The 461373-nt window shown below is 68.1% G+C and carries 438 protein-coding genes, 2 tRNA genes, 4 pseudogenes and 1 riboswitch (2 of these 445 running past the window's edge); of the genes and pseudogenes, 167 read left to right on the top strand and 277 right to left on the bottom strand.

Going from position 1 to position 461373, the window contains the following annotated elements; translation table 11 throughout:
• On the bottom strand, positions 1–3240 hold the 5' portion of the coding sequence (gltB, locus tag ALI144C_RS49380; RefSeq protein WP_076994210.1) for a glutamate synthase large subunit. The gene continues 1314 nt to the left of window position 1, outside the view; only the first 3240 of its 4554 coding nucleotides appear in the window; its start codon is at positions 3238–3240; the stop codon falls past the left edge of the window.
• A 264-nt stretch (positions 3241–3504) separates the two neighbouring features.
• Here gltB and ALI144C_RS49375 point away from each other — a divergent pair, with 264 nt between their 5' ends.
• The 6 genes from ALI144C_RS49375 to ALI144C_RS49350 are packed head-to-tail and all read left to right on the top strand — an operon-like array spanning position 3505 to position 11386.
• Positions 3505–4440 (top strand): ABC transporter substrate-binding protein, encoded by a 936-nt coding sequence (locus ALI144C_RS49375; RefSeq protein ID WP_076994209.1) that lies wholly within the window; start codon positions 3505–3507, stop codon positions 4438–4440.
• Positions 4437–5441: a FecCD family ABC transporter permease gene (locus ALI144C_RS49370; protein ID WP_076994850.1), complete on the top strand. Its 1005-nt coding sequence runs from the start codon at positions 4437–4439 to the stop codon at positions 5439–5441. Before ALI144C_RS49375 ends, ALI144C_RS49370 begins: the two co-directional genes overlap by 4 nt.
• 1 nt (position 5442) lies before the next feature.
• A complete protein-coding gene (locus ALI144C_RS49365) occupies positions 5443–6219 on the top strand; it encodes an ABC transporter ATP-binding protein (RefSeq protein WP_076994208.1) in 777 nt (258 codons plus the stop codon).
• A gap of 40 nt (positions 6220–6259) precedes the next feature.
• A complete protein-coding gene (locus tag ALI144C_RS49360; protein WP_076994207.1) occupies positions 6260–9511 on the top strand; it encodes an NACHT domain-containing protein in 3252 nt (1083 codons plus the stop codon).
• A gap of 19 nt (positions 9512–9530) precedes the next feature.
• Positions 9531–10319, top strand: coding sequence for an SDR family oxidoreductase (locus ALI144C_RS49355; protein ID WP_076994206.1), 789 nt, complete (start codon positions 9531–9533; stop codon positions 10317–10319).
• Complete coding sequence (locus ALI144C_RS49350; RefSeq protein ID WP_076994205.1) at positions 10316–11386, top strand: NAD(P)H-dependent amine dehydrogenase family protein; 1071 nt, start codon at positions 10316–10318, stop codon at positions 11384–11386. Before ALI144C_RS49355 ends, ALI144C_RS49350 begins: the two co-directional genes overlap by 4 nt.
• 37 nt (positions 11387–11423) lie before the next feature.
• Here ALI144C_RS49350 and ALI144C_RS49345 read toward each other — a convergent pair whose 3' ends face one another.
• The 7 genes from ALI144C_RS49345 to ALI144C_RS49315 all read right to left on the bottom strand — a co-directional run bounded on the left by ALI144C_RS49345 (position 11424) and on the right by ALI144C_RS49315 (position 18222).
• A complete protein-coding gene (locus tag ALI144C_RS49345) occupies positions 11424–11777 on the bottom strand; it encodes an effector-associated constant component EACC1 (protein WP_076994204.1) in 354 nt (117 codons plus the stop codon).
• Between the two features lie 83 nt (positions 11778–11860).
• Positions 11861–12973 (bottom strand): prolipoprotein diacylglyceryl transferase, encoded by a 1113-nt coding sequence (gene lgt, locus ALI144C_RS49340; protein WP_076994203.1) that lies wholly within the window; start codon positions 12971–12973, stop codon positions 11861–11863.
• Positions 12974–13033: 60 nt separating this feature from the next.
• Positions 13034–13834, bottom strand: coding sequence for a tryptophan synthase subunit alpha (trpA, locus tag ALI144C_RS49335; RefSeq protein WP_076994202.1), 801 nt, complete (start codon positions 13832–13834; stop codon positions 13034–13036).
• A gap of 2 nt (positions 13835–13836) precedes the next feature.
• The gene (gene trpB / locus ALI144C_RS49330) at positions 13837–15081 is read right to left on the bottom strand and encodes a tryptophan synthase subunit beta (RefSeq protein WP_076994849.1); all 1245 of its coding nucleotides are present in this window, start codon (positions 15079–15081) and stop codon (positions 13837–13839) included.
• Positions 15078–15887: an indole-3-glycerol phosphate synthase TrpC gene (gene trpC, locus ALI144C_RS49325; protein WP_076994848.1), complete on the bottom strand. Its 810-nt coding sequence runs from the start codon at positions 15885–15887 to the stop codon at positions 15078–15080. Before trpC ends, trpB begins: the two co-directional genes overlap by 4 nt.
• 117 nt (positions 15888–16004) lie before the next feature.
• Positions 16005–16619, bottom strand: coding sequence for a Trp biosynthesis-associated membrane protein (locus tag ALI144C_RS49320; RefSeq protein ID WP_083754065.1), 615 nt, complete (start codon positions 16617–16619; stop codon positions 16005–16007).
• 58 nt (positions 16620–16677) lie between these two features.
• Positions 16678–18222: an anthranilate synthase component I gene (locus ALI144C_RS49315; protein ID WP_143231374.1), complete on the bottom strand. Its 1545-nt coding sequence runs from the start codon at positions 18220–18222 to the stop codon at positions 16678–16680.
• A 109-nt stretch (positions 18223–18331) separates the two neighbouring features.
• Here ALI144C_RS49315 and ALI144C_RS49310 point away from each other — a divergent pair, with 109 nt between their 5' ends.
• Positions 18332–18943: a TetR/AcrR family transcriptional regulator gene (locus tag ALI144C_RS49310; RefSeq protein ID WP_076994201.1), complete on the top strand. Its 612-nt coding sequence runs from the start codon at positions 18332–18334 to the stop codon at positions 18941–18943.
• Positions 18944–19608: 665 nt separating this feature from the next.
• On the opposite strand, the gene hisI is transcribed toward ALI144C_RS49310, so the two are convergent.
• Genes hisI through hisF form a run of 3 tightly spaced genes read right to left on the bottom strand, consistent with a single transcriptional unit; the run spans position 19609 to position 21043 of the window.
• Positions 19609–19950, bottom strand: a complete 342-nt coding sequence (gene hisI / locus ALI144C_RS49305) for a phosphoribosyl-AMP cyclohydrolase (protein ID WP_076994200.1) — start codon at positions 19948–19950, stop codon at positions 19609–19611.
• Positions 19947–20294: a hypothetical protein gene (locus ALI144C_RS49300; protein WP_076994199.1), complete on the bottom strand. Its 348-nt coding sequence runs from the start codon at positions 20292–20294 to the stop codon at positions 19947–19949. The genes hisI and ALI144C_RS49300 overlap by 4 nt, the downstream gene beginning before the upstream one ends.
• Positions 20291–21043: an imidazole glycerol phosphate synthase subunit HisF gene (gene hisF, locus ALI144C_RS49295; RefSeq protein ID WP_076994198.1), complete on the bottom strand. Its 753-nt coding sequence runs from the start codon at positions 21041–21043 to the stop codon at positions 20291–20293. The genes ALI144C_RS49300 and hisF overlap by 4 nt, the downstream gene beginning before the upstream one ends.
• Here hisF and ALI144C_RS49290 point away from each other — a divergent pair.
• Positions 21042–21665, top strand: a complete 624-nt coding sequence (locus ALI144C_RS49290; RefSeq protein ID WP_237774679.1) for a TetR/AcrR family transcriptional regulator — start codon at positions 21042–21044, stop codon at positions 21663–21665. The two genes, hisF and ALI144C_RS49290, sit on opposite strands and share 2 nt — an antisense overlap.
• Here ALI144C_RS49290 and ALI144C_RS49285 read toward each other — a convergent pair.
• The 5 genes from ALI144C_RS49285 to ALI144C_RS49265 form a co-directional block, all read right to left on the bottom strand.
• Positions 21632–22024, bottom strand: coding sequence for a PPOX class F420-dependent oxidoreductase (locus ALI144C_RS49285; protein ID WP_076994197.1), 393 nt, complete (start codon positions 22022–22024; stop codon positions 21632–21634). The two genes, ALI144C_RS49290 and ALI144C_RS49285, sit on opposite strands and share 34 nt — an antisense overlap.
• Positions 22025–22092: 68 nt before the next feature.
• Positions 22093–22635: an MOSC domain-containing protein gene (locus ALI144C_RS58180; protein ID WP_237774678.1), complete on the bottom strand. Its 543-nt coding sequence runs from the start codon at positions 22633–22635 to the stop codon at positions 22093–22095.
• Positions 22636–22649: 14 nt separating this feature from the next.
• A complete protein-coding gene (locus ALI144C_RS49275) occupies positions 22650–23366 on the bottom strand; it encodes an ABC transporter permease (RefSeq protein ID WP_076994196.1) in 717 nt (238 codons plus the stop codon).
• On the bottom strand, positions 23363–24079 hold the full coding sequence (locus tag ALI144C_RS49270) for an ABC transporter ATP-binding protein (RefSeq protein ID WP_076994195.1): 717 nt from the start codon (positions 24077–24079) through the stop codon (positions 23363–23365). The genes ALI144C_RS49275 and ALI144C_RS49270 overlap by 4 nt, the downstream gene beginning before the upstream one ends.
• Positions 24080–24083: 4 nt before the next feature.
• On the bottom strand, positions 24084–25208 hold the full coding sequence (locus ALI144C_RS49265; RefSeq protein WP_076994194.1) for an MFS transporter: 1125 nt from the start codon (positions 25206–25208) through the stop codon (positions 24084–24086).
• A gap of 62 nt (positions 25209–25270) precedes the next feature.
• Here ALI144C_RS49265 and ALI144C_RS49260 point away from each other — a divergent pair, with 62 nt between their 5' ends.
• Together ALI144C_RS49260 and ALI144C_RS49255 are read left to right on the top strand one after the other, a co-directional pair.
• Positions 25271–25648, top strand: coding sequence for a MerR family transcriptional regulator (locus ALI144C_RS49260; RefSeq protein ID WP_076994193.1), 378 nt, complete (start codon positions 25271–25273; stop codon positions 25646–25648).
• A 31-nt stretch (positions 25649–25679) separates the two neighbouring features.
• Positions 25680–26396, top strand: coding sequence for a Clp protease N-terminal domain-containing protein (locus tag ALI144C_RS49255; protein ID WP_076994192.1), 717 nt, complete (start codon positions 25680–25682; stop codon positions 26394–26396).
• Between the two features lie 134 nt (positions 26397–26530).
• On the opposite strand, the gene priA is transcribed toward ALI144C_RS49255, so the two are convergent.
• Positions 26531–27262: a bifunctional 1-(5-phosphoribosyl)-5-((5-phosphoribosylamino)methylideneamino)imidazole-4-carboxamide isomerase/phosphoribosylanthranilate isomerase PriA gene (gene priA / locus ALI144C_RS49250; RefSeq protein WP_076994191.1), complete on the bottom strand. Its 732-nt coding sequence runs from the start codon at positions 27260–27262 to the stop codon at positions 26531–26533.
• Between the two features lie 177 nt (positions 27263–27439).
• On the opposite strand from priA, the gene ALI144C_RS58175 reads away from it, so the two are divergent.
• Both ALI144C_RS58175 and ALI144C_RS58170 read left to right on the top strand, forming a co-directional pair.
• The gene (locus tag ALI144C_RS58175; protein ID WP_330359660.1) at positions 27440–27799 is read left to right on the top strand and encodes a protease inhibitor I9 family protein; all 360 of its coding nucleotides are present in this window, start codon (positions 27440–27442) and stop codon (positions 27797–27799) included.
• 119 nt (positions 27800–27918) lie between these two features.
• A complete protein-coding gene (locus ALI144C_RS58170; protein ID WP_237774677.1) occupies positions 27919–28548 on the top strand; it encodes a S8 family serine peptidase in 630 nt (209 codons plus the stop codon).
• On the opposite strand, the gene hisH is transcribed toward ALI144C_RS58170, so the two are convergent.
• Entirely contained in the window at positions 28543–29169 is a 627-nt protein-coding gene (gene hisH, locus ALI144C_RS49235; RefSeq protein ID WP_076994188.1) for an imidazole glycerol phosphate synthase subunit HisH, read from the bottom strand. The two genes, ALI144C_RS58170 and hisH, sit on opposite strands and share 6 nt — an antisense overlap.
• A gap of 83 nt (positions 29170–29252) precedes the next feature.
• On the opposite strand from hisH, the gene ALI144C_RS49230 reads away from it, so the two are divergent.
• Complete coding sequence (locus ALI144C_RS49230) at positions 29253–32081, top strand: COR domain-containing protein (RefSeq protein WP_076994187.1); 2829 nt, start codon at positions 29253–29255, stop codon at positions 32079–32081.
• Here the strand turns inward: ALI144C_RS49230 and ALI144C_RS49225 are convergent.
• Positions 32073–33116 carry a cytochrome P450 gene (locus ALI144C_RS49225; protein ID WP_076994186.1) on the bottom strand — a complete coding sequence of 348 codons (1044 nt, stop codon included), beginning with the start codon at positions 33114–33116 and terminating at the stop codon, positions 32073–32075. The two genes, ALI144C_RS49230 and ALI144C_RS49225, sit on opposite strands and share 9 nt — an antisense overlap.
• Positions 33117–33226: 110 nt before the next feature.
• Here ALI144C_RS49225 and ALI144C_RS49220 point away from each other — a divergent pair, with 110 nt between their 5' ends.
• Positions 33227–33721, top strand: coding sequence for a MarR family winged helix-turn-helix transcriptional regulator (locus ALI144C_RS49220; protein ID WP_083754154.1), 495 nt, complete (start codon positions 33227–33229; stop codon positions 33719–33721).
• Here the strand turns inward: ALI144C_RS49220 and ALI144C_RS56105 are convergent.
• Genes ALI144C_RS56105 through nadA form a run of 12 tightly spaced genes read right to left on the bottom strand, consistent with a single transcriptional unit; the run spans position 33718 to position 44985 of the window.
• Positions 33718–33873, bottom strand: coding sequence for a hypothetical protein (locus ALI144C_RS56105; RefSeq protein ID WP_157233567.1), 156 nt, complete (start codon positions 33871–33873; stop codon positions 33718–33720). The genes ALI144C_RS49220 and ALI144C_RS56105 overlap by 4 nt on opposite strands.
• The gene (gene hisB, locus ALI144C_RS49215; RefSeq protein WP_076994185.1) at positions 33873–34472 is read right to left on the bottom strand and encodes an imidazoleglycerol-phosphate dehydratase HisB; all 600 of its coding nucleotides are present in this window, start codon (positions 34470–34472) and stop codon (positions 33873–33875) included. Before hisB ends, ALI144C_RS56105 begins: the two co-directional genes overlap by 1 nt.
• Complete coding sequence (locus tag ALI144C_RS49210) at positions 34469–35557, bottom strand: histidinol-phosphate transaminase (protein ID WP_076994184.1); 1089 nt, start codon at positions 35555–35557, stop codon at positions 34469–34471. The genes hisB and ALI144C_RS49210 overlap by 4 nt, the downstream gene beginning before the upstream one ends.
• Positions 35554–36873 (bottom strand): histidinol dehydrogenase, encoded by a 1320-nt coding sequence (gene hisD, locus ALI144C_RS49205; RefSeq protein ID WP_076994183.1) that lies wholly within the window; start codon positions 36871–36873, stop codon positions 35554–35556. The genes ALI144C_RS49210 and hisD overlap by 4 nt, the downstream gene beginning before the upstream one ends.
• Positions 36874–36876: 3 nt before the next feature.
• Entirely contained in the window at positions 36877–37788 is a 912-nt protein-coding gene (locus ALI144C_RS49200; protein ID WP_083754064.1) for a hypothetical protein, read from the bottom strand.
• 50 nt (positions 37789–37838) lie between these two features.
• Entirely contained in the window at positions 37839–38354 is a 516-nt protein-coding gene (locus ALI144C_RS49195; protein WP_076994182.1) for an SRPBCC family protein, read from the bottom strand.
• Complete coding sequence (locus ALI144C_RS49190; protein ID WP_237774676.1) at positions 38314–38688, bottom strand: metalloregulator ArsR/SmtB family transcription factor; 375 nt, start codon at positions 38686–38688, stop codon at positions 38314–38316. The genes ALI144C_RS49195 and ALI144C_RS49190 overlap by 41 nt, the downstream gene beginning before the upstream one ends.
• Before the next feature lie 21 nt (positions 38689–38709).
• On the bottom strand, positions 38710–39861 hold the full coding sequence (locus ALI144C_RS49185; protein WP_076994841.1) for an aminotransferase class V-fold PLP-dependent enzyme: 1152 nt from the start codon (positions 39859–39861) through the stop codon (positions 38710–38712).
• A gap of 10 nt (positions 39862–39871) precedes the next feature.
• Positions 39872–41476 carry an ABC transporter substrate-binding protein gene (locus ALI144C_RS49180; RefSeq protein ID WP_143231372.1) on the bottom strand — a complete coding sequence of 535 codons (1605 nt, stop codon included), beginning with the start codon at positions 41474–41476 and terminating at the stop codon, positions 39872–39874.
• A 19-nt stretch (positions 41477–41495) separates the two neighbouring features.
• A complete protein-coding gene (gene nadC, locus ALI144C_RS49175; RefSeq protein ID WP_076994179.1) occupies positions 41496–42371 on the bottom strand; it encodes a carboxylating nicotinate-nucleotide diphosphorylase in 876 nt (291 codons plus the stop codon).
• On the bottom strand, positions 42368–43990 hold the full coding sequence (locus ALI144C_RS49170; RefSeq protein WP_076994178.1) for an L-aspartate oxidase: 1623 nt from the start codon (positions 43988–43990) through the stop codon (positions 42368–42370). Before ALI144C_RS49170 ends, nadC begins: the two co-directional genes overlap by 4 nt.
• Positions 43987–44985, bottom strand: coding sequence for a quinolinate synthase NadA (gene nadA / locus ALI144C_RS49165; protein ID WP_076994177.1), 999 nt, complete (start codon positions 44983–44985; stop codon positions 43987–43989). Before nadA ends, ALI144C_RS49170 begins: the two co-directional genes overlap by 4 nt.
• Before the next feature lie 57 nt (positions 44986–45042).
• Between nadA and ALI144C_RS49160 the strand changes: the two genes are divergently transcribed.
• Together ALI144C_RS49160 and ALI144C_RS49155 are read left to right on the top strand one after the other, a co-directional pair.
• Positions 45043–45747, top strand: a complete 705-nt coding sequence (locus ALI144C_RS49160) for an NUDIX hydrolase (protein ID WP_076994176.1) — start codon at positions 45043–45045, stop codon at positions 45745–45747.
• 19 nt (positions 45748–45766) lie between these two features.
• A complete protein-coding gene (locus ALI144C_RS49155) occupies positions 45767–46447 on the top strand; it encodes an LON peptidase substrate-binding domain-containing protein (RefSeq protein WP_083754063.1) in 681 nt (226 codons plus the stop codon).
• Between the two features lie 27 nt (positions 46448–46474).
• On the opposite strand, the gene ALI144C_RS49150 is transcribed toward ALI144C_RS49155, so the two are convergent.
• A complete protein-coding gene (locus ALI144C_RS49150) occupies positions 46475–47944 on the bottom strand; it encodes an MFS transporter (protein WP_076994174.1) in 1470 nt (489 codons plus the stop codon).
• Between the two features lie 106 nt (positions 47945–48050).
• Between ALI144C_RS49150 and ALI144C_RS49145 the strand changes: the two genes are divergently transcribed.
• Positions 48051–48752, top strand: coding sequence for a TetR/AcrR family transcriptional regulator (locus ALI144C_RS49145; RefSeq protein ID WP_076994173.1), 702 nt, complete (start codon positions 48051–48053; stop codon positions 48750–48752).
• Between the two features lie 78 nt (positions 48753–48830).
• Here the strand turns inward: ALI144C_RS49145 and ALI144C_RS49140 are convergent, their stop codons facing one another.
• From ALI144C_RS49140 to ALI144C_RS49120, 5 genes are all read right to left on the bottom strand, one after another.
• On the bottom strand, positions 48831–49439 hold the full coding sequence (locus tag ALI144C_RS49140) for a DUF2567 domain-containing protein (RefSeq protein WP_076994172.1): 609 nt from the start codon (positions 49437–49439) through the stop codon (positions 48831–48833).
• A gap of 38 nt (positions 49440–49477) precedes the next feature.
• The gene (gene bsaP, locus ALI144C_RS59280; protein ID WP_143231487.1) at positions 49478–49675 is read right to left on the bottom strand and encodes a biotin synthase auxiliary protein BsaP; all 198 of its coding nucleotides are present in this window, start codon (positions 49673–49675) and stop codon (positions 49478–49480) included.
• A 21-nt stretch (positions 49676–49696) separates the two neighbouring features.
• Entirely contained in the window at positions 49697–50713 is a 1017-nt protein-coding gene (gene bioB / locus ALI144C_RS49130; RefSeq protein WP_076994170.1) for a biotin synthase BioB, read from the bottom strand.
• An 89-nt stretch (positions 50714–50802) separates the two neighbouring features.
• Positions 50803–51522 carry a dethiobiotin synthase gene (gene bioD, locus ALI144C_RS49125; RefSeq protein WP_076994169.1) on the bottom strand — a complete coding sequence of 240 codons (720 nt, stop codon included), beginning with the start codon at positions 51520–51522 and terminating at the stop codon, positions 50803–50805.
• A 58-nt stretch (positions 51523–51580) separates the two neighbouring features.
• Positions 51581–52597, bottom strand: coding sequence for a LacI family DNA-binding transcriptional regulator (locus ALI144C_RS49120; RefSeq protein WP_076994168.1), 1017 nt, complete (start codon positions 52595–52597; stop codon positions 51581–51583).
• Positions 52598–52692: 95 nt separating this feature from the next.
• Here ALI144C_RS49120 and ALI144C_RS49115 point away from each other — a divergent pair, with 95 nt between their 5' ends.
• From ALI144C_RS49115 to ALI144C_RS49100, 4 genes are all read left to right on the top strand, one after another.
• Positions 52693–53844 (top strand): Gfo/Idh/MocA family protein, encoded by a 1152-nt coding sequence (locus ALI144C_RS49115; RefSeq protein WP_076994167.1) that lies wholly within the window; start codon positions 52693–52695, stop codon positions 53842–53844.
• A 5-nt stretch (positions 53845–53849) separates the two neighbouring features.
• Positions 53850–54968, top strand: coding sequence for a dihydrodipicolinate synthase family protein (locus tag ALI144C_RS49110; RefSeq protein WP_441297625.1), 1119 nt, complete (start codon positions 53850–53852; stop codon positions 54966–54968).
• Complete coding sequence (locus ALI144C_RS49105) at positions 54965–55765, top strand: sugar phosphate isomerase/epimerase family protein (protein ID WP_076994165.1); 801 nt, start codon at positions 54965–54967, stop codon at positions 55763–55765. Before ALI144C_RS49110 ends, ALI144C_RS49105 begins: the two co-directional genes overlap by 4 nt.
• A 75-nt stretch (positions 55766–55840) precedes the next feature.
• Positions 55841–56767: a hypothetical protein gene (locus tag ALI144C_RS49100; protein WP_076994164.1), complete on the top strand. Its 927-nt coding sequence runs from the start codon at positions 55841–55843 to the stop codon at positions 56765–56767.
• On the opposite strand, the gene ALI144C_RS49095 is transcribed toward ALI144C_RS49100, so the two are convergent.
• Complete coding sequence (locus ALI144C_RS49095) at positions 56730–57950, bottom strand: adenosylmethionine--8-amino-7-oxononanoate transaminase (RefSeq protein WP_441297624.1); 1221 nt, start codon at positions 57948–57950, stop codon at positions 56730–56732. The two genes, ALI144C_RS49100 and ALI144C_RS49095, sit on opposite strands and share 38 nt — an antisense overlap.
• A gap of 167 nt (positions 57951–58117) precedes the next feature.
• Between ALI144C_RS49095 and ALI144C_RS49090 the strand changes: the two genes are divergently transcribed.
• Complete coding sequence (locus ALI144C_RS49090; RefSeq protein ID WP_076994162.1) at positions 58118–58966, top strand: hypothetical protein; 849 nt, start codon at positions 58118–58120, stop codon at positions 58964–58966.
• On the opposite strand, the gene dnaE is transcribed toward ALI144C_RS49090, so the two are convergent.
• Positions 58932–62471 carry a DNA polymerase III subunit alpha gene (gene dnaE / locus ALI144C_RS49085; protein ID WP_202819231.1) on the bottom strand — a complete coding sequence of 1180 codons (3540 nt, stop codon included), beginning with the start codon at positions 62469–62471 and terminating at the stop codon, positions 58932–58934. The two genes, ALI144C_RS49090 and dnaE, sit on opposite strands and share 35 nt — an antisense overlap.
• Before the next feature lie 83 nt (positions 62472–62554).
• Here dnaE and ALI144C_RS49080 point away from each other — a divergent pair, with 83 nt between their 5' ends.
• Positions 62555–63157, top strand: a complete 603-nt coding sequence (locus ALI144C_RS49080; protein ID WP_076994160.1) for a uridine kinase — start codon at positions 62555–62557, stop codon at positions 63155–63157.
• A 76-nt stretch (positions 63158–63233) separates the two neighbouring features.
• The gene (locus tag ALI144C_RS49075; RefSeq protein WP_076994159.1) at positions 63234–64211 is read left to right on the top strand and encodes a chitinase; all 978 of its coding nucleotides are present in this window, start codon (positions 63234–63236) and stop codon (positions 64209–64211) included.
• Positions 64212–64278: 67 nt separating this feature from the next.
• Here ALI144C_RS49075 and ALI144C_RS49070 read toward each other — a convergent pair whose 3' ends face one another.
• Genes ALI144C_RS49070 through ALI144C_RS49055 form a run of 4 tightly spaced genes read right to left on the bottom strand, consistent with a single transcriptional unit; the run spans position 64279 to position 68417 of the window.
• A complete protein-coding gene (locus ALI144C_RS49070; RefSeq protein WP_076994158.1) occupies positions 64279–65340 on the bottom strand; it encodes an ABC transporter ATP-binding protein in 1062 nt (353 codons plus the stop codon).
• Complete coding sequence (locus tag ALI144C_RS49065) at positions 65340–66161, bottom strand: carbohydrate ABC transporter permease (RefSeq protein ID WP_076994157.1); 822 nt, start codon at positions 66159–66161, stop codon at positions 65340–65342. Before ALI144C_RS49065 ends, ALI144C_RS49070 begins: the two co-directional genes overlap by 1 nt.
• Positions 66158–67033, bottom strand: a complete 876-nt coding sequence (locus tag ALI144C_RS49060; protein WP_076994156.1) for a carbohydrate ABC transporter permease — start codon at positions 67031–67033, stop codon at positions 66158–66160. Before ALI144C_RS49060 ends, ALI144C_RS49065 begins: the two co-directional genes overlap by 4 nt.
• The gene (locus ALI144C_RS49055) at positions 67020–68417 is read right to left on the bottom strand and encodes an extracellular solute-binding protein (protein WP_076994155.1); all 1398 of its coding nucleotides are present in this window, start codon (positions 68415–68417) and stop codon (positions 67020–67022) included. Before ALI144C_RS49055 ends, ALI144C_RS49060 begins: the two co-directional genes overlap by 14 nt.
• A 164-nt stretch (positions 68418–68581) precedes the next feature.
• Between ALI144C_RS49055 and ALI144C_RS49050 the strand changes: the two genes are divergently transcribed.
• Complete coding sequence (locus ALI144C_RS49050; RefSeq protein ID WP_143231370.1) at positions 68582–69685, top strand: AsnC family protein; 1104 nt, start codon at positions 68582–68584, stop codon at positions 69683–69685.
• Between the two features lie 77 nt (positions 69686–69762).
• Here the strand turns inward: ALI144C_RS49050 and ALI144C_RS49045 are convergent, their stop codons facing one another.
• The 30 genes from ALI144C_RS49045 to mraZ form a co-directional block, all read right to left on the bottom strand.
• Entirely contained in the window at positions 69763–70647 is an 885-nt protein-coding gene (locus ALI144C_RS49045; RefSeq protein ID WP_076994839.1) for an RluA family pseudouridine synthase, read from the bottom strand.
• A 37-nt stretch (positions 70648–70684) separates the two neighbouring features.
• Entirely contained in the window at positions 70685–71239 is a 555-nt protein-coding gene (lspA, locus tag ALI144C_RS49040) for a signal peptidase II (protein WP_076994838.1), read from the bottom strand.
• Positions 71240–71276: 37 nt separating this feature from the next.
• The gene (locus ALI144C_RS49035; RefSeq protein ID WP_076994154.1) at positions 71277–71678 is read right to left on the bottom strand and encodes a VOC family protein; all 402 of its coding nucleotides are present in this window, start codon (positions 71676–71678) and stop codon (positions 71277–71279) included.
• On the bottom strand, positions 71671–72495 hold the full coding sequence (locus ALI144C_RS49030) for a helix-turn-helix domain-containing protein (RefSeq protein WP_237774674.1): 825 nt from the start codon (positions 72493–72495) through the stop codon (positions 71671–71673). Before ALI144C_RS49030 ends, ALI144C_RS49035 begins: the two co-directional genes overlap by 8 nt.
• Positions 72496–72510: 15 nt before the next feature.
• Complete coding sequence (locus ALI144C_RS49025) at positions 72511–73002, bottom strand: hypothetical protein (protein WP_076994153.1); 492 nt, start codon at positions 73000–73002, stop codon at positions 72511–72513.
• 41 nt (positions 73003–73043) lie between these two features.
• The gene (locus tag ALI144C_RS49020) at positions 73044–74405 is read right to left on the bottom strand and encodes an aminotransferase class V-fold PLP-dependent enzyme (RefSeq protein ID WP_076994152.1); all 1362 of its coding nucleotides are present in this window, start codon (positions 74403–74405) and stop codon (positions 73044–73046) included.
• A gap of 32 nt (positions 74406–74437) precedes the next feature.
• Positions 74438–74553, bottom strand: a riboswitch (SAM riboswitch).
• A 78-nt stretch (positions 74554–74631) separates the two neighbouring features.
• The gene (locus tag ALI144C_RS49015) at positions 74632–76110 is read right to left on the bottom strand and encodes a potassium/proton antiporter (RefSeq protein WP_076994151.1); all 1479 of its coding nucleotides are present in this window, start codon (positions 76108–76110) and stop codon (positions 74632–74634) included.
• 12 nt (positions 76111–76122) lie between these two features.
• On the bottom strand, positions 76123–76413 hold the full coding sequence (locus tag ALI144C_RS49010; protein ID WP_076994150.1) for a DUF167 domain-containing protein: 291 nt from the start codon (positions 76411–76413) through the stop codon (positions 76123–76125).
• A gap of 12 nt (positions 76414–76425) precedes the next feature.
• Positions 76426–77670, bottom strand: coding sequence for a pyroglutamyl peptidase (locus ALI144C_RS49005; RefSeq protein WP_202819230.1), 1245 nt, complete (start codon positions 77668–77670; stop codon positions 76426–76428).
• A 70-nt stretch (positions 77671–77740) separates the two neighbouring features.
• Positions 77741–79387, bottom strand: a complete 1647-nt coding sequence (locus ALI144C_RS49000) for a penicillin-binding transpeptidase domain-containing protein (RefSeq protein WP_168211530.1) — start codon at positions 79385–79387, stop codon at positions 77741–77743.
• Positions 79388–79469: 82 nt separating this feature from the next.
• Positions 79470–82601 (bottom strand): isoleucine--tRNA ligase, encoded by a 3132-nt coding sequence (gene ileS, locus ALI144C_RS48995; protein ID WP_076994149.1) that lies wholly within the window; start codon positions 82599–82601, stop codon positions 79470–79472.
• 270 nt (positions 82602–82871) lie between these two features.
• Positions 82872–83651, bottom strand: coding sequence for a hypothetical protein (locus ALI144C_RS48990; RefSeq protein ID WP_076994148.1), 780 nt, complete (start codon positions 83649–83651; stop codon positions 82872–82874).
• Between the two features lie 19 nt (positions 83652–83670).
• The gene (gene wag31, locus ALI144C_RS48985; RefSeq protein ID WP_076994147.1) at positions 83671–84510 is read right to left on the bottom strand and encodes a DivIVA-like cell division protein Wag31; all 840 of its coding nucleotides are present in this window, start codon (positions 84508–84510) and stop codon (positions 83671–83673) included.
• 46 nt (positions 84511–84556) lie between these two features.
• Positions 84557–84832: a YggT family protein gene (locus ALI144C_RS48980; protein WP_033381653.1), complete on the bottom strand. Its 276-nt coding sequence runs from the start codon at positions 84830–84832 to the stop codon at positions 84557–84559.
• Between the two features lie 28 nt (positions 84833–84860).
• Positions 84861–85490, bottom strand: coding sequence for a cell division protein SepF (locus ALI144C_RS48975; protein WP_076994146.1), 630 nt, complete (start codon positions 85488–85490; stop codon positions 84861–84863).
• 94 nt (positions 85491–85584) lie between these two features.
• A complete protein-coding gene (locus tag ALI144C_RS48970; RefSeq protein ID WP_076994145.1) occupies positions 85585–86313 on the bottom strand; it encodes a YggS family pyridoxal phosphate-dependent enzyme in 729 nt (242 codons plus the stop codon).
• Positions 86310–87017, bottom strand: coding sequence for a peptidoglycan editing factor PgeF (pgeF, locus tag ALI144C_RS48965; RefSeq protein WP_076994144.1), 708 nt, complete (start codon positions 87015–87017; stop codon positions 86310–86312). Before pgeF ends, ALI144C_RS48970 begins: the two co-directional genes overlap by 4 nt.
• Before the next feature lie 75 nt (positions 87018–87092).
• Positions 87093–88415 (bottom strand): cell division protein FtsZ, encoded by a 1323-nt coding sequence (gene ftsZ / locus ALI144C_RS48960; protein ID WP_076994143.1) that lies wholly within the window; start codon positions 88413–88415, stop codon positions 87093–87095.
• Between the two features lie 254 nt (positions 88416–88669).
• Positions 88670–89440 carry a cell division protein FtsQ/DivIB gene (locus ALI144C_RS48955; protein ID WP_076994142.1) on the bottom strand — a complete coding sequence of 257 codons (771 nt, stop codon included), beginning with the start codon at positions 89438–89440 and terminating at the stop codon, positions 88670–88672.
• Positions 89437–90879, bottom strand: coding sequence for a UDP-N-acetylmuramate--L-alanine ligase (gene murC, locus ALI144C_RS48950; RefSeq protein ID WP_083754061.1), 1443 nt, complete (start codon positions 90877–90879; stop codon positions 89437–89439). The genes ALI144C_RS48955 and murC overlap by 4 nt, the downstream gene beginning before the upstream one ends.
• Complete coding sequence (murG, locus tag ALI144C_RS48945) at positions 90876–91985, bottom strand: undecaprenyldiphospho-muramoylpentapeptide beta-N-acetylglucosaminyltransferase (protein ID WP_076994141.1); 1110 nt, start codon at positions 91983–91985, stop codon at positions 90876–90878. Before murG ends, murC begins: the two co-directional genes overlap by 4 nt.
• Positions 91960–93429, bottom strand: a complete 1470-nt coding sequence (gene ftsW / locus ALI144C_RS48940; protein WP_441297616.1) for a putative lipid II flippase FtsW — start codon at positions 93427–93429, stop codon at positions 91960–91962. Before ftsW ends, murG begins: the two co-directional genes overlap by 26 nt.
• A 16-nt stretch (positions 93430–93445) precedes the next feature.
• Positions 93446–95128 carry a Mur ligase family protein gene (locus tag ALI144C_RS58165; protein WP_237774673.1) on the bottom strand — a complete coding sequence of 561 codons (1683 nt, stop codon included), beginning with the start codon at positions 95126–95128 and terminating at the stop codon, positions 93446–93448.
• Positions 95115–96203 carry a phospho-N-acetylmuramoyl-pentapeptide-transferase gene (gene mraY, locus ALI144C_RS48925; protein ID WP_076994139.1) on the bottom strand — a complete coding sequence of 363 codons (1089 nt, stop codon included), beginning with the start codon at positions 96201–96203 and terminating at the stop codon, positions 95115–95117. The genes ALI144C_RS58165 and mraY overlap by 14 nt, the downstream gene beginning before the upstream one ends.
• Positions 96200–97645 carry a UDP-N-acetylmuramoyl-tripeptide--D-alanyl-D-alanine ligase gene (locus ALI144C_RS48920; RefSeq protein ID WP_076994138.1) on the bottom strand — a complete coding sequence of 482 codons (1446 nt, stop codon included), beginning with the start codon at positions 97643–97645 and terminating at the stop codon, positions 96200–96202. Before ALI144C_RS48920 ends, mraY begins: the two co-directional genes overlap by 4 nt.
• The gene (locus tag ALI144C_RS48915) at positions 97642–99165 is read right to left on the bottom strand and encodes a UDP-N-acetylmuramoyl-L-alanyl-D-glutamate--2,6-diaminopimelate ligase (protein WP_076994137.1); all 1524 of its coding nucleotides are present in this window, start codon (positions 99163–99165) and stop codon (positions 97642–97644) included. Before ALI144C_RS48915 ends, ALI144C_RS48920 begins: the two co-directional genes overlap by 4 nt.
• Positions 99166–99401: 236 nt before the next feature.
• The gene (locus tag ALI144C_RS48910) at positions 99402–101372 is read right to left on the bottom strand and encodes a peptidoglycan D,D-transpeptidase FtsI family protein (RefSeq protein ID WP_083754060.1); all 1971 of its coding nucleotides are present in this window, start codon (positions 101370–101372) and stop codon (positions 99402–99404) included.
• Complete coding sequence (locus ALI144C_RS55060) at positions 101372–101971, bottom strand: septum formation initiator (protein WP_143231366.1); 600 nt, start codon at positions 101969–101971, stop codon at positions 101372–101374. Before ALI144C_RS55060 ends, ALI144C_RS48910 begins: the two co-directional genes overlap by 1 nt.
• Positions 101972–102126: 155 nt before the next feature.
• Positions 102127–103086 (bottom strand): 16S rRNA (cytosine(1402)-N(4))-methyltransferase RsmH, encoded by a 960-nt coding sequence (rsmH, locus tag ALI144C_RS48900; RefSeq protein ID WP_076994135.1) that lies wholly within the window; start codon positions 103084–103086, stop codon positions 102127–102129.
• 152 nt (positions 103087–103238) lie between these two features.
• Complete coding sequence (gene mraZ / locus ALI144C_RS48895; RefSeq protein ID WP_054297366.1) at positions 103239–103670, bottom strand: division/cell wall cluster transcriptional repressor MraZ; 432 nt, start codon at positions 103668–103670, stop codon at positions 103239–103241.
• Between the two features lie 713 nt (positions 103671–104383).
• Between mraZ and ALI144C_RS48890 the strand changes: the two genes are divergently transcribed.
• From ALI144C_RS48890 to ALI144C_RS48875, 4 genes are read left to right on the top strand one after another with little or no spacing between them, the layout of a single operon-like run.
• A complete protein-coding gene (locus tag ALI144C_RS48890) occupies positions 104384–105508 on the top strand; it encodes an AAA family ATPase (protein WP_076994134.1) in 1125 nt (374 codons plus the stop codon).
• A gap of 2 nt (positions 105509–105510) precedes the next feature.
• A complete protein-coding gene (locus ALI144C_RS48885) occupies positions 105511–106776 on the top strand; it encodes a DUF58 domain-containing protein (RefSeq protein ID WP_076994133.1) in 1266 nt (421 codons plus the stop codon).
• A complete protein-coding gene (locus ALI144C_RS48880) occupies positions 106776–109331 on the top strand; it encodes a transglutaminase TgpA family protein (protein ID WP_076994132.1) in 2556 nt (851 codons plus the stop codon). Before ALI144C_RS48885 ends, ALI144C_RS48880 begins: the two co-directional genes overlap by 1 nt.
• Entirely contained in the window at positions 109332–110075 is a 744-nt protein-coding gene (locus ALI144C_RS48875; RefSeq protein WP_076994131.1) for an MBL fold metallo-hydrolase, read from the top strand. It begins immediately after the preceding gene.
• 68 nt (positions 110076–110143) lie between these two features.
• On the opposite strand, the gene ALI144C_RS48870 is transcribed toward ALI144C_RS48875, so the two are convergent.
• From ALI144C_RS48870 to ALI144C_RS48860, 3 genes are all read right to left on the bottom strand, one after another.
• Complete coding sequence (locus ALI144C_RS48870) at positions 110144–110536, bottom strand: DUF3040 domain-containing protein (RefSeq protein WP_076994130.1); 393 nt, start codon at positions 110534–110536, stop codon at positions 110144–110146.
• 410 nt (positions 110537–110946) lie between these two features.
• Complete coding sequence (locus ALI144C_RS48865; protein WP_076994129.1) at positions 110947–111372, bottom strand: DUF742 domain-containing protein; 426 nt, start codon at positions 111370–111372, stop codon at positions 110947–110949.
• A 409-nt stretch (positions 111373–111781) separates the two neighbouring features.
• A complete protein-coding gene (locus tag ALI144C_RS48860) occupies positions 111782–113068 on the bottom strand; it encodes a DNA polymerase IV (protein WP_076994128.1) in 1287 nt (428 codons plus the stop codon).
• Positions 113069–113158: 90 nt separating this feature from the next.
• Between ALI144C_RS48860 and ALI144C_RS48855 the strand changes: the two genes are divergently transcribed.
• Together ALI144C_RS48855 and ALI144C_RS48850 are read left to right on the top strand one after the other, a co-directional pair.
• Entirely contained in the window at positions 113159–113512 is a 354-nt protein-coding gene (locus ALI144C_RS48855; protein ID WP_076994127.1) for a YidH family protein, read from the top strand.
• A complete protein-coding gene (locus ALI144C_RS48850) occupies positions 113509–113835 on the top strand; it encodes a DUF202 domain-containing protein (RefSeq protein WP_076994126.1) in 327 nt (108 codons plus the stop codon). The genes ALI144C_RS48855 and ALI144C_RS48850 overlap by 4 nt, the downstream gene beginning before the upstream one ends.
• On the opposite strand, the gene ALI144C_RS48845 is transcribed toward ALI144C_RS48850, so the two are convergent.
• Complete coding sequence (locus ALI144C_RS48845) at positions 113832–114551, bottom strand: class I SAM-dependent methyltransferase (RefSeq protein ID WP_076994125.1); 720 nt, start codon at positions 114549–114551, stop codon at positions 113832–113834. The two genes, ALI144C_RS48850 and ALI144C_RS48845, sit on opposite strands and share 4 nt — an antisense overlap.
• 81 nt (positions 114552–114632) lie before the next feature.
• Between ALI144C_RS48845 and ALI144C_RS48840 the strand changes: the two genes are divergently transcribed.
• The 4 genes from ALI144C_RS48840 (at position 114633) to ALI144C_RS48825 (ending at position 118926) form a co-directional block, all read left to right on the top strand.
• Entirely contained in the window at positions 114633–115478 is an 846-nt protein-coding gene (locus ALI144C_RS48840; RefSeq protein ID WP_076994124.1) for a ParA family protein, read from the top strand.
• Positions 115471–116262 (top strand): DNA-formamidopyrimidine glycosylase family protein, encoded by a 792-nt coding sequence (locus ALI144C_RS48835; RefSeq protein WP_076994123.1) that lies wholly within the window; start codon positions 115471–115473, stop codon positions 116260–116262. Before ALI144C_RS48840 ends, ALI144C_RS48835 begins: the two co-directional genes overlap by 8 nt.
• Before the next feature lie 1243 nt (positions 116263–117505).
• Complete coding sequence (locus ALI144C_RS56100; RefSeq protein WP_076994122.1) at positions 117506–117880, top strand: hypothetical protein; 375 nt, start codon at positions 117506–117508, stop codon at positions 117878–117880.
• Positions 117877–118926 carry a quinone-dependent dihydroorotate dehydrogenase gene (locus tag ALI144C_RS48825; RefSeq protein ID WP_076994121.1) on the top strand — a complete coding sequence of 350 codons (1050 nt, stop codon included), beginning with the start codon at positions 117877–117879 and terminating at the stop codon, positions 118924–118926. The genes ALI144C_RS56100 and ALI144C_RS48825 overlap by 4 nt, the downstream gene beginning before the upstream one ends.
• Positions 118927–118971: 45 nt before the next feature.
• On the opposite strand, the gene ALI144C_RS48820 is transcribed toward ALI144C_RS48825, so the two are convergent.
• From ALI144C_RS48820 to ALI144C_RS48780, 9 genes are all read right to left on the bottom strand, one after another.
• Positions 118972–120243, bottom strand: coding sequence for a uracil-xanthine permease family protein (locus ALI144C_RS48820; RefSeq protein WP_076994120.1), 1272 nt, complete (start codon positions 120241–120243; stop codon positions 118972–118974).
• A gap of 221 nt (positions 120244–120464) precedes the next feature.
• The gene (pspM, locus tag ALI144C_RS48815; protein WP_076994119.1) at positions 120465–121250 is read right to left on the bottom strand and encodes a phage shock envelope stress response protein PspM; all 786 of its coding nucleotides are present in this window, start codon (positions 121248–121250) and stop codon (positions 120465–120467) included.
• Positions 121251–121272: 22 nt separating this feature from the next.
• Positions 121273–122115: a PspA/IM30 family protein gene (locus ALI144C_RS48810; RefSeq protein WP_076994118.1), complete on the bottom strand. Its 843-nt coding sequence runs from the start codon at positions 122113–122115 to the stop codon at positions 121273–121275.
• Positions 122116–122361: 246 nt separating this feature from the next.
• Positions 122362–122880 (bottom strand): helix-turn-helix domain-containing protein, encoded by a 519-nt coding sequence (locus ALI144C_RS48805; protein ID WP_076994832.1) that lies wholly within the window; start codon positions 122878–122880, stop codon positions 122362–122364.
• Between the two features lie 122 nt (positions 122881–123002).
• Complete coding sequence (locus ALI144C_RS48800) at positions 123003–123443, bottom strand: CinA family protein (protein ID WP_076994831.1); 441 nt, start codon at positions 123441–123443, stop codon at positions 123003–123005.
• Positions 123444–123502: 59 nt separating this feature from the next.
• A complete protein-coding gene (gene pgsA, locus ALI144C_RS48795) occupies positions 123503–124186 on the bottom strand; it encodes a CDP-diacylglycerol--glycerol-3-phosphate 3-phosphatidyltransferase (protein WP_076994117.1) in 684 nt (227 codons plus the stop codon).
• Complete coding sequence (rimO, locus tag ALI144C_RS48790) at positions 124183–125544, bottom strand: 30S ribosomal protein S12 methylthiotransferase RimO (protein WP_076994116.1); 1362 nt, start codon at positions 125542–125544, stop codon at positions 124183–124185. The genes pgsA and rimO overlap by 4 nt, the downstream gene beginning before the upstream one ends.
• Before the next feature lie 71 nt (positions 125545–125615).
• Entirely contained in the window at positions 125616–126194 is a 579-nt protein-coding gene (locus tag ALI144C_RS48785) for an RloB family protein (RefSeq protein ID WP_083754057.1), read from the bottom strand.
• Entirely contained in the window at positions 126181–127344 is a 1164-nt protein-coding gene (locus ALI144C_RS48780) for an AAA family ATPase (protein WP_237774672.1), read from the bottom strand. The genes ALI144C_RS48785 and ALI144C_RS48780 overlap by 14 nt, the downstream gene beginning before the upstream one ends.
• A 268-nt stretch (positions 127345–127612) precedes the next feature.
• On the opposite strand from ALI144C_RS48780, the gene ALI144C_RS48775 reads away from it, so the two are divergent.
• Positions 127613–128110: an amino-acid N-acetyltransferase gene (locus ALI144C_RS48775; RefSeq protein ID WP_076994114.1), complete on the top strand. Its 498-nt coding sequence runs from the start codon at positions 127613–127615 to the stop codon at positions 128108–128110.
• Here the strand turns inward: ALI144C_RS48775 and ALI144C_RS48770 are convergent.
• Together ALI144C_RS48770 and ALI144C_RS48765 are read right to left on the bottom strand one after the other, a co-directional pair.
• Positions 128107–128391 carry a hypothetical protein gene (locus ALI144C_RS48770; RefSeq protein ID WP_076994113.1) on the bottom strand — a complete coding sequence of 95 codons (285 nt, stop codon included), beginning with the start codon at positions 128389–128391 and terminating at the stop codon, positions 128107–128109. The two genes, ALI144C_RS48775 and ALI144C_RS48770, sit on opposite strands and share 4 nt — an antisense overlap.
• Positions 128388–128663 carry a hypothetical protein gene (locus tag ALI144C_RS48765; protein ID WP_076994112.1) on the bottom strand — a complete coding sequence of 92 codons (276 nt, stop codon included), beginning with the start codon at positions 128661–128663 and terminating at the stop codon, positions 128388–128390. Before ALI144C_RS48765 ends, ALI144C_RS48770 begins: the two co-directional genes overlap by 4 nt.
• A 120-nt stretch (positions 128664–128783) precedes the next feature.
• On the opposite strand from ALI144C_RS48765, the gene ALI144C_RS48760 reads away from it, so the two are divergent.
• Together ALI144C_RS48760 and ALI144C_RS56095 are read left to right on the top strand one after the other, a co-directional pair.
• Positions 128784–129647 (top strand): helix-turn-helix domain-containing protein, encoded by an 864-nt coding sequence (locus tag ALI144C_RS48760; protein ID WP_076994111.1) that lies wholly within the window; start codon positions 128784–128786, stop codon positions 129645–129647.
• On the top strand, positions 129644–129820 hold the full coding sequence (locus ALI144C_RS56095; protein WP_076994110.1) for a DUF397 domain-containing protein: 177 nt from the start codon (positions 129644–129646) through the stop codon (positions 129818–129820). Before ALI144C_RS48760 ends, ALI144C_RS56095 begins: the two co-directional genes overlap by 4 nt.
• Here ALI144C_RS56095 and ALI144C_RS48750 read toward each other — a convergent pair.
• Both ALI144C_RS48750 and ALI144C_RS48745 read right to left on the bottom strand, forming a co-directional pair.
• Positions 129817–130662, bottom strand: coding sequence for a hypothetical protein (locus ALI144C_RS48750; protein ID WP_076994109.1), 846 nt, complete (start codon positions 130660–130662; stop codon positions 129817–129819). The two genes, ALI144C_RS56095 and ALI144C_RS48750, sit on opposite strands and share 4 nt — an antisense overlap.
• A gap of 77 nt (positions 130663–130739) precedes the next feature.
• Positions 130740–132032: a choice-of-anchor B family protein gene (locus ALI144C_RS48745; protein WP_076994108.1), complete on the bottom strand. Its 1293-nt coding sequence runs from the start codon at positions 132030–132032 to the stop codon at positions 130740–130742.
• 311 nt (positions 132033–132343) lie between these two features.
• On the opposite strand from ALI144C_RS48745, the gene ALI144C_RS48740 reads away from it, so the two are divergent.
• Positions 132344–132535 (top strand): hypothetical protein, encoded by a 192-nt coding sequence (locus ALI144C_RS48740; RefSeq protein ID WP_076994107.1) that lies wholly within the window; start codon positions 132344–132346, stop codon positions 132533–132535.
• Positions 132536–132595: 60 nt separating this feature from the next.
• On the opposite strand, the gene ALI144C_RS48735 is transcribed toward ALI144C_RS48740, so the two are convergent.
• Positions 132596–134770 (bottom strand): helix-turn-helix domain-containing protein, encoded by a 2175-nt coding sequence (locus ALI144C_RS48735; protein WP_076994106.1) that lies wholly within the window; start codon positions 134768–134770, stop codon positions 132596–132598.
• 419 nt (positions 134771–135189) lie between these two features.
• Here ALI144C_RS48735 and ALI144C_RS48730 point away from each other — a divergent pair, with 419 nt between their 5' ends.
• Together ALI144C_RS48730 and ALI144C_RS48725 are read left to right on the top strand one after the other, a co-directional pair.
• Entirely contained in the window at positions 135190–136086 is an 897-nt protein-coding gene (locus tag ALI144C_RS48730; RefSeq protein WP_076994105.1) for a hypothetical protein, read from the top strand.
• Positions 136087–136233: 147 nt separating this feature from the next.
• Positions 136234–138786 (top strand): tetratricopeptide repeat protein, encoded by a 2553-nt coding sequence (locus ALI144C_RS48725; protein ID WP_076994104.1) that lies wholly within the window; start codon positions 136234–136236, stop codon positions 138784–138786.
• A gap of 87 nt (positions 138787–138873) precedes the next feature.
• Here ALI144C_RS48725 and ALI144C_RS48720 read toward each other — a convergent pair whose 3' ends face one another.
• Complete coding sequence (locus tag ALI144C_RS48720) at positions 138874–139857, bottom strand: hypothetical protein (RefSeq protein WP_143231360.1); 984 nt, start codon at positions 139855–139857, stop codon at positions 138874–138876.
• Positions 139858–140263: 406 nt separating this feature from the next.
• Here ALI144C_RS48720 and ALI144C_RS48715 point away from each other — a divergent pair, with 406 nt between their 5' ends.
• The 3 genes from ALI144C_RS48715 to ALI144C_RS48705 all read left to right on the top strand — a co-directional run bounded on the left by ALI144C_RS48715 (position 140264) and on the right by ALI144C_RS48705 (position 144020).
• A complete protein-coding gene (locus ALI144C_RS48715) occupies positions 140264–142453 on the top strand; it encodes a helix-turn-helix domain-containing protein (RefSeq protein WP_076994102.1) in 2190 nt (729 codons plus the stop codon).
• A 72-nt stretch (positions 142454–142525) separates the two neighbouring features.
• A complete protein-coding gene (locus tag ALI144C_RS48710) occupies positions 142526–143701 on the top strand; it encodes an SEFIR domain-containing protein (protein WP_143231358.1) in 1176 nt (391 codons plus the stop codon).
• Entirely contained in the window at positions 143685–144020 is a 336-nt protein-coding gene (locus ALI144C_RS48705; RefSeq protein ID WP_076994100.1) for a hypothetical protein, read from the top strand. The genes ALI144C_RS48710 and ALI144C_RS48705 overlap by 17 nt, the downstream gene beginning before the upstream one ends.
• Before the next feature lie 42 nt (positions 144021–144062).
• Here ALI144C_RS48705 and ALI144C_RS48700 read toward each other — a convergent pair whose 3' ends face one another.
• The 3 genes from ALI144C_RS48700 to ALI144C_RS48690 form a co-directional block, all read right to left on the bottom strand.
• Positions 144063–145361: an SEFIR domain-containing protein gene (locus ALI144C_RS48700; protein WP_083754055.1), complete on the bottom strand. Its 1299-nt coding sequence runs from the start codon at positions 145359–145361 to the stop codon at positions 144063–144065.
• A gap of 15 nt (positions 145362–145376) precedes the next feature.
• Positions 145377–146063, bottom strand: a complete 687-nt coding sequence (locus ALI144C_RS48695) for a Crp/Fnr family transcriptional regulator (protein ID WP_168211529.1) — start codon at positions 146061–146063, stop codon at positions 145377–145379.
• Between the two features lie 219 nt (positions 146064–146282).
• Positions 146283–147242, bottom strand: a complete 960-nt coding sequence (locus tag ALI144C_RS48690) for an SEFIR domain-containing protein (protein ID WP_076994098.1) — start codon at positions 147240–147242, stop codon at positions 146283–146285.
• 180 nt (positions 147243–147422) lie between these two features.
• Between ALI144C_RS48690 and ALI144C_RS48685 the strand changes: the two genes are divergently transcribed.
• The 12 genes from ALI144C_RS48685 (at position 147423) to ALI144C_RS48630 (ending at position 162960) form a co-directional block, all read left to right on the top strand.
• Positions 147423–148016, top strand: a complete 594-nt coding sequence (locus tag ALI144C_RS48685) for a TIR domain-containing protein (protein WP_237774671.1) — start codon at positions 147423–147425, stop codon at positions 148014–148016.
• 3 nt (positions 148017–148019) lie between these two features.
• The gene (locus tag ALI144C_RS48680) at positions 148020–149648 is read left to right on the top strand and encodes a tyrosine-protein kinase family protein (RefSeq protein WP_076994097.1); all 1629 of its coding nucleotides are present in this window, start codon (positions 148020–148022) and stop codon (positions 149646–149648) included.
• Positions 149645–150277 carry a hypothetical protein gene (locus ALI144C_RS48675; protein WP_237774670.1) on the top strand — a complete coding sequence of 211 codons (633 nt, stop codon included), beginning with the start codon at positions 149645–149647 and terminating at the stop codon, positions 150275–150277. Before ALI144C_RS48680 ends, ALI144C_RS48675 begins: the two co-directional genes overlap by 4 nt.
• Positions 150274–153369 carry an ATP-binding protein gene (locus ALI144C_RS48670; protein ID WP_076994096.1) on the top strand — a complete coding sequence of 1032 codons (3096 nt, stop codon included), beginning with the start codon at positions 150274–150276 and terminating at the stop codon, positions 153367–153369. Before ALI144C_RS48675 ends, ALI144C_RS48670 begins: the two co-directional genes overlap by 4 nt.
• Before the next feature lie 278 nt (positions 153370–153647).
• Entirely contained in the window at positions 153648–155087 is a 1440-nt protein-coding gene (locus ALI144C_RS48665; RefSeq protein WP_076994095.1) for an SEFIR domain-containing protein, read from the top strand.
• Between the two features lie 14 nt (positions 155088–155101).
• Positions 155102–158005 (top strand): DEAD/DEAH box helicase, encoded by a 2904-nt coding sequence (locus ALI144C_RS48660; RefSeq protein ID WP_076994094.1) that lies wholly within the window; start codon positions 155102–155104, stop codon positions 158003–158005.
• The gene (locus tag ALI144C_RS48655; protein ID WP_076994093.1) at positions 158002–159225 is read left to right on the top strand and encodes a hypothetical protein; all 1224 of its coding nucleotides are present in this window, start codon (positions 158002–158004) and stop codon (positions 159223–159225) included. Before ALI144C_RS48660 ends, ALI144C_RS48655 begins: the two co-directional genes overlap by 4 nt.
• 44 nt (positions 159226–159269) lie before the next feature.
• Positions 159270–160139 (top strand): M48 family metalloprotease, encoded by an 870-nt coding sequence (locus ALI144C_RS48650; protein WP_076994826.1) that lies wholly within the window; start codon positions 159270–159272, stop codon positions 160137–160139.
• 283 nt (positions 160140–160422) lie between these two features.
• Positions 160423–160860 carry an alpha/beta hydrolase gene (locus ALI144C_RS48645; protein WP_076994092.1) on the top strand — a complete coding sequence of 146 codons (438 nt, stop codon included), beginning with the start codon at positions 160423–160425 and terminating at the stop codon, positions 160858–160860.
• Positions 160861–160997: 137 nt separating this feature from the next.
• Positions 160998–161516 (top strand): YbaB/EbfC family nucleoid-associated protein, encoded by a 519-nt coding sequence (locus ALI144C_RS48640; RefSeq protein ID WP_143231354.1) that lies wholly within the window; start codon positions 160998–161000, stop codon positions 161514–161516.
• Entirely contained in the window at positions 161513–161818 is a 306-nt protein-coding gene (locus ALI144C_RS48635) for a hypothetical protein (protein WP_076994090.1), read from the top strand. Before ALI144C_RS48640 ends, ALI144C_RS48635 begins: the two co-directional genes overlap by 4 nt.
• Complete coding sequence (locus tag ALI144C_RS48630; RefSeq protein ID WP_076994089.1) at positions 161818–162960, top strand: WXG100-like domain-containing protein; 1143 nt, start codon at positions 161818–161820, stop codon at positions 162958–162960. Before ALI144C_RS48635 ends, ALI144C_RS48630 begins: the two co-directional genes overlap by 1 nt.
• Here the strand turns inward: ALI144C_RS48630 and ALI144C_RS48625 are convergent.
• Together ALI144C_RS48625 and ALI144C_RS48620 are read right to left on the bottom strand one after the other, a co-directional pair.
• Positions 162957–163334 carry a VOC family protein gene (locus ALI144C_RS48625; RefSeq protein WP_076994088.1) on the bottom strand — a complete coding sequence of 126 codons (378 nt, stop codon included), beginning with the start codon at positions 163332–163334 and terminating at the stop codon, positions 162957–162959. The two genes, ALI144C_RS48630 and ALI144C_RS48625, sit on opposite strands and share 4 nt — an antisense overlap.
• Before the next feature lie 9 nt (positions 163335–163343).
• A complete protein-coding gene (locus tag ALI144C_RS48620) occupies positions 163344–164162 on the bottom strand; it encodes a helix-turn-helix domain-containing protein (RefSeq protein ID WP_076994087.1) in 819 nt (272 codons plus the stop codon).
• A 23-nt stretch (positions 164163–164185) separates the two neighbouring features.
• Between ALI144C_RS48620 and ALI144C_RS48615 the strand changes: the two genes are divergently transcribed.
• The 4 genes and pseudogenes from ALI144C_RS48615 (at position 164186) to ALI144C_RS48605 (ending at position 166966) form a co-directional block, all read left to right on the top strand.
• Entirely contained in the window at positions 164186–164971 is a 786-nt protein-coding gene (locus tag ALI144C_RS48615) for an alpha/beta fold hydrolase (protein WP_076994086.1), read from the top strand.
• 84 nt (positions 164972–165055) lie between these two features.
• Positions 165056–165493 carry a phospholipase gene (locus ALI144C_RS48610; RefSeq protein WP_083754053.1) on the top strand — a complete coding sequence of 146 codons (438 nt, stop codon included), beginning with the start codon at positions 165056–165058 and terminating at the stop codon, positions 165491–165493.
• Between the two features lie 13 nt (positions 165494–165506).
• Positions 165507–165950 (top strand): annotated as a pseudogene (locus ALI144C_RS59275) (NACHT N-terminal Helical domain 1-containing protein); the annotation flags it as partial.
• Positions 165917–166966 (top strand): NACHT domain-containing protein, encoded by a 1050-nt coding sequence (locus ALI144C_RS48605; protein WP_076994085.1) that lies wholly within the window; start codon positions 165917–165919, stop codon positions 166964–166966. The pseudogene ALI144C_RS59275 and the gene ALI144C_RS48605, both read left to right, overlap by 34 nt.
• Here the strand turns inward: ALI144C_RS48605 and ALI144C_RS48600 are convergent, their stop codons facing one another.
• Entirely contained in the window at positions 166967–167701 is a 735-nt protein-coding gene (locus tag ALI144C_RS48600; RefSeq protein ID WP_076994084.1) for a dienelactone hydrolase family protein, read from the bottom strand.
• 43 nt (positions 167702–167744) lie between these two features.
• A complete protein-coding gene (locus tag ALI144C_RS48595) occupies positions 167745–170177 on the bottom strand; it encodes an FtsK/SpoIIIE family DNA translocase (protein WP_076994083.1) in 2433 nt (810 codons plus the stop codon).
• An 87-nt stretch (positions 170178–170264) separates the two neighbouring features.
• Here ALI144C_RS48595 and ALI144C_RS48590 point away from each other — a divergent pair, with 87 nt between their 5' ends.
• Positions 170265–171101: a lysophospholipid acyltransferase family protein gene (locus ALI144C_RS48590; protein WP_143231352.1), complete on the top strand. Its 837-nt coding sequence runs from the start codon at positions 170265–170267 to the stop codon at positions 171099–171101.
• 109 nt (positions 171102–171210) lie between these two features.
• A complete protein-coding gene (locus ALI144C_RS48585; protein ID WP_076994082.1) occupies positions 171211–172206 on the top strand; it encodes an EamA family transporter in 996 nt (331 codons plus the stop codon).
• Between the two features lie 237 nt (positions 172207–172443).
• Here the strand turns inward: ALI144C_RS48585 and ALI144C_RS48580 are convergent, their stop codons facing one another.
• The 7 genes from ALI144C_RS48580 to thyX all read right to left on the bottom strand — a co-directional run bounded on the left by ALI144C_RS48580 (position 172444) and on the right by thyX (position 179996).
• Positions 172444–174126 carry a ribonuclease J gene (locus tag ALI144C_RS48580; protein WP_076994081.1) on the bottom strand — a complete coding sequence of 561 codons (1683 nt, stop codon included), beginning with the start codon at positions 174124–174126 and terminating at the stop codon, positions 172444–172446.
• Positions 174123–175082, bottom strand: coding sequence for a 4-hydroxy-tetrahydrodipicolinate synthase (dapA, locus tag ALI144C_RS48575; RefSeq protein WP_076994080.1), 960 nt, complete (start codon positions 175080–175082; stop codon positions 174123–174125). The genes ALI144C_RS48580 and dapA overlap by 4 nt, the downstream gene beginning before the upstream one ends.
• Positions 175083–175167: 85 nt before the next feature.
• The gene (locus ALI144C_RS48570) at positions 175168–175794 is read right to left on the bottom strand and encodes a TIGR03085 family metal-binding protein (RefSeq protein WP_076994079.1); all 627 of its coding nucleotides are present in this window, start codon (positions 175792–175794) and stop codon (positions 175168–175170) included.
• A gap of 13 nt (positions 175795–175807) precedes the next feature.
• Positions 175808–177268, bottom strand: a complete 1461-nt coding sequence (locus ALI144C_RS48565) for a serine/threonine-protein kinase (protein WP_076994078.1) — start codon at positions 177266–177268, stop codon at positions 175808–175810.
• A 71-nt stretch (positions 177269–177339) separates the two neighbouring features.
• Positions 177340–178812, bottom strand: a complete 1473-nt coding sequence (locus ALI144C_RS48560; RefSeq protein ID WP_143231350.1) for a serine/threonine-protein kinase — start codon at positions 178810–178812, stop codon at positions 177340–177342.
• A 51-nt stretch (positions 178813–178863) separates the two neighbouring features.
• A complete protein-coding gene (locus ALI144C_RS48555; RefSeq protein WP_076994076.1) occupies positions 178864–179247 on the bottom strand; it encodes an ACT domain-containing protein in 384 nt (127 codons plus the stop codon).
• Positions 179244–179996 carry an FAD-dependent thymidylate synthase gene (gene thyX / locus ALI144C_RS48550; RefSeq protein WP_076994075.1) on the bottom strand — a complete coding sequence of 251 codons (753 nt, stop codon included), beginning with the start codon at positions 179994–179996 and terminating at the stop codon, positions 179244–179246. Before thyX ends, ALI144C_RS48555 begins: the two co-directional genes overlap by 4 nt.
• An 89-nt stretch (positions 179997–180085) precedes the next feature.
• Here thyX and ALI144C_RS48545 point away from each other — a divergent pair, with 89 nt between their 5' ends.
• Positions 180086–180619 (top strand): toxin-antitoxin system HicB family antitoxin, encoded by a 534-nt coding sequence (locus ALI144C_RS48545; RefSeq protein ID WP_076994074.1) that lies wholly within the window; start codon positions 180086–180088, stop codon positions 180617–180619.
• Entirely contained in the window at positions 180616–181485 is an 870-nt protein-coding gene (locus tag ALI144C_RS48540) for a DUF4097 family beta strand repeat-containing protein (protein ID WP_076994073.1), read from the top strand. Before ALI144C_RS48545 ends, ALI144C_RS48540 begins: the two co-directional genes overlap by 4 nt.
• A 92-nt stretch (positions 181486–181577) precedes the next feature.
• On the opposite strand, the gene ALI144C_RS48535 is transcribed toward ALI144C_RS48540, so the two are convergent.
• On the bottom strand, positions 181578–182789 hold the full coding sequence (locus ALI144C_RS48535; RefSeq protein WP_076994072.1) for a winged helix-turn-helix domain-containing protein: 1212 nt from the start codon (positions 182787–182789) through the stop codon (positions 181578–181580).
• Positions 182790–182847: 58 nt separating this feature from the next.
• Between ALI144C_RS48535 and ALI144C_RS48530 the strand changes: the two genes are divergently transcribed.
• Positions 182848–183405 carry a GNAT family N-acetyltransferase gene (locus ALI144C_RS48530; protein WP_076994071.1) on the top strand — a complete coding sequence of 186 codons (558 nt, stop codon included), beginning with the start codon at positions 182848–182850 and terminating at the stop codon, positions 183403–183405.
• A 95-nt stretch (positions 183406–183500) separates the two neighbouring features.
• A complete protein-coding gene (locus ALI144C_RS48525; RefSeq protein ID WP_076994070.1) occupies positions 183501–184010 on the top strand; it encodes a hypothetical protein in 510 nt (169 codons plus the stop codon).
• On the opposite strand, the gene ALI144C_RS48520 is transcribed toward ALI144C_RS48525, so the two are convergent.
• Entirely contained in the window at positions 183961–185385 is a 1425-nt protein-coding gene (locus ALI144C_RS48520) for an aminotransferase-like domain-containing protein (RefSeq protein ID WP_076994069.1), read from the bottom strand. The genes ALI144C_RS48525 and ALI144C_RS48520 overlap by 50 nt on opposite strands.
• Between ALI144C_RS48520 and ALI144C_RS48515 the strand changes: the two genes are divergently transcribed.
• Entirely contained in the window at positions 185384–186274 is an 891-nt protein-coding gene (locus tag ALI144C_RS48515) for a DMT family transporter (protein WP_143231348.1), read from the top strand. The two genes, ALI144C_RS48520 and ALI144C_RS48515, sit on opposite strands and share 2 nt — an antisense overlap.
• A 226-nt stretch (positions 186275–186500) precedes the next feature.
• Positions 186501–187964 carry a DUF1996 domain-containing protein gene (locus ALI144C_RS48510; protein WP_076994068.1) on the top strand — a complete coding sequence of 488 codons (1464 nt, stop codon included), beginning with the start codon at positions 186501–186503 and terminating at the stop codon, positions 187962–187964.
• Positions 187965–188023: 59 nt separating this feature from the next.
• Here the strand turns inward: ALI144C_RS48510 and ALI144C_RS48505 are convergent, their stop codons facing one another.
• From ALI144C_RS48505 to ALI144C_RS48495, 3 genes are read right to left on the bottom strand one after another with little or no spacing between them, the layout of a single operon-like run.
• Entirely contained in the window at positions 188024–188725 is a 702-nt protein-coding gene (locus tag ALI144C_RS48505) for a MauE/DoxX family redox-associated membrane protein (protein WP_076994067.1), read from the bottom strand.
• Positions 188725–189333, bottom strand: a complete 609-nt coding sequence (locus tag ALI144C_RS48500) for a cell wall protein (protein WP_076994822.1) — start codon at positions 189331–189333, stop codon at positions 188725–188727. The genes ALI144C_RS48505 and ALI144C_RS48500 overlap by 1 nt, the downstream gene beginning before the upstream one ends.
• Positions 189334–189347: 14 nt before the next feature.
• Entirely contained in the window at positions 189348–189779 is a 432-nt protein-coding gene (locus ALI144C_RS48495; protein ID WP_202819228.1) for an RlpA-like double-psi beta-barrel domain-containing protein, read from the bottom strand.
• Positions 189780–190078: 299 nt separating this feature from the next.
• On the opposite strand from ALI144C_RS48495, the gene ALI144C_RS48490 reads away from it, so the two are divergent.
• Positions 190079–190318: a FitA-like ribbon-helix-helix domain-containing protein gene (locus tag ALI144C_RS48490; protein WP_076994065.1), complete on the top strand. Its 240-nt coding sequence runs from the start codon at positions 190079–190081 to the stop codon at positions 190316–190318.
• Positions 190311–190709: a type II toxin-antitoxin system VapC family toxin gene (locus ALI144C_RS48485; protein WP_076994064.1), complete on the top strand. Its 399-nt coding sequence runs from the start codon at positions 190311–190313 to the stop codon at positions 190707–190709. Before ALI144C_RS48490 ends, ALI144C_RS48485 begins: the two co-directional genes overlap by 8 nt.
• Here the strand turns inward: ALI144C_RS48485 and ALI144C_RS48480 are convergent.
• From ALI144C_RS48480 to ALI144C_RS48465, 4 genes are read right to left on the bottom strand one after another with little or no spacing between them, the layout of a single operon-like run.
• A complete protein-coding gene (locus ALI144C_RS48480) occupies positions 190702–191691 on the bottom strand; it encodes an ABC transporter permease (protein WP_076994063.1) in 990 nt (329 codons plus the stop codon). The genes ALI144C_RS48485 and ALI144C_RS48480 overlap by 8 nt on opposite strands.
• Entirely contained in the window at positions 191688–192803 is a 1116-nt protein-coding gene (locus ALI144C_RS48475) for an ABC transporter permease (protein ID WP_076994062.1), read from the bottom strand. The genes ALI144C_RS48480 and ALI144C_RS48475 overlap by 4 nt, the downstream gene beginning before the upstream one ends.
• Positions 192800–194239 (bottom strand): sugar ABC transporter ATP-binding protein, encoded by a 1440-nt coding sequence (locus tag ALI144C_RS48470; RefSeq protein ID WP_076994061.1) that lies wholly within the window; start codon positions 194237–194239, stop codon positions 192800–192802. The genes ALI144C_RS48475 and ALI144C_RS48470 overlap by 4 nt, the downstream gene beginning before the upstream one ends.
• On the bottom strand, positions 194223–195215 hold the full coding sequence (locus tag ALI144C_RS48465; protein WP_076994060.1) for an autoinducer 2 ABC transporter substrate-binding protein: 993 nt from the start codon (positions 195213–195215) through the stop codon (positions 194223–194225). Before ALI144C_RS48465 ends, ALI144C_RS48470 begins: the two co-directional genes overlap by 17 nt.
• A 160-nt stretch (positions 195216–195375) precedes the next feature.
• On the opposite strand from ALI144C_RS48465, the gene ALI144C_RS48460 reads away from it, so the two are divergent.
• Positions 195376–196560: a DUF418 domain-containing protein gene (locus ALI144C_RS48460; RefSeq protein WP_143231344.1), complete on the top strand. Its 1185-nt coding sequence runs from the start codon at positions 195376–195378 to the stop codon at positions 196558–196560.
• 51 nt (positions 196561–196611) lie between these two features.
• Here the strand turns inward: ALI144C_RS48460 and ALI144C_RS59270 are convergent, their stop codons facing one another.
• The 9 genes from ALI144C_RS59270 to rpsO all read right to left on the bottom strand — a co-directional run bounded on the left by ALI144C_RS59270 (position 196612) and on the right by rpsO (position 204695).
• Positions 196612–196854 carry a helix-turn-helix domain-containing protein gene (locus tag ALI144C_RS59270; protein WP_143231342.1) on the bottom strand — a complete coding sequence of 81 codons (243 nt, stop codon included), beginning with the start codon at positions 196852–196854 and terminating at the stop codon, positions 196612–196614.
• Positions 196855–196859: 5 nt separating this feature from the next.
• Positions 196860–197180 carry a hypothetical protein gene (locus ALI144C_RS48450; protein WP_083754050.1) on the bottom strand — a complete coding sequence of 107 codons (321 nt, stop codon included), beginning with the start codon at positions 197178–197180 and terminating at the stop codon, positions 196860–196862.
• 86 nt (positions 197181–197266) lie between these two features.
• Positions 197267–198496: a helix-turn-helix domain-containing protein gene (locus tag ALI144C_RS48445; protein ID WP_076994057.1), complete on the bottom strand. Its 1230-nt coding sequence runs from the start codon at positions 198494–198496 to the stop codon at positions 197267–197269.
• 42 nt (positions 198497–198538) lie between these two features.
• Positions 198539–199381 (bottom strand): alpha/beta hydrolase, encoded by an 843-nt coding sequence (locus ALI144C_RS48440; RefSeq protein ID WP_076994056.1) that lies wholly within the window; start codon positions 199379–199381, stop codon positions 198539–198541.
• Positions 199382–199398: 17 nt separating this feature from the next.
• Positions 199399–199839, bottom strand: coding sequence for a tetratricopeptide repeat protein (locus ALI144C_RS48435; RefSeq protein ID WP_076994055.1), 441 nt, complete (start codon positions 199837–199839; stop codon positions 199399–199401).
• The gene (gene dapB, locus ALI144C_RS48430) at positions 199836–200576 is read right to left on the bottom strand and encodes a 4-hydroxy-tetrahydrodipicolinate reductase (protein WP_076994054.1); all 741 of its coding nucleotides are present in this window, start codon (positions 200574–200576) and stop codon (positions 199836–199838) included. Before dapB ends, ALI144C_RS48435 begins: the two co-directional genes overlap by 4 nt.
• Positions 200573–201946 carry a M16 family metallopeptidase gene (locus ALI144C_RS48425; protein WP_083754049.1) on the bottom strand — a complete coding sequence of 458 codons (1374 nt, stop codon included), beginning with the start codon at positions 201944–201946 and terminating at the stop codon, positions 200573–200575. The genes dapB and ALI144C_RS48425 overlap by 4 nt, the downstream gene beginning before the upstream one ends.
• Entirely contained in the window at positions 201943–204207 is a 2265-nt protein-coding gene (locus ALI144C_RS48420) for a polyribonucleotide nucleotidyltransferase (protein WP_076994053.1), read from the bottom strand. The genes ALI144C_RS48425 and ALI144C_RS48420 overlap by 4 nt, the downstream gene beginning before the upstream one ends.
• Before the next feature lie 218 nt (positions 204208–204425).
• Positions 204426–204695, bottom strand: a complete 270-nt coding sequence (gene rpsO, locus ALI144C_RS48415) for a 30S ribosomal protein S15 (protein WP_054294817.1) — start codon at positions 204693–204695, stop codon at positions 204426–204428.
• A 243-nt stretch (positions 204696–204938) separates the two neighbouring features.
• Between rpsO and ALI144C_RS48410 the strand changes: the two genes are divergently transcribed.
• The 3 genes from ALI144C_RS48410 to ALI144C_RS48400 are packed head-to-tail and all read left to right on the top strand — an operon-like array spanning position 204939 to position 207451.
• Positions 204939–205550: a LysE family translocator gene (locus ALI144C_RS48410; RefSeq protein WP_076994052.1), complete on the top strand. Its 612-nt coding sequence runs from the start codon at positions 204939–204941 to the stop codon at positions 205548–205550.
• 54 nt (positions 205551–205604) lie between these two features.
• Positions 205605–206810: a sensor histidine kinase gene (locus tag ALI144C_RS48405; protein WP_076994051.1), complete on the top strand. Its 1206-nt coding sequence runs from the start codon at positions 205605–205607 to the stop codon at positions 206808–206810.
• Positions 206807–207451, top strand: a complete 645-nt coding sequence (locus tag ALI144C_RS48400) for a response regulator transcription factor (RefSeq protein ID WP_076994050.1) — start codon at positions 206807–206809, stop codon at positions 207449–207451. Before ALI144C_RS48405 ends, ALI144C_RS48400 begins: the two co-directional genes overlap by 4 nt.
• Before the next feature lie 11 nt (positions 207452–207462).
• Here the strand turns inward: ALI144C_RS48400 and ALI144C_RS48395 are convergent, their stop codons facing one another.
• On the bottom strand, positions 207463–208551 hold the full coding sequence (locus ALI144C_RS48395; protein WP_076994049.1) for a hypothetical protein: 1089 nt from the start codon (positions 208549–208551) through the stop codon (positions 207463–207465).
• A gap of 246 nt (positions 208552–208797) precedes the next feature.
• On the opposite strand from ALI144C_RS48395, the pseudogene ALI144C_RS56985 reads away from it, so the two are divergent.
• From ALI144C_RS56985 to ALI144C_RS48370, 6 genes and pseudogenes are all read left to right on the top strand, one after another.
• Positions 208798–208893: pseudogene (locus ALI144C_RS56985) on the top strand (DNA-binding response regulator); the annotation flags it as partial.
• A 228-nt stretch (positions 208894–209121) separates the two neighbouring features.
• Positions 209122–209775 carry a terpene synthase family protein gene (locus ALI144C_RS48390; protein ID WP_269086752.1) on the top strand — a complete coding sequence of 218 codons (654 nt, stop codon included), beginning with the start codon at positions 209122–209124 and terminating at the stop codon, positions 209773–209775.
• Positions 209772–210515, top strand: coding sequence for a hypothetical protein (locus tag ALI144C_RS48385; RefSeq protein WP_076994047.1), 744 nt, complete (start codon positions 209772–209774; stop codon positions 210513–210515). Before ALI144C_RS48390 ends, ALI144C_RS48385 begins: the two co-directional genes overlap by 4 nt.
• Before the next feature lie 33 nt (positions 210516–210548).
• Positions 210549–210857: an ArsR/SmtB family transcription factor gene (locus tag ALI144C_RS48380; protein ID WP_076994046.1), complete on the top strand. Its 309-nt coding sequence runs from the start codon at positions 210549–210551 to the stop codon at positions 210855–210857.
• Between the two features lies 1 nt (position 210858).
• Positions 210859–211806 (top strand): SRPBCC family protein, encoded by a 948-nt coding sequence (locus ALI144C_RS48375; RefSeq protein WP_076994045.1) that lies wholly within the window; start codon positions 210859–210861, stop codon positions 211804–211806.
• A 3-nt stretch (positions 211807–211809) separates the two neighbouring features.
• Entirely contained in the window at positions 211810–213285 is a 1476-nt protein-coding gene (locus ALI144C_RS48370) for an SDR family oxidoreductase (RefSeq protein ID WP_076994044.1), read from the top strand.
• Positions 213286–213297: 12 nt separating this feature from the next.
• Here the strand turns inward: ALI144C_RS48370 and ALI144C_RS48365 are convergent, their stop codons facing one another.
• From ALI144C_RS48365 to truB, 5 genes are all read right to left on the bottom strand, one after another.
• Positions 213298–213915 carry a DUF4383 domain-containing protein gene (locus ALI144C_RS48365; RefSeq protein WP_076994043.1) on the bottom strand — a complete coding sequence of 206 codons (618 nt, stop codon included), beginning with the start codon at positions 213913–213915 and terminating at the stop codon, positions 213298–213300.
• Positions 213916–215115: 1200 nt separating this feature from the next.
• Complete coding sequence (locus tag ALI144C_RS48360; RefSeq protein ID WP_076994042.1) at positions 215116–215601, bottom strand: 2'-5' RNA ligase family protein; 486 nt, start codon at positions 215599–215601, stop codon at positions 215116–215118.
• The gene (locus ALI144C_RS48355) at positions 215598–216077 is read right to left on the bottom strand and encodes a transcriptional regulator (RefSeq protein WP_054294827.1); all 480 of its coding nucleotides are present in this window, start codon (positions 216075–216077) and stop codon (positions 215598–215600) included. Before ALI144C_RS48355 ends, ALI144C_RS48360 begins: the two co-directional genes overlap by 4 nt.
• 85 nt (positions 216078–216162) lie before the next feature.
• Entirely contained in the window at positions 216163–217113 is a 951-nt protein-coding gene (locus ALI144C_RS48350; protein WP_076994041.1) for a bifunctional riboflavin kinase/FAD synthetase, read from the bottom strand.
• A 29-nt stretch (positions 217114–217142) separates the two neighbouring features.
• On the bottom strand, positions 217143–218033 hold the full coding sequence (gene truB / locus ALI144C_RS48345) for a tRNA pseudouridine(55) synthase TruB (protein ID WP_143231478.1): 891 nt from the start codon (positions 218031–218033) through the stop codon (positions 217143–217145).
• A 526-nt stretch (positions 218034–218559) separates the two neighbouring features.
• Between truB and ALI144C_RS48340 the strand changes: the two genes are divergently transcribed.
• Positions 218560–219321 carry a helix-turn-helix domain-containing protein gene (locus ALI144C_RS48340; RefSeq protein WP_168211527.1) on the top strand — a complete coding sequence of 254 codons (762 nt, stop codon included), beginning with the start codon at positions 218560–218562 and terminating at the stop codon, positions 219319–219321.
• A 3-nt stretch (positions 219322–219324) separates the two neighbouring features.
• Here ALI144C_RS48340 and ALI144C_RS48335 read toward each other — a convergent pair whose 3' ends face one another.
• Both ALI144C_RS48335 and ALI144C_RS48330 read right to left on the bottom strand, forming a co-directional pair.
• Positions 219325–220554, bottom strand: a complete 1230-nt coding sequence (locus ALI144C_RS48335) for an MFS transporter (RefSeq protein WP_083754146.1) — start codon at positions 220552–220554, stop codon at positions 219325–219327.
• A gap of 92 nt (positions 220555–220646) precedes the next feature.
• Positions 220647–221939 (bottom strand): MATE family efflux transporter, encoded by a 1293-nt coding sequence (locus tag ALI144C_RS48330; RefSeq protein WP_441297615.1) that lies wholly within the window; start codon positions 221937–221939, stop codon positions 220647–220649.
• 67 nt (positions 221940–222006) lie between these two features.
• On the opposite strand from ALI144C_RS48330, the gene ALI144C_RS48325 reads away from it, so the two are divergent.
• Positions 222007–222546, top strand: a complete 540-nt coding sequence (locus ALI144C_RS48325) for a CGNR zinc finger domain-containing protein (protein WP_076994037.1) — start codon at positions 222007–222009, stop codon at positions 222544–222546.
• Between the two features lie 4 nt (positions 222547–222550).
• Entirely contained in the window at positions 222551–223522 is a 972-nt protein-coding gene (locus tag ALI144C_RS48320) for a DHH family phosphoesterase (RefSeq protein WP_076994036.1), read from the top strand.
• Here the strand turns inward: ALI144C_RS48320 and ALI144C_RS48315 are convergent.
• Complete coding sequence (locus ALI144C_RS48315; RefSeq protein WP_076994035.1) at positions 223506–224309, bottom strand: alpha/beta hydrolase; 804 nt, start codon at positions 224307–224309, stop codon at positions 223506–223508. The genes ALI144C_RS48320 and ALI144C_RS48315 overlap by 17 nt on opposite strands.
• A gap of 9 nt (positions 224310–224318) precedes the next feature.
• Complete coding sequence (locus ALI144C_RS48310; RefSeq protein ID WP_076994034.1) at positions 224319–225128, bottom strand: ArsR/SmtB family transcription factor; 810 nt, start codon at positions 225126–225128, stop codon at positions 224319–224321.
• A gap of 98 nt (positions 225129–225226) precedes the next feature.
• Between ALI144C_RS48310 and ALI144C_RS48305 the strand changes: the two genes are divergently transcribed.
• Positions 225227–228037 carry a DEAD/DEAH box helicase gene (locus ALI144C_RS48305; RefSeq protein WP_083754047.1) on the top strand — a complete coding sequence of 937 codons (2811 nt, stop codon included), beginning with the start codon at positions 225227–225229 and terminating at the stop codon, positions 228035–228037.
• A gap of 1346 nt (positions 228038–229383) precedes the next feature.
• Here the strand turns inward: ALI144C_RS48305 and ALI144C_RS48300 are convergent.
• Entirely contained in the window at positions 229384–231273 is a 1890-nt protein-coding gene (locus ALI144C_RS48300) for an ABC transporter ATP-binding protein (protein ID WP_076994817.1), read from the bottom strand.
• Between the two features lie 223 nt (positions 231274–231496).
• Between ALI144C_RS48300 and ALI144C_RS48295 the strand changes: the two genes are divergently transcribed.
• Positions 231497–232531 carry a TRM11 family SAM-dependent methyltransferase gene (locus ALI144C_RS48295; RefSeq protein ID WP_076994033.1) on the top strand — a complete coding sequence of 345 codons (1035 nt, stop codon included), beginning with the start codon at positions 231497–231499 and terminating at the stop codon, positions 232529–232531.
• 72 nt (positions 232532–232603) lie between these two features.
• Here ALI144C_RS48295 and rbfA read toward each other — a convergent pair whose 3' ends face one another.
• The 6 genes from rbfA to rimP form a co-directional block, all read right to left on the bottom strand.
• Positions 232604–233053 (bottom strand): 30S ribosome-binding factor RbfA, encoded by a 450-nt coding sequence (gene rbfA, locus ALI144C_RS48290; RefSeq protein ID WP_076994816.1) that lies wholly within the window; start codon positions 233051–233053, stop codon positions 232604–232606.
• 29 nt (positions 233054–233082) lie between these two features.
• Positions 233083–233379 (bottom strand): DUF503 domain-containing protein, encoded by a 297-nt coding sequence (locus ALI144C_RS48285; protein WP_076994032.1) that lies wholly within the window; start codon positions 233377–233379, stop codon positions 233083–233085.
• Positions 233380–233458: 79 nt separating this feature from the next.
• Positions 233459–236641, bottom strand: a complete 3183-nt coding sequence (gene infB, locus ALI144C_RS48280) for a translation initiation factor IF-2 (protein WP_076994031.1) — start codon at positions 236639–236641, stop codon at positions 233459–233461.
• A 90-nt stretch (positions 236642–236731) separates the two neighbouring features.
• Complete coding sequence (locus ALI144C_RS48275; protein WP_441297623.1) at positions 236732–236980, bottom strand: YlxR family protein; 249 nt, start codon at positions 236978–236980, stop codon at positions 236732–236734.
• 138 nt (positions 236981–237118) lie between these two features.
• Positions 237119–238147 carry a transcription termination factor NusA gene (gene nusA / locus ALI144C_RS48270; protein ID WP_076994029.1) on the bottom strand — a complete coding sequence of 343 codons (1029 nt, stop codon included), beginning with the start codon at positions 238145–238147 and terminating at the stop codon, positions 237119–237121.
• Positions 238144–238659, bottom strand: a complete 516-nt coding sequence (gene rimP / locus ALI144C_RS48265; protein ID WP_076994028.1) for a ribosome maturation factor RimP — start codon at positions 238657–238659, stop codon at positions 238144–238146. Before rimP ends, nusA begins: the two co-directional genes overlap by 4 nt.
• Positions 238660–238766: 107 nt before the next feature.
• Between rimP and ALI144C_RS56470 the strand changes: the two genes are divergently transcribed.
• Together ALI144C_RS56470 and ALI144C_RS56465 are read left to right on the top strand one after the other, a co-directional pair.
• The gene (locus ALI144C_RS56470; RefSeq protein ID WP_237774741.1) at positions 238767–239225 is read left to right on the top strand and encodes a hypothetical protein; all 459 of its coding nucleotides are present in this window, start codon (positions 238767–238769) and stop codon (positions 239223–239225) included.
• Positions 239225–239707, top strand: coding sequence for a ferritin-like domain-containing protein (locus tag ALI144C_RS56465; RefSeq protein ID WP_193441289.1), 483 nt, complete (start codon positions 239225–239227; stop codon positions 239705–239707). The genes ALI144C_RS56470 and ALI144C_RS56465 overlap by 1 nt, the downstream gene beginning before the upstream one ends.
• On the opposite strand, the gene ALI144C_RS48255 is transcribed toward ALI144C_RS56465, so the two are convergent.
• Together ALI144C_RS48255 and ALI144C_RS48250 are read right to left on the bottom strand one after the other, a co-directional pair.
• Positions 239697–240401, bottom strand: coding sequence for a hypothetical protein (locus ALI144C_RS48255; RefSeq protein WP_143231340.1), 705 nt, complete (start codon positions 240399–240401; stop codon positions 239697–239699). The two genes, ALI144C_RS56465 and ALI144C_RS48255, sit on opposite strands and share 11 nt — an antisense overlap.
• Positions 240402–240423: 22 nt before the next feature.
• A complete protein-coding gene (locus tag ALI144C_RS48250) occupies positions 240424–241455 on the bottom strand; it encodes an aminotransferase class V-fold PLP-dependent enzyme (protein ID WP_076994026.1) in 1032 nt (343 codons plus the stop codon).
• Positions 241456–241485: 30 nt separating this feature from the next.
• Here ALI144C_RS48250 and ALI144C_RS48245 point away from each other — a divergent pair, with 30 nt between their 5' ends.
• The 4 genes from ALI144C_RS48245 (at position 241486) to ALI144C_RS48230 (ending at position 244364) form a co-directional block, all read left to right on the top strand.
• A complete protein-coding gene (locus ALI144C_RS48245) occupies positions 241486–241896 on the top strand; it encodes a secondary thiamine-phosphate synthase enzyme YjbQ (protein WP_076994025.1) in 411 nt (136 codons plus the stop codon).
• 82 nt (positions 241897–241978) lie between these two features.
• Positions 241979–242680 (top strand): hypothetical protein, encoded by a 702-nt coding sequence (locus ALI144C_RS48240; protein ID WP_076994024.1) that lies wholly within the window; start codon positions 241979–241981, stop codon positions 242678–242680.
• 126 nt (positions 242681–242806) lie between these two features.
• A complete protein-coding gene (locus tag ALI144C_RS48235) occupies positions 242807–243523 on the top strand; it encodes an HAD family hydrolase (RefSeq protein WP_076994023.1) in 717 nt (238 codons plus the stop codon).
• Positions 243524–243533: 10 nt separating this feature from the next.
• Positions 243534–244364: a hypothetical protein gene (locus tag ALI144C_RS48230; RefSeq protein ID WP_076994022.1), complete on the top strand. Its 831-nt coding sequence runs from the start codon at positions 243534–243536 to the stop codon at positions 244362–244364.
• Between the two features lie 75 nt (positions 244365–244439).
• Here the strand turns inward: ALI144C_RS48230 and ALI144C_RS48225 are convergent, their stop codons facing one another.
• The 3 genes from ALI144C_RS48225 to mtnA are packed head-to-tail and all read right to left on the bottom strand — an operon-like array spanning position 244440 to position 249086.
• On the bottom strand, positions 244440–246188 hold the full coding sequence (locus ALI144C_RS48225) for a proline--tRNA ligase (RefSeq protein ID WP_076994815.1): 1749 nt from the start codon (positions 246186–246188) through the stop codon (positions 244440–244442).
• 59 nt (positions 246189–246247) lie between these two features.
• Positions 246248–248146 carry a bifunctional aldolase/short-chain dehydrogenase gene (locus ALI144C_RS48220; protein ID WP_076994021.1) on the bottom strand — a complete coding sequence of 633 codons (1899 nt, stop codon included), beginning with the start codon at positions 248144–248146 and terminating at the stop codon, positions 246248–246250.
• A complete protein-coding gene (gene mtnA, locus ALI144C_RS48215) occupies positions 248127–249086 on the bottom strand; it encodes an S-methyl-5-thioribose-1-phosphate isomerase (protein WP_076994020.1) in 960 nt (319 codons plus the stop codon). Before mtnA ends, ALI144C_RS48220 begins: the two co-directional genes overlap by 20 nt.
• Positions 249087–249171: 85 nt before the next feature.
• Between mtnA and ALI144C_RS48210 the strand changes: the two genes are divergently transcribed.
• From ALI144C_RS48210 to ALI144C_RS48200, 3 genes are all read left to right on the top strand, one after another.
• Positions 249172–249522, top strand: a complete 351-nt coding sequence (locus tag ALI144C_RS48210; RefSeq protein WP_076994019.1) for a VOC family protein — start codon at positions 249172–249174, stop codon at positions 249520–249522.
• Positions 249523–249537: 15 nt separating this feature from the next.
• A complete protein-coding gene (yaaA, locus tag ALI144C_RS48205; protein WP_076994018.1) occupies positions 249538–250275 on the top strand; it encodes a peroxide stress protein YaaA in 738 nt (245 codons plus the stop codon).
• Positions 250276–250481: 206 nt separating this feature from the next.
• Positions 250482–251891: a DEAD/DEAH box helicase gene (locus ALI144C_RS48200; protein ID WP_441297614.1), complete on the top strand. Its 1410-nt coding sequence runs from the start codon at positions 250482–250484 to the stop codon at positions 251889–251891.
• 51 nt (positions 251892–251942) lie between these two features.
• Here ALI144C_RS48200 and cobA read toward each other — a convergent pair whose 3' ends face one another.
• The gene (gene cobA, locus ALI144C_RS48195) at positions 251943–253157 is read right to left on the bottom strand and encodes a uroporphyrinogen-III C-methyltransferase (protein ID WP_076994814.1); all 1215 of its coding nucleotides are present in this window, start codon (positions 253155–253157) and stop codon (positions 251943–251945) included.
• Positions 253158–253241: 84 nt separating this feature from the next.
• On the opposite strand from cobA, the gene ALI144C_RS48190 reads away from it, so the two are divergent.
• The 3 genes from ALI144C_RS48190 to ALI144C_RS48180 are packed head-to-tail and all read left to right on the top strand — an operon-like array spanning position 253242 to position 254834.
• Positions 253242–254147: an alpha/beta hydrolase gene (locus ALI144C_RS48190; RefSeq protein ID WP_237774668.1), complete on the top strand. Its 906-nt coding sequence runs from the start codon at positions 253242–253244 to the stop codon at positions 254145–254147.
• 55 nt (positions 254148–254202) lie between these two features.
• Positions 254203–254457 (top strand): type II toxin-antitoxin system Phd/YefM family antitoxin, encoded by a 255-nt coding sequence (locus tag ALI144C_RS48185; RefSeq protein ID WP_076994016.1) that lies wholly within the window; start codon positions 254203–254205, stop codon positions 254455–254457.
• Entirely contained in the window at positions 254454–254834 is a 381-nt protein-coding gene (locus tag ALI144C_RS48180; protein ID WP_076994015.1) for a type II toxin-antitoxin system VapC family toxin, read from the top strand. The genes ALI144C_RS48185 and ALI144C_RS48180 overlap by 4 nt, the downstream gene beginning before the upstream one ends.
• Position 254835: 1 nt before the next feature.
• Here the strand turns inward: ALI144C_RS48180 and ALI144C_RS48175 are convergent, their stop codons facing one another.
• Positions 254836–255585 carry an SDR family NAD(P)-dependent oxidoreductase gene (locus ALI144C_RS48175; RefSeq protein WP_076994014.1) on the bottom strand — a complete coding sequence of 250 codons (750 nt, stop codon included), beginning with the start codon at positions 255583–255585 and terminating at the stop codon, positions 254836–254838.
• Between the two features lie 126 nt (positions 255586–255711).
• Between ALI144C_RS48175 and ALI144C_RS48170 the strand changes: the two genes are divergently transcribed.
• Positions 255712–256872, top strand: coding sequence for an alkaline phosphatase PhoX (locus ALI144C_RS48170; protein WP_076994013.1), 1161 nt, complete (start codon positions 255712–255714; stop codon positions 256870–256872).
• Positions 256873–256917: 45 nt separating this feature from the next.
• Here the strand turns inward: ALI144C_RS48170 and ALI144C_RS48165 are convergent, their stop codons facing one another.
• The gene (locus ALI144C_RS48165; protein ID WP_076994012.1) at positions 256918–257637 is read right to left on the bottom strand and encodes a PIG-L deacetylase family protein; all 720 of its coding nucleotides are present in this window, start codon (positions 257635–257637) and stop codon (positions 256918–256920) included.
• Between the two features lie 2 nt (positions 257638–257639).
• Entirely contained in the window at positions 257640–258779 is a 1140-nt protein-coding gene (locus ALI144C_RS48160; protein WP_076994011.1) for a cobalt-precorrin-4/precorrin-4 C(11)-methyltransferase, read from the bottom strand.
• A 72-nt stretch (positions 258780–258851) separates the two neighbouring features.
• On the opposite strand from ALI144C_RS48160, the gene ALI144C_RS48155 reads away from it, so the two are divergent.
• The gene (locus tag ALI144C_RS48155) at positions 258852–260018 is read left to right on the top strand and encodes an 8-amino-7-oxononanoate synthase (RefSeq protein WP_076994010.1); all 1167 of its coding nucleotides are present in this window, start codon (positions 258852–258854) and stop codon (positions 260016–260018) included.
• On the opposite strand, the gene ALI144C_RS48150 is transcribed toward ALI144C_RS48155, so the two are convergent.
• Positions 260009–260506, bottom strand: a complete 498-nt coding sequence (locus tag ALI144C_RS48150) for a tetratricopeptide repeat protein (RefSeq protein WP_076994009.1) — start codon at positions 260504–260506, stop codon at positions 260009–260011. The genes ALI144C_RS48155 and ALI144C_RS48150 overlap by 10 nt on opposite strands.
• The gene (locus tag ALI144C_RS48145) at positions 260503–261318 is read right to left on the bottom strand and encodes a S1 family peptidase (RefSeq protein WP_076994008.1); all 816 of its coding nucleotides are present in this window, start codon (positions 261316–261318) and stop codon (positions 260503–260505) included. Before ALI144C_RS48145 ends, ALI144C_RS48150 begins: the two co-directional genes overlap by 4 nt.
• A 244-nt stretch (positions 261319–261562) precedes the next feature.
• On the opposite strand from ALI144C_RS48145, the gene ALI144C_RS48140 reads away from it, so the two are divergent.
• Complete coding sequence (locus tag ALI144C_RS48140) at positions 261563–262288, top strand: M15 family metallopeptidase (protein WP_330359658.1); 726 nt, start codon at positions 261563–261565, stop codon at positions 262286–262288.
• Here the strand turns inward: ALI144C_RS48140 and ALI144C_RS48135 are convergent.
• Positions 262285–263364, bottom strand: a complete 1080-nt coding sequence (locus tag ALI144C_RS48135; protein WP_076994007.1) for a M48 family metallopeptidase — start codon at positions 263362–263364, stop codon at positions 262285–262287. The two genes, ALI144C_RS48140 and ALI144C_RS48135, sit on opposite strands and share 4 nt — an antisense overlap.
• 139 nt (positions 263365–263503) lie before the next feature.
• Between ALI144C_RS48135 and ALI144C_RS48130 the strand changes: the two genes are divergently transcribed.
• From ALI144C_RS48130 to ALI144C_RS48120, 3 genes are all read left to right on the top strand, one after another.
• Positions 263504–264031, top strand: coding sequence for a YbhB/YbcL family Raf kinase inhibitor-like protein (locus tag ALI144C_RS48130; protein ID WP_076994006.1), 528 nt, complete (start codon positions 263504–263506; stop codon positions 264029–264031).
• 51 nt (positions 264032–264082) lie between these two features.
• The gene (locus tag ALI144C_RS48125) at positions 264083–265474 is read left to right on the top strand and encodes a mycothione reductase (RefSeq protein ID WP_076994811.1); all 1392 of its coding nucleotides are present in this window, start codon (positions 264083–264085) and stop codon (positions 265472–265474) included.
• 78 nt (positions 265475–265552) lie between these two features.
• Complete coding sequence (locus ALI144C_RS48120) at positions 265553–267409, top strand: transglycosylase domain-containing protein (RefSeq protein WP_076994005.1); 1857 nt, start codon at positions 265553–265555, stop codon at positions 267407–267409.
• A gap of 34 nt (positions 267410–267443) precedes the next feature.
• Here the strand turns inward: ALI144C_RS48120 and ALI144C_RS48115 are convergent, their stop codons facing one another.
• The 3 genes from ALI144C_RS48115 to hrpA form a co-directional block, all read right to left on the bottom strand.
• Positions 267444–267731 carry a hypothetical protein gene (locus ALI144C_RS48115; RefSeq protein WP_143231335.1) on the bottom strand — a complete coding sequence of 96 codons (288 nt, stop codon included), beginning with the start codon at positions 267729–267731 and terminating at the stop codon, positions 267444–267446.
• A gap of 283 nt (positions 267732–268014) precedes the next feature.
• Positions 268015–268935: a hypothetical protein gene (locus ALI144C_RS48110; RefSeq protein WP_143231334.1), complete on the bottom strand. Its 921-nt coding sequence runs from the start codon at positions 268933–268935 to the stop codon at positions 268015–268017.
• Positions 268936–269284: 349 nt separating this feature from the next.
• Complete coding sequence (hrpA, locus tag ALI144C_RS48105) at positions 269285–273154, bottom strand: ATP-dependent RNA helicase HrpA (RefSeq protein ID WP_076994002.1); 3870 nt, start codon at positions 273152–273154, stop codon at positions 269285–269287.
• A gap of 174 nt (positions 273155–273328) precedes the next feature.
• Between hrpA and ALI144C_RS48100 the strand changes: the two genes are divergently transcribed.
• Positions 273329–274015, top strand: a complete 687-nt coding sequence (locus tag ALI144C_RS48100; protein ID WP_076994001.1) for a FadR/GntR family transcriptional regulator — start codon at positions 273329–273331, stop codon at positions 274013–274015.
• Between the two features lie 83 nt (positions 274016–274098).
• On the opposite strand, the gene map is transcribed toward ALI144C_RS48100, so the two are convergent.
• The 4 genes from map to ALI144C_RS48080 form a co-directional block, all read right to left on the bottom strand.
• Positions 274099–274959 (bottom strand): type I methionyl aminopeptidase, encoded by an 861-nt coding sequence (gene map / locus ALI144C_RS48095; RefSeq protein WP_076994000.1) that lies wholly within the window; start codon positions 274957–274959, stop codon positions 274099–274101.
• A 9-nt stretch (positions 274960–274968) separates the two neighbouring features.
• Positions 274969–276759, bottom strand: coding sequence for a penicillin-binding transpeptidase domain-containing protein (locus ALI144C_RS48090; protein WP_330359657.1), 1791 nt, complete (start codon positions 276757–276759; stop codon positions 274969–274971).
• A 17-nt stretch (positions 276760–276776) separates the two neighbouring features.
• A complete protein-coding gene (locus tag ALI144C_RS48085; RefSeq protein WP_076993999.1) occupies positions 276777–277631 on the bottom strand; it encodes a GNAT family N-acetyltransferase in 855 nt (284 codons plus the stop codon).
• 123 nt (positions 277632–277754) lie between these two features.
• Complete coding sequence (locus ALI144C_RS48080) at positions 277755–278081, bottom strand: hypothetical protein (RefSeq protein WP_143231332.1); 327 nt, start codon at positions 278079–278081, stop codon at positions 277755–277757.
• Positions 278082–278233: 152 nt separating this feature from the next.
• Here ALI144C_RS48080 and ALI144C_RS48075 point away from each other — a divergent pair, with 152 nt between their 5' ends.
• Both ALI144C_RS48075 and ALI144C_RS48070 read left to right on the top strand, forming a co-directional pair.
• Positions 278234–279055, top strand: coding sequence for a helix-turn-helix domain-containing protein (locus tag ALI144C_RS48075; protein WP_083754042.1), 822 nt, complete (start codon positions 278234–278236; stop codon positions 279053–279055).
• Positions 279056–279066: 11 nt separating this feature from the next.
• Entirely contained in the window at positions 279067–279276 is a 210-nt protein-coding gene (locus ALI144C_RS48070) for a DUF397 domain-containing protein (protein ID WP_076993997.1), read from the top strand.
• A gap of 39 nt (positions 279277–279315) precedes the next feature.
• Here ALI144C_RS48070 and ispG read toward each other — a convergent pair whose 3' ends face one another.
• The 3 genes from ispG to dxr are packed head-to-tail and all read right to left on the bottom strand — an operon-like array spanning position 279316 to position 282883.
• Positions 279316–280476 carry a flavodoxin-dependent (E)-4-hydroxy-3-methylbut-2-enyl-diphosphate synthase gene (ispG, locus tag ALI144C_RS48065; RefSeq protein ID WP_076993996.1) on the bottom strand — a complete coding sequence of 387 codons (1161 nt, stop codon included), beginning with the start codon at positions 280474–280476 and terminating at the stop codon, positions 279316–279318.
• Between the two features lie 10 nt (positions 280477–280486).
• Positions 280487–281704 carry a M50 family metallopeptidase gene (locus ALI144C_RS48060; protein WP_076993995.1) on the bottom strand — a complete coding sequence of 406 codons (1218 nt, stop codon included), beginning with the start codon at positions 281702–281704 and terminating at the stop codon, positions 280487–280489.
• A gap of 3 nt (positions 281705–281707) precedes the next feature.
• A complete protein-coding gene (gene dxr, locus ALI144C_RS48055) occupies positions 281708–282883 on the bottom strand; it encodes a 1-deoxy-D-xylulose-5-phosphate reductoisomerase (RefSeq protein WP_076993994.1) in 1176 nt (391 codons plus the stop codon).
• A 96-nt stretch (positions 282884–282979) separates the two neighbouring features.
• Between dxr and ALI144C_RS48050 the strand changes: the two genes are divergently transcribed.
• On the top strand, positions 282980–283240 hold the full coding sequence (locus tag ALI144C_RS48050; protein ID WP_237774667.1) for a DUF2631 domain-containing protein: 261 nt from the start codon (positions 282980–282982) through the stop codon (positions 283238–283240).
• Between the two features lie 14 nt (positions 283241–283254).
• Here ALI144C_RS48050 and ALI144C_RS48045 read toward each other — a convergent pair whose 3' ends face one another.
• Complete coding sequence (locus ALI144C_RS48045; protein ID WP_143231330.1) at positions 283255–285036, bottom strand: hypothetical protein; 1782 nt, start codon at positions 285034–285036, stop codon at positions 283255–283257.
• Positions 285037–285185: 149 nt separating this feature from the next.
• Here ALI144C_RS48045 and ALI144C_RS48040 point away from each other — a divergent pair, with 149 nt between their 5' ends.
• Positions 285186–285674 (top strand): beta-class carbonic anhydrase, encoded by a 489-nt coding sequence (locus ALI144C_RS48040; protein WP_076993991.1) that lies wholly within the window; start codon positions 285186–285188, stop codon positions 285672–285674.
• On the opposite strand, the gene ALI144C_RS48035 is transcribed toward ALI144C_RS48040, so the two are convergent.
• On the bottom strand, positions 285671–286024 hold the full coding sequence (locus ALI144C_RS48035; RefSeq protein ID WP_076993990.1) for an arsenate reductase family protein: 354 nt from the start codon (positions 286022–286024) through the stop codon (positions 285671–285673). The two genes, ALI144C_RS48040 and ALI144C_RS48035, sit on opposite strands and share 4 nt — an antisense overlap.
• An 18-nt stretch (positions 286025–286042) precedes the next feature.
• Between ALI144C_RS48035 and ALI144C_RS48030 the strand changes: the two genes are divergently transcribed.
• Positions 286043–286744, top strand: coding sequence for a PP2C family protein-serine/threonine phosphatase (locus ALI144C_RS48030; protein ID WP_076993989.1), 702 nt, complete (start codon positions 286043–286045; stop codon positions 286742–286744).
• On the opposite strand, the gene ALI144C_RS48025 is transcribed toward ALI144C_RS48030, so the two are convergent.
• On the bottom strand, positions 286728–287414 hold the full coding sequence (locus ALI144C_RS48025; protein ID WP_441297622.1) for a peptidylprolyl isomerase: 687 nt from the start codon (positions 287412–287414) through the stop codon (positions 286728–286730). The two genes, ALI144C_RS48030 and ALI144C_RS48025, sit on opposite strands and share 17 nt — an antisense overlap.
• A gap of 106 nt (positions 287415–287520) precedes the next feature.
• Between ALI144C_RS48025 and rlmN the strand changes: the two genes are divergently transcribed.
• Entirely contained in the window at positions 287521–288627 is a 1107-nt protein-coding gene (gene rlmN / locus ALI144C_RS48020) for a 23S rRNA (adenine(2503)-C(2))-methyltransferase RlmN (protein WP_076993987.1), read from the top strand.
• Between the two features lie 7 nt (positions 288628–288634).
• On the opposite strand, the gene ALI144C_RS48015 is transcribed toward rlmN, so the two are convergent.
• From ALI144C_RS48015 to ALI144C_RS48005, 3 genes are all read right to left on the bottom strand, one after another.
• A complete protein-coding gene (locus ALI144C_RS48015) occupies positions 288635–289459 on the bottom strand; it encodes a nucleotidyl transferase AbiEii/AbiGii toxin family protein (protein ID WP_237774666.1) in 825 nt (274 codons plus the stop codon).
• Positions 289460–289672: 213 nt separating this feature from the next.
• Complete coding sequence (locus ALI144C_RS48010) at positions 289673–290335, bottom strand: type IV toxin-antitoxin system AbiEi family antitoxin domain-containing protein (RefSeq protein ID WP_237774739.1); 663 nt, start codon at positions 290333–290335, stop codon at positions 289673–289675.
• 361 nt (positions 290336–290696) lie between these two features.
• Complete coding sequence (locus tag ALI144C_RS48005) at positions 290697–291119, bottom strand: MarR family winged helix-turn-helix transcriptional regulator (RefSeq protein WP_076993984.1); 423 nt, start codon at positions 291117–291119, stop codon at positions 290697–290699.
• 80 nt (positions 291120–291199) lie between these two features.
• Here ALI144C_RS48005 and ALI144C_RS48000 point away from each other — a divergent pair, with 80 nt between their 5' ends.
• On the top strand, positions 291200–292273 hold the full coding sequence (locus ALI144C_RS48000) for a substrate-binding domain-containing protein (RefSeq protein WP_076993983.1): 1074 nt from the start codon (positions 291200–291202) through the stop codon (positions 292271–292273).
• An 87-nt stretch (positions 292274–292360) separates the two neighbouring features.
• Positions 292361–292618: an amphi-Trp domain-containing protein gene (locus tag ALI144C_RS47995; RefSeq protein WP_076993982.1), complete on the top strand. Its 258-nt coding sequence runs from the start codon at positions 292361–292363 to the stop codon at positions 292616–292618.
• 38 nt (positions 292619–292656) lie between these two features.
• Here the strand turns inward: ALI144C_RS47995 and ALI144C_RS47990 are convergent, their stop codons facing one another.
• The 5 genes from ALI144C_RS47990 to ALI144C_RS47970 all read right to left on the bottom strand — a co-directional run bounded on the left by ALI144C_RS47990 (position 292657) and on the right by ALI144C_RS47970 (position 297579).
• Positions 292657–294042, bottom strand: coding sequence for a S28 family serine protease (locus ALI144C_RS47990; RefSeq protein ID WP_076993981.1), 1386 nt, complete (start codon positions 294040–294042; stop codon positions 292657–292659).
• 109 nt (positions 294043–294151) lie between these two features.
• The gene (locus ALI144C_RS47985) at positions 294152–295348 is read right to left on the bottom strand and encodes an ABC transporter permease (RefSeq protein ID WP_076993980.1); all 1197 of its coding nucleotides are present in this window, start codon (positions 295346–295348) and stop codon (positions 294152–294154) included.
• Complete coding sequence (locus tag ALI144C_RS47980) at positions 295341–296015, bottom strand: ABC transporter ATP-binding protein (RefSeq protein WP_076993979.1); 675 nt, start codon at positions 296013–296015, stop codon at positions 295341–295343. The genes ALI144C_RS47985 and ALI144C_RS47980 overlap by 8 nt, the downstream gene beginning before the upstream one ends.
• On the bottom strand, positions 296012–297070 hold the full coding sequence (locus tag ALI144C_RS47975) for a peptidoglycan-binding domain-containing protein (protein ID WP_076993978.1): 1059 nt from the start codon (positions 297068–297070) through the stop codon (positions 296012–296014). The genes ALI144C_RS47980 and ALI144C_RS47975 overlap by 4 nt, the downstream gene beginning before the upstream one ends.
• Positions 297067–297579, bottom strand: coding sequence for a hypothetical protein (locus ALI144C_RS47970; RefSeq protein WP_076993977.1), 513 nt, complete (start codon positions 297577–297579; stop codon positions 297067–297069). The genes ALI144C_RS47975 and ALI144C_RS47970 overlap by 4 nt, the downstream gene beginning before the upstream one ends.
• 118 nt (positions 297580–297697) lie before the next feature.
• Here ALI144C_RS47970 and ALI144C_RS47965 point away from each other — a divergent pair, with 118 nt between their 5' ends.
• Positions 297698–298348 (top strand): response regulator transcription factor, encoded by a 651-nt coding sequence (locus tag ALI144C_RS47965; protein WP_076993976.1) that lies wholly within the window; start codon positions 297698–297700, stop codon positions 298346–298348.
• Between the two features lie 27 nt (positions 298349–298375).
• Here ALI144C_RS47965 and ALI144C_RS47960 read toward each other — a convergent pair whose 3' ends face one another.
• A complete protein-coding gene (locus ALI144C_RS47960; protein WP_076993975.1) occupies positions 298376–299230 on the bottom strand; it encodes an RNA-guided endonuclease InsQ/TnpB family protein in 855 nt (284 codons plus the stop codon).
• A gap of 81 nt (positions 299231–299311) precedes the next feature.
• On the opposite strand from ALI144C_RS47960, the gene ALI144C_RS47955 reads away from it, so the two are divergent.
• Positions 299312–300517, top strand: a complete 1206-nt coding sequence (locus ALI144C_RS47955) for a sensor histidine kinase (RefSeq protein WP_076993974.1) — start codon at positions 299312–299314, stop codon at positions 300515–300517.
• Positions 300518–300618: 101 nt separating this feature from the next.
• Positions 300619–301230 carry a PadR family transcriptional regulator gene (locus ALI144C_RS47950; protein ID WP_237774665.1) on the top strand — a complete coding sequence of 204 codons (612 nt, stop codon included), beginning with the start codon at positions 300619–300621 and terminating at the stop codon, positions 301228–301230.
• 5 nt (positions 301231–301235) lie between these two features.
• Here the strand turns inward: ALI144C_RS47950 and ALI144C_RS47945 are convergent, their stop codons facing one another.
• Together ALI144C_RS47945 and ALI144C_RS47940 are read right to left on the bottom strand one after the other, a co-directional pair.
• Complete coding sequence (locus ALI144C_RS47945; protein WP_076993973.1) at positions 301236–302294, bottom strand: threonine aldolase family protein; 1059 nt, start codon at positions 302292–302294, stop codon at positions 301236–301238.
• Between the two features lie 9 nt (positions 302295–302303).
• Positions 302304–303005: a class I SAM-dependent methyltransferase gene (locus ALI144C_RS47940; protein WP_237774664.1), complete on the bottom strand. Its 702-nt coding sequence runs from the start codon at positions 303003–303005 to the stop codon at positions 302304–302306.
• Positions 303006–303172: 167 nt separating this feature from the next.
• Between ALI144C_RS47940 and ALI144C_RS47935 the strand changes: the two genes are divergently transcribed.
• Positions 303173–303997, top strand: a complete 825-nt coding sequence (locus ALI144C_RS47935) for a VOC family protein (RefSeq protein ID WP_076993971.1) — start codon at positions 303173–303175, stop codon at positions 303995–303997.
• A 47-nt stretch (positions 303998–304044) separates the two neighbouring features.
• Here ALI144C_RS47935 and ALI144C_RS47930 read toward each other — a convergent pair whose 3' ends face one another.
• The 5 genes from ALI144C_RS47930 to rpsB all read right to left on the bottom strand — a co-directional run bounded on the left by ALI144C_RS47930 (position 304045) and on the right by rpsB (position 308136).
• Positions 304045–304914 (bottom strand): phosphatidate cytidylyltransferase, encoded by an 870-nt coding sequence (locus tag ALI144C_RS47930; RefSeq protein WP_076993970.1) that lies wholly within the window; start codon positions 304912–304914, stop codon positions 304045–304047.
• Positions 304915–304926: 12 nt separating this feature from the next.
• The gene (gene frr, locus ALI144C_RS47925; RefSeq protein WP_076993969.1) at positions 304927–305484 is read right to left on the bottom strand and encodes a ribosome recycling factor; all 558 of its coding nucleotides are present in this window, start codon (positions 305482–305484) and stop codon (positions 304927–304929) included.
• Positions 305485–305555: 71 nt separating this feature from the next.
• A complete protein-coding gene (gene pyrH / locus ALI144C_RS47920) occupies positions 305556–306299 on the bottom strand; it encodes a UMP kinase (RefSeq protein WP_076993968.1) in 744 nt (247 codons plus the stop codon).
• Positions 306300–306408: 109 nt separating this feature from the next.
• Positions 306409–307224, bottom strand: coding sequence for a translation elongation factor Ts (gene tsf / locus ALI144C_RS47915; RefSeq protein WP_076993967.1), 816 nt, complete (start codon positions 307222–307224; stop codon positions 306409–306411).
• 78 nt (positions 307225–307302) lie between these two features.
• Positions 307303–308136 (bottom strand): 30S ribosomal protein S2, encoded by an 834-nt coding sequence (gene rpsB / locus ALI144C_RS47910; protein WP_076993966.1) that lies wholly within the window; start codon positions 308134–308136, stop codon positions 307303–307305.
• 359 nt (positions 308137–308495) lie between these two features.
• On the opposite strand from rpsB, the gene ALI144C_RS47905 reads away from it, so the two are divergent.
• Positions 308496–309032, top strand: coding sequence for a M23 family metallopeptidase (locus ALI144C_RS47905; RefSeq protein WP_076993965.1), 537 nt, complete (start codon positions 308496–308498; stop codon positions 309030–309032).
• Between the two features lie 437 nt (positions 309033–309469).
• Here the strand turns inward: ALI144C_RS47905 and ALI144C_RS47900 are convergent, their stop codons facing one another.
• The 4 genes from ALI144C_RS47900 to ALI144C_RS47885 form a co-directional block, all read right to left on the bottom strand.
• The gene (locus ALI144C_RS47900; protein WP_076993964.1) at positions 309470–310051 is read right to left on the bottom strand and encodes a TetR/AcrR family transcriptional regulator; all 582 of its coding nucleotides are present in this window, start codon (positions 310049–310051) and stop codon (positions 309470–309472) included.
• Positions 310052–310090: 39 nt separating this feature from the next.
• The gene (locus ALI144C_RS47895; protein ID WP_076993963.1) at positions 310091–311221 is read right to left on the bottom strand and encodes an agmatine deiminase family protein; all 1131 of its coding nucleotides are present in this window, start codon (positions 311219–311221) and stop codon (positions 310091–310093) included.
• Between the two features lie 145 nt (positions 311222–311366).
• Positions 311367–312176: a FliA/WhiG family RNA polymerase sigma factor gene (locus ALI144C_RS47890; protein ID WP_076994807.1), complete on the bottom strand. Its 810-nt coding sequence runs from the start codon at positions 312174–312176 to the stop codon at positions 311367–311369.
• Positions 312177–312426: 250 nt separating this feature from the next.
• Complete coding sequence (locus ALI144C_RS47885; protein ID WP_441297613.1) at positions 312427–313407, bottom strand: tyrosine recombinase XerC; 981 nt, start codon at positions 313405–313407, stop codon at positions 312427–312429.
• Between the two features lie 214 nt (positions 313408–313621).
• Here ALI144C_RS47885 and ALI144C_RS47880 point away from each other — a divergent pair, with 214 nt between their 5' ends.
• The 3 genes from ALI144C_RS47880 to ALI144C_RS47870 are packed head-to-tail and all read left to right on the top strand — an operon-like array spanning position 313622 to position 316098.
• Positions 313622–314806, top strand: a complete 1185-nt coding sequence (locus tag ALI144C_RS47880; protein ID WP_076993962.1) for a S8 family serine peptidase — start codon at positions 313622–313624, stop codon at positions 314804–314806.
• Between the two features lie 34 nt (positions 314807–314840).
• A complete protein-coding gene (locus ALI144C_RS47875; RefSeq protein WP_076993961.1) occupies positions 314841–315059 on the top strand; it encodes a hypothetical protein in 219 nt (72 codons plus the stop codon).
• Positions 315060–315117: 58 nt separating this feature from the next.
• Complete coding sequence (locus tag ALI144C_RS47870; protein ID WP_076993960.1) at positions 315118–316098, top strand: Kelch repeat-containing protein; 981 nt, start codon at positions 315118–315120, stop codon at positions 316096–316098.
• Between the two features lie 21 nt (positions 316099–316119).
• On the opposite strand, the gene dprA is transcribed toward ALI144C_RS47870, so the two are convergent.
• Genes dprA through ALI144C_RS47855 form a run of 3 tightly spaced genes read right to left on the bottom strand, consistent with a single transcriptional unit; the run spans position 316120 to position 319209 of the window.
• Positions 316120–317256, bottom strand: coding sequence for a DNA-processing protein DprA (dprA, locus tag ALI144C_RS47865; RefSeq protein WP_076993959.1), 1137 nt, complete (start codon positions 317254–317256; stop codon positions 316120–316122).
• A gap of 1 nt (position 317257) precedes the next feature.
• A complete protein-coding gene (locus tag ALI144C_RS47860) occupies positions 317258–318772 on the bottom strand; it encodes a YifB family Mg chelatase-like AAA ATPase (protein WP_076993958.1) in 1515 nt (504 codons plus the stop codon).
• Complete coding sequence (locus ALI144C_RS47855; RefSeq protein ID WP_083754037.1) at positions 318772–319209, bottom strand: YraN family protein; 438 nt, start codon at positions 319207–319209, stop codon at positions 318772–318774. Before ALI144C_RS47855 ends, ALI144C_RS47860 begins: the two co-directional genes overlap by 1 nt.
• 242 nt (positions 319210–319451) lie before the next feature.
• Between ALI144C_RS47855 and pcaD the strand changes: the two genes are divergently transcribed.
• Entirely contained in the window at positions 319452–320213 is a 762-nt protein-coding gene (gene pcaD, locus ALI144C_RS47850) for a 3-oxoadipate enol-lactonase (protein WP_237774663.1), read from the top strand.
• Here pcaD and ALI144C_RS47845 read toward each other — a convergent pair.
• From ALI144C_RS47845 to ffh, 12 genes are all read right to left on the bottom strand, one after another.
• A complete protein-coding gene (locus ALI144C_RS47845) occupies positions 320210–320530 on the bottom strand; it encodes a DUF2469 domain-containing protein (RefSeq protein WP_033391514.1) in 321 nt (106 codons plus the stop codon). The genes pcaD and ALI144C_RS47845 overlap by 4 nt on opposite strands.
• Positions 320527–321297: a ribonuclease HII gene (locus ALI144C_RS47840; protein WP_193441288.1), complete on the bottom strand. Its 771-nt coding sequence runs from the start codon at positions 321295–321297 to the stop codon at positions 320527–320529. Before ALI144C_RS47840 ends, ALI144C_RS47845 begins: the two co-directional genes overlap by 4 nt.
• Positions 321298–321313: 16 nt before the next feature.
• Complete coding sequence (gene lepB / locus ALI144C_RS47835; RefSeq protein WP_076993956.1) at positions 321314–322300, bottom strand: signal peptidase I; 987 nt, start codon at positions 322298–322300, stop codon at positions 321314–321316.
• Positions 322301–322333: 33 nt separating this feature from the next.
• On the bottom strand, positions 322334–322693 hold the full coding sequence (gene rplS, locus ALI144C_RS47830; protein WP_042183418.1) for a 50S ribosomal protein L19: 360 nt from the start codon (positions 322691–322693) through the stop codon (positions 322334–322336).
• 143 nt (positions 322694–322836) lie between these two features.
• Positions 322837–323598: a tRNA (guanosine(37)-N1)-methyltransferase TrmD gene (gene trmD / locus ALI144C_RS47825; RefSeq protein WP_076993955.1), complete on the bottom strand. Its 762-nt coding sequence runs from the start codon at positions 323596–323598 to the stop codon at positions 322837–322839.
• A gap of 3 nt (positions 323599–323601) precedes the next feature.
• On the bottom strand, positions 323602–324111 hold the full coding sequence (rimM, locus tag ALI144C_RS47820) for a ribosome maturation factor RimM (protein ID WP_076993954.1): 510 nt from the start codon (positions 324109–324111) through the stop codon (positions 323602–323604).
• 5 nt (positions 324112–324116) lie between these two features.
• On the bottom strand, positions 324117–324356 hold the full coding sequence (locus ALI144C_RS47815; protein WP_054294919.1) for an RNA-binding protein: 240 nt from the start codon (positions 324354–324356) through the stop codon (positions 324117–324119).
• The gene (gene rpsP, locus ALI144C_RS47810) at positions 324353–324811 is read right to left on the bottom strand and encodes a 30S ribosomal protein S16 (RefSeq protein ID WP_076993953.1); all 459 of its coding nucleotides are present in this window, start codon (positions 324809–324811) and stop codon (positions 324353–324355) included. The genes ALI144C_RS47815 and rpsP overlap by 4 nt, the downstream gene beginning before the upstream one ends.
• A gap of 238 nt (positions 324812–325049) precedes the next feature.
• Entirely contained in the window at positions 325050–325805 is a 756-nt protein-coding gene (locus tag ALI144C_RS47805; RefSeq protein WP_076993952.1) for a LamB/YcsF family protein, read from the bottom strand.
• On the bottom strand, positions 325806–326546 hold the full coding sequence (locus tag ALI144C_RS47800; RefSeq protein WP_083754035.1) for a CPBP family intramembrane glutamic endopeptidase: 741 nt from the start codon (positions 326544–326546) through the stop codon (positions 325806–325808).
• A gap of 131 nt (positions 326547–326677) precedes the next feature.
• Positions 326678–327751, bottom strand: coding sequence for an amidohydrolase family protein (locus ALI144C_RS47795; RefSeq protein ID WP_076993950.1), 1074 nt, complete (start codon positions 327749–327751; stop codon positions 326678–326680).
• On the bottom strand, positions 327748–329292 hold the full coding sequence (gene ffh, locus ALI144C_RS47790; protein ID WP_076994803.1) for a signal recognition particle protein: 1545 nt from the start codon (positions 329290–329292) through the stop codon (positions 327748–327750). Before ffh ends, ALI144C_RS47795 begins: the two co-directional genes overlap by 4 nt.
• Positions 329293–329355: 63 nt before the next feature.
• Between ffh and ALI144C_RS47785 the strand changes: the two genes are divergently transcribed.
• The 3 genes from ALI144C_RS47785 (at position 329356) to ALI144C_RS58590 (ending at position 330690) form a co-directional block, all read left to right on the top strand.
• The gene (locus tag ALI144C_RS47785) at positions 329356–329931 is read left to right on the top strand and encodes a 3'-5' exonuclease (protein WP_202819224.1); all 576 of its coding nucleotides are present in this window, start codon (positions 329356–329358) and stop codon (positions 329929–329931) included.
• A complete protein-coding gene (locus tag ALI144C_RS47780) occupies positions 329931–330401 on the top strand; it encodes a hypothetical protein (protein WP_076993948.1) in 471 nt (156 codons plus the stop codon). The genes ALI144C_RS47785 and ALI144C_RS47780 overlap by 1 nt, the downstream gene beginning before the upstream one ends.
• Positions 330402–330555: 154 nt before the next feature.
• A complete protein-coding gene (locus tag ALI144C_RS58590; RefSeq protein ID WP_269086743.1) occupies positions 330556–330690 on the top strand; it encodes a hypothetical protein in 135 nt (44 codons plus the stop codon).
• A 248-nt stretch (positions 330691–330938) separates the two neighbouring features.
• Here the strand turns inward: ALI144C_RS58590 and ALI144C_RS47775 are convergent, their stop codons facing one another.
• The 3 genes from ALI144C_RS47775 to ALI144C_RS47765 are packed head-to-tail and all read right to left on the bottom strand — an operon-like array spanning position 330939 to position 334962.
• Complete coding sequence (locus ALI144C_RS47775; RefSeq protein ID WP_076994801.1) at positions 330939–333284, bottom strand: [protein-PII] uridylyltransferase; 2346 nt, start codon at positions 333282–333284, stop codon at positions 330939–330941.
• A 29-nt stretch (positions 333285–333313) separates the two neighbouring features.
• Positions 333314–333652 (bottom strand): P-II family nitrogen regulator, encoded by a 339-nt coding sequence (locus ALI144C_RS47770; RefSeq protein ID WP_076993947.1) that lies wholly within the window; start codon positions 333650–333652, stop codon positions 333314–333316.
• Positions 333649–334962: an ammonium transporter gene (locus ALI144C_RS47765; RefSeq protein WP_441297621.1), complete on the bottom strand. Its 1314-nt coding sequence runs from the start codon at positions 334960–334962 to the stop codon at positions 333649–333651. The genes ALI144C_RS47770 and ALI144C_RS47765 overlap by 4 nt, the downstream gene beginning before the upstream one ends.
• Positions 334963–335210: 248 nt before the next feature.
• Between ALI144C_RS47765 and ALI144C_RS47760 the strand changes: the two genes are divergently transcribed.
• Genes ALI144C_RS47760 through ALI144C_RS47745 form a run of 4 tightly spaced genes read left to right on the top strand, consistent with a single transcriptional unit; the run spans position 335211 to position 338439 of the window.
• Complete coding sequence (locus ALI144C_RS47760) at positions 335211–336071, top strand: putative RNA methyltransferase (protein ID WP_076993946.1); 861 nt, start codon at positions 335211–335213, stop codon at positions 336069–336071.
• Positions 336068–336649: a (2Fe-2S)-binding protein gene (locus tag ALI144C_RS47755; protein WP_083754034.1), complete on the top strand. Its 582-nt coding sequence runs from the start codon at positions 336068–336070 to the stop codon at positions 336647–336649. Before ALI144C_RS47760 ends, ALI144C_RS47755 begins: the two co-directional genes overlap by 4 nt.
• Positions 336650–336676: 27 nt before the next feature.
• Positions 336677–337963: an O-acetylhomoserine aminocarboxypropyltransferase/cysteine synthase family protein gene (locus ALI144C_RS47750; protein ID WP_076994799.1), complete on the top strand. Its 1287-nt coding sequence runs from the start codon at positions 336677–336679 to the stop codon at positions 337961–337963.
• The gene (locus tag ALI144C_RS47745) at positions 337960–338439 is read left to right on the top strand and encodes a CoA-binding protein (RefSeq protein ID WP_076993945.1); all 480 of its coding nucleotides are present in this window, start codon (positions 337960–337962) and stop codon (positions 338437–338439) included. Before ALI144C_RS47750 ends, ALI144C_RS47745 begins: the two co-directional genes overlap by 4 nt.
• Positions 338440–338458: 19 nt before the next feature.
• Here ALI144C_RS47745 and ALI144C_RS47740 read toward each other — a convergent pair whose 3' ends face one another.
• Genes ALI144C_RS47740 through allB form a run of 3 tightly spaced genes read right to left on the bottom strand, consistent with a single transcriptional unit; the run spans position 338459 to position 341578 of the window.
• Entirely contained in the window at positions 338459–339247 is a 789-nt protein-coding gene (locus ALI144C_RS47740; protein WP_076993944.1) for a DUF1206 domain-containing protein, read from the bottom strand.
• 28 nt (positions 339248–339275) lie between these two features.
• Entirely contained in the window at positions 339276–340262 is a 987-nt protein-coding gene (gene alc, locus ALI144C_RS47735) for an allantoicase (protein ID WP_076993943.1), read from the bottom strand.
• Complete coding sequence (allB, locus tag ALI144C_RS47730; RefSeq protein WP_076994798.1) at positions 340259–341578, bottom strand: allantoinase AllB; 1320 nt, start codon at positions 341576–341578, stop codon at positions 340259–340261. The genes alc and allB overlap by 4 nt, the downstream gene beginning before the upstream one ends.
• A 55-nt stretch (positions 341579–341633) precedes the next feature.
• On the opposite strand from allB, the gene uraD reads away from it, so the two are divergent.
• Positions 341634–342116 carry a 2-oxo-4-hydroxy-4-carboxy-5-ureidoimidazoline decarboxylase gene (uraD, locus tag ALI144C_RS47725; protein ID WP_076993942.1) on the top strand — a complete coding sequence of 161 codons (483 nt, stop codon included), beginning with the start codon at positions 341634–341636 and terminating at the stop codon, positions 342114–342116.
• 78 nt (positions 342117–342194) lie between these two features.
• On the top strand, positions 342195–343313 hold the full coding sequence (locus ALI144C_RS47720; protein WP_083754033.1) for an alpha/beta hydrolase family protein: 1119 nt from the start codon (positions 342195–342197) through the stop codon (positions 343311–343313).
• A 49-nt stretch (positions 343314–343362) separates the two neighbouring features.
• Here ALI144C_RS47720 and ALI144C_RS55045 read toward each other — a convergent pair whose 3' ends face one another.
• The 4 genes and pseudogenes from ALI144C_RS55045 to aceB form a co-directional block, all read right to left on the bottom strand.
• Positions 343363–343545: a hypothetical protein gene (locus ALI144C_RS55045; protein WP_143231326.1), complete on the bottom strand. Its 183-nt coding sequence runs from the start codon at positions 343543–343545 to the stop codon at positions 343363–343365.
• A 151-nt stretch (positions 343546–343696) separates the two neighbouring features.
• A pseudogene (locus tag ALI144C_RS47715) lies at positions 343697–344227 on the bottom strand (molybdopterin cofactor-binding domain-containing protein); the annotation flags it as partial.
• Positions 344228–344346: 119 nt separating this feature from the next.
• On the bottom strand, positions 344347–345546 hold the full coding sequence (locus tag ALI144C_RS47710) for a DUF6986 family protein (RefSeq protein WP_076993940.1): 1200 nt from the start codon (positions 345544–345546) through the stop codon (positions 344347–344349).
• Complete coding sequence (aceB, locus tag ALI144C_RS47705) at positions 345546–347084, bottom strand: malate synthase A (RefSeq protein ID WP_076993939.1); 1539 nt, start codon at positions 347082–347084, stop codon at positions 345546–345548. Before aceB ends, ALI144C_RS47710 begins: the two co-directional genes overlap by 1 nt.
• A gap of 75 nt (positions 347085–347159) precedes the next feature.
• On the opposite strand from aceB, the gene ALI144C_RS47700 reads away from it, so the two are divergent.
• The 3 genes from ALI144C_RS47700 (at position 347160) to ALI144C_RS47690 (ending at position 354867) form a co-directional block, all read left to right on the top strand.
• Positions 347160–347924, top strand: a complete 765-nt coding sequence (locus tag ALI144C_RS47700) for an IclR family transcriptional regulator (RefSeq protein WP_076993938.1) — start codon at positions 347160–347162, stop codon at positions 347922–347924.
• A 292-nt stretch (positions 347925–348216) separates the two neighbouring features.
• Entirely contained in the window at positions 348217–354378 is a 6162-nt protein-coding gene (locus ALI144C_RS47695; RefSeq protein ID WP_083754032.1) for an RHS repeat domain-containing protein, read from the top strand.
• 3 nt (positions 354379–354381) lie between these two features.
• Positions 354382–354867 (top strand): hypothetical protein, encoded by a 486-nt coding sequence (locus ALI144C_RS47690; protein WP_076993936.1) that lies wholly within the window; start codon positions 354382–354384, stop codon positions 354865–354867.
• Between the two features lie 61 nt (positions 354868–354928).
• Here the strand turns inward: ALI144C_RS47690 and ALI144C_RS47685 are convergent, their stop codons facing one another.
• The gene (locus tag ALI144C_RS47685) at positions 354929–358408 is read right to left on the bottom strand and encodes an FG-GAP-like repeat-containing protein (protein ID WP_143231323.1); all 3480 of its coding nucleotides are present in this window, start codon (positions 358406–358408) and stop codon (positions 354929–354931) included.
• A 143-nt stretch (positions 358409–358551) separates the two neighbouring features.
• Positions 358552–359850, bottom strand: a complete 1299-nt coding sequence (ftsY, locus tag ALI144C_RS47680; protein WP_076993934.1) for a signal recognition particle-docking protein FtsY — start codon at positions 359848–359850, stop codon at positions 358552–358554.
• A gap of 115 nt (positions 359851–359965) precedes the next feature.
• Here ftsY and ALI144C_RS47675 point away from each other — a divergent pair, with 115 nt between their 5' ends.
• The 3 genes from ALI144C_RS47675 (at position 359966) to ALI144C_RS47665 (ending at position 363513) form a co-directional block, all read left to right on the top strand.
• Positions 359966–361117 (top strand): anhydro-N-acetylmuramic acid kinase, encoded by a 1152-nt coding sequence (locus ALI144C_RS47675; RefSeq protein WP_076993933.1) that lies wholly within the window; start codon positions 359966–359968, stop codon positions 361115–361117.
• On the top strand, positions 361104–362678 hold the full coding sequence (locus ALI144C_RS47670; RefSeq protein WP_076993932.1) for a sodium:solute symporter: 1575 nt from the start codon (positions 361104–361106) through the stop codon (positions 362676–362678). The genes ALI144C_RS47675 and ALI144C_RS47670 overlap by 14 nt, the downstream gene beginning before the upstream one ends.
• Positions 362679–362871: 193 nt before the next feature.
• Positions 362872–363513 (top strand): TetR/AcrR family transcriptional regulator, encoded by a 642-nt coding sequence (locus ALI144C_RS47665; protein ID WP_076993931.1) that lies wholly within the window; start codon positions 362872–362874, stop codon positions 363511–363513.
• Here ALI144C_RS47665 and ALI144C_RS47660 read toward each other — a convergent pair.
• Complete coding sequence (locus ALI144C_RS47660) at positions 363497–364186, bottom strand: YceI family protein (RefSeq protein WP_076993930.1); 690 nt, start codon at positions 364184–364186, stop codon at positions 363497–363499. The genes ALI144C_RS47665 and ALI144C_RS47660 overlap by 17 nt on opposite strands.
• Positions 364187–364317: 131 nt before the next feature.
• On the opposite strand from ALI144C_RS47660, the gene ALI144C_RS47655 reads away from it, so the two are divergent.
• Entirely contained in the window at positions 364318–365490 is a 1173-nt protein-coding gene (locus tag ALI144C_RS47655; protein ID WP_143231321.1) for a PucR family transcriptional regulator, read from the top strand.
• Here the strand turns inward: ALI144C_RS47655 and ALI144C_RS47650 are convergent.
• Positions 365419–366327: a GNAT family N-acetyltransferase gene (locus ALI144C_RS47650; RefSeq protein ID WP_168211526.1), complete on the bottom strand. Its 909-nt coding sequence runs from the start codon at positions 366325–366327 to the stop codon at positions 365419–365421. The two genes, ALI144C_RS47655 and ALI144C_RS47650, sit on opposite strands and share 72 nt — an antisense overlap.
• Positions 366328–366394: 67 nt before the next feature.
• Complete coding sequence (locus ALI144C_RS47645) at positions 366395–367654, bottom strand: hypothetical protein (protein WP_083754028.1); 1260 nt, start codon at positions 367652–367654, stop codon at positions 366395–366397.
• A 300-nt stretch (positions 367655–367954) separates the two neighbouring features.
• Between ALI144C_RS47645 and ALI144C_RS47640 the strand changes: the two genes are divergently transcribed.
• Positions 367955–368392 (top strand): GNAT family N-acetyltransferase, encoded by a 438-nt coding sequence (locus ALI144C_RS47640; RefSeq protein ID WP_076993927.1) that lies wholly within the window; start codon positions 367955–367957, stop codon positions 368390–368392.
• On the opposite strand, the gene ALI144C_RS47635 is transcribed toward ALI144C_RS47640, so the two are convergent.
• The 5 genes and pseudogenes from ALI144C_RS47635 to ALI144C_RS47615 all read right to left on the bottom strand — a co-directional run bounded on the left by ALI144C_RS47635 (position 368385) and on the right by ALI144C_RS47615 (position 375110).
• Positions 368385–369743: an aminotransferase-like domain-containing protein gene (locus ALI144C_RS47635; RefSeq protein ID WP_237774661.1), complete on the bottom strand. Its 1359-nt coding sequence runs from the start codon at positions 369741–369743 to the stop codon at positions 368385–368387. The two genes, ALI144C_RS47640 and ALI144C_RS47635, sit on opposite strands and share 8 nt — an antisense overlap.
• Positions 369744–369801: 58 nt before the next feature.
• Positions 369802–373387 (bottom strand): annotated as a pseudogene (gene smc, locus ALI144C_RS47630) (chromosome segregation protein SMC).
• Positions 373388–373517: 130 nt separating this feature from the next.
• A complete protein-coding gene (locus ALI144C_RS47625) occupies positions 373518–374219 on the bottom strand; it encodes an anti-sigma factor family protein (protein WP_076993925.1) in 702 nt (233 codons plus the stop codon).
• Positions 374216–374734: a sigma-70 family RNA polymerase sigma factor gene (locus ALI144C_RS47620; RefSeq protein WP_076993924.1), complete on the bottom strand. Its 519-nt coding sequence runs from the start codon at positions 374732–374734 to the stop codon at positions 374216–374218. Before ALI144C_RS47620 ends, ALI144C_RS47625 begins: the two co-directional genes overlap by 4 nt.
• 82 nt (positions 374735–374816) lie before the next feature.
• Positions 374817–375110: an acylphosphatase gene (locus ALI144C_RS47615; RefSeq protein ID WP_076993923.1), complete on the bottom strand. Its 294-nt coding sequence runs from the start codon at positions 375108–375110 to the stop codon at positions 374817–374819.
• 145 nt (positions 375111–375255) lie between these two features.
• Between ALI144C_RS47615 and ALI144C_RS47610 the strand changes: the two genes are divergently transcribed.
• Entirely contained in the window at positions 375256–375804 is a 549-nt protein-coding gene (locus tag ALI144C_RS47610; RefSeq protein ID WP_076993922.1) for a hypothetical protein, read from the top strand.
• A gap of 99 nt (positions 375805–375903) precedes the next feature.
• Positions 375904–376671, top strand: coding sequence for a CAP domain-containing protein (locus ALI144C_RS47605; protein WP_237774660.1), 768 nt, complete (start codon positions 375904–375906; stop codon positions 376669–376671).
• 126 nt (positions 376672–376797) lie between these two features.
• On the opposite strand, the gene ALI144C_RS58160 is transcribed toward ALI144C_RS47605, so the two are convergent.
• Positions 376798–376938 (bottom strand): hypothetical protein, encoded by a 141-nt coding sequence (locus ALI144C_RS58160; protein ID WP_237774659.1) that lies wholly within the window; start codon positions 376936–376938, stop codon positions 376798–376800.
• Positions 376939–377395: 457 nt separating this feature from the next.
• Here ALI144C_RS58160 and ALI144C_RS47595 point away from each other — a divergent pair, with 457 nt between their 5' ends.
• Positions 377396–378163 carry an alpha/beta fold hydrolase gene (locus ALI144C_RS47595; RefSeq protein ID WP_076993920.1) on the top strand — a complete coding sequence of 256 codons (768 nt, stop codon included), beginning with the start codon at positions 377396–377398 and terminating at the stop codon, positions 378161–378163.
• Positions 378164–378260: 97 nt separating this feature from the next.
• Here ALI144C_RS47595 and ALI144C_RS47590 read toward each other — a convergent pair whose 3' ends face one another.
• The 6 genes from ALI144C_RS47590 to kdpF are packed head-to-tail and all read right to left on the bottom strand — an operon-like array spanning position 378261 to position 385967.
• The gene (locus ALI144C_RS47590; RefSeq protein WP_076993919.1) at positions 378261–378956 is read right to left on the bottom strand and encodes a response regulator; all 696 of its coding nucleotides are present in this window, start codon (positions 378954–378956) and stop codon (positions 378261–378263) included.
• On the bottom strand, positions 378953–381499 hold the full coding sequence (locus ALI144C_RS47585; RefSeq protein ID WP_076993918.1) for a sensor histidine kinase: 2547 nt from the start codon (positions 381497–381499) through the stop codon (positions 378953–378955). Before ALI144C_RS47585 ends, ALI144C_RS47590 begins: the two co-directional genes overlap by 4 nt.
• Before the next feature lie 26 nt (positions 381500–381525).
• Positions 381526–382119 carry a potassium-transporting ATPase subunit C gene (locus ALI144C_RS47580; protein WP_076993917.1) on the bottom strand — a complete coding sequence of 198 codons (594 nt, stop codon included), beginning with the start codon at positions 382117–382119 and terminating at the stop codon, positions 381526–381528.
• Positions 382120–382126: 7 nt separating this feature from the next.
• Positions 382127–384211, bottom strand: a complete 2085-nt coding sequence (gene kdpB / locus ALI144C_RS47575) for a potassium-transporting ATPase subunit KdpB (RefSeq protein WP_076993916.1) — start codon at positions 384209–384211, stop codon at positions 382127–382129.
• Positions 384208–385866 carry a potassium-transporting ATPase subunit KdpA gene (kdpA, locus tag ALI144C_RS47570; protein WP_076993915.1) on the bottom strand — a complete coding sequence of 553 codons (1659 nt, stop codon included), beginning with the start codon at positions 385864–385866 and terminating at the stop codon, positions 384208–384210. Before kdpA ends, kdpB begins: the two co-directional genes overlap by 4 nt.
• A complete protein-coding gene (gene kdpF, locus ALI144C_RS47565; RefSeq protein WP_054294968.1) occupies positions 385866–385967 on the bottom strand; it encodes a K(+)-transporting ATPase subunit F in 102 nt (33 codons plus the stop codon). The genes kdpA and kdpF overlap by 1 nt, the downstream gene beginning before the upstream one ends.
• Positions 385968–386353: 386 nt before the next feature.
• Here kdpF and ALI144C_RS55040 point away from each other — a divergent pair, with 386 nt between their 5' ends.
• A complete protein-coding gene (locus tag ALI144C_RS55040) occupies positions 386354–386791 on the top strand; it encodes a hypothetical protein (protein ID WP_143231319.1) in 438 nt (145 codons plus the stop codon).
• Here ALI144C_RS55040 and ALI144C_RS47555 read toward each other — a convergent pair.
• A complete protein-coding gene (locus ALI144C_RS47555) occupies positions 386730–388106 on the bottom strand; it encodes a serine hydrolase domain-containing protein (protein ID WP_076993913.1) in 1377 nt (458 codons plus the stop codon). The genes ALI144C_RS55040 and ALI144C_RS47555 overlap by 62 nt on opposite strands.
• The gene (locus tag ALI144C_RS47550) at positions 388103–388351 is read right to left on the bottom strand and encodes a hypothetical protein (protein WP_237774658.1); all 249 of its coding nucleotides are present in this window, start codon (positions 388349–388351) and stop codon (positions 388103–388105) included. The genes ALI144C_RS47555 and ALI144C_RS47550 overlap by 4 nt, the downstream gene beginning before the upstream one ends.
• Positions 388352–388541: 190 nt before the next feature.
• On the opposite strand from ALI144C_RS47550, the gene ALI144C_RS47545 reads away from it, so the two are divergent.
• The 3 genes from ALI144C_RS47545 (at position 388542) to ALI144C_RS47535 (ending at position 391859) form a co-directional block, all read left to right on the top strand.
• A complete protein-coding gene (locus ALI144C_RS47545) occupies positions 388542–389450 on the top strand; it encodes a helix-turn-helix domain-containing protein (RefSeq protein ID WP_076993911.1) in 909 nt (302 codons plus the stop codon).
• A 191-nt stretch (positions 389451–389641) separates the two neighbouring features.
• Positions 389642–391420 carry an asparagine synthase (glutamine-hydrolyzing) gene (gene asnB, locus ALI144C_RS47540; RefSeq protein ID WP_076993910.1) on the top strand — a complete coding sequence of 593 codons (1779 nt, stop codon included), beginning with the start codon at positions 389642–389644 and terminating at the stop codon, positions 391418–391420.
• A gap of 19 nt (positions 391421–391439) precedes the next feature.
• The gene (locus tag ALI144C_RS47535; protein WP_237774657.1) at positions 391440–391859 is read left to right on the top strand and encodes a MarR family winged helix-turn-helix transcriptional regulator; all 420 of its coding nucleotides are present in this window, start codon (positions 391440–391442) and stop codon (positions 391857–391859) included.
• A 65-nt stretch (positions 391860–391924) separates the two neighbouring features.
• Here ALI144C_RS47535 and mutM read toward each other — a convergent pair whose 3' ends face one another.
• From mutM to ALI144C_RS47505, 6 genes are all read right to left on the bottom strand, one after another.
• A complete protein-coding gene (mutM, locus tag ALI144C_RS47530; protein ID WP_076993909.1) occupies positions 391925–392782 on the bottom strand; it encodes a bifunctional DNA-formamidopyrimidine glycosylase/DNA-(apurinic or apyrimidinic site) lyase in 858 nt (285 codons plus the stop codon).
• Complete coding sequence (gene rnc, locus ALI144C_RS47525; protein ID WP_076993908.1) at positions 392775–393530, bottom strand: ribonuclease III; 756 nt, start codon at positions 393528–393530, stop codon at positions 392775–392777. Before rnc ends, mutM begins: the two co-directional genes overlap by 8 nt.
• A gap of 26 nt (positions 393531–393556) precedes the next feature.
• Positions 393557–393739 (bottom strand): 50S ribosomal protein L32, encoded by a 183-nt coding sequence (gene rpmF / locus ALI144C_RS47520; RefSeq protein WP_076993907.1) that lies wholly within the window; start codon positions 393737–393739, stop codon positions 393557–393559.
• Positions 393740–393741: 2 nt separating this feature from the next.
• Entirely contained in the window at positions 393742–394332 is a 591-nt protein-coding gene (locus ALI144C_RS47515) for a YceD family protein (RefSeq protein ID WP_076993906.1), read from the bottom strand.
• 85 nt (positions 394333–394417) lie between these two features.
• On the bottom strand, positions 394418–395185 hold the full coding sequence (locus ALI144C_RS47510) for an ATP synthase F0 subunit B (RefSeq protein ID WP_076993905.1): 768 nt from the start codon (positions 395183–395185) through the stop codon (positions 394418–394420).
• 91 nt (positions 395186–395276) lie between these two features.
• Entirely contained in the window at positions 395277–395684 is a 408-nt protein-coding gene (locus ALI144C_RS47505) for a ribonuclease domain-containing protein (protein WP_076993904.1), read from the bottom strand.
• Positions 395685–395739: 55 nt separating this feature from the next.
• Here ALI144C_RS47505 and ALI144C_RS47500 point away from each other — a divergent pair, with 55 nt between their 5' ends.
• Positions 395740–396180 carry a GNAT family N-acetyltransferase gene (locus tag ALI144C_RS47500; protein ID WP_202819250.1) on the top strand — a complete coding sequence of 147 codons (441 nt, stop codon included), beginning with the start codon at positions 395740–395742 and terminating at the stop codon, positions 396178–396180.
• Here the strand turns inward: ALI144C_RS47500 and ALI144C_RS47495 are convergent.
• From ALI144C_RS47495 to rsmD, 4 genes are read right to left on the bottom strand one after another with little or no spacing between them, the layout of a single operon-like run.
• Complete coding sequence (locus ALI144C_RS47495) at positions 396126–397298, bottom strand: serine hydrolase domain-containing protein (RefSeq protein ID WP_076993902.1); 1173 nt, start codon at positions 397296–397298, stop codon at positions 396126–396128. The two genes, ALI144C_RS47500 and ALI144C_RS47495, sit on opposite strands and share 55 nt — an antisense overlap.
• A 38-nt stretch (positions 397299–397336) precedes the next feature.
• A complete protein-coding gene (gene merB, locus ALI144C_RS47490; RefSeq protein ID WP_076993901.1) occupies positions 397337–397990 on the bottom strand; it encodes an organomercurial lyase in 654 nt (217 codons plus the stop codon).
• Between the two features lie 51 nt (positions 397991–398041).
• Complete coding sequence (gene coaD, locus ALI144C_RS47485; RefSeq protein WP_076993900.1) at positions 398042–398524, bottom strand: pantetheine-phosphate adenylyltransferase; 483 nt, start codon at positions 398522–398524, stop codon at positions 398042–398044.
• A 51-nt stretch (positions 398525–398575) separates the two neighbouring features.
• Positions 398576–399118, bottom strand: coding sequence for a 16S rRNA (guanine(966)-N(2))-methyltransferase RsmD (gene rsmD / locus ALI144C_RS47480; protein WP_076993899.1), 543 nt, complete (start codon positions 399116–399118; stop codon positions 398576–398578).
• Positions 399119–399439: 321 nt separating this feature from the next.
• Between rsmD and ALI144C_RS47475 the strand changes: the two genes are divergently transcribed.
• Positions 399440–401530: a HelD family protein gene (locus ALI144C_RS47475; protein WP_076993898.1), complete on the top strand. Its 2091-nt coding sequence runs from the start codon at positions 399440–399442 to the stop codon at positions 401528–401530.
• A gap of 9 nt (positions 401531–401539) precedes the next feature.
• Here ALI144C_RS47475 and ALI144C_RS47470 read toward each other — a convergent pair whose 3' ends face one another.
• The 4 genes from ALI144C_RS47470 to ALI144C_RS47455 all read right to left on the bottom strand — a co-directional run bounded on the left by ALI144C_RS47470 (position 401540) and on the right by ALI144C_RS47455 (position 407232).
• Positions 401540–401836, bottom strand: a complete 297-nt coding sequence (locus tag ALI144C_RS47470; protein ID WP_076993897.1) for a DUF2087 domain-containing protein — start codon at positions 401834–401836, stop codon at positions 401540–401542.
• A 181-nt stretch (positions 401837–402017) separates the two neighbouring features.
• Entirely contained in the window at positions 402018–402803 is a 786-nt protein-coding gene (locus ALI144C_RS47465) for an arginase family protein (protein WP_076993896.1), read from the bottom strand.
• 155 nt (positions 402804–402958) lie between these two features.
• A complete protein-coding gene (locus tag ALI144C_RS47460; RefSeq protein ID WP_076993895.1) occupies positions 402959–406336 on the bottom strand; it encodes a pyruvate carboxylase in 3378 nt (1125 codons plus the stop codon).
• Positions 406337–406440: 104 nt separating this feature from the next.
• On the bottom strand, positions 406441–407232 hold the full coding sequence (locus ALI144C_RS47455) for a response regulator transcription factor (protein WP_076993894.1): 792 nt from the start codon (positions 407230–407232) through the stop codon (positions 406441–406443).
• Between the two features lie 271 nt (positions 407233–407503).
• Between ALI144C_RS47455 and ALI144C_RS47450 the strand changes: the two genes are divergently transcribed.
• The gene (locus ALI144C_RS47450) at positions 407504–408595 is read left to right on the top strand and encodes a hypothetical protein (protein WP_076993893.1); all 1092 of its coding nucleotides are present in this window, start codon (positions 407504–407506) and stop codon (positions 408593–408595) included.
• Between the two features lie 495 nt (positions 408596–409090).
• Here the strand turns inward: ALI144C_RS47450 and recG are convergent, their stop codons facing one another.
• Positions 409091–411250, bottom strand: coding sequence for an ATP-dependent DNA helicase RecG (recG, locus tag ALI144C_RS47445; RefSeq protein ID WP_076993892.1), 2160 nt, complete (start codon positions 411248–411250; stop codon positions 409091–409093).
• 34 nt (positions 411251–411284) lie between these two features.
• Positions 411285–412901 (bottom strand): DAK2 domain-containing protein, encoded by a 1617-nt coding sequence (locus ALI144C_RS47440; protein WP_330359655.1) that lies wholly within the window; start codon positions 412899–412901, stop codon positions 411285–411287.
• Between the two features lie 212 nt (positions 412902–413113).
• On the opposite strand from ALI144C_RS47440, the gene rpmB reads away from it, so the two are divergent.
• Entirely contained in the window at positions 413114–413305 is a 192-nt protein-coding gene (rpmB, locus tag ALI144C_RS47435) for a 50S ribosomal protein L28 (RefSeq protein ID WP_033380326.1), read from the top strand.
• Positions 413306–413318: 13 nt separating this feature from the next.
• On the opposite strand, the gene ALI144C_RS47430 is transcribed toward rpmB, so the two are convergent.
• From ALI144C_RS47430 to ALI144C_RS47410, 5 genes are all read right to left on the bottom strand, one after another.
• On the bottom strand, positions 413319–414515 hold the full coding sequence (locus ALI144C_RS47430) for an MFS transporter (protein ID WP_076993891.1): 1197 nt from the start codon (positions 414513–414515) through the stop codon (positions 413319–413321).
• A 46-nt stretch (positions 414516–414561) separates the two neighbouring features.
• On the bottom strand, positions 414562–415206 hold the full coding sequence (locus ALI144C_RS47425) for an HAD family hydrolase (RefSeq protein ID WP_083754141.1): 645 nt from the start codon (positions 415204–415206) through the stop codon (positions 414562–414564).
• A gap of 180 nt (positions 415207–415386) precedes the next feature.
• A complete protein-coding gene (locus tag ALI144C_RS47420) occupies positions 415387–416061 on the bottom strand; it encodes a uracil-DNA glycosylase (protein WP_076993889.1) in 675 nt (224 codons plus the stop codon).
• 33 nt (positions 416062–416094) lie between these two features.
• Positions 416095–416616 (bottom strand): gamma carbonic anhydrase family protein, encoded by a 522-nt coding sequence (locus ALI144C_RS47415; protein ID WP_076993888.1) that lies wholly within the window; start codon positions 416614–416616, stop codon positions 416095–416097.
• Positions 416617–416637: 21 nt separating this feature from the next.
• Positions 416638–417603: a thiamine-phosphate kinase gene (locus ALI144C_RS47410; protein WP_076993887.1), complete on the bottom strand. Its 966-nt coding sequence runs from the start codon at positions 417601–417603 to the stop codon at positions 416638–416640.
• Positions 417604–417712: 109 nt separating this feature from the next.
• Here ALI144C_RS47410 and ALI144C_RS47405 point away from each other — a divergent pair, with 109 nt between their 5' ends.
• Positions 417713–417946 (top strand): Lrp/AsnC ligand binding domain-containing protein, encoded by a 234-nt coding sequence (locus ALI144C_RS47405; protein ID WP_076993886.1) that lies wholly within the window; start codon positions 417713–417715, stop codon positions 417944–417946.
• Between the two features lie 19 nt (positions 417947–417965).
• Positions 417966–418514, top strand: coding sequence for a DUF3515 domain-containing protein (locus tag ALI144C_RS47400; RefSeq protein WP_143231317.1), 549 nt, complete (start codon positions 417966–417968; stop codon positions 418512–418514).
• 39 nt (positions 418515–418553) lie between these two features.
• Here the strand turns inward: ALI144C_RS47400 and ALI144C_RS47395 are convergent, their stop codons facing one another.
• Both ALI144C_RS47395 and pdxR read right to left on the bottom strand, forming a co-directional pair.
• Complete coding sequence (locus ALI144C_RS47395; protein WP_076993885.1) at positions 418554–419624, bottom strand: D-alanine--D-alanine ligase family protein; 1071 nt, start codon at positions 419622–419624, stop codon at positions 418554–418556.
• An 11-nt stretch (positions 419625–419635) separates the two neighbouring features.
• Positions 419636–421027 carry a MocR-like pyridoxine biosynthesis transcription factor PdxR gene (pdxR, locus tag ALI144C_RS47390; RefSeq protein ID WP_076993884.1) on the bottom strand — a complete coding sequence of 464 codons (1392 nt, stop codon included), beginning with the start codon at positions 421025–421027 and terminating at the stop codon, positions 419636–419638.
• 70 nt (positions 421028–421097) lie between these two features.
• On the opposite strand from pdxR, the gene ALI144C_RS47385 reads away from it, so the two are divergent.
• Positions 421098–421763 (top strand): pyridoxamine 5'-phosphate oxidase family protein, encoded by a 666-nt coding sequence (locus tag ALI144C_RS47385; protein WP_076993883.1) that lies wholly within the window; start codon positions 421098–421100, stop codon positions 421761–421763.
• Here ALI144C_RS47385 and ALI144C_RS47380 read toward each other — a convergent pair.
• From ALI144C_RS47380 to ALI144C_RS47365, 4 genes are all read right to left on the bottom strand, one after another.
• On the bottom strand, positions 421735–422160 hold the full coding sequence (locus ALI144C_RS47380) for a cysteine dioxygenase (protein ID WP_076993882.1): 426 nt from the start codon (positions 422158–422160) through the stop codon (positions 421735–421737). The genes ALI144C_RS47385 and ALI144C_RS47380 overlap by 29 nt on opposite strands.
• A 233-nt stretch (positions 422161–422393) precedes the next feature.
• Entirely contained in the window at positions 422394–423470 is a 1077-nt protein-coding gene (locus ALI144C_RS47375; RefSeq protein WP_076993881.1) for a cystathionine gamma-lyase, read from the bottom strand.
• Entirely contained in the window at positions 423467–424468 is a 1002-nt protein-coding gene (locus ALI144C_RS47370) for an NAD(P)H-dependent glycerol-3-phosphate dehydrogenase (RefSeq protein ID WP_076993880.1), read from the bottom strand. The genes ALI144C_RS47375 and ALI144C_RS47370 overlap by 4 nt, the downstream gene beginning before the upstream one ends.
• 1 nt (position 424469) lies before the next feature.
• Positions 424470–425186, bottom strand: a complete 717-nt coding sequence (locus ALI144C_RS47365) for a lysophospholipid acyltransferase family protein (RefSeq protein WP_076993879.1) — start codon at positions 425184–425186, stop codon at positions 424470–424472.
• Between the two features lie 88 nt (positions 425187–425274).
• On the opposite strand from ALI144C_RS47365, the gene cofC reads away from it, so the two are divergent.
• Genes cofC through ALI144C_RS47350 form a run of 3 tightly spaced genes read left to right on the top strand, consistent with a single transcriptional unit; the run spans position 425275 to position 429063 of the window.
• Positions 425275–425928: a 2-phospho-L-lactate guanylyltransferase gene (cofC, locus tag ALI144C_RS47360; protein ID WP_076993878.1), complete on the top strand. Its 654-nt coding sequence runs from the start codon at positions 425275–425277 to the stop codon at positions 425926–425928.
• 58 nt (positions 425929–425986) lie between these two features.
• Positions 425987–428167 carry an RNA degradosome polyphosphate kinase gene (locus ALI144C_RS47355; protein WP_237774656.1) on the top strand — a complete coding sequence of 727 codons (2181 nt, stop codon included), beginning with the start codon at positions 425987–425989 and terminating at the stop codon, positions 428165–428167.
• An 11-nt stretch (positions 428168–428178) separates the two neighbouring features.
• Positions 428179–429063 (top strand): NUDIX hydrolase, encoded by an 885-nt coding sequence (locus ALI144C_RS47350; RefSeq protein ID WP_076993877.1) that lies wholly within the window; start codon positions 428179–428181, stop codon positions 429061–429063.
• Positions 429064–429298: 235 nt separating this feature from the next.
• Here the strand turns inward: ALI144C_RS47350 and ALI144C_RS47345 are convergent, their stop codons facing one another.
• The 3 genes from ALI144C_RS47345 to leuC form a co-directional block, all read right to left on the bottom strand.
• Positions 429299–429877: an HU family DNA-binding protein gene (locus tag ALI144C_RS47345; protein ID WP_076993876.1), complete on the bottom strand. Its 579-nt coding sequence runs from the start codon at positions 429875–429877 to the stop codon at positions 429299–429301.
• A gap of 165 nt (positions 429878–430042) precedes the next feature.
• On the bottom strand, positions 430043–430636 hold the full coding sequence (leuD, locus tag ALI144C_RS47340) for a 3-isopropylmalate dehydratase small subunit (RefSeq protein ID WP_076993875.1): 594 nt from the start codon (positions 430634–430636) through the stop codon (positions 430043–430045).
• 18 nt (positions 430637–430654) lie between these two features.
• Positions 430655–432091, bottom strand: a complete 1437-nt coding sequence (leuC, locus tag ALI144C_RS47335; protein WP_076993874.1) for a 3-isopropylmalate dehydratase large subunit — start codon at positions 432089–432091, stop codon at positions 430655–430657.
• Between the two features lie 76 nt (positions 432092–432167).
• Here leuC and ALI144C_RS47330 point away from each other — a divergent pair, with 76 nt between their 5' ends.
• Positions 432168–432869 (top strand): IclR family transcriptional regulator, encoded by a 702-nt coding sequence (locus ALI144C_RS47330; protein ID WP_179950785.1) that lies wholly within the window; start codon positions 432168–432170, stop codon positions 432867–432869.
• Between the two features lie 780 nt (positions 432870–433649).
• On the opposite strand, the gene ALI144C_RS47325 is transcribed toward ALI144C_RS47330, so the two are convergent.
• The 4 genes from ALI144C_RS47325 to gltX all read right to left on the bottom strand — a co-directional run bounded on the left by ALI144C_RS47325 (position 433650) and on the right by gltX (position 436315).
• Positions 433650–433722, bottom strand: a tRNA-Glu gene (locus ALI144C_RS47325).
• 61 nt (positions 433723–433783) lie between these two features.
• Positions 433784–433855 (bottom strand) — tRNA-Gln (locus tag ALI144C_RS47320).
• Positions 433856–433927: 72 nt separating this feature from the next.
• Positions 433928–434704: an HAD family hydrolase gene (locus ALI144C_RS47315; protein WP_083754023.1), complete on the bottom strand. Its 777-nt coding sequence runs from the start codon at positions 434702–434704 to the stop codon at positions 433928–433930.
• 126 nt (positions 434705–434830) lie between these two features.
• Positions 434831–436315: a glutamate--tRNA ligase gene (gene gltX, locus ALI144C_RS47310; protein WP_076993872.1), complete on the bottom strand. Its 1485-nt coding sequence runs from the start codon at positions 436313–436315 to the stop codon at positions 434831–434833.
• Positions 436316–436405: 90 nt separating this feature from the next.
• On the opposite strand from gltX, the gene ALI144C_RS47305 reads away from it, so the two are divergent.
• On the top strand, positions 436406–437629 hold the full coding sequence (locus ALI144C_RS47305) for an FAD-dependent oxidoreductase (RefSeq protein WP_076993871.1): 1224 nt from the start codon (positions 436406–436408) through the stop codon (positions 437627–437629).
• Positions 437630–437632: 3 nt separating this feature from the next.
• Here ALI144C_RS47305 and ALI144C_RS47300 read toward each other — a convergent pair whose 3' ends face one another.
• Both ALI144C_RS47300 and ALI144C_RS47295 read right to left on the bottom strand, forming a co-directional pair.
• A complete protein-coding gene (locus ALI144C_RS47300) occupies positions 437633–438403 on the bottom strand; it encodes a fumarylacetoacetate hydrolase family protein (protein WP_076993870.1) in 771 nt (256 codons plus the stop codon).
• Between the two features lie 9 nt (positions 438404–438412).
• A complete protein-coding gene (locus ALI144C_RS47295; protein WP_076993869.1) occupies positions 438413–438676 on the bottom strand; it encodes a hypothetical protein in 264 nt (87 codons plus the stop codon).
• Between the two features lie 135 nt (positions 438677–438811).
• Between ALI144C_RS47295 and ALI144C_RS47290 the strand changes: the two genes are divergently transcribed.
• From ALI144C_RS47290 to ALI144C_RS47280, 3 genes are read left to right on the top strand one after another with little or no spacing between them, the layout of a single operon-like run.
• The gene (locus ALI144C_RS47290) at positions 438812–439600 is read left to right on the top strand and encodes a helix-turn-helix domain-containing protein (protein ID WP_237774655.1); all 789 of its coding nucleotides are present in this window, start codon (positions 438812–438814) and stop codon (positions 439598–439600) included.
• Positions 439601–439619: 19 nt separating this feature from the next.
• Positions 439620–439793 carry a DUF397 domain-containing protein gene (locus tag ALI144C_RS47285; protein ID WP_076993867.1) on the top strand — a complete coding sequence of 58 codons (174 nt, stop codon included), beginning with the start codon at positions 439620–439622 and terminating at the stop codon, positions 439791–439793.
• Between the two features lie 26 nt (positions 439794–439819).
• Positions 439820–440824 (top strand): hypothetical protein, encoded by a 1005-nt coding sequence (locus tag ALI144C_RS47280; RefSeq protein ID WP_076993866.1) that lies wholly within the window; start codon positions 439820–439822, stop codon positions 440822–440824.
• On the opposite strand, the gene cimA is transcribed toward ALI144C_RS47280, so the two are convergent.
• From cimA to ALI144C_RS47235, 9 genes are all read right to left on the bottom strand, one after another.
• On the bottom strand, positions 440805–442436 hold the full coding sequence (gene cimA / locus ALI144C_RS47275; RefSeq protein WP_076993865.1) for a citramalate synthase: 1632 nt from the start codon (positions 442434–442436) through the stop codon (positions 440805–440807). The two genes, ALI144C_RS47280 and cimA, sit on opposite strands and share 20 nt — an antisense overlap.
• Before the next feature lie 198 nt (positions 442437–442634).
• A complete protein-coding gene (locus ALI144C_RS47270) occupies positions 442635–443456 on the bottom strand; it encodes a helix-turn-helix domain-containing protein (protein WP_076993864.1) in 822 nt (273 codons plus the stop codon).
• A 68-nt stretch (positions 443457–443524) separates the two neighbouring features.
• On the bottom strand, positions 443525–444565 hold the full coding sequence (locus ALI144C_RS47265) for a 3-isopropylmalate dehydrogenase (RefSeq protein WP_076993863.1): 1041 nt from the start codon (positions 444563–444565) through the stop codon (positions 443525–443527).
• 126 nt (positions 444566–444691) lie between these two features.
• Positions 444692–448030, bottom strand: coding sequence for a S8 family serine peptidase (locus ALI144C_RS47260; RefSeq protein WP_076993862.1), 3339 nt, complete (start codon positions 448028–448030; stop codon positions 444692–444694).
• A gap of 167 nt (positions 448031–448197) precedes the next feature.
• Positions 448198–449796, bottom strand: coding sequence for a phosphoglycerate dehydrogenase (gene serA, locus ALI144C_RS47255; protein WP_076993861.1), 1599 nt, complete (start codon positions 449794–449796; stop codon positions 448198–448200).
• 128 nt (positions 449797–449924) lie between these two features.
• Positions 449925–450200, bottom strand: a complete 276-nt coding sequence (locus tag ALI144C_RS47250) for a DUF397 domain-containing protein (protein WP_076993860.1) — start codon at positions 450198–450200, stop codon at positions 449925–449927.
• A gap of 92 nt (positions 450201–450292) precedes the next feature.
• The gene (ilvC, locus tag ALI144C_RS47245) at positions 450293–451306 is read right to left on the bottom strand and encodes a ketol-acid reductoisomerase (RefSeq protein ID WP_076993859.1); all 1014 of its coding nucleotides are present in this window, start codon (positions 451304–451306) and stop codon (positions 450293–450295) included.
• Positions 451307–451343: 37 nt separating this feature from the next.
• Positions 451344–451850: an acetolactate synthase small subunit gene (gene ilvN / locus ALI144C_RS47240; RefSeq protein ID WP_076993858.1), complete on the bottom strand. Its 507-nt coding sequence runs from the start codon at positions 451848–451850 to the stop codon at positions 451344–451346.
• A 1-nt stretch (position 451851) separates the two neighbouring features.
• On the bottom strand, positions 451852–453705 hold the full coding sequence (locus ALI144C_RS47235) for an acetolactate synthase large subunit (protein ID WP_076993857.1): 1854 nt from the start codon (positions 453703–453705) through the stop codon (positions 451852–451854).
• Positions 453706–453982: 277 nt separating this feature from the next.
• Between ALI144C_RS47235 and ALI144C_RS47230 the strand changes: the two genes are divergently transcribed.
• The 4 genes from ALI144C_RS47230 (at position 453983) to ALI144C_RS56090 (ending at position 457191) form a co-directional block, all read left to right on the top strand.
• Positions 453983–454414, top strand: a complete 432-nt coding sequence (locus ALI144C_RS47230; RefSeq protein WP_076993856.1) for a PH domain-containing protein — start codon at positions 453983–453985, stop codon at positions 454412–454414.
• Between the two features lie 45 nt (positions 454415–454459).
• Positions 454460–456301 carry a dihydroxy-acid dehydratase gene (gene ilvD / locus ALI144C_RS47225; protein ID WP_076993855.1) on the top strand — a complete coding sequence of 614 codons (1842 nt, stop codon included), beginning with the start codon at positions 454460–454462 and terminating at the stop codon, positions 456299–456301.
• A gap of 153 nt (positions 456302–456454) precedes the next feature.
• Positions 456455–457066: a hypothetical protein gene (locus ALI144C_RS47220; protein WP_143231315.1), complete on the top strand. Its 612-nt coding sequence runs from the start codon at positions 456455–456457 to the stop codon at positions 457064–457066.
• Positions 457048–457191, top strand: a complete 144-nt coding sequence (locus ALI144C_RS56090; protein ID WP_168211524.1) for a hypothetical protein — start codon at positions 457048–457050, stop codon at positions 457189–457191. The genes ALI144C_RS47220 and ALI144C_RS56090 overlap by 19 nt, the downstream gene beginning before the upstream one ends.
• On the opposite strand, the gene ALI144C_RS47215 is transcribed toward ALI144C_RS56090, so the two are convergent.
• Together ALI144C_RS47215 and ALI144C_RS47210 are read right to left on the bottom strand one after the other, a co-directional pair.
• Positions 457169–457789, bottom strand: coding sequence for a DoxX family protein (locus tag ALI144C_RS47215; protein ID WP_076994790.1), 621 nt, complete (start codon positions 457787–457789; stop codon positions 457169–457171). The two genes, ALI144C_RS56090 and ALI144C_RS47215, sit on opposite strands and share 23 nt — an antisense overlap.
• Before the next feature lie 124 nt (positions 457790–457913).
• A complete protein-coding gene (locus tag ALI144C_RS47210) occupies positions 457914–458828 on the bottom strand; it encodes a 2-hydroxyacid dehydrogenase (protein WP_076993853.1) in 915 nt (304 codons plus the stop codon).
• Between the two features lie 58 nt (positions 458829–458886).
• Here ALI144C_RS47210 and ALI144C_RS47205 point away from each other — a divergent pair, with 58 nt between their 5' ends.
• The 3 genes from ALI144C_RS47205 to ALI144C_RS47195 all read left to right on the top strand — a co-directional run.
• Entirely contained in the window at positions 458887–459849 is a 963-nt protein-coding gene (locus ALI144C_RS47205) for an alpha/beta fold hydrolase (RefSeq protein WP_076993852.1), read from the top strand.
• A gap of 10 nt (positions 459850–459859) precedes the next feature.
• Positions 459860–461041 carry a PQQ-dependent sugar dehydrogenase gene (locus tag ALI144C_RS47200; protein WP_076993851.1) on the top strand — a complete coding sequence of 394 codons (1182 nt, stop codon included), beginning with the start codon at positions 459860–459862 and terminating at the stop codon, positions 461039–461041.
• Between the two features lie 141 nt (positions 461042–461182).
• Positions 461183–461373, top strand: partial view of a TetR/AcrR family transcriptional regulator gene (locus tag ALI144C_RS47195; protein ID WP_237774652.1) — the 5' end (the start) only. 340 nt of this gene lie beyond the right edge of the window; the window shows 191 of its 531 coding nt (coding positions 1–191); the start codon lies at positions 461183–461185; the stop codon falls past the right edge of the window.

The raw sequence follows: 461373 nt of genomic DNA, 5'->3' as shown, positions 1-461373 counted from the left end.
GGCGAGACCGATCTCCCACGGCGTTCCCGCGTGCTTCAACGAGTTCAGTGGCGAGGCACCGGTTCCGCCGTCGTGGCCGGAGATCAGCACGACGTCCGCGTGCGCCTTGGCGACGCCCGCCGCGACCGTGCCGACGCCGAGCTCGCTGACCAGCTTCACGTGGATGCGGGCCCGCTCGTTGGCGTTCTTCAGGTCGTGGATCAGCTGCGCCAGGTCCTCGATCGAATAGATATCGTGGTGCGGTGGCGGCGAGATGAGCCCCACGCCCGCGGTCGAGTGCCGGGTGCGGGCGATCCACGGGTACACCTTGTTCGGCGGCAGCTGGCCGCCTTCGCCGGGCTTCGCGCCCTGGGCCATCTTGATCTGGATGTCGTCGGCGTTGACCAGGTACTCGCTGGTGACGCCGAACCGTCCACTCGCGACCTGCTTGATCGCCGACCGGCGCTCGGGGTCGTAGAGGCGCTGCGCGTCCTCGCCGCCCTCGCCGGTGTTGGACCGGCCGCCGATCCGGTTCATCGCGATCGCCATGGTCTCGTGCGCCTCGGCCGAGATGGAGCCGTACGACATCGCGCCGGTGTTGAACCGCTTGAGGATGGCCTCGATCGGCTCGACCTCGTTGAGCGGGACCGGGGGGCGTTGCCCGGTCTTGAGCCGGAATAGCCCACGCAGCGCACCGCCTTCGCGGTTGAGCCGCTCGACCTCGCCGACGTACTCGCGGTACACGTCCTCGCGGCCGGTCTTCGTCGCGTGCTGCAACAGGAAGACGGTCTCGGGCGTGAACAGGTGCAGCTCGCCCTCGCGGCGGTAGGCGTACTCGCCGCCGCTCTCCAGCCGCCGGTGCACCCGGTCGGTCGGGTTCTCCGGGTGGGCGCGGCGGTGGCGCTGCGCCGCCTCCTCGGCGATCACGTCGAGCCCGACACCGCCGAGCTTCGAGGAGGTACCCGTGAAATATTCGGCCAGGACGTCGTTGGCCAGGCCGAAAGCCTCGAACACCTGAGCGGCGGTGTACGCGCCGACGGTGGAGATGCCCATCTTGGACATGATCTTCAGCACGCCCTTGACCAGCGCGCCGACGTAGTTGCGGATCGCGACCCTCGGCTCGATGCCGGTGATCGCGCCACCGCTGATCAGGTCCTCGATGGACTCGAACGCCAGGTACGGGTTCACCGCGGCGGCGCCGTAGCCCAGCAGCAGCGCGATGTGGTGCACCTCGCGGGCGTCGCCGCTTTCCACGACCAGAGCGACCCGCAGCCGCTCCTTCGTGCGCACCAGGTGGTGGTGCACGGAGGACACCAGAAGCAGGGACGGGATCGGCGCCATCCGGTGGTCGGAGTCCCGGTCGGACAGCACCAGTGTGCGGGCGCCCGCGGCGATCGCCTCGGACGCCTCGCGGCGCACGCGCTCGATCGCGGCGGCGAGCGCGGGGCCACCACCGTCCACCTCGTACAGTCCGGACAGGACGGTGCAGGCGAAGCCGGGCAGGTCCCCGTCGTCGTTGATGTGGATCAGCTTGGCCAGCTCGTCGTTGTCGATGACCGGGTAGCGCAGCTGGATGTGCCTGCAGGTGCGCGGGCCGGGGTCGAGCAGGTTCTGCTCGGGGCCCATGATCCGGGACATCGATGTGACCAGCTCTTCGCGGATCGCGTCCAGCGGTGGGTTGGTGACCTGGGCGAAGTTCTGCTTGAAGTAGTCGTAGAGCAGCCTGGGCCGCTTGGACAGCGCCGCCGGTGGTGTGTCCGTGCCCATCGAGCCGATCGGCTCGGCGCCCTTCACCGACATCGGGGTGAGCAGGATCTTGAGCTCTTCCTCGGTGTAGCCGAAGGTCAGCTGGCGGCGCAGCACCGACTCGTGCGTCTGCACGACGTGCTCACGGTTGGGCAGGTCCGACAGCTCGAGCAGGCCGGCGTGCAGCCACTCGTCGTACGGCAGCTCACCGGCCAGCTCCGACTTGATCTCGTCGTCGCCGACGATCCGGCCCGCCTCGGTGTCCACCAGGAACATCCGGCCCGGCTGGAGGCGGCCCTTGGCCACGATCTGGTCCGGCGGCACGTCCAGCACACCGGTCTCGCTGGCCAGCACGACGCGGTCGTCCGCCGTACGCCACCAACGCGCGGGGCGCAGACCGTTGCGGTCCAGCACCGCGCCGACGACTGCGCCGTCGGTGAACGTGACACAGGCGGGGCCGTCCCAGGGCTCCATCACGCTGGCGTGGAACTGGTAGAAGGAACGACGCGCGGCGTCCATCGTGGCGTGGTTCTCCCACGCCTCCGGGATCATCATCAGCACCGCGTGCGGCAGGCTGCGGCCGCCAAGGTGGAGCAGCTCCAGCACCTCGTCGAAGGACGCCGAGTCCGAGCCGTCCGGGTCGACGATCGGGTACAGCCTGGACAGGTCCCCGGGGATCAGTTCCGACTCGAGCAGTGCCTCACGGGCGCGCATCCGGTTGCGGTTGCCGCGAACGGTGTTGATCTCACCGTTGTGGGCGACGAACCGGAACGGGTGCGCCAACGGCCACGACGGGAACGTGTTGGTGGAGAACCGGCTGTGCACCAGCGCGATCGCGCTCTCCAGCCGCTCGTCCACCAGGTCGGGGAAGAACCTCGGCAGCTGCTCGGTGGTCAGCATTCCCTTGTAGACGATCGTGCGCGCCGACAGCGACGCGAAGTACACGCCGTTGCCCGCGGCCCTGCTCTCGTGCTCGGCACGCTTGCGCAGGCAGAACGCCAGCCGGTCCAGCTCGATGCCCGTCGGCACGCGCCCGGCGTCGTCCTCAAGTCCCGCAACGAAAAGCATGGCGAAGTGCGGCATCACCGACCGCGCCGTCGGGCCGACGTCCGCCGCGTCCGGCGCGATCGGGACGTCGCGCCAGCCCAGGACGGTCAGGTTCTCTTCCGCGGCGATCCGGCCGATCTGCTCGGTCGCCGCGGTTCGTTCGGCCGCGTCCGCGGGCAGGAAGGCGATCCCGGCCGCGTACTCACCCGCCTCGGGCAGTTCGATGCCTGCCACCGCCCGCAGCAGCCGGTCGGGCAGCTGGACCAGGATGCCGGCGCCGTCGCCGCTGGTCGGTTCCGCCCCGGCGGCGCCGCGGTGTTCCAGGTTCGCCAGTGCTGTCAGCCCGTCCGACACGATGCCGTGCGACCGCCTGCCGAGAATGTCGGCAACCATCGCCACGCCACAGGAATCCACCTCGGTGGTGGGGTCGTACAGGCCCTGGGGACCCGGGATGGCGGAGAAGATCATGAGCAGACCTCCCTCGTCGTCCTCGCGCTCAGGTGTTTCCTTCTTCTGGGCGCGGGACGCCGATGGCCCGCTTGGTTGACGTGACCTTAACAGCCGCGAAACGCAAAAAACACTCTCGCTGAGTGAAATCCGCCCGGTCAGGTAACGATTTGACTGATCGAGACGATGTCGGCCCGACGCGGCCGGAGATCGTTCGTCATGCTAAGCATAACCGACGTACGGGTTGCCGCGAAATATGACAAACCACCTGGTAGCGTGCCTGCAATGAGCTCTTCCCGCCGGGTTTCGACGGCAATCCTGTCGCTACTGAGCGTGTTCGCACTGGCCTCCTGCGCCACCAGAGAGCAACCGGCCACGACGCCCGCCCCCGCCCAGCCCGCGTTCCCCGCGACGCTGAGCGCGCCCGACGGTAAGCAAGTCGTCGTCGAACGTCAACCCACCCGGATCGTGTCGCTGAGCCCGACCGCGACCGAGGTGCTGTTCGCGATCGGCGCGGGCAAGCAGGTGGCCGCTGTGGACGACCAGTCGACCTTCCCCGCCGAGGCGCCGCGCACCCAGCTGTCCGGGTTCAAGCCGAACGTCGAGGCGATCACCAAGCAGAACCCCGATCTGGTCGTCGTCGCGAACGACGCGAACGACGTCGTTGGCGGGCTGGCGGCGGTGAAGATCCCGGTGTTGTTGTTGCCGACGGCCAAGACGCTCGACGAGGCGTATGCACAGTGGACACTGCTCGGCAAGGCCACCGGCCAGGTCCAGCAGGCCGACGACGTGGTCCGCAAGGCCCGTGACGAGATCAAGAAGACCGTCGACGAGACACCGCGCAAGTCGCTGAAGTACTACCACGAACTCGGCCCCGACCTGTACACCGCGACCTCGGCGACGTTCATCGGCCGGGTGTACGGCCAGTTCGGACTCGTGAACGTGGCCGACCCGGCCGACACACCCGCGGCGGGCGGATACCCGCAGCTCGGTCAGCAAGCCCTCTTCCAGGCCAACCCGGACCTGATCTTTCTCTCGGACACCAAATGCTGCGCCCAGACCGCCGAGACCGTCCGCGCCAGGCCGCAGTGGCAGACGCTGACGGCAGTGCAGAAGAACAACATCGTCGCGCTGGACGACGACATCGCCTCCCGGTGGGGGCCGAGGATCACGGAGCTGGTGAAACAGGTGTCGGACGCGGTGAAGCGAGCGGGGGCCTGAAAGCTCCCGGCCTGCCGGGCCGCGCACTGGCGATCGCCCTCGTCGTCTTCGCGCTGACCGCGTTCGGCTCACTGCTGCTCGGTGTGTCCAGCCTCGGGTTCAACCGCGTGCTGCAGGAGATCTGGGCCCAGCTGACCGGCGGTGTGTCCCCGTTGACCGAACGGGAAGCGGCGATCCTGTGGTACCTCAGGGCGCCACGGGTGGTGCTGGCGGCCTTGGTCGGCGGCGCGCTCGCGATCTCCGGCGCGGCGTTCCAAGGGGTGTTCCGCAATCCGCTCGCGGATCCGTACCTGCTCGGCGCGGCCGCGGGTGCGGGGCTGGGCGCGACGATCATCGTCGTCACCGCGCCGACGTGGAGCATCGCGCTGCCACTGGCGGCGTTCGTCGGGGCCCTAGGCGGCGTGGGACTTTCGTGGGCGCTGAGCCAGTCGGCCGGTCGCAGCACGGCGTCGCTGTTGCTCGCGGGCGTCGCGGTGGCGTCGTTCCTGACGGCCGTGCAGACGTTCGTGCAACAGGCCAACATCGACACGATCCAACGCGTCTACTCGTGGATGCTGGGTGGCCTGAACACGACGGGCTGGCGTGAGGTTCTGCTGACCCTGCCTTACATCGCGGTCACGAGTGTCGTGCTGTGGCTGTGCGCGCGGCTGCTCGACGTGCTGACAGTGGGCGACGAGGAAGCCGCCTCGCTGGGCATCAGACCGGCACGTGTCCGGTTGCTGGTGCTCGGCGCGGCGTCCCTGGCGACCGCGGCGGCGGTCTCGGTGGCCGGTCTGATCGGGTTCGTCGGCATCGTCGTCCCGCACGTGGTCCGGCTGCTGGCGGGGGCGAGCTACCGGATCGTGCTGCCGCTGTCCCTGCTCGGCGGCGCGACGTTCCTGATCCTGGCCGACGAGATCGCCAGAACCGTCCTCGCGCCAGCGGAACTGCCGATCGGCGTGATCACGGCGTTCACCGGTGCGCCCTTCTTCCTGCTCGTACTGCGGATGAACAGGTCCTGACATGCTGGAACTGAAGGATGTGGCGGCGGGCTACCGGGGCAAGCCGGTGGTGTCGGGGGTGTCGGTGCCGGTCCCGCGCGGCGGCTGGCTGGCGATCATCGGACCGAACGGCGCCGGGAAGTCCACTTTGCTCAAGGCGATCGCCGGTCTGGTCCCGCACACGGGATCGGTGCTGTGGGAAGACAAACCGGTGCGGCACCTGAGCGCGCGGGACCGGGCGAAGGCCTTCGGCTACGCGCCGCAAACCCCGCTGCTGCCGGACGGCCTGTCGGTGAGTTCGTACGCCCTGCTCGGACGGACACCGCACCTGGGAACGCTCGCCCGTGAGGGGCCACGGGATTTCGCGGTGGTCCACCAGGTCCTGAGCAGACTGGACCTGGCCGCACTGGCGGGGCGCAAGCTGCGGACGCTGTCCGGCGGTGAGCGGCAACGCGCCGTCCTCGCCCGAGTCCTTGCCCAGCAGACCGGGATCCTGTTGCTGGACGAGCCGACGACAGGACTCGACATCGGGCACGCGCAGTCGTTGCTGGAGTTGGTCGACCGGTTGCGTACCGAAGACGGCACGACTGTGGTCTCCACGCTGCACGACCTGACTCTGGCGGGCCAGTACGCGGACCAACTGCTCCTGCTGGACGGCGGAAAGGTCGTGGCAGCGGGGAAACCGGCCTCGGTGCTGGACGCCGACGTCCTCGCCCGGCACTACGACGCGAAGCTGAGCGTCCTGCCCGGCCCGGACGGGACACCCGTGGTCGTCCCCCATCGCCGTCCGAACGAGTGACCCGACCCGGCCGGTAGGCCGGTGGCAGTAGATTCGGGCCATGACCGACGCGGTGCGGCTGGCCCAGAATCTGATCAAACCCGTCGCGCAGGCGGTGATCGCGGACAGGCGCAAGCACGCGAACAGGTCGCGGCCATTGGCGGACCTGATCAACGTGACGGTCTTCGACGACTACAAACGCCGCAAGCTCAGCCGCGAGATCGAGGCGATGTGCGACGCCGTGGCGCAACGGCTGGAGGCGTTCTGCACCGGCGAATGGGCCGGGCTGGGCGAAGCCGAGCGGCGCCTGGCCATCGAAGCGGTCGTCGACGCCTTCACCAGCGCGGACCTCTCCGACGACGTCTTCTTCGACGCGGACGCCGATCCGGTCAACCTGGCCCGGCACCTGCAGAGGACCCTGGCGAACCAGCCGCCGCTCGGCACTGCCGGTGCGGCGTTGTACACCCGGCTGCTGGCCGAGTGCTGCACGATCTACACGCAGATCGCTGTGCACCTGGACTCGTTCACCCCACGCGGGATCGCGGAGACACTGGCCCGGATGTCGCAACTGCGCCACCAGGTCGAACAACTGCTGCGCCGCCTGCCTGCCCACTCGCTGGACGCACCGGCCGGGACCGACCACGACGAGGAGTTCCTCCACCGCTACCTGTCCTACGTCAGCAAGACGCTGGATCACATCGAACTGTTCGGCGTGCACACCAGGAACTTCCGGCCGCAGACCTCGCTCAGGGTCGCCTACGTCAGCTTGACGGTCTCGACCGAGGCCCGGCAGCCGACCGGCCACAACGGGTTGTTGTTCGACAGGAAACTCCCGGATGTCAGCACCCTGCGAGTCGAACAAGCGCTCGCCGGGGCCAGTCGTACCCTGCTGGTCGGTGAGCCGGGCTCCGGTAAGACGACATTGCTGCAGTGGCTGGCGATCACCGCCGCACGCGGCGCTTTCCGGGGCACTCTGGCCAAGTGGAACGGCGTGGTCCCGTTTTTCGTCCGGCTGCGGGCCTACGCGAGCGGCGACCTTCCCCAGCCCGAGCACTATCTCGACAGCATCGGCTGTCCCTTCGGCTCGCTGATGCCGCCGGGGTGGGTGCACCGCGTGCTGTCGGCCGGTCAGGCGTTGCTGCTGGTCGACGGGGTCGACGAACTGCCCGTGCCGAAACGCAACGCGGTGCGCGAGTGGATTCGGAACGTGCTGACCACGTACCCCGAGAACCGGGTCGTGATGACCGCCCGGCCAGGCGCCGCCGCCGCGCTGTGGCTGCGCGACGACGATTTCGAAACGGCGTCGTTGGAACGAATGAGCCCGCAGGACATCCGTGCGCTCATCTCCTTCTGGCACACGTCTGTTCGGGGCGCCGGGCATCTGCCGTGCGAGGACCACGAACTCCCCGGTTACGAACGCGCGCTGCTCGCGAAACTCGACACCAGCGCACCGTTGCAGACACTGGCGACCAACCCGCTGCTCTGCGCGCTGCTCTGCGCGCTCAACCTCGACCAGCACACCGCGTTACCGCCTGACAGGATGGGCATCTATGCGGCGGCGCTGGACATGTTGCTGGAGCGCCGCGACGTCGAACGCCGAATCCCCAGTCATGACAACGCAGCGCTGAGCATCCGCAACAAGCTCCACCTGCTGCAGTACCTGGCCTGGCGGTTGTCGCTGAACAACCGCACCGAACTCACCCGGGAGGAGGCCGTCAAGCGGGTCTCCGAACGGTTGAGCACCATGTCGCTCCCCGCCGGCGAAGCCGGATCCATTGTGGACAACTTGGTGCAGCGGAGCGGTGTCGTGCGGCAACCGGCCCTGGACCGGATCGACTTCGTGCACCGAACGTTCCAGGAGTACCTGACCGCCGCGGAAGCCGCCGAACACGGCGACGTGGGGCTGCTCGTGGACCACGCGCACCTGGACACCTGGCGCGAGACCGTCATCCTCGCGGCGGGTCACGCCAACAACCCGGTACGCCACGAACTGCTGTCCGGGCTGCTCGACCGGGCGGACGCCGAAGTGCGCAACGCCCGCGCCCTCCGGCTGCTCACCGCCGCGTGTCTCGAAACGTCGGGTCCGCTGGACGACAAGCTGCGTGCGCGGATCGACGACTGCGTCACGAACCTCGTGCCACCACGCCGTTCCAACGAGGCCAGGTCGCTGGCGTCGATCGGCCGCCCGCTGCTGCGGCACGTGCCCGACGACTTGACCAAGACCACGAACGCCCAAGCGAAAGCGCTGATCAAAACGGTGGCCTTGGTCGGCGGCGACGAGGCATTGCGGGTTCTCTCCCGGTTCGCCCGCGCCGCCCCCGGCCCCGTCCAACGGCGGTTGGTCGAGATGGCCGCGTACTTCGACCCCGCCGAGTACGCCGAGCAGGTGATCGCCCACCTGCGTGCGTTCCTCGATCGCGCCTTCATCAACAGCGCTGCGGAACTCGCGGCGTGCCGCCTGGTGCGGGACCTGAAGTCCATCGATACCCTGCAGTTGAGCCACGCGGGCAGCCTCGAGTCGATCACAGGCCTGCCTCCGGTCCGCAAGTTCTGGGCACAGGGCGAGTTCACCGACCTGACGCCGTTGACCACTCAGCCCGGCCTCGAGTTCCTGGCCCTGTGGGCGTGGAGCGAAGTGACCGGACTGGAAGCGTTGGCGCGGCTCGGATCGCTGAAAACCCTGATCGTGGGGCTGCACGGGCTCGACGACATCGAGTTCGTGCGCTCGCTGACCAGTCTCACCGAACTGAAGTTGAGCGACGTCAGGACGGTGCACGACTTCTCCCCGCTCGCCGCACTGGGCGAGTTGACCGCGCTCGGCCTGGAAGTACCGGGAACGTTGACATCACTGGAGCCGTTGCGCGACATACCCGGTTTACGCGCATTCGAACTCATGGGTCCGATCGCCCCGCCCGGTGGACTGCCCCAACTGGGGCGTTCATTACCCCATCTGCGAAAGCTTTCTTTCACGGACACGCAGTGGTTGCGCGACATCGCACCGCTCGTCCTGTTCGAGCGGCTGACCGCGCTCACGTTGAGCAACGTCTATGTCCCCACTGTCGAGCCGCTGAGCGCGTTGACCGATCTGGCGGTGCTGGACCTAGGCTGTACCGGGATCGAGGATCTGTCCGTGCTCTCGTCGCTGCCTGAGCTCACGACCGTGTACCTCCGCGGTCCCGTCGCCGACCTCCCACCCGTCGCGTTGGGCAGCAAGGACACGACCGTGTACGTGCCCGACGCCAAGACAGCCACCCGCTGGCGCCGGGTTTCCGGCCAGTCCGGGAAGATCCGCGTACTCCACCAGCCAGATTAGAACGTGTTACAGTTTTCCCATGATCCTCGATCGGTTCCGGGTGGACGGGCTCGTCGGTGTGGTGACCGGTGCCGGACGGGGGATCGGGGCCGCGACCGCTGTCGCGCTCGCCGAAGCCGGTGCGGACGTCGTCATCTCCTCGCGGACCGCCGACCAGCTCGAAGCCGTCGCCGGTCGGGTCGAAGCCGCGGGCAGGCGGGCCGTGGCCGTCGAAGCCGACCTCAACGACCTCGGCGCGGTCGCCGGACTGGCGGAAACCGCCAAGGACGAGTTCGGCAGGCTGGACATCGTGGTGAACAACGTCGGCGGATCGATGCCCGCGCCGTTCCCGCACACCACGCCCGACGCGTTGAAAGACGCGTTCCACTTCAACGTGGCCACCGCGCACGCGCTGAACCTCGCCGCCGTGCCGCTCATGCTGGAGACCGGCGGCGGGTCCATCGTCAACATCTCCTCCGCGATGGCCCGCCTGACCGGCCGGGGATTCCTCGCGTACGGCACCGCCAAGGCCGCACTGTCGCACTACACGAAGCTGGCCGCCGCCGATCTGTCGCCGAGGATCCGGGTCAACGCCATCTGCGTCGGATCGGTCGCCACCTCCGCACTGGACATCGTGCTGCGCGACGAAGAGATCAAGTCGAAGATGGAACAGGCAACTCCGCTCGGTGTCATCGGCGAACCGGACGACATCGCCTCGGCCGTGGTGTACCTGGTCAGCACGGCGGGGAAGTTCGTCACCGGCAAGGTGCTCGAAGTCGACGGCGGTACCGAACGACCCACGCTCGATCTCGGTTTGGAGGACCTGTGACCTACCGCGTCGTCCAGTGGAGCACGGGAAACGTCGGCCGCCACGCGATCGCGGGCATCGACGCCCGCCCCGACACGGAGCTGGCAGGCGTCTGGGTGTCCACACCGGACAAAGTCGGCCGGGACGCCGGTGAGCTCGCCGGGCTCGGCCGCGAGCTCGGCGTCAAGGCGACGAACGACGCTGAGGCCCTGTTGGCGTTGAAACCCGACTGCGTCGTCTACACCGCGATGGCGGACGACCGGCTGACCGAGGCACTGGCCGACCTCGCCCTGTTCCTGCGCGCCGGGGTGAACGTGGTGTCGAGCGCACCCGTGTTCCTCCAGTTCCCCGACGGGGTCGTACCGGACGAGGTCACCGGCCAGATCAGGGCAGCCGCGGCGGAGGGCGGGGCCTCCCTGTGGGTGAACGGGATCGACCCGGGCTTCGCCAACGACGCGCTCCCCCTCCTGCTGACCGGTGTCAGCGAACGGATCGACGAGGTCCGCTGCCAGGAGATCCTGGACTACTCGACGTACGACAACCGCAAGGTCCTCTTCGACATCATGGGGTTCGGCGCACAACCTGGTGACACCCCGCTGCTGCTCCAGCCCGGCGTGCTCGAACTCGCGTGGGGCAGCGTCGTCCGGCAGATAGCGGCGGGACTGGCCGTACAACTCGACGAGGTCAAGGCCACGCACGAGATCGTGCCCGCGCCGGAGACGTTCGAGATCAAGTCGGGCACCATCGAAGCGGGCACCGCGGCCGCGCTCCGGTTCGAGGTGGCCGGGATGGCAAGTGGCAAGGCCGTCTGCGTCCTCGAACACGTCACCCGGCTGCGCGCCGACCTCGCGCCGGACTGGCCGCAGCCGGTCGGGCAGGGCAGCTACCGCGTGATCGTGACCGGTGAACCAACCATGACCATCGACCTGCAACTGATGACCACGGACGGCGACCACAACACAGCGGGCCTGAAGACAACGGCGATGCGCCTGGTCAACGCGATCCCGGCGGTCGTCGAAGCCGCACCGGGCCTGCTTACCGCGCTTGATCTTCCGCTCATCACAGGACGCGGCCTCGTGGCGCGGTAGAGCTCCGCGCAGGCCCTGTCACGGGCGTGTGGAAGGCCTACTCGCCGAGGAACTTGCGGGCCGCGTCGAGAGCGGCCTCCGCGTCCTCCGCCGAGCCGACGGACAGCTCGAGTTTGCCGCCGTCCTTCGACGTCAGCTTCAACGTCACCTTCTTGGCGTTGCGGGTGGCGATCAGCCAGTCCTTGACCGACCGGATGAGCGTTCCCGCGGTCGCACTGGTCAGGACGACCACCACGGCGTCGAGAACCGCGCCCATCTGGCCTTCCTCGATCGGTGCCGAGTCAAGCCGCACACGACCGCGCAGGTCGTCCTCGTCCCGCAACCAGTTCCCCAGCGCACGCAGGTCGTCTTCGGTGCCGTCAACGGTGATGGACGCGTTGTCTTCCGCCATGACGGAACACCTTATCGGCCCGGAAACGCGCAACAGCCCGGCATCACGCCGGGCTGTTGGGCTTTCGTGATCCTGTCGCGGGGTCAGTCCTTCTTCGGCTCGGCTTCGGGCTCGGCCTTCTTGCCGGAGTCCTCGTCGCCGTCCTTGGCTTCCACTGCCGCCGCCGGGACCTTGGCGGTCTCTTCGTCGTCGGCCTTCTTCGTGTCCAAGCCCGCGTCGTCCTCGTCGGAGTCGGCCGCCTTGGCCTCGGCTTCCTTGGCTTCGGCTTCGTCCTCCGCGTCCTCGGACACCTCGATCGGCGCCGGGTCCTGCGGTGTGCCGTCGCCGCGCAAGAGGGCCAGGTCTTCGCGTTCGCCCTTGCTGCGGCCCATGATGAAGTAGACGACCGCGCCGACGAAGACCAGGATCGAGACCCACACGTTGACCCGGACGCCGAACACGAGCGTGGCGTCGTCGGTGCGCATCAGCTCGATCCACGTCCGGCCGAGGGTGTACCCGGCGACGTAGAGCGCGAACGCGCGACCGTGGCCGAGCCGCATCTTCCTGTCGACGAACACCACCAGCAGCGCCACCGCGAGGTTCCAGATCAGCTCGTAGAGGAACGTCGGGTGCACGATCGCGATCGGGGTGTGGTCGACCGCGATCCCGGAGAGCTGGTCGGCGATGCCCGTCTCCGGGTTGACCCGCTGGTAGATCTCCAGGCCCCACGGCAGGGTCGTCGGACCGCCGTAGAGCTCCTGGTTGAAGTAGTTGCCGATCCGGCCGATCGCCTGGGCGGTGACGATGCCGGGCGCGACCGCGTCGGCGAACACCGGCAGCGGGATGCCCTTGCGCTTGCAGCCGAGCCAGGCACCGACGGCACCGAGCGCGATCGCGCCCCAGATGCCGAGCCCGCCCTGCCAGATGTACAGCGCCTCGATCGGGTTCTTGCCCTCGCCGAAGTACCGGTGGTAGTCGGTGATCACGTGGTACAGCCGGCCACCGATCAGGCCGAACGGCACCGCGTACACCGCGATGTCCACTACCTCACCGGGGCGTCCGCCCCTGGCCTGCAGGCGTTTCTCGCCCCACCAGATCGCCACGATGATCCCGATGATGATGAAGATCGCGTACGCGCGAATCGGGATCGGGCCGATCTCCCACACACCCCGGTCTGGGCTCGGGATGTTAGCCAGAAAGACTGTCGCTCCGGTCACGAGGCCACACGGTAACGCCTCGCCCGCACGGCCCGCATACCACCCTGGCGAGTGACCTGATCAGGAGGTCTGACCAGCGGCAACGCGCGACCGGACACCGTCGGCCAGTTCGGCGGCCAACGTACGTACCTCGTCGAGGCTCTCGCCCGCTTTGGTCACGAACGCCGAACCGACGATCACCGCGTCCGCATACGCCGCGATCTCCGCCGCCTGCGCCCCGGAACGCACACCGAGCCCCACGCCGACCGGCATGTCGGTGTGCACGCGGACACGTTCGACCAGGTCGGGCGCCGCGCTGCTGATGGAGTCCCGCGCGCCCGTCACGCCCATCACCGAGGCGGCGTAGAGGAAGCCGCTCGACTTGGCGACCGTGCGCACGATCCGCTCCTCGGTGGACGCGGGCGCGACCAGGAAGATCCGGTCAAGGCCGTGCGCGTCGGACGCGGCGATCCACTCGTCGGCCTCGTCCACGATCAGGTCCGGCGTGATGATGCCCAGGCCGCCCGCGGCGGCGAGGTCGCGGGCGAACGCGTCCACCCCGTAGCGGTACACGGGGTTCCAGTACGTCATGACGACAGGACTGCCACCGGCGGCGGCGACGCGCTCGACGACAGTGAAGACGTCCTTCACGCGGAACCCGCCGCGCAGGGCCTGTTCGGCCGCCTGCTGGATCGTCGGGCCGTCCATCACCGGGTCGGAGAACGGCAGCCCGACCTCGACGATGTCGCAGCCGGACTCGACCATCGCGGTGAGCACATCGGCCGAGCCGTCCACAGTCGGGTACCCCGCCGGCAGGTACCCGACCAGCGCGGCGCGGTTCTCCGCCCTGGTGGCCTCGAACAGTGTGTCCAGCCTGCCCATGGTCACTCCTCCCCGACCAGGCCGAAGAACTGGGCCGCGGTGTCCATGTCCTTGTCGCCCCTGCCGGAGAGGCTGACCAGGATCACGCCGTCCTCGCCGAGTTCCTTGCCCAGCTTGATGGCGCCCGCGAGGGCGTGCGACGACTCGATCGCCGGGATGATGCCCTCGGTGCGGGACAGCAGGTGGAAGGCCTCCATCGCTTCGGCGTCGGTCACCGAGTAGTACTCGGCGCGGCCGGAGTCCTTCAGGTACGAGTGCTCCGGACCGACGCCCGGGTAGTCGAGACCGGCCGAGATCGAGTAGGCCTCGATGATCTGGCCGTCGTCGTCCTGCAGCAGGTACGAGCGTGAGCCGTGCAGCAGGCCCGGGCTGCCCTCGGACAGCGTGGCGCCGTGCTCACCGGTGTCCACGCCGTGCCCGCCGGGTTCGAGACCGACCAGGCGGACGTCCTTGTCGTCGACGAAGCCGTGGAAGACGCCGATGGCGTTGGAGCCGCCGCCGACACACGCGGCGACCACGTCCGGCAGCCGTCCGGCCTTCTCGAGCATCTGGCGGCGTGCCTCGATGCCGATGATCCGGTGGAAGTTGCGGACCATCAGGGGGAACGGGTGCGACGCCGCCGCGGTGCCGAGCAGGTAGTGCGTGCTGTCCACGTTGGTCACCCAGTCGCGCAGCGCCTCGTTGATGGCGTCCTTGAGGGTGCGCGAGCCGGTCTTGACCGGGATGACCTCGGCGCCGAGCAGGCGCATCCTGGCCACGTTGAGCGCCTGGCGTTCGGTGTCGACCTCGCCCATGTAGACGACGCAGTCGAGGTCCAGCAACGCGCACGCGGTCGCGGTGGCCACGCCGTGCTGGCCGGCGCCGGTCTCCGCGATGACACGCTTCTTGCCCATCCGCTTGGTGAGCAAAGCCTGGCCCAGCACGTTGTTGATCTTGTGCGAGCCGGTGTGGTTGAGGTCCTCGCGCTTGAGCCAGATCTGCGCCCCGCCCGCGTGGGCGGCGAACCGCGGCGCCTCGGTCAGCATCGAGGGGCGGCCCGCGTAGTCACGCAGCAGCCGCAGCAACTCGTTGACGAACTCGGGGTCCGTCCTGGCCTTGTCGTACTCGGCCTCGAGCTCCTCCAGCGCCGGGACCAGCGCCTCCGGGATGAACCGGCCGCCGAACGCACCGAAGTAGCCGCGCTCGTCGGGGTCGTGCGAGTCGTGCTCGTGCCCCGTGGGCTGGTCCGGCTCCTGCTGGGCGCTCACCGCGACGGCCTCGGGCACGCGGGGTGCGAACCGGCCGTGACCAGCTTGGTCAGTGCGGCCTTGGGGTCGCCGCTGGCCACGAGGCCCTCGCCGACCAGGATCGCGTCGGCACCCGCACCGGCGTACGCCATCAGGTCGCCGGGGCCGCGGACACCGGACTCGGCGATCTTGATCGTCTCGAACGGCAAACCCGGAGCGATCCGCGTGAACACCTCGCGGTCCACCTGAAGCGTGTGCAGGTCACGGGCGTTGACGCCGATCACCGACGCGCCCGCCTCCAGCGCACGGTCGGCCTCCTCCGCGGTGTGCACTTCGACCAGCGCGGTCATGCCGAGCGACTCCACCCGGTCGAGCAGGCCGACCAACGTGTTCTGCTCAAGTGCCGCGACGATCAGCAGCACGAGGTCCGCGCCGTGCAGCCGAGCCTCGTGCACCTGGTACGGGCTGACGACGAAGTCCTTGCGCAGCAACGGAACGTCCACCACCGCACGGACCGCGTCGAAGTCGGCCAACGATCCGCCGAACCGCCGCTGCTCGGTGAGCACGCTGATCACCCGCGCGCCCGCCGCCTCGTAATCCTTCGCCAGCTCAGCCGGATCCGCGATCTCCGCCAGCTCGCCCTTGGACGGACTGCGCCGCTTGACCTCCGCGATCACACCGACATCCGAGGACCGCAACGCGCTCACCGCGTCCCGCGGCGGCGCCGCTTTCGCCGCCTGCTCCTTGAGAACCTCGAACGGCAACCGTGCTTCGCGGGCCGCGAGATCCTCGCGCACACCGTCGATTATCGACTCGAGAACGCTCACCGCGTATGCCCCTTCCCGCCGCACTGATGCTAACCCCGCGCTGGTTCTCGACAGGGCACCGGGTCGGCCGTGCACACATAGCATGCGCCTGGCGACGCAACGATTGCGCGACAGACGTCACAACGTGGGGTCGTCGCCGTCCGAGAGCGCACGCCACATCTCCTTCTCGCCCGACGCCTCTTTGGCACTTCCGGCAGCGGCAGGCGCCTGGTATTTCGCGCCCAGCCTCGGCATCTTGTGACCGGACCTGACCAGCCGAACCCCGGCGACGACGACCGCGAGCCCGCCGAGCAGCGCCAAAGCCCGCGCCGGGAGCCCCTGCGCATGGTCGAAGGCACCGTTGACCGCCAGCCAACAAGCCGCGAAACCCGTCAACGCCAACAGGACACCGACCCCCCGGCGCGGCCAGCCACTGGTGGCCAGCACACCGGCGATCCCGGCCAAGTAGATCAGCGCCAGCGGAACCAAGGCGCTCACCTGTTCGGAACCTGTCAGTTCGGCCGACCACTTCAGCTGCGACGCGCCCCACAACGCGGCCGAAGCAGCCAGCAGGAGCACGGTCACGATCCATAGTGGACGGCTGGACGCGGGCCCGGCCGACGGCGACCCGCCGGCCGGGACGGAGTCCTCTACCTGCGCCTGCCCGACATCAACCGCCGCGGCGCGCGCTCGCGGCTGCGCGGGGTCGGGAGACTCTGGCCGCACGGACTCGGACTTGCCCGGCTGAGCCATATCGGCGCTCCCTGGCTCCTCGGCATCGGTCACCTGCGGCCGGCTCGGCTTCGTCGGCTCAGCCATCGGCCGCCGGCCTGATCGTCTCGGCCATCGCGATCGCCGACAGCACCGCGCCTGCCTTGTTCTGGCATTCGTCGTCTTCGGCCGCCGGGTTGGAGTCGGCCACGATTCCGGCGCCTGCCTGCACGTATGCCACGCCGTTCTGGACCAGTGCGGTCCGGATGGCGATCGCCGTGTCGGCGTTGCCCGCGAAGTCGAGGTAGCCGACCACCCCGCCGTAGAGGCCTCGTCTGGTGGGCTCCAACTCCTCGATCAGCTCCATCGCGCGGGGCTTCGGGGCCCCGGAGAGCGTCCCGGCCGGGAAGCACGCCGTGACCGCGTCGAACGCGGTCCTGCCAGGCGAGAGCTTGCCGGTGACGGTCGACACGATGTGCATCACGTGGCTGTAGCGCTCGACCCAGAAGAAGTCGACGACGTGCACGGATCCGGGTTGGCACACCCGGCCGAGGTCGTTGCGGCCGAGGTCGACGAGCATCACGTGCTCGGCGCGTTCCTTCTCGTCAGCCAGCAGGTCCTTCTCCAGGATGGCGTCCTCGTCCGCGTCGACACCGCGCCAGCGCGTGCCCGCGATCGGGTGCGTGGTCACCACGCCGTCCCTGACCGTGACCAGGGATTCCGGGCTTGACCCGACGATGTCGAAGCCGTCGAGCCGCAGCAGGTACATGTAAGGACTCGGGTTGGTGGTCCGCAGGATCCGGTACACGTCCAGCGAGTCGGCCTCGGTGCGCATCTCGAACCGTTGGGACACCACGATCTGGAAGGCCTCGCCCGCACGGATGGCTTCCTTGGCCGTCTCGACGGCGGCGCCGAACTCCTCGCGGGTGCGGCGGCGGGCGAACTTCGGCTTGGGGCGTTCGAACACCATCGCCGTCGGCGGCGCGGACGTGTACAGGTCGGCGGACATCCGGTTGAGCCGCTCGACCGCGTCGTCATACGCCTCGTCGACCCGCTGGGGCGAGTTGTCCCAGTTCACGGCGTTGGCGATGAGGGTGATCGTGCCTTCGTGGTGGTCGAGGGCGGCCAGGTCGGTGGCCATCATCATCACCAGTTCGGGGATCTTCAGGTCGTCCTCGGCCAACTCGGGCAGCCGTTCGAGACGGCGGACCGTGTCGTAGCCGATGTACCCGACCATCCCGCCGGTCAGCGGCGGCAGGCCCGGCAACGGCTCGGTGTGCAGCAGCCGGAAGGTCTCCCGCAGCGCCTCCAACGGGTCGCCGTTGCCGTGCAGGTCGTCGGGCACCTTGCCGGTCCACGTGGCCTTGCCGTCCTTGGAGGTCAGCCAGGCCGCACACCGGGCGCCGACGAACGACCACCGCGACCACGACCGGCCGTTCTCGGCGGACTCGAACAGGAACGTCCCAGTCCGGTCGCCCGCGAGCTTGCGGTACACGCCGACGGGGGTCTCGGCGTCCGCGAGGAGCTTGCGGGTGACCGGAATCACCCGCCGATCGCGAGCGAGGGCGTGAAACTGCTCCCTGGTGGGGCTGATCGCGCCCATCCCGGTGTGCACGGGCAGATCCGATCCGATCACGCTGGCCATACCGGCCATTCTGCCGGGAGCGCGGGACCGCCGACGAAGGGGTTTGGCCCCTGTCTTTATTAATTCACCAAGAGTTGAAAAATTTGTCCGCTCAGATCATGATGGTGACGTGACAACGAGCGCTGAGCAAGAGGGCAAGCGGCGAGGACGGCGGCCCGCCGGCGCCGACACCAAGAACGCGTTGATCGAGGCCGCGCGTGCCGTGTTCATCGAACAGGGCTACGAAGGTGCGACGGTCCGCGCGATAGCCAAGCGGGCCGGCGTCGACCCGGCCATGGTCAACCACTGGTTCGGCGGCAAGGAGGGCCTGTTCGGCCAGTCCGTGCTGCAGCTGCCGATCGACCCGACGATGTTCGCCAACGAGATCTCCGAAGGAGACATCGACACCCTCGGCGAGCGAATCGTCCGCCGGTTCCTGACCATCTGGGACAGTTCCGGCGGCGGCCAGTTCTCGGCACTGGTACGCAGCGTGGCCAGCCACGACATGGCCGTACAAGGTCTGCGAGAGATCTTCCTGAAGCAGATCTTCATGCGCGTGGCAGCCAAGACAGGCGCGGACAACGCGATGTTCCGCGCCACGCTGGTCGCCAGCCAACTGGTCGGAATGGGCATGGTCCGCTACGTCACCAAGTTCGAACCGCTGGCCACCAACGACATCGACACAATGGTCGCCGCGGTCGGCCCGACGATCCAGCGCTACTTCACCGGCGACATCGGCTGACTCCCGCCCCGCTGGGCCAGTCATACATGCCGCGGGGAAGAGCGGTGTAGATATCTACAGTCGAATGGACGCTGCCTGTAGATATCTACAGCCACCCGAATTCGGATGGTCTGTCCCAGACCAACCCAAGCAAGTCTGCGCGCCAGCGCAGAGCAACCACAGCCAGGCGTGCAAGCGCAGCCCAACCCCAATCGGCAAACGCGCAGCACAGCCCCAGTCGGCAAGCACGCAGCACAGAAGCTTGCGGCCCGCCCACAAACCCAGCCCAACCCCAATCGACAAACGCAGCCCAGCTTCAGTCGGCAACGCGCAAGCACAAGGCAGGCAGCCTGCGCGCTAGCGCAGAGTGGTGCTTCGGGGGTGTCTCCTGCCCGTCGGCCTGGGCGAAGCCAACCATGGGCTGTCAAGAGGTCGGCCTACCCGAAGAGCCCCAGCGACAGCCATACCGATCCTCTTGATAGACCGTGGTTCCCTGGGGCAGGTCGACGGGCAGGAGGCGCCCACGCCCTGAAACCCCGGGACAAGAAAAGCATCCGCGAGGACAAACACCCCGCGAAAACCTCCTGCCCAGAGGTCAGCCCCCCGGCGAGGGGAAAGGCGAGGGGAAAGTCTGAAAAGACCCTGAATCCCAAATTCCCGAACAAAGCCACGACCAGGCGAAAAACTCACTCCGCCAGCAGGACATCCGCGTCGAAGCAAGTGCGGTCGCCGGTGTGGCAAGCGGCGCCTTCCTGGTCGACCACCAGCAACACCGTGTCACCGTCGCAGTCGAGCCGGACCTCGTGCACGTGCTGCACGTGCCCGGACGTCTCCCCCTTCACCCACAGCTTCTGGCGGCTGCGTGAGAAGTAGGTCCCCTTGCGCGTGGTCAACGTCAGGTCAAGGGCTTCGTCGTCCATCCACGCGACCATCAGAACCTCGCCTGTCCCGCGCTGCTGGGCGACCGCGCACACCAGGCCGTCGGCGTTGCGCTTCAGGCGGGCGGCGATCTTCGGGTCGAGGCTCATCGGTGCTCCATGTAGTCGCGCGCGGGTTCGGTGTTCACCAGCACGGCCGCGTACAGGTATGCGGCGGTGAGCAGGCCGGACACCGCCCGCACCCACCACGGCGCCCCGTCGGACAACGCGATCAGCAGGTGCGCGAGGGCGAACAGGCTCACCACGACGATCGTGATCACGCGCACGAACCGCAGCCGCATCCACATCCCCACGCACACGGCCACCGCCACTATCCCGGTGCCGATCGGGAAGCGGAGGTTCTGCGTGTCCCAGAGCAGCGCGATCGCCACGAACAGCACCGCGCCCAGGCCGATGATCGCGAGCGGCACCTTCACCTCGGTGGGCACGTTCACCTGACCTCGATCCCGTCGGCGCGCATGGCGTCCTTCACCTCGCCGATCCGCAACTGTCCGAAGTGGAACACGCTGGCCGCGAGCACGGCGTCCGCGCCCGCCCGGACCGCCGGGGCGAAGTGCGTCACGTCGCCCGCGCCGCCGCTGGCGATCAGGGGCACGTCGACGACCGCGCGGACGCGTTCGATCAGCTCGATGTCGAACCCGGCCTTGGTGCCGTCCGCGTCCATCGAGTTGAGCAGGATCTCGCCCACCCCCAGTTCCTGCCCCTTGGCGGCCCACTCGACCGCGTCGATGCCGGTACCGCGTTTGCCCCCGTGTGTCGTCACCTCGAAGCCGTCGCCGGTGCGGCGGGCGTCCACCGAGAGCACGATGCACTGCGCGCCGAACCGCTGCGACGCCTCACGCAGCAACTCGGGCCGCAGGATCCCGGCGGTGTTGATGCTGACCTTGTCGGCCCCCGCGCGCAGCAGGCGGTCGATGTCCTCGACCGCGCGCACGCCGCCGCCGACTGTCAGCGGGATGAAGACCTGCTCGGCCGTGCGGCGGACCACGTCGAAGGTCGTCTCCCGGTCCGACGAGGACGCGGTGACGTCGAGGAAGGTCAGCTCGTCCGCGCCTTCCGCGTCGTAGGCGGCGGCCAGTTCGACCGGGTCACCGGCGTCCACCAGGTCCGTGAAGTTGACACCCTTCACCACCCGCCCGGCGTCCACGTCGAGACAGGGGATCACGCGTACCGCGACAGCCATGGCGGGAAGCCTACGTGGCACGCTGGAGGACGTGGCACGCGCCGGACGCCGACCTGGGCAGAACGAGACCCGCGAGCTGATCCTGGCCGCGGCCAGGGCGCAGTTCGCCGAGCTCGGCTACGACGGCGCCACCATCCGGGGCATCGCCGCGCAGGCCGCCGTGAACCCGGCGCTGATCCACCACTTCTTCGGCACGAAGGAGCAGGTCTTCGTGGCCGCGCTGCGGCTGCCGATCGACCCGGCCACGGTCGTGCCCACCCTGATCGAGGGGCCGCGGTCGCAGTTCGGGGAGCGGATCGTGCGGCTGTTCCTGACCGCGTGGGGCGACCCGGTGACCAGGGAGCCGCTGCTCGCGATGGTCCGCACGGTCACCACGAACGAGCAGGCCGCGCGGATGCTCAAGCAGTTCATCGAACGCCAGGTGCTCGCCAGGGTGTCGGCAGGCCTCGGTGTGCCGAGGCTGCGGCTGGCCGCGGCGGCGTCGCACATGGTCGGCCTCGCGCTGCTGCGCTACGTCGTCCAGGTCGAGCCGCTCGCGGGCGCGGACGTGGAGGAACTCGTCGCCGCGGTCGCGCCGATCATCCAGTCCTACGTCGATGTCCCCGGCGATGTGACGGCGTAGCAGATCGTGCCCTTGGCGCCGCGGAACAGCTTGCTGCTGTAGATCACCAGCCAGCCGCTCGGACCGTACTTGCGGGCCATCACCCGGCGCATCCGGTCCGTCTCGGCCGCGTCGAGCAGCCTGGCGGACCCGGTGATCGGCTCGCTCTTCGGCTTGCCGCGCACGTCGCACTCGGCCAGCTCCACGTTCTGGTCACGGCGCAAGCGCTTCACCTTGGCGGAGTCGGCGCGGGTCCAGAAGATCAGCTCTTCGCCGTCGCGCGCCGACCAGACCGGCGTCGGCACCTTCGTCCCGTCCTTACGGAAGGTCGTGACGAGCACGTACTTGCTGTCGGCCAACCTGGCTAGTTCGGCGTCCACAGTGGCTAGATTAGTGGTTGCGAACGGGAGTTCGTCAGGGGTATTCGGCAGACTCCCGTTCGTGACCACTAGACCGGCCCGAGCGGCCGGTGTGGCTCAGCGGGTAGTTCGACGCGGATCTCGTCGCCCGGGCGGACCACACCGCCGGTGAGCACGACCGACATCACGCCGGTCTTGCGGACGAGATCGCCGTTCTCGTCACGGGTGACCGCGTGCTTGAGCAGGCCCTGCTGGAAGGCGTCGATCTGCACGCACGGGTTGCGCAACCCGGTCACCTCGACGACCGCCTCCGCGCCGAGGTGCAGCCGGGTGCCGGTCGGCAGGCCGAGCAGGTCGATGCCGCGGGTGGTCACGTTCTCGCCGATCTCCCCCGGGCCGACGGTGTACCCGGCCTGCCGGAACTCGTCGAACAACTCCGAGTGGATCAGGTGGACCTGCCGCAGGTTGGGCTGGCTCGGGTCACGCCTGACACGCGACCGGTGCTTGACGGTCACGCCCTGGTGGACGTCGCCTTCGACCCCGAGCCCTTCGAGCAACGTGATGCTGTCCGTGTTGGGCTTGGTGAAGGTGTACTTCTCGCTGCGGCTCACGGCCGTGATCACTGGTGCCACTTTCGCCAGGATACTCAAGGAGTTCGCCTGCGGAGGGTAGCGGCGCCGAGGACCAGCGCCAGCAGCGCGCTGCCGCCGATGACCACGAGATCGCGGGCCAGCGACCCGGTGAAGTCCGCGGACCGGGTGACGTGCGTGAGCGCCTGCACCGCGTAGGACAAGGGCATCACGTCCGACAGCCAGTTCAGCAGACCGGCCATCTCGTCGCGGGGGACGAACACGCCGCACAGCAGGATCTGCGGCATCACGAACACCGGCATGAACTGCATCGCCTGGAACTCGGTGCGCGCGAAGGCGCTGACGAACAGGCCAAGCGCCATACCGAGCAACGCGTCGAGCACCGCGATGACCAGCAGGATCCACAGTGGACCGGTGATGTCCAGGTCGAGCCACCACACCGAGACCAGCGTGGCGACGGCCACCTGGGCGACCGCGACGATCCCGAACGCCATGGCGTACCCGCCGATCAACCCGAGCTTGCTGATCGGCATGGTCATCAGGCGTTCCAGCGTTCCGCTCGTGCGCTCCCGCAGCGTCGTGATCGACGCGATCATGAACATGATGATGAACGGGAACACGCCGAGCAACGCGGGTGCCGCCCGGCTGAACGCCTGCTCGGAGTTGAACACGAAGCGCAACAACACCATCAGCAGTGACGGCAGGAGCAGCAGCATCGCCACGGTCCGTGGGTCGTGCCTGAGCTGGGCCAGGATCCGGCGGGCGGTGCTCATGCGGCTTCCTTGATCAGTTTGAGGAACGCGTGTTCCACGTCGGCGGTCTCGGTTCGCTCCCGCAGCCCCTGGGGTGTGTCGTCGGCGAGAATCCGCCCCTCACGCATCAGCAACAACCGTTGGCAGCGCGCGGCTTCGTCCATCACGTGGCTGGAGACCAGCAACGTCACGCCTCGCGCGGCCAGGCTGTGGAACAGCGCCCACAACTCCTCGCGCAGCACGGGATCCAGGCCGACCGTGGGTTCGTCCAGCACCAGCAGTTCGGGCTTGCCGAGCAGGGCGACCGCCAGGCTCGCCCTGCTGCGTTGGCCGCCGGACAGCTGCCCGACCATGGCGTTGGCGTGGTTGGTGAGCCCGACCTCGTCGATCACGCGACGCACGTCCGTTCGGGCCGCTTTCAGCACGGAAGCGAAGTAGCGCAAGGCTTCCGTGACGGTCAGGTCGGCGTGGACGGCCGGGTTCTGGGTGGCGTACCCGACCCGGTCACGCAATCCGGGGTCGCCCGCGGGCAGGCCGAGGACAGTGACCGCGCCCGACTCGACGACCTGCGCGCCCACGATCGCGCGCATCAGCGTGGACTTGCCGCACCCGCTCGGGCCCAGCAAGCCGGTCACCGAACCGCGGTCGACCCGGAATCGGACCTCACGCAGCACCGGCCTGCCGCCCCGTCGCACGGTCAGGCCGTCGACATCGACAACCACCGAATTAACCATGTGTTTAATTCTGAACCTGCGGGACCTTCGCGTCAACCCTCGATGCCACGACCACCAACACGGGTACGAGCAGGGCGACAGCCACCCACGGGAAGGAAACGGGCCCCAAGGTGTCCAGGAAGACGCCGCCGACCACGCCACCACCGGCCATGGACGCGTTCCACAACGTCACGAGCATCGCCTGCGCGGTGTCGCCGCCGCGCCCGACTGCGGTCTGCAGCAGAGTCGGCACGCCACCCCAGCCCAGTCCCCACAACACCGCTGCCACATAGGGGCTTCCCGTCAACCCGACGGCCGCGATCGCCACGAGGACCGTGCTCGCGACCAACAACAGCCGGAGCCTGCGGTCAATGAACACACCGACGACCCAGATGCCCGCCAGCGACGAGACACCCAGCAACAACAGCACCAGGTCCACGTCCCCACCCGCGTAGTTCAGGAACGGCGCTATGTACGTGTAGAGCACGTTGTGCGCCAGCACGAACGCCACGACGACGAACAAGGTCGCCGCCACGCCGGGAACCGCGAGTGTCCGACGGAACGACACGCGTTCGCCCGCTCCCTGCCCGGGGTGATCGGGAACCATCGTCGCGATCCACAGGATCAGCAGCGCCGCGAGGCCCGAGACGATCGCGAACGTCACCCGCCAGCCGACCAGTCCGCCGAGGAACGTGCCCGCGGGCACGCCGAGCGACAACGCGATCGGGATACCGGCCATCACGATCGCCATCGCCTTGCCCTGTGCGCCCTCCGGCGCCAGACGGCGGGAGTACCCGGGGATGACCGACCACACGATGCCCGCCGCCATCCCCGCCACGAACCGCGCGCCCATGGTCAGCGCGTAGTCGGACGACAGGACGGTGATCGTGTTCGCCACGGCGAACCCGGTGATCGCCGCCAGCAGCAGGGGTTTTCGCCGCCAGTCGGCGGTCATGACGTACAACGGGATCGCCGCCAGGGCGGTCCCGATCGCGTAGACGGTGATCGACTGCCCCATCGCGGACTCGCTCACCGCCAGGTCGCCGCCCATCCCGGTGAGCAGCCCAGCGGGCAGCGCCTCGGTCACGACCGTGATGAAAGCCGCTGTGGCCAGCGCGATCAGCGCGCGTAGCGGCAGTTTCCGTTCCATGACAGCTATGCTGAAACCCTCACATCGATGTGAAGGTCAAACCAGCGTGAGGGGGACCACACATGCGCATCGGGGAACTGGCGGCCCGCACGGACACACCACGCCGGTTGCTGCGCTACTACGAGGAACAAGGCCTGATTGTGGCCAATCGCCTGCCGAACGGCTACCGCGACTACGACGACGCGTACGTCGACCGGGTACTGCAGATCCGCGGCCTGCTCGACGCCGGGCTGCCGACCAGGATCATCAAGCAGATCCTGCCGTGCCTCAACAAGCCGAGGCAGATCCACTTCGACGACGCCTTGCCGGAGACGCTCGCCCTGCTGGCGTCGGAGCGCGACAAGATGACCGCCCGGATCTCGTGCCTGACCCGCAACCGGGACGCGATCTCCGAGTACCTGGAGATCGTCAGCCGGACACCGGCGTCAACTACAGGTTGACGGACCAATGGCGTCAACCTACAGTTGACGCATGACGAATTCCGGAACGCCACGCCTCGGCGAACTCATCGACACGGTCGAACAGCTGCACCCCGACGGCGACCCGCTGAAACGGCTCACCGACGCCGTGCTGATCGCGCAACACCTCGACGAGATCGCCGACCACCTGATCGGCCACTTCGTAGACCGCGCACGGCATTCGGGCGCGTCGTGGACGGACATCGGACAAAGCATGGGCGTGACCAAGCAGGCCGCGCAGAAGCGGTTCACGTCCAACGCGCCGGAACAGCTGGACATCTCCCAGTTCGCCCGGTTCACCGACATGGCGAGAGTCGCGACGGTGGCGGCGCAGAAGGAAGCCGAGCGCCTGAAGCACGCCGAGATCACCCCTGGCCACATCCTGCTCGGGCTGTTCGCCGTGCCGAAAGCCGTTGCGGGCAGGGCGATCGCCGCACTGGGTGGCTCGGCGGAGACCATCGTCGACACCGTGCGCGCCAAACTCGGCCCGGCCGTCGAGAACCCGCCGAGCACCCACACCCCGTTCTCCGGTCAGTCCAAAAAGGTCCTCGAACTGACCGTGCGGGAAGCGTTGCGGCTCGGGCACAACTACGTCGGGACCGAACACCTCCTGCTCGGCCTGGTGGCGTTGAACGACAGCACCGTCGTCGAGACCTTGGACGAGGCGGGCGTGCCCGTCGACCGGATCGAAGCCGCGATCCTCAGCGAGCTGCCGCCGCAGACGGGGTGACACGGCGCCGGAAAGCGGCACCGGAGCCGGTCACCCGTGGCATCAAGACAACCGCATTCGATCGCACGGACCTGCGACATAGCCAGATGGTCATCACGGATCCGTTTGTGACCATCGACCTCGGCTGAGCGCGTTCAGCGAGTGGCGGCCAGCGCCTCGGGCAGGGTGAAAGCACCGGCGTACAACGCTTTCCCGATGATCGCGCCTTCGACGCCGTCCTGCTCCAGCCGCGAGATGGCCAGCAGGTCATCCACAGTGGACACGCCTCCGGACGCGACGATCGGCGCGTCCGTCCGTGCGCAGATCTCCGCGAGCAGGTCCAGGTTCGGGCCCTGCAGCGTGCCGTCCTTGCTGACGTCGGTGACCACGTACCGGCAGCAGCCGTCCCTGTCCAGCCGGTCGAGCACGTCCCACAGGTCGCCGCCGTCCCGCGTCCAGCCCCGTGCGGCCAGCCGGTGCCCCGCCTCGGTGATTCGCACGTCCAGGCCGACCGCGATCTTGTCGCCGTACTCCGCGATCGCCCTGGCGCACCACTCCGGGTCCTCCAGTGCCGCGGTCCCCAGGTTCACCCGTCGGCAGCCCGTCGACAGCGCGGCTTTCAGCGATTCGTCGTCCCTGATGCCACCGCCGAGTTCGACCTGGATGTCCAGCTCACCGACCACGCGGGCGATCAGGTCGCGGTTGGAGCCACGGCCGAACGCGGCGTCGAGGTCGACCAGGTGGATCCATTCCGCACCGTCGCGCTGCCAGGCCAGAGCGGCGTCCAGCGGGTCTCCGTAACCGGTCTCGGTACCGGCCTCGCCCTGCACAAGGCGAACAGCTTTGCCGTCGGCCACGTCGACAGCGGGGAGCAGCGTCAGAGTCACGACACGAACTCTACTTGGCCACTTCGGACTCCTCGCCCGCCCCCGATTCTCGGCCTTCGCGCCCAACCGGGAAATCGTTACGGCCTTTTCGCGTGTCAATTTTTACCGCTTCCAGCACCATGATCGAATGACCACCATCGGGAGACGCATACGTACACCTCCAACGAATGAGAGTGGATGCTCATGCGTCTATCCATATCTTTTGGTCCAGCCAGAGCATTGACAGTCGCAGCAGCCTGCACTGCTGCGGCTGTCGCCTTCACAGCACCGGTGGCATCGGCCGAAACAGCCACCGTGCAGTCGGTTTCCGACTCGATTCCGGACAGCTACATCGTAGTGCTGAAGAACAACCAGGTCAGCACCGCCGACGCGCCCGCCGCGAGGTACGGCGGCACGGTCACGTCCACGTGGCACAGCGCGCTCAACGGATTCGCCACACGGATGAACGCGGCGCAGGCGGCAAGGCTCGCCGCCGACCCGAGCGTTTCCTACGTCCAGAAAAATGCCCCGTGTCACAATTCAGGACTCGCAGCTTAATTCGCTTTCATGGGGCATCGACCGCGTCGACCAACGACAGGTCGCCAGGGACAACAGGTACGTTTTCGAAAAGACGGCTTCAAACGTCCGCGCCTACATCATCGACAGCGGTCGCGAACATGAGCCTGGGTGGCGGCGCCAACACAGCCATCGACCAGGCCGTGCGCAACTCGATCGCCTCCGGCGTGACGTACGCGATCGCCTCGGCCAACGCCAACCAGGACGCGTGCACCTGGTCGCCCGCCCGCGTCGCGGAGGCGATCACGGTGAACGCGACCGATGCCAACGACCGCCGGGCCACATTCTCCAACTGGGGCTCCTGCACCGACATCTTCGCACCGGGCGTGGGCATCGTGTCGTCGCACCACACCTCCGACACCGCCAGCACCACGATGCAGGGCACCTCGATGGCCAGCCCGCACGTGGCCGGGGCGGCGGCGCTGTGGCTGGCCGAACACCCTTACGACACACCAGGTCTCGTTGGCGCCGCCCTCGCGGCCAACGCGACGCTGGGCACCGTCGGCGACCCGGCCGGTTCGCCGAACGAAATCGTGAACACGCGACTGCCCAGCGGCGTCGTCGATCACGACGCGGACTACAACCGCGACGACCTCGCGTTGACCGGCGCGAACCACTGGGCGTCGATCCCGGTGGCCTTCTCCGTCGGCGACGGCACCTTCGGCGTCACCAACTCGGTCGTGCCGCACTTCCCGATCTGGGCAGCCACACCGGGAGCAGAGGTCCTATAGGGACTTGAGCCAGTTCCGCAGTAGGTGCGCTCCGGCGTCGCCGGACTTCTCCGGGTGGAACTGAGTCGCCGACAGGGCGCCGTTCTCCACGGCTGCGACGAAGTCGCAGCCGTGGTTCGCCCAGGTGACCAGCGGCGCCGCGAGCGTGCCGGACGGTTCGAGCTCCCACTTGCGCACCCCGTAGGAGTGGACAAAGTAGAACCTCGTGTCCGCGTCGAGCCCGTCGAACAACTGCGTGCCACCGGGAACGCGAACCTTGTTCCACCCCATGTGCGGGACGACATCAGCCTCGAGCCGCTCGACGGTGCCGGGCCACTCGTCGCAGCCCTCGGTCTCCTCGCCGTGCTCGATGCCCCGCTCGAACAAGATCTGCATGCCGACGCAGATGCCGAGGACAGGACGACCGCCTGCCAGCCTCGTGCCGATGAGACGGTGGCCCTCAACGGACTTCAAACCCCGCATACAAGCGGCGAACGCCCCGACACCGGGGACGACGAGCCCGTCCGCGTTGAGCGCCGCATGGTGGTCAGCGGTGACCTCGACCTCGGCGCCGACGCGCTGAAGTGCACGTTCGACGGAGCGAAGGTTCCCCGACCCGTAGTCCAATACGACAACTCGCACAGAGGAAGAGTACCCGTTGCTCCGAACAGGTCAGAATGGGCAAACCGGCTAACACCGGATGCCCCGCCTGAGACGCTGGTTACATGTCGGACGAGGCCCTGCGCCGCATCGAAGAAGCCCGCCGAACCGGCGCCCGCGAACTCAACCTCGGCGGACTGGGCCTACGGACCTTGCCTCCAGAACTTGCCGCGCTCACCGACCTCGCCGAACTCGACCTGTCCGGGAACAAGCTCACCGAACTGCCTGCCTGGTTCTCCACTCTGAAACACCTCTCCACACTCGGGCTGGGGAACAATTCCCTGGGCGAAGTTCCCAAGGTGATTTTGAACCTCGAAGGCCTTGAGATCCTCAACATCAGCGCCTGCGACGTGGTGGCGCTGCCCACCTGGCTGGCGGAATCCACGACCCTTCGAGTCCTCAACGCCGTTTACAACGGTCTGGTCGAGATTCCCGAGTGGATCGGCCACCTCACCGATCTCGTCTTCCTCCACATCTCCGGAAACAGGCTGCACACGCTGCCTGGCAGCATCTCGAATCTGACCAAGCTGAGGGGCATCACACTCGACAACAATCGGCTCACCGCAGTTCCTGAAAGTATCTGGCACGTGCGTGGCCTGCGGCACTTGAGTATATCCAGAAACTACATGACCACCCTGCCTGAAGATATCGCCAACCTGCCCGAGCTCACCAGCTTGATTCTGCGAGGCAACCGCATTCGGTCATTGCCCGACGCCATTGCCGACCTTCCGGAGCTCACCCAACTCGGGCTGGAAGGTAACCCACTCGTCAGCCCGCCACCCGAGGTCGCGACTGGCGGATCCCAGTCCGTCATCACGTTCCTGAAGGCCCGACGCGACGGTGTCGTCCCGCTGTGGATGTCCAAGTTGCTCATCGTCGGCGAAGGCGGCGTCGGCAAGACATCCCTGCTCAAGGCCCTGACCGACGCCGAGTACAACCCCGATGAAGCCTCCACCCACGGCATCAACATCGAACACCTCACCCTGCCGCACCCGAAGCGGCGCAAGGTCGACATGCGCCTCAACGTGTGGGACTTCGGCGGGCAGGAGATCTACCACGCCACCCACCAGTTCTTCCTCACCAATCGCTCCCTCTTCCTCCTGGTCTGGAATTCACGGCACGGCTGGGAACAGGGCCGTCTGCGCTACTGGCTCGACATCATCTCCGCCCGCGCGCCCGAATCGCCGATCATGCTCGTCGTCACGCACGCCGAGGATCGACCGGTCGATTTCCCGATCGAGGACCTGAAACGCGAATACCCCCGAATCATCATCAGCACAGCCGTGGACAACCGGACCCGGCAAGGAATCGACCGGCTGCACGAGATCATCGCCATGGAAGCCGCCAATCTGCCGTTGATGGGCGCGGAATGGCCGACCACCTGGTTCCGGGCCGCCGAAGCGCTGTGGGGCTCCAAGGAGAACCGGATCACGCCGGACGAGATGTGGCAGCGGATGTCCGACGCCGGTGTCACCGACCCCGTCCAGCAGCGGTACATCGCGAAAGCACTGCACGAACTCGGCGACATCCTTTACTACAGCGAGGATCCCGAGCTCTGCGACACCGTCATCCTTCAGCCCGAATGGGTCAACGGCTACATCAGCAAGGTTCTCGACAGCGATGAGGTCGAGGCCGAGCACGGCCTGCTCACCCGCAAACACCTCAGGGAGCTCTGGCACGGGATCGACCGCGGAACCAGTGACCATTTCCTTGGCATGATGGACAAATACGACCTCTCCTACCGGGTCGACGGGCGGCCGGACGACGTGAGTCTCGTCGTGGAGCGCCTTTCCTGGAATCCTCCGCCCTATCAGGACACCTGGAACAGCATGGCGGGCCAGCAGGAGATCAGGGTCCTCTACCGGCTCAACACCATGCCTCCCGGTATCCCGACGTGGTTCATCGCGCGCTCGCACCGGTTCAGCATCAGCACCCACTGGCGTACCGGCGCTCTTCTGAAACACGGCGATCAGCACGCATTGGTACGCGCCGACGCGCATCGCAAAACCGTTGAGCTGACAGTCAGGGGACCGTCGCCCGCGGCCTTCTTCTCCATCCTGGACGACGGTCTCAACAGGACACTGGAACGGTTCCCCGGCTTGGAGATCCGCCGGGAGGTGCCGTGCCGCTGCGACCCCGAGTGCACCGAGCTGTTCAACTACGACAACCTCAGCAAGCGGCTCGCCAAGCCGAAGTACACCATCGAGTGCCACCGGTCCGGCGAGGACGTCGACATCCGCGGTCTTCTGCTCGGCCTGGCTCCTTCCAACCGGGACGTCGCCGCGATGAGTCTCGAACAGATCGACCAACGGCTCATCCGTCTCGAACACAACACCGAGTACAACCAGCGGATGTTGTTGCGACTGTGGACCGTCGCCCAGACACAGCAGGAAACACGCTGTCCGAGTGTGTTCGCGCTCGTTCAGACCAAGGGCAAGCGGCGCTTCGAGCTACGGCTGTACTGCGAGGAACCCGGTGCCTGGCACCGGCTTCCCGAGCCCGAGGGATGTTACCCGATCAAGCAGCCCTACAAGTGGGTACGGAAGTTCGGCCCGCACATGGAGAAGATCCTCACTGTGCTCAAACACACCGCGCCGCTTGCCGGTCCGGTGCTCGGCATCACCGTCGACCAGCTCAGCCAGCAGCTCAAGGCCGACTGCGACCTGATGAAGGAACTCGTCAACCGCGCACCCGACTCGCTGCGGACCGACGTCCACGAAGGCGACGCCACCCCGGCCATCCGGGCCGAGCACGACGCGGACTTCCGCGCTCTCGAGGCGATGCTGCTCGAACTGGACAAGAAGCGGCACTGGGGCGGCCTTTCCCGCACCACCACACCCGAGGGCCTGACCCTGTACCTCTGTGCCGACCACCGCAAGGCCTACCTACCGTAGAACCACAGGGAGCTCCTTCAACCGAGTTCCGACACCACCCACCACGAGCTGGACGAGTTCCTCGTACGGCACCGCCAGACGGGCCGACGGGAAGTCACGCGCCAGAACCGTGTGCACGGCGTGGAGTTCCGCTTGTGCCAACTGGGCACCGACGCAGTAGTGCGGTCCCGCGCCGAACGTCAGGCCGAGACCGGCGATGTCCACCAGGACCGGCGCTCGCGGCGGCAGCCGCACCCCGGCGAGCTCGACCTCCTCCGCGGTGAACCGCCACAGGCTGAAGGGCGCGGGCGGGTTCTCCCGCAGCGCCGTCGCGACCGGGTCCGGGTCGGTGGTGCCGAGGATTCCGGCGATCACGAAGCCCAGTGCCGCTTCCGTGGTGATCTGGCTGGCCAGGATCAAGCCGAACAGGTGGTAGCGCACCTCGTCCTCCGGCGTACCGGCCAGGCGTTCGCGCAGTTCCGCTGCCAGGCCACCCGCCTGGCCCTTGCCTGCGATCTCCATCAGAGCTGCGATCGCCGCGCCCTGATCGGTGTACATCTGCGTGCAGGCCGCCATGGCCCCGTCCACGTTCTCCGACGGGATGGCCATCATGTCCAGCAGGACTGCCAACGGGAAGCGGACCGTGAAGTCCGCCATCAGGTCGACGACACCTGTCTGCGCGGCCAGCAGATCGTGGGCGATCTCCTCGATCCTGGCCTGCTGCGCGCGGATTCGCTTACCTGTCAACAGGGGCGCTTGCGCTCGGCGCAGGGTCGCGTGGTCCGGCCCGTCCAGTGTGGTCAGTGACGGGTGCTCGGCCGCCGTGGGTTCGAGGCCCGCTGTCAGCGGGTCCCAGTCGAGCGGGGCCATCGCCGGGTCTTTCACGATCCGGGGATCGGCCAGCACCCGCTTGGCCAGTTCCCCGTCGGTCACGATCCACACCTGACCACCCGCGGGCGCGTCCAGCGCGACCACCGGGCCCGCAGCCCGCAGCGCGGCGGGCACCGGGTTCGGCTCGGTTATCGCGCGTTCGGTTGGCGCGAAGGGATCAATCATCGCTCACTACCTTCCCCAGAAAGTAACTTCATCATGAAGCTATCACCTGGACAAGGTAGGTTGTCAACGCAGGACTTGGTTGGTGGTGGAGGTAGGGCAGCCAAGTGGCGATGACACGCGCCGAAAACCCAGACCCCCTGCGCCGGCACTCGGCGCAAGGCGGGGTCAACGAGCATGCCCTGAGGATCCTCGACGGGCTGCGGGCATTCGGGGCCGACTACACCGACATCACCAACAAGTTCGCCGCCTGGCTCGGCCTGCACTCGACGGACGCGGCCGCGCTCGTGGAGATCCTCTACGCCGAAGACCACGGCGCGGCACTGTCCCCCACGCAGCTGAGTACGCGGCTCTCCTTGACCACTGGCGCGACGACGAACCTGCTCAACCGTCTCGAACGGCTCGGTCACATCGTGCGCACGCGTGAGCACGCCGACCGGCGCAAGGTGACCATTCGCAGCAGCCCGCAGATCGAGGAACCCGCGCGGGAGTTCTTCCAGCCGTTCAGCGCGCGGCTGGACGAACTGGTCAGCCGGTACTCACCGGCCGAACTGGAGCGGTTCGAGGACTTCCTCGACGGCCTGCGGTCGATCCTGCGTTCGCTTTAGAGCATCCAGGCGACCGCGCCGCCGACGGCGAGCACAGCGAGCGCGCCGAGCAGCACGGCGAAGACCTTCGCCGTCTTCCAGGCCGCGTAGACACCGCCGAGCAGGAACCCGGCCAGGATCATCAAGCCGATGATCGGCACTTCCTTGGGCACTACAGCACACCCTTCGTCGACGGGACCCCGCTCACCCTAGGGTCTGGCTCGACGGCGGCGCGCAGGGCCCTCGCCACGGCCTTGAACTGGGCCTCGGTGATGTGGTGCGGGTCCCGGCCGTGGATGACGCGGACGTGCAGCGCGATCTGGGCGTGGAACGCCAGCGAGTCGAACACGTGCCGGTTGAGCACGAAGGGGTAGTTGTTGCCGATGGTGAAGGTGTTGAACTGCTCGGGCTCGCCGACGTGCACACAGAAGGGACGGCCGGAGACGTCCACCGCGGCGTGCGCCAGCGTCTCGTCCATCGGGATCCACGCGTCGCCGAACCGGCGGATGCCCGCCTTGTCGCCGAGTGCCTCCCTGATCGCCTGGCCGAGCACGATCGCCACGTCTTCGACCGTGTGGTGCGCGTCGATCTCCACGTCCCCGGTCGCGCGGGCGACCAGGTCGAACGAGCCGTGCGCCCCGAACGCCGTCAGCATGTGGTCGTAGAAGGGCACGCCGGTGCCGATGTCGAGCTTGCCCGAGCCGTCCAGGTCGATCTCGACGCGCACGGACGACTCATTCGTGGTCCGCTCGACCTTGCCGATCCGGTTCATGAGGCGATGATCTCCTTACTGGCGGCCAGGAACGCGTCGTTCTCGTCCGGCGTTCCGATGGTGACACGCAGGTGCCCGGTGATGCCGACGTCCCTGACCAGCACGCCGCGGTCCAGGTAGGACTGCCACGCACCGGAGCCGAACGGTCCGAAGAGGACGAAGTTGGCATCGCTGTGCACCGGCGCGAACCCCATCCCGGCAAGGGCTTCGACAACCCGGTCGCGTTCGGCGGCGAGCTTGGCCACCGACGCCAGGGTGGCGTCGGCGTGCCGCAGCGCGGCCCGCGCGGCGGCCTGGGTGAGCAGCGAGAGGTGGTACGGCAGCCGGACGAGCTGCAACGCGTCGACCACGGCGGGCGCGGCGATCATGTAGCCCAGCCGCCCACCGGCGAACGCGAACGCCTTGCTCATCGTCCGGCAGACGATCGTCTTGTGGCCGAAGTCGTCCAGCAGCGACACCGCGCTGGGCTGGGCCGAGAACTCCGCGTAGGCCTCGTCGACCACGACGATCCCCGGTGCGGCCTCGATCAGCACCCGCAGGTCCGCCAGGGGGACCGCCTGCCCGGTCGGGTTGTTCGGGCTGGTCACGAACGTGACGTCGGGCCGCTTGTCCCGCACGATCTCGGCCGCCTGCGCCACATCCAGGGAGAAGTCGGAGCGGCGGGGCGCCGGGACCCATTCGGTCCTGGTGCCCGCGGAGATGATCGGGTGCATGGAGTACGACGGCTCGAACCCGACCGCGGCCCGTCCCGGACCGCCGAACGCCTGCAGGATCTGTTGCAGGATCTCGTTGGAACCGTTGGCGGCCCACAGGTTCGCGGACGTGACCGGGTAGCCCGTGCTCGTGGCGATGTACGCGGCCAGGTCCTCGCGCAGCGCCACCGCGTCCCGGTCCGGGTAGCGGTGCAGGTGGTGCGCGACCTCTTCCACCGCCGCGGTCACGTCCGCCACCAGCTCCGGCGGCGGCGGGTACGGGTTCTCGTTGGTGTTCAACCGGACCGGCACGTCGAGCTGCGGCGCGCCGTACGGTGTGCGGCCGCGCAGGTCCTCGCGCAGCGGCAGGTCTTCCAGCCTGACGTCCTTCATGGCTTCTCGAATCGGGCGGCGACGGCCTGGCCGTGCGCGGGGAGGTCTTCGGCGTTGGCGAGCGCGATCACCTTGTCGGCGACGTCGCGCAGCGCGTCCTCGGAGTAGTCCACGACGTGGATGCCTCGCAGGAACGTCTGCACTGACAAGCCGGAAGAATGTCGCGCACAGCCACCCGTCGGCAGCACGTGGTTCGAGCCCGCGCAGTAGTCCCCCAGCGACACAGGCGAATACGCGCCGATGAAGACCGCTCCGGCACTGCGCACGCGCGCGGCGACGGCGCGGGAGTCGGCCGTCTGGATCTCCAGGTGCTCGGCCGCGTACGAGTCGACGACCGTCAGCCCGGTGTCCACATCGGATACCAGTACGCAGCCGGACTGCTTTCCGGACAACGCCGTGGTCACGCGTTCGTCGTGCTTGGTCGCAGCGACCTGGCGGCGCAGTTCGGCGTCCACCTTGTCCGCCAGGTCCTCGGACGTGGTCACCAGGACGCTGGCGGCCAGCGTGTCGTGCTCGGCCTGGCTGATCAGGTCCGCCGCCACGTGGACCGCGTCGGCGGTGTCGTCGGCCAGGATCGCGATCTCGGTCGGCCCGGCCTCGGAGTCGATGCCGATCAGGCCGCGGAGCAACCGCTTGGCCGCGGTCAGGTAGATGTTGCCCGGACCGGTCACCATGTCCACCGGCGCCAGTTCGGCACCATCGGTGTCCGTGCCGCCGTAGGCGAGCAACGCCACTGCCTGCGCGCCGCCGACCGCCCAGACCTCTTCCACGTCCAGCAGCGCGCAGGCCGCGAGCACGGTGGGGTGCGGCAGGCCGCCGAAGTTCTTCTGCGGCGGCGAACAGACCACAAGGGACTCGACGCCCGCGGTCTGCGCGGGTACGACGTTCATCACCACACTGGACGGATAGACCGCCAGGCCACCGGGCGCGTACAAACCCACGCGCCGCACGGGCACCCAACGCTCAGTGACCGTCCCGCCTGGGACGACCTGCGTCGTGGTGTCCGTGCGGCGCTGGTCGGCGTGCACCACGCGGGCGCGCTTGATCGTTTCCAGCAACGCCTCGCGGACGGCCGGGTCCAGCTCACGCTCGGCCTTGGCCAGTTCGGACGCGGGCACGCGCACAGACGCCGGCCGGACGCCGTCGAACTGCTCGGTGAACTCCAGCACAGCGTCGACACCGCGATGATGGACCGCATCGACCAACGGACGGACGCGGTCGAGCACCACGTCCACGTCCGTCTCAGCCCTGGGGAGGGCAGCTCGCAGTTCGGCGGGCGACGGCACACGGCCACGCAGATCGATGCGGCTGAGCATGACTCAAGGGTAAAGGTCGGCTCGTCGGGGACCGAACCTGGCGTGCATGAGGTCCACCCCCAGCCCACCGGTCAGCAGCCGTTCCTTGGCGTTGCCGAGCAACTGCTGTGTCCACGTGGTGAAACCGCCGTCGGCCAGCGACACGTCACCGGCCTTCACCTCGAAGCACGCGTCGGCGTAGTAGCCGCGGCCCTGCTGCCGCTCGTCGTCGAAACCGACCTTGACCTGCGGGAACTCGTCGCCGAGCGGGCCGATGACCCGCTCGGCGACGGCGTCGCGACGGCTCTCGTCGAGGACGGTGACCAGCACCTGGACATCCGCCAGGTGCTCGGTCAGCGCCACCATGGCGCCCAGTTGTGCCCGCAGACTGTCGGTTTCGAACCGGAACGAACCCTCGTCACGGCCTGCGACGGTCAGCGCGAGCAGCCGGAAATGTGACGACCATCCCTCGGGGAACGGCTGCGCGCGGACCAGCCGGTGTGACGCGCACAGCCGCACCGGCTCCCGTCCCGACCTGCGGACGGCGGATTCCAAAGCCAACGCGTTGGTCGAGTCCGCCGTCACCTCGGTCCCGCGCGCGGTGGCGATGACGCGGTTCTGGTCCATCCCGGTCAGCACGCTCACTGTGCCGAGCGGGCTGACCGGCGACAGCTCGACCGGCGTGTATCCCCTCTCCCGCAGGGTTCTGAACGCGAACAGGTCGTAGTCGGCGTGTACACCGGGGTCCACTGTGGCCACGCCGGTGAACCGGTCGCGCTTGTACTGCGCCAGAACTTGCGCCGGGGTGAGTTTCGCGGCCTGCTGCCTGGTGACGTCGAGCAACAGGGACCTCAGGTCGGCAGGCGCCAGGTCGGCGAGCAGACCAGCCAGACCTGGTACGCCGGTTGTCCGTTCGATCCGATCGATGAGCGTCACCGCATCGACAGTGCCAGACAACCCCGCCTGCTCGCGCGTTGTTTTTGTCGTTACTTCCCGTCGACGGCGGCCGCGACCAGGTCGTCGTAGTACTTCTGCTGCGACGGGTAGTAGTCGGTGAACTCCGGGAACGGGGCGCCCTCGCGTGAGGCGATCAGCATGTCCAAGTAGTACTCCCAGCCCGGTCCCGTGCTGCCCACGAGGTCGGTGCGTTCGACGTGCTGGATCAGGTTGAGCTCGGTGACCCCGGCGGCGTGTGACAGTCGGGCTTCCATGTGCCACGAGCCGTGCTCGTCCGGTTCCGTCGAGATGGCCAGCCTGGTCGGGGCTTCGCAGGCGTCGATGTGGATGTCCATCCACGGCTGGCCTTCTTCGTGCAGCATCTGGACTTTGGCCGTGCTGCCGGTTCCGCCCGGTCCTTCCCACGGGCCGAACCAGCGGCTGGTTCGCGGCGATTCCGTGATACTGGCCCACACGTCGTCGATGGGTGCCCGCAGTGTTCTCGTCAGCACCAGGTCGTAGCCCTTATCCGTCGGAACCAGTTTTCCGGTCGGGATTGGTTTCACGGTCCGCTCTCCGTTCGCGTCGGGTTCGGTAGACCTCGGTTTCCAGCGCGTCAAGGCGGTGCTCCCACTCGGCCGCGGGCGCGGTCAGCTCGGCCAACCATGCCTTCAGCTCGTCGAGGGCGGCTGGCTCGAGCGCGTACACCCGTTGCCTACCAACGGTTTCGTCACGCACCAGGCCGCTTTCTCGCAGCACGCGCAGGTGACGGCTGATCGCGGGGCGAGTGATCGCGAAGCTGTCCGCGATCACCCCGGCCGGAAGCGGCCCGGTGCGCAACATCTCCAGGATCTGCCTGCGCACCGGGTCCGCTATCGCACCAGCGACGAGGTCAACCACAGGGAAAGCGTAACCGATGAGTTACGCGTCCGTCAACGCCGTGGCGAACGAGGAGATCTGCTCCGGCGACACGAAGTAGTGCGGCGACGCCCTGACCACCGCGTCGATCCCCCGGCGGGTCATGTCGTACCGAGTGGACGACGAGTACGAGCACGACACCGCGATTCCCTTGTCCCACAACCGATCTCGAACCTCCTCGACGGACCGGCCAGCCTGGGTGAAGCTCACGATCCCGCTCTTGTCCTTGCCGAGGTCGTGCACGGTCACGCCGGGGATCTCGGCCAGCAGCGACCTGGCCAGGGAAGCGTTCTCCGCCACGGCCGAGGCGATCTCGGAAATCCCCAGGCGCAGGGCGTATTTGGCGGCCGCGATCAAGCCCAGCCGCTCCGCCACCCCGTACTCCCACAACTCGAACGCCCGCGCTCCCGGGGCGACGGTGAAGCCGCCGGACCGCTCCCACACGGCCGCCTTGCCGTCGATCAGGCGTGGCCGCAGCCCGGACTGGTCACGGACCACGAGCACACCTGTGCCGCGCGGGCCGCGCAGCCACTTGCGACCGGTCCCGGAGACGACGTCCACCCCCAGCGCGGCCGTGTCGACGGGCAACTGCCCGATCGACTGGCACGCGTCCAGCAGAACCAGTGCGCCCACCGAGTGCGCGGCCTCCACCACGGGCTCCACCGGGTTCACCAGGCCGCCGTTGGTCGGCACGTGCACCAGCGACACGAGCCGGACACGGGAATCCAGCATCCCCCGCAACGCGTCCACGTCCACCAGGCCCGACGGGTCCGACGGGATCGGCTCGGGCTTGATCCCCAGGTTCAGCAGGCCCAGCGCGTTGCTGTGGTATTCGACCTCGGTGACCAGGACCCGGTCTCCTGGCGAGAGGGCCATCGCGTCGACAGCCGCCAGCCATGACCGTGTCGCGCTGTCGGTGAACGCCACCTCGTGCGGCTCGCAGCCGAGGAACTCCGCGAGCACGGAGTAGCCTTCTTCCAGGTCGTCCGCGCGTTCAGCGGCTGCTCGGTAGCCGCCCACTTCGGCCTCACGCCGTAAGTGCGCCTGGACCTCGTCGAGCACTTGCCTTGGCGGCAGCGACGAGCCAGCGTTGTCGAGGAAGATCAGGTCATGGCAGCCAGGGGTGTCCGCGCGCACCGAGTCTAGGTCGATCACATACTGCAAGCTACCTTGGCTGCCAGCGCGACAGGTTCCACCAAGCGCCCCACGTCGGGTCCTGGCTGTCGGCGTCGACCACGGCCTGGTAACCGGTCCAGTTGCGGCGCAGGACGTACGTGTGCTCAAGGCCGACGAGCACGATCATGCTCGGCGCCTCGATGTACGTGCGCTGGAGCTTGCGGTACTCGGCGACGCGCTGGGCCGGGTCGGCCATGACCCGTGCGGCGTTCAGCGACGCGGTGATCCTTTCGTCGCCGGAGCGCATCAACGGGTACAGGGCCAGGTCGGGGTCGAACGGGTCACCCGTGCCGATCACCGCCGCGTCTCCAGCCGACGGGGCGCCCACGCGTGTCTGGACCTTCACACCCACCGCGTCCGCGTCGGCGGCGAACGCCGTCGCGAGGTCACGGGCAACCGTGTCACCTGCGGGGTAACTGAGCACGAACTGTGCCGCAACACCGTTCTTGGTGCGAATGCCGTTCGAACCGGTGACCCAACCACCCGAGTCAAGCAACGACTTGGCCGTCGGCACGTCATGGGAGAACTTCGCCGTCGGCTCATGGAACTCCGCCAACACAGGCGACAGTGGCGTGAACGCTTCGGTGCCGTGTCCCGCAAGCGGACCGTCGATCATCGAGCGACGGTTCACCGCGTAGTTCAGCGCCAGCCGGATGTGTGCGTCGGCTGTCACGGCGTTACCCACCGGCATCTGGACCGCGCGCACGGCGGCGCTGCGCTGACGCAGGACAGCGAACACATCGGACTGCTCGAACGATTTCGCCTGCGCGGGCGGTAACGCGGCACTGTCCAGCTTGCCGTCCCTGATCCGCTTCACCCTGGCGTCGTCGTCGGGCACGAACTCGACCGTCACCTTGGAGACCGTGGGCGCGCCGCCGAAGTAGGAGGTGTTGGCGCGCAACGTCAAGCTGGTGCCGCGTTGCCAGTTCTCCACCTGGTAGGGCCCTGTGCCGACGGTTTTCAAGCCGGTCGCCGAGCCCGGCTCCGCCAGCGTCTCACTGGGCACGATCCCCAGTACGAGCAAGTCGAGGAACGGTGCGTACGGCTGGGAGAGGTCGAACCGCACGGTGCTGCCGACCGGCACCTTCCGCGGCGGCGGCGCGGCACGGCTGGACGACGACGGCGGCACGGTTGTCGTGGTCGTCGCGGGCGGCGGTGTGACGTCCGTGATCGCGGTGATCATGCTGTAGCGGTCACGCAATGGCGAGTCGTACGCCGGATCCAGTAACGCCCGGTATGTGGCGACAACGTCTTTGCCGTCGAACGCGCTGCCGTCGTGAAACCGCACGTCACTACGGAGTTTCACGGTCCACGACTTGCCGTCGGGCGACGGCGTCGGCATCTCGGCGGCCAACGCCGTGCGCAGGCCCGCGTCCGCCTGGTGCTCCAGCAGGCCGTCGTACACCTGCGCCGCGCCGTTCTGGCCGTACCCGGCCAACGGGTGCACGTTGGCCGGTTCGGACGGCACCGCGAGCACAAGCGCGGTGCTGTCCGTGCTGCCGGAGGCGGTCGGCGTCGGCGCTGCCGTGCAACCGACCAGCCCGAGGACGGTACAGAGCGCGCCAGAGCTCAGCAGGATTCGACGACGGGGCACACTGCGCACCCTAGCGCCCCTATGAAATCGCCGCCGCGCTTTCCACCGGAGCGAGATCCATCCCGATGTCGACGATCGGCGCGGAGTGCGTCAGGCCGCCCACGGCCAGGTAGTGCACACCTGTCTCGGCGTACGCCCGCGCGACGTCCAGCGTCAGCCCGCCGGACGCCTCCAGTTCGGTCCGGCCACCCGCCGCCGCGGCCCGCCGGACGGCCTCGGCGCACTGATCTGGCGTGAAGTTGTCCAGCAGGACCAGTTCGACGGCGAGCCCCAGTGCCTCGTCGAGCTGGTCGAGCGTGTCCACCTCCACCTCGCACGGCAGGTTCGGCGCGTGGGCGCGAGCGGCGGTGAACGCGGCCGTGATCGACCCGGCCGCCAGCACGTGGTTGTCCTTGATCAGCACGGCGTCACCGAGACCGAGGCGGTGGTTCCGCCCGCCGCCCATGCGCACGGCGTGCTTCTCCAGCAACCGCATGCCCGGCGTTGTCTTGCGGGTGTCACGGATCACGCAGCCGGTGCCGTCGATCGCGTCCACCCAGGCGCGCGTGAGCGTCGCCACCCCGGACAGGTGCGAAACCAGGTTCAACGCCGTGCGCTCGGCCGTGAGCAGGCCACGCAACGAGCCGCGGACGGCCAGGACGGGCTCGCCCGGCACCAGCCGTGCGCCGTCCTGGACAGCCGTCAGGATCTCGAGATCGGACAGGCGGCGGTGGAAAACGGTCAACGCGACCTCGATCCCCGCGAGCACACCGGGTTGACGCGGAGTGATCGCCGCCGTGCCGACCGCGTCGGCAGGCACCGTGGACTCGGTGGTCACGTCCGGGCCGTAGCGCAGGTCCTCGGCGAGCGCCCGGTCCACCACGGCCAGCGTCTCGGCCGTCTCCTGTTCGTTCACGCCGCGCTCCTCAGCGAAGTCGGGGCGGCCAGCACGGGCTGGCCGGAGGGGTTGAGCCGGACCGCGAGGCTGTGCTGCCACGCGGGATCGCTGTCGGGGAAGTCGGTCCGCACGTGGCAGCCGCGGCTTTCGGTGCGCGCCGACGCGGCCGCGATCAGGGCCCGCGCGACCAACGTCAGCGCCGCGTCCTCGACGCGCTGTTTCGTCTTGAGCACCGTGTCCACAGCGGACACGTCGAGCACCGAGCCGACGACCGCGAGACCTTCGGCGTCCCTGCCGATCCCCGCGTACCTGCTCATCACGCGCTGCAACACGTCCCGGTCGGCGACCGGGGCCGTCGGCAGCGGCGCCCGCACGGCGGCACGCGGGTCGGCCAGCAGGCACGCCGCGATGTCCGCCGCGATCGCCCGCGCCGCGCGGGCACCGACCACGAGACCTTCGAGCAAGCTGTTGGACGCCAGCCGGTTCGCGCCGTGCAGGCCGGTCCTGGCGACCTCGCCGACGGCGTAGAGCCCGATCACACCGGTCCGGCCATCCACAGTGGACGCGACACCGCCGCACGCGAAGTGGGCGGCGGGCGACACGGGGATCGGGTCGGCCGACGGGTCCACGCCGATCGACTGGCACGCCGCCAGCACAGTGGGGAACCGCCGCCGGAACAGCTCGGTGTCCAGGTGCGTGGCGTCGAGGTAGACGTGGTCGCCCACCCCGCCGGGTTCCGTCGCCATCCGGCGCGTGATCGCCGCGGCGACGACGTCACGCGGCGCGAGGTCCTCCCGGGGGTGCACGCCTTTCATCACACGCTCGCCCAGCGCGTCGACCAGCACCGCGCCTTCCCCGCGCACGGCCTCGGTCACCAGCGGGCACCGGCCGCGTGCACCCGGGCCCGTGTAGAGCACGGTCGGGTGGAACTGCACGAACTCCACGTCCGCGACGGGAGCGCCTGCCCGCAGGGCCAACGCCAGGCCGTCGGCCGTCGCCACCTCGGGGTTCGACGTGGCCTGGTACAGCTGCCCCAGCCCGCCGGTGGCCAGCAGCACCGCGGGGGCGCTCACCACCCCGGGCACGCCGTTCTGGTCCAGCACGACCAGACCGACGACCGCGCCGGTCGCGGTCCGGACCGCGTCGACCGCGATGTGGTTCTCCAGCAACGGAACCCGGCCGTCCTGCGCCGCCGACAGCAGTGCGCGCTCGATTTCCGCACCTGTCGCGTCCCCGCCCGCGTGCACCACGCGGAACGCGCTGTGCCCGCCTTCCCTGGTCCGGGCCAGGTTGCCGTCCGCACCGGGGTCGAAGACCGCACCGAGCTCGCGCAGCCGCGTCACGGCGTCCGCGCCGTCCGCCAGGATCGCGGCGACTGCGTCGTCCGCGCAGAGGCCACCGCCCGCCACCAGTGTGTCCTCGATGTGCGCGGTGACCGAGTCGCCTTCGTCGTGCTCGTCCGGCAGGACCACGGCGACGCCACCCTGCGCCCAGCGCGTGTTGCCCGCACTGGCCGCCGCCTTGGTGATGACCAGGACGCGCAGACCGAGCTCACGGGCCTCCAGCGCGGCGGTCAGCCCCGCGACGCCGGTCCCGACCACGATGACGTCGGCGCGAGCCTCCCAGCGGGGGCTCATTCCCCACCGCCGGGCTGGCCGATCTCGATCATCCGCTGCACCGACGCGCGCGCACGCGCCGCGGTGTCGAGGTCGACGTGCACTTCGTCCTTGTTCTCCCGCAGGCCGCGCAGCAGCGCCGCCGGGGTGATCATCTTCATGTAGCGGCACGAGGCCCGGTCGTTGACCGCACGGAAGTCGATCTCCGGCGCGGCGCGGCGCAGCTGGTGCAGCATCCCGATCTCGGTGGCCACGAGCACCGACGTCGCGTTCGTCGCCTTGGCCTCCTTGACCATGTCCCCGGTGGACAGGATCTTCACCTGCTCCGGCGGCACGATCCCCTCCCCCGCCAGGTACAGCGCGGACGTCGCGCAGCCGCACTCCGGGTGCACGAACAGGTCGGCCGACGGGTCGGCCGCGGCGCGCTCGGCCAGCTCAGGGCCGTTGATCGCGGCGTGCACGTGGCACTCGCCCGCCCAGATGTGGATGTTGTCGCGGCCGGTCACGCGCTTGACGTGCGCTCCGAGGAACTGGTCCGGGCAGAACAGCACCTCCTTGTCCGCGGGGATCGAGGCGACCACGTCCACCGCGTTCGACGAGGTGCAGCAGATGTCGGTCTCGGCCTTCACCTCGGCCGTGGTGTTCACATAGGACACGACCACCGCGCCGGGGTGCTCGGCCTTCCACGCCCGCAGGTCCGCACCGGTGATCGAGTCGGCGAGCGAACACCCCGCACGCTCGTCCGGGATCAGCACGGTCTTCTCCGGCGCGAGGATCTTGGCCGTCTCGGCCATGAAGTGCACGCCGCAGAACACGATCGTGGACGCGCTCGATTCGGCGGCGATCCGCGACAACGCCAGCGAGTCACCAGTAAAGTCCGCGATGTCCTGGATTTCGGGAAGCTGGTAGTTGTGCGCGAGCAGGACGGCGTCGCGCTGGTCAACCAGGCGCCGAACCTCGTCCCGCCAAGCCGCGTCCGGCTCGACCCCGCTGTAAGGAGTCAGTGTTGCCGTCATCAGGTCCTCCTAGCTCCGGGTTCTCACCCCCGAGGTTTTCGCCTAAGGAGCGAAAACATGCCTGATGCTACCACCGAGCCACCCCTGCTCGGCCATGAGGTTTTGGCCGCGGTCCTCCAAGTGAGAGACGAATCACTCCAGGTCCTGCTGTGGGAAAGGGCCAGGGAACCCGATGTGCACCGCTGGTCACTGCCTGGTGGCAGGCTGCGCCTCGACGAGGACGTCGAGCACTCGATCCGCCGCCAGCTGAAGGAAAAAGTCGATGTGAGACAACTCGCACACGTCGAGCAGCTTGCCGTGTTCAGCGCGCCCGACCGAGTGCCGGGACCTCGTTTGGTCGCGTCGGCGTTCCTCGGGCTCGTGCCGTCCGACAACGACCCCGAGGTGCCGCCGGACACCCGCTGGCACCCGGTCGACGCCTTGCCCACGACGGCTTTCGACCACGAGGCGATCGTGCGGCGGGCCCAGCACCGGCTGCGCTCGAAGCTGTCGTACACCAACATCGGCTTCGCACTGGCCCCGCCCGCGTTCACCATGTCCGAACTGCGGGAGATCTACTCGGCCGCCCTCGGGTACACCGTGTCGTCGACGAACCTGCAACGGGTGCTGTCCAGGCGTGGACTGCTGGAACCAACTGGGGAAACGACGAAGCCGGGCCGGGCGGGCGGGCGGCCCGCCGCCCTGTTCCACTTCACTGTGCGTGGCATGCAGGTCACCGACGAGTTCGCTGTTCTGCGCCCGCCCGCTGCGAAAACCCGGTGATGCCCGTACTTTGATTGGTGTGCCCGAGACGCTTCCGCTGTTTCCCCTGCAGACAGTGCTGCTGCCGGGCGCGAACCTGCCCCTGCACATCTTCGAGCCGCGCTACCGGCAGCTGACCGTCGACCTGGTCACCGGGACCGTGCCGGACAAGCGCTTCGGCGTGGTCGCGATCAAGGCACCGGTCACCGAGGAAGTCGACAAGGTCGACCAGCTGCTGGCCGTCGGGTGTTCGGCCGTCCTGCGCCAGGCCACCCGCCTGCCGGACGGCCGCTACGACATCATCACCACCGGTGAACGCCGGTTCCGGCTGCTCGACCTCGACGCGACGAGCGCGCCGTACCTGACCGGCACGGTCGACTGGATCCCGGACAGCCAGACCCCGCCCGCGATGGCCCAGCGGATCGGCTCGCTGGCCGACTCGGCGCGGGCGGCGTATCGCCGTTACTGCGACACAGCGTGGGAACGAGGCGACTGGGACGAACCGGCGGACGACACAGACCCGGCCGACCTGGCGCACCTGCTGGCCGCCGACGCCCTGCTGCCGATCGAGGACCGCCAGGCCCTGCTCGAGGAAACCCGGGCGGCACACCGGCTGCGGATGGTCTACTCGCTGCTCACGCGGGAAGCGGGGATCATCGCGGCGTTGCACGCTGTCCCCGCTCCCGCATCGGCTTTCGCCGCCAAGATGAACCTCAACTGACCCCTCGAGGCTCCGTGTGGTGGGACTTCAGTGGGCGAGGACCGGCTGCTCGGCGGCCGTCTCGTCGGTCTTCTTGTCCCGCATGACGATCAGGGCGAGGGCGGAGGCGACGAGGACGGCGATCCCGCTGATCACGAACGTGGTGGACATCGCGTCGGTGAAGGCGGTCTTGGCCGTGTCGGCGAGGCCGGGAACGGCGATGGCGTCACCGAAGGACGTGGGTGACCCGGCGGGCATCTCCTTGGCGAAGGCGCCGCTGAGGATGCTGCCCAGCGCGGCAACACCGAGCGCGGCACCCAACTGCTGGATGGTGTCGTTGAGCGCGGAGCCGACACCGGCCTGCTCGGGCGGGACCGTGCCCATCAGCGCGGCGATCGCGGCAGGCATCGCCAAGCCGCCACCAGCGCCCAGCACGAACAGTGCCGCACCGATGCCGACGAAGCCCGAACCGGCCGAGAGGGTGGACAGGAAGAAGAACGAACCGGCGATCACGGCGAGACCGATGGACGCCATCAGCCTGTTGCCCAGCTTCTGGCCGAGCGTGGCGCCGAGACCGTTGAACAGCAACGAACCGGCGGCCATCGGCAGGAAGGCGAGACCGGCCTCGGTCGGCGTGAAGCCGAGCACGAACTGCAGGTACTGGGTGACCACGATCATCAGGCCGCCGTTGCCGATCTGCACCAGCGTCAAGGAGAAGCTGCCACCGCTGAAGTTGCGGGCCCGGAACAGCTTGAGCGGGACCATCGGTGACGGGGTGCGCTTCTCCCAGACCACGAACGCGGTCAAGCTCACCACCGCGATCACGAACGGCACGACGACGTTCGGGTCGGTGACCGAGTACTTGGGCAGCTCGATGATCGTCCAGACGAAGGCGGTCATCCCGGCCGCGGACAGCAGCGCGCCGAGCGGGTCCGGCTTCTGCCACGGGCCCTTGGACTCCGGCATCAGGGTGAGCGCGGCGATGATGGCCAGCACGGCGACCGGCACGTTGATCAGGAACACCGCACCCCACCAGAACCACGCGATCAGCGCACCACCCAGCACCGGGCCGCCGACGAAGCCGACCGTCGCGGCGGCGCTCCACACGGCCATGGCCTTGGGGCGTTCCTTGTCGTCGAAGACCGTGATCAGGATGGACAGCGTGCTCGGCATGATCAGCGCACCACCGACGCCCATCACCGTCCGCGCGATGATCAGCTGGGCCGGGTCGGCGGCGAAGGCCGCCAGCAGTGACGAGGCGCCGAACAGCACCAGGCCGATGATCATGATCTTCCGGCGGCCGAACCGGTCACCGAGGCTGCCCGAGGTGAGCAGCAGCCCGGCGAAGACCAGGATGTAGGAATCCAGGATCCACTGGATGTCCTGAGGGCCCGCGTCGATGTCCTCGCTCAGTGGCGGGACCGCCACGGTCAGCACCATGTTGTCGATGACCAGCACCAATGTGCTGAGCACCAGAACCACCAAGATCCACCAGCGGCGTGGGTTCCGCTCTTGCATCCGACTCAGTCCCCTCGGCTTGCGTACGTTGTTCCGTCGATGCGCACACTGTACGCACACTGCGAACAGTGATGCAAGAGCGAACATCGTGCGCTACCGTGAGCCCATGAACAGCGACATCCCGTCCGTGTGGGCCCGGCCGAAGAAGGGCCGCGACCAGCCGGCGCTGAGCCGGGAGCAGATCGTCGGCGAGGCCATCAAGCTGCTGGACACCGAGGGGCTGGACGCGCTGAGCATGCGCAACCTGGGCAAACGCCTGGACGCGGGCGCGACCTCGCTCTACCGGCACGTGGCCAACAAGGACGAGCTGATCGAGTTGGCGATCGACGAGGTGCACGGCGAGATCGAGGTGCCGTCGCCCGACACGACCGAATGGCGGGCGGGCGTCGTCAGCTGCGCGCACAGCAGCCTCGCGATGATCAACAACCACCCGTGGGTCGCCTCGGTCCTCGGCCAGATCGGCCTGTCCTACCTGGGCCCCAACGTGATGCGGATGAGCGACGGCATGCTGGCGCTGTTCGAGAAGGGCGGCTTCAGCCTGGCCGAGAGCGACCTCGCGCTGCGTGCCGTGCAGGCTTTCGTGATCGGCTCAGGGGTCGGCGTCGCCGCGTGGCAGACCTCGTTGGCCCGCAGCGGCCTGAGCGACGAACAGTGGGCGGAACGGATCCAGCCGATCGTCATGGCGGCGGTCGCGCCCTACCCCCGGCTCACCGCGTCAATCGAAGCCGCCGCGGCGAACACCCCGGAGGTCATGTTCGACCACGGACTCAACGCGGTACTCGACGGCCTGGTGGCCAACCGCCACTAACCCCGCTAGGTGTGCAACGAAGGCCACATTGGTAGCCAAAAACGCAACAAAGGCCACATTGGTTGCACGCGTCGGGCGTTAGCCGAGGCGGCGGCCGAGGTCGTCCATTCCGTTCCACGCGGCCAGAACGCCGTACGCCAGCGCGGTGGCCAACGGCTGGGCCAGGATCACCCAGACGGACTCCAGCGTCGGCGCGACCGTGACCTGCTCACCGACGTTGGTCTGCGACGGCACGTCGTAGATCCAGCCGGTGAACATCCCCGTCATCAACGTGGCGAGGTAGGCCGCGCCCAAGGACCCGAGCACAGCGGCGATCATCGTCACCGGGCCACGCCGTTCGCGCATGAACCACACGGTGACGCCGACGACGAGCCCGGCACCCAGCCCCAGCAGCACGAACACGGCGATCGAGTCGAACCGGTGGTAGCTCTCGGCGGTCAGCGGGATCGGGCCGCGCACGGTGATCTGCTTGAGCTGCCCCGGCGCGAGCTGCGCCCACAGCCATGCCAGCGGAACACCGACCAGGCTCACCAGCGACAGCACGCTGATCGCGGGCAGCAGGTCCGCCTTGATCACTACGCGTGACCTGGGCTGGGGCGGCAGGTAGTACGGCACGCCGTACGGCGGATACAGCGGAACCTCCGGTGGCGCATCGCGTTGCTGCGCCTCGACGGGCTGTTCCGCCACAGCCGAACCTCACCTTCTCGTCTCCCCGGGAGCCGAGCTTATCCCGTGACCGGAGCGGATGTTGACTCGCCGTGCCGACTGCACCGCGCCGACCACCCGGCCGGGGTCACCTGAACGACCATCCGCCGCGCGCAGTGCCGACAGAACCGCGGCGGGTCCACCAGGGCCAACCGTTTGCGGCACACCTCGTGCACACCTTCGGTGCCGGGCTTGCCGCACCAGCCACAGTAGGTCACCGGATCGGTCACGGGGTCCCTTCAGAGCGTCTCGTTCAGTGCCTTGATGGGCATCTTCAGCTCGGCGAGCATGTCCAGGTCCTGGCTGGCCGGGCGACCGAGGTTGGTCAGGTAGTTGCCGACGATGATGGCGTTGATGCCGCCGAGCATGCCCTTCTCCGCGCCGAGGTCACCGAGGGTGAGCTCACGGCCGCCCGCGAACCGCAGCATCGTGCGGGGCATGGCCAGCCGGAACGCGGCGACTGTGCGCAACGCCTCCGGGCCTTCCACGATCGGGTAATCCTCGTACGGCGTGCCGGGGTTGGGGATGAGGAAGTTCATCGGCACCTCGTCCGGCTCCAACTCGGCGAGCTGCACCGCGAACTCGGCGCGCTGCTCGATCGACTCGCCCATGCCGATGATGCCGCCGGAGCACACCTCCATGCCCGCCTCGCGGACCATCCGCAGCGTCTCCCAGCGCTCCTCCCACGCGTGCGTGGTGACCACGTTCGGGAAGTGCGAGCGCGCGGTCTCGAGGTTGTGGTTGTAGCGGTGGCAGCCCATTTCGACGAGTTCGTCGACCTGCTCCTGCGTGAGCATGCCGAGCGAGCAGGCGATCTGGATGTCGTTGCCGTCCTCGCGGATGGCCTTGATGCCGTCGCGGACCTGGGAGAGCAGACGTTTGTCCGGGCCACGGACGGCCGCGACGATGCAGAACTCGGTCGCGCCGGTCGCCAGGGTCTGCCGTGCGGCCTTGACCAGGCCGGGGATGTCCAGCCAGGCGGACCGCACCGGTGTGGGGAACCGGCCGGACTGCGAGCAGAAGTGGCAGTCCTCGGGACAACCGCCGGTCTTCAGGCTGATGATGCCCTCGACCTCGACCTCCGGACCGCACCAGCGCATCCGGACCTCGTGCGCGAGGCCCAGCAACTCCGCCAACCGGTCGTCACCCAGGGTGAGCACCTCGACGAGCTGCTCCTGGGACAGTCCGACCCCGCGCTCGAGCACCTGCTCCCGCGCGACCTTGAGAATGCCGGTCCTCTCAGCTGCCGCCGTCAACGGTCCTCCCTGAAAGCCAGTGGCTGTTGCGACTGGTCAGTCTGCCTCAGAAAAGGCCGGCCGGTGAGGGACGTAGCTCACGCACCTGGTCACGAGGACTTGTACGTCATCACGAACTGTTCGGGATCGAAATCGCCACCGAACCAGGGGGAAAGGCCCGCACGGGCGACTTCGACGAACCGGGCCTGATCCAGCGCGCCGGAGCCGTGCGGCAACGCGCCCAGCAGCGGAGCGCCCGCCGCGACCGGCAGGTCCTCCAGGTTGCAGCGGGTCGCCAGATCGGGTTCGGCCGGCCAACTGCCGACCACCACGCCCAGCGACTCGATGCCCCGGCGCAGCAGCGCCTCGGCGGTCAGCGTGGTCGCGTTCAGCGTGCCGAGCCCGGCCGCGGCCACGACCACCACGGGTACGCCCATCGCCCACGCGGCGTCCGCGATCGTCGAGCCGTTGCTGTCGAACCGGACGAGCAGGCCGCCCGACCCTTCGACGAGGACCAGGTCATGGTCCTCGTCCAGCCGGGACACCGCGGCCGCGATGTCGGCGGGCCCGATCGTGGGCATACCGCTGCGCCGGGCCGCCGTCTCCGGTGCGAGAGGGTCGGTGTAACGGACCAGCTCGACGGTGGTCACGTCGCCCGCGAGTCTGCGGACGGTGTCCAGGTCGCCGGTGCCGTCCTCGTTGAGGCCCGCCTGGGCGGGTTTGACCACGGCGACTCGCCTGCCGTCGGCCTTGGCCAGCGCGGCGATCCCCGACGTGACGATCGTCTTGCCGACCTCGGTTCCGGTACCGGTGACCACGATCACGCTCACGTCGAACCAGATTACGAGCTGTACCGTGACTGCGACACGCCGGGGGCCGAGAAAGCGCTTACTCTGTGAGTCTTGCCACTGAGTCGCGGACCATCAGTTCGGCGGGCATCCACAGCGTCGTCGGGCCGGTGACCGCCTCCACGCCACTGGCGATCCGGCCCGCTCGCCGTGCGCCCTGGTCGAGCGGCAGCCGCACGGTGGTCAGCGCCGGGACGACGTCGACGGCCGAGGGCAGGTCGTCGAATCCCGCCACCGAGATGTCCCGCGGCACCTGGACTCCCCGCTGCCGCAGCGCCGCGATCACGCCGAGGGCCATCAGGTCGTTGCCCGCGACGATCGCGGTCACGTCGGCGCCGATCAGCTCCATCGCCGCGTCGAACCCGGACGCGCGGGAGAAGTCGCCGTGCACCACCACGGACTTGTCGAGACCGTGCTCGTCGAGCGCCGAGAGGTGCCCTTTGAGCCGCGCGGTGGTCGTGCTGTTGCCCGCCGGGCCTGCCACGTAGGCGATCCGCTTGTGTCCCATCGTGATCACGTGTCTGGTCAGCGCTCGCGCGCCGCCTTCGTTGTCGAACGCCACGCACGGCACGTCGACGTCCGGCGGCGCGGGCCGCCCGCACATGACCACCGCGGTACCCGCTGACAGCGCCTGGCTGATGAGCTTCGCGATGGCCCGCAGGTGTTCGGGTTCCTCACGGGTGCCGCCGGTCAGCACGACGCCGCGAACCCGTTGGCGCAGCAGCATGCTGATGTACTTCAGCTCGTCCGACGGCGACCCGGCCGTGTTGCAGATCACGGCGAGCAGGTCCGCGCTCGCGGCCTCCCACTGCGTGCCGCTGGCCTGGATGGAGAAGAACGGGTCGGAGACGTCGTTGACGATCACGCCGATCACTTCGGACGTCGCCGCGGCCAGCGCCCTGGCCGGGCCGTTCACCACGTAGTCGAGTTCGCCCAGCGCGCGGTGCACGCGTTCGCGGGTCACGGCGGAGACGGGGTAGTTGCCGTTGAGCACTCGCGACACGGTCGCGGTGGACACCCCCGCACGCGCCGCGACGTCCGCCAATGTCGCCGCCATCCGGCTACCTCCCAGCACAACCTATTGACACCCGGTCCGGTGCCTGCCTAGCTTACGCTGATAGTAAGCGCTTTCTATGCCGAGAAGGGGAGACCATGGCGGATCGGCGGCCGGTCGGTATCGCGATGAACGGCGTCACCGGGCGGATGGGGCTGCGGCAGCACCTGCTGCGGTCGGTACTGGCGATCAGGGAGCAGGGCGGCATCCCGGTCGGCGACGGCAGCGTGATTTGGCCGGAACCGGTCCTGATCGGCCGCAACGAGCACAAGGTCAAGGCGATCGCCGACGAGCACGACCTGCCGTGGACGACGAACCTGACCGAGGCGCTGGCCGACCCGGGTGTGCAGGTGTACTTCGACTCGCTGGTCACCGGCGAGCGGCAGCGGACCGTGCGCGAGGCGATCGCCGCGGGCAAGCACGTCTACTGCGAGAAGCCCACCGCCTCGGACCTGACGACCGCGCTGGAACTGGCCAAGCTGGCCAGGGACGCGGGCGTGAAGAACGGCGTGGTGCAGGACAAGATCTTCCTGCCCGGCCTGCTGAAGCTCAAGCGCCTCGTCGACGGCGGCTTCTTCGGCCGGATCCTGTCGGTGCGCGGCGAGTTCGGCTACTGGGTCTTCGAAGGCGACTGGCAGCCGATCAACCGGCCGTCGTGGAACTACCGCGCCGAGGATGACGGCGGGATCGTCCTCGACATGTTCTGCCACTGGCAGTACGTGCTCGACCACCTCTTCGGCAAGCCGCTGACCGTGCAGGCCCTTGCCGCGACGCACATCCCGTCACGCTGGGACGAGCAGGGCGCCGAGTACCGGGCGACCGCCGACGACGCGGCGTACGGGATCTTCGAACTGGACGGCGGGATCGTCGCGCAGATCAACTCGTCGTGGGCGACGCGGGTGTTCCGCGACGAGCTCGTCGAGTTCCAAGTGGACGGTACGGAAGGCAGCGCGGTCGCCGGGCTGCGCCGCTGCCGCGTGCAGCACCGGTCGGCCACGCCGATGCCGGTGTGGAACCCGGACCTGCCGCCGACCGAGGACTTCCGGTCGCAGTGGCAGGAAGTCCCGGACAACCAGGTGTTCGACAACGGGTTCAAGGCCCAGTGGGAGCTGTTCCTCAAGCACGTCGTGCTGGACACGCCGTGGCACTGGGACCTGGTGGCCGGTGCGCGTGGCGTGCAGCTCGCGGAGCTCGGGCTGCGGTCGGCACGCGAAGGCCAGCGGTTGTCCATTCCGGACCTGGAGCTGTGAGTGTGATCATCGAACTGCCGACCGGCCCCTACGAGATCCGGTCGTCCGGCGGGTACTCCCCCGGACCCGCACCGCTGAGCCGCCGCCTGCTCGCGGCGGCCCACGTGGTGGCGGACCCGTTGGGGGACAACACCCCAGGCAGTCCCGCCGCCGTCGACTGGGACGCCACCCTCGCCTACCGCAACCACCTGTGGGACCACGGTTTCGGTGTCGCGGAGGCGATGGACACCGCGCAGCGCGGGATGGGCCTCGACTGGGCCGCGACCAGGGAACTGATCCGCCGGACCGGGGCGAACGCCGCAGGCCCGTTCGCGTGCGGCGCGGGAACGGACCAGCTCGCGCCGGGCCCGCACACGGTCGACGACGTGATCGAGGCGTACACCGAGCAGGTCGCCGTGATCGAGGAGACCGGCGGCCAGGTGATCCTGATGGCCAGCCGGGCCTTGGCCGCGGCGGCGTCGGGATCCGACGACTACCACCGGGTGTACGGGCACCTGCTGCGCCAGGTGTCGTCACCGGTGATCCTGCACTGGCTCGGCCCGATGTTCGACCCGGCGCTGGACGGCTACTGGGGCGCGCCGGACCTCGACGCGGCCACCGACGTGTTCGCCGAGATCATCAAGTCCCACGCGTCGGCTGTGGACGGTGTGAAGATCTCGCTACTGGACGCGTCACGTGAAGTGGACCTGCGCCGCAGGCTGCCGGTGGGTGTGCGGTGCTACACCGGCGACGACTTCCACTACCCCGAGCTGATCCTGGGTGACTCCGAGGGGTACAGCGACGCGCTGCTGGGCATCTTCGACGCGATCGCCCCAGCGGCGGCAGCCGCCGTGCGAGCGTTGGACGAATCGGACACCGCTTCGTACAACGAGATCCTCGCGCCGACTGTGCCGTTGTCCCGGCACATCTTCGGCACACCGACTTACTACTACAAGACGGGCATCGTGTTCCTGGCCTGGCTGGCCGGGTACCAGTCCCACTTCCGGATGGTCGGCGGGCTGGAGAGCGCGCGGTCCGTGCCACACCTGGTCGAGCTGTTCAGACTGGCCGACGCGGCCGGGCTGCTGCCGGACCCGGATCTGGCAGCGGCCCGGATGCGCGCGTTCCTGGAGGTGTCGACGTGAGCTCCCGGCTGAGCCTCAACCAGGCCACCACCACCCAGTGGGACATTCCCGCCCTGGTGGATGGATGCGCTCGGGCAGGCCTGACCCAGGTGGGTCTGTGGCGTGGCCCGGTGGCGGACTACGGGCTCGACCGGACGGCCAAGCTGGTCCGCGACGCGGGCCTGACCGTGACCTCGCTGTGCCGTGGTGGTTTCTTCGCCGATACGGACGCGATCGCCGACAACCGCAAAGCGATCGACGAAGCCGCGGCGCTGGGCGCACCGATCCTGGTCCTGGTCTCCGGCGGTCTTCCGCCAGGCAGCCAGGACATCGACGCGGCGCGGCAGAACGTGCTCGACTCGATCGCCGAGCTCGCGCCCTACGCGGCGGCGCAAGGCGTCCAGCTGTCGATCGAGCCGCTGCACCCGATGTTCGCGTCCGACCGGTGTGTGGTGTCCACTCTGGACCAGGCACTGGACATGGCGCTGCTGTTCCCCGCCAACCAGGTCGGTGTGTGCGTGGACACGTACCACGTCTGGTGGGATCCCGGTGTGTACCAGGCGATCGAGCGGGCCGCCGAGCGGATCTCGATCTTCCAGGTGTGCGACTGGATCACGCCGCTGCCCGAAGGCGTCCTGCTCGGCCGGGGCATGATGGGCGACGGCTGCATCGAGTTGCGGCGGCTGCGGGAGGCGGTCGACGCCACGGGTTACTCGGGCCCGATCGAGGTGGAGATCTTCAACCAGGCGATCTGGGACTCCCCCGGCGACGAGGTGGTCGACCGGGTCATCGACACCTACCAGGAGCACGTGCTGTGAGCTCATCCTGGTGAGGGATCGCCTTCACCCCGTAGTGTGAGTCGGGGGGACCCTACCGCGCGGCAACCTGTTCGTATGACTGGAAGAAGCTGGCCCCGGTGGTCGGCGCACGCGGCGGCCGGGTGGGCCGCGGCGGCGGCCGGGCTTGGGGCGTACCGGATTGCGGGCGGCACGACGACCGCGGGCTGGCTGATCGCCGCCGGAGGTCTGGTCGGATTCCTTGTGGCAGTGGCGTGCACCCGGCCGAAACCACCCGCGGCGGCATGGCTGGGCGCGTTCGCCGTGGCCGCGTTCGCGTTGGCAGGCGGGGTGTTCACGGTGCTGACCGTCGTCGCGTTCGCGCTCACCGGCACGGTCGACAGCTGGACCGGCGCGGCTAGGCAAGCCCTGTGCCTGCTTGGCGGGATCCTGTTCACGGCCACAGCGGTCGCGGCACGCCGCCGTGCGCACGGTCTGTGCCCACGCTGTGCTCAGGTGCACGACGCGAATGAGCCCCCGCCGCCCCCTGTATCGAAAGGGGTGCGGCGTACCGCCATCGCCGGAGCCGTCGCGTTCGTGCCCTACGTGGTGATGAAAGTGTTGTGGGCGATCGGGTTGCGCATCGACGGCATGGCCGGGCCAGACCTCACCACCAGCGACGGGTTGTACGGCTTCCTTGGGCGGTACGGGATCGACGGCACGTCGCTCGCGGCGCTGATGGGCATGGTCCTGCTGTGGGCGCTGGTGAGCCAGTGGGGGCAGGTGGTTCCTCGCTGGCTTCTGTTGGCGCCGGCCTGGCTGGCCGCGTTGCTCGGTCCGTACGGCGTCGTCGGGATGGGGTGGGTTCTACTGGCACTCACCGGTGCTGTGCACAGTGAGTTGCCAGTTTGGGTGGTCGCTGTGGGCGCGTTGGGCTTCGGCGGCTTTGGTGTCGCGGCTGCGGTGACAGCGTTGTCATTTCAGCGCAGGACCAGGCCTCGCTGCGTCAACCCACAGCCACTGCCGCACAGAGAGCCTTCGTGATCAGCGCCAGATCCTCGTCGCACGTGATGTACGGCGGCATGGTGTAGATCAGATCGCGGAACGGCCGCAGCCACACGCCTTCCTCGACAGTCGCCTTCGTCGCCGCGGTGATGTCGACCTGGTGGTCGAGCTGGACCACCCCGATCGCACCGAGCACCCGCACGTCGAGCACACCGGGCAGGTCGAGCGCCGGTTCGAGGCCGGTGACCAGGGCGTGCTCGATCCGTCTGATCGCGTCGGACCAGTCGCCCTCCAGCAGCAGGTCGATCGAGGCGTTGGCGATCGCCGCCGACAGCGGGTTGCCCATGAAGGTCGGGCCGTGCGCGAGCACGGGCAGGTCGCCCTGCGAGATCCCGTCGGCGATCTGGGCGGTGCACAGCGTCGCGGCCATCGACACGTAGCCGCCGGTCAGCGCCTTGCCCAGGCACATCACGTCCGGGCTGACCGCCGCGTGGTCGGCCGCGAACAGGGTGCCGGTGCGGCCGAAGCCGGTCGCGATCTCGTCGAAGATCAGCAGGACGTCGTTGGCGAGCGTCAGCTCACGCAGGACGTGCAGGTAGCGCGGGTCGTGGAACCGCATCCCGCCCGCGCCCTGGACCAGCGGCTCGACGATCACGGCCGCCAGCTCGTCGGCGTTCTGCTCGATCAGGTCCGCGAGGGTGGCGACGTACTCGTGGTCGACACCCGCGTCGGACCCCGCAGGCGGCGTCGGCGCGAAGATCTGCTCCGGCAGGACGCCACGCCACAGCGAGTGCATCCCGCCGTCCGGGTCGCAGACGCTCATCGGGTGGAACGTGTCACCGTGGTAGCCACCGCGCCACGTCAACAGGCGGCGTTTCTCCGGGCGGCCGATGGAACGCCAGTACTGCAGGCACATCTTCACGGCGACTTCCACCGACACCGAGCCGGAATCGCAGAGGAACACGTGCTGCAACGGGGTCGGCGTGATCTGCACGAGCTTGGCCGCCAGGCGCACGGCGGGCTCGTGGGTCAGCCCGCCGAACATCACGTGGCTCATCCGACCGGCCTGGTCGGCCATGGCCTGGTCCAGCCGCGGGTGCCGGTAACCGTGGATGGCCGCCCACCACGAGGACATGCCGTCGACCAGGTCACGGCCGTCGGTCAAGTGCAGTCGGACCCCCGACGCGGATTCCACGACGTACGGATCCCTGGTGCCCGGCATCGGACCATACGGATGCCAGACGTGCGCGCGGTCCAACGCGATCAGCTCGGCGACGTCCACGGACCGACACTAGTGCCAATTGGTCGCATCTTGGGACCTATTAGGCCACATACCCGCGTCTGGCCAGGTCGTCAGCCGATCGTGCGGGCAAGCTACCGTCAGACGCCATGACCGAGTGGACCGCTCTGCACCCGATCATCGACGCCGGGGACCCCGACAACGTCGTGCGCCTGACGCGCGACCTGACGGCCGCCGCCCGGAAATCGCTGGTCGAGCCGCTGCGGGCGTACGAGAAAGAGCTGCGGACCGGCACGTTCGTGAGCAACAGGTACTGGGGTCCACGGCTGTGCGCGCTCACGGTCGCGGGCGCGGCTCTGCTACCGACTGCGTCAAGTGTGGCCGTGTGGATCGCCCGCAACGGCCTGCGCGAGGACGAAACAGGCACGGACGTGATCGACCTGGTCGTGGCGGTCCTGCGGGACCGGCGGGTGTCGTGGCTGCCGGACCTGGTCGACCGGTTGGCGCTGCGGCTGCCGTCCGACCGGTTGGACACCGATCTTCGTCAGTTGGTCACCAGCCTCGCGGCCCACACCGGTATCGCCCCGCTGGCCACCGACGGCCTGGTGTACTCGTGGATCGCCACCGGCCACGCCGACACCGGCCGCTCGGCACTGGCCCGCAGGCTGTTCGAAGTAGACGGTGTCGGCCCGCTGCTGGAAGACGGCGGCTGGCCGGAGAAGCTGGCGGCCGACCCGGCGCTGGACCGGACGATGATGCTCGAAGGCTGCCTGTACCGGCTGCGCCGGGGCGGCAGGGCAGCGGACCTCAACGGCTTCCTGCAGGTGCACAAGGCACTCGCCCCGACAAGGGACGAAGTCGGCATGCTGGCCGGGGACTACGAAGCGCTGCTGTCCAACTCACACACCCCGGTCGCGGCCATGGCCCGCCACCAGTTGACGCTGGCGGGCCAGGCCGGGGCGATCAAGCCATGCAGGCAGGCCCGAGCAACGCCTTGAGGTCGCCCATCAGCGCCGGGTTCGGGTTGACCCGCAGGGTGTCGTCGAGCTTCAGCAGCGTTTTGCGTGAACCGTTGATCAGCCGCAGGTGCACCTCGGTGGTGCCGGGGTGCGTCGACAGGGCTTCCTTCAGCTGGGCGACGATGTCCGGCGTGCACTTCGACGCGGGCATGCTGACGCGGAACGGCTGACTGCCCGCCATCGCTTCCAGGTCCGGCACGACCAGGTCGTTGGCGATCAGCGAGATCCGGTCGTCGCGCTTGGCCACCCTGGCCTTGACCAGCACGATCGCGTCCTCGACCACGCTCATCCCGATCACCGAGTAGGTCTTCGGGAAGAACAGGGCCTCGATGCCACCGGCCAGGTCCTCCAGCTGGGCGGAGGCCCACGGCTCACCGTTCTTGTTCACGCGCCGCGTCACCGAGGCGAGGATGCCGCCGATGGTCACCTGGGCGCCGTCGTTGACGGTGCCTTCCAGGATCGCCGCGATCGGCGTGTCGGACTGCGCGGACAGGATGTGCTCGACGCCGTCGAGCGGGTGCCCGGACACGTACAGGCCCAGCATCTCCCGCTCGAGCGCCAACTGGTGCTTGGTCTCCCACGCGTCCTCGGGGACCTTCACGTCGAACACCGACGCCACGTCGTCGTCGGTCGAGTCACCGCCGCCGAACAGGTCGAACTGGCCGACGGCCTCGGCGCGCTTGGTGTCCATGACCGCGTCGATGGCGTCGGTGTGCACGAGGAACAGGCCCTTGCGGGGGTGCTTGAGCGAGTCGAACGCGCCTGCCTTGATCAGCGATTCGACGACCTTCTTGTTGCACGCCTGCGCGTCGACCTTGCGCAGGAAGTCGGAGAAGTCGACGAACGCGCCCTTCTCCTCGCGGGCCTTGATGATCGATTCGACCACGTTCGCGCCGACGTTGCGGATCGCGCCGAGGCCGAAGCGGATGTCCTCGCCGACCGGCGCGAAGTCGCGCGCCGACTCGTTGACGTCCGGCGGCAGCACCGTGATGCCCATCTTGCGGCATTCGGCCAGGTAGATGGCTGCTTTGTCCTTGTCGTCGCGCACCGAGGTGAGCAGGCCGGCCATGTACTCGGCGGGGTAGTTCGCCTTGAGGTACGCCGTCCAGTACGACACCAGGCCGTACGCGGCCGAGTGGGCCTTGTTGAACGCGTAGTCGGCGAACGGGACCAGGATCTCCCAGAGGGTCTTGACCGCGTCCTTCGGGTAGCCGTTGTCCAGCATGCCCTTCTCGAACCCGGCGTACTCCTTGTCCAGGATCTCCTTCTTCTTCTTGCCCATGGCGCGGCGGAGCAGGTCTGCTTGTCCGAGCGTGTACCCGGCGAGCTTCTGGGCGATCGCCATGACCTGCTCCTGGTAGACGATCAGGCCGTACGTCGTGCCCAGGATGTCCTCGAGGTCCTTGGCCAGTGCCGGGTGGATCGGCGTGATCTCCTGCTGCTTGTTCTTGCGCAGCGCGTAGTTGGTGTGCGATTTCGCACCCATCGGGCCGGGGCGGTACAGCGCGCCGACGGCCGAGATGTCCTCGAAGTTGTCGGGTCGCATCAGACGCAACAGGTCTCGCATGGGGCCACCATCGAGCTGGAACACGCCGAGCGTGTCCCCCCGGGAGAGCAGCTCGTACGTGGCCTTGTCGTCCAGTGCGAGGGTCTGCAGGTCGACCGGCTGTTTGCCGTTGAGCTCCATGTTGCGCAGGCAGTCGTCGATGACCGTCAGGTTGCGCAGGCCAAGGAAGTCCATCTTCAGCAGACCGAGCGACTCGCACGTCGGGTAGTCGAACTGGGTGATGATCGACCCGTCCTGCGGGCGCTTCCACAGCGGGATCACGTCCAGCAGCGGCTCGGCGCTCAGGATCACCGCACAGGCGTGCACACCGGCGTTGCGGATCAGGCCCTCCAGGCCCTTTCCGGTGTCGATGATCTGCTTGACCTGCGGGTCCTGGTCGTAGAGCGCCCGGATCTCGGTGGCTTCCTTGTACCGCTTGTGCTGCGGGTCGTGGATGCCCGACAGGGGGATGTCCTTGGCCATCACGGCGGGCGGGTACGCCTTGGCGATCCGGTCGGCCACCGCGTAGCCGGGCTGGCCGAACAGCACACGGGCGGCGTCCTTGATCGCAGCCTTGGCCTTGATCGTGCCGAACGTGATCACCTGGGCGACCTTGTCCTCGCCCCACCGCTCCGTGGTGTACCGGATGACGTCACCGCGACGGCGCTCGTCGAAGTCGATGTCGATGTCAGGCGGGGACACGCGGTCCGGGTTGAGGAACCGCTCGAAGATCAGCCCGTGGGCGAGCGGGTCGAGGTCCGTGATGCCCATCGCGTACGCGATCAGCGCGCCTGCGGCAGAGCCACGGCCGGGGCCGACGCGGATGCCGTTGGACTTGGCCCAGTTGATCAGGTCCGCGACCACGAGGAAGTAGGCCGGGAAGCCCATCTGCAGGATGACGCCGATCTCGAACTCGACCTGCTGCTTGTGCAGGTCGTCGATGCCGTCCGGGAAGCGGCGGTGCATGCCCTCCCACACCTGCTGCTTGAAGTACTCGCCCTCGGTCATCCCCTCGGGGATGGGGAACTTCGGCATCAGGTTGCGGGAGGTGAACATGCCTTCCGTCGAGACCTTCTCGGCGATCAGCAGGGTGTTGCGGCACCCCTCCTGCCAGGCGTCGGACGAGTCGATCGCGCGCATCTCCTCCGGTGACTTCAGGTAGTAACCGGAGCCGTCGAACTTGAACCTGGTCGGGTCCTGCATCGTCTTGCCGGTCTGCACGCAGAGCAGCGCGTCGTGGGCGTCACGTTCGTGCTCGTACGTGTAGTGCGAGTCGTTGGTGACCACGAACGGGATGCCGACCTTCTTGGCCACGTCGAGCAGCTCGTTGCGGACCTTGAGCTCGATGTCGATGCCGTGGTTCATCAGCTCGACGTAGAAATTGTCCTTGCCGTAGATGTCCTGCCACTCACCCGCGGCCTTCACGGCCTCGTCGAAGTGGCCGAGGCGCAGCCTGGTCTGGACCTCGCCGGACGGGCACCCCGTCGTGGCCATCAGGCCGTCGGACAGGCTCGCCAGGAGCTCCCTGTCCATCCGCGGCCACTTGCCCAGTTGGCCCTCCATCGAGGCGAGGCTGGCGGCGCGCATCAGGTTGCGCAGGCCGGTGTCGTTCTTCGCCCAGATCGTCTGGTGGGTGTAGGCGCCGCTGGCCGAGACGTCGTCGGACTTCTGCGACGGATCGCCCCACCGGATGCGGTCCTTCACGTGCCGCGATCCGGGGGCGAGGTAGGCCTCGATGCCGAGGATGGGCTTGATGCCCGCGGCCGTGGCCTGCTTGAAGAAGTCGTAGACACCGTTCATGTGGCCGTGGTCGGTGATCGCCACGGACGTCATGCCCAGTGCCTCGCACTGGGCGAACATGTCCTTCAGCTTCGCCGCTCCGTCGAGCATCGAGTACTCGGTGTGCACATGAAGGTGAGTGAAGGAGTCAGCGGCCACGATCCATCACCCTAAACGTCTCCTCGGTGTAACCGACGGCACCACCCCGGTCGAACATGACGGGTGTGACAATCTTGAGTGCCATGCGATTCCGACCAGTGACCTACGCCGCACTTGTCGACCACGTCGTCTCACGCATAACCGCTGTACCCGGCCAGGTCCGGGTGGCGATCGACGGCGCGGCGGCCGCCCGGCCCGGTGAGCTCGCCGACGCGCTGGTCGACCCGCTGCGGGTGCTCGGCCGGTCGGTGGTCCGGGTGCGTGCGGAGGATTTCCTCCGGCCCGCGTCGCTGCGGTTCGAGCAGGGCAAGACCGACGAGGAGTCGCGTTACTCGTCCTGGCTGGACGAAGGCGCGCTGCGCCGCGAAGTGCTGACAGGCGACAAAGTCCTGCCGTCATTGTGGAACGCGCGGACCGATCGCGCCACCCGCGCCGACTACGTTGCGTTGCCACCGGAGGGCGTGGTGGTCATCGACGGGGAACTGTTGCTGGGTCGTGGGTTGCCGTTCGACGTGACGGTCCACCTCTGGCTGTCGGCCGGGGCGCTCGCCAGGCGGACCGAGCCGGGTGACGCGTGGAGCCTGCCCGTTCTCGCCAGGTACGACACCGAAGCCGACCCGTTGACCACCGCGGACGTGGCGGTCAGGATCGACGACCCGAACCACCCCGCGATGCGAAGTACCTAGGGACCTGGCTATTCCGACCGCGATGGTCTATACCAATTGATGAGGTTCCGCACACCCTGCACGCGGAGGTTCCATCATGCGCAAGATCATGACCGCGGTGGTCGTGGCCGCCGCGCTGTTCCCGGTCCAGACCGGGCACGCCGAAACCACAGCGACAGCGACAACGACGGCGACAGCGATCCCGGTCGCGCCCTACGTCGACATGGGCGCGTGGCCGACGCCCGTACTGTCCACAATGGCCAAACAAGGCAACGTCAAGAGCTTCACCCTCGGCTTCGTCACGTCGAACGGCTGCAAGGCGAGCTGGTTCGCCGCCTACGACCCGCACACGGGCTGGCAGCGCGACGAGATCGACAAGCTCCGCGCGGCTGGCGGGGACGTGAAGATCTCCTTCGGTGGCGCGTCCGGGATCGAGTTGGCCTACTACTGCATGACTCCGGCTGCCCTCGCCGCCGAGTACGACGCCGTGGTCAAGGCTTACGCGTTGAAGTACGTGGACTTCGACATCGAGGGGTCCGCCGTCGCCGACCCGGCCACCATCGCGCGGCGGTCCCAGGCACTGAAGATCCTCCAGGACAAGAACCCTGGCCTGAAGATCTCGCTCACGCTGCCCGTCCTGCCGACCGGGTTGACCGCCGACGGCGTCAACGTCGTCCAGCAGGCCAAGAACGCCGGGGTGAACCTGGATCTCGTCAACATCATGGCGATGGACTACTACCAGGGCCCCGCGGACCAGGGAGCCAAAGCCATAGCAGCCGCCAAGGCGACCCAGGCACAGATGAAGACGGTCCTGGGCATCTCCGACGACGCCGCCGCCTGGAAGAAGATCGGGGTCACGCCGATGCTCGGCGTCAACGACTCCCGCAACGAGATCTTCCTGCAGAAGGACGCTCGGGCGTTGGTCAGCTTCGCCTCGTCGGTCCACCTCGGCATGCTCTCCACCTGGGAGCAGGGCCGGGATGCGAACGCCTGCAACGGGGCGCTCTACCGGTGCACCAATGTGGCCCAGTCGCCGTACGAGTTCTCCAAGATCTTCGCCGGGTTCAACGGCTGAGGCACACACCACCGACCTGGTTACGAAGTCCTCGGCGGTAGGCGAACTCGTTCCTTCAAGGACGCGTTCATGACGAGAGAAGGGCGCCGGACTCCTTGTCGTAGAGCAGGACGCGGCCGGGGTCGGGTGCCGCGGTCACTTCCGAACCGATCGCGGGCTCGTGTTGCTCACGGACTGTCAGGCCCAGGAGGCTGCCGTCCGGGCATTCCAGCGTCACCAACGAGCTCACGCCGAGGTTCTCGACCGTGGACACCGTTCCGGTGATGCCCTGCCCGCCTGGTTCGAGCGCCAGGTACTCGGGGCGTACACCGACGGTCACCATCGTGTTGTCCGGCAGGTCAGTGGGTGACGGCAGTATGGCGCCCGCGACCGCCAGGCCGCGGTCGGTGACCGTGCCGTCCAGGAGGTTCATCGGGGTCGAGCCGATGAAGTTGGCCACGAAGGTGTCCGCCGGGCGGCCGAACACCTCTCTCGGGGTGCCCAGCTGGCGGATCCGGCCGGATTCCATCACCGCTATCCGGTCGGCCAGCGCCAGTGCCTCGGCTTGGTCGTGGGTGACGAAGACCGTGGTGATTCCCAGTTCCTTCTGCAGGCGCTTGAGGAACGTCCTCGCTTCCAGGCGCAGTCTCGCGTCCAGGTTGGACAGGGGCTCGTCGAGCAGCAGGACGTCCGCGTCGACCGCCACCGCTCTGGCCAGCGCCACTCTCTGCTGCTGCCCGCCCGACAGCTGTCCTGGTCGGCGTTCCAGCAGGCCGCCGAGACTCAGACTGGCCGCTGTTCGTTCCGCCACCTCCCGCTGACGGGGCTTGGGGTGGCGGCGGACCTTCAGCGGGTACGCGATGTTCTCCGCCACTGTCATGTGCGGGAACAAGGCGTAGTCCTGGAACACCATCGCCACCTTGCGGCGGCCCGGGTCTGTCGCGGTCATGTCCTTGTCGCCTATTGTCACCGTTCCCTCGCTGGCTTGTTCCAGGCCCGCGATGGTGCGCAGCAAGGTCGTCTTCCCGCAGCCGGAGGGTCCGAGGAGGGCGAAGAACTCGCCGTCGGCTATTTCCAGGTCCAGCGCGTCCACCGCTCGCACACCGTTCGGGTACACAGTGGACAGTCCGGCCGTCTTGATCTGGGCCATCAGCTCTTGATCCCTCCGTGGAACCGGAAGCCGTATCGTCTGCTCACGAACAGGTACAGCACGACGACCGGGATGGAGTACAGCAGCGAGAAGACCGGGATCACGGTCAGGTTCGCGCTGCCGCCCTCGTCGTACAGGGTGCGCATCAGCACCGCGGCGGGTTGGCTGGTGATGTCTCTGAGCAGCAGGAACGGCAGCAGGAAGTTCCCCCACGCCTGCACGAACGACCACACCACGATCGTCGCGATCCCCGGTCGCGCGATCGGCAGGACGACGTGCAGCAGGATCTGGCGGGGCGACGCTCCGAAGACGCGCGCCGATTCCTCGTACGAGCGCGGGACGGCGTCGACGAAGTCCTTCAGGATGAAGATCGCCGCAGGGAGCATCCCGCCCGCTATCACCAGTGCCGTCCCGTACTGCGAGTTGATCAGGCCCAGCTGGTACATCATCACGAAGATCGGTACCATCGCCGCTGTCCCGGTGACCACGCTCGACAACAACAGCAGCACGTACAACAGGACATCTCTGCCCGGAATCCGAACGCGGGACAACGCATACGCCGCGCACGCCGCGAGGACGGTCGTGACGACCATCGCCAATCCGCACAACACCAACGAGTTGACCAGCGAGGTCAGTGCGTAGGGGTGGTCGAAGGTGGCCGCCACGTTGTCGAGTGTCCAGTCCGGCCAGCGCAGGCCGAGGCCCGGTCTGCTGTCGAACGGCGCACTCGCCAGCCACAGCATCGGGATCGCGAAGAAGGCGAGGATCACCGCGAAGAACGCGCTGTAGCCGATCCGCCGCAACACCAGAGTGGTCGTCATCCACGCCTCCGCAGCAACCGCAGGTACACCAAGGCGATCACCAGGTTCACGAGCAGCAGCAGCAACGAGATCGCCGACGCGTAGCCCAGCGCTCCCGAACCGAGCGCCTGCTGGTAGATGAACACCGGCAGTGTCTCCGACCTGTGGTCGGGGCCGCCCGACGTCAGCAGGAACGGCGTGAAGTCGTTCGCCGTCCACAACGAGATCAGCAGGGTGTTGGTCAGCACGTGGCCGCGGATGTGCGGGAACACGACGTCCTTCAGCGTGCTGAACCTGCCCGCCCCGACCATCCTCGCTGTCTCGAGCTGGGACGGCGGCACGACGTTGAGCGCGGAGCTGTACAGCAGCATCGAGAACGCCGTGCCGCGCCACAGGTTGAACACGATCAGGCTCGCCATGGGGTACTGCACGAGCCATGCCGTGCCCGGCGTGTTCAACAGGGCGTTGAGGGTGCCGCCGTCCCTGTCCAGCACGGCGACCCACAGGTAGGCCACGACTGTGCTCGGCAGGATCCACGCCAGCAGCACCAGTCCTTCGACCAGGCGGCGCAGCCCGCGGCGTGCGCCACGCAGGGACCACGCCAGCGTGAAGCCGAGGACGTTCTGGCCGATCAAGGCCGAGCCGAACACGAACAGCAGCGTCAGCCACAGCGAGTTGCCGAACAGCGGGTCGCTCAGCGCCCCTGTGATGTTGCCGGTGCCGACCAGTCGCGGGTTCACCGACGACGGGCCGGTGAGCGCGTAGTCGGTCAGTCCGATGTAGATGCTCCAGAGCGCGGGGAAGACCAGGAAGATCCCGATCAGCACCAGCGCGGGCGCGACGAACGCCAGTGCCCTGCCCCGGCCGAGGCCCGCCGAGTCAGTTGCCCGCAACGCCGGCCTCGCCGACGGCCTTGACCACCGCCTGCTGGTAGGCCGCGGCCGCGTCGTCGGGGCTCTTGCCCGCGACCACGTCGGCCGTCGCCTGCTGCAACGCCGCGGAGACCTGGGTGTACTGGGCGAGCCCCGGCCGGTACCGGGTGATCGGCAGGACTTCCTTGGCCACGTACGTCAGCATCGGGTCGCCCTTGAGCACCTCGTCGTTGACGTCGCTGCGCACGGTGATCTGCGGTGTGTCGGCCACCCTTGCCCTGGTGGCGTCGAAGGAGTTCATGAACTGCAGCAGTTCCCACGCCTGCCGCGGGTACTTGGTGTTCGGGTTGACCACGCGGACCGAACCGCCGGACATGCTCACGAAGTCCTGGCCGCCGACGCCGGACCCGGCGCGCTGCGCCGGAACCTTGGCCCAGCCGACGGCGGTGTCGCGGTCGGTCATCCTGGCCACCCCGTTGGCCGGGTTGATCACCGAGCGCCAGAAGTAGTCGCTCTCCAGCAGGATGCCGATCTTGTTGTCGGCGAACTGGGCGAAGGACTTGTCGCGGCCCTTGGCCTCCTGCTGCAGCAGCGGGTCGCCGAGGCCACCGGAGTAGACCTTCTGGTACAGCCCGAGCACGTCCTTGACGTTCTGCGTCGCACCTTGCCATTTGCCGTTGTCGTACACGGGTTTCCCGGTTCCCGCGAGCAACGGCAGCACACCCTGCATGGTCGTCGCCTCGGTCATCGCCGTGCCCGCGTTGAGCTGGATGGGCACGATTCCGGCGACGGCCGTGAGTTTCCGCCCGGCCTGCAGCACGTCCTCCCAGCTGCGCGGCTGCCAGTCGGCGGGCAGCCCGGCCTGCGCGAACAGCTTCTTGTTGAAGTACAGGACGCGGCCGTCCGTGCCGACCGGGACGCCGTAGCGCCTGCCGTCGAAGTCGCCGAGCGCGGCGACCGCCTCCGGGATCTTCGACCAGCCGTCCCACGCGTCCACTTTGTCCTGCCCGACCAGATCGGCGAGCGGCTTGGCCTGCCCGGCCTGTGCGAACTCGCCGAGCCAGATGCCGTCGATCTCCAGCACGTCGGCGCCGCCACCGGTCTTGGCGTCCAGCGCGACCTTGGTCTTGTAGTCCTTGTCGTCGGCGCCGTTGCCCTCGAACCGCACCGTGGCGTTGACGCCCTTGGCTTTCTGCGCCTCGACGAACTTCGGGATGACGTACTCGGCGGTCCACTTGGCTGTGTTCGCGTTCTTGCCACCTGCCAGCGCGTTCGCCCCGATGACGAGGGTGAACTCCTTGGCGTCGGCGTTCTGGCCGGTGTTCTGCTCGGCGGGTTTGCCGACGCAGCCCGCTGCCAGCAGCGGCACCACGACCAGCAGGGACAGCATGGGCCTCAGTCGCATCGTCGCGCCTCCCAAGTGGAAACTTCACCGAACCCACTGGCGGTTGGGTGGCCGTATCCTCTCCTCACCGGGTGATCGATGACAAGAGAGGCGACCAGCCGTTCGGGCGAGACGGATATGGCGGTGCACGCACTGATCAGTTCGACGGGGTAGCGTTTCGTGCCGTGGTGACCCCCGATCCCGTGGACATGCGCCTGCTGACCCTGCTCGCCGAGATGGGCAGGGCCGCCGTGCACGAGGTCGCCGCCCGGTTGGGGATGGATCCCAGGGAGGCGGCGTCCCGGCTTGTCGCACTGTCGGCCAACGGTTTGCCGCTGGTGGTCGGCGTGGAATGCGACCCGGGCAAGATACGCGCCCTGCTCGCGTCGGCCTCGCCGCCGCCGGGTTACCACCCGGTACAGGGAACGCCTTCCGGCGTGTACCCAGCCAGTTCCTACCCGCAGAGCGGGCCCCAGAATGTGCCTCAGCCTGGTGCGTACCCGCCGCCCCCCAGCGGCCACGGCTATCCGATGGGCCCGCCGTCCGGCGCCAACGCGTATCCCCAGCCACAGCCCCACCCGGTGATGGGCACCCCGTCGGGCGTCTACCCACCACCGCCGCCGCCGCCCGGGCCCTACCAGTCCACGCCGTCCGGCGCCTACCAGGTGCACGGCACGCCGTCGGGCCGCTACCAGGGCCCACCGCAGCCACCGAGCCAGCCCATTCCCGTCCAGCCACCGCCGCCGCCCCCCGACCCGGTGATGAGCACCTGGGGGCCGCCGCAGACGGCAGGCTGGGCCCGCGGGGACCAACCGGGCGTCCAAGCCCCGCCCCAGCCGGCCCACCAGCCGCAACGCGCCCCGACGACACGGACGGGGAAAGTCGGCGAGACGCTGGAAACCGAGGGTCTCGAAGGCGAGCACCTGGCGATCCAACTGGTCGAACTGGTCGACCCGGCGGACTTCCTGTTCACCGCGGCCGGTTACCGGCTGCAGGAGGGGGAACGCTCGGTCGTCGTGCACACCGAGATGGTCAACCGGGGCAACCAGGCGTTCAACTCGTTGCCGGACCTCTACCTGGTCCTGATGACCAAGGACGGGCAGGCGGTGTCGAAGGCGCCGGTGTCGCTGTCCTCCAGGCCGCCGCACCGGATCGGTGTGGCGCCAGGAGAGACAGCGGGCGGCCACGCGGTCTACGTGCTGCCCGAGCACACCGAGATCACGTCGATCCGCTGGACCGCCCGCCCCGACGACACCTCACGCGCCCTGACCTGGGAAGTCGTCCTCTAACACCTGCACTTTTTGTGCAACCAATGTGGCCTTCGTTGCACATTTGGCAACGAAGGCCACATTGGTTGCACGAAAATTCAGGAGGCGGTGCGGAGGCCTTCGAGCGCGGTGGCCAGGTCGTCCGGGTAGTCGCTGGTGAACTCCACCCAGCGGCCGTCCGCCGGGTGGTCGAACGCCAGTGCCCTGGCGTGCAGCCATTGCCGGGTGATGCCGAGCCGCTTGGCCAATGCCGGGTCGGCGCCGTAGGTCAGGTCCCCGACGCACGGGTGGCGCAGTGCCGAGAAGTGCACGCGGATCTGGTGTGTCCGGCCGGTCTCCAGCTTCACCTCGACCAGCGACGCGGCCCGGAACGCCTCCAGCACCTCGTAGTGGGTGACGCTCGGCTTGCCGGACGCCACCACGGCGAACTTGTAGTCGTGCTTGGGGTGGCGGTCGATCGGCGCGTCGATCGTGCCGACCATCGGGTCGGGGTGGCCCTGCACGATGGCGTGGTAGGTCTTGTCGACCGTCCGTTCCTTGAACGCACGTTTGAGCACGGTGTAGGCGTGTTCGCTCTTGGCCACGACCATCACGCCGGTGGTGCCGACGTCGAGCCGGTGCACCACGCCCTGCCGTTCCTCCGAGCCCGATGTGGACACCCGCACGCCCGCGGCGGCGAGCCCGCCGATCACGGTCGGCCCGGTCCAGCCGGGGCTGGGGTGCGCGGCGACGCCGACCGGCTTGTCCACCACGACGATGTCGTCGTCCTCGAAGATGACCCGCAGCCCGTCCACGGGCACCGGGATCACCTGCACCGGGCGTTCGGGCGCGGGCAGCGTCACCTCGAGCATCGAGCCCGCCATCAGCCGGTCGGACTTGCCCGCGGGCCGCCCGTCGATCACGACGTCGCCCGCCTCCGCGATCGCGGCGACGGCGGTCCTGGACAGGCCGAGCAGTTTGGACAGCCCGGCGTCCACGCGCATGCCGTCCAGCCCGTCGGGGACGGGAAGGGTTCGCAGGTCACTCACTGGACGCGGCCTCCTTGTCGCGGGAACGGCGGCCGTCGTACTCGTGACCGAACAGGGACAACACGACGATCAGGATCCCGCCGACGACGATGCTGGAGTCCGCCACGTTGAAGACCGGCCAGACCTCGCCGTTCGGCGCGAACAGCGACAGGAAGTCCACCACGTGCCCGCGCAGCGGCCCCGGGGCGCGGAAGAACCGGTCCACCAGGTTGCCGACGGCACCGGCGAGCACCAGGCCAAGCCCGATGGCCCACCCGGTGGACCGCAGCTTCGGCAGCACCCAGATGATCGCGACGACGACGCCGATGGCCACGAGCGCGAGCACCCACGTCATCCCGGTCGCGATGGAGAACGCGGCACCCGGATTGCGAACGATCTGCAGGTAGACCAGCCCGCCGAGGGCGCGGACGGGCTCCTTGCCCTCCAGTTGCGCCAGCGCGACGACCTTGGTCACCAGGTCGAGCGCGAAGAACACAACGGCCGTGCCCAGCAGGAACGCGGCCTTGCGCGGCGGCCTTGTCTCCTCCGGTTCGCTTTCGGTACTCACCACGCCATTGTCCACGGCGCTCCGGCACCGGGTGTGGTCAGGCGCCCGGATAGGTGCCGAAGGTCCAGACGTTGCCCTCCGGATCGGCGACGGCCACGTTGCGCGAGCCGTAGTCGGTGTCCTGCGGCTCGGTGATCACCTTGCCGCCCGCGTCGACGACACGGCGGTGGACGGCACCGACGTCAGCGGTGCAGACGTACACCCACTGCCTGCCGGGAACGGGCTGCGGGTAGTCGGGCTGGTTGCCGCTGGATCCGTACATGACGCCGCCGCCTTCGGGCCACTTCACCTCGGCGTGCACGATCCGGGACGGGTCCTTGTCGTCACGGACGGTCGTGGTCTCGGTGAAGCCGAGCACGTCGGTCATGAACACCCTGGCGGCCTCGGCGTCGGAGTAGATCAGGCAGGCCCAGACACCGGGATTAGTGGTCTCAGTCATGGGACGACTGTGCCGGGTCTCCCTCGTCCAGGTCTTGGAGAAACGGGACCTCCTCGCGGACCCAGGTCGCCGGGGTGCATCCCGCGAACTCGCGCCACTCGTTCGTCATGTGCGCCTGGTCGTAGTAACCCGCCACGATGGCGGCGTCGGCCAGCGACCGGCCCGCCCGCAGCAGCGACGCGCTGTGCTCGAACCGGATCAGCCGGGACATCTGCTTCGGCCCGAGCCCCACTTCACCGGCGAAGCGGGACGTGAAGTGCCGTCTGCTCCAGCCGACCTCGTCCGCCAGGTCGGTGACGGGCTGCGCGCCGCGCCCGGTCACCATCCGCCGCCACGCCCACTGCACCTCGGCCACCAGGTTGACCGGGCGCAGCGCACCGGTGAGTTCGGCGTCGAGCAGCGTGAACCGGGCGTCCCACGTCGGCGCCGAGGTCAGCCGGTCCGGCAGCGAGGCCGCCCAGCGCACCGGCAGGTCGGCCAGGTCGACCACGTCCGAGGTCAGCTCGGTCGCTGGTATCCCGAGCAGCGCGCGCAGGCCGACCGGGTTCAGTTCGATGTGGATCCCCTGCTGGAAGGGGTCCTGCCGGATCAGCGTCGGCTCCAGGTGCAGCCCGCCGACCAGGGCCTGGCTTGACCGGCCGCCGACCACCCTGACCGGCTCGGCCAGGCTGATGATCAACGTGACCGTTCCCGACGGCAGGCCGCGGTGCACGGGCAGGCTGACGTCGTGCTGCGTGTACCCGATGTAGCGCCGGACAAGGTGGCGTAGCGCGGGGTGCGGTGCCCGCGCGGTGAAGTCCACATCCGACTGTGCCACCGGCTCAGGGTATGTCTAGTGCGGACGGCCGCGCATCGCTTGCCCGACAGGTGGAAGAAGCACGGCGACCTCGGTGATCAACCACAGCACCAACGCCAGTGCCAAGGCCGCGACGAACTCCCCGCCGCCGTCGGCGAGCACCTTGATGACCGCGTAGACGTAGTACGCGGCCACGAGACCACCGAGCGCCACGAGCAGCCAGCGGACGAACGCGAGCCGGAACGCCAGCAGCAGTCCGAGGACCGTGAACGTGCACCCGACCGAGATCCCGGTCGAGTAGCCGAAGTCACCGTTGCCGGTGATGTCCTCCGAGAACGCCATTCCGGGAACCGCGATGAACATCTCCACGGTTCTCGTCGAGCGGCTGATCGACAGGATCGAGATCACGAGCGAGAACACACCGCACACCACGAACAACGCGGCCGCGATGTAGGCGGGCGCTGTGTTCGGACGCGGGGCGTAGCCGCCGTACGGCTGCTGCGGCCAACCATGGCCCGGGTAGTTCATGGTTGGCAGTATCGACGATGGTCGACCAGTTTGTCGGAGAATCAGTCCGTCAGGAAGGACGGCAGCTGCCTGGTGTCGGCCTCCGGCACCCAACGACCGTCTTCGAGGACGTAGTTCAGCGCCGGACCGTTGGTGACGAGCGTGCGCAGCGCGTGCACGAGCCGGTCCACGTGTTCGGCCGTGGTGCCCAGGCCGATGCTGGCGCGCAGGGCGCGCTGCTCCGTCGAGCCGACCTTGCCCAGCAGGCGACGGGTGGCGATGTGGGCGCAGAACGCGCCGTCCCGCACGCCGATGCCGTACTCGGCCGACAGCGCCGCCGCGATCAGGCCCGCGTCGTGACCGGCGATCGTGAAGCTGACGACGCCGACCCTCGGGCCGTCGAAGATGCTGAGCTCCGCGAGGCCCGGCACGTCACGCAGGCCGGTGCGCAGCCGGTGCAGCAGGGCGATCTCGTGCGCTTCGATCTCCGCCCACCGCGCGGAGATGGTCTTGCAGGCCACGGCGAGGGCGTGCACACCGACGACGTTCGGGGACCCGGCCTCGTGCCGCTCCGGCACCGCCGACCAGGCGACGCCCAGCCGGTCACCCCAGTTGACCACCTGCTTGGTCGCGCCGCCGCCCGCCAGGTACGGGTCCGCCGCCTGCAGCCAGTCGGCGCGGCCGACCAGCACACCGGCACCGAGCGGCGCGTAGAGCTTGTGCGCGGACAGCACCACGTAGTCGACGTTCCACGACTTGATGTCGATCGGGCGGTGCGGCGCCAACTGGGCCGCGTCCAACGCCACCCGGGCGCCGTGCCGGTGCGCCACGGCAGCCAGGTCCTCGACCGGCCACAGTTCACCGGTCACATTGGACGCTCCGGTGATCACGACGAGACGGGGGCCCACGGGCGCCGCGGCCAGGGCCGCGTCCAGCGCGATCACCGCGTCACCGGCGGATGCCGGGGTCTGGACGCGGCGCACCCACGGTCCGCGCCACGGCAGCAGCGCGGCGTGGTGCTCGGTGTCGAACAGCACCACCGAGGTCGCCTTCGGCAGCGACCGGGCCAGCAGGTTGAGGGAGTCCGTGGAGTTGCGGGTGAACACGACGGTGTCGCGGGTGCGGGCGCCGACGAACTCGCGCAGCACGCCGCGGGCGCGCTCGTAGACCTTGGTGGAGACCTGGGAGGCGAACCCTGCGCCGCGGTGCACGCTGGCGTACCAGGGCAGCAGCTCGTCGACGGCGTCCTGCACGCTGCGCAGACAAGGCGCGCTCGCGGCGTGGTCGAGGTTGGCGTACTGGATCTGCTCACCCGTGGCGAGCGGGACCGTCAGACTGGCGCTGACCACAGGCGGGACCTGCACGTGGTCCTGTGCCAGGTGCTGGGGGGCGGACTGGCGTTGGCTGGGCAGTGCGAGCGTCATGCTGGCTTCTCCGGGCCTCAGGGACCCACGAGGGTCCGCGCTTGCCCAACCACGGCTTGTGGCGGGCCTGGTCCTCACCCGGGGCACCCCACCGCGGTAGGAGGGTTGCCGGCCAGCAAGCCGGGGCTTCGCGCTGGCACTCATGACCTTCGCTTCGAACATAGCGGACGGAGCCCGTCCGACGCGACATCCATCCCGCTGAATTGTGCGGCATGCCACAAGATCGTCAGTCGCCGTGCTCTCCGCGCCACCGGGCGTAGCGACCAGCGCGGTCGACCGCGCGGATGCGGCGTTCGGTGGCCGAGCGGGCCTTCTGCGTGGTGACGACGAGGATCTGGTCGTTGGTCTGCAGGCGGGTCGTCGCCTCAGGGGTGAACGCCTCGCCGTCGCGGGTCACCAGGCTGACCGTGGCTCCGGGCGGCAGGCGCAGCTCGGTCAGGTAGATGCCGTGGATCCGGGACCCCTTCGGGATCTTGACCGTGAGCAGCTCTGCGCCCAGTTCGTCCAGCGGGGCCGCGTCGACCTCGACCTGCGTGGACTGCGCGCCCTTGGACAGCCCGAGGATCCTGGCGAACAGCGGCAGGGTGCTGCCCTGCACGAGGGTCAGCACGATCACGAGCACGAACACCGCGTCGACCAGCTGCCGGGCGCCCGGCAGGCCCTCGCTGAGCGGGATCATCGCGAGCACGATCGGGACCGCGCCGCGTAACCCGGCCCAGGACAGGAACACCTGTTCTCGCCAGGGGACGCGGAACGGCTGGGCCGCCAGGAAGACCGACAACGGGCGGGCCAGCAACAACAGCACCGCCGCCGCGACGACGCCGGGAACGACCGCGTCGAGCACACGGGAGGGCGAGGCGAACAGGCCGAGCAGGACGAACAGGCCGATCTGCGACAGCCAGCCGAGGCCTTCGGCGAACGACACCGTGTCGCCGCGGTGCGGCAGCCGGGAGTTGCCGAGGACCAGGCCCGCGACGTACGTCGCCAGCAGGCCGGAGGCGTGGGCCAGCTGGCCGGTGGAGAACGCGGCGACGCACACCGCGACCGTGGCCAGCGGGTACAGGCCGGTGGCGGGAAGGGCGACCCGGCGCAGCGCGAGTGCGCCGAGCCAGCCGAGGCCGAGGCCGATCACCGCGCCCGCCGCGAGTTCGTACACGACGAGCAGCGGGGACACCCAGTCGATCGTCACCGAGGTGGACAGCACCACCACCGCGATGTACGAGGGCGCGTCGTTGATGCCGGACTCGATTTCGAGCGAGCCGACCACGCGTTTGCTGACCCCGAGGCCACGGAGAACGCTGAAGACAGCGGCGGCGTCGGTCGACGCGAGCACCGCGCCCCACAGCGCGGCCAGCTTCCAGTCGAGGCCGAGGAAGAAGTGCAAACACGTCGCGGTCACCCCGACACTGACCGTTACGGCCACTGTGGACAGTGCGACGCCGATGCCGAGCGACGGCCGGACGTCCGCCCAGCGCGTGGTCAGCCCGCCCTCGGTCAGGATCAGGACGAGCGCAGCGAGCCCCAACGCCTGCGTGAGCTGCGGGTTGTCGAAGCGGATGCCCAGTCCCGCCTCGCCGATCGCGACCCCGATGCCCAGGTACACCAACAACGACGGGAGGCCGAGCCGGACCGACACCCGGACCGCGAGCACGGCCACGAGCACGACGGCGGCCCCGATACCCAGGGCGAGGGTCAGCCCGTTCACCCGAGCATTGTCTCATCTGTCCACAGTGCTCAGGTCCAGCAGCTCGTTGAGCCGTTCGGCGGCACCGGTTGGTGCGGGCGACAGCTCGACAACCTTGTCCCGGCCTCGTTCACCTGCCACAAGCGACACATCCGCCTTGCGCACACCGAAAGCCTTGGCCAGAACGGCGCACAGGTGCTCGTTGGCCTTGCCTTCGACCGCGGGTGCGGCGACAGCAACGATGAGAGCGTTCTCACCCCATCGGCCGCCGATCCGGTCCTTGCGCGCACCGGGTTTGACCCGGACAGCGAAACGGAATCCCACCGAACGAGTATGTCAGGACAACGCGGTTTCGATGATCCTGCGGATCTGGGCCACGATGTCGGCGCGGTTGGCTTCGAACACCGGGTCGGTCACCGCGCTGGTGTTGTCGGGCGAGAACTGCAGGACCGGCGTGTGCACGTGACCACCGGGAACCTCGAGTTCCAACGCGTCACGCAGAAGCGTTGTGCGGTAGGCGATCTCGTTGGACAGGTAGCTCCCGCCGCCGCCAGCACGCGCGACCGAACCCGGTGTCGGGCCGGTCGGCGAGACCACGGGAGTGGTTGCTCCAGGCGGGATCTCGGTGACCGACGTGTTGTCGTAGACGGGGAACCGGCCGGTGGCCGCGGCGACGATCTTCTCGTACGGCAGGGTCGTCGGCACGAACTCGGGCTGCGGGGTGACCGTGGGAATGCCGCTGGGAACGGGGATCGTGGTTGCCCGGACCTCGTTGTCGTTGTCAAGGCCGGTGTGCCAGCGGCCGTTGTGGCGCTCGATGTCGATTCGCCCGACCCGGCCCTGGCTGACCGTCGTGAACATGTCCAGTTCCGGCATGACCGGCAGGAAGGTGCGTTCCACCATTCCCGCCTCGAAGGGGCTCCACAGCACCGGGAACATCGCCGTCCGCACGAGTGCCGGGCCGGACGGGGTCCGCAGGACGACACCGTCGAGTGCCAACGCGGTCGCGCCGGACGGGTTGCTGCGGCGGATGTCGCCATCCAACTGGAACGGGTCGAACCCGCTGACCATCACGTGCTTGAGACCGGGCGGGAAGAACACCGAGTTCTGACCGCGTGAGCTGGTCTCCATCGAGTTGATCAGCTCGGTCCGGGCCGTGGGAGACAGCGGGAACCGGGGCTGCCATTGCCGCAGGCTCCTGGTCAGCTCCAGGCGTGCCCAGTACAGCGGGCGGTCGTCGGCACGCGCGAGGTCGCCGCCCGCCGGGCCACGGCCCTGCACCCGGTCGACCGCCGCACGCCACAGGGCAATGCCCTCGGCCTTCACCAACAGTGCGGCCGTGTACCTGGACCCCACCGCGCACAGCGCGCGCCGGAACTTGGTCCCGAACCGGTCGAACCCGCTGCGGCGAAGGATCTCCTGCGGAACCGCGAGATCCAGCCTGCGCTCGGACACCGTCATCGGCGCGGCGGGGTCGAAGCAGTCGCGGCTGTCGGTCCGCGCGATCGCGAGCGGTGCCGCGGCGATCAGCGAGCCGACGACGATCCCGCAGGTCACAGCCCCGCGCAGCAGTGGGTTCACCAAGTGCCTCCTCAGGTCGCCAATATGCAACCAGGGCTGCCGGGTCCTCCACAGGAGACGAAAGTACGGTTCAGAAGCCGCTGAGGAACGCCGACGTCACGCTCACCGCCTGCGCGGACGTCTTGCCGTCCTTGACCAGGACCGCGAAGGCCACGTCGCCGCGGACGCCGACGAACCAGCCGTGCGCGTTGTCGCCCTGGCTTTCGGTTTCCGCCGTACCGGTCTTGCCGTAGACCGATCTGAACCTCTTCAGCTCCGTCGCCGTCCCCGACGACACCACGTCGGCCATCATCGACTGGATCTGGCCGAGCACCGCGGCCGGCGGGGCCTGGTAACCGGTCAGCACCTGGGTTTTCTCGGTCTTGACCAGCGACGGGGTGACGGCCTTCTTCGCCGCGACGGTCGCGGCCACCACCGCCATGCCCAGCGGCGAGGCCTGGATCCGGCCCTGGCCGATGCTGTCCTCCACGCGCTGCACGGCGCTGCCCGCGGCCTCGACCTTGCCCAGTTCGGTCTTGATGCCGGAGATGTCGTAGTCCGCGTTCAGGCCGAACTGGTTCGCGGCCGTCAGCAGGCCGTCGGCGGGCAGTTGGCTGGCGATCTGGCCGAACGTCGTGTTGCACGAGCGGGCGAACGCCTTGCGCAGGTTCGCACCGGCCACTTGGAAGTCCGCGTTCTTCAGCCGCCTGCCGCCGATGTTCGCCTCGGCGGGACACTCCACCGGGGACTCCGGGTTCAGGTTCGCCTGCTGGATGGCCGCGGCCGCGGTGACGATCTTGAACGAGGAACCGGGTGCGTAGAGGCCGTTGAGCGCGGTGAGCGCGCTGCCCGCCGCGTCGTTCTGCGTCACCGCGAGGATCCCGCCGGTCGACGGCTTGATCGCCACCAGCATGGTCGGCAGGCTCGCCTTGTCCACCGCGTTCTGCGCGGCGACGGCGATCTTGCCGTTCAGCGTCGACTTCAGCGCCTCGGTGGCCGTTTCCGCCGGTTTCGTGCCGAACAGCGGCTCGCCCACCTCCTTGCCCGCCGCGTCGACGATCGCGACGTACCGGGTGTCCGTCGACCCGCCCCTCGTGCCGCCGACGAGGGTCTTCATCAGCAACGGGGAGATCTTGGGGTCCGTCGGCTTCGCCGTCGTGCCGTCCCAGACGGCGATCGGCTGGCCGTCCTCGCCGAGCACCGCGGGCTGTCCGGATGTGCCGACCTTGCCGATCACCGCGACGGTCTGCCCCGCCTGCAGCTTCGGGTGGATCACCGTCGGCGCCCACTTCACCACCCACTTGCCGTTGATCTCGGCCAATTGGACCGACGTCTTCCACGGATTCGGGCTGGCGACGGTCAGCTTCGCGTCAACGGGCGCGGTAACCGTTTTGGCACCCTGCGTGGGACTCGCCGAGGACGCACGGGTGTAGACCAGCGACCCCGCGGGAATGTTCTTGTGCAGCGCGGTGATGGCTTCCTGTGCGGCGGTGGGGTTGTCGGTCAGCAGCGCGGCCGCGGCCGAGTCGCCCGAGGTCAGGACCTTCAGGAACGAGTCGAGCACCTGACCGGCCGCTGGTCCCTGGTTGGCGATCGTCGGGACCTCGGGGCCGTCCGTCGCCGCCGCCGGTTTGCTGTCGGAGGACGTCGGCCATAAGACGAGGACCCCGGCAACGATGATCGCCACCGCTGCCAGGGCCCCGCCAATGATGATCGCGCGTCTCTTGCCCTCAGTCACTTCGGTATACCCCCGCTGTATTGGGTCAACCCCACCCCATTCAGGGGAGCATGCCAGAAGTGTCAACCGCGCGACATGTGAGCTATTTCTTGCTGACGCCCACCCGAACAGCCACACCGTCGCCGACCGCGCCCTCTTCGGCGTCCGGCCCAACTGGACCGTAGGTCACCGATTCCGCAAGGGTTTCCGACGCCACGAAGGCCTCGTGGTGCCGTGCCGCCCGCTCGACCTCGCCGGGGACTTCGAGCACCAGCAGGATCCGGTCGGCCACGTCCAGACCGGCCGACCGCCGCGCCTGCTGCACGACCCGGATGAGGTCGCGCACGACGCCTTCGTCGGACAGTTCGGGCGTGACGTCCGTGTCCAGCACGCACAGCCCCGAACCACCCGGCAGCGGAGCCGCCACACCGTGGTCACCGGTGACCAGCCTGCGCTCGTACTCCCCTTCCAGCAGCTCGATCCCGGCCGCGACGACCGCGCCCGACTCGGCCGTGGACCACTCACCGGCCTTGACGGCCTTGATCACGGTCTGCACGTCCTTGCCCAGCCGCGGGCCGGCCGCACGCGCGTTCACCGCGAGCTCGAAGTGCCCGTGCGCGGCCACATCCGTAGTCAGCTCGACCTGCTTGACGTTGACCTCGTCCTGCAGCAGCTCGGTGAACGGTTCGAGCACGGCGGCGTCCTCGGCCGCGATCACCAGACGCGCCAACGGCAACCGCACGCGCAGCTTGTTGGCCTTGCGCAACGACAACGCCGCCGAAGCGACCTGACGCACGCGGTCCATACCCGCGACCAACGCGTCGTCGGCAGGCAGCAACTCCTCCGACGGCCAGTCGGTCATGTGCACGGAACGCTCGCCAGTCAGCCCACGCCACACCGTTTCCGTCGTCAACGGAAGCAGCGGCGCGGCCAACCGGCTGACAACTTCGAGCACGGTGTGCAGCGTGTCGATCGCGTCCTTGTCGCCCGCCCAGAACCGGTCGCGCGAGCGCCGCACGTACCAGTTGGTCAGCACCTCCAGGTACTCACGGACCGCGGCGCACGCGCCGGAGATGTCGTACGTCTCCAACCCGACGCGCACCGTCGCGGCCAGATCATGTGTCTTGGCAAGGATGTAGCGGTCGAGCACGTGCGTGCTGTCGGTCCGCCAGGTCCCCTCCACGCCCTCGGCGTTGGCGTACAACGCGAGGAAGTAGTACGAGTTCCACAGCGGCAGCACCGCTTGCCGGACAGCGTCGCGGATTCCCCGCTCGGTGACGATCAGGTTGCCACCACGCAGGATCGGCGACGCCATCAGGAACCAGCGCATCGCGTCCGAGCCGTCCCGCTCGAACACCTCGTTGACGTCCGGGTAGTTCTTCAGCGACTTGGACATCTTCTGCCCGTCGTCGCCGAGCACGATCCCGTGCGCCATGCAGTTGCGGAACGCGGGCCGGTCGAACAGCGCCGTCGCCAGCACGTGCATCAGGTAGAACCAGCCACGCGTCTGACCGTTGTACTCGACGATGAAGTCGCCGGGGTAGTGGTGGTCGAACCAGTCGCGGTTCTCGAACGGGTAGTGCACCTGGGCGAACGGCATCGACCCGGAGTCGAACCAGCAGTCCAGCACCTCGGGAACGCGGCGCATCATCGACTTGCCGGTCGGGTCGTCCGGGTTCGGGCGGACCAGCTCGTCGACCGCGGGCCGGTGCAGATCCGTTGGGCGGACACCGAAATCACGCTCGATGTCGTCCAGCGAGCCGTAGACGTCCACGCGCGGGTACTCGGGGTTGTCCGAGCGCCACACCGGGATCGGCGAACCCCAGTACCGGTTTCGCGAGATGCCCCAGTCGATCGCGTTGGCCAGCCACTTGCCGAACTGGCCGTCCTTGATGTGCCCGGGAACCCACTCGATCTGCTGGTTCAACTCGACCATGCGGTCACGGAACTGCGTCACCGCGACGAACCACGACGACACGGCACGCTGGATGAGCGGGTTGTCGCAACGCCAGCAGTGCGGGTACGGGTGGTCGTAGGTCTCGTGCCGCAGCAGCAATCCCGCGTCCTTGAGGTCGCGGATGATCACCTTGTTGGCGTCGAACACGTGCATGCCCTCGTACGGCGGCACCTCGTCGGTGAACTCGCCGTGCGGGTTGACCGGGCCGACGACCGTGATGCTCGCCGCGTCCGTGACGACCTTGTCCTCTTCACCGTAGGCCGGTGCGATGTGGACGATGCCCGTACCGTCGTCGGTCGTGACGTAGTCAGCGGCCAGGATCTGGTGCGCGTTGGGCTGCTTGCCGTAGAAGAAGTCGAACGGCGGCCGGTAACGGCGGCCGAGGAGTTCGGTTCCCTTGAACCGTGCGACAACCCGCTCGGCGGCGTCCTCACCGAGCTCACGCGCGTACGCACCGAGGCGCGCCTCCGCGAGGATGTAGCGGTGGCCGTCGTGCTCCACCGTCACGTAGTCGACGTCCGGGTGCACGGCCGCGGCGAGGTTGCTCGGCAGCGTCCACGGCGTGGTCGTCCAGACCAGCGCCTCCTCGCCGCTGTCCAGCCGCAGGCTGACCGTGACGGCCGGGTCCTGCCGGTCCTTGTAGACCTCGTCCATCTTGGTCTCGGTGTTGGACAGCGGCGTCTCGCAACGCCAGCAGTACCACATCACCTTGAAGCCCTCGTAGATCAAGCCCTTGTCCCACAAGGACTTGAACGCCCAGATGACGCTCTCCATGTAGTCGAGGTCGAGCGTCTTGTAGTCGTTGTCGAAGTCGACCCAGCGTGCCTGGCGGGTGACGTAGTCGCGCCACTCGGAGGTGAACCGCAGCACGGACTTGCGGCACGCCTCGTTGAACGCGGCGACGCCGAAGTCCTCGATGTCGGCCTTGGTCTTGAAGCCGAGTTCCTTCTCCGCGGTCACCTCGGCGGGCATGCCGTGGGTGTCCCAGCCGAAGCGGCGCTCGACGTGCTTGCCCTTCATCGTCTGGAAGCGCGGGACGACGTCCTTGACGTAGCCGGTCAGCAGGTGGCCGTAGTGCGGCAGACCGTTGGCGAACGGCGGGCCGTCGTAGAACACGAACTCGTTCGAGCCGTTGTCGCCCGCGGGCCGTGCCTCGACCGACGCGGTGAACGTCCGGTCGATCTCCCAGTACTGGAGTACCTCGGCCTCGAGCTTCGGGAAGGACGGCTGGGCGGGCACGGTCGCCTCGCCGCCGTGGGTGGCCTTGGGGTACGGCATGTCCGGGTGCCTCTCGCGGTCGTCTGCCCAAACCTGGGGACGACGCGCCGGGCTTTCCCGGCGTACCGCGGTACCACCCCGGTTGCCCTCGTCACAGTGACAAGTCACAGTGAGACGAGAACCACTCGTTGACGGCTGTGACGGGCCTACCCGTCCGGTTCTACTGAGGTCGTGTCCCCCTGGGGGCTCGCGACCTGTTCTTCCGGAGGCTCCCCGGTGATGGCCGGATCGGTGCCTGTACTCCCTAGGGTACAAACACCGGCAAACGGGTTACGAGCGAGCCCTCTGCCGCGCGGCCAGCGTCGAGTCCGGCGCGCACAGCGAACACGGCGTGAACCCGAGGTCGCGCGCCTCGGCGATCGGCAACCCCATCACCGGGCGTTCGCCCAGCCAGGCGCAGGAGCTCAGGTGGTAGCGCGGCCGCTCGTCGATCACGACCACCTCGTCCTGCAGCTCGCTGACCACCAGCAGGTCGGTGGCGTCCGTGTTCTCCTCCAGCGGCTCGACGTTCTCGTCGAGCACCGGCTGCTGGACGGCCGTGACCGGCTCGGGCGGTGTGACCGGGTCCGGCGGTGGGACGTCGCTCGGCACGGCGTCCTGGATCGCCGTCACCGGCTCCGGCTGGTTCGTGCCGAAGGGCGGCTCCCCGAAGACAGGCGGGTCGAACGCGGGTTCCTTCGGACCGGAGTCCCGCATCTGCTGTTCGAACGCCTCGAACGACTCGTCGAACTCGCTGTCCGGGATCCGATCGGCGGACGGTCCCGCGGGTGCGGTGACCGGTCGGGAATCGGTCCGTGAATCCGTCCGGGGATCGAGCTGCGCCGCCGGAGACTCGTCCCGCTCGGGGTCGTCGGGTCCAGGCGCGTGGTCGGCCGCAGGATCCTCCTGCGACCGACGACGCCTGTTCTTGACCCAGTCGAGCACGAGCAGCACGGCCGCGACCACGCTGATCAGCACGGAGATCCATGCCCACAGCGTGTTGGCCGTGGTCAGCGCCGCGATCAGCAGACCGAGCGACACCACCACGAGCAACAGGACCAGATAGAGCATCTTTCAGGTCAGACCGGGCTCAGCCGGCTTCGGCCGCGCGCGGACCGAACGAGTAACCCTGCTGGCTGGACGACCGGCTCCCCTCCGACGACGGTGCCGCCGGTGCCCGGTCCTCCAGTTCGCGCAAGGACGACTGCAGCAGCGTCTTCAGGCGAGTGCGGTACTCGCGCTCGAAGGTCCGCAGCGTGTCCAGCTTCTTCTCGAGGGTCATCCGCTCCTGCTGCGCCGAGCCGATCAGCTCGGTGTGCTTGCGCTGCGCCTCGCGCTCCAGCGTGGTCGCCTTGTCACGGGCTTCCCTGGTCAGCGTCTCGGCACGGGTCCGCGCGTCGTTCAGCATGGTCTCGGCCCGGGTACGGGACTCGTTGATCATGGTGTCCGACTTGGCGCGCGCCTCGGAGAGCAGCTGCTCGGCCTTGGTGCGGGCCTCCGCGAGCATGCCGTCCGACTCGGCCTTGGCCTCGCCGGTGAGCCGGTCGGCCATCTCCTGGGCGAGACCGAGCACCTTGGCTGCCTGGACGTGGTGGTCCCCCCCACCTGCGCCCGGGTTGGTCTGCTCCATCGCACTCGGCGGTGGCACAGGCGTCAGGCGCCGCGAGGGTGGCGGCTCGTCCACGACGCGGGTCGGCGGGCCGGAGGAGAGGTTGGCCCTGGCGTCGTCCAGATCCGCGCGCGACGCCTCGAGCTGCGCGTCCAGCTGCTCGACCTGCGCACGCAGGTCGTTGTTCTCCTCGATCAGCCGGGCAAGCTCTCCCTCGACCAGGTCGAGGAACGCGTCCACCTCGTCCTCGTTGTAGCCCCGCTTCCCGATAGGAGGCTTGCTGAACGCGACGTTATGCACGTCAGCGGGGGTCAACGACATCAGATCACCTCACGCACTCACGGCCTGCGGGCACCAGGGTTCCCCGTCACCCTGGATACACCAGTCGCATTCCGATGAACACGACCAGCAGCAGCACCATAATCGATAAGTCCAGTCCTACGCCTCCGATCCGAACCATCGGGATCAACCGACGGAACAGCCGGACCGGAGGGTCCGTCACTGTGTAGATGGTCTCCAGCGCGACCGCAACCCCGCCTGCCGGATGCCACTCCCGGGCGAACGCCCGGACGAGCTCCACGATGACACGAGCGGTGAGCAGTAGCCAGAAGGCGAACAACACGTACCAAACGGCTAGAAGCACTGGTTCCACGTTACAACTCTGCCATTGGTCAGCCCCTGCTGGCGAACCCACCCTCGGCGAGCCTGCGCCGCTCCTCGGCGCTGACGTCGACGTTGGGTGGTGAGATCAAGAACACTTTGTTGGTGACCTTGTCCATATCGCCTCGAAGGGCGAAAACCAGACCCGCCGCGAAGTCCACCAGACGGCGCGCGTCGGAGTCCTCCAACTCGGTCAGGTTCATGATCACCGGCGTGCCCTCGCGGTAGTGCTCGCCGATGGTCCTGGCCTCGAGGTAGCTGGTCGGATGCAGTGTCACGATCCGCCCTTGCGGGGTGGCGGCCGGGCTGGACTCCGGCACCGGGCGCAGCCGCCCGGCCGGCTCGCGGTGCGGCTCCACCGCGAGAGCGCCGCGCGTCGGCGGCGTGTCCCCAGCCCACGGCGGACGGCCCCTGCCCCGGTCCGCCGGCTGGTAGTCCTGGTCGTCGGCCTCTTCGCGGAAGCCGGAACGGCGCCTGCGGCCGGAGGTGCGCTCTGGATACGCGGAGTAGTCGTCCTCGACGTATTCCGAGCGGTACCCGTCCGAGCGGTAGGACGAATAGCGCTCGTCCTCGCCCTCGTAGTCCTCGTCTTCCGCCGGGACCATCCCGAAGTAGGCCTTCAGCTTCTGCAAAGCACTCATGCCGTTGCCTTCCCTCCGCGACTCCCCGACGTGCGGAACAGCTACCCGATCCACTCATACCCAAAACCGACGGGGACCAGGCCGTGAATCGCACTCACGGTGAGGTTAACGGCCGGTCCCCTAGCAGAGCGGTTCCGACACGCACGCAGGTGGACCCGTGCGCGATGGCGGACTCCAGATCGGAGCTCATCCCCGCCGACATCTCGGTCGCCGCGGGGTGATCGTTACGGGTCCGTTCGAACACCTTCGCCAGCAGGTCAAAGGCATGATCGGGCGGCCAGCCCAACGGCGCGACGGCCATCAGTCCACTGAGATTCAATTCACTCTTGCGGGCTACCCCTTCGGCCAGCGCCGCGACCTCGTCGACCGGGCACCCGCCACGCTGCGCGTCGCCGTCCAGCGACACCTGGATGAGTACGTCCAACGGCGAACTTCGGTCACCCGCTGTCAGCGCCGCGTCCACCGCACGAGCGAGGGCGTCGGCCAACCGTGGCGAGTCGACCGACTGGACGACCGAGGCCCAGCGGGCCACCGAACGGGCCTTGTTGCGCTGGAGCTGCCCGACCATGTGCCACCGCACGTCGACGCCAGGCAGCATTTCACCGACAGCCCGGGACTTCGGCCCGGCTTCCTGGTCCTTGTTCTCGGCGAGCTGGGTCAGTCCGAGCTCGGCCAGCAGCGCGGCGTCCGAAGCGGGGAACCGCTTGGTCACCGGGAGCAACATCACTTCGTCGGCGGACCGGTTGACCTGGGCACACGCCGCAGCGATGCGATCTTGGACACCGCGGAGCGCCGCCGCGAGCTGATCACGCCGGTCGCTCATGCCGGATCGACCCAAGTCAGTGCCGCCAATCGCCCAGTGGTCCCTTCTCTGCGGTGACTGAACAGCGAACGGTCCTCGACCGTGCACCGCGGATCGATGCCGATCTTGCCGACCCCGATGGCGGCCAGTTGCTCCCACAGACCCGCCCGGAGATCGAGACCGGTCGTGCCGGAGCGGGTCCGGCTCGCGCTGCCCGGCAGGTGTTTTTCTACATCAGCTTGCATGTCCGGCGGAACTTCGTAGCACTGGCCGCAGACGGACGGGCCGAGCAGAACCTCGATCCGGTTCATCCGCGCTCCCGCGTCCTTCATCGCCTGCAGCGCCGTCGGCAGGACACCGACCCTCGCGCCGACCCGGCCCGCGTGGACCGCGCCGACGACACCCGCCTCCGCGTCGGCGAGCAACACCGGAACGCAGTCGGCCACGAGGACCGCGACCGCGATGCCCGGCTCCGCCGTCACGAGCGCGTCGGTCGCCTCGGCCGCCGCGCTGCGCGGGCCGTCGACGACCGTGACGGTCCGGCCGTGCACCTGTTCCATCCAGACCACGTGGTCGTCGGGAAGCTTGAGATCACGCGCCAGCCGCCGCCGGTTGGCCGCGACCGCCTCGGGATCGTCACCGACGTGGTCGCCGAGGTTGAAGGAGTCGTACGGCTTGGCGGAAACCCCGCCAGCCCGTGTCGTGACCACCCGTCGAATCCGCAAAAGTCCACCCCATAAAAGACTCGTGAGTGGTTAGTCCGGTTCTGACCGGCCTAACCACTCACGAGGATATTCAGGTCAGCGACGCATGAACGGCGGCACGTCGACCTCGTCGTCCGGGTCGTCGGTCACCGGGACCGGGCGGCTGGGCAGGTGCCCCCGCCCGACGCCTTCCAGACCCGTGGCCCGGGGGCCGGGCAGGCTCGTCGGGCGCTCCGGGGTGCGGGGCGCCGCGTACTGCGTCGGCTGGGGCGGCGTGGGAGGCGGGGTGTAGCTCGTCGTCGGCTGCGGCACCGGAGGCGCAGGCTGGATCGTCGGCGCGGGCTGCGGCTTCGGTTCCGGAGCCGGTTGCGGCTCCGGCTTCGCGACCTGTCCGGCCTCGGCCGTCGCCGTCGGCGGGTTCGCCGGTGTGCGGGACGCGACCAGTTGGGGGTCCAGCTTCTTGTGGGTCGGTGTCCCGCTGTCGAAGCCCGCCGCGATCACCGTCACCCGGACCTCGTCGCCCAGTGAGTCGTCGATCACCGTACCGAAGATGATGTTGGCTTCCGGGTGGGCCGACTCCTGCACGAGCGACGCCGACTCGTTGATCTCGAACAGGCCGAGGTCCGAGCCGCCCGCGATGGCCAGCAGCACGCCGTGCGCGCCGTCCATCGAGGCTTCCAGCAGCGGCGAGTTGATCGCCTTCTGCGCCGCCTGGACCGCACGGCCCTCGCCGCGGGCCGAGCCGATGCCCATCAGCGCGGAACCCGCGCCGGACATGACGCTCTTCACGTCGGCGAAGTCCAGGTTGATCAGACCGGGTGTGGTGATCAGGTCGGTGATGCCCTGGACACCGGACAGCAGCACCTCGTCCGCCGAGCGGAACGCGTCCATCAGGCTCACGCCGACGTCACCGAGCTGCAGCAGCCGGTCGTTCGGGATCACGATCAACGTGTCGCACTCGTTGCGCAGATCGGTGATGCCCTCTTCGGCCTGCCGCGCGCGGCGCTTGCCCTCGAACGAGAACGGCCGCGTGACGACGCCGATGGTGAGCGCGCCGAGCTTGCGGGCGACCGACGCGACGACAGGCGCGCCACCGGTTCCGGTGCCGCCTCCCTCGCCCGCGGTCACGAACACCATGTCCGCGCCCTTGAGGACTTCCTCGATCTCCTCGCGGTGGTCCTCCGCGGCCTTGTGGCCGACTTCGGGGTTGGCACCGGCACCGAGGCCGCGGGTCAGTTCGCGGCCGATGTCGAGTTTGACGTCGGCATCCGACATCAGCAGGGCCTGCGCGTCGGTGTTCACCGCGATGAACTCGACGCCTTTCAGGCCGACCTCGATCATTCGGTTGACAGCGTTGACCCCGCCGCCGCCGATACCGACGACCTTGATCACCGCCAAGTAGTTGTGCGGGGGCGTCATCGGTTCCGCCTTCCTCCAGTCATAGGTTCACACGTGGATCTCGCCGTTTTGCGTCCGGCGGCCACGCAAACCCTCAACCTCAACCAGAGATTCAGAGTCATGTCAACCCCGTACGTCCTCAACCGTGGACGGTAAAGACGGAACGTACGCGGGTCCAGTAGCCACGCCGTGTGTGACGCACCTGATCACCCGTGAGTATCAAAAGTATCGGGGTCCGCGGGCGATTCGTGTCGCCGGTTCCCACTTCATAGGACTCAGCCCGAGACCGTGGGCAGTTCCGGCGCGGCGACATCGTAGACCTTGCCGGGACGGGTCAGCAGGGCCGCGAGGACCATCGCCTTGCGTTCGGAGTCCACCGAATTGCCCCACTTCACCAGCTGCCCACCGGTGAGCGTGAGCTGCACGTCACCCACCGACTTCGCGGACAACGCCACCACCTGCTGCTTCAACTGTGGCGGGATCTTGCCGAGCACGTCGACGACCGCGTAGGTCGCCGCGTCCCCCGTTCCCAGGGTCGGCACCTCGATCGAAGGCAGGCCAGGTGGCGCCTGCGGCACGACCGCGTAGACGACTCCGGACGCGTCCACCATGTGCGCGCCGTCGGCGAGCTTGGCGTACCCGACCGGTTCCCGTTCGTTGACGGTGATCTCCACGGTACCCGGCCACGACCGCTCGACGCTGACCTTCGCGACCCGCGGCAGCGTGCGGACCCGGCCCGCGATCTCGTCGGTGTCGAGGCGGACCAACGGCTTGCCCATCTCCACCGCGGCCACCTTGCGCACCTCGTCGGGCGTCAGGCCCTGGGTGCCCTGCACGTCGACGGACCGCACGCCGAGCACCGGCGTGAAGAACACGACGTACAGCACCGCGAGCACACCGACGAAGATCAGCAGGACCATCCACCGGCGCATCAGCGCCCGGCGACGGGTCGGCCGCAGCAGCTCCCGCCTCGCCCTGCGCTCGCGAGCCGCCGCGCCCGCGCTGCTGACGGGGCGGCGGCTCTCGGGACGCGTGGGGCTCGTCATTGCCTGTCCAGTGCGGCAATCAGTTCCGGGCCGAGCGAGGTCACGTCACCCGCGCCCATGGTCAGCACCAGGTCACCGTCCTTGGCCAGCGACGCGACCAGACCAGGCACCTTGTCGAACGCGGGCTCGTAGTGCACCTGGGCCTTGGGCAGCGGAACGGCGTCGGCGATCAACGCACCGCTCACCCCCGGCTCAGGCGCTTCCCGCGCGCCGAACACGTCCAGCACCACGACCTCGTCGGCCAGTGCCAGCGCGTCGGCGAACTCCTTGGCGAACGTACGGGTCCGCGAGTAGAGATGCGGCTGGAACACCACAAGCACCTTCCCGCCGTTGGCCGCTGGGCGCACAGCACGCAGCTGCGCGGCGACCTCCGTCGGGTGGTGCGCGTAGTCGTCGTACACGCGTACGCCACGGGAACGGCCCTTGAACTCGAACCGCCTGCGGACGCCACCGAAGGCGGCGATGCCGTCCAGCAAGCCCTCCAGCGGCGCACCGAGTTCCAGCCCGGCGAGCAGCGCGGCCAGGCCGTTGGCGGCCATGTGCTCGCCCGGCACCGCGATGCCGACCTCGATCTCCTTGCCGTCCAACGAGATCACCGCGCGACCGGCGCCGTCGACCGGGTCGTAGGACAGCAGTTTGGCGGCGTCCGCACCATCGGCGTTGCGACCGTAGCGGCGTACCCGCACGCCACGGGCCTCGGCCCGTACCGCGAGCGCCGCCGCGCCGGGGTCGTCCGCGCAGACGATCAGCACGCCGTCCGGGTTCAGGCGATCCACAAAGGACTCGAAGACGGCCGCGTACGCCTCCGGCGTGCCGTGGTGGTCGAGGTGGTCGGCCTCGACGTTGGTCACGACCGCGACCGACGGCGTGAACACCAGGAACGACCCGTCGCTCTCGTCCGCCTCGGCGACGAAGATGCCCACGTGCCCGTCGGCGCCCTCGGTCACCGAGCCCTGGTGCGCGTTCGCGCCGGACTCGTTGAGGTCCCCGCCGATCGCGAAGGACGGGTCGAGCCTGCAGTGCTGCAACGCGACAGTCAGCATCGACGTCGTCGACGTCTTGCCGTGGGTACCGGCGATGCACGCGACCCGGTGACCGACCATGAGCCCGGCCAACGCCTCCGAGCGGTGCAGCACGGTGATGCCGCGCCGCCGCGCCTCGACCAGTTCCGGGTTGTCCTCCTTGATCGCGGTGGACACCACGACCGCGGTCGGCCCGTCCGGCAACAGGTCCAGGTTCCCCGCGGCCTGGCCGACCGCGATGAGCGCGCCCTGCGCCCGCAGCGCGAGCGAAGTGCGCGACTCCTTGGCGTCCGAACCGGACACCCGCAGGCCACGGGCGAGCAGGATCCTGGCGATGCCGCTCATGCCGGCGCCGCCGATCCCGACGAGGTGCGCCCGGTCGAGCACCGCGGGCGTGTTGATGGATCCGATCGTCACTTGCCCACCACGTCCAGGACCATCTTGGCCAGCACGTCCGCCGCGGCACGGTGCCCCGTGCTCTGCGCGGCGGCGCCCATCGCGCTCAGCCTGCGCGGGTTGCTCAGCAGCGGGATCAGGAGCTCCTTGACCTTCTCCGGCGTGAGTTCGTCGTCGTTCACCATGAGCGCACCGCCTGCCGTGACCACGGGACGACAGTTGAAGGCCTGTTCGCCGTTACCGATCGGCAACGGCACGAACATCGCGGGCAGCCCGACAGCGGACACCTCGGCGACGGTCATGGCACCGGAACGGCACAGCACCGCGTCCGCGGCGGCGTACGCGAGGTCCATCCGCTCCAGGTACGGCACCGGAATGTACGGCGGCGCACCGGGGATCTGCTGGACGGCCACGGAGTTCTTCGGGCCGTGCGCGTGCAGCACACCGATCCCGGCCTTGGCGAACTCGCTCGCCAGCGGCGCCACCGCGTTGTTGATCGTCTGCGCGCCCTGCGAGCCGCCGAACACCAGCAGCGTCGGCGCGTGCGGGTGCAGCCGGAAGAAGCGGCGCGCCTCGTCCCTGAGCGCCTGGCGGTCCAGGTCCGTGATCGACGCCCGCAGCGGGATGCCGATGATCTCGGCGTCCGACAGACCCGAGTCCGGCACGGCCGCGGCGACGCGTTTCGCGTACCGCGCGCCGACCTTGTTGGCCAGCCCGGCGCGGGCGTTGGCCTCGTGCACCACGATCGGCGTACGGCCACGCGCGGCCAGGTACGCGGGCAGCGCCACGTAACCGCCGAAGCCGACCACCACGTCCGCACCGACCCGGTCCAGCACGGCACGGGTGTGCTTGATCGCGCGGCGCACGTTGAGCGGCAGCTTGAGCAGGTCCATCGTCGGCTTGCGGGGCATCGGCACCGGCGGGATGAACTCCAGCGGGTAGCCACGCGACGGCACGATCTTGCCCTCGAGGCCGCGCTGCGTGCCGAGGGCGACGACCCGGGCGTCGGGCCGGGCACGCATCACCGCGTCGGCCAACGCGAGTGCCGGTTCGATGTGTCCGGCCGTGCCCCCACCGGCCACCACGACACACGGTCCCTGGTTAATGACGTCCTCCTTCGTCCGCACGAGGTTGGCCGGTGCGGCCGCGTGCCGAACGCCTGTGTTCCCGACGGTGTTCCGGAACCGGAACGCTACGACGAGTCCTGCGGCGCTCGTGCAGCTGGCGCTCCGACGTGCCTGCCCGCTTCGTCGCCGGTTCGCGGCGTCCGGTCGCTCGTGGCGGCGTGGACGGTCGCACCGGCTTGCGCTTCTGCGGCGGGTTGTACACGTCGGGGGCGGGCAGCTTCATGAGCCGGCCGAACCGACCTGGTCCCTGCGAGCGTAGTGCGGCCACGGATTCGGGTTCATGGCGAGCACAGTTAGCGAGGATGCCGAACACGAACATGGTGACGACGATGGAGCTGCCACCGGCGGAAATCATCGGCAGCGTGATGCCGGTGACCGGCAGCAGGCCCACGACGTAGGCGATGTTGATGGCGGCCTGGGCGACCAGCCAGACGGTGACGGTGGCGGCGACCATCCGGATCCACGGGTCGATGTTGCGGGCGGCGATCCGCAGGCCGGTGATGGCGAGCATGGCGAACAGGCCGAGCACCAGCGCGCACCCGAGGAAACCGAGCTCCTCGCCGATCAGGGCGAAGATGAAGTCGTTGTGAACGTTGGGCAGGTACTCGAACTTGGACTGGCCCTGGCCGAGGCCCTTGCCGAACAGACCGCCGTCTGCCAGCGCGTACTTCGCCTGGAGGCCCTGCAGGCCCTTGCCGCTGGGGTCGGCCTCCGGGTCGAGGAAGGACAGGACACGCGCGACCCGGTACCCCTCGGTGAGCGACAGCGTGACGATGCCGCCGAGGCCACCGATGGCGGCGGCGCCGAACAGCCGCATGGGCGCACCCGCGAACCACAGCAGGGCGAACAGCACGACGATGAGCGTGACCGTGCCGCCCAGGTCCGGCTGCATCATGACCAGCGCGAACATCAGCAGCGCGACGGGCACAAGCGGGACAAGCAGGTGCCGGTACTGGTGCAGCAGGGCCTTCTTCTGCACGAGGACGTGCGCGCCCCACAGCACGAGGGCGAGCTTGGCCACCTCGATCGGCTGGAACGAGATCGGGCCGACCACGAACCAGCTACGCGCGCCGTAGAACTCCTTGCCGATGATGAGGACGAGCACGAGCATGCCGAAGCAGACGGCGAGCGCGGGGGCGGAGAACTGGCGCATCACCCGCAACGGCATCCGCAGCGCGATCCAGAACGCGATCGAGCCGATGGCGACGAACAGCAACTGCTTCTTGAAGACGGTGTACACCGACGGGCCGGTGTCCAGCGAGACGACGGAGCTGGCGGACAGCACCATCACCAGACCGAGGACGGTGAGCAGGCCGAACACCGCGAGGACGAGGTGGAAACTGGCTAGCGGACGGCCGAGCCACGCGGTCAGGACGGAGAAGAAGCCGGCACGTTTGCGCCGCGGCCGCTTGCGGTTCTCGGTCGGTTGGAGGGTGGCTGTCACAGAGGTGCCTCCCCGGTCACGCCGATGCCTGGACTGCCTTCGCGACCGCCGCGGTGAACGCCTCGCCCCGGTGGACGTAGCTGGCGAACATGTCGTGCGACTTGGCAGCGGGCGCCAGCAGCACGACATCACCAGGACGCGCGAGTTCCCGAGCCGCGCGCACGGCGGCAGTCATGGGCTCATCGTCTCCCGAACCGAGCCGCATGACGGGGACCTCAGGCGCGTGTCGCCCGACGGCTTGCGCGAAAACATCCTGATCAGCGCCCAGCAACACGACACCGCGTAGCCGCCCGGACACACTCGCGACAAGATCATCGACCTCGGCGCCGTGCAACAGGCCCCCGGCGATCCAGACGACGTGCTCGTACGCGGTAAGCGATCCGTGCGCGGCGTGGGTGTTCGTGGCTTTGGAGTCGTTGACGAACTTGACGCCGTCGACCTCGCCCACGAGTTGGACGCGGTGCGGTTGGGGCTGGTAGCTCTTCAGGCCTTCGCGGACCGCTCCCGGGCTGACGCCGTACGCCCTCGCCAGCGCCGCGGCGGCAAGGGCGTTGCTGACGTTGTGCATACCGGATGGGCGGACTTCGTCAACCCGGCACAGGCGGATCAGGGCCGGGTTGTCCACAGGCTCTTCGGTTGTCCCCAGGCCGCCTTCTTGATCTTGCCCCCGCTGCTCACCTCGATAGACTGGAGCAGGGACGCCCCCCGGGTCGGGTGGGGGCTGTTCTGGTGGGGTTTCGGGGGGTTGCTCGGCAGTGGTTTTGGGGTCTTGAGCAGTGGTTTCGGGCGCTTGCGCAATGATTTCCGGGACTCGCGCGATGATTCCGGGGGCTTGCGCAGTGATCTCCGCGGCTCTCGCCGCTCCCTCTGCGGCTCGCGCTGTTGTCTCTGGGGCTTGTGCCGCGGTTTCGGCGACCGGGCCACGTGCTTGCGAGGCGTCGGACGGGTCCTGGCCGCCGATGCGTTCGGTCGTCTCGACCAGCCAGCCGTCGTGGATGCCGTAGCGGTTCTCGCCGCCTGGTTCGTGCACGGTGAAGCCGGTGCCGCCGCCGGAGAGCCGGGTCGACCACGGGTCGTCGGCGTTGAAGACCCGGGTTTTGGCGCCGCGGTAGATCTTGGCCTTGGCGGTCGCGTACTCCTCCATCGTGCCGTGCCACTCCAGGTGGTCTTCGGCGAGGTTGAGCAGCACGGCCGCGTCCACGGCCAAGGATTCCTGCCAGTGCAGCTGGTAGCTGGACAGTTCGACCGCCAGCACTTCGTACCCCGCGCGGACAGCGTCGACCACGGGCAGGCCGACGTTGCCACAAGCCACGGCCTTCGCACCGGACGCGAGCAGGATCGACTCCAGCATGCCGACGGTCGTGGTCTTGCCGTCCGTTCCCGTCACCGCGAGCCAGACCTGGTCGGTGGTCATCCGCCAGGCCAGTTCGACCTCGCCGATCACTTCGATGCCCCGCTCCGCCGCCGCCAGGAGCAGTGGGCTGGTGGGCTTCCAGCCCGGGCTGGTCACCACCAGGTCCGTGTCGTCGGACAGTCCAGGCCGGGCGAGGTCACCGAATTCGGCCAACGCCTCCGGGTGGCCGTCGGTGATCGTCACGTGCGCGCCCAACTCCCGCAGCGCGGCAACGGTCGACCTGCCGGTCACGCCCGCGCCCGCGACCAGGACGTTGCGACCGCGCAGCGACTCAGTTCGCGCCACTTGCCGCCAGCCATTCGCTGTAGAACAGGCCGAGGCCGAACATCGCGCAGACGCCACCCAGCAGCCAGAACCGGATGATCACCGTGGTTTCCGCCCACCCGGCCAGCTCGAAGTGGTGGTGGAACGGCGCCATCCGGAAGATTCGTCTGCCCGTCGCCCTGAAGACCGCGATCTGCAGGATCACCGACAGCATCTCCACCGCGAAGATGCCACCGATCACGATCATCAGCAGCTCGGTGCGGGTCATCATCGACAGCCCGGCGACCAGGCCACCCAGCGCCAACGAGCCGGTGTCGCCCATGAAGATCTTCGCCGGGGCCGCGTTCCACCAGAGGAAGCCGATGCACGCGCCCATCGCCGCCGCCGCGACGATCGCGAGGTCGAACGGGTCCCGCACGTCGTAGCAGGCCGAGCCGAGCGTTGTGCTGCAGTCGTTTCGCAGCTGCCAGAAGCAGATCACCACGTACGTGCCGAAGACCATCGCCGCCGAGCCGCCCGCGAGGCCGTCGAGTCCGTCGGTGAAGTTCACCGCGTTCGACCACGCGCCGATGATCCCGTAGCAGAACACCACGAAGCCGACCGTGCCGAACGAGATGAACGAGATGTCCCTGATGAAGGACAGGTTCGGCGACGCCGGGCTGAGGCCGTTCTCGTCGATGAACTGCAGGGCCAACACCGCGAACGAGATGCCGACGACCAGTTGGCCGACCAGTTTCGCCGTCTTGTTCAGGCCGAGGTTGCGCTGTTTGCGGATCTTGATGAAGTCGTCGAGGAATCCGACGAGGCCGAGGCCCGTCGTCAGCATCATCACCAGCCAGCCGGACGCTGTCGGGCCCTCGTCGCGGCCGAGCAGCAGCATGTTCACGCCGTACGAGCCGAGGTACCCGACCCACATGGCGACCATGATCGCCACGCCGCCCATCGTCGGGGTACCGCGCTTGGACTTGTGGCCCTGCGGCCCTTCCTCGCGGATCTCCTGCCCGAAGCCCTGCCGGGAGAAGATCTTGATCAGGTAGGGCGTGAACAGGATGGAGATGACCAGTGCGATCGCACCGGCGATGCCGATACCGATCACCGGGCGTCATCCTCCAGCAGCGCGTCGGCCACCCGCCACAGCGCCTCGGACTTCGAGGCCTTGACGAGCACGACGTCACCGGGTCGCAGTTCGGTCCGCAGCAGCGCGACCGCCGCGTCGACATCCGGCACGAGCACGGATTCCTCTCCCCATGAGCCTTCGAGGTGGGCGCCCTGGTGCATGGCCCGCGCCTGGTCACCCACCACAACGAGCCGATTGATGTCCAGCCGGACCACGAACCGGCCGATCTCGTCGTGCGCGGCGACGTGCTCCGCGCCGAGGTCGGCCATCGTGCCCAGCACCGCCCAGGTGCGGCGGTTTTCCCGCCTGGCTATCTCGGCAACGCTCTTCAACGCCGCCTTCACCGAGTCCGGGTTGGCGTTGTACGAGTCGTTCACGACCGTCACGCCGTCGGGCCGGGTCGTGACATCCATGCGGCGCGCGGACACGCGCTTTGCTTGGGACAGTCGCTCGGCGACCTCTGCGGGTGTGGCGCCGAGTTCCAGCGCGACAGCGGCTGCGGAGAGCGCGTTGCCCACGTGGTGTGGTCCGTGCAGCGCGAGCGTGACGTCGGCGTCGCCCTGCGGCGTCACGAGCCGGAACGACGCACGTGCTTCGCTGTCGAGCACGATGTTCTCGGCGCGGATGTGCGCGTCGGGGCTTTCGCCGACGAACACCACGCGGGCCTTCGTCCGCGAGGCCATCGCCTTGACCAGCGGATCGTCCGCGTTGAGGATGGCCACGCCGTCCTCGGGCAGTGCTTCGACGAGCTCGCCCTTGGCCTCGGCGATGCCTTCCCGCGAGCCGAACTCGCCGATGTGCGCGGTGCCGACGTTGAGCACGGCGCCGATCTTCGGCGGCGCGAGCTCCGCCAGCGCCCGGATGTGCCCTTTCCCGCGGGCCGACAGTTCGAGCACCAGGTTGCGGGTGTTCTCGTCAGCGCGCAGCACGGTCCACGGGTGACCGATTTCGTTGTTGAACGAGCCGGGTGGCGCCACGATCGGCCCCATCGGTTCGAGCACCTGGGCGATCAGGTCCTTGGTCGAGGTCTTGCCGGACGATCCGGTGACGCCGACGATCGTCAGATCCGGCAACCGGGCGGCGACATAGCGGGCAAGGGCCGCCAACGCGGCGAGGACAGCGGCACCGGATCCGTCCTTGTCCCCGGCCAACGCGAACGCGCCGCGTTTCATGTCGGCCACCGGCGGCACGATCACCGCGGGCGCGTCGATCTCGCGCGCCGCCAGCGTCAGCCGGGCGCCGGAAGACTTGGCGAAGTCGTGGCCGTCGACCTTCGCGCCCGGGATCGCCACGAACAGGCCGTCCGGTGTGACCTCGCGGGAGTCGAACTCGACCGTGCCGGTGACGGTGACATCGCCGGACACGTTGTGCAGCCTGCCACCGACCGCTTCGGCGATCTGCGCAGCGGTCAAGGGGATCACAGTGTCACCTCGCGGATCGCGGCGGAAAGTTCGTCCCTGTCGGAGAACGGGTGCACGACACCGGCGATCTCCTGGCCCGTCTCGTGGCCCTTGCCCGCGACGACGACGGCGTCGCCGGGCCTGGCCTCGGCGACCGCCGCGAGGATCGCCGCGCGCCGGTCGCCGATCTCACGCACGTCGCCACGCCCGGCTGCCGCCCGAGCGCCGTCGGCCATCGCCTTGCGGATCGCGGCCGGGTCCTCGCTGCGCGGGTTGTCGTCGGTGATGATCAACAGGTCGCTGCGGATGGCGGCTTCCTTGCCCATCAACGGGCGCTTGGCCGCGTCGCGGTCACCGCCGCAGCCGAGCACGACGATCACACGACCGGTCGTGCGCGCCCTGATCGCGTCCAGCGCGAGTGCGACGGCGGCGGGCTTGTGGGAGTAGTCGACGACCGCGGTGAACCGCTGGCCCAGTGCGACCCGCTCCATCCGGCCGGGGACCTGGACCTCGGCGAGTCCCTCGGTGATCGCCGCCGGCTCGACACCGGCGACGGTCAGGCACGCGGCGGCCAGCAGCGCGTTCGCGACGTTGAAGGTGCCGGGCATCGGCAGCCGGACGGGGATGCGCACGTCGGGGCCGACGATGGTGAACGTCTGCTCGCCGTCGACGGACGACGTGACGCCCTCGGCGGTCCAGTCGGCGCCGTGCCCGGTGGCCACGGTGATCGTGTCGGCCTTGACCAGGCGCGATCCCCACTCGCCGTCGGTGTTGACGACTTCGCTGGTCGAGCGGCCGTCGAACAGCAGGGCCTTGGCCTGGAAGTAGTCCTCCATGTCGTGGTGGAAGTCCAGGTGGTCCTGCGAGAGGTTCGTGAAGGCACCGACCGAGAAGCGTGTCCCGCCGACCCGGCCGAGCGACAGCGCGTGGCTGGAGACCTCCATCGGAACGTGGGTGACGCCTCGTTCGACCATCACGGCGAACAGCGCCTGCAGGTCGGGCGCCTCCGGCGTGGTGAACGCGCTGGCGAGGCGCTCCCCGGCGATCCGCGTCTCCACGGTGCCGACCAGGCCGGTCGTCTGCCCGGCGGCCCGGAGGCCCGCGTCGAGCATGTAAGTGGTCGTGGTCTTCCCGGACGTGCCGGTGACGCCGAGAACGGACAGGCGCAGCGACGGCTCGCCGTAGATCCACGCGGCAATCGACCCGAGCACGCCACGCGGGTCCTTGTGGACAAGTACCGGAACGTCGACGTCCGCCAGCAGAGCCGCACCCGCGCGGTCGGTGAGGATCGCCACCGCACCGGCCGACACCGCCTCAGCGGCGAATTCGGCACCGTGCACCCGGGCACCGGGCAGCGCGGCGAACAGATCGCCTCGCTGCACGTGCTGGGCACGCAAGGTGGCACCGGTGACCATCCCATCGAGATCACCGTGGGCGGGGTGCGCGTCCGCACGGGCCACCAGCGTGGTCAGTGGGACGGGTTCTGTTTTGGCAGGGCGGGGCGGCGCGTTCACAGCCTTGCCCTCGAGCTTCGCGGGCACGCGCGAGAGGCTACCTTCGCCTGTTCGGCGGCTCCCCAGCGGTGCTCGATCTTGCGGTGACCCAACGCGTGGTAGGCGACAGCGACCGATTGGGCGACCAGGGGGCCTCACGGTCCGTCGCCAGTCAGGTGACCGTGCAACCAATGTGGCCTTCGTTGCGAAAAACGCAACCAATGTGGCCTTCGTTGCATCCGACCGCCGCTGTGGCGTGGCGGGTTCCGGTTCGCTCAGTTGTCTTACTGGGTCAGCGGCACGATCGGTGCCGCTTCCGGTGACAGCGGGAGGTTGTAGCGCTGCGCCAGGTACGAGGCGATGTCGTGGAACAGGGGCGCCGCGGTTTTCCCGTTCGCGGCGCCGTAGTAGTCCGGCCTGTCGATCATGATGCCGACGACGAAGCGCGGGTTGTCGGCGGGCAGGATGCCCGCGAAGGTGATCGAGTACAGGTTGTCGCTGTAGATCTTCGTCTTCGGGTCGATCTGCTGCGCCGTTCCCGTCTTGCCGGAGATCTGGTAACCGGCGAGCGCCGCGGCCACGCCCGTTCCGCTCTGCTGGTTCGGCGCCTTCTGCACCACCGCGCGCAGCATGTTCTTGACAGTCGCCGCGGTCTGGTCGTTCACCACCCGGACGCCTTCCGGGCGCGGTTCGTCGTGGTGCGTTCCGTCGCGGTCGATCGAGGTTCTGATGATCCGCGGCGGCACGCGGACGCCGTTGTTCGCGATGGTCTGGTACATCCCAGCCATCTGCAGCACGGTCATCGACAGGCCCTGGCCGATCGGCAGGTTGCCGAAGGTCGAACCCGACCACTGCTTCACGTCCGGCACCTGGCCCGCGGTCTCACCCGGCAGGCCGACACCGGTCTTCTGCCCCAGTCCGAACTTCTTCAGCATCTCGGCGTACCGGTTCTGGCCGATCTGCTCCGCCAGCAGCAGCGTGCCCACGTTCGACGACTTGGCGAAGATCCCCGTCGTGGTCATGGTCAGCGTGCCGTGCGACCACGCGTCCTCGACTGTGCGGTCGGCGACCTTGTGCGAGCCGGGGACCTTGTGCGTGTCCTCCGGTTTGGTGACGCCGTCCTCGATCGCCGCCGACGCGGTCACGATCTTGTTCACCGAGCCCGGCTCGTACGGGTTCGAGACCGCCGGGTTGCCGGTCACCTGCGGATTGCCGTACCCGTTGGGGCCCTGCGGGTCCTTCGGGTCGAAGCTCTTGTCGTTGGCCAGCGCGTACACCTCGCTGGTCTTCGCGTCCATCACCACGACCGTGCCGCCCTGCGCGCGGTTCTGCGCGACGTACGCGATCAGCTTCTGCTGCACGTCGTACTGCACGTCCGCGTCGATCGTCAACTGGATGTCCGAGCCGTCCTTGGCTTGCCGCACATTGCGTTCCGAGCCGGGGATGACGACACCGTCCGCGCCTTCCGCCGTGTCGACGGTCTGGCTGCCCGCCTCACCGGCCAGTTCGGCGTCCCGGTCGTTCTCCATCCCGAACAGGCCGTGCACGTTGTGCTTGGCACGGTCCGGGTCGTCGCTGCGCCAGTTCGCGTAGCCGATGATGTTGGACGCCAGCGTGCCGCCGGGGTACTCGCGGCGTGACTGCGCCTCGGAGATGACCTCCGCGTACTTCCTGCGGATGTCCCGTTCCTGCGCCGGAAGCACGTCACGCACCAGGACGGAGTAGCCGTCGCCGCGCATCTTGGTCAACAGGTCGTTCTCGTCGACCTTGTCGCCGAGCACCGACTTGATCTTGGCGGCGACGTCCTTGATCCGGGTCTCGTAGTCGATCTTGGTCCTCTCGTACTCCTTCTTCACGACCTTCGGCGCCCACGACAGCGTGCGGGTCTCCACGCTGAACGCCAGCTTCACGCCGTTGCGGTCGAGGATGTCGCCGCGCTTGGCCGCGATCGGGATGGTCTTCACGCGCTGCTTGTTCGCGCGGTCCGACAAGCCTTGCGCCTCGACGCCCTGCACCTGGATCAGCCGCACACCGGCGGCGATCAGCGCCGCGATCAGCACGAACCGCACGGACACGATCCGCAGCCGGGTGTTGACCGGCAAACGCTTGCGCCGGGCCGCCGGGCGGCGCGGCGGCGGCTTGCGGGCGGGCTGCCGCGTCGGCTTGCCGGTGGGCTTGCCGGTCGGGCGGTGCGCCTGTGCCGCTCTGCGTGCCGGCGCAGGCTTGCGGCGAGGCGGCGTCCAGTCCCCCGCCATCAGCCGTTACCTCCCGGCGTTCCCGACGGCGAAGCGGCAGGCGGGGCGGCGGGCTTGGGCTCGCCAACCACGGTCACCTTGCCGTCGGGTGCGACCACGATGCGGGCCGGATCGCTCGACCGGATCGCGCCCAGCTTGCGCGCCATCTCGTCCAGCGTCGCCGGGGACTCGAGGTTGGTGACCTCGCGTTGCAGCAGCTCGACCTCCTCGGCGAGTTCGGTCGCCGCCTTCTTGGCCTGGTCGAGCCGGTACGAGTCGGCGATGGCCTGCGTGGACAGCCACAGCGTGGTGACCACGCCCGTCGCCAGCAATCCCATCACCAGCATCACGAACGACGCCCGGGAAGCCGGGCCGCGCTCGTGCTTCTGCTTGGACGGCCGCGGCCTTCGCTGGACCGGCTCACCACCCGCGCGGCCCTCACGCTGTGCGCGTCGTGCGTACGCGCGCTCGGCCGCAGCGGTTCGCGGACGACGTTGCGTCCGCGTCTCGGTCGTCTCCTCGGTCGCGGCTGTCGCCTTTGCTTCGGCCTTGCCCTTACGGCGGGACTGCGACGAGCGGCCACGCGAAGATGACCCGCCTACCCTTGCCGGTGCGGTCACGACAGTTCCGCCTCCCCGAAATTTCGACGCTTGGTCACCTTGGGCCGGCACCGTTCAGTTCAGTGCGTACCGGTGGCTGGTTTGCGCCACGTTCCCCTGAGGTGCGGTTGGGTGCCACGTGGCCTGTGTTGGGCCTTGGGTTGACACAAGGGGTGTCATGACGCCTTCCTGATCCGTTCCGCCGCTCGCAGCCGTACTGGCGTCGCGCGTGGGTTGTGCTCCATCTCGGCTTCGTCCGCCTGCTCGGCTCCCCTGGTGAGCAGCCGCATCTGCGGACCGTGGCCCGGCAACTCCACCGGCAGCCCCTCCGGTGTGGTGGACTTCGCCAGCTCCGCGAAGGCCCGTTTGACCAGCCGGTCCTCCAGTGACTGGTAGGACTCGACGACGATCCGGCCACCGACTTTCAGCGCGCCGAGCGCCGCGGGCAGCGCCCGGCGCAGGATCTCCAGCTCCCCGTTGACCTCGATGCGCAACGCCTGGAACGTGCGCTTGGCCGGGTGTCCGCCGGTCCGGCGGCTGGCCGCGGGCACGGTGTCGTACAACAGCTGGACCAGTCGGCCGCTGGTGTCGAAGGGCGCACGTTGCCGCTGCGCCACAACGGCTTTGGCGATCTTGCCGGCGAACCGCTCCTCGCCGTAGTCACGCAGGATCCTGGCGAGGTCCGGGAACTCGTACGTGTTGAGCACGTCCGCCGCGGTGATGCCCGTCGTCGGGTCCATCCGCATGTCCAGCGGCGCGTCCTTGGCGTAGGCGAACCCCCGGTCGGCCTCGTCGAGCTGCATCGACGACACCCCCAGGTCCATCAGCACGCCGTCGACGGCCGGGATGCCGAGCTCTTCGAGCACGTCCGGCAGCTCGTCGTACACCGCGTGCACGAAGTGGATCCGGTCGGCGTACGGCGCGAGCCGCTCGCGGGACAACGCCAGCGCGTTCGGGTCACGGTCCAGGCCGACGAGCGTCAGCCTGGGGTACGCGGCGAGCAGCGCTTCGGAATGACCGCCGAGGCCGAGGGTGGCGTCGACCGCCACCGCGTCCTTGTCGGCCAATGCCGGATCGAGGAGGCCGAGGACCCGCTCCAGCAGCACCGGCACGTGCCGCGGGTTCTCGCGCGTCATCTCCCGACCCCTCTATCGGTACCGCTCGAACTCGTCTCCAGAGAAGACAGATGCCGTCAGGTCCCAGCCCGGAGAAGCGAACCTGGCGCCGGGGAAGGTGCGCCAGGGTCGATCGCCACCGGGCCGAGGCCTCACGGCATCCCGCGATCCCTCTAGAAGAATCCGGGCAGTACCTCCTCCCGCGCCTGCGCGTAGCTGTCCTCGTGCTCGTCCAGATATGCCTGCCAGGCCTGGGCGTCCCAGATCTCCAGCCGGGTGATCGCGCCGATCACCACGCATTCCTTCGTCAGCTTGGCGTAACGCCGCAGCTCAGGCGCGATCGCGATGCGTCCCTGGCCATCGGGCCGCTGTTCGTCGGTTCCGGCGAACAGGTACCGCTGGTAGGCACGTACCGCCTCGTTCGTCAGCGGGGCGGCGGCGACCTTCCGGGCCATTTCCTCGAACTCCGCACGGGGGAAGACGTAGAGGCAGTGATCCTGACCCTTCGTGACCATCAGGCCCCCCGCGAGGGCGTCGCGGAACTTAGCCGGCAGCGTCAGCCTCCCCTTGTCGTCCAGTTTCGGGGTGTGGGTACCGAGGAACACCGGTCCACCACCTCCCCACCGATCCTGCGGACCGGCCATGGAACACCCTTCTGCCCCACTTGCGGCCACAGTACCCCACTTTTCTCCACAGTCAACGCGGATCCGGTGGTGTTCGCCCGGTCGATTGACGCGTTTTCGCAGGTGACGCAGGTGGGGGCCAGGTGGGGCGCCGGGGCGGTCCTCCCTCGCCCCGGGGATGCTTATCCGCTGTTCAGAAGGTGTTCAGATGTCCACAGTGGGCATTGCGGGACCCGCGAGCGGGCCAGGTGGGTGAAAGTGGGGACGCCTGGTCCAGACCGCTCCGCCCGCCCGGTTCGGGTGATGACTGACGGTGATCGTCGGCTTTTGGTCACCTGGCGTGAGATGCTCCGGGCGTATGCCGGGCTGACCTGTCCGAACGCTGTCGATCCGCTGTCCGCGCACCACCCGGCGGTGCGAACACCCAGAATGGGAACAACCCCGGCGGCGGTGGAACGTCCAACCGAGGTGCGCCAGTAGAAGGAAGTAGTGCGTTTGTCGCCAAGTGCCCTGCAGGACGCCGGCGTCTTGCCGGATACTGATACCGAGAACCGCAACCCCGGGCGACTTCGCCCCGGTTTGACACCCAGCGTGTCAAGCTGTGCCGTCCCTGTTCGCCCGATCGGGCGACCCGGACTTCGGCATCGCATCGGTGGGAACCGGGAGGACACCACCGAGGAGCATCAGGAGGTCGAGTGACGTCTTCTACCCCGCCTGCCGCGCTGCCGGGACACCCGTACGGCGGCAACGGCGCAGGCCCCGACCCCTATGCGCCGCAGCCGCCCAACGGGACGAGTCCGAGCCCGACCCCGCGCGCGACGACGGGTAAGGCGTTGGACGAGGTGCACGGCGCCGCGCAGCGCATCGCCGCGAACGTCGAGCGCGTGCTGGTCGGCAAGCCGGACGTGGTCCGGATCGCGCTGGTCACCCTGTTGGCCGAGGGCCACCTGCTGGTCGAGGACGTGCCGGGGGTCGGCAAGACGTCGCTGGCCAAGGCGCTGGCCAAGTCCATCGACTGCTCGGTCTCCCGCCTGCAGTTCACCCCCGACCTGTTGCCGAGCGACGTGACCGGGGTGTCGATCTTCAACCGGCAGACCACCAACTTCGAGTTCCGCCCCGGCCCGGTGTTCGCCAACATCGTCGTCGGCGACGAGATCAACCGCGCCTCGCCCAAGACCCAGTCCGCACTGCTGGAGTGCATGGAGGAACACCAGGTCACGGTCGACGGCAACACCTACCGGCTGGAATCGCCGTTCATGGTGATCGCCACGCAGAACCCGATCGAGATGGAGGGCACGTACGCGTTGCCCGAGGCGCAGCGCGACCGCTTCACCGCGCGCGTGTCGATCGGCTACCCGGACCCGAACGCCGAACTGGCGATGGTCGACGAGCACGCGGGCCACGACCCGCTGGCCACGTTGCAGCCGGTGTCCGACGCCGCGCAGGTACGCGGCCTCGTCGAAGCAGTCCGAGGCGTGCACATGGCCCCGGAGGTCCGGCGGTACGCGGTCGAACTGGTCTCGGCGACGCGGCGGTTGCCGGAGATCCGCCTCGGCGCTTCCCCACGATCCACCCTGCACCTCGTACGCGCCGCTCGCGCGCAGGCCGCGCTGTCCGGTCGTGACTTCGTCGTGCCCGACGACATGCACGCGATCGCCGTGCCCGTGCTGGCACACCGTCTGGTTCTCACTGCGGAAGCACAGGCCGCACGCCGCTCCCCCGCGGACATGATCCGCGGCTTGTTGCAGCGTGTGCCGGTCCCGCAGGGCGCGGACCCGGCGGCGCAGTGGGTATCCGACGCGCGCGGGAACAGGCAGTAGCCATGGCCAGTCCGCTGGCGGGCATGACCACACGTGGCAGGTGCCTGCTGGCAGCCGGTCTGGCGGCGGCGCTGTGCTCGGTGGTGCTCAACGAACGCGACCTGCTGCGTGTCTCGGTGTTCGTGATCGCCATGCCGTTGCTCGTGTGCTTCCTCGCGGGCCGGTCCCGGGTCGGCCTGCACACCGAACGGCACGTCAACCCGATGCGGGCCCCTGTCGGCGGCAGAGCCGAGGTGTCGCTGAACGTCTGGAGCACCGGCCGTCTGCCCACCGGCGGGCTGTTGCTGCAGGACGGCGTGCCGTACACGCTCGGCGGCAGGCCGCGGTTCGTCATCGAGCACCTGCCCCGCAACAACGGCGTCCAACTGCGCTACACCGTCGAGCCGACGATGCGAGGCGTGCAGCTGCTGGGTCCGTTACGGGCCAAGGTGACGGACCCGTTCGGTTTGTCCGAGTTCGACCGTGAGCTCGCCGGAGTCACCCGGCTCATCGTCGTGCCGCGCGTGGTCCCGTTGATCGGTATGCCCGGCGGGTCGGGGATGGGGGCGGGCGAGGACGGCTCGGTCCGGCTGTCGGCCGGGCAGGGCGAGAACGACGCGGTCGTGCGGCCGTACCGGCAAGGCGACGACCTGCGCAAAGTGCACTGGCGGTCCACCGCCCACCGCGACGAGATGATGGTCAGGGTCGAGGAGCGCCCCTGGCGTGGCGGCACCACCGTCCTGCTCGACCACCGCGAACACGCGCACAAGGGCAGCGGTCCGACGGCCAGCATGGAGTGGGCGGTCTCGATGGCCGCCAGCGTCAGCCTGCACCTGTTGCGCAACGGGCACCGCGTGCGGCTCGTGTCGGAGACCGGCAAGACGATCGGCCCGGAGAGCGCGGATGGCATCCACAGCGACTTCCTCGTGCTCGACGCGCTCGCCGCGTTGCGCGGGTCGCACCAGAAGGAGATCGCGATCGCCGGCGACCCGGCCCAAGGCCAGGAGCTGGTCGCGGTCCTCGGCTCGGTCGACCCCGAGTCGGTCGACCAGCTGATCCGCTACCGCCCCCGAGCCAGCCGCAGCCTCGCGGTCCTGATGGACACCCGGGCGTGGGCGGCGCAGGGCGACACGACCGCCGCCGATCCGGACGCCGCCGCCACGCTGCTCAACGCCGCGGGCTGGAGCACCGTGATCGCCCGGCCCGACGTGCCGATGCACCAGGTCTGGAACAACCTCTGCCGCGCGAGCCAGAACCGCGGCGCGATGCACGCCAGTGGATGGTCCTGATGGTTTCTACGCCCCAGCGGCAGGCGCCACCGGCCCAGTTGCGGCCCCCGCCCGCGCCGCGCCCGGTCCGTGGCGGCGAATCCGCGGCGAACAACGTCACCCCTGTCTTCGCCGCCCTCACGACGCTGTGCGCGTCGACCGCGCTGTCCGGCGTGATCGACGGCGGCGTCTGGGTGGGTCACGCCGCGATCGCGATCATCGTCGTCGCCGGGTCCGGGATGGCGTTGCGCGCCATGCGTTTCCCGATCCTGCTCGTCGGCATCGCGCAGCTGTTCGCGCTGATGTGCCTTGTCGTCGCCCTGTTCACCACCGAGGGAGTGCTCGGGTTCCTGCCCGGCCCCGCGGCCGTCGAACAAATAGGTGACGTGCTGCGGGACGCGGTCGCGGTGGTGCAGACCGGGGTTCCCCCGGTGGAACCGCTTCCCCCGATCCTCTGTCTCGTGGTGATCGCGATCGGGCTGGTCGCGGTGCTCGTCGACTCGCTCGCGGTGGCCGCGGGCACGCCAGCCGCCAGCGGACTTGTGCTGCTGTGCGTCTACGCGGTGCCCGCCTCGCTCGCCGACGAGATGCTGCCGTGGTGGTCGTTCGTGCTCGGCGCCGCGTCGTACGCCGTGCTGCTTGCCGTGGACGGCACCCACAAGCACCAGCAATGGCGTGGCCGCTCCGGCCGTACCAGCGGCGGGATCAACGCAGGCGCGCCGATCGCGCTCGTGTCGGTGGCCATGGTGCTCGCACTGGTCTTCGGGGCGATCTTCACCCCGATCGGCACCATCGGCCAGCTGCCCGGCAACGTCGGCGCCGGTGGGCCCGCCGCGGGTGGGTACTCGTTGAAGCCGTTCACCAACCTGCGCGGGATGCTGGACCAGAAGGGCAACCACGAGCTGTTCCGCGTCCGGGGGCTGTCCTCGGCCGACGACAGGCGTTACCTGCGCGCGTTCACGTTGAAGCAGTTCAACAACAACGACGGCTGGGTCCTCGGTGCCGGGATGCCGACCGGCTCGAGTCTCGCGGGCGACCTCCCGCTGGAACCGGGGCGCGCCCCGAACGGCGCGACCACCAAGGTGGACATCGAGCCGATCAACTCCAGCGACAACTGGGCGCCGGTCTACGGCGCGCCGCGGCAGGTCGAAGGTCTGCCGGGGGACGCCAGGTTCGACGAGCTCAGCGGCGCGGTCTACACCCGCAAGCAGCGCAAGTTCGGCCCGTACACCGAGCACGCGGACATGAGCCAGCCGACGTTCGAGCAGCTGCGCCAGACTCCCTCGGCCGGCAGCGAGGTCGGGGCCCAGTACACCGAACTCCCCCCGATGAACTCGCGGATCACCAACCTCGCGCGGGAGCTCACGGCGGGCAAGGCCAACCAGTGGGACAAGGTGCTCGCGCTCAAGGCGTACTTCGCACCGGACAACGGGTTCTCCTACAAGACCCAGACAGCGGAGAAGCGCTCCGAGGACGCGCTGGCGGACTTCCTGTTCACCGGCAAGGCCGGGTACTGCGAGCAGTACGCGTCCGCGATGGCCGTTCTCGTCCGCGCCGCGGGAATCCCGGCACGGGTGGCGATCGGCTTCACCTCCGGCTACCAGGTCTCGGACTACCGGTCGATCACCACGCAGGACGCACACGCGTGGGTCGAGGTGTTCTTCCCGCAGTACGGCTGGGTCAGCGTCGACCCGACGCCGTTGCTCGACGGCCGCGGCTACAACCCGCCGTACATGAACTCGCAGTCGTCGCAGCCCGGTCGTGCACCGGACGGCGAGTCCGCCGATCGCAGGCCGTCGGAGTCGTCGCAGAGCAGTTCGGCCGCCGCGGCTCCCGTCCCCCAGTCGGCGAAACCCACTGAGGCGGCTCCGGAGTCCACGGACGGGGGCTCGTGGGAGGTGTACGCGACCAGCGCACTGGCCGGTGGTGCGACGGTGTTGTCCGTGCTGCTGCTGGCCGGTCTCGGTGTCGCGGGTCTGAGCCTCACCGGGGCAGCGCTCACGCTGCGGAAACGACGGCAACGAACGATCGTGGTGACGATCGCGACGGTGTTGTGGTTGTTGGCGGCGGTGTTCGCGGCGGCGCTCGTGAGCTGGTGGCTCGCCGTCCCGCTGGGCTTGGTCGGGCTGAGCCTCTTCCCGGCGCTGACGCGGTACTGGCGTCGCCGCGACCGTCTGCAGATGGTGGCGGGCGACAGCCCGGAAGCGCCGATGGCGGCGTGGGACGAGCTGATGGCGGAGTCGTGGGACCGGGGCGCGAGCGCACCGGAGTCCGACACCATCCGGATGACGGCCCGGAGGCTCGTCCGCGAGCACTCGTTGGACGACGAAGGCAAAGACGGGCTGCGCTCGTTGGTCTCGATCCTCGAACGGCTCTGGTACGGCCCCAGCGCCGGTTCAGGCCCGGAACTGCGGCAGGCACTGGACAAGGTCCGCGGCAGCATGCGGCGGAACGCACCGTTGTCCTTGCGCGCCAAGCTTTTGCCGCGGTCGGTGTTGAAGCCGAGGAAACCGGGCAAGCCCGCCGCCGGTCCTCAGCAGAGCGGAGCGCTCGCCGCCGAACCGCCGACGGCCTGAATGGCCACCCTGGTGCGCGAGGTCGCCGAGAACGTCTTCTGCGTCGGCGGGACCGACGTCAACTGGGTGCTGGTGCGGGACGGCAGCGACCTCACCCTGATCGACAGCGGGTGGCTGGGCGACCGTGCGGCGGTCGAGGAGTCGATCCGCGCGATCGGGCACCGGCCGCAGGACGTCCGGGCGATCCTGCTGACCCACGCCCACCTGGACCACATGGGCGCGCTCAACCACATGCACGACCGTTATGGGACACCTGTCTACATGGATCCCGTCGAGGTCCCGCACGCCCGCGACGGCGATCTGGAGCAGGCGAGCCCCGTGGACGTGTTCGTGCGCGCGTGGCGGCCAGGCGTTCTGGCGTGGAGCTGCCGGATCCTGCGTGCCGGGGCGCTGAAGCACCTGAAGGTCGCGCACGCGCAGCCGTTCCCCCATGAGGGAGCGCTGGACCTGCCGGGCCGTCCCGTGCCGGTCGCCTGCCACGGCCACAGCTCCGGGCACAGCGTGTACCACCTACCGGACAGCGGCGTGGTCGCGACCGGTGACGCCCTGGTGACCGCGCACCCCACCTCACGGATCACCGGGCCGCAGCTGTTACCGGCCTTCTTCTCCCACTCACCGCAGGGGGCATCGGCCGCGCTGGACGTGCTCGTCGACCTCCCCGCCGACGTCCTCGTGCCTGGTCACGGCGACCCGTGGCGTGGCGACCTGTCCGACGCCGTGGCCCATGCGCGTCGACAGGTGTGATCCGGGACTCATGTGCCCAGGGCATGCGTGATGGCCACCGCTGGGCGGTGGCCATCAAGGTCGGGGGTTCAGTCCTCGAAGCGCTTGCGGAAGCGCTCCTCCATTCGTTGGGAGAGGGAGTTCCGGCCCGCGGGGCGACTCTTGCTGTCGCCCTCGGCCTGAGCAGCGCTCTCGTTGCCGCGCTTGATGGCGGTCAGCGTGATGAGCGCGCCGAAGAACATGACTAGGAAGCCGAGCAGACTGACGGCGGGGAAGCCCCCGAACCAGAAATCTTGCACGACGACACCCAGCACCAGCAGGGCGACACCAACCACGAACAACGCTGCACCCTGAAGCCGCCGCCTACGCGATGGCCGCCTCAGGCGCGCACCGCGCACAGTGGAAGCGAACTTGGGGTCTTCGGCATAGAGCGCGCGCTCAATCTGGTCGAGCAGTCGCTGCTCGTGCTCGGAGAGTGGCATCTTTCCTCCTCCGGCACAGCTATCACGGGCGCCGGGCGATTGCGGCCGCCGTACCCGGCGGGCGCCCCATCCCTGGGGCGTCATCTCAAGGATACGAGCCCCGCGCCTGCTCGACTACCCGATCCTGCACTCTCACCCAGGCTCTTGCCAACACATCGCGACTCAAGCGAGGATGCCCGCCGGGCAAGCACACGCAATCGGCGGAGTCGGCACGGCGTTTGAGGACGCCTTATGCGCCATGTCCTGCAGTGATGACATTCAGTCACCATGCGTGTCCGGCCGGTGGCCACCGGCCGACCGACGGGTGAACCTGTCGATTTACTCAAGTGACTCGCGGCACGCGGTTGGGCCGCCGTCCGGCGCACTTGGGCACGGCCGACCGCCGGTGTGACGCCGCCGGAATTGTCCGCTCAGAGATTGCGGAGTCCTATCAGGACCCTTTCCATCATGCTGAGATCAGGCTGCTCACCGGCCGTGGACTTCGCTCTGTGCACGGTCACCATGCCCGCCGACGCCATATCTCCGAGCACGACACGGGCGACTCCAAGCGGCAACGACAACAACGCCGCGACCTCGGCAACAGACCGCGTCGACCGACAAAGCTCGGCAATCGAACGGTGGTCATGGGTCATTCTCGTACCAATTCGGGCGAGGGTCGCGCGATTGGTGGAGATCAGCGCCTCGATCGGCAGATCGTAAGCGGTCTCGGTCCGCCCTCCGGTCCACGCGTACGGCCGGACGATGGAGCGGGTGCGGTCCACCTCGGTCCACTCCGGCTCCGGTTCCGGCTCGACGCGGCGGACACCGGACTCGGCGACCTGACGTGGGATGTCCACGGAGTGCGATGGCGGCGGTGCTGGTGACTGAGATGCCGTCGGGCCGAACCGGGCTCCTGTCCGGCCAGTCCCTGGCTTCGCCGTGACCACGGCGGACTCACCCACCTTCTCCTCAGCGTGCCCCGAACTGGCGGGCACATGGCCGAACCGCGCACCCGTGCGCCCGACCTCGGACTTGCTTCGCCGATCAGATCCAGCCACGTGTGTCACGTCCCCCATGCCGGATTCCCGAATAGTCCATCTGAAGAGGAGGCCAAAACGTTAGCCACAAAGTGGACGCACAAGGTAACGCCGTCGTTTCGACCTCGTTTTATCCCAGTAACTGAAATCGCACCGTGGGCCATCCGGGTGATAAATATGATGATGCACCAAACTCGCCACAGACGGAAAGCGACGAATTACACGCTGCTCATATCGACGTCCGATCGGGACGCGGCTCGGTCTCACCCGATCGGTCGGGCGCCTGGGTGAGCAGGGAAGCCGGGCGGATCGCCGCGTTGCCGAACTTCGCGCGCGCCCGGTCGGCGGCCTGGTCGGCCTCACGCCAGCCGTTCTCCGGAGCGTCGAGCAGCAACTGCTCACCGCCGTCTTCCTGGACCAACTGCTCCATGCGCACGCCGATCAGCCGGACCGCGCCCGGCGGCGTCTGCTCGACGAGAAGTTGACACGCGACCTTGAAGATCTCCTGGGTCACGTCGGTCGGCACCAGCAGCGTCCGCGACCGGGAGATCGTGGTGAAGTCCGAGAACCGCACCTTGATCGACACCGTCCGGCCACGCAGCCCACGCCCGCGCAACGCCGACGCCGTCTTCTCCGACAACCGCAGCAACTCCCGTTTGAGCAGCTCACGGTCCCAGTGGTCGACCTCGAACGTCTCCTCGGCGCCGACGGACTTCTCGGCCGACTCGGGTTCGACAGCGCGGTCGTCGAACCCGTTGGCCAGCGGGTGCAGGTGGTCGGCGAGTGCGTTGCCGATGATCCGGCGCAGCCTGGGGAGCGGCGCGGCGGCCACGTCCGCGACGCGCTCCAGCCCGACGTCGGCCAGGCGCTCCGCGGTCTTCTTGCCGACACCCCACAGCGCCGACACCGGCAACGGGTGCAGGAACTCCAGCACCGACACCTTGGGCACGACGAGCATCCCGTCCGGCTTGCAGAGCCCGGACGCCAGCTTGGCCACGAACTTGGTCGGCGCGACCCCGACCGAACACGTGATCCCGTGCTCGGCCTCGACCCGCTCCCTGATCACCTGGCCGACCCGACCGGCGGACATCCCCATCCGCCGCAGCGCACCGGCCACATCGAGGAACGCCTCGTCCAGGCTCAACGGCTCGACCAGCGGCGTGACGTCCCGGAAGATCCCGAGGACACCCCGCGACACCTCCTGGTACAGCCCGAACGTCGGCGACACATACACCGCGTGCGGGCACAACCGCCGCGCCCGGCTCGTGGGCATCGCCGAGCGCACGCCGTACTTGCGCGCGATGTAGTTGGCCGACGACACGACGCCCCGGTTGCCGACCCCGCCGACGACGACCGGTTTGTCCTTCAACTCCGGCCGCTCCCGGATCTCGACCGACGCGTAGAAGGCGTCCATGTCGACGTGCAGGATCGAGCACCCCGCGTCGTCCGGCCACACGCCGTCCTTGACCACGAACCGGTCGACCAGCCCGCGTGGTAAATCACCGCTGCGTCCCATGGATCACCTCCTTTCACCTGTTCAAGCCCGCTGGGGACACGCTATCCCCACCCACCGACAGTTCCGGGACCAGTGGTTACGGTGTGATCCATGTCCAGGTGGCCGAGGAGTGTGTACGGGGTCGGCAACGAGCCGGATCCCCGGTTCTCGATGGCCAACGAGCGCACCTTCCTCGCCTGGCTGCGCACGTCGCTCGCGCTGATGGCCGCGGGCGTGGGTTTCGCCGCGCTCGGGCCTGTGGGCAACGCGCTGGACCTGGCGGTTGCCGTCGCGTTGCTGGTCACGGGCGTCGCCTGCAGTCTGAGTGCGCTTCAGCACTGGATCGCATGTGAGCGGGCCATGCGCCTCGGGCAACCGCTGCCCTCGCCGTGGATGGCCGCGGTGCTGGGCGTCGGGCTGGCGGTCACCGGTGTGCTCGCCGCGGTTCTGGTGATCACCCGATGAGGCGACAGCCGTGGGATCCGGGGCTACAGGTCGAACGCACCGCGCTGGCGTGGATGCGGACCTGTCTGGCGTTGGTCGTGGTCGCGTTGGTCGCGTTCCGGTTCGCCGCGCACACGAGCCTGGCCGCGGCGCTCGCGCTGGCCGCTGTCGTCCTTCCGATGGCGCTCGCCGCGCTCTGGATGGCGTGGCGGCGTTATCGCACCAGCGATGAGAACCTGGCGAATGGCAAACGTTTGCCAGACGGTCTGCTGCCGCTCACCATGACCGTCGTCACCGCGCTCACGGGCGCGCTTGGCCTCGTCTACGTGCTGGTCGACCGTTAACGGCGGCCGATGGCGTGCAGCCGTGCGGCGACGTCACGCAACGGCGGCGTGGTCGCGGCGGCGAGCTCCAGTTGGGCCAGGGCCTCGGCCGCGCCGGGGTTGCCTTCCAGGACCGCGCCCGGCACCAGTTCGGAGACCACGCCGTGGCCCTGGACCAGTTCGACCGTGAGTCCGCCGTCGACCAGCAACTGGGTCAGCCTGGCGATGTCGTAGCGGCGGGACAGGCTTTCCTCGGCCAGTTGCCCGGCAGGGTCGTCCAGCAGCCTGCGGGCGTCGACCAGGCGGCCGGTGATCGCCCGGTGCAGGACAGCCGCGTACTGGTTGGCCACGAGCACCGACACCAGCCCACCGGGCACCGTGGCCTCGGCCATCGCCGCGATCGTGGTCTTGGGGTCGTCGACGACCTCCAGCACGCCGTGCCCGAGCACCAGGTCCACCGACTCGGCCGGGACGAGTTGAGCGAGCGCGTCGCTGTCGCCCTGCACGGCGGTGATGGACTCGACCACGCCCGCTTCCTGTGCCCGCCGGTGCAGCGTGGCGAGGGCGTTCGGGCTCGGGTCGACCACGGTCACGGCACAGCCCGCAGCGGCGAGCGGGACAGCCCACACGCCGCTGCCGCCGCCGACGTCGAGCACGCGCGGCGACTCACCCGCACGGCGCTCACGCACAGCGGCCAACTCGGCGTACAGCACGCGGCGGACGGCATCTGGTCGCATGCCCGAAACCCTAAACGGTGGTCACGGGCTTGCTGGACGGGACCCGAGACGGCGGTGGTCTCAAGCCGTAGGCTTCCACGAGTGCAGACGGTCGCAGTACTGAGCCTCAAGGGCGGTGTCGGCAAAACGACGGTAGTGCTCGGCCTGGCGTCGGCCGCCTTGCGGCGTGGCGCGCGGACACTGGTGGTCGACCTCGATCCGCAGTGCAACGCAACCGCGACGCTCGACCCCGAGGAGACCGGGACGACCCTCGCGAACGTGCTGGAGAGCCCCCGGCTGCCGGTGGTCAGGGACGCCATCGCGGCCAGTGCCTGGGGTGACGGCGTCGACGTGCTGGTGGGTTCGGAGGAAACCGAGGAGCTCAACCACCCCAACCCGGGAGCACGGCGGCTCGGCAACCTCGGCCGTGCGCTGCAGGAGGTCAACAAGTTCATCGAGGACGGTGAACTGCCCTACGAACTGGTGCTGCTGGACTGTCCACCATCGCTGGGACGGCTCACCCGCTCGGCGCTTGTGGCCGCAGGCGGCGCGCTGCTCGTCACCGAACCGACGTTGTACGCGGTCTCCGGTGCACAACGCGCGTTCGACGCCATAGCCGAGACACGTGAGCAGTACAACCCGGAGTTGAAGACACTAGGTGTCGTCGTCAACCGCGTGCGGCCACGCTCGTATGAGCACCAGTTCCGCATCCAGGAACTGAGGGAGCACTTCGGCTCGCTTGTGCTGCCCGTTGCGTTGCCGGACCGCCTGGCCGTACAGCAGGCACAGGGCGCTTGTATGCCCATCCACCAATGGGGCACGCCGGGTGCGCGTGAGGTCGCGCTGGCGTTCAACCTCGTGCTGGCGCGGGTGCTGCGCTCAGGTCGGCGCGGGCGGCACAACCAGTTCGCGTGGCCCGAGAGCGACGACGACGCAGCTGATGCCTGAGGGCGACACGGTTTTCCACGCTGGCCACAAGCTGCGGCAGGCACTGGCAGGCCACCCGCTGACGCGCGGTGAGCTACGTCACCCTCGACTGTCGACGGTGGATCTGGCCGGCCGGACCGTGCTGGGCGTGCGAACGGTCGGCAAGCACATCTTCGTCCAGTTCAGCGGGGACGTGAGCCTGCACAACCACCTGCGGATGGACGGCTCGTGGCACGTCCACCGGCCGGGGACACGCTGGCGGGCGCCCGGCCACCAGGTCCGCGTGATCCTGGCGCACAAGGCGGCGGAAGCGATCGGCGTGCGCCTGCACGACATGGAACTGGTGGCCACGGAGAGGGAGGACCGGCTCGTCGGCCACCTCGGACCGGACCTGCTGGATCCATCGTGGACAGACGAACACGCCGAACGCGCGCGACGGGCGCTGATGGCCGACCCGGCCAGGGAAATCGGCCTGGCACTGCTGGACCAGCGGGTGATGGCGGGAGTGGGGAACGTCTACAAGGCAGAGGTCTGCTTCGTGCTCGGCGTGTCGCCGTGGGCCCCGGTGTCCGAAGTGGATACCGCAAGGGCGGTCGAGGTGAGCAGAGACCTGCTGCGGCGCAACGCGATGAATCCCCGCAGGAACACGACGGGCTCCCCGGTGCGCGGACGAGAGCTGTGGGTGTACGGGCAGGCCCGCCGGGAATGTCTGAAATGCGGCGGCCGGATCAAGGTAGCCGACCAGGGCGCGGGCCTCGACGTGCGCCAAACCTGGTACTGCCCTGTCTGCCAACCGCGAAAATAAATACGTGGCGCCCACCCCCGACTCGGCATAGGTTGGATGTACACGAGAGAGGAGGTGGTCCAAAGTTGTATACCAACGGGACACGTGAGGTGGCTGTCCGCTAAGGACCACCATCTGGCTCAAGCCGGCCGCCGAACACGGCAGACGCTGGTCCTCCAGCGCCGTTGACGCGGGCGTAGGTCGGCGAATCCAAAGCAGCCACCGGCTCTCGGGGTTCCTGAGAAGTTCGTCCAATCTCAGGCCTCGTGCACCAGCACGAGGAGTCACCCCGGGAGTTTTTTTATGCCCGCAAAAGCCACAGTCAGCGTGACCGCGACCACAAGACAGCCCCAACTAGCGTGCGCGCAAGCGCAGGATTCGCGGCCGCGCGCCAGCACAGACAGCCGCGCGCCAACGCAATGGCCACGCACAAGCGCAATGGCCGCGCGCTAGCGCAGGGGTGGGCTTCGGGGGTGTCTCCTGCCCGTCGGCCTGGGCGAAGCCAACCACGGGCTGTCCAGAGGTCCGCCTCCCCAACAGGCGGGCCCAGCGACAGCCCTACGGACCTCTTGACAGTCCGTGGTTCCCTGGGGCAGGTCGACGGGCAGGGGACACCCGCGCCCTGAAACCCCGGGACACGAAAAGCATGCGCCGGGAGCAACACGGCGCGAAGACCTCCTGCTCAGAGGTCTGCCTCCCGGCGAGGGACCTTCTTTGTCTTTTCGTCTTTCGTCTTTCAGACCCGGGATCTCCATTGCGGGTCTGGTGACCACGCCTTACTCCTGGTCAAGGCGCGGGATCCTGTGGGGGAAAGATAGCCCCTCGCCGGGAGCAGACCTCTAGGCAGGAGGTTCTTCGCGTCGTGTTTCTCCCGGCGCATACCTTCATGACCCGGGGTTGTGAGGCGCGGGCGCCTCCTGCCCGTCGACCTGCCCCAGGGAACCGCGGTCTATCAAGAGGATCGGTATGGCTGTCGCTGGGGCTCTTCGGGTAGGCCGACCTCTTGACAGCCCGTGGTTGGCTTCGCCCAGGCCGACGGGCAGGAGACACCCCCGAAGCCCCACTCTGCGCTTGCGCGCACGCCGCCTGCATAGCGCATGCTCGCGAACCGTTGCGGGTTGCTCTGCGCTTGCACGCGAGCCGCCTGCCCTGCCCTCCCCTGCACGTTCGCCCGTTCGCGGACCAGGGCTGGCTGCGCTTGGGTGGTACTTGCCTTTATGCAGTCTTGGGCTCGGGTCTGGTGACCTGTGGGAGGTAGCTAGGCATGGAACGGGTCGTCGTCCTCGGTCGCGGTGGTGCGGGTAAGTCGACCTTCGCGTTCCGTCTCGGTGCCGTTCTTGGGCTGCCGGTCATCGAGTTGGACAAACACTTCTGGTCGCCCGATCTCTCTCCCACGCCCAAGAGCCAGTGGGCTGGGATCCAGGAGCGGCTCACCAGCGCGCCGCGCTGGGTCCTCGACGGCGATCTCGGTCCCCACGACGTCCTCGATGTACGGCTGCGGGCTTCCGATGCTGTGATCGTCCTGGACTTTCCTCTTTGGCGCTGTGCCTCCCGGCTGTCTTCGCCGCCGTCGCTGATCACGCCGGCCACGCGGAACTCCACGTACTGCGAAACCCCCGCGCCGTCGAACAACTCATGACAAGGCAGCATGTAGGCGTGTACAAGCTGATTCGACGGGCTCTTTTCCGGTTCGGCGGTGGGGACGCCGAGGTCGCGCACCACAGGACTACCGCCATCCTCGCCAGGACCGCGCCGCTTCTCGGGCCGCTCGGGCGTGTGACGAACGTCGCTGCTCCTGTCACGGTTTTCGGTGTCCGGTTCCCGAATCCTGTCGGGTTGGCCGCAGGCATGGACAAGGACGGCACCGCCCTGCATGCCTGGCCCGCGTTGGGGTTCGGGTTCGTCGAGGTCGGTACGGTGACCGCGATCCCGCAACCCGGCAATCCCAAGCCGAGGCTGTACCGGCTCGTGAACAGCGAGGCCATCATCAACCGGATGGGGTTCAACAACGCGGGTGCGGAGGCCCTCGCCGACCGGTTGCTGACCGGCCGCAAACCCAAGGTGCCGTTGGGGATCAGCATCGGCAAGTCGAAGGTCGTCCCCGTCGACCAGGCCGTTGAGGACTACCGGCAGTCCCTGCGCGCCCTCTACTCGCACGGCGACTACTTCGCCGTGAACGTCAGCTCCCCCAATACTCCTGGCCTGCGTGGGCTGCAGGACCGCTCCGCGCTCAGCGAGTTGCTCGCCGAGTTGACGCTGGAGTGCCGGGCACTGGCGGAGCGGGACCGGACGTCACCGAGGCCGTTGCTCGTGAAGATCGCGCCGGACCTGACCGACGACGCGATCGCGGAGGTCCTCGAGGTCTGTGACGAGCACGGTGTGAGCGGCGTGATCGCGACGAACACCACACTGAGCCGGGACGGGGTGGCGCACGCCGACCTCCACCTGGCCGACCAGGCCGGTGGGCTCAGCGGGCGCCCGCTGACGGGGCGAGCCCGTGACGTCGTGGCGTTCGTGCACAAGCAGACCGGTGGTCGGCTGCCGATCATCGGGGTCGGGGGGATTCTCGACGCCGACGACGCCACGCGGATGTTCGACGCGGGCGCGAGCCTGGTCCAGCTCTACACCGGATTCATCTTCCGCGGCCCTGGGCTGGTCCGCCGGATCAGCAAGACCCGCAGGTGACCGTCCGTAGGAGCGATTCCACCCGTTCGTCCGACGATCATCCGATCAGGTGAACTTGGACCCTCGGTTGTCCCGGCGGGCCCGCAGCCGCCGTACTACCGGATAGACCACCACGATCACGAGCGAGCCCCACGCCACACCGTGCAGCTCCAGACCCCAGATCGAAATGGTCAGGTCGGCCACCCCGGCGACCACGGCGGCGCCCGCGATCATGAGCGTGACCGGGTTGGTCAGGTCGACCTTGCTCTGCGCCCAGATCCGCACCCCGACCATGCCGAGCAGGCCGAACAGCCCGATCCCCAACCCGCCGACCACGCCGGGCGGCATGGTGTCGATCAACGCGGTCACCTTCGGCACAAACGCGAGCACCACGGCGGTCACCGCGGCCAGCGCACACGCCGCGGTCGAAAGCACCCTGGTGCCGATCATCAGGCCCGTGTTCGCCGGGTACGCCGTCGTTCCCGTAGCACCGGACGCGCCCGCGAGCGCGGTGGAGATGCCGTTGGCGATCAAGGCGTCACCGATGCTGGGATCCAGGTCCTGACCGCTGCTGGTGGAAACCGCCTTCACATGCGCGACAACCTCGGCCACGAGCACGAGCACAACGGGCACCGACAGCACCATGACCGACGGCAACAGTTCAGGCGCGTGGAACTCGGGCACGCCCAACCACGGCGCGTCGATCAGCGCGTCGATCTTCGTCGACTCGATCCGCCCGGTCGCGATCGCGACGAGCCAGCCGGCACCCACGCCGACCAGCACAGACAACCGGGCGAGCAGCCCGCGTGACAGCACGATGCACAACAGGATGGCGCCGACCGTCACCGCGCCGATGCCGGGCTGCGCCTGAAACGGGCGCGCGGCGTACGGAGCCATGCTCAGCCCGATCAGCAGCACGAGCCCGCCCGTCACCACCGGCGGCAGAACGGACTCGAGCAGACGCACACCCAGCGCCTTCACCGCGATGCCGAACACGATCAAGATGCCGCCCGCGACGAGAACCGCCCCGAGTTGGGCGGCGATCCCGTGCTGCTTGGCCGCGGCCAGAGGCGCCATGAAAGCGAAGGACGACCCGAGATAGCCCGGCACCCGGTTGCGGGTGACGACCAGGAAGACGATCGTGCCGACACCGGAGAACAGCAGCGTGGTCGTCGGCGGCAGGCCGACGGCGACCGGGACGAAGATCGTCGCGCTGATCATGGCGGCGACGTGTTGCGCGCCAAATCCCGCCATCACCGGCCAGCTGAGTCGCTCACGGGCACCGACCAGCTCACCGTCGCGTACCCGGCGGCCATCGCCGTGTACGGACCACAGCATCACTGTCGAGTCCCTTCCCCGCTGAACCTTGCGGGAATACTGCCACGTCAGGTAGCCGATGATGCTACGTGACCCTCCCGTTATCACACGTTTGTCCTAAGGGCATGGCAGAAGAACGCCACCGGGGAGTACGAGGACTACGAAGAGTGACCCAATCGGCGCTACGGCAACTGGTCGTGATCATCCAGGTTTGAGGCCGCGACCAACTCGTGAGGAGCGCGTCAGCGGCGGTCGGGGAAGATCTCCCGCAACGCGACCGCGAGCCCGTGCAGACGGTCCGTGGCGTCGGTGAGGGCGTTGTTGTCCGGTCCACCGGACGAGCTGGCAGCGACAAGACGCCCCGCCGCGGCGATGAGCGTGCCGTAGCCGTCCAGGCCTTCGTCGAGTTGCTCACGCAGCCGCTGAACGCCGTCGGTCAGCGCGGCGCGGTCCGCGGCAGGGGCCAGGTCACGGGCCCGCTCGACGGCTTGGAGCTCCTGGGCGACCTCACGCAACGCACTGGCGGCTTCTTCCCCCGTACGGCGGGCCTCATCGACGGAATCGGCGGGGACGGCGCTGCGGGGCGAGCTGAGCTGGCGCAGCAGGTCGGCCAGCACACGCTCGGCGTCTGCCAGGCGCTCCATCGGTTCACGAGCCGCCGACCTGGACGAAGGCAGCCTCGGTGCCAGAGTGGGCACCGGTGTCTTGTTGAGACGGCGGAGACGGCCGCCGGACCGGACTCCCAGCGCGAACGAGCCGAGCGCGAACACCCCGGCCACCGCGCCGGACAGAACCGCTGTTTCCGCCGAGCCAGTGGCTATCACCGCACCTACGACCGCGAGCAGCAGCCCCAAGAAGATGAAGAACCACATCGCGGCCGACGCGCGTTTCTTGCGGCGCTCCAACTTGGCCGCCGGGTCGGACCAGCGGCTCAGCTGAGCCTTCACCTGATCGGCGACCGGGCCGCGTAGTTGCTTCTCCACCAGCTGGCGAAGTTCGAGGAAATCGCCTCTACGCGGCCTGTCCACCGGTCACTTCCTTCGGCGCTGTTCAGTTGCCCTGCGGGTTCGCGCGCTGCTCCTGCGCCACGCGCTGCTGGATCTCGGCCTGGATGTTGGCCGCCGGGCTCGCGGCGGTCGCCCCACCACCGCTGGTCACCTGCTTGGCGCCGCCACCGGCCATCGACGCGCGGATCTGCTCGAGGCGCGACTGACCGGCCATCTCCGTCGTGGAGGCCTGGACCTCCATCATCCGGCCCTGCACCGAGTTCTGCGCCAGCTCCGCCGACCCGAGCGCGGTGGTGTACCGCTTCTCGATCTTGTCGCGGACCTCCTCCAGCGACGGCGTGTTGCCGGGCGCGGCCAGCTCGCTCATCTGGTTGAGCGACTTCGAGACCTGCTCCTGCATCTTGGCCTGCTCGAGCTGGCTGAGCAGCTTGGTGCGCTCGGCGAGCTTCTGCTGCAGGACCATCGCGTTGCGCTCGACCGCCTGCTTGGCCTGCGCCGCGGCCTGCAGCGACTGGTCGTGCAGCGTCTTGAGGTCCTCGATGCCCTGCTCGGCGGTGACGAGCTGGGTGGCGAAGGACTGCGCGGCGTTCTCGAACTGCGTCGCTTTGGCCTCGTCGCCCTTGCCGCGCGCTTCGTCGGCGAGCACGAGCGCCTGGCGGGCCGAAGCCTGCAGCTTCTCCACCTCACCCAGCTGGCGGTTGAGCTTCATCTCCAGCTGCCGCTGGTTTCCGATCACAGCGGCGGCCTGCTGCGACAGGGCCTGGTGCTGCCGCTGCGCCTCCTCGATGGCCTGCTGGATCTGTACCTTCGGGTCGGCGTGCTCGTCGATCTTGGACGAGAACGACGCCATGAGATACTTCCAGAACTTCACAAAAGGGTTGGCCATCTCCTCCGCCTGCCTTCTTGCGTACTTCGGCTGCCCACAGGCAACGACCCGGGTACCTGTCCAGGTTCCATCGTGTCAGGTGCGCGATTGTCGTTCCACCGGGCCCAGGGGTAAATCAGGGATCGCCCCGATCATTCACCACGGGTCGGCCCCCGGACACCGAGTTGACCTGCTTGAGACCTTTCTACACACACAGCACCGGCCGGGCTCGACGAACGAGCCCGGCCGGAGTGGCTGAGTGGCTGCTCAAGCTGCGAAAACGCTCGCCCTGGCGATGTCAGGACCGATTCGGTGGGACAGCGCCGGCTGGATCCGGAGATCCTGCAACGTGTCGCCGACCACAGTGTCCAACCCGATGTCACCCGCGCCGAGCAGCTCGTCCGGCACGCCCAACGGTCCACCGTCGAGCCCCGCAGCCGACATGCTCGCCGACATGCTGGCGTCGCCGTTGCCACCGGACGGCACCGGGGCACTCTGCTTGGCGGGCTGTTCGGCCTGCTGCTGTGCCGATTCGAGCAACTTCTCCGGGTCGATGCCGCTCATGTCGTTCGCGACGTTGTAGAGCAGCTCCGGCATCGGCAGCTCGAGCGCGTCACAGATCGCGGCCAGCAGCTCGCTGGACGCCTCCTTCTGCCCACGCTCCACCTCGGAGAGATAACCGAGGCTCACCCGCGCGGTCCGCGAGACCTCGCGCAGCGTGCGGCGCTGGATCGTGCGGGCATGGCGGAGCCGATCACCGATCGCCTCACGCAACAGCACAGTCATCGCGCCTCCCTTCACCGGCGGGCCCGTGCCGACAACGTTACCGAGCTTGGCCGACATCACGCACCGACTTGACCCGTCGTACGCCAAGGGCGAACGACTGAGCGTGGCCGAATGTTCCCCCGTCAGGGTGCTGTGCCCCGGCCAGCCAGCAGATCAACGGCCGCCCGCACGCTCGCCGCACGCACTTCGTGCCGATCACCGCCGACCGTGATCGTTGACACGTTCACGCCTGTCGGACCGGCGATGCCGACGTGCACGGTACCCGGCGCGACGCCGTCCTGCGGGTCGGGCCCGGCCACTCCGGTCAGCCCGATGCCCCAGGTGGCGGCGCACCGGTCGCGTGCGCCGGTCGCCAGTTGGACGGCGACGTCCGGGTCGACCGCGCCGCGAGCGGCGAGCAGGCCGGGGTCGACTCCGGCCAGGCCCCACTTGAGGTCCGTCGCGTAGACCACGAGCCCGCCCCGGACCACGGCACTGGCACCCGGCACGGTCGTGAGCACGGCCGCGACCAGGCCGGCGGTGAGCGATTCGGCCGTGGCGACCGTCTCGTCGTTGGCACGCATGTCGGCGATCAGCGCCACGAGCTTGTCCGGCGCCAGGCCGACCGCCTCGACAAGCGGGTTCACGCCGCTCGCCGCACCCGGATGCCCTGGGCACGCAGCCGCAGCGCGCGCACGACGTAGTCCAGCCCGGTCACCGCGGTAAGGGCGACGGCCGCGAGCATGATGATCCACTGGACCGTGTCGAACGCGGCAGGCAGCGGCGCCAGGTAGAAGCCGATCGCGACGATCTGGGTGAGCGTCTTGAGCTTTCCGCCCCGGCTGGCCGGGATGACGCCGTAGCGGATCACCCAGAAGCGGAGCAGGGTCACGCCGATCTCACGGGCGGCGACCACGATCGTCACCCACCAGGGCAGCTCGCCGAGGATGCTCAGCCCGAACAGGGCCGCCCCGGTCAGCGCCTTGTCCGCGATCGGGTCAGCGACCTTGCCGAAGTCGGTGACCAGGCCGTGGCGGCGGGCCAGCCAGCCGTCGAGCTGGTCGGTCACCGAGGCGACCGCGAACACGACCGTGGCGGTCAGCCGCCAGCCGAACGAGTGGCCCTCACCGGCGAACAGGGCGAACAGGAAGACCGGGACGAGGACCAGCCTGCTGACCGTGAGGATGTTCGCGATGTTGAGCAACGGTACCTGCCGCACAGGCGCCACCTCCGGAACTGCTGTCACCTCCGGAACTGCGGCGACCTCCGGGGCGAGCGGCTCCGGCGACATCGGCTCCTGTGCGGGATCGGCGGGCGCGGTGCTCATGTGACGACCTCGATGGCACGGACGACAAGATCGACGCCTTCGGCGTTCTCGACTCGGCAGCGCACGAAGTCACCAACGGCAAGGCCGTCGCCGCCCTCGATCACGCATTCGCCGTCAACCTCAGGCGCCTGATGGGCGGCACGACCGACCACTTCGTCGTCGGCCTGTTCGACCAGCACGACCACCTCGTCGCCGACGCGGTCCTCGGCGCGTTCCATGGTCAGCTGCTCGACCAGCGCGGAGATCCGCGAGACGCGCTCGGCGACGGTGTCCTCGTCGTGTTTGTCGTCGAAGCCCGCGGCCTCGGTGCCCTCCTCGTCGGAGTAGCCGAACACGCCGACGGCGTCCATCCGCGCGCCGATGAGGAACCGCTCGAGCTCCTTGAGGTCCTCCTCGGTCTCGCCGGGGAAGCCGACGATGACGTTGGTGCGGATCCCCGCGTTCGGCGAGAACCCCCGGATCTGCTCGGTCAGGCCGAGGAAGCTGTCGCAGTCGCCGAAGCGCCGCATCCGGCGCAGCACTTTGCCGCTGCCGTGCTGGAAGGACAGGTCGAAGTAGTCGGCGACGCCCGGTGTGGTCGCGATGGTCCGCACCAGGCCCGGCCGCGTCTCGGCGGGCTGCAGGTAGGACACGCGGACGCGCTTGATCCCGTCGACCCCGGCGAGCCTGGTCAGCAGCCGGTCGAGGTGGTCCATGCCGCGGCCGAGGTCCTTGCCGTAGGACGTGGAGTTCTCGCTCACCAGGAACAGCTCGCGGGCGCCGTTCTCGGCCAGCCACCGCGCCTCGGCGACGATCTCGTCCGGCGTGCGGGACACGAACGCGCCCCGGAAGGACGGGATGGCGCAGAACGTGCACCGGCGGTCGCACCCGGACGCGATCTTCAGCGCGGCCACCGGCGAGTCGTCGAGGCGGGTGCGCATCACGCGCGGACCCCAGCCGTGGCCGGGGACGGACACTTCAGTCTCCTGGCGCTGCACGGGCGTGATCGGCAGCAGCGTGCGCCGGTCGACCGGGACGTGCGATTCGACCTGTTTGCCGTGCAGGACCTCGTCGAGCCGCTCGGCCAGCTCCGGGTACTCGTCGAAGCCGAGGACGGCGGAGGCCTCCGGCATGCTCTCGGCGAGCTCCTTGCCGTAGCGCTCGGCCATGCACCCGACCGCGACGACCTTGGCGCCGGTGTCGGCGGCGGCCAGCAGCGTGTCCACCGAGTCCTTCTTGGCCTGTTCGACGAAGCCGCAGGTGTTCACGACGATCACGTCGGCCGCGTCGGTCTCGGCCAGCTCCCAGCCACTGCCGGTCAGGCGCCCGGCGAGCTCCTCGGAGTCGACCTCATTACGGGCGCATCCGAGGGTGAACATGGCGACGCGACGCTTCGCGGTGGGGGAAGACACCGAATCAGGGTAACCGCCCACGTGTGGTGTCTCCGACGTCAGCACTCGCCGAGAACTCTGGCTACCAGCCGCCATACCCCTGTCGAGGGATTGCAGGTGTGGTCCTCACCGGTCGGATCGAGCTTGCGCGCCCTCTGCACGGCGGTGGTCACGTGATCGGCGAAAGCAGCGAAATCCAGTTTGACCTTGTCGTAGCAGTCAAGATGCCTGCGCAAGGCGGCGATCACAGCCGCAGGGCCGTCGAACCACTGCCTCCAGTCCGCAAGGTGAAGCAAGAGCCAGACCTCGAAACAGGGATTGGAGATGGCGAGTGAGATACCTGCCTTCCGCGCGGCCGCGACGGCTTCGTCGACTTGGAACTCGTCCACGTCGACGACACACCAGACCTCGTCGAACCCGCCTGGGTCATTGTCACGCACCTTCCGCGCGTAGCCGACGAGTTGCGCGGGCGAACCGACCTTCGGCCGGACTCGCACGGTGGAGACTGTGAACTGGCGGCGGAAGCCTTCCAGGTATTGTTTCTCGGTACGCTCACCGCAGCAGATGACGAGAATTCTCGGCTTGGCATCCAACCGTGGCTTGCTCGATCGCCTGTGCGCGTTCTCACGCCGACTCATCAAGCAAACCTGCTCTCACAGCGTCAGCGAAACGTTCGGCGAACAAGGACGGCGCCGCCCCGTAACTGCCCCCGAGATAGCGACGCTCAGTATTCTCACCCTTACGAGGCCGGAAATCACTCAACGGGTAAAGCTCAGTAGCACCGTCCGTTCCCTTTTGCACGAACCACACTTCTTCGCGCCGAAGGACTTCTTCACCGAGTACCGGACTGAGCAGACTCGCATCGTGGGTCGAAAAGAGGAGCTGGGCGCCGCGTGGATTGGTCTCGGTATCACGGAAGAGGGCGATCAGGCGTGCCGTGAGGAGGGGGTGGAAACTCGCGTCGATCTCGTCGATGACCAACACTCCGCCCGAACTGAGGCAGGAGATCAGCTCTGGCAGCAGCCCCAGCCATCCTCTCGTGCCTGCCGATTCATCCTCCGGATCCAGCGCCACTCCGTCATCGTGGATCAGCTTCACGGTGAGTTTCGACAGTGTGTACTTGTCCTTGTTCGCCTCGACTACAACGTCGGTGATGCCCAGGTCGGCGGCTCGTACGAGGTCGATGAGCGCGCTTCTCACCGCAGTCGACCCCTCCACGAACAGTTTCCCGACCTCCTCGTGATTGACGAACGCCCTCCCCGCGCCGACTTGCCGCCCGAAAAAACCGTGCCAGTTGTGCAGGATCAGGTCACGTGAGAACCAGCGGTAGATGGGAACGGCCGTGTCGACGTTCGAAGCCGCCGCAACGCTGAGAAAAAGCGAGTTAGGCCGCATCATTCGCGCGAGTAGCTCGTTCTTTCGGCGATCAGCCACTGTGGAACCAAAACGCACATGGTTGAGTTCACGTTCGAACATGACACGTCGCCGCTTTTCCGGGTAGGTGTACAACCACTCCTCACGAACGACCTCGTTGTCAACGGTAAAACCGTATGTATATCGAACTGAATCGATGACGAATTCGGCGACGAAGATCGATTCACGTGCGGCGACGGTCGGGTCGAGGGAGAACGGTCGGCGGGGAACACCCGCATCAGGCCCCCAATGCGAGTGCGAACGAAGGACCGCTTCCCGCATGAACCACACGGCGTCCAACAGGTTCGACTTGCCCGCCGCGTTGGCGCCGTAGATCGCCGCGACGTTCAGCGCCAGCCGGTCCTTGTCGTACACCGGGAGCAGGAGAAGCTCGACCTCGTCCTTGATCGAGCGGTGGTTCCCAACCCGAAAACTCCGAAGCACCGACGACTCCTGTTCATCAGCTTCATGTCTGCCCGTGCAAGTAAACCGCACAAAACCGCTTCTGTCTTGCAGACAGCACCGGTTTCACCTCGATGTGGGATGGCACGCAGGTGACGCCCACCACGCCACGACACAGAGGCCCGGCTGGCGAGCGCGGGATAAAATCGGGAACGGTTGACTGACAACATGGTTGGGGTACGTGGACGACACGGTTGTGCGGCGCGCCCGCACCACGGATGTGCGGGCGATGAAGACGGTCATCGACCGGTACGCGGGCAAGGTCCTGCTGACGAAACAGCTGGTCACGCTGTACGAGGACATCCAGGAGTTCTGGGTGGCCGAGCAGGGCGGTGAACTGGTCGGCTGCGGTGCGTTGCACGTGCTGTGGGAGGACATCGCCGAGATCCGCACGATCGCGGTGCTGCCGCAGACGCTGGGGACCGGGATCGGGCACGCTCTGCTGGATCGGCTGATCGCGACGGCGAAGGAGCTGGGCGTGTCCCGGTTGTTCGCTTTGACGTTCGAGGTCCGCTTCTTCGAGCGGCACGGATTTCACCAGATCGACGGAACACCGGTGAGCCCCGAGGTCTACGAGGAGATGCGGCGCTCGCTCGACCAGGGTGTGGCGGAGTTCCTCGACCTGCCGTACGTCAAGCCGAACACGCTCGGCAACAGCCGCATGGTGCTGGAGCTCTAGGCGACCCACACGAAGTGCGGTGTGGCGTCGGGCGCGCTGCGGACGTAGTTCAGGGCGTTCTTGGCTTCGGCGAGGGCGTAGTAGTTGCGGCCGTCCGCGGACACCATGTGCGCGTCGGCCTCACGGGCCATGCCCCAGCCGATGACTTCGGGGGCCACGTCGTCCTCGTGTTCGATGACGACGGCGAACAGGCGAGGCATCTGGGAGACGACCAAAGCGGCGGTCTGTTCACTCATGTCGGTCTCGTCGACGATCCGGCGCACGCGATCCTGGGTGTTCATCGGTAGGACTCCTGATCTGTTGGTGTGAGCAGGTGGCGATGGGCGATAAGCCAGACACGGCAAGGGAACTTGCGGCCGCGCCGCATCCCGGTCGAGCAGCCGCGGCAACGGCCGTTGCCGTCGGGTTGGTGCAGTTCGAGGATTTCGCGCATCGCCGCGGTGAGGCTGCGTAGCTCGATCACAGGCACGTCGACGTCGCTGGCCAACGTGTCCAGCCATTGCAGGCGCACGACCATCGCGTCCCTCAGCACTGCGGCGAGCACGTGCGTCATGGGGACCTCCGGCGATTGGTTGAGCGCTCATGTGCGATCATGGCCACTTGCCAACCATAAGCCTGAGCAATGCGCCAACGCAATGCGCTCGATGGGGTGACGTGCGCGAAGGGAGGACCGATGGCCAGTGTGCAGACTCGCCGGAAGCGGGCACTGGGGATGTTCCTGGTTCAGCTGCGGGAACACGCCGGACTGAAGCCGGATGACGTAGCCAAGCTGCTGCGCAAGAGCGCATCGGTGGTCTCACGGATCGAGACCGGGCACACGATGTGCGACTACTCCCGGCTGACCGCGATGCTCGGGTTCTACGGCGCCACGGATACCGAGCGGCGACAGGCGGAAGAACTGTGGGAGGAAGCGCACCAGGATGCGGCGCTCGTAGAGCACTCGACAGCCATGCCGCCGAAGTACCGGGCCTTCGTCAAGGCGTGGGATGAGGCGAGCACCGCCCGGATGCTCAGGCAGACGGTGGTCCCAGGTCCACTCCAGACACCCGCATACCGCGCCAGCATGAACAAAGCCGCCAGTCGCTACATCGCATCACCGATTGACATCGAGCGGGACGCGGCCTCGATCGAGAAGCGAAAGAAACGGCTACACGGGCCCAACGCCTTGAATCTCACCATCGTGCTCGACGAGGCTGTCATCCGCAGGACCATAGGTGGGCCCGCGGTCATGATGGAACAACTTCGCCACTTGGTGAAGCTCGGGCGACAACCCAACCTCGATCTCAGAGTGATCCCGTTCGCGGCGGGTGAGTACGAGATCATGACCGGTGCGATGACATGGCTTGGTTTCGCCCAGATTGACTACCCCGATGCTGTGTACCTGGAGTACCCAGGCGGAGGAGAATGGATCGAGAAGCCGAAGGATGTTGCCAACTTCGCGGCATCGATCGATGCCGCCATGTCCTTGGCACTGCCGATGAGGAAGTCGGCGACGCTCATCCAGGAACAAGCCGAGGCGCTGGAGCGGGGACGATGAACAGGCGAATCGAATGGCGCACCAGCACCTTCAGTGTAGCCAACAACGACTGCGTTCAATTGGCCGTTGACCGCGCCTTAACCCGCGTCCGTGACAGCAAAACCCCCGACGCAGGCACGCTGGTGTTCGACCGCGAGTGTTTCGCCACCTTTCTGGCAGTGCTCAAAAGCTAGGTCACAAAGACCGTGAAGGCGGCGGTTCGCACCGTCCCGCCGACGCGGAACTCCAGGAACAACCTGTGCTCGCCGCGTTCGGCGAAGTTGGCCTGGAAGGTCAGCTCGCCGTCGGGCAGTGCCGTCCCGAGGCGTTGCAGCGGGTGCAGGTGCGTCACCGAGTGCAGGATCGCGTTGAACCCGGTCAGGTGCCCATAGGCGCCAAGGTGTTCCTCGGGCGCGGTCACCGGCGCACCTGACGCGTCGGTGATCCGGAGGCGGACCGTGGACGGCTTGCCGACCGGCGGCTGAGCCGCGCCTTCCGGGCGTGTCACCACGAAACCGTCGACAACCGCGCGAGCCGCAGGCTCCGGCAGGGGCACGAACGTCGTGTCGCCCGGGATGATGAACCCCGTGCCGAGCACGATGGGGTGCAACGGATCACGGCCGATGAACTCCGCGTACATCCGGTACGCCCCGCCATCGGGCACTGAAGCTGTCGTGTGCCAGGTATCTCCGCGCAGCTCCGGGTGGACGTGCTGGTAGGCCTGCATGTCGTCGCGGACCACAAAGAAGTGCAGTTGCTTGGTCTGGTTCTCCGGGAACGTCGTCTCCGGCTTGCCCGACGGGCCGATGATCTGAAACGCGATCGGCATGGCCACGCCCCGCTCCTGCGGCACCACAAGGGGATTGAACCGGAAGCCGTCCTGGTTGTCGGACAGGCCGTCGCTGTGCGGCACCACCGGCGGCGGCACGTGGTGCGCGGCGGGCGAAGGACGGGTCACCACGTAGCCGACCGCGCCGAACACCAGCAGTACCAGAACAATCAGCCCTGTCCTGGTCATCCAGTGGATCTCGCGCAACGAACACCTCCGAAAAGGGAACGCCGGTCTGACGGAGGGAACCGGCAGGGTGACCCCCTCCGCCAGACCGGCGCCGGTCAGCTGGTGAGAGTGGGTTTCACCAGCACGAGTCCTTGTTCGATCCCACTGATGGCCACAGTTCCGCTCGCGTAGAACGGATGCACGTTCCACGCGCCGTTGAACCCGCTGCCGTTGTTGGCGGGGTAGATGTCGAAGTACGCGACCTCGCTCAGCCGGTTCTGCGCGATGCCGGTGATGTCGAGGATCCGCAGCCCGGCGCGGTAGTTCGCCTGGTAGCTGTACTTGCCGATGATGTACTGGTTGTGGTCGGTCGCCTGGATCGTCGGCGAGGTGTACACGCCGGTGTTGATCGGGTTGTCCAGGTCACGCACGTCCCAGATGAACGTCTTGGTGCCGGGCAGGTCCGAGTCGAGCTCGTCGTCCAGCAGCAGGCGCTGGTGGTCACCCGTCAACCAGCCCTGGTGGCTGTAGCGCACGCCCGAGTAGCCCTTGCGGGCGATTTGGCGCGGGGCGGACTTCACAGTCACGTCGACCAGGGTCAGCGTGTCGACGTTGTAGTTGAAGCAGATCTCGCGACCTTGGTATGTCGTGTCCGGGCCGCGGTAGACCACGCACTGGTTCTCGTGGACGTACCCGTCGTTGCTGATACAGCCCGCGTTGACCGGGCTCTTCGGGTTGCGCACGTCAACCATGTGCACGCCGCCGTTGCACGTGTTCGACCCGACGGCGTAGATGTAGCCGGTCTCGTTGTTGACGGCCAACGTGTGCGACGGACCGAAGCCCGTGTACCTCGCGTCGGCCGTGAAGGTCTGCGGGGTTGTCACCGTACGCAGCCTGGTCAGGTCGAACACCTGCATACCGTGTCCGCTGATGGCGTCCGCGCCGATGAACGCGTGGTTGGCGTGCACCTTGATGTCACGCCATGAGCTGCTGGTCCCGTTGTGCGACGGCAGGTTACCCAGGTACTTCGGGCTCGTCGGCGTGGAGATGTCGACGAAGGAGGCCCCGTTGGACCTGGCCATGATCGCGTATTCCTTGTTCGTCTGCGGGTCCGTCCAACCCCACAGGCTGTTGCCCTGACCACCACCGATGGTCGACAGCGGCATCACCGAAAGCAGGTCGACGTTCTTGCACGGGTACTGCCCGGCCATCCCGTTCGTGCACGGGACGGCCGCGGCACCCGTCACAGCGGGCGAGCGGTCCGGCGGCTGCAGGTCGGCCGCGAACTTGGCATGTGCCGCACGGCCTTCAGGTGAGTTGGGATCGTGCGCCGAAGCAGGGCTCGACATGATCGCGACGACACCGGCGGCCAGCAAGGCCAAGCCGGTCAGCCGTTCCGGGAACCGCATAACAGGACTCCATCCGCGCAGTGGCAGGGACGCGTTGGGCGATATGACGGTAGATCGCCAACCCACGAACCGGATGGGCCGATCGTCGGAAATCACACTGTGTTAATTCACCAGATTTTCCCCATATCGCCGGTACCCGGCCACTGCCCCGGCATCCGCTCGCAGGAAACCCCTGGTCGCCGTCGGCCGCTGGTCACCCTCGGGGTCGTTTCCGGCATCGCGAAACCGCCTGACCACGGGAAACTCCTGATATGTGCGCGATGTCGACGGAGGATGAAGAGGACCCCAGTTCTCCGGCACAAGGAGCAGCAGTGAAAATCATCCTGTCACTCTCGTTGGCGGCCCGCACGGTTCTGGCGGCACTGGTCCTCGGGTTCGTCCTCGGTACCGCTGTCGGCTACCGGGCCGGTGAATCCTCCGTCCTCACCCGGCAGCCGGACGACCCGCGCGCGTCGTCCTCGCACGTCGATACCGTTGCGCCACAGCGGTTCACGACGCTCTGACTCCCCTGGGAGAAGATCGCCGCGGCCACATCGCCCAGGAGGGGCCGCGGCGAAACCGGGTCAGGCGCTGTTGGCGCGTGCCCATGCCTCCGCGGCCACCAACGGGTTGAGCGGCACGTCCAGCCCGTCAGCCTGGGCCCACCAGCGCTCCGCTGCCTCGCGGTCACCCAGCCGCGCGACCGCGTTCCCCAACCCGGTCATCGACCGCGCCGTCTCGTAGTCGCTCGCGATGTTCTCGGCGATGTCCAGAGCTGCCCGGTACTCGCGTCCGGCGTCGGCGAACCTGCCGGTCCGGTAATGGATCCACGCGCCGCAGTTGATCGTCATCAGGACGTCGTGCGGGATCCGCGCCAGCTGCCGCGCCTCGCGGACGTGGCTCGCGGCCTCGTCGAACCTGCCCATCGCGGTGAGCGTGAACGCTATGCCGCGTAAGGCGATCGCGACGTTGCGCGGCCGATCGGTGTCACGGTAGGCGGCCAGCGCCTGTGTGAGATCGCGGTACGCGCCGTCGAGATCACCGGCGGAGAGCAAAGCCCAGGCACGGCTCGACATCGCGTCGTTGGCGCCGCGTTCGTCCCCTGCTTGCTTGAAGTACGTCCAGGCGCGGTCATGGCATTCGATCGCCTCGGGCAGTTGGCCGAGTTCCAGGTGGGCCATCCCCCGGCTGTTCGAGATCATCCCAGCGGCTGCCATGTCACCGGACCGCAGCGCCGACTCCACGGCGATCCGGTGCGTGGTGATCCACGGCGTCAGCAGTCGCTCGCGGAAGAAGAACGAGCGCAGTGCGTGGACCAGTTGCCAGCACTCGGAATGCTGGCCGAACTCGGGTGCGCGCTCGATGATCCGCTCGAGTGCGGGCCACTGGGCACGCAGCCAGGCCATCGCCGTGCTTGCGTCGTCGAACCGCCGGTTCGGCGGTGCGTCGGGAGCGGTGCCGTGCCGGTACCGGTGCGGCTCGATCAGCTGGTCCGCCGCTTGGACATGGGCAAGCGCGTACCGCGTCAACCGCCGCGCGGCTGCTGCCTGGTCCTCGGAACTGATGTCGGGCAGTGCGTACCTGAGCGCGAACGCGCCTATGAGGTCGTGTACCTCGACGTGGTCGTCGGTGGTGCGGGTCAACAGGTGCGCGTCATGCAGGCGGTCGAGCAAACGGTCCACTTCGCCTGGGGCGAGATCAGCCATCGCGTCCACAGCGGACACTTCGACCGCCGAGGACGGGTGCAGGGCAAGCAGACCGAAGATCCGCCGCTGGTCGTCGGGCAGCGCATCGTAGGAAACCTTGAACGCGGCACTGACACTTCGTTCGCCGTCGTCCAAAGGCAGCAGCCGTGTGTGCTGATCGGCGAGGCGGTCGGCGAAACCCGCCGCGGACCAGCCACCGGCGACGAACCGCGCGGCCGCGATGCGCAGCGCCAGCGGGAGCGCGCCGCAGTGGGCAACGATGTCCTCCACGACGTCGTCGGCCACCACGGGCCCGGCGACAGCGCGGAACAACTCGACGGCATCCACGGGACGCAGGCCGTCCAGGGAGAGCGACCAGGCGTCGTCCAACGCCTGGAGCCGGTTACGGCTGGTGATGATCACGCGGCAGCCTGGTTCCGCGGGCAGGATGGGACGGACCTGACCGGCTGTCCGGACGTTGTCGAACACGAGCACCATCCGGCGGTCCCGCAGCATCGCCTGCAGCAGGTTGGCGCGGCCGTCGACGTCCGAGGGGATCCTGTCGCCAGGCACCTCCAGCAACGCCAGCACGCGGCGCAGGCCTTCGGCAGGTGTCGTCACCGGCGCACCGGGGGTGTGCCCCTGGAAATCCAGGAACAGGCAACCGTCCGGGAACTCGCTGGTCACCGCGCGGGCCGCGGCGACCGCGACCGCTGTCTTGCCGACGCCCGCCATCCCGTGCACCACGCATATCCGGGCCGCGTTCTGCCGCACCACCATCGACGACAGTGTTTCCAGCTCGGTCTTTCGCCCGACGAAATGCCGGGTCCCGTACGGCAGCCCGATCAGTCCCCGGGTGGCACTCCGGGACGCCCTGGGAACCAGTGCGAGTAATTCACCACCGGCGCCCAGCGCTTTGTCGCATGCTTCGGCGATGCCGGGGTTGACGCGCACTCGGCCGTTCTCGATTTTGCTGAGATAGCCTTTGGAAGTGGGGATGATCGATGCGAGCTTGGTCAGTGACAGCCCGGCGGCTTCACGAAGTCGCCGCAATTCAGGCCCGAATTCGGTCATGTCTCCAGTGTCCTGTCGTCAGTGCTGACAATGACGGCCCGGCCGTCCGCCCCCTCGACGGACGGCCGGGGCGTGTGCGCTCAGCCGAGCAGCGTGGCCAGCACGTCGAGCAGTGCGACGATGTGCGTGTGCATTGCGATCCACCCCTCCCCTTTCAGCGGCGGCGATCCCGACGACCGATCCGGTCGACGCGAATCACCTGATTGATTTACCGTGGTGCCGGTGAAACACATCGTGGAACCGCATTGCCGAATTGTGCAGTGTTTCCCGTGGTGCGGTTGGGAGAAACCGGGGCAACACCGTTCTTCCTGCGCGTTTCCCTGTTTCCGGAAACCCGGGAAACCCGCCGGGGCGCGGTCGCGGCACACAGCGCTGTGGGTAGACTTCGCCCGGCGATGACGTGAAGCGAAGGTGGCGCGATGTCGACCAAGATCCCGGCGCTCGTCCATGAGCTGAAAGCGCTGCGCGGCGGGCTGGGCGTCGAAGATCCGCATTTGGTGGCACGCGCGGGATCGGCCGTCAGACGGGCAAGTGGTGTCGCCGATGGCGAGTCACCCGCGATTGCCCGCGAGAAGATCAGAATGTGGCTGGAAAGGCTGATCGCCCAATTGCCCGACGCCGCTGCCAGGACAGGGCGGGCCGTGTTCGGTTTCGACGGGCCCGGTGATCAGCCGTACCTCGCGCGGCTGCGCGCACTCGGCCAGGCAGTCGACCGGGAAGTGCGCACCATGCAGCGCCGCGCGGACCAGATCGTGGCACGCATCGCCGAACTGGCGCTCACCCAGTCCTCCGCGACCGATCCCCACGCGGGCGAACCGTGGCACACCGCGCTCGTCCAGGTGGACCTCGTCCTGGACCAGCCGGAGATCGAGGTCTTCGAGAACCGGCGAATCATCAGCCACACCAACGGGTTGACCGAGATCCGGCACTCGCTGACCATCCCGCAGGCGCGCGACCGGACGGACCACGTGGACCTCGACGCGCTCGGCATCACGGTGCTCCGGGGCGGCGACATGTCCGCACCGCCGCGGATGGTGTCGACCAACCGGCTCGAGTTCGCCCTCCGCCCACCGCAACCGCTGGCCCCGGGCGACGACCACGAGTTCTTCTTCCGCCTCCGGCTGCCGGAGATGTCGCCGTTCTACGTCTGCACACCGCGTTTCGGGTGCGACGAGTTCCACCTGCGAGTCCGGTTCGGCCGCGACCGCGTGCCCGACCGGATCTGGCTGATCGACGGCGAACTCTCGATGGAGGCGGCGGACCCGGTCCCGAGCGCGCGGCCGTGCGTGCGGACAGCTCCGGGGAGGTCAAGGTGAGATTCGTCGACCTGCGGGCCGCGAACTCGTACGGCATCGGATGGCCTTGCCGTTGACGGCGGATTGTCGTGTATCTGTCCGGGTTGGCGTCTGTCAGCCACCGACCACCTGCGGCATCGTGGGAGGACGGTGAGACTGAGGAGGACGATGAACGACCCGGCGGTTTTCCTGAGCTGCAGGTGGACAGACGAGGGGGCCGCGGATGGCATCGAGCGGGCGCTGCGCGACCGGGGCCTGGCCGTCTTCCGCGACAAGGACATTCATCTGTTCGACGGAGTCACCGACAGCACGTGGCGTGCCCTGGACTCGTCGGCTGTCCTGATCGCGTTCTACTCACGGCGTTATCACGCCAAGTTCGCCTGCCAGTGGGCGTTGACGAGGGCGTTCCTGGCGGCCCGCCGACTGGGCGACCCGCTCGACCGGGTGCTGATCGTGAACCCGGAACCCGACGACCGGCACATCGCGCCGGGCGACCTCGCCGACGCCCACCACTTCTCGTGGCGACGGGAGTCCGACACCGAACCGCTCGCGGACGCGGTGGCAGGCAAAGTCGAACGGGCCCAAGGGCCGCTGTGCGCCGAGTCGGCCGACCGGCTCGGCCGGTTGCGGGGACGCCTGTCGCGGCCACGCCGGTTCAGCGGCCGGTACCGGGAGATGTGGTCCATCCACAGTGAACTGCGCAGCCGGGCCCGCGTCGTCGTCGTCGAGGCCCCGGCGGGGACGGGCAAGACAGCGCTAGCCGAGCAGTACAGCCTGGTGTTCGGGGACGCGTACCCGGGAGGTGTGGTCTGGACGAGCATGGCAGGCGTCGATCAGCCGGTGGAACGCTTCGCCGCCGCGGTGAACACGGTGGCTCGCGAGCGTTTCGGACTGGACCTGTCCGGTATGGGGCCCCGGCAGGCGAGAGAAACGCTCGCCGAGCGGACCGGCGACGCCGTCCTCTGGGTGGTCGACGACGTCCCCGACGGTCTGGCCCCGGCGGCGTTGAACGCGCTCATCGTCCCGTCAGCCAACGTCCACACCATCGTGACCATGCGAGCCGCACCACCGTGGTGGTCAGGTGGCCGGGTGGTTCTCGCCGGGCTGTCCACTGTGGAAGAAGAGGAGCTCGACGGCGCGTACTGGCCCGGAAATCCCGGTCACCTGGTCGATCTCGTCCGCGCCCGCAGCAGACATGCCCGGATCGTGCTGGGGTTCGCGTCGGTGTTGTCGACGGCGCCGGTCAGTGGCGCGCTGTTGGTCCGTGGAGTGGCCGACCTGCTCGGCCGACACGCGCCCACCCTCGTCGTGGACGCACTGGCCGAACTGGACGAGCACGGTCTGCTCAGCCGGGTCGCCGGTACCGCGAGCCAGTCGTGGCGGCTGAACGCCCTCGTGGCCGCTGCGGTCCAGCAGGATCTCGACCCGGACTTGCTGCGTTCGCTGAACAGGAGTGCCGCGCGGACTGTCGTCGACGAGCTGCGTACAGGCCAGCTGGACGACTGTACACACGCGACGGTTCTCGCATCGAACATGTCGATTCCTTCGCCTGTCAGACGTTCCCTGATGCGTGCGGCGGCGGCCGCACACGAGGAACGCGGCGACATCCCAGCGGCCAGGTCTGCCTGCGAACGAGTTCTGGGAATCGCGTGGGCGGCCGACGATGCCGAAGCGGCCGCACGGCTGGCACTGGCCATGGGTGAGCCAAGGAATGCGTTGCAGCACACGGAAACTCTCATCAGCCGGGCGCAGCAGGAGCGAAACGTCCGATCGGAGTTCCATGCCCGGCTGATCGCGGCCACCGCCCACGACGTCCTCGGTGAGTACGCCGAAGCCGACGAGGTCTTCCACCACCACGCCTTCATCCGCCTGCACGGTGCCGCTCCGGTTTGGCTGTCCGAAGCAGATCGCCAACGGGCCGGGCTGGCCAGGGTACGAGCGCTCAGGGTGCGGGGTGAGTTCGCCGTGGACGAGCTCCACTCCGTGATCCGGCAGGCTCATCCCCACGACACCCACACCGGTGTCTGGCCTGTCGCCGCGGTCGAACTGGCCAGGATCCAGGTGGCGACAGGCGAGGTGACCGACGCGTCGGCGACCGCGCGACGAGTGCTCTCGGCGTTCACCGATGCGGGAATCGCTCGGCACCACGTGGCACGTGAGGCAACGGCAGTCCTCGTGGAGGGCGAGCTGATCACGGCGTTGCCGCAACCGGACCGGCTGACCCGCGTCATCCGCCGGGTCAGGGCGGAGTTGCACAGGTCGACCAAGTGGTACGGCTCGGACAGTCCGCTGTCACTCGAGCTGATGGTGTTGCACGGCCGAGCGTTGATCGGCAGCGGCGAACACGGCAAGGCGCTCGACGCCCTGGCCGACGCGCAACGGCGAGCAGCCGCCGCGCTCGGCGGCGAACACCCCTTCACGTTGCGGACCATCCAGTGGACCGGCCTGGCGACCATGGGTCGCGGGGACTGGAAGACCGCCACCGAGGTGTTCGAGCAGGTGCTCACCCGGCAGATCGCGGTGCTCGGCAGCGGTCATCCGGAGAGCCAGCTCACCCGGTTCCACCTGAGCCGCTGTCTGCTGAGACAGCACAAGCTGAAGCGGGCACGGCCGTTTCTCGACCAGGTGACGCCCGCACTGCGGGATCGTCAAGGCGCGTTGCGGCAGTGGGCGCGGACGTCGGCGGTCGGCACGATCCCCACGACGTCATCGAGGAACTGACACCCAACTGACGCCTCCGTGACGTTCCCGGCACAGGCCGGACGCAGTGAAGTCGTACCCACCACCGAAGACGGGAGGCACGGCATGTCAACTCGGCTGCCAGCCGATACCGTACGAGGACGACGGGGCCAGGTCGGCGAACTTCACGTGGACCTCGCCCGCGTTGTCGGCCCGCAGCGCGGGTCGCGCGGGCACGGGATCGGCGGCCTCCATCGACAGTTCCCCGTCGATCAGCCAGATCCGCTCCGGGATGTGGTCACGGCCGAACCGGACCCGCAGTTGGAACTCGTCGCAGGCGAACCGCGGTGTGCACACGTAGAACGGCAGCAAGGTCGCGACGCGGACGCGGAAGAAGAACTCGTGGTGCTCGCCGGTGTTCAGGGGGCTGGGCGGGTGCAGGACCAGTTCGACCCGGCTGGACGACAGCATCCGCGGCTGGGTGCGCATGTCGCCGCCGCCGAGCAGGGTGATCCCCAGGTCGGCCAGGTCCAGCGGGTTCGGCGGGTGCTCGACCGGCGGAACGCTGAGCCAGTGCGTGATCTCCGCGAGACCGTCGACGTGGCTGACGATGCGGCGGTTCTCGAACACCTCGATCTCGGGCTGGTCGAGGATGAGGTCCACGCGCACCTGCGCGGAGTGCCATGGGTGGCGGGGCAGGGGCTCGGGCAGGTCGAACGGTGTGGTGGCCGCGGCGTCGGGCTGCCGGTGGATGACGGCCATCTCGGCGATGCGACCGACCATGTGGTCGGCCCTGCGCTGCATCGTGCGGACCTCCCTGTCGACGACCCGGCCGAGGTTCTCCAGTCGCGCCAGGTAGGGCAGGTCGCCCGGTCCGTCGATACCGAACGCGGCCCGCCCGATCCGGGCGGTCGCCTCGGGCAACTGGGCCAACATTCGGCCGAGCCAGCTCTTGATCTTCTCCCGGACGATTCCCGGCGAGTCGTCGTCGGTGACGCCGCTGACGCGCCGGATGGTCACGCCCGCCCGGGTCACCAGATGCGGATCTTCGACTCCCAAACCGGTGCGCAGTGCTTTCAAGTCCTCGACGAGCGCGGTGATCTTGGCTGGCATGGTGTCACCTTCGTTCCGAGTCATCGGTCGGTGAGTCTACCGATCGGTCCGGCACTTCAGACACGACGCGGTCACAGTTTCACAGGGTTTCCGAGAACAGGAAACCGTGCAGGATATTCGCAGGGTGAAGGTTTCCGGAACACGTGCGGCACGGAACCGCTTGCGACTCCTCGAATGCCGACCAATGATGAGCTACTGGCAGCGTGGAAATGTCAATTTCTTGACGGTACCGCAGCGGGTTGTCGTGAATGATTCCCGAGAGGGTGGTGCGCGGAACGCGCTCCCGAAGTCGTGCCGCACTGCGGGTGGTCACCGCCCCGCTGGAGCGGAACACAGCCTGGCCGGCAGCCGAGGGGGCCGCCGGCCAGGTCTTTTCTTCCACCGTGCCGGAGGGGAGGATCAGCGGATGGACGAGTTCGGATCGGAGCTCAAACGCCTCCGCGAGGGCGCCGGGATGTCGTTGGCGGCATTCGCCCTGGCAGTCCCCGCGTCCAAGGGATACCTCAGCAAGATCGAAAATGGTAAGGCCAACGTCAGCCGGGATATCGCCAACGCGTGCGACAGAGCACTGAAAGCAGGAGGCAGGCTGGCCGCGCTGGCCACCCACACGGCGGAGTCCGATCGACTTCCGGCGCCCGGCATGGTGGGACTTCCGGCAGGCACCCGGCATTTCATCGGGCGCGCTTCCGAATTGGCCAAGTTGTCGTCGATACTGGTCCACCAGGACGCGATCCGGGTATGCGTTGTGCACGGTATGGCAGGCGTGGGCAAGACGGCCATCGCCATTGCCGCGGCTCGTTCGGCAATCGACGACTTCCCGGACGGCTGTCTGTTCTTCGACCTGCGCGGGCACACGCCCGGAGCACCGGTTCTGAGTCCCGCCGACGGCCTGCGCAGGGTGCTCGGCATGCTGGACGTGCCTGCCGAGAAGATCCCCGCCGACGTCGACGGCCGGGCGAACCTGTTCCAGGCACACCTGCGCGGTCGCCGGATGCTGCTGGTCTTCGACAACGTCCGCACCGCCGACCAGGTCCGGCTGATGCTGCCCGCCGAGCCGGGCTGCCGCGTCGTCATCACGAGCCGAGGGCGGCTGCCCGCGCTGGACGACGCCTGGCCGATCTCCCTGGACCTGCTGTCGCCCGCGGACTCCACCGCGCTGTTCCGTTCGGTGGCAGGGCCTTCGGTGTCCGTCGACGATGACGTCGTGGCTGATCTCGTCGCGTACTGCGGAACGCTCCCGCTGGCGATCCGCATCGCGGCCGCACGGCTGGTCGCGGGCGGCTGGAGCGCGGCGAGGCTCATGCAGCGGCTCGCCGACCAGCGAACACGGCTGACTTCCCTGGACGACGGTGAACGCAGCGTGGCCGCGGCGTTCAAGGTCTCCTACGACTCGCTGCCCGACGACCAGCGGTGGCTGTTCGGGTTGCTGGCCCTGCACCCCGCCACCACCGCCGAGCCAGCCGCGGTGCACGCGCTGGCCGATCTGCCGCCGGGTGAGACCGACCGCCTGCTGGATCGTCTGCACGACGCCCACCTGCTGACCCTGGATCCGCACGGACACGTCGAACTGCACGATCTGATGCGCACCTTCGCCGTCAGGTACGCGTTGCCGGAGATCGGCGAGGCGGAGCGGGCCGCCGCGGCAGGGCGGCTGGTGGACTACGCGCTGACAGCGGTCCACGCCGCGGATCGACTCGTCGAGCCCCACCGGTTCCGTCCCACTGTCGACACGCTGTCGCAGCAGGACATCCCGTTCACGGACGCGCACGGCGCGTTGGCCTGGCTGCGCGAGCAGTGGCCCGCGCTCACCCAGATCATCGAACTCGCCGCCAGGTATGGACGGCACCGGCACTGCTGGCAGTTGACCTACATCCTGCGCTCGTTCTACTTCCGGGAGCGTCTCCTGGATCCGTGGATCCGAACCCACGAACTGGCGCTGGGTTCGGCCCGGCAAGCCGGTGACGTCGCTGGAGCCGGGATGATCCTCAACAACCTCGGCATGGTCCACCTTGAGGTCGGTGACGTGGCAGCAGCCGTTGACTGCCACAACCGGGCCGAGGCGCACTTCGAACAGGTGATGGACGAGCGTGGCGCCACGGACGCCGTGTCCAGTCGGGCGTGGGCGTTCCTCTCGATGGGCAACCACGCGGCGGCACAACGGGATCTGACCAGGACGTTGGCGATCTACCGCAGGACAGGGCGGACGCGCAACACCGTGATCGCACTGCGTGGCCTGGCCTTCGTCCTGACTGAGCTGGAGCAGTTCGACGAAGCACTCAGCCACGCGCAGGAGGCACGGGACCTGGCGCAGTTGCCCAGCGACGTGTTGATGACTCTCAACTGCTTCGCGTGGGTCCATTTCCACGCCGGAAGACTGGACGAGGCCGAACGGCAGTACCAGGGTGCGCTGGATCTCGCCGAATTCGTCGACAGCGACTACGAGCTCACACGGGCCATCATCGGCATGGGCAACATCGCGGCGATGCGGGGTGATCGAGATCTGGCCAAGCAGTGGTGGGCACGAGCCGACGAGCACGGTGTGGTGTTCAACCCCCTTGTGCTGGGCGAAGCACGGGCCCGTCTCGACTTCGCCTGAAGCACGCGGGTGACGCGGATCTGACATCTCGATGGCCTTGGGCTGCCCCGTCGATGATCCTACTGTTGCACTGTGCCAGAGCCTCGGAGCGCAGCGGTCGAACTCGTCATGGTGGATCCGCGGACAGGGACGTGCGGCGAGGTCCGGATCGGGACTGTCCGGTTGTGCGACTGGCAGGTGCGTCCGGTGCGCCCGACTGGCCAACCGCGTGACGGATACCTGATCAGGGCGGATTACGACGTCGACATCCACACGCGGAGCCGAACACCGGCCTGGTTGGAGATCGGCTTCGCGCTCGGGGACGCCTCGATCGTCGACCTGTTGCCGAAGACAGTGCTGGCCCCGCAACCGGCAACGTCCACTGTGCTCAACGACGCGCTGTGTTTCGTTCCGTGCGACGGCCCCGGCGGTCCGGACGACGCCCGCATGCCCGCGATGACGCCGCTGGTGGACGTGTTCGGGCTGGGCGGGTCCGAGATCCGCTGGCGGCACACCGGAGAAGTGCGACCGGGTGCCCATACCGCCTGGATGATGGCGCTCGTACCCGCCGGGCAGGACAAGCTCACGGTCACCATCACCGCGAGGTACGACATCCCAGGTGTGGCAGCGCTGCGGCTCCAGCCGGTGGCGCGGCCACAACGACTCGATCTCGACCTGACCGCCTGTCGCGGTACGCCCGATGTGAAGCCGGTCGTTCACCTCGTTCAGCGCACGGAACTCTTGGTATCCCGCTCGCCTCGGGTCCTGGTGACGTACGCCGACGACAACCCTGGCCACACCCAAGCGGTGTTGCGGTTCGGGGAGTTCCTCGGCGAGTGCGGAATGGACACACACATCGACCGCTGGGATCATGACGACCGGCAGGACCGGACCATGTGGGCACTCGACAACATCACCAAGGCGGACTTCGTCCTCGTCGTCGCCTCCCCGGAGTGCAAAGCAGCCGGTGACGGCCACGGCGACCACGACGTACGGCAGGAGCTGGCCATCCTGCGGGACAGGCTGACAGACGACCGCGTGACGTGGTTGCGGAGAATACTGCCGGTGGTCCTGCCGAACGGCTCCGCGGACGACTTCCCCTTGTTCCTGAATTCGAAGTACACCGGGCACTATCCGGTCGACTCCTGCACACCGCGCGGTGCCGATGCCTTGCTACGCGCGCTGACCAAACGGGATCGCTACGAGCGCCCGTCTGTGACGAGCCGAATGATCGCAGTGGAGGGAACGAACCATGTCAAGCTCACGTGATCCTGTTGTCGCCGCCGCCGGTCGAGCTGTCGCGGAGAAACTCAGATCCGGCAAGTGGACCGACGACCTCGACGACTTCATCCACCTGTTCGCCGATCTTCCCTCCGTCGAGGGGCTGCTGCGCGCGGACGCCCAGCTGATCGCCGCGGCAGGCGACCGTGATCGCGCGGAGCACGACGTGGCCCAGATGTGGGAACTGCGAATGACCGGTGCTCTCAGCCGCAAACCGGAGCTGACGACCACGGTGGCGAAGCTGGCTGCCACCCACAGCCAGCACAACACTCCAGGTGAGGGTGGTGCTGTCTTCGCCAACCAGTGATGAGGTGGTGGCCTCTGTCTGCCCCGCAAAGGCCACCACCGACTACCTGGATGCTTCGCGGAACTCCGCCAGCAGCCTGGCCGCCAACTCCTCGACGACCTCGGCCGAGTCGTCGACGAGCAAGCTCGCCGAGACCGATTCCGCAGCGGGCAACCGGATGTGTTCCTGCCTCAGTCGCGAAGGGAACACCGCCGATGTCCTCGGCATCCGCGCGACGGAACCTTCGGCGACCGCGGCGGCGGCCCGGATACCGACCGCGGGCGCGACCCGGGCAGGCAGTGACCCTTCGACCCGCACAAGTGTCTGCAGCAGCAGACCGATCCGCTGTACGAGGTCATGGCGGTCCAGTATCGAACCCACCATGTCACGGGGCAACGCTGACCACGCCGTACGGCATCCGGTGCGCGTCACAGCCAGACCGGCCGCGTCCCCGTTGGGCCGGGAGACGGCCTTCGCCCACGCCGAGTCGGCGGACGAATCACACGACAGTCCCTCGGCGTTCGTGAACAGTCCTTCCCGCCTGCCCAATGCGGCCAACGCGTCGGGCATCGACTGGAGACGACGCGTCTGCAACGGGTCCACCTCGCCGACCGGAACCAGATGCAGTTCGAGCACACCTGACGTGCCCGGCTCGTCGTGCCAGTCCACTTTCAGCGGTGCGGTCAGTCGCGACCACGGCGTTTCGTTCAGTTGATCTCGCGGAACGTTCGGCGGGTTGGTCACGTGCAGATCACCATCCTGCACCGCGAAGACGACCGCCTCACCCTGTGCACCGTCGACTTGGACCAACCCGGTACCGGTCGACTTCGACGCGAACTCCGGCACCGGGTTCTGGCCCAGGGTGGGCACGGTGCCGATGGGTGGCAGGGCGTTCGCCGGTTGCGCGGTCAGCACGCGGATCAGCGAGTCCGCACCGGCCAGGGTGAGCTCCTTCACCTTGAAGTGGTCGGCGGTCAACGGCTGGAGGAACAGCGGGATCTCGTCGGGACTGTGCCCCGGCAGCAGCACCGGGAGTATCCGTTGGATCCACTGTGGCCTGTCGTACTGCATCACCTCCCTGAGCGCGGCGACCTCGGCCTGCGCACCCCGGTTCTCCATCGACTCGACCTCACCGTCGCCCACCCGCCGGTACTGCTTCGACACCACGACGAGGATGAAGTCGGCGAGCATGATCTGCCGTTGACCCCATTCGTACCAGTCCCTGCGTTTGTAGCTGTCCCACGCGTCCAGTTGGACATCGAGGCCGTGACTCCGCAGGAACGCGGCCAGTGCGAGCACCTGGTTCTTGTGTTCCTCGGAATCGTGGGTGTAGGTGACGAACACGCGGGTCGGCTGAGACATGGCTCTCGCTGGTCCTTAATGGTCGTGGTAAGCCCATCCGCGGAGGACTTCCGGCTTCAGTACACGGAACACAGCGCGACTCGTGGCGATGACTTCTTCCTCGCGCCACACGCGCAATGCGTTGGCGACGGACACTCGCGACGCCCCCACCGCGTCCGCCAGTTCGGTTTGCGTCAGCCGGATCGCGTAGCCAGGGCCGCCGTTGATCGGTTCGCCCTGTGCGGCCGCGTCCAGCAACCATCGTGCTGTGCGCGTGGGCACATCGTACACGCTCAACTCCAGCCGCCGCTTGGTCGACTCGCGCAGCCGCCCGGTCAGCATGACCAAGAGCTCGAAGACGACATCGGGCGCGGTCCGCAGCAGTTCGGTGAACTCCTTGCCGGTGAGGGAGATCGCGTCCACGTCGGTGAGCGCCGTGACAGTCGCGGACCGGCTCCTGCCGTCGATCGCGGCGGATTCCCCCAGCAGGTCACCCGGCCCGCGGATAGCCATGATCACGTGCCTGCCGCAGGGCGTGGCGGAGCTTATCTTCACCCGGCCGCGCTTGATCAGCAGAACACCACACGCCGGCTCCGCTTCACGGATGAGATCGTCACCGCGCGCCCACCGGCGGTGCGTTCCCGCGATGCTGAGTCGCCGCTGCCCGGCGGGACTCAGTTGCGGCCATCCTGCGCCCGAGCTGTTGAACTTGTTCCCGGCCACGGAAAACGACTCCTGTTCATTTCCGACATCAAGGGGGGTGGTCACCAGAACGGGTGACAGCGGTGGAGTATGTCCGGCTGCGACGGCCGACCGGTATCGATACCGGCGGGTACTGCGCCACGAGGTCACTCCCCGCCGTCGAGTGGTAGATCGAAATTCGGCTCGCATGATAAGCGGCAACGAACTTCCCTGTACCACAACGAATGTCGTACCAACCTGCTACGACAGGCATGGGTTTCCCCAGGCCAGTTCGGACAGTCTTGTCGCCGTCGGCACCGCCGAGCTCCTGGCGGCACCCCGGTGCATCTCCAGGCGCAGCGTCCGCGCGCCCGCGATGTCCAGGTCGACGGCCACCGGTTTGCCCAGCGCGGCCTTCCGCTGCCATCGCACGTGGGCGTCGACGCTGATCACGAAGTGCCCGACCTGGAACGGCTCGCTCGCGTCGTCGAGGACTCCGGCAACCGACGTCATCCGCCGGTAGGCCCGGTCGAGGTCCACCTCGACGAAAACCCGTGGTTCCCCTGTGGACGGCCGGTGCCGGGAGACGACGCTGTTGTCGTACCGCACACCGTTGATCTTCGCGCTGCCCGGCCGGAGACCCGGACTGCTGGTCAGCCAGCGCATCCCCGCGAGCAGCGTCGTCACCGGGCGCTCGTCGGCACCGGCATCGCCTGGCCACTGCCCGAGCTCGGGCAACGGATACTGCCCCTGCCCTGTGATCGCCGCCAGCAGGTCCGAGATCCCCCCGACGGTGAACTCGTCGACGCGGAAGCTGGTCGCGGAGTGGGGGTTGAGGAAGGCGGGGATCTCCCGCACCGATCGCCCCGGCAGGACCACCGGCAGGATGCGCTCGGTCCCGTCGCGGAGGTTCTTGGCCAGATTGTCCCGGAGGATCGCCGCTTCGAGCTCCGCCCTCCCGCTCTCGTCCGGTGCCGCCTCCCCTTCGGCCTGGAGCTTGTACTGCGGTGACGCGACGACGAGGACGAACTCCGCTTTGGTCAGGTGGTCGGTGGCCCAGACCGACCAGTCGCGGCGACGGTCGCGGTACCAGATGTCCAGGTGCGCGTCCAAACCCACCTGGGTCCGCAGGAACTCGGCGAACCGCCGTACTTGTGCCGTGTGTTCGGGTGAATCGTTCGCATAGCTGACGAAGACCCGTGGCGCGGCACGGTCGGACATCGACACTCCTTGTGTTGATCGAGTTATGGTCACCTGGATGGGGACCAGCTTTCAAGACGTCCGATCGCCCGGCACCCGGTGACCAACAACTGACTGCCTTTTGACTTGTCGTGGGCCTGTATCACCTCCGCCACGCCGACTTACGATCTGGCGAACCCCGTGACACAGGCATAAGGAGCGATGACACGCGTGTACGAGTACGACGTGTTCATCAGCTATCAACGCAACGGCACCACAGTGCCCGCATGGGTGCGAACGCACTTCTACCCGCGACTCTCCGAGTTGCTGGACGACCAGCTCGATCACCAGGCGAAGATCTTCTTCGACGAGAACGTCCCCACAGGAGCCAACTGGCCCTTGGAACTGCGCAACGCCTTGCAGCGCACCCGGATCCTCGTGCCGGTCTGTTCGCCCAAGTACTTCCTCAACGAGTGGTGCCTGGCCGAGTGGCATTCCATGGTGCGGCGGGAGGAGATCGCCGCCATGGCGACACCGGGCAGGCCACAGGGGTTGATCTACCCGGTGATCTTCTGCGATTCGGAGAACTTCCCGTCCTACGCGCACGAACGTCGCATGCAGGACCTCAAGACGTGGAACCTGCCGTATCCGCAGTTCCAGGACACGATCGAGTACCTGGGCTTTCACCGCGAGGTCGAACGGATCGCGGTTGAGCTGAAAGACCTCATCGACCAGGCGCCCGAATGGCGCCCTGACTGGCCGGTGCACGAGCCACCTCCTGACCCGCCCAGAACACCACGCCTGCCGAGGTTCTGACGTATGCCGGGAACAGTTGTCACCTTCTACTCGTACAAGGGCGGTGTCGGCCGGAGCTTCGCACTGGCCAACATCGCCGTCCTGCTGGCCCGCTGGGGTCACCGCGTGCTCTGCGTCGACTGGGACCTCGAAGCACCCGGTCTGCACGAGTACTTCCGGCCGATGACGGCCACGCCACCCGCGGGCGGAGTGGTGGACCTGGTGAGTGACTTCCTTTCCGGCCTGGCCCGTCCGATCGACCACACAGTCAGGTTGTCGGGCCGCAGCCAACTCGCCTTCCTCGCCGCGGGTAAGGAAGGAACCGACTACACCCGGCAGGTGCAGGAGATCGACTGGCAGGTCCTCTACGAGATGGGGTTCGCCGAGTACCTCGAACGGCTTCGTGAGCGGTGGATCACCGACTACGACTACGTCCTGCTCGACAGCCGGACCGGGATCTCGGACATCGGCAGCATCTGCACCGCTCACCTGCCGGACCGTCTCGTCGTCCTGTTCACGGCGAACAAGCAGAGCATCGCAGGCGCTGTCGACATCGCCAAGCGTGCGAACGTGGCCCGTGACCGGATGCCCTACGACCGCGCGCAGCTCACAGTCCTGCCTGTGCTGTCCAGGTTCGACACCCGCGAGGAGTACGACCGGTCGGAGAAGTGGCGGCACATCTGCGCCAAGGAGACGGAAACGCTGTACCACAACTGGCTCAACCAATCGGTCGAGACCGAGCTGATCTCCCGGCACCTGACCCTCCCCTACGTCTCGTACTGGAGCTTCGGCGAGCAGCTCCCGGTCCACTCCGAGGCCAATCCCGGCGCCGACCAGATCGGGTTCGCGCTGGAGACGGTCGCCGCCGTGGTCGCGCACAACTTCGACCGCACCGATCTGCTGGCGGAGAACCGCGACGCGTACGTGGCCGCTGCCCGATCGGGCAACCACGAGTTCAGCTACGACGTGCGGGTCAGCACTCGGCGATCCACTTTGGATCTCGCCGACCAGTTGATCGCTCGGCTCGGCGAGCTCGGCGTGCGGGCGGACCGGTCGCTCTCCGGCGACCGGTCGCTGCTGGACAAGGCCGAGGACAACGCGAGGCACCTGTGCCTGATCGTCGACGGTGAAGTCAGCCGGTGGCAGAGCGCCGAGGTCGACCTGTTCCTGCACCGGACACTCGGCCAGGACCGGCGGGTCATCCCGGTGCTCACCCCGGACGCGAAGCCCAACGAACTGCCGGGGTACGTCGGCAACCTGCGATATGTGCGGTTCGGTCCGTCGCGAGGGCCTGTCGAGGTGGCGCGCGGCCTGGCGGTCCAACTCGGTGGAGCCGCCCCGTCCGTCGACACCGACGAGGCCGACGTGGCGGAGATCCTGTGGCGAGCCGCTCGCGTGCTGCTGCGCCCGCTGTTGTGGGAACTCGTCGACGAGATCGTGCACGCGCTGCTCTCCGCGATCCGGGCGCAGGAGGCCGAACGCGTGCTGGAACTCGCGGCGGATCTCGCGCTGGCGATCAAGCCGCGGTTCGGCGCGGCCGAGCACGACCAAGGCGTGACGGCGCCCGAGACCGTCCGGGCGGCGATCGAGTCCGCCGTGCGGTCGCTTGCCGCGCCATCGGAAGACGACGACTGGAAGAGGGGTCTTGAGTGAGCGACCGACTGGGACACAAGCAGACCGCAGCGATGCTCGTGCTCATGAGGATGGCACGCGCGGTGTCCAACCCGGAATTGGAGGCCATCGCGAACTTCCGGCTCGACGGCAAAGACCGCATTGGCCTGAACGACCTTCGCCTTGTCGCCAGCCACAAGGAAGGACGGTGTTACGTCCACGAGTTGACCGACCAGGGGTGGGCCTGGTGCGACGACGAGCTGTCCAGGAAGACGCCACCACCGCCTTCTCCGCGCAGCAGCCTCGCTTCCGCGGCGTACGTCGTGTTCGGCGGGTTCAACGAATACCTGCGGCGGGACAACCTGCGCCTCTTCGAGATCTTCACGGCGAACGCCGAACTGACGCCCGACGGGATCGAGGAGCGCATCCGGGACGCTTACAACGGCCTCGCCCGATCTCCCGGTAGCTGGGTGGGGCTCGTCGACCTGCGGCCGAAGCTGGGCGACGCGCCCGCCGACGCCGTCGACGCCGTGCTCAAGGAGCTCAGTCGCACCGGACGGGCGCATCTGGTGCCGGAGTCCAACCGGAAGGTGCTGACCGAGGCCGACCACGACGCAGCGATTCGCATCGGTGGTGAGGAGAACCACCTGATCTCCATCGAGGTGTCATGATCGACGAACTGGCGGCACTGGCGACGCTCCGCCTCGACTGGGCGGACACACCCGACCACGTGTGGCGGGACTCCCCCTACCACGTCGACGGCCTGCACACCGACGTGACGGCGGCCATCGACGTCGGCATCCGCGACGCGGCGGCGAGTGACGGACCCAGCCCCATCGGCCTGGTGATGCAGGGACAGAAGGGAATCGGCAAGACGCACCTACTCGGCCTCGTCCGCAAGCACGTGCACCAGGCCGGTGGGTACTTCTTCCTCGACGACCTCACCGCGGGGGACGCGTTCTGGGAGAACACAGCCGAGGCGCTGCGCCGCGGGCTGTCCCGGCCGGACGAAACCGGTGAACCACAGGTGACCCGGTTCCTGCGGCGGGTGTGCGAGCAGGGTGCCGTCGAGCCGAAGGCGGCCGAGAAGATCATCGCCGGGCGCAAGATGACCGTGGCGGACGTCGAGGCGTTCGTTACGGGTCTGCGCGCACTCGACCGGCAGGTCGCGAAGGAATGCGGTGACACGGCACGGGCCCTCGTGCTGTACGCGAGCGAAGATCCCACGACGAGTTACGTGGGTGACTACTACCTCGGCGGATTCGACGAGTCGAAGCCGGGCGAGCGGATCAAGTGGGGCATCCGCCCGCGTCCCAAGCCCGCGCTCACCCAGGTGCACGACATCACCAGGTTGCTCGCGTTGACCGGCCCCATCGTGGTGGGCGTCGACCAGCTCGACACGTTGATCGCGCGGTCGTCCCTGCACGCCCAGCAGATCCACGACAGCAGCGAAGAGGACCTGCTCGTCGCGCAGATCGCCGACGGACTGATGCGGCTGCGTGAGGTGACGCGCCGGACCGTGACGGTGCTCGCGTGCCTGACCGGTACGTGGGCACGAATCAAGGCCAAGGCAACCGACTCGGTCCCCGACCGGTTCCGGGAGTCGCTGACGCTGGGGCGGATCACCGACGCCAGACTCGGCTACGCACTGGTCGAGAAGCGAGTCGGCGTGGTCTACCAGGCCATCGGGTTCGAGCCGCCGCACCCGACGTGGCCGGTGGCGGCCTCGGCGTTCGAGGGAACGTGGGAGGAGTACACCCCACGCGAACTGCTCAAGCGCATCGGCGCCCACATCGACATGTGCCTGCGCGCGGGCCACATCCGTGAGCTGACCACGTTCGACGACCGGGAGAAGGCGACCGAACCGTCGCCACGCCCGGCACCCGCGCCATCGGCCCAGTCGGACCGGTTCGCCGAGCTGGACAGCGAGTTCGACGAACTGCGGTCGGCTATGGACCCGGCGAAGCTGGTGACCAAGGACAACGAGGACGAGGTGATGCCCGCACTGCTGTCCGCCGCACTGCGCGGGTGGATCACCGAAGTGGGCGACGACAACATGGAATGGGTGCGGGAGACCGGCAACAGCGGCAACAACGAGCTGCACGCGTGGCTCACCCGCACGATCGACGAGGCGTCCGATCTGGAAGAGCACTGGGCGTTCCGGTCGATCACGGCCCCGCACCACCTCTCCGTGCTCAACCGCTTGCGCAAGGCGAGTTCCGCCGCGGGGCTGCGGCAGGGAGCCGACAACCGGCATCTGATCCTCATCCGCAACACGAGGTGGTCCGGCGGCGCGAAGACCCAGGAAGAGCTCAAGGCACTCGAAGCCATCGGCGCGCGACGGCTCGAGCTGGCCGAGCCTGACATCCGCGCGTTCTGGGCTCTGCACAAGATGTTCGCCAAGGGAAGCACCGATCTGCACGAATGGCTGGTCGACCGGCGGCCGGCCAGCCGGTCCCAGCTGTTGTCCGCGGTGCTGCCGGACACCGCCGTGGCACGGCCGGACGAGGAAACGCATCCACCGCCGTCCGACGAGGAGATCGTGCTCGGCGTTGCCGACACCGGAAACCCGGTGCGTGTCGACCTGTCGGCGTTGCGACAGCACGTCGCGGTGTTCGCAGGCTCGGGTTCCGGGAAGACCGTCCTGCTGCGGCGGATCGTGGAGGAGTGCGCGCTGCGGGGAGTGTCCTCGATCGTGCTCGACCCGAACAACGACCTCGCCCGCCTCGGTGACGCCTGGCCCGAGCCGCCAACGGGATGGGGTCCGCACGACGCCCAACTGGCGGAACGCTACCTCGCCGGGACCGATGTCGTGATCTGGACTCCTGGCCGGGCGCACGGCAGGCCGCTGGCCTTCCGGCCGTTGCCCGACTTCGCCGGGGTCCTCGATGACGACGACGAGTTCAACGCCGCTGTGGAAGTCGCGGTGGCCACCCTCGCACCGCAGGCCCGTCTGACGGGGAGCACCGTCAAGGCGAACATCGGGATGGCGGTGCTGCGCCAGGCCGTCATCCACTACGCCCGCACGGGATCACGGAGTCTGCCCGGACTCGTCGAGACCCTTGCCGACCTGCCGGAGGGCGTGACCACTCTCAACGACGGCAGGCGGATCGCCGCCGACCTGGCCGAGGCGTTGAAGGCGGCCATGGTCAACGACCCGCTGTTCGCCGGTGGTGGCGACCCGGTGGGCCCGGACGAACTGCTGACACCGCGAGCGGGCAGACGCGCCAGGGTGTCGGTGATCAGTTTCGTCGGCCTGCCGTCGGAGGAGCAGCGGCGGAACTTCGTCAACCAGCTCCAGATGGAGCTCTTCGCCTGGATCAAGCGCAACCCGGCCGGAGACCGCCCGCTGGGTGGCCTCCTGGTCATGGACGAGGCGCAGACCCTTGCCGCGTCAGGGACTCTGACGGCGAGCGCGCGCAGCACCATCGTGCTCGCCTCCCAGGCCCGCAAGTACGGACTCGGCCTGCTGTTCGCGACCCAGGCGCCGAAGGGACTGCACAACCAGGTCGTGGGCAACGCCATGACCCAGTTCTTCGGACGCCTCAACAGCCCCGCCCAGATCCAGGCCGCCAACCACATGGCACGGGCCAAGGGCAGCGCGGTCGTCGACATCTCGCGGCTGGAACGCGCCCAGTTCTACGTGGCAGGCGAGTCTTTCGGCTTCCGCCGGATCGCCACCCCGTTGTGCCTGACCCACCACCCCGCGAGCCCGCTGCGTCTGGACGAGGTGATCGAGCGGTCCCGTGCCGCGGATGGCTGAGGGCGGCGGGCTTTCCGGTGGCGTGAACGTCCCGGACGGGCAGGTCGGCGCCGGGCGTCGGCCTGCCCGCAGTGGACAACCGCGGGGCAACCTTGGTCATTCTGTTGCCACTGTTGCCAGTTCGCTGTTCTGTAAATTCGTTGACAGACGCCGCCCGCAGCGGCCTGTCAGGTTCTGCGAGATTTCTCCGCCGCGCAGCGCGGCTCTTCGCCTCGGTGTCCCGCATCCGCCGTCGCCGGACGCTGCGATGACGAGACCACTGAGGAAAGGAACAGGTGATGTTGGTGAACGGCTCCGATGTGCTCGACAGCGAGCCTGCTCGCGCGCCGCGGGTCTTTGTCACGTACTCGCACGAGTCCGAGGAACACAAGGACATGGTGCACAGGTTCGCGTCGTTCCTGCAGGAGGAGGTCGGCGTGCACATCACGCTGGACCTGTGGAGCGACAGGGGCCGCATCGACTGGTCGCTGTGGGCCATGAAGGCGTTGAAGACCGCCGACTTCGTGCTGGTGATCGCGTCTCCCGAGTACCGGCGGCGAGCGGACGGCGACGCCGCGCCGGATGAGGGCAGAGGTGCCCAGTTCGAGGCGGCGATGATCCGCAACGAGCTCACGCGCGACCTGGCCGAGTGGACTCGCCGTGTGCTGCCGGTCGTGTTGCCCGGCATGTCCATCGACGACATCCCCACCTTCCTCAACGCCTACTCGACGACCAGGTACGTCGTCTCGGAGTTCACGGTCGAAGGCGCCGAGGCACTGCTGGTGCCCCTCACCGGGCAGTCCCGGTATCCGGTGCCGCCGGTCGGCGTCTTCCGGCCGACGAGCCGAACGGTGCAGCAGCGGGTCGTCGTGACCAAGGCCATTCCCACTGTCGCGGAGGGAGCGGTACTCGCGCCGGGCGCGAACGTCCTCGTCGGCTCCGATCAGTACCTGGTGCACTCGGCTCATTTCGAGGAGGTGCCCGCGAGCGATCCGTCCGTGGTGACGCGTCAGGCCAGCGCGTTGCGGCTCGGCGTGAACGACCACGTGTGGATGCGCCAGCTGGAAGTCCGAGCGCACTCCGAGGTCTCGAAGGCAGCCGTGGAAGCGCTGCGGTCAGAACACAGGCTCGCGGCCGACACCCGAGCGACAGGTGTCCCCCGACCGGTGGCGCTGGTCGAGAACGGCCGCCTGATCACGGCGATCACCACTTGGGGCAACGGTGGATCGGCCGAACCGCTGGCCAAGTACCTGCCGGACACCGTCGGCGGCCCCCTGGATCCCGGCCAGGCTTCGTGGCTGCTGAAGGGAATGGCGTCGCTGTGCCGGTCGCTGGTGCGGCTGCACGACAGTCGTGTCGCACACCGATCTCTGACGCCACAGACGATCCTTGTGGCGGGCAACGGTCTCGTCGTGCTGCGGGACCTGGGGCTGGCCGCCACGGGGTACCAGCCGGGTGAGGCGGAAGGGGACTACCAGGCGCCGGAGCAACGGCGGCGAACGAGCGGGCGCGCCGGGCCGTGGACAGATGTGTACCAGATGGCGGCGGTGACGTACCACCTGCTGGCCGGTCGTGTCCCAGAGAGACAACAACTCAGGCTGCCGTTGAGCAGCGCGGCGCCGACGGCCGCACGTGTCCTGTGCGAGGCGGTGGACGCGGCGTTGGCCGACGATCCCCGGCAACGGCCGCGGATGGCCCACCTGGCCCACGCACTGTCGGTTTCCGACCCGGTTAGCTGAAAGAGACGTCATCGATGTACACAGTGCACCTGCCCGGCTGGATCGTGCTGGCATCGTCGGGCAAGCTCGAACTGCAACTGAACCGCCTGGCACGGGGAAACCCGGGGCTCCCTGGCGGAACCGGCCAGATCATGCACGACCTGACCGCGCGCCCGGACGGTGTGCCGGTGGTCCTCCGAGAACCCCAGTCCCGGCAGAGGGACTGGAGCATCGGCCTGCACCTGGGGTCGTACGTCGTCTGGGGCTACGTGACCAACCGCGGCGACGGATACCTGATCGGACACGTGTCGCCGTTGCGGTTGTCCGACCACGATCGGCTCGCCCGTGGGTGTCTCCTGGTCAAGGCCGGATGGCACGTGGTGCGCGAAATCCGCGAGATCCCGCCGAAGAGCCAGAGCAGGTGGCCGGAACTGCGGACCCACTGGGACAGGTTGAAAGTGGGGCAAGGCGACCAACGTGCCGCTCCGGCGCTGAGCGCTCACCACACGGCGTACCTCGACACGCTCGGTGGTCTGGTCGACGCGACGCAGCGGATCCAGGAGCAGCAACGGATCTCGGCGCCGACTTATCCGTACCGCTTGGTGACGTCGGCGAGTGAGCGACGGCACAGCTCGTCGCCGATCTACGTCTTCGAGGTCGTCGGCGCTGCGGTGCCGGACCGCGGTGTCTTCGTCCAACTGCGCGGCAAGCCTGAGCAACGCGGTCAAGTCACGCGAGTTCACGACAAGCAGGTGACCGTCCGCTTCGACGAGCCAGTCGACTGGGACCACCTGGAGCAGCAAGGACAACTCGAACAGACGTCCAGCAACATCGTGTACGACAAGCAACGCGAGGCCATCGCGGCCATCCGCAACCGTGAGGCACGCAACCAGTCGCTGCTGGCCACCCTGGTGGACCACAAGGTGCGCCCGATCGAACCGGCAGACGATCTGCCTGCCGAGAAGCTGGACGAAGACCAGCAGGTCGCGTTCCAACGGGCGCTGGGCGTCCAGGACATGATGGTGGTCCTCGGCCCGCCTGGCACCGGCAAGACCCGGACGATCAGCGAGATCGCGCGGTCGTACGCGCTCGCCCACGGCCGGGGCCCGATCCTGATCGCGTCGCACACCAACCGCGCGGTCGACAACGTGCTCGCCAAGTTGCCGCGAGAGGTCACGGTCGTCCGAATCGGCAACGAGGGCAAGATCGGGCCGGAGGGAAAGCCGTTCCTGCTCGAGCGGCAGGCAGTGGACCTGCGCAAGGAGATCACGTCCAGCACCCGTGCGGCGCTGCGGAAGTACCAGAACCTGGATCTGGCGACCCGCTGGGCCGACGAACTCGGCCGTCGGCTCGACGCGCTGTCCGCTGCCGAGGTGGAGCAGCAGGCCGCCCACGGCGAGCTCACCCGGCTGCGGCGGGCGTTCGGTGGTTCCGCGCAGTCCGCTGTGGACGAAGCGGACACGACAGTTCGGAAGTACGAACATGACCAGGACCGCCGACACGGACGCTTGCAGCGCCTCGGCCGACGCAGAGCGCGGTCCGCGACTCGTGCGTCGTTGCCGGTGCTGGGCCCGTTGTTCCGCGCAGTGACCCGGTCGCGCGACAAGCGCATCCTGTCCTGTCAGGCTGAGATCGCCCGGACCGAACCCCGCCTGGCCGCCGCGCGCAGGCACCGCCGCGACGCTGAGGCGGCTCTCCACCAAGCGACCGTTCACGTTCCGGAGGTTCAAAACGCGCTGCACGTCATGGAAACCATCCAGCGGCGAGTCGCCGAGAACCGGTCAGCGGCGGTCACGGCCGCAGGCAACTGCAGAACGACCATGGCAACCATGGACACCGTCCCCGAGACGGAAGACCTGCCGCGGCTGCGAACGTGGCTGGATGACAGGATTCCGCTGCTCACCACCCGGGAGAAACTCCTGCGGGACTGGCACGACACGGTCAGCGAATCCGTCCAACAGCTGTATCCGGAACTGATCCGGTACGCCGACGTGATCGGCGCGACGTGCATCGGCGCGGCCTCCCGCCAGGAGATCGCCGGAGTCGACTTCGACATCGCGATCGTCGACGAGGCGGGTCAGATCGGGGTGACGGACGTCCTGGTTCCGCTTGTCCGGGCGAAACGCGCTGTCCTGGTGGGAGATCACCGCCAGCTGCCGCCCTTCGTGGACAGGGAGCTCAAGGTCCAGGCGGGTTCCTTCGGCGCACCCGTGCGGGACCTGCTGACGAAGAGCGCACTGGAGATGCTGCTCGAGTTCCTGCCGGACAGCCACGTCAAGCAGCTCAACCAACAGCGGCGGATGCCCGAGGTGATCGCGCGGTTCATCTCCGACGCCTTCTACGACGGCGAACTCAGGACGATGGTGCGGCGGACACACGACGACCCGCTGTTCACCAGCCCACTGGCGTTCGTCGACACGACGCACCTGCCCAGCCAGGAACGATCCGAGCGGAAGTCCCACGCGGGCAACGGCGGCATCGAGAATCCCGCCGAGGCCCGGCTGCTGTCTCGTCTCGCTGCGGACTACGACCGGCGCGGCGCGGAATGGGCGTTGATCGTGCCGTACACCGCTCAGGTCACCCTGATCAAGGACAGCCTGCGTGCCCTGTCCGTGGACGGCGACGTCATCGAGGCCAATGTCGGGACGGTGGACTCCTTCCAGGGCGGGGAGCGGGACGTGATCCTCTACGGATTCACCCGGAGCAACCGCGGCAACAAAGTGGGATTCCTCGATGAGCTGCGCAGGGCGAACGTCGCGTTCACCCGGACGAAGAGCCAGTTGGTCCTGGTCGGTGACATGGGCATGTTGCTGCGAGCGACCGACAGCGACTTCCGCGAGCTGATCACGGCCCTGCGCGACCACATCCGGGAACACGGTGATGTGCGGAGATACCGGGATCTGATGTCCACATTGACCAAGCGGGGGATGAACCCATGACTTCCGTGGCCAGGCGGAAACGCCTGATTCCGTATTCCGAACAGCGGGTGCTGGAGGACGTCGCCCACGCGCACGGCTTCGTGCCGACCCGGATCTTCGCGATCATGCTGCCCGTCTGGTGTGTCGAGGTCAGAGCGACAACGACCGACGGCAGGCCGTACGAGGTGATCGACCAGTTCCTGGAACGCGCGATCGCCGAGGCGCAGGTGTCCACCGTCGCGGACCTGAGTCGCTTCCTCTCGTTGGAACGGCCCCTGGTCGACCGGGCGATCCGGGTACTGGCGACGATCGGGCACGTCACGTTCCGCGGGGACACCATCGAGCTGACCGACCTCGGCCGCGCGTCCCTGCGGGACGACGTCTGCTATCTCGTGACGGTGCAGGACCGCCGCAAGATGTACTTCGACGCCTACCGTTCCTGGCCGTTGAGCCGCAAGTACTACGACCCCACCACGGTGACCCTGCTGCCACTGGAGGAAGTGAACTCGGCGAAGGGCAACGCAGGCCCGTCGTTCCACTTGCTGCACAGCACGCACGGATTCCGCAAGGAGGCGTTGGCGGAGCTCGCGGCCAACCCGAAACGGGACGACTACAACCTCCCGGCCCGCATCGAGAACCCGGAGTCGCTCGGCGAGGAGCTCGTCTACCTGCCGGTGTACGTGGTGCGGGCGACGGACGCGGGACGCCTGACCTACCTGGTCTACAGCCAGGCCGCCGACACGGCCGATTCCGATCTCACCGAGCTGGTGGGCCGTTCGCCGGAGATCACCGCGTCGCTGGACGCCGAGTACCACGCGGCGGACCCCGAGGACCAGAAGAAACGGATCACGCGGTGGCTCGAACGGCACAGCATGGCGCACTGCCGCCCTGTCCGGACCGCACAGGGAACCTGGCGGGTGGTCCTGCCGGAGAACGCGTTCGCGCCGTCAGGGACTGTGGGGCTGAGCAAAGTGGCGTCCTACGCCGTCCTTGACCAGGACATTCTCCACGTGTCGTGCGAGGCGCGCGGCGTCAGGGAAAGAGCGTTGCTGGAACGAGTCGACGCCTACCTGACAGCTCGTCGGAGCAGGACGTCACCGGATGTGCGGGCACACCTCGCCCGCGTCGCCACCCAACTCGGTCTTGCTTCGGTCGGCCTGCCCGAGCTCCAGCGCATGGCGGCCGCGGCAGGCAAGACCGGGATGGCCAGCGAGCTGGCGAAGATCGCGGAGGACGAATGACTTCCGACCCGAACCCGCCCGTCCGGTCGCCGGGAGGTGGCGGGATGAGCCGACGAGTCGACGCGTCGACTGCTGTCGACTTCGTGCTGCTCCTGCCGGAGTTGCTGTCCAGCCTGATGGTGATGGGTCTGCTCGGCAGTTTCCTGATGCCGCGGTCGCCGTGGCTGATCGCGGTCGTGTGGCTGCTGGCCAGTGCGTTGATCTTCCTCCCCGCGGCCGAGAAGGTGTTCGCCAGGATGAAGTTCCGGGTGCGGCGGCCGAACGAGAGCGAATTGGGGCATCTGCTGCGGCCGTGGACGTCAGTCTGCCGGGTCGCCGGCGTGCCCCATGACCGCTACACGCTCTGGATCGAGGAGTCCGACGGCGTCAACGCCCTCGCGGCGGGCGGGCACATCGTCGCGGTGACCCGGTCGGCCCTCCGGCTGCCGCCGCCGCAACTCGAGGCCATCCTCGCGCACGAACTGGGGCACCACCTCTCCGGCCACGCCTGGATGGCCCATCTGGGTTGGTACTACTCGGTGCCGGCACGGTTGTCGGTCCGACTGGCCGCTCTGGTCCTGCGTGTGCTCGACGCGGTGGGCCGGTTCCTCGGGCGTCTCGGATTCGCGTTCGCCGAACTGGCGGTCGGGTTGTGTGGCCTGTTCCTGCTGATCGCCCTGATCAGCCTGAACCCGTGGCTACTGCTGCTACCCGTGACCTCGTTGCTGCTGGCGTGGTCCAGTCGGCTCGCGGAAACGCGGGCGGACCGAGTCGCGGCGCGCCTCGGCTACGGCCAGGACTTGGTCGACGTCCTGCGGATGTGGATGCGGAACCAGGTCGGCCCCAGCCCGCGTGGCCGACGGGCGCTGCTTGCGACGCACCCTTCGCACCAGGTCAGGATCGCCAAGCTCATGGGCCACATGCACAAACCTTAGCGCTGCTCAGCATTCGCGGTGCGAGATCACGAACCCACGGCGCGGTAGCATCGCCGCTTCACTTCCATCCACATCGGGAGATGACACCTCCGTGCGACCGAGACGAAGCCTTGTCGGCGTATTGATCTCCGTTCTCGCACTTTCCGGTAGCGCCTTCGGGGCCACCGCATCCACCACTGCTTTCGGGCGCTGCACGACCGCGGATGTGCCAGTCACGCCTGTCCTGCTGCCGCGGATCGTTCGCGGACAACTTTGTCTACCTGCCAACAACACGCCCAGAACTGTGCAGCTGCTTGTCCACGGCGGTAACCGGGCCTACTGGGACACGCCCGACGGCGGCAACTACTCCTACCAGCGCGATATGGCTGCTGCTGGCTACGCCACGTTCGCGATCGATGACCTGCGCCCAGGCGACAGCTCGCAGCCGCTTACCGTGAGCACGGCGGCAACCGTTGTGCACCAGGTTGTCGCACGGCTGAGGTCCGGTTCGGTGGGCGGGAACCCGTTCGGCAGGGTCGTTCTCACCGGTGACTCGACAGGTTCCGGCATCGTCGTCCTGGCAGCGGCCGCATATCGTGACGTCGACGGTGTCGTGTTGACGGGCATGTCGCAGTCGACGGACCTGTTGAAGCTCATCGACGTCCCCGTCCTGATCGCCAGCGGCCAGGACGACCGCAGCGCTGCGATCCGCATGTGGCTCCAGGGCAATGTGGACATCTGAGCAGCGATGACGGCGCCGTAGTCCCACCGCGACCCGTTGCCCCGGTTAGTTCCCCACCGGATGTGGGTTGTTCGACCGGCACCGCCCTGCGCGAGCCGCACTAGCCTGCGTTTCCAACCGATCAGGGAGGGAACGCGGTGGATCAGGGACAGATGGACGCGCGCAACGCCGCCCTACGCGACCAAGTCGAGGACATGCTGGTGGGTCTGCGCAAGCAGACGAGGGAACTGAAGGCGGCGCAGGAGCAGGCGGCGAACGCGACCGGTGAGGCGCGCACACCGGACGGCGGGGTCGCGGTGGCCGTGAACGCGAGCGGTGTCGTCACCGATGTCCGGTTCACGTCCTGGGCGTTGATCCGCAACACACCTGACCAGCTGGGACAGCTTGTGGTGCGGACGATCCAGGCCGCCGCGGCGGACGCCCGCGCGAAGTCGGACGCCGCCATGGCCCCGCTCCGGCAGAACCTGCCGGACCTGACGGATCTCTTCCCCGACGCGCCTTCGTTGACCGCACTGAACACCGCGCCACCACCGCTTCCCGAGCCGGGCAGCGGACCAGCGGCACCACCGGTGCCACCACGCCCCCAACGGCGATCCCACGCCGAGGAACCGGATGACGAACCGCTGGGCTCGATCATGCGGAAGGGGTACCGGTGACCAGCGCCGAGATCCAGCCCGACGTGCTGCGCGCGGCCGTGCCGAAGTTCAGGGCCGCGGGTGACGACCTGACGGCGGCCATGACCACGCTCTTCACCGGTGGCCAAGGCGAAGGAGCGCCGTGGGGCAACGACGACATCGGGAAGGCGTTCGCCAAGGGCTACCTGCCCGCCGTCGAGGAGGCCCGCAAGGGGTTCACCGCGGTCAGCACGTCGACCAGGGAAACCGGTGAGGCGCTGGAGATCGCCGCACGGAAGTGGGAAGAGCGGGAGAACCAGACCACACGGAAGTACGGCGACTGATGGGCATCGAGATTCCCGGCGAGGTCAAGTGGCTGGCGGACAAGGTCGTCGGCACGTCGTGGCCGGAAGGCGACGAGACCGCGATGCGGCGCCTGGGCGACCTGTGGGAGCAGGCAGCCGAAGCCGTCGAGGAAGTGGCCAAGGACGGTGACGCGGCAGCGAAAGCCGCGCTGCCCGGCATGAAGTCCGAAGGCGGCGAGAAGTTCCGGCAGCACTGGGATGGGATCACCCGGGCGGACTACCCGAAACTGGCGGCCCTCTGCCGCGAGATCGCCGACGCGTGCCGCAAGAGCGCGACCAGCATCGAGTACACCAAGCTCAGCATCATCGCCGCGTTGGTCATCCTGGCAGCGCAGATCGCCGCTTTGGTCGCCTCCGCGATAGCCACACTGGGGTCGAGCACGGCAGGCATCCCGATCGCGATGACGGCGACCCGGGTCGTGGTCATGCGGCTGCTGACCGAACTGCTCAAGCAGATCGCCATCAACGTGGCCATCAACCTCGGTGTGGACGTCGGCATCCAGACCTACCAGGCGGCGGCGGGCAACCGCGACGAATGGGACGCGGGCAAGACCGGCAAAGCCATCCAGGCGGGTGCGATCGCCGGTGCCGCGGGCGGACTCGTCGGTGGCGGGGCGACCGCCGCCAGTATCCGGGCGGCCAACCGCCCCATCACCAGGCTCACCAACGAAGCTGGTGAGGAGATCGTCAAGCAGGAGTCGCGGGTCTTCTCCCGTGCGGTGGCCAACACGATGGGCACGAACTCGTCGAACTTCGGCAGCGCCGCAGCCAGGGGCGCCGCGCAGGGCGCAACCGCAGGGGCGATGGGCAACGTGTCGAACGACTTCGTCAACGGCAAGCGCGGCAGCGAACTGCTCGGCAGCGCGATCGCGGGCAGTTCGACCGGCGCGGTCGGCGGGGCGCTCGGCGGTACCGTCAACCGGCACGAAGGCCTGACGGACGCGTATCTCCCGGGCGGAGAAGGCCTGAACCACCGCGTCGACGGCGGGCCACGGCACCGGCAGGATCCCGTGGAACCGACCGGTCCGTGGAACTCCACCCACGCCCAGCGCATCCCCGACAGTCCGCCGAACAACGGCAACGACGAGTCCGACGAGCACCCCGAGGTCAAATGGCGTTAGGGCTTGTACGTGCCGAAATGCCAGTGGTTGCCTTCCGGGTCCCGCGCGGAGTAGTCGCGTGAGCCGTAGGGCTGGTCGGTCAGCGGGTGGGTGATCTCGGCGCCCGCCGCCACGGCCCTCTCGTGATGCGCATCCACATCGGACACTGCCGTGTAGACGGTGCACTGGACGTGTTCGAAGTCGTCGTGCGGGGTGTCGGCGAAGCTGTCCGGCGCCTCGCTGACCATCACGATGCCGTCGCCGTAGCGCAGTTCGGCGTGGGCGATCCTGCCGCCGGGGGTGAGGTCCACCGAGGCCTTCTCGAATCCGAAGGCCTCGACCAGCCAGTCGACCGCCTGCACGGCGTCGCGGTAACGGAGTGTCGGGTAGAACATGACTGGACGCTAAGCCGGTACGGGGGTGTCCGCTAGGAAAAATGGGATCCGCGCCGGGACCACCCCCGTGATCAGCTTGAAGTCCCGGTCCAGATGCGAGTGGTCGTAGTAGCCGCACTCCTGCGCGACGGCCGCGATCGACAGGTCACCCGCGGCCAACAGCCCCATGGCGTGACGGCAGCGCAACACCCTGGCCAGCGACTTCGGTGGGACGCCGACGTGCGTGCGGAACTGGGACAGCAGGTAGCGGCGGCTGCAGCCGAGCTCGTCGACCAGCGTGCCGATCGGAACCCGGCCGCGGGTCTCGGCGATCCGCCGCCAGGCGTACTCCACCAGCGGCAGCGGTGGGCGTCCCTCGGCCAGCCAGCGCGGCAGGACGTCGTCGACCAGCGCGAACCGCGACGGCCAGTCCGGCAGTCCGGCCAACTGCTCGATCAGCAGCCTGGCCTTGAGCCCGAGCACGTCGGTCAGTTCGACCACGATCCCGTTGAGCTCGTCCAGCGGCAGGCCGAGCAGGCGGCTCGCGCCGAGCGGGCTGATCATGATCTCGAAGCCGTACTGCTCGCCGACGTACTCGGTGTCGGTCCACGTGTCCTCGACCGCGGCGACGAAGCTGCCGTGGTCGCTGCCGCCGACCACCTCGATCCGGGGGCCGAAGCTCATGATCAGCGCCACGTCACCGGTCGGGATCTCCCGGCGGCGCACGGGGACGAGCGAGTTCTCCCGGTAGCCGATGTACCTGCGCACGACCCCGCGCAGCGGCGCGGCCGGCTGGGCGTCGACCATCTCCCACCAGCCGTCGGGCGAAAAAGAGCGGAAAACCCGCATGGTGTCTGTCTACCATGGGCCGAATGCCGGAAATGATCATGCGTGGCCGACGGTTCTGGTACCTCGACGTGGGCGACGGCGTTCCCGTGCTCGCCCTGCACGGCGTGTTCGGCCGGGCGTCGATCCACGAGCCGCTGGCGGAGATCCTCGGGCCCGGATACCGCCTGCTGGCCCTCGACCAGCGCGGACACGGCATGTCGGAGCACGGCGGGCCGTTCGACCGGGACGCGTTCGTCCAGGACGCGGCGGCCTTCCTCGACCGGTTCGGGCCCGCGATCGTCTACGGGCACTCGCTGGGCGGCGTGAACGCGTACCAGCTGGCCGCCCGCCGCCCCGAGCTCGTGCGTGCCCTGGTCATCCAGGACATCGGGGCGGTCACCGGCCCGCCGGTGGTCGAGCAGCCGGTGCTGGACATCAGCGGCTGGCCGAAGTTCACCCGGACGAGGGAGGAGTTCGAGGAGTTCTTCGCCGCGTTCCCGTCGCCGCCGTACTTCAACGCGAGCCTCGTGCAGACGCCGCAAGGCTGGCGCACGCTCTACGACTACGACGACATGATGGCCGTCCAGCACGGCAACGTCGGCAACTGGTGGAGCGACTGGCTGGGGTCGTCGTGCCCCGCCTTGGTGCTGCACGGCTCGGAGAGCCCCCTACTCCCCGCGGCGCACGCCCGGCAGATGCTCGAACGGCCGAACACCGAACTCGCGGAGTTCCCGGGCAGCGGCCACTGGCTGCACGACGACGACCCGGAGCGGTTCGCATTGGTCGTCCGCACGTTCGTGAACAGCGTGCGTCATGACGGGGAACCCTGAACCCCGGGCCGAGAATAGGGGTAGCGCTGGGGCCTGCCGGTCAGCACAGTGATACCGATCGGTAAGTCCACAAGGGAGTCAGACGTGCCCAACCTGCTCAAGCGCGCCTCAGTTCTCTCGGCCAGCGCCCTCACCGCGATCGTGCTCGGCACCGGAACGGCCCACGCGGCCCTCACCCCGGCCCAGCTGGCCACGGTGACCGACGACTACTCGTTCTCGAAGTCGTTGCCGCAGTTCAGCTCGATCCGCAACAACCGCCCGTACGCCGACCAGTTGGACTGGTCATCGGACGCCTGCTCGTGGTCGCCGGACAAGCCCTTCGGCTTCGACTTCAAACCGGCATGCCACCGCCACGACTTCGGCTACCGCAACAACAAGCGCCAAGGCCGCTGGAACGCGGACAAGAAGCTGCGCGTGGACAACAAGTTCAAGGACGACATGTACTCCATCTGCGGCGGCAACCTCGCCTGCAAGGGAACGGCGAACGTGTACTACGCCGCCGTGCGCAAGTGGGGCACCTGAGTAGTGTTGTCGGGTGCTCGAGTCCCTCGCGCTGGCTGTCGGCCGTCAAGTAGCCACCCACGCCACCCGGGCCTGGCTCGGGCACCGCACAAAATCCCTCGAACGCACTTCGTCGTTGCCCGACCTGCTGGCAACGGGGGTGACCGACCAGTTCGCCCGCCGCAAGCTGGCACGTCAACTGGAGGACATCGGCGACCAGGTCGCGCAGCGGATCACGCCGTTGACCGGCGAGTTCCCCGATCTGCCTGACAACGAGAAGACCGCCGCGCTCGACGCCGTGGTCTCCTCGTTGGCCGGGCTGTCCGACGATCTGCTGTTCGGCGTGGATCTGGACAGGGTGCGGCTCGCTGGTGCGGTGCGGCAGCCTGTACGTGACCTCAACGAGTCCGCCCAGGCGTTGTACAACCGCGTTTTGGATGAGACATGTGCGTGTTTGGTCAACGTGATCAAGCACTTGCCCGCAGCAGAACCCCCTTTCTGGTCCGGCTGCGTAGCTATCCCGACGGAGCGTTGCCGCAACCCCAGGACATGCTCGCCACCAACGCGAGGCCCATCGCTGGGCAGGCGCCGGACGGCTGGGCGAACCGCGTCTTCGACTCGGGCAGGGCTCTGCTGCTGGTTGACGGCGTCGACGAACTGCGGGCCGAGCGGCGGCCGAAAGTCAGCAAGTGGCTGACCGACCTGCTCACCGCCTACCCTCAGACACACATCGTCGTGACGTCCCGCCCCGGCGCGGCGGACGCCGACTGGCTGCGTGGCTTCCGATCGCTCGTACTCGAGCCGATGACGCCGTCGGACGTGACGGAGTTCTGCAGGCGCTGGCACTCGGCGATCCGGCAGACCGACCACCCCGCGGATCTCGACGACTACGAGACCGCGCTGGCCAGGAACCTGGAAAGTCGTCGGCACCTCAGGACGCTGGCGTCGAGCCCTTTGCTGTGCGCGCTGCTGTGGGGAACGAGGAAAGCGGAGTTCCTGCGCGACCTGGTGTCGATAGAGCTGCTGCACCTGATCGACTGCGGCAAGATCGAAAGCCTGGCCGCCCTGACGGCGGCCAAGCGCCTGCGGGAACTCGGTATCCACGGCTGTTTCCGGATGCCGCGCCTACCGGAGTTGAACTCGCTCACGACCCTTGACCTCGGACAGCTCTCCTACCTGACCGCCGCGCACCTCGACCCGGTCCTGGGCCAGTTGGACAGCTTGCGCATGGTCCACTGCCCGTCCGTGCGGGACCTCAGCCCACTGGCGGGTTCCCCGATTTCCCGCCTCCACCTGGTGCACTGCTCGGTCACCGAGCTGACCGCCCTGCGGGCGATGCCCGCGTTGCGGGAACTCAGGTTCCTGAGTGAGGTGCCAGTGGATTTCCGCCCGCTGGCCGGTCTCCCGACACCGCTCACGATCTGGACGAGTCCCGCCCAAGCGGAGCAGCTTCCGCCGCTCGGGCCGAATGTGACCGTGAAGATCCTCCGCTAGTCAGCGAGTCCGGTCCAGCAGAGCGAACAGGTCCTCCCAGTGCCGCTTCTCGCCTTCTTCGTGGTACATCGCCGTGTCCGACATCGTGAAGCCGTGCGGTGCGCCCTCGTACACCTCAGAGCGGTACCGCACACCGGCGTTGTCCAGCGCGGCTTCCAGGGTCTTGATGTTCTCCGCCGTCATGGAGTGGTCCTGGTCGGCGTGGGCGAAGAACGCCTCGCCCGTGATGTTTCCGACGCTCAGATGTGGACTGTCGGGCTTGTCCGTTGCCAAGCGACCCGCGTGGAACGTCGCCACGGCTTTGATCCGGGACGGGTGCGCCTCGATCGCGCGCAGGGCGTTCGTTCCGCCCATGCAGTAGCCGACCACAACCACCGGCTCCGCGGACACGCCGTCCCGCGCCGTGAAGAAGTCCAGATAGGACTCCGTGTCCGCCGCGATCCGCTCGGGTGTCAACTGCTGGACCATCGGCATGATCTTGCCGAACAGCGCACTGCGCTTGTCCGGGTCCGCCATGTCCGCCATGTCGAACTGCGGACACCTTCCGCCGCGGTAGAGGATGTTCGGCGCCAGCACCGCGTATCCCCGCTCCGCTATCCGATCCGCCATCTCGAAGAGCCTCGGCCGCAGGCCGAACGCGTCCTCGAACAGCAACACTCCCTGATGCGGGCCACCTTCGGGGACAACCAGGTATGAATCGGCCGTTCCGTCCTTTGTGGGCACATCGACCATCATGCGTTGAGCTCCCTCACCAGTGCTGATCACCCACGTGGTGAGGCTACTCCTCACTTTCCGGTTCTGCCCCGCCGCCGCGGATCGAGAACAGCACCGACTCCAGTTCCTCCGGTTTGACCAGGACCTCCCGTGCCTTCGAGCCTTCCGACGGGCCGACGACGCCACGGCTCTCCAACAGGTCCATCAACCGGCCCGCCTTGGCGAACCCGACGCGCAGTTTGCGCTGGAGCATCGACGTCGAGCCGAACTGGGACGTCACGATCAGCTCGGTCGCCTGGAGCAGCACGTCGAGGTCGTCGCCGATGTCGGAGTCGATCTCCTTCTTCTGCCCGCCGCCCGCGGTCGTCACACCTTCGGTGTACTCCGGCTGCGCCTGGTCCTTGCTGAACGCGACGACCGCCGCGATCTCCTCGTCGCTGACGTACGCGCCCTGCACGCGGATCGGTTTCGACGCGCCCATCGGCAGGTAGAGCGCGTCACCCATGCCGATCAGCTTCTCCGCGCCCGGCTGGTCCAGGATCACGCGCGAGTCGATCAGCGAGGACGTGGCGAACGCCAGCCGCGACGGCACGTTCGTCTTGATCAGACCCGTCACCACGTCCACCGATGGCCGCTGTGTCGCCAGTACCAGGTGGATACCGGCGGCGCGGGCCTTCTGGGTGATCCGGACGATCGCGTCCTCCACGTCCCGCGGCGCGGTCATCATCAGGTCCGCGAGCTCGTCGACGATCGCCAGGATGTACGGGTACGGCCGGTATTCGCGTTCGCTGCCCGGCGGCGCGGTGATCTCGCCGGACTTCACCTTCTTGTTGAAGTCGTCGATGTGCCGCACCCGGTTGACCTGCATGTCCTGGTAGCGCTGCTCCATCTCCTCGACCAGCCACGCCAGCGCCGCCGCTGCCTTCTTCGGCTGCGTGATGATCGGGGTGATCAGGTGCGGGATGCCCTCGTAGGGCGTCAGCTCGACCATCTTCGGGTCGACGAGGACCATCCGCACCTCGTCCGGCGTCGCCCTGGCCAGCAGGGACACCAGCAGTGAGTTGACGAAGCTGGACTTGCCGGAACCGGTCGACCCCGCGCACAGCAGGTGCGGCATCTTGGCCAGGTTCGTGGTGACCATGTTGCCTTCGATGTCCTTGCCGAGGCCGACGACCATCGGGTGCGCGTCGTTGACAGCGGTCGGCGAGCGCAACACGTCACCGAGGCGGACCATCTCGCGGTCGTTGTTGGGCACCTCGATGCCCACCGCCGACTTCCCCGGGATCGGCGCGAGCAGCAGGATGTTGTCGGTGGCCACCGCGTAGGCGATGTTCTTGGTCAACGCGGTGATCTTCTCGACCTTCACACCGGGGCCGAGCTCGACCTCGTAGCGGGTCACTGTCGGGCCCCTGGTGAAGCCGGTGACCTGGGCGTCCACGTTGAACTGGTCGAGAACGCCGGTGATCGCCTCGATGATCATGTCGTTGGCCCGGCTGCGGCTCTTGGGCACGTCGCCCTCGGTCAGCAGCGTCGGCGGCGGCAGCTGGTAGTCGCCCTCCACCACGCGTGCCGTGGCCATCGGCAGCTTCTCCTGGACCGGCTGTTTCTTCGCCTTCGGCTCACGCGGCGGCTTGGGCCGCTGCGGGGGCTGCTCCTCGACCTGCGGGGGCGGCGGGGGCGGCGTCTCCTCGGCCGCGGGTTCCGCCATGGACGCCTGGCGGCGCCGGGACGGGCGGCGGAGCTTGACCTCGGCGGGCTCGACGGGCTCCGCTTCCTGCTGCTGCTCGTCGGCGATGTCGTCCGGGTCACGGCCGAGCTCACGCAGCCGGTTCGGGATCTGCTTGATGGGCGTGCCGGTGAACAGCAGGACGCCGTACGCCAGGGCCAGGATCAGCAGCGGCAACGCGACCCACGCCGAGACGCCCTTGGCGAGCAGACCACCGGAGAGGTAGCCGAGGAAGCCGCCGCCGAACATCTGCTCGGCGTTCGTCTCGCCGCCGTTGAGCAGGTGCAACATGCCGAGCAGCGCGAACGTCATCAGCAACGAGCCGATGACCAGCCGCGACCGCGCCTCCGGTTTGGGGTCCGACCGCATCAGCGTGATCCCGATGACGATCAGGGCGAGCGGGAACGCCACGGCACCAGCGCCGATCACCGAGCGGACGCCGATCTCGACGTTGCGGCCGATCGGACCGGCAGCGCGCCACCAGACAGCGGCCGCGATGATCACAGCGAGCGCGATGTAGCCGAACGCCAGCCCGTCACGCCGGTGCGCGGGGTCGAGGTCCTTGGTCTTGCCGAGGGTGCGAGCCAGCCCACCGGCGCCTTTCGCCAGCAGGTTCCACGTGCCCTTGACGGCTTTGCCCGCGGTCTTGCCCGCGGTCGCGTTGGACTTGCGCGGGGCAGGCCGCGCCGGGGCAGGTTTCCTCGCCGCCGCAGCGGGTTTCTTGCGTGCGGTGGTTCCCTTTTTGGCGGTTGTCGACCGGCTCGTCGCCATGCGCCCCACGGTAGTCGCTTCACCCGTCTCTGTGGTCCCGGCTGTAACAGGCCAGCCCAGGTCGCAAGGTCATGACCCGGGCATGCCATGCTCCGGTCCATGGTTGCGCTGTACCGGGATGGAGACGAGCCGACACGCCGCACGACGCCGGGTTCATCCATTTCGCCCGTGTGGCGGGGGATGTTGGAGACCAACCGGGGGTTTGTCGCATTGGCCGGCAACCTCCGGGTGACCGGCACCGTGCCGCAGGAGCTGCGAAACGAGCCACTGGTGTTCGCGCCGAACCACATCGGCGTGTTCGACCCGTTCGTGGTGCTCAAAGCCTGCTACCAGATCGGCATCGCGCCCAAGTTCATGCTCGCCGCGGGCCTGCTGGACACGCCGGTCGTCGGCTGGGGCCTGCGGCACGCGGGAGCGCTGCGCGTGGAGCGCGGCCAGTCGACGGTGCTGGAGTCCTTCGCCAAGGCCGTCGAAGCGATCAAGGCGGCGGACGCGCCGCTGCTGGTCTACCCGGAAGGCAGGATCACCCACGAGCGCGGCATGTGGCCGGAACGCGGGAAGACGGGCGTGGCCAGGATCGCACTGGCGGCGAACGCCAAAGTGATCCCGATCTCGCAGTGGGGTGCGCACGAGGCGGCGGTCTGGGGAACGGAGACCGTGCGGGGCTGGTCGGACATCAAACCCGTGCTGGGCTCGTTCCTGCGCGCGATGACGAGGCGCCCGACATTCAAAGTGCACTTCGGCGACCCGATCGACCTCGCCGACCTTTCGTCGGACAAACCAGGCGACGCGGTCCGCGCCCACAGAAGGATCATGCAGGCGATCACCGACAACCTGGTGGAACTGCGCCCGGACGAACCGGATATGCCCGCGTTCCACGATCCGACCCGGCCGACGGACACCGTCTCGCCATGGCGCCCGTAGTTCGGCGTGATCGATTCAACCGGCTGATGGCGGGGCGGTGATCCCGCCGCTTCCTGCATGCTGGGAAATCGGGCGCGTGGAGGCCGTCGGGAATCGCAGACTGGCATGAGTGACCACCAAAACGAAGACACTGGTTACCACTCGCGCACGGGGAACCGCTCTCGTCCTGGCCGCGTCGGCGTTCTTCGCCACGTCAGGGCCGCTGGCGAAACCGGCCATGGCGGCCGGGCTGACGCCGCAGCAGGTGGTCAGCGTGCGGATCGGGCTGGCCGCGGTTCTCCTCGGCGTCGGTGTCGCCGTCTTCAGCCCCCGCTTCCTCCGGGTCGGCAGGCGGGACTGGCGGGTGATCCTCGGCTTCGGCCTGTTCGGGGTCGCCGGGGCGCAGACCATGTACTTCGCCGGGGTTTCCCGGCTGCCCGTCGGCATCGCCATGCTGCTGGAGTTCACCTCTCCGCTGCTGGTCGCCCTGTGGATCCGGTTCGTCCGCAAGACTGTCCTGCCCGCGAAGGCGTGGGCGGGCACCGCCGTCGCCGTGTTCGGGCTCGCGATGGTCGCGCAGGTGTGGGACGGCTTGCGGCTGGACACGATCGGTGTGCTCGCCGGTGTCGCGTCCGCGATCTGTGCCGCTTGCTACTTCCTCGTCGGTGAGCACGGCCTGACGACGATGCACCCGCTGACGATGGCGACCTACGGCTTGTTCGTCGGCGCGGTGATCCTGTTCGTCATCGCGCCACCGTGGACGCTGCCGCGCGACATCCTGGTCAAGCCGACGCCGCTTGGTCCCGTGTGGACGCTCCTGGTCGCGGTCGCCGTCCTGTCGACCGCGATCGCCTACTCGGTCGGGATGAGCGCACTGCGACACTTGCCGTCCACTGTGGTCAGTGTGTTGTCGCTGGCCGAGCCGGTGATCGCCACCGCTGTCGCGTGGGCGGTGCTCGACGAGGAGCTCACTGTGATCCAGATCATGGGCGGTATCACGCTGTTGGCGGGAGCCTTCGTGGTCCAGCGTGCGTCTCAACCCTCGGCAGGACAGGAACTCCACCCGAGGCCTGATGACGGCACCGCGATCGTGGCGGGAAGCTTGTCCACACCGACGAAAACGTGAAAACACACTGGGGGTAGGGCCCGGCCGCACGCGGTCGGGCCCTGTCGCGTATGACGCGGCTGGCCAAGGAAGTGGGGCAGAAGGCGGCCGAAGAGGCAGCAGCCACCCAGACTTCACCGTGGGCGCGGACCAGCCAGGTATCTGCAAGGGCGACGCGGGTGGCGCGATCTACCCGATCGCGGTCCGGGGTTGGAGCGCGCGGGCCTCCTTCCAGCCGGGAAGGAGGCCCGCGTCCGTTCACACTGGAATGACAGTCGGCACGATCATCGGGCGCCTGCGGTACTTCTCCGCGACCCAGCGGCCCACGACCCGGCGGACGATCTGCGCGATGCGGTGCGTGTCGGTGATGCCTTCGGCTTCCGTGCGCGACAACTCCATCTCCACCAGGGCGACGACCTCGTCCAACGCCTTGGGGTCGTCGGAGAAACCGCGGCCGGAGATGCTCGGCGGCGTCACGGCACGGCCGGTGCCCCCCTCCACCGCGACGGTGATCGAGATGAAACCGCCCTCGCCCAGGACGAGGCGGTCGGACAAAGTCGACTCGCCCACATCACCGACGGACAACCCGTCGACGTAGACGTGCCCGACCTCGACGCGGCCGACGATCCGGGCGATGCCGTCGACCAGGTCGACCACCACACCGTCCTCGGCCAGCACCACCTGGCTCTCAGCGACGCCCGTGGCGATGGCCAGCGCGGCGTTGGCCCGCAGGTGCCGCCATTCGCCGTGCACCGGCATCACGTTGGACGGCCGGACTGCGTTGTACAGGTACAACAACTCGCCCGCCGACGCGTGCCCGGACACGTGCACCTTCGCGTTGCCCTGGTGCACGACGTGCGCACCGAGCCGGGCGAGGCCGTTGACCACGCCGAACACGGCGGTCTCGTTGCCGGGGATCAGTGAACTCGCCAGCACGACCGTGTCACCCGGACGGATCGAGATCTGCCTGTGCTCGCCACGGGCCATCCTGGACAGCGCCGACAACGGCTCGCCCTGGCTGCCGGTCGAGACGAACAACACCTCGTTCTCCGGCAGCTCCATCGCCTCGTGCAGGTCGATCAGCAGGTTCTCCGGCATGGTCAGCAGGCCCAGCTCACCGGCGATGCCCATGTTGCGGACCATCGAACGGCCGACGAACGCCACCCGCCTGCCGTGCTTCACCGCGACGTCCAGCACCTGCTGCACGCGATGCACGTGGCTGGCGAAACACGCCACGATCACCCGCTGGGTGGCCCGCGCGATGACGTTGTCGATCACCGGGCCGATCTCGCGCTCCGGCGTCACGAACCCGGGGACCTCGGCGTTCGTCGAGTCCACCAGGAACAGGTCGACGCCTTCGTCGCCGAGCTGCGAGAACCCGCCGAGGTCGGTCAGCCTGCCGTCCAGCGGCAGCTGGTCGAGCTTGATGTCGCCGGTGTGCAGCACGAGGCCCGCCGGTGTGCGGATCGCCACGGCCAACGCGTCCGGAATGGAGTGGTTGACCGCGAAGAACTCCAGGTCGAACGGGCCGGCGCTGCGCCGCTCGCGCTCGGTCACCTCCACGAGCACCGGGTCCTGGCGGTGTTCCTTGCACTTGGCGGCCAGCAGCGCGAGGGTGAACCTCGAGCCGATCACCGGGAGGTCCGCGCGCAGTCTGAGCAGGAACGGGACCGCTCCGATGTGGTCCTCGTGGCCGTGCGTCAGCACGATCCCGTCGACGTCGTCCAGGCGGTCCTCGATCGCACGGAAGTCCGGCAGGATCAGGTCGACGCCGGGCTGCTGGTCCTCGGGGAACAGCACGCCGCAGTCGACGATCAGCAGCCTGCCGTCGTACTCGAAGACCGTCATGTTGCGGCCGACCTCGCCGATTCCGCCGAGAGCGACCACGCGGAGCCCGCCCTCGGCCAGCCGCGGCGGGAGGTTCTGCGAGGTATCGATCACCTACTAACCGTCTCAGATGACGATCGCACGGCGTCAGGCAGTCCGAGCGACACGCCGGAAACAGCCAGATCGGCGGCGATCGCGGCGGTCTGCTCGTCGGTCGCGGGCATGATCGGCAGCCTCGGGTCACCCACGTCGAGGCCACGCAGCCGCAGCGCCGTCTTGACGAACGCCAGGCCAAGGCCGGGGCCGGTACGGCCCATGGCGCGGTTCACGGCGACCAGGCCGCGGTTGTGCGCCAGCGCGCCCTTGACGTCGCCGGACTCGTACGCGTCCAGCATCAGCCGCAGGCGATCGGCCACCACGTGCCCGATCACGCTGGCGAACCCGACGGCGCCGACCGACAGCCACGGCAGGTTCAGCACGTCGTCGCCCGAGTAGTAGGCCAGGCCGGTGTTGGCCATCACGTCGCACCCGGCGTTCAGGTCGCCCTTGGCGTCCTTCACCGCGACGATCCGCGAGTGCTCGGCCAGGCGGAACAGGGTCGCGGTCTCGATCGGGGTGACCGCGCGCGGCGGGATGTCGTAGAGCATCACCGGCAGGTCCGTGGCGTCGGCGATCGCGGTGAAGTGCGCGATCAGGCCCGCCTGGGACGGCCGCGAGTAGTACGGGGTCACCGCGAGCAGGCCGTGCGCTCCCGCGGCCTCGAGCTTCTTCGAGAGCTTCACGCTGTGCGCTGTGTCGTACGTGCTGCCACCGCTGACGAGGGTGGCGCGGTCGCCGACGGCGTCGGCGACGGCACGGACCAGTTCGACCTTCTCGTCGTCGGTCGTGGTCGGCGCTTCGCCGGTGGTGCCGTTGAGCACGAGCCCGTCGTTGCCGAGGGCGACCAGGTGGGTGGCGAGCTCCTGGGCCTTGGCCAGATCAAGCGCGCCACTCGCGTCGAACGGGGTGACCATCGCGGTCAGAACACGGCCGAACGGACGACCGGGAGCAGCGGAAGGACATCTGGTCATGTCGCTGAAGATACCCGCTTCACCTGCGGGGATATGCCTCAGCATCCCTTTGGCGGAAATTCGACGGCGACTGGCCGTCCCTGCTTTAAAAGCTTCGTTTCGTGCCCCGGATCTCCGCCACAGCGACCTCGTCGCCGGAGAATTCGACACGGCATTCGTCACGTCCGAACGCGTGCAGCAACAGCTCTCCCGGGGCGCCCGAAATCGTCACCGCGTTCGGGCCGCGATGCCCCACGATGGTCTCGCCGTCCGGCCGTCGCAGCAGCACACCGACCACGCTGTGGCGGTACGCGCGGCGTCCCGCGTACCGGAGCGTGCGCCACAGCAGTTCGTCACGCGACGGATCCGACGGGCGCGGCTCCCAGCCCGGGACGGCACGGCGGACGTCCTCGTGGTGGATGAAGTACTCGGCGCCGTTGATCAGGTCGTTGAGCGCTCCGAGGCTGAACGGCGACCAGCGCGGCGGGCCCGTGCGCACCAGGTCGACCAGGTCGTCCCACGGTTTCGCGGCGAACTCGTCCTGGACGCGCCGGGTGCGGGCGGCGAGCGCGGGCACGGCGATGCCCCCGGCCGCGTCCGGGCGGCGGTCGCGCAGCACCAGGTGCGCGGCCAGGTCCCTGGTCTGCCAGCCTTCGCAGAGGGTCGGCGCATCGGGGCCGACCTCTTCGAACAGGATGCTCAGCCGTTCACGTTCGTCGCTCGCGAGACCCATACCGACACGGTACTCAGGAATTCTCATCCGGGACGATCGAGCCGGTCATGGCGGAGCCGTCCTGCGGCCACGCGAGGCAGTAGATCGAGCGCTGCGGCGACTTGCCTGCCCAAGCGTCCTGTGAGGGAACAAGCGCAACGACATTCATCGCCTTGTCGCCTTTGACCACTTCGTCGGACGCGTAGAACATGGCGCACGAACTTTCGGCGAAACGCTGCAACGCGCCGTCCGCGGGATAAGTAGTGCCGGGTTTGCCCTTGTCCTTGTCCGCTGTCTTCATGCCGGTCTTGTACTCCATGAAGACCTCGGCGCGGTGGCTCTCCTTGTCGCAGTCGACGACCCCGTCGTACTGCGTCTTGTCCGCGGGCACCGCGTTGAGGCAGGACTTGCCCGAACTGAAGTACACGTCGAAGACTGGGATGTTGCCGCCGAGCCCGTAGGTCAGCGTCGGCTGGAGCTTGCCGTTGTCACCGGCGGCCGCGGTCGACGTGAACAGGCCGCGGCCGAACCAGCCCGCGGTGAGCATCACCACGGCGAGCACCGCGACCAGCGCGATCACCTGCGGACGGCGGCTCTTGGGCTGCTGGGCGCCGGTCGACGGCGGTTGCGCCGACCACACCGGCGCGGTCGGGCCGGTGTTCATCGCCACCTGCGTCGCCTGCCCCAGCAGGGCGCGGACCTGCGGCGCGGTCGGCCGCCCGTCCGGGTTCGAGTTCAACAGCCCCATGATCAACGAGGCCAGCGGGCCGCGGCAGCGGGTCAGGAACGCGACCTCGTTCATGATCGCCTGGATCGACGCGGCCGTGGTCTGCCGGTCGTACGCGCCGTAGCCCTCGACCGCGAAGAACAACGTGGCACCCAGCGCCCACAGATCCGACGCGGGCACGGCCTCGTGGCCCTGCAGGCGCTCGGGCGACATGTACGTCGGCGAGCCGATCAGCGTGCCGCTGGTGGTCAGCCGCGGGTCGTCGGTGGACTGCGCGATGCCGAAGTCGGTCAGCTTCACCCGGCCGTTGGAGTCGATCATCACGTTGCTGGGCTTGACATCCCGGTGCACGATCCCGGCGCGGTGCGCGGTCTCCAAAGCGGACACCAGCTGCACGGCGATCTGCGCGGTGTACGCCTCGTTCAACGCGCCCTGCCTGCGCACGATGTCGGTCAGCGTGGGGGCCTCGATCAGCTCCATCACGATGAACGTGTTGCCGTGTTCCTGGACGACGTCGTAGACGGTGACGATCGCGGGGTCGTTGAGCCTGCCCGCGGTCCGCGCCTCGCGCAGCACCCGTTCCTCGAAGATGTGGCGTTCCTGCGGGTCGATGCCCTCCGGCAGGTGCAGTTCCTTGATCGCCACCTTGCGGCCGAGCGTGCGGTCCTCGGCCAGCCAGACCACGCCCATCCCACCGCGGCCGATCTCCCGCACGATCACGTAGCGGCCGCTGACGATGCGTTGCTGCTGTGCGTACTCCTGGGACACGCCGGAACTCTAACTCCCCCGCCGCCAGGGCCCGAGCGGTTCCCCGAGGTTGCCCGAAAGGGCAACGCCGTTCAGTTACCGGCAACCGATCCGGTCAGTTTGCCACCGTCGGCTTTGGCCACGACGCACAACGCCTTGCGGCGTTTGCTGTCCTCCCACGTGGTCTTGGTCGGCACCAGCGTCCAGAACTTCAACCCGTCCTTGGCCGCCAGTTCCCCGAACGCCTCGGTGCAGCCCTGCTCGCCCATCGTGACCAGCTTTTCGGGGCCGGGCCACTCGCCGGACTCGTAGTTCAGCTCGACCTGCTTGAAGATCTCGGTGTGGTGCTCCGTGGTGCAGTCGAAATGCGTCTCGTTGAGATCAAGACCGTTGTAACACGAGCCTTTCTCGCCATACGAGACCACGTCGAGGTTCTTGACGTCGCCGTCGCTGCCGTAGGTCTGGGTCTTCTGACCAGTCGCCGGCTTGTCGGCGGACTGGGTGTCCGGCTTCTTCTCAGCGCTCGCTTCCGACGGTTCGTCCCCGACGGCCGGTCCCGGGGCCGCCGGACCGCTCGTCGACGCGGCGGACTCGTTCGCGGACTTGCCATCGAACACGCCGGTGAGCGCGAGCACGCCCGCGACAGCGGAGGCCAGCACGATGGCGACCACCGCGAACACCAGCCCACGGCTCTTGCGCGGCAAGGGCTTCGTCACGGCCGGTCCGGCCATGGGCTGAGGCGCGAGCGGCTTCTGGCGCACCTGCTCGATCAGGTACCTGACCTGGCCGCCGGTCAGCCGTGTGTCCGGGTCCGGATCCAGCAGGCCCATGATCAGGTTGGCCAGTGGCCCGTGCGCCCTGCGGACCTCCACCCGCTCGTTCATGATCGCCTGAATCGACGCGGGCGTGCTCGGCCGGTCGTACGCGCCGAACCCCTCCGAGGCGAAGAACAACGTGGCACCCAGCGCCCAGAGGTCCGACGCGGGCGACGCGTCCCGGCCGAGCAGGCGCTCCGGCGAGATGTACGTCGGCGAGCCGATCAGCGTGCCGCTCTGGGTGAGCTTCGAGTCGTCCAAGGACTGCGCGATGCCGAAGTCGGTCAGCTTCACCCGGCCGTTCGACGCGACCATCACGTTGCTGGGCTTGACATCCCGGTGCACGATCCCGGCCGCGTGCGCCGTCTCCAGCGCGGAGAGGACCTGCTCGGCGATCCTGAGGACCTGCTCGGGCGGGAGCGGGCCGTGCCGTTCGACGACCTCGGCCAGGTTCGGCGCCTCGATCAGCTCCATCACGATGAACATCGAGCCGTGCTCGCGGAGGATGTCGTGCACGGTGACGATTCCGGGGTCGTTCAAGCGCCCCGCCGTCCGCGCTTCGCGCAGCACGCGTTCCTCGAACACCTGCCGTTCCTGCGGCGCGATGCCCTGCGGCAGATGCAGTTCCTTGACCGCCACGCGACGGCCGATCGTCAAATCCTCAGCCAGCCACACGACGCCCATACCGCCGCGCCCGAGCTCGTCGAGCACGCGGTAGCGACCGGCCCCCAGATGGTCACCTCGTTGCACGCCGGACACGCTACGGCCGCACAACGCCGAACCACGATCCCGAAAGGGCAGTCAGGCGTGCACTTCGTGGCCGGCTTCGCGCAGCGCGTTCACCGCGCGGTCCAGGTCCACGTCCTTGACCAGGATGTGGTCGGTGTCGTAGGTGGACATCGCGTAGAGCGGAACACCCGCCGCGGCCAGCGATCCGGCCAACGACGCCATGATGCCGGTGAGGGTGAACTCCAGCGGGCCGCGTACGGTCAGCAGCCGCCAGCCGTCGTCCACTTTGGCGCCTGCCGGTGCGATCGCGGCCAGCGAGACCACGGACACCTCGTCGGACGTGCTCGTGATGGACACCAGACCATCCGATGCGGGCAGGGACGGCAGCGGGGATCCCGACGGCAGTTTGGCGAGGGCGTACTCGCCGGGACGCACGTCGATCGTCAGCCGCTTCATCCTTCGGTGACCAATGGGCTGCTGGCGACCTCGGTGCCGTCCGGCAGTGCGGTGACGGCGAAGTCGCTGAACACGTTCTCCGCGACTTTCTGCAGCTGCCGCAGGCATTCCACGGCCAGAGCGCGGATCTCGACGTCGGCGGCCTCACTGGCGCGCATGGCGATGAAGTGCCGCCAGGCGCGGTAGTTCCCGGTGACCACGATCCGGGTCTCGGTGGCGTTCGGCAGGACGGCGCGCGCGGCCTGACGGGCCTGCTTGCGGCGCAGCGTCGCGTTCGGCTCGTCGGCGAACTTCTCCTCCAGACCGGCGAGCAGCTCGTTGTAGGCCTCGACCGCGGCGTCCGCGGCCGCGGCGAACTTGGCGTGCAGCTCGGGGTCGGCGGCGATCACGTCCGGCTCGACCACGGCGGCCTCGTGCTCCGGCACGTACCGCTGGGAGAGCTGGGAGTACGAGAAGTGCCGGTGCCGGATCAGCTCGTGGGTCAGCGACCGGGAGATGCCGGAGATGTAGAAGCTCACCGAGCCGTGCTCGAGGACCGAGAGGTGCCCGACCTCGAGGATGTGGCGCAGGTAACCGGCGTTGGTCGCGGTCGCCGGGTTCGGCTTCTTCCACGACTGGTAGCAGGCCCGGCCCGCGAACTCGGCGAGCGCCTGCCCGCCGTCGCTGTCGGTCGACCAGGGCACGTCAGCCGGTGGCAGGAACTCGGTTCTGGCGATCAACTGGACCTTGGGCCCGACGGTCGCGGTCATGTCGCCGAGCCTAACCGCCGAACCCGTGATGTCATCAGTGACGTCACTTCGCCTTGCTATGACGTCACAAGTGATGTCATAGTGACGTCATGGATCTCACGCCGTACATCGACTCACTGCGGGAGGACCTCGCCACCACCGCCTCAGCCGGGGACGAGCAGACCCGGCGGGCGGCGGCCGTGTTGTCCGCCGCACTCGAACCCGCGCTCCGCCTCGCGTTCATGAACGCGCTGTCCGACGTGGCCGCGGAGATCACCGCGGCACTGGACGACCACGTGGTCGAAGTGAAACTGGCGGGCCGGGACGCCCAGGTCGTCGTCACTCCGACGAGGGCGAAGGCCCAGCCGGAACCCGAGCAGCCGCCGCCACCGCCGCCACCCGGCGGCGAGAACAGCGCGGAGAACATCAGCCGGATGACACTGCGGATGTTCGAGCAGATCAAGAGCCAGGCCGAGCAGGCAGCAGCGTCACAAGGGGTGTCGCTGAACACGTTCGTGTCGCAGGCCGTCCAGGGCGCCCTGCGCCGCAAGTGGGCCGGACACCACCACCAACACCACCAGCACCAGCAGGACGACGAGGGCAACGGCTCGTCCCGCGTGCACGGATGGACCGAGGGGCCATGACCGACGACCGAGTGCGCGAGCAGAACTTCGAAGCCGAAGGACCGCAGGACATCGAGGTGGTCATCACCTCCGGTGCGGTCGACCTGTTGCTGACCGACGAGCCCGGGGTGAGCGTGCGCGTCCGCCACCGCCCGGACGCCGCCGCCCCGTGGGCCGAAGGCCTCGCCCAACTGGTGAACCTGTTCTCGTCGGGCAACCAGATCTCCGGTGACCGGGCGATCGAGCAGACGCACGTCGAGCAGTCCGACAACCGGGTCGTCGTGCGGACGCCGGACTGGATGCGCAACGTGCCGCTGGGGGTGACCGTGCGGGCGCCGTCCGGGTCGAATGTCGACGTGCGCAGCGGGTCCGGGGACGTGCTGGTCACCGGGGCCGCCGGGCGGTTGTCGATCCGGACCGGGTCGGGCGAGGTGAAGGTGGATCGTGCCGACGGGGCCGCGACCGTGATCACCGGCGCTGGCGCTGTCCGGTTGGGTCCGATGCTGGGTGGTCTGCAGGCGCGGACCAGCAGCGGGGATGTCGAGGTTTCCTCGGTCGGCGGGACTTCGGCCGCCTTGATCACCGGGTCCGGGGATGTGTGGCTCGGTGCTGTGTCCACCGACGTCACCGCTCGCACTGGTTCCGGTGATCTGACCGTCGCCGATGCCGCCACGGGGAAGATCGAGCTCAACACCGGGTCGGGGGAGATCCGGGTGGGAGTTCGCCAGGGGACTCGGGCCGAAGTCGATCTCGTTTCCGACACCGGTCAGGCGCGCAGCGAGGTGGAGTTGCGGAACTCTCCTCCTGCCGAGGGGGACGTTTCGCTTCGGGTTCGGGGGCGGACTCGTTCGGGCAGCGCCGTTGTCAGCGCTGCTTTCGACGGCTGACACCAGCCGGTGGCGGACAAGACCGAGGGGGCGAGAGGGCTTTCGTTGTGGCACAACGAAAGCCCTGCCCCTCCCGCATCCCCCCGTTCGGGCTACTTCACCAGCTTGGCCAACGGGCCCGCGACGTCCCCGCGTCGCCCGACGGCCACACCGGACAGCCCGAGCCACTCGGCCATCAACCGCAACTCTCCCGCCAGTTCGGGTAAGACTCGCGCCTTGTCCACACCGGATTCGGTGAATGCTCCCTGTACGCGCAGGACTCCCGCCGTCCGGTCCGCCTTCAGGTCGACGCGGGCGACCAGTTCCCCGTCGAGCAGGAACGGGAAGACGTAGTAGCCGTACTCGCGTTTCGGCTCAGGGACGTAGATCTCGATCCGGTACCTGAAGCCGAAGATCCGTTCCGTTCGGTCCCGTTCCCAGATCAGCGGGTCGAAGGGGCACAGCAGCGCCCTTCCCCGCACCTGGCGCGGGGTTTTCGCGTCGACGTGCCGGTAGGCCTTGCGGCTCCAGCCCTCCACGTGCACCGGTTCCAGAACGCCGTCCGCCACGAGGGAGGCGACCGCCGCCCTGTTCGCGTCCGGGGCCAGGCGGTAGTAGTCCCGCAGCTCCGGCTCGGTCGCCACTCCCAGTGCCCGCGCCGAGCGTTCGACCAGTTCTCGCGCCGCCTCGTCCGGCGGGACCTGGCGGTTGAGCACCTCCGGGGGCACCACTCGCTCGGTCAGGTCGTAGCGGCGCTCGAAGCTCCGCCGGGTTCCCGTGGTGAGTTCGCCGAGACCGAAGAGGTACTCGCAGATGTGCTTCACGTCCGAGCGGTCCCACCAGGTGCCCTTCTGGCGCTTCGCCCCGTCGCCGAGGATCTCCCGCTCCAGTGCTCCCGCACCGATCGGGCCGAGTTCCTTCACCGCCGCCAGAACCTCCTGCACCAGGCCCGGCGACCGGTTCACGACCTGCTCGTAGTGCCGCCACCAGCCCGGGCGTTTGCCCAGGTGCAGCAGCGGCCAGTCCTCCACCGGGATCAGGCTGGCCTCGTGCGCCCATTTCTCCACGAGCAGGCGCGGCTTGCGGGCCGAGTGGGACCAGGCCGCGTCGTCGACCAGATCCATGGGGTACGCGCCCAGCCTGCTGAACAGGGGCATGTAGTGCGCACGGACCGCGACGTTGACCGAGTCCAGTTGGATCAACTGCACGCGGGAGAGCACACGCAGCAGATGTCTGCGGGACGGCGTCGTCGTCGGGCGCGGATCGGTGAACCCCTGAGCGGCCAGCGCCGTACGCCTGGCCGCGGCCTCGGTCATCGTCAACATAGTGAGCGCATAGTGCCACTGCCCTACGACAATTTTGCGTTGACTAGGTTTGGGCACCATGGCTGAGGCCGCGGTGCACACCGCTGAACCGGACGACGTCGACCAGATCGCCCGCATCCAGGTGGAGACCTGGCGTGCCGTGTACGCCTCCCTGTTGCCCGAGGAAGTACTCGCCGGGCTGGACCAGGACGAGATCGCCGAGGTGTGGCAGGCGACCGTCAAGCAGGGCGACGCCACGGTCCACGTCGCCACCGAAGGCACGTGGACGGTCGGTTTCTGCGCCGCTGGGCCCGCGCCGGACACCGAGATCGCGGACGCGGACGGCTCGCTGCCCAAGGACGCCGCGGCCGTTGGCCTGATCGCGACGCTGCTGGTGGAGCCGCGTTGGGGCAGGCGCGGGCACGGCGGACGACTGCTCGCGACGGCCGCCGCCGGACTGCGGGCCGCGGGCAAGTCGCGCGGTGTCGTCTGGGTGCCGGAGCACGACGATGTTTCCGTCGCGTTCTACGAGCGGGCCGGCTGGCAGCGAGACGGTATGGTCCGCACCCTTGACGCGGGCGGACGACCGCTCCGGGAGGTCCGGCTGACCGGTGACCTGGACATGACGCTGGCCTGAGGCGGGCTCGGATCCTCCTCGGGAACGAGGTTCGCGCACATCCGGCTGAGCTACCCTGGCGTTGACCGGGGGTTCTGACGCAAGGGGCCGGGAATTTGCTCGCAAGCCTGCTGATCGCGGCTGGTGTCGCGTTCAGCTCTGCGCTGATCCCCCTGGTCAGCACGGAGGTTTTCGTCCTCGCGCTGATCGCGCGCGAGCCGGAGATCCCGTGTCTCGCTCTCGGCGCGGTGGTCGCGGGCGCCCAGGTGCTCGGCAAGCTGTTGTACTACTTGGCCGCGCGCGGGTCGCTGCGGTTGCCGTCGTTCATGCACCGCAAGGACAAGCCGCTCACCGATCGGCGCCTCCGATGGCAACAACGGACAAAACGGATACGCGGCTGGCTGGACCGGCTGACCGAGAAGTGCCACAAGCATCCACATTGGATGACCGGCACGTACGGGGTCAGCGCGGTCGTCGGCCTGCCGCCGTACATGGCGACGACAGTGCTCGCCGGGCTGGCGAAAATGCCGATGAGCACGTTCATCGCGGCCGGGTTCGCGGGCCGCTGCCTGCGGTTCACCCTGCTGGCGATGTCACCCGCGTTGCTCTCCGGATGGCTGCTGTGACCTCGGCGAGTCGCTGAATCCCTTCGGCCAGCGCGTGTTCCGGCGCGCCACCGAACGTCAGCCGCACGTAGGAGCCGGGTGGCTCGGCCGCGAACCAAGGCCTGCCGGGGAAAACGACAACGTCATGCGCCTCGGCCGCGTTGGTCAGCACCATATCGTCGATGCCTTCCGGCAGCCGCGCCCAGGCGTGCAGTCCGCCACTCGGCGTACTCACGTGGAAATCCGGCAGGTGTGAGTGCACCGCGCTCAGCAAAGCGTCGCGACGGGACCGCAACGCGCCCTGCAACGTGCGCAAATGCCTGCGCCACACGGGAGACGTGACAAAGTCGACAGTGGCTTCCTGCAGTGGTCCCGAAACATAGAAGTCGTCGAGTGAACGCGCTGTGCGCAGCCGGATCCCGGCCTGCCCCCGTGCGCCGATCGCGGCCACCCGCAGGCCGGGAGCGGCCACCTTGGTCAGCGACCGGACGTAGACGACATGCCCGTCGACGTCCTCGGACGCCAGTGTTGGCGGGACGTCACCGTCGATGGTGAACCCGCGGGCCCAGTCGTCCTCGATGAGGAACGCGCCCGCCGCGTGCACGATGGAGAACACCTCGGGCCGTCGTTCCTTGGACAACACGGCGCCGTGCGGGTTCGCGTGCAGGGGTTGGCAGTAGAACAACCGTGCGCCTGTGCGGTCGAACGCCGTGGCGAGCAGGTCGGGCCGTACGCCGTCGGCGTCCGTGGGTACGGGCACGACCTTGAGCCCCGCGTCTCGTGCGACCGCGATGGCACCGAGGTACGTGGGCGCTTCGAGGAGCACGGTGTCGCCCGGTTCGGTCAGGCCACGGAACACCGCCGACAACGCCGCCTGCGCGCCGGGACAGACCAGCATGTCGCCCGCGCGGAACTCGCCGCCCGCCTCTCGCGCGAACCAGGCCCGCAGTTCCTCACGGCCTTCCAGCGGCACACGGCCCCACGTGGCGGTTCGCCGTGCGGCGCGGCTCAGTGCGGCGCCGAGCGCTTCGACGGGTTGCAGCGCCGGGTCGAGGTAGCCGCTGGACAGTTGCAGCACCTCCGGTCGCGGCACCGCGATGAGGCTGGCCACGAGGTCGTCGCCGGGCCTGGCCGGGCTGAGCGCGACCGACTGCCAGGAGAGGTCCGGCGACCGAGCCGGAGCGGGCCGCGGGGCGACGAAACTTCCGCGCCCGGGGCGGACCTCCACCAGTCCTTCGCCGGCCACCTTGCGGATCGCCTGCTGCACGGTGACCGGGGACGCCCGGTGCCGGGCCATCAGCGCACGCACCGACGGCAGACGATCGCCAGGCTGACCCGCGCGGACGAACGACCGAAGGTCGTCGATAACGCGGACGGCTGCGTTATCCTCATTCATGAAGGTAGAGAGTAACGTTATCGCGCCGTCTCGGATAACACCCGGCCTCGCCCTGGGGGCACTCGGCGTCCTCGGGTTCAGCTTCTCGCTACCGGCCACCCGCCTGGCCGTCGCCGGTCTCGACCCGTGGTTCGTCGCGTTCGGCCGCGCCGCCGTCGCCGCGCTGCTCGCGATCGCCTACCTCGCTTTCGTACGCGCCCCACGGCCGACCCGACACCAGGTCGTGCGCCTGGTGATCGTCGCGCTCGGCATCGTGGTGGGCTTCCCCTTGTTCACCTCGTTGGCGCTGACCACGCAGACAGCCGCACACGGCGCCGTGGTGGTCGCCGGACTGCCGATGGCGACTGCGGTGTGGGCCGTCGTGCGCGCCGGTGAACGGCCCGGACGACGGTTCTGGCTGGCCAGCGGTATCGGGTTCGTCGCCGTGCTGGTGTTCGTCGCCACGACAGGTGCCGTGTCGGGCGGTTTGGAACTGGCCGACTTGTTCCTGCTGATCGCCATCGTGCTGTGCGGCCTGGGTTACGCCGAGGGCGGCGCCCTGGCTCGCGACCTCGGCGGCGCGAGGACCGTGTGCTGGGCGCTTGTGGTGTCGATGCCGGTGACGATCCCGGTCGCGCTGCTGACCGCGGACTTCAACGGGGCCGACGGCTCGTCCTGGTTCGGGTTCGGGTACGTGACAGTGATCTCGATGTTCCTCGGGTTCTTCGCGTGGTACGCCGGGCTGGCACGCGGCGGGGTCGCGAAGGTCGGTCAGGTCCAGCTCGCGCAGCCGATCCTCACCCTGGCGTGGTCGGCGCTGCTGTTGCACGAACCCGTCGGCTGGACGACCGTCGCGGCTGCCGTCGCCGTGCTGACCTGCGTCGTCTGGACCCAACGCAGCCGATCTTGAGGGTTTTCGGATAACGAAACGATAACGAACCGAGTACGGTTGAACGGCTCCGCCCAACGCACCCGTATCCCCCACTGAACACGGAAAATCCCCGACCCGAATTTTCGCCCGACACCGATCACGCAGGCCATTTCGTAGCAGTCCCCCGAGCTGCTCCGGCGCTGGAACGCGGCCACATTCGGGCGAACAAGTCTTTTCTTCAATGAAACAACGAGGTGAGTAGTCGATGGCCCGCAGCACTGGGCGGCACCGCATCTCCCGCCGAACGAAATTCGCCACCGGAGCATTAGGGCTCGCGCTAGCGGTCGGCGGCATAGTCGTGCTCACGACTACCGGTAACGACCCCGACGCCAGCGCGGCGGGGGCCAACAGGTCGCAGTACGTGGACATCACCACGGTCCGGCCCAACGTCCAGCAGGTGCGCAACCAGCGCAACGCGTCGAAGGGCACGTTCACCGTCAACTGCGGGAAAAACGAGAACGGCCACTTCAACGCCGACAACTTCATCGCACAGCCCGGTATCAAAATGGGTGCCGAGCACCTGCACGACTACGTCGGCAACCTGAGCGCGAACGCCGACTCGAACAACAAGAGCCTCGCCAAGAGCGGAACCACCTGCAAGAACGGCGACAAGTCCGCGTATTTCTGGCCCGTCGTGCGCATCAACACCAACGACAGGCAGGCGCAGGAAAACGGCACACGGGCATCCGACGGCAACTGGCAGCGCTACCAGCAGGACCAGCAGGACGCCGCCGTCGAGAAGCGCGAACCCCGCGTGGACTGCAAGGACGTCGCCAGCGAACTGCCCGAGGACGTCCCCGATGCGGCCGCCCCGGTGATCGAGCAGGAGCTCAAGAACCTCGACGCCCAGCGCGACGAGGCCGAGAAGAAGCTGGACGGCGCGAAGAACGCCGACCAGGAAGTGGTCGCGCCGCTGTCCGAGCAGCGCAAGCAGTCGCTGGAGAAGATCAAGCAGGCGGTTGGCCAGCAAGGTCAGGGCAAGGACCTCGGCCAGCTCGCCCAGTGCGGCGTCAAGCAGCCGAACAACGACGGCGTCACCGACAACGGCGACCGCAACAACGAGGTCAACACCGAGGGCACCGACCGGACGCACCAGCACAAGCCGGGCGACCAGAACCTCGAGATCGGCATCAACAAGGGCACGATCCAGCGCCCGGTCAAGGCCGAGCTGAGCTTCCGGGGCAACCCGAACTCCAAGGTCAAGGCCATGCCGAAGTTCATGCGCATCCTGACCGGTGACGCGAAGGCCTCCACCAACGGCCCGAAGAACGCCCGCAAGGTCTGGACCTGCACGGGCTTCGAGAACAAGGTGCTGCTCGACAAGTACCCGATCTGCCCGCAGGGCTCGCAGATCATGCGGATCCACGACTTCCCCAGCTGCTGGGACGGCAAGAACATCGACTCGGCCAACCACCGCGACCACATCGTCCACCGCGAGGCCAACGGCACCTGCAAGCGCGGGTTCGTCCCCGTTCCCGAGCTGCGGATCAGCCTGACCTACAACATCCCCAGGGATGTCCAGCTCAAGCGCCAGTTCACCCTCGACTCCTTCGCCCAGGAGAAGAACAACCCGGCGTCCGACCACAACGACTTCGCCAACGTGATGTCCGAGTGCATCATGTTCCGCCTGGTCAACTGCATCAACTCGGGCAAGCGGTGCAGCGAATGACGTAAGACCCCTCGTGAGTGTCTGGCCGGTTGGAACCGGCCAGACACTCACGAGGGTTTTCAGGTCAGGGCGAAGCGGATCGAGTCCGGCTCGTAGCGTTCACGGGGAACCGCGAACACAGCCGTCGCCCGTTCTCCGTCCCGTTCGGCGGAGTACGTGAGAATCCGCCACTCGCCTTCGTCCCATGTGTCCAGCACGTCCGAGCGCAACAGCGGATAGGCCGACTGGTACACCTGGCTCTTGTGCAACTGCTGGACAGTCGAGGCCACCGGGATGTGGAACTCGGTACTGCCGAGCGGGTGTTGCAGCCGAACCTTCAACCGCCGCAACGGAACCAGCCAGTAGCCGTCCAGCTCCGCCGACAACAGCACGATCACCACCGCGCCGGGGACGGCGGCGAACCACGGCACGAGCTCGGCAGTGACGGCCATCGCCGCGAGCACCGCGGCTCTGGCCAACGCGCGCACGCCGACCGGCGCGTACTTGTCGGCCAAGCAACCGCAGGACGACTCGGGCTCGGCGACCCGCGCCCACAGCAGATACCCGAACAGGCCGAGGAACCAGGCGAACGCCGCCCATGCGCCTACCGGGCCCGCCAGCAGCAATCCGGCCGCCAGGGCGACCTCCACGCCGCCGATGATCCGGAACACTGTTGTCACACGGTGTTTGCCCACGATCTTCGCGAGCGCCGAGCGTTGCGCACCGCCGCGCAGCTTGAAAACGGCGGCCCAGAGCAGCACGGCTGCGACCAGAACGTCCATCACGCCGCCGCAGCGTAGACGGTCGCGATGTCGACCTCATTGGTGTCCGGCCGCCACGCGCCGATGACCTGCGCGTGTTTGCCGACCTGCAACAGGGACAGGTCGCTGATCGCCGGGGTGCCGTTGTACACCGCCGCTGTCGTGCCGGTCACGACGTGCCCGACGATCCGGTGGCCGTGGTGGTCGAGGTGCAGCACGTCACGGTTGATCGCGACGATGTGCGTCTGGAGGTTGACGATGTTGAGCCAGACCGCGTCCGCCGCCAGGACGCCGTCCGGCATCCGCGCGCCGCGCGCGTACAGGCCGTCGCCCACTTCGGCTTCGTCGAACGTGGTGTTGCGCAGTTTCCAGACGCTGGTCCCGCTCGTGAGCAGGATGCGGTGGAAGGTGCGGTCCGACCCGGTGACCATCAGCATGGTGCCCTTGATCCCGGTGATCCGGCCCTCGGCGAAGTCCGGGTCGATGGCGTCCGGCTCCAGCATCCAGTTGTCTTCCTGGGCGAACGCCGTTTCCGGCGCGAGGGAGCCCAGCGCGGTCGCGCCGACGACAGCTGTCGCGCTGCCGAGGACGGCACTGGTAAGGAATTTTCTGCGGCCCAGTGATTCCATGGTGGACACCCCTCTCAGCTCCGGATCGTGACGGGGATGATCCCGGCGGACAGACTGCCGAGCCGGGTGAACGCGGCCGGGGTGAAGTCGATCAACCGGTTGGTCGCGCACTTGCCGCTGCAACAGCGTTTCTCACCGCACCACAGGTCCGTCTGCGGTCCGCAGTCCCGCACCGTGACAGCGATTTCCGTTGTGCCACACAGGTGTTTAACGAAGAACTGGTGACCACACGTACGACGCAACAAATCGTCGCCACATTTGTCGGGACGGGTGATGTCGTAGCAGGCGTCCGAAGTGTTCGGCCAAGCACAGTGCAGGCTCGCGGACTTGCAGGTGCCGCAGGCGCCGCCGCCGGCCGACGAACACGGGCCGAACGCCGGTCCACAACAGAACCACGAGGCTTCCGACGTCGCCGGGGCCATCACTTCCGCAGGTGGTGATGCCATTCTTAAGTCTCGCTCCCTTCGAGGCTCCCCAGAACGCGCAGGTTTCGTTCGTTCCTCAAATGGAAAAGGGCAAGACGCATCGCGAGCTCGGGTGGCCCGAGCTCGCGGCGCTCCTGTCTGGCCCTCATCGCACGATCGTTAGCAGGGTGGGACTTTCGCGCGAACAGACGGGAGTTTGAAATGTTCTGACGAAAGTCACGGTACCTCGCCTCAGCCCGTTCGGACACCCCGTCTGTACAGCCCAGCCCGTGAGGACGAATGGAGTAGTGACCGCAGCGCTACAGCGCTAAAGTGACGCTATGGCGACAGTGCAGATCAGGGACATCCCGGAAGACGTGTACGAGACGATCCGCAAGCGAGCTCGCGCGGCCGGGCAGTCGATTCAGGCGTACATGCGCGAGCAGGTCATCGAGTTGGCGAATCAGCGAACCAAGGAAGAGATCATGACGGTGATCGAATCGACGTTGGCGAAGCGTACGACCGGCGGCCCGACCCGCGAATCGATCATGGCTGAACTGCGGGAACTGCGGGGTGCCTGATCTGGTCATCGACGCCTCGGTGGCGGTGCTGGCACTCACCGGGACGACGGAGGACGCACAGTCGGTCCGCAAACGTATCGTCGAAGCCACTTGCCACGCACCACATCTGCTCGACGCGGAAGTCGGCCGCGTGTTGCGCCGGTTGGAACGGATCGGCGCGGTCTCCGACGAGGAAGCTCGCACAGCGCTCGGCGCTTTGCCGCATTTGATCGATCACCGCTATCCCCACACTGGCCGCTTGTCGGGCCTCACCTGGGACCTCCGTCACAGCGTCACGTTCTATGACGGTCTCTACGTCGCGCTGGCAACCGCACTGGACGTTCCGCTCTTGACCAGCGACGAAAAGCTGACGAAGTCTGCCAGCCTGCCCTGCGCGGTCGAACTCATTTGAGGGAGTGATCGGTCCGTAGTGTCAGCCGGTTGAGAAGCGCGGAGAACACCAGAACCACACCCAGCGCGAGGAGTTGGTACTGGCTGCCGCGTGAATCCTCGAAGGCCAGCAGGATTCCGGCGTTCAACCAGACCACGAACAGCGAGGCGACGACCACGCCACCGATCCGGCCGATCCCGCCGGTGATCGCCGTGCCGCCGAGGATCGCGATCGTGATCGCGGGCAATGCCATGCCGTTGCCCACAGTTCCGGCGTCCGGCCGTGCGGACGCGAACTGCGCCACGGTGATCACCGCGACCACGGCGGAGAGCATCCCGGAAAGTACGTAGGCACGGAATCTGATGCCGACGACGTGCAGCCCGGCGAATCTGGCCGCGGCCTCGTTCGTGCCGACCGCGTACAGCCTGCGGCCGTAGTTCGTGCGATTCGCCAACAACCAGGCCAGGGCGGCACACGGCAGCAGGAACGTGAACACCTGCGACGGAACCTGGCCGACAGTGCTCGTGAGCGAGTGCAGGTCCTGGACCGGCTGGGTCGAGATCGGCGCGTTGTCGTTGCTCACCAGGGCCAGCGAGCTGAACGCGTAGTACGTCGCCAACGTCGCGATGAGCGCGGGAACACCGAGCCAGGCGACCAGGAACCCGTTCACGGCACCGAGAACCGCACCGGCGAGCAGCGCGCCGACGATCGCGGCCCAGACCGGCCAGTGCCACACCCCCACCATGAACCCGAACGCCATGCCGACCAGGCTGACCATCGCACCGACCGACAGGTCGATCCCGCCGCGGCCGGACACGATCACCAGCAGCTCGGCCACCCCGAGCAGGCACAGCGGGACAACGGATTCCAAAGAGGACAGCAGGTAGTCCACGTCGTACGGCGCGACCAGGTACCCGTTGGACCCCAGTACGCTCATCCACACCACGAGAACCACGAGCAACGCGACCAGAAGCAGGACGCGGTCGGTGACCAGCCGTTTCACTCCCGCCGCCTCCTTCGTTCACGCATTTGGCCGTGTCTCGGAGTCCCCGTTCGATGAGAGTCGGGATCGGGGCGGTTCCTGGCGTCGCCGCCGGAATGCCGCGAATACTGGTTGTCTTTGGGCGTTTCGGCGGTGGCGTCAGGGACCGCATCCGGCCCGGCTATCGCGGAAGGGGGCCTCGAGACACGGCCCAAGTCCGCGCCGACCGCCAGCAGGATGAACACGCCGATGAACAACGCGGTCAGCTCACTGTGCCAGCCGAGCAACGTCACCGCGCTGGTGACCGTGCCGACGAGCAACGCGCCGAGGACCGTCCCGAGCACGGATCCCCTGCCGCCGAGAATGCTCGTACCGCCGATCACCACCGCCGCGATCACCTGCAACTCCAGGCCTGTCCCGGCGCTCTGGGCGACCAGGCCGCCACCACCGATGACACAGCAGGCCGCCAGCCCGACCAGGATCCCGGTGACCGCGTAGACGCCGACCAAGCGTCTGTTCACGCGGATTCCGGCCAGCCACGCCGCAGGGGCGTTGCCACCGATCGCGTACAGGTGCCGACCGGTCGGCGCGTGTCGCATGTAGAACCACATCCCGGCGGCCAGCAGCACGGCCAGCAGCCAGGAATGCGGGATGCCGAAGCTGCGGCCCTCGGTGCCGCCGCCGAGGAACTCCAGTGTGCCCGGGACGCCTGCGACTTCCTTGCCGTCGAAGATCTGCAACGCCACGAACCGGAAGATGTTCAGCGTGCCGAAGGTGATGATGATCGCGTGCACCCGGCCGTAGGCGACCAGGGCACCGTTGAGCGCACCGAGCACACCTCCGGTGACAAGCCCGGCGATGACCGCCGGGACGAGCGTCAAACCGCTGTCCCGCACCATCTTCGCGACCACGACCAGGACGACCGCGAGCGCACTGCCCACCGAGACGTCGATACCGCCGGTGACGATCACCGCGGTCATGCCGATGCCGATGATCGTCACGGGCGCGACCGTGGCGAGAATGTTCTGCAGGTTCGACGCGGCGAAGAACGTGTCCGTGCCGAACCCGAGCGCCAGCCACAACACCACGAGCACGGCGATCAGGACGACTTCCTGGCCCTCGGTCTTGCTCACTCGTCACCCGCCGCGGCCGCGAGCACGTCGGCTCGCGCCGCGCCCTTGTCGAACCTCGCGGTGATCCGACCCCCTCGGACGACCAGGATCCGGTCGGCCAACCGCATCACCTCCGAGAGATCCGAAGACACCAGGAGAACGGCGGTGCCCTGCCCGACGATGTCCTCGACCAGGCCGTGGATCTCCTCCTTGGCGCCGACGTCGACGCCCTGCGTCGGTTCCTCGAGGATCAGCACCTCGGGACGGTCGACCAGCTGCCGTGCCAGCACGACCTTCTGCTGGTTGCCGCCGGACAGCGTCGCGACAAGGGCGGACGGGCCCGGTGTCTTGATGCGCATCCGCCTGATGAAGTCCTCGGCCGTGCCGCGTTCCCGCTTCCGCTTGAACCACAGGCCTTTCAGCGACGCGATCGAGATGTTGAACCCGACGCTCTTCGTCGCGAAGACGCCTTGGCGCGACCGGTCGCCCGGCAGCATCGCCGTCTGTCCTTTCCGGACCTGTCCGGAGTCGGCCGGTTCGATGCCGTCGACGGCACGGGCGATCGACCCCGTACCCGACCCCACGAGCCCGAACAGCGACACGATCTCGCCAAACCGGACCTCGAAGCTGATTCCGGTGAACCTGTTGCGGCGCTGGAGATCGGCGACCACGAGCACGGGCTCGCCGGTCGGACGGGCGCGTTCGGCGGCAGTCTCGTCGAGCGCGTGCCCGACCATGAGCTCGGCGATCCCGCGGACAGTCAGGTCTTTCGTGTCCTGGCTCGCGACCACGTTGCCGTCACGCAGAACCGTTACCCTGTCGGTGATCTGGGCCAGCTCGTCAAGCCGGTGGCTGACGTACACGACGCCGACGCCCCTGTCCTTGAGCGACCGGATGGCGTGGAAGAGCGTGTCGATCTCGCGGTCGGTCAGGATGGCCGACGGCTCGTCGAGGATCAGCACCCTGGCCTCGTGCGCGAGCGCCTTGGCCACCGAAACAAGCTGTTGTTCGGCGACCGACAGGTCAGCGATCCGCTGCTCGGCGAGCTTCTGGTCCAACCCCAGGCTCACCAGCAGTTCCTTCGCTCGGCGGTTCTGCTCCGGCCAGTCGACCCGGCCGCGCTTGCGCAGTTCGCGGCCGACGAAGACGTTCTCGGCGACGGTGAGCTCGCCGAACAACTGCGGATCCTGGTAGACGGTGGCGATCCCGGCTTTCAGCGCCGCGACCGTGTCCCCTTCGGTCAGCTGCGTGCCGTTGAGGTGGGCGCTGCCGTCGTCCGGTTTCTCCGCCCCGGAGATGATCTTGATGAGCGTGGACTTGCCCGCGCCGTTCGCGCCGACCAGCCCGTGCACCTCACCGGCCCGCACCTCGAAGTCCACGCCCTGCAACGCGTAGACGCCGCCGTAGTGCTTGCGGATGCCGGTAAGGCTGAGCAGGGCGTCAGTAGTCGTAGTCACCGACGTTGTCCTTGCTGAGCTTCAACGGGTCACCCAACAGCAACATCTTGCCCTCGTACTTGACGGCCGGGAGCTTGGCCGACACGTTGTTGGTGGCCTGCGGCTGCTCGCCCTTCTTGACCTTGAGACCGGCCCAGGCGGTGAGGTAACCGAGTTGCTCGACGTCCCACAGCACCGCGGCCGAGGACGAGCCGTCCTGGAGGTAGGGCTTCATCGAGTTGGGCGTGCCGACACCGACCGTGAAGACCTTGCCGATCTTGCCCGCCTCCCTGACCGCCTTGGCGACGCCGGGAGCGGACGCGGTGCACTGGCCGATCAGACCGGTCAGGTCGGGGTGGGCGTTCATCAGGTCCTTGGCCATGGAAACGGCCTTGGCCTCGTCCTCTCCGGCGTAGACGGTGTCGACCAGGGTGGCGTTCGGGTACTTCGCGGCGGCGTGGCGCTTCTGGACGTCGATCCACGAGTTGAGGTTCGCGGCGGTCTGGCCGCAGGAGACGATGGCGAACTTGCCCCGCTGGTTCATCGCGGCCATCAGCGAGTCGACGACGGCGGTGCCGATCCCGTCGGCGGTGGCCTGGTTGACGAACATCTCCCGCACGGAGTTGGGGGCGTCGGTGTCGGACGTGAGGACCTTGATGCCCTTGCTCGCGGCGTCGGCGAGAACGGGGACGACGGAGTCCGGGTCGTTGGGCGCGACGACGAGGACGTCGACTTTCTGCTGGATGAGGGACTTGAGGATCTCGGTCTGCGCGCCGGGGTCGGCGGTGGTGCCGCCCTTGTAGATCCAGTCGATGCCGAGGTCCTTCGCGGCCTTCCGACCGCCGGTGTTCATCGCCTCGAAGTACGGGATCCCCTGGAGCTTGGGCACGAACGCGACCTTGACACGTGCCTGGTCACCGGCGGCGGGCTGATCCTTCTTGCTACAACCGGTGACAACAAGACTGACGCTCAGTAGTATAGCGATGACAGCGCGCATGGCCGCTCCCCATTGAGACGTTTCAATCTCCCACAGGGTGAACCTAGCCCCGGCCCGGAAATCGTTCAAGACCTCGGCACCCGGTGCCTGGTGGGCGTTGCGACAGAACCGGGACACGACTTACACCGCCGTCGGACACGGGCTCGACAGCCTTGCGACCATGACCTCACCTGTTACGTCCACTGTGGATGCCCACGAGGTGCCGAAGAACCGCTTGCTCGGCGTGGACGCGGTCCGCGCGATCGCCATCATCGGCGTGTTCGTCATGCACTTCCCGATGACCGGCTGGCTGCACGCGGGGCCACCGGCGGAGTCACCGGGCTTCCTGCACTGGCTGAGCACCGAGACGTCGTCGCGCGCGATGACCTTGTTCGTGCTGCTCGCCGGTGTTTCCATCGCCCTGATGACAGGCGGCTCGAAGCCGTACACAGGTCGGCGGATGACCACCGCGCTCCTGCGCGTCGCGGTACGGGCGGTGGCACTTTTCCTGATCAGTCTCTGCATCGACGAGTTCGGCCCGTCGGTGATCGCGTACTACGCCGTGCTGCTGCTGTTCCTCATACCCTTCACACGGTTGCGCCCGCGGACCTTGTTCGCACTTTCGGCCGCGACCGTGCCGCTGGTGACGCTGTACCCGATCTGGGTGTTCACCACGCACACCGACTGGATGCGGGCCGAGACCCCCAACGGGCTCGCGGTGCTGACCCATCCCGGTCAGTGGGGCGACTACCTGTTCAGCCTGGTGTTCACCGGCGGCGGTTTCCAGACCGTCTACGGGGTCCCGCTGGTGCTGGCCGGTCTGGCGATCGGCAGGCTCGACCTGCGCAGCCAAGCGGTACGGCTGCGTATGCTGATCGTCGGCGCCTGTGTCGCGGTCGGCGCGTGCGTCGTGGCGTGGCTCGCGCTGTACCCGTTGGGTTTCTCGGCCGCCATCGACAAGGCCGAACCGCCGACGATGCCGTGGCAGGCGTTGTTCGCAATGCCGGGAGAGCGTTCGCTCTATGCGACAAGCGCCGTGGGTATCACGTTCATGGTCGGCGTCGCACTGCTGCTGCTCGGCGGTCTTCTGATGCTGACTGATCGGCGGAACTGGCAGCGCGTGCTGTGGCCGCTCGCCGCCGCAGGCGGCATGGCGATGACGTGGTACGCGGGGCATATCGTCTACCTGAAGGCGGTCGGGAATCCTCATGCCTATTCCGCCGTGTACTTCCTCGCGGTGGTCGCCGTGACGCTCGTGGTTTCAGTCCTGTGGCGCCGGTGGCTTCAGCGTGGACCTCTGGAGTGGCTGGTGCACAAGGTAATCGTCACCGTCGTGCCGGGACCGCGCCGGACTGCGGCTGTGTGACGAACGCGCCGACGGTGCACTTTTCGGCACCGTCGGCGTCTGGCGACAGAATCAGCCGGTGCACTCGAGCAGATCGGCCAAGTCGAGGGGTTCGCCCAACGCGTCGGACAACCCTTGCACCAGCGGTCTGAGCGATCCTGGTTCAGGTCTGGCATCTCCGGTCTCCCAGCGAGAAATCTGGTACCGCGAGAGACCACAGGCCTCGGCGAGCTCCCGCTGAGTCAGCCCGGCTCGCTCCCGCCACTCACGCAACCGGTTCCCGCTGAACGGAAGCCGCAGAGTCGATCTGGCCATCACCGTCACTCGTCAACTCCAGGAGTGGCCCACACGAGGTGCGGCGTGATGTTCGACCGAGCGGGTATGTAGTTGAGTGCGTTCTCCGGCTCGGCCAACAGGAACTGATTCCGACCATCCACTGTCGTCATGTACGCGCCGTCATCGAGCGTCATCCCCCACGCCACTATCTGCGCATCCGTCTGCTCACCGAACTCCAACACCACCGCGAACACCCGCGGCGCCTGATCCGCCACCATCTCGGCGATCAGGGCCTCGAACGCTCTGCCGCTCGGGCGACAGTGTGGCTTACCGGAGGACCGGTCGTTGTCGGTCAAGATCTTCATCTCCCTGAAGTCGTTCGTGACTCACGGAGACGCTATGTCCGCTACTGCGGACCACGGGGTACACTTTGTACCCTCACTCGACCGAGTTAAGCAGCAACACCGACACGCCTGCACAGACTCCGGACATCCTCACGCATTCCCGATGGCGGTCGTGCGTTCAAGTCGAGCAACATGTCACGAGCATGACCGTTGTACTTGATCGTTTCGTCGGCGACTCGCTCAGCTGAAGAAAGCATCGCGAACACCGATGCCCTTTCATCACGCTGATGATGTCCACGGGCAACCTCGATCAGGTGTCGGCTGCGCCGAGGCAACGAGGTGATCGAATCAGCATCGAAGGACTCCGCCGCCCGCAACGCTTCGCCAGGGCGACGCAACTCGACACCGATGGTCGTCATGTGCGCACTCATCACAGCCTGGGAGAAGGAGGTCTGGACATGACGGTATTCCGGACCAAGGCGCAGTGCCACGGCGTTGGCGCGCTCCCAGTGCTCCCATGCCGCACCGCTTCGACCGCGACGTGCGTGCACGTAGGCGATCTCAGCTTCCAGTGCGCCTGAGATCCCACGCCAGTCATCGGGAGAAGTGCCGAGGAAAGGTACGAGTTGCCGGATAGCATCCGTAGCCAACTGCACAGCCTCTTCCCACCGGCCAGCGTCGCGAAGCGCCTGCACCATGGCCCAGGCACCAGCCGCATGCGCGTAAGGATCGTCAGCCAATCGGGCTTCAGCCATCGCACGGTCCGCCACCATCCAGACCAGCTCAGGCGCAGGCTGATACGCGACGTAGAAGTCGGCCAATCGATAGACACCAGCCAAGACACGCCGGGCTTGACGCGCACTGTCAGCACTGGTCGCGCGGGCCGCGGTCTGTGCGTCGCGAATGAGATCGGGAAGCAATGCGCCCAATTGAGTGCGGTGGTCAGGACTCGCATGCCGCACAGCCCATGCCTGCTGCAGGCGCATCGCGAGGTGCTCAGTACTAGGAGAACGCGTAACCACCGGGGTGACCCGGTAGTCGGTCAGCGCCGATTGCACAGCCGACAGCGCGGCATGTCGTTGCCCTGCGAAGACACGGACTGGAACAGCGACACCGTCACCGGTGAGGACAGCGAGATCTTCGAGCTCAAGTGCCTGAGCAATCCGAAGCAGCAGGTCCAGGCGGGGAGCCCGCAACCGCCCGTTCTCCACTGCTTTCAACCATTCGGCGGTCTTCCCCACAAGACCTGCCAGGACCGGCCTGGACATTCCGGCACGTTCACGGAAGTGCTTGATCCGTGTTCCGACTGGTAGGACTGGGTCGATATCGAAGTTCATTGCACACCCCATCCACGCGGAGTCCGGTACCCAGACTAACGCTCAGGAGGATGTGTTGTCCGCCTGGCTCGGCAGGATCCACCCGGTCACTGTCTGGATGACGAACGCCTGCCATTCCTGGCTCTGCGGGTTCAGGTACTGCGGATCGTCATGCACCGCGAACCCGTGCTGCGCGCCCTCGATCTCCACCAGTTCATGCTCGATCCGAAGTTGTCGCGCAGCCGCACGCGACGCGTCGATCGACACGAACGTGTCGGCGGTGCCGTGAACGATCAGTGTCGGTGCTTCGATCTCGCCGAGTACGAGGTTCGGCCTGATCCAGAAGGCCTCGTTCAACACGGCCCGCCCGTGCTTCACGGTCGGCGAGTGGCTGAGGTAGCCCGTCTCCTTGAGTCGCAGGGCGGCATCGTCGTTCAGGTGGTCGTTTGCCCAGTGCGGCTTCTGGTCTATGTAGCGGTCTTTGTAGTTCAGCTGCGGGTTCAGTAGAACCAGTCTGGTCAGTTCTTCTGGCCTCTTGGCGGCGTAGTAAGCGCAGAGTCCACCACCAAAACTGGCCCCCAGCAGGCTGACCGCTTCGACACCGGTGGATTCGCGCAGGCGCGCAATGGCGACGCGGATGTCGTTGAGGTGCGCAGCCAGCGTCGCTTCTTGTTGCAGACCTTCGCTTTCTCCGTGGCCACGAAGGTCGTATCGAAGCGTCGACACTCCCGCGGTACCAAGGCCATCGGCGAGACGTGTGAAGAAGCCACCTTCTTCCCTGGTGACGCCGCCGCCATGGACGAACACAACACCCCGGCCAGACTTGGCTTCGGGCACAACCAATGTGCCGTCAAGGTACAGCCCGTCGAGCGTTCGGATGGAGGTGTTGGTGGTGTGGAGTGACACTGCTCCTCCTGTACGCGTCAGGAAAGTTCGAGAGCCTTGCGCATGGCTTCACGGGCGCGGCGGCGGTCGCCTGCGATGTCATAACCGTGAGCGAGGCGGAACCAAGCCCGCCAGTCCTCCGGGGCAGCCTCGACTTCCGAGCGGCGTTCTTCGAACCACGCGTCCGCCGCAGCACGGTCGACGCGACCGGAAGGCATACGGGGAAGGTCGGACGTGTCGGGCAGCGTGCCCTCGGCAGCGAGGCGTTTGGCCAACTGTTCGGTGCGCAGTCCGAACTGGATGGACGTGTACGCCACCCAGCACCCGATGAAAGGCAACAGCAGGACCCCGACGCCCAGGCCGATTCCCACCGCTGTCCCGGTTTCGATCAGTGCGATCGCCCGCCCGGACAACAACACGAAATACACCACCAGCACCGCTGTCAGCAGCAGTGCCGTTGTCCGGGCGGACGGCCTCATAGGTCCATCAGTTTGTCCAGGCCCACGAGCAGGCCTTGGTGGTTCACGATCGAACGCACCGCCAGCACCACACCGGGCATGAAGGAATTCCTGTCCATCGAGTCGTGGCGGATCGTCAGGGTCTCCCCTTCTCCGCCGAACAGGACTTCCTGGTGGGCGATCAGGCCCGACAACCGCACCGCGTGCACGCGGACGTCGTCCACCAGTGCGCCGCGGGCACCATCCGGGTCGTGGGTGGTGGCGTCCGGGGCTGGGCCGAGGCCTGCTGCCGCGCGGGCCGCGCCGATGAGGCGGGCGGTGTGGGCCGCCGTTCCCGATGGGGCGTCGGCTTTGCGGGGGTGGTGGAGTTCGATGATCTCCACCGACTCGTAGTACTTCGCCGCCAGCTCCGCGAAACGCATGGACAGCACCGCGCCGATCGCGAAGTTCGGGGCCACCAGCACGCCCACCTTCGGCGCTGCCGACAGCCACTCCGACACCGTCTCCAGGCGTTCCGCCGAGAAGCCGGATGTGCCGACGACACAGTGGATTCCGTTCTCCACCGCGTAGCGGACGTTGTCCATCACCGCGTCCGGGTGCGTGAAGTCCACGACGACCTCGGCGCCTGACAGCTCCGAGAGCGAGTCGCCCACGTCGACCTTCGCGACGACTTCCATGCCTTCCGCCGCGTCGACCGCACGGCAGACCTCGGCGCCCATCCGCCCCTGCGCACCAAGCACGCCAACGCGGATCGTCATCGCATCACCTCGTGAACCTCGACGGGCACGTCGTCGACGTGGTCGTACGGACCGACGACCGCGGCGGCCATCGGCCGCGACAGCAATTCCTTCGCCAGCAAGGCGATGTCCTCACCGGTCACCGCGTCGATCCGGTTGAGCGTCTCGCCGACGGTCAGGTAGTCGCCGTACGTCAGCTCGCCCTTGCCGATCCGAGACATCCGGGAACTGGTGTCCTCCAGGCCAAGTACGAGACCGCCGCGCAGCTGTCCCTTGCCCCGGGCCACTTCCGCGTCCGACAGCCCTTCCCGCGCCACGCGGGCCAGCACGTCGCGGATCACCGACGCCGTCTCGCCGAGGCGATCCGGTTGCACGCCCGCGTAAACCGAGAGATGACCTGTGTCCGAATAGGACGCTACCGATGAGTACACCTGGTACGCCAGGCCTCGCTTCTCGCGAACCTCCTGGAACAGCCGGGAACTCATCCCGCCGCCCAGCGCCGCGTTCAGCACGCCCAGCGTGAACCTGCGCTCGTCATGCCGGTCCAGGGCACGCACACCGAGCATCAGGTGCGTCTGTTCCGTGTCCTCCGTGTGCAGCACGAGCCGTGGCGCCGAAGGAATCCGAGCGCGGCCCTTGCGCGGAGCGATCGGAGCGACCTCGCCGACGAGGCGAGCCTTCAAGGCCTTACGCACCAAGCGGAGCACGTCAGCGTGCTTGATGTTCCCGGCGACCGCGAAGACCATCCGAGGCATCGTGTAGCGACGCTTGTAGAAGTTGTACAGCGCGGTGCGACTCAGCTCGGTGATGGACTTCTCCGACCCGAGCACCGGGCGGCCGAGCGTGTGGTCCGGCAGCAACGCCGCGCAGAACGCGTCGTGCAACAGGTCTTCCGGGTCGTCGTCGCGCATCGCGATCTCTTCGAGCACGACACTGCGCTCGGTCTCCATGTCGCGCTCGGTGCACAGCGCCTCGAACACCACGTCGCACACGAGGTCGACCGCCAGCGGCAGGTCCTCGTCGAGGACGTGCGCGTAGTAGCAGGTGTGTTCTTTCGCCGTGAACGCGTTCAACTCGCCGCCGACCGCGTCGATCTCCTCGGCGATCTGCATCGCACTACGCCGGGCCGTGCTCTTGAAGAGCAAGTGCTCCAGGTAGTGCGCCGCGCCGGCGACGGCGGGCTGTTCGTCGCGGGAACCGACCGCGACCCACATGCCCACCGACGCCGACCGCACACCGGGTACGTGCTCGGTCACCACTCGCAGCCCACCGGGCAGCAAGGTCCTGCGGACCTCGCCCGACTCGGTGCGCTCCAGCGTGCGAGTGGTGCCGGGCTTCTGCTGCAGTAAGCCGCGGGCACCGCCCGCGGCTTGCGAACTGCGAACCGTCACGTGGTCGCGGGCTCCTCTGCCGATGCCTTCTCGTCCGTCGCCGCCGTGGTGGCCTCGTCGGCCTTCTTCTCGGCGTCCTCTTCCTTCACCAGCACCAGGCTGATCTTGCCGCGCGAGTCGATGTCGGCGATCTCCACGCGGAGCTTGTCGCCGACCTTCACGACGTCCTCGACCTTGCCGATGCGCTTGCCGTTGCCCAGCTTGGAGATGTGCACCAAGCCGTCCTTGCCCGGCAGCAGGGAGACGAACGCGCCGAACGCCGCGGTCTTGACGACCGTGCCGAGGAAGCGCTCGCCGACCTTCGGCAGCTGCGGGTTGGCGATGGCGTTGATCTTGGAGATCGCCGCCTCCGCGGACGGGCCGTCCGCCGCACCGACGTAGATCGTGCCGTCGTCCTCGATCGAGATGTCGGCGCCGGTCTCCTCGGTGATCGAGTTGATCATCTTGCCCTTCGGCCCGATCACCTCGCCGATCTTGTCGACCGGGATCTTCACGCTGGTCACGCGCGGCGCGTAGGCGCTCATCTCGTCCGGCTTGTCGATCGCCTCGGCGATCACCTCGAGGATGGTCAGCCGGGCGTCGTACGCCTGCTTCAGCGCGGCGGCCAGGACCTCGGACGGGATGCCGTCGAGCTTCGTGTCCAGCTGCAGCGCGGTCACGAAGTCCTTGGTGCCGGCGACCTTGAAGTCCATGTCACCGAACGCGTCCTCGGCACCGAGGATGTCGGTCAGCGCCACGTACTCGGTCTTGCCGTCGACCTCGTCGGACACCAGGCCCATCGCGATACCCGCGACCGGGGCCTTCAGCGGCACACCGGCGTTGAGCAGCGACAGGGTGGACGCACAGACCGAGCCCATCGAGGTGGAACCGTTGGAGCCCAACGCCTCCGACACCTGACGCAGCGCGTACGGGAACTCGTCCCGCTTGGGCAGCACCGGAACCAGGGCACGCTCGGCGAGCGCGCCGTGGCCGATCTCGCGGCGCTTGGGCGAGCCGACGCGGCCGGTCTCACCGGTCGAGTACGGCGGGAAGTTGTAGTGGTGCAGGTAACGCTTGTGCGTCTCCGGCGACAGCGAGTCGATCTGCTGCTCCATCCGCAGCATGTTCAGCGTGGTGACACCCAGGATCTGGGTCTCGCCGCGCTCGAACAGCGCCGAACCGTGCGCCCGCGGGATCACGGCGACCTCGGCGGACAGCTGGCGGATGTCGGTCAGGCCACGGCCGTCGATGCGGACCTTGTCCCGCAGGATCCGCTGGCGGACCAGCTTCTTGTTCAGCGAACGGAACGCCGCGCCGAGCTCCTTCTCGCGGCCTTCGAACTCCTCGCGCTCGCCGACGGACTCGAGCACACCGGCCTTGACCTCGTCGATCGCGGCCTCACGGTCCTGCTTGCCCGCGATGGACAGCGCCTCGGCCAGCTTGACCGACGCGGCCGCCTCGACGGCCTCGTACGCGTCCGGCTGGTAGGCCGGGAACACCGGGAACTCGCCGGTGGCCTTGGCAGCCCGGTCGGCCAACTCCTGCTGGGCGTCGCACAGCGCGCGCAGGAACGGCTTGGCGGCCTCGAGGCCCTCGGCCACGATCTGCTCGGTCGGCGCGGTGCCGCCCTCACCGATCAGGTCGATGACGTTCTCGGTCGCCTCGGCCTCGACCATCATGATCGCCACGTCGTCGCCGACGTTGCGGCCCGCGACGACCATGTCGAACACGGCGGTCTGGAGCTGCTCGTGGGTCGGGAACGCGATCCACTGGCCCTCGACGAGCGCCACGCGCACGGCACCGACCGGGCCGGAGAACGGCAGGCCGGCGAGCTGGGTGGACGCGGACGCGGCGTTGATCGCCACGACGTCGTACAGGTCCTGCGGGGCCAGGCTCATCACCGTGACGACGACCTGGATCTCGTTGCGCAGGCCGTCCACGAAGGACGGGCGCAGCGGCCGGTCGATCAGCCGGCAGGCCAGGATGGCGTCGGTGGAGGGACGGCCCTCACGGCGGAAGAACGCGCCGGGGATGCGGCCGACGGAGTACATCCGCTCCTCGACGTCCACCGTCAGCGGGAAGAAGTCGAAGTGCTCCTTCGGGTGCTTCGACGCGGTGGTCGCCGACAGCAGCATGGTCTCCTCGTCGAGGTAGGCCACGACGCTGCCCGCTGCCTGCTTGGCGATGCGACCGGTCTCGAAACGGACCGTGCGCGTGCCGTACTTGCCGTTGTCGATCACGGCAGTGGTCTCGTGGACCCCAGCTTCCTGGGAGTCAGTCATGTAGTTGTTTCTCCTCGTCTAACGGGCCCGCGGTCGGAACTTCCGCCGTCGACGCGGTGTGGACGAGGCCGGTCTTCGATCGAAGCCCCCGGGTTCCTCTTTGCTACCCGGAAGCCACTACCGAGGACCGGCGCAGATACTGCCCCGTCCGCCAAGCCCTTCTTGTTCTTGTCAATGTGCGGAGGGGGAGCGGCCGTCAGCCGCTCCCCCTCCCGAGCTCACCTGCGGAGGCCGAGCCGCTGGATCAGCGACCGGTACCGCTGGATGTCCACCTTGGCCACGTAGTTGAGCAACCGGCGGCGGCGTCCCACCAGCAGCAGCAGGCCGCGGCGGGAGTGGTGGTCGTGCTTGTGCTCCTGAAGGTGCCGGGTCAGGTCGCTGATCCGCTTGGTCAGCAGCGCGACCTGCGCCTCGGGTGATCCGGTGTCCGAGTCGTGCAAGCCGTACTCGCCGAGGATCGTCTTCTTCTGGTCGGTGGTCAGCGCCACGCGTGTTCTCCTTGTTCTCTTCTCTGTCCCGTGAGGACGCCTCGTGAAGAGGCGTTAGTCGGTACCAGCCGCCACGGACCACAGCAGGACCCAACTACGAAGGGTATCAGGACCGATGCGCACGCAGGCAACCGAGCGGGCACCACACGCTCGGATCAGGCAGTTCACCACTGGGACCCATTCTACTGAATCCCGGCACTCGAACGCTCGTGCATATTTCCCGCAGGTCAGTAACCTGACCCGATGTTGAGTGCACTGCTCGCGTTCGCCGGTGTGGCGTTGCTCGCCGCGCTGGTGCCCGGCCCGGACACGGCCGTGGTGATCAAGAACTCGGTCTCGTCCGGCCGCCGGGCCGGGCTGCTGACAGCTCTGGGGTGCAGTACCGGCCAGCTGGCGTGGGGCGCGGCGTCGGTCGCCGGGATCGCCGCGGTGCTGGCCTCCTCCGTCGTCGCGTTCGCCGTCGTCAAGTGGGTCGGCGTCGCGTACCTCTGCTACCTGGGGACGCGCGCGCTGATCGCGGCTTTCCGGGGCTCACCGGCCCCGGACGCACCGCGGGCGGGACGGCCGGTCCGCAACGCCTACCGGGAAGGGCTGCTGACCAACGCCCTCAACCCGAAGACCGCGCTGTTCACGTCCGCGCTGCTGCCGCAGTTCATCACGCCGGGTTCGTCACCGCTGCTCGCGGTCGCTCTGGTGGCGACCACCGCCGTGGTGAGCTTCGGGTGGATGGCGATGTACTCGGTCGGCTTCTCCGCGATCGGGCACCTGCTGCGGCGGCCGCGCGTGCGGCGCGCCGTCGACGGCGTGATGGGCACGGTGCTCGTCGGGTTCGGGGCCAGGCTGGCCGCCGAGTAGCCGTGGGGGCTACCTGGGTCGTACGTCGCCCCAGCGTGCGGCAGGCTTGGTGACATGTTCACCAGGAGGACCGGGGCCGAGGTGCTCTACGTACTCGCGTGCCTGCCCCTGTGCCTGGTCGGCCTGGTGCTCATGCTCGCGCCGCTCGTCGTCGGCTCGGCGCTGTCGATCACGTTCATCGGGTTGCCGCTGGCCGCGCTCGGCTTGTTGATCGCGCGCGGTCTCGGCAACACCTACCGCAGCATGGCCAGGTCCCTGCTGAAGCTGGACATCACCAAGCCCGCCCCGCCCAAGCCACGGCGCGGCATCATCCCGGCGGTGCTCCTCGACGGGGCGAGCTGGCGAGCGGTGTTCTACGTCGTGCTCAAGGCCCCGCTCGGTGTGGCCACCTTCGTGCTGAGCGGAGCGTTCTGGCTGTACGGGCTGTTCATGCTCACGCATCTCACGTACTGGTTCGCGTTGGACGACAAGCTCGGCATGCCGTTCACCGACACCAAGATCGACACCTGGCCCAACGCCATCCTCCTGGCTCTCGTCGGAGTGCTGCTGCTGTTGGCCGCGCCGTGGGTGACGCGCGGCCTCGTGTTCATCGACCGGTTGTTGCTCAAGGGACTGCTCAGCGCGACGACGCTCAGCCAACGCGTGCGTGACCTGGAGGAAACGCGGGCACACGCCGTCGACGACGCCGCCGCGCGGCTGCGTCAGATCGAACGGGACCTGCATGACGGCACCCAGGCGCGCATGGTCGCGCTGGCGATGCACCTGGGCATGGTCAAGGAGGAACTGGAGGGCGACCCGGACCTGACCACGACCCGCAAGTTGGTCGACCTCGCGCACGCCAACGCCAAGGAAGCCCTCGTCGAGGTGCGTGACCTGGCCAGGGGCATCCATCCGGCCGCATTGGACAAAGGGCTGGACGCCGCACTGGCCACACTGGCCTCCCGCAGCCCGATCCCGGTGTCGCTGTCGGTGTCGCTGGACGAGCGGCCGCCGCAGGCGATCGAGATGATCGCCTACTTCTGCACGGCGGAGCTGCTCACCAACGTCGTCAAGCACTCGCACGCCACCAACGCGTCGGTGTCCGTCACCGCGCCGGGACCACGGATCGTGGTGTCCGACAACGGCATCGGCGGGGCGGCGGTGAAACCGGGCGCGGGGCTGGCCGGTCTGCGGGAACGTGTAGCCACAGTGGACGGAACGGTGACGGTGACCAGCCCGCGGGGTGGCCCGACCGAGGTCGTGATCTCATTCCCGGCATGAGGATCGTCATCGCGGAGGACAGCGCCGTGCTGCGGGACGGCTTGTCGCTGCTGCTGACCACACGCGGCCATGAAGTGCTGGCGACCGTCACCACCGGCGACGAGCTCACGGCCGTGGTCGCCGAACACGTCCCGGACATCGCCGTTGTCGACGTCCGGATGCCACCGACCTTCACCGACGAGGGTGTCCGCGCGGCCTTGGCCGTGCGGCAGTCGCACCCCTCGGTGGGACTGCTCGTGTTCTCCCAGCACATCGAGACGCGGTACGCGTCGGAACTGCTGGCAGGCGGGGCTCGCGGAGTCGGGTACCTGCTCAAGGACCGCGTGGCCGACGTGCGCGACTTCATGTCCGCGTGTGACCAGATCGCGGCGGGCGGGACCGTGCTCGATCCCGAGGTGGTGACCCAGGTCCTCGGCGCGAGCCGCCGGTCACAGGACCTGTCCGCGCTCACCGCCAGGGAACGCGAAGTGCTCGGCCTGATGGCCGAGGGCCGGACGAACACGGCGATCGCCAAGACGCTGTTCATCAGCGAGGGCTCGGTGGAGAAGCACATCAGCAGCATCTTCGCCAAGCTCGGCCTGCCACCGTCGGAAACCGACCACCGGCGGGTGCTCGCCGTGCTCCGGTACCTGGCGGAGTAAGGCGACAAGTATCAGACATCGGCTGTGGTCGATGCTGTTTCGAGCGAGTGAAGTGAGACGTATCGTTGTTTCTGCACGAAGGCTGAGCCACGACCTGTGCCATTGTGCGGTAGTGGCACCTTCAGCCGTCGATGGTCCGGGTGCCCGGGAGCGGTCAGCAGGAAGACTTGATAGCGGCCGCCCGTCCAACTGTCGATCGTCGAGTCGATCACCTTGGCGATCTTCCGGTCGTTTCGGTCCGTCGAGTCCCTCAGACGAGAGGCTGCGTCCCGCGACCATTCGACGTTGTCACGCCGGTGCGCCACAGCAGGAACCTCCGGCTTGATCTCCCGGTCCAGGTAGAAGGCGATGCGTTCGACCGGCCGGAAAGCCCGTCCGGGCTGGCACAGATAGGCACAGCAATCCTGGTAGACCTGCCATGCCTGCTTGGCAGGCACCACAACGGTGTCACAGGCCTTGATCGGCCGCTGCGCGTACACAGCCATCACATTGCCGCAACGCTCAAGCCACTTCGCCGCGTCCGCATCGATGCACGAGGCGAGCTCGATCGCCTGGCGATACTCGAACGGTATGTCCACATTGATCGTGGAATCGTGGTGAGCGAGCCGGTTTCGAAACCTACGCACACGCTCCACGGCGATTGCTATCTGCTTGCGCTTGCCCGACGAGTTCGGGAAGGCTCGATGGATACATTCCCGCCACAAGTCCTCGTACTTGGGGCCGATCAGTCCTGCCCAGAACCCGAAACTCAGCCCAGCGACGATCTGGTGACGGGACTCCTGCCCAAGTGGCCGAAGTCGCTCACGCACCACCGCCACGGCATCAGCAACATGTTCGCCACCAGGTGTGGGAAGCAAGAACCAGGGTATCCCGCATTGCTCCTCCCGAAAATGACTGCGGAGACAGCGGTCGAGCGCATTGCGCAGCAGGACTTCAAGGTGACCGACAACCTCGAAGGCCGCCGCCGCGACACGGGCACTCCACACGTAGAGTTCAAGCGCCGTTTCTCGGTCATTCTCCGCGGACTGGAGGTACGGCGTCATCCGCGGTTCGGAGAGCGTGCTCCACACTGCGGACACATCGATCTCGCCATCCGACATGCGGGGATGCTATCGTTGAGAGCGAACGCCCCAGTGTCGCCTCTGCCCGCACGCGCCTGGGGCTCCATTCTTGTCTGGAGCGGATAACGGGTGCTCACCAGCGAGATCTCACTCCGCACCTCGCCGACGACACATGCCACTTCGGCCTGAGCAGCGAAGTGATTCACTCCAATCGGTGAATGAGCCATCTCCTGACCGGCCCACATTCCAGGTCCGTCGATCCGGAACCCGGCACACGAGAGCGGGAAGCACATCAGCAGCATCTTCGCCAAGCTCGGCCTGCCACCGTCGGAAACCGACCACCGGCGGGTGCTCGCCGTGCTCCGGTACCTGGCCGAGTAGTTCACGCGTTCGATGAATGGACCGGCTTCCGGCTCGGTGCCACGCTGCCTCGTGTAACGCTTGACCTGTTGCCGCCGTACCCGCCCCGGCGGAACGCCAACGTGACCGAAGCCAGGTCGCACTCCCGCGCGTGGGCGCGCCGGGTCGGCCTCGTCGACAGCGCCGACCCGCGGTTCGCGATCTGGGACCAGCAGGACTTCGACGGGTGCGCGAGCGTTCGTCGCCGAACTGGCGGAAGGGTCGAGCCGCCCGAAAGGACCGGGGCGACGCGGGCTCGCCGAACTCATGCGCAGAACGCCGGAACCGCACGCGGAACAACTCGCTGCGGCGACTCCGCACATCTTCGACGGCGCGCTGGGGGAGATCGAGAACTTGGCGGCGAAGCGGATTCCCGAACCGGTCGACTACCTGGACATGAGACGGTCGGCGGGCTGCACGCTCTGGGCGATCCGGCTGACCGAGTTCGCCACCGACCTGCCCTCACCACCGTCGACCACGGCCGTGCGCCGCCTGTACGACGTGTTCGGGGACGTGATCGACCTGCTCTCCTTCCGCAGGGAAACCGAGTACGAGCACGACGTCAGCAACGGTGTTGTTGCCTCTCAGGGGTTTCTGGGAGCGCCGGATGCCGTTGTCCGGGTGCGGCAGTTGCTCCAGGTGAGACTGGAGACCTTTGACCGGCTCGCCGAGCAGGTCCCGGCCGAGTACGCGCAGGCGTTGCGGACTGGATCGCGGGGTCCTACCAGTGGCATTCGGAGACCGCCCGGTACCGGGAATCCTCCTGGCGCAGGAAGATCCCCCCATTCCCTCACGCCGCACGGGCTGGGAACCGCGGGATTCGTCGTGCCGGGAGCCACGGCTGCGACCACAATGGGTGGATGACGGACAAGACACGGGCTGGTGCGCTGATCCTGGTCGCTGTCCTGCAGGTCGTCGCCGGGTTCGTCGGTGGCGCCGGGTTGTGGGGCGAGTCCGTCGGTGTCGTGGCCAATTCGTATCCCACGCTGTTGTTGCCCAGCGGTGCCGCGTTCACCATCTGGTCCTTGATCTACGTCGGCTTCGGGGCGCTGGCGGTCCGGCAGGCCTTACCTCGCCAGCGCGTCCGTGACGTGCACCAGCGGACAGGTTGGTGGCTGGTCGGTGCCGGTGTGCTGAACGCGTCGTGGATTCTGTTGTTCACGAATCGGCTGCTGCTGCCCGCACAGTTCGTGATCGTCGCGCTCCTGGTGTGCCTGCTCGGCGCGGCGCTGCGGCTCCAGCCCGCCGAAGGGTGGCTGGACAGGCTGTTGCTGCACATCCCGGTGATGGTCTACCTGGGTTGGGTCGCGGTCGCGACAGTCGCCGGGGCGGCCACGACGGCGGCCGCGTACGACGCGGCGCCGGGAACCGCGGCCGCGATCGTCGCACTGCTGCTCACCGGGTTGCTCGCGGCGCTCGCTGTCCTGCGGTTGCCTGCCGTGGCCGGGTTCGCGTCCGCGGTGTGCTGGGCGTTGGCGTGGATCGCCGCGAACTCGACGACTACGTGGGTTCTGGTTGCCGCGCTGGTCGCGATCGGGACGGTCGCTTGTGGTTTCGTCGTGCGGATCGACCGGCCTGGCAAGAGCACCGTCGCGTGGGGTTGACCTCGTATATGCCACTAGGGCTATATTGCTCATATGGCATCTATCTTCGAGGTGCTGGCCGAGCCCAGCCGCAGGGAGATTCTCGACCTGCTGCGGGCGGGTGAACGCCCCGTCAACGACCTGGTCGACCGGCTCCGGCTGACCCAGCCCACCGTGTCGAAACACCTCAAAGTGCTGCGGAGCGCGGGCCTCGTCGAGGTACGGCAGGACGCACAGCGCCGCTGGTACCGGCTGCGCCTCGAACCGCTCACCGAGCTCGACGCGTGGCTCCAGCCGTACCGGCGGATGTGGACGTCCAGTTTGGACGCCCTCGAACGGCACCTCGACACCATGGAGGACTGACGTGACCGAACGCGCCACCCTGAACACGATCGACGGCAAGCCCACGCTGCGTTTCGAGCGCAGACTGCGGCATCCACCAGCGAAAGTATGGCGAGCGGTCATGCAACCGGCCGAACTCGCGCACTGGTTCCCCGCGGCCGTGGAGGTCGAACTGCGGCCAGGCGCGCCCATGCGGTTCACCTTCGCCGAGGAAGCCGTTGTGGACGGTGTCTGGGACGGCGAGGTGCTCGAGGTCGACGAACCCAAGGTGTTCATGTTCCGCTGGAACCAGGACGTCCTGCGGTTCGAGCTGATCCCGGACGGCGACGGCTGCCTGCTCGTGTTCACCCAGACGGTGGGTGGTGGCTGGGTCGGCAAGCTCGGCGCGGCCAGGACCGCGTCCGGCTGGGACCAGTGCCTCGACGCGATGGTCGCCCAGCTGGACGGCCGGACGCCCGCGCAGGACGACGACTGGCTCGGCCGTGCGGAGAGCTACATCGAGCAGTTCGGTCTCGGCGAGGGCAGCGTGCACGAGGTCGACGGCGGCGTCGAACTGCGTTTCGCGCGGGATCTGGTGTGGAAGCCACAGGACGTGACGTGGGCTTTCCTGGTCGAGGACGCGCCGCTGGCAGGCGAGCCGCCGCTGCGCGCGACCAACGGGCACGTCCAACCAGGGAAGCTCACCACGGCGGACGCCCCGAGCACCCTGGAGTACGAGTGGCTGCACGACGGATCACCGGCGGGCACGGTCCGCTGGGTGTTCGTCTGGGACGAGACGCTGGGCAGCCGGGTCGAACTGACCCAATCCGTCCCGGCGGCGCTCTCCGAACACCATGCGGAATGGCTCGCCGCGTGGCAGGTTCACCTTGAGCTGTTCTTCGCCGGCCTGCACGGTGACGTCCGGTGTCCGTGGCCCGAGGACCGGGTCGCGGAGCTGACCAGGTACTACGAGACTCGACGGAGGCAGTAGCCAATGCGGTGTGTCGTCTTCGGCGCGACCGGCTACATCGGTGGACGGCTGATTCCCCAGTTGCTGGCAGCGGGCCACGAGGTACGCGCGGTCGCGCGGGATCCCGGCAAACTCGCCGAGGTCCCGTGGCGCGAGGACGTCGAGATCGTGCGCGGAGACGTCACCGATCCGGCGAGTGTCGCCGACGCCGTCCAGGGCCAGCAGGTCGTCTACTACCTCGTGCATTCGTTGCATCAAAAGGACTTCGTGGACATCGACCGCGCGGCGGCGGACAACGTGGCCAAGGCCGCGGCGCAGGCGAACGCCGAACGCATCGTCTACCTCGGCGGGATCACGCCTGACGGTGAGCTGTCGCCGCACCTGGCCTCCCGCAAGGAAGTCGGCGAGATCCTGCTCGCTTCGGGCGTACCGGCCGCGGTCCTGCGAGCCGCGATCATCATCGGCTCGGGTTCGGCGAGCTTCGAGATGTTGCGGTACCTGACCGAACGCCTGCCCGCGATGGTCACCCCGCGCTGGGTGCACAACCGGATCCAGCCGATCGCGGTCCGGGACGTGCTGCACTACCTCACGCGCGCGGCGACCCTGCCGCCCGAGGTCAACGGCGGCTTCGACATCGGCGGGCCGGACGTGGTGTCCTACTTGGACATGATGCGCCGGTACGCCGTCGTCGCCGGGCTGCAACGGCGTGTCGTTGTGCCCGTCCCTATCCTGACGCCGTGGTTGTCGGCGCAGTGGGTCAACTTGGTCACGCCGGTGCCGCGCAGCATCGCGGTGCCGTTGATCGAGTCGCTGGTGCACGAGGTGATCTGCCGGGACCACGACATCGACGGGCACATCCCGCCGCCTGCCGACGGCCTCGCCCACGTCGAGCACGCGATCGAACTGGCGCTGGCCAAGATCCGCGACGCCGACGTGCCCACGCGCTGGTCGGACGCGGGCGCGCCGAGCGACCCGCTGCCGACCGACCCCGACTGGTCCGGCGGGAGCATCTACACCGACGTCCGCGAAACCAGGACCAGCGCCGACCCGCGGACGTTGTGGTCGGTGATCGAGTCCATCGGCGGCGAGCACGGCTGGTACTCGTTCCCGCTGGCATGGTCGGTAAGGGGCTGGATCGACCGGCTCGCGGGCGGCGTGGGCCTGCGGCGCGGCCGGAAGGACCCACGCAGGCTGCACGTGGGCGAGGCGTTGGACTGGTGGCGCGTGGAGCACCTGGAACGCCCACACATGTTGCGGCTGCGCGCCGAGATGCGTGTCCCAGGGCGGGCGTGGCTGGAGTTGTGCGTCGTGCCGAACGGCGACGGCGGCGCGACCTACCGGCAACGGGCGATCTTCGAACCGCATGGTCTCGCCGGGCACCTGTACTGGAAGTCGATCGCGCCGTTCCACGGCGTCGTCTTCGGCGGTATGTCCCAGAACATCACTGGAGCAGCGGAAACCCTCGTGAGCGGCGCGGGGGCGAACCACTCACGAGGGTAAGGACCCGCAGCGTCAGTGCGCTGTGGTTCCCTTGCTGCGCAGGCGGCTCAACCGGTGCAGACCGCGCGGCTTCGGCTCTTCCTGCCTGGCGACGGTCTCGTCGGTCGCCGCGACCGTCTGGGGCTGTTGCGCCGGAACGGGATCCGTGACCGGCTCCTGCATCGGGGCAACCTGGACCGGCTCCGGCTCGGTCTCGATGACCTTGCGCCGCAACGGCACGATCGCGATGACCAGGCCGAGCAGGGCGATGCCGAGGTGCAACCAGTTGTCCGCGACGTTGAGGTTGAGCGGGTTGCCCAGTTCGGACACCGGGTTGGTCGACGTCAGCCCGACCAGCATCAGGCCCCAGACCAGCAGCGCACCGTACCCGGCGAACACCACCCAGCCGAAGAGCCGCGAGGTGGCCGACGTCAACGCCATCAGCAGTCCGACGAAGCCGAACAGCAGGTGGATCACGTTGTGCAGCGGGTTGATCGCGAACACGCCCCACAGCATCGTGTGGCCCTGACCGGCGAAGTCGTTGAAGCCGGTGTGTACGAAACCGATGACGCCAAGCGCGAGGAACGCCAATCCGACGAGTCCGGCCAGCACCTGGGTGGGCTGCAGGCGGGCCCGTACTGACTCAGCCATGACCAACTCCCTGGGGATGCGAATGTCGCCCCCAGGGTTCCCGGCAATTCAGGCGGCAAACCCAAACCGGATACGTTCCACTGTAGCCAACCCGCGCTGGCTGCGGTCGTCGCCGTGGCGCAAGCCGAGCCCAACCACTGCCAGGCCGCGCGCAAGCCGAGCCCACCACTGCCAGGCCGCGCGCAAGCCGAGCCCACCACTGCCAGGCCGCGCGCAAGCGCAGAGGTCGGCTTCGGGGGTGTCTCCTGCCCGTCGGCCTGGGCGAAGCCAACCACGGGCTGTCCAGAGGTCGGCCCACGACAACCAGCGCCAGCGACAGCCATACCGATCCTCTTGACAGTCCGTGGTTCCCTGGGGCAGGTCGACGGGCAGGGGACGCCCGCGCCCTGAAACCCCGGGTCACTGAAGCGTGCGCCGGGAGCAACACGGCGCGAAGACCTCCTGCTCAGAGGTCTGCCTCCCGGCGAGGGTCCGTCTTTCGTCTTTTCGTCTTTCGTATTTTCAGACCCAGGATCTCCATTGCGGGTCTAGTGACCACGCCTTACTCCTGGTCAAGGCTCGGATGCTGCGGGGGAAAGATAGCCCCTCGCCGGGAGCAGACCTCTGGGCAGGAGATGGAATGGGTGTACTCCCTACCCAAAGCAAAGATCCTGTTGTGTGTACCCGAGGCGAGGGTGTCTCCTGCCCGTCGACCTGCCCCAGGGAACCACGGACTATCAAGAGGATCGGTACCGCTATCGCCGGGCCTCCTTGAGCAGGCCGACCTCTTGACAGCCCGTGGTTGGCTTCGCCCAGGCCGACGGGCAGGAGACACCCCCGAAGCCCACCCCTGCGCTTGCGCGCAAGCCGCAAACCCCCGCGCTTGCGCTCAGGCCCCAAACCCTCTACCCTCGCCCACTCCCCGGCCAAGGCCCGGCTGCGGTTGCTCTGCTCTGGCGTGTGGTTGGCTGCGGCTTCTGCTGCTCTGCGCTGGCACCCAGCCGATCCAGGCTGGCCTGCGCTGGTAACTCTCAAGCGCCCGAGGCTGGAACCATGGTCAGCTGGCGCTCGCACCGATCACACGCCGGTTGTCACTCGGCTGAGTCGGCAGGCGCAGGATTACCCGGCACGAACTCGGCCACGGTCCGCCGGGCAGGCATCGGCGGTACGCTTCGCGGCTGTCCATTCCGAGCTCTTCGTGGGTGGCCGGTGTCAGGGGACTCAAGGGGCGTCAGGTACCGGTGAGGTGGCCTTCGCCGCAAACTCGAACCGGTCGAGAACGGTGTACTCGTAGCGCTGGGCCGCGCCGATCAGGACTATCTCGTTGATCGTCCACTCAGGACTTTCATATGGCAGGGCCAGCGGGTCTCCGTGGCCGATCGTCAGGTGCGGGTGCCATTCGTGCCGGTCGTTCCACCGCAGCGCCCTGCCGAGCGCGTCGAACGCGGGGTCCACACGGGACACGCCCATCCACAGCGTGTGTCCGAAGTTGCCCGCGCCGGTCAACGACACCCTGGGCGCCGCGAGCCCCTGCGTGCGTTCCCTGACCCACGGCGCGCGAGCCGCTGGGTCGTCCTCGCCGTAGTAACCGATGGTGATGTGCCAGCTTTCCTGGGGCACCCAGTCGGCGCCACTGGTCGTGGCGAGCGCTTCGGCGAGGTGTTCGCGCACCTCACGCGGTGGAATCGCTGCGGTGAACAGCCTCACGCCAGTGCACCGGCCCTGCGCAGCACCTCGGCCAGCGCGGGGTAACGGCCGTCCAGCAGACGAGCGGCCTCGGTCAACTCGTCCGCGCTCGCCGCCCTGCGCAGCAGCGCCAGCGCCGCCCGGTCCGCCCTGCCCGGGTCGACCGGCAACATGTCTCGGCTGACCGTCGGCTTGGAGTCCCGCACGTCCTCAAGGGCCTTCTGCAGCGCTTCCTTGCGGCCGGACGCGACCTCCGGCGTGAGCACCTTGCGCTCGAGCATGATCAGCCTCGCCAGCACCGACGGGTTGCCGATCTTCGCCCGCCTGCCGCTCATCACCTGGCTGAGCATGGGCGCGCTGATCCCCAGCACGTCGGCGAGGTTCGCCTGTGAGACGTCGAACGCCACCACGAGCCGCCGGACACGGTCGCCGAGCGGCTCGCCGTACCACTGTTTCTGCAGCTCCAGGTTGCGCTGGACGATCTTCTGGTCCTCCACCTTTGCCCCTCGTCGCAGGTTGGTTCCCCTGCATCTTGCCAGGCCAGAGCCCCTAGCGAGGCGATTTGCCAGATCTGGGCCGCGCCTAGGAGCCGCTCAGGATCTCCCGGGTCCTCGCCACGTCGGCGTGCATCTGCTCGAGCAACGCCTCGACGGTGTCGTAGCGCTCCATCGAACGCAACCGCTCGACGAAGTCCAGCCCGACGCGCTGACCGTAGAAGTCCTCGTCGACGTCGAGGACGAACGCCTCGACCCGGCGCTCGCGGCCGGAGAAGGTCGGGTTGGTGCCCACCGAGACCGCCGCCATCAGCGAGCGCTGGGCGCTGCCGCTGAGCGACGTGAACCGGCACGCGTAGACGCCGTCCGCGGGGACCGCCGTGTACCGGGGAGTCGAGAGGTTCGCGGTCGGGAACCCCAACTGGTGGCCGCGGCCGTCACCGCGCACCACGATGCCCTCGAGACGGTGCGGCCTGCCGAGCGCGGCCTCCGCGGCGACCACGTCCCCAGCGTCCACACAGGCGCGGATGTACGTCGAGGAGAACGTGATCTCGCCGTTGGTCGCCGACGTGAGCAGCTTGGCGCCCTCCACGCTGAACCCGAACCGGTGCCCGAGCTTGGTCAGCAGCTCGATGTCACCCTGCGCCTTGTGTCCGAACCGGAAGTTCTCGCCGACCACGACGGCCGACGCGTGCAGCCGGTCGACCAGCACCTCGTGGACGAACTCGTCCCCCGGCATCTTGGACAGTTCGACGGTGAACGGCAGCACGCAGAAGACGTCGACGCCCAGGTGCTCGACCAGTTCGGCCTTGCGGCGCAGCGTGGTCAGCTGCGCCGGGTGGCTGCCCGGCCGCACGACCTCGGACGGGTGCGGGTCGAACGTGACGACCACGCTGGGCACGTCGCGTTGACCGGCCAACTCGACCGCTCGCTCGATCAGGGCCTGGTGCCCCCGGTGCACGCCATCGAACACGCCGATGGTGGCAACGCATCGCCCCCAGCCGCCCGGAATATGTTCCAACCCGCGCCATCGCTGCACGGCCCCGAGCCTACGTGGTCCAGGGGTGTTCATCCCGCCGGGGCGAGTACGACTATGGGCCGCGCCACAGGCCCCTCGTCGGTCGCGAGCGCCAGCACGTGGCCGTCGGGGTCGAAGACGCCGTAGGTGCCCGTCACTCCGGCCGCGGGGATCCGCTGGCCGTAGCGCAGTGCGGCGGTCTGCCGTTCGTCCACGTCGTAGCGCTTGAACGCGGTCGCGACCGAGGTGTCCAGGTCGAGCGACAGGCCTGGGTTCTCCTCGAGCTGCTCCAGGGTGCGGGCGACACGCAGGTCGAACGGTCCGACCCTGGTCCGGCGCAGCGCCGCCAGGTGACCGCCGACACCGAGGTCGGCGCCGAGATCACGGGCCAGCGCGCGCACGTACGTGCCGGAGGAGCAGTCGACCATGGCGTCGATCTCGACCACTCCGTCCGCGCGCCGGATGGACAGCACGTCGAACCGGTTGACGGTGACCGGCCGGGCGGGGATCTCGACCTGCTCGCCTTCCCGGACCCGCGCGTACGCCCGTTTCCCGTCGATCTTGACGGCGCTGACCGAGCTGGGCACCTGCATGATGTCGCCGGTGAGCTTGCCGATCCCGGCGTGGACCGCCTCGTCGGAGACACCCGAAGCGTCCACTTCGGACAACGTGTCGCCCTCGGCGTCGTCGGTGGTCGTCGACGAGCCGAGCCGGATCGTGCCCAGGTAGACCTTGGTGTCCATGGCCAGGTGGCCGAGCAGCTTGGTGGCCCGCTCCACCCCGAGCACCAGCACACCGGTGGCCATCGGGTCGAGGGTCCCGGCATGGCCGACCTTACGAGTGCCGAGGATCCGGCGGACCTTGGCGACGACGTCGTGGGACGTCATGCCCGGCGCCTTGTCGACGACGACGAGACCGGGCGGGACAGCGGGGCGTTTCACGGACACGACGGGAATCCTCGCATCCGCGTCCCGGGACACGGCAAGGTATGCCTGATACGGCTGGCCGAAGCGGACAACCACCGAACCGCTTCCTGGTTTCCGGAAGGCGGTAATCCCGGTCTAACGGGCAGTTCGGCGTCGCGGGCCGCCCGGAGCCGTCCGGCGCGCAAAACCACCCGAACGGGCAAGTAGTCGCCCATCGAAAGCGGTGTGACCAGCGGATTCGCCGACATCGACCCGCCAGATCCCGGTTGCCGCAACATAAGCACGTCCGCGAATGTAATCGCGCAGGCGATGAGTCGGCCGCCCGTGCCCCGGCGACCGCCGCGACCAGCTTGTTCTGCCTGTCGGAGAGGCGATCCGGCGCACCGGGTCACTCGCAACCCTTGACCTCGTGGAAGTTGACTCTACTGGGAAAGAATCGTGATCCGTCAGGTCACTCCCTACCGTCCGGCGGCATTACGATCCCGTATAGAGACAAGGGCACATGGCAACACCGACACCTCCCAACTATCACGGCCGCCAATTGCTGAGGGAGCTCAAGCGGCTGCGTGAACTGGCTGGCATGACGCAGGACGAGGCAGGCCGAAGGCTGCACATGACCCTGCAGAAGCTCAGCCGGATCGAGAACGGGCAACTGCCCGGCTACCACGAGCTGCGCGCGATGCTCCGCGTCTACGGCCTGCCCCGGCACGACTGGGAAGACCCGCTGGCGCTGTGGGAGCTGGCCCGCAAACGCGGCTGGTGGCGCGATTTCGGCCTCAAGGACTCCGGGTACGTGTGCATGGAGCACGAGGCCGAGCACCTGACGGAGTTCCAGCTCGGCACCCTGCCCGCACTGATGCAGACCGAGCAGTACGCCTGCGCCAGCCTCAAGCACACGACCGATCCGCAGACGGCGGTGAGCATCCGGCTACGTCGTCAACAGCGCTTGCTCGGCAAGAACCCGTTGGTCCTGCACTCGTTCGTGCACGAACCGGTGCTGCACCAGGGAGTCGACCGCGAGCAGCTGCGCCTGCTGGTCGACCGGGCGCAGTTGGCGTGCGTGACGCTGCGGATCGTGCCGCAGACAGCCGGTCTGCACAGCGGACTGGACGGGTCGGTGATGCTGCTGTCGTTCAGCGACCCGCACGAGCCGGACATCGTTTTCACCGAGTCCGCGCTCGGCCTCGCCCAGACGCAGGACCCCGGCAAGACGGCGGTCATCCGCAGCAGACTCGACCGGCTCGCCGAGATCGCACTGCCGCCGGACGACTCGCTGAACACGATCAGGGCGCTGATCTGGTGACGGTCACGACGCGCTGAGCGCGACCGAGTCCCAGCGACGCTGCCGGATCCGGACCGGCACCTGTTCGCCGCGCGCCTGCGCCGCGAACACATGGGCCCTGGTGCGCCGCCACCACACGGCGGTGCGCCAGGTCCCCAGCGTCGTCAACACGACCGAGACGATCATCGCGTACTCGAACGAGTCCGTGATGTCGAGCACCAGGCCGATGCCCAGCGCGGCAAGGGTTGTCGCGAGAAACCCACCGACGTTGACCACACCGCTCGCGGTGCCCACGCGTGACAGCGGGTTGTAGTCGCGTCCGATCGAGAACCCGATGGCCGACAACGGCAGACCGAGCGACAACACCGCGAACACGACCCCGAGCAGGACCGGCGGCAACGGCCCCAGCAGCAGCACGGCCCACAGGCCGACCGCGACGACGAGGTACCCGGCGACGAGGAACATCCGCAGTTCCGGCCAACGGCCGATCACGGCACCGATCAGCGGACCGCTGACGATCGTCACGATCACCATCACGCCGACCACCGAGCTGGCGACCGCCTCGGAAAGGCCGTGCGCGCGGACGAGATAGGGAAATCCCCACAGCAACGTCAGCACAGCGGGCAGTTGCATCGTGGCGAAATGCACCCAGAACCCCAGCCGGGTTCCCGGAATCCGCCATGTCTCCCGCACTCCGCGCGCCACATCACGGATCTTGGTCGCTTCCGTGCGCGGGGCAGGGCCGTGCGGCGTGTCCTTCAGGCGGGACGCGACGATCGCGTACACGCCCGTCACCAGACCGGTGACGAGGAACGTCGTCGTCCAACCCGCGTTGTGCAGAAGCAGCGTCAACGGCACAGTCGCCGCCAGGTTGCCCAGTCCGCCGAGCGCCGCGGTGAGCGAGACCACAAGGGAGTACTGGCGCGCCGAGAAGTGCGCGGATGCCAGGCGCAGCAAGCTGATGAACGTCATCGCGTCGCCGAAGCCCAGTACCGCGCGGGCGACAAGGCCGAGCGGGTACGAGGTCACGAGGGCGAACAGCACCTGCCCCGTGCCCATCAGCAGAGCCGCCGCCGTGAGGATCCTGCGCGGGCCGAACCGGTCGACCAGCAGACCGGTCGGGACCTGCATCGAGGCGTACACCAGCAGCTGCAGCACGGTGAACGTGCCGAGCGCGGCGGGGCCGACACCGAACCTGTTCGACGCCTCGAGGCTGGCCACACCGAGCGAGCCGCGGTGGAAGACCGCCGCCATGTAGACGAACACTGCCGTTGCCCAGATCACCCACGCCTTGGTGGCGGCGCGCAAGACGACCCCTCTCCGATCAATTAGATAGCAAACCTATGCTAACGAATCGCTCCCACCACAGCCCACCCGCCGGAACGTGTGCGCAACAGCACAGTCACCAGGCGGATGGCCATGAACGCGGCCAGTCCCGTCCAGATCCCGGACAGGCCCCAGTCGAACGCCATCGACAGCCAGATGAACGGCAGGAAACCGACGATCGCCGCCAGCAAGGTGGCGTTGCGCATGAACGCCGCGTCACCGGCGCCGAGCAGGACACCGTCCAACGCGAACACCACGCCGCAGATCGGCTGCAGTGCGACGAAAAACCACCACGCGTTGGGAATCTCGGCGAGCACCTGCGCGTCCGGCGTGAACACCCGTGGCAACACAGTGGACAGTGCGGCGAACACCACACCCAGCATCGACCCGAACACCAGCCCGTACCCGGTCACCTGCCAGGCGACCTTGTGCGCCGCCCGTTCGTCCTCCTTGCCCAACGCCTCGCCGACCAGCGACTGCGCCGCGATCGCGAGCGAGTCGAGCACGAGCGCGAGGAACGTCCACAGTTGCAGGACCACCTGGTGGGCGCCGACGGCAGCGGTGGAGGTGTGCGCGGCGACCGTGGTCGCCGAGATGAAGCACGCCTGGAACGCCAGGCTGCGCACGACCAGGTCACGCCCGAGACCCAGCTGCGCACGCATCTTGGCGTAGTGCGGCCGCAACGGGACCCGTTCGACGATCAGCGCACGGACGAACAGCGATGCCGAGATCACCTGCGCGACGACGTTGGCGATCGCCGAACCCTCCAGGCCCCAGTCGGCCACGTACACCAGGATCGGGCACAGCAACGCCGACAGGCCGTTGCCCGCGAGAACGTAACGCAGTGGGCGGACCGTGTCCTGGACGCCGCGCATCCACCCGTTGCCCGCCATGGTGATCAAGATGAACGGCACACCCAGCAACGCGATCCGCAACCAGCTGACCGCGGCGTCCGCCACCTCCTGCGAGCCGGACAGCAGCTCGGCGATCGGCCGCGCCAGCACCTGCCCGGCGACGATGAGCACCAGACCGACCGAGACCGCGAGCCAGGTCGCCTGCACCCCTTCGGCAACCGCGTCCGCCCGCCTGCCTGCACCGTGTAACCGCGCGACACGGGCGGTCGTGCCGTAGGACAGGAAGGTCATCTGGGTCGACACCTGCGCGAGCACGATGCCCGCCACCGACAGACCCGCCAGTGGGACGGCACCGAGATGACCGACCACGGCCGTGTCGACCAGCAGGTACAGCGGCTCGGCGGCGAGCACGCCCAACGCGGGGACGGCAAGCGAGAGCAAGCGCCTCAGCGGCGTCACGAGCATCCCCCTGGGTAAGGTGTGCAATCGAGTTTGACCCCTGACAGGGTAGGTGTAAGGACCGTTCATGGACAACGCCGATTACCTGGATGTGGCCCTGCGCGTGGCCAACGCCACACTGGCGGACGTATCCGCACTTCAAGAGGCACTGCACGACGAGCCGTGGTGGGCGAGCCGGCTGACCGTCGACGACCTGACCGCCCTGCGCCCAGTCGCCGACGGCTTGTGCAAGGTGCTCGCCGCCGCGGTCTCGGACAACACACCGGGCGTGCGTACCGCGGTGAACGAACTGCTGGAGGCCTATCCCCTGCGGCCACGTCTGTCCGCCGGCCACGACACGGAGGCGAACTGGCACATCCACGTCGCCGACCCGGACGAGCCGCCAGCGACCGAGGTCGCCGCCGCGGTGGCATGGGGAATCGCGCAGGGAATCGTGCGGTACGGCCTGTCCAGGTGGGGCCGGTGCGCGGACGAGAACTGCGAGAACTACTTCCTGGACACGTCGACCAACCGCGCGAAGCGGTACTGCTCGTCACGATGCGCCAACCGCGTACATGTAGCTGCGCACCGTTCCCGGCAACGATCCATCGACCAGGCCCTAGGGTAAGAGGGTGAGCGATCTCGACAGCGCGGTAGAGCTGCTACGGACGGCCACCGACGTGACCCTGCTGGCCCACGTCAACCCGGATGCCGACGCGCTGGGCAGCGCGCTCGCCCTCGGGCTGGCGCTGCACCGCCGTGGCGCCACGGTCCGTGTGTCGTTCGGTTCGCCCGACACCGTCCCGGAAACACTCCTTCCGTTGGACTACGCGGGTTTGCTGGTGCCGGCCAGGGCCGTCCCCGAGGTCGCCCCGCTGGTGATCGCACTGGACACGGGCAGCGTCGCCCGGCTGGGCGAACTCGGCGACCGCGTGGCCAACACGATCGCCGCGGGCGGCAACGTCCTCGTCGTCGACCACCACGCCTCGAACACCTACTACGGCACGCACCATTTCGTGGACGACACCGCCGTGGCAACGGCCGCGCTGGTGGCGGCCTTGCTGGACGCCCTCGAAGTGGAGTTGGACAGCGAACTGGCCACCTGCGTCTACGCCGGGATCGTCACCGACTCCGGATCGTTTCGCCGCGCGACACCGGAGACGCACCAACTGGCGGCGCGGCTGCTGGCCGCGGGCGTGGATCCCGACAAGACCGCGCGCGAGCTGATGGAAGAACACCCGTTCACCTTCCTGCCGATGCTCTCGACCGTGCTGGGCCGCGCGAAGCTGGACAAGGCGGCCGCCGGTGGCCGCGGTGTCGTGTACACGTACGTCACCCTCGAGGACTCGGCGAACGTCCGGCCGGAGGAGATCGAGTCCGTCGTGGAGATCGTGCGATCGGCGCGGGAAGCCGAAGTGGCCGTGGTGTTCAAGGAGATGCAGCCGCTGTCGTGGACCGTGTCGCTGCGTTCGGTGTCCGATGTGGACGTCAAGGACGTCGCGACCGCGCTCGGTGGCGGCGGGCACCGCCGAGCCGCCGGGTACTCGGCGGAAGGCCCGATCGAGCCGCTGATCGAGGCCCTGCTGGCTACGCTGTCCCGCTGATCCGTTTGCCGACGAAGGAAAGGACCTCGGGCAACACACCGGCCCAGTAGGACTCGTCGTGCGCGCCGGGCGTGAACGACGAGATGGCCGCGCGTGCCCGGCCGGCAAGGGCCCTGGCCACGGTGATGAACGGATCGCTTGCCCCGCACCAGACACCGAGTGGCACACCGGCGATCTCGTCGACGTGCCGCAGCGGCTCGTTGGCCTCCCAGTGCGCCTGGTCGGCGAAGACGCGCTTGGCCTTGGCGTTCGGCCAGTCACGGAACAACGCCGGGCTGATCGCGGCGACGGCTTTGAGGTCCTTCCGTGTCCGCGTGAACCGCAGTGCCCCGAAGGCACCCATGGAGATCCCGAACGCGGCCTGGATCGAGCCGAGTTCGGTCAGCAGCATCCGTTGCGGGTCGTCGCCGGGCTTCCCGTCCACCCAGTAGGTCTCCTGCCCGCCGTCGACCGAGATGACGGCGAACGGCGGCACCCCGGCCCGCACGACCTCGGTGAGGAACTTCTGCACACCGAGCGAGACCATCCAGTTCGCGTCACCGCCACGACCGTGCAGCGCCACGCACTTCGGCAGGCCGCCGGGCGCGTGGCCGTCCGGTGCCATCGTGATCACCTTGACCGCACGGCCACGCGCCTTCGACGCGACCGTGACCGTGGTCGTCGACTCGACCGGTTTCGGCGTCGGCGTGTCCGATGTGGGCGGGTTCGCCGTCGTCTGCCCGGTCGAACACCCGGTGGCCAGCGCCGCGGCCCCGCCGATGACCAGTGCTCTCCTCGATGCCCCCATACGGCCAACCTACGCGGTCACGGGCTTGCCTGTCTCCAGAAGGGTCTTCAGGCCCGACACCAGTTGGGGCCACCCGCCGCTCTGCGGCAGCTGACCGCTGATGGCCTTGTGCATCAAGCTGTCCGCGTCGAAGTCGTCGTGGACGACCGTCAACTTGACCTGCTGCTCGGCCGGTTCCAGCAGGAACGTCACCTTGGACCGGCGCCGCTTGTTCTCCTCGGCGAGTTCCGCAGCGGTCAGGCCGAAGATCTCCCCGTGCATGGGCTGCAACTGGTGCCAGCTGTAGGAGAGCCGCGTGTACGGTTCGGCGACGAGCACGACCTGGCCCTGGTCCTCGACCGGCCCGCCTTCCTCGTACTGCAGGTCGACCCGTGAACCGACCTGCCAGTCGGACACGAGCGCGAGGCCACCCCAGTACTGGCGGGTGAACTCCGGCTCGGTCAGCGCCCGCCACAGCTTCTCGGGGGTGGTGCTGATGTAGCTGGTGTAGACGAACTCGGGCTTGTCCATGGTGCGTTGCTCCAATGCGGTCTTCAGGTCGCCGAGCGTCTGGACCCGGCCGAGGTGGTACTGGTTGATCCACCGGTCGGCGATGGCGTTGATCGGCTCGGCGTTGAGGTAGTGCAGTTTTTCCCTGCCGCGCCGCACGGTCGTGACCAAGTTGGCGGTGATCAGGACCGCCAGGTGCTTGCTGACCGACTGGCGCGCCATGTCCAGCTCGCCGCACAACTCGCGCAAGGTCTGTCCGGTACGACGGTTGAGACTGTCCAGCAGGCATCGACGGCCGGGATCGGCCAACGCCCGGAACACTTCGTCCATACCCTCACCTCGCATAGGCAGCCGTTTGGCTGCCTGAACAATAGGCAGCCGTACGGCTGCATGTCAACCCTGTCGGTCCCTGCCGCTAGCGTGGCGGGGTGCCATCGAACTGGGAGCGGTCACTGACCTCCCTGCTCAGCCCGGACGCCGAGCAGGGTGGTGCGCCGCTGGGCATCGAGCTGACACTGGCGACGGAGCCGTTGCTCTCGCGCGCCCGCAGCTCAGGCCCCACCGTCTTCGCGAAACTGGTGCGGCAGGGCCGCAGCGGCTGGGTCAGCGGCGGTGTGAGCTGGGGCAGGCTGACCCCGTTCGAGGGCTATGCTGCCGCACACGTCCGTGTCCTGCGCGAGATCCACGCGGTCTACCAGGCGCAGGACATGATCCCCCGTGACGACAAGATGATCGACCTCGCCCGGTTCGACACCCGGCACCTGTGGGCCCTGCTGGACGAGGCGGTGCGCGTCGGCGTCACCCTGGTCAACGCCGACTTCCACCCCGCCGAACTGTGCCTGGACGTGACCAGTGACGCCGGTCTGCTCGTCACCCCGGTCATCCGCGTGGAAGGGCAAGGCCCGGCGTCCGCTGTGCGGTTCCTCGGCGCGGGACACGGCCTTGTGTACGTCAGCCAGGAGGAGCTCGACGAGACCGGGGCGGCCGACGAGTGCCGGATCGGGCTGGCGAAGCTTGCCCAGCCCGCGCCGGAGTCCTTGCAGGACATGGTTGTCGGCGAGCACAGGCTGCAGATCCCCGTTTCGGAGCGGGACCGGTTCGTCAACCGCTACTACCCCCGGCTGCGGCACACCGCCCAGTTCGTGTCGTCGGACGGCTCGTTCGCCCCGCCGACGATCTCCGGGCCGGTGCTGCGGCTGAACGCGGCCTACCGCAACGACCACGAGCTGGACCTGGACTGGGAATGGCTCTACCGGATCGGCACGTCCGAGCTCCACGCGGCGCTGGACGCGGAGCCGGAGGCCTACCGCGACCCGGACGCCGAACGCGAGATCCTGGCCCGACTGCCCCGGAAACCCGTGGCGACAACGCTGCGGGACGTGGATACCATGCGGTTCACCACGGAGGAGCTGGCCCGGTTCGACGAACTGCCGGGCGTCGAGGTCGAGGTCATCGGTGTGCGGCCGGACTACCGCGAGGCGAGCGTGGTCCGGATCGGCTTGTCTACTTCGGACACGCCGGGGAAGACGGACTGGTTCGACCTGACCGTGACGATCACCGTCGACGGGCGCACGGTGCCGTTCATGGACGTCTTCCTGGCGCTGACCAGGGACGAGACGTACCTGCTGTTGCCGGACGGCGCCTACTTCTCCCTGCAGAAGCCGGAACTGCGGACGTTGCACAAGCTGATCGTCGAAGCCCGCGGGTTGCTCGACCAGCGGAGCGACTCGTTGCGGATCAGCCGCTTCCAGGCGGGACTGTGGGACGACCTGGTCAACATCGGCGTGGTCGACCACCAGGCGGGCGCGTGGCGCAAGCAGGTCGGCGGCTTGCTGGACGAGGTGCCGGAGTACGACGTGCCCGAGTCGCTGGACGCCCGGTTGCGGCCGTACCAGCTGGACGGGTTCCGCTGGCTGGCCTTCCTGTGGGAGAACGACCTCGGCGGCATCCTGGCCGACGACATGGGCCTCGGCAAAACCCTGCAAACACTCGCCCTCATCTGCCACGCCAAAACCGACACGCCGTTCCTCGTAGTGGCGCCGACCAGCGTGGTGACAACGTGGCAGGCCGAGGCAGCCCGGTTCGCGCCAGAGCTGCGCGTGGTGACCATCTCGGACACACTGCGGCACAAGGACTTGCCCGCGCTCATCGCCGGAGCGGACATCGTACTGACGTCGTACACCTTGATGCGCCTGGACTTCGACCGTTACTCGAAGATCAAGTGGGCGGGGATGGTGCTCGACGAGGCGCAGGTGGTCAAGAACCACCAGTCGAAGGTGCACCAGTGCGCCAGGCGCATGCCCGCGCCGTTCAAACTGGCGATCACAGGCACGCCGATGGAGAACAACCTGATGGAGCTGTGGTCGCTGCTGTCGATCACCGCGCCGGGCCTGTTCCCCAGTCCCGTGCGGTTCCAGCAGTACTACGCGCGAAGGATCGAACGAACCGGAGAACCCGGCCTACTGGCACAACTCCGGCGCAGAATCCGCCCACTGGTGAAACGCCGGACCAAGGACCAGGTGGCGACAGACCTGCCACCGAAGCAGGAACAGGTGCTGCACGTCGAACTGCACCCCAAGCACCGCAAGGTCTACCAAACCCACCTGCAACGAGAACGCCTACGAATCCTCGGCATGGTCAGGGACATGAACACCAACCGGTTCACCATCTTCCGGTCGCTGACGATGCTGAGACAACTGAGCCTGCACCCCGCACTGATCGACGAAGAACACAGCGACCTCCCGTGCGCGAAGATCGACGCACTGCTCGACCAAGTGCACGACGTCGTCGCAGGTGGACACCGCGCGCTGGTGTTCAGCCAGTTCACCACCTTCCTGGACATAGTGCGGTCCCGCCTGGACATCCCGTACTGCTACCTGGACGGCTCGACACGCGACCGCGACAAGGTAATCCAACGGTTCAAGAACGGCACGGCCCCCGTATTCCTGATCAGCCTCAAAGCAGGCGGATTCGGCCTGAACCTGACCGAAGCCGACTACTGCTTCCTCCTCGACCCATGGTGGAACCCAGCGACGGAAGCACAGGCAGTCGACCGCACCCACCGAATCGGCCAGTCGAAGACAGTGCTGGTCTACCGCCTGATAGCGAAAGACACGATAGAAGAGAAAGTGATGGCACTGAAGGCAAAGAAAGCAGAACTCTTCACCAGCGTGCTGGACGAGGGAGACATGTTCGGCGCGAGCCTGACCGCCGAAGACATCCGCGAACTGCTCTCCTAACGCGAAAAATGCCCGGCAAAGACAGGTCCAACCGGATCTTGATGAACATGCACACCCCTCGCCTCAACCCCGGCCAGCACGGCCAGAGTAGGCGACCCGCAGCCAAGCAGCGGAGTGTGCGGCTGCGCGAGCAAGCGCGTGGCCTACTCTCCGAACGCAAGGGCAAGACGACCGCCAACCCAAGTCAGCCGCGCGCTAGCGCAGAGTGGTGCTTCGGGGGTGTCTCCTGCCCGTCGGCCTGGGCGAAGCCAACCACGGGCTGTCAAGAGGTCGGCCTGCCCAAAGAGCCCCAGCGACAGCCATACCGATCCTCTTGATAGTCCGTGGTTCCCTGGGGCAGGTCGACGGGCAGGGGACACCCGCGCCCTGAAACCCCGGGACATAAAAACATGCGCCGGGAGGAACACGGCGCGAAGACCTCCTGCTCAGAGGTCTGCCTCCCGGCGAGGGACCCCTTCTTTTTGTCTTTTCAGACCCGGAATCTCCAGTTCCGGGTCGGGTGACCACGCCTTACTCCTGGTCAAGGCTCGGGATCCTGCGGGGGAAAAGATAGCCCCTCGCCGGGTGGCAGACCTCAAAGCAGGAGATGGGGTGGGTGTACTCCCTGCCCAAGCCGAGATCCTGTGGTGTGTACCCGAGGCGCGGGCGCCTCCTGCCCGTCGACCTGCCCCAGGGAACCACGGACTATCAAGAGGATCGGTATGGCTGTCGCCGGGGCTCCTTGGGCAGGCCGACCTCCTGACAGCCCGTGGTTGGCTTCGCCCAGGCCGACGGGCAGGAGACACCCCCGAAGCCCACCCCTGCGCTTGCGCGCTAGCCGTTGCGGGTTGCTCTGCGCTGGCGCGGCCGCAACCCCCTGCGCTTGCGCGCGGCCGCAACCCCCTGCGCTTGCGCGCGGCCGCAAACCCCTGCGCTTGCGCGCAGGCCGAAACACCTCGTGAGTGTTTACGCGGGCTTGGGTTCTAACCCGCGTGAACACTCACGAGGTGCAAGCTTCCGCGCAAGCCGCAAACCCCCGCGCTGGCGCGCGAGCCACCCGCCCTGCGCTTGCGCGCGAGCCGCCTGCCCTGCCCTGCGGGTTCGCCTGACCGGCGTCCCCCAAGATCTCCAGCACCACGCCGAAGGCTCGCCGACCACGGCTGGGCTGCTGGTGCTCTCCGCTTGCCTGCGAGCCGCAACCTTGTCTGTCCTGACCCACACTGCGTAGACGTGGCTGGGCATGGCGAGTTCAGTGGTGGAGTCGGCGAGTTCGCCGATCCGCTGTTGACCTACGCAACCGCCCACCTGTCCATACCTCTGCACCTCATACCCCGGCCAGACCTCGCAGTAGCGCGTTGCGGGGGCATTTATTGCGCGTCGGCTGGCTGCGGGGCTCGGTTGTGGGTGTGGGTGTTGTTTTGGTTGGGGCGGTCGTCGAATTGGGTTCGGTAGAGCTCCGCGTAGCGGCCGTTGGCTGCCAGCAGTTCTTCGTGGGTTCCGCGTTCTACCGTGCGGCCTGCTTCGATGACCAGGATCAGGTCTGCTGCTCGGACTGTGGACAGGCGGTGGGCGATGACCAGTGCTGTTCGGCCTGCCAGGGCTTCTCCCAGTGCTTCCTGGACCGCTGCTTCCGATGACGAGTCCAGGTGGGCGGTGGCTTCGTCGAGGATCACCACACGGGGGTTGGCCAGCAGGAGGCGGGCGATGGTCAGTCGTTGGCGTTCGCCGCCGGAGAGGCGGTATCCGCGTTCGCCGACGACTGTGTCCAACTGGTCCGGCAAGGAGCGGACCAGGTCCGCCAGGCGTGCGTGGGTGAGCGCGTCCCAGAGTTCCTCGTCTGCCGCTGTGGGCCGGGCCAGGCGGAGGTTGTCGCCGATCGACTCGTGGAACAGGTGGCCGTCCTGGGTCACCAGGCCCATGGCGTCGCGGATCGAGGTGAAGGACAGGTCCTTGACGTCCACTCCGGACAGTCGGATGGCGCCGGAGTCCACGTCGTAGAGCCGGGGCGCGAGGGACGCGATGGTCGACTTGCCCGCACCCGACGAGCCGACCAGGGCGACCAACTGGCCTGGTTCCGCGCGGAAGGAGATCCCGTGCAGCACTTGTTCGCCGCCACGGCTGTCCAGCGCTGCCACTTCCTCGAGGGAAGCCAACGACACCTTGTCCGCCGCCGGGTAGGAGAAGTTCACGTTGTCGAACTCCACCGAGACCGGGCCGTCCGGCACCTGCCGCGCGTCCGGCTTCTCCTTGATCAACGGCTGCAGGTCGAGCACCTCGAAGACGCGCTCGAAGCTGACCAACGCGGTCATCACGTCCACACGCGCGTTGGCCAGGCCGGTCAGCGGTTGGTAGAGCCTGGTCAGCAACAGCGCGAGGGTGACCACCGTGCCCGCGTCCAGCTGTCCTTCCAGGGACAGGTATCCGCCGAGGCCGTACACCAATGCCAACGCCAGTGCGGAGACCAGCGACAGCGCGGTCATGAAGAACCATTGGTTCACCGCCGCGCGCACGCCGATGTCCCGCACGCGGCGAGCGCGCCTGCCGAACTCGTTCGACTCGTCCTGCGGGCGGCCGAACAGCTTGATCAGGGTGGCACCGGGGGCGGAGAACCGCTCGGTCATCTGGGTTGTCATCGCCGCGTTGTGCTCGGCCGCCTCGCGTTCCATCCCGGCCAGCCTGCGGCCCATCCGCCGTGCGGGCAGGTAGAAGATCGGCAGCAGGATCAACGCCAGCAGGGTGATCTGCCACGACAGGGCGATCATCACGACGAGCGTCAGCACGAGCGCGATGATGTTGTTGGTGACCATGGACAGTGTCATCGTGAACGCGCGCTGCGCGGCGATCACGTCGTTGTTCAACCTGCTGACGAGGGCGCCTGTCCTCGTTCGGGTGAAGAAGGCGACCGGCATCCGCTGCACGTGGTCGAACACCGCCTGCCGCAGTCGGAGGATGAGCTCCTCGCCGACACTCGCCGACCGCCAGCGCTCGACGATGCCGACCACCGCGTCGACGATCGCGATCGCGGCGATCACCAGCGCGAGGGTGACGACGATGCCGCTGTCCTCCTTGTTCATGATCGCGTCCACCACCCGCCCCGCGATCACGGGCGTGGCAACGGCGAGCACCGCGGAAACGGCGCTCAACAGCAGCAACGCCAGCACGGCGCCGCGCAGCGGCCGGGCGAACCGGATGATCCGGCGGACAGTCGCCCGGCCGATCCGTTTGCCCCCTTCCTGCATGGCGCTCTCCATCGCCATCCAGGACGAGAAGTTCAGGTCCACGGTGCTCTCCCCAGGCTGGTTCGTCCGGCGGTCTTGGACAGTCTTGAACCTCAAGCTTTGTTGAGGTCAACTCGTCGGGCAAAACGACCGTAGCGGGTGGGTCTGACAATTTCGGACCGTCCGGCCGAGCACCGCACGGTCGCGGAGGTGGGAACAGCTAAGCTCGCAGCCCCGACCGGCCAACACTGCGCAGGAGACGATGACCCGCTACGCACTTCTAGTCCTCCCTGCGATGAACCGGGTGTACGCCGAGTCGTCGGTCGGGCTGACCATCGCCGAGCTGGGCGTGTTCGACCAGGCCGTGCTCGGCGGCAAGCTGACCGACATAGCCGAGACCCGGATCGGCGGCGTGCCGTACGTGGCGTTCGAAGCCGACGAACTGACGCCGAAGGACGCGGACTACCTGGCCAACATGTCGGCCATCTACGCGCTTTTCCGGATGGATGGCCGACTGCTCGACCCGGTCGAACTGCGGCCGCTGGACAAGTTCGACGACGACCTGATCACCATCCAGAAGTACCAGGGCAAGACCAACGAGCACTTCACCAAGCTCCTGCTGAACGTCACCCTGCTCGCCTCCGCCCGCGCCGACGAGATGCTCGACCGGCGGTTCAAGGTGTTCGATCCCTTGTGCGGCAGGGGAACCACGCTCAACCAGGCGCTGATGTACGGCTACGACGCGGCCGGTCTCGACATCGACACCAAGGACTTCGAGGCGTACTCGACGTTCCTGCAGACGTGGCTGAAGCGCAAACGGCTCAAGCACGACGCCGAGATCACGCGGATCCGCCGTGAGCACAAGAACATCGGCAAGCGGCTGCACGTCTCCGTCGGCGTCAGCAAGGAAAGCTACAAAGCGGGCGACGCGTTGGACCTGACGTACATCAACGGCGACACCGCGAAAGCCGCCGAGTTCTACAAGTCAGGCAGCTTCGACCTGGTGGTCGCGGACGCGCCCTACGGCGTGCAGCACGGCAGCCGAACCCAGCAGCACGGACTGCACCGCAGCCCGCTCGACCTGGTCGAAGCGGCGGCTCCCGGATGGACCAAGCTGCTCAAACCCGGTGGGGCGCTGGGCATTTCGTGGAACACGAACGTCGCACGACGGGACGACGTCGCCGAGGTGCTCGCCGGAGCCGGCCTCGAACCGGTGGAAACCGGGCCGTACCTGGACTTCCAGCACCGCGTCGACCAGGCGATCGTCCGCGACATCGTGGTCGCCCGCCGCCCCTGACCGTTGGCAACCAATGTGGCCTTCGTTGCGCAAAACGCTACGAAGGCCACATTGGTTGCACGGAAAGCTCGGTTAGTCCTCGAGGTCGGGATCGCGGGGAGCTCGGTACGGGTCGGGCTCGCCCGCGGGCTTGGCGCCGGTCGCGATCCGCGCGACCTCCTCGTCGGCTTCCTTGACCTTGGCGAGCAGATCGTCCATCCGCCGGGCGTCCTCGGGGATCGTGTCGGCCATGAACGTCAGCGTCGGCGTGAAGCGGACGCCAGTACCTTGGCCGACAAGGGATCGGAGCACGCCTTTCGCGCTCTCCAGCGCGGCTGCGGCACCTTTGGTGTCCGGCGCGGCGTTGAGCGAGTCCCCGAAGACCGTGTAGTACACGGTCGCGTCCTGCAGGTCACCCGTCAGCTTGACGTCGGTGATGGTCACCAGCGTCAGCCGGGGGTCCTTGACCTCGTGCTCCAGTGCGGACGCCACGATTTGCTTGATCCGCTTCGCAAGTTTGCGGGCGCGGGCCGGGTCGGCCACGGCGCTCCCCTCCTCCATCGTCTAAAAATCTACTCGTCCTCGGGACCGACGAGCCGGTGCCGGGCGGACAGCAGCTGCAGTTCCGGACGGCCGGACACGAGCCGTTCGCACGCGTCGAGCAGCTCACGCACGTGCGTGGCGTCCGGTGCCACCACCGCGACCCCGATCAGGGCGCGGCGGTGCAGGTCGAGGTGACCGGCCTCGGCCACGCTGACCTCGAACTTGCGCCGCAGCTCCGCGACGACCGGACGAACGACCGACCGCTTCTCTTTGAGCGAATGGACGTCACCGAGCAGGATGTCCAGCTCGAGCGCACCGACGTACAACAGGCATCACCATGGGGAATTGTCGGAGAAAAACCGTGTGGGGCCTGGGGACCAGGCCCCACACGGACTTCACGAACGATCAGCCGCGGGGCTTCTCGCGCATCTCGAAGGTCTCGATGACGTCGCCGACCCGGAGATCCGAGTACGACCCGAGCGTGAGACCACACTCGTAGCCCTCGCGGACCTCGGTCACGTCGTCCTTGAACCGACGCAGCGAGCTGACCGGGAGGCTCTCCTGGATCACCTTGCTGTCGCGGATCAACCGAGCCTTGGCGTTGCGCCGGATCTCGCCGGACATCACCAGACAACCGGCGATCGTGCCGAACTTGGAGGACTTGAACACGTCGCGCACCTCGGCGCGGCCTAGCTCGACCTCTTCGTACTCCGGCTTGAGCATGCCCTTCAGGGCCTGCTCGATCTCGTCGATCGCCTGGTAGATCACCGAGTAGTAGCGGATGTCGATACCCTCGCGGGTGGCCTGGTCGGCCACCTTCGCCTCGGCCCGCACGTTGAAGCCGAGGATGATCGCGCCGGACGCGATCGCCAGGTCGACGTTCGCCTTGGTGATGCCACCGACACCGCGGTCGATGACCCGGACCTGAACCTCGTCGCCGACCTCGATCTTCATCAGCGCGTCCTCGAGTGCCTCGACGGTACCCGAGTTGTCACCCTTGATGATCAAGGTGAGCTCGCCGGTCTCCTTGAGGACCGAGTCGAGGTCCTCCATGGAGTACCGCTTGAACTTCGCGGCGTTCTGCGCGTTGCGGGTCCTGGCCTGGCGGCGCTCGGCGATCTGCCGCGCCACCCGGTCCTCGTCCACCACGAGGAACGTGTCACCGGCACCCGGCACCGACGTGAAGCCGATGACCTGGACCGGCCGCGACGGCGTCGCCACCGTGACGTCCTCGTTGTACTCGTCGACCATCCGGCGCACGCGGCCGTACGCGTCACCGGCGACGATCGAGTCACCGACGCGCAGCGAACCACGCTGCACCAGCACGGTCGCGACGGGACCACGGCCGCGGTCGAGGTGGGCCTCGATCGCGACACCCTGGGCCTCCATGTTCGGGTTGGCCCGCAGGTCCAGCGCCGCGTCGGCGGTCAGCAGGATCGCGTCGAGCAGGCCGTCGATGTTGAGGCCCTGCTTGGCCGAGATGTCCACGAACATGGTCTCGCCGCCGTACTCCTCGGCGACCAGGCCGTACTCGGTGAGCTGCTGGCGGATCTTGGCGGGGTTGGCCCCCTCCTTGTCGATCTTGTTCACCGCGACCACGATCGGCACGTTGGCCGCCTGGGCGTGGTTGATCGCCTCCACCGTCTGGGGCATCACACCGTCGTCGGCCGCGACCACGATCACCGCGATGTCCGTGGCCTGCGCACCACGGGCACGCATGGCGGTGAACGCCTCGTGACCCGGGGTGTCGATGAAGGTGATCAGCCGGTCGTTGCCCTGCAGCTCCGCTTTGACCTGGTAGGCACCGATGTGCTGGGTGATACCGCCCGCTTCGCCCGCGATCACGTTCGCCTTGCGGATGGTGTCCAACAGGCGGGTCTTACCGTGGTCGACGTGACCCATGACGGTCACGACCGGCGGACGGGCCTCCAGCGCCTCTTCGCCGCCGGTGTCCTCGCCGTAGGTGATGTCGAAGGAGTCGAGCAGCTCGCGGTCCTCCTCCTCCGGGCTGACGACCTGCACGGTGTAGTTCATCTCGGTACCGAGCAGCTCGAGCACGTCCTCGGAGACGGACTGCGTCGCCGTGACCATCTCACCGAGGTGGAACAACACCTGCACCAGCGAGGCCGGGTTGGCGTTGATCTTCTCGGCGAAGTCGGTCAGCGAGGCACCGCGCGGCAGCCGGATGGTCTCCCCGTTGCCCTTGGGCAACCGGACACCGCCGACGCTCGGCGCCTGCATGTTGTCCATGTACTCCTGGCGCTTCTGGCGCTTGGACTTGCGGCCACGGCGCGAAGGACCACCCGGACGGCCGAACGCACCCGCGGTACCACCGCGACCGCCGCCGCCACCGGGACGACCACCGCCGCCGCGGAAGCCACCGCCACCGGCAGGAGCACCGCCACCGCCACCGGGGCCACCGCCACCGGGACGGAAACCGCCGCCTCCGCCACCACCGCCGCCGCCGCGGAAGCCACCGCCTCCGCCGCCGCCACCTCCGCCACCGCGGAAGCCGCCACCGCCGCCACCACCACCGGGACGGCCACCGCCGCCACCGGGGCCGCCACGGCCGCCACCGCCACCGGGACCACCACGGCCACCACCACCGCCGCCGGGACCACCGGCGGGCCGCTGCGGACGCGGCGGCATCATGCCCGGGTTCGGGCGCGGCGGCATGTTGCCCGGGCTCGGCCTCGAGCCGGACGGGCGGTCACCGCGGTCACCGCGCGGCGGGCGATCCTGACGGTCGCCGCCCGGACGGGGACCACGCTCGGGACGGTCGCCACCCTGGCCACCGCCACCTGGGCGCGGGCCCGGCGGGCGAGGCGTGGGAGCGCCCCCGCCGACACCGAACGGGTTGTTGCCCGGACGCGGCGCGCGCGGACCAGGCTTGGGGGACTGCGGACGTGGCGGAACTGTCGTGCCACCACCGCTGTTGCCGCCGCCCTGCTGCTGCGCGGGCTTCGGACCGGGCCGGGGACCCGACCTGCCCTCGTTGCGGTTGTCGGAGCGGTTGTCGGTGCGGTTGTCGTTCCTGGCAGCGGCCGGCCGCTGCTGCTGCTGCTGCGGCGGCGCCTGCTGGGGCGACTGCTGCTGCGGAGCCTGCTGCTGCGGCTGAGGCGGCTTCGGGCCGGGACGCGGACCCGGCTTCACACCCGGGCCCTGGCTCGGCTTGGCAGCGGGCGCCTGGAACGGGGTGGCCGTGCTCGCGGACGCGGCCGCCGGGGCCTGCTGCTGTTGCTGTTGCTGCGGCTTGGGAGCCGGTGCCGCCGGTTTGGCAGGCTGGGCGGACGGCGTGGCTGCCGGGGCAGCACTCGCCGCGGCCGCGGGGGCCTGCGGTTGGGGTTTCGGGGCCGGCTTCGGGGCCGGCGGGCCGGGCCTCGGGCCCGGCTTGGCGCCGCTGGACTTGGCACCCTTGGCGTCGCCCGACTTCGGGTACGAATCCCGGAGCCTGCGCGCCACCGGCGCCTCCACGGTGGAGGACGCCGACTTCACGTACTCACCGAGGTCGGCGAGTTTCGTGAGTACTTCCTTGCTCGTGACACCGAGCTCTTTCGCAAGCTCGTGCACGCGGGCCTTGCCTGCCACTGCTCTCCTCACTGGGGAGGCCGGCGGCAAAAGTACCCGCTCGACCTCGTCCTACCGTCGCACGTTCATGGTGTCGGCTTCACGGCTGACTCATGACGGGTCGACCTGCTTCCTGTGTCCGGCTAGACCAGATGACTGGTCTTCTGTCGGTCGGGCCTCAGACCCGAGCTGGACTCGCACCGCCTTGGCGTCCAACGGCCCCTGGACACGCAACGCCCTGGGGAACGCCTTCTTCCGTTCAGCGGAGTCCAGGCACGCCGGAACGGGGTGCAACCAAGCGCCCCTCCCAGCGTGCCGCCGCCGCGGATCGGGTACGAGCTTCCCGTCCTCGGCGACCACGCGCAGTAATTCCTCGGCCAGCGCCCTGGTTCGGCAGCCCACACACGTCCGGATCGGGCCATGCCCTTCCGGGAGACCTTCTCGACGTGCGGGAACCGGCCCTCGACGACGACCTGACAAGATTCTACCTACTACTGGCTACTCAGCCGAACCCGACGTCGGCGCCGGGGAGTTGTCCGGCGCACTGGCGGCAGTCTCGGCGTCACTGCGGATGTCGATACGCCACCCGGTCAGCCGAGCGGCGAGCCTTGCGTTTTGCCCTTCCTTACCGATCGCGAGCGACAACTGGAAGTCCGGCACGACCACCCGTGCGGTCTTCGCGCGCTCGTCGACCACGCGTACGGAGACAACCTTCGCAGGTGAGAGGGCATTCCCGACGAACGTGGCCGGATCTTCGGAGAAGTCGATGATGTCGATCTTCTCCCCGGCGAGCTCGCTCATCACATTTCGGACTCGAGCTCCCATCGGTCCGATACACGCGCCCTTGGCGTTCACCCCGGCGACCGTGGAGCGGACCGCGATCTTCGATCTGTGGCCTGCCTCACGTGCGACCGCCGGGATCTCGACCGTGCCGTCCGCGATCTCCGGAACCTCGAGCGCGAACAGCCTGCGCACCAGGTTCGGGTGGGTCCGGGACAGCGTGATCTGCGGGCCACGACTACCACGAGTGACGCCGAGGACGTAGCACTTGATCCGCACGCCGTGCTCGTAGCGCTCACCGGGCACCTGCTCCGCCTGCGGCAGCACGCCCTCGGTGTCGCCGACCTGGACGACGACCATGCCGCGCGAGTTGGCCCGCGCGTCGCGCTGCACGACGCCCGCGATGATCTCGCCTTCCTTGGCCGCGAACTCGCCGAAGGTCTTCTCGTGCTCGGCGTCGCGCAGGCGCTGCAGGATGACCTGGCGTGCGGTGGTCGCCGCGATCCGGCCGAAGCCCTCCGGGGTGTCGTCCCACTCCTCGGCGACCTCGCCGCCGGGGCCGAGCCGCTGCGCGAGCACGCGGACGACGCCGGTCCGCCGGTCGATGTCGATCTTGGCGTGCGGGACGTGCCCGTCGGTGTGCTTGTAGGCGGTGAGCAGTGCCGTCTCGATGGCCTCGATCACCGTCTCGAATGGAATGTCCTTGTCGCGCTCGATGGCGCGCAGAGCGGCGATGTCGACGTTCACCGTTCCCCCTCCTGGCTCACGTCGCCCAACCGGGCCAATTCGTCCGGTGGTGGTTGTTTGAACTCGACCTCCACGACGGCGTGGTCGACGGCGTCGAACGGCACCTGCCGCAGTTCGCCGCCGACGAGCAGCTGCACGTCGTTCTCGCTTGCGTCCCCGACGCGGCCGGTGAACGTCTCCTCGGCCGTGCGCACCTTCACCAGGCGCAGCCGCGCGCGGCGCCAGTGCCTCGGCTTGGTCAGCGGCCGGTCGAGCCCCGGTGAGGTCACTTCCAGGGTGTACGGACCGCCCAGCACGTGGTCGTGCTCGTCGAGCACACCCGACAGGGCCCGGCTCACGCTGGCCACTTCGTCAAGTCCGATGCCGTCCTCGGCGTCGACCACCACTTTCACCAGGCTGCGGCGACCCGCGCGCTGGACGTCGAGCTGTTCGAGCTCGAAGCCCGCCGCGCCAACGGCGTCCCGTACGACGGGCTCGAGCGCCGCGCCGAGATCACCTTGCTGGTTCGCCACGTCCGCCGCTCCTGTTCTGGATGATGGTCTCGATCAATCGAGTGTGTAGCGACAAGCGTATCTCGTCCAGCGGATACCGCCCGGCAGCCATCATGGCGACTGGCAGGATGACAGGCGTGAAGAGCGTTTCCCGGCGTGCCGTACTGGCGGTGCTCGCCGTCCCGCTGGTGCCCGCGTGCACCGCAGAGCCCAAGCCGCCACCACCGCCGGATCCGTTGGCAGCACTGGCCGAACAGGCCCGCAAGGACGCCGCCGCGGCGGCGGCGCTGGCCCAGTCGTCCCCGGATCTGGCCGCGGTCGCCGACGAGGTCGCCAAGGCCAGGACGGCGCACGCGACCGCCCTGCAGGCCGAAGTGGACCGGGAGCGCCCGCCGAAGACGACCGCGTCCGCGCCACCGCCGTCGTCGGGCGCGCCCGCCGCGCCCGCGACCAAGCAGAAGATGGTCGACGCGTTGAAGGCGGCCGAGAAGCAGGCGGGCGAGCTCGTCGTGTCCGTGTCCCGCTACCGCGCGGGGCTGCTCGGTTCCATCGCAGCAGGCTGCGCGAGCCTTCGTGAGGTGATCTGATGACCCAGCCGACAGCGGGTGCCGGCGCGGCGAAGACCGTCCCAGCCGACTCGGTCGACGCGGTGCAGCAGGCGCTGGGCGCCGAGCACGCGGCCATCTGGACCTACGGTCTGGTCAGCGCGTTCCTGCCGAGTTCGTTCAACAACGCGCTCAACGAGGGCGTGACCACCCACCGGGCCCGCCGCGACACCGTCGAACGGGCACTGACGGCCGCCAAGGTCACGCCGAGACCCGCCGAGGTCGCGTACGTGCCGCCGCAACCCGTGACCGACCAGCCGTCGAGCCTGGCCGTGCTCGCGATCGCCGAGACGGACGCGACCGTCGCGTGGCGGTCGGTGCTCGAACACACCGACGACGCGGACCTGCGCAAGACCGCGCTGGAGGCGCTCACCAGTTCCGCGGTCCGCGCGACCAGGTGGCGCAAGGCGGCGGGGACGAAGCCGGCCACCCCGGCGATGCCCGGCCAGCCCGCTAGTTCTTGATCTCGTCGGCCTTGGTCAGCGCGTCCTTGGCGATCTCGTCGAGCTTGGTCTCGTCCTCTTTCTTGCCACCCTCGAAGTCCGCCTCGACGATGACCACGTCGTTGCCGTTGAGCTTGTTGGCGAACCCGTTGTTCTTGGACAACGACTTCAGCCCCGGCACCTTCACGCGACCTTCCCTGACCAGGTCGTTGACGTTGCCGGTGCCGTCGCTCTCGGTCATGTGCATGAGCTCCTGGGCCAGTGCGGCGTTCGGCATCCGGACGACGGCGACGGAAACGTACGCCTTGCGGCCGTCGACCGAGGCGACGTAGAGCTCACGCGTCAACTGGGTGCACTGGTTCTTCTCGAAGAACTTCTTCACGTCGTTGTACGAGTTGCTCGCGCAGTTGCTGTCGCGCAGCGGCTGCGGGATCTGCTCGTGCTTGACGAAGTCGTACTTCGTCCGCGGTTTGGCGGTGCCGTTCGGGTCCTGCGCCGAGGAGGACGGGTTTCCGCTCTGCTGGATCAGCCACCACAGCATGCCCGACACCACGGCGACGAGGACAAGGCCGAGCCCCTTGAGCACGTACTCGCGGGTCTTGCTCTTCCCTGGCTCGGGCGAACGCCGCGGCGCCTGCTGTGGCGGCACTCGCGGAATGCGCGTGGTCTGCTCCGGGCTGGCTGGGTAGTGACCCGGGCGGTAAGGATCGGACACGAGAGGCACGGTACCCAGTCCGTCACGCCCGCAGTGCCGCGAGTACCGATTCGATATCTCCGGCGGTGTTGTAAAGATGGCACGCGAGCCGTACGCGACCTGCGCGAATGCTGGATTTCACGCCGACGGCGGCCAGTTTCTCACCCGCGTCAGGGATGTCGAGCGAGACGATCGCGGATCCCTTCGGCGGCAACCCGAGCGCGACGAGCAGTCCGTCGGCGAGGCCGACGCAGTGGTCGGAGACCGCCTCGATGTCCAGCGACGCGAGCCACGGCACCACGATCGCCGCGACGAGCTGCGAGAACCACACGGGCGACAGGTCGAGCCTGCGCGCGTCCCCGGCCAGCCGCAGCGGAAGCCCGTAGACCGCGGTCCACGGGTCGTCACCGGCGTACCAGTTCGCCGCGACGGGAACGGTGCGCTCCAACACTTCCGGCTTCACCGCCAGCCACGCGGCGCCGCGCGGCGACATCAGCCATTTGTAGCAGGCGCCGATGACCCAGTCGGCCCAGTCCAGTCGCAGCGGCATCCACCCGGCCGCCTGCGTGACGTCGAGCAGGACCTGCGTTCCGGAAGCCGCCGCCGCTTCGCGTAACGATTGGAGATCGACGACGGCACCGTCGGCGGACTGCACGACGCTCACCGCCACCAGGTCGAAACGGTCCACAAGGGACGGTAACTCGACCAGTCCGGCCTCGGTCACCGTGACCCCGCGATGTGCCTGTGCGGCAAAGGGGAACGTGACGCTGGTGAACTCGCCGCGCGCGGTGAGCACCCGCGTGCCGTCCGGCACGCTCGCCGCGACCAGACCGGCGAGCTGGGAAACGCTTGCCCCCGAGGCGACTCGGCTTTCGTCGACGCCGATCAGCGAGCCCCACGCCTTGCGGGCGAGCCGCACGTCCGCGTCGAAGTCCGGCGCGCTGTCCGCACCGGACTGCCACCGCCTGGCCGCGTCGAGCAGTCCGTCGACGGCTACTTTCGGTGGGATTCCGATACTCGCCGTGTTGAGGTACCCGGCCGGCACGTCGAATGTCTGCCCGAATGCGATGCGCACGGTTGGACGCTACCCGGCATGATCCCGGATATGTACAGCGAAGAATTCCGAATCAATACCGGATCACGCGAAGTCGTCCACGATCTGACCGAACAATGCACGCGTTTTCTGTCCGAGGCGGACACTTCGGACGGCCTGCTGCACGTCTGGGTGCCGCACGCGACCGCGGGACTCGCCGTGATCGAGACGGGCGCGGGCAGCGACGACGACCTGCTGACCGCGCTGGGTGATCTGCTGCCCAAGGACAACAGGTGGCAGCACCGGCACGGTTCACCTGGGCACGGACGGGACCACGTGCTGCCCGCCTTCCTGCCGCCGTACGCGAGCGTGCCGGTGTTCGACGGCCGGATGGCGCTGGGCACGTGGCAATCGATCTGCCTGGTGGACACCAATGTGGACAACCCGGTTCGGACCGTCCGGCTGAGTTTTCTCCCGGGATAGCGGCCCCATTAGAAATAAACATTCGTTGAAAACGCGGCGTGCCTGTTAGACGCTGCCGGTCACTACGAGCTAACGTTCAGGTGTGGTTCTGCGACGGCCGACCCGGCTCATCGTGACGCTCGGCGTCGTGGCGATGCTGCTCGTCGCCGGGGGAATCGCCGCTGCCTCGCTGCTCAGCCGCAAGAACGAGGCTCCTGCGGCGCCGTACGACGAGCCCGCGACCGCGCCGTCACACGACTCGTGGCAGCGCGTGACCGACACCGCCGCGAAGCTGACCTTCGAGGTGCCACCGGACTGGGAACTGGCCGACGACGACGAGTCACTCACCACCTCCAACGGCGTCAAACTCGGCCACCTCGCCGACTGGGGCCGGTACACCTGCCAAGGAGCGGAATACGGCAGGGCGTTCGCCGCGAGCGGTGTCGCCCAGCCCGACCGCAAGCCCGGCAGGGCCGCCGGTGAGCTCGCCGCCGCCGTGGCGGCCGACCAGTACAGCGACGGCCACCGGACAGCGGCCGTCAAAGTCGAGAAGCCACAGCCACTTGCCGTCGACGGAGCACAAGGCGCGCTGGTCCGCGCCGAGGCCACGCTGCCCGAGTCCGGCGAACCAGACGAGTGCACGGGCACCAAGGGCACCGTCACTGTCGTCGCCCTGACCACGTCGGCAGGCAACTCGGTGCTGGTGGTCGCCGCCGACGCCGTGCCGGGGCGGGACGAGCCGACGCCGCTGGCCGACCCGGCCCGTCTTGACGCGATCGTCAAGAGCCTGCGGGTTGCTCCGTAGGGACAAGCCTTCGCGGCTTCACAAAAACCAGGGGCCCGTCAACCGGCTGTCTCGATGAGCGGGTAGTCACGAAGCCCGCGCATACGACACGCCGAAGAGGTCGCCCGATCGTGCCACTATGTCCGGGTGGGTAACCGAACGCTCGTACTGTGGGACATCGACCTGACCCTCGTCGACCTGACCGGCATCGGCCGGGAGTGGTACTCCGCGGCGCTGACCAACACGCTCGGGCTGGCCCTGTCCCACGTGCCCGCGTTCCCCGGGCGCACCGAACGGGCGATCACCCACGAGTTGCTCTCGGCACACGGCGCGCAGGCGACCGAGGAGGAGATCCAGGCGATCTTCGCCGAGCTGATCGCCATCGCCGAATCCGAGCGGCACGTCCTGCACGAACGCGGCCACGTGCTGCCCGGCGTGCCGGAAGCCCTCGCCGCGCTCGCCGAACACGACCACGTGGTGCAGTCGCTCGTCACCGGCAACCTCGCCGAGGTCTCGCACGTCAAGCTGGCCCCGTTCGGCCTGCTCGACCACATCGACCTGGAGATCGGCGGGTACGGCTCGCTGTCGGCCGAGCGCAGCGACCTGGTCTCGGCCGCGATGGACCTGGCCGGACGAAAGCACGGCGAGTACTTCGAGCCCGCGTCGGTCGTGGTCATCGGCGACACCCCACACGACGTGCGGGCCGCCCTGCACCACGGCGCCATCGCCATCGGCGTCGGCACCGGCAGGCACAGTCTGACCTCGCTGCGGGAGGCCGGTGCGCACGCGGTGTTCCGTGACCTGTCCGACACCGAGAAAGTACTTTCCGCAGTTCTTGACAGGCAACTACCGGACGGCCACTAGTCTCAACCCCGTGAGTGCTCCAGGTGGGGGATACAAAGGCCTCGGCTACTACGACGAGAAGCCGCAGGCGAAGAAGCCGACCGGCCTGATCGTGGCGGTCGTCGTGGCGGCTGTCGTCGTGGTCGGCCTGATCGCGGCGCTCGTGATCGTCAAGCCGACCTCGGCTGTGAACGGCGAGGCACTGGCCGTCGCCAACCCGACGACACCGTCGACGGACAAGTCCGGCGCGTCGAACAACCCGCTGCAACCCAAACCGACCGGCAAGCCCAAGGTCGACGGCTGGAAGGTGATCGCGGTCAACAACGGCAAGGAGCTGAAGACGTCGAAGGGGTACGACGTCCCGCCTGCCTGGGAACCGTTGACCTCATCGGCCGTGTTCGGCGAAGGCGCGAACGCGTTGTCGCTGTTCACCCCCGGCATCTTCCAGAAGGGCTTCTGCCAGGGGGTGCCGAACTCGTTCCGCGCCATCGCGGGCCTGCTGACCGTGCCGAACGAGGGCGACAACGCCACCCAGTCGAAGGCAGCGGCCCAGCGCGTCGGCGAGGCCGTGTACACGACCAAGGCCGGTTTGAAACCGCAGTTCACCTTCGGTGAGCCCAAGCCCGTCACGATCGACGGGAACAAGAAGTCCTACGTCGTCACCGCGACGATGACCATCACCCCCGGGCCCGAGGACAAGTGCCCGGGAACGGCCGCCGCCGTCAGCGTCGTCGTGATCGAGGCGAAACCGGAGGACAAGACCAGCATCGTGATCGCCGCGACCGGCGACCAGGGTGTGCCCGACGCTGTCCCGGCCACGGACTTCGAGAAGATCGTCACCAGCCTGCACCCCGTCAACTGAGTCCGCCCCGGAGCACAGCACCACGAAGCCCCCGGCCTGAACAAGGCCGGGGGCTTCGTCGTGTCCGTCCGGGCGTCAGCCGCGGACCAGCGCCTTGAGGTGCGCGAGCAGGTCGCCCACCGGGATCTCCTCGCGGTCGCCGCTCTTGCGGTCCTTGACCTCGACGACGCCGTTGGCCAGGCCACGACCGACGACCACGATCGTCGGGACGCCGATCAGCTCCGCGTCGGCGAACTTCACACCGGGCGAGGCCTTCCGGTCGTCCAGCAGGACCGTCACACCGGCGCCGTCCAGGTCCGCGGCCAGCTGCTCCGCGTACTCCCTGATGCTGTCGTCCTTGCCCGCCATCACGATGTGCAGGTCGAAGGGGCTGACGTTGCGCGGCCAGATCAGGCCCTTGTCGTCGTGGTGCTGCTCGGCGATCACGGCGACCGCGCGGGAGACGCCGACGCCGTACGAACCCATGGTGATCCGGATCGGCTTCGAGTCGGGGCCGAGCGCGTCGAGCTGGAACGCGTCCGCGTACTTGCGGCCGAGCTGGAAGATGTGGCCGATCTCGATCCCGCGCGCGGCCACCAGGGTGCCCTCGCCGTCCGGCGCCGGGTCGCCTTCCCTGACCTCGGCGGCCTCGATCGTGCCGTCCGGGGTGAAGTCCCTGCCGCACACCAGATCCACCACGTGGTGGTCAGGCTTGTCCGCGCCCGTCACCCATGCGGTGCCGCGCACGACGCGGGGGTCGACCAGGTACCGCACGCCGTTCGCGGCGAGCGCCCCCGGGCCGATGTACCCCTTGACCAGGAACGGGTTCCGCGCGAAGTCCCGCTCCTCCAGCAGCGCGACCTCGGCCGGTTCGAGCGACGCCTCGAGGCGCTTCATGTCGACCTCGCGGTCGCCAGGCACACCGACGGCCAGCAGCGTCCAGTCCTTGTCGCTCGGCTGCCTGATCTTCACGAGCACGTTCTTCAACGTGTCGGCGGCCGTGAACTTCCTGTCCAGCTCGGAGTTGTTGAGGAAGTCGACCAGGGTCTCGATCGTCGGCGTGCCGGGGGTGTGGTGGGTCCGCGCGGCCGGCTTGTCCTCAATGGACAGCTCAGCCGGTGCCGGAGTGACCACGGCCTCGACGTTCGCCGCGTAGTCGGACGCGGTGCTGCGGACGTAGGTGTCCTCGCCGGACTCGGCGACCGCGAGGAACTCCTCCGACGCCGAGCCGCCCATCGCCCCGGACGTGGCCTTCACGATCACGTATTCCATGCCGAGCCGGTCGAACAGCCTGATGTACGCGTCCCGGTGCTTCTGGTACGCGTCGGCCAGGCCCTCGTCGTCGAGGTCGAAGGAGTACGAGTCCTTCATGACGAACTCACGGCCACGCAGGATGCCCGCACGCGGACGGGCTTCGTCGCGGTACTTGGTCTGGATCTGGTACAGGATGACCGGGTAGTCCTTGTACGAGCTGTACTCGCCCTTCACCGTCAGCGCGAAGAGCTCCTCGTGCGTGGGGCCGAGCAGGTAGTCGGCGCCCCTGCGGTCCTTGAGGCGGAACAGGTTGGGGCCGTACTCGGTCCACCGGTTGGTCGCCTCGTACGGCTCGCGGGGCAGCAGCGCGGGGAACTGGATCTCCTGCGCGCCCATCGCGTCCATCTCCTCGCGGACGATGTTCTCGATCTTGCGCAGCACCCGCATGCCCAGCGGCAGCCAGGAGTAACCGCCCGGGGCCACCCGGCGGACGTAGCCGGCGCGTACCAGCAGCTTGTGGCTGGGTACCTCGGCGTCCGCCGGATCCTCACGCAATGTGCGCAGGAACAGCGACGACATCCTGGTGATCACAGCGTTCACTCCTCGTGGCGATTGTGGAAAAGAGCGTAGTGAACGCCGTCGGACACGCCTTACACCACCCTGTCGTTGCCGCCGTCGACCGGAACCTGGGCGCCGGTGGTGAACGCGAAAGTCGCCGAACACATCTCCGCGACCAGCTTGCCCACCCCGGCACTGGTCACCTCGGTTTTCAGCAGGTTGCGCCGCTTGTACTCGCCGACCGACAGGCCGTAGTGCGCGGCCCGCCGCGCCAGCACCTCGTCGGTCCACAGGCCGGTGTCGAAAACGGCGTCCGGATGGACAGTGTTCACGCGGATCCCGTCCGCGGCCCATTCCAGTGCCGCGACCCTGGCCAACTGCGTCACGGCTGCCTTGGACGCCGAATACGCCGCCGCGCCCGGCCCCGGCGCGGGCACGTTCTTCGACGCGATCAGCACGACCCTGCCGCCGTTGGGCGCCAGCTTGAGGTAGGGGTGCACCTGGGTGAACAGTTCGGCGATCGCGTCGGTGTTCACCGCGAGGGTCCGCCGCCACGTCGCGTGGTCGAGGTCGGCGATGGGCTTGTCGCCGGGGAACACGCCCGCGGACGGCACGACGATGTCGATGCCGCCGAACCGCTCGACGCCCTGTGCGATCGCCTGCCTGACCGCCTGCGGGTCGGTCACGTCCACCTGGAGGCCGAGGTAGTCGACACCGCTGTCGGACGGTGTCAGGTCGAGCCCGACCACGCTGGCGCCTTTGGCCCGCAGCGCCTGGACGCACGCCTTGCCGATGCCCGACGCCGCGCCGGTGACCAGGGCCACCTCGCCGGTGAACTCGGCCGGCGCGCCGGCCAGCTTGAGTTTCGCCTGTTCCAGGTCCCAGTACTCGACGTCGAACAGGTCCTGCTCGCCGAGCGCCCGGTAGGTGCCGATCCGCTCCGCGTTCTCGATGATCCGGATCGTGTGCCGGTAGATGTCCGCGGCGATGTCCGCGTCCTTGGCCCGTTTGCCGATCGTCAGCATGCCCAGGTCCGGGTCGAGGATCACGCGCGGCTGCGGGTCCAGCATCACCAGCCCGTCGGTGGCGTTGCGGTCGAAGTATTCGCGGTAGTCCCGGCGGAAGGCGTCGACGTCCCTGCCGACCAGCGGGACGCGTTTGGTGCGGATGATGTGGTCGGGGGTGGCCGGGCCACGGGTGGCCACGTCGGCGAGGTCGGGCCGGGCGACGAACGCCATCGTGGCCGGGTCGGTGTGCCTGCTGACGATCATCGGCCCGATGTCCTTGCGAATCCGGGCGATGGTCAACGGGTCGATCACCACGGGCTCGGCCGCGTTCGGGCTCCCGCCGATGCGCGCCTCGGCCATGCCGACCAGCTCGATGTGCCGGTCGTACGCCTCTTTCGCGTTCTCACCGAAGGTGAACAGGCCGTGGTTCATCAGCACGACCCCGACGACGTCGTCGGTCAGCTGCTCCCGGAACAGTTCCGCGGCCGTACGGGCGAGCTGGAAACCCGGCATGACGTAGGGCACGACGACGACTTTGTCGCCGTAGACCTCCTTGACCAACGGCTCGCTCTGGTTGGTCAGGGTGATCACCGCGTCGGCGTGGCTGTGCAGCACCGAGGTGTGCGGCAGGACGACGTGCAGCAGGGTTTCCACGCTGGGGTCCGGTGCTTGGGCGTCGAGCAGCGCACAACGCAACTCGTTCATCATCCTGCTGTCCGGCAACTGCTGGAGCTTGACCAGCTCGCGCAACCGGTCGAGCCGCAGCGGCGCGAAGCCGGGTCGCTCGATGGTCGCCAGGTCCCAGCCGCTTCCCTTGACGTACAGCACTTCCACCGGTTCGCCGGTGATGTCGGCGACGGTCGCCTTGACCGAGGTGTTCCCGCCGCCGTGCAGCACGAGACCGGGCTCGGCACCGAGCAGCCGCGAGGCCTGCACGCAGTCGTCGAGCGGGTCCGGAAACGTTTCAGCCCAACGGTTTTCCATCGATGATCCGTTCGTCGGTGATGATCGCGGTGACCAGGTCCGCCGGGGTGACGTCGAAGGCGAAGTTGAGCGCGGCGCTGCCGTGCGGGGTGTGCTCGCCGAGAACCTCGGCGGCGTCCCGGATCTCGATCTCGACCGAGGCGCCGTCCGGCGTGGCCATGTCGATGGTGGATTCCGGTGCGGCGACGAGGAAGGGGACCTTCGCGCGGGCGGCGGCCAGTGCCAGCGGGTACGTGCCGATCTTGTTGACCACGTCGCCGTTCGCGGCGATCCGGTCGGCGCCGACGACCACGGCCTGGACCAGTCCCCTGGCGAGCACGGTCGCGCCCGCGGAGTCGACGACGACGGTGTGTTCGATGCCCATCTGCCGCAGTTCCCACGCGGTCAGCCGCGCTCCTTGCAGCAGCGGACGTGTCTCGTCGAGGTACACGTGGCCCACCGCGTCACGCTCCTGCAGCGCCCGGACGACACCGAGCGCGGTCCCCCATTCGACGCACGCCAGGGCCCCGGCGTTGCAGTGGGTGTGCACGTTGATTCGCGGTCCGACGTTGTCGATCAACCACTGCGCGCCCCTGCGGCCGAGGTCGCTGTTGCGTTTGACGTCGTCCTCGAGGATGTACTTGGCCATCTCGACCATGGCGTCCGTGCCCTGGTCGAGCTTGGCCATGACCTGGTTGACGCCCCAGGAGAGGTTGACTGCGGTCGGCCGGGCTTTGCTGAGCTTGTCCGCCGCCGACGGCACGTCTTCGCCGTTCTTGGCGGCCAGTGCCACGCCGAGGGCTCCGGCGACGCCCAACGCGGGTGCGCCGCGCACGGCAAGGCGTTTGATCGCGTCGACGAGCTCGTCGACCGTGTCGACGTCGACGAGCTTGACAGTGCCGGGCAGCAGGGTCTGGTCGATCAGGACAATTCGCTCGTTCTTCCAGTCGATCGTCCGCATGAGGTTCACTCTTCCAGTTCCCTTCCGCCGCGGCTCAAGCCTGGATTGCGCGAAACTGTCGTACCCCGGGTCTAGCGTTCGCGCCATGCATCTGAAGATGGTCACCATCGACTGCGCCGAGCCCCGTGACCTGGCGGAATTCTGGGTGGCGGCGCTCAACACCAAGGTCGCGAGCGACTACGAGGGCCACTTCGTCATGCTGGCCCCGTGGGACTCGTCGGGCGTCGGGCTCGGCCTGCAACGCGTGTCCGAGGGGCTCGACGGAAAGAACAGAGTCCACCTCGACCTGCACACCGAGGACAGAGCGGGCGAGGTCGACCGGCTGGTCGGGCTCGGTGCGACGATCGTGGACGAGCAGAACGTGCCGGGGCTGGCGTGGACCGTGCTGGCCGACCCGGCCGGGAACGTCTTCTGCGTGGGCCAATCGGAGCAGTGAGTAAACTCCCTGGTCGTGCTCGTGCTGCTTCCCCCGTCGGAGACCAAGGCCGAGGGTGGCAACGGCCCCTCGCTCGACCTGTCCGCGCTGTCTTTCCCCGAGCTGGACCCGGTGCGGGAGAAGCTGGTGTCGGCGCTGGCCGATCTGGCCCGCGACGTACCGGCCAGCCTGGCCGCGCTCGGCCTGTCGGAGCGCCAGTCCGGCGAGGTGGCCCGGAACGCGGCGTTGCGCTCGTCGCCGACGATGCCCGCCTTGTCGCGCTACACCGGTGTGCTCTACGACGCGTTGGACGTCCACGGCATGAAGCCTGCGCAGCACAAACGTGCCGCCAGGCGGCTCGCGGTGGCTTCGGCGTTGTTCGGCCTGGTGCGTGCGGACGATCCCGTGCCCGCGTACCGGCTGTCGGCATCCAGCTCGATTCCGGGTGTCGGGCCGTTGGGCGCGCTGTGGCGCCCGGCGCTGGAGCCGGTCCTCGCCGGGCTGGACGGCCTGGTGGTCGACATGCGTTCCGGGCCGTATGCCGGGCTGGCCAGGATTCCCGGGGCGGTGACGGTCCGCGTCGTCAGCGAGGAGAGCGGCGGCCGCAGGCTCGCGGTGACGCATTTCAACAAGGCGCACAAGGGCAAACTGGCCAGGGCGCTGGCGTGTGCGCCAGGCGAACCGGACACTCTGCGCAAGATGACAACCGTTGCGGCCAAAGCGGATCTCCGGCTGGAACAGACCGGGCCGGACTCGCTCGAGCTGGTGATCTGAGTAGCATTGCCGTACAGGCGAAGCGCGATCGGCGCCTGCTGGAGGAGTTCGCTACGTCACAGCCGGGAGTAATCGGTTCGAGACGCGGGTTGGCCTTCAGGTAAGCTGATCAGTACTACTAGGAGCGGCCGCACAACCGGCCGCGGCATTTCCCCAATCCATGCGGCGCATTCGTGCGCCGGGCTCGTCCGGCTGGAAACACCTGCTTGGGACGTGCCACTTCCCGAGAGGTCTTCGTGTCACCGAAGTTCGACCAGTTGGGCCTGTCCCAGCCGTTGCTCACCGCCCTCGCCGAGGCCGGTATCACCGAACCCTTCCCCATCCAGGCCGCGACACTGCCCGACGCCCTCGCGGGCAAGGACGTGCTCGGCCGGGCGCAGACCGGCTCAGGCAAGACCCTTGCCTTCGGCCTGGCGCTGCTGTCCCAACTGGATGGTGGCCGCGCCAAGCCGAAACGGCCGCGCGCGCTCATCCTCGTCCCGACGCGGGAACTGGCCCTCCAGGTCAGTGACGCGCTGTCGCCGTTGGCCCGTGCGCTCGGCCTGTGGTGCCGCGCGGCGGTCGGCGGCATGTCGTTCGTCAAGCAGGCGGACGCGTTGCGCCGCGGTGTCGATCTGCTGATCGCCACCCCCGGCAGGCTGTCCGACCACGTCCGCCAGGGCACCGTGACCCTGCACGACATCCGCTACACCGCGATCGACGAGGCGGACCAGATGGCGGACATGGGCTTCCTGCCGCAGGTCCGCGAGATCATGGACCTGACCGACCCGACGGGCCAGCGGCTGCTGTTCTCCGCCACCCTCGACGGTGACGTCGACCAGTTGATCAGGCAGTACATGAAGAACCCGGTCACCCACTCCGTCGCACCCGCGACGGCCAGCGTGACCACAATGGACCACCACGTGCTGCAGGTTTCCCGTGAGGACAAGCCTGCCGTGATCGCGGAGATGGCCGCTCGTGAGGGCCGCACGATCATGTTCGTGCGCACCAAGCACCACGTGGACCGGCTCGCGACCCGGCTGCGTTCGATCGGTGTCAACGCGGGCGCGTTGCACGGCGGCAAGGCCCAGGGAGCACGTACCCGCGTGCTCGCCGAGTTCAAGGACGGCCACACACCGGTCCTGATCGCGACGGACGTCGCCGCACGCGGCATCCACGTCGACGACATCAGCCTGGTCGTGCACGTGGACCCGCCTGCGGACCCCAAGGACTACCTGCACCGCGCGGGCCGCACGGCGCGGGCCGGCCAGTCCGGCACGGTCGTCACGCTGATCACGCCCGATCAGCGCAACACTGTCCGCCGGATGACCGAACGTGCGGGTGTGCGTGCCCGCAACCTCCGCGTCCGCCCCGGCGACGCGGAACTGATCAAGATCACCGGTGCGCGTACGCCCAGTGGCGAGCCGGTTCCGGAGCGTGTGATCGAGCCTCGTCGTCCCAAGGGCCCCCGTTCCGGTGGCTTCAAGGGCAACGGCGGCGGCCACCGCAAGTTCAACGGCGAGCGGAAGTTCTCCGGCGACCGCAAGCGTGAGGGCTCCGGCCAGGGCGCCAGCCGCCCGTTCCGCGGCAAGCGGGACAGCAACCGCGGCGGCGCGCGCAAGGTCGGCGCGGAATAACCACCGAACACCAGTGAAGCCCGGCCCGAGCGGCCGGGCTTCACTCATGTCTCAGCCCAGTTCGGTCAGGCCTGCCACCGGACCGATGACGATGATCGCCGGTGGCCGGATCCCCGCGGCCCGAACGTCCTCAGCCACTTTGTCCAAAGTGGACTTGACGACGCGTTGGGTTCGGGTGGTCGCCTCCTGGACGACGGCGGCCGGGGTGTCCGCCGGACGGCCGCCGTCGAGCAGCGCGTCGGCGAACTCGCCGATCCGCTCGACCCCCATCAGCAACACGATCGTCCCGCGCAGCCGCGCAAGCGCAGGCCAGTCCACAAGGGACGCATCGGAACCCGGTCCGACGTGCCCGGAGACGACCACGACCTCATGGGCGACGCCCCGGTGAGTGACCGGGACACCGGCCACCGCGGGCGCGGCGAACGCGGACGTGACGCCCGGGACCACGGTGACCGGGACACCCGCCTTGGCACACGCGATCAGTTCCTCGAAGCCGCGGCCGAAAACGTACGGATCGCCCCCTTTCAGGCGAACCACGAACTTCCCCGCCAACGCGTTCTCGACCAGGGTCTGGTTGATCACGTCCTGGCTCGCCGCGCGCCCGTACGGGATCTTCGCGGCGTCGACCACCTCGACCTGCGGCGGGAGTTCGTCCAGCAGTTCACGGGGCGCGAGCCGGTCCGCCACAACGACATCCGCGCGTGCCAACAACCGTCGGCCGCGGACCGTGATCAGGTCGGGGTCGCCGGGACCGCCGCCGACGAGCGCCACACCGGGCAGCTCGGTGGCCGCCGGACGGGCCTCGATCCGCCCCGAACGCAGGGCGTCGAGCAGTTCGTCGCGTACCGCGCCAGAGCGGCGGTATTCACCGCCCGCGAGCACGCCGACAAGCAGACCGTCGTGGTCGCCGACCGCAGGTGTGACTGCGCTTCCCTCGGTGCCCGCGTCGGCGCGTACACAGAACACGCGGACCTCTTCGGCTTCCGCCGAGACAGCCGCGTTGACGTCCGCACCGGACGCACAACTCACCACGTACCAGGCGTCAGCGAGGTCGCCGTGCTGATACGGCCGCTTGTGCCAGATGATCTCGTCGTTGTCCGCCATCGCCTGGACGGCCGGTGTCGCCTCAGGCGCCACCACCTCCACCCGTGCGCCAGCGGACACGAGGCGGGGCAGACGGCGCTGCGCGACCGTCCCCGCGCCGACGACGACAACCCGGCGACCAGCCAGCGAGAGCCCGGCCAGGTAATGCGGCTCGTTGTGCATGCCGGACAGCATGCCTGGTCATCGCCATGACTCGCGCCACCGCGGCCGTCGAATTCATCACAACCACCCGCTAATGTGCCCGAAGTGAGCAACGATTTCGACGCGCGCACGCTGCCACTGCGCAACGGCAGCATCGCGACCCTCGTGCGGGTGCCCGCCGAAGGCGTGACCCGTGGCGCGATCCTCTACGTGCACGGCTTCGCCGACTACTTCTTCCAGCGACACGTCGCCGAGCACTTCACCGCACAGGGCTACGACTTCTACGCCATCGACCTGCGTTACTGCGGCCGCTCACTGCGGGACGGCGACATCCCGCACTTCATCCTCGACGTCAGCCTGTACTACGAGGAGCTGGACGCGGCCGCCGAGGAGCTCCGCAAGGACGGCCACCTCCGCTTCACGGTGATGGCGCACTCCACCGGTGGACTGATCACGCCGCTGTGGCTGGACGCGCGGCCGACGCTGCCGGTCGACGGGCTCGTGCTCAACAGCCCGTGGTTCGAACTGGCCGAGCCGCGCCTGGCCAGGACCGTCGGGACGTCGCTGATCAGGTCGGTCGGCGGCTTCTACCCGAGGCTGGAGCTGCGCAAGGGCCTCGGCGGCGTCTACGGCGAGAGCATCCACAAGGACCACCACGGCGAGTGGGACTTCGACCTCAGGCTCAAGCCGCTCACCGCGTTCCCGGTGCTGGCAGGCTGGCTGCGGGCGATCAGGATCGGCCACGCCAAGCTCCAGGCCGGGCTGAACGTCGAGGCGCCGGTCCTGGTGATGCACTCCAGCCGCAGCCTGCTGCGCACGAAGACGTGGACACCGGCCGCGATGACCGCGGACACCGTGCTCGACGTCGCCGACATGGTCCGGTTCGCACCGGGTCTCGGCCACGACGTCACGGTCGTGGAGATCGCCGACGGCATGCACGACCTGTTCCTGTCCGCCGAGGCGGTCCGGACCAAGGCGCTGACCGAGGTCGACAAGTGGCTGGCCCGATAGGGTCACCATGTGATTGGTTGGTCAGACTAGACCAACCACATTGTATGATGGTCGCATGGCCGTGCAAGTGAACGTCTACGAGGCGAAGACACGCCTCTCCCAGCTGCTTGACCAAGCAGCCCAGGGCGAGGACGTGATCATCGCCCGCAACGGGACTCCCGTCGCCCGCCTTGTCCCGGTCCAGCGCCCTGCCGTGCGCCGCCAGCCAGGCTCCATGCGGGGCAAGATCTGGATGGCTCCGGACTTCGACGAGACACCCGATGAGCTCATCGACCTCTTCTACTCGGGCGACCCGGCGAACCCCGCATGAGGCTTCTGCTCGACACGCATGTGTTGCTCTGGTGGTTGTCCGGGTCCGGCGATCTCGCCGAGTCCGCCGAGAACGCCATCGCCGAGGCCGAGAACGATTCGGTGGTGTCCGTGGCAACCATGTGGGAGATCTCGATCAAACAGTCGACCGGCAAGCTCAAGGTCGACGGCGATCTTCGGCAGCACATGCGTGACCAGTACTTCCAGGAGCTCCCCGTGGTCGGCGACCACGCGGTCGCGGTCCGCGATCTGCCGTTGCACCACAAGGACCCCTTCGACCGGTTGCTGATCGCTCAGGCGCGGTGCGAGGGACTGACCCTGGTGACGGCGGACAAGGCGATATCCGCCTACGACGTGCCGATCCTTCCTGCCAGGTGACTCAGCGCTTGCGCTGGCGCAGCGACGTCCAACTGCCGTCGGACGTCCAGCCGCCGTCGACCGGCAACGCCACACCGTTGACGTACCCCGACAGTGCCGGATCTGCCAGGAAGGCCACGGCTGAGGCGATGTCGCCGGGGGCGGCGAACCGGGCCATCGGGACCTGGCCGACGATGTCCTCGTCGGTGTAGCCGCCGTTGGCCTGGTCGGCCACGTCCATCTCGGTCTTGACCCAGGCGGGGCACACGGCGTTGACCCGTACTCCCCTGCCGCCCCACTCCGCGGCCAGTGCCCTGGTCAGCCCGATCAGGCCGTGCTTGCTCACGCTGTACGCGGCACGGTCGGAGAAGCCCCGCAGACCGGCGACCGACGCGATGTTCACGATCGACCCCGCCCCCGCCGCCAACATGTCCCTGCCGAATTCCTGGCACAGCAGGAACGGACCGGTCAGGTTCACGTCGAGCACCTGGCGCCACTGCTCGACGGTCGTGTCCTCGGCCGGTTGGAGCAGCGACACCCCCGCGTTGTTCACCAGCACGTCGACGCGTCCGAACTCGGCACGAACCCGTTGCGCCAGGGCGGCGACGTCCTCCGGGTTGCTGACGTCCCCAGCCACCGCCAACGCACCGGGTTCCTCGGGTTGACGGAGATCAGTGAGTACGGTGGCATATCCGCGTTCGGCCAACGTCCGCGCGACCTGACGGCCGATTCCTTGTGCGGCACCGGTGATCACAGCAACAGGTGTGGTCATGGGGTCATCCAACCAGGTTGGCCCCGTCCCATTCGCCGGTTGTTGGCGTGACCTTCACCGCGCCGGTTTAGCCTCGATGCTCGTCACTACTGACTTTGCACCCACCGCGAACAGGAGTGCCCACCTGTGGAACGTCGAGACTTCTTAAGAGTGGGAGTTGTCGGAGCCGCTGCCGCGGCCTTCGGCGGAGCGTCCTGGCACGACGCCTTCGCCGCCACAGCACAACCAGGCCCCAGCCCGTACGGGCCACTGCAAGCCGCGGACGCGAACGGCATCTCGTTGCCGAGCGGCTTCACCAGTCGAGTTGTCGCGCGCACCGGACAGCGCGTGACGGGCACGTCATACACCTGGCACCCAGCACCTGACGGCGGCGCGTGTTTCGCCGACGGCGCGGGGTGGATCTACACGTCCAACAGCGAAGTCGCCATCACCGGAGGTGTCGGCTCCATCAAGTTCGACGCGAACGGCACCATCACCGGCGCCTATCGGACCCTGTCGGCGACGAACGTGAACTGCGCGGGTGGTGCGACCCCGTGGAACACCTGGTTGTCCTGCGAGGAAGTCGACCGCGGCTACGTCTACGAGACCGATCCGTGGGGCGTGAAGGCAGCGGTGCGCCGCCCGGCGATGGGCCGGTTCAAGCACGAGGCATGCGCGGCCGACCCGGACCGGAAAGCCATCTACCTGACGGAGGACGTGTCGGACGGCGCGTTCTACCGGTTCATCCCCACGACGTGGGGCGACCTGTCAGCCGGACGACTCGAAGTGATGATCGGCGCGACCTCGGCCACCAGTGGGCCGGTGACCTGGAAGCAGGTCCCTGACCCGGCCGGTGGCTCGACGGCCACGCGAAACCAGGTCTCCGGCACAAAGCGGTTCAACGGCGGCGAAGGGTGCTACTACGCCGCAGGCGTCTGCTGGTTCACGACCAAGGGCGACAACCGCGTGTGGGCGTACGACGCCGTCAACAGTTCGATCAGCCTGACCTACGACGACTCGTTGGTCAGCCCCGGCACGCCCCCGTTGACCGGTGTGGACAACGTGACACGGTCCAGCACCGGAGATCTCTTCGTCGCCGAGGACGGCGGCAACATGGAGATCTGCATCATCACGCCGAACGCCGTCGTCGCGCCGTTCCTGCGGATCAACGGGCAGAACAGCTCCGAGATCACCGGCCCTGCCTTCAGCCCCAACGGCAAGCGGCTGTACTTCTCCTCGCAGCGCGGAACCTCGGGGAGCAGCAGTGGCGGGATCACCTATGAGGTGACAGGGCCCTTCCGGGTCTGATCGCGGTCGGGAGTGGTTGTCGGCCCTGCCGGCAACCACGTCCCGTCAGGCCGGGTGGAGCCTGAACGGGACCGCCGGTCGTCCGCCGAACCGTTCTCCTGCCTGCCTTGCCGCGTCACGCAGGAAGGTGTCCGCGTCGGACATCGCGCCTTCGCCCAGTCCTTCGAGGTATGCCCGGTGTGCCCGCAGCGAGGCCACTCCACGGTCCAAACTGGACTCAACGGCCACCGCGTGTGTCGCTGCCAGCCCGTCGGCCACCGCTATCCAGCGGACTCCGTTCCAGGGCTCCTGGTTCAGCTCGGGGAAGATCCAGCGGTTTCCCGCGTCGCCCACCGCGTCGAGCAGGGCTTCGCCGACGTTCCGGTGGTCGGGCGAGTTGCGGGCCCCGTTCGGCCAGAACGGCCCGTAGTGCAGGGTCACCACCAGTTCCGGCTTGTGCCTGCGGATCGCCGACGCCAGGTCCCGGCGCAGGGGCACGCCGTACTCGATCACACCGTCCTCGTGATCAAGGAATTCCACTTCGGACACACCGACGACTCGTGCCGCCTCGATCTGCTCGCGTTCGCGCACGGGGCCGCATTCCTGCGGGGACATGCCGTCGATCCCCGCCTCGCCGCGACTGGCCAGCACGTAGACGAACGACTTGCCCTCGTCCACCCAGCTGGCGATCGCCGCCGAAGCGCCGTATTCCAGGTCATCCGGGTGGGCCACGACCGCAAGGCCGCGTTCCCAGTCGGTCGGCATCGGCTCGTAGTCGTCCGCCATGGTCAACTGCTCCTGCGCGGTCGCTGCGGTTGGGCGCGGGTTGTCTTCTTCGCCGCGGACTTGGCCACCGTCTTGGCCGCCGTCTTCGCCACCGGGGTCTTCGCCGTCGGCTTGGCCGACTGCTTCGCCGTGGTCTTGGCGGCCGCGGCGGCACCCACGGCGGGCTTCGGCTGCGGCTTCTTCGCCTGTGCCGTCACGGATTTCGTCGGGGTGCTCGCCGCGGCCGCCTTCGGCTGAGCGGGCTTCGGTTCGGGGACGACCGCTGTGACGCGACGCGGTTTCTCTTCCTCGACCGGGTGTTCCCGCGCGGGCTTCTCCGGCTCCGTCGGCGTTACCGGGCGATTGGTCTCCGCGCGCCAGCTTGACCGGCTACGGGTGCGTGACCAGCGGACCACGCTTTCCGGACGGCGTGCTGTCTCGCCCGCCGCCTGCCGCGTCCTGCCCGCGCGGACCGCGCCGCCGACCAGGAACAGGGTGTGCCGCCAGAGCCGGTGTTGTTTCACCGTCGCGACGAGTTCGCCGATCGTCGTGCGTACGACCGTCTCGTCCGGCCAGCTCACCTTGTACGCCGCCACGACCGGGGTCGCGTCGTCGTAACCGCCCGCGCGCAGGGCGTCCGCGAGTTCCGCGGCCCGTGCCGCCGGGACAAGGACGGCCATCGTCGTGCCGAACTGGGCGTACTCCTTGATCTGCGCCAGATCGGGCATTCCGGTGGTTTCCTGGCCCGCGATGATCACCGAGTCGGCGAATTCGGGCTCGGTCAGCGACACGCCGACGGACACGGCCGCCGCCGACATGGGCGACACACCGGCGACGACGTCGGCAGGCAGTCCAACCCGGGCGCAGATGTCCAACTGCGCGCGCAGGCCGCCCCACGTCGCCGGATCGCCGGGCAACAGCCGGGCCACGCGCAGCTTGTCGCGCACCGCCCGCCGGTACAGCTCGACCACCTCGTCGTCGCCCAGCCGGGCCAGGTCGATCAGTTCGGCCCCGGGTTTCGCGTTCTCACGCACCCATCCGGCTTCGATGGTGCTCGGCGTCCACACCACCACGTCGGCCTCGCCGATCCGGCGAGCGCCTCGCACGGTGATCAGATCCGTGGCACCCGGACCCGCACCGACAAAGCTGATTCCTGCGCTCACCCGGCGACCGTACCGTGACGCTTCCCACCTCCCTTGCTCACCCCAGGCACTTGCGATGCGACACTCCAGTGTGTGACACCAACGGGCGAGCAGGTCTTCGACTGGATCGACACACGCGCGGACGAACGCCGCCGAGCGGGTCTGACCAGGCAACTCCGCCCGCGCCGCGCCGACGAGACGCTGCTCGACCTCGCCGGGAACGACTACCTCGGCCTCAGCAGGGACAAGCGCGTGAGCGGCGCCGCGGCGGCCGCGGCGCTGCGCTGGGGCGCGGGATCGACCGGGTCACGACTGGTCACGGGCACGACCGAACTGCACACCGAACTGGAGCACGCCCTGGCGTCTTTCTGTGGCGCGCAAGCGGCTTTGGTGTTCTCGTCCGGTTTCGCCGCGAACCTCGGCGCGATCACGGCACTGTCCGGAAAAGGTTCGGCAATCGTTACCGACGCGTACATCCACGCGTCCCTGATCGACGGATGTCGGCTCTCACGTGCGGATATCGCCGTGATGAACCACGGTGACGCGGCCGCGACCAAGCGCGCGCTCGCCACGAGGCGCACCGAGCACGCGTTGGTCGTGACGGATTCGGTGTTCTCAGTAGACGGAGACATGGCGCCGCTGCCCGCGCTGGCCGAAGCGTGCCGCGAGCACAACGCCGGTCTGCTTGTCGACGACGCGCACGGTTTCGGTGTTCTGGGCGACGGCGGCCGAGGCGCGGTCGCGGAAGCGGGTCTGATCAAGGAACCGAACGTCATCACCACCATCACGTTGTCGAAATCCCTTGGTGCGCAAGGTGGTGCGGTGCTTGGTCCGCGCCGCGTGATCCGTCACCTCGTGGAGACCGCCCGTACGTTCATCTTCGACACCGGCCTGGCCCCGTCCAGCGCGGCTGCGGCGTTGGCCGCGTTGAACGCGCTCAAGGACGAGCCTGAGCGCCCGCAGCGCGTCAGGGACAACGCGATGACCGTGGCGATGCGTTTGCGGGAGGCCGGTTTCCGCGTCTCGAAACCGGACGCCGCGGTGGTCTCGGTCCAGGTGCCCACACCGGCGGGCGCACTGGAATGGGCCGAGGAGTGCCGGACCGCCGGGGTGTGGGTCGGTTGTTTCCGACCGCCGTCGGTGCCGGACAAGATCTCGCGGCTGCGGCTGACCATGCGCGCGGACCTGACCGAGTCCGACATCGACAAGGCTATCGACATCATCACGCGCTGCGCCCCCGCAGGCGCCGCTCAAAGGTGAGTGGCGTAGTAACCCAGCGAACGGTTGTAGCGGGGCAGGTGCTTAGCCAACGCGGCCAGCGCCAGCCCGGCGGCCTCCCGTTCACGGCCGGTGTCCACAAGGGCGAGCGCCAGAAACGCGTCCAGCGCGTCGTCCAGTGTCGCCACCGACTCGTCCGGGTCCGACCGGCCGCGCTCGGCCGTCAGCAACGCCACGCTTTCCTCAGCCCGGCCGAGGTTGCGCAGCGTGCTGGCCAACTGGATCAAGGCACGGCGCCGCCGGTAGCCGCTCAAGCCGGACTCGAGCGCCTGACGATAAAGCGGCTCGGCCAGTTCGGGCCGCCCGGTCGAATCGTTCGCACACGCCAACTCGAACGCACCGACTGGACTGTCCGGCGGCAACTCGCCCACCAGCGCCTCGACCCGGGCCCTGAACTCGGCTTCGTCGTAGCCGCCCAGCCCCGCCCAGAGCGCGGCGAGGCGGTCTTCCCAGTCTTGTGTCGTCGTCACCCGATAAGCGTGCCAAGCCGCGGTGTGGATCGCAGCTGTTCCATGATCTCCTTGTAGTACGCCATCACACGCGTGTAGACGCCGGGCTTGTTCGGCAACGCGCAGCCCTCGCCCCACGAGGAGATTCCGAGCAGCCTGCCGTGCGCGACCATCGGCCCGCCGGAATCGCCCTGGCAGCCGTCGATCCCCCCTTGGGAGTAACCCGCGCAGACCATCGAGGCCGCGTTGAACTTGCTGAACGACTGCTGGCAGCTCGCGTCGGACACGAGCGGCACGTCCGCTTTGAGCAGGTACTGCGAGGTCTGCCCGCCGGACGAGGTCCTGCCCCAGCCGAGGATGGTCGCCATGGTGTTCGGCGCGTACGCCCACTGGTCGTCCGGTGTGGCGATCGGCAACGGCGCGTACTTGGCGTTCATCCGCTTGCTGAGCGTCAGCACGGCCACGTCGTTGCCTTTCAGCGCGTCGGTGTAACTCGGGTGCACCCAGATGTGCTTGACCTGCACCATGACACCGGCATTCATAGCCTTCTTGTCGTCGCGTCCGGCGACGACGTACACCTCGCCGGGCGTGGTCTCATTGCTCTTCACGCAGTGCGCCGCGGTGACGACCTTCTCGCTCGTGGCGAGCGTGCCGCCGCAGAACTGGAACCCGTCCTGCTGCGCGAGGAACACGGCGTACGGGAAATCCTGCGTGCTCGCTCTCTCACCGCCGACGATGCGCACGTCGGCCGACGCGGGCACCGCGGCCGCGACAAGACCCGCAAGGAGACACACCACCGCCAGCGTTCGGCCGACCCCGAGTTTCTCCCCCATGGCGTGCTCCCTCCGACTACCACTTGGACGGGGTCAACGTTATGTGAGAAGAGATCAACGCGCTGTCACTGAATCGGGTGGAGTTCATCCGTGATTAGCTGGACCCGTGCGGACCCTGTTGGTGATCTTGTTGCTGGTAGCCGGATGCAGCGCGCAACCGGCCGCGCAGCCCCCTTCGCAACCGGCACCGGCACCACCCACAACGAGCCGGATCCCTGTCACCACAACGGAAAAGACCACACCGGTGACACCGCCGCCCAGCACGGCGGCCAAGCCCGTGTGGGAGGTCGGCAGGACTCCGTTGCCGAAACGGGCCGACGGGTTCGGGGTGATCCGGCCGACGCCGCCCGAACTGGTGAACCGGTCATTGCCGACAAAAGATCTCCTACCGCCACCAGCGGACGGCAAGTACGAATCCACCGCCACACCGGTCCCGCCGGACGTGCTGGCCCGCAGCACCTGGCAGGCGGCGTGCCCGGTCGGCAAGGACGACCTGCGCTACCTCACGATGTCGTTCTGGGGTTTCGACGGCAGGCCGCACACCGGCGAGATGATCGTGAACGCGAAGGTGGCCCAGCAGGTCACGGCCGTGTTCGGCAAGTTGTACGACGCGAGGTTCCCGATCGAGGAGATGCGGGTGACGGCTCCGGCCGAGCTGACCGCGCCGCCGACCGGCGACGGCAACGCCACGGCCGCGTTCGTCTGCAGGCCCGCACGCGGCCAGACGAACTGGTCGGCACACGCGTACGGCCTGGCAGTCGACATCAACCCGTTCTGCAACCCGTACAGCAAAGGCGAGCTCGTGCTGCCCGAGCTCGCCTCCGCCTACCTCGACCGCGGGAGAGTCCGGCCCGGGATGATCCGGGCCGGTGACGCCGCCGAGCGCGCGTTCGCCGGAATCGGCTGGACCTGGGGCGGCACCTGGCGCTCACCCAAGGACCTGATGCACTTCTCGGCGACCGGGACCTAGCTCTTCTTGTCCCCGCCGTTGCCGCCGTTGCCGCCTTCGTTGTTCCCCTCGTCGTCGGACGGGCGACGGCGGAAGCCGCTGAAGACCTTGTCCGCGACACCGGACAGCGCGCCGCCGACGTCGCTGAAGACCTTCACCAGCGGGTCGGTCGAGTTGTTCCACGAGTCCTTGTAGGACTTCGCGGCACCCTGGATGTCCTCGTTCAGCGGGTTGTCGTCCTGGGCGTCGCGGCGCTTGTAGTCGCCGGTGAGGATGGTGCGGTACTCCTCCGACGCGGCCCAGCGCTGCAACTGCGATGCGCGGACGACCGCGAACGGGTGCGTCTGCTGCTCGACGGCGAGCAGCTTGATGATGCTGTCGCGGATGTCCTCGACTTCCTCGTACTCCTTGGCCTGCTCGAGGAAGGCCGGGATGTCGATCTGCGACAGGTCGGTCGCTCCCGCGAGGTACATGTGCGCGCGCAGCGACGCCTGCGGGTCCTGGCCGACGAGCAGACCGGCGCGGTCACAGCTCAGCTCGGCCTTGCGCTGCCACTCGTAGAGCGCCGCGATGACCGCACGCAGGCCGATCACGCCCAGCGGCACCCACGCGACCGAGCGCTGCAGCTTCAGCAGCCGGTCGAGCAGCGTGAGCAGCACCGCGTGGCCGGACAGCACGTGGCCCATCTCGTGACCGATCACGAACCGCAGCGCCTCGGTGTCGAACAGCTCGACCAGGCCGGAGGACACCACGATGAACGGCTCGTCGATGCCCCTGGTCTGCGCGATCACGCGCGGGTCGCGGGCGACGTAGAGCTTGGGGACCTGCTCGAGGTCGAGGACCTCGGCGGCCTCGTTGCGGATCCGGTCGAGCACGGGGTACTGCGACGGACCGACCCGCACGTGGGAGGCCACCGCCATCAGCCGCTCCGCCCGCTCGTTGAACAGGGCGTTGAGCGTCTTGAGCACGTCGGCGACGCCGGGCACGGAGCGCAGCGTGGCCATCGCTCCCTTGTCGGCGGGGTGTTCGTAGGCGCGTGGACTGATTCCGGGGAATCGGACGCGCGGTGACGACTGTTGGACGTCGGATTCAGTCACGGTGGTAAACCTCTCCCTGTGGTTAACGCCAACGTACGCGGAAACGGACAACGAGGGAGCCGACTGGACCGCATACCCGGCAAAGACCAGGGTTGTCCCTGACGCCCACATCAGTGAACTCACTACCGGAGGTAGCAACATGAGCCTGGAGCGCCCTGTCACGCCCGACCCCTACGACCTGCTGCCCACTGTACGGTCGTTCACGGTGTCGTCGAGCGACGTGACCGGCGGCCAGCAGCTTGGCGAGGCACAGGTGTTCGACGGCGGCAACACCTCGCCGCAACTGAGCTGGTCGGGCTTCCCGTCGGACACCAAGAGCTTCGTGGTGACCTGTTTCGACCCGGACGCGCCGACGCCGTCGGGCTTCTGGCACTGGCTGGCCGTCGACATCCCCGCGTCGGTGACGTCACTGGACGCGGGCGCCGGGGAGAGCGACACCACTCTGCCGGAAGGCGCGTTCCACACGCGCAACGACTTCACCAACCACAAGTTCGACGGCGCCGCGCCGCCCGCCGGTGACCAGGTGCACCGGTACTACTTCGTGGTGCACGCCGTCGACCAGGAGAAACTCGGTGTCGACGAGAGCGCGTCGGCCGCGTACGTGAGCTTCAACCTGGCGTTCCACACGCTGGCGCGGGCGATCATCGTGCCCACCTACCAGCACTGAGCCCGGTCACCGGCAGGAACATCGCCGGGGCCGGTGTTGTTGACTGTCGCTGTGCGGACCTTTGATCTGGTGATAGTCGGTACCGGCTCCGGCAATTCCATCCTCGACCAGCGCTTCGGGGACTGGAACGTGGCCATCGTGGAGAAGGGTGTCTTCGGTGGCACGTGCCTGAACGTCGGCTGCATCCCGACGAAGATGTTCGTGCACACCGCGGACCTGGCAGCGACGCCCGCCGCCAGTGCGCGGCTGGGTGTGGACTCCACGTTGGACGGTGTGCGCTGGGGCGACATCCGCGACCGAATCTTCGGGCGGATCGACCCGATCGCCTCGGGGGGCCGCGAGTACCGCGTCAGCCACGCGGACAACGCCAACGTCACCGTCTTCGAGGGCACCGGCAGGTTCACCGCGCCCAAGGTCCTCGAGGTGACGCTGCCGGACGGCACGAGCGAGACCATCACCGCGCCGAAGTTCGTGCTCGCCGCGGGTGGGCGCGCCGTCGTCCCGGACGTGCCCGGCCTCGCCGACGTCGGCTACGAGACCAGCGACACGATCATGCGGCTGGACAAGCTGCCCGAGAAGCTGACCATCCTCGGTAGCGGGTTCGTCGCGGCCGAGTTCGCGCACGTGTTCTCGTCCTACGGCGTCGACGTCACGGTTGTCGCCCGCTCCGGCGCGTTGCTGCGTCGCGAGGACGACGAGATCTCGGAACGCTTCACCGAACTCGCGTCGGCCAGGTGGGACGTGCGGCTGGACCGCAAGTCCGTCCGCGCCGAACGGGCCGGTGACGTGGTCAGGCTGCACCTGGAGGGGCCGTCCGGCGCGGAGACCGTCGAATCCGACGTCCTGCTGGTGGCGGTCGGGCGCACGCCGAACTCCGACATCCTCGACACCACGGCCGGGGGCATCGCGACGGTGCCGACCGGGCACGTGGTGGTCGACGACCACCAGCAGACCACTGTGGACGGCGTGTACGCGCTCGGCGACATCAGTTCGCCGTACGAGCTCAAGCACGTGGCCAACCACGAGGCCCGAGTCGTGCAGCACAACCTCCTGCACCCGGAGGACAGGAAGGCCTCGGACCACAGGTTCGTGCCGCACGCGGTGTTCACGTCGCCGCAGATCGCCTCGGTCGGGCTGACCGAGCGGGAGGCCGCGGCGAGCCACCAGCGCTACGTGGTGGCCGTGCAGAACTACTCGGACATCGCGTACGGCTGGGCGATGGAGGACACCACCGGGTTCGTGAAGCTGCTGGCCGACCCGGTCACCGGGCAGTTGCTCGGCGCGCACATCATGGGCCCGCAGGCGGCGAGCGTGATCCAGCCGTTGATCCAGGCGATGAGCTTCGGCCTGCCCGCGCACGAGATGGCACGCGGCCAGTACTGGATCCACCCCGGCATGCCGGAGGTCGTGGAGAACGCGCTGCTCAAGCTCGAGTTGGAATAACGGGTAAACCTTTTGCCCTCCCCGGCGTGTAACTGATCGACAGCACGTAGTCGATCAGTTCCGGGGAGTGCCATCACCGTGTGGGGCTGGGTACGCAGGACCTGCTATGTCCTGGTCTTCCTGTCGATCGCCGCGCCGCTGGTCGCGTTCCGCTACTGCTACTCGTTGTGGGACGTGCCCGACCCCGCGCAGATCGCCGCTGGCCAGAACCAGACCATCAGGCTGTACTACTCCGACGGCGTGACCGAGCTGGCCAGGATCTCGCCCAAGAGCGGCAACCGCTCGTCCGTGCGGTTCCAGGACATCCCCGAGCACGTGCAGCACGCGGTGCTGGCCGCCGAGGACAACAGCTACTGGGACAACTCGGGGTTCGACCTCACCGGGATCATGCGGGCGGTGTGGAACAACGTGACCGGCGCGTCCGGCGGCGGCTCCACCATCACCCAGCAGTACGTCAAGAAGGCGACCGGCAACGAGCAGCTGTCGTTCGACCGCAAGTGGCGCGAAATGGTCCTCGCCAAGAAGATGGCCGACACCTACGCCAAGGAGGACCTGCTCACCGCCTACCTCAACACCGTCTACTTCGGACGCGGCGCGAACGGGATCCAGGCGGCGGCGCAGGCGTACTTCGGCAAGGACGTGCAGCGGCTCGACGTCTCCGAAGCCGCGCTGCTCGCCGGGGTGATCCAGCGGCCGACGTACTGGGACCCGGACGTGGACAAGGAGAACGCCGAGCGGCGGTGGACGTTCGTCCTCGACCAGATGGCCGCGCAGGGCTGGCTGGCCGACCGGGCCTCGCTGCGGTTCCCTGCGACCCTGCTGAGGGACGCCGCACCGAGTTCGGCCCGGATGCAGATCCAGACCCAGGTGCTCGCCGAGTTGGAGGAACTCGCCGACCTGCGCCGGGACGAGATGCACCAACGCGGCTACCGCGTGATCACGACGATCGACCGGGACGCCCAGACGAGCGCCGAACAGGCGGTGTCCACCGTCATGGCCGGTCAGCCCGACACCCTGCGCGCGGCTGTGGTGTCCATCGACCCCCGTTCCGGCGGCGTGCTGGCGTACCACGGTGGTGGTAACGGGATCGGCCTGGACTACGCGCAGTCGCCGCAGGAGGCAGGCTCCACGTTCGGCACTTTCGTCGCCGTCGCGGCGTTCCAGCGCGGTTTCCGGCCGGATTCCCCGCTGGACGGCGGTTCGCCGCGGATGGTCGACGGCATTCCGTTCCAGAACCCGGCCGGTGTGCGGTGTTCGCCGTGTGACGTGGGCGGGTCCCTGCAGCACCAGGTGAACACCGCTTCGGCCGCGCTGACGTCGAAGCTCGGCACCGGCGCGGTCGCCGATGCCGCGTACCACCTGGGCATTCCCGCTGAGCTGCGGGGGAAACCGACGCTGACCGAGGCCGCGGGCAAGCAGCCCGACACCCGGATCGCGGTCGGCGCGGGCGCCACGCGGGTCCGGACGATCGACATGGCCCGCGCGTACGCCACTCTCGCCGCCAACGGAGTGCGGACCAACTCGCACTTCGTCGACCGGGTCGAGGACGTGGCCGGTGCTGTTCGCTACAACGCGAAGCTTTCGCTGACCCAGGTGACGCCACCGAAGATCGCGTCCATGGTGACGGCCAACCTGTCCCGAATCCCGTTGGCCAACGGGCACACCGCCGCCATCCGCCCGGGCACCCGCGCGTACGGCAACGACGGCGCGACCGCGAAAGCATGGATGATCGGCTACACCCCGCACATCGCGACCGCGGCGTGGATCGGTGCGGACAAGATCATGCCGTTGAAGAACAAGGAAGGTAAGGACATCACCGCACTGGGTGAACCGGCCACGATGTGGCGCGCGGTGATGGACGGGTACCGCGGCGGCGAACCCCGCGCCTCGCAGACACCCGATCCCGCCGCCCGCCCCAGCCCGCCCACCCGGTAGGGCCGCCTGCGCCGAAAGGCGGCCCGCACGGGTGTCAGCCGACGATGGTGCTGTTGGTGATTAGCTGCTGCAACGGGTTGCCGGTCGGGGCGTTGGTGCAGTTGCCCGTCTTGATGCCGTCCGGCACGTCGTTGAGGCCGTCGACGAACACGCCGCTGCCGCACATCTGGATCGGCGCCACGCTGACGTTCTGGATCAGCGGGGCGTCACCGTCGAAACCGCTGAGCACGTCCTCGTCGTGGTCGGCGAACGCGGTACCGGCCTGGCACAGCATGGCCGCCATGGCGGCACCCAGCACAATAAAACGCCTCTTCGCAGGCATGAGAAACCTTTCACAACGACAACACGGGAACAGCAGGGGCGGACCGGCGCCACTCACGATCCGCATCGCGGGAAAACAGTACCCACACCACTGTCGCCACCAAAACAGCTCAGCAATTGTTCACTCGACCGAGAAAACTGCGAACACGCATCGTGACAACCGTACTGGGGAAATACGAGCGACCCCTGCCCGAGGACCACCGGATCGGGTCACGGCCCGACATGATGCGAGCGGGACCGGCACCCCGGTCCCGCTCGCATACTTGCTGTCTGGTATGTATTCGTCAGCCGTTGTTGCTCACGACGACGGAGTTGCCGTCGCCGTTGTTGGTGACAGTTGTGCTGTTGTGGTCGCTGCTGTTCGCGACGACTGTGGTGCTGTTTCCGGTACCGCTATTGCTGACTGCGGTGTCATTGGAGTTGCTGTCGTTGTTGCTCACCACGGTCGTGGTCCCGACGGCGTGGGCGTTGGACACCGCCGTGTCGTTGCCGCTGCTCGCGTTGTTGCTCACCACCGTCGTCGTGTGGTCGGCGTGGTGGTTGTCGATCCCCGTGTTGTTGTGGTGGGAGTCGTTGTTGCTCACGACAGCCGTGTTGTTGTTGGAGTCGGCGTTGTGGATCCCGGTGTTGTTGCCGTTGGCGTCGTCGTTGGCGACCGCGACGTCGTTGTGGTTGGCGTGGTCGTTCACGACGGCCGTGTCGTTGCCGTTGGCGTTCGAGTTGCCGATCCAGGCGGAGTTGTTGTCCGCATGGTCGTTCGCCACAGCGGTGTTGTTGCCGTTGGCGTTCGAGTTGCCGACGCTCACCGAGTTGTGGTCGGCGTGGTCATTGCCGACCGCGGTGTCGTTGCCGTTCGCGTGGCTGTTCCCGACGGCGGTCAAGTTCGAGTTGGAGTGGACGTTCCCGACCGCGGTGTTGTTGTGGTTGGCGTGGCTGTTGCCGACCGCGGTGGTGTTGTGGTCCGCGTGCGCGTTCTGGACCGCCGTGTTGTTGTGGTCGGCGTTCGAGTTGACGATCTTGATCTTGTTGGCGTTGGCGAGCAGGTTCGCGATCTTGATGTGGTTCGCGTTGCCGTTCAGGTTGCTGACCACTGCATCGTTGTGCCCCGGTTTGTCGGCAGTTGTCGCCGCATGCGCCGTACCCATCGCGGGCAAAGCCAATGCGCCAATCAGAACAGCTCGCGCCGCCCATCGATTGATGATCACCGAATGCTCCTTGTTCTCAATTTCACGAGTGGCGCTCTGCCACCGCCAAGCGCCCCGCACTCAAGGTAGAGCAGAACCGGACACACGGTCGGGTGGATTCACACACCCGTAAGCGGTGCCACCAAAGCCGCAGTTCATGTCAATTCCACACCATTCGGTACTGAAAATTTTCCGCCGCGATGATCGTAACATTCACACTTCAGGCGGCTAGCGGCCGCCCGTTCGGCTCAACCGATCACACACACCGAGTCATATATCGAACGCGCAATATGTCCGGGTCGCGACACAAAATCCGGTGGCCACTCAGAAGTGGCCACCGGACGGGTATTTTTTCATTCGCTTCGGCGTGTCATCCCAGGAGCTGGTCGATCGCGCGGTAGATGCGTTTCTCCGACACCGCGTACGCGGTCTTGATGGATTGCGCGAAGTAGCTCAACCGCAGTTCCTCGATCATCCAGCGGATCCGGCGCGCCTCCGGGCTGTCGGGCAGCTCCCGGTAGGCCTGCCACACGTCCTGCGCGATCTGCGCCCACTCGAGGTCGCGCTCGGGCCGTTCGGGCAGCTTGTCGAGCCGGAGTTCGATGCCACGCAGGTAGCGGACCAGGCTCGGCAGCTGGTCGTAGCCGGTCGCGGTGACGAACCCGCGGTAGACCAGCCGGGACAGCTGCTGGCGGATGTCCTGCAACGACGGCTCGATCCGCTTGCCGCCCATGGCGGACAACCGGGTCTGCACCGAGTTGTACGCGGCGAGCGTGCCCTGCACGTGGTTCACGGCCTCGAGCACAGTCGGGTTCAACTGCGTGCGCACCTTGTCCTGCAAGGCTTTGAACGCCTCGGCCGTCCACGCGACACCACCCGCGTCCGTGACGATCTTGTCCACCGCGCACGCGATGCAGTCGTCGAAGAAGTCCTGCATGTCGCGGTGCGGATTCGCCGACAACGCCAGCTTCGCGGTGTTGCTCATCCGGCCGAGGACGTACTTCAACGGCGACGCCGTGTTCAGCAACAACAGCCGCCGCGTGCCCTGCCACATGGACGCGCGCTGTTCGGCCTCCGTCTCGAACATCCGGACGTCCACAGCCGTCCCCGCGTCGACCAACGCGGGATACGCGGTCACGACGAAGCCGTGCTGCTCCTGCCTGAGCATCTTCGGCAGCGTGCCGATCTCCCAGGTGCGCAGGCCCTTGCGTTCGATCTCGCCCGCGGCCGACGACAGCGTCTCCCGCATCTTGGGCTGCAGGCGGCGCTTGAGGTCGCCGAGGTCCTTGCCTTCCGCCAGCAGCTTGCGGCGCTCGTCCACGACCCGGTACGTCACCCGCAGGTGGTCGGGCAGCTTGGTCAGGTCCCAGTCCTCGCGGGCCACCGCGATCCCGGACAACGCCTTGATGTGCCGCTCGACCACGTCCAGCAGGTTCTCGTCGCCGAGGTCGGTGATCCGGTGCAGGATCGCCTTCGCCCAGTCCGGCGCGGGCACGAAGTTGCGGCGCACCTGCTTGGGCAGGGACTTCAGCAGCGCGGTGATGATCTCCTCGCGCAGCCCCGGAACCTGCCAGGCGAACCCGTCCGCGCTCACCTGGTTGAGCACCGGCAACGGGATGTGCGCGGTGACCCCGTCGTCCTTGCGGCCCGGCTCGAACTGGTACGACAGCCGCATGGTGAGGCCGTCGCGTTTCCAGTCGTCCGGGAACGCCTGCGGGGTCACGGTCTTCGCGTTGGCGTTGAGCAGCATCTCGGTCGGGAACGTCAACAGGTCCGGCTGCCCGGCACGGGTTTTCTTCCACCACGTGTCGAAATGCCGCCCCGAGACGACGTCCTTGCCGATCCGCTTGTCGTAGAAGTCGAACAGCGTCTCGTCGTCGACCAGCAGGTCACGCCGCCGCGCCCGGTTCTCCAGCTCCTCGACCTCGGTCAGCAGCTTGCGGTTGTCGTGGAAGAACTTGTGCCTGGTCTCCCAGTCACCCTCGACCAGGGCGCTGCGGATGAACATCTCCCTGGACAGCTCCGGGTCGATCCGGCCGTAGTTGACCTTCCGGTTCGCCACGATCGGGACGCCGTACAGCGTCACGCGTTCGGTCGCCATCACGGCGGCCTGCCTGCGTTCCCAATGGGGTTCGCTGTAGGTGCGCTTCACCAGGTGGGTGGCGAGCGGCTCCACCCAGTCCGGTTCGATCCGCGCCGCGATCCGGCCCCACAGCCGGGACGTCTCCACCAGTTCCGCGGCCATCACCCACTGCGGCGGCTTCTTGAACAACGCCGATCCGGGGAACACCGCGAACCGGGCGCCCCGCGCGCCCATGTAGTCCTGTTTCTGCGGGTCGCGCAGGCCGACGTGCGACAGCAGGCCCGCGAGCAGCGACTGGTGCACGCGGACCGCGTCGACCTCGTCGCCGACCGGCTTCGGTTTGACGTCCATCACCTGGCGCAGCTGCGAATAGATGTCCTGCCACTCGCGAACACGCAGGTAGTTGAGGTACTCCGCCTTGCACAGCTTGCGGAACCGGTTGCCCGACAGCTCCTTCTGCTTGTCCCGCAGGTACTGCCAGAGATTCAGGTACGACAGGAAGTCCGAGGTCTTGTCGACGAACCTGGCGTGTGACTGCTGCGCCTGTTCCTGCTTGTCCTGCGGGCGCTCCCGGGGGTCCTGAATGGACAGCGCGGCGGCGATCACCATGACCTCGTGCACGCAGCCGTTGCCTTCGGCGGCGAGCACCATCCGGGCGAGCCTCGGGTCGACGGGCAGCTGGGCGAGCTTGCGGCCCAGCGCCGTCAGCCCGGACTGCTCCAGCGCCCCCAGCTCCTGCAACAGGTTCACGCCGTCGGCGATGTTGCGTTTGTCCGGTGGTTCGATGAACGGGAACGCCGCGATGTCACCGAGCCCCGCCGCGGTCATCTGCAGGATGACCGACGCGAGGTTGGTGCGCAGGATCTCCGGATCGGTGAACTCGGGCCGCGCGTCGAAGTCGTCTTCGGTGTAGAGCCGGATGCAGATGCCTTCGGAGACACGGCCACAGCGGCCCTTGCGCTGGTTGGCCGAAGCCTGCGACACCGCTTCGATCGGCAGCCGCTGGACCTTCAACCGGTTGCTGTACCGGGAGATCCGCGCGGTCCCCGGGTCGATCACGTACTTGATGCCCGGCACGGTCAACGACGTCTCGGCCACGTTCGTGGCCAGCACGATCCGCCTGCCGCGGTGGGACTGGAACACGCGGTGCTGCTCGGCGAACGACAGCCGCGCGTACAGCGGCAGGATCTCGGTGTTCTTCAGGTCCTGTTTCGTGAGCGCGTCCGCGGTGTCGCGGATCTCGCGTTCGCCGCTGAGGAACACCAGGATGTCACCGGGGCCTTCGGCGGCGAGCTCGTCCACCGCGTCCAGGATCGCCTGGGTCTGGTCGCGGTCCTCGTCGGCGTCCGGGTCGTCCGGGTCGATGACCGGCCGGTAGCGGACCTCGACCGGGTACGTCCGGCCGGAGACCTCCACGATCGGCGCGTCGTCGAAGTGCCGGGAGAACCGCTCCGGGTCGATCGTCGCCGACGTGATGATCACCTTCAGGTCGGGCCGCCTGGGCAGCAGCTGCTTGATGTACCCGAGGATGAAGTCGATGTTGAGGCTGCGTTCGTGCGCCTCGTCGATGATCAGCGTGTCGTACTGGGACAGCAGCCGGTCGGTCTGGATCTCGGCGAGCAGGATGCCGTCGGTCATCAGCTTGACCGCCGTGCTGTCGCTGACCTGGTCGTTGAACCGGACCTTGTAGCCGATCGAGTCACCCAGCTCCACGCCGAGCTCCTCGGCGATGCGCTCGGCGACCGTGCGCGCGGCGAGCCTGCGCGGCTGCGTGTGGCCGATCGTGCCGCGGACGCCGCGACCGAGCTCGAGGCAGATCTTGGGCAGCTGGGTCGTCTTGCCCGACCCTGTCTCGCCGGCGACGATCACGACCTGGTGGTCGCGGACGGCGGCGAGGATCTCGTCGCGCCGCTGGCTGACCGGCAGCTCGGCCGGGTAGGTGATCTCGGGCATGGCTGAGCGCCGCGCGTCGATCTTGAGCTCGGCCGACGCGATGTCGGCGGCGATCTGCTCGAGAACGGTGTCGCGGGCTTCTGGCTTGCGGATCTTGCGGACGCCTTCGAGGCGGCGGCCCAGCCTGCGCTCGTCACGCAGGGTCAGAGCCGGCAGCCGCTGCGCCAAACCGGCGAGCGTCGAATCCTTTGGTGGGGTTCCCATCTCGACTACCAGGATAAGCAACGGCCGCGATCAGCACCCGCGGATTAAAAACCGACCGGCCCTACGCGAAACGCAGGATGAGATGGCAGTCTGTTCATTCGACGAACATCGTCGGTGACTACAACAAACGTAGGATGTTTGGTTGTCCGAACATCTTGTGGGGAGGATGACACCGTGCCGTTGGCCACGACCCGGCGTGCCGGCCTTGTCGACCAGGTGATCGACCAGATGCGCAGTGCGATCACCACGGGAGAGTGGCGGGTTGGCGAACGAATCCCCACCGAGCCCGAGCTCGTGACCGCTCTGGGCGTCGGCCGCAACACCGTTCGCGAGGCAGTCCGCGCCCTCGCCCACGCCGGGCTGCTCGAAGTCCGCCAAGGTGATGGCACGTTCGTACGTGCCACCAGTGAACTGTCCGGTGCCGTGCGCAGGCTGTGCGGTCCCGAACTCCGCGATGTCCTGGAAGTGCGCCGCGCCCTCGAGGCGGACGGAGCCCGTCTCGCGGCCACCAACCGGACCGACGCCCAGCTGGAACAACTCGTCCGCCTGCTCGAGATCCGCGACGAGGCGGCCGCGTCGGGCCAGTGGGCCAAGTTCGTGCAGGCCGACGCGGACTTCCACCACCTCGTTGTGGTGGCGTCGCACAACAAGCTCCTGGCCGAGTTGCACGCGGGCCTGACCGAGGTGATCAAGGCCAGCATCGAGGCCATCGACGAGACGGCGCAACCGGGCGCCCCCAAACTCGATCACTACGGCCTGCTCCACGCCATCCGCGACCGCGACGCCGAACGCGCCGTGCGGGAGGCAGGCGGTTTTCTCGCCGAGGCTCTGACGTACCTGGCCAGGAACCCGGCGTCGTGAGCAGCTGACCCGGATGCCCCCGAAGTGGCGGTCGGGGGTATCCGAATCGGCGTTCGGCCCAGCGTCTTACCCGTGCGGAGGTACTACGGAAGAGTGAGGATCTCCGCGCCTGACTCGGTCACCACGATGGTGTGCTCGAACTGGGCCGTCCAGCTCTTGTCCTTGGTGGTGACGGTCCAGCCGTCGTCCCAGATGTCGTAGTCGATGCCGCCGAGCGTGATCATCGGCTCGATGGTGAAGGTCATCCCCACCTCGATCTCGGTCTGCACCGACGGCTCCTCGTAGTGCAGGATCACCAGCCCGCTGTGGAACGAGCGGCCGATGCCGTGCCCGGTGAAGTCGCGGACCACGCCGTAGCCGAACCGTTTGGCGTACGCCTCGATCACGCGGCCGATCACGTTCAACGCCCGTCCGGGCCGCACGGCCTTGATCGCGCGCATCGTCGCCTCGTGCGTGCGCTCCACGAGCAACCGGTTCTCCTCCGCGACGTCCCCGGCCAGGAACGTGGCGTTCGTGTCGCCGTGCACGCCACCGATGAACGCCGTGACGTCGATGTTGACGATGTCGCCGTCCTCGATCAGCGTCGAGTCCGGGATGCCGTGGCAGATCACCTCGTTCAGCGAGGTGCAGCACGACTTCGGGAAGTTGCGGTAGCCGAGGGTCGACGGGTATGCGGCGTGGTCGAGCAGGAACTCGTGCACGACCGCGTCGATGTCGTCGGTGGTGGCGCCCGGTTTGACGGCCTTGCCGCCCTCCTGCAACGCCTGCGCGGCGATCCGCGACGCGACCCGCATGGCCTCGATCACCTCGGGGCTCTGCACGTACGTCGGGTCGGTGTTGCGCGCCGGAGCGGGCTTGTCGACGTACTCGGGCCGGGCGATGGTGACGGGGACTGAACGGCGCGGACTTTGCACGCCGGTCGTCAGTGGGGCACGTACGGGCATGACTTAACTCTAGGAGATCCCCCGCAGGAACTTGTCAGTCACGTCAATGGCCGGGACGGACGTCCCCGAATCGGTCAGCAGCACGGCGAACGCCAGATCCCCCTGGTACCCGGCGAACCAGCCGTGCGAGTGCGTGCCGTCGCCGAACTGGGCGGTTCCCGTCTTGCCCCGGACATCGGGGAGCTGGGCCAGCGGCCCGCCGATGGTGGTGACGACCTCGCGCATCATGACGCGCACCGCGTCCAGCACCGGCGGCGCGATCGGCTGCGGTGTCACGTCCATCTTCGTCGGGCTATCCCGGAACAACGTGGCCTTCGGCACAATCCCGCTCGCGGCCGTCGACGCCATCACGGCCAGCCCGAACGGCGACGCCAGGACCTTGCCCTGGCCGAAGCCGTCCTCGGCGCGCTCGACCAGGTCGTTCGCCGGTGGCACCGAACCGGTGACCGTGGTCACACCGGGGATCACGTAGTCGACGCCGATGCCGTACTGCCTGGCGGTGTTCGACAGCGCGTCCGGCTTCATGTCGGACGCCAGCTTGGCGAACGTCGTGTTGCACGAGAACGCGAACGCCGACCGGAGCGGGATCGTGCCCTTGTCGAAGCCGTTGTTGTTCGGGATCGCCCGCGGGCCGATCGTGATCGAGCCCGGGCACGGCGACGGCGTATCCGCTGTCACAGTCCCGCCCTGCAGCGCGGCCGTCGCGGTCGCGACCTTGAACGTGGATCCCGGCGGGAACCTGCCAGTCAGCGCGACCGAGCCCTGCGCGTCGGCAGCCGGGTTCTGCGCGACCGCGAGCAGTTCCCCGCTGGACGGCTTGATCGCGACGATGGCGGCCACCTGGGCGACCGGGTCGATCGCGGCCTCGGCCGCCGCCTGGATCTTGCGGCTCAGCGTCATGTGCACGGCCGTGCCAGCCTCGGGGTCCTTGACGAACAGCTCCTCGACCTCGCCGCCCGCGGCGTTGAGCGTCACCACCCGGAACCCGGCCTTGCCCGTGACCTGGCTCTCCACCTGCTTGCGAACGACCGGCAGCAACTGGGTGGCGAGGTTGCGGTCCACCGGCAGCAGCCGGGTGCCCGCGACGAACCGGACGCCCTGCAGGTCGTAGATCTGCGCCTTCGCGGCCTGGTAGTCCGCGTCCCGCAACGACACCACGGTGTAGGACTGGCCCTTGGGCGTCTTGGCGACGCCCTCCATGATCGACTGCTGGGTGATCGCCTGGTCGACCTTGCCGAGCGCGGCGGCGAGCGCACCGGCCACGGCGGCGACGTCCCCGGCCTTCGCCGGGTCCAGCAGGACGGAAACCACCCGTTCGGGGGCGAGCAGCGGCGAACCGTCCCGGTCGAGCACGGGGGCCTGCACGGCGTCTATGTCCCGTACGCCGATGGTCTGCTGCACACCGAGCTTGGGGTGCAGCACCGATGGCGCCCAGTGCACCCGCCACGAGTCGTTGTCCGGGCGCATCTCCACCTCGCCCTGGAACGTCCAGTGCCGGTCTCGGCCGAGATCCCAGTCCGCGTCGAACCGCACCTTGGCCGACTTGTCCGACATCTCGGTCGACCCGGTGACCCTGGTGGCGATCCCGACCGGCTTGACCGCACCGCGGACGTTGTCCATCAGCGCCTTGGCGGACTCGGCGGAATCGGTCCGCCCGGCGGCGCCCGCGGTGTCGCCGTTGGCCAGTGCGGTCAGGAACTCACCGGCGACGTCCTCGGCACTCGGATCCGACCCGAACAACCCGCACCCGGCGGCGGGCAGGACCAGCAAGAGTGCCGCGACAATCCCGGTTCGTCTCACTCGGCGCAGTATGCCAATCAGAACAGCACAGTCGCGTAGCACCCGACCTGACTGAAGCCGATCCGCTGGTAGGCGGCCCGCGCGGGGGCGTTGAACGAGTTGACGTACAGGCTCGCGGTCCGGTTCATCCCCTTCACCAGGCGCTCGACGACGGCGGCCGTGCCTGCCGTGCCGATGCCGCTGCCGCGGCGGTCCGGGTGCACCCAGACGCCCTGGATCTGGCCGACCGATTTGGACAGCGCGCCGATCTCGGCCTTGAACACCACGTCGCCGCCTTCGAAGCGGGCGAACGCCCGGCCACCCGCGATCAGCTCGGCCACCCGCGCGCGGTACCCGGCACCGCCGTCGCCGATCCTCGGGTCGACGCCGACCTCCTCGATGAACATCGCGATGGCCGCGGGCAGGTAGCGGTCCAGTTCCTCCGGGCGGACCGGGCGGACCAGCGGATCCGGCTTGACCAGCGGGGCGCCGTCGACGGCCATCAGCGGCTGCTCGGGCCGCACCTCGCGCGGCGGGCCCCACTCCGGCTCCAGTTCGGCCCACATCCCCAGCACCTGCTCGGCCGGGCCGACGAGCGACGAACACATCCGCCTGCGCCGCAGCGCCCGGTCGGCGAAGCAGCGCAACGCGGCCTTGTTGCCGCGCAACGGGATCAGGTTCGGACCGACGTAGCAGAGGCCGTCGAGCCTGCCGTTGCGCATCGGCCGGACATCGGCTCCCCACAGCTCACCGCCCAGCCGCCAGGCATCGAGCCCGGCTGCCTCGACCCGCGCCGCGACCATGCAGCTCGCGACCGGATCGGCGGCCAGCACGGCCCGCACCGCCATGCCGTCTCGCTCGTCGAGTAACCGCGCGGAAGCCATCCGAAGCACCCACTAAGCGTGCCAGATGGAGCCTGTAATCGAGGAGTCCGAATCACCGAGTCATCAACCGAGGGTCATCAACCGACTCCGATCACCGGCCGGACGCGGAACGAGTCGTGCGTGAGGCCGTGCTCATCGACGATGTGGCGCCCACACGATGTGAGAGGTCACACCGGGCAGGCGGCGAACGTATTTCAGCGCGTTCTCCGGCGCTGTCAGCAGGAACTGGCTCTTGCCGTCGACTGTGGCCACATACGTGTTCTGCTCATCGATGACCATGCCCCAACTGACGATCTGGGCATCGATGTGCTCGCCGAACTCGAGCACGACCGCGAACACCCGAGGCGTCTGGTCGGCGACCATCTCCTCGATCGCGGCGGTGAACTCGTCGGCGTCGGCGAAGCCCGCCGAGGCGGCTGCAGGCTGCTCCGGCGAAGTGGTGTCAGCGGTGTCGGGCATGAGGACTCCCATCAGGTTGGCGGCGCCGCCGGAAGTGTCAGCGACCTCCTCACCTTAACCTCCAAGACCGCTTACGAGCGATTACACGATCGAGCGAAGGCGCGGTGCTCGATGCCGGAGGATGATGGAATCAGCTCAATACAGGAGGAGACTTGGGAACCATCAATCCCCAGCGCGTGGCCCTTGGAGCGCTCTTGCGCGATCTTCGCCTGCGGGCGGGCAAGGATCTTGCCGAGATCGACAAGCTGATGGACTGGTACGACGGCAAGACCAGCCGAATCGAAGTCAACGGCCGTGGTCTCGCTCCGGCCGAAGCGGAGAAGCTGGCGAGGTTCTACGGCGCAACAGGCAGTGAGCAGGAGAGACTGCGCAGCCTCACGCTCGCCTCCGGGAAGAGGGCGATTCTGCCGCACGTCCCGGATTTCGCTCAGTCATACCTGATGTTCGAGCGGCAGGCGTCGGAGATCGCGGTGTTCGACGACGTGCTGATCCACGGCCTGCTGCAGACCGATGCTTACGCGAGAGCACTGCTGTCCTCGTCATCGCCAGCCAACCTCGACCGGCGAGTCCGGGAGCGGCTGAGTCGGCAAACGATCCTGACAAAGGCAAATCCGCCTGCAGTGAGGATCTTGCTTGGAGAGTCAGCCATCCACCAGCAAGTGGGTGGACTTGGGGTGATGCGTGAGCAGGTGCAGCACCTGCTAGCCATGGCAGAGCGGCTGCCGACGGTGTCGATCCGGGTCGTTCCGTTCGCGTCAGGGGCACATGAAGGGCTTGGCGTCGGATTCGGCATCGTCCGCGTCGATGATCCAGCTGAGATGACCCGGGTTTATCTCGAGAGCATCACCGGAGCAATGTTCCTCCACGAGCCCAACAAGATCGACACCTACCAGCGGGTGTTCGAAGACCTTTGGGAGAAGGTTGCCGCAGACGACCGAGAATCTGGAAACATCCTTCGCAGGCACATCACCTGACGGAGGAGCCCATGGCGGACGAACTCTGGAAGAAGTCGAGCTGGTCAACAGGGGCGAACAACTGCGTTGAGGTCCGGTGGAAGAAGTCGAGCCGGTCGGCAGGTCAGACCAACTGCGTTGAACTCGCGCTGGACCAGATCCGTGACTCGAAGAACCACGGAGTCACCCTCGCAGTGCCCCGGACCGCCGTAACCGAGTTGCTGGCCTCGCTCAAGCGGTAATCAGCGGACAGGGCCCCGGGTTCCCGGGGCCCTTCCCGCTCAGGACACCGAAACGACCGGTGAACCGGCGGCCTCCTCCGGGTCCATGTCCTCGGCGATCCGCATGGCCTCTTCGATCAGCGTCTCGACGATCTGGTGCTCGGGCACGGTCTTGATGACCTTGCCCTTGACGAAGATCTGGCCCTTGCCGTTGCCGGACGCCACACCCAGGTCCGCCTCGCGAGCCTCACCGGGACCGTTCACGACACAGCCCATGACCGCCACCCGCAGCGGGACCTCCATGCCTTCCAGGCCCGCGGTCACCTCGTCCGCCAGTTTGTAGACGTCGACCTGCGCGCGGCCGCACGACGGGCAGGAGACGATCTCCAGCTTGCGCGGCCGCAGGTTCAGCGACTGGAGGATCTGCGTACCGACCTTGACCTCTTCGACCGGCGGCGCGGACAGCGAGACACGGATCGTGTCGCCGATGCCCTGGCGCAACAGCGCGCCGAACGCCACCGCGGACTTGATCGTGCCCTGGAACGCCGGACCGGCCTCGGTCACACCCAGGTGCAGCGGGTAATCACACGACTCGGCCAGCAACTCGTACGCGCGGACCATCACGACCGGGTCGTTGTGCTTCACCGAGATCTTGATGTCGTGAAAGTCGTGCTCGGCGAACAGCGACGCCTCCCACAACGCCGACTCCACCAGCGCCTCCGGCGTGGCCTTGCCGTACTTGGCCAGCAACCGGGGATCCAGCGACCCCGCGTTCACCCCGATCCGGATCGGGGTGCCGTGGTCCTTCGCCGCCTTGGCGATCTCCTTGACCTTGTCGTCGAACTTCTTGATGTTGCCGGGGTTCACGCGCACCGCCGCGCACCCGGCCTCGATCGCGGCGAACACGTACTTCGGCTGGAAGTGGATGTCCGCGATCACCGGGATCTGCGACTTGCGCGCGATCGCGGGCAACGCCTCCGCGTCGTCCTGCGACGGGCACGCCACCCGCACGATGTCGCAACCGGACGCGGTCAGCTCCGCGATCTGCTGCAACGTCGCGTTGACGTCCGCGGTCACCGTGGTGGTCATCGACTGGACCGACACCGGGAACTCGCTGCCCACACCGACCGACCCGACCATCAACTGCCGGGTCTTGCGGCGCTCGCCCAGCACCGGCGGCGGAAGCGACGGCATGCCGAGCAGCACTTCGCCGCTGGTCATGAGATCTCCTCTAGTTCTTGATCCTGATCGGGTTGACGATGTCCGCGGTGATCGTGAGCAACATCACCGCTCCACCGATGAACACCACCACCATGGTGACGGCCATCAGCTTCGAGTAGTCCACGGGGCCACCCGCAGGCTTGCCGCGCACCCTCCGCAGCCAGTTGCGGACCTTCTCGTAGACGATCACCGCTATGTGTCCCCCATCCAGCGGCAACAGCGGCAACAGGTTGAACACGCCGATGAAGAAGTTGAGGCTCGCCAGCAGCAGCAAGACAACGTCCCACAGGCCACGCTCAACAGCGTCACCACCGAGAATACTCGCGCCGACGACGCTGACCGGCGTGTCGGGATCGCGTTCTCCGCCACCTATGGCGCGCACCACAGCCGGGATGCGCTCGGGGAACCGGATCAGGCCTTCCCAGGTCTTGACGAACATGTCACCGGTGAACGAGATGGTGCCACCGATCGCCGAACCCGCGTTGTACTCGAACTCCGCGGCCCGCAGTACGCCGATGCTGCCCTGTGCCTGCAGCGACCGCTGGCCTTCCTTGTTCTCGACCAGGCGCTGCGCGACGGTCACGTCCACAGTGAGCGTCTGCTCGGCACCATCGCGCTCGACCGTGATCCGCTGTGGACCCGACAGCGGCTTCAGCGTGGTCCGCAGGTCGGTGAAGGTCGGTGTTTCCTTGCCGTTCACCGCGACGATCTCATCACCGGCGCGCAGCCCGGCCTGTGCCGCGGGACCCTGGTCACCGGCAGCGCACGGCGGCCGCGGCTTCTTCACGTCCATGTCGATGGTGTCACTTTGGACACACGCGGTGCTGGCCACGACCGGCTTGTCCACCAGGTTCGGCAGGCCCATGGTCGCCGCGAGGATGTAGAGGATGACGAAGCCGAGGATGAAGTGGGTCACCGAACCGGCGACCATCACGATCACGCGCTTCCACGCCGGGTAGCGCCACATCGCGCGCTTCTCCTCGTCCGGCGTGAGCTCGTCCATCGCGGTCATGCCCGCGATGTCGCAGAAGCCGCCGCCCGGGATGGCCTTAAGGCCGTACTCGGTCTCACCCCGGCGGAACGAGAAGATCTTCGGGCCGAAGCCGATGAAGTAGCGGCGCACCTTCATGCCGAACCACTTGGCGGTCAGCATGTGCCCGGCCTCGTGCAGCGCGACCGACAGGCCGATGCCGAGCGCGAACAGCACGACCCCGATGAAGAAGATCACGCTCTAGTTCCTTCCCAGAATGTCCCGGGCACGCGTTCTTGCCCACTGCTCGGCGGCAAGCACCTCGCCAACGCTGCCCGGCTCGCCCCGCCAGGCGTCCGCCTCGCCCAATACTCGCCCCACAGTCTCCACGATCGACGTGAAACCCACGTTCAGGTCGACGAACGCCTGGACGGCCTCCTCATTGGCCGCGTTGTAGATCGCGGGATGGCAGCCGCCCGTCTCACCGGCCTGGCGGGCCAACCGGACTGCCGGGAAAACGTCGTTGTCCAGCGGTTCGAAGGTCCACTCCGCGGCCTTGTCCCACGTGCAGGGCGTGGCCGAGCCCGCGAGCCGCTCCGGCCAGCCGAGCGCGAGCGAGATCGGCAGGCGCATGTCCGGCGGGCTGGCCTGGGCCAGCGTCGAGCCGTCGGTGAACGTCACCATCGAGTGGATGATCGACTGCGGGTGCACGACCACGTCGATCCGGTCGTAGGGCACGTCGAACAGCAGGTGCGCCTCGATCACCTCGAGGCCCTTGTTGACGAGTGTCGCGGAGTTGATCGTGATCACCGGACCCATCGACCAGGTCGGGTGGGCCATCGCGTCGTCGGGCGTGACGTCCTGGAGCTCGTCGGCGCCACGGCCGCGGAACGGGCCGCCGGACGCCGTCACCACCAGCCGGTCCACCTCGTCGGCCCGGCCGCCGCGCAGGCACTGGGCCAGCGCCGAGTGCTCGGAGTCGACCGGCACGATCTGGCCGGGTGCGGCCGCCTTGAGCACCAGCGAACCGCCCGCGATCAGCGACTCCTTGTTCGCCAGCGCCAGCCGCGCACCCGTGGCCAGCGAGTACAGCGTCGGTTCGAGCCCCCGTGAACCGGTGATCCCGTTGAGGATCACGTCGGCCGGGGTGTCGTCGATCAGGTCGAGCACCGCGCGGGCACCGGTGAACAGTCGCACATCGCCCAGGTCCAGATCAGCGGGTGCATCGGTCAGGGCAACCGCCTTGACCCCGAAATCACGGGCCTGCCGTGCCACCAGGTCCGGGTTCGCACCGCCCGCCGCGAGGCCGACGACCCGGAACTTGTCCGGGTTCGCCGCGATCACGTCGAGGGCCTGCGTGCCGATCGAACCGGTTGAGCCGAGCAGGAGGACGGAGCGGACGCCGTCTGGGCGAGTGTTTGCGGACATCCCGGTCATTGTCCCGGACCGGGCCTGGGGCGTGCTCCAGAGGGCCATGTGGGACGATTGAGGCCGGTACGCAGCATGAACGAGCCATCGATTGGGGAGGGACCCGTGGCGAGCTCGAAGACCGAGAAGGCACCGGCGCACACCGTCAGCCCGGAGGACGAGCCGTCGGCCGAGTGGGGCTGGCACGGCAGCTTTCCCGTCGGCATGCGGGTCGGCGGGTGGTTCACCGCGGCCGCGATGTTCTTCTACCTGATCGGCAACCACACCGGCCGCACCGAGGACCTCTGGCTGATCGGCATCGGTGTCGGACTGGTCATCCTGCTGGTGATCGACCAGGTCCGCCGCCGCACCTCGTGGCGCCGCTGACCAGCTGACTTCTCTCAACCGCGGGGCACGAGCTCGTAGACGATGCCCGTGCCGAAGGGCGCCAGCAGCACGTTCTCCCCGAAGGCGCCCAACGCGGACACCGGCCACCCCGTGGCGAACAGCCCGGTGGCGTTCGCGGACGTGCCGAAGGACCTGGCGAACCGGGGGGTCGGCACGTCACTGGCCGGGTCGTCGGGCCCCGGGTAACCGCTGACCTGGACGGTCCGTGTCGTGCCGCGCTGCGTGTCGACGTGCACGAACGCGGGTGCGGGGACCTGGTTGGCCACCGCGTGCAGGATGACGTCGTCCCCGGCCGCCGCCAGCTGGCGTCTGCCCAGTTCCAGCGGGAGCGGGCCGACGCCGTCGATCTCGGCGTTGATCACGGGGATCGCCACCATCATCCGACCGCGTGAGTCCAGGATCACAAGTCCGCCCTCTCGCGTGCTGAGCGCGAACCGGCCACCCGTGAGCCCCGCGGCGGAACTGCCCGTCGCGATCTCCGCGGCGAGCGGCAGCACCGTCGCGTCGAGCACCTTGCCGTCCCGCGACGCGTCGATCCGCCACATCCTGCTCTGCGCGGTGTCCACCAGGACAGGCGTCTGCCCGTCGAACGCGAGCCCGCTGAACTGCGCGGAGTTCCACGCGGCCACGCCGTCGGCGACGCGCAGGCCGTTCTGGTCGGTCACCCGGGTGGTGTCCTGGTCGAGCGGTGCCTTGATCGCCCTGAGGTCGACCGCGCGACCGCCGTCGACCTGGATGACGCGCACCGGCCGCGACAGCCTGCCGTCGCCGGGGCGCGTGCCGGTGTTCGCGGGCAGCAGCCAGATCCGGTCGCCGCGCACCACGATCCCAGCGACCGCGCCGGTGGTGTCGCGGCCCTGCAGCCGCAGCTTCTCGGAGATGTCACCGGCAACCGGGGCGTCGTTGGTGGAGAACGGCGCCAGATTGGGATCCCACACCACTTCGACGGTGTTGTCCGTGCGCACGCGCAGGATCCGCAGTGTCTCGCCCCACCTGCCCGCGCTGTCGTCGGCGATGCGCGGGTTGACCGACGGTCCGTACTGGCGTGCGACGAGATAGACCGTGCCATCGGGGGCCGAGGTCAGCGCCTCGACGTGACCGATGCTTGTGGACTGTCCCTGACCGGGTCCACTTGCGACGTCGGAGCCCCCGTCGCCCGCGACCATCCGCACGGTGCCGCGGGGTTGTTCCGGCAACGGCGCGGCGATCTCGACAGGACAACCGCGCCGTTCGCCGTACTTCGTGGCGACGACACCGGAGAGGTCGGCGAGGTCCTGGTCGACTTTGCCCCGCCTGTTGTCGTACCCGGCGAGTTCGATTCCAATGTGGACAGGACGGCCGCGGCACGTGACGTCCAGCGAAACGGTCGGCCTGGTGTCGGTCCCGGTGCGCAGCGGATTGCCCAGCGGCGCGCGGGCCGACCGGGCCGCGGCCTCCTGCGTCGCCGTGTTGATCCGCCGGATGGTGGCGACCTGGTCGACGTCGATCCGCAACGCCGCAACGGTTCTGCGAGCCAGGTCCTCGGCGACGAGCACTTCGCACTGGAGACTGTCGACGTTCACCGTGTCGGGCACTTCGCCGACTGTCGTCAGGTTCTCCTCCGCGTGCGCGGTGAGGTGCGCGAGCGCCACGCGTGGCAGCAACGCGCATATCTCCGGCCCCTGCCCGGTGACCGGTTCGGTGTTCAACGGTTGCGTGCCCGCGCGTTCGGGCCCGGTACAGGCGACCAGTCCGAGCAGACACGTCGATACCAGTATCCCCACCCGAATGCGCACGAGACTGATATTCCCCCCAACGCATGGAACGGCTGACCTTTATGCCCGCGCCGCAAGTCCCATCATATGGGCTACGTTGCGTTCATTCGCATTCATGAATGAACTGGTCGAGCACAGTTCGCAACCGACCCTCACGACAGGACCAGGACATGTCCGTCACCGATGAACTGCTCGCCAACAACGCTCGTTATGCGGAGAGTTTCCAAGGTCCGCTACCGCTCCCGCCCGCCAAGCAGGTTGCGGTCGTGGCCTGCATGGATGCCAGGATCAACGTCTACGGCGTGCTCGGCCTCAACGAGGGCGAGGCCCACGTCATCCGCAACGCCGGTGGTGTCGTGACCGAGGACGAGATCCGTTCGCTGGCGATCAGCCAGCGGCTGCTCGGTACCAAGGAGATCATTCTGATCCACCACACCGACTGCGGCATGTTGACGTTCACCGACGACGGGTTCAAACAATCGATCTTGGAAGACGTCGGGGTGAAGCCGCCGTGGGCGGCTGAGGCATTCCCCGATGTGGACGAAGATGTGCGCCAGTCCATCGCGCGAATCAGGAACAGCCCGTTCATCCCCGTGAAGGACTCGGTGCGCGGCTTCGTGTTCGACGTCGCGACCGGGAAGCTCGACGAAGTGGGTTAGAGGACTTTCCGGACCGCTTCCTCGCTACGACCGACGACGGCGGTGCCGTCGTCCGCCGTGATGATCGGCCGCTGGATCAGGATCGGGTCGGCGACCAACGCCTCGATCCAGCGGTCACGGCTCGCACTGTCCTTCGGCCACTTCGACAGGCCGAGTTCCTTGGCGACCTTCTCCTGGGTACGTGTGATGTCCCACGGTTCGAGCCCCAGCCTGGTCAGCACCCGCTCGAGTTCCACGGCCGTCGGCGGGTCCTCGAGGTAGCGCCGGATGGTGTACTCGCTCCCGGCCTCATCCAGCATCTTCACCGCTGACCGGCACTTGGAGCACGCCGGATTCACCCAGATCTCCACGCGCCATACGGTACTGGCATGACCACCGCAGCGGCAGCCGGGAGCGAGACGGGACGCCGCTACCCCGCGAACTTCGACGCGTACCACCTGAGCGAGAACCCGCTCGTTGCCGTCGTCGCCGACGGAATGGGCGACGGGCCGGGCAGTGTGATGGCCGGGCGGACCACTGTGGACATCGTGGCCGCCGCGCCGCCGACGGTCGCCGGGATCCGTGCCGCGGTCACCGAAGCGCACCGGCAAGTCAGCGCGTTCGGCAAACGGATCGGCGGGCTCGCCGGGTGCACGCTGACGGCGCTGGTGCGGGTCGACGACGGCTTCCTCGCCGCCCAGATCGGGGACTCGCGGCTGTACCGGCTACGCGCGGGTCTGCTCGAGATCCTCACGGTGGACCACACGATGGCGTGGCTCGGCGCGGTGAACGGCTGGTTCCCGTTCGAGTCGTCACAGGCAGCGGCAGCGCGCTACCAACTCACCCGGTATGTCGGACACGCCGGCGCGCCGGCGCCGGACGTCATGCACGTGGACGCACGCTCTGGTGACGTGTTGCTGCTCTGCACGGACGGCGTGGCCGAGCAGGTCCCGTACCACCGGATCTTGGAGATCCTCGGGTCGGGCACGACCCCGGGCGCGATGGTCCGGGACCTGCTGGCGCAAGCCGATGCCGCGGGCGGCAACGACAACGCGACCGCGATCGTCGTTCAGGTCAGCAGTAGGCCCTGACCTTGCGGATGTTCACCGGCAAGGCGGGCTTGCCGTCGGTCGTGCCGGGCGGCTCGACCCCGCCAGCCGCCACCTTGTCCACTGCGGACAGACCGGCCGCGCCGACCGTGCCGAAGATCGTGTAGTTGGGCCGCAGCGCGGAATCGCCGTAGACGAGGAAGAACTGGCTGCCGTTGGTGTTCGGCCCGGCGTTGGCCATCGCGAGCACGCCGCGCGCGTAGACCTTGCGCTCACCGGTGGGGTCGGTCGGCGCGGGCGGCAGGCCGGTGGGCAGTTCGTCCTTGTAGCGGTAGCCGGGGCTGCCTTCGCCGGTGCCCGACGGGTCGCCGCACTGCAGGACCTTCAGCGTCGGGTAGCTGGTCAGCCGGTGACAGGACGTGAAGTCGTAGAAGCGGTGCCGCGCCAGGTGCAGGAAGCTCTGCACCGTGCAGGGTGCTTTGGCGCGGTCGAGCGTCAGGTTGATCTTGCCGTGGTTGGTGGGTAGATCCACGCGCACGGTGCCGTGTGATGGCGTCCGGCGCGGATCCGGGGGTAACGGAACGGGCCGCGAGGCCGGCTCCTCTGGGGTTTTCGTGTACTGGCAGGGGCCGCGCGTCGTGTCGCCGGTGGTGGCAGAGGCCACGCCCGGTACGAACACGGCGGCTGTCGCGACGACGCCGGCAACGATGATCGAACGGACCACTATGTCCTCCCTGGTGGGTTCCGGCGCGGAGTGTAGAGGGGTTTGCGCTCGCTGAGCACTGGCGTTCGTAGGGCTGTGCCACACTGGTAGGGCTATGACCGCTCTGCCTCTTGTCTTCGACGCGCCCAAGCGCGGCCTGCCGCCGCGCCACCTAGCTGACCTCTCCGCCGCCGAACGCCGGGAAGCGGTCGTCGCACTGGGTGAGAAACCCTTCCGTGCGAATCAGCTGTCACACCATTACTTCGCCCGGCTGACAGCGGACCCGTCGGCGATGACGGACATCCCGGCCGACGCCCGGCAGCGCCTGGCGGACGAGCTTCTGCCGCCGTTGCTGACGGTGGTGCGTCACGTGCAGTGTGACGACGGTTCGACACGCAAGACGCTGTGGCGCGCCCATGACGGCACGCTGCTGGAAAGCGTGTTGATGCGCTACCCGGACCGCACGACGCTCTGTGTGTCGAGCCAGGCGGGCTGCGGCATGGCGTGTCCGTTCTGCGCAACCGGACAAGGCGGCCTGCAACGCAACATGTCGACAGCGGAGATCGTCGACCAGGTCCGCAACGGCGCCGCGGCGATGCGCGACGGCGACATGGCAGGCGGCCCAGGTCGGCTGTCCAACATCGTTTTCATGGGCATGGGTGAGCCGCTGGCGAACTACAAGCGCGTGGTCGCGGCCGTGCGACGGATCTGCGACCCCGCCCCGGAAGGCCTGGGCATCTCCCAGCGCTCGGTGACCGTGTCGACCGTCGGCCTCGTCCCAGCGATCCGCAAGCTGACCGAAGAAGGCCTGCAGGTTCGCCTGGCGGTCTCCCTGCACACCCCAGACGACGAACTACGCGACACCCTCGTACCCGTCAACACCCGGTGGAAGGTCACCGAGGTCCTGGAAGCCGCCCGGGGCTACGCCGAGAAAACCGGCCGCCGCGTCTCCATCGAGTACGCGTTGATCAAGGAGATCAACGACCAGCCGTGGCGGGCGGACCTGCTCGGCAAGCTCCTGCACAGGCATCTCGGCCAGTTCGCGCACGTGAACGTCATCCCTTTGAACCCGACACCGGGATCGAAATGGGACGCGTCACCCAAGCACGTCGAGACCGAGTTCGTCCGCCGGGTCAATGCCGCCGGAGTCGCTTGCACCGTCCGCGACACCCGAGGCCGGGAGATCGCCGCGGCCTGCGGCCAACTCGCCGCCGAGGGCTGAATCGCGTTCATTCCCACTGACGACGCTCGAATTGCCATGTACCGTTGAGCTCTTGCTCTTGAAGCAGCGGAGTGATGAACGCGTGGGCCAACGGGATGGCGCCCTCGAGTGTGCGGTAGGCGGCAGGCAAGTCGTGGGCCTTGGCAGCCTGAGCACGGTAACCGGCGATCCAGGCAGGGCTGGGTACCTCGAACTCTGTCGGTAGCGTCAGATGCGTGCCTGCGGCTCGGCGTCGGTTTACCTCGGCACGTAGCGCAGCGTGGGTGATGGTGCCGTTCAAAGCGGAATTGTGTGCGATGAAGACCAAGTCGACCAGGTCCTTGAACCTAGTCGACGGTCCCAGACGCTCGCCATGGCGTTCGTACATCGCGGCGACCTTGTCGGCGACGTGATCTTCCAATGGCCACATCCGGATCGTTGGCCAGGGACCCGAGTCCACCGTGAATGGCGCGGTTAGTTTCTCGACGACGAGTTCTCCGCGTGGGTGCAGCCCGGCTGCCACGACATCAACGCTGACCACGGACAGTTGCTTGAGCCCGAACATCGCCTTGAACCGGACCTTGCGAGATGGCCGGTTCGCGGCTGTCTCGCGCGATGTGTCCAGGTGATCGAATCGCAGGTGATCATCGAGATTTGTTGATGCGGCTTCGATCAGTGCCACGACTGCGTCATCGACGGTCGCGTCGTCGCACGCCCGGAACAGGTCGACGTCTGTGGAGTAGCGCGCCCTCGGCCACCGTACGAGCAATGCCTGACCGCCTTTGAGAACCCAACTGTCACCATCGACGTGGAACACACGAGCCAGCAAACGGCGATGGTAGTAGCGCTCCATGAGTTCACCCACCGGAACGCCGGAGACCTTCGACGTGTTAGTGGCCCGGGCTTTCAAAGAGCTGGTGAAAGCTTGAGGGCTAAGCGGAACTTTCGACTTCATGTCTCGTCATTCGATTCGGTGTCGAGTTCGGGCTGGGCCGCTGCACGCATTATGCGTTATGCGATATCGCGTGCACCCTTCGCGAGTTGGCCCCACGTGACAGGCGCGTATTCAAGATCTGCCCAGCTCATATTGCTCAGCTGCCCCAGTAACACCTGAGTGTCGTGTGGCGAGTTCATGCACGGACAGCCCGCCTTGCGCGAGAAGCTGTTCCAGGAGTTCGGACCCATTTCCCGGCTTTACGCCGTAACGTCGCGCATACGACCCGATCTGTTCGGCCAGATCATCGAGTCGAACCTGCCCAGCGTCCACAGCCTGGTGAATGATCGTCGCTATGTGACTAGCATCTACGTGCCGGTCAAGCAGATCACAGATGGTCCGCATCGGAGTGGTGACTGGAAGACCATCGAGCGTTGTTACGTCAGACTCGCTCAGCGCGGCCTTTCGCAGCCATACACCTGGGTCACGCATCGTCCGTCTTCGAGGAACTGTTATTTCGATTCGGATGTTCGGCAGGTCGCCGAGTCCATGGAGTCGGGCAGCCGACTGATGCGAGATCACACCGCCATCCGGATCGAGTTTGGGGCGTTCCCAGGCAGCCGCCCCGGGACGCAGACTCAGCCAGACTGCCTGTTCCAGGCGGGCATCGGATGTGGCCGACGAGACCACAGCGTGCACCCCGTGCCGTACCGTCTCCAATAGGCCTGCCGTCTTGAGGCGATGAAGCGTGACGTCATCGACTCCGAGGGACAGCGCCTGCCGAGTGGTCACCATGCCCCACTGCCCAGCGGTGTAGCCACCGAGTAGTTGAAGCGCTGGAACCATCTCCACACAGCAAAGCTTACACTCGATGACAGCGTTCCTTACCTCTTAGATGTAAGGAACGCTGTCACCCGATCGGCTGAAAGTTCTTAGCCAGGGTTGTCCACTGGCCCATGAGATCAACGACCAGCCCTCCGGGATCAACGCGTGGAAGAAGACCAGTGAGGCCGACCTGCACGCCTACCACGAGAAACGCAAGGGAGGACTGGCGAGCCATGACTGAGAACATGCTCAGACACTCAGCGCCCAGCAGGTCGAACAGATCGCACGACGCGTCTACCGCGAATCTGCCTGACCAGCCAGTCTCTGCTGGTCAGCGCAGGTCGGTGAGCAGGGTCAAGACAGCGGCCGGATCCCCGCTGCGCTCAAGCACAGCTCGCTCGATCTCGCGGACCTTCGTGGCGATGCGCTTGTGGGTGGCCCGGCCGCGTGGGCTCAGGTACACCCGTACTTTGCGGCGGTCGTCGGGGTCCACTTCACGGTAGACGGTTGCCGTTGTCACCAGGCGGTCGACCACCCTCGTCAGCGTCGGCCCGGTCGCCGTGGTGTGGTCGGCCAGTGCCGCCATGGTCAGGCCTCGTCTGGTGGCCAGCGCCTCGATCACCAGCCACTGGTCGATCGTCAGCCCTTCCGGCTTCAACACGCTCTCGACCTGGGCCGTTACCGCGTGGACCACACGGGTGAGCAACTGGGTGAGCGGCTCTGCCACCGTGGGGCCTGTGCTGCGGTCAGGCATCCGTCGCTTCCTTCGCCTTGCGCGAACCGGTATCGGTTGAAAGACTTCCACTTGAAAGCATATCCGAGCGCGGAGCTCTCATGGCAGTCGCCGGAACCGCCAAGGACCATCGTGACACCTGGCGGGTCGCGATGGTCATTCCCCTGCGTGGTCCAGCCGGTTTGTTCGGGCCCTCCTGTGAGGCGATCGCCGAGCTGGCCACCCGTGAGCTCAACGCCGAAGGTGGCGTGCTGGGTCGGGAGGTCGAGCTTGAGATCGTCGACGGCGGTGCCCGGCCGAGTGTGGTCGCCGCTCGGCTGCATGAGCTGATCCAGGCCGGGCGGGTCGACGCGGTCAGCGGCTGGCATATCTCGTCTGTCCGCAACGCGCTGGCGCCGGTGGTTGCCGATCGTGTTCCCTACGCCTACACCTCGCTGTACGAAGGCGGTGAGCGACGCCCGGGGATCTTCTGCTGTGGAGAGACGCCTCAACTGCAGATCGCTCCCGGGTTGGCGTGGCTACGTGACAACGTGGGCGCGCGGAGTTGGTTCATCGTCGGTGACGACTACGTCTGGCCGCGCGAGTCGGGTGCGGCGGTCCGGACGTTCGCGCACGAGCTGGGCTTGCGGATCGCCGGGGAGGCGTACGTCGAACTCGGCGGTGACGTGGCCGACCTGGTCACCAAGGCCGAGGTCTCCGGCTGCGACGGGGTGCTGATGCTGCTCGTCGGCCAGGATGCGGTCGAGTTCAACCGGCAGTTCGCGCGCCGCGGCCTGCACGAGCGGATGCTGCGCTTCAGCCCGCTGATGGAGGAGAACATGCTCCTGGCGAGCGGGCTCGCGGCCACGGTCAACCTGTTCGTGGCCGCCGCATACTTCCGTTCGCTGGTCAACGCCGACGCGATGGACCTGCTCAGCCGGTACGTCAGCCTGCACGGCGCGGACGCGCCCGCACTGAACAACGCGGCGGAGTCCTGTTACGAAGGGCTGCACACGCTGGCGGCGCTTGCCCGGCGTGCGGGGACGGCGCGCGTGCCGGACCTGAACGCGGCCATCGACGGCTTCGCGTACCACGGGCCGCGCGGCACCATCGAGTTCCACGGCCAACAGGCGGCACAGCACGTGCATCTCGCCGTCGCGGATGGCTACGACTTCACCGTGATCACCAGGTTGTAGCGACCTCCCGCCGACCGGGTGTCACCCGCACGATTGAATACGGCGCACAGGCGCCTGACTTTGGGGGCCCGGAGACCGGAGGTCCGCATGGCCGACGCAACACGGGACGTCGAGAAGATCTACGCAACCGCTGACGTGGTCGCGAAGCTGCGCAGGCTCGCCGACGCGCTCGAGTCGGAAACCCCGTTCCGCATCCAGATCGCGGGCGAGCGCATCCGAGTGCCCAAGCGTGCCGAGTTCTCCATCGAACACGAGCGGGGCGACGGCGAGGAAGAGATCGAGTTCCAGCTCAAGTGGACGATCGAAGAGGATGACGACGAGGACGGCGACGACAAGGTCGTCTGAGTGAGATGGGCCGGGCGCGATCGCCCGGCCCATTCACGCTAGCGCGGGAACCGGTCGCGTGCGGTTTCCGGGCGGTCGAAGTCGTTCACCTCGAACGTCTTCGACACCACCTGCGGCGCTGAGACGTTCGCCCAGCGGCGCAGGGCCGCCGTCGCCGAGTCGCGTTCGGCAGGCACCAGCGCGGCGATGTTCGCGCCGTGGTTGGCGCCGGGCGCCGTGTAGGTGTACGAGTCCCTGCGGCTCGGCACGAACGGCTCGGCGCCCCACGGGTCGTTGCCACCGTAGACGAACAGCATCTGGCTCGACTGGGTCCGGACCCACAGGTCGACGTCGATCATCGGCCATATCTCGTGCCGCTCGCGCAACGACGGCGGCAGGTTCGAGTTGGCCTGGTAGAACGACGCCGGGTGATGCGCGACGTCACGCAGGTGCGCGAACTTCAACGACGGCCAGCCCAATTGGGTCGCTGCCTGGTAGTAGTACGGCGTGAACGGTGTGATGCCCTGGTCGGTGTAGAACGACCAGTCCGCGATTCCGTTGATCCAGTCGTAGATCGCGTCCGACGACGCGGTCCTGGCGGGGACCTTCGCGCAGTCGGCCTGCGTGGAGTACTGCCAGAACGCCCACGCGGTGTCCAGCACCGTCATCTCGAACGCCTTGTCCGCGCTGCCGAGGACCTGGTTGAACGTGCGGTTGTTCGCCGCGGCCCACGCCTCGTACTTGGCCAGCAGATCGGGACGCCGTTTGAGCGCCTCGTGCTGCACGTCGTTGAGCGCCTGGCGACAGGCCGGGTCGTTGCCGACTGTGGTGAAGAACTTGTCGTACGCCTTGTCCGCGTTGTTGATCTGGTCGTTCGGGGCGACGTACGCGACGACACCGTCGACGTCACGCGGGTAGAACCGCCGGTGGTAGACCGACGTCATGCCGCCCTTGCTGGCGCCGGTGGAGATCCACTTCTTCGAGTAGATCCGCTTGAGCGCCTCGACGATCCGGTGGTGGTCGGTGGCCGCCTGCCAGATGTTCAGGTCGTCCCAGTCGGCCGGGTCGGGCCGCGACGGCGTGAAGAACCGCTGCTCCACCGAGATCTGGTTGCCGTCGACCAACTGGGTCGGCTCGGACCGGAACGCCGTTGTGCGCATGTTGTAGCCGCTGGTGTGCAGCACCATCGGGCGGTCGGTCGCCTTGTGCAGCAACTGGAAACGCTGCTCGAACCGGCCGGCTGACGGGCGCCGGTGGTCGACGGGCTGCGAGTAGCTCAAGATGAAGAACCGGTAGCCCGCCGGTGCCGTCGACTCCGACACCACCGTCAGTCCGGGAACGTGCTTGAGCCGTGCCGCGATGTCCTCTTCGGCCTGCGCGGCGGGGGCCAGGCCGGCCGTCAACGCGGCCGCCACTCCGGCCACCAGCGCTTTTCGCAGTAACACGCCGTTTCTCCTCACTCCCGGCGGCGAATCAGCGCATTCTGGCAAGAGCAACACCGGCCCGGATAGCTACTGAAGTCTTCACCTGCGAAATTCGTCTGTTCGGGCACCGTCACGGGGCCGCCAGCGCCTCGGTTGGTGACAACCTGCTCGCCCTGATCGCCGGGTACAGACCCGCGATCATGCCGATCACCATCGTCGCGGCGACACCACCGCCGGAAGCCCACACGGGCACGACCGACGGCCAATCCTGGTATTCCGCATACGAAACAGTGACGACCACACCGAGCAGCACCCCACCAAGGCCGCCCAAGGCCGACAACAGCAACGATTCCGCGAGGAACTGGATCCGCACCTGACCACGCGTGGCGCCGAGCGACCGGCGCAAGCCGATCTCGGCACGGCGTTCCAGTACGGAAATAACCATCGTGTTGGCCACGCCCACACCACCGACCAGCAACGCGACCGCGCCGAGGCCGAGCAGCAGCCCGTTCAGCGTCTGGTCGGTCGCGTTCTTGGCGGCCAGCGCGTCGGACGGCCGGGACACCGACACCTCGTTGGGTTTCTCGGGATTCGCGGTCGCCGCGAGCACTGCCTGCACTGCTTCCACCGCGTCGTCCCGTGTTCGCGTGTAGACAGTCGTCGGGTAGCCGTCGAACTTCATCGTCCCCTCGGCGACCGGCCAGCCGATCAACGCGGCGGTGTCCAGTTCCGGGGCCAGCGGCACCGGGTTCAGCACGCCGACGACGGTGAACCATTGCCCGCCGAGGTAAACGCGCTCTTCGGCCGTGCCGACGCCCAGTCGCTCAGCCGACTTGTGCCCGAGGACGACAGCCGGGTACCGCGCGTTGGCGTCGTTGAGGAACGCCCCGCTGACGAGCGTGGCCCCGACGGTGTCCGGCAGGTCCGGCCGCGTGGCCAGGACCGCGATGCCACCGGACTCGGCCGACGGGATCCGGTCGTTGCGGTACACCTTGGCACCGGCCACCTTCCCGGTCGCCGACGTGGCCAGCACCGGCTCGATCCGGTCGATCATCCCGATCGCCTCGTCCGGCAGGTGGCTCTGGTCACCGAACAGCGACTGGCCCGGCCCGACCGTGAGCAGGTTGGTGCCGAGCGCGGCCAGTTGCCGATCCAGGTTCTCCCGGCTGGACGTGGAGATCCCGACGACCGAGATCATCGCGGCGATCCCGATCGCGATTCCCAGCGCGGACAACAGCACCCGCAACGGCCGGGCGCGCAGACCCGCTCCCCCGACTCGAAGCACGTCACGCACGCTCAGCCGCGCGGGCCGCAACCGGTCAGCCATGACTGTCCCCCACGACCACGCCGTCGCGCATCTCCACCTGGCGTGGCAGGCGTGCCGCGATGTCCCGGTCGTGCGTGATGATCACGACCGTCGTGCCCCCGGCGTTGAGCTCACGCAGCAACGCGATCACGTCCGCGCCGGACCGCGTGTCGAGGTTCCCGGTCGGCTCGTCGGCCAGCAGCAACGCCGGCTCCCCGACGACCGCACGGGCGATCGCGACGCGTTGCCGTTCCCCACCGGACATCTCGTGCGGTTGGTGATCCAGCCGGTGCGCCAGGCCGACCCTGGCCAACGCCGTTCGCGCCTTGCTCCTGCGGTCACGCAGACGCGTTCCGGTGTAGAGCACACCGTCCGCCACATTGTCCACAGCGGACACCCCGGCGGCGAGGTGGAACTGCTGGAAGACGAAGCCGAGCACACGTGCCCGCAACGCGGACAGTTCCCTGTCCGCCAACGAGTGCACGTCGTGGTCGTCGACGTGCACGGTCCCGGCGCTCGGCCGGTCGAGGGTGCCGATCATGTTCAGCATGGTCGACTTGCCCGACCCGGACGGCCCGACGATCCCCACCAGCTCGCCGCGGCCGATCGCCACGTCCACGTCCCGCAACGCGGCGACGTCGCCCGAATACACCTTGCTGACCCCGCGAAGCTCGACCACCGGCGTCATTTCGGCACTCCCACCACGGTCCCCGCGGCGATCCCGGCGCCACGGACCTCCACCTTGCCGTCGGCGAACATCCCGGTCTCGACGGCAACGTACTTGCTGGTTGAGCCATCGAGCACCTGCACGCCATAGCCGCCCTCGGCCAGCGCGACAAGTGCGCCGACAGGCACCGCGAGCACGTTCTCCCGCTTGTCGGACACCAGGGTCACGTCGACCGGCGCCGAGTCGAGCCTGCCCGCGGCGGTCTGGTCGGCGAACGTCACGACGACTTCGATCGTGCTGGTTGTGGAACTGCCCTGCTGCGCGGGCTGCGCGGTCGCGACACTGCCGACCGACGCGACCGTTCCCGTGACAGCCTTGCCGTCGGGCAGTGTCACGGTCGCCGGGATGCCCTGGCTGACGAGGTGCTGCTTGGCCACGTCCAGCTTCACGGTGACCGTCCTGGTGGTCGGGGTGTACGTCATCACCTGTCCGTTCGCGGCCCCGCCGACCTTGGCCATCAACTCGGCCACCCGGACCTCGCCGGGCACCACGGCGACGTCGGTGGGCCCGACCGTGCCGGTTTCGGGTTTGCCGAGGTCTTCCTGCCAGCGCCGGACCGCGGTGGCGGTGGCTGAGGTGAACTCGTTGTCCACAGTGAAACCCTTGTAGCCCAATGCCTGCAGGTTCTCCTCGACCAGCTTGACGTCGTTGCCGTCCACCCCGGGCTTCAGGGTGCGGAACAGCGGGATGCCGCCGTAGAAGGCCGGGACCGGCTGGTCGTCGACCGAGTACACGGTCTTGCCACGAGTGATCACCTCCCCCGCGGCGGGCAACCACGTCACAGTGCCCTGACCGGCTCGCAACAGCGGGTTCGGCGTGCCGTGTCCCAAGGTCCCGGCGACCTTCTCGGTGCTGGTCAGCGTGGTCGACGTGACCTTGGCGGTACTCGGCGGCTGCCCGCCGGCCGGTGGCGGCGCCGGGTCCGTCCCGCCGAACCCGAACGCCGCCACACCCCCAGCGCCCACCACGACGACAGCCGCACCGAGGCCGACCGCCATCCGTGTCGTGCGTTTCATCGGCCGAACCGCCCGGGAACCTTGTCCTTGCAGGCGTCCATGGCCTTCTTGAAGGCCGGGCTGTTCCTGTCGAGACCCGCGATCTTGTCCAGGCCGAGCATCGGGCTGTTCGGGTCCGGGTCGGGGATGTCTATCCCGTTGTCCCGCATGCACTTCGTGAACGCACGCAGTTCGTCGACGAGCTTCGGGTCGATCTTGGACAGGTCACCGCCGCCGGGCAGCGCCGACTTGCAGGCGTCCATGGCCTTCTGGAACGCCGGACTGGTCCGGTCGATCTGCTTGTCGCCGAAGCCGCCGCCCGGTTCCGGATCGGGCATGTCGACGCCGTTGTCCCGCATGCACTTGGCGAACTTCCGCGCCTGCTCGTCGGCGTCGCCGGACGCGGGCGCGCTTGTCTGTGGCGCGCTGGAGCCGCTGCCGCCCGCCGACGCGACGCCCTGGTTGCCGGTGCCGCTGCCGCACCCGCCGAGCAGCACCCCCAGCGCGATCACGGTAATGATCGCTCGCATGGTCCTTCTCCCTTCGGTTCGAGTGCGGACCAGCAGAGCAGGGCGCGGATAACCCCCACGTAACTCGAACGGGCACAGTTAACGGTCGCGTTATGGCCGTCTCACCGATGATGGGCATATGCGAGTTCTGGTGGTCGAGGACGAACCGATCCTGGCGGACGCGGTCGCCGAGTGGCTGCGCCGCGAGGCGTTCGCGGTGGACGTCGTGCACCGCGGCGACGAAGCACTGGAACGACTCGCCGTGAACGACTACGACGTGCTCGTGCTGGACCGTGACATCCCTGGGGTGCACGGCGACGAGGTGTGCCGCGCGGTCGCGGGCGGCGACACCCGGATCCTCATGCTCACGGCCGCGTCCGGCGTTCGTGACCGGGTGGCCGGGCTCGGCCTCGGCGCCGACGACTACCTCCCCAAGCCGTTCGCGTTCATCGAACTGTCCGCGCGTGTGCACGCGTTGCTGCGGCGAACCCGACCGGCGGCACCGCCGGTGCTGCGGCGCGCAGGGCTGAGCATCGACCCGGGCAGGCGTGAGGTCAGCCGGGACGGGCAGCCGATCACGTTGGCCAACAAGGAGTTCGCGTTGCTGACCGAGCTCGTCCGCGCCGACGGCGCGGTGGTGTCCACCGAGCACCTGCTGGAGAAGGTGTGGGACGAGAACATCGACCCGTTCACCAACGTCGTGCGGGTGACCATGATGAAGCTGCGCCGCAAGCTCGGTGATCCCCCGATCGTGGAGACGGTCGCGGGAGTGGGGTACCGGATCAGTTGACTTTCCCTTCCTGACGGGAGGGGAGTCCTACGGCTCGCGCCGTGGGGTTTCCTGCTTCGTCGCCGACTGCCCGCCCGGAGGTCTCCGTTGAGGTCTTACACCGGCTCCACAGGCCGACACCGCCAGTCCGGCGGCCAGAAGGTTGTTCGCGGCGTTCACGTCGCGATCGTGGGTCACACCGCAGCCATCACAGGTCCAGACACGGACGTGCAGCGGCATCCGGTTGCGCAGAGCGCCGCAGGCCGAGCAGGGCTTGGAGGAGGGAAACCAGCGGTCGACCACGATCACTTGGCGCCCGTACCAGGCAGCTTTGTACTCCAGCATCCCGCGAAACCGCGACCACGCCGCGTCGGAGATCGCCCTGGACAGGCTGTGGTTCTTGAGCATGTTCCGCACGGTCAGGTCCTCGATCACGACCACTTGGTTGTCGCGGACGAGTCGAGTAGTGAGCTTGTGCAGGAAGTCCTGGCGCCGGTCGCTGATGCGCGCGTGCACCCTGGCGACCGCCCTACTGGCCGCGGGCAACGAGGCCACGGTCGGGTCGTCGCACAGCAGGGACACAAACCAGCGTCCCGCCGTGTCCTGCGACACGGTCACCGTGGACGGCACCGCCCCCTGCGGCAGCGGCCGGGACCACCGGATGTCCAACGGTTCGGTCATCTTCGCCAGCGTCACCCGGCCATCGCGCCACCGAAACCCGGAGGTGGTGTACTCGGCCGACTTGCGGGACTTCTTCTTCGACTTGAAACGCGGGTATCGCGCCCGCTTGCCGAAGAAGTTCGTGAACGCGGCCTGCAAATGCCGAAGGCACTGTTGCAGCGGAACCGACGACACCTCGTTGAGATACGCCAGTTCCTCGGTGCGCTTCCACTCGGTGAGCATCGTTCGGCTACCCCTGTCCTGCACCGCCCGACGTCCAATCCCTCCCGGCCCTGAAAGACCGGGTTTCCTCGGAGGCACTCGATGAACCGCCTGTTGCCCCGGTACTGGACCATCAGGGGCCGGTTGACCGCGCTGTACGGCTCGCTGTTCTTCGCGGCGGGCGTGATCCTGCTGGCGCTGGTGTACCTGCTGGTCTGGCAGATCCTCAACCGCACCCAGCCGCAGCTGCCCGACTCGGACTCGTTGCGCGTCGCGCTGGCCCGGATGGGCAAGCTGCCGATCGGGCCCGACGGACAGGACGTCTCGCTCACCGACTTGATCACCAGTGCGCGGGCGGCGCAGGACCAACAGCGTCAGGACATCCTGGACAGCCTGATCACGCAGGGCGCGATCACGCTCGTCGGCGTCGGGCTGGTCGCTGCCGCCCTCGGCTGGCTGCTCGCCCGCCGTGCGCTGCAGCCCGTGCACGAGATCACCGCGACCGCCCAGCGCATCGCGACTTCCCACGCTGGACACGGTTTGCGGGAACGCATCACGCACAACGGGCCGCGTGACGAGGTCACCGAGCTCGCGCACACGTTCAACACGATGCTGGAACGCCTGGACCGCTCGTTCGACGGGCAGCAGCGGTTCATCGCGAACGCCTCGCACGAGATGCGGACACCGCTGGCGGTGAAACGCGCGCTGATCGAGATCACCGTGACCCGGCCGGGGACGTCCGCGGACGCCGTCCAGCTGGGCGAGTCCCTGCTGGAGATCAACGCACGGCACGAGCGCCTGATCGACGGCCTGCTGACGCTGGCCGACAGCGAGAACGAGCTGACCGAACGCAGCCCGGTGGACCTGGCGGACATCGCCGGGCACGTCGTCGAGCAGCTCGCGCCCGCGGCACGGGACGCGGGCGTCGGCATCCGGCGGGCCGCGTCACCACCGGCGCCCGTGGTGGGGGACGCCGTGCTGCTCGAACGGCTGATCCAGAACCTGGTCGAGAACGCCATCCGGCACAACCACGCCGACGGCTGGCTGTCGGTGAGAACCGGGTCAGCGGACGGCTGGAGCACGGTCACAGTCAGCAACTCCGGGCCGGTGGTGCAGTCGTACGAGATCGACGTGCTGTTCCAGCCGTTCCGCCGTCTGGAGCGTGAACGGACTGCGGGCGAGCGCGGGTTCGGTCTGGGGTTGTCGATCGCGCGGGCGATCAGCCGGACGCATCAGGGGGACGTCGCCGCAGCGCCACGACCGGGCGGTGGCCTCGATGTGACCCTCAAACTGCCTGGTCAGGGCTGACAGTCGCACCTTGGCATGAGTAGAGCGTTGCATCGCGATGCGTTCCGATATATCGTTGACGCATCGGGATAGATCCCGAGTGACTCACCAAGGAGAGAATCATGCGTAACGACTACGACTTCGAGATGCTTCACCGCCACGGACGCCGCGAGGGCGGCCACCCCGGCCACCCCGGCCGACCCCGCCGAGGCCCGTTCCCGCCCGGGTTCGGCTTCGAGGGCGACTGGGGCCGCGGGCGCGGCTTCGGCGGCAGGGGTCGCGGCCGCGGCCATAGGCGTGGCCGCGGCGACGTACGGGCGGCAGTCCTCGCGCTGCTGGCCGAGCGCCCGATGCACGGCTACGAGATCATCCAGGAGATCAACACCCGCAGCGGCGGCTACTGGCGACCGAGCCCCGGCTCGGTCTACCCGACCTTGCAGTTGCTCACCGACCAGGGCCTGCTCAGCGTGGAAGAGGGCGCGGGCAGCAAGCGCCAGTTCTCACTGACCGACGAAGGCCGGACCGAGGCCGAGCAGGTGGACACCCCGCCGTGGGAGCAGGTCGCCGACGAGGTCGACCCGCAGGAGGTCGAACTGAGGACCGCACTGCACCAGCTCATGTCGGCCGCCGTCCAGGTCTCCCAGGCCGGGACCGAGACGCAGAAGACCCGCGCGATCGAGACGTTGAACGAGACCAGGCGCGCGATCTACGCGATCCTGGGCTCCACGGAATGACCGCTCTAGCCGGCCGCGAGCATCACCTCGCCGACGAAATCACGGACTTCCGCGTCGGTGACGTCGTCGAACTGCTCGGTAACGGTGATCTCGAAACTGCAGGTCATCGGGTTGGCCGAGCGCCGCACCTGTCCGAACACCCGCAACCCGGCCTTTTCGGCGAGCAGCTTGGCGTGCTCGAGCACCCGATCAGGCCGGGCCGCGAGGTGGACGTGGAACAGCGGCGTCTGCGGTGGCTCCGGCACCACCTGCACACCGGGGATGCCTCCGAGCATCCCGGCCAGGGTCCGCGCCCTGACCAGGAACTCCGGCATCCTCGGCAGTAGCTCGTCCAGGCCGCGCTCACCGGCGATGGCCAACGGCCACGCGCCGAGGGTGCTGCCGCCGAGCCGGTCGCGCCAGATCCTGGCGTGCTCGACGAACTCGGAGTCGCCGGCCAGCAACGCGCCGGAGATCCCCATCAGTCCTTTGTAGAGTGACACGTAGACGCTGTCGAACAGCGCGGCGATCTCCGCGTGCGCCCTGCCGTAGAACGGCTGCGCCTCCCACAGCCGCGCACCGTCCATATGGGACGCGACGCCGTGCTCGCGGGTCCAGTCGATCTGCCCGACCAACTCGTCCCACGCGGGCAGCAGACCACCGATCTTCCGCTGCGGCAACTCCAGCACCAGCGCCGCGACCGGCTGCCTGACGGCGTCGAGGTCCGCCAGCGTGATCAACGAGTGGTAGTCGCCGACCGGAAGGCCGGACAGACCGTGCACGATTTCGTACCCCTTGTGCTCATGCACTTCCAGGTGGCACTGGGGGTGGAACGCGATCGTGCGGGTGGTGCGGCGGTCGGCGTGGATGCGCATGGCGACCTGCTGGGCCATCGTGCCGGTCGGGAAGAACGCGGCGGCGGGTTTGCCGAGCAGATCGGCGATCCGGCGTTCGAGTCTCGGCACCGCGGCGGCTCTCGACTCCTGGTCGTCGACCCGAGATCGCAGCAGGTCGAGGACGTGCGCCGGGCGGTGCTTGCCGGTGGTGGCGAGGGACACGGAACGGAGGTCGCCGTCGAGGGCCATGCGACGACATTACCGGTCGTGCACGACTAGACCAGTTGGTTTACGACGCGTGCGCACCCGGTAGCCGACCGGAAAGCTCAGCCCGCTCACGCCCGCGATCGCCCTGCGCGCGACAGCCGCGGAGAACTCGATCCGCAGCACGGCTTCCAGGCTCTGACGATCTTGGAATCGCCACGTGGTGCGGACATCGACGCTGTCGAATCCGGCGTCGGTGAAGAACCGCTCGATCTTGCCCGGGTCGTACTGGGGGAGATCAGCTCGCAGCCAGTCGCCGTACGGGGTGCTGCGGCCGTCGAGATCGACGATCACCAGCACGCCGCCCGGCCGCAGCACCCGGTCGACCTCGGCCAACCCCGGCTCGCAGCCGGGTCCGAAGAAGTACGCCGTCCTGGCATGTACCAGGTCGACACTCGCGTCCGGCAACGGAAGTCGTTGGGCCGCACCGGCCATCACATCAACCGATGTCAGGTCCGCGACCCGTTGCCGCGCGCGAGCCACCAACGGCTGGTGCGGCTCGACTCCGACGACACCGCGCGCGGCCCCGGCGAACCGCGGCAGGTGGAATCCGTCGCCACAACCAAGGTCGAGCACGTCGAGACCGGTCCAATCACACCGTTCGGCAAGCACTCGCCAGATCTGACCGTCCACATCCTGAGCGTTGTTCTCGACTTCGTAGAGATCCGGCCACTGCCAGATGTTCGGGCTTGGCACAACGTGATCGGGACGAACAGCGGCGAGCAACGCCTCCCGTGCGCGCGAAACGAGACCAGGAAGCCATGACCTTGACACCGAAACAGCAAACCACAGGGCGCCGTTGAGGCGTATGGTCCCTCGGTGGGCTTTCGAAGTTCAGCCCCTTCTCCCCTCCGGAGGTCGCCATGCGATTCGGCACACCCTGTTGGATCGATCTCGCCACGACCGACCCGAAAGCCAGCAGGGACTTCTACGGTGGACTCTTCGGCTGGCAATACCGGGCAAATCCGACAGGTGACTACCTGACCGCGCTCGCCGACGACGTACCGGCGGCCGGTTTCTACCGCGTCACCGATTCCCCGCAGCCCCCGACGTGGACCCTTTACCTGGCCGTATCCGACACCAGAACGACCGCTGAGCGAATTGTCCGATTAGGCGGGCAGATTCAGATGCCACCCCAGCAATTCGACGGCCAAGGCTGCCTGATGGTGGCAACCGACCCAACCGGCGCGACGATCGGTTTCTGGCAGCCCGCGGCGCCATGGCCGTTCGCGACCGGCACCAAGGGCGAATTCGGTTGGGCCGAGCTGAACACGTGGGACGGCGACACCGCCGACAAGTTCTTCGTCGACCTGTTCGGCTACCAACTGGAGCAGATCGGTGACGGAGAGCAGTTCGACTACACCACGTGGACACTGCCCGGTGACCGCGAACCGGTCGCGGGCCGGATGCGGTTCGGCTCGGACTTCCCACGCAGCACCCAGCCGCACTGGATGATCTACTTCGAAGTCGGGCCGATGGTGGGGACCGACGAGGCGACCGTGCTGGCTGTCCGGTTGGGTGGGCGACTGCTGTCCGAGCCCGCCGACTCGCCTTTCGGGCGGTTGTCGGTGATCGAGGATCCTTGCGGGGCCGCTTTCACATTGATCGACACGTCGAACCGGAGTACTCCGCACCAGCCGTCGGAGGAGGAACTCGGTGCGGCATATGACGATCCCTACGACGACTGAATGCTCGTGAGTGTTTGGCCGGTTCTCACCGGCCAAACACTCACGAGCTAGCTGGGGACGAACAGGCGCAGGAGCAACCAGGACACGACTGCCGAGGGCAGCAGCGAGTCCATCCTGTCCATCAGGCCGCCGTGGCCCGGCAGGAGGTTTCCCATGTCCTTGATGCCGAGATCCCGTTTGATCAGCGACTCCACCAGGTCGCCCAGCGTCGCCGTCAGCACGATCGCCGCGCCGAACAGCGCGCCCTGCCACCACTGTGCGTCCAGCATCAGGTTCAGCGACAGCGCACCGCCGACCACACCGGCGATCATCGAGCCGGCGAAGCCTTCCCATGACTTCTTCGGGCTGATCGTCGGCGCCATCGGGTGCTTGCCGAACAGCACGCCCGCCGCGTAGCCGCCTGTGTCGGAGGCGACCACCGCGATGAGGAAGCACAACACCCGGGCAACGCCGTCCTCCGGCACCACGAGCATTGCCGCGAACGAGGCGAACATCGGTACGTACGCCGCTGTGAACACCGACGCCGAGATGTCACGGAGGTAGTTCTCCGTGCCTCCTCGGAAGCGCCACAGCAGGCACGCCAGGATCGTGACCACGAAGGCCGACACGACCCCGTTGCGTTCGAAGGGCCACGCCAGCCACACCATGGCCTGGCCACCGACGAACACCGGCCAGAACGCGACCTGGATTCCCGCGCCGCGTTTGAGCGCGTTGGACAACTCGTACGTCGCCACGCCGACTGCGATCGCGACGACGCCGACGAAGATCTCTTTGACGGTCACCAGCGAAACGATGACCGCGGCGCCGAGCAGCAGCCCGACCCCGATGGCGGCGGGCAGGTTGCGGCCGGCCCGGGACTTCTTCGGTGTGTCGTCCCCGGCCGGTTCGCCCGTCTCGGTGCCGGCAGTGCTGCCCATTCCCGTAGTCAACTAGACCTCGAGCAGCTCTGCCTCTTTGTGTTTGACCAGCTCGTCGACCTGTGCGACGTAGCGGTCCGTGACGTTCTGCAGCTCCTTCTCGGCGCGTGCCACGTCGTCCTCGCCCGCCTCGCCGTCCTTGGCGATGCGGTGCAGCTCCTCGTTGGCCTTGCGACGGATGTTGCGGATCGCCACCTTGGCGTCCTCGCCCTTGCCCTTGGCCTGCTTGACCATCTCGCGGCGCCGTTCCTCCGACAGCTGCGGGATGACGATGCGGATGATCTGGCCGTCGTTGCTCGGGTTCACACCGAGGTCCGAGTCCCTGATCGCCTTCTCGATCGCGGTCAGCTGGCTGACGTCGTACGGCTTGACGACAGCCATCCTGGCCTCGGGGATGCTGATGCCAGCGAGCTGGTTCAACGGCGTGGGTGAACCGTAGTATTCGACGACGATGCGGGAGAACATGGTCGGGGTCGCGCGGCCGGTGCGCACGGCTGCCAGGTCGTCCTTGGCGTGCGTCACCGCCTTTTCCATCTTCTCCTCGGCGTCGAGAAGTGTCTCGTCGATCACGGCTGCTCCTTGCTCGTGCCGTTCGTAGGACTGCGAATTACCAGCGGTCTCGCCAGTACGACGCGATCCGGTTAAACCGGAACCGTACTCGCGGGGGTGCTCACCAGCGTGCCGATCCTCTCACCACGCACGGCGCGAGCGATGTTGCCCTCGGTCAACAGGTTGAAAACCACGATCGGCATGTTGTTGTCCATGCAGAGGCTGAACGCGGTCGTGTCGGCCACCTGCAGTCCGCGCTCCAGCACCTCACGGTGCGAGATGTGGTCGAACATGGTCGCGTCCGGGTTGGTCTTCGGGTCAGCCGTGTAGACCCCGTCGACGGCCTTGGCCATCAACACGACCTCGCAGCCGATCTCCAGTGCGCGCTGGGCCGCCGTGGTGTCGGTGGAGAAGTACGGCATACCGGTACCGCCACCGAAGATGACCACGCGACCTTTCTCCAGGTGCCTGATCGCGCGGCGCGGGATGTAGGCCTCGGCGACCTGGCTCATCGTGATCGCGGTCTGCACCCGCGTCTCGACGCCCTCCGCCTGCTCGAGGAAGTCCTGCAGCGCAAGGCAGTTCATCACGGTGCCGAGCATCGCCATGTAGTCGGCGCGCGCCCGGTCCATGCCCCGCTGCTGCAGTTCGGCGCCGCGGAAGAAGTTCCCACCGCCGATCACGATCGCCACCTGGGTGCCCGCCCGGACCACCTCGGCGATCTGCCTTGCCACTGTTTGCACGACATCGGGGTCGACGCCGACGGCACCACCGCCGAACATCTCACCACCGAGCTTCAGCAGCACTCTCCGGAACGGTTTGGGGGCTTCGGTCACATCTCCTCCTGCGGCGTTGCATGCGACGGGCGGGGCCGCGAGCGTCGGTTTTCGACGCGCCCGCGACCCCGCCCATGCTGTCATCGCCCGTTGAACCCGAAATTTCGGGTCAGGCCTGGCCGACCTCGAAGCGGGCGAAGCGGGTGACCGTCACGCCTGCCTCGTCCAGCAGCGCCTTGACGGTCTTCTTCGAGTCGGTGACCGACGGCTGGTCGAGCAGCACGACGTCCTTGAAGAAGCCGTTCACCCGGCCCTCGACGATCTTGGGCAGCGCCGCGTCGGGCTTGCCCTCCTCGCGCGCGGTCTCCTCGGCGATCCGGCGCTCGTGGGCGACCAGGTCCTCGGGCACCTCGTCCCGGGTGACCCACTTGGCCTTCAGCGCGGCGACCTGCATCGCGGCACCGCGAGCGGCCTCCGCGTTGTCACCCGTGTACTCGACGAGGACGCCAACGGCCGGCGGCAGGTCGGCGGAGCGCTTGTGCAGGTAGATCGCGACCGGGCCGTCGAGCACGACGACCTTGGCCAGCTCCAGCTTCTCGCCGATCTTGGCCGACAGGGCCTGCACGGCGTCGGCCACGCTCTGGCCGTTGAGGTCGGCGGCCTTCAGCACCTCGACGTCGGCGGGCTTGGTGGCCTTCGCGACGGCCAGGATGTTGTTGGCCAGCTCCTGGAACTCGGTGTTCTTCGCGACGAAGTCCGTCTCGCAACGCAGCTCGACCATGACGCCGCCGTCCGCGACGACCAGGCCGTTCGCGGTGGCGCGCTCGGCGCGCTTGCCGACGTCCTTCGCACCCTTGATGCGCAGGAACTCGACGGCCTTGTCGAAGTCGCCGCCGGACTCCTCGAGAGCCTTCTTGCAGTCCATCATTGCGGCGCCGGTGAGCTTACGCAGCCGCGCGACGTCCGCGGCGGTGTAGTTCGCCATCGTGCGTTTATCCGTCCTTGTTCGGGGTGGTGCCCGCTCCCCTCGTGTGCGGGAACGGGCACCGTGTGCGGAGCTTCGTCAGGATTCGGTCTGGGCCGGGGCTTCACTGGCGGCGGCGTCGGCGGTCGCGCTGACCAGCAGGTCGCGCTCCCACTCGGGCAGCGGCTCGGCGGCAGCGCCCGGCTCCGGCTTGTCCTCGCCCTCGGCTGCGGCACCGTTGCGGCCGGAGCGGGCGATCAGGCCCGCGGCGGCGGCCTCGGCCACGACGCGGGTCAGCAGCGCGGCCGACCGGATTGCGTCGTCGTTGCCCGGGATCGGGTAGTCGACCTCGTCCGGGTCGCAGTTGGTGTCGAGGATGGCCACGACCGGGATGTTGAGCTTGCGGGCCTCGCCGACGGCGATGTGCTCCTTCTTGGTGTCCACGATCCAGACGGCGCTCGGCACCTTGGACATGTCGCGGATACCGCCGAGGGTGCGCTCCAGCTTGTCCTTCTCCCGGGTCAGCATCAGGATCTCCTTCTTGGTGAGACCCTGGAAGCCGCCGGTCTGCTCCATCGACTCCAGCTCCTTGAGCCGCTGGAGGCGCTTGTGCACGGTGGAGAAGTTGGTCAGCATGCCGCCGAGCCAACGCTGGTTCACGAAGGGCATGCCGACACGCAGCGCCTGCTCCGCGATCGCTTCCTGTGCCTGCTTCTTGGTGCCGACGAACAGGATCGAACCACCGTGCGCGACCGTCTCCTTGACGAACTCGTACGCGCGGTCGATGTAGGTCAGCGTCTGCTGCAGGTCGATGATGTAGATGCCGTTGCGCTCGGTGAAGATGAAGCGCTTCATCTTCGGGTTCCAGCGGCGGGTCTGGTGCCCGAAGTGCACGCCGGAATCGAGCAACTGCCTCATGGTGACGACGGCCATGGCCGGATTCGCACCTCTTCTGTCGGGCATGCCGGTCTGTGGGAAGGCCGGCACGCTAGTCGGTTCTCGCGGCACACCGGGTGGTCTGCCGCCCTGGTGGCAGTACCGGCGCCCGCACCCGACTCGATGGATACCGAGGTGGGACCGACGGGCGTCGTCACCGGCCGGATGGGCCGGTAGTACTGGCACGCGAAGTCGCCCCGTGAAGACACGGGCCGCGTGAGCAGTGTACGCCGCCGAACCGACAAACCATTAACCGCTCTACCCCTTCGAACGCGAGTTGTCCACAGCCAGCGGACTGTCCACACCTTGATCAACGCAGGGTGGCGGCCCGATCCAGTGCCCGACACCCTGGACACATGCGCACATTCGCCCAGCTCACAGCCCTGATCGTCATCCTGGTCAGCGCCTTCCCCGCATCGGCCGCGGCACCACCGGCCGCGCGAATCCGGCCATATTTTTCCTGGCCACTCGCCCCACCTCACCCGCTCGTCCGCCCGTTCATCCCACCAGCGACGCCATACGGCCCGGGCCACCGCGGCGCGGACCTCACGGCCGCTGTCGACCACCCGGTGCTGGCCGCGGGCGACGGGCGCGTGATCCACGCGGGCGTGGTGGTCGACCGGCCACTGGTCTCGCTGCAACACCCCGGCGGTCTGCGGACGACGTATGAACCAGTCGCCCCCACGGTCGCCCGCGACCAGCACGTCCGCCGGGGCGACGTCATCGGCCACCTGGTGGCGGGCCACTGCCCCACGCCCTGCCTGCACTGGGGAGCCCGACGCGGCGCGATCTACCTCGATCCGATGCGACTGCTGTCCAGAGGACGCGTTCGACTCCTGCCGTCGACACCCGCGGCAGGCACCGGCATGCGGTTAGCCCCGATCACCAGTTGAGCCCCCGCGTCTGCTCGAACTCATCACCGGATGGGCCCGCAGCGAGCAGGGTTTCGTACTGCCCAACGCGTCGGCCATCGTCGGCGAGGTGTTCTGGCCGGGGCCGCGTGCCCGGGGTGTGTGCGGCGGGTCGTGTTAGCGAGTCGGTCGAGATGGGCGCGTTCGCGTTCGCCGAGTCGCAGGGGAGCGGGCGATCGCGTCGAGGCTTCGGTGGAGGCGCTGTGGGAGAGGCCCTGGTCAAGTCGGCCGTCGTGGAGACACTGACGCCAGTGAGGTGGGGCTCAGTTCCCGCGCGGCACTGGTCTGCACCTCGCCCGCCTGGGCCGAAGTCACGCAGACCGCCTGACCAGGCCCTCCGAGCCTGGAAGTAGCCACCCAACGCCGATGCCGCCGCGCGAGGGGCCAGGGTCGCTGCCCGCAGCGATCAACTCCGCTGCTCACCTCGCGTCGCGGCCGAAGTGAACAGCGAAGGCTCCAGTCAATACGGCACGGGCGCGGTCGAAGGTGATCGAACCGCTGTGCCAGCGTTCGCTGAGTCCTTCGACGAGGGCGGTGAGGTGTTCGGCAGTGAGGGCCGGGTCGATGTCGGTGGTGATGCTGCCGTTGGCTTTGGCTTCGCTGATGAGCGTTTCGACGTCCGCGTTCCACGCACGTGTTGTGGCGTGCAGGGTTTCGCGTAAGTCGTGGTTGAACACCGCGCTGGCGCGCAGTTCGCCCCAGGCGATGCTGTTCTCCCGGACGTTGTCGATGTCCTGGAGTTCGAGCAGCAGCATCTGTTCGAGTCGGGTGCGTGGGTCGCTGTCCGTGGCAGGTGCTGGTCCTGTGTAGTTCTCGGCACGGCGGTTGATGTGCTCGAGCGCGGCGTGCAGCACCCCTGACCGGTCTTTGAAGTGGTAGTAGATCAGGGCGGTGGACACGCCCGCCGCCGCGGCGAGCTTCTCGATCCGCAGGCCGCGAACACCGTCCTCGGCTATGACGCGGACGGCGGCTTGCAGTATCTGGGTTCGACGCTCCGACACGGCACCTCGATTCACGCGGCGATACTCACACGGCGATATTCACGCGGCGGGCTCTTGTTGGGTCGTGCAGTGGATACCACCACCGCCCGCCGCGATGGCGTCGATGTCGATCTGCACCACCTCCCGTCCGGGGAACAGCCGTGCCAGTGTGGCCTGGGTGGCCGGGTCCGCGGTCGGATCGCCGAACTCCGGTGCGATCACGGCTCCATTGCAGACATAGAAGTTGATGTAACCCGCCGCGAAGTCCTTGCCCGTGTCCTTGGCACGCAGGGTCGTCGGCGCCTCCAGGGTCTCGACCCGCAGCTTGCGGCCTTTCGCATCGGTCGCGGCGCGCAGGATCTCCAGGTGACGGCGGGTGACCTCGTAGTCGAAGCCGTCCGTGTCGTTGTCCAGTCCCGCGACCACCACACCCGGTCCGGCGAAGCGGGCGTAGAAGTCCGTGTGACCGTCCGTGATGTCCTTCCCGGCGATCCCCGGCAACCAGATCACCTTCTTGATGCCGAGCAGACGCGCGAGTGCGGACTCGACATCGGCTTTCGTCCGGTGACGGTTGCGGTTGCTGTTGAGCACGCAGGACTCGGTGATGATGGCGGTGCCTTCGCCGTCGACCTCAAGGCCGCCGCCTTCCATCACAAGATCGGTACGGACGGTCTCCACCGCGGCACGACCGGCCACGAACCGCGCCACTCCGGCGTCGTGCCCGTGCTCCTGTTTGCCACCCCAGCCGTTGAAGTTGAAGTCCACGCCGGCTCGGTCGCCGCCACTCTTCACGAACACCAAGCCGGTGTCGCGTATCCACAGGTCGTCCACCTCGACGGCGACCAACTCGACACCCGGGCCGACCAGTCCCCGCGCCAGGTCGACCTCACTTGGCCGCACCAGCATCGACACCGGCTCGTATCGGGCGATGGTGGTGGCGATCGTCGCCAGGTTCTGCCGCACCCGCAGCAGCAGGCGTGCGCCCCAGATCTTCTCGCTCGCGCCGAAGGCCATCCAGGTGCGCTTGTGCGGCTGGCCCTCCTCTGGCATCAGCCATGAGCGCGTCGCCTCAGCCGGGGTCATGGACGTCCCTTCCACCGGCGCCGACGCTGGCGCCGGGTCGTCACAAGCAGCCAGCGCGAGGCCGCTCATCGTCATCAAGCTGGCCTGCAAGAACCGCCGCCGTCTCATCGCGTCCCTCCTGCGGACGGCTTCACGGTAATCCCTGACCAAATTTTCAGTCAAACTCGACGACGGAGATGCACGTCCTCCGGATTGATGATCTAGCTGCAGCTTCCTGCAGCCGGTGTTGACTCAGGGCGGACCGGGAGGCCGCTCAGGCGTCGGACTGTTCGACCAGTTTCGCCCGCAGTCGCAGCACCGCACGAGTGTGCAGCTGGCAGACGCGGGACTCGGTCACGCCGAGAACCTTGCCGATCTCGGCGAGGGTCAGGTTCTCGAAGTAGTACAAGGTGACCACGATCCGGTCGCGCTCGGCGAGCTGCTCGATCGCACCGGCCAGCTGCCTGCGGTTGTCCAGGTCGACCAGGGTCGCCACCGGATCCTCGGCGCCCTCGTCCGGCAGTGTCTCGGCGAGCGACGCCGTGCCGCGACCTGCGGCGACGAGCTCGTCCAGCGCGACGACGCTGGTCAGCTGCAGTTGGGCGTAGAGCTCGTGCAGATCCTTCACGCTGATGTCGAGCTCCGCCGCGAGTTCCGGATCGGTCGGCTGGCGCTGCAACTTGGCGCCGAGGCGCTCGAGCGCCCGCTCCACCTCACGCGCCCTGCCGCGCACCGAACGCGGGACCCAGTCCTGTTGGCGCAGGTCGTCGAGGATCGCGCCGCGGATGCGTTGCATCGCGTAGGTCTCGAACTTCAGGCCGCGCTCCGGCTCGAACTTCTCGATCGCGTCGACCAGCCCGAAGATGCCGGACTGGATCAGGTCGCCGACGTCGACGTGCGCGGGCAGGCCGGTACCGACGCGGCCGGCGACGTACTTGACCAGCGGCGCGTAGTGCAGCACGAGCCGATCCCGCAGCGGCTGGTCACGCTCCTTGCCGTACTCGGTCCACAACGCGACGATGCCGGCCTCGACGTCGTCCGCTGTGCGGTGGTCACCAGGCAGGACACCGTTGGGCTGGCCGATTCCGTACGGCGTCCTGGCACGTCCGTTGCTGCCAGGCTTCGCCAGCTCGGAATCAGGCTCGGGTACGGCCACAGTGCGAGAACCTCTCCCCGTGTTGTCCGATCTCGTTGGATCGGGGGTGACCTGATCCAGCCTGGAGCCGCGCGCCATGCCGTCCAGCTTAGGAGCTTTCCGTGCCCATCTCGCCCCCTAGTGCGCTCAAATTGTCACGGCGAGTCGCACAGTCCCGATATCCGGCACACGTATACCGCTACGACCTGGGATGAGCCTGATCGTGCACGGCACGCAGCCGCTCGACTGTCACGTGTGTATACAACTGAGTCGTCGCCAAGGTGGCGTGCCCGAGCAGCTCCTGCACGCTACGGAGGTCCGCCCCGCCTTCGAGCAGATGGGTCGCCGCCGTGTGGCGCAGCCCGTGCGGACCCAGATCGGGCGCCCCCGGGACCGCTTTGAGGGCGTCATGGACGATCCGACGCACGCTGCTCGGCTGCAGCCGTCCACCTCGAACACCGATCAGCAGGGCGGGTGGTGAGTGCTCCGCGGCCAACTCCGGCCGCCCGTCCGTCAGCCAGTCCTGGACGGCGCGATGCGCGGGCGTCCCGAAAGGAACGGTCCTTTCCTTGTCGCCCTTGCCGATCACCCGCACCACACGGAGATCCATGTCCACGTCGCCGACATCGAGACCGCACAGCTCGGAGACCCGGATCCCGGTGGCGTACAACAGCTCGACGATCACGTGATCCCGCATTGCGACGGCATCCCGTTCGGCCGCGCCGGATTGCGACGCCCGCATCAGCTCGTCGGCCTGATCCTGGCGCAGCACCGAAGGAAGAGCACGATGCGGCCGTGGCGCGACGAGCCGCGCACCGGGATCGGAGTCCAGGTGACCCCTTCGGTGCGCCCACGCCGAGAAGGTCCGGGCCGCCGCCGAACGCCGCGCCAGCGTCGTCCGGCCGGTACCGGCCGACCGCTGCGCCGCGAGCCACGCCCTGATCCCGGCCAGGTCGAGATTTCCTTGCGCCTGTGGCGATCCCGATCCGATGACATCAAGCCCACGGACGTACCCGAGCAGGGACACCACATCGCCGACGTAGGCGCGGACGGTGTGCGGGGAAAGCCCGCGCTCGGCCCTGAGATGGCGTTCGTAGGCCTCCACCGTCAGCTGATCGGGCGGTGGCAGTTCCGTTCGAACCTTCAGCAGGTCGACCCGGCGGCGGGCAGTCGACGACACAGCGTTCAAGCTGCGCGACGACCGCTGCCAGGTCAAGCACCGGCCTGGTCCGGGCGTGTTGTTCACCCACAGGACCACCACTGGCACCACTGGTGCGGAATTGGGCCGTCCGCGCGGATAAATAGCCCGAAAGGAGCAACCCGCTGCCCGTTACGTCCGCCTTGATCGTCCCGATCCTGCTTAAGCCTGGGGGCGGAAAAGAAGAGGGGGACGTATGACAAGTCCACAAGACGCTGGTCTGACCGGCCGTTATCTGGTCCTGCTCGAAGACGACGCGGTGGCGGCGGGCGCACGGGCGATGTCGCGGGTCGCCGGGCTGCGGATGGCCAGCACCGCCGACTTCGCGGGCGCGGCGGCGCCGTCGGTGTTCGACGAGGCGGACGGCCTGATCCTGCACGAACTCGGTGTCGCGGTGGTGACGGCGGCCGAGGACCAGGCCAGTCGACTCGCGGTGGCCGCGGCCGAGCCCGGTCCGATCTCGGTCGTCGAGGCCGAGCGGGTGGTGCACGCGATCACGGCGGAAGCCCCGGCCGAGCCGGTCACGACAGCGGACGAGAGCGCGTTCACCTGGGGCCTGCAAGCGATCCGTGCGTCGACGTGTGCCGTGGACGCGACAGGCGTGCGTGTCGCGGTGCTCGACACCGGTTTCGACGTCAAGCACCCGGACTTCGCCGGGCGCAACGTCACAACGAACTCGTTCATCAAGGGCGAGGACGTGCAGGACGGCCACGGACACGGCACGCACTGCATAGGCACCGCGTGCGGTCCTCGCAAACCGTCAGCCGGTCCTGGCTACGGTGTCGCGTTCAACGCGGACATCTACGCGGGCAAGGTCCTGAGCAACAGCGGCTCGGGTTCCGACGGCGGCATCCTGGCCGGGATCTCGTGGGCGATCGCCAACGGGTGCTCGGTGGTGTCGATGTCCCTCGGCGCGGCGACCCAACCGGGCACGCCCTATTCGACGGTGTTCGAGCAGGCGGCCAAGCGTGCCATGGACCTCGGCACGTTGATCATCGCCGCGGCGGGCAACGAAAGCTCGCGCGGGGCGGGTCACATCGCGTCGGTCGGTCACCCGGCCAACTGCCCGTCGATCATGGCGGTCGGTGCGGTGAACGAGGCAGGCGCGGTCGCCGACTTCTCCTGCGGCACGGTGGACGCCATCGGGCAGGTGGACATCGTCGCGCCCGGCGAGAACGTCTACTCGAGCTGGCCAGGCGCGGAGCACAAACGCCTGCGCGGCACCAGCATGGCGACACCGCACGTCGCGGGCATCGCCGCGCTCGTCGCGGCCCAGTACCAAGCCAAGTCCTGGGAGCTGTGGGCACGTCTGGTCCAGTCCGCGACCCGCATCAAGCTGCCGTCCACGGATGTCGGCGCGGGGCTCGTGCAAGCTCCATGAGCTAGCGTCAGCCTCCTACTCCAAGGAGGCTGACGTGCCCAAGATCATGGTCTCCATCGCGGACGACAGCATGACCGACGTGCCCCGGATCGTCGCCGACCTACGCCGGGCAGGGCTGGCGGTCGACGAGGTGTTCGAAGCGCTCGGCACGGTCACAGGTTCGATCGCCACCGACGCGGTCGACGCCCTGATGGCCGTGCCCGGCGTCAAAGCAATCGAATGGCAACGCGACGACTACCGCCCGGCCACCTAGCCGTTACGCCCCGCGCCCCAATCTGCGGAACGCGGCCTCCTGGTGCGACACTGGGAAAATGATCCCTCGCGTCGTGGTCATCGCATCTGCCCTGATCCTCAGCGCCTGCTCGACACCGGCCCCGGCCCCGGCACCACAGGCTCTGGCGCAGACGCCATCCACGGTGTCCGCAGCCACGTGGGAGCGCGCGGCCGACGCACCGGTGAAGCTCGGCGAAGTAGGCGCGGCGGCCTTCAAGGGCCAGATCTGGTCGGCGGGTGGTTTCACCGCGGACCAGCAGCCCACCACCAAGGTCCTGATCTTCGACCCGGCGACCAACTACTGGCGGTCCGGCCCCGACACACCCGTCGCGGTGCACCACCCGTCGATGGTCGCCGCAGGCGACAAGCTCTACCTCATCGGCGGCTATGTCGCCCAAGGCGGCGGCCACGACGCCACCGCGAACGTGTGGGTCCTCGACCCGGCGGGCCAGTCCTGGCAGGCGGGACCGCCGTTGCCGGAGAAGCGGGCAGCGGGCGCAGCGGCGTGGGACGGCAAGCGAATCGTGTTCGGCGGCGGCACTTTCGTCGAAGGCCAACCGCGCGGTGACGTGTTCGCACTGGAGAACAACACCTGGCGCAGGCTGGGCGCGTTCGCGAAAGCCCGTGAACACCTCGGCGCCGCGACGGACGGAAACGGGACCGTCTGGTTCCTCGCAGGCCGCAACACCGTCAGCCCACAACCAGACAACGACGTGGTCAAGGGTGACACCGTCAGCGCGACGACACCGATGCCCATCGCTCGCGGCGGCGTGGCCGGTTTCTACGCGGGAGAAGCCCGAGGCGGCTGCATCGCCGGTGGCGAAGACGTGAACGCCACGTACAGCGAAGTGCAGTGCGTCAACGCCAAGGGCGAGACAAGCAACCTCCCTAACCTCGGCACACCCCGGCACGGCATCGGCGCGGTAGTCGTCGACAATACCGCGTACGTGCTGCTCGGTGGAGCGAAGCCCAACCTGGTCGAGATGACGAACATCATCGAAAAACTCCCTCTCTCCTAACTGCGCGAAGTACTGCCCGCGTCAAGCGGGCGGGCTCAGTCGCCAGCCAGATTCGCAGCGGTCGGCAAGGCCGGTCAGTTCCAATGCGGGCAGCACGGCGCGGACTCTGGGAAGAGGGACGCCGGAGACCTCGGCTATGCGTTCGGCAGGGTGCGCGGCACGGGGTTCGAGTGCTTCGTGGACACGAAGTGCTTCACTGTCGAGGCCGTCGGTCGGACGGGCCGAGGTTTCGGTTCTGGGGACCAGGTCCTCGCCGAAGAGGCCGACGGATTCGACGACTTCGGCGACGGAGCTGACCGAGGTGGCTAGCCCTTCCCTGAGCAGGTCGTGGCACCCCATCGACATCGCGGACGTCACCGGCCCGGGAACGACCATGAGGACCCGCCCCAACGCGGCAGCGGACGCGGCGGTGTTGCGGGCGCCGCTGCGCTGACCAGCCTCCACCACCACCGTTCCCGCACCCAGTGCGGCGATGATCCTGTTGCGTACGAGGAATCGATGCCGGGCGGGAGTCGTGCCCGGCGGGTACTCGGTGATGACGAGCCCCTGCGCGGCGATCCGGTCGATCAAGGCACTGTGCCCGGCCGGATACGCGCGATCGATACCGCACGCCAACACCGCGACCGTACAACCACTGGTATTCAGCGCCCCCTTATGCGCGGCGCCGTCGATGCCATAGGCAGCACCCGAAACAACCGTCATCCCCCGACTGGCAAGCCCGTAGCCCAACTCGGCCGCGACATGCTCGCCATAGGAGGTTGCCGCTCTTGCCCCGACGACGGATACCGCCCGCTGCAAGGCTTCCACAAGTGGCACCGTGCCTCGAACCCAAAGCCCCAGCGGCGGACTGGCCCACTTCAAACCACGAGCGGCGGCATTCGTCAACGGCAGCAACGGCCAGGCAGGCCAGTCCTCATCTTCAGGAGTCACCAGCCGCGCCCCGACGCGCTCAGCGACCGCGAGGTCCTCGGCCGCCGTATCGACATGTCGTCTCGCCGACGTCTCCGCTTCGACAGCCTCCGGCACGTCACCAACTCGCACAGCCTCAGCAGCAGCGACCACACCATGCTCGGCGACAAAGCGCCTCAACGCACATGCGGGCGGCTCAGCCACTCTGAGCAGGTATGCGCACGCCAGTCGCTGTTCCCGTGTCACCATGTCAAGCCGCCCGGCGATCGCGGAACTCGAGGGCCGCTGCGACGTGGTTGGCGTCTGGTTCGTCGGCTCCTTCCAGGTCGGCCAAGGTCCAGGCCACTCGGAGGCATCTGTCTGCTCCTCGACCTGTAATCGCGCCGGCATCAAGTCCGCGATCCAGCAAATTAGTCGCTTTGCTGGGCAGGGCGAATTCACGCCACAAGGAAGGGCCAGGAACCTCGGCGTTGGTCGCCCACCCGTACTCGCACCATCGCTGCCTTGCTCGTTCTCTCGCCTGCCAGACCCGTGCACGCACTTGTTCTGTCCGTTCGGGCTTCGATCCGTTTACGGATGATAGCCTGGTGAGCGGTCTCATTCGGACTCTAAGGTCGACGCGATCCATGAAAGGACCTGACAGTCTTGCGAAGTAGCGGCGCCGCGTGTTGGGTGGGCATGTACATTCGGTATCCCTCGGCGGCGCACACGGACACGGATTCGTAGCAAGGATCAACTGAAACCTGGCCGGGTAGCGCACTACACCATCACGGCGTGCCAACCTGATCTCTCCTTCTTCCATGGCAGTACGCAAGGACTCCAACCTGTCCGCCGCGAACTCGCAAGCCTCGTCGAGGAACACAACTCCGCAGTGCGCTCGGCTTATGCCGCCCGGCTTGGCCAGACCCACGCCTCCACCGACTAGAGCGGGGATCGAGGTTGAGTGATGTGGCGCGAAGAACGGCGGAGTCATGACCAAAGGTGCTTCCGGTCTCAGCAAACCTGCGACGGAATGCACCGCTGTGACCTCAAGGGACTGTTCGTAGGTGAGCGGAGGGAGAAGAGCAGGCAGTCTGCGCGCTAGCATCGTTTTTCCGGTGCCTGGCGGCCCAACCAGTAGTAGGTGATGCCCTCCCGCCGCAGCGACTTCCAACGCCCAACGGGCTTCGGGTTGGCCAACAACATCTTCCAAGTCGGGGAACTTTTCTCGCGTCACGATGTCAGGTGAACCGGGAGTCATCAACGCGTCGTCATCTCCGCGAAGCCATCTCACGACGTGTCTGAGCTCGTTTGCGCCCAACACGTCCATTCCAGTCACCAGCGCTGCTTCGGCCATAGCAGTGGATGGCACTATGGCTCGCTTCACACCAGCACGGCGGGCAGCGAGAAGACAAGGCAGGATTCCGCATACGTCTCTGACACGGCCGTCCAGGGCGAGTTCGCCGATCATCACGGTTGTGCGGACCGGTTCGTCGGGGACTGTTCCCGCTGCGGCGAGGACGACGCAGGCGAGGGCGAGGTCGTAGCTTGAGCCTGCCTTGCGGACCGCTGCGGGTGAGAGGCCGATGGTGATCTGGCGTTTCGGCCATTCCTCGCCGCTGTTGCGGACCGCCGCGTGGACTCTGTCCTTCGCTTCGTTCAGCGCCGCGTCCGGGAGGCCGACGATGACCGTTTTCGGTGTACCGCCGCCTATGTCCGCTTCTATCTCCACCATCCGGCCGTCCATCCCGGACAGGGCTACCGACCATGCTTGTGCCAGTGGCATCAGAACGCGTCCTTCAGGTGGTCGATTCGGGGCGTCTGCCCTGGCGGCCACGTGATCGCGATGATGTCGAAGCGCAGTTCGCACCAGGGGATGCGGTAGGTGGACAGCCAGGTGTTGGTCAGCCTTCTGACGCGTCTGGCTTTTCGATCGTCCACAGCTTCCGCGGGTAGGCCGAAGTCCGTGCCCGCGCGGGTTTTCACCTCGCAGACGACCACTATGGAGCCGTCGGTGAGGATCAGGTCCAGTTCGCCGTCACGACAGCGCCAGTTGCGGTCGAGGACCACCAGGCCCTGCCCGGTCAGGTAGGCGACTGCGAGATCCTCGCCTCTGCGCCCCAGTTCGTGGTGCCGGTTTCGGGCTTTCGCCGGCGATTCCACTCGGGATTCCACTGGAGATTCCACTGGGGATTTCGCGGCGGTGGTGACCGTGGTCTTCATGGTTGGCCCTCCTGGATCGGCTTTCTCGTTCCAGTTTTCCTATGGGTTCACGGGTGGGCCAGGTGGTCGGGTGTGGGTTGTGGACAAGTCTTCGGTTGTGGATGGACGGACTTTTCTCGATCTTGTGACGCGCCGTTATGTCGGTGGGGTGTGGTAGGCGCTCGATTGGCGGGTGTGTCGACCGGTGGGATGGCACTAGGGTGAGTTGCCCGCCGAAGGGAGCCCGCAACGAGAGGAGTCCAGTGAAGCCCGTCGAGGTGCACCGGATGATCGAAGGCCCGCAGGACGCACCCGTCCTCGTCCTCTCCGGCTCAGTGGGCAGCAACCTGGACATGTGGCTGCCCCAACGCGAAGCCCTGTCCGGCGAATACCAGGTGATCAGCTACGACCACCGCGGCCACGGCAAGTCACCCGTGCCGCCGGGGCCGTACCAGATCGCGGACCTCGCCGGTGACGTACTGGCCATGCTCGACCAGCTGCAGATCGAGAAGGCCCACTTCTGCGGCCTGTCACTCGGCGGCGCGGTGGGCATGTGGCTCAGCCGGTACCACCCACATCGGATCGACCAGCTCGTGCTCGCGTGCACGTCGTCGTGGTTCGGCACGGCGGAGTACTGGGCCGACCGGGCCGAGAGCGTCCGGGCCGAGGGCATGGACAGGCTCGCCGAGGCCACGCTCGGCCGGTGGTTGAGCAAGGACTTCACCGACGCGGGACAGCGGACCGCGATCCGCACGATGGTCGCGAACACCCCGCAGGACGGTTACATCAGCGCGTGCTCCGCGCTGGGCGCGTGGGACTTCGCCGACCAGCTCGCCGAGATCCCGACGCCGACGCTGGCGATCGCGGGCGCCGAGGACGCCGCGACACCACCCGACCACCTGCGGGACATCGCCGCCGCGATCCCACGCAGCCGCGTGGTCGTGCTGGACGGCGCCGCGCACCTGGCCAACGTCGAACGCCCTGTCGAGTTCAACGACCTGCTCAGGGCGCACCTGCTGGGTTAGGAACCCAGCCCTTCGTCAGGCAGCCGCAGTTCCGGCTTGTCCAGCTCCTCCACGTTCACGTCCTTGAACGTGATCACGCGGACGTTCTTGACGAACCGAGCCGGCCGGTACATGTCCCAGACCCAGGCGTCGGACATGCGTACTTCGAAGTACACCTCGCCGTCCGCGTCCCTGATCTGCACGTCGACCGAATTGGCCAGGTAGAACCGCCGCTCCGTCTCCACCACGTAGGAGAACTGGCCGACGATGTCGCGGTACTCCCGGTAGAGCTGCAGCTCCATCTCGGTCTCGTACTTCTCAAGGTCCTCCGCACTCATCCGACCCGAGCTCCTCCTCGTCCTGATTCCGCCCCTTGCCGAGGGGAGCCCCCATTGTGAACCACGTCCGCCGCCGCGACACTCAGCGCTACCCGGCGCGGCGGGCGCAGACCGTGCTTGATGCCCGCGGATGCCACGTTCGAGTACGACCACCGGTGTACCGCGCTGGGACCGTGCTCCCCGAGCGCGGCGTGGTGCCTGCCGGTGATGTAGCCCTTGTGCTCGTCGAAGCCGTAGACAGGCAGCTCCTCGTGCAACTCACCCATTATCCGGTCCCTGGTCACCTTGGCGAGCACAGAAGCGGCTGCGATACACGCCACAGCCGCGTCGCCCTTGATCACCGCCATGCTCGGCGAGGTGAACCCCGAGACGCGGAAACCGTCCGTGAGCACGTACCCAGGCTGCACGTCCAGCCATGCCACCGCACGGCGCATGCCTTCCAGGTTCGCGTAGCCCACGCCGCGAGAGTCCACCTCATCGGGTGGAATCACGACAACGGCGTAATCCAACGCACGCTTGAGCACGATGTCGTACATCCGGTCGCGGGCCGCCGGGGTCATCAGCTTCGAGTCGGTGAGGTCCCCGAACTTCGCCGCGTCGCCGGGCTTCAACATGCACGAGGCGACTACGAGCGGCCCCGCGCACGCGCCTCGGCCGGCCTCGTCGACTCCGACGACAGGGCCGAGGCCACGGCGTTCCAATGCGCTCTGCATCGCCCAGGTCCCGCCGTCACGCCGGATGGGAACGCGCGGCGGGCGCAGGCTCATGGTGACCGCCACTGGGCTACTTCCGATCGGAACCCTTGACCGAACGCGTGACCGCGCGGCCCACCCGACGAGAGGTCCACAACACCGGCCACGCCAGCAGCACACCCGCACCGATCGGGATGCCCTGCTGCAACACCGGCGAGAGAGCGAGCGCCTGCGGGTTCGGGTCCGTGATGCCGCCCCAACGCCCCGGCGGCAGGACGATCACCTGCGCCTTGCCGATCACGTCGGACACCGGTACGACGCCGTTGAGCCCGCCACCGCCTTGCCTTCGCGAGTCGGACGAGTTGTTGCGGTTGTCGCCCATCACCCACAGCGCGCCCGGCGGAACCGTGATCGGTTCGAAGGCCTGCTCGGTGTTGGGGGCGTCGCCTTCCCAGTACACGTACGGCTCGTTGAGCGGCTTGTCGTTCACGTAGACCTTGCCGTCCGCGTCGCCGCGAACCGTCTGGCCACCCGTGGCGATCACGCGCTTGACGAAGTCCTTCTCGTCCGGCGGTGCGAGTCCGATGACCGAACCCATCTGCTCGAGAAAGCGCACGAACGCGTTGTCGGACCGCTGCTCGGTGTATTCGTTCTGCACCCACGGCCCCGGGCCCTTGAAGACGACAACGTCTCCGGGCGCCGGGTCGGTGAAGTAGTAGGTGACCTTCTCCACGAGGATCCGGTCGCCCTGGCACGTGGGGCACCCGTGCAACGTCTGCTCCATCGATCCCGATGGGATGACGTACACCCTGGCGAGGAACTGCTGGATCAAGAAGACCAGGACGAGAGCCACGACGATCAGGATCGGCAGCTCTTTCCAGAACGACATCTTCTTCTTTTTGGGCTTCTTGCCTGATTCCGACTCGTCGTCGGAGTCACCCTTGCTGGAACGTCCGCGCCTGGACTCGTAAATACCGGGTTCAGGCGTTTCGGACTTTTCGGATTCCAGCTTGCCGGTGACTTCATCCGGACGTTCGGGATCATCCTCGGGTGCGTTCGGATGCACGGGATTAACCACGTGGCCAGGTTACGGCAGAAGGCGCCGGTCGCGTCACGCGCCCGAAGGAGCGTCGCGCTTCTCCTTGATCTTGGCGGCCTTGCCGCGCAGTTCGCGCAGGTAGTAGAGCTTGGCCCGGCGGACGTCACCGCGCTTGGCGACCTCGATCTTGGCCAGGTTCGGGGAGTGCACCGGGAAGGTGCGCTCGACGCCGACGCCGTACGAGATCTTGCGAACGGTGAAGGTCTCGCGGATGCCACCGCCCTGGCGGCGGATCACGACGCCCTGGAACTCCTGGACTCGCGAGCGCGAGCCCTCGATGACGCGGACCTGGACCTTGAGGGTGTCGCCCGGCCGGAAGTCCGGGATGTCGGAACGCAGCGACTGGGCGTCCAGTGCATCCAGGGTGTTCATCGGTTGTCCATCCTCGTCATCGGGTGTGTTCTTCGTGTCTCCCGGCGGGCGTCACAGCAAGCTGGAGCCAACCTGGGAGGGGGCTTTCTGGCGCGCGTCGGAAGCAGGCCCGACAGCAGCAACCGAGCAAGTATGACAGGTCGTCATGGCGGAGGCGAAATCGCCCCTGCGCGCAGCTGGTCGAGCAGGGCGCGGTCGTGTTTGTCCAGCGCCTCGTCCGGCAGGTGTTCGAGCAGGTCAGGGCGGCGTTCGAAGGTCCGCTCGATGGCCCGGTCACGGCGCCAGCGGTCGATCGCCGCGTGGTTGCCGGAGCGCAGCACGTCCGGGACCGCGAACTCGCGCCAGACCTCCGGCCGGGTGTAGCTGGGGCCTTCGAGCAGGCCGTCGGAGAACGAGTCCTGTTCGGCCGACGCCGGGTTGCCCAGCACGCCGGGCAGCAGCCGGGCGACGGCTTCGACCATCACCATCACCGCGACCTCGCCGCCGACGAGCACGTAGTCGCCGATGGACACCTCGTCCACCGGCATGCGACGGGCGGCGTCGTCGATCACGCGTTGGTCGATGCCCTCGTAACGGCCGCAGGCGAACACCAGACGGGATTCGCCTGCGTACGACCGCGCCATGGCCTGAGTGAACGGTTGGCCCGCCGGCGTGGGCACGACCAGCCGGGGCGTTTCGCCCACGCAGACCGAGTCCAGGGCGTCTCCCCAGATCTGGGGCTTCATGACCATGCCGGGGCCGCCGCCGTACGGGCTGTCGTCGACGGCTTTGTGCACGTCGTGCGTCCAGTCACGCAGGTCGTGGACGCGTACGTCCAGCAGACCCTTGTCGATGGCTTTGCCGAGCAACGCCGCCCGCAGGGGCGCCAAGTACTCGGGGAAGATCGTGACGACGTCGATGCGCATGGTTCAGTCCAGCAGGCCCTCGGGCGGGTCGAGAACGACACGACGCCCCGCTACGTCCACCTCTGGGACGATCTCGCGCACGAACGGCACGAGGACCTCACGGCCGTCCTTGTCGATCGCGAGGAGCTCTCCTGCGGCGCTGTGCACGATTTCCCGGACGACACCGACCGCGGTGCCGTCAGTCAGCACGGCGGACAGCCCTTCGAGCTCATGGTCGTAGAACTCGTCGGGGTCGTCCGTCGGCGGCAGATCGTCCGTGTCCGCGAGGAGCAAGGCGCCTCGCAGGGACTCCGCAGCCGTCCGGTCCGGCACTTCGTCGAACGTGACGAGCAGGCGCTCGCCATGGGTTCGGATGGTGGCGAACGTCAACGGTTTGGAAGTACCGTCGCGCAGCCGCGCGGCCACAACCGCGCCAGGAGCGAAACGCTGCTCAGGCGAGTCTGTGCGCACGTCCACGGCGAGTTCACCGCGGATTCCATGCGCCTTGGCCACGCGGCCGACGACGACATCCATGGGCGCTAGTGGTCTGTGTCCACCACGTCCACGCGGACACCCCGGCCACCGATCCCGGCCATGACCGTGCGCAGCGCGGTGGCCGTCCGGCCACCCCTGCCGATCACCTTGCCGAGATCCTCGGGGTGGACGTGGACCTCGAGAGTACGGCCCCGGCGCGTGGTGACCAGCTCCACCCGGACCTCGTCCGGGTGGTCGACGATCCCGCGCACCAGGTGCTCGAGCGAGTCCGCGAGGAAGCTCACGCGTCTTCCGATTTGGCTGCGGCGGCGTCGTCCGCCTTGGCCTCGTCAGCCTTGGCCTCGGACTTCTTGCCGCTCTTCTTCTTCGGCGTGGTCGCCTCGGTCATCGGCTCCTCGCCCGCGGCGGCCAGCGCGGCGGCGAACAGCTCCGCCTTGTCGGCCTTGGGCTCCTTGACCTTCAGCGTGCCCTCGGTACCCGGCAGGCCCTTGAACTTCTGCCAGTCACCGGTGATCTCCAGCAGGTGCTGCACCGGGTCGGTCGGCTGCGCGCCGACACCCAGCCAGTACTGCGCACGCTCCGAGTTCACCTCGATGAAGCTCGGCTCCTCTTTCGGGGCGTAGCGGCCGATGATCTCGATGGCCTTACCGCTACGACGGCTGCGCGCGTCGGCGACGATGATGCGGTAGTACGGCGACCGGATCTTTCCGAGACGCTGCAGCTTGATCTTGACTGCCACGGGTAGTGGTACTCCTCGACGTTCTGGTGCTACGGGTGGAACTCGCTGCGACCCGCGTGGGGACACGGGGGCGAGGCCCGAATGGCAGCCATGGCGTGGTGAGAGGGTCCAGCCACAGCGGACAGCCACATATTGTGCCAGACGCGTCCGCCCCGCTCCCAATCACCCCCGGTCTCCGTGCAACGAATGCCACATTGGTACCGCGAAACGCAACGAAAGCCACATTGGTTGCCAACGATCAGGGTGGAGAGAAGGGGGTGAGGAGGACTCCGGCGTCCTCCAGGGCGGCGCGCACGGCCTGGGCGTGCTGCACAGCGCCTGGCGTGTCGCCGTGCAGGCACAACGACTCGACGGTCGACGCGTCGACCACGGTCCCGTCCACGGCGACGATTTGACGGTCCGACGCCAGCCGCAACGCACGTTCGACGACCGCTGCCGTGTCGGTGAGCAACGCACCCGGTTCACGCCGCGACACGAGCGTCCCCGCAGGCGTGTACCCACGGTCCGCGAAAGCCTCGCCGACGGTTCGTAGGCCGGCGACGGCCGCGGCGGTCAGGAACGCCGAGCCGGGCAGGCCAAGGACAGGCAGGTCACCCCATGCCTTGACCGCGGCGACGACCGCCGCCGCTTGCTCTTCGTGGTGAACAACGGCGTTATACAACGCTCCATGCGGCTTCACATACGCCACCCGCACGCCCGCGGCCGTGGCGAAGGCCGACAAGGCGCCGATCTGGTAGAGCACGTCGTCGGCCAGTTCCACGGGGTCCGCGTCGATGAACCGCCTGCCGAACCCGGCCAGGTCCCGATAGGACACCTGTGCGCCGATCGCGACACCGCGCGACGCCGCCAGTTCGCACACCGAACGCATCGTGCGCGGGTCACCGGCATGGAAGCCGCACGCCACGTTCGCCGACGTGACCACGCCGAGCAGGGCAGCGTCGTCGCCGAGCGTCCAGACTCCGAAACCTTCACCGAGATCGCTGTTGAGATCCATCTAGGGGGCCATCACTCCGAGGGAGACGAGTAGGACGAGCAACGCGGGAACGGAGTTGTTCACCTGGTGCGCGATGATGCTGGCACCGAGGCGGCCGGTGAACAGCCTGGCCAGACCGATCGGGATGCCGATCACGATCAGCAACGAGGTGCGCAGCGGTTCGAGGTGGCTGACCGCGAAAACGGCCGTGCTCAGGGCGAGCACCGCCCAACGGCCCCACTGCAGGCGTTCGAGCGCGCCCCACAGCAGGCCACGGAAGATGATCTCCTCGCAGAGCGGGCCGAGCAGCGTCGCGTACAGGAACATCACCACGGCCGCGATGACCGGCAGCGACCGCGACTCGACCAGGGCGCTGAAGGCCGAGGTGGTGTTGCCCTCGCCGACGACCTTGATCCAGATCATCCCGGCGATCGTGGTCAGCACCAGGCCGATCAGGCCGAACTTCACCCCGACCCGGAAGTCCTCCCTGGTGTAGGACCAGCGCAGGTCGATCCGCGGGCCGTTGCCGCGCAGCCGGGTGATCAGCAGTGCGACCCCGGTGGCGATCAGCGTCGGCAGGATCGTGCCGACCACAATGGTCACCACTCTGATCCGTTGATCCGATGTGCTCGGTTGCAGGATCGCGGCGATGAACGCGGCCGAACACAACAACACGGCCTCGACGAACAAGAACGCGCCGATACCCCATTTGTGGCTGGGCGCCCGCACGGGTGGCTGCTCCCCCAACGGCTCCGCTGCCATAGTTTCGGGCTCCCGTGGGGGTGGTGGGGTCACGGGCGTCCTCCGATAGCCGCGAGCAGGCCGCACCCGGGTGCGCGGCCTGTTTGGCAGACTACGGCGGTTCCCGGCGTGTCACCGAGCGATTCGGCGTGTCACCGCACGATCCGACCACGCAAGACAATCCGACTGGGTGATCGCAGCACGCTGAGGTCGGTTCGCGGATCCGCCGAGTAGGCGACGATGTCAGCCGCCGAGCCGTCTTCGATACCCGAATAGCCCAACCAGCCACGCGCTGCCCACGACCCGGCTGCCAACGCGTCCGTCCGGCTCATTCCCGCGCCGTGCAAGGCTTCTATCTCGTCCACCAGACGGCCGTGCGCGATTCCGCCACCCGCGTCCGTTCCGGCGTACACAGGCACGCCCGCGTCGATGGCCATCCGGACGGTCTCGCGTACCGACGCGTGCAGGCGGAGCATGTGCGCCGCGTATGCCGGGAACTTCGTGGCGCTCGCGGCGAGTTCGGGGAACGTGTCGATGTTGATCAGCGTCGGCACGAGCGCGGTGCCTGCCTCCGCCATGGTGGCGACGGTGTCGGCGGTCAGGCCGGTGCCGTGCTCGACGCAGTCGATCCCGGCCGCGAGCAGGCCGGGGATGGCGTCCTCGCCGAACACGTGCGCGGTCACCCGCGCCCCTGCCTGGTGCGCCACCGCGATGGCCTTGGCCAGCACGTCGTCCGGCCACAGCGGCGCCAGATCGCCGACCGAGCGGTCGATCCAGTCGCCGACCAGCTTCACCCAGCCGTCGCCGTACGCGGCCTGCTCGGCGACCGCCTCAGGCAACTGCTCCGGGTCTTCCAGTTCCACGCCCAGGTACCGGATGTAGCGCTTGGGCCTGGTGATGTGCCTGCCCGCACGCACGATCCTCGGCAGATCGAGGCGCTCCTGCAACGGCGTCGTGTCGATCGGCACGCCGCAGTCGCGCACCAGCAACGCGCCGGTGTCCCGGTCCGTCTCCGCCTGCTCGGCCGCTTCCTCCAGCGTCGGGTTGCCCGACGGCGAGATCCCGATGTGGCAGTGCGCGTCCACCAGGCCCGGCACCAGGAAGCCGCCGTCGACGACGGTTTCCGCGTTCGGCACCGGGGTGAACCGGATCCGGCCGTTGACCACCCAGACGTCGCGGACCTCGTCGCCGGGGAGCACGACTCCCCGCAGGTGCAGCGCGGTCACTTGCCCTTCTTCTTCGGGAACTTCAGCTTGGACGGGTCGAACCCGGGCGGGAGCTGGTCCAGGCCCGCCAGGCCGGGCGGCAGCTGGTTGAGACCGGGCGGCATGTGCGAGAGGTCGGGGGCGGCGCCGGCGGGGAAGCCGGGCAGCGCGGGCAGGTTGCCCTTGCCCTTGACCTTGCGGCCCTTCTTGCGCGCGTCCTTCTTGGCCTTGCGGCTCATCCCGCCGCCTCCGCCGAAGCCGAAGCGGCCCGCCATCTGCTGCATCATCTTGCGGGCTTCGAAGAAGCGGTTGACCAGGTCGTTGACCTCGGCCACCCGCACTCCGGAGCCGGTGGCGATCCGGGCCCGGCGGGAGGCGTTGATGATCTTGGGGTCCGCTCGCTCGGCCGGGGTCATGCCGCGGATGATCGCCTGCAGCCGGTCGAGGTGCTTGTCGTCGATGTTGGCCGCGGCTTCCTTCATCTGCGCGCCGCCGGGCAGCATGCCGAGCAGGTTGCCGATCGGCCCCATCTTGCGCACCTGGAGCATCTGCTCGAGGAAGTCCTCCAGCGTCAGCTGGCCCGCGGTCAGCTTCTCGGCCGCTTCCTGGGCCTGCTGCTCGTCGAAGACCTTCGTGGCCGACTCGATCAGCGACAGCACGTCACCCATGCCCAGGATGCGGCTGGCCATCCGGTCCGGGTGGAAGGCGTCGAAGTCCTCGAGCTTCTCGCCGTTGGACGCGAACATGATCGGCTGACCGGTGACGTGCCGGACCGACAGCGCGGCACCACCGCGGGCGTCGCCGTCGAGCTTGGTGAGCACGACACCGGTGAAGCCGACGCCGTCGCGGAACGCCTCGGCCGTGGACACCGCGTCCTGACCGATCATGGCGTCGACCACGAACAGGGTCTCGTCCGGTTGGACCGCGTCACGGATGTCCGCGGCCTGCTTCATCAGCTCCTCGTCGACACCGAGACGGCCGGCGGTGTCCACGATGACCACGTCGTGCTGGGCGCGCTTGGCCTCTTCGATCGCGCGGCGGGCCACGTCCACCGGATCGCCGACGCCGTTGCCGGGCTCGGGGGCGTACACCTGGACCCCGGCGCGCTCGCCGACGACCTGCAACTGGGTGACCGCGTTGGGTCGCTGGAGGTCACACGCGACCAGCAGCGGCGCGTGGCTCTGCTCCCGCAGCCAGCGGGCGAGCTTTCCCGCCAGGGTGGTCTTACCGGAACCCTGCAGACCGGCGAGCATGATCACGGTCGGCGGGTGCTTGGCGAAGTTCAGCCTGCGGGTCTCGCCGCCGAGGATCGCGATGAGCTCCTCGTTGACGATCTTGACGACCTGCTGGGCCGGGTTCAGCGCCGCGGAGACCTCGGCGCCCTTGGCCCGCTCCTTGATCTGCGCGATGAAGGCGCGCACGACCGGCAGCGCGACGTCGGCCTCCAGCAGCGCGATGCGGATCTCGCGCGCGGTGGAGTCGATGTCCGCGTCTGTCAGTCGCCCTTTGGAACGCAGGTTCTGCAGGACCGATGTGAGCCGGTCGGAAAGGGTGTCGAACACGGACAGCACTCCCAGGCGAAGTCGTGGGTATCACCACCAGGGTAGTCGCGGTTGGATGTGCGGGTGGCAAAGGCCAGTATCTACATCTCGGTGGACGTCGAGGCCGACGGCCCGATCCCCGGTCCGTACTCGATGATCTCGCTCGGCGCCTGCGTGGCCGGGCGGCACGACGGCGGGGTGTTCACCGCCGAGGATCCGCAGGCCCGGACGTTCTACCGGGAGCTCAAGCCGATCAGTGACGACTTCGTGCCGGAGGCACTCGCGGTCAGCGGGCTGGACCGCGACCGCCTGGCTGTCGACGGCACCGACCCGGCCGAGGCGATGCGGGACTTCTCGCAGTGGGTACGGGAGGTGTCCGGCGGTGCGTCGGCCGTGTTCACCGCGTACCCGGCGAGCTTCGACTGGATGTTCACGTACTGGTACGCGATCCGCTTCACCGGAGTGAGCCCGTTCGGCCACTCCCGGTGCCTGGACATGAAGACGCACTTCGCGGCGCGCTGGGACCGTCCGATCAGCGGGGTCGCCAAGGGCACGATGCCCAAACACCTGCTGTCCAAGCGCAGGCACACCCACAACGCGCTGGACGACGCGATCGAGCAGGGCGAGATGTTCGCGAACCTGATGACGGCGAGGCCCTGATGCCCCGGTACGCACAGGAGTCGTCGTCAAGGCTCGGTCGCCGGACCGGGCCCGTCGGCCGGGGCGTGCTGTACTTCCTGGCGTTGTTCGTGTGGCTGGCCGGCCCGGCGATACTCGTGTTCGTCCCGGTCCCCGACGAGGACCGCACGGTCGCCGTGATCGTCAACGTCGTCGTGACGCTCATCATGATCCCGCTCGGGCTGCTCGTCTGGCGGACGGCCAGCACGGCGGCCGTCGACCAACGACGTCTCGACCGGGCCGGGGTGCCCGCGGTCGCCGAGATCCTCTCGTCCGACCACACCGACCTCGACGGGATGGTGGCGCTGGAACTGCGGCTGCGGCTCAGCGGCGAGGGGTTCGAGCCGTTCGAGGCGACCGTGCGGTGCTCGTACGAGGACGGCCTGGAGGCGGGTGTGCGGCTCAACGCCAAGGTCGACCCGTCCGACCAGCTGTTCATGATCGTTCGCTGATTCCCAAGCGCAAGCCGACCGCGTGCCAGTGGGCGTTGACGGGAACGCTGTCCGGCGGTGCCAACCTCGCCAGCGGCGGTACCCCCAAGGGCACCCAGACCGACGACTTCGAGGGCAACACGACGTCCAAGCTGAGCTTCGACGACGGTCCTGTGTGCTGGTCGTCGCGGCGAACCGGAACAAGTACCTGCAGGCCCAGATGAACGCGGGCGGCTCGAAGGACCCGTGCGGGGACGTCCGCAAGTGGCTCAAGGTCGTGTGGGACCGGCTGCCGGAGGGCCAGTACTAGTGTGAGAACCGCCCGGTAGGCCCTACCCCTCGATGGGCCCCGCCGGGCGGTTCACGGTCCGAGCAAGCACCCCGCTATCGCGGCAACCGCCCGGCCCCCGCCCGGGCGATCTCCCTCCTGCACCGCGTCCCCTCGCGCTCGCGCGCCTCCTCGTGACAGCCCTAAGACTGCCGCTGAGCTGGGCTTACCGGCAGCGTGAAGGCCCCCGTATCGCGCTGGGTAGGACTACTCAGGCGGGGTGAGTGGGATCAGGTGACGGCCGCCGTGTGGACGGCTTCGGCGAGCCGGTCTCGGCTGTCGGGGCTCAGGGCGCCGCCGTCGGCCGCTTGGACGCAGAACGAGTCGACAGCCGTGGCGCCCAGTGTGGCCGCACGAGCCCACTGTACGTCGGCGCCACACCGTTCCAACGCCTCGGCGACGCGGTACAGCAGGCCGATGCGGTCCGCCGCGCGCAGTTCGAGCACGACAGCACCTGGGTAGTCCTTGCCCGCTTCGTCGTCGAACCAGAGCACTCGTGGCTCGGGTGCGTCTTCCGGTCGTCCGCCATAGTCGCGCTCTTTGGCCGTCAACCGCTCGGCCAACGGCAACTTGCCCGCCAACGCGAGCCCCATTTGCTCACGCAGCAACGACGCGTTCGGCAACGAACCGAACCGCGGCGACGCCGTGAACATCAGCACGGCGATGCCCGCGTACGAGTCAACGCTCGCCGCGTGCACTTCCAACGAGTTCAACGCGAGCACGCCAGCGGCCCGGGACAGCAGCCCCGGCCGGTTCGGCGCGAAGACCGTCACGGTCGCGACCCGGCCGGACGACTCGATCTCGACGTCGTGTTTGCCTGACGCGGCAACGGCTTCGGCACGCACCCGGTGCGGTGAAGCCAGTGGCTCCGGCCGGGCGATCGGTTCCCCTGCCATCGCACGACGGCTGTTGACGACGAGCTCGCCGATCAGCGCCGCCTTCCACTCGGTCCACACGCCCGGCCCGGTCGCCAGCGCGTCCGCTTCCGCCAGCGCGTGCAGCAGTTCCAGCAGTACCGGGTCGCCACCGAGGGTTTCGGCGACCCGCACGACCGTGGCCTCGTCGGTGACGTCGCGCCTGGTCGCGGTGTCCGGCAGGAGCAGGTGGTGGCGGACCGCCGCCGACAGCGTGTCGACGTCCTGTTTGGACAAGCCGAGCCGCTCGCCGACCTGGGTCGCCAGTGCCGCACCGACTTCCGAGTGGTCCGCGCGTCTGCCTTTGCCGATGTCGTGCAGCAGCGCGCCGAGCAGCAGCAGGTCCGGCCGTGCCACCCTGGTGACCATCCGGCCGGCGTACGCGGTGGTCTGCACGAGGTGCCGGTCGACCGTCCACTTGTGCGCCGCGTCCCTGGGCGGCAGGTCACGGACAGCTCCCCACTCCGGGAACAGTCGTGCCCACAACCCCGTGCGGTCCAACGCCTCGATGACGTCGATGAGGCCTTCTCCCGCGCCCAGCAACGCGATCAGCTCGTCGCGAGTGTGCACGGGCCACGGTGTACGGGGTTCCGGCGCTGACTCGGCGAGGCGTTGCAACGTCGCCGGGGAGATCTGGTTGCCGGTGCGAGCGGCGGCCGCGGCCACCCGGAGCAACAAGGCGGGGTCGCGGTGGGGTTCGGCGTCCCTCGCCAGGGTCACTTCGTTGCCGTGCAGCACAACGCCTTCGTCGAGCGGTCGGCGTTCCGGCCCACGCCGGAGCCTGCCCAGCACGCGGCGCGGGCCGTCGGGCACGACTCCGCGCAAGGCGACGTCGAGCGCGTACGCCACTGCCCGGCCGGCTCCCGACAGCGCCCGCGCGAGATCGAATCGGTCACCCCTGTCCAACGCCGCTGCGACTTCGTCGGCGTCCTGGGCGCGTAGGACGTCGTTGGGACGCCGCACGACACGGCGGAACTCGGTCCGCACGTCCAACAGGAGCCTTTGCGCCTGGTGGACTTCCTCACTCGGCCGGTCGGTCAGCTGCGCCACGGCCAACGCCCGCAACAGGCCGACGTCCCGCAGGCCACCGCGGCCGTGTTTGAGATCCGGTTCGACCCAATGGGCCACTTCCCCGCTGCGCCGCCAGCGCAGCCGCGCGTCCTCGGCCATGGCGGGGACGCGTTTGCGCGCCGTCGCCCGCCACCGGTCACGCGCGGAGGTCGCCAGCCGCTCCGCGACCCGCTGGTCACCGGCGATGAACCGGGCGTCGAGCAGGCCCGCCGCGGTCCGCAGGTCGCTCGTGGCGACGTCCAGCGCCTCGCCGACGGTGCGCACCGAGTGGTCAAGGCCGATCCCGGAGTTCCACAGCGGGTACCACAGCTGTTCGGCCAGGTCGGTCACGGCGCTGCCGCGTCCCTCGTGCACCAGCAACAGGTCCAGGTCGGCGTACGGCACGAGCTCGCGCCTGCCGAGGCCACCGACCGCCACCAGCGCGACCCCCTGGCCCGCGTCGATCCCGGCCTGTGCCGCGTGTGCGGTGAGCCAGAACTCGTGCAGGTCGGTCAGTGCTTCACGAAGCGCGTCAGGCGCGAGCCTGCGCTGGCCCGTGACCGGCTTGAGCAGCCGGTCACGGGCCTGCACGAGATCAGCCGCCGACGGCACCTCCCCCACGGGAATCCCCCCGTCGCCCGTCACAGCGCGTCGGTACCGCGTTCCCCGGTCCGCACCCTGACGACGGTGTCGACCGGCGTGACCCAGACCTTGCCGTCACCGATCTTGCCCGTCCGCGCCGCCTCCACGACGGCTTCGACGACCTTGTCCACCGCCGCGTCGTCGGTGAGCACCTCGATGCGCACCTTCTGCACGAAGTCCACGGCGTACTCGGCGCCGCGGTAGACCTCGGTGTGGCCCTTCTGCCTGCCGTAGCCGCGGACCTCGCTGACGGTCATGCCGAGCACGCCGAGTTGCTCCAGCGCCGCTTTGACGTCGTCGAGGGTGAACGGCTTGATGATCGCGGTCACGAGTTTCATGCCTTGCTCTTTTCCAGGGAAGCAGCGGAGTGTGCGCCGGTCGGTTTGGCGGAGTGGCCGAGGCCCGCGCCGCCGCCCAGTCCACCGAAGTCGTACGCGCTTTCGGCGTGCAGCGCCTCGTCGACGCCGGAGACCTCGTCCTCCTTGGACACCCGGAACCCGATGGTGATCTTGATCAGGAAGCCGAGGACAAGGGTGAGCACGAAGGAGTACGCGAGCACCGCGCCCGCCGCGACGGCCTGCTTACCCAATTGGGCGAAACCACCGCCGTAGAACAGGCCGTCCGCGCCGGCGGAGTTCAGCGACGTGGTGGCGAAGAACCCGAGCAGCAGGGTGCCGACCAGGCCGCCGACCAGGTGCACGCCGACGACGTCGAGCGAGTCGTCGAAGCCGAGCCTGTACTTCAGGCTGACCGCGAGAGCACACAGCACACCGGCGATGACACCGATGGCCAACGCGCCGAGCGGGCTGACGAACCCGGCTGCAGGGGTGATCGCGACGAGACCCGCGACCGCTCCGGACGCCGCGCCCAGCGTGGTCGGCTTGCCGTACTTGATCTGCTCGACCAGCAGCCAGCCGATGACAGCGGCGGCCGTGGCGACCGTGGTGGTCATGAACGCGACGGCGGCGGTCTGGTTGGCGCCGAGCGCGGACCCGGCGTTGAAGCCGTACCAGCCGAACCACAGCAGGCTGGCGCCCAGCAGGACGAACGGGACGTTGTGCGGGCGGCCGGTGTCACGCGGCCAGCCGGTGCGCTTGCCGAGCAGGAGAGCCAGTGCCAGACCCGCGGCACCGGCGTTGATGTGCACCGCCGTGCCGCCCGCGAAGTCCAGCGCCTTCAACTGGTTGGCGATCCACCCGCCGACGACCGACCCGTCGGCCGACGAGAACGCGAAGACCCAGTGCGCGACCGGGAAGTACACGATGGTCGCCCACAGCCCCGCGAAGATCGTCCACGCCCAGAACCTGGTCCGGTCGGCGATCGCGCCGGAGATCAGCGCGACCGTGATGATCGCGAACATCAGCTGGAACATCACGAACGCGAGCGCCGGGTACTGGTGACCAGCCGGATCCTCCGGGGTCGGCGCGGTACCGGCCACGGCACCGACCGTCCCTTCGAGCCCGACGTTGTCGAGGTTGCCGACCAGGCCGCCGAACGCGTCGTTGCCGAACGCGAGCGAATAGCCGAACAGCACCCACAGCACCCCGACCACACCGAGCGCGACGAAGTTCATCATGAGCATGTTGAGCACGCTCTTCGAGCGGACCATGCCGCCGTAGAAGAACGCGAGCCCTGGCGTCATCAGCATGACCAGGGCGGCACTGGCCAGGATCCAGGCTGTGTCTCCTGCGTTCACATCGTCCTCCCGTGCTGTCCTTTGCAACGGGCAGGATCGATAAGCGGTGTTTCCTGAGATGGCACCGCGCGTTTCGCGGCGGTGAACTGTGCGGCACCCATTGTTACGAGAACGTTTCCCCCCTGGTCCACGAGTGAATCGTTACCAATCGGACAACCCGCTTTGTCCACCGGGCCGCGGCTGGATAGCGTCGTAGGACGATGAGCCGAGGTAGAAGCGACGAGAAGACCGGCAACCCGGTTGGTTTCCCACCGGTACCGCTGGGGGCTCTGTGCTGCCCGCACTGCCAGTCCCCCCTCACCCAGCGCGACCGGGCGCTGCGGTGCACGTCAGGGCACAGTTTCGACCTGGCCAAGCAGGGCTACGTGAACCTGCTGGGGTCCGGGAACGGGGACACCACCCAGATGGTGGCCGCTCGGGACGAGTTCCTCTCAGCGGGGCACTACGCGCCACTGGCCCGGCTGGTGGCCCACGAGGCCGCCCGTGACCTGCGCCGCGACGCGCTCGTGGTGGACGCGGGTACCGGTACGGGTTACTACCTTGCGGCGACATTGGCGCGCGCACCGGCCGCCTCGGGGCTCGGCATGGACACGTCCACGGCCGCGTTGCGCCGGGCCGCCCGCGCGCACCCCGGCATCGGCGCGGTCGCGTGGGACCTGTGGAAGCCGTGGCCGCTGCGGGAGCGGTCGGCGGACGTGATCATGAACATCTTCGCGCCGCGCAACCTGATCGAATGCCATCGGGTGCTGCGCCCGGAAGGCACGCTCGTCGTGGTCACTCCGGACTCGACGCACCTGTCCGAGCTGCGCACGTACGTGGACATGCTCGAGGTGGACGCGGACAAGCTGACCAGGCTGGACTCGTCGCTGCAGGCCCAGTTCGCACTGACCGGGCGGCACGACTGCGAGATCGAGCTGACGCTCGAGCCCGGTGACGTGCACCGCGTCGTCCACATGGGACCCAACGCGTACCACGTGGCGGAGGGGGCGCTGGCTTCGGTCAAGCACGCGTTGACGGTCACCGCGGCGTTCGTCGTTTCCGTCTACCGGAGAAACTCGTGATCGAAGTACCGGGGGCGTTCGTCGAGGACACCGGGTGGCTGGCCGACCAACTGACGCTGTCGGCGCGGCGCTACCCGCTCGGTGATCGGGTCACGCTGGGGGTGCTGTGGTGGTACTCGGCCAGTTCGGTGCTGTTCGGGCCGGTCGTCGACGGCCGTGACCCCGGGTTGGCCGCGGTGACGCTGTTGATGGAGCCGGACGGGCGCGTGCTGGACGCGCGGTCGCCGGTCTACGAGGGGGATCTGCCCGCGCGGACCCACGAGATGCTGACAGCCGCGATCGCCGCCGTGGCGAAGGCCAGCGGCGCGCGGGAGCGGCACCTGTGGGCGATCGCCGCGGACTCGCTGGCGACGCGGTTGCTGTGGGCGGGCAGGGCGGCTCAGGCGGCCCAGTTCGCCGCCGCGATCGGCGCCGAGCTGCCGACGCCCCGGTACGTCGAACTCCGGGGGCGTCAGTTCGTCCGGCGCGGGTCGTGCTGCCTGATCTACCTCGGCGCTTCGCACGAGGAGAAGTGCACGAGCTGTCCGCGGCAGAAGCCCGCGGACCGGCTGGCCAGGCTCTCCCGACTGGTGGGATGAGCGTTCCACGGCCGCTACGGTGTGCTGGTGAGTGAACGGACGTGGGGTTTCCGGACGCGGGCGTTGCACGCTGGTGGCGCACCCGACCCGACCACCGGGGCCAGAGCGGTGCCCATCTACCAGTCGACCAGTTTCGTCTTCGAGGACACCGCCGACGCGGCGAACCTGTTCGCCCTGCAGAAGTACGGCAACGTCTACAGCCGGATCGGCAACCCGACGGTCGCCGCGTTCGAGGAGCGGATCGCCAGCCTCGAAGGCGGGATCGGGGCGGTGGCCACCGCCAGCGGGCAGGCCGCCGAGTTCCTCACGTTCACCGCGCTGGCCGAGGCAGGCGACCACATCGTGTCGGCGAGCGGCCTCTACGGTGGCACGGTCACCCAGCTCGACGGCACGCTGCGCCGCCTGGGGATCTCGACGACGTTCGTCGACGGCGAGGTGGACGCCTACGCCGCCGCGATCACCGACCGCACCAAGGTGATCTACACCGAGGTGATCGGCAACCCGTCCGGTGCCATCGCCGACCTCGAAGGCCTCGGCGAGCTCGCTCGGGAGCACGGGATTCCGCTGGTCGTGGACGCGACACTGGCGACGCCGTACCTGTGCAGGCCGTTGGAGCACGGCGCCGACATCGTGCTGCACTCGGCGACGAAGTTCCTCGGCGGGCACGGCACGACGCTCGGCGGCGTGATCGTCGAATCCGGCCGATTCGACTGGGGCAACGGCAACTTCCCCCGGATGACCGAGGTCGTCCCGTCCTACGGCGGGTTGAGGTACTGGGAGAACTTCGGCGAATACGCGTTCTGCACGCGCCTGCGGGCCGAACAGTTGCGTGACGTCGGCGCGGTGCTCTCGCCGCATTCGGCGTTCCTGCTGTTGCAAGGCGTCGAGACGTTGCCGCAGCGGATGGACGAGCACGTGTCCAACGCGCGGAAAGTGGCCTCCCGGTTGTCGGTCGACGACCGCGTGGCGTGGGTCGGGTATGCGGGCCTGCCGTCGCACCCGCATCACAAGCGGGCGCAGAAGTACTTCCCGCACGGACCGGGCGCTGTGTTCTCGTTCGGCGTCAAGGGTGGCCGCCAGGCCGGGCAGAAGTTCGTCGAGTCCGTGGAGCTGTTGAGCCACTTGGCCAACGTCGGCGACGCGCGCAGTCTCGTGATCCACCCGGCGTCCACCACGCACCAGCAGTTGTCGGACGAGCACCTGGCCGCGGCCGGTGTCGGTCCCGACCTGATCCGGTTGTCGGTCGGGCTGGAGGACGTCGAGGACATCCTGTGGGACATCGACCAGGCGCTCACACAGGCGGTGAAAGCATGACGTGGCAAGGCCCTTCCGCCGCCCAGCGGCGCGCGATCCTGCTGGACACCAAGCGGGTCGCGTTGGTCGGTGCTTCCGCGAACACCGCACGGCCGAGCTACTTCGTTGCCACGTACCTGTTGTCGTCGACGCGGTACGAGGTGTCGTTCGTCAACCCGAGGCTGGATTCCCTGCTGGGCGAACCGGTTTACCCGACACTGGCTGACCTGCCGAAGCCGCCGGACCTGGTCTCGGTGTTCCGCAAGCACGACGACCTGCCCGGTGTCGCCGAGGAAGTCATCGACGCCGGTGCCCGCACCCTGTGGCTGCAACTCGGCCTGGTCCACGAACCCGTCGCACGACGGGCCGAGGAAGCCGGGTTGAACGTCGTGATGAACCGGTGCGTGAAGATCGAACACGCGCGCTTCGCCGGTGGCCTGCACCTCGCGGGATTCGACACCGGCGTGATCTCCTCCCGCCGCAACACATTCCGCTGATCAAGCCCCGTGAGTGTTTTCAGCCTTTGTGAGCGCGGGCCGCGGCGAAGGAGTAGACGCCGTAGGCGGCGAACCCGAGCGCCACGATGAACAGCAGGACCGAGCCGAACGTCTGCGCCTGCAACGCCTTCAGCGCGCCGTCCAGGCCCTTGGCGTCGCCCGGTTCGGCGTTGATCGCGGCGACGCCGACGAGGACGCCGATGATGCCGTACGCCACACCCTTGGAACTGTGCCCGAAAACGCCCAGCGGCTCGGCCGGTTTCGGCAGACGGGAACGGTCGAGATCCTCCAGGAACAGTTTTTTGACACCACGGCGAACGGCCGCGACCGCCACTCCCAGGATGATCAGCGCGAGAATTCCGACCAGGATCTGACCGAAGGGCTGCGACATCAGCTTCGCTGTCCCTTCTTTGGTCGTGTCGTTGCTCGACCCGCCGCCGGAGCCCGCGGCGATCTGGACCGCGGAGATCCCCAGCGATATCGCGACGAAGGCGCGCGAGCCCGCCCCGAACTTGCGGAGGAAACGTTTGCGCCCCTTCTCCACCCAGGTGTAGCCGTTGATGATCATGAGGATCTGCCAGAGCCCGTACGCGAACAAACCGATGGCCAGAACCCATAACAACACCGGCCCGACCTGCGTTTGCGCGAGTGACCCCACCGCGCCTTTCTGATCGGCCTGTTCGGACTCACCGAACACCAGCTGAATGGCGAGCCACGCGACAAGCAGGTGCACAACGCCGTAACAGATCATCCCGAACCGGCCGAGGGCCTGCGTTGCCTTGTGCGTGCGTAAGTGAGCCATGCCCATGGGATTGACAATCCCAGCGTGGCGCAAACTACGGCAAACGGTCCTGCCAGCGGGAGACGAACAGCCCACGGCCTTCCTCGGTCAACGAGCCCCAGAGCCGCAACCTGGCCATCCCCCCGTCCGGGTAGACGTCCAGCCGGGCCTGGGTGGCCTCGTGCTCATCGGCCACCCGGAACAGGTGGCGAGTGTCGGGTTGCAACCGCTCACGGCTGAGCAGCTCGATCCACTCGCCGGACGCGTCCGCACAGCTGACCGACGCCCAGCCGGGCGAGTTCCCCTTGAAGTGCGTCGTGTCCAGCTCGACCAGCCGGATGATCCCTTTGGCCGCCAGCCGCAGCGACACCCAGTCGTTGCCGTCGTCCCGGCGCCGCGCCGTCTCCCAGCCCTCGCCCATCACCGCGGCTGGTCCCGGCGCGATCAGGTTGCTGGGCGACGAGTAGAACTTGTTGCTGCAGTCGGCGATCTCCGCGCCGTTCGCCAACGCGGCCAGGTCCATGTGGTCGAAGTTGAGGAAGTTCGGGTCCGCGACAGGTGACCCGTGCACACGCAGCCGCGCGACGCCGCCGTCCGGATAGATCGTCAACCGCACGTGCGTGTAGCGGTGGGTGTCCGTCACCTCGAAGAGGTTCTTGGTGTCACCGGCGAGCGGCGAACGCGGCACCACCGTCGTCCACCCGGTCAGTTCGTCCGGGCTCGGATACCCCTCGACGCCGCACGCCTCCACCGACGCGAACGGCGGGTAGTTGCCCGTGAAGAACGCCGTGTCGATCACGACGCCCTTGATCACGCCCGGCATGCCCAGCCGGACGATCGCCTGGTCGACACCGTCCGCACGGCGTCGCCTGGTCTCCCAGCCGTCGTAGACCTGTCCCTTGTGACCGAAGGTGTACATCTGGAAGACCGGCTCACTCGCCCTGATCAGGTTCTCGCGCTCGGCGAAGAGCTCGTCGTTCGCCCACACCACCGAGCCACCGAACCTGCGGCTGGCCAGGTCCGGGTTCTCCACGAAGGTCATGCGTCCTCCCTGCCGAGCAGATCACCGTGCATCTCCTCGCCGGTGACCTTGATGCCCCGCAGCCACGTGGACACGACCCGACCGGCCAGCGGCATGCCGTGGTACGCGGTCACGCGGTTGCGGTGGTGCAACTGCTCGGCCTGGACGACGAAGGCCTCGTCCGGCGCGAACACACAGAAGTCCGCGTCGTAGCCCGGCTTGATCTGGCCCTTGTGCCGCATACCGGCCAGCTTGGCTGGACGGTGCGCCATCCACTCGGCGACGTCGAACATCGTGTGGCCACGGCGGCGCGCCTGCGTCCACACGGCAGGCAGGCCGAGCTGCAGGCTCGCGATGCCACCCCACGCCTCGCCGAAGTCACCCGTGTCGAAACGTTTCAACTCGACGGTCGACGGCGAGTGGTCGCTGACGATGAAGTCGATCAGGCCGTCCTTGAGGCCCTGCCACAGCGCCTCCCGGTTGGCGGCGTCCCTGATCGGCGGGCAGCACTTGAACTGGGTGGCGCCGTCCGGGATCTCCTCGGCGACGAACGTCAGGTAGTGCGGGCACGTCTCCACGGTCAGCTCGATGCCCTCGCGCTTGGCCTCCGCGATCATCGGCAGCGCCTCGGCCGACGCCAGGTGCAGGATGTGCACCCGCGCCCCGGTCTCCCTGGCCAACGCGATCACCCGCTTGATCGCGGCGTTCTCGGCCTCGGGCGGACGGGAGGCGACGAAGTCCGCGTACTTGCGGCCGTGCGCAGGCGTGATGGTGTGCTCGTCCTCGGCGTGCACGATCATCAGCCCGTTGAAGCGGTTCATCTCGGTGAGCGCCGCCTCGAACTCCGCGAAGCTCAGGTGGCGGAACTCGTCGACGCCGGAGTGCAGCAGGAAGCTCTTGAACCCGAACACGCCCGACTCGTGCATCGGCCGCAACTGCTTGAGGTTGCCGGGAACGGCACCGCCCCAGAACCCGACGTCGATGTGCAGCCTGCCCTCGGCCGTCTTGCGCTTGGCCTCGAGGGCGTCCACGTCGATGGTCGGCGGGAGGCTGTTGAGCGGCATGTCGAGCAACGTCGTGACACCACCGGCCGCCGCCGCCCGAGTCGCGGTCTTGAAGCCCTCCCACTCGGTCCGGCCGGGATCGTTGACGTGCACGTGGGTGTCCACGAGACCGGGGAGCAACACCTGGTTGGAGCCGAGCTCGATCACCCGGTCGGCGTCCAGCGCACTGTTCAACGGCTCGACGGCGACGATGCGCCCCTCCCGCACGCCGACGGTCCCCTCGGTCTGACCAGCCGAGGTGATCATCCTGCGGGCCCGGAACACCAGGTCCAGCACCTGCCACCCTCTTTCCGCTTCGTGAAACACTTCTCCGGGCTAATGTGGGCCCGTGCCTGCCGTCAACCTGCACCGTTTCAACACGGCCCCAGCCGACGACCTGCGTCCGTTGCTGAGAGATTGTCTCGCGGTGCCCAGGTGGGCCGACGAGGTGCTCGCCATGAGACCGTTCGCCGATCGTGCGACATTACTGTCCGTGGCGAGGTCCCGGGCAAGCGAACTGAGCAACGACGAACTCCACCTGGCCATGGCCGCACACCCCAGGATCGGCGAACGCAAGGACGGCGACGCATGGTCACAGGCCGAACAGTCCGGAGTAGAGCGGTCACTGGAGTCACGTCTGTTTGAGGCCAACCAGCGTTACGAGGAACGGTTCGGACACATCTACCTCGTGTACGCGTCCGGTCGCGACGGTGAGGAGCTGCTCGGCATCCTGGAGGACCGGCTCGGCAACGACGCGGCCACCGAGCTGCGGATCGTCAACGGCGAGCTGGCCAAGATCGCCCTGCGCCGTCTCGAGCTGTTGGTGACCTAAGCCGGGCACGCACACGTGGGCTGGCGATCAACCCTTGGAATGAGGCGCGATGACCTCGCTGCCGGGCAAGGTGGAGGCATGTCGCTACTCACGAAAACGCTTGCCGCAGGGGTGGTGGGCGCAGCAGTGCTGGTCGGGGCACCGGTCACCGCCTCGGCCGCGGCCAAAGTGACGTTCACACTCCCCTCGCCGACCGGGCACCACCAGGTCGGCACGCGGGCGCTGCACCTGGTCGACGCGAACCGGCCGGACCCGTGGAAACCGGACCGCACACGAGAACTCATGATCAACGTCTGGTACCCGGCCGACGACGCATGGCGCTACCCGAAGGCGCCGTGGCTGCCGAACGGTCTGGTCGGCGACATCGAGGAGTTCGCCGCCGCGCCTCCGGCCAACGTTCCCCAGGGCTCGGTGGACTGGGCGGGCACACGCTCGGCCGGTCACGTCGACGCACCCGTCAAGCGGGGCAAGCGTCCGGTTGTGCTCTACTCCCCCGGTTTCGGCGGACCACGGGCCATCGGCACCACCGCGGTCCAGGACTTGGCTTCACACGGCTACATCGTCGTCACGATCGACCACACCTTCGAGACCACAGTCGAGTTCCCCGGCGGCCGGGTGGAGAAGAACATCACGATCCCGTGGGAGAAGATGGGCACGGCGCTGGACGCGCGGGTCGCCGACACCCGGTTCGTCCTGGACGAACTGGGCAAGCAGCGGTGGCTCGACGGTTCGGCGGATCTGCGGCGGGTCGGCATGTTCGGCCATTCGTACGGCGGGTTCACCGCCGGTGAGGCGATGCTGCGCGACCGGCGGATCGACGCGGGCATCAACATGGACGGCGCCATGTTCCCCGAGTTCGGCGAGGTGGCCAAGCAGGGGCTGGATCGGCCGTTCTTCCTGATGGGCGGGCAGTTCGACATGCCGGACGGCAGCGTCGTCGACCACTCGCCGGACACGGCGTTCGACGCGAGCTGGGGTCAGTTCTGGGGAAACCAGAAGGGACCGAAGCGATCCGTGGTGTACACCGGGGCAAGGCACCACAGTTTCAGCGATCTGCAGCCGATCCTGCCCCAGTTGGTCAAGCCGCTCGGGTTCCCGGCCGACCACTTCAAACCCTTCGTCGGCACCATCGACCCCGCCCGGTCCGTCCGGGCGCAGAACTCGGACATCCGGCGGTTCTTCGAGCGTTATCTCTAGCCTGGTCCGGGACGAGCCGTCAGTAGGGTGCGATATGCGTTTCTCGCACTCACCCGAGGTCCGGCGCGACTTCCCCGCCCTGGTGCCCGGGGTGCTCACCGTCACGGCAATCACCCCGGCCCCGACTGTCGCCGATCGCCTGGATCCGCTCCACGTTCTCGGCGATGGGGATGAAGCCCACCCAGTACGCGACTTTCGCAGGCCGAGGAACACCCGGCACCGGGCGAGACATCGTCGGTCCTGATCGTGGCGGAGGCACTGCACGACTTGGCGCTCCCGGACATCGAAGCGGTGATCACGACGCTCGATGAGGAGATCGCCGAGATCTGACTGTCAGGCGCCAAGTCCACCATCCTGGCGCCTGACCAGCCGTGGTTCGACTTCTAGCCGGTTCGCGCGATGTGTTCCGGTCGGACAGGGACACGACCCAGCGCCATGCCTGTCGCGGCCCGGATCGCGGCAACGATCGCCGGGGTGGACGAGATCGTCGGCGGTTCGCCGACACCGCGCAGCCCGTACGGCGCGTGCGGGTCCGGGCGTTCGAGGACGTCGACGACCATCGGCGGCATGTCGAGCACGGTGGGAATCAGGTAGTCCGTGAAGGACGGGTTGCGGATCTTGCCGTCCGTCAGCTGGATCTCCTCCATCACCGCCAGGCCGAGGCCCCGCGCCGTGCCGCCGTGGATCTGGCCGAGCACCGCTTCCGGGTTGATCGCCTTGCCGACGTCCTGGGCGCAGGCGAGTTCGACCACCTTCACCAGGCCCAGGTCCACGTCGACGTCCACGACCGCGCGGTGTGCGGCGAACGCGTACTGCACATGGGCGTCGCCCTGGCCGGTGTCCGGGTCAAGGGCGTATGTCGGGCGGTGCCGCCATTCCACAACCTCGTCGATCACGTCCGTACCGAGCGCCTCGACGGTCTTGTGGCTGTCCAGCGGGCCGTCGATTCGTTGGTGCAGGGCGGCGCGCCATCGGGACGTTGCGCGTTCGTGCCGATGCCGCCGCGCGTGGTGACTGTCGCCGGACTGGTCAACTAAACCGCCCTTCTGTGGTACGCGCGCAACACGTCCATGGAGAGACCCGTCGCCTGGGTGATCTCCTCGGCCGTTGCGGCTCCACAGTCCACACTGCGCAACAGCGATGCCGAGAGCGCTTGCGCAGTGGCTGGTTCGTCGAGTACTCCACCATCCGCGCGTTCGGCGTACGCGGCAAGTCGTCGTGCGTCGTCGGCCAGGCTTTCCCGGTAGTAGCCGAACACGGCCGCGTACCGCGAGACCAGCTGTGCGGGATGCATGTCCCAGCCCTGGAAGAAGCCGTGTTCGAGCGAACGCCGGACCAGTCCGTAGTGGACGCGCCAGGCGGCCAGCACCTGCGGGGTGTCACCGACCGGCAGGACGTTGCTCGACCCGTCGGACAGGCGGACCCCGGTTCCGGCCGCGGAGACCTGCATGACGTGCCTGGCGAAGTCGCACGCGTGGTGTCCGAGATGTTGCTGCCCCGCGCCGAGACCGACGGCGGCCGTGTAGTCGTAGGTCCCGAAGTGCAGGCCGACCACCCGGTCGCCACCGGCCGCGATGAACGCGGGGATGGCGAGCCGCCCCTCGCTGTCCACAATGGATTGCGAGGTCTCCACCTGGATCTCGAAGGTGAGCGAGCCGCGCCGCCAGCCGAGGCGGTCCTCGAACGCACCGAGCAGTTCGGCGAAGACCTCGACCTGCTCGGCCGCGGTGACCTTGGGGAACGTGATCACGAAACCGGGCGGCAGGTCGTGCAGCACTTCCAGGAAGATGTCCAGGGTCCGGATGCCGCGGTCGCGCAGCGCGGGCGTGTCGAAGGACTTGATCCGCAGCCCGGACGAGAACGGCGCGATGCCCTCGGCGTGCCAGCGGACCAGGCAGCTCGCCGCGTGGCGGGCGTCGTCGTCCTCGGTTCCCGGCGCGCCGTAGCCGTCCTCGAAGTCGATCCGCAGGTCTTCGACCGGTTCCCGGACGAGCTTCGTCTTGACCCGTTCGGCCAGGTCGGGCGAGAGGTCGAAGCCGTGGTCCGCGAAGGCCGCAAGCGCTTGCTCGCCCCAGTCGCGCGGGGTGGTCGGCCCGATCCGGGATGCGGGCACGTAGCAGGTGTGCACCGGCTGGCGCCCGCCGCGGCCACCCGGGTACCGCGCCGCCCGTCGTCTGTCCACTTCGGACAGGCGAGCGGTGAGCGACGCGACGGCCGGTCCGTCGAGCAGCATCAGTCGATCTTCGCGTACGCGGGCAGCGTGAGGAAGTCGACGAAGTCGTCGGCCAGCGCGACCTGGTCGAACAGCTCGACGGCGTCGTCGAGGTGGGCGAGGCCGTCCAGCTCCTTGCGCGTCTCGGCGAGCACCTCACGGACCAGTTCAGCGGTCACCGGAGCGCCGTTGTCCAGCACGACGCCGTTGCGGACCCACTGCCACACCTGGGCACGGGAGATCTCGGCGGTGGCCGCGTCCTCCATCAGGTTGTGGATCGCCGCAGCGCCGTTGCCACCCAGCCAGGACGCGATGTACCGGACGCCGACGTCCACGGCAGCACGCAGACCGGCGTCCGTGGCCGAGCCGGGGGTGGCGGCGACGTTCAGCAGGTCGTCGGCGGTCACCGAGACCTCGTCGCGCGTCTTGTCCAGCTGGTTGGGCCGCTCGCCCAGCACGCCGTCGAAGACCTCCTGGCAGACCGGCACCAGGTCGGGGTGCGCGACCCACGAACCGTCGAACCCGTCGCCCGCCTCGCGGCTCTTGTCGTCACGGACCTTGGCCAGCGCCTGGGTCGTGACCTCGGGGTCGCGGCGGTTGGGGATGAACGCGGCCATCCCGCCCATCGCGAACGCGCCGCGCTTGTGGCACGTGCGCACAAGCAGCTCCGTGTACGAGCGCATGAAAGGCGCGGTCATGGTGACCGAGTTGCGGTCCGGCAGCACGAAGTCCTTGCCCGCGTCCCGGAAGTACTTGATCACGCTGAACAGGTAGTCCCAGCGGCCCGCGTTCAGGCCGGAGGCGTGGTCGCGCAGCTCGTAGAGGATCTCCTCCATCTCGAACGCCGCCGGGATGGTCTCGATCAGCACCGTGGCCCGGACCGTGCCGTGCGCGATGCCCAGCTGCTCCTGCGCGTGCGTGAACACGTCGTTCCACAGCCGTGCCTCGAGGTGGCTCTCCATCTTGGGCAGGTAGAAGTACGGGCCGCTGCCGCGCTCAAGCAGCTCTTTCGCGTTGTGGAAGAAGTACAGGCCGAAGTCGACCAGCGCGCCGACCGCGGGCTTGCCGTCGAACTCCAGGTGGCGCTCGTCGAGGTGCCAGCCGCGGGGCCGCATCACGATGGTCGCGTGCCTGCCCGGCTTGAGCTTGTACTCCTTGCCCTCCGGCGTGGTCAGCTCGATCGTCCCGCGCACGGCGTCGTACAGGTTGACCTGGCCACCGACCACGTTGTCCCAGTGCGGGGTGTTCGCGTCCTCGAGGTCGGCGAGCCACACCCGGGCGCCCGAGTTCAGCGCGTTGATCGCCATCTTGCGTTCGGTCGGGCCGGTGATCTCGACCCGCCGGTCGGTGAGGTCCTCGGGGGCCTGCGCCACGCGCCAGTCCGCCGACCGCACGCCCGCGGTCTGCGGCAGGAAGTCCAGCCTGCCGGTCCTGGCGGCTTCCGCGCGGCGCTCGGACCGCTTGACCAGCAGTTCGTCTCGTCGGGCACCGAACGCGCTGTGCAGGCCGGCCAGGAACGCGGTGGCCTCAGGCGTCAGGATCCGATCAGAATCGGACAAGAGGGTGCTCCTTTCTTCTGCACTTCGGACTATAATTTCTGGATAGCGGAACTTCAATGTGACGAGGAGACGGCATTGGCCCCAGGGACCAACGGCGGTGTGCAGTCTCTGCAGCGCGCCTTCGACCTACTGGAAGGCCTGGCGGACGCGGGCGGCGAGGCCAGCCTGTCCGAACTGGCGTCGGCCTCCGGCCTGCCCATGCCCACCATCCACCGGCTGATCAGGACGCTGGTCGCGCTCGGCTACGTCCGCCAGCACCCCAACCGCCGCTACGCGCTCGGCTCCCGCCTGATCCGCCTCGGCGAGAACGCGGGACGGCAGTTCGGCACCTGGGCCCGGCCGCTGCTGGCGGAACTGGTCGACGAAGTCGGCGAGACCGCGAACCTGGCGGTGCTGGAGCACGATGAGGTCGTCTACGTCGCACAGGCGCCGTCACGGCACTCGATGCGGATGTTCACCGAAGTCGGGCGCCGCCTGCTGCCGCACGGCACAGGCGTCGGCAAGGCGATGCTGTCCCAGATGGCGCCCAACGACGTCCGCGAACTGCTCAAGCGCACGGGAATGCCCGCGTACACGCCGAACACGTTCCAGGACCCCGAGCCGCTGATCAGGCACCTCGCCGAGATCACCACCCGCGGCTACGCCATCGACGAGGGCGAGCAGGAGCTCGGCGTGCGCTGCATCGCCGTTCCCGTCAAGGGAACGCCCAGTCCGGCCGCGATCTCCGTGTCCGGGCCGGAAGGCAGGCTCACCGACGAGATCGTGCCGAAGGTGGCGCCGATCGTGCAGCGGATCGCCGAGGCGATCTCGGAAACCCTGCACACCCGATCGTCGGGTTGACGCCAGCATTTCGACACCCCGAAACAATTGTCGATACTTTTTATATTCACCCGATGATCATCGCCTGGTGAATATCACAACGGATTACTCCGATCACCGGATTGAGCGGCCGTTCCCACTTTATCAGACAGCCTCTGAGCTGCACCGACTCCAGCGATCTCACACTGGTTTAACACAAGATCACCGCTTTGAGAACCACTTTGCGACATTGTGCAAAACGGTGATCCGGGTAGACACCGCCCACAAGGATTGGGGGTCTGGGGGGTTGCCTTAGCTGGAGGGGCACAACAGGATGATTCGAAGAAGACACCGGCTGGCGGGAGTGGGGATCGCGTTCGCGGTCACCGCCGGTCTGGTCACGATCACCGCGCCGGTCGCCGCGGCTGATCCCGACGCCGCGTGGTCGGCACAGCGTGAGAAATCCATCCCGGTGCGGACTGTCCCGGCTCAGCCGAGCGGACCGGACGCCGCCGAGGAGAAGGCGCTCAGGGGATCGCCGAAGGTCGAGTGGCCCAAACCATCCGTCACCGAAGTCGGCGCACAGCAGCGCGCCGCCGCCGCACCCGGCCCGATCCGGGTGTCCCGCAAGGAAACCGCGGCGGCACGCGCGAACAACGACGTCATCCGGGTCGAGGTGCTCGACAAGCGCCTTGACGGACCCGCGTTCCGGGTGGCGGGAGCGGCGAACCAGCCGCTGTCCGTCGAGGTCGACTACTCCGGTTTCCGCGACGCCTTCGGCGGCGACTGGGCCAACCGCCTCAAACTGGCCGTGCTGCCGGACTGTGCGCTGACCACACCGGAAGCTGTCGACTGCCAACCCAAAACCGTCAGCACACGCAACGACGGCAACGGCACGCTCGCCGCGGACGTCACCCCGCGCGAGAACCAGCTGTTCGCGGTCACCGCGGGCCCTTCGTCGGGAGCCGGTGACTTCCAGGCGTCCTCGCTGTCGCCGGGTTCGACCTGGTCGTCGGGTGCGTCGTCGGGTGACTTCTCGTGGCAGTACGAGATGGAGGCCCCGCCCGCGCTGGACGGCCCCGACCCCGACATGGCGTTGTCGTACTCGTCGGGCTCGGTGGACGCACACACCTCGGCGACGAACAACCAGCCGAGCTGGGTCGGCGAGGGGTTCGACTTCAACCCCGGCGGCTACATCGAGCGCCGGTACGCCAGTTGCTCCACGGACACCAAGGACAGCAACAACTCCAAGAAGACCGGTGACCTGTGCTGGCGTACCGACAACGCCACGTTGCAGCTCAACGGCAGCGGCGGCGAGCTCGTGCGCGACGATGCCACCGGCGCGTGGCGGCTGCGCAGCGACGACGGGTCGAAGATCGAGCGCCTGTCCGGCAAGGACAACGGCGACAACAACGGCGAAGCCTGGAAGATCACGACCAAGGACGGCACACAGTACTTCTTCGGCCTGAACAAGCTCCCCGGCTGGGCCACCGGCAAGGCGACCACGAACTCCACGTGGACCGCGCCGGTGTTCGGCAATCACTCGGGTGAGGACTGCTACAAGGCCGGGTCGTTCGACACCTCGTGGTGCCAGCAGGCGTGGCGGTGGAACCTCGACTACGTCGTGGACTCCAACGGCAACACGATGAGCTACTTCTACAAGACCGAGACCAACAACTACGCGCGCAACATGACCGCCACCAAGGTCAGCAGCTACGTGCGTGACGGTTACCTCGAGCGCATCGACTACGGCCAGAAGGACGGCGAGGTCTACACCAAGCCCGCCATCGGCCAGGTCTCGTTCACCGTCGCCGACCGGTGCGTCCCGGGCAGCGAGTGCGTCACGAGCAAGCCGCAGAACTGGCCGGACACCCCGCTGGACCAGCAGTGCACCAGCACGACCAACTGCGCCAACAAGTACACGCCGACGTTCTGGTCGCAGAAGCGGCTGGCGAAGGTGACCACCAAGGTGTGGAACACCAACGCGTTCAAGAACGTCGACGAGTGGACGCTGACGCACTCCTTCCCCGCGCCCGGTGACGGCACGCGGGCGGGCATGTGGCTGGCGTCGCTCAAGCGGACCGGTCTGGTCGGCGGCAGCGCCAGCCTGCCGGAGGTGAACTTCGACGGCGTCCAGATGCCCAACCGGGTGGACGGCATCGAGGGCATCCCGCCGATGAACTGGTGGCGGCTCAAGGCGATCCGCACCGAGACCGGCGGCGAGATCGCGGTGAACTACCTGCCCAAGGAGTGCGCCGCACCGGGCAACCTGCCGGTGGAGGACAGCAACGCCAAACGCTGCCACCCGCTGAAGTGGACGCCGGACTCGCTGGACGACCTCGCCAAGGAACGCTTCGACTGGTTCCACAAGTACGTGGTGTCCGACGTGACCGAGAAGGACCTGACCACCGGTCTGGCGCCGCAGGTCACCGAGATGAAGTACGTCGGCACGCCCGCGTGGCACCACGACGAGGAAGACGGCCTGATCCCGGCCGAGCGCAAGACCTGGTCGCAGTGGCGCGGTTACGACCGCGTCCAGACGCTCAAGGGCCAGGCAGGCGGCGAGCGCGAGCAGACCGAGACGCTGTTCTTCCGCGGCATGGACGAGGACAAGACGGCCGCGGGTGGTGTGAAGGACGTCAAGGTCGTCGACTCCAACGGTGTCGCGATCGACGACAGCAACGAACTCGCGGGCGCCGAGCGGGAGAAGATCACCTACGACAAGTCGGGCGGCAAGGTCACCGAACGGTCCATCAGCGACCAGTGGGTGTCCGCACCGACCGCGACCCGTGTCCGCACATGGGGAACCACCAAGGCACGCAGGACCGGCGAGTCCGCGGTCCGGCAGACCGAGGTCGACGCGGACGGCACGCAGTTCAAGTCGGGGTCCAACAACACCTTCGACGACAACGGCCTGCTGATCCGCTCGGAGAACCTGCACGACCTGAACAACCCGAATGACGACACGTGCACCCGTTACAGCTACACGCACAACCCGCAGACGTACGTCCTGGACGTGGAATACCAGGAGGAGACGGTCCGGGTCGCGTGTGACAAGACAGCCAGCCTCCCCGCGGACCTCGTCAACGTCGAGCGTACGTACTACGACGACAACGAAACCCTCGGCGCGGCACCGGTTCGTGGTGAGCCGACGCGTCGTGACGAGCTCAACGGCTGGGCCAACGGCGCACCGACGTTCAAGACCGTCGGTCGCACGAAGTACGACAGCTACGGCCGTGCGGTCGAGGCGTCCGACGTGTTCGGCAAGAAGAGCACGACGAAGTACGAGTCCAGTGTGGGCGGTCCGCTGACCAAGGTCACGACCACCAACCCGCTCGGGCACACGTCGAGCACCGAGTACGAGCCCGCGTGGGGCGACCCGGTCGCGATCACCGACACCAACGGCAGGCGCACCGAGAAGGCGATGGACCCGCTCGGCCGCGTGGTCAAGTCGTGGCTGCCGGGCCGGAGCCGTTCGCAAAGCCCCAGCACCGAACACAGCTACCTGGTGCGCACCAACGGGCCCAACGCGGTCATCAACAAGACGTTGCAGCCCGACGGCCAGTACGTCACCGACATCGATCTGCTCGACGGCCAGATGCGTGAACGGCAGTCGCAGGATCCCGCGCCGGGTGGCGGGCGTGTCATCACCGACACGATCTACGACTCGCGTGGGCTCGAGATCAAGACGAACGGCCCGTACTACAACGACGCCCCGCCCGGCACCGACGTGGTCACGCCGGACGAGGCGATGCTGCCGGCGCAGACCGTGTTCGAGTACGACGGCGAGGACCGCCTGACGGCCGAGATCTTCAAGGTCGAGGGCGTCGAGAAGTGGCGGACCACGCACTCGTACGCGGGCAGCCGCTACGACGTCGATCCGCCGGACGGGGCCACCCCGACCAGCAAGATCATGGACGCCGAGGGCAGGCTCGTCGAACTGCGGCAGTACAAGGGCAAGTCGCCGTCCGGGGACTACGACAGGACGACGTACACCTACACCCCGCACGGCCAGCTCGAAACCGTCACCGACCCGGCGGGCAACGTCTGGCGGCACGAGTACGACCTGCTCGGCCGTGAGGTCAAGACGACCGACCCGGACCGTGGCGTCACCGAGTTCACCTACGACGACGGTGACCAACTCGCCACGAAGAAGGACGCCAAGGGCAACGTGCTGGCGTTCGCGTACGACGACATCGGCCGCAACACCGCGATCCACGAGGGGTCGCTGGCCGGGCCGAAGCGTGCCGAGTGGACGTTCGACAAGCTCGCGGACGGCACTCCCGCTCCGGGCGTGCCGGCGTCGTCGACGCGGTACGTCAACGGCAACGCGTACACCCAGGCGGTGACCGGTGTCGACGCGGGCAACCGGCCGACCGGGATGACCGTCACCATCCCCCAGTCGGAAGGCAAGCTGGCCGGGACGTACAAGTTCTCGACCACCTACCGGCAGGACGGTGACATCGCCACGGCGACGATGCCCGCGGCGGGTGGGTTGACCGAGGAGACGCTGACCTACGGCTACAACAGCCTCGGTCTGGCGACCACGTTGTCCGGCAAGACGTCGTACGTCACCAACACCACCTACACCCCGTACTCGGAGCCGCAGCAGGTCACGCTGTCCGCAGGTGGCAAGTGGGTCAAGCGGTCCGCCGAGTACGAGATCGGCACGCGCCGGTTGGCGCGGACGGTGACCGAGCGGGAGACGCCCGGCCGGATGGTGGCGAACACGCAGTTCGGCTACGACCCGGCGGGCAACATCACCCGGATCCACAACCAGCCGGCCGCCGACACCGGGGAACCGGCCGACACGCAGTGCTTCCAGCAGGACTACCTGCGCCGGATGACCGGCGCGTGGACTCCTCGCGACGGGAACTGCGCCACACCACCGAGTTCGGCGAACCTGGGTGGCCCGGCGCCGTACTGGCACGGGTGGACCTACGACAAGGTCGGCAACCGGACCAACGAGACCAAGGTGACCCCGGACGGCAAGACCACGTCCAGCACCTACTCGTATCCGGAGCCCGGCCAGGCCCGTCCGCACGCCGTGCAGAAGGTGACCACGAACGGGCCGCAGGGCACGAAGGTCGACGACTACGGCTACGACGCGAACGGCAACACGACCGCTCGCAAGGGTCAGACCCTCGAGTGGGACCTCGAAGGCCAGTTGACCAAGGTCACCGACGGCCAGAAGGTCACGTCGTACCTGTACGACGCGGACGGTGAACGCCTGATCCGCCGTGACAGCAGCGGAACCACGTTGTACCTCGGTACCACCGAGGTACTGCTCACGCCCGCGGGCGTGGCGCAGGGCACGCGGCACTACGTGCACGACGACGAGACCATCGCTGTCCGTACCGCGGACAACAGGCTGCACTGGTTGGACCCCAACCACGTCGGCACGGCCGAGCTCTCGATCGACGAGCAGACGCAGGAGGTGACGCGGCGGCGGACCGACCCGTTCGGCTCCGTGCGTGGCGAAGCTCCGGCGTCATGGCCGGGCCAGCAGGGTTTCGTCGGTGGCACGATCGACGCCGACACGGGTCTGACGCAGCTCGGCGAACGCGCGTACGACCCGACGACGGGCAAGTTCGTCTCGGCCGACCCGGAGATCGACTTCGCCGAGCCGCAGCAGATGAACGCGTACGCCTACGCCAACAACAACCCGACCACCTATTCCGACCCCGACGGCCGGTTCTGGGTGATCGTGGCGCGTGTCGTGGCGGTCAAGGTGCTCGTGCCGGTGCTGAAACGGTTCGTCGTGCCGGTGCTCAAACGCGTCATGGTGTGGGTCGGCAAGAAGATCGTGCAGGGCCTCGCCTGGCTGGCCAAGAAGATCGGCATCAAGTGGGTGCAGGTGGCCCGCTGGGTGACCGTGATGGTGGTCAAGACCGTCCGGGTCTGGGTGCCCAAGATCATCAAGAAGATCCAGAAGTCCCGGGTCTGGAAAGAGGCCAAGAAGAAGATCGCCAAGTGGATCGGCAAGAAGAACGTCCAGCGGATCAAGAAGGCGATCCAGAAGGTCAAGCGGGTCTACAAGAAGATCAAGGAGAAGATCAAGAAGAAGCGGGAGCAGCCGCGCAAACCCCGCAAGAAGCAGAAGGAGAAGAAGCGCGAACCCACGCCGGAGCTCGTCGCGACCGGCAAGAACACCACGGTCGGGCCGCAGGTGAACCCGAGGAGAGCCGGTGACGACTTCGAACTCGACGGGGACGACGTCCTGCCGCAACCGGGCACGGAGGGCAAGTACCACGGCCAGTCCACGTTCGACAACGAGGAAGCGCTGGCCAAGAACACGAGCGGTGGGCCGATGTGGCGGCTGCCGAAGGGAACCCAGCTCCCGGAGGGCCTCGACTGGGTCTTCGACAACGACCCGCCCGGCCACCACACGATCTACGCCACCCGCAAGATGAAGTTCAGCGAGTACAAGGCGAAGGTCGAGGGCCTGCCGTGGGAGTATGTCCGGAAAATCAAGAGCACGAGACCAAAGGGCTGATCGGTGGACAGAGCTGACAAGGCGTGGAAGGCGCTTGAGCGAGCCACCGCGTCCTACCGTGAAGCGGGCGACGCGGTGCTGGCCGACGAGGACCTCGTGGCGAAGCTGCGGGCGATCTTCGCATCGGGCCGTAGCCACCACACGGCGCTGCGGCTGATCGCGGACCGTGCGCCGGAACGGCCGGAACTGGTCCAGGCGTTGCTGCCCGAACTGTTCCACGCGGCCCTCGGCGAGTCGCCGTACGCGACCCGCGCCAGGCACATCCTGGTCGGGCTGCCCGCCGACATGCGGGATCCGCAACTGGAGGCGTTGGCCTCCCGTGAGATCGCCGATCCGGACCCGGAGCGGTGGGAGGAACTGCGTGCGCTCGCCGTCCTGCTGGAGGACGTCGGACGGCTGGACATCCTGGTGTTCCTGAAGGAAGCGGTCAAGGACTCCCCTGAGGAGGCCCTGCGCTGGATAGCCGAGGACTTCCCCCGCTACAGCTAGCCAAGTAACCCTCGTGAGGGTTTCGGCCGGTTCTACCGGCCGAAACACTCACGAGGGTTTTTCAGGGTTCGATGCGCAGGATGTAGCGCTGGTTCGCCGCGTTGGCACAGGCCTGTTGCACGATGGCCGCGTTGTTCGCGGTGCTGGCACCGCTCACGGTCACGCACTTGTCGCTGTGCACGATCCTGGGCTGGACCACCACGTCCATCCCGCTCCCGCTGACGTAGTCCAGCCGGAACTGCTGGTTGGCCTGGGGCGCACCGGTCGGTTCACAGGTGTACTGGGTGATCCCGATGGTGTCCTCCAGCTTCCAGCCGGGGATGTCCAGGCACTTGCCCGCCGCCGTCTTGATCTGGAAGTACGGCGTGCTGCCCACCCGGTCCAGCTCCACCTGCTGGTGCGCGGCCGTGGCCACGCAGTCCTGCTGCTGGAACGCCCCACCGTCGGCGGTGTTGCCGGACGGGGTGCCCGAGCACTTCTCGCTGTGGCTCGGCTGCAGGCGGTACTTGCGGCCAGGTTCGATGTACACCTTGTCCGCCACGTCGGCGACCGCCCCCTGCCAGTCGGTTCGCTTGTCCGCGAAGGCCGATCCGGTCGAGGCGAACGTGTACATCTGGCGCTGGCCGTTGCCCGTGTCGTACAGGGTCGCGACGTCGCCCTTGCCGTCGCCGTTGAAGTCCCCGGCCGCCAGTGAGGACTTCACCGCGTCGAACGCCGTGCTCTCCCAGCCGACCGACGTCGTCCACGTGTTCGTCCCGGACGTGAAGATCTGGAACTGGGTGGAGTTCGCGCCCCGGTTGTAGGCGGCCACGATCTCGTCCCGGCCCGCCGCGTCCCCGTTGACGTTCGTGCTCACGAACGTGGCCTTGGACCGGTCGAACGCCGTGCTTTCCCACTGCGACACCGGCGCCACGAACGTTCCGGCGTTCGAGACGTGCAGCCACAGCTTGGTCTGCGTGGTGCCCGGGGCACCGCGGAACGCGGCGATGTCGTCGTCGCCGTCGCCGTCGAAGTCCCCGGCGACCGGCGTCAGGTGGTTGACGTCCAAGCCGTTGGCGCCGCTGTCCCACTGCTGGACCGGCGCCGAGAACACGCCACCACCCGACGTGTGGATCCACAGCTTGGTCTGCGCTCCGGTCAGCCCCTGGAACACGGCCAGGTCGTCGTCGCCGTCCCCGTCGAAGTCCCCGGCGGTGATCCGCAGGTGGGACAGGCGGTAGTCGCCCGTCCACGCGGGTTCGCTTTCCGCGTTGAACCGGTTGCTGTCCGAGCGCAGCAGGTACAGCCGCACCTTGCGGTCCGGGTCCTCGCGCAGCACCGCGATGTCCGACCGCCCGTCACCGTCGAAATCGCCGTTCGCGCTTTTGATCCGGTACATCGGGAAACCACCGCTGACATCGGTGTCCCAGCCGACGTAGCCCGAGGAGAACCCGCCGCCCGTCGACAGGAAGTTCCACGCCGCCGTCCGGCCGTTGCCCTGGTCGAACAGCATCGCGAAGTCCGCGCGCCGGTCGCCGTTGGTGTCCGCGCGGACCGCTGCGCCGGGGACCGTGCGGACGTTCGCCGTCAGCGTCCACGAAGGACCTGACGGGCTGATGTTCCCCGCCCTGTCGACGGCCCTGACGTACAGCGGGCGACTGGACTCGTCATCCCACACCGTGATCGGCACGGTCGCCGAACCGTTGGCGTCGGCGGCCACCCACATCGTCGTCTTGTCCTGCTGGAAGCCGTAGCGGAAGCCCGCGATGTCGGTGTCCGTCCCGCCCCTGGTGAACGTGACGGTGCCGAGTTCGCCGACCGACCGGACGGGGGTGTTGTCCGGGAAGTCCGCCGACGTGATCGTCGGCGGGACGGGACGCGTCCGGTCGACCGTGAAGTAGCAGCGCGGGGAGTCCGTGCTCGCCGCGAGGGTGTCCATGATCCTCGCCCGGTAGTTGAACACCTTCGTGGGCTGGTCCTCGGGCAGCACACCGGCGGCCACCGGTGACCACGCGAACGCCCCGCCGGACCGGAACAACGGGCTGTCGGCCGTGTGCTTCACCGTGTCGCCGTCGAGGATCTCCAGCCGTCCACGGACATTGTCACCGTCAGGGTCGGACGCGATCGCCGAAAACGACGGCGAGGCCGTGTTCAACGCGGTCGGTGCTGCGGCTGTGCCGCACGGCGTCGGCGGGACGGTGGTGAAGTCGACCGGCGCCCGTGGCTTGTTGTTGAACTCCACGACGAGCCGTGCGGTCGCGGGCAGGAACTTCTTCCACTGCGCCGCGTCGTTCTCGTTCGCCGCGCGCAGGCCGAACGTCAGCGTGCCCGTCTTGGCGTTGGCCGTGTTCTGCACGAGAGTCTTGAGCGCGGCCGAGCCGAACTCCATCGGCAGGTCCGGCTGGGTCGTCGTGCAGCCGCCGCCCTCGTTGGCGTTGCCGGAGCGGGTGTCGAGTTTGGTGGTCCACCAGTTCTTCGAGGTGTTCCAGGTGACCTTCGTCCCCTCGTTGATCGCGCTGGTGTGCCACAGGTCGACCGGGGTCGCCGCACACGCGCCCGAGTGGTCGAGCGTCACCGCGAACCACGTGTTCAGCACCTGCGCACCGGCGATCGGAGCCGTGTTGACCTGGAAGAAGGAGCGGTAACGCGAGGTCGGCGACGAGTAGCTCTGGTAGCCGACACGAGCCGAGTCACGCTGTGACGTCCAGTACTCGGTGTCCGGCGAGTAGGAGTTCACCGAGGTCCAGCGGTACTGCGTGCCGCTGTAGGACGGGTCGATGTACAGCGGGAAGTTCGTGTCCGGTGCCGTGAGCATCCCGGCGTCCGGCACGACGGTGAGCTCGTTGTCACCGACCTTGAGCCCCATCGGCCGGTGCTCGATCTCCCGCGGCGCGGCGGACCTCGCGGCCACGGGCGTGTCCCACATGGTCGGTTGCCCGGACACGAAGACCGCGTTCCCGCTGTCGTCGACGGCCGTGCTCGTGCCGTTCTCGCCTGCCTTGATCGTCAGGCCGGACGTGGCGAACTTGATCTCCCGCAGCTCGGGGTTCGCCGCGGCCTCGGCCGTGTGCACGACCAGGACCTGCGAAAACCCGTCGACATCGGCTGTGACCCGGAGGTCGACGCCCGGCAGGACCTCTCGGTACGCGGCCGTGTCGCCGTCCAGCTCCGGCTCCGGCAGTGGGCGGGGCCAGGACAGTGCCAGCTTCTTCCCGTCGCGCTCCAGCGACGCGAGCGCGACGGCGCCGCCGCCGGACAGCCGGATCCTCATCGGTGTGACCTTCGGGCGCACCGTGCCGTCGGGATCACGGACCAGCGTGGTGTCCACCGGCGCCCACCCCTGCGCCGTGCGAGCGCGGAACGGCCGGACGAATTCCTCCAGAGTTCTTGTGCCGGACGGGTTCTGGAACACCCTGGTCGTCTCGGTGCCCAGCGCGGTCAGTTCGACAGGAGCGTCCTGCCCGGAATCGCCGGGACGACCGACGGCCTGCGGCGCACCGGCCACCAGGCACGCCAATGCCAACGCGCACGCCGAAACGCGCGCGGATCTTCGCGATGTCAAGCCTTGTCCCCTTCAGACACGAAGGCGGGGACTCGCAGCGGCACCCCCCACGGAACCGTTGTAGCCCAGGCCAATCATCCCCGCTGGGGCATCCTCGCAGGTTCCGGGCAAAGAAGACATAGCGTTGCAGAGTGTGGCAGGCCCTATCCCAGCAGGGCGTCCACGAACGCGCCCGGTTCGAACGGCGCCAGGTCGTCCGCGCCCTCGCCGAGCCCGACCAGCTTCACGGGAACGCCCAGTTCGCGCTGCACCTGGAAGACGATGCCGCCCTTGGCCGTGCCGTCCAGCTTGGTCAGCACGATGCCGGTGACGTCGACCACCTCGGAGAACACGCGGGCCTGGGTGAGGCCGTTCTGCCCTGTTGTCGCGTCGAGCACCAGCAGCACCTCGTCGATCTTGGCCTGCTTCTCCACCACTCGCTTGACCTTGCCCAACTCGTCCATCAGGCCGGTTTTGGTGTGCAGGCGGCCTGCGGTGTCCACGAGCACCGCGTCGACACCGGCGTCGGTGCCGCGTTTGACCGCGTCGAACGCGACGGCGGCGGGGTCGGCGCCTTCCTTGCCACGGACAACCTCCGCGCCGACGCGCGTTGCCCATGTGGCGAGTTGTTCGGCGGCTGCGGCGCGGAAGGTGTCGGCCGCGCCGAGCAGGACCGAGCGGCCGTCGGCGACCAGGACGCGGGCCAGTTTGCCGGTCGTGGTCGTCTTGCCGGTGCCGTTGACGCCTGCGACGAGTACGACGGCGGGTTTGGCGTCGTGCGGCAGGGCACGCACCGAGCGGTCCATTTCCGGGTGCAGTGCTTCGACGAGCACCGAGCGGAGCACCGCACGGGCTTCGGCCGCGGTGCGGACGCCGCGTGAGGTCAGTTCGTCGCGGAGTTTCGTGATGATCTCCGCCGTGGTCGCCGCGCCCAGGTCGGCGAGCAACAGGGTGTCTTCGACGTCGGTCCAGGAATCCTCGTCCAGGTCGCCTGCGCCGAGCAGCCCGAGCAGGCTCTGCCCGAACGTCGAGCGCGACCGGGCCAGCTTCCCGCGCAGGCGCTCCAGCCGTCCGGCGGTCGGTTCGATCTCGTCGATCTCGACCGGTGCTTCCACCGGCTCTTCCGCTGGCGCCTCGACCGCGTCGGGCAGCGGAATGTCGACTATGTCGCGTTTCTCGGAATCCCTCGGCACCGCGGCGTCGTCGCCGACTCCCGGCTGGCCGTCGACCTCCGTGCGGTCCTCGACCGGGTGCACCGGCGGTTCGACCGTCGCCGTCCCGCTCCCGCCGGACGACAGGCTGATACCGCTGTCCGCCTGGTATTTCGCCCGTTCCTCGACCGGCTTGCGTTCGGTGTCGGTGAGGCTCACCCGGCGGCGCTTGGCCAGCACAAGGCCGGTGACCACGCCGATGGCGATCAGGACCAGGACGACCGCGAGGATCACGATGAGTTCGGTGGACACAGGGTCATCCTCGCATCCACGCCTTCGACAAGCTTCAACCGCTCTTAACTCGTTTAGGTCAAGAATTAACGACAGCTCTTGCGCTATCCCGTTGTGTGGAATACACCACTCGTTCATGGACTCTTGCCGGGTCGTGGGCCTGATCTCGGGCACTTCGGTGGACGCCATCGACGTGGCCGTGGCCGACATGCGGATCGACCAGGGCGTCATCGAGCTGGCACCGGCCGGGCACACCGAGTTGGACTATCCGCCACACCTGCGTGACGAACTGCTCACCATGGCGTCCCGCGGCACCAGCGCCGAACAGCTGTGCAAGCTCGACACCCGGATCGGCCAGTCCTTCGCGCACGCCGCCGCCACCGCCATCAGCGAGTTCGGCCCGGCTGACGTGATCGCGTCACTCGGTCAGACCGTCCACCACTGGGTGGAGGACGGCACTTGCCTCGGCACGCTGCAACTGGGCCAGCCCGCGTGGATCGCGGAGCTGACCGGCCTGCCGGTGATCTCCGACCTGCGGGTGCGTGACGTCGCCGCGGGCGGGCACGGTGCCCCGCTCGCCGGGTTGTTCGACCGGATGTGGCTGCGCGCGGAAATCGCGTTGAACATCGGCGGAATCGCGAACATCACGCTGCCCGGCGGCACGGCGTTCGACACCGGTCCCGGCAACGCGCTGCTCGACGCGGCCGCGGAGCAGCTCACCGGCAAACCGTTCGACGAGGACGGCGCGCTCGCGCTGGCGGGCACGATCCGCCAGGACCTGCTCGCACACCTGCTTGCCGACCCGTACTACGTGCTGGACCCGCCTAAGTCGACCGGCAAGGAGCACTTCAACGCCGGTTACCTGAACGCCGCACTGGCCGAGGTGCCCGAGGTCGGCGCGGCCGACCTGATGGCGACCCTGGTCGAACTGACCGCCGTCACCATCGCGCGGGCATGCGCGGGGCCCGGCGAACCGAGCCGTGTCGTGGCGTCGGGCGGCGGGGTCCGCAACCCCGCCCTGATGGCCGCGCTGGCTCGCCGCTTGGACGTCGTGACGAGTGATGAACTGGGGGTTCCGAGCGACGCCAAGGAGGCCTATCTCACCGCCTTGCTCGGTTTCCTGACGTGGCACGGAATCCCCGCCGACCCGCGGACCGGCGCGGGACCGCGGCTGCTCGGCAGCATCACGCCGGGCCGCGATCCGTTGCGCATGCCCGCCCCAGCGGCAGACAACGTGAGCCAACTGCGAGTCGTGGAAACACTGGGAGGGCACCTTGCGCGTTCTTGATCTCGCCATCATCGCGATCTTCTTAGTCGGGATGCCGCTGCTGGGAGTCCTGATCGGCGGCAGACAGAAATCGTCCGACGACTACTTCGTCGGCGAGTCCAAGATCTCGTGGTGGGTGGTCTGCCTCTCGGTGGTCTCCGCCGAGACGTCCACCCTGACCGTGCTGAGCGTGCCGACCGTCGCCTACCTCGCCACACCCGAGGCGGGCGGGATGACGTTCCTGTCGCTCGCGTTGGGCTACGTGATCGGCCGCATCGTCGTCTCGTTCGTCCTGCTGCCCAAGTACATCGCCGGTGACCTGGTCACGGCGTACGCGTTCCTCGGCAAGCGGTTCGGCAACGGCATCCAGAGCACCGCGTCGGTGACGTTCCTGTTCACGCGGTTGCTGGCCGACGGCCTGCGGCTGTTCGCCACCGCCATCCCGATCAAGGTCGTGCTGGCCGAACTCGGCATGCCGGACGTGAGCTACTGGTGGATCGTGGTCGCGCTCGGTGTCGCGATGGTGGTGTACAGCTACTTCGGCGGTGTCCGCGCGGTCGTCTGGGTCGACGCGATCCAGATGCTCTGGTACATCCTCGGCGCCGCCGTGGTGATCATCGCGCTGGCGGGCAAACTGCCGGACGGCTGGTTCGGCAAGGCCGTCGACGCCGACAAGTTCCAGCTGTTCGACGTGTCGTCGCCGTTGCTGAGCAACCAGTACGCGCTGATCACGGCGGTGATCGGCGGCGCGGTGCTGTCGATGTCCTCGCACGGCGCCGACCAGCTGATCGTGCAACGGCTGATGGCGACGAAGGACGTCAAGGCCAGCCAGAAGGCGCTGATCGGCAGCGGTGTCGTCGTGTTCTTCCAGTTCGCCCTGTTCCTGTTCATCGGCGTGATGCTGTGGGCGTTCTACCAGGGCGCCTCGCCGACGAAGGCGCTCGGGCTGGGCAACAACGACGAGTTGTTCCCGACGTTCATCATCAGGGAGCTCCCGTCCGGTTGGTCCGGGTTCGTGCTCGCCGGAATCCTCGCGGCGGCGCTGAGCTCGTCACTGGGCGCACTGGCATCGTCCACCGTCACCGACGTGATCCAGAAGGTGAAGCGGCGCCCGCTCACCGACAGCGAAGTGCTCCGCCAAGGTCGCGTTTGGACACTGGTGTGGGCGGCCATCCTGACCGTGTTCGCCGGGCTGTTCGCCACGTTCTTCGAGCGCGGCCAGCCGATCGTCGAGCAGGGACTGTCCATCGCGGGGTTCACGTCCGGCGCGCTGCTCGGCGCGTTCCTGCTCGGCCTGATGTTCCGCAGAGCCAGGCAGTTCGACGCGATCGTGGCGTTCCTCGTAACAGTGGTGGTGATGGCGTTCGTCATCCTCGGGCTGAAGTTCACGAAGGCGACCGGCGCGTTCGCCGGGGTCGACTTCGGCAAGCCGACCGCGACGTCGGTCAGCCTCGCCTACCCGTGGTACCCGGTGGTGGGCGTGGTGATCACCCTGGTCGTCGGCGGACTGCTTTCCTTGCGCCACCGGACCCCCGTAGACCCACCACCGACGGAGGAGCAGGCTTCGGCCAAGGCCGCGTGAACTGAACCCCTCCCGTGCCCACGGACGTCTATTGTGGGAGAACCTTTGAGAGGGGACGGCATGACACAAGGCCCAACGCTGGCCAACCGCACCTCAGGGGAACGTGGCGCAAACCAGCCACCTGCACGTACCGAACTGAACGGTGCCAACCCAAGGTGACCAAGCGCCGAAACTTCGGGGAGGCGGAACTGTCGTGACCGGCACCACGCGGGCATCGCGGCGGCACTACGGCGGCAGGTCAGACGCACAGCGGCGAGCCGAGCGACACGAGCGCCTGATGGAGGCCGGGCTGGACCTGTTCGGCTCGGACGGCTACGCGGCGACGTCCATCGAACGGCTGTGTGCGACGGCGAGCGTGTCGACCCGGAACTTCTACGAGGAGTTCTCCGGCCGTGAGGCGCTGTTGATGGCGTTGCACGACCGGATCACCCAACGGGCGATGGAGAACGCGCTCGCCGCGCTGGCCGGGTGCGAGGAGGACCCGCTGCGGGACCGCGTCGGCAAGATGGTGCGCGCGTACATCACGACCACGTCCAGTGATCCGAAGTGGACGCGCCTGGCCTACGTCGAGGTCGTCGGCGTCTCGACAGCGGTGGAACAGCACCGGCTGACCTGGCGGGAACGCATCATCGAGTTCCTCGTCGGCGAGGCGAACCGGGCTGTGCGCCGTGGCGAGGCCGCGCCGCGCGACTTCCACCTGACGGCGGTCGCGTTCATCGGCGCGGTGAACGAACTCGTCTACTACTGGTCGACGCACGACCGCGTGCACCCGCTGGACGACCTGTGCGCCGAGGTCACCCGGCTCGCGGTGGCCGCGATCACGTCGCCTTCCTGAGCGTCAGCAACACTTCGATGACGCCGTTGTCCTCGATGTCGATGCCGGGGATGCCCGGGTCGGGGATCGCGTAGTCGGCGAACACCACCGGGATGGCGGTCTGCACCTGGATGGTGTCGTTGGTGCGGACGGCGCTCAGGTCGACCGTGACGGGTTTGCTGACACCCCGCAAGGTGAGCTGGCCGGCCGCTTTGACAGTCACCTTCTGCCCGACGGCCGGTACGGATCCGAGGTCGGCCTGCCCCTGCAGTGCGAAGGTCGACGTCGGGAACTGGGACACCGACATGATGCTGGTGCGGAACTGCTCGTCCCTGCCGCTCTTGTCGGTCGCCACGGACCCCATGTCCACCGTGACCGTTCCGCTGGTGATCCGGGTACCGCTGAGCGCGACCGCGCCAGTCACCCTGCCCGTCCGGCCGACCGCTGTGGTGTCCTGGCCGAACAGGATTTCCTTCACCCGGTACCCCGCCTGCGAGCCCTCCGACACCGCCCAGGTCCCGTCGACCGGGACCGCGGCGCCGCCTGCATGCTGGCCCTCCCCCAGGGCCAGTTCCCGGGCAGGCGGGTCGGAGAGCACGTTGATGTAGAACCAGGGGCCGCCGACGAACGCCAGCAGTCCCAGTGCGACCGCGCCGATCAGCCACGCCTTCCAGTGCCGCCTGAATCTGCCCATGCGGGTACTACGCCGCCCGGCGCGGTCCGGTTCACCGGCTGGGCGCGATCAGATCGGTCGGCACTCGCCCTGGCCAGTTGACCGGTCAGCCCATACGGTCGGACGTGAAGGTTTTTCACGAGGAGGCGATGATGCCTGCTGGTCGGACGAGACTGCGTCGGCTGCTGGAACAGATGCGTGCCGATCCGGACACCGTCGAAGGCGTGACGGCGGCGGCGAGAGCCAGGTCCGTGCTGGTCGGCGCGTTGCCGCAGCAGGACGTCCAGCGGCACATCGCGGCGCTGATGGCCGCCGTGTCCGCCGCCTACATCGACGGCGTCGAGCTCAGCGACAACATCCACGTCGCCGACCGGCTCGCCGAAGACCGCGCGTTGCAGGGGATCCCCCTCGGCGCGCTGCTCGAAGGCTTCCAGGCAGGCAGGCAGTACGTCATGCACCAGATCTTCGAGCGCACCACCCGCACCGGCATCGAGCCCGACGAGCTCTTCGCCGGGCTGATGGAGCTGGACGCGCTGGCCAACGCCCTGCAGAACCGGCTCGTGTACGTCTACCGGGAGACCGAGCTGAGCCTGACGCGCACGACGCACGCCGTGCGGCTGCAGGCGCTGCGCCGGTTGCTCCACAAAGGACCAGCGGGTACCGCCGCCGCGGTCGGCCTCGATCCGCACCGACGTTACCACTGTGTCATCGCCGACGTCAGCGCGCCACGGGAGGCACGTCAGTTCGAGGCCGCGCTGACGACGGCGGACGGTTTGTGCGGCATGGTCGACGGCTACCTGTGCGCGGTCAGCGGGCGGTTGCCGGAGAAGGACTTCGACATCCTGCTCGTGGCCGCACCCGCTGTGCCCGCGTCGCAACTCGCCGGGGCCTACCGGCTGTGCCAGACGGCGCTGGCTTCCGCGCGCCGTCGGCAGCTGCGCGGGCTGCAGCACCTGACCTCGTTGGCGTTGCCGCTCAGCGTCGACACGCATCCCGCTCTAGGGCGGATGCTGGCCGCCGAGCATCTGGCGTGTCTCGACCGGGACGACGAGTTCCACCGGCTGCTGGCCAAGACGGCCCTGACCTACCTCGAACACGGCGGCCGGACCGATCTCGTCGCCGGTGCCCTGCATGTGCATCCGAACACCGTCAAACACCGGCTTCGTCGGATGGCCGAGCTGACTTCGTTCGATCCGACGCCGAACGGGAACGGCTCGCTCGCGCACGCTTTGCGCTGGTGGTGGGCGTTGCAGTCATGGCTTGCGCCTGTAGCTGACAAGCTCAAGCTCGATGGTGAAGCCGAGTCGCTGGAACATGGTGGATGAGGGGTCGTTGTCGATCCGGACCACCGCGGCCGCCTGGGATTTGGCGCCGTTCTCGGCGTCCAGCTCGCACAGCAGGCCCTTGACGACCCGTCTGCCGACCCCGACGCAACGCATGTCGGGTTCGACCGCGACGAAGTCCACGAGGTGCTCGATCTCCTGCGTGTAGCCCGCCGCGAAGCCCGCGAGCTTCCCGTCGGCCTGCCGCAGCGCCACGACGGTGTGTTTGCCGTACAGCAGCTGCTCCGGCGTATAGGTCGTGTCCGGGAAACATCGTCGGAGCAGCGCGATGAACTGGTCGTTGAGGCTGCCGTCGGCAGGCAGCCGTTCGACCTGTTCGCACTCCTGGGTCAGCATGGACCGCAGGTCGGCTCCTGGCAAGGTGAATATCCGGGTGGGGGTCTCCCGCTCGAAGCCGTGCCGTCTGGCGAACTCGGCGAGCTCCCGGTGCTCGGTGTGGCCGTAGAGGTTCAAGTCGGTGATGCCTCGTAGGTGCGGCAAGTGCGACGCGGCCTCGTAGAGCATGTCCGCGGTGGTGTGCCACGCGTGCGGGGTCGCCGGATGGCCGGTGGGCACGTCGATGTGCGGCCCGTACAGCCACGCACGGCCAACGTCCGGATTGACGTCGGTACTCAGCACGCCGCGCAGCGCACCGCTCGACGCGATGGCCAGCACGGCACCTTCGTGCCATTCGGGTTGGACACCGGCCAGCTCGTCAGCGATTTCCTCCTCGGAGTACCCGAAGAAACCGATGTGGTGCGCGGGGTCGGCCTGCAGACGTGTGATGAGCGACACGACCGCAGGCAGATCGTCCCGCGTAGCCGGGCGGATTTCTGTCATGACGGAAATCCTGAACTTCCGAACGGCCGTGCGCATCTGGTTTAACGGCGTGTTGGTGAACAGGTGTTCATTCGATACGGAGCAGCTCCTCCAACTCCACCCTGAGCTTGTCGTCCGGTTCGGCCGCCGCAGCCGCACGGACCGCGGCAACGGCATCAGCGGGCAGGCTGTCGCGTGGCCAGGCCCTGAGCGCCTTCAGGGCGTTGTACCGGTTGCGTGTCAGACGATTCGCCAACGCGGTCCGGACCAACGGCCACGTCTGGCCGCCTTCCCTGCTCATCACGACGTCCAGGGCGTGGTCGGCCTCGAAGCCCGGTCCGATCCCCAGCTCCGCCTGCGGACCCGTCGCCAGGTCCGGCAATGGCAGCAACTGCTCGGCCAACTCGGCCAGGTCCTCGACGTCGGCGTAGAACCAGAGGTGCTGCTCGAAGGGGTGCGACCGCAGCCATCCCCCGACCCGGTCCCGGAGCTTGAGTCCCAACTGTTGCGCAGGCCAGAGCGCATCCATGAAGGTGTCCAGGTCAGGCGCGTCGAGCGCACGCCGGACCACCTCGATCCACGCCAGGCCGGTCGCCACGTCCCTGCCCTTGTCACCCAGGCTCAGCACAGCGACGGCCCGCCCGAGCGTCGGCCGGTCCCGCACCAGCGCGAGATACCGGTCGATCGCAACCGGCCCGTCCCGGTAGTCCGTGATGTCCTCGACCGGGCCGTCTGTGTCCGACAACGCCGCCAGGATGCCACCGGCCCCGTCGAGCAGTTCGTCGTCCACGACCGCGGCGGTGAGAGCGTCGGCGAGACCGCCTGTGGTGGCGGCGATGTACGCGAGGTACTCGTCCATCACGCCGTTGCGGAACCCTTCCCGCAGCAGCCAGGCCTTGATCTCGGGATCCGTTGTGCCTTCGAGTCTTTCCACGGAGTGGATGCGGCCCCACGCCCGCACACGCCGCGCCATCTCGAAGACCGCCATGTCCCGGTCGGACTGCGTCCGCTCCAGCGCGACCACGGCGTACAAGGTGAGATCCTCGATGGATCCCAACAGCAGCAACAATTCCCGATCACGCTCGTCACCGGTTAGTCCTATCAGGACCAAACCGGCGGCCACGGCGTTGCGCCGAGTTCCGTGCTCGGCGAGCCAACGGCCGACTTCACGGACCCGCGCGCGGCTCGCGCCCGCGAGCAGCGTGCCGAGCGGATCGGCGACCGGCAACGCGTCGATGTCCGCAAGGAGGTCGTGAAGTCGTTGCAGCGCTGGGAGATCCGGTGGGGACTCGACGATCTGCCTGACCGCTTCGACGATCTTGGCCGCGGCTGCGTCGCCGCTCTCCACCCGGGTATGATGGGTACTGACGCCGTCACGCACCGAGCCCGACATCAGCGGCACGGATTGCTGATCCGGCAAGGGATATCCGCCATCCGGCCATGGGCCGGGACCGTGCGCGGCCGCAAGAGCCAGCGCGTGTGCGAAGAAAGTATGCCCGGTGTCGACTGCTCCTGGCAGCCTCCACTGGCTCATCGGACTGGGCGGAAGCCGCCCTTCAACTCGATCACGTCGCCAAGGATGCCGCAACGAAGCCAACTCGCGCAAGTGGTAGTCATGGGGGCAAGACCACTGGAGGGTGAAGCGACAATGGCAGTGCGACCCGTGGTACCGGACGATGCCGCGCGAGTGGCGGCGTTGCTCGCCGAACTGGGCCACCCGGACAACGACGTCGAGACGGTCCGCAAGCGGCTGAAGATGTGGGACGAGCTCGCGGACGGCGCGGTGTTCGTCTTCGAACGGGAGGGCGATGTCGTCGGCGTGCTCGCGGTGTCGGTGATCCCGTTCCTGGAACGTGACGGCAGCTGGGCCCGGATCGTCGCCCTGGTGACCACGCGATCCGCTCGTGGCAAGGGAATCGGCCGTGAACTGACCACGGCGGCCGAGGACTACGCGCGCGAGAAGGGTTGCCTGCGCGTGGAAGTCACGAGTGCGAACCGCCGCGAGGACGCGCACGCCTTCTACCGCCGCATGGGCTACGAGAACTGGGCCGACCGCAGTGGCCGGTTCATCAAGGTGCTCACGTAACGGATTCGGCGAGTCGGCGCACACCGTCCGCGAGTTCGGCCGGGTCGGTGGCCGCGAAGGCGAGCCGGAGGTGGGCGGCCGGTGGTTCGCTGGCGAAGAAGCGCTTTCCGGCGCTGACGGCGACGCCGTGCCGCCGGGCGGCGCTCGCGGTGGCGAGGTCGTCGACGCCAGGGGGCAACTGGACCCACAGGTGCAGTCCGCCTGCCGGGCGCGTCACGATCCACTGTGGGCATTCCTGGGCCAGTGCCGTGGCCAACTGGTCGCCGCGTTGGCGCAGCGACACAGCCAGCGTGCGCAGGTGCCGGTCCCAGCCCGGTGAGCTGATCAGCTCGAGCGCTGCCTCCTGCAGTGGCCGGGTGACGAAGAAGTCGTCCACCAGCCGCACGGCACGCAGCCGCTCCAGCACCGGCCCCCGTGCCACCAGCGCGCCGATTCGCAGGCTTGGGGCGGCGGGTTTCGTGAGCGAGGTGAGGTAGACGACCGTGCCATGCCGGTCGTCGGCGATGAGCGTGCGCGGCGTCGGTGCGCTGTGCCCGAGGTAGCGCGCGAAGTCGTCCTCGATCACGAAGGCGCCCGCGGCTTTGGCGAGGTCGAGGATCTGCCTGCGGCGTTCGGGGGTGAGCGTGGCGCCGGTCGGGTTGTGGTGGGCAGGCTGGCAGTACAGCAACCGCGCGCCGGTCATGCCGAACGCTTCGGCCAGCAGATCCGGCCGCAACCCGTCGGCGTCCATCGGCACGGGCACAGGGCGCAGTCCCGCCGCACGTGCCGCCGCGATCGCACCGGGGTAGGTGGGCGATTCCACCAGGATCGGACTGCCGGGTCCGCCCATCGCCCGGAAGGCGATGGACAGCGCGCTCTGGCCGCCCGCGGTGATCAGCACGTCCTCGGCCGTCACCTCGCTGTCGACGATCCTGGCGAAGGCGGCACGCAACGGCGCCAAACCATTGGTGGGCGCCCGATCCCAGGCGTCAGGCCGGCGTGCGGCACGGGCGAGCGCGGCACTGAGCGCCCGTTCGGGCTGCAGTGAGGCGTGCAGGTAGCCGCCGTCCAGCCGGATCGTCCCGGCAGGCGGCGGGCCGAGCGAGTCGGTGATCGACGCGGTGTCGACCGTGCGGTCCGCCAGCGCGACCGTCTGCCATGCGGTGTCGATGACCTCGGCGGCAGCCGGGGAACGCGGTGCGACGTAAGTACCGCTACCCGGCCGGGCGATGACAACGCCTTCCGCGGAGAGCTGCGCGATGGCGCGGGAGACCGTGACCGGGCTGACTCGGTAGCGTTGCACCAGTTCACGACTGCTCGGCAGCCGTTCGCCTGGCGAGAGACCGGCGATCAGGGCGCGCAGGCCAGCCACCAGATCTCCGGAAGTGCTACTCGTGGACACAAGCGGTCAAGATAGCACTATCGGCTAGCTAGCCCTTGCCGTTGTTCAGTCGCTGCGAGATCACCTGGCTGACGCCGTCACCGCGCATGCTCACGCCGTAGAGCGCGTCGGCGATCTCCATCGTCGGCTTCTGGTGCGTGATGATGATCAGCTGCGACGTGGACTTGAGCTCCTGCATCAGGCCGATCAGGCGACGCATGTTGGTGTCGTCCAGCGCCGCCTCGACCTCGTCCATCACGTAGAAGGGCGACGGCCGGGCGCGGAAGATGGCCACCAGCATCGCCACCGCCACCAGTGACTTCTCGCCACCGGACAGCAGCGACAGCCGCTTGATCTTCTTGCCGGGCGGGCGGGCCTCCACGTCGACACCGGTGGTCAGCATGTCGTCCGGGTCGGTCAGCAGCATCCGCCCTTCCCCGCCGGGGAACAGCGTGGTGAACACGATCTCGAACTCGCGGGCCACGTCCTCGTAGGCCGAGGCGAAGACCTCGAGGATCTTGTCCGTCGACCTCCTTCACGACCGTCAGCAGGTCGCGGCGGGTCGCCTTGAGGTCTTCCAGCTGCGTGGAGAGGAACTTGTAGCGCTCCTCCAACGCGGCGAACTCCTCCAGCGCCAGCGGGTTGACCTTGCCGAGCAACGTGAGGTCCCGCTCGGCCTTCTTGGCGCGCCGCTGCTGGAAGTCACGGTCGTAGGGCATGGACGGCGGACGGGTCACGTCCTCGCCACGCTCCTTGGCCGCCTCGTACTCCGCGATCTCGTTGGGCGGCGGGGGAACCGGGCGGTCCGGGCCGTATTCGAACACCAGGTCGTCCAGACCCATGCCGAAGTCCTCGGCGATCTTGGTCTCCAGCTGCTCGATCCGCAGCCGCTGCTCGGCGCGCAGCACCTCGTCGCGGTGCACGGCGTCGGTGAGCTTCTCCAACTCCGTCGAGAGCTCACGGACACGTCCGCGGGTGTCGAGCAACGCCGCTTCACGCTGCGTACGACGGGAAGCGACCTCGTCACGCGCGGCGGCGGCGCGCTGCAGCGACAGGTCGATGCGCTCGATCGCGAGCTCACCGCCTTCGACCACCGCATCGGCCACACGCTTGCCATGAGCACGAGCCTGGCGGGCGCGCTCGTGCCGTTCACGGGCTTCGCGTTCCTGGCGAGCGGCACGGCGCAGGCCCTCGGCCTTGCCCGCGACGGCACGCGCGCGTTCCTCGGCCGTCCGCAGGGCGAGACGGGAGTCCATTTCCTTCTGGCGCGCGGTGTTCAACTGCGACACCGCCTCGTCGCGCACGCGGGAGTCCGGCTCGTCGTCCAGCGGCTGTTCCTGGGCGCCGAGCAGGCGTTCCTCCAACTCGGCCAGCTTCGTGAGCTGCTCTTCCCTGGTCTGCTCGACCTTGGCGCGCTGGTTGCGGATCCGCTCGACCTCGGCCTGCACGGTCCTGGCGGCCTGGCGCATCCGGGCGATCCGCTCGCCGGAGCGTGCCCTGCGGACCTTGGCCTCGCTCAACGCTTCCTTGGCCGCGTTGACCTCGTCGCGGCGCGCGTCCTGCTCGGCGCGTGCACCGGCAAGCGCCCCAACGGTTTCCGCGAGGCTGTGCTCGACGGTCACGAGCTTGTTGTTCGCCTCGTCGACAGCGGCCTGGACTTCGATCACGCTCTCGCTGCGGCCGGAACCGCCGACGGCCCAGTCCGAGCCGAGCAGGTCGCCGTCTGTCGTGACAGCGCGCAAAGCCGGGTAGGCGCCGACGATCTGCCGCGCGGTGGCCAGATCCGAAACGACGACGACGCGGTCGAGCGCCCGGTCCAGCGCGGGCCGCAACGCGTCGGGGCAGTGCACCAGGTCGACGGCCCAGCGCGCGCCACCGGGCAGGTACGGCCAGGACGACCGGTCCACATCGGACGGGCCGCCGCCGATCATGATTCCGGCACGCCCTGCGTCGTTGTCCCGCAACAGGGACAGCGCCGTCAACGCATCGTCTCCACCGGCGACCGCGACCGCGTCGGCGATCGGGCCGAGAGCGGCGGCCAGCGCGACCTCCGCGCCGGGCTGCACGGTCAGCAACGCCGCGACCGACCCGAGCAGGCCGGGCAGCCGGTGCCCGGCGGCCAGCAACGCGCCCGCGCCGTCTTTCCGGCTCAGGCCAAGGGAAAGCGCGTCCACCCTGGCGCGCTGCGACGCGATCTCCCGCTCGGCCGCGCGTTCGGCCGCCACCAGCTCGTTGACCCGGGCCTTGGCCTGCTCGGACGCGGCGACCGCCTGGTCGTGGCGGCTCTGCAACGACTCGTCGTCGGAGTCCTCGACGCCGGTCTCCATCTCCGTCTCGGCCAACTCGACCGCGGCGACCTCGGCCCGTTCCTCGGCTTCGGCCAAGGTCGTGGACAACCGCTCGATCTCCTCGGCGGTCGCGCTGTTCTTGCTGCGCAGCGCTTCCACCTGGCCGCCGAGCCGGGCGAGGCCCTCGCGGCGGTCGGCGATCGCGCGGACCGCGGCGATGTGCGCCTTCTCGGCCGCGGCGACCGCGCTTTCCAGCTCGGTACGGCGTGCCAGCGCCTCGGACAACGCCTCACGCGCGACCTCGACGCCCTCGGCGAGCTCGACCTCCAGTTCGGCGGCCTCCTCGGCCTCCGCTTCGAGCGTTTCGGGGTCTTTGCCCTGGTTCTGCCGTTCGCCCTCGTCGGACAGGTGCCGGGCGCGTTCGGCGGCGAGCCGGACCGTGCCGCGCAGCCGCTCGGCCAGCGCGGACAGCCGGTACCAGGCGTCCTGCGCGGCGTTGAGCGCCGGCGCGTCCTCGGCCAGGCTGGCCTCGATCTCGTTCTGCTCGGCCTGCGCGAACTGCAACGCCCGCTCGGTCTCGCCGCGCTTGGCGCGCGCGGTGGCCTCGTCCGCCTCTTCCTTGGCCAGTTCGTGCCGCGCGGTGACCAGGTCGTCGGCGATCAGACGCAGCCGCGCGTCCCGCAGTTCCATCTGCACGACCTGGGCGCGCCTGGCGATCTCGGCCTGCTTGCCCAGCGGCTTGAGCTGGCGGCGCAGTTCGGCCGTCAGGTCGGTCAGGCGGGTGAGGTTGGCCTGCATCGCCTCCAGCTTGCGCAGGGCCTTTTCCTTGCGCTTGCGGTGCTTGAGCACCCCGGCGGCCTCTTCGATGAAGGCGCGGCGGCCTTCCGGCTTCGACTCGAGGATCGCGCCCAGCTGACCCTGGCCGACGATGACGTGCATCTCCCGGCCGATACCGGAGTCCGACAGCAGTTCCTGCACGTCCATCAGGCGGCAGGACGAGCCGTTGATCTCGTACTCGCTGGCGCCGTCGCGGAAGATCCGGCGGGTGATCGAGACTTCGGTGTAGTCGATCGGCAGCGCGCCGTCGGTGTTGTCGATGGTCAGCGTCACCTCGGCGCGGCCGAGCGCCTGCCTGGCACCCGCACCGGCGAAGATGACGTCCTCCATCTTGCCGCCGCGCAGCGACTTCGCGCCCTGCTCACCCATCACCCAGCTCAGCGCGTCGAGCACGTTCGACTTGCCGGACCCGTTCGGCCCGACCACACAGGTGATCCCCGGTTCGAAGCGCAGCGTCGTCGCTGAGGCGAAGGACTTGAAGCCCTTCAGCGTCAGGCTCTTGAGGTGCACGTAACGGTCGACCTCTCGCTGGGTACTGGCACGGCTATCCCGCCGAGGGTACCCGGGCACGCCGGGCGATCAGCGCAGGCGGGCTCCCCGCGTCGGGGGACCGCACGCCGGACCTGCGGCGACGGGCGGCCTACGGTGAGTGCATCCCCACCAGGACGCCGCCGCCCGCCATGACCTCGACCCGGTCGATGTCGCCCAGCTTGATCGAACTGCTGCCGGGGATGGCACTGACCTTGCGGTAGTAACCGGCGGTCCACTTGCCCGCGACCTCGCTGCTGCCGTCACGGCTGTGCACGACGAGGTGGCAGATCTTGCGCCCGGCCGGGATGTCCTCCATCGACACCTTCATCTCGGTGCCCCACGCCCGGCCGGTCAGCTCGACGCGCCCGCGCACCCCGGTCGTCGGGTCGATGGCCGACCAGGTCACCTCGGTCGCGGTCGCTGTCACGGCGGGCTTGTCCTCGTCCGGCTGGAACACGATCACGCCACCGACCGCGAGCAGGACGACGGCGGCCGCCGCGACCAACGTCGCACCGCGTCTGCGCCACCAGCCCGGCTTCTGCTCCGGCTCGGACGTCTCCACCGGCTCGATGACGGGCACGAGGCGCTCCGGCGGCGGTTCGGGCAGCCATAACCGGTTGTCGGCCTGGTGGATGGCCTCGAAGTCCTCCGGTGCGACCCGCTGCAGCAGGCCGGGCAGTGGTGCCAGCCTGAGCATCTCGGCACTGCACACCGGGCAGGTGTCCAGGTGCCGTTCGAACTCCGGCCGGTCGGCCGGGTCAAGCGCGCCCAACAAGTAGGCGCCGAGCGAGACCGTCTGGCGGCAGGTCATGGCTCGGTCACCCCCCGTTCCTCCAACGCGTCGCGCAGCGCCCGCAGCGCGTAGAACGACCGCGATTTGACCGTGCCCGGCGGGATACCGAGCACGGATGCCGCCTCCGCCACCGTGCGCCTCCGGAAGAACAGCTCACCGATCACCGCGCGGTGCTCCTTGCTCAGCGCGCGCATCGCCTCGGCGATCTGCCAGCTCTGCAGTACCCGGTCGAAGTCGCCATCGGTGTGCGGGAGGTCCTGTGGGGGCATCGGGACCTCGGTGACCCGAGCACCCTGTCGACGGTAACCGGAGACAATCAGGTTACGGGTCACCGTGTACAACCACGGCCCCGCCTGATCCGCACTCAAGGTGTCGGCGTTGCGCCATGCCCGCAACAACGTCTCCTGCACCACGTCTTCCGCCCGCTGCAGATCGCCGCCGACCGATCGCAGCGCATAGGCCAGCAACGGGCGGCGGTACTTGTCGTAGAGCTCGCGAACCAGTGCTTCGCGCTGCTCAGGGGTGCTCCCCACGGTTCCTTACTACGCCGTAGCGGACAGAGTGGTTCAAGGCAGTCGGACAAACCTCCGTCAAGTGTCGTCCATGGCGGGGTCGTCAGCGTTCCACGAAACCGGTGATGCCCCCACGCGGCTCCGTCCATCGTTCCACCACCGTGTCCACACGACCGGGTGAACCTCCACCACGGAGCAGTGCGAGCAGGCGCTCGCAATCGGGGCGCAGACCCTCCGCGACCACTTCGACCCGGCCGTCGGACAGGTTGCGAGCACCGCCGACGAGACCGAGTTCGAGCGCGCGGGCCCGCGTCCACCAGCGGAAACCCACGCCCTGTACGTGTCCGTGCACCCAAGCTGTCAGACGGCTCGTTGGCTGATCGGCGGTTGTCGGCATACCCGGAATGATCCCCGGACAACGTCCGGGCGCATCGAATGGGCGTCGTTCGGTAGTGGTACGTTTCCGGGCCGTGTCCTCCTGATCGTCCGTGTGGCCGGTTGGGAAAAAACCGAGAGCGTGCTTGCGAGGAGGAGCCCCCCGCATGGCCGAAACACCCGACCGGACCGAGGTCCAGCCCCCGGCTGAGACGACGGCGTCCGGCGTGAAACGTTCCTACGCGTTACTCGCGGCTGCCGGTGTCGGCGTCGCGACCGCGTGCGCGGCACTGGCCAGTTTCGCCGTCGCGAGCGGTGGTGAGGCCCAACCAGGCGGCCAGCAGCCCAACGTCACGCAGGTGAACGCGCCGCGCGGCACGACGCCGACGTCAGGCGCGGGCGGGGCCTCGACCTCGGAGACGCCCACGACGGAGGCCTCCAGCACGGCGACCCCGGCCAACGGGCCGTCCGGGGGCAACTCGCCCTCGCACAAGCCGAGCAACCCGCAGCACCCGAACCAGCCCGGTCAGCCCAACCAGCCGGGGCAGCCGAACCAGCCGCAGCCCAACCAGCCGCCGCCGAACAACCCCGGTGGTGGCGGTGGCGTGACGCCGACGGTCCCGTCGACGACGCCGAAGCCGCCGACGACGACGACGAGCGTGTCGATTCCGCCGACGACGTCGACGACGGACCCCGTGCCGCCGACCTCGAGCTGAGACGTGTGAAACATCCTGTAACGCACTGAGCTGGATCTACGACAAGTACATCCCCCAGACGGGTGTGAAGATCGCCCGTTAGTGGTACGTTGCGCGACCGTGAGTGAAACGCGACCCCGACGCGCCACGATCATGGTAGGCCTCAGCGCACTCGTCGCAGGTGCGGCGATCGCCGGAGTGGCCACCATTCTGAGCGCGCCGAGCGGGACCCCGATCGAGGTTCCCGTTGCGGCGGCTTATGACGGCGCTGGCAAGAAAGCCAGACAGACTGACTTATCCGGATCCGCCGACGCGGCCGCACTGGCGGCGCCCGGCGGGCAGCCGGGACCCGGCACGACATCACCGACCACCTCGTCGAGCGCCCCGACGAGCTCGACGCCCCCGACGTCGTCCAGCAGCCCCACCAAGTCGAGCAGCTCCCCAGCGCCGACGGACAGCTCCACCTCCTCGACGAAGCCGCAGGACCCCGCTCCGCCGCCACCGGCGCAGCAGCAGCCGAGTCCCGGCCTGGCAGGCGAAGTCGTCACTCTGGTCAACCAGGAACGCGCGGGCAAGTGCGCCCCGCAGGGCGTGGACGACCGGCTCACCACCTCGGCCCAGAAGCACAGCTCCGACATGGCCGCCAGGAAGTACTTCTCGCACACCACACCCGAAGGTGTGACGTTCGACCAGCGGATCAGGGCGGCCGGATACCCCAGTCCCGGGGCCGAGAACATCGCCAAGGGCCAGCGCACCGCCGCACAGGTCATGAACAGCTGGATGAACTCCGACGGGCACCGGCGCAACATCCTCAACTGCTCGTACAAGAAGATCGGTGTCGGTGTGGACACCAACGGCTTCTACTGGACCCAGAATTTCGGTTTCTGAAAGAGGTTGTCAGTGCCAGGAACGACTGATTGACGAAAAGATCAGTTCCCGGCCGGAATCTCACCAAGCGTGGAAGTACGACAAAGCCGCCGGGACCACGGATCCCGGCGGCTTTGTCCGATTCGATCATTCCCGGGTGCTGAACCCCCAGGCCTCCAACGCGGTCGCGACGAACTCGCCGCCCATGTCGTTGGCCTGATCGGCTCGGCCACGTCTCCGACCCGGCCGGTCCTCTTCGACCTCGTCGTCCGCCACAGCCTCGATCACCTGCTGATTCTCCGCGGCCGGATGACGCCAGCCCTGGCCACACCCATTGGGACACGGGTGCTCCATCTCGCGGAGCACCCCGTCGGGGCAGGGCTGCTGCCACCGCAGCACACCCGCACCCGCACACATCGGGCACTCACTTGGGTACCTGGCCGACGCCGCCACAGGCACGACAATAGTCCTTGCGATTCGGCGCCATTCCCGACCCGAGGCAGACTGGGCACTCATTCACACTGCTCACCTTCTTCGTCGTCGCTGGCGAACAGGCCCTCCACACATGAAAGAATCTCGGAATGGTCTGGTCCAGAGCAACAAAAACCGCCCGATCGTGTGATCACCCGTGACCGGGATGTTATGGACTTCGTCGCTTCGGCCAGAGAACGACTCACCGGAACGATGAGTTCGGGGCCCGGCGGCCGTCTACCTCCCGGACACCCCGAACACAGGAGACACTGTTATGGACACGGCACGTTCGGCAGACGGCACCCGGATCGCCTACGACCACGCGGGGAGCGGCCCGGCAGTGGTCCTGGTCGACGCGGCAGGCGGCTACCGCGACTTCAACTCGCTGCGGCCGTTGGCCGACCTGCTGGCCGACAAGGGGTACACGACGTACACCTACGACCGCCGAGGCCGCGGCCTGAGCACGGACGCAGGGCAGTACGCGGTCAAGCGGGAAATCGAGGACCTGGCAGCGGTGATCGAAGCGGCAGGCGGCCAGGCAGCCGTCTACGGCTGGTCATCAGGAGCTCTGCTCGGCATCCGGGCCGTGGCGAGCGGCCTGCCGATCACGAAACTGGCGGTGTTCGAACCACCGTACGGCGGCTCCGACACCCACGACGAGGACCTGGTGAGCCAGCTGAGAGATCTGGTGGCGGCGGGCGACCGGAGTGCGGCGGTCGACCTGTTCCACCGCGCCATCGGCGTCCCCGACGAGATCATCGCCCAGATGGGCCCGGTGAAACCCCTGCTGGAGAAGATCGCCCACACCTACCCGTACGACTGGACGATCGCGGGAACGACCACCGCCGAACACATCTCAGCGGTGCACGTGCCCACGCTGGTGCTCGACAGCACGGCCACGGGCAAGGAGATGCACGACGGCGTGGAGGAAGTCGCGCGGCTGATCCCGAACGCCACGCACAAACGCCTGGACGGCGAATGGCACGGTCTTCCCGACGAGGTGCTCGCACCGGAGCTGGCCTCGTTCTACCGGAACCGGTAGTCGCGCGGGACGCAACGAATGCCGCCTTGGTTGCGTTTTTCGCAACCAAGGCCACATTGGTTGCCAACGTCTCGTGTCTGCGGGGGGGTTGAGGTGGTCACTGGTGGTTCGTCGTCTCGAAGCGGTAGCCCATTCCCGGTTCGGTCAGCAGGTGCTTCGGCTGTGACGGTTGCGGTTCCAGCTTGCGCCGCAGCTGCGCCAGGTAGACCCGGAGGTAGTGCGTCTCGGCGGCATAAGCGGGCCCCCAGACCTCCTGCAACAGCTGCTTCTGGGCCACCAGCCTGCCCTTGTTGCGGACCAGGACCTCCAGCACACCCCACTCGGTCGGCGTCAAGTGCACCTCCGAGCCCTCCTTGAGCACCTTCTTGGCCGCCAGGTCGACGATGAACGATCCGGTGTCGACCACCGCTTCTTCGTCCCCGGGCCCGGCCACCGTCGAACGCCGGACCGCCGCGCGTAGCCGGGCCAGCAACTCGTCCATGCCGAAGGGCTTCGTCACGTAGTCGTCGGCACCGGCATCGAGGGCCTCCACTTTGTCCCCGGAGTCCGTCCGAGCCGACAGCACGATGATCGGCACCGTCGTCCAGCCACGGAGTCCGGCGATCACCTCGGTCCCGTCGATGTCCGGCAGCCCGAGATCGAGAACGACCACGTCGGGTTTGCCCTCCGCCGCCGCTCGCAGTGCCGCTGCGCCGTCGTGGGCCGTGATCACCTGGTATCCACGGGCTGACAGGTTGATCCGCAGCGCGCGGACGATCTGGGGCTCGTCGTCGACCACCAGCACCTTCGTCATGACTTCGCCTCCGGAAGTGAGATCACGACGGTCAGTCCGCCGCCGGGCGTGTCCTCGGCTCTGATCGTGCCACCCATCGCCTCGGTGAAGCCCTTCGCCACGGACAGTCCAAGCCCGACTCCTGTGCCGCGGTCGCCCAGTCGTTGGAACGGCTGGAACACCGCTGCCGACGCGCCCTTCGGCAGTCCTCGCCCGTGGTCGACCACCCAGAGTTCGACGTGGTCGCCGTAGGCGCTGGCGCGGAGGGCCACGGCCGGTTCGTCCACGCTCACCCTGCCGTCGCCGTCCACGTCGACATTTCGGCGTGGGACGAGCGTGCCGTGCCGCAACGCGTTGTCCACCACGTTGGCGATCACGCGTTCCAGCAGGCCCACGTCCGCTTTCACCAACGGCAGCCGCTCGTCGACGTCGACCGCGATCGCGGTGCGGCCATCCACACTCGACAGCGCACGGGCGACCACCTCGTAGTAGCCGACCGACTTCATCAGCGGCTCCACCGCGCCGGTGGCCAGCCTCGACGAGTCGAGCAGGTTGTCCACCAGTCCCGCCAGCCGGTCGGCCGACTCCTCGACCGTTTCCAGCAGCTCCGCCGTGTCCTGCTCGGACAGTGCCAGGTCCGGCGCGCGCAGGCTGCCGACCGCGGCCTTGATCGAGGTCAACGGTGTCCGCAGGTCATGCCCGACGGCCGAGAGCAGCGCCGTCCGCAGCTCGGTCGTCTCCGCGCGGCGCTGCGCCTGGATCGCCTGCGCGGCCATTCGCTGTTGCCGCAGCGCGAGCAGCGCCTGCCCGGCCGCGGCTTCGAGCACACGCCGGTCGTGCGCGGGCAACGCCTTGCCCCGCAACGCCAGGTGCACGTCGTTCGTGACCGGGATGTCCACATCGGCCTCGTCCGGCCCGTCGCACGGGCTGTCGCCGACGCACGCCACCCGGTGCCATTCGCCTTCGGTCTTCTCCAGCAGTGCCACGGAATGCAGGCCGAAGTTCTCCCTGACCTTGTCCAGCAACCGGTCCAGCGGGTTGTCGTGCGTCAGCACCGTCCGGGAGTAGGACGCCAGCAGCGCTGCCTCGGTTCGTGCTCGCGCCGCCACCTCGGCTCGCCGGGCTGCCCTGTCCACCACGACCGCGACCATCACCGCGACGATGATCATCGCCACCAGCGTGACCACGTTCTGCTGTGCGTCCACGGTCAACGTGTAGATCGGGGGCGTGAAGAAGAAGTTCAGCAAGGCCGCGCTGAGCACGGAGGCGAACAGCGCCGGCCCGAGACCACCGACCAGCGCGACCACGATGGTCGCCAGGAAGTAGTCGATCACGTTCGTCGACAGGATCAGGTCCTGGTGCAGCCACACGCCGATCAACGTCGCCAGCGAGGGCAACACGACCGCCAGCGACCAGCCGACGATCCGGCGCTTGCGGGACAACGGGCTACGCGCGAGCTTCGCCCGCAGCCTGCCGCCGGACTCCGCGTGCGTGACCATGTGGACGTCGATCGGGCCGGACCGCTGCACGACCGCCGCGCCGATGCCTTCGTCGAACAGCCTGGCCAGCCGGGATCTGCGGGACGTCCCGACGACGAGTTGGGTGGCGTTCACCCCGCGGGCGAAGTCGAGCATCGCGGTCGGCACGTCGTCGCCGACGACCGTGTGGAACGTCGCGCCGACGTCGTCGGTGAGCTTGCGCAGCTTGCCGACCGCGCCGGGGCTGACCCCGGCCAGGCCGTCACCGCGCAGGATGTGCAGCACCAGCAGTTCCGCACCCGCGCGGGCCGCGATCCGGCTGCCGCGCCGGATCAGCGTCTCGCTTTCCTTTCCCCCGGTGATCGCGACGACCACGCGTTCCCTGGCTTCCCAGGTGTCGGTGATCTCCTTCTCCGCGCGGTAACGCCGCAGCGCCACGTCCACTTGGTCCGCCACCCACAGCAGTGCGAGCTCGCGCAACGCGGTCAGGTTGCCGGGCCGGAAGTAGTTGGCCAGCGCGGCGTCGATCTTGTGCGCCGGGTAGACGTTGCCGTGCGCGAGCCTTCTGCGCAGCGCCTCCGGCGTGATGTCGATCAGTTCGATCTGCTCGGCCTTGCGGACCACCTCGTCGGGGACCGTCTCCTGCTGGCGCGCCCCGGTGATCCGCTCGACCACGTCGTTGAGGCTCTCCAGGTGCTGCACGTTCACCGTGGACAGCACGTCGATCCCGGCTTCCAGCAGTTCCTCGACGTCCTGCCAGCGCTTGGCGTTGCGGCAGCCGGGGATGTTGGTGTGCGCGAGCTCGTCGATCACGGCGACCTCGGGCTTGCGGGCCAGCACGGCGTCGACGTCGAGCTCGTCGAACTGCTTGCCCCGGTGCTCGATGTGCTTGAGCGGCATGGCCTCGAGGCCGCCGAGCAGCTCGGCGGTCTTGGCCCGGCCGTGGGTCTCGACCAGGCCGACGACCACGTCGGTGCCGCGCTCCCGGCGTCGGTGTGCCTCGCCGAGCATGGCGAAGGTCTTGCCGACACCGGGCGCAGCACCCAGGTAGATCCTCAGCTCACCGCGGCGACGCTTGTAGTCCACGTCGTCAGTGTGCGCTCTCGGGGTGCTCAACCGCGCTTTGTGGCCTGCACGGCCAGGTTGAGCTTGAGCACATTCACCCCGGGTTCAGCGATGCCCCTCAGGGTGTTCTCGCTGATCAGGCCCTGAATCCTGGCGACGGGAACGCCCGTGACCCGTGCCACGCGCGGTGCTTGCAGCTGCGCGTACGCCGGGCTGATCTGCGGGTCGAGGCCCGAGCCGGACGCCGTCACCGCGTCGGCGGGGACCTGCGAGGGGTCCACACCTTCGCGCTTGGCGATGGTGTCCTTGCGCTCCTGGACGACCTTGAGGTAGTCCTCGTTGGTCGCGGCCTTGTTGGACGCGCCCGACGACGACGGGTCTGCCGGGCCGAGCGGGTCCTTGGCCAGCGCGGACGGCCGCGTGTGGAACCACGGGTCGTTGTTCGGATCGGCGGCCACCGGGTCGACGCCGATCAGGTCGGACCCGACCGCCTGGCCGTTCTGGGTGACGATCGAGCCCTCGGCGTTGGACTCCAGCCCGGGGACGCGGGACACGACCCAGACGCCGAGCGGGTAGACGATGCCGGTGATGACCGTCAGGACGACCAGGACCCTGAGCCCGGCCCACACTTGCTTCAGCATTGTTCTGTCACATTCCGGGAATCAGTCGGACGAGCAGGTCGATCAGCCAGATGCCGACGAACGGCGTGACGATCCCGCCGAGGCCGTACACCAACAGGTTGCGCCGCAGCAGCGATCGGGCGCTGGACGGCCGGTAGCGCACACCGCGCAGCGCCAACGGGATCAGCGCGACGATGATCAACGCGTTGAAGATCACCGCCGACAGGATCGCGCTCGACGGCGAGTGCAGCGACATGATGTTGAGCTTGCCCAGCTGCGGGTAGATGCCGGCGAACATGGCCGGCAGGATCGCGAAGTACTTGGCCAGGTCGTTGGCGATGGAGAACGTGGTCAGCGCGCCGCGGGTGATCAGCAACTGCTTGCCGATCTCGACGATCTCGATCAGCTTGGTCGGGTTGGAGTCCAGGTCGACCATGTTGCCCGCCTCTTTGGCGGCCATCGTGCCGGTGTTCATCGCCACGCCGACGTCGGCCTGCGCGAGCGCGGGGGCGTCGTTGGTGCCGTCGCCGGTCATCGCGACCAGCCGCCCACCCTCCTGCTCCTTCTTGATGAGCGCCATCTTGTCTTCGGGCTTGGCCTCGGCGAGGTAGTCGTCCACACCCGCGTCCTCAGCGATCGCCTTGGCGGTCAACGGGTTGTCACCCGTGATCATGACCGTCTTGATGCCCATCGCACGCAGCTCGTCGAACCGTTCCCGCATACCCGGCTTCACCACGTCCGACAGCCGGATCACGCCACGGATCGTCTTGCCCCCTGTGCTGTCGGACTTGGCCACGACAAGCGGCGTGCCGCCCTCGGAGCTGATCCGGTCGACGATCTCGTCCACCTCGGCCGACACGTCCTGGCCGGTCCAGGCCTTGACCGCGCTCGCGGCGCCCTTGCGAACCGACGTGCCGTCCAGGTCCACACCGGACATCCGCGTCTGCGCGGAGAACTCGACGAACTGGCCGCCCATCTCGTGCTCGGTCGGCTTCGCGGGCAGGCCGTGCTGTTCGGCGCACAGTTCGACGATGCTGCGGCCTTCCGGCGTGCCGTCGGCCAGGCTGGACAGCCGCGCCACCCTGGCCAGGTCGTCGATTCCGGTCTCGCCGACCGGGATCAGCTCGGTCGCCCTGCGGTTGCCGAAGGTGATCGTGCCGGTCTTGTCCAACAGCAACGTGCTCACGTCACCGGCCGCCTCGACCGCACGGCCGGACGTCGCCAGCACGTTGCGCTGCACCAGCCGGTCCATCCCCGCGATGCCGATCGCCGACAGCAACGCACCGATCGTGGTCGGGATCAAGCACACCAGCAACGCCGTCAGCACGATCACCGACTGCAGCGAACCGGCGAACCCGGCCATCGGCTGCAACGCGACCACCGCGAGCAGGAAGATGATCGTCAACGTGGACAACAGGATCGTCAGCGCGATCTCGTTCGGCGTCTTCTGCCGCTGCGCACCCTCCACGAGCGCGATCATCCGGTCCACGAAGGACTCACCCGGCTTCGTGGAGATCTTGACCACGATCCGGTCGGACAACACCGTCGTGCCACCGGTCACCGCGGACCGGTCGCCGCCGGACTCGCGGATCACCGGCGCCGACTCGCCCGTGATCGCCGACTCGTCCACCGTCGCGATGCCCTCGACGACGTCACCGTCCCCGGGGATCACCTCACCGGCCTCCACGACGACGAGGTCGCCGATCCTCAGCTCGACACCGGGAACGCGTTCCTCGACGTCCGGGCTGATCAGCCTGCGCGCGACGGTGTCCTTCTTGGTCTTGCGCAACGACTCGGCCTGCGCCTTGCCACGGCCTTCGGCGACCGCCTCGGCCAGGTTGGCGAACAGCACCGTGAACCACAGCCACAGCGCCGTCCCGATGGCGAAGACGTCGGGGTCCGCGACCGCGAACACCGTGGCCAGCACCGAGCCCACCCACACCACGAACATGACCGGGTTGCGGGCCTGGTGACGCGGGCTGAGTTTGCGTAAGGCGTCGGGGAAGCTGGAGACGAGCTGCCTGGGGTTGAAGACCCCGGCACCCACCCGGCCCGCGTTCTCCACGTGGTGCCGGGTCTCCTCCTCGGGGGTGCGGGTCATGGTGGTGGTCATGCCAATGCCTCTGCGATCGGGCCCAGTGCGAGAGCCGGGATGAAGGTGAGCGCCGCGACGAGCACGACCGTGCCGACGAGCATGGTCGCGAACAGCGGGCTGGTGGTCGGCAGCGTGCCCGCGGTCTCCGGCACCTTGCGTTGCGACGCAAGCGAACCCGCCAGGCACAACACGGCGATGATCGGGATGAACCGGCCGAACGCCATGCAGGCGCCCAGCGTCGACTGGAACCAGTCGTTGGTGGCCGTGAGCCCGCCGAAGGCACTGCCGTTGTTGTTGCTCGCCGAGGTGTACGCGTACAGAACTTCGGAGAAGCCGTGCGACCCGGAGTTGTTCAACGCGCCGGCGGTGTCCGGCATCAGCAGTGCCGCGCCCGTGCCCAGCAGCAGCACGGTCGGCATCGCGAGGATCGCGATCGCCGCACACGTGACCTCGCGCTTGCCCAGTTTCTTGCCCAGGTACTCGGGGGTGCGCCCGACCATCAGCCCGGCGAGGAACATCGCGATGATCGCCATCACGAGGATGCTGTACAGGCCGGTGCCGACGCCGCCGGGTGACAGTTCACCGAACATCATGTTCAGCAGCGTTCCGCCACCGCCGAGGCCGCTGAGGCTGTCGTGGGCCGCGTTCACGGCACCGGTCGACGTGGACGTGGTCGCGTTGGCGAACAACGACGACGCGCCGATGCCGAACCGGACCTCCTTGCCCTCCATGCCGCCGCCCGCCAGCAGCGCCAACGGGCCGCTCGCGTTCGCCTCGGAGGACCAGATCACGGCCAGCATGCCGGTCCACAGCACACCCATCACCGACAGCAGGACCGTGCCCTGCCGCTTGTTGCCGACGAGGACGCCGAACGTGCGGGTCAGGCAGACCGGGATGACCATGATCAGGAAGATCTCGATCAGGTTCGTCCACGAGTTGGGGTTCTCGAACGGGTGCGCCGAGTTCGCGTTGAAGATCCCGCCGCCGTTCGTGCCCAGTTCCTTGATCGCCTCCTGCGACGCCGCGGGCGCCAGCGCGATCCTGCTCGACGACCCGTCGAGGTTGGTCACGTCCACACCGGACTTCAGGCTCTGCACGACGCCGAGCGCGATCAGCACGATCGCGGAGAGGAAGGCGATCGGCAGCAGGATCCGCACGGTGCCGCGGGTCAGGTCCACCCAGAAGTTGCCGAGCCGGTCGCGCTGGGAACGGGTGAAGCCCCGGATCAACGCGATCGCCACCGCGAGCCCGACCGCCGCCGACACGAAGTTCTGCACGGTCAGGCCCAGCATCTGGACCGCGTGCCCCATCGTCGCCTCAGGGGCGTAGGACTGCCAGTTGGTGTTGGCCACGAAGCTGAACGCGGTGTTGAACGCGACGCCCGGGTTGACCTCACGGCCGAAGCTCCACGGCAGCAACGGTTGCAGTCGCTGGATCAGGTACAGCAGGACGACCGAGACGAACGAGAACGCCAGCACGCTGGAGGCGTAGGTCTTCCAGTGCTGCTCGGACCCCGGATCGACCCGTCCGACCCGGTAGACGGCCTTCTCCACCTTGAGGTGCTTCCGCGAGGTGAAGACCCTGGCCATGTAGTCGCCCAACGGCTTGTACACGACGGCGAGGGCGAGCAGGAGGAGGGCGACCTGCAGCAGGCCTGCCCACGTCGGGGACATCAGAACTTCTCCGGTCGGATCAAGGCGACGAACAGGTAGACGAGCAGGGCGAGAGCCAGCACACCGGCGACGATGTTGGCCAGGTCACCAGTCCCGCTCACAACCGCTCCAGCCCACGCAAAGCGAGTGCCAGCACGGCGAAGATGCCGATCAGCAGCACCGCATAGGCCAAGTCGGCCATGTGTGCGCTCCCATCTCAAGCGACTGGATCACCCCGGTGGTGACCCGGCTGGCAGAAGCGTGCATCCCCGTGCCCCTCCGCTGAGGTTCACCTGATGGGGTCTTTATGCGCCCGAACACCGCCTTTACGCGATCCTGAGGCCGACGGTCACAGACAGTCCCCTGACTAGGCCATTTGGGGGACGCAACGGCGAGTGGCCGGGCACACAGAGCAAACGCCTGTCGATACAAGCCGTCACCGAAACAACCACTGTTCAACCGGCCGTCAGCCGTCGTTTCGCAACCCGCGACGAGAGCGCAGGCCGCGATGTACGTCGACGCCCTCCCACCACACCCCGGGCACAGCTGGTTCGACACCGCCCCGCCAGAAGTCCAGGCACGACTACGCGCCCTCGCCGTCGACGGTCTGCTGCCTCCGTGGCACGAGTGGTTCCCACCGGACGTGCTCGACCTGCCCGACGGCCCCGAGAAAGCTCGGTTCCTCGCCGAGATCCCCCGAGTGCCGTTGGCGTACTTCGGCGAACCCGCTCCGGACGGTGCCGACGTCCCGAGCGGCTACCTCCAACTGAGCGACGCCTATCGTGCCGCGGCCGACGAAGCGGAACGCCGAGGGTGGTGGGTTCACCGCGAGAACGCCCACCACCTGGCCATGCTCACCCAGCCGTCCCGCGTCGCCGACCTGATCACGCGCTTCGCGGGTGCACCCGGCAGTTGGTGTGGAGGTATCGCGCCGTTCCGTCGGTGAAGTCGTAGATGGCGACTGTCTGGGTGTCCTCCAGCGGATCCGTCGGCGGCATCAGGAAATGTGTCGCGCTCACCGGCAGCAGTTCGTACCGGACGCGGTCGGGTTTCCCCATGAACGCCGCCTGCATCGGGTCCAGGACCAGCGTCAGCGACAACCGCCCATTGACGGCTGCCACCTCGTACCGCGCGCCTGGCCGCTCGTAGACGCCCTCGTACACGGACAGATCGAGATCCAGCGCCGGATCCGGGGCGGGCAGGTCGGGGATGGTGACGACGCCGAGGCCGGTGAGGACCTCGTTGAACACCTCGCGGTGGAAGCTCTCCCTCGGGCCGCCGTTCGTCAGCATGGTGACGGCGGTGTTCGAGTCCGGCAGGAGTCTCAGCCGGGCGTTCTGGCCGATCGTGCTGCCGTCCGACGCGTACACGGTCTCGCCATGCCAGTCGCACACGATGAGCCCCAGCGCCCATTCCGGCCCGAACATGTACGGATCCGGGACGGGCACACGCGAACGCTTCATCTCTTCGACGCTCGCCGCCGACAGGATCCGCTTTCCGTTCGGCGCAACGCCTTCGTTGAGCAGGACGTGCGCAAGCGCCAGGACGTCACGGGTCGTCGACGTGATCGTGCCGCCCGGCCCGAACGCACGCGGCAAGTGATGGATCGGCGTGACGATCGGGCCTTCCTCCAGCGAACGGATCAGGTGCCCGGTCGCGGCGCGGGTCTCGTCCACCTGGTCCCTCCAGCTGTTCGTGTCGGTGAGGCCCATGGGTTCGAAGAGTCGGTCCCGCAGGATGTCGTCCCAGCGCTTGCCGTCGTGCAACTCCAGGGTTCGCGCGAGGATCGCGTATCCCAGCGCAGCGCTGTATCCGTGCGTACGGCCCAGCGGGGACACCTGGGGCGCGTCAACGATGTTGCCGACCATGCGCTCGTAGACGTCGACGTCCTCGCCCGGATCGCCGTATGCTTCCTCGATTCCGTTGGTGTGGAACAACAAATGCCGCAGCGTGACCTCGGCGGTCGTGCGGGGGTCGGCCACCGCGAACCCGGGCAGGTAGGTCCGCACCGGTTCGTCGAGGTCGACGGCGCCTTCGTCGACGAGTTGCATGACGGCCAACGCGGTCCAGGTCTTCGTCATGGAACCGCACTGGTAGACGGTGTCGGTCGTGACCGGTTCCCGCGTTTCCACGTTCTTCACACCGACCGCGAACTCCGTCACCTCGCCGTCGTGCAGCACGCCGACCGCGGCACTCGGAATCCCGTACTGGGCAAGGAGATCCGCGACCCGAGTCCGCAACCGCGGTACGTCGACCGTCATCGCGCCAGGCCGACCGCGTTCGCCGCGTCCGCCTCGAAGTACTCCGTCGAGGCATGGGCACCGGTGTGCGTCTCGAAGAAGTCCCGGACTCCGGCGATGGAGTCGTGGGTGAGGACGTTCACCGCCCTGGTCCCGTCCTTGCTCGCGACAGCGAGCTTCCACTCGGTGCCCTTCGGCAGCTTCGCGTGCACCTTCTTCAGGCCGTCCCAGAACTTGGTGTTGTCGGAGACGACTGACACAGCCATCACGTGCATGGTGGTACCTCCCTTTCCGAATGTGGAAAAGCTATGTTGCGTTTCCAGCAGCGTCAACGAGCCAATCCATAAAAGCCCAGGTCAGCCCGAGAATCGTTGCAACAGAACTGCCGCGAAACGCAACCGCGACCATGGTGGCGTTGCACTGTATTGTTCGTGAACGCAAAGGAGGTGCGCGACCGTGCCAGGCCCGAGGCTGACCGACGACGACCGCGAGCGGATCGCCCTGTGGCTTGCCGAAGGTCTCGGATACGCCGAGATCGCCCGACGGCTGGGGCGACCGACCTCCACGATCAGCCGCGAGGTGGCGCGCAACGGGACACACGGCGCCTACCTGGCCGACCGGGCACAGCAGGCCGCAGGCGACCGCGCCCGTCAGCGCAAGCGGACTCGTCAGCCCGAACCGACCACGAACGAGACCACGCAGTCCTTCGTCGACGAGTTCGCGCCGCTGCTCGCCGCGACCGGGATGCCGAGAATGACCGCACGGGTCTTCGCCTGCCTGCTCACGGCGGACACCAGCGGCCTGACGTCAGCCACACTCGTCGACCTGTTGCGCGTCAGCCCGGCATCGGTGTCCAAGTCCATCGGCTACCTCGAAGCCATGGAACTGGTCGCGCGCCGACCGGATCCCACCGGGCGCCGGGAGCGCTACCTGATCGGCGACGACATCTGGCTGCGAGCCTGGCAGGCCGACACCGGAGCGCACGGGAAGATCGCGGCCGCCGCACGGGCAGGCGCGGAAGCCTTCGGCACCCATACTCCGGCGGGCACCCGGCTCGGGAAGATGGGCGAGTTCTTCGGCCGCCTCAGCGAGCAGATGAGTGACAGCCCGCTCGCGGAAGGCGTCGCGTATGACGCGTCCACAGTGCTGGCCGCACTGGTGTACGCCAGACGCCCGCTGCCCGCGGACGCCCTCGCGGCCGCGCTGGGCTGGCCTAGAGAGAGGGCTGTCGCGGCTGTCGCGGCGATCCACGCGAAACCGGCACTCGCCGATCCGCTGGAGCTCCAGGTGATCGAGCCTGACACATACGCCGTCACGGTCAGGCCAGACCGGCTGAGCGCCGCACAACGGAGTGCTCTCAACTAGTCGGCGTACACCCATTCGAGCGAGGCGCACGCCACATCCACCACTGGCCGGGTTGGCAAAAAGAAGCCACCACCTGCACCGACCGTTCCCCGCCCAACCGTTAACGCTGTGTAACCGCTTTGTCATCCTTGCATGAATTAGTTGTATCAGCTAACTATGTAGCTATACGGACAGTACTTGCGAGGTGACTTATGTGTGGAATCACCGGTTGGGTCTCGTATCGCCGGAACCTCACCCAGGAACAGGAAACCCTCGACGCGATGACCGAGACGATGTCCTGCCGCGGCCCTGACGCGGCGGGGACGTGGTCCCAGCCGAACGTCGCACTGGGTCACCGTCGGCTCGCGGTGATCGACCTGCCCGGCGGGGCACAGCCGATGCGCGTCTCGACTCCCGACGGCGACGTCGTCATGGTGTACAGCGGCGAGGCCTACAACTTCACCGAACTGCGTGAAGAGCTCAGCGACGAGCCGTTCTTCTCCGACAGCGACACCGAGGTCGTGCTGCGTGGCTACCTCCGGTGGGGACCCGCCGTCGCCGACCGGCTCAACGGGATGTACGCCTTCGCGATCTGGGACGGCCGCACCAAAGAGCTCGTGATGATCCGCGACCGGATGGGCATCAAGCCGTTCTACTTCTACCCCACCGCCGACGGCGTCCTCTTCGGCTCCGAACCCAAGGCGATCTTCGCCAACCCGCTGGCCAAGCGCGTCGTCGACGTCAACGGGTTGCGTGAGCTGTTCGGGTTCGTCAAGAGCCCGAGGGACGCCTTCTGGCAGGGCATGCGGGAAGTCGAGCCGGGCACGATCGTCACCGTCTCGGCCGACGGCATCAGGACCCGCACCTACTGGCGGCTGGAAGCCAAACAGCACACCGACTCCGTCGAGGACTCCGTGCTGCACGTGCGCGAACTCCTCGACGACATCGTCCGCAGGCAGCTGATCGCGGACGTCCCCCGCTGCGTGCTGTTGTCCGGCGGCCTCGACTCCAGCGCGATCACCGCACTGGCCGGGCACCAGCTCGACGAGCCGGTCCGGTCGTTCGCCGTCGACTTCACCGGCCAGACGGAGAACTTCCAGCCCGACGAGTTGCGCGCCACCCCGGACACGCCCTACGTGCACGACGTGGCCGACCACGTGAAGACCGACCACACCGACATCGTGCTCGACCACGGCGCGCTGTCCGATCCCGAACTGCGCCGCAAAGTGGTGATCGCACGGGACATCCCGAGCGGCCTCGGCGACATGGACGCGTCGCTGTACCTGCTGTTCAAGGCGATCCGCGGCCAGTCGACGGTCGCGCTGTCCGGCGAGTCGGCCGACGAGATCTTCGGCGGGTACAAGCAGTTCCACGACCCGGAGATCCAGCGGACGGACTTCTTCCCGTGGTTGATGCTCGCCCGTGACATGTTCACCGAGTCCGCGGTCGCCCCCGGCCTGCTCAAGGCGATGGACCTGGGCTCCTACCTGCGCGACACCTACGCGTCGGCCGTGGCCGAAGTGGACAGGGTCGAGGGCGAGGACGACTTCACCCACCGGATGCGGGTGATGTCGTACCTGCACCTGACCCGGTTCGTACGAATCCTGCTGGACCGCAAGGACCGCATGTCCATGGCGGTGGGTCTCGAAGTGCGTGTGCCGTTCTGCGACCACCGGCTCGTCGAGTACGTCTACAACACGCCGTGGTCGATGAAGACCTACGACGGCAGGGAGAAGAGCCTGCTGCGCGGCGCGGCCAAGGACGTGCTGCCGGAGTCCGTGGTCAAGCGCGTGAAGAGCCCGTACCCGTCCACACAGGACCCGCTGTACCTCGCGGACATCGAGCAGCAGGTCAAGGCGATCCCGGCGAACCACCCGGTTTACTCGCTGATCGACCGCGCCGCCGTCGCGGACGGCAAGCGGCACACGCTCGAACGGACACTCACCCTGGCGACATGGCTGGACATCTACCAGCCGGAAATGGTGTTCTAACGCCTGTGAAGGGCGAAATGTGACAACTGAACAGCAGGCGTTCGACATGGTGATCGCGCTGCACCGGCTGCTCAGAACTCTGCGGCACGCGGTGCGGGACACCACGCTGCAGCCAACCCAGGTGCTCGTGCTGGCGCAGTTGGTGACCAGCGGGCCCATGCGCGTCGGTGAACTGGCGGCACGGGTGCCGTGTTCGCAGCCGACGGCGACCGTCGCGGTCGCCGGCCTCGAGACCGCCGGTTACGTCCGCCGGGTCCCCGACCCGGCGGACGGCCGCGCGATCCAGGTCGGGGTCACCGACGAAGGCAGGCAGATGATGTTGTCACTCGCCCACGGCGAGGCGCACGAACTCGCCGAGCGGATGAACCAGCTCGACCCGGCCGACCAGGACCAGATCCACCAGACCGTAGCCCTACTGGCAAAACTCGCCCAACCCTGACCGCCGTGTCCACCGTTCAGGCACCCCGAAACATGGCCACGGGGGCCGGAGTGGTGGACCCGCGGTTAGCTGGCTGGGCGGGGCTGGCAGCGGGGGCATGAGAACGAGGACCGGTTCATGAACGCCTCGCGCCTGATCGGCCTGCCGCAGCGCGTGCACGGCTTGCCTTCCTGGCCGTAGACGTTCAGCGAGCGGTCGAAGTAGCCGGACTGGCCGTTGATGTTGACGTACAACGCGTCGAACGACGTCCCGCCGACCGCGAGGGCCTCGTTCATCACCTCGGTCGCCGCGTCGAGCAGCGCCGCCGCCTTCGGGGTGGTGAGCCGGTCGGTCGGCCTGGCCCAGTGCAGTTTCACGCGCCAGAGCGCCTCGTCGGCGTAGATGTTGCCGATCCCGGACACGAGCGTCTGGTCGAGCAGGGCTCGTTTCACGTCGGTGTGCTTGCGGCGCATCGCCTTGACCACCGACGCCTGGTCGAACGCCGAGTCCATCGGGTCGCGGGCGATGTGGGCGACCTGCTCGGGCAGCCGCTCGCCGTCCACTTCGACCATGTCGTCCAGTGCGAGACCACCGAAGGTGCGCTGGTCGACGAACCGCAGCTCGGGGCCGTCGTCGGCGAACCGCAGCCTGACCCGTAAGTGCTTCTCGTCCGGCGATCCGACCGGACGGATGAGCATCTGCCCGCTCATCCCCAGGTGCGCGATCATCGCGTCGCCGCCGGACAGCTCCACCCAGAGGTACTTGCCACGTCGCCGGGCGGCGTCGATGCGCTGCCCGGCCAACCGTGATTCGAAGTCGAGCGCTCCCGGCAGGTGCCTGCGCACCGCGCGCGGGTGCATCACCTCGGCTTGGGTGATCACCCGGCCCGCTGCGTGCTCCGCCAGACCTCGGCGGACGACCTCGACTTCGGGGAGTTCAGGCACCGCTGACGCCGGTGCCGTTCTGCGGTGGCAGATGGATCTCGGAGAGCTCGCGGTACGCCGCCTCCGCCGCCTTCTGCTCGGCTTCCTTCTTGGTCCGGCCGTCACCGCTGCCGTAGCTCTGCCCGGCGACCACGACGGTCGCCTTGAACTCCTTGCGGTGGTCCGGCCCCTCTTCCTCGACCCGGTATTCGGGTACGCCGAGACCGGCCGACGCGCACAGCTCCTGCAGGCTCGTCTTCCAGTCCAGACCCGCACCGCGGCGTGGCGCTTCGTCGAGCAGCTGGTCGAACAGCTTGTGCACGACCTTGCGCGCGACGTCGATGCCCTCCTGCAGGTACACCGCACCGATCACGGCTTCGAGCGTGTCGGCGAGGATGCTCGCCTTGTCCCGGCCGCCGGTCAGCTCCTCACCACGGCCGAGCAACAGGTGCGCACCGAGACCGCCTGCGCCAAGACCCCTGGCGACCCGCGCCAGCGCGTGCATGTTCACCACGCTCGCCCGCAACCGAGCCAACTGGCCCTCCGGCAACTCGCTGTGTGTCCGGTACAGGTGATCGGTGATCACCATTCCCAGCACCGAGTCGCCGAGGAACTCCAGCCGCTCGTTGGGCGGCAGGCCACCGTTCTCGTACGCGTACGAGCGATGGGTCAGGGCGAGCTGCAACAAGTCGGAGCCCAACTCGACGCCGAGCGCGTCACTCAGCGAACTGGGATCTCCCGTGCCGTTCCGGCCGCCCCTACCTCCCATTGCCCTGTATGCCTCCGCCTTTTCGATCAAGCAGGCTGCGTGACCTGGCGGCCGTTGTACTGGCCACAGTTCGGGCAGGCGACGTGCTGGGGCTTGGGCTGGCGGCAAGCGCGGTTGCTGCACGGCTCAAGTGCGATCGCAGTGGTCTTCCACTGTGCGCGGCGCGAGCGCGTGTTCGAGCGCGACATCTTCCGCTTGGGAACGGCCACGGCTACTTCTCCTCAGGTCGGTCACTGGAATCCCCGAGCCGGTCTTGCAACGCGGCCCAGCGGGGATCGATTTTCTCATGCCCGTGGTCGGGACCGAGATCGGCCCACTTCACTCCACAACCGGGGCACAGCCCGGCGCAGTCGGGCCTGCACAACGGGACCAGCGGCAACGCGAGCACGAGGGCGTCGCGGACCACGGGCTCCAGGTCGATCCGGTCTTCGACGAGGCGCGGGACCTCGTCTTCGTCCGTCGTCTCCTCGGTGGCGCTGTGCGGGTAGGCGAACAACTCCGTCAGCTCCACCTCGACCCGGCTGGTCAGCGGGTCGAGACACCGTGCGCACTCGCCCTCGACGGGCGCGGACGCGGTGCCGGAGACCAGTACACCCTCGACCACCGACTCGAGCAGCACGTCCACGTCGACGACCGCGCCACGCGGGGCGGCGATCACATCCTCGACGCCGAGCGGTGACTCCAGGGTCACCGTACGGTGGATGGCACGACTGCTGCCCGGGCGGCGGCCGAGCTCACGGGTGTCGAGCACCCACGGGCTGGCGGCGGCGTTCCGGGTGGTGGCCTGCCGGTTTTCGGACATGTCAGAACTCAAGTAGGTAGTTGGTCGGGAAAGGTCAACCCGACAAGCGTACGTGATTGGAAGTCCAGGCGCTAAATCGGGGCGATTATTGACCGTCGTAGTCATAGGGCGCGCCACCGTTGTGCTGCGGCAGCGTCGGCTGGACATGCGGGTTCGGTGCGTGCACGCCCGTGACCTGGGTGGCACGCAGGTGCGTGCGGCCCTTGCCGACGGTCCGCAGCGTGTGCGCGAGCAGGTCCTCGAACTCGGCGAGCTTTCCGTCCACATAGGCGTCGCACTCGGTGCGCTGGCGGTCGGCCTCGGCCGCGGTCGCCTCCAGGATCCGGTTGGACTCCATGTGCGCGGCGGCGACGATCTCGGTCTGCGAGACCAGGCGGGCCTGCTCGATCTGACCGTCCTGGACCGCGTGCTCATAGGACTCACGACCGGCCTGGAGCATCCGCTCGGCCTCGGCGTGCGACCGGCCGACGAGCTCCTCGTACTCGGCGTGGCCCTTCTCGACCTCGCGGTCGGCCTGCTGCTCGGCCTCGGCGACCATGCGCTCGGCACGGGCGCGGGCGTCCGCGAGGATCCGCTCGGCCTCGGCCTGCGCGTTGGCCAGCGTGTTCTCCGCGTCGGAGTTGGCCTTGCTGACCTTGGTCGCGGCCTCGTGCTCGGCCTTGCCGACGATCTCGTCGCGCTTGTCGAGCACGTCCTGCGCGTCGTCGAGTTCGCCGGGGATGGCGTCCCGGATCTCGTCGAGCAGCTCGAGGCTGTCCCCCCGCGGCACGATGCAGTTGGAGGTCATCGGGACGCCCCTGGCCTCCTCGATGATCGTGACGAGCTCGTCGAGAGCCTCGAACACCCGGTACACGCTGTCTGTCTCCCTCAGGCCCGTGAGCGGATTTCGCCCACCCCAGTCTGCCCGTAACCAGGCGGACTGGGGTGGACTTCGGAGGGGTGTGTCAGGCGCGTGTGTCGACGAGTTTGAAGCTGGCGTAGTGGTCGGCGGTGTAGAAGTACTCGCCCGCGTTGCCGGTGACGATCCGCCGCGCGCCGCGCGTCGAACTGCCGGGAGTCTTGACTGTGTACTCGTGGTAATAACCGGTCGAGCAGAGCGGCAGGAGCTTCTCGCGGTTCTGGAACACCGTGCCGTCCTGCGGGAACGGGTACGGACCGCCCTTCTGGATCAGCCGTACGGTGTCCGTGGCCTGACTGGGCAGGGCGGAGAGGTTGACCTTGGTGTACCCGGACGTGTCACCGCACGCGGCCTGGACGGCCACCTGGCCCGCGCCCGCGGGAGCCGCCACCCCGACGAGACCGATCACCAGAGCGAACAGGATCTTCACTGTGCGTAGTGTGATGGTGGTCATTCACCGAATGTAGCCCGTTCGCGTGACGGCCGGATGAATGATGAACGGCGTGGTTATGCAGATCAGGCGAGCTCAAGCGGCGGACGTGCCCGTGATCGTCGAGATGATCGCCAACGACCAGCTCGGCGCGAAGCGCGAAAGCCCCGGCGACCCCAGGTACCTCGACGCCTTCGCGGAGATCGACGCCGACCCGAACCAGTACCTGGCGGTGCTGGAGGTCGACGGGAAGGTGGCGGGCACGCTGCAGCTGACGTTCACGCCCGGGCTGTCCCGTCTCGGCATGAAGCGCGCGACGATCGAGGCGGTCCGCGTGCACGCCGACCACCGCGGCGCGGGCCTCGGCCAGCACCTGTTCGAGTGGGCGATCGCGCAGGCCAAGGAACGCGGTTGCGGCCTGGTGCAGCTGACGACCGACGCGAGCAGGGCCGACGCGCAGCGGTTCTACGAGCGGCTCGGGTTCGAGGCCAGCCACGTCGGGATGAAGCTCAAGCTCTGAGCGTTCCCCGTCGGCGGCCGCCACGGTTCGCCGCAGAACTCCAGGTTGACCGCGTGCACCATGTGCAGGACCTGGGTGCCGTCCTTGGGACTGAACAACGAACTGCTGACGACCACCTGCTTTCGGGCGTCGGCCGTGCCGAACGAGAACGTCGAGTACCCGGGGATGGCGCCGGTGTGTCCCCACAGCCGCACACCGCACGTCGTGGACATCTCCTCGACGCCGAGGCCATATCGCGGCCACACCGGATTGGTGGTCGTGACGGCGTCGGTACGCATTCGGTCGGCCAGCTCACGCGGCAGCAGCCGCCCGGTCGCCAGCGCGGTGTGGAAACGCTGGATGTCACCGGCACTGGACACGATTCCGTAGGCGGCCCACGCGAACGACGGATCCAGCTCGGTCAGCTCGGTCCGTGGGCCCGGATCGATCCGGTAGTGGCCCGACGCGTGCGGCCCCCACACGAACGGCAGCGCGGGCAGTTCGGTGACACGCATCCCGGCGGGCTGGAACACCCTGTGCCGCAACTGGTCGGCGAGGTCGTCGCGGGTGACCCGTTCGACGATCAGGCCGAGCAGGACGAAGTTGGTGTTGGCGTACTTCCAGGTGCCGGGCGCGCCGTGACCGAGCCCGTTGGCGATCCGGACCAGGCTCTCGGGCGTGTACCGGCGCCACACGTAGCCGGCCGGGTCGGCGAACTCCGGCGCGTTGACGTAGTCGTTGAGGCCACTGGTGTTGTGCAGCAACTGCTCCACGCGTACGTGTTCGGCCCCGGGCACGAGCCCTGGCAGCACCGTGCCCAGCGTGCTCTCCAGCGTGAGACGGCCTTCGTGCACGAGTTGGAGCACCACGGTCGCGACCATCGGCTTGGTCAGGCTCGCGATCCGGAACCGGCCGTCCACCGGCAGGGGCGCGCCGGTCGCCACATCGGCCACACCGGCCTCGGCCCGCCACGCACGCCCGTTGTCGCGCACTGTCAGCACGACGCCCGGCACACCCGCGGCGACCATCCCGTCCAGATGCGCTTGGATCTCGGCCTTGACGTCAATGGCCGCCCGAGCGGGTTGAGCCAGCCACACGAGTAACACGAACACGCTGATCAGCCTGGAAGTCGATCTCATGGGCCCGCAACGTAGCGAGCCCGACCTGAGAACAGTCCTCAGCTCGGCAGGCCCCAGAACGGGCCGCGCAGCCCGACTTCGGCGAAGTAGGCGGCCGCCGTGGCCGGTTCGCGGCGGGTGTACCCGGGCTGCATCCGACCGGCGTACCAACCACGCGCCAGCCGCCACAGGGTGGCCAGATCCATCACGTAACCGGGTTCCCTGCCGTCGAGCCACGTTTCGACGCAGTCGGTCGAGCAGAACAGGCGTTGGTTGGCGCACGCGTGCACGACGTCGTCCCAGACGCGGGCGGCGGGCGTGAGGAAGTGGGCAACCTGATCACCCGATGGCGGCGCCTCCCTGCCGACAACCCACGCGTGTGGGGTGTCGCAGGCCGGGCAGCGAGTGGCGACCAGGACGTCCGGTTCGGACTCGACCAGGTGCGGGACGGCGAACGAGTCCCACGCGCATCCGCCCCACCACAGGGTTTCCGCGCCCATCACGGAGAAGCCGAGCGGGATCGACGCGAACGGGTGTGCCATCACGATCTCGTCCCGGTCCATCACGAGATCGCGGCTCTCGTGCAACGCGGCCAATGCCAGCCGGACGTCGGACTGCTCGAGCCCGGTGTCAGCCGCCAGATCCGCCACCGACGGCGCGTCACCAGTACGGGCGAAGTGGGTGTAGACGGCCACCCTGACCAAGTCGCTCATCGCGGCAGTGTGCCGCGACCGCGCCGGGGAAGTCTTGGACGCTGGTGCGCGTCAGGCGCGTTCGGCCAGCCGCTTGAGCAACCGGTCGTGGATCTGGGGCGGCAGCAGGTGCGAGACGTCCCCGCCGTACTTCGCCACTTCCTTGACCAGCGAGCTGGACAGGAAGCTGTACGTCGGGCTGGTCGGCATGAACAGCGTGTCGACGCCCGACAGCTGCTGGTTCATCTGCGCCATCTGCAGTTCGTAGTCGAAGTCGCTGACCGCGCGCAGGCCTTTGACGATCACCTTGATGTCGTGCTGCTTGCAGTACTCGACCAGCAGGCCGTGCCAGGAGTCGACGCGCACGTTGGTCAGGTGGCTGGTCACGTCGCGGAGCATCTCGGTGCGTTCCTCGACGGTGAAGAGCGTGGTCTTCGACTTGTTGATCAGTACCGCGATCACGACCTCGTCGAAGACGTTCGCGGCTCTCTCGATGATGTCCAGATGCCCGTTGGTGACCGGGTCGTACGAACCTGGGTAGACCGCCCTCCGCATGGGCCGAAGTTAGCAGCCGGCAGGCGCCGACCACGGGTTCCGTGTTGCCGGTCACTCCTCCGGGTGTTCGGCCCAATGCAGCACGGTGTCGCCGTACTTCTTCTTCCGCATCGGTTCGAGCGGCGACGGCCAGACCGGATCAGCCGCCCGCGCGGACTGTTCGAGCACGATCAGGGCACCTGGCGCGGTCCAACCGGACAGGACCGTCACGTCCGCGGCGACATCCAGGTCGTAGGGCGGGTCGGCCAGCACGACGTCGTACGGCGCCGGTTCACCACGGAGGAAGGTGGCCACCTTGCCGTGCACGACCGAAGTGCCGGGCAGACCGACCGTGGCGATGTTCGTCCTGAGCACGGACACGGCCGTGCGGTCGGCTTCGACGAACGTGACCGACGCGGCGCCACGGGACAGGGCTTCGAGGCCCAACGCACCCGATCCGGCGTAGAGGTCCAGCACTCTGGCACTGGACAGGTCGAGCAACGCGTCGATGGCGCTGAACAGCGCCTCGCGCACCCGTTCGGACGTCGGACGCGTCCCCCGGGGTGGTACGGCCAACCGGCGGCCGCCGGCCGTACCTGCCACTATCCGAGTCACGGGGTGATGATCTCACCGGCCGTTGTGGCCGCCTCCGTCGACGTGCAGCACCGAGCACGTCCGGCCTGCGTCCGGTGATCACCACGGCCAGCCCGTCGCCGACCAGCTGTGATGCGATCGCGCGGCCGATGCTGTCCCCGCGCCTGTGACGGCAGCGGTCACTGTCATGGGGGCATAATGTTCGGATGGTCGTGGAGTTGGTCAAGCTTTCACGTACGTGGAACGTGATCTGGACCAACATCCAACGGACAAGTGGTTTGTCAACCGCTGAGAGAGCGTAATGTGGCTCTTCCGTCCCAAAGAAGAACCCGGGGGTCGTGGGTGTCGCAGGCCGCAGTCCGACAGGCTGAGATCGCTGTCGAGCAGAAGCACGTTGACGTTGTCTACGCGCGCCTGGCCGACATGCGAGTCGAAGCCGAAGAGATGCGTGATCGCGGTGACCGGCTCGCGCACGGCGCCGGCACCGAAGCCGTGTTCGAGCAGGCGTCCATGCTCTACGAGCGCGACGTGATGGTCCGGCACGCCAACCGGATCCTCCAGATGCTCGACTCGGAGCACGAGGGCCTGGTGTTCGGCCGTCTCGACGACAGCACCGGCGAGACGCTGTACGTCGGCAGGCTCGGCATCCGCGACGCGGAGTTCGAGAACCTCGTGACCGACTGGCGCGCGCCCGCGGCGGCCGCCTTCTACCAGGCCACAGCCGAGCAGCCGATGGGTGTGGTGCGCCGCAGGGTGATCCGCTCGACCGGCCAACAGGTGGTCGAGATCGACGACGACCTGCTGATGCCCGACGCGCAGCCGGACACCATGCAGGTGGTCGGCGAGGGCGCGCTGATGGCGACGCTGAACCGGGCCCGTGGCGATGCGATGCGCGACATCGTGGCGACCATCCAGAAGGAGCAGGACGAGGCCATCCGCGCGCCGTGGCGCGGCGTCACGGAGATCACCGGCGGACCGGGCACCGGCAAGACGGCCGTGGCCCTGCACCGCGTGGCGTACCTGCTGTACCGCGACCGCAAACGCATGGGCAGCGCGGGCGTTCTGGTGCTCGGGCCGTCGACCGCATTCACCTCGTACATCTCGCGTGTGTTGCCGTCGATGGGTGAGGACAGCGTCGAACTGCGGTCGCTGGGCAACTTGCTGGACGGCATCGAGGCGACCAGGGTGGACCCGGCGCCTGTCGCGGCGATCAAGGGCTCGCTGCGGATGCGCCGCGTGCTCAAGAAGGCGTTGCGCAACACGCCGCCGGACGCGCCGACGGAACTGCGCATCACCTACCGCGGCGAGGTGCTCAAGCTCAACGAGCAGGAACTGGCCAAGGTCCGCCGTCAGGTGCACAGCCTCGGCAGGCTGCCCAACCGGTCGCGCGTCGACGCGGCCGAGGCGCTGCTGGAAGCGTTGTGGCACAAGGCGGAGTCCTATGAGGACTACCACGTCACGAAGAAGGACCTGCTGGTCGACCTCGGTGAGCGGATCGACTTCCACCGGTTCGTCGTGGTCTTCTGGCCCGTTCTCACCGCGACCGACGTGCTCCGCTCCCTCGGCGACCGCGGCCGGTTGGCTCGAGCGGCGGGCTCGACGTTGTCGAAGCGTGAAGTCGACCAGCTCGCAGCGTCATGGCGCCTGGGCGACTGGTCCGTGGCGGACGTGGCCCTGCTGGACGAACTGCGGACGCTGATCGGGCCGCCGCCCAAGCGCCGCACCCGCCGCGCGATGCTCGAGGAAACGCCGGACCCGAGTGGACGACGGCGTCCGGAGAACTACGAGGACTACTCGCACATCGTGGTCGACGAGTCGCAGGACCTCTCGCCGATGCAGTGGCGGATGATCGCCCGGCGTGGCCAGTACGCCAGCTGGACCCTGGTCGGCGACCCGGTGCAGAGCACGTGGCCGGACGTGGCCGAGGCGCAGGGAGCGCGGGACAGCGCGCTGGGCAAGCGAACCACGCGCCGCCGTTTCACGCTGCGGACGAACTACCGCAACTCGGCGGAGATCTTCAACCTGGCGGCCCGGGTGGTGCGGGACGTGGCGTCGGACGACGAACTTCCCCGCGCGGTCCGCGACACCGGTGTGGAACCGTCGGTGGAAGTGGTCGCCGCGGCCGCGCTGCCGGACGCGGTCCGCCGCGCGGCACGGGAACTGCTGAACCAGGTGGACGGAACGGTCGGCGTGATCGCCTCGATGACCAGCATCGACACCGTCCGGTCCTGGATGTCCGAAGTGGACGACGACCGGCTGAAGATCGTCGACGCGATCGAGGCGAAGGGCCTCGAGTACGACGCGGTGGCCCTGGTCGAACCGAACGAGATGGTCGCCGAGTCGCTGACCGGCCCGCGCACCCTCTACGTCGCGCTGACCCGCGCCACACAGCGGCTGACTGTGCTGACCACAGACGAGAAGTGGCCGGGCTGAGCCCGCGGATCACGCCACCCAGCCACCGGTGCGCCAGTACTGGCCGTGCTCGCGGCTGAGCAGGTCCTCGTCGACGAGGTAGCGGCGCAGGGTGACGTAGTCGGTCTCGCCGCCGTGGCACCAGGCGCGCAGGACGACGTCGACTTCCTTCTCGGGGAACCTGCGGCCGGGTTCGAACGAGGCCGCGATGTGTTCGAGCAGGATGCGTCTGCGACCGCGTTTGGCCGGGAACCTGACCAGGCGACCGTCCTGGATGAACGTCCGGAGCACCTTCTCCGCCTGCGCGTCGGCGTAACCGAATTCCATACCGCATTGATAACCCGCTGCCGACGAGCCCGCCAACCGATATAGCTCGTCCTCGACGAGATCCGCGCGCCGGAACCGGCGGGGATCTTGCGCCGGTCCGGCGCGGCGTGGTCGAAACTGGCGAGGAAGGCGAAGACCTCGCACGACTACCCGGCGATGGCCGAGGTCGTCAACGAGTGCCTCACGCTGGAGCGCCGCGCAGCAGAGCCCCTGTCACCGCCTCGATGACCGGGGTCAGCTTGCGCAGTTCGGTCTCGTCGGCCGTGACGCATTCGGTGATCCCGACGCCGACGACCGGCACCGGGATCCCGTCGATCGCATCGACCAGCTCGGCGATCGACAGCCCGTTCGGCTCCGGGTAAGTCACCCCGCCGAACTCGCCGGGGTCGAGCACATCCAGATCGATGTGCAGGTAGATCTGTTCGCCGGGGAAGGAGTCGCGGGTGACCAGGCCGCGGTCGATCGCGGTCTGCTCGCCCGGGTCGAACGCCCGCGCGCCGATCAGGACGGCGTTGCCCGGCCGCAAAGCCGGGCCGGCCACGAACTCCGGGTCGCCCTCGCCGAACAACGCGCGCAACGCCATGCCGTGGTAGGCGCCCGACGGTGACGTCTCGGGCGTGTTGAGGTCCGGGTGCGCGTCGAACCACGCCACACCGAGGTTCGGGCCGTGCCGGAACCGCGCCACCCCGATCGACGCCACATCCGTGCCGCAGTCGCCGCCGATCGTGAGAACCGGTCCCTCCGGCGCTTCCAGTGCGGCCAGTTGCGCGGTCCGGTTGACGATCAACGCCGCCCGGTTGGCGACACCGCCCACCGCGGGAGAATCTTCAGTCGACACAGGGACGACATGGGGCTCGATCCCGGCGATGTCCCCGGCGAGCCTGCTCAGCGCCAGACACCCGTCGGGCAGCAGTCGCGCGTTGTCGACCAACGCGCCTTGTCGTTGTGGGACAGCATGAATACGCATCAGGTGGTCCGCCTCCGAATCGCTGCGAAAGCCTTCGTGCAGACATCTTTACCCGATGCACGGGCCAATCCCCGACCCTCTTGACCAGTAAGTGGCCGTGACGATGGCTCCCACCACCATCACGGCCACGGGTATGGCAATTTTTCGTGTTCCGGCTACGACAACACGATCAGCAGGTCGCCACCTTCCACCTGCTGCACGGACCCGATCGCCAGCCGCTGCACCTTGCCCGCCTTCGGCGCGGTGATCGCGGCCTCCATCTTCATCGCCTCGATCGTGGCGACCGTGGCACCGGCTTCGACCTCGTCGCCCTCGCCGACAGCCAGCGTGACCACACCGGCGAACGGCGCGGGAACGTGGTTCTGGTTGCCCTTCTCCGCCTTCTCCGCGACCGGCAGGTTGGACGCGATCGACCGGTCCCGTACCGGAATCGGCCGCAGCTGACCGTTCAGGGTGGCCATCACGGTCCGCATGCCGCGCTCGTCCGCCTCGCCGACGGCTTCGAGTTCGATCAGCAGCCGGACACCCTGTTCGAGGTCGACCGGGTACTCCTGCGCGGGCCGCAGGCCGTAGAAGAAGTCCTTGCTCGCCAGCACCGACGTGTCGCCGTACTGCTCGCGGTGGGCCAGGAACTCCTTGGTCGGCCCGGGGAACAGCAGCCGGTTCAGGGTGCCGCGCGGGTCGTCCTCCAGCGCCTGCTTGTCGTCGTCGGTCAGCTCGGTCACGCCCTTCGGCGCCGAACGGCCGCGCAACGCCTTGGTGCGGAACGGCTCCGGCCAGCCACCCGCCGGGTCGCCGAGTTCACCGTGCAGGAAGCCGATCACCGAGTCCGGGATGTCGAAGCGGCCGGGGTCGGCTTCGAACTCCTTCGGGTCGACACCCGCACCGACCAGGTGCAACGCCAGATCACCGACCACCTTGGACGACGGGGTCACCTTGATCAGGTGGCCGAGCATCCGGTCGGCGGCCGCGTACATCGTCTCGATGTCCTCGAACCGGTCGCCCAGGCCCAGCGCCTTGGCCTGCGTGCGCAGGTTGGACAGCTGACCGCCGGGGATCTCGTGCAGGTAGACGCGGCCGGTCGGGCCGGGCAGACCGGCTTCGAACGGGTAGTAGACCCGCCGCACGATCTCCCAGTACGGCTCGAGGTCGGACACCGCCTGCAGGCTCAGCCCGGTCTCGCGCTCGCTGTGGTCGGTCGCGGCCACGATCGCCGACAGCGACGGCTGCGACGTCGTGCCCGACATCGACGCGGTCGCGCCGTCCACAGCGTCCACACCGGACTGGATGGCCGCGAGGTAGGTGGCGAGCTGACCACCGGCGGTGTCGTGCGTGTGCAGGTGCACCGGCAGGTCGAACTCCTTGCGCAGCGCGGTGATCAGCTTCACCGCGGCGGGCGGGCGGAGCAGCCCGGCCATGTCCTTCACCGCGAGCACGTGCGCACCGGCACCGACGATCTGCTCGGCCAGTTTCAGGTAGTAGTCCAGCGTGTACAGCTGCTCGCCCGGGTCGGACAGGTCGGACGTGTAGCACAGCGACACCTCGGCGACCGCCGTACCGGTCTCGCGGACGGCGTCGATCGCCGGGCGCATCTGCTCGACGTCGTTGAGCGCGTCGAAGATCCGGAAGATGTCGATACCGGTCCTCGTCGCCTCCTGGACGAACTTCTGCGTCACCGCCTCCGGGTACGGCGTGTACCCGACGGTGTTGCGGCCGCGCAGCAGCATCTGCGTGCAGATGTTCGGGATCGCCTCGCGGAGCTTGGCCAGCCGCTCCCACGGGTCCTCGGCGAGGAACCGCAGCGCCACGTCGTAGGTCGCGCCTCCCCAGCACTCCACGGACAGCAACTCGGGCATGGTGTGCGCGACGTACGGCGCCACCGCGAGCAGGTCCTTGCTGCGTACTCGGGTCGCCAGCAGCGACTGGTGCGCGTCACGGAAGGTCGTGTCGGTGACGCCGACGAGCTTGGCCTCCCGCAGCCAGCGGGCGAACCCCTCCGGGCCGAGTTCGGTCAGCTTCTGCTTCGACCCGGCCGGCGGTTCGCCGGTGAGATCGACGTCCGGCAGCTTCTCCACCGGGTCGACGAACCTCGGCCGTTCGCCGTGGGGCTTGTTGACCGTGACGTCCGCGAGGTAGGACAGCAGCTTCGTACCGCGGTCGGCGGAGCTGCGCGCGGTCAGCAGGTACGGCCGTTGCTCGATGAAACCGGTGGTGATCCGGCCCGCCCGGAAGTCCGGGTCGTCCAGCACCGCCTGCAGGAACGGGATGTTGGTGGCCACACCGCGGATCCGGAACTCCGCGACCGCGCGGCGCGCCCGCGCCACGGCCGTCTCCAGGTTGCGGCCGCGACAGGTCAGCTTGACCAGCATGGAGTCGAAGTGCGCGCTGATCTCGGTGCCCGCGAAGGCCGTGCCGCCGTCGAGCCGGATGCCCGCGCCGCCCGGGGACCGGTAGGCGCTGATCATCCCGATGTCCGGGCGGAACCCGTTCGCCGGGTCCTCCGTGGTGATCCGGCACTGCATGGCGAAGCCGCGCAGCCGTACGGTGTCCTGGCTCAGGCCGAGGTCGGCGAGGGTCTCGCCGGACGCGATCCGCAGCTGGGACTGGACCAGGTCGACGTCGGTGACCTCTTCGGTGACCGTGTGCTCGACCTGGATGCGCGGGTTCATCTCGATGAAGACGTGCTTGCCGGACGGGTCGAGCAGGAACTCGACCGTACCGGCGTTGCGGTAGCCGATGTGCTTGGCGAACCTGACCGCGTCACCGCAGATGCGCTCGCGCAGCTCCTCGGAGATGTTCGGGGCGGGCGCGAGCTCGATCACCTTCTGGTGGCGGCGCTGCATCGAACAGTCACGCTCGAACAAGTGCATCACTTCGCCGGTGCCGTCGGCGAGGATCTGCACCTCGATGTGCCGTGGGTCGACCACGGCCTGCTCGAGGAACACGGTCGGGTCGCCGAACGCCGACTCGGCCTCGCGCATGGCGGCCTCGATCGACTCGCGCAGCGCACCGGGCTGCTCCACCCGGCGCATGCCCCGGCCGCCACCACCGGCGACGGCCTTGACGAACACCGGGAACCCGATCCGCTCGGCCGCGCCGACCAGCTCGTCCACATCGGACGACGGCGGGGACGACTCGAGCACGGGCAGCCCGGCGGCCTTGGCGGCGGCGACCGCCCTGGCCTTGTTGCCGGTCAGTTCGAGCACCTCGGTGGTCGGTCCGACGAAGGTGATCCCGGCCTCCGCGCACGCCCGTGCCAGATCCGGGTTCTCCGACAGGAAGCCGTACCCGGGGTACACGGCGTCCGCACCGGATCTGCGAGCGGCCTTCACGATTTCGTCCACCGACAAGTACGCGCGTACTGGATGGCCTTGGGTACCGATCTGGTACGCCTCGTCCGCCTTCAGCCTGTGCAGCGAATTGCGGTCCTCGTAAGGGAAGACGGCCACCGTTCCGGCGCCAAGCTCATAGCCTGCGCGAAACGCCCTGATGGCGATCTCGCCGCGGTTGGCGACGAGTATCTTGCGGAACATCGCCCGGATACCTCCTGGTCGCGCGGGGTCGTGACGGAGAACGCTACCGGTCGGAGGCATCCGGGGCACGGCATGTGGTGACCGATGTCATGCACGTGGGTCCATCAGGTGGAATCGACCAGGCCGTAGCCACGCGCGTTGGTCAGCGCCTGCGGCCTGTTGCGGGCGCTGAGCTTGGAGAACAGCTGCCGCTGTTCGCTTTGGACTGTCTTGATGGCGATGCCGAGCGCCTGGGCGGTCTGCCGGACCGATTCGCCCCGCGCGATGGAGTCGAGGATGTCGCGCTCCCGTTTGGTGAGGTTGCGCGGCGCCTCGCCGCCGGGACTGCGGGACAGCTGTCCCGGTAACCGCATGCCCAGCCTGCCGACCTCGGCCGTGGCCTGGGTGCGGCTCTGCACGTCGAGTTTGGCGAAGATCCGGCGTTTGTGGTTGGTCACCGTGTGCGGGCTGATGCCCAGTTCCGCGGCGATCTCCGCGGCCGAGCAGCCCGCGCAGATCAACGCGAGGATCTCCAGTTCACGCGCTGACAGGCCGTGGCCGGGGCTGGCCGGGCGCCAGCCGCCGTCGGCCTCGGCGAGCGCGTCCCGCAGCCCCGCGACACCGAATCGCGTGCTGACCAGCCGATGGACACCGGCGTGGTGCAGGTAGGCGAGACTCCGCGCGTCCAAGGCGCGATGAAGACCGACGATGTGCGGTTCGCTGCGAACCGCACGCAGTTCACCGACGAACTGCAACTCGTCGGGATCGGCCGAACGCAGTTCGACCACAGCCGTGTCGGGCGACCGCAGCGCACAGAGGCGCAGCAGCCCGTCGCCCGTCGCCGCCGCTCCGGCGACCAGGTATCCGGGTAGTGACGCTATCCAGTTGGCGAGCGCATCCCTCAACAAGCCGTCCACGCAACGCAGGACAACCGTGTGTCGGTAATCCGACATAGTGCGGCCTACTTCCCGCCACGCCGCGTAGGGGTGTGGACACAGGGTAAACGACCCACGACAGACAGGTCTGGACCATTAGGGCTAATTCGGGCAGCCCGTGAGGGGGGTCACTCCTCCGCGCACGGGTCAGTCGACAAGGTGATCACGACTGAGCCATCCGGCCCAAGATCACTACCACCTGCGGGGCACACCTCACACATCGCACGATCGAGGGATTCACTAAAGTGGTGGAATGGCCGTTGCCAACGAGTCCCAGAAGTCCACGCCCACCTACTTCGACTCTGCCCTGAACGGGTACAACAAGAAGCAGGTGAACGAACGCGTCACCGGGCTCGTCAGCGACCTGAAGGACGCGGCGATCGGGAGAGACGAAGCGAATGCCCGTGTGGCGGAGCTGACAAAAGCCCTGAACTACGCGCAGCAGGAGCTGACGGACACCAAGGCCCGGCTTGAACGGATGGCCACGAACCCCAGCAGCGCGACGGCGATGACCGAGCGCGTGCGCGAGATGATGCGCCTGGCGGAAGAGGAAGTGGCCGAGCTCCGCCGAGGAGGCGAGGAGCACGTCAAGGAGCTGCGCGCGAAGGCGGACAAGTACAACACGGAAACCCGCTTCGGAGCGGACAAGTACGCGGTGAAGATCCGCGACGACGCGGACACGTACGCCGCGAAGATCCGCGCGAAGGCAGACGGCCTGGCCGCCGAACTGCAGGCGCAGCACGACACGAAGATGGCGGAGCTGGACCGCAGGCGCAAAGAGCTGGAAGAGAAGTACACCAAGCACAACAACGACCTGGACGCGGAATTCGACCAGCTGAAGACCAAGCTGACCGCGGAACACACCCAGCTGATGACCGAGGCGCGCGCGGAAGCCGCGAAGATCGTCGCGGACGCCAAGCGCTCGGCGGAAGCCGTCGAGAAGGAAGCCGCGGCGAAGCGCACGAAGCTCGACGAGGACGCGGCAGCAACCCGGGCGAAGCTGGAAGAAGAAGCGAACAAGAAGGTCGCGGGACAACTGGCGGAAGCCGAACGAGTAGCGGCGGAAACCAAATCCGGAGCGGAAGAAATAGCGGCAGAAATCCTGGCGAAAGCGGAACAGAAGCAAACCGAGGCAGACGAATCGACAAAGCGCCTCATCGAACTCCGCACCAGGATCGCCGAGCGCCTGACAGCAACGAACGACGCGGTCCAAGAAGCCATCAAGCACTTCGAGGCGGACGAGAAAACCCCGGAGAAACCAACGGAGAAATCAACGGCGGACTCCCCAACCGAGAAACTGCCGGTGCAGCCCCAGAAGCAAACCCAGAAGCAGACCCGCCGCTAGAACACCCACCCCCAACCCACCTCGAAGTCGCAGCCGACCACAACACGGCCCAGAGCAAGCACCCGCGCACAAGCACAGCCAGCCCGGGCGGCAAGCGGGCAAGCGCAGAGCAGGTAACACGCGCAAGCGCAGAGCAACCCGCAACGGCTATCGCGCAGGCACAGCGGGTTTGCGACCGCGCGTCAGCAAAGCGACCCCAGCGGGCGTGCGCGCAAGCGCAGAGGTGGGCTTCGGGGGTGTCTCCTGCCCGTCGGCCTGGGCGAAGGCCAACCACGGGCTGTCAAGAGGTCGGCCTACCCCAAGAGCCCCAGCGACAGCCAAACCGATCCTCTTGATAGACCGTGGTTCCCTGGGGCAGGTCGACGGGCAGGGGACACCCGCGCCCTCAAACCCCGGGACAAGAAAGCATGCGCCGGAAGAACACCCAGCGAAGAACCTCCTGCCCAGAGGTCAGCCCCCCGGCGAGGGAAAATCCTTCCCGAACCGAACCAAAAATCAAGCCTTCTGCAAAAACTCAGCCCGCTCGGAATCAACGAGAGTCTCAGCCATACCCCGCAAACCAGGACTACTCCCCAACCCGGGATCCGCGGAAACCAACCGCTGAGCAACCTCCCGAGCCTCCCCGATAACCGCGGAATCCCGAAGCAGAGAAAGCATCTTCAACTGCGACCGTTTCCCGGACTGCGTGGCCCCGAGAATGTCCCCCTCCCGCCGGATCTCCAAATCCAGCTGAGCCAGCTCGAAACCATCCACAGTGGAGGCGACGGCGTCCAGCCGCTCCCGCGTGGTCGTCCCGTCCAAGGCCTCGCTCACCAGCAGGCACAGCCCAGGAGCGCTCCCCCGCCCCACACGGCCCCGCAGCTGGTGCAACTGGCTGACGCCGAACCGATCAGCATCCATGATCACCATCACCGTGGCGTTCGGCACGTTCACGCCGACCTCGACGACAGTCGTGGCCACGAGCACATCGACCTCGGCCGCGGCGAACGCACGCATCGTGGCGTCCTTCTCGTCCGCGGGCATCTTCCCGTGCAGCACCGCGATGCGGAGCCCGTTGAGGGGACCCGACGCCAGCATGGGCGCGACCTCTTCAACCGCAAGCGGCTGACGGCGGCCGTCGTCGTTCAGGGGCGGCTCTTCAGCCTCCTCCGCCCCCGCCTCACCGATTCGGGGACACACCACATAGGCTTGGTGACCAGAGCCGACTTCCTCACGCACCCGCTGCCACACGCGATCAAGCCACTGGGGTTTCTCCGCCACCGGCACGACGTTCGTCGCGATAGGAGAGCGGCCACGCGGCAACTCCCGCAACGCGGAAGTCTCCAGGTCGCCGTACACGGTCATAGCGACCGTGCGGGGAATAGGTGTGGCGGTCATGACAAGCACGTGCGGGCTTGAACCGTCGGCAGCGCGAGTACGCAGCGCATCGCGTTGCTCCACACCGAATCGGTGCTGCTCGTCGACGACTACGAAGCCCAGGTCGGCGAAAGACACCTTGTCCTGGATCAAAGCGTGCGTGCCGACGACGATCCCGGCCGCGCCGGAGGCCGCGTCCAGCAGCGCCTGCTTACGAGCGGCCGCGGGCAACGAACCGGTCAGCAACGTCAGCCGGGTCGCTTGCTCGGCACCGCCCAGCTCCCCGGCCTGCGCCAGGTCTCCGAGCATCTCCTGCAACGAGCGCGCGTGCTGCGCGGCCAGTACTTCGGTTGGCGCGAGCATCGCGGCCTGCCGCCCCGAGTCCACCACCTGCAGCATCGCGCGCAGGGCCACGATGGTCTTACCGCTGCCGACTTCGCCTTGCAGCAGGCGGTTCATCGGGTGCCGGGTGGTCAGGTCCTCGGCTATCGTCTCGCCGACCTCCTGCTGTCCCGCCGTCAGTTCGAAGGGCAGCCGCTCGTCGAACGCGTCCAGGATCCCGCCGGACTTCCGCGGACACGCCGGCGCAGGGCGGGCCGCGGTCGCCTGGCGGCGCAACGCCAGCGCCAACTGCACGGCGATCGCCTCGTCCCACTTGAGGCGTTTCCTCGCCGCCGTGACCTGGTCCCAGCCTTCGGGCATGTGGATCGCGCGCAGTGCCGCGTCGAGCGGCATCATCCCGCGGTCCTTGCGCAGTTCCGGCGGGAGCGGGTCCTCCGCGCCCTCCCAGACACCCAGCAGCTGGCGGACGCAGTTGGCGACCTTCCACGTCGGCATCTTCGCCGCCGCCGGGTAGACGGGCCGCATCTTCTGCAGCTCCTCGTCCTCTTCCTCGAAGATCTGCACTTCCGGGTTCTGCAGCTGGAGCTTCTTGTTGAACATGCCGACCTTGCCGGCGAAGAAGCCCTGGGCGCCGACCTTCAGCTGGTCCTTGTACTTGCCGAGCTGGTTGAAGAACGACATCGTCAGCTTGCGCTGCCCGTCGGTGATCTCCACCTCGGTGCGGGTGCCGTGCCGCTGGCGCATCTGGTGCTTGGTGACCCTGGTGATCTCCGCCTGGATCGTGACGTGCTCGCCTATCTCCAACCCGGCGATGTTGGTCAGCTCGCCGAACTCCTCGTAGCGGCGCGGGTAGTGCCGCAGCAGATCGCCGACCGTGTGCAGCTCGAGGGCTGCCGCCAGCGCGTCGGCCGACTTCTTGCCCAAGATGGGCTGCAAGCTGTCATCAAACGAAGTCATCGCAACTCACATTAACGAGCCAGTCCGACACTTTTCACTCGACACCGAACATGAGTACGTTGTCGCGCTGTCCGCCGCGGTACGACACGAAGTCGACGGCCGGGTACTCGCTCCGCAGGTGCTTCTCCAGCTCGTCGCTCAGGTCGTCCGGGGCGTCGGCGCCGAGCAACGCCGTGACCAGCTCACCACCCGAGGTCAGCATCCGGTCGATGACCGCGCAGGCTCCGCGCAGCACCGTCGACGGGTCCACCGGGCCGTGTTCGATGCGCATCACCTCGCCGTCCGCGAAGCCGAGCAGGTCACCGGCGCGGCACGGGCCGATCCACGTGATCGCGTCCTCGTCGGCCACCAGGAGTTCGCCGCGCCGGGTCGCCGCGGCGGCCTCCGCCATCGACACCACGTCGTCGCCCGCGCGCCGCGCCGAGTCGTGCACAGCCAGGGCCGCAAGCGCTTGCACCGGCGACACGCAGGGGATCACGACGACGTCCTGCCCCCCGGCGACGGCTCTGGCCGCGGCCTCGTCGGCGATGCCCATCAGGTCCTGGTCGCCGGGCAGCACGGTGACGTGGGACGCCCCGGTCGAGGTGATCAGGTTCAGCAGATCCCACACGTCGGGGTCGTCGTTCGCCCCGATCTCCAGGACCAGCGCGCCCTCAGTACGGAACAGCGCCGCGATGCCCGCGCCCCTGGCCGGGATGACCACGACCCGTGCGCGACCGAACCGGGACGGCGCGCTTTCGGCGTCGGCGAACCGGGCGACCATGATCCGATGCGGCCTGCCCGCCTCGACACCGGCCTCGATCGCCCCGCCGACGTCGTTGCAGTGCACATGGACGGTCCACAACCCGTCACCGTCGCCGACGACGGACACGCAGTCGCCCAGTTTGGCCAGCGTGTCACGCAGCGATGCGGCCGCGTCGTCGCTGGTGGAGTCCAGCAGGTACATGACCTCGTAGCCGAACTCCGTCGACCCCGCCTCACGCGCCGCGACCGGCGAGGGCTGGGACGTCGAGTACGGCACGACCGGCTCGTCACGTTCGTTCACGACCGTGACCAGGGCTTCCAGGAGTACGAGCACGCCACGCCCCCCAGCATCGACCACACCCGCCTCCGCCAGCACGTCGAGCTGCTGTGGTGTCAGCGACAGTGCCTCCGACGCGGACCGCGCGGCAGCGGCCGTGACCTCGTGCAACACGCCCGACCGGATCCGGCGGGCCCCGGCGGCGGACGCGGTCAGCACGGTCAGCATCGTGCCCGCGCGCGGCTCGGCGACCGCCTCCGCGGCCAGCTCGGCGGCCCTGACCATGGCTTTCGCCAGGTCGTGCGCACCGGCCTGGTCGACCGCGCGCAGCGACTCGGCGAGCCCGCGCAGCATCTGCGACACGATCACGCCGGAGTTGCCCCGCGCGCCGGCCAACGCTCCCTTGGCGAGGACCGCGAGCGCCGCACCGGCCTCGGACCGCTGGTCCACGGGTGCCCTGAGCAGGGCCTCAAGAGCTGCTCTCATGGTTCCGAGCAGGTTGGAGCCGGTGTCGCCGTCCGGCACCGGGAAGACGTTGATGTTGTCGATCGCCTCGCGCTGCGCGTCGAGTGTCCGCACGCTCATGGCGGCCCAGCGGCGGATCGCGGCGGCATCCAGGGCCTGCAGCACGGTCGTGTCCTCCCGCTGTCGGGCACCGATGAGTCGGGCACCGGTGATTGGGTCGGCGCGAGGGTAACCGCGAACACACCCGCAGCGGCGAGAACGGGGCCGGTTTGTAACCGCCGGACGCGACCCGTTACCCTGTTCAAGTTGCCTGGCAGGCCCGGGCTGTACGTCGTCGGCCTCGATCCGGCGGCAAACCCAGAGGAAAGGACACTGACGTGGCTGCTGTGTGCGACGTCTGCGGTAAAGGGCCGGGCTTCGGCAAGTCGGTCTCGCACTCCCACCGGCGCACCAACCGGCGGTGGAACCCGAACATCCAGACCGTGCACGCCAAGCTGGGCGTTTCGCAGCGCAAGCGGCTGAACGTGTGCACCTCCTGCCTGAAGGCGGGCAAGGTCGTCCGGGGCTGACGCGTTCGCTCTTTCAACCGGCCCGGGTGGTCTCGACCACCCGGGCCGGTTCGCGTTCACGGGCGATCAGCAGTGTGCCGAGGCTGATCAGCGTGGCGGCGGCGCCCGCCGCGCCCATCGCCCACTGCGGGCCGACGCCGGTGACCACGAAACCGGCGATCATCGTGCCCACGGCGTTGGCCGTGCGCATCACCGAGTCGGTGGCCGCGAAGGCGCGACCGTGCAGGTGGTCCGGGGTTCGGAGCCGGACGAGCGCCTGACGCGAGACGTTCTGCATCCCGTTGGCGAACCCACCGCAGAGGAATGCGACGACCATCACAGCGGTGTACGGCAAGGCCGCGGGGATGAGGATGGCCAGCCCGAGCGCGGCTCCCGCCCAGCCCAACGTCCGGACCATCGACCGCTGGTGCACGAGCCGCCCGGCCGTTCTCGAGCCGAGGATCGACCCGATCATCCACGCCGCGTAGACCCAGCCGATCAGCACGACCCCGCCGCGCAGGACGTCGGTGATCAGGAAGATGTCGGCGACGTTGATCAGCGCGACGCACAACGCCACGACCGCGAGGCCCCCGAGGCTGACGGTGATCACCCTGTCGCGCGCCATGTGCCGGATACCCGCCATGGCGGCACCCTTCTTGCTGTCGCGTTCGCCGCTCTCGACCCGTGGGTCCCGGTCGACCTTGAGCAGCAGCAACAACATGGCCTGCGCGAGAAAAGTCCCTGCGTCGATCAGGATCGCGTTCTTCCCACCGACCACGGTGATCAGCACGCCACCCGCGGCCGTGCCGAGGACGTAACCGGCCCACCGGCTGGATGCCAGCCAGGCGAAGCCTTTCGCGACGTCACCGGGCCCGGCCGCGCGGGGCGCGAGGGTGGCGGCGGCCGGGTCCGCGACGGCCGCGCCGCACCCGACGACCAGCGTCGCGATCAGGACCACCGCGACGTTGTCGATCAGGAACGCGATCGCCAGCGTCGCGATCGCCTGGAGGAACTGGGCCTGCTGCATCAGCCTGCGGTTGGGCAGCCGGTCGACCAGCAGCCCGGCGAACGGCGCGCCGAGCGACGCGGGCAGCAGCGCGGCGATCATCAACGCGGCCAGCGCGAACGCGCCGTGGTCCTTGAACTGGACCATCAGCACGAGCCTGCCGAGGCTGGTGCCGAATGCCGAAACCCCGACCCCGGTGGCGATCAACGCCAGATCCCGCCGCATCACCCCACGCTATTGACGCCGGAGGTGACTGAGGAACCTGTTTTCTCTACGAGCTGACGACCTCTGCCAGGCTCATGTCCGCGGCACTGGCCAACACCAGGTCCGCGGCGGCAAGCCGGGCCGGATCGGTGTGCGGGTTCGGGATCGCGACACAGCGCAGCCCGGCGGCCTTGGCTGCCGCGACGCCGTGTGGCGTGTCCTCGAAGGCAATCGCTTGGTCGGCGGAGATCTCCAAGCGGCGCAACGCGAGCGAGTACACCGCTGGGTCCGGCTTGTGCGCACCGACCTCGTCACCGCATGCCACGACTTCGAACCGGGAGCGGTAGCCGGACTTCTCCAGCAGCGGCAGAACCCAGGCAGCGGGCGAACTGCTGGCCACAGCCAGCCGGAAGCCATCCGCCGAATCGAGCCACTCCCGGATTCCGGGCCGCAGCTCCAGTTCAGCGTTGAGCGAATCCCGGTACTCGATACGACGAGCGTGGCTGGACACGCGGTCGTAGCCGGAACCGACAGCGGCGGCCAGCGCGGCGTATCTGAGCTCGGAGACGTCTCCGCCGTGATCGGCGAAGAACGTCGTCACGTCGAGCTCGAGACCGTGCTGCCGCCACTCGTACTGCCAGCTGTGCAACTGCGTGGACTCGGTGTCCATGAGCAGACCGTCGAAGTCAAAAATGAGCGCAGTGATTCCCACTGCCGCCATTATGCCTGGTTGCGGCTTGGTCGCGCTGGTCGTTGACGCCACGCAACACGCCCGACATCGCCCCAACCACGCCTGCCAGCAGGCCACAGCGAAGATGTCGGTCGCGTGGGGCGGGGTGGCAATGACCGGCTCCCGGCGACCAAGCCCGTCCTCGCGGAGCGAGGACAATCGTTACGGCAGCTTCCAGTCGACCGGCGAAGCGCCCTGCTGCGTCAGGAGTTCGTTGGCGCGGCTGAACGGACGCGAGCCGAAGAAGCCACCGGCGGCCGACATCGGGCTCGGGTGCGCGGACTCGATGCACGGCAACGGGTCGAGCAGCGGCCGGAGGTTGCGGGCGTTGCGGCCCCACAGGATCGACACGAGCGGCTTGCCACGCGCGGCCAGCGCCTTGATCGCCTGCTCGGTCACTTCTTCCCAGCCCTTGCCCTGGTGCGAGTTCGGCTTGCCAGGCATCACCGACAGCGCCCTGTTGAGCAGCAGCACACCGTTCTCGGCCCACGGCGTCAGGTCACCGTTGGACGGCTTGGGGTGCCCGAGGTCCTCGCAGTACTCCTTGTAGATGTTGATCAGGCTCTTCGGGATCGGCCGCACGTCCGGGGCAACGGAGAAGGACAGGCCGACGGCGTGTCCCGGCGTCGGGTACGGGTCCTGCCCGACGATGAGCACGCGCACGTCGTCGAACGGCTGCTTGAACGCGCGCAACACGTTCTCCCCGGCGGGCAGGTAGGTGCGGCCCGCGGCGACCTCGGCGCGCAGGAACTCACCCATCGCCGCGATCCGGTCCGCGACCGGCTCGAGCGCTTGTGCCCAGCCCTGGTCCATGACTTCGTTCAGAGGACGTGCCATGCCGCCAAAGACTAGCCGACCCCAAAAATGCGGCTAGTCCAGGCGTCGGAGCCCGGATTTGTAGATCTTGACGTTCTCCACGTACCGGTCGACGATCATCGCCCACGCCATCGGCGGCACCTCGTGGTTCTCCCGGATCCGGGCGGGTACGCCGAGCGCCATCCGGTGCGCGGGGATGTGGCCGTTGAAGGACATCACCGCGCCCGCGCCGAGCACGGCGCCCTCCTCGACCACCGATCCGTTGAGCAACACGGAACCCGAGGCGATCAGGCAGTGGTCGGCGACGGTCGCGCCCTCGATGTGCACGTTGTGGCCGACCACGCAGTTGCTGCCGATCACGGTCGGGTGGAACTCCGTGCAGTGCACGATCGTGCCGTCCTGGACGCTCGTCCGTTCGCCCACCTGGATGCTGCCGGAGTCGCCGCGCAGCACGGCCTGCGGCCACACCGATGCGTACGCCAGCAGCGTCACGTCCCCGATGACTGTCGCATCCGGATGAACGAACGCGTCCGGATGGATGATCGGCTCCTTGTCACCGAGCGCGTAGATCGGCACAGCTCCTCCAAAGTGGACTCTCTAACGCCAGTGCTGCCAGCCGCCCGGGCCGCTGTACGGACGGCCGTCGACGGTAACGCCTTCGCCGCGTCTGACCGTGCCGATGGTGACCCACCCCTCCGGGACCTCCGACGGGCCGGGGAAAGTCGCGGCCAGCGCGTGGTCCTCCCCACCGGTCAGCACCCAGTGCCGGGGGTCCGCGCCGAGGGCGGTGCCGACGTCGACCAGGCGCTGGTGCACTTCGAGCAGATCCGTGCGCACGTCGATGGCCACTTCGGAGGCCGCCGCGATGTGCCCGAGGTCCGACAGCAGCCCGTCGGACACGTCGATCATCGCGGTCGCACCGGCCAGCGCGGCCTGCGCTCCGGCTTCGTACGGCGGTTCCGGCGCGCGGTGCGCGCTGACGACGGTGACCGGTGAGCGGAACCCCCGGCCCAGCACGGCGAGGCCGGCCGCCGACCACCCCAGCTTGCCGCACACGGCGACGACGTCGCCCGCCAGCGCCCCGGAGCGCCTGATCGCCTGCCGCCCCTGCAGATCCCCCAGTGCAGTGACGGAGATCACCAACGTCTCCGAGCTGACGACGTCGCCCCCGACGACGCCGACCCGCGCGCGGGTGGCTTCCTGCCACATCCCGTTGGTGATCCCGTCGAGCAGTTCCACTGTGGTCTTCGGCGGGCAGGCGAGGCCGACGAGGATCGCGGTCGGCGTCGCGCCCATCGCGGCCACGTCCGCGAGGTTCACCGCGACCGCCTTGTGCCCGACCTGTTCCGGTGTGGACCAGTCCAGCCGGAAGTGCACGCCTTCGACGAGCACGTCCGTGCTCGCCACGACACGCCCGTCGGACGCCACCACGACGGCCGCGTCGTCGCCGGGGCCGAGCAGCGTGCTCTGCGGCTGGGCGCGCCCGCCGGTCAACCGCTGAATCAGGTTGAACTCACCCAACTCGGCGACGGTGCCCGCCTGGTCCGGCGTGTCCGATCGCACAAAAGCCTCCGATACCGAATGTTCGGATCACCAAACATTCCCCGGTTGGGGTACGTTGCTGACCACGTTCCTACCTTGAGCATTCTTGTCCAGACGAAGGGGCACGCCGGTGGTCCACGCTTACATCCTCATCCAGACAGAGGTCGGCAAGGCAGCCGCGGTCGCGGCCGAGATCGCCGGGATACAGGGAGTCACCACCGCCGAGGACGTGACCGGTCCGTACGACGTGATCGTGCGCGCCGAAGCGGAGAGTGTCGACCTGCTCGGCCAACTGGTCGTCGCCCGCATCCAGAACGTGGACGGGATCACCCGAACGCTCACCTGCCCGGTGGTCCATCTTTGACCCGTGCTGTAGTGGGGACGTGGACAGGACAAGGGTTGTCATAGCCGCGGGACTCGCGGTGGTGCTCATTGTCGGCGTGATCATCGTCAGCCTCGTTTTCGGGTCAGGGAACGACCAAGCGGCACAGCCGGAGACCCCGCCCGCGCCGTTGCGGACGGGACCGGTCCCGCTCGTCCCCGTGCCCGCCCCGGCTGCCGCGTCCGCCGACTGCGCGACCCTGATCCAGCAGGTTCCCGCCACCCTGCAGGCCGACAAGGCGGTGCTGACCAAGGCGGCGCTGGCCGAGCCCGCGCCGCCCGCGTCGGTGGCGTGGACCGACCAGCGTTCCGATCCCGTCGTGTTGCGCTGCGGCCTGGAGAAACCGGCTGAGCTGACGCCCACGACGCAGAACCTCCGCGCGATCGACGGCGTGTCATGGCTGCCGGTCGAAGGCCCCGGATCGACCACGTGGTACCTGGCCGACCGCCCGGTCTACGTAGCGCTGACCATCCCCGCCGCCGCCGGAACCGGCCCATTGCAGGACATCTCCACCCTCGTGACCAAAACCCTCCCCAAGGAACCCTCGTGAGTGTTTGCCGGGGTCAGAACCCTGGCACTCACGAGGGTTTCAGCGCAGGCCGCTGCCGCGGGCCAGTGCCGTGTCGATGAGGGTGCTCACCAGCGTTTGGAAGTCGATGCCGGTGACCGCCCACATCTTCGGGTAGGCCGAGCTCGGGGTGCAGCCCGGCATCGTGTTCAGCTCGTTGATCAGCACTTCGTTGTCGTCGGTGACGAAGAAGTCGACGCGGGCGAGGCCTTCGCCGTCCACCGCGCGGAAGGTGCTGACCGCCAACGCCCTGATCTTCTCGATCAGCGCGTCGTCGAGCTTGGCGGGGATGTCGAGTTCCAGCGACTCGTCGAGGTACTTGGTCTCGAAGTCGTACCAGTCGCTCGCGGTCCGGACCTCCGCGGGCAGCGACGCCTCGACGCGGCCGTCCGGGAACTCCAGCACACCGCACTCGACCTCACGGCCCGCCACCGCGGCCTCGATGATCACCTTCGGGTCGACCGACCGGGCGAACGCGATCGCGTCGTCCAGTTCGGCCCAGTCGGTGACCTTCGAGATGCCGTGCGACGAACCGGCACGGCACGGTTTGACGAACACCGGCAGGCCAAGGCGATCCCGTTGCGCCTGCGACAGCGTGCGGTCGGTGCGGGTCAGCAGTTCGTACGCGCCGACCGGCAGGCCCTCGGCGGCGAGCACCCGCTTGGTGAATGCCTTGTCCATGGACACGGCGCTGGCCAGCACGCCAGACCCGACGTACGGGATCCCGGCCATCTCCAGCAGCCCCTGGATGGTGCCGTCCTCGCCGAAGGCGCCGTGCAGCATCGGGATGACCACGTCGACGTCGCCGAGGATCTCGCTGGCCCCGGCTTGATGCAGCTCGACGAACTTGGGCCCGGTCAGCACGACCTCGGTACCCGCTGTCACGCTCGGCAGCGCACCACCTTCGATCGCCAGCGTGGACGCGCCCGGCGCAAGCACCCAGGCGCCTTCCGGCGTGATGCCGACCGGCAGGACGTCGAAACGTGCGGGGTCCACATTGGCGAGCACACTCGCTGCCGACACGCAGCTGATGGCGTGTTCGGTGCTACGGCCGCCGAACACGACGGCGACTCGGATTTTCGGCTCGCTCATGGCGACCGACCTTACCTGTCCCCCTCCACTTGCCTGAGCAGGTCTATGAGCTGCGGCAATACCGCAAGCAGCTCGTCACGGGAACAGGCCGCGTAGCCCAGCGCGAGGCCGTACCAGCGGGGTTTGCCCCCGTGGTGCCTGGTCAGGCCGTCCAGCCGGGCGCCGAACTCCTCGGCCTTGGCCCGTACGTCCCGTTCCACGCGTGCCGAGGACAGCGGCACGACCACGTGCGCGCCCGCGTCGTCGCCGAGCACCTCGAAACCGGCCTCCCGCAAGGAGTCGACGACGAGCGACCGCCGCTCGGACAGTTCGCGCCGCAGCCGCCGCAGGTGCCTGCCCAGATCGCCGTTGCGGGCGTACTCGATCAGCACACGCTGGCCCGCGACCGCGGGACCGATCCCGGTGTGGTCCCGGAATTCCAGGATCCTCGACACCACCGGCGGCGGCGCCACCATCCAGCCGGTGCCCAGCGTCGGCGTCAGGATCTTGCTCGTGGTGCCGAGGTGCACCACGACGTCCGGGGCGAGTGCGGCGAGCAGGGGAAGGGGCGCCACGTCGTAGCGCAGTTCGCCGTCGTAGTCGTCCTCGATGACCAGGAACCCGTCGCGCCGCGCGCGTTCGACGAGTTCGACCCGGCGACCGGCGGGCATCCGGCCGCCGAGCGGGTACTGGTGCGCGGGCGAGCAGTAGACCGCTTTGACGCCTTCGGGCACGGCGTCGACGCGGAACCCCTCGACGTCGACCGGGGCCAGCACGACGTTGAGCCCCGCCGCGGTCATCGCGGACGCTGCCCGCTGGTAGCCGGGTTCCTCGATGGCGACGGTCGCGCCCGGTCCGAGCACGGCGAACGCGAGTTCGGACACGGCGGACGACGTTCCGCTGGTGGCCAGCACGGTTTCGTCCTCGCCGACTCGCAAACCGCGGTGGCGCAACAGGTGCTCGGCGATGGCGGCTCGGTACTCGGGCAGCCCGGCGCGTTCCGGGCGCAGCAGCGGCGGCGCGTCGGCAGCGGCACGCCACGCGCGGCGCCACGCGGCCCGGTCGATCCCGCCTGCCCACGGGGTTCCCGGCGTGAGGTCGAGCAGGTCGGGCGCGGCCGCGCCACGTTGGGGACGTGGTGCGGATTCCGGCAGGCTGCCCGGCGGGGCTGTCGTTATATATGTGCCGGATCCGTGCTTGCCCGCGATCCAGCCTTCGGCGTGCAGTTGCTCGTACGCCGCGGAGGTGACGGTGCGGCTGACTTTCAGGCGTGTGGCCAGGGCACGGGTGGACGGCAGGCGGTCGCCGCTGCGCAGTCGCCCGTCCGCCGCGGCGGTTCGCAACGCGTCGGCGAGCTGAACGGCCAGCGGCGTGTCAGACTCACGGTCCAGGGTGACCGGGGGCGCGGGCGGGTCGGCTGCCACAAATTGGCCTTTCGATTTTCGATGTTTTTGGCCCTGTGATGATGCCACTTCGCCGAAGACACTGGTAGTCGTGACCCGAACTCCACTATCGCCCACGCCCCGCAGCACCATCAAACGGGGCAAGAACCGAGCGGTCGCCGACCGGGCCGCCCTGGACGCCGTGCTCGACGCCGGACTGATCTGCCACCTGTCGGTCGTGATCGACGGCGCCCCCGTCGTCCTGCCGACCGGCTACGGTCGTGACGGGAACACCTTGTACCTGCACGGCTCAACCGGAGCGCTGAGCCTGCGCAGCGCGCTGGACACAGACATATGTGTGGCTGTCACGCTTGTCGACGGCATCGTCTACGCCCGTTCGGTCTTCCACTTCTCCGCCAACTACCGCTCAGCGGTCGTGCACGGTCGCGCCCGGCTCGTGGAATCCGAGGAAGAACGCCTGCACGGGCTCGAAGTGCTCACCGAACACCTGGCTCCCGGCTCGTGGCAGCACGCGCGCCTGCCCGACGCGAAGGAGCTCGCCAAGACGCAGGTCCTGGCGCTGTCACTGGACGAGGCGGCGGTGAAGATCCGCGCAGGCGGCCCGGGCGACGAACCCGAGGACATCGAGAACGACAACGCGTGGGCCGGAGTGCTGCCGTTGCGGCAGAACTGGCAAGCGCCCGAACCCAGCGACGACCTCTCGCCGGGGTGGACGGTCCCGCAGCACGTCACGGATAGGTACGCATCTCCCGCGTAGCCCGGTAGACGTGGATGCTGACGGCGGGGTCGGCGCCCTGGTTGGAAACCTGGTGCACGTAGTGCGGCGCGAACACCCGCGACTGGCCCGGCCGCAGTTCGAGGGTGTCCCCGGTGCGCATGACCCGTTCGGTCAGCACACCCGAGACGATCGTGAACGCACCGGTCGCGCTGCCGTGGTCGTGCAGATCCGTCGACTGCCCCGGCAACCAGCTCATCAACCAGATCTCGTGGTCGCCGGTGCGGTCGAGCAGGACCGAGAACCGCTCGGCCGGGTCGTAGCGCAGGTGGCTCTTCCAGCGATCCCGGTCGAGCGCGTATTCGACGGCGATGCGGGCGGGGTGCTTGAGCGCGGGGGCGGCAGCGAGCGCGACGGTGTTCTCAGGTACGGCGAACATGGGGATTCCTCGGATGCAGGCGTGGTCGATGACAGCGGGCCGATCACCGAGGAAGACACAGTGCGCTCGCGACGAAGCCGAGGTCGATGTGACCCCGTCCGTCAGCCATAGCGCGCATCATGCGAACCATGGAAGCAGCGGACGGCATGTCCGTCAAATCACGTCCAAGAAGTGGACCGATGTGACAGATGTGACGAAAGGGGCTAGTGGTTGCGAACGGGAGTTCGTGACAACTAGCCATCCGATGTGGACAGGGCGCGCAGCACGTCGGCGACGAGGTCCTCGGTGTCCTCGCACCCCGCGGAGAACCGCAGGAACCCGTCCGGCACCGGATCGCCCCACTGCGCGCGGCGGTCCGCTGTGCTGTGCAAGCCGCCGAAACTCGTCGCCGCCGTCACCAGTTCCGACCTGGCGAGAAACCGTTCGACCGCGTCGATCGACGGAAGTGTGAAGGTGAAGATCCCGTTGAACCTGCGCATCTGCTTGGCCGCCAATACGTAGGACGAATCCCGCGCGGCGCCAGGCCATCGCAGGTCCGACACCAGCGGATGTCCCCGCAGCGCCGCGTGAAGCGCGGCCGCGTTCTGCGCCTGCCTGGCCAGCCGCAGGTCCAGCGTGCCGAGACCGCGGTGGGCCAGCCAGGTCTCGAACGGGCCGGGGATCCCGCCGTGCACCGTGCGGGTGTGGCGGACTTTCGCGGCGACATCCGCCGACCGGCACGTCACGTGTCCCAGCAGGACATCGCTGTGCCCGGCGAGCGCCTTGCTGTCACTCGACACCACGATGTCCGCGCCGAGCTCCAACGGCCGCTGCCCGATCGGGGTCGCGGTCGTGTTGTCCACGGCCACAAGGGCACCGGCCGCGTGCGCCGCCGACGCCAACGCGGTGATGTCGCACACATCCAGGCCCGGGTTGGACGGCGTTTCCAGCAGCACCAGGTCGACGCCGTCGAACGAGGGCCACGGTCCCGTCGTCGGCACCTCGACGACGGCCACCGGCAGTTCGGCGGCGAGGGTGCGGGTCAGGTAGTAACCATCCGACGGCAGCGCGACTTTCCCGGACGCGAGTCCCAGAACAGCCGAGATGGCGGCCATCCCGGAGGCGAAGACCACGCATTCCCCGCCGTCCAGGGCTCCGATCGCGGACTCCAGCGCGCGGTAGGTCGGGTTGTCCGCCCGGCCGTACCCATAGGACGGATGCCCGGCGTGGAAGCCGGTCGCCAGGACCGGCGATGCCAGCAAAGGGGTTCCCGGCGTCGGGCCGGGCAGACCACCGTGCACGCAACGGGTCCCGTCGCCCAACTCTGTCATCTTTCGGGCCTGACTTTGCGGCCGATCAGTTCGGCGCCCGCTTCGCGCGGGGCGAGACCGTCGTGGCAGACGCGGTGCACCACCTCGGTGATCGGCATGTCCACGCCGTGCCGCACGGCAAGCGCCCTGATCGACGAGCAGGACTTCACGCCTTCCGCGACCTGCCCGTTCGTGGCTTCCTGCGCCTCGACCAGGCTCTGCCCCCGGCCCAGCCGCTCGCCGAAGGTCCGGTTGCGGGACAACGGAGACGAGCAGGTCGCGACCAGATCCCCCAGCCCGGCAAGGCCGGCGAAGGTCATCGGGTCCGCGCCGAGCGCCGTGCCCAGCCTGGCCGTCTCGGCCAGTCCCCTGGTGATCAGGGTGGCCAGCGTGTTGTCGCCGAACCCGATGCCCGCGGCCATCCCGCAGGACAGCGCGATCACGTTCTTGCACGCCCCACCGAGTTCGCAGCCGATCACGTCGGTGTTCGTGTACGGCCGGAAGTAGCCGGTCGTGCTCGCGTGCTGCAGGTCGACGGCCCGATCGTGGTCCTCGCACGCGATCACGGTCGCGGTCGGCTGTTCCCGTGCGATCTCCATGGCCAGGTTCGGTCCGGAGACCACGGCGACGTGATTCGACGGCACGCCCGCGACTTCCGCGACCACCTCGCTCATCCGCTTGAGCGTGCCCAGTTCCACGCCCTTGGCCAGGCTGACCAGCGTCGCACCGGCCGGAAGCACCCAGCGGGACAGGTTCACGCGCAGGCTCTGGCTCGGCACCGCGAGCACGACGGCCTCCGCGCCGTCCAGCGCCTCAGCCGGGTCCGATGTAGACGTGAGGTTGTCCGGCAGCCGGACACCGGGCAGGTAGTCCGGGTTCTCGTGCTGCCTGGTCACCGCCTCGGCGACCTCGGGCCTGCGGGCCCACAACACGACGTCCCGGCCGGCGTCGGCCATCACCTTGGCGTAGGTCGTACCCCACGAACCCGCGCCGAGCACCGCGATCCGCGCCAGCGCCATGTCAGCTCTCCGCCTTCTTCTTCGGGTTGAAGTACCCGGCGGGCGCCTCTTCACCGCGGATCTCAGCGAGCAGCTTCTTCACGTCGTTCATGATGAGCTCGGTGACCCGGACGAGCGCGGTGTTGGTTGGCGGGTCTTCGCCACGGAACTGCGACAGGTCGACCGGCTCACCGACGTACGTCGTGACGGTCTTGCGGGGGAACGGGCTGAACTTCTTCGTGTACCCGTTGTAGATGTGGTTGGTGCCCCACCGGGCGATCGGCAGCACCGGCACGTCGCTGGTCAGCGCCAGCCGCGCCACACCGGGGAACGACCGCATCGGCCAGCCGTCCGGGTCCTTGCTGATCGTGCCTTCCGGGTAGATGCACACGATCTTGCCCTCGCTCAGCGCCTTGGTGGCGTCGCGCAGGCTCTCCGCGGCGTTGGCCGTGCCCCGGTACACCGGGATCGTACCCGCGCCCGCGATGATCTTTCCGGCGACCGGGATGCGGAACAGGCTGTCCTTGGCGAGAAACCTCGGCACCCGCTTGTTGCGGTGCACGAACACCGCGTCGATCACCGGGTCGAGGTGCGAGACGTGGTTGAACACCAGGATGGCCCCGCCTTGGCGGGGGATGCGCTCGGTGCCCCGGGTGACCCGCTTGCCCAGCCATGTGAGCGGGTAGAACACCGCCGCGCAGATCTTGACCCAGATCCCATCCTTCTCACGACGCGCCAAGGCTCCTCCTCCGCAGTACAAGACCCCAGGAGTCTAGGTCCTGCCCATCACAGGCATTCCGGCCTGGTTTTGATGCAGAATCGTCACGGTGGAGACAGATCTCGTGGTGCCGGTGAAGGCGCTGCCGGACGCCAAGTCACGGCTGCGCGGCGCGGTCGCGCCCGACGAGCACACCAACCTGGTGCTCGCCGTGCTTTTGGACACAGTCACCGCGGCCGCCCAGACCGACGGCGTGCGCCGGGTGCTGGTCGTCAGCTCGGATCCGGATGTCGCGAGCGTGCTCGCCGCCGAGGGGTTCGAGTGCGTCCCGGAGGGCCCGGCCCACGGGCTCAACGAGGCTCTGCGGCACGGCGCCGCGCTGCTGCGCCAGTCGGACGGTCCCGACCGGAACAACAGGGGACAAATCGGCGCTCTCCAGGCGGATCTGCCCGCACTGCGGCCCGACGAGCTGGCCGCGGCCATCAAAACCGCCGATGGCAGGCGCGCTTTCTGCGCCGACAGGCAGACGACGGGCACCACCTTGTTGTTGTCCGCGGCGGGGCATCCGCTCGACCCGATGTTCGGCGTCGGCTCGGCGCTGGCGCACACGGCGTCCGGCGCGCTCCCGCTCACCGGGGAATGGCCGTCGTTGCGGTGCGACGTCGACACGGCGCAGGACCTCGCGGTGGCCCGTGATCTCGGTCTCGGACGCCGCAGCACCGCGCTACTGTGCGCGATGGCCGGTGGGCCGATCGAGTGTTAACCACCTTGTCCACACGGGGACGCGCACTCCCGCGATAAGTGCTGGACAATGGCTTGCTGTGAGCACCGAAAGCAACGACCAGCCGACCTCGCCGCCGCCTGCGCCGCCACCCGCGACGTCCCGGCCCGAACGGAGCGCTCCCTCGGCCCCGCCTGCCGCGACAACAGCCGCCACGGCGATCGACGGCCTGCCCGACGACCGGTACTTCAACCGGGAACTGTCCTGGTTGGACTTCAATGCCCGCGTGCTCGCGCTGGCCGAGGACGAGTCGCAGCCGCTGCTCGAACGGGCGAAGTTCCTCGCGATCTTCGCGTCCAACCTCGACGAGTTCTACATGGTCAGGGTGGCCGGGCTCAAGCGCCGCAGGGAGACCGGGCTTTCGGTGCGCAGCGCCGACGGGCTGACCCCGCGCGAGCAGCTGGCGTACATCGCCAAGCGCAACCAGGAGCTCGTCGAGCAGCACTCCGCGGCGTTCGAGCAGCGTGTCCGGCCGGAGCTGGCGCAGCGCGGGATCCGGATCGTGCGCTGGGCGGAGCTGGAGGAGGACGACAAGCAGCGGCTGCGCGTCTACTTCACCGATCAGGTCTTCCCGGTGCTGACCCCGCTCGCGGTCGACCCGGCGCACCCGTTCCCGTACATCTCGGGGCTGTCGCTCAACCTCGCGGTCACCGTGCGGGACCCGGAGGCGGGCACCGAGCGTTTCGCCAGGGTGAAGGTCCCGGACAACGTGCCGAGGCTGCTCCAGGTGCAGTCCAATGGAGACGAATGGAGCGCCACGTTCCTGCCGTTGGAGGATCTGATCGGTGCCCACCTCGGTGAGTTGTTCACCGGAATGGAAGTCACCGAGGTGCACGAGTTTCGAGTGACCCGCAACGCGGACCTGGAAGTCGAGGAGGACCGCGACGAGGACCTGCTGCTGGCGCTGGAGCGCGAACTGGCTCAGCGCAGGTTCGGCCCGCCGGTCCGGCTGGAGATCGCCAGCGACATGAGCGAGCACATGCAGGAGCTGCTGCTGCGTGAGCTGGAGGTGCACCCGAACGACGTCGTGGTCATCAACGGGCTGCTGGACTTGTCGTGCCTGTGGCAGCTGCATGCGGTTGACCGCAAGGACCTCAAGGACGCGCCGTTCGTGCCCGCCACGCACCCCGCCTTCGCCGAACACGAGACGCCCAAGAGCGTCTTCGCGACGCTGCGGGAAGGCGACGTGCTGGTGCACCACCCGTACGACTCCTTCTCGACGAGTGTGCAACGTTTCATCGAGCAGGCGGCCAGCGACCCGCACGTGCTGGCGATCAAACAGACGCTGTACCGGACATCGGGTGATTCGCCCATTGTGGACGCGCTGATCGACGCGGCCGAGGCGGGCAAGCAGGTCGTCGCGCTCGTCGAGATCAAGGCCCGGTTCGACGAGCAAGCGAACATCAAGTGGGCGAGGGCGCTGGAGAAGGCGGGCGTGCACGTGGTGTACGGCCTGGTCGGCCTCAAGACGCACTGCAAGACCTCGCTCGTGGTGCGCCAGGAGGGATCGACGATCCGCCGGTACTGCCACATCGGGACGGGCAACTACAACCCGAAGACCGCGCGGCTCTACGAGGACATCGGCCTGCTCACGGCCGAGCCGTCCATCGGCGCGGACCTCACGGATCTGTTCAACGTGCTGACCGGATACGCACGGCAGAACACGTACCGCAGTCTTCTGGTGGCACCACACGGAATCCGGCGCGGCATCGTGGAGCGGATCGAACAGGAGATCGAATTCGCCCGTGCGGGCAAGGCCGCGGGCATCCGGTTCAAGGTGAACTCGTTGGTAGACGAGCAGGTCATCGACGCGCTGTACCGCGCGTCACAGGCCGGTGTCCGGGTCGACGTGGTGGTGCGGGGCATCTGCGCGCTCAAACCCGGCATCCAGGGGTTGAGCGAGAACATCTCGGTGCGCTCGATCCTCGGCCGGTTCCTCGAGCACTCCAGGGTGTTCCACTTCGTCGGCTGCGGCGAGCACTGGATCGGCAGCGCCGACATGATGCACCGGAATCTCGACCGCCGGGTGGAAGTTCAGGTCCCGGTCCGCAATCCACGCTTGGTAAAACAATTGGACGCCATGTTCGATTCGGCGCTCGATCCGGGTACCCGGTGCTGGGTGTTGCAACCGGATGGCGAATGGGAACCCGCCCCGCTGGGCAGCGACCAGGTCCGCGACCACCAACGGGAAATGATCGCCCTGCACGGGGCCCAAGGCTGAGTAGCTGAGAAGTGTCACAGAGTTCTGTCGCGGCAGCCGGTGCCGTCGCGTGGCTGGACGGGACGGTCGCGGTCGTGCACCGTCCCCGCTACGACGACTGGACCCTGCCCAAAGGGAAAATCGACAACGGGGAAACGGCGCCACGGGCGGCGGTGCGGGAACTGGCCGAGGAGACCGGGTTCCGCGTCGTGCTCGGCAGGCACCTGAACACCGTTCGGTATTCGGTGCGCGGGGCGCCCAAACGCGTGGACTACTTCGCCGCGCGGGCGCTCGACGGGGCTTTCGAACCGAACGAGGAAGTCGACGAGATGCGCTGGCTGACACCGGCGCAAGCACGCCAGATCCTCACTTATCCACAGGACAGAGCGGTGCTCGCCGAGTTCCTCAAGCTGCCGCCGGAAACCACGACTGTGCTGCTCGTACGGCATGCGAAGGCCGGGAAGAGGGAAGGCTGGCGCGGCGCGGACATCGATCGGCCGCTGTCGCCTGCCGGCCTGCGCCAGGCCGCGGCGCTGCGGGACTTGTTGCCGCTGTTCGGCGCCGACCGGATGTATTCGGCGCCGCCCGTGCGGTGTGTGCAGACGATTGCCGACGTGGCCGGAGATCTGGGTAGGACGGTCCGGATCGAGCCGTCGTTAGGTGAACAGGGGTATTCGGCCGACCCGGCCGCCGCGGTCGCCGCGCTGCGGGAGATCGCTGGTGGCGAGGGGATCGCGGTGGTGTCCAGCCAGGGCGGCGTGATCCCCGGTCTGATCTCTGCCTACGCCAAGGAATCAGGCCTTGACCTGCCGGAAGTCCGCGCGAAGAAGGGCAGTCTGGTGGTGCTGACCTTCGTCCAACCGGGACTTGGCCTGGTTGCGGCCGATTACTATCCCAGTCCGCTCCCCAAGCCGTGAAACCCCGGTCTGGAAACACTGTTGGGGGAATCCCGCGCGGACGCCCGCGACGCCCCCGGCAATGACCTTGAAAGGCACCCAGTTGGGCCGTAGCCGGTCCGGGAGTGCCAGATCGTCCAGGGGCACCTTGGCACCCGACCGAAGCCGCGAGAGCCCTGACAGGGGCATCCCATGACAAAGCCGTGAGGGCCACCCGGGCGTCCCCGGGTGGCCCTCACGGCTTTGTGGCTACTGCTTACTTCTTGCGGGTCGACGGCTTCTTGGCGGCCGCGGCGGAGGTCTTCTTCGCCGGTGCCTTCGCAGACGTCTTGGCGGCAGCAGGCTTCGCAGCGGCACGACGGGTGGTCGTGGTCTTGGCTGCTGCCGGCTTCGCGGCCGCCTTGGTGGCGGCCGGCTTGGCGGCCGTCTTACGGGCGGTCGTCGTCGCGGCTGCTGCGCGCGTACGAGTCGACGCCGTGCTGCGGGTGGCGGCGGCACGCGTGGTGGTGCCGGTGCTGCGGCTGGTCGCCGACTTGGCGGCGGCCACCTTCGGCAGCTTCTTCGCGCCGCTCACAACCTCTTTGAAGCCGGTGCCGGGCCGGAACGCTGGCACGTTGGTCTTCTTGACCTTCACGGTCTCACCGGTGCGCGGGTTGCGCGCGGTCCGCGCTGCGCGGGCGCGCTTCTCGAAAACACCGAAGCCGGTGATGTTGACCTTCTCGCCCTTGTTGACCGTGCGAACGATCACGTCGACGAGACCGTCGACCGCAGCGCCTGCGGTCTTCTTGTCGCCCAGGCGTTCCGTGAGCGCCTCGATGAGCTGGGCCTTGTTCACCCTTCTGTCCTCCACTATTGACCACAAGACGGTTACGGCCTTTGCGGCCGACTTCTCGCCACCATATGCCGAAAAGCGCGCGACCACCACGCGCCACGCCATATTTTTCCTTATGAGTTTTGCGATCCGCCCATCGGGGTGACATTTGGCCCTGGAATCAGCCCGTCAGGCAAGGGTTGTGGAGGGCTTCCAGACGGGTCGGGAAGCCTCGAACGAATCGATCGCTTCGGCGTGTCGAAGAGTCAGCGCGATGTCGTCCAAGCCTTCCAAGAGGCGCCAACGGGTGTAGTCGTCGATGCCGAACGGGGCGGTGAACTCCTTCGCTGTGACAAGCCTTTCCCGCAGGTCGACGGTCACTTCCGTGCCCGGCTCGGCCTCGAGCAGCTTCCACAGTTGCTCCACATCGTGCTGTTCGCACTGGGCCGCGAGCAGCCCCTGCTTGCCCGCGTTGCCGCGGAAGATGTCGGCGAACCTGGCCGAGATGACGACCCGGAAGCCGTAGTCGGCCAGCGCCCAGACGGCGTGCTCGCGCGACGAGCCGGTGCCGAAGTCCGGACCGGCCACGAGGACGCTGCCCGCGCGGTAGGGGTCCTGGTTGAGGATGAACTGCTCGTCCTGCCGCCACGCGGCGAACAGACCGTCCTCGAAGCCGGTCTTGCTGACCCGCTTCAGGTAGACGGCCGGGATGATCTGATCCGTGTCCACGTTGGACCGGCGGAGGGGTACGCCGACCCCCGTGTGCTTGGTGAAAGGCTCCATGACGTGCTTTTTCTTCCTTCAGTCCGTGCCTGCGGTGCCAGTGCTGGAGACTGCGAGCAGGTCTTCGGGAGACGACAGGGTTCCGCGCACGGCGGTCGCCGCGGCGACCAACGGGGAGACCAGGTGCGTGCGCCCACCCTTGCCCTGCCTGCCCTCAAAGTTGCGATTTGATGTCGATGCGCTGCGCTCGCCCGGCTTGAGCTGGTCCGGGTTCATGCCAAGGCACATGGAGCAACCCGCGGACCGCCACTCGGCGCCCGCCGACAGGAAGACCTCGTGCAGCCCCTCCGACTCGGCGGCCTCGCGGACCCGCATCGAGCCGGGGACGACCAGCATCCGCACGCCGGTGGCGACTTTGTGCCCTCGCAGCACGTCGGCGGCGGCCCGCAGGTCCTCGATCCGCCCGTTGGTGCAGGATCCGAGGAAGACGGTGTCGACCTGAATCTCCCTCAGCGGGGTGCCCGGCTTGAGGTCCATGTAGGACAGGGCCTTCTCGGCGGCGGCGCGCTCGTTCTCGTCGGCGATGCGTTCCGGGTCAGGAACCTTTTCAGACAACGGCAGGCCCTGACCGGGGTTGGTGCCCCACGTCACGTACGGGGTGAGGTCGTCGGCGTCGAGGTCCACCTCGGCATCGAAGACAGCGTCATCATCGGTGCGCAACTGCCGCCACGCCTCGACCGCGGCGTCCCAGTCCGCGCCTCGAGGAGCGTGCTTGCGCCCCTTCAGATACGCGAACGTCGTCTCGTCGGGCGCGATCAGACCGGCGCGCGCACCCGCTTCGATGGACATGTTGCACACGGTCATCCGGGCTTCCATCGACAGCTCCTCGATGGCACTGCCCCGATATTCCAATACATATCCCTGTCCGCCGCCGGTTCCGATCTTGGCGATGACGGCGAGGATGATGTCCTTCGCGGTGACACCGGCGCGAAGCGACCCGGCGACGTTGATCGCCATCGTCTTGAACGGCTTGAGCGGAAGGGTCTGCGTGGCGAGCACGTGCTCGACCTCGGACGTGCCGATGCCGAACGCCATCGCACCGAACGCGCCGTGCGTGGAGGTGTGGCTGTCGCCGCACACCACGGTCGTCCCCGGCTGGGTCAGCCCGAGCTGCGGGCCGATGACGTGCACGATGCCCTGTTCGTCGTGGCCCATCTGGTAGAGCGGGACACCGAACTCGGCACAGTTGCGGCGAAGCGTCTCGACCTGCGTGCGCGACACCGGATCGGCGATCGGCAGCTCGGTGTCGATCGTGGGGACGTTGTGGTCCTCGGTCGCGACGGTGAGATCGACACGGCGGACCGGGCGGCCAGCCTGACGCAATCCGTCGAACGCCTGCGGGCTGGTGACTTCGTGGACCAGGTGCAGGTCGATGTACAGCAGATCCGGTTCGTCACCGTCGCCTCGCCGTACGACATGTGAGTTCCACACCTTCTCAGCGAGCGTGTGGCCCATCGCTCCTCCAACGCAGATTTCGTGGTGGGTTCCCAGATACTGGACATCTCAGATATCGGGAAGCTAGTATCGTTCTGTGGGACAGCATAGCGGAATCGGTGTACTGGACAAGGCAATGGCGGTGCTGCAAGCCGTGGCCAAAGAACCCTGTGGTCTGGCGGAACTCTGCACGAAGACCGGACTGCCCAGGGCGACGGCGCACCGGCTCGCGGTAGGCCTTGAGGTGCATCGCTTGCTGCGCCGGGGATCCGACGGACGCTGGCGCCCGGGGGCGGCGCTCTCGGAACTGGCGGGCGGGGCGACCGATCCCCTGCTGGACGCGGCGAACGCGGTACTGCCCCGCCTCAGGGACATAACCGGGGAGAGCGTCCAGCTCTACCGCCGTGACGGGATGCACAGGATCTGCGTCTGCTCGGCGGAACCGCCATCAGGCCTGAGGGACACGGTGCCAGTCGGAGCCCGCCTCCCCATGACGGCGGGCTCAGGCGCGAAGGTCCTGGCGGCATGGGCGGACCCGGGAACCCAGCGAGCACTCCTGAACGACGCGGTCTTCGGAGAACGAGCCCTCCTCGAAGTCCGCCGCCGAGGCTGGGCCCAAAGCGTGGCGGAGCGAGAACCAGGAGTGGCCAGCGTCTCGGCCCCGGTCCGAGACGGAGCGGGAAACGTCGTAGCAGCGGTCTCGGTCTCAGGCCCCATAGACAGAATGGGCCGCCGACCAGGCTCCCGCTGGGCAGCAGACCTACTGGCAGCAGCAGACGCCCTCCACAACCGCCTCTAAGTCCCCATAAGACATCCACAGTGGATCAACGGTCACCAGAAGCACCCCACTGACGGATGGGCCGCAGATGAGCGCTTCGCCGACGGGTGAACTGCCGCAGGAGAGTGCCTGTCACGGCAGGCGCCTTGTCGGCGCCAGGCCACTGCAACCACGCGTCGCTGGCGGGTGAATTGTCTCGAAGGAAGTGCGTCGCCGACGGACACCCACACAGAAGCGCCTCACCAACAAGCCCGAACGAAGCGCCTCGCCCGCAGACACTGAACAGAAATGCCTCGCCGACGGGCAGACCACCAAGAGGAGAGGGGGCCGCGCCCCCTTCCTCCCGTATGGCCTGCCAAAGGCAACCATGGGCGTCAAGGGGATCCGTATGACTCCCAGCCGGGTTGCTTCGCGTAGGCGGACCCCTTGACACCCATGGTTGGGCTGCGCCCAGGCCATACGGGAGGAAGGGGACACGAAGGCGGGGACTGCGCTGACGCGCTTCGGGGATAGGCGAGGTCCGTAGGACTATCACCGGGGCTGATTACCGTGGGCGGACCTCACCCTGTCCACGTCATGTGACATACCCCACCACCCGAGGGTGCCCCAGCACTCAGACGCCAAACCCAAAACCTGAAGTACCAAGCTAAAAGAAAAGAAGCTGGTAAAAAGAAAAAGTGCCCAAGCTGGGTCGGAAGGAGCACGCACCGTGGGGGGTTTGGGGGGCTCGGCCCCCCAAAACAAAAGCGAAGTGGGCCTTGGAAAAGTTGCGAAGCAACTGACCAAGGCCCACCACCCACGTAGCCCCGACGGGATTTGAACCCGCGCTACCGCCTTGAGAGGGCGGCGTCCTAGGCCGCTAGACGACGGGGCCAGGAACTTTCTGTTTTCTTTTGTTGAGAGAAGCTTAGCAGATGCTGCTTGGGTCTCTCTCGCTGGGGTACCAGGACTCGAACCTAGACTAACTGAACCAGAATCAGTCGTGCTGCCAATTACACCATACCCCACCGGCGTCTCGGATCTCTCCGTGGCGCCGGAACAGATAGTAGACGATGGGTGCCGCAGGTTGAAAACCGGGGTCAGCCGCGGGGCTGCGGGACCGCCGTCGACGGGGTCACGTACTCGCTGACGAGCAACGACGGCAGCTCGGTCAGGTCCGCGATGACCTGGACGTCCTCCGGGGTCCGGCTGTCGGCGCCCTCGTCTTCCCTGTTCAGCCAGACGGCGTGCAGGCCTGCGTCCCTCGCCCCGATCGCGTCGAGGTCCAGCCTGTCCCCGACGTGCACCGCGCTGGCCGGCTTCACGTGAAGTTCCTGGCAGGCGGTGTGGAAGATCTCCGGCTCCGGCTTCGCCACGCCCACTTCCCCCGCGATCACGACCGCGTCGAAGAAGCGCGTCAGGCCGAGTCCCGCCATTTTGTCCCGCTGGGCGGGGCCCGAGGCGTTCGTCACAGCGGCCAGCTTCAGCCCCGCCGCCCGCATCCAGTCGAGGCAGGGCAGCGCGTCCGCGAAGAGTTGCCAGCCGCTGTTCATCTCGGTCAGCCTGCGGTCCTCCAGCACTTGGACGGTCTCGTCGTCGAGCAGGACGCCCATGTCGGTCAGGAATGCCTTGGTTCGCTGCATACGCATGGTTGTCGGGTCGAGTTCACCCGCCACCGCTCTCGCCACGTACTCGTCTGTCGTGTGCTGCCACGCCCGCCACATGTCGTCCCGGCCGATCAGCGTGAATAATGCGGACCTCGCGGCCGACGTGAAATCCACGAGGGTGTCGTCGATGTCAAGACAGACCGCCGAGATTTCCGGTGGTTTCCCCACCAGTCTTTCATGTCCCGCCCGCAACTCCACCGCTGATGCCATCCAGAGACGATAGGCGTCTGCCCCTGGTTTTCGATTCGTCTGACGAGGTGAATTGCTCGGTCACTGACACGGTTAAGCCCCCTTGTTGCCAAGGGGGCCAAACAGCCTGTATCGGATCGACAGCCCTCAGGTGTTACGGGCATGCCTCACGCGGGTGAGGGTGCGCTCCTTGCCGAGCAACTCCATCGACTCGTACAGCGGCGGGGACACCGTCCGCCCGGTCACCGCGACGCGCACCGGGGCGAACGCCTTGCGGGGCTTAAGACCCAGTCCGTCGATCAGCGCGCCCTTCAAGGCGTCCTCGATGGCCGGGGTGGTCCAGTCGGCCAGCGGCTCGAGTGCCGCCAGTGCCGCGTCCAGCACCGGTTTCGCGTCCTCGCCCAGTGCTTTCGCCGCGGAATCCGGCTCCGGCGCGAAGTCCTCTTCGGATTGGAACAGGAACCGCACCATGCCGACCGCGTCGGACAGCACGACCAGCCGCTCCTGGATCAACGGCGCGGTCGCGGTGAACAGCGCCACCTGCTCGTCGGTCGGCTTCTCCGCGACCAGATTCGCGGCCGAGAGGTACGGCAACGTGCGGTTCACGAAGTCTTCCTGCGTCAACGCGCGCAGATGCGTCGCGTTGATGGCCTCGGCCTTCTTCAGGTCGAAGCGCGCGGGGTTCGAGCTGACCTTGCCGATGTCGAAGGCCTGCACCATCTCCGACATGCTGAAGATGTCCCGGTCCTCGGCGATCGCCCAGCCGAGCAGCGCGAGGTAGTTCAGCATGCCTTCCGGCAGGAAACCCCGGTCCCGGTAGGTGAAGAGGTTCGACTCCGGATCCCGCTTGGACAGCTTGCGGTTGCCCTCGCCCCTGACCAGGGGCAGGTGCGCGTAGTCCGGAATGGACTCGGCGACGCCGATCCGCTTGAGCGCCTGGAAAAGCGCGATCTGCCGCGGGGTCGACGGGAGCAGGTCCTCGCCGCGCAGGATGTGCGTGATGCGCATCATGGCGTCGTCGACCGGGTTGGTCAGGGTGTACAGCGGGGCGCCGTTCGCCCTGACCAGCACGGGGTCGGGCACGCTGCCCGCCTTGAACGTCACCTCGCCGCGGATGTGGTCGGCGAACGTGATGTCGTCGTCGGGCATCCGCAGGCGCAGCACCGGTTCACGGCCTTGCGCGCGGAACGCCGCTTTCTGCTCGTCGGTGGTGTGCCTGTCGAAGTTGTCGTAGCCGAGCTTGGTGTCCTGCCCGGCTGCCTTGCGGCGCTCGTCCACTTCTTCCGGCGTGGAGAACGACTCGTACAACTCGCCCGCTTCCAGCAGGCGACGGGCGACGTCGGTGTAGATCTCGCCGCGCTGGCTTTGCCGGTACGGGCCGTGGTCGCCGCCGACCTCGGGCCCTTCGTCCCAGTCGATGCCGAGCCAGTTCAACGCCTCGATGATCGCGTTGTAGCTCTCCTCGGAATCCCGTGAGGCATCCGTGTCCTCGATCCGGAAGACCAGTTCGCCGCCGTGGTGCCGGGCGAAGGCCCAGTTGAACAGGGCGGTGCGGATCAGCCCGACGTGCGGGGTCCCCGTCGGGGACGGGCAGAAGCGGACTCTCACGCCCGCGAGCGGTGTCGTGTTCATAACAGAGGAGAGGCTAGCTCGTTTGACGTTCCCGCCCGACAGGAGCATGCTGGATGTATTCAACGACCGTTGAAAACGGGAGGGTTCGAGATGGAGCGCACGACCTGCGCGATCGTTGGGGGCGGACCGGCGGGGATGGTCCTCGGTCTGATGCTGGCGAGGGCGGGGATCGAGGTGACGGTGCTGGAGAAGCACGCCGACTTCCTGCGCGACTTCCGCGGCGACACCGTGCACGCGTCGACGATCAGGCTGATCGACGAACTGGGCCTCGGGCGGGAGTTCCGCCGTCTGCCGCAGTCCAGGCTGCAGACGATCGGCTTCCCCAGCGACGACGGGATGTACGTGATCGGAGACGCGGGCAAGCTGCGTGAGCCGTACAACTACATAGCGATGGTCCCGCAGTGGGACCTGCTCAACCTGCTGGCCGAGGCGGGCCAGGCGGAGCCCACGTACACGCTGCGGATGAACACCGAGGTCACCGGTCTGGTCGAACGTGATTCGAAGGTGATCGGGGTGCGCTATCGCACGGCCGACGGCGTGGAAGGAGAACTGCACGCCGACCTCACCGTGGCCTGTGACGGCCGCACTTCATTGCTTCGCGAACAAGCCGGTCTGGTCCCGGAGGAATTCCCGGTGCCGTTGGACGCGTGGTGGTTCCGGCTGCCGCGACACGAGGACGAATCCGGCACGGCCAGCTCTCTCCGACTGGGGTTCGCCGACGGGAACATGGCGATCGCCATCACCAGGGAAGGCTTTTACCAGGTGGCATTGCTGGCGCAAAAAGGGATTGATCCGCGGCTGCGCGCGGAAGGTCTCGCGGCGTTCAGGGAACGGATCGGCCGGACAGTGCCGTGGCTGGCCGACCGGGTCGACGCCATTAAGAGCATGGACGACGTGAAAATGCTGGACGTCAAGTTGAACCGATTGCACCAGTGGCACACCGACGGCCTGCTCTGTATAGGTGACGCCGCCCACGCGATGTCCCCGATCGGCGGAGTCGGTATCAACCTCGCGGTGCAGGACGCGACGGCGACGGCGAAACTCCTGGCGATGCCGCTGCGCCATGGCCGCGTCCGGACGGCGGACCTGGCGAAGGTCCGCCGTCGCCGGTGGCTGCCGATGGTCGTGGCCCAAGGCCTGCAGCGGCTTCTGCACAAGGCGGTCCTGGAACCCGTGCTGACCGGCAAGCGGAGCACGTACCCGAAGGGACCGGCGATGGTGACCCGGCTGATCCCGCCGTTGCGCGCGGTGCCTGCGTACGTGGTGGCGATCGGGGTCCGGCCGGAGCACGCCCCGGACTTCGCAAGGCGTTAAGGCCTACTTGGCCACCACGGGGTTGGTCAGCGTTCCGATGCCCTCGACGGTGACCGAGATGCTCTGGCCGTCGGTCATGGGGCCGACACCGGCCGGTGTCCCGGTGAGGATGACGTCACCGGGCAGCAGGGTCATCACCCTCGAGATCCACTCGATGAGCTTCGGCACGTCGTGCAGGAGAAGAGAAGTGCGCGAGTCCTGTTTGACCTCGCCGTCGAGTTCGGCGCGGATGGCCAGATCGGACGCGTCCAGCTGGGTCTCGACCCACGGGCCGAGCGGGCAGAACGTGTCGTGGCCCTTGCCACGCGTCCACTGCCCGTCGGCCTTCTGCTGGTCGCGGGCGGTGACGTCGTTGCCGACGGTGTAGCCGAAGATGACGGACGAAGCCTTCTCGGCGGGCACGTCCTTGCACGGCTGGCCGATCACGACGGCGAGCTCGGCCTCGTAGTCCACACGGGACGAGTCGGCCGGGAGCCTGATGGCGGCGTTGGGGCCGATCACGCTGGTGGACGGCTTGATGAACATCACAGGGTCGGCCGGTGGCTCCCCGCCCATCTCACGCGCGTGGTCGGCGTAGTTCTTGCCGATGCAGACGACCTTGGTCGGCAGGATGGGAGCGAGCAGGCGGACGTCGGCCAGCGGCCACTTGCGGCCGCTGAACGTCGGTTTCACGAACGGCTGCTCGGCGATCTCCAACGCCATTTCCTGGCCGTCGGCATCGCCGAGGGCGGCGTAGGCGAACCCCTCGGAGTGAGCAATACGAGCAATACGCACGGCAGAACACTAGCTGAGCCAGACGAGGCGTGCCTCGGCGCCGATCTGGTGGGAGCGGAGGGCGCGCTCGGCGGTGGTGGACACGTGGGTGGTGCCGTCGGTGTAGGTGAGGACGGCAAGGGGCGGGTCGCTCAGCTCCATGCCGTACGCGACGAAGTAGTCGGATTCGTCGCCGAGGCGGTCGTGGCGAACGCCATAGATGGCGAACAGGCGTGGAGCGCACTCATACGCGGCCTCGGCAAGGTCTTCCAGTACTTCTTCCGCCAGATTCATCTACCGGACGTTAGGCTAGATGTTCTATACGCCGCAATGACCGGATCGAGTGACGACAAGCCGGTCCGGCATCGGGAAAATTGAGTCATGGCAAGGAATGACCCCACTGCATTGCGCTGGCTCGTGGGAGTCGAGTTGGCGCACTACCGCAAGCAGGCGGGGCTGACACTCAAGGAAGCAGCCGCGAAGTCCGGTATCGGCCGCGCCAAGCTCGGCCACATGGAGACCAGCAAGTACATCCAGTGGCCTGCGGATGTCGCGACGCTGATGTTGACCTATGGCGCCCCGCCCCACGATGTCGACCGCCTGTCCACGTTGGCGGGCACGGCGGGCGGCAGATCCTGGGTGGCACCTTGGTCGAACGTGGTACCGGACTGGTTCAGGACCTTCGTGGGCCTTGAGGGCTTGGCGGAGAGCGAGTTCGTGTTCGGTCCTCTCCAGTTGCCGGGACTGCTCCAAACAGCCGCCTACGCCGAGGCAGTGACCAGCGCCACCGGCTTCGTCCGGCAGGACCACAGTGATCGGTTCGTGTCGTTCCGCTTGGCTCGAGCCAAGCGGCTCAACGACGATGACCCGTTGGACTTGCACGCAGTCATAGCCGAAGGCGCCTTGCGATTGGCGGTCGGGGATGCCGAAACCCGGCGCGGCCAGCTCAAACATTTGTTGACCTTGGCCAAGCGGCCCAACGTGACCATTCAAGTCGTGCGGCCCGAGGATGGCCCGCATGCCGCGAACACCGGCCACCTCGTCGTGCTGGATTTCCCCCAAGCGCAGTCCATCGCCTACGCCGAACGGGTCGATGGAGGCGTCTACATCCAGGATCCAGACGATGTCCGGACCTATAAAATGGCAGTCGAGAATCTCAAGTCGGTCGCTCTGTCCCCCGCGAAGTCGCTGAGCCTGATCAAGGGGTTGATCGACTGATCTGAATCCTGGAGGCGCCATGCGGTGGAGGAAGAGCAGCTTCAGCGGCAACAACGGCGAATGTGTCGAGGTGTCCGTCTCTCCTCACCAGGTTGCGGCTCGAGACTCCAAGAACGCCACCGGCCCCATCCTCACCTTCAACCACCCGGCCTGGGCGACCTTCCTCACGACCCTCACGACCGTCACGCGCTGACCTGGTCCATCTCCTAGAGTCCGATCATGGACTCCTCACGGCGTGCTGTACTGGGCGGAGCCGTTGCCACGTTCCTCGGACTTGGTAGCGGCACGGCCGCCGCAACGACAACCAGGCGTAAGCGAGTGCTGATCGCGACCAACGAACCGTGGGGCACGTACCACGTCCAGCCCTTGCTGGCCGAAGCCGCGCGGTTCGGTATCCGGATCACGCAACTCGTTCCTGACTATTCACAGGTCAAGCCCGGCGATCCTGTCCCCGTGGCGACTCTCGCCGACGCTCCCCAAGCCGACCTCCTGGTTGTCAACGGGGCCGAGACGTGGCCTGCCGACTGTGCCAAGCACTTCCGTCGCCTGCCTGTCATCGCGAGTTCCCTCGCCTACCTACAGCCCGTGGAGGCGGCGAGGGCCAGGGAGTTCCGGCACCGGCTGAGGATTCTGACTGCCTCTTCCCCCGCTGAGGCGCGTTCGTTCGGCAAGTACTTCGGGACCAAGCGAACCGTCAAGGTCGTCGGCTCCCCGCAGACCGACAACCTGCCGAAGCGGGCACCGGAGAAGGACCTCGTCCTCGTCATCACCAGCGTCACGCACCCCGACGGCACGGGAAGCTCCGCGCCCGGTACCGAACTGCTACTGGCCGCCGCCGAGAAGCTTGCCGCTGCGGGGAAGAAGATCCTGGTCGGCCTGCACCCCCGTGAGAACCGCAAGCTCTGGGAGCGCTACGAGATCAGCGCTGTTCCCACCCTCCAGGCCTCCGCACGCGCCGAGGCCGCCATTGGGATTCCCGGCACCGTTTTTCCGTTCGTCGCCGCCGTCGGGACTCCGCTTGTCGGCTGCACCGACCCCAAGCTCACCGTGCCCGACTACCTGCGTGCCGTTTGCTCTTCCACCATCGACAGCGCCGAGCGGGCCGTGTCGGCTGTAGAGCAGGCACATCTGCCCAGCGACGCCGTCCTCAAGGATGCCGTCGGGCCGGTCGGTGGCTCGGCCCGACGCCTCCTTCACAGTTGGGTCAGGACACCGTTGTGCTGACCCGCAGCGCTTTGTGGACCAACGCATCGCACAACGCCAGCCAGCTGGCTTCCACGATGTTGCCGTGCACTCCCACTGTCGTCCATTCGCGCTGACCGTCCGTCGACTCGACCAGCACCCGGGTCACCGCGTCCGTTCCCGGGTGTTCGGTCATGATCCGGACCTTGTAGTCCGCCAGCTCCACCTGGTCAAGCCAGGACAGGTGCGGCAGCAACGCTTTCCGCAGCGCCGCGTCCAGTGCGTGGACCGGGCCGTTTCCTTCCGCCGTCGCGATCATGCGCTCGCCGTTGACGTGCACCTTCACCGTCGCCTCCGACACCACTGTCCCGTCGACGTGGTGGTCCAGGATGACCCGGTAGGATTCCAGGACGAACGGTGGTGTGTCCACTGGCGACTGGTCGGCTTCCGCCACCTGCGCCCGCAGCAACAGCTCCAGCGACGCGTCCGCGGCTTCGAAGGACCAGCCCCGTGCTTCCATCTCCTTCACCTTCCGCACCGCGCCTGTCAGCGCGGCGGGCCGACCGGCCAGGTCAACCCCGAGCTCACGTCCCTTGAGCTCCAGGCTGGCCCGACCGGCCATCTCGGTGACCAGTACCCGCATGTCGTTGCCGACGACGTCCGGATCGATGTGGTTGTACAGCTCCGGATCGACTTTGATCGCGCTCGCGTGCAGGCCCGCCTTGTGGGCGAACGCTGACGACCCGACGTAGGCCTGGTGGGTGTCGGGTGCGAGATTCGCGATCTCGGCAAGGGCATGGGAGACCCGGGTGAGCTCGGCCACGCGTTCGGTGGGTAGCACCGGCATGGCGAGCTTGGTCACGAGGTTTCCCACTACGGCGAACAGATCGGCGTTACCCGCCCGTTCGCCGTATCCGTTCGCGGTGCACTGCACGTGGCTGGCGCCCGCCTGGACCGCCGCGATGGTGTTCGCGACGGCGCACGATGTGTCGTCCTGGCAGTGGATCCCCACCCGGAAGCCGGTCCGGGCGATCACTTCCCTGACGGTCTCGGCCAGCCCCAGCGGCAACTGGCCACCATTGGTGTCACACAACACGACCACGTCCGCGCCACCGTCCACACCGGCGGTGAGCACGCGCAACGCCGTGTCCGGGTCGAAGGCGTAGCCGTCGAAGAAGTGTTCCGCGTCGAGGAACACCCGCCGCCCTTCGCCGGTCAGGAACGCCACCGTGTCACGGACCATCTCGCAGGCTTCGTCCACATCGGTCTTCAGCGCGAGTTCGATGTGCCGCCGGTCGGACTTGGCGACCAGCGTGACGACCGGCGCCTGCGAGTCCAGCAGCGCTTTCACCTGCGGATCCTGCGCCGCCGTCGTCCCTGCCTTGCGGGTGGATCCGAACGCGACGAGCGCGGCGTGCTTGAGCTCCAGTTCCCCTTCGGCCGCGCGGGCGAAGAACTCCGTGTCCTTCGGCAAAGCGCCTGGCCAGCCGCCTTCGATGAACCCGACGCCCAGTTCGTCCAGCAACCGGGCGACGACCAGCTTGTCCGCGGCCGAGTAGGAGATTCCCTCGCGCTGGGCCCCGTCCCGCAGTGTCGTGTCGTACACGTGGAAGTCGTCGCCGAGCGGCGTGCCTGCCGGGCTCTTGCGGGTCACGGGACTCTCCTGTGGTGGGTTCGAGACAGTGCCGGAACAACAAAAAACCTCCCGCAGGATGCGAGAGGTCGGCGCACTGGGTGGTGGAGCTCGGCTACCCAGTGCGCTGGTCGATAATGATCACGGCATACGCGGTCATGGTGAGCATGAAACCACACTCACCGCCGCCATACCAACCAGCGGGCCCGAGTTCCCACTTCATGGGAGCAGCCCTTCGACGAAGGCGAGCGAATCCTCCGGCGACAGGGCGTCCTGCCGAAGCTTGTCGAACACCGACAGGTACTCGTTCACACCGTCGCGGATCAGATGCCCTTCGGTCAGGTTGTTCGTATATGCGACCGGCACATCATCCGCGCCCGCGAAGCGCAACGCGATGAACCCACCGGCCTGCCCCGCGTGCAACCCGACGGACGCGGGCAGGACCTGGATCCGCACGCTCGACCCAACGGTCATCAGGTGCCGCAACTGCTCCGCCGCGAGCCGCGGCACGGCGGCGACCCTGTGCAGGACCGAATCGTCGAGCACGACCGACAGCGACGGCGGTGTGTCGCGGACGAGGATCGCCTGCCTGGCCATCCGCAGATCAGCCCACCGGCGCGCGACCTCGGACGGACGGCCGAAGGCCTCCCCGAGCGCCTGGGCGTACGCGTGGGTCTGCAGCAGGCCGGGAATCCACTGTGGCTGGTATTCGAGGATCTCGGTCGCTTCGTCCTCGTAGCCGACGTAGAGGTCGTAGCCCGGGTAGATCACGTCGGCGTAGTCACGCCACCACCGCTGCTTGCCGTGCCGAACCACCGCGAGCAACACCGTCCGCTGCGCGCCGGACACGTCGTAGTAGTCGAGGAGTTCGCGCAGGTCGATGGGCCGGACGGCCACCTGCCCGGTCTCGATCCTGCTGACCTTGGCCGACGAGCACTCCAGCCGGGCCGCGACCTCGTCGAGCGTGCGACCGGCCTGATCCCGCAGGTGACGCAACTCGGCCCCGAGCCTGCGCCGATCGTCCTGAGACGGTCTCAGCATTCTGCAATTCTTGCACAGCGAAAGGCCGCCGCCACGGGATCGTGACGGCGGCCTTCAGCTGCTGAAACCTACGCGGTCGTCCGTGAATTCGACGAGACGAGCGCCGCCAGCCGGTCACCGATGGCGTACGTGCCGCCCGGCGACGCGTGATCACGGGTCGCCAGGTCGAACGCCACCGACGCCTCGATCCGGCGTGCCGCTTCCCGCTCCCCGAGGTGGTCGAGCAGCAGCGCCACCGACAGCACAGCCGCCGTCGGGTCCGCGATGCCCTGCCCCGCGATGTCCGGGGCACTGCCGTGGACCGGCTCGAACATGCTCGGGTTGCGGCGGGTGATGTCGAGGTTCCCTGATGCCGCGAGGCCGATTCCGCCCGTCACCGCCGCGGCGAGGTCCGTGAGGATGTCGCCGAACAGGTTGTCGGTGACGATCACGTCGAACCTGCCCGGGTCCGTCACCATGTGAATGGTTGTCGCGTCCACGTGCTGGTAGGCCACCGTCACGTCCGGGTGCTGCAACGACACCTCTTCGACGACCCGCGACCACAAGGAGCCCGCGTGCGCGAGCACGTTGGTCTTGTGCACGAGCGTCAGGTGCTTGCGCGGACGGGCCGACGCACGAGTGAACGCGTCGCGGACCACGCGCTCCACGCCGAAAGACGTGTTCACGCTGACCTCGGTCGCGATCTCGTGCGGCGTGTCCTTGCGCAGGAGGCCACCGTTGCCCGCGTACAGACCTTCGGTGCCTTCCCTGACCACGATCATGTCGATGTCACCCGGATCGGCGATCGGGCTGCGCACACCCGGGTACAGCCTCGCCGGCCGGAGGTTCACGTGGTGGTCGAGCTCGAACCGCAGCCGCAGCAGCAGACCGCGCTCCAGGATCCCGCTCGGCACCGAAGGATCACCCACCGCGCCGAGCAGTATCGCGTCATGTTCCCGGAGTTCGCCGAGAACCGACTCCGGCAGCAACTCCCCCGTCGCGTGCCATCGAGCGGCCCCAAGGTCGTACCGGGTGATCTCAGCACTCGGAACGACCTCGCCGAGCACCTTGAGGGCCTCGGCGATCACTTCCGGCCCGATCCCGTCACCGGGGATCACCGCGAGCCGCATGCAGACACCTCCGTGGATACAGGCCCAGCGTTCGGGCCACACAGTTCAGGGAAGGCTACCCGCACCCACCCGGTCATCCGTACCTCGACCACGCTTACGGGGTCCCCCTTTCGGATCACGACCATCTCAGCTCGCGGGAACCCGCACCACCGCGGCACGATCACCGCTCGCATTGTGGTGGTTGAGGACCAGCAGCCCTTCCGTCCGATCGGTCGCCATGACCGACTTGTCCCGCTTGATGGACAGCACGGTGTTCGCCTTGGCGTCGAACACGAGCGCGTCCTTGCCTTGCCCGGTCGCCCGCAACGCGGGCTTGAGCGGATCGAACGACATCCCGGCCACGCTGTCAATCAAACCGGCCTCCTCACCCGGCGGGCTGTAGAAGCCGACGACCCCGACGGAGTACGAGAATCGGGCCGATCCCGCGGCGAGGTCGACGCCCAGCACTCTGAGCGGCACCGGCAGCAGCGCCACGTCGCTGTCGAACGCGTTCGTGTCCGTGTCGCCGAAAAGGCCGTTGAACGCGGTACGGGCCACCGACGGCCTGTCCGGTTTCGCCAAGTCCACTGTGTTCACCACCCACACATCGGTACCGGTGAGCTTTGTCACGTACGACTGGAAGTCCATGGTGCCGTCGTTGTTCTTGTCGATCTTGACGTACGGGATCGTGTTCCCGCCCGAGTTGTACCTGTTGCCCCACGTGACGACGCCGAAGGCCAGATACGCCGTGTCCGGTTTGCCGTGCTCGATCGCCCACGGCGCGGTGGACGCGACTCCCACGTACCGGATGTCGCCGCCCTTCGCGGTGTCGTTGACCGTGCAACTCTTGACGCGGACGCGGCGGCACGACGGCAGCTGCGGCGACGTGCCCTGCAGTTCCAGCACACTGATCAGCGAGCGGTACGCCTCACTGCCCTCGCCCTGGTCGAGCCCCTTGCCCAGAATGGGCAGCAGCCCCTGGTCCGTGCTGTCGAAGCTCACCACCGGTTCGGTGCTGACCTTGGCGACGGGCTTCGGCGCCGCGTACACCGGAACACGGAGTTCCTTGCCCGCGGTCGACGTCAGCACGATCCTTCCGGAGGCGTCCGCGACGAACTGGCGGGCGACGTCCTGCTGTTTCCTGGCGACAGTCGGGTCGATCGTCCGGCGCAGGGCGAGCGGGTCGTCGACTCGCAGGGTGACAGTCACGGCGGCCGTGCCGTTCGCCGGGAGCGCCACCTGCGACGGGGAAACCTCGTAGCGAACACCCGGCATCGTGGTGACGTCCTGGTAGGCGGCTTTGAACTCGGTCGGCTGGCTGCCCTTGTTGACCAGTTTCACCGTTCGGCTGACCGAGACCGGGTTGAGCACCTCGACCGCGCCGAACGACACGCTCACCGAACCGGGTGCCTCCTGGACCATCGCGAGCACTTCGGTGTCCACAGCGGACTGCGCGTTCACCCGGCCGGCGCCGGTCCGCTGCGGTGCGAGGACGATCCCGTTCGGCTCGGTGCGCACGTCCTCGGTCGCGGTGTTCATCACCGCGGCCTTGACCTCCTCCGGCGTCCAGTCCGGACGGGTCTCGCGGACCAGTGCGGCGATCCCGGCGACGTGCGGCGTGGCCATCGAGGTGCCGCTGATCACCAGGACCTGGTTGCCGCTGGTGGCCAGTGCGGACGCGATGGTGTCCCCCGGCGCGGCCACGTCCGGCTTCACGGCGGGACCGCGCACCCCGCGTGAGGTGAACCGGCTCGGCGTGTCGTTGATCTCGGGCGACTTGGTCTTCAGCGTGCCGCGCTTCGCACCGTGCATCCGGACAGTCAGCGTGCCCGCCTGCAAAGCGGGCAGCACTGCTTTCGTCGCCGTCGCGGTCAACTGGAAGGACGGAATGCCGTCGACGCCCGCGATGCCCGCGGCGAACTGGTCCGTCCCCGACGGCAGCAGAACCCCTGCCGCCCCGGCGTTCTTGGCGTTCGTCGCCCGGGCCGCCGAGCCGCAGCGGCGAGTGCTGTCGGCGTCATCCCATTCCAGCCACACGATCTTCCCCGCGACAACGGTCTTGTCCGCCTCGGCGAACGGGTCGCAGCCGTCCGCGTTGGCCTGGCTGGACATCCGCACGACCGGTTGGGTCAGATCGAGGCTGTCGTATGCGGTGTAGGCCAATCCGTACTGCCCGCCGACATCCGCGGCCGCTTCCGGTGGCGCGGTCACCGTCACCGCGTCACGCATGACGAACGGGTCGAGTGTGCTGGCGACAGTCAGTGCCTCGGGCGTGTTGCCCGGTGCGCCACCGATGTCGTAGATGTCCCCGCCGTTGCCGCCCGCGATCACGGGCAGCACGTCGTTGCGGACCAGCTTGCGGACGAACAGGCTGTCCGGGTCGTCCGGCGCACCGTAGTTGCTGCCCAGCGACAAGTTCACGACGTCCAGGTGGTCGGAGAAGTCGCCGTCACCGGTGGGGTCGAGCGCCCAGTCGAGTGCTTTCGCCGTCAGGTTGGTGCCGCCGGAGCAGCCGAAGACCTTGATGGCGTAGATCGACGCCATCGGCGCGGTGCCGGGGCCGATCCGCATGTCGTCGAGAGCCTGCGGGGTGAGTTTGGCGTAGTCGCCGCGGAACGTGGTGCCGTCCGCGTTCACGCCATACCCCGCGGTCGTCCCGCCGACGTGGGTGCCGTGCTCACCGCAGGCAATCGGGTTCGGGTCAGGGGCAGGCGTCTTCGACCCGTTCTTGCCGGACGCGTCGTACTGGTCCCCGGCGAAGTCGTAACCGCCGACGACCTTGGCGGTCGGGAAGTAGCTGGGATCGACCTTGGTCCGGTCGATCGCGGTGTACGACTCGGGAGTGCCCGGGCCGCCGAACGTGGCGTGCGTGTAGTCGACACCGTCGTCGATCACGCCGATCCGGATCTTGTCCCCGAGGCGGCCGGTGTTCTGCCAGACGTTCAAGGTCTTGGTGACCTGGACCGCACTGGCGTTGGTGCGCGTCTTGGCCAGGACGGGCCGGATCGACTGGACGTCCGCCCGCGCCGCCAGGCCGCGGATGGCCGTGGCCTCACCGCTGACGACCATCCCCGCGACCGCGTTCACTGTGGTGAACAGGAATTGGGCGCTCGTGTCCCGCGACCGCAGGGCGGTGGACAGGGATTCGGCCGTCGCGTTGGTGTCGGCGACGGCCGCACGCGCCGCCTGCGCGGCCTGTTCCTGGGTGCCACCGGCGCGGCTGGACTGTTCGTTGTAGACGTCCACAGCGGGACGACGGTCCAGCTCGACGAACGCGGTCGTCGGCCCGCTGGTGCTGAACAGTTCGGAGACCTTGTCGGCAGTCGAGTCAGGCAACGCGCGGACCGGCAGAGCTTTGGCCAACGGGAGATCGCGCGGTCTGCTGGTGGCGGTACCCGCCGTGGACACACTCGCGACAAGAGCGAGGGTGAGCACCGCGATCATCGGACGTCGTCGTTTCCACCCGGTCCGACGGGCCACAGCCATACCTCACTCTCCGCGCACTGGTGATGCCGGAAAGCAACCTATCCGTGATCGGGGGCATCACCTAGGACATCCGGGCGAACGTCAACTCTTCGGGTTGACACGAAAGTGGCAGCCGAAGACGCGGAAAGCCCCCACAGCCGCGCTGTGGGGGCTTTCGTTCGAACCGGTCAGTCGTCGAACTGCACGGCGCGGATGTTCGTGGCCGCGATGCTCAGGCCGATCGAGTCGAGCACCGAGGCGTCCACCTGGCGGTCGACACGCAGGATCATGATCGCGTCGTTGCCCGTCTTGGTCTGGCTGATCTGGGCCGCCTCGACGTTCACGCCCGCCTCACCGAGCAGGGTGCCGACCGTGCCCATCACACCGGGGCGGTCCGGGTACGCCGCCAGCAGCACCGTGCCCTCGGCACGCAGGTCGAAGCTGCGGCCGTTGAACCCGACCAGCTTCTCCACCTGCGCGAGGCCCGACACCGTGCCGGACACCGTGATCGTCCCGCCGTCCGGGTAGACCGCGCGCAGCGTCACCAGGCTGCGGTGGGCCGCGCTCTCCGACTCCTTGACGATGTCCACCTGGACACCGAGCTCGTCGGCCAGCCGCGGCGCGTTCACGAAGGTGACCGGGGTGTCCACGAGGCCGTGGAAGGCGCCGCGCTCGGCGGCGAGAGCGAGGATCGAGACGTCCTCGTTGGACAGTTCACCGCGGACCTCGACCGTCAGCGACGTCGGCGTGCCGTTGCCGGTCGCGGCCAGCACCAGGCCCAACTTGTGCGTCAGCGGCAGGTACGGGCGGACTTCGTCGCCCACCGCGCCACCGACGACGTTCACACCATCGGGTACGAAGTCGCCGCGCAGCGCCAGCAGGACGCTGCGGGCCACGTCCGTGCCCGCGCGGTCCTGCGCCTCCTCCGTCGAGGCGCCGAGGTGCGGCGTGACCACGACGTTCGGCAGGCCGAACAGGGGGCTGGACGTGGTCGGCTCGGTGGCGAACACGTCGATGCCCGCACCGCCGACCTGGCCCGACTTGATCGCGTCGGCCAGCGCCTGCTCGTCGATCAGGCCACCGCGGGCGGCGTTGACGATCAGCACGCCCTTCTTGGTCTTGCCGAGCTGGTCCGCGCCGATCAGGCCCTTGGTCTCCGGGGTCTTGGGCAGGTGCACCGAGATGAAGTCCGCCCTGGCCAGCAGCTCGTCCAGCTCGACGAGCTCGATGCCCAGCTGCGCGGCACGCGCGGGCGACACGTACGGGTCGTACGCGATCAGCTTGGTGTCGAAGGCGGCCAGGCGGGCGGCGAACAGCTGACCGATCTTGCCGAGGCCGACGACACCGACCGTCTTGCCGTTGATCTCCACGCCCGAGTAGGAGCTGCGCTTCCACGCCCCGCCCTGCAGGCTCTGGTCGGCCGCGGGGATCCGGCGGGCGACAGCGAGCAGGAGGCCGACGGCGTGTTCGGCGGCCGAGACGATGTTCGACGTCGGCGCGTTCACCACCAGCACACCGCGCTCGGTCGCGGCGGGCACCTCGACGTTGTCCAGCCCGACACCGGCGCGGGCGACGACCTTCAGCTTCGACGTGGCCCCGAGCACCTCGGCGTCCACCTTGGTCGCCGAACGGACGAGCAGCGCGTCCGCGTTCGCCACCTCGCTCAGCAATGCGGGACGGTCCGTGCCGTCGACGTGCCGGACCTCGACTTCCGCGCCGAACACGTCAAGGACGGACGGAGCCAGCTTCTCGGCGATCAGAACGACAGGTCGGCTGGTTGCAGTCACGGCAACGCACTCCAAATGGTCATTTCATGATGTGGGAGACAGACCGGGAACAACGCCGGGCCCGGATGCGGAGGAGTCTAAAGCCTCACGCGCAGGTTACGAGTGAGTTATGGGGCACTACCGGGTCATCACCACGGCTCGTCGAACTCACCAGCGCGGACTCCCTGGACGAACGCTTCCCACTCACTGGGAGTGAACACCAGAATGGTGCCATCCGGGTACTTGGAGTTGCGCATCGCCGTGTAGGTGACTCCGTCCGTGTGCTCGACGAACGCGATCTCAACGTACTCCCCGTCGGGATCGGCACCGGGTTCCGCGGCGCGCTGCCACTCGGCCTTCGTCAGGTCGAGATTTCCTCGAACGTGCGCTTTGTCGTCATAGATCGGCGCGCTGTCACCACTCATGACGCTAGGTATAGCAAAGAACCCTCGTGGGTGTTTCGGCCGGTTCCAACCGGACGAAACACTCACGAGGGTTGTTGAGCCTTCAGACCTTCTCAGGCGGTGTCGGTGAGGGGGCGGTCCACCCAGGACATCAGGCCACGCAGTTTGCGGCCGACCTCCTCGATCGGGTGCTGCTCACCCTCGGCCTGCAGCTTCTGGAAGTTCGGGCGGCCGGAGGCGTCCTCGGCCACCCACTCCTTGGCGAACGAGCCGTCCTGGATCTCGCCGAGGATCTTGCGGAGCTCCTCCTTGACCGACGCGTTGATCACGCGGGGGCCACGGGTGACGTCGCCGTACTCGGCGGTGTCGGAGATCGAGTAGCGCATCCGGGCGATGCCGCCCTCGTACATCAGGTCCACGATCAGCTTCAGCTCGTGCAGCACCTCGAAGTAAGCGATCTCCGGCGCGTAACCCGCCTCGGTCAGCACCTCGAAGCCCGTCTGCACCAGCGCCGCCGTGCCACCGCAGAGCACCGCCTGCTCGCCGAAGAGGTCCGTCTCGGTCTCTTCCTTGAACGTCGTCTTGATCACGCCCGCGCGGCTGCCGCCGATGCCCTTGGCGTACGCCAGCGCCAGCGCCTGCGCGTTGCCGGTGGCGTCCTGCTCGATCGCGATCAGGCAGGGCACGCCCTTGCCGTCCACGAACTGGCGGCGGACCAGGTGGCCCGGTCCCTTCGGCGCGATCATGAAGACGTCGATGTCCGCGGACGGCTGGATCAGGCCGTAGCGGATGTTGAAGCCGTGGCCGAAGGCGATCGCGCTGCCCGGCTGCAGGTTCGGCGCGATCTCCTCGTCGTAGATCTTCTTCTGCTTGGTGTCCGGCGCCAGCAGCATCACGATGTCCGCCTCGGCCGACGCCTCGGCCGGGGTCAGCACGCGCAGGCCCTGCTCCTCGGCCTTCGCGCGGGACTTCGAGCCCGGCTGCAGGCCGATCCGCACGTCGACGCCCGAGTCGCGCAGGCTCAGCGCGTGCGCGTGGCCCTGGCTGCCGTAGCCGATGACGGCGACCTTCTTGCCGCTCAGCACACCGAGGTCGGCGTCATCGTCGTAAAAGATCTCGACACTCATCTAGTTATTTCCTTAATCAACCTGTGGAATTCGATCCTCAACGAACTGCTGTGGCGGTGATCGATCGCGGCCCTCGGCCGATGGCGACCATGCCCGACTGCACCATTTCACGGACGCCGTACGGCTCCAGCATCCGGCGCAGCGCCTCGATCTTGTCCGCGGTGCCGGTCGCCTCGATGGTCAGCGCCTCCGGCGAGACGTCGACCACCTTCGCCCGGAACAGCTGCACCGTCTCCAACACCTGGCTGCGCACGGTCGCGTCCGCCCGCACCTTCACCAGCAGCAGTTCACGCTGCACCGCCGAACCCGGTTCGAGTTCGACGATCTTGATGACGTTCACCAGCTTGTTGAGCTGCTTCGTCACCTGTTCGAGTGGCAGTTCCTCGACCGCGACCACGATGGTCATCCTGGACACGTCCGGGTGCTCGGTCGGTCCGACGGCGAGCGACTCGATGTTAAAGCCACGCCGGGAGAACAACCCGGCAACGCGAGCAAGCACACCCGGCTTGTTCTCGACGAGGACGCTCAGTGTGTGGGTGGACATCTCAGATCTCATCCTCGTCGAACAGCGGCCGGATCCCGCGCGCCGCCATGATCTCGTCGTTGCCGGTCCCCGCCGCGACCATCGGCCAGACCTGCGCGTCCTTGCCGACCACGAAGTCGATCACGACCGGCCGGTCGTTGATCTCCAGCGCCCGCTTGATCACCGCGTCGACCTGCTCCTTGGTCTCGCAGCGCAGGCCCGCGCAGCCCAGCGCCTCGGCGAGCAGCGTGAAGTCGGGGATGCGGTGCTTGTGCGTGCCCAGGTCCGTGTTGGAGTAGCGCTCCGAGTAGAAGAGGTTCTGCCACTGCCGGACCATGCCGAGGTTGCCGTTGTTGATCACGGCGACCTTGATCGGCGCGCCCTCGATCGCGCACGTGGCCAGTTCCTGGTTGGTCATCTGGAAGCAGCCGTCACCGTCGATCGCCCAGACTTCCTTGTCCGGCATGCCGAACTTCGCGCCCATCGCGGCCGGCACCGCGAAGCCCATCGTGCCGAGACCACCGGAGTTGATCCACGACATCGGCTTCTCGTACTTCACGAACTGCGCGGCCCACATCTGGTGCTGGCCGACACCCGCCGTGTAGATCGCGTCCGGGCCGACCAGCTGGCCGATCCGCTCGATCACGTACTGCGGCGACAGCGTCCCGTCCGACGGCCACTCGTAACCGGCCTTGAACGCCTCGCGCCAGCTGTCGATCTGCGCCCACCACGCGGTCAGATCCGCCTTGTGCCGGTCATGCTCGCTCTGCACTGCGGTGATCAGCTCGGTGAGGATCTCCTTGCAGTCACCCACGATCGGCACGTCGGCCTTGCGGTTCTTGGAGATCTCGGCCGGGTCGATGTCGGCGTGCACGACCTGCGCGTCCGGCGCGAACGAGTCGAGCTTGCCGGTGACCCGGTCGTCGAACCGGGCGCCGAGCGCGATGATCAGGTCGGATCGCTGGAGGCAGCCCACCGCCGCCACCGATCCGTGCATCCCCGGCATGCCCAGGTGCTGCGGGTGCGAGTCGGGGAACGCGCCACGCGCCATCAGCGTGGTGACCACCGGGATACCGGTCAGCTCGGCCAGGCGCAGCAACTCGGCCGACGCCTGCGCCTTGATCACGCCGCCACCGACGTAGAGCACCGGGCGGCGGGCCGACGCGATCAGCTTCGCGGCCTCGCGCACCTGCTTGCCGTGCGGCCGGGTCGTCGGCCGGTAACCGGGCAGGTGGATCTCGGGCGGCCAGGAGAAGCTGGTGGTCTCCTGGAGCACGTCCTTGGGGATGTCCACCAGCACCGGGCCCGGTCGGCCGGTCGATGCCAGGTGGAACGCCTCGGCGATCGTCCGCGGGATCTCCGCCGGATCGGTGACGAGGAAGTTGTGCTTGGTGATCGGCAGGGTGATGCCGCAGATGTCCGCCTCCTGGAAGGCGTCCGTGCCGATCAGGGCCCTGGTCTGCTGGCCGGTGATGGCCACGACCGGGACCGAGTCCATGTTCGCGTCGGCGAGCGGGGTGACCAGGTTGGTCGCGCCGGGGCCGGAGGTCGCCATGCAGACGCCGACCTTGCCGGTGGCCTGCGCGTACCCCGTCGCCGCGTGTCCGGCGCCCTGCTCGTGGCGGACCAGCACGTGCCGGACCTTGGTCGAGTCGAGCAGCGGGTCGTACGCCGGCAGGATGGTGCCGCCCGGAATGCCGAAGACCACCTCGCAACCGACTGCCTCGAGCGAGCGGACCAGCGACTGGGCGCCGGTGACGCGCACCGGCGCACCCGACGGTGGCGCGGGTTTAGGACGGTTGGCCGGGGCAGAGCTGTCTGCTCCCTGTTTCGGCGCCCCGGGCTTCGCGGCGGGTCGCGATGTAGCGCTCGTCATCGGTTCTGCCTCGTGAGTCGGTGGTTCGGGTATGGGTCCGGACACGAAAAAACCCTCGTCGACCGGATAGGTCGCACGAGGGTCGCGCGTCGACGAGTCGGTAACTCCTAAGCGTCGACGCGCTTGGGAAGTACGAGACCAATCAACTTGAACATAGGGCGACGGTAGTGCGGATCCCGCGCGCGCGTCAAATCTGCGGGACAGTTATCCCGCATAGTGGACCCGATCGGGGGACCCGCGCGCAGGCGGTCACAGCCAAACGTGCACCATCTTCCCTGTGACAGCCGTCAACAAGGTCGTCTTCCGGACCCCGCCGACCGCACACCTGGGTGCACTGCTGCTCGCCGTCGCCGCGACGCCGTTCGCGTTCGCCGCACCGGGTTTGTTCGGCATCTACGTCGTGCCGATCGCGATGGTCCTGTGGGTCGTCCGGCACCGCACGACGGCCGACAACGACGGCATCACCGCACGCGACATGTTCACCAGCAAGACCCTGGAGTGGGACGAGCTGGCGTCGCTGAAACTCGACGGCGGCAAGGTGTCCGCGGTCGACACCCATGGCACCGTGACCCGGCTGCCCGGCGTCCGACTGCGACACATGTCACTGCTTTCCCAGGTCAGCAACGGCCGCATCCCCGACCCCGCTGCCACCCCCGACGCTCCCGGCACCGAGGAAACTCCGGCCACACCGGACACCTCCGGGGAGTAACGTCTTCGCTGTTCCTCTTGTTCTTCAGCTGATTCTGGAGGGGCTATGCCCCAGTTGCGCTCCCGCACGACCACACACGGCCGCAACGCCGCAGGAGCACGCGCGCTCTGGCGCGCGACCGGGATGACCGATTCGGACTTCGGCAAGCCGATCGTGGCGATCGCCAACTCCTACACCCAGTTCGTGCCCGGCCACGTCCACCTTCGCGACCTCGGTGACATCGTCGCCGAAGCCGTGCGCGAAGCGGGTGGCGTGGCGCGCGAGTTCCACACCATCGCGGTGGACGACGGCATCGCGATGGGACACAGCGGGATGCTGTACTCGCTGCCGTCACGCGAGATCATCGCGGACTCGGTCGAGTACATGGTGAACGCGCACCAGGCCGACGCGCTCGTCTGCATCTCCAACTGCGACAAGATCACCCCGGGCATGCTGAACGCCGCGATGCGGCTCAACATCCCGACCGTGTTCGTGTCCGGCGGGCCGATGGAGGCGGGCAAGGCGGTGGTCGTCGACGGTGTCGCGCAGGCGCCGACCGACCTGATCACCGCGATCGCCGCGTCGGCCAACCCTTCCGTCGACGAGACCGGTCTGTCCATTGTGGAGCAATCGGCCTGTCCGACGTGCGGCTCGTGCTCCGGGATGTTCACGGCCAACTCGATGAACTGCCTGACCGAGGCGCTCGGTCTCGCCCTGCCGGGCAACGGGTCCACACTGGCCACGCACGCCGCCCGCCGCGCGCTGTTCTCCCGGGCCGGGACGACGGTGGTCGAACTGTGCAAGCGCTGGTACGGCGAGGACGACGAGAGCGTCCTGCCGCGTTCGATCGCGTCCCGCAAGGCGTTCGAGAACGCGATGGCGCTGGACATGGCGATGGGCGGGTCGACCAACACGGTCCTGCACATCCTCGCCGCCGCGCAGGAGGGCGAGGTCGGCTTCACGCTCGACGACATCGACGCGACCAGCCGCCGCGTGCCGTGCCTGTCGAAGGTCTCGCCGAACTCCGACTACCACATGGAGGACGTGCACCGGGCCGGCGGCATCCCCGCGATCCTCGGCGAACTCGACCGCGCCGGACTGCTCAACCGGGACGTCCACTCGGTGCACAGCCCCAACCTCGAGCAGTGGCTGTCCGAGTGGGACGTCCGGTCCGGCCACGCGTCCGACGAGGCCATCGAACTCTTCCACGCGGCGCCCGGCGGCGTGCGGACCACCGAGGCGTTCTCCACCACCAACCGCTGGTCGTCCTTGGACACCGACGCGGCCGGCGGCTGCATCCGTGACAAGGAGCACGCGTACACCGCCGACGGCGGCCTGGCCGTGCTGCGCGGGAACCTGGCCGAGAACGGCGCTGTCATCAAGTCCGCCGGGATCGACCCGTCGTTGTTCCGGTTCCAGGGACCGGCCCGCGTGGTCGAAAGCCAGGAGCAGGCCGTCTCGGTGATCCTGAACAAGGAGATCCAGCCGGGTGACGTGCTGGTCGTGCGTTACGAAGGCCCGGCAGGCGGCCCGGGGATGCAGGAGATGCTGCACCCCACCGCGTTCCTCAAGGGCGCCGGGCTCGGCAAGAAGTGCGCGCTGATCACCGACGGCCGGTTCTCCGGCGGTTCGTCGGGACTGTCGGTCGGGCACATCTCCCCCGAGGCGGCTGGCGCCGGGACCATCGGCCTCGTGCGGGACGGCGACGAGATCCTGATCGACGTCACCACCCGCACCCTCGAACTGCTTGTGCCCGACGAGGTGCTGGCCGAGCGGCGGGCCAAGATGGAATCGAGCGAACGGCCGTGGCAGCCGGTCGACCGCGAGCGGCCGGTCACGACCGCGCTGCGTGCCTACGCGCACATGGCCACCGACGCCTCCACCGGCGCGGTGCGGCGCGTTCCATAATCCGAACGACTCCAGAAACCGTTGTGCCGACACGACTCTCGTGTCGGCACAGCGTTTTTTGTCAGGTCTTCACGTCATTTGCGCACCACTACTCTGTGTTGCACTCTGAGGCATCGGCGCGCCCTGTCACCGGACCGCACAGAAATGTGTCAAATGACGAAACCCGTTGCCGCTCCAGATATCCGCCCCGTGTTCGGCAGGACTTCGGTGGACCTCGGTATCCACAAAGGATTCCTGCGCGCGTTCATCGCGTTCTACCGCGACCCGGTCGCGCGACTGACGTTGGTCATCACGTCGGTGTTGCTGTGCTACGTCGGTGGCGCGGCGATGTTCTACGTGCACGGCATCTACTTCAACGAAGGCGGGCCGGCCATCAGCCCGTACCTGCACTGGTTCATCGACTCGACCGTGGGGTTCGTCGGCCTGACCCCGGCCATCGCCGTCCTGCTGCCGTTGACGACCCGATTCGCTCTCGGCAAACCCCGATGGGTGTTCCCCGTGCTGCTCGGCGGGCTGTTCACCGTCGTGACGATCCCCGGCCCGCTCGTGCACGATCTGCTTGTCGCGCGGGGAACCCCGCTCGCGAACCTGATCACGCACCACTTCGGCGATCCGTCGATGGCCATGCCCGCACCGACCCCGTACACCGACTTGGCCAAGATGATGCACCAGGTCATCGGCGGGCTGCCCGCGTACCTCCTGCTGTCCACAGTGGCGTACCTGCTGGTCCGCGCCATCGTCGGCAGGTGGCAGCGGGTCTCGTGACCAGTGAGGTGGTCGACGAAGCCGCGCTGCGAGCGACCGGGTCCGTCTCGGCGGCCAGCGTGTCGTTCGGCACGCTGGCCGCCAAGCCGGACTCCGAAGCGCCTACCGGAACACGACCAGCGTGACCACGGACAAGCCCGCCGCCACGATCAGCATGAACAGCCCGAGCGGGACCGGGCGGCGGCCCCACGGCGTGGGCCGGTCGAGCGAGATCCGGCCGGGACCGGTGAACAGCAGCACGAACGCGACCGTGCCGAGCGCCAGGTCCCATTCGAAGCCCTTCGGCGGGCCGAAGAACCCGCCACCCCACTTCAGGTAGACCACGTTGGCCATCACCCCGAGCACGGCGGCCGCGCCGATCGGGGTGAACAGGCCGATCACCAGCAGTGCGCCGCCGACCAGCTCGGACACGCCGGTGACCCAGGCCAGCAGTGTGGGCTGCGTGAACCCGAAGCTGCCGAGGTACTGCGCGAAGCCGTCGATGCCCGGGCCGCCGAACAGGCCGAACAGCTTCTGCAGCGCGTGCGCGACGAACGTCCCGCCGAGCACCAGGCGCAGCACCAGCAGACCGAGATCGAGACCGCCGTGCCACGCGTAGACGGGTTTGGCGCGTTCCTGCGACTCCTCCGGTCTGGACAGCACACTTGTCGTGGACGAACTGCCGGTGAAACCGGCTTCGTCGTCGTCATACCGGCCGTAGTCCTCGTCCGCGGGCTCGGTCATCCGGTGTGCCCCGCCCGAGGAATACACCCCTGGGTAGCCGCCCGCTGATGTCGAGCGGTCATCGTCGGTACTCACGGCCGGTAGGCTATTGGATTGCCCGGCGAAACGCTCTACAAAGTTCTTGTTAATACTCTCCGCGCACGAGATTCGACGGTTTCTCCCCGGCGGCGAACATCGCGATCTGACCAGCCGCGACGGCATAGGCGCGTTCGATGTTCCCCGCGCATGTCCCGGCGACGTGCGGGGTGAGCAGCAGGCCAGGGGCGGTCCACAGTGGATGATCCGACGGCAGCGGCTCCGGGTCGGTGACGTCGAGCGCGGCCCGCAACCTGCCCTGTCGCAGTTCGGCGAGCAGGTCGTTGGTGACCACAACCGAACCGCGTGCCGCGTTCACCAGCACGGCCCCGTCCGCCATCAGGGACAAGAATTTCGCATCTACCATTCCGACGGTTTTCGGGGTGACGGGCACCACCAGAACCACGGCGTCGTGCGCACCGAGCAGATCGGGGAGTTCGTCGGCGCCGCGAACGCCTTCCCGAGCGGTCGTGCCGACGACTGTGACGAGCGCGTCGAACGCTTCCAGCCTGCGTTTGAGCTGACTCCCCAGATCACCCGCGCCGATTGTCAGCACGCGTTTGCCCTGCAGCGAGTCGGTCTTGTGGAAGTCCCAGCGGCGGTCACGCTGGGCGGCGTCGAACTCGCGCATCTCCCGGTAGATCGTCAGCAGCGCCGCCATGACCCACTCGGCCGTGCTGCCGCCGTGCGCGCCGCGGCAGTTGGCGAGCATGATCCCGTCGGGCAACTGCCCGATCCAGTTCTCCACCCCGGCCGAGAGCAGCTGGACGAGCTTGAGCTTCGGCAGGTGCGGCAGGTAGTCCACCGCCAGCCTGCCCGCCTGCATGCCGGGCACGATCACCTCGGCGTCCGCCGAACCCGGCGGCAGCGGCTCGCCGAGCTCGAACCGGAGCGGGGTGACGCCGTCGAGCTCCGCCAGTGCGGACATTCCGTGATCATCAGGCACCAGAACAGTGATCGGCACGAAAACAACACTAAGCCGTGTCGAAACGGCGGCCGCGACTAGGGCAGACTCTCCCCCGATGCACGAACACGACGTGACCTCCCCGGACGGGACGAGGATTCGCGCATGGCGCACGGACAACCCGGGGCCGCCCGTGTTGCTGTGCCCGGGGCTGGGCACCACACCGGAAGCCTGGCCGGCGTTGCTGCTGCCGAACGCGGGCGTCCGGGTGCTGTCCTGGTACCACCGCGGCACCATGGGGTCGGAACGCCCGGCGGACGAGAGCCGGATCGAACTGGCCGACCACGTCGCGGACGCGTTGGCCGTGCTCGACGCCGCCGGAGTGCGGCGCTGCGTGGTGATGGGCTGGTCGGTGGGTGTGATGGTGGCCGCGGAGCTGGCCCGCAGGCACCCCGACCGCGTCTCCGGTCTGATGTTCGCCGCGGGAGTGCCGGGTGACCTGTTCGGGGCCATGTTCGGCCTGTTCGGCTTCCCTGCCGTGCTGCGCCGCGCGGTCGCGCTCACCGGCACGCACGCCTTGCGCGCGATGTCGCCCCTGGTCGACGCGGTGATGCACCGGATTCCGGTGAACCCGTTCACCGCGACGCTGGCCCAGCACAGCGGCCTGATGCTGCCGGGAGCCGACACCCAGGCGGTCGTGCACACGCTGAAGCGGTTCGTGCGGCATGACTGGCGGTGGTACTTCACCCTGGCGCTGGCGATCAGCTCGGTGCCCGCACGTGAACTGCACGGACTGACCTGCCCGGTCACGGTGTTGTCCGGCCAGTACGACGTGCTCGCGGCGCCGGACCGCACGGCGAAACCGGTGGCGATGCTCCCGCAGGCCAGGGTGCGCGTGGTCCCGACCAGCCATTTCCTGCCGCTCGAAGCGCCAGAGGTGGTCGTGGAGGAGTTGCGGCTGCTGCTGCGCCGCACGGCCGCGGTGGAACGGGCCATGCAGTTGGCGCGACCGCCGAGCCGGGACCCGATCGACGCGTTGATCCCGCCCGCGCTTACCTACGGTTCACGGCTCCGTACCTAGCCTGGGTGACGTGTCTCGTTCCGGATGGCGGCTCGCCGCGTGCTGCGTCGCCGCAGGCCTCGCGCTCAGCGGCTGCGTGTCGTTCGCAGAACAACCCCCGCCGGCGAAGTGGACCACCCAGCCGCAGTTGGCGCCGGAAACCGGACCTGACTCAGGCGGCGGGCCATCCCGTGGCGGAGGTGAAGGAGGCGGAGGCGGTGGAGGCGGCCCGCAGGGCCCGATCCCGCCACCGGAAGGCTGCAGGGACTTCAACCCCGCGGTGATCGGCACGTGCTTGGACACGATCGACGCGGTGGCGCCGTTCCCCAACAGCGAGCCGCCCGCGGGCCTGGCAGGAGAACGCAAGTCGGGGCGCGTGATGCAGGTGCAACGCGGCAGCGCCCCGAACGCGGTGATCACCCTGCCGGTCGACGGAACGGCGGACGGTGGCCTGCTGGGTCTGGCGCTGTCCCCGAGCTACCCCGAAGACCAACTGGTCTACGCGTACATCACGACACCGACGGACAACCGTGTGGTGCGGTTCACCGCCGGTGACGTCCCGAAGCCGGTGCTGACCGGAATCCCCCGCGGGCCCGCCGGGAACCGCGGCTCGATGACCCGTGACCGCGCAGGCAACCTCCTGGTGGCAACCGGCAACGCGGGCGACCCGGCACTGGCGGCCGACCCGAAGTCCCTCGCCGGAAAACTGCTGAGGATCGACACGGCCGGAAAACCCGCGAAGGGCAACCCGGACCCGAGCACAGCGGTGATAGCTGCCGGCCTGCAAAACCCGGCGAGCATCTGCATAGGAATCGACAGCAGGCCCTGGGTGACCGACCGCTCGGCACAGGAAGACGCGATCTACCGCGTGGACCCGGGCAAACCCCTGGGCAACCCGGCATGGCGCTGGCCGGACAAGCCAGGCGTGGCGGGCTGCGTGGTCACCCCGTCCATGCTGGCGGTGGTGACCTCGACAGCGGGAAACCTGCAGATCCTGCCCCTGAACCCGGAGGGCGTGATCACCGCCAAACCCACCGTGTCCCTGGCGGAGAAGGAAGGCTTCGGGCGACTGGGCGCGATGGCCGTGCTGAACTCCAACCTGGCCATGGTGGGAACCGTGAACAAGACAGGCGGTACACCGGTGTCCAGCGACGACCGGGTAGTCCTGCTGACGATCCCACCACCCAACGGCCCCGGCGGCGGCAAGGACTAGGCGCACGGCGGCTTCGCGGACCAGCTGCCCAGAGGTCTGCCACCCGGCGAGGGGCCAACCCCGAACCCGATACCTATGCTGACCCTCATAAAGACGAGGAAGGTGAGCATGGGGCGAAAACCCGGGCAAGGACGTGAGCGAATGCTCACCAGCACAATCGCCCTGATGCGCGAACACGGCGTAGCCGGAGCCAGTCTCGACGCGGTACTCGCACACAGCCGGACCCCGAGAGGCTCGGTCTACCACTACTTCCCCGGCGGCCGCAACGAGATGATCATCGACGCGACCAGGGCCGCGGGCGACTTCATCGCGTCCGTCATCGAGCAGACAGA

It is taken from the genome of Actinosynnema sp. ALI-1.44 (assembly GCF_001984155.1).
Lineage (GTDB): Bacteria > Actinomycetota > Actinomycetes > Mycobacteriales > Pseudonocardiaceae > Kibdelosporangium.
The sequence above is the reverse complement of the archived record's forward strand: the minus strand, read 5'-3'. Positions and strand labels throughout refer to the sequence as shown.

Bases quoted from the DNA above. Each gene is read 5' to 3' on its own strand.
- ALI144C_RS49375 (WP_076994209.1), top strand. From the start codon at position 3,505: ATGAGCTCTTCCCGCCGGGTTTCGACGGCAATCCTGTCGCTACTGAGC.
- ALI144C_RS49365 (WP_076994208.1), top strand. From the start codon at position 5,443: ATGCTGGAACTGAAGGATGTGGCGGCGGGCTACCGGGGCAAGCCGGTG.
- ALI144C_RS49360 (WP_076994207.1), top strand. From the start codon at position 6,260: ATGACCGACGCGGTGCGGCTGGCCCAGAATCTGATCAAACCCGTCGCG.
- ALI144C_RS49355 (WP_076994206.1), top strand. From the start codon at position 9,531: ATGATCCTCGATCGGTTCCGGGTGGACGGGCTCGTCGGTGTGGTGACC.
- ALI144C_RS49345 (WP_076994204.1), bottom strand. From the start codon at position 11,777: ATGGCGGAAGACAACGCGTCCATCACCGTTGACGGCACCGAAGACGAC.
- trpA (WP_076994202.1), bottom strand. From the start codon at position 13,834: ATGGGCAGGCTGGACACACTGTTCGAGGCCACCAGGGCGGAGAACCGC.
- ALI144C_RS49320 (WP_083754065.1), bottom strand. From the start codon at position 16,619: ATGGCTCAGCCGGGCAAGTCCGAGTCCGTGCGGCCAGAGTCTCCCGAC.
- ALI144C_RS49315 (WP_143231374.1), bottom strand. From the start codon at position 18,222: ATGGCCAGCGTGATCGGATCGGATCTGCCCGTGCACACCGGGATGGGC.
- hisI (WP_076994200.1), bottom strand. From the start codon at position 19,950: ATGAGCCTCGACCCGAAGATCGCCGCCCGCCTGAAGCGCAACGCCGAC.
- ALI144C_RS49290 (WP_237774679.1), top strand. From the start codon at position 21,042: ATGGCGGGAAGCCTACGTGGCACGCTGGAGGACGTGGCACGCGCCGGA.
- hisF (WP_076994198.1), bottom strand. From the start codon at position 21,043: ATGGCTGTCGCGGTACGCGTGATCCCCTGTCTCGACGTGGACGCCGGG.
- ALI144C_RS49275 (WP_076994196.1), bottom strand. From the start codon at position 23,366: ATGAGCACCGCCCGCCGGATCCTGGCCCAGCTCAGGCACGACCCACGG.
- ALI144C_RS49270 (WP_076994195.1), bottom strand. From the start codon at position 24,079: ATGGTTAATTCGGTGGTTGTCGATGTCGACGGCCTGACCGTGCGACGG.
- ALI144C_RS49265 (WP_076994194.1), bottom strand. From the start codon at position 25,208: ATGGAACGGAAACTGCCGCTACGCGCGCTGATCGCGCTGGCCACAGCG.
- ALI144C_RS49260 (WP_076994193.1), top strand. From the start codon at position 25,271: ATGCGCATCGGGGAACTGGCGGCCCGCACGGACACACCACGCCGGTTG.
- ALI144C_RS49255 (WP_076994192.1), top strand. From the start codon at position 25,680: ATGACGAATTCCGGAACGCCACGCCTCGGCGAACTCATCGACACGGTC.
- ALI144C_RS58175 (WP_330359660.1), top strand. From the start codon at position 27,440: ATGCTCATGCGTCTATCCATATCTTTTGGTCCAGCCAGAGCATTGACA.
- ALI144C_RS58170 (WP_237774677.1), top strand. From the start codon at position 27,919: ATGAGCCTGGGTGGCGGCGCCAACACAGCCATCGACCAGGCCGTGCGC.
- ALI144C_RS49230 (WP_076994187.1), top strand. From the start codon at position 29,253: ATGTCGGACGAGGCCCTGCGCCGCATCGAAGAAGCCCGCCGAACCGGC.
- ALI144C_RS49225 (WP_076994186.1), bottom strand. From the start codon at position 33,116: ATGATTGATCCCTTCGCGCCAACCGAACGCGCGATAACCGAGCCGAAC.
- ALI144C_RS49220 (WP_083754154.1), top strand. From the start codon at position 33,227: ATGACACGCGCCGAAAACCCAGACCCCCTGCGCCGGCACTCGGCGCAA.
- hisB (WP_076994185.1), bottom strand. From the start codon at position 34,472: ATGAACCGGATCGGCAAGGTCGAGCGGACCACGAATGAGTCGTCCGTG.
- ALI144C_RS49210 (WP_076994184.1), bottom strand. From the start codon at position 35,557: ATGAAGGACGTCAGGCTGGAAGACCTGCCGCTGCGCGAGGACCTGCGC.
- hisD (WP_076994183.1), bottom strand. From the start codon at position 36,873: ATGCTCAGCCGCATCGATCTGCGTGGCCGTGTGCCGTCGCCCGCCGAA.
- ALI144C_RS49170 (WP_076994178.1), bottom strand. From the start codon at position 43,990: ATGAGCCCCCGCTGGGAGGCTCGCGCCGACGTCATCGTGGTCGGGACC.
- nadA (WP_076994177.1), bottom strand. From the start codon at position 44,985: ATGACGGCAACACTGACTCCTTACAGCGGGGTCGAGCCGGACGCGGCT.
- ALI144C_RS49160 (WP_076994176.1), top strand. From the start codon at position 45,043: ATGCCTGATGCTACCACCGAGCCACCCCTGCTCGGCCATGAGGTTTTG.
- ALI144C_RS49150 (WP_076994174.1), bottom strand. From the start codon at position 47,944: ATGCAAGAGCGGAACCCACGCCGCTGGTGGATCTTGGTGGTTCTGGTG.
- ALI144C_RS49145 (WP_076994173.1), top strand. From the start codon at position 48,051: ATGAACAGCGACATCCCGTCCGTGTGGGCCCGGCCGAAGAAGGGCCGC.
- ALI144C_RS49120 (WP_076994168.1), bottom strand. From the start codon at position 52,597: ATGGCGGCGACATTGGCGGACGTCGCGGCGCGTGCGGGGGTGTCCACC.
- ALI144C_RS49115 (WP_076994167.1), top strand. From the start codon at position 52,693: ATGGCGGATCGGCGGCCGGTCGGTATCGCGATGAACGGCGTCACCGGG.
- ALI144C_RS49100 (WP_076994164.1), top strand. From the start codon at position 55,841: ATGACTGGAAGAAGCTGGCCCCGGTGGTCGGCGCACGCGGCGGCCGGG.
- ALI144C_RS49095 (WP_441297624.1), bottom strand. From the start codon at position 57,950: ATGCCGGGCACCAGGGATCCGTACGTCGTGGAATCCGCGTCGGGGGTC.
- ALI144C_RS49090 (WP_076994162.1), top strand. From the start codon at position 58,118: ATGACCGAGTGGACCGCTCTGCACCCGATCATCGACGCCGGGGACCCC.
- ALI144C_RS49080 (WP_076994160.1), top strand. From the start codon at position 62,555: ATGCGATTCCGACCAGTGACCTACGCCGCACTTGTCGACCACGTCGTC.
- ALI144C_RS49075 (WP_076994159.1), top strand. From the start codon at position 63,234: ATGCGCAAGATCATGACCGCGGTGGTCGTGGCCGCCGCGCTGTTCCCG.
- ALI144C_RS49070 (WP_076994158.1), bottom strand. From the start codon at position 65,340: ATGGCCCAGATCAAGACGGCCGGACTGTCCACTGTGTACCCGAACGGT.
- ALI144C_RS49065 (WP_076994157.1), bottom strand. From the start codon at position 66,161: ATGACGACCACTCTGGTGTTGCGGCGGATCGGCTACAGCGCGTTCTTC.
- ALI144C_RS49055 (WP_076994155.1), bottom strand. From the start codon at position 68,417: ATGCGACTGAGGCCCATGCTGTCCCTGCTGGTCGTGGTGCCGCTGCTG.
- ALI144C_RS49045 (WP_076994839.1), bottom strand. From the start codon at position 70,647: ATGCGCGTGGACGCCGGGCTGTCCAAACTGCTCGGCCTGTCCAGGACC.
- ALI144C_RS49035 (WP_076994154.1), bottom strand. From the start codon at position 71,678: ATGACTGAGACCACTAATCCCGGTGTCTGGGCCTGCCTGATCTACTCC.
- ALI144C_RS49025 (WP_076994153.1), bottom strand. From the start codon at position 73,002: ATGAACTACCCGGGCCATGGTTGGCCGCAGCAGCCGTACGGCGGCTAC.
- ALI144C_RS49020 (WP_076994152.1), bottom strand. From the start codon at position 74,405: ATGACGCTCGCACTGCCCAGCCAACGCCAGTCCGCCCCCCAGCACCTG.
- ileS (WP_076994149.1), bottom strand. From the start codon at position 82,601: ATGCCGTACCCCAAGGCCACCCACGGCGGCGAGGCGACCGTGCCCGCC.
- ALI144C_RS48990 (WP_076994148.1), bottom strand. From the start codon at position 83,651: ATGCTCTATCTGGTCCTGTTGCTCGTGGTGGTGTCGCTCGGTCTGCTG.
- wag31 (WP_076994147.1), bottom strand. From the start codon at position 84,510: ATGTCGTTGACCCCCGCTGACGTGCATAACGTCGCGTTCAGCAAGCCT.
- ALI144C_RS48975 (WP_076994146.1), bottom strand. From the start codon at position 85,490: ATGAGTGCTTTGCAGAAGCTGAAGGCCTACTTCGGGATGGTCCCGGCG.
- ALI144C_RS48970 (WP_076994145.1), bottom strand. From the start codon at position 86,313: ATGAGCGACCGGCGTGATCAGCTCGCGGCGGCGCTCCGCGGTGTCCAA.
- ftsZ (WP_076994143.1), bottom strand. From the start codon at position 88,415: ATGACGCCCCCGCACAACTACTTGGCGGTGATCAAGGTCGTCGGTATC.
- ALI144C_RS48955 (WP_076994142.1), bottom strand. From the start codon at position 89,440: ATGACGAGCCCCACGCGTCCCGAGAGCCGCCGCCCCGTCAGCAGCGCG.
- ALI144C_RS48910 (WP_083754060.1), bottom strand. From the start codon at position 101,372: ATGGCGGGGGACTGGACGCCGCCTCGCCGCAAGCCTGCGCCGGCACGC.
- rsmH (WP_076994135.1), bottom strand. From the start codon at position 103,086: ATGACGCGCGAGAACCCGCGGCACGTGCCGGTGCTGCTGGAGCGGGTC.
- ALI144C_RS48885 (WP_076994133.1), top strand. From the start codon at position 105,511: ATGGCCAGTCCGCTGGCGGGCATGACCACACGTGGCAGGTGCCTGCTG.
- ALI144C_RS48880 (WP_076994132.1), top strand. From the start codon at position 106,776: ATGGTTTCTACGCCCCAGCGGCAGGCGCCACCGGCCCAGTTGCGGCCC.
- ALI144C_RS48875 (WP_076994131.1), top strand. From the start codon at position 109,332: ATGGCCACCCTGGTGCGCGAGGTCGCCGAGAACGTCTTCTGCGTCGGC.
- ALI144C_RS48870 (WP_076994130.1), bottom strand. From the start codon at position 110,536: ATGCCACTCTCCGAGCACGAGCAGCGACTGCTCGACCAGATTGAGCGC.
- ALI144C_RS48860 (WP_076994128.1), bottom strand. From the start codon at position 113,068: ATGGGACGCAGCGGTGATTTACCACGCGGGCTGGTCGACCGGTTCGTG.
- ALI144C_RS48855 (WP_076994127.1), top strand. From the start codon at position 113,159: ATGTCCAGGTGGCCGAGGAGTGTGTACGGGGTCGGCAACGAGCCGGAT.
- ALI144C_RS48850 (WP_076994126.1), top strand. From the start codon at position 113,509: ATGAGGCGACAGCCGTGGGATCCGGGGCTACAGGTCGAACGCACCGCG.
- ALI144C_RS48845 (WP_076994125.1), bottom strand. From the start codon at position 114,551: ATGCGACCAGATGCCGTCCGCCGCGTGCTGTACGCCGAGTTGGCCGCT.
- ALI144C_RS48835 (WP_076994123.1), top strand. From the start codon at position 115,471: ATGCCTGAGGGCGACACGGTTTTCCACGCTGGCCACAAGCTGCGGCAG.
- ALI144C_RS56100 (WP_076994122.1), top strand. From the start codon at position 117,506: ATGGAACGGGTCGTCGTCCTCGGTCGCGGTGGTGCGGGTAAGTCGACC.
- ALI144C_RS48825 (WP_076994121.1), top strand. From the start codon at position 117,877: ATGACAAGGCAGCATGTAGGCGTGTACAAGCTGATTCGACGGGCTCTT.
- ALI144C_RS48820 (WP_076994120.1), bottom strand. From the start codon at position 120,243: ATGCTGTGGTCCGTACACGGCGATGGCCGCCGGGTACGCGACGGTGAG.
- ALI144C_RS48810 (WP_076994118.1), bottom strand. From the start codon at position 122,115: ATGGCCAACCCTTTTGTGAAGTTCTGGAAGTATCTCATGGCGTCGTTC.
- ALI144C_RS48805 (WP_076994832.1), bottom strand. From the start codon at position 122,880: ATGACTGTGCTGTTGCGTGAGGCGATCGGTGATCGGCTCCGCCATGCC.
- ALI144C_RS48800 (WP_076994831.1), bottom strand. From the start codon at position 123,443: ATGCGTGCCAACGACGAGACGGTCGCCACGGCCGAATCGCTCACCGCC.
- pgsA (WP_076994117.1), bottom strand. From the start codon at position 124,186: ATGAGCACCGCGCCCGCCGATCCCGCACAGGAGCCGATGTCGCCGGAG.
- rimO (WP_076994116.1), bottom strand. From the start codon at position 125,544: ATGTTCACCCTCGGATGCGCCCGTAATGAGGTCGACTCCGAGGAGCTC.
- ALI144C_RS48785 (WP_083754057.1), bottom strand. From the start codon at position 126,194: ATGAGTCGGCGTGAGAACGCGCACAGGCGATCGAGCAAGCCACGGTTG.
- ALI144C_RS48770 (WP_076994113.1), bottom strand. From the start codon at position 128,391: ATGAACACCCAGGATCGCGTGCGCCGGATCGTCGACGAGACCGACATG.
- ALI144C_RS48765 (WP_076994112.1), bottom strand. From the start codon at position 128,663: ATGACGCACGTGCTCGCCGCAGTGCTGAGGGACGCGATGGTCGTGCGC.
- ALI144C_RS48760 (WP_076994111.1), top strand. From the start codon at position 128,784: ATGGCCAGTGTGCAGACTCGCCGGAAGCGGGCACTGGGGATGTTCCTG.
- ALI144C_RS56095 (WP_076994110.1), top strand. From the start codon at position 129,644: ATGAACAGGCGAATCGAATGGCGCACCAGCACCTTCAGTGTAGCCAAC.
- ALI144C_RS48745 (WP_076994108.1), bottom strand. From the start codon at position 132,032: ATGCGGTTCCCGGAACGGCTGACCGGCTTGGCCTTGCTGGCCGCCGGT.
- ALI144C_RS48735 (WP_076994106.1), bottom strand. From the start codon at position 134,770: ATGACCGAATTCGGGCCTGAATTGCGGCGACTTCGTGAAGCCGCCGGG.
- ALI144C_RS48730 (WP_076994105.1), top strand. From the start codon at position 135,190: ATGTCGACCAAGATCCCGGCGCTCGTCCATGAGCTGAAAGCGCTGCGC.
- ALI144C_RS48725 (WP_076994104.1), top strand. From the start codon at position 136,234: ATGAACGACCCGGCGGTTTTCCTGAGCTGCAGGTGGACAGACGAGGGG.
- ALI144C_RS48720 (WP_143231360.1), bottom strand. From the start codon at position 139,857: ATGCCAGCCAAGATCACCGCGCTCGTCGAGGACTTGAAAGCACTGCGC.
- ALI144C_RS48715 (WP_076994102.1), top strand. From the start codon at position 140,264: ATGGACGAGTTCGGATCGGAGCTCAAACGCCTCCGCGAGGGCGCCGGG.
- ALI144C_RS48705 (WP_076994100.1), top strand. From the start codon at position 143,685: ATGTCAAGCTCACGTGATCCTGTTGTCGCCGCCGCCGGTCGAGCTGTC.
- ALI144C_RS48700 (WP_083754055.1), bottom strand. From the start codon at position 145,361: ATGTCTCAGCCGACCCGCGTGTTCGTCACCTACACCCACGATTCCGAG.
- ALI144C_RS48690 (WP_076994098.1), bottom strand. From the start codon at position 147,242: ATGTCCGACCGTGCCGCGCCACGGGTCTTCGTCAGCTATGCGAACGAT.
- ALI144C_RS48685 (WP_237774671.1), top strand. From the start codon at position 147,423: ATGACACGCGTGTACGAGTACGACGTGTTCATCAGCTATCAACGCAAC.
- ALI144C_RS48680 (WP_076994097.1), top strand. From the start codon at position 148,020: ATGCCGGGAACAGTTGTCACCTTCTACTCGTACAAGGGCGGTGTCGGC.
- ALI144C_RS48670 (WP_076994096.1), top strand. From the start codon at position 150,274: ATGATCGACGAACTGGCGGCACTGGCGACGCTCCGCCTCGACTGGGCG.
- ALI144C_RS48665 (WP_076994095.1), top strand. From the start codon at position 153,648: ATGTTGGTGAACGGCTCCGATGTGCTCGACAGCGAGCCTGCTCGCGCG.
- ALI144C_RS48660 (WP_076994094.1), top strand. From the start codon at position 155,102: ATGTACACAGTGCACCTGCCCGGCTGGATCGTGCTGGCATCGTCGGGC.
- ALI144C_RS48655 (WP_076994093.1), top strand. From the start codon at position 158,002: ATGACTTCCGTGGCCAGGCGGAAACGCCTGATTCCGTATTCCGAACAG.
- ALI144C_RS48650 (WP_076994826.1), top strand. From the start codon at position 159,270: ATGAGCCGACGAGTCGACGCGTCGACTGCTGTCGACTTCGTGCTGCTC.
- ALI144C_RS48630 (WP_076994089.1), top strand. From the start codon at position 161,818: ATGGGCATCGAGATTCCCGGCGAGGTCAAGTGGCTGGCGGACAAGGTC.
- ALI144C_RS48625 (WP_076994088.1), bottom strand. From the start codon at position 163,334: ATGTTCTACCCGACACTCCGTTACCGCGACGCCGTGCAGGCGGTCGAC.
- ALI144C_RS48620 (WP_076994087.1), bottom strand. From the start codon at position 164,162: ATGCGGGTTTTCCGCTCTTTTTCGCCCGACGGCTGGTGGGAGATGGTC.
- ALI144C_RS48615 (WP_076994086.1), top strand. From the start codon at position 164,186: ATGCCGGAAATGATCATGCGTGGCCGACGGTTCTGGTACCTCGACGTG.
- ALI144C_RS48605 (WP_076994085.1), top strand. From the start codon at position 165,917: ATGTGCGTGTTTGGTCAACGTGATCAAGCACTTGCCCGCAGCAGAACC.
- ALI144C_RS48600 (WP_076994084.1), bottom strand. From the start codon at position 167,701: ATGATGGTCGATGTGCCCACAAAGGACGGAACGGCCGATTCATACCTG.
- ALI144C_RS48595 (WP_076994083.1), bottom strand. From the start codon at position 170,177: ATGGCGACGAGCCGGTCGACAACCGCCAAAAAGGGAACCACCGCACGC.
- ALI144C_RS48590 (WP_143231352.1), top strand. From the start codon at position 170,265: ATGCTCCGGTCCATGGTTGCGCTGTACCGGGATGGAGACGAGCCGACA.
- dapA (WP_076994080.1), bottom strand. From the start codon at position 175,082: ATGACCAGATGTCCTTCCGCTGCTCCCGGTCGTCCGTTCGGCCGTGTT.
- ALI144C_RS48570 (WP_076994079.1), bottom strand. From the start codon at position 175,794: ATGGGTCTCGCGAGCGACGAACGTGAACGGCTGAGCATCCTGTTCGAA.
- ALI144C_RS48555 (WP_076994076.1), bottom strand. From the start codon at position 179,247: ATGAAGCGGCTGACGATCGACGTGCGTCCCGGCGAGTACGCCCTCGCC.
- thyX (WP_076994075.1), bottom strand. From the start codon at position 179,996: ATGACCGCGACCGTCGGGCCCAAGGTCCAGTTGATCGCCAGAACCGAG.
- ALI144C_RS48545 (WP_076994074.1), top strand. From the start codon at position 180,086: ATGGATCTCACGCCGTACATCGACTCACTGCGGGAGGACCTCGCCACC.
- ALI144C_RS48540 (WP_076994073.1), top strand. From the start codon at position 180,616: ATGACCGACGACCGAGTGCGCGAGCAGAACTTCGAAGCCGAAGGACCG.
- ALI144C_RS48535 (WP_076994072.1), bottom strand. From the start codon at position 182,789: ATGTTGACGATGACCGAGGCCGCGGCCAGGCGTACGGCGCTGGCCGCT.
- ALI144C_RS48530 (WP_076994071.1), top strand. From the start codon at position 182,848: ATGGCTGAGGCCGCGGTGCACACCGCTGAACCGGACGACGTCGACCAG.
- ALI144C_RS48515 (WP_143231348.1), top strand. From the start codon at position 185,384: ATGAAGGTAGAGAGTAACGTTATCGCGCCGTCTCGGATAACACCCGGC.
- ALI144C_RS48520 (WP_076994069.1), bottom strand. From the start codon at position 185,385: ATGAATGAGGATAACGCAGCCGTCCGCGTTATCGACGACCTTCGGTCG.
- ALI144C_RS48510 (WP_076994068.1), top strand. From the start codon at position 186,501: ATGGCCCGCAGCACTGGGCGGCACCGCATCTCCCGCCGAACGAAATTC.
- ALI144C_RS48505 (WP_076994067.1), bottom strand. From the start codon at position 188,725: ATGGACGTTCTGGTCGCAGCCGTGCTGCTCTGGGCCGCCGTTTTCAAG.
- ALI144C_RS48500 (WP_076994822.1), bottom strand. From the start codon at position 189,333: ATGGAATCACTGGGCCGCAGAAAATTCCTTACCAGTGCCGTCCTCGGC.
- ALI144C_RS48495 (WP_202819228.1), bottom strand. From the start codon at position 189,779: ATGGCATCACCACCTGCGGAAGTGATGGCCCCGGCGACGTCGGAAGCC.
- ALI144C_RS48490 (WP_076994065.1), top strand. From the start codon at position 190,079: ATGGCGACAGTGCAGATCAGGGACATCCCGGAAGACGTGTACGAGACG.
- ALI144C_RS48465 (WP_076994060.1), bottom strand. From the start codon at position 195,215: ATGCGCGCTGTCATCGCTATACTACTGAGCGTCAGTCTTGTTGTCACC.
- ALI144C_RS48460 (WP_143231344.1), top strand. From the start codon at position 195,376: ATGACCTCACCTGTTACGTCCACTGTGGATGCCCACGAGGTGCCGAAG.
- ALI144C_RS59270 (WP_143231342.1), bottom strand. From the start codon at position 196,854: ATGGCCAGATCGACTCTGCGGCTTCCGTTCAGCGGGAACCGGTTGCGT.
- ALI144C_RS48450 (WP_083754050.1), bottom strand. From the start codon at position 197,180: ATGAAGATCTTGACCGACAACGACCGGTCCTCCGGTAAGCCACACTGT.
- ALI144C_RS48445 (WP_076994057.1), bottom strand. From the start codon at position 198,496: ATGAACTTCGATATCGACCCAGTCCTACCAGTCGGAACACGGATCAAG.
- ALI144C_RS48435 (WP_076994055.1), bottom strand. From the start codon at position 199,839: ATGAGGCCGTCCGCCCGGACAACGGCACTGCTGCTGACAGCGGTGCTG.
- dapB (WP_076994054.1), bottom strand. From the start codon at position 200,576: ATGACGATCCGCGTTGGCGTGCTTGGTGCGCAGGGGCGGATGGGCGCC.
- ALI144C_RS48420 (WP_076994053.1), bottom strand. From the start codon at position 204,207: ATGACTGACTCCCAGGAAGCTGGGGTCCACGAGACCACTGCCGTGATC.
- ALI144C_RS48410 (WP_076994052.1), top strand. From the start codon at position 204,939: ATGTTGAGTGCACTGCTCGCGTTCGCCGGTGTGGCGTTGCTCGCCGCG.
- ALI144C_RS48405 (WP_076994051.1), top strand. From the start codon at position 205,605: ATGTTCACCAGGAGGACCGGGGCCGAGGTGCTCTACGTACTCGCGTGC.
- ALI144C_RS48400 (WP_076994050.1), top strand. From the start codon at position 206,807: ATGAGGATCGTCATCGCGGAGGACAGCGCCGTGCTGCGGGACGGCTTG.
- ALI144C_RS48395 (WP_076994049.1), bottom strand. From the start codon at position 208,551: ATGTCGGATGGCGAGATCGATGTGTCCGCAGTGTGGAGCACGCTCTCC.
- ALI144C_RS48385 (WP_076994047.1), top strand. From the start codon at position 209,772: ATGACGGACAAGACACGGGCTGGTGCGCTGATCCTGGTCGCTGTCCTG.
- ALI144C_RS48380 (WP_076994046.1), top strand. From the start codon at position 210,549: ATGGCATCTATCTTCGAGGTGCTGGCCGAGCCCAGCCGCAGGGAGATT.
- ALI144C_RS48370 (WP_076994044.1), top strand. From the start codon at position 211,810: ATGCGGTGTGTCGTCTTCGGCGCGACCGGCTACATCGGTGGACGGCTG.
- ALI144C_RS48365 (WP_076994043.1), bottom strand. From the start codon at position 213,915: ATGGCTGAGTCAGTACGGGCCCGCCTGCAGCCCACCCAGGTGCTGGCC.
- ALI144C_RS48335 (WP_083754146.1), bottom strand. From the start codon at position 220,554: ATGGCGGCGGTCTTCCACCGCGGCTCGCTCGGTGTGGCCAGCCTCGAG.
- ALI144C_RS48325 (WP_076994037.1), top strand. From the start codon at position 222,007: ATGGACAACGCCGATTACCTGGATGTGGCCCTGCGCGTGGCCAACGCC.
- ALI144C_RS48315 (WP_076994035.1), bottom strand. From the start codon at position 224,309: ATGGGGGCATCGAGGAGAGCACTGGTCATCGGCGGGGCCGCGGCGCTG.
- ALI144C_RS48310 (WP_076994034.1), bottom strand. From the start codon at position 225,128: ATGGACGAAGTGTTCCGGGCGTTGGCCGATCCCGGCCGTCGATGCCTG.
- ALI144C_RS48300 (WP_076994817.1), bottom strand. From the start codon at position 231,273: ATGGCGATGGAGAGCGCCATGCAGGAAGGGGGCAAACGGATCGGCCGG.
- ALI144C_RS48295 (WP_076994033.1), top strand. From the start codon at position 231,497: ATGACCCGCTACGCACTTCTAGTCCTCCCTGCGATGAACCGGGTGTAC.
- ALI144C_RS56470 (WP_237774741.1), top strand. From the start codon at position 238,767: ATGACAGGCGTGAAGAGCGTTTCCCGGCGTGCCGTACTGGCGGTGCTC.
- ALI144C_RS56465 (WP_193441289.1), top strand. From the start codon at position 239,225: ATGACCCAGCCGACAGCGGGTGCCGGCGCGGCGAAGACCGTCCCAGCC.
- ALI144C_RS48245 (WP_076994025.1), top strand. From the start codon at position 241,486: ATGTACAGCGAAGAATTCCGAATCAATACCGGATCACGCGAAGTCGTC.
- ALI144C_RS48220 (WP_076994021.1), bottom strand. From the start codon at position 248,146: ATGGAAAACCGTTGGGCTGAAACGTTTCCGGACCCGCTCGACGACTGC.
- mtnA (WP_076994020.1), bottom strand. From the start codon at position 249,086: ATGCGGACGATCGACTGGAAGAACGAGCGAATTGTCCTGATCGACCAG.
- ALI144C_RS48210 (WP_076994019.1), top strand. From the start codon at position 249,172: ATGCATCTGAAGATGGTCACCATCGACTGCGCCGAGCCCCGTGACCTG.
- cobA (WP_076994814.1), bottom strand. From the start codon at position 253,157: ATGCACAACGAGCCGCATTACCTGGCCGGGCTCTCGCTGGCTGGTCGC.
- ALI144C_RS48185 (WP_076994016.1), top strand. From the start codon at position 254,203: ATGGCCGTGCAAGTGAACGTCTACGAGGCGAAGACACGCCTCTCCCAG.
- ALI144C_RS48180 (WP_076994015.1), top strand. From the start codon at position 254,454: ATGAGGCTTCTGCTCGACACGCATGTGTTGCTCTGGTGGTTGTCCGGG.
- ALI144C_RS48175 (WP_076994014.1), bottom strand. From the start codon at position 255,585: ATGACCACACCTGTTGCTGTGATCACCGGTGCCGCACAAGGAATCGGC.
- ALI144C_RS48165 (WP_076994012.1), bottom strand. From the start codon at position 257,637: ATGGCGGACGACTACGAGCCGATGCCGACCGACTGGGAACGCGGCCTT.
- ALI144C_RS48145 (WP_076994008.1), bottom strand. From the start codon at position 261,318: ATGGGGGAGAAACTCGGGGTCGGCCGAACGCTGGCGGTGGTGTGTCTC.
- ALI144C_RS48130 (WP_076994006.1), top strand. From the start codon at position 263,504: ATGAGCCTGGAGCGCCCTGTCACGCCCGACCCCTACGACCTGCTGCCC.
- ALI144C_RS48115 (WP_143231335.1), bottom strand. From the start codon at position 267,731: ATGCCTGCGAAGAGGCGTTTTATTGTGCTGGGTGCCGCCATGGCGGCC.
- hrpA (WP_076994002.1), bottom strand. From the start codon at position 273,154: ATGGGAACCCCACCAAAGGATTCGACGCTCGCCGGTTTGGCGCAGCGG.
- map (WP_076994000.1), bottom strand. From the start codon at position 274,959: ATGCCCGTACGTGCCCCACTGACGACCGGCGTGCAAAGTCCGCGCCGT.
- ALI144C_RS48080 (WP_143231332.1), bottom strand. From the start codon at position 278,081: ATGCCCGACACCGCTGACACCACTTCGCCGGAGCAGCCTGCAGCCGCC.
- ALI144C_RS48070 (WP_076993997.1), top strand. From the start codon at position 279,067: ATGGCGGACGAACTCTGGAAGAAGTCGAGCTGGTCAACAGGGGCGAAC.
- ispG (WP_076993996.1), bottom strand. From the start codon at position 280,476: ATGACCAGCGGCGAAGTGCTGCTCGGCATGCCGTCGCTTCCGCCGCCG.
- dxr (WP_076993994.1), bottom strand. From the start codon at position 282,883: ATGACCGGGATGTCCGCAAACACTCGCCCAGACGGCGTCCGCTCCGTC.
- ALI144C_RS48040 (WP_076993991.1), top strand. From the start codon at position 285,186: ATGTCCGTCACCGATGAACTGCTCGCCAACAACGCTCGTTATGCGGAG.
- ALI144C_RS48030 (WP_076993989.1), top strand. From the start codon at position 286,043: ATGACCACCGCAGCGGCAGCCGGGAGCGAGACGGGACGCCGCTACCCC.
- rlmN (WP_076993987.1), top strand. From the start codon at position 287,521: ATGACCGCTCTGCCTCTTGTCTTCGACGCGCCCAAGCGCGGCCTGCCG.
- ALI144C_RS48015 (WP_237774666.1), bottom strand. From the start codon at position 289,459: ATGGAGCGCTACTACCATCGCCGTTTGCTGGCTCGTGTGTTCCACGTC.
- ALI144C_RS48010 (WP_237774739.1), bottom strand. From the start codon at position 290,335: ATGGTGACCACTCGGCAGGCGCTGTCCCTCGGAGTCGATGACGTCACG.
- ALI144C_RS48005 (WP_076993984.1), bottom strand. From the start codon at position 291,119: ATGCCTGACCGCAGCACAGGCCCCACGGTGGCAGAGCCGCTCACCCAG.
- ALI144C_RS48000 (WP_076993983.1), top strand. From the start codon at position 291,200: ATGGCAGTCGCCGGAACCGCCAAGGACCATCGTGACACCTGGCGGGTC.
- ALI144C_RS47995 (WP_076993982.1), top strand. From the start codon at position 292,361: ATGGCCGACGCAACACGGGACGTCGAGAAGATCTACGCAACCGCTGAC.
- ALI144C_RS47985 (WP_076993980.1), bottom strand. From the start codon at position 295,348: ATGGCTGACCGGTTGCGGCCCGCGCGGCTGAGCGTGCGTGACGTGCTT.
- ALI144C_RS47980 (WP_076993979.1), bottom strand. From the start codon at position 296,015: ATGACGCCGGTGGTCGAGCTTCGCGGGGTCAGCAAGGTGTATTCGGGC.
- ALI144C_RS47975 (WP_076993978.1), bottom strand. From the start codon at position 297,070: ATGAAACGCACGACACGGATGGCGGTCGGCCTCGGTGCGGCTGTCGTC.
- ALI144C_RS47970 (WP_076993977.1), bottom strand. From the start codon at position 297,579: ATGCGAGCGATCATTACCGTGATCGCGCTGGGGGTGCTGCTCGGCGGG.
- ALI144C_RS47965 (WP_076993976.1), top strand. From the start codon at position 297,698: ATGCGAGTTCTGGTGGTCGAGGACGAACCGATCCTGGCGGACGCGGTC.
- ALI144C_RS47960 (WP_076993975.1), bottom strand. From the start codon at position 299,230: ATGCTCACCGAGTGGAAGCGCACCGAGGAACTGGCGTATCTCAACGAG.
- ALI144C_RS47955 (WP_076993974.1), top strand. From the start codon at position 299,312: ATGAACCGCCTGTTGCCCCGGTACTGGACCATCAGGGGCCGGTTGACC.
- ALI144C_RS47950 (WP_237774665.1), top strand. From the start codon at position 300,619: ATGCGTAACGACTACGACTTCGAGATGCTTCACCGCCACGGACGCCGC.
- ALI144C_RS47945 (WP_076993973.1), bottom strand. From the start codon at position 302,294: ATGGCCCTCGACGGCGACCTCCGTTCCGTGTCCCTCGCCACCACCGGC.
- ALI144C_RS47935 (WP_076993971.1), top strand. From the start codon at position 303,173: ATGCGATTCGGCACACCCTGTTGGATCGATCTCGCCACGACCGACCCG.
- ALI144C_RS47930 (WP_076993970.1), bottom strand. From the start codon at position 304,914: ATGGGCAGCACTGCCGGCACCGAGACGGGCGAACCGGCCGGGGACGAC.
- tsf (WP_076993967.1), bottom strand. From the start codon at position 307,224: ATGGCGAACTACACCGCCGCGGACGTCGCGCGGCTGCGTAAGCTCACC.
- rpsB (WP_076993966.1), bottom strand. From the start codon at position 308,136: ATGGCCGTCGTCACCATGAGGCAGTTGCTCGATTCCGGCGTGCACTTC.
- ALI144C_RS47905 (WP_076993965.1), top strand. From the start codon at position 308,496: ATGCGCACATTCGCCCAGCTCACAGCCCTGATCGTCATCCTGGTCAGC.
- ALI144C_RS47895 (WP_076993963.1), bottom strand. From the start codon at position 311,221: ATGAGACGGCGGCGGTTCTTGCAGGCCAGCTTGATGACGATGAGCGGC.
- ALI144C_RS47880 (WP_076993962.1), top strand. From the start codon at position 313,622: ATGACAAGTCCACAAGACGCTGGTCTGACCGGCCGTTATCTGGTCCTG.
- ALI144C_RS47870 (WP_076993960.1), top strand. From the start codon at position 315,118: ATGATCCCTCGCGTCGTGGTCATCGCATCTGCCCTGATCCTCAGCGCC.
- dprA (WP_076993959.1), bottom strand. From the start codon at position 317,256: ATGGTGACACGGGAACAGCGACTGGCGTGCGCATACCTGCTCAGAGTG.
- ALI144C_RS47860 (WP_076993958.1), bottom strand. From the start codon at position 318,772: ATGCCACTGGCACAAGCATGGTCGGTAGCCCTGTCCGGGATGGACGGC.
- ALI144C_RS47855 (WP_083754037.1), bottom strand. From the start codon at position 319,209: ATGAAGACCACGGTCACCACCGCCGCGAAATCCCCAGTGGAATCTCCA.
- ALI144C_RS47845 (WP_033391514.1), bottom strand. From the start codon at position 320,530: ATGAGTGCGGAGGACCTTGAGAAGTACGAGACCGAGATGGAGCTGCAG.
- ALI144C_RS47840 (WP_193441288.1), bottom strand. From the start codon at position 321,297: ATGAGCCTGCGCCCGCCGCGCGTTCCCATCCGGCGTGACGGCGGGACC.
- rplS (WP_042183418.1), bottom strand. From the start codon at position 322,693: ATGAACACCCTGGATGCACTGGACGCCCAGTCGCTGCGTTCCGACATC.
- trmD (WP_076993955.1), bottom strand. From the start codon at position 323,598: ATGCGCATCGACGTCGTCACGATCTTCCCCGAGTACTTGGCGCCCCTG.
- rimM (WP_076993954.1), bottom strand. From the start codon at position 324,111: ATGGATGTCGTCGTCGGCCGCGTGGCCAAGGCGCATGGAATCCGCGGT.
- ALI144C_RS47805 (WP_076993952.1), bottom strand. From the start codon at position 325,805: ATGGATCTCAACAGCGATCTCGGTGAAGGTTTCGGAGTCTGGACGCTC.
- ALI144C_RS47800 (WP_083754035.1), bottom strand. From the start codon at position 326,546: ATGGCAGCGGAGCCGTTGGGGGAGCAGCCACCCGTGCGGGCGCCCAGC.
- ALI144C_RS47780 (WP_076993948.1), top strand. From the start codon at position 329,931: ATGCCCCGGTACGCACAGGAGTCGTCGTCAAGGCTCGGTCGCCGGACC.
- ALI144C_RS47770 (WP_076993947.1), bottom strand. From the start codon at position 333,652: ATGAAACTCGTGACCGCGATCATCAAGCCGTTCACCCTCGACGACGTC.
- ALI144C_RS47765 (WP_441297621.1), bottom strand. From the start codon at position 334,962: ATGCTGATGACGCCAGGGCTCGCGTTCTTCTACGGCGGCATGGTCCGC.
- ALI144C_RS47760 (WP_076993946.1), top strand. From the start codon at position 335,211: ATGAGCCGAGGTAGAAGCGACGAGAAGACCGGCAACCCGGTTGGTTTC.
- ALI144C_RS47745 (WP_076993945.1), top strand. From the start codon at position 337,960: ATGACGTGGCAAGGCCCTTCCGCCGCCCAGCGGCGCGCGATCCTGCTG.
- ALI144C_RS47740 (WP_076993944.1), bottom strand. From the start codon at position 339,247: ATGGGCATGGCTCACTTACGCACGCACAAGGCAACGCAGGCCCTCGGC.
- alc (WP_076993943.1), bottom strand. From the start codon at position 340,262: ATGACCTTCGTGGAGAACCCGGACCTGGCCAGCCGCAGGTTCGGTGGC.
- ALI144C_RS47720 (WP_083754033.1), top strand. From the start codon at position 342,195: ATGTCGCTACTCACGAAAACGCTTGCCGCAGGGGTGGTGGGCGCAGCA.
- ALI144C_RS55045 (WP_143231326.1), bottom strand. From the start codon at position 343,545: ATGTCTCGCCCGGTGCCGGGTGTTCCTCGGCCTGCGAAAGTCGCGTAC.
- ALI144C_RS47710 (WP_076993940.1), bottom strand. From the start codon at position 345,546: ATGCTGCTCGACGGACCGGCCGTCGCGTCGCTCACCGCTCGCCTGTCC.
- ALI144C_RS47695 (WP_083754032.1), top strand. From the start codon at position 348,217: ATGATTCGAAGAAGACACCGGCTGGCGGGAGTGGGGATCGCGTTCGCG.
- ALI144C_RS47675 (WP_076993933.1), top strand. From the start codon at position 359,966: ATGGACTCTTGCCGGGTCGTGGGCCTGATCTCGGGCACTTCGGTGGAC.
- ALI144C_RS47660 (WP_076993930.1), bottom strand. From the start codon at position 364,186: ATGGGCAGATTCAGGCGGCACTGGAAGGCGTGGCTGATCGGCGCGGTC.
- ALI144C_RS47655 (WP_143231321.1), top strand. From the start codon at position 364,318: ATGCCTGCTGGTCGGACGAGACTGCGTCGGCTGCTGGAACAGATGCGT.
- ALI144C_RS47650 (WP_168211526.1), bottom strand. From the start codon at position 366,327: ATGACAGAAATCCGCCCGGCTACGCGGGACGATCTGCCTGCGGTCGTG.
- ALI144C_RS47640 (WP_076993927.1), top strand. From the start codon at position 367,955: ATGGCAGTGCGACCCGTGGTACCGGACGATGCCGCGCGAGTGGCGGCG.
- ALI144C_RS47625 (WP_076993925.1), bottom strand. From the start codon at position 374,219: ATGACCTGCCGCCAGACGGTCTCGCTCGGCGCCTACTTGTTGGGCGCG.
- ALI144C_RS47615 (WP_076993923.1), bottom strand. From the start codon at position 375,110: ATGCCGACAACCGCCGATCAGCCAACGAGCCGTCTGACAGCTTGGGTG.
- ALI144C_RS47610 (WP_076993922.1), top strand. From the start codon at position 375,256: ATGGCCGAAACACCCGACCGGACCGAGGTCCAGCCCCCGGCTGAGACG.
- ALI144C_RS47595 (WP_076993920.1), top strand. From the start codon at position 377,396: ATGGACACGGCACGTTCGGCAGACGGCACCCGGATCGCCTACGACCAC.
- ALI144C_RS47590 (WP_076993919.1), bottom strand. From the start codon at position 378,956: ATGACGAAGGTGCTGGTGGTCGACGACGAGCCCCAGATCGTCCGCGCG.
- ALI144C_RS47580 (WP_076993917.1), bottom strand. From the start codon at position 382,119: ATGCTGAAGCAAGTGTGGGCCGGGCTCAGGGTCCTGGTCGTCCTGACG.
- kdpB (WP_076993916.1), bottom strand. From the start codon at position 384,211: ATGACCACCACCATGACCCGCACCCCCGAGGAGGAGACCCGGCACCAC.
- kdpA (WP_076993915.1), bottom strand. From the start codon at position 385,866: ATGTCCCCGACGTGGGCAGGCCTGCTGCAGGTCGCCCTCCTCCTGCTC.
- ALI144C_RS55040 (WP_143231319.1), top strand. From the start codon at position 386,354: ATGTACGTCGACGCCCTCCCACCACACCCCGGGCACAGCTGGTTCGAC.
- ALI144C_RS47555 (WP_076993913.1), bottom strand. From the start codon at position 388,106: ATGACGGTCGACGTACCGCGGTTGCGGACTCGGGTCGCGGATCTCCTT.
- ALI144C_RS47550 (WP_237774658.1), bottom strand. From the start codon at position 388,351: ATGGCTGTGTCAGTCGTCTCCGACAACACCAAGTTCTGGGACGGCCTG.
- asnB (WP_076993910.1), top strand. From the start codon at position 389,642: ATGTGTGGAATCACCGGTTGGGTCTCGTATCGCCGGAACCTCACCCAG.
- rnc (WP_076993908.1), bottom strand. From the start codon at position 393,530: ATGGGAGGTAGGGGCGGCCGGAACGGCACGGGAGATCCCAGTTCGCTG.
- ALI144C_RS47515 (WP_076993906.1), bottom strand. From the start codon at position 394,332: ATGTCCGAAAACCGGCAGGCCACCACCCGGAACGCCGCCGCCAGCCCG.
- ALI144C_RS47505 (WP_076993904.1), bottom strand. From the start codon at position 395,684: ATGACCACCATCACACTACGCACAGTGAAGATCCTGTTCGCTCTGGTG.
- ALI144C_RS47500 (WP_202819250.1), top strand. From the start codon at position 395,740: ATGCAGATCAGGCGAGCTCAAGCGGCGGACGTGCCCGTGATCGTCGAG.
- ALI144C_RS47495 (WP_076993902.1), bottom strand. From the start codon at position 397,298: ATGAGATCGACTTCCAGGCTGATCAGCGTGTTCGTGTTACTCGTGTGG.
- merB (WP_076993901.1), bottom strand. From the start codon at position 397,990: ATGAGCGACTTGGTCAGGGTGGCCGTCTACACCCACTTCGCCCGTACT.
- coaD (WP_076993900.1), bottom strand. From the start codon at position 398,524: ATGCGGAGGGCGGTCTACCCAGGTTCGTACGACCCGGTCACCAACGGG.
- ALI144C_RS47470 (WP_076993897.1), bottom strand. From the start codon at position 401,836: ATGGAATTCGGTTACGCCGACGCGCAGGCGGAGAAGGTGCTCCGGACG.
- ALI144C_RS47465 (WP_076993896.1), bottom strand. From the start codon at position 402,803: ATGCGTATTCATGCTGTCCCACAACGACAAGGCGCGTTGGTCGACAAC.
- ALI144C_RS47460 (WP_076993895.1), bottom strand. From the start codon at position 406,336: ATGTTCCGCAAGATACTCGTCGCCAACCGCGGCGAGATCGCCATCAGG.
- ALI144C_RS47450 (WP_076993893.1), top strand. From the start codon at position 407,504: ATGGCCGTTGCCAACGAGTCCCAGAAGTCCACGCCCACCTACTTCGAC.
- recG (WP_076993892.1), bottom strand. From the start codon at position 411,250: ATGACTTCGTTTGATGACAGCTTGCAGCCCATCTTGGGCAAGAAGTCG.
- ALI144C_RS47430 (WP_076993891.1), bottom strand. From the start codon at position 414,515: ATGCGGCGGGATCTGGCGTTGATCGCCACCGGGGTCGGGGTTTCGGCA.
- ALI144C_RS47420 (WP_076993889.1), bottom strand. From the start codon at position 416,061: ATGGCACGTCCTCTGAACGAAGTCATGGACCAGGGCTGGGCACAAGCG.
- ALI144C_RS47395 (WP_076993885.1), bottom strand. From the start codon at position 419,624: ATGAGCGAGCCGAAAATCCGAGTCGCCGTCGTGTTCGGCGGCCGTAGC.
- ALI144C_RS47380 (WP_076993882.1), bottom strand. From the start codon at position 422,160: ATGTTCGCCGTACCTGAGAACACCGTCGCGCTCGCTGCCGCCCCCGCG.
- ALI144C_RS47375 (WP_076993881.1), bottom strand. From the start codon at position 423,470: ATGACAGAGTTGGGCGACGGGACCCGTTGCGTGCACGGTGGTCTGCCC.
- ALI144C_RS47370 (WP_076993880.1), bottom strand. From the start codon at position 424,468: ATGGCGCTGGCGCGGATCGCGGTGCTCGGCGCGGGTTCGTGGGGTACG.
- leuD (WP_076993875.1), bottom strand. From the start codon at position 430,636: ATGGAGCCTTTCACCAAGCACACGGGGGTCGGCGTACCCCTCCGCCGG.
- leuC (WP_076993874.1), bottom strand. From the start codon at position 432,091: ATGGGCCACACGCTCGCTGAGAAGGTGTGGAACTCACATGTCGTACGG.
- ALI144C_RS47315 (WP_083754023.1), bottom strand. From the start codon at position 434,704: ATGGCATCAGCGGTGGAGTTGCGGGCGGGACATGAAAGACTGGTGGGG.
- gltX (WP_076993872.1), bottom strand. From the start codon at position 436,315: ATGAACACGACACCGCTCGCGGGCGTGAGAGTCCGCTTCTGCCCGTCC.
- ALI144C_RS47305 (WP_076993871.1), top strand. From the start codon at position 436,406: ATGGAGCGCACGACCTGCGCGATCGTTGGGGGCGGACCGGCGGGGATG.
- ALI144C_RS47295 (WP_076993869.1), bottom strand. From the start codon at position 438,676: ATGAATCTGGCGGAAGAAGTACTGGAAGACCTTGCCGAGGCCGCGTAT.
- ALI144C_RS47285 (WP_076993867.1), top strand. From the start codon at position 439,620: ATGCGGTGGAGGAAGAGCAGCTTCAGCGGCAACAACGGCGAATGTGTC.
- ALI144C_RS47280 (WP_076993866.1), top strand. From the start codon at position 439,820: ATGGACTCCTCACGGCGTGCTGTACTGGGCGGAGCCGTTGCCACGTTC.
- ALI144C_RS47270 (WP_076993864.1), bottom strand. From the start codon at position 443,456: ATGCTGAGACCGTCTCAGGACGATCGGCGCAGGCTCGGGGCCGAGTTG.
- ALI144C_RS47265 (WP_076993863.1), bottom strand. From the start codon at position 444,565: ATGCGGCTCGCGGTGATCCCCGGTGACGGGATCGGGCCGGAAGTGATC.
- ALI144C_RS47260 (WP_076993862.1), bottom strand. From the start codon at position 448,030: ATGGCTGTGGCCCGTCGGACCGGGTGGAAACGACGACGTCCGATGATC.
- ALI144C_RS47250 (WP_076993860.1), bottom strand. From the start codon at position 450,200: ATGAGTGGTGACAGCGCGCCGATCTATGACGACAAAGCGCACGTTCGA.
- ilvC (WP_076993859.1), bottom strand. From the start codon at position 451,306: ATGAGTGTCGAGATCTTTTACGACGATGACGCCGACCTCGGTGTGCTG.
- ilvN (WP_076993858.1), bottom strand. From the start codon at position 451,850: ATGTCCACCCACACACTGAGCGTCCTCGTCGAGAACAAGCCGGGTGTG.
- ALI144C_RS47235 (WP_076993857.1), bottom strand. From the start codon at position 453,705: ATGACGAGCGCTACATCGCGACCCGCCGCGAAGCCCGGGGCGCCGAAA.
- ilvD (WP_076993855.1), top strand. From the start codon at position 454,460: ATGCCCCAGTTGCGCTCCCGCACGACCACACACGGCCGCAACGCCGCA.
- ALI144C_RS47220 (WP_143231315.1), top strand. From the start codon at position 456,455: ATGACGAAACCCGTTGCCGCTCCAGATATCCGCCCCGTGTTCGGCAGG.
- ALI144C_RS47215 (WP_076994790.1), bottom strand. From the start codon at position 457,789: ATGACCGAGCCCGCGGACGAGGACTACGGCCGGTATGACGACGACGAA.
- ALI144C_RS47205 (WP_076993852.1), top strand. From the start codon at position 458,887: ATGCACGAACACGACGTGACCTCCCCGGACGGGACGAGGATTCGCGCA.